The 344,511-nt window shown below is 71.5% G+C and carries 327 protein-coding genes, 9 tRNA genes and 1 pseudogene (1 of these 337 running past the window's edge); 181 read left to right on the forward strand and 156 right to left on the reverse strand.

What is annotated here, in order from left to right; genetic code table 11:
• From serA to QSK36_RS20960, 4 genes are all read left to right on the forward strand, one after another.
• Positions 1–210, forward strand: partial view of a phosphoglycerate dehydrogenase gene (gene serA, locus QSK36_RS20945; RefSeq protein WP_183540551.1) — the final stretch only. The gene continues 1,380 nt to the left of window position 1, outside the view; only the last 210 of its 1,590 coding nucleotides appear in the window; the start codon falls outside the window, past its left edge; it ends in the stop codon at positions 208–210.
• Between the two features lie 518 nt (positions 211–728).
• Positions 729–1,937, forward strand: a complete 1,209-nt coding sequence (locus QSK36_RS20950; RefSeq protein WP_285783589.1) for an ROK family transcriptional regulator — start codon at positions 729–731, stop codon at positions 1,935–1,937.
• A 76-nt stretch (positions 1,938–2,013) separates the two neighbouring features.
• Positions 2,014–3,060, forward strand: a complete 1,047-nt coding sequence (locus QSK36_RS20955) for a 3-isopropylmalate dehydrogenase (protein ID WP_139578371.1) — start codon at positions 2,014–2,016, stop codon at positions 3,058–3,060.
• 143 nt (positions 3,061–3,203) lie between these two features.
• The gene (locus QSK36_RS20960) at positions 3,204–4,295 is read left to right on the forward strand and encodes a branched-chain amino acid aminotransferase (RefSeq protein WP_285783590.1); all 1,092 of its coding nucleotides are present in this window, start codon (positions 3,204–3,206) and stop codon (positions 4,293–4,295) included.
• Positions 4,296–4,327: 32 nt separating this feature from the next.
• Here QSK36_RS20960 and QSK36_RS20965 read toward each other — a convergent pair whose 3' ends face one another.
• Together QSK36_RS20965 and QSK36_RS20970 are read right to left on the reverse strand one after the other, a co-directional pair.
• A complete protein-coding gene (locus QSK36_RS20965) occupies positions 4,328–4,966 on the reverse strand; it encodes a hypothetical protein (protein ID WP_285783591.1) in 639 nt (212 codons plus the stop codon).
• Positions 4,967–5,181: 215 nt separating this feature from the next.
• Entirely contained in the window at positions 5,182–5,457 is a 276-nt protein-coding gene (locus tag QSK36_RS20970; protein WP_285783592.1) for a hypothetical protein, read from the reverse strand.
• A 594-nt stretch (positions 5,458–6,051) separates the two neighbouring features.
• On the opposite strand from QSK36_RS20970, the gene cimA reads away from it, so the two are divergent.
• The 4 genes from cimA to QSK36_RS20990 all read left to right on the forward strand — a co-directional run bounded on the left by cimA (position 6,052) and on the right by QSK36_RS20990 (position 10,181).
• Positions 6,052–7,626, forward strand: coding sequence for a citramalate synthase (gene cimA, locus QSK36_RS20975; protein WP_285783593.1), 1,575 nt, complete (start codon positions 6,052–6,054; stop codon positions 7,624–7,626).
• 390 nt (positions 7,627–8,016) lie between these two features.
• Entirely contained in the window at positions 8,017–8,400 is a 384-nt protein-coding gene (locus tag QSK36_RS20980) for a group I truncated hemoglobin (RefSeq protein ID WP_183540541.1), read from the forward strand.
• Complete coding sequence (locus tag QSK36_RS20985) at positions 8,401–9,522, forward strand: globin domain-containing protein (RefSeq protein WP_183540539.1); 1,122 nt, start codon at positions 8,401–8,403, stop codon at positions 9,520–9,522.
• Entirely contained in the window at positions 9,519–10,181 is a 663-nt protein-coding gene (locus QSK36_RS20990) for a DivIVA domain-containing protein (protein ID WP_183540537.1), read from the forward strand. The genes QSK36_RS20985 and QSK36_RS20990 overlap by 4 nt, the downstream gene beginning before the upstream one ends.
• A gap of 31 nt (positions 10,182–10,212) precedes the next feature.
• On the opposite strand, the gene QSK36_RS20995 is transcribed toward QSK36_RS20990, so the two are convergent.
• Positions 10,213–11,883, reverse strand: a complete 1,671-nt coding sequence (locus QSK36_RS20995) for a heparinase II/III family protein (protein WP_285783594.1) — start codon at positions 11,881–11,883, stop codon at positions 10,213–10,215.
• Between the two features lie 226 nt (positions 11,884–12,109).
• Here QSK36_RS20995 and QSK36_RS21000 point away from each other — a divergent pair, with 226 nt between their 5' ends.
• On the forward strand, positions 12,110–12,247 hold the full coding sequence (locus tag QSK36_RS21000) for a hypothetical protein (protein WP_183540532.1): 138 nt from the start codon (positions 12,110–12,112) through the stop codon (positions 12,245–12,247).
• A 72-nt stretch (positions 12,248–12,319) separates the two neighbouring features.
• On the opposite strand, the gene QSK36_RS21005 is transcribed toward QSK36_RS21000, so the two are convergent.
• Entirely contained in the window at positions 12,320–12,700 is a 381-nt protein-coding gene (locus QSK36_RS21005) for an antibiotic biosynthesis monooxygenase family protein (RefSeq protein WP_285783595.1), read from the reverse strand.
• Between the two features lie 85 nt (positions 12,701–12,785).
• Here QSK36_RS21005 and QSK36_RS21010 point away from each other — a divergent pair, with 85 nt between their 5' ends.
• Together QSK36_RS21010 and gltX are read left to right on the forward strand one after the other, a co-directional pair.
• Complete coding sequence (locus tag QSK36_RS21010; RefSeq protein WP_183540530.1) at positions 12,786–13,556, forward strand: fumarylacetoacetate hydrolase family protein; 771 nt, start codon at positions 12,786–12,788, stop codon at positions 13,554–13,556.
• A gap of 28 nt (positions 13,557–13,584) precedes the next feature.
• A complete protein-coding gene (gene gltX, locus QSK36_RS21015) occupies positions 13,585–14,913 on the forward strand; it encodes a glutamate--tRNA ligase (RefSeq protein ID WP_220505515.1) in 1,329 nt (442 codons plus the stop codon).
• Here gltX and QSK36_RS21020 read toward each other — a convergent pair.
• Positions 14,810–16,147: an MATE family efflux transporter gene (locus QSK36_RS21020; RefSeq protein WP_285783596.1), complete on the reverse strand. Its 1,338-nt coding sequence runs from the start codon at positions 16,145–16,147 to the stop codon at positions 14,810–14,812. The genes gltX and QSK36_RS21020 overlap by 104 nt on opposite strands.
• A 55-nt stretch (positions 16,148–16,202) precedes the next feature.
• On the opposite strand from QSK36_RS21020, the gene QSK36_RS21025 reads away from it, so the two are divergent.
• Positions 16,203–16,742 (forward strand): PadR family transcriptional regulator, encoded by a 540-nt coding sequence (locus QSK36_RS21025; protein ID WP_183540526.1) that lies wholly within the window; start codon positions 16,203–16,205, stop codon positions 16,740–16,742.
• 3 nt (positions 16,743–16,745) lie between these two features.
• On the opposite strand, the gene QSK36_RS21030 is transcribed toward QSK36_RS21025, so the two are convergent.
• Positions 16,746–18,728 carry a M3 family metallopeptidase gene (locus tag QSK36_RS21030; RefSeq protein WP_285783597.1) on the reverse strand — a complete coding sequence of 661 codons (1,983 nt, stop codon included), beginning with the start codon at positions 18,726–18,728 and terminating at the stop codon, positions 16,746–16,748.
• A 251-nt stretch (positions 18,729–18,979) separates the two neighbouring features.
• On the opposite strand from QSK36_RS21030, the gene QSK36_RS21035 reads away from it, so the two are divergent.
• The 3 genes from QSK36_RS21035 (at position 18,980) to QSK36_RS21045 (ending at position 19,254) form a co-directional block, all read left to right on the forward strand.
• A tRNA-Gln gene (locus QSK36_RS21035) sits at positions 18,980–19,051 on the forward strand.
• 44 nt (positions 19,052–19,095) lie between these two features.
• Positions 19,096–19,168 (forward strand) — tRNA-Glu (locus QSK36_RS21040).
• A gap of 13 nt (positions 19,169–19,181) precedes the next feature.
• Positions 19,182–19,254 (forward strand) — tRNA-Glu (locus QSK36_RS21045).
• Between the two features lie 107 nt (positions 19,255–19,361).
• Here the strand turns inward: QSK36_RS21045 and QSK36_RS21050 are convergent.
• From QSK36_RS21050 to QSK36_RS21065, 4 genes are all read right to left on the reverse strand, one after another.
• Entirely contained in the window at positions 19,362–20,114 is a 753-nt protein-coding gene (locus QSK36_RS21050) for an AAA family ATPase (protein WP_285783598.1), read from the reverse strand.
• Positions 20,115–20,544: 430 nt separating this feature from the next.
• Positions 20,545–21,249 (reverse strand): MgtC/SapB family protein, encoded by a 705-nt coding sequence (locus tag QSK36_RS21055; RefSeq protein WP_285783796.1) that lies wholly within the window; start codon positions 21,247–21,249, stop codon positions 20,545–20,547.
• 119 nt (positions 21,250–21,368) lie between these two features.
• Complete coding sequence (locus tag QSK36_RS21060; protein ID WP_285783599.1) at positions 21,369–23,072, reverse strand: hypothetical protein; 1,704 nt, start codon at positions 23,070–23,072, stop codon at positions 21,369–21,371.
• A gap of 37 nt (positions 23,073–23,109) precedes the next feature.
• Positions 23,110–23,826, reverse strand: a complete 717-nt coding sequence (locus QSK36_RS21065) for an IclR family transcriptional regulator (RefSeq protein ID WP_079312748.1) — start codon at positions 23,824–23,826, stop codon at positions 23,110–23,112.
• Between the two features lie 140 nt (positions 23,827–23,966).
• On the opposite strand from QSK36_RS21065, the gene leuC reads away from it, so the two are divergent.
• The 5 genes from leuC (at position 23,967) to QSK36_RS21090 (ending at position 28,854) form a co-directional block, all read left to right on the forward strand.
• Positions 23,967–25,352, forward strand: a complete 1,386-nt coding sequence (gene leuC / locus QSK36_RS21070; protein WP_285783600.1) for a 3-isopropylmalate dehydratase large subunit — start codon at positions 23,967–23,969, stop codon at positions 25,350–25,352.
• Between the two features lie 32 nt (positions 25,353–25,384).
• Positions 25,385–25,972, forward strand: coding sequence for a 3-isopropylmalate dehydratase small subunit (gene leuD / locus QSK36_RS21075; protein WP_183540517.1), 588 nt, complete (start codon positions 25,385–25,387; stop codon positions 25,970–25,972).
• On the forward strand, positions 25,951–26,211 hold the full coding sequence (locus QSK36_RS21080; RefSeq protein ID WP_079312744.1) for an SCO5555 family protein: 261 nt from the start codon (positions 25,951–25,953) through the stop codon (positions 26,209–26,211). The genes leuD and QSK36_RS21080 overlap by 22 nt, the downstream gene beginning before the upstream one ends.
• Positions 26,212–26,264: 53 nt before the next feature.
• Positions 26,265–26,561, forward strand: a complete 297-nt coding sequence (locus QSK36_RS21085; RefSeq protein ID WP_111698130.1) for an HU family DNA-binding protein — start codon at positions 26,265–26,267, stop codon at positions 26,559–26,561.
• Between the two features lie 262 nt (positions 26,562–26,823).
• Positions 26,824–28,854 carry a SpoIIE family protein phosphatase gene (locus tag QSK36_RS21090; RefSeq protein ID WP_285783601.1) on the forward strand — a complete coding sequence of 677 codons (2,031 nt, stop codon included), beginning with the start codon at positions 26,824–26,826 and terminating at the stop codon, positions 28,852–28,854.
• On the opposite strand, the gene QSK36_RS21095 is transcribed toward QSK36_RS21090, so the two are convergent.
• Positions 28,833–30,356: an MFS transporter gene (locus QSK36_RS21095; RefSeq protein ID WP_285783602.1), complete on the reverse strand. Its 1,524-nt coding sequence runs from the start codon at positions 30,354–30,356 to the stop codon at positions 28,833–28,835. The two genes, QSK36_RS21090 and QSK36_RS21095, sit on opposite strands and share 22 nt — an antisense overlap.
• A 150-nt stretch (positions 30,357–30,506) precedes the next feature.
• Here QSK36_RS21095 and QSK36_RS21100 point away from each other — a divergent pair, with 150 nt between their 5' ends.
• Both QSK36_RS21100 and QSK36_RS21105 read left to right on the forward strand, forming a co-directional pair.
• Positions 30,507–30,878: a YciI family protein gene (locus tag QSK36_RS21100; protein WP_139578393.1), complete on the forward strand. Its 372-nt coding sequence runs from the start codon at positions 30,507–30,509 to the stop codon at positions 30,876–30,878.
• A complete protein-coding gene (locus tag QSK36_RS21105) occupies positions 30,875–32,089 on the forward strand; it encodes an RNA polymerase sigma factor (protein WP_285783603.1) in 1,215 nt (404 codons plus the stop codon). The genes QSK36_RS21100 and QSK36_RS21105 overlap by 4 nt, the downstream gene beginning before the upstream one ends.
• Positions 32,090–32,105: 16 nt before the next feature.
• Here QSK36_RS21105 and QSK36_RS21110 read toward each other — a convergent pair whose 3' ends face one another.
• The 3 genes from QSK36_RS21110 to QSK36_RS21120 form a co-directional block, all read right to left on the reverse strand.
• Complete coding sequence (locus tag QSK36_RS21110) at positions 32,106–32,288, reverse strand: hypothetical protein (protein WP_183540509.1); 183 nt, start codon at positions 32,286–32,288, stop codon at positions 32,106–32,108.
• A 256-nt stretch (positions 32,289–32,544) separates the two neighbouring features.
• Positions 32,545–33,159, reverse strand: a complete 615-nt coding sequence (locus QSK36_RS21115) for a TetR/AcrR family transcriptional regulator (RefSeq protein ID WP_183540507.1) — start codon at positions 33,157–33,159, stop codon at positions 32,545–32,547.
• 140 nt (positions 33,160–33,299) lie between these two features.
• Positions 33,300–33,500 carry a hypothetical protein gene (locus QSK36_RS21120; protein WP_183540505.1) on the reverse strand — a complete coding sequence of 67 codons (201 nt, stop codon included), beginning with the start codon at positions 33,498–33,500 and terminating at the stop codon, positions 33,300–33,302.
• 70 nt (positions 33,501–33,570) lie between these two features.
• Here QSK36_RS21120 and QSK36_RS21125 point away from each other — a divergent pair, with 70 nt between their 5' ends.
• Complete coding sequence (locus QSK36_RS21125) at positions 33,571–34,803, forward strand: MFS transporter (protein ID WP_285783604.1); 1,233 nt, start codon at positions 33,571–33,573, stop codon at positions 34,801–34,803.
• Here the strand turns inward: QSK36_RS21125 and QSK36_RS21130 are convergent.
• Entirely contained in the window at positions 34,800–35,552 is a 753-nt protein-coding gene (locus QSK36_RS21130; protein WP_183540502.1) for a TetR/AcrR family transcriptional regulator, read from the reverse strand. The two genes, QSK36_RS21125 and QSK36_RS21130, sit on opposite strands and share 4 nt — an antisense overlap.
• Before the next feature lie 198 nt (positions 35,553–35,750).
• Between QSK36_RS21130 and QSK36_RS21135 the strand changes: the two genes are divergently transcribed.
• The gene (locus tag QSK36_RS21135) at positions 35,751–37,214 is read left to right on the forward strand and encodes an MFS transporter (protein ID WP_183540500.1); all 1,464 of its coding nucleotides are present in this window, start codon (positions 35,751–35,753) and stop codon (positions 37,212–37,214) included.
• A 142-nt stretch (positions 37,215–37,356) separates the two neighbouring features.
• Here the strand turns inward: QSK36_RS21135 and cofC are convergent, their stop codons facing one another.
• A complete protein-coding gene (gene cofC, locus QSK36_RS21140) occupies positions 37,357–38,007 on the reverse strand; it encodes a 2-phospho-L-lactate guanylyltransferase (RefSeq protein ID WP_285783605.1) in 651 nt (216 codons plus the stop codon).
• Between the two features lie 77 nt (positions 38,008–38,084).
• Between cofC and QSK36_RS21145 the strand changes: the two genes are divergently transcribed.
• From QSK36_RS21145 to QSK36_RS21155, 3 genes are all read left to right on the forward strand, one after another.
• Positions 38,085–38,894 (forward strand): lysophospholipid acyltransferase family protein, encoded by an 810-nt coding sequence (locus tag QSK36_RS21145; RefSeq protein ID WP_352240658.1) that lies wholly within the window; start codon positions 38,085–38,087, stop codon positions 38,892–38,894.
• Between the two features lie 53 nt (positions 38,895–38,947).
• On the forward strand, positions 38,948–39,955 hold the full coding sequence (locus QSK36_RS21150; RefSeq protein ID WP_285783606.1) for an NAD(P)H-dependent glycerol-3-phosphate dehydrogenase: 1,008 nt from the start codon (positions 38,948–38,950) through the stop codon (positions 39,953–39,955).
• 87 nt (positions 39,956–40,042) lie between these two features.
• A complete protein-coding gene (locus tag QSK36_RS21155) occupies positions 40,043–41,158 on the forward strand; it encodes a D-alanine--D-alanine ligase family protein (RefSeq protein ID WP_285783607.1) in 1,116 nt (371 codons plus the stop codon).
• On the opposite strand, the gene QSK36_RS21160 is transcribed toward QSK36_RS21155, so the two are convergent.
• A complete protein-coding gene (locus tag QSK36_RS21160; RefSeq protein WP_139580066.1) occupies positions 41,159–41,614 on the reverse strand; it encodes a DUF3515 domain-containing protein in 456 nt (151 codons plus the stop codon).
• Positions 41,615–41,637: 23 nt separating this feature from the next.
• On the reverse strand, positions 41,638–41,871 hold the full coding sequence (locus tag QSK36_RS21165; RefSeq protein ID WP_030506047.1) for an Lrp/AsnC family transcriptional regulator: 234 nt from the start codon (positions 41,869–41,871) through the stop codon (positions 41,638–41,640).
• Between the two features lie 65 nt (positions 41,872–41,936).
• On the opposite strand from QSK36_RS21165, the gene QSK36_RS21170 reads away from it, so the two are divergent.
• The 3 genes from QSK36_RS21170 to thiD all read left to right on the forward strand — a co-directional run bounded on the left by QSK36_RS21170 (position 41,937) and on the right by thiD (position 45,330).
• The gene (locus QSK36_RS21170; RefSeq protein WP_285783797.1) at positions 41,937–42,887 is read left to right on the forward strand and encodes a thiamine-phosphate kinase; all 951 of its coding nucleotides are present in this window, start codon (positions 41,937–41,939) and stop codon (positions 42,885–42,887) included.
• 478 nt (positions 42,888–43,365) lie between these two features.
• Complete coding sequence (locus QSK36_RS21175) at positions 43,366–44,457, forward strand: hypothetical protein (RefSeq protein WP_285783608.1); 1,092 nt, start codon at positions 43,366–43,368, stop codon at positions 44,455–44,457.
• A gap of 75 nt (positions 44,458–44,532) precedes the next feature.
• On the forward strand, positions 44,533–45,330 hold the full coding sequence (thiD, locus tag QSK36_RS21180; RefSeq protein WP_182899579.1) for a bifunctional hydroxymethylpyrimidine kinase/phosphomethylpyrimidine kinase: 798 nt from the start codon (positions 44,533–44,535) through the stop codon (positions 45,328–45,330).
• A gap of 4 nt (positions 45,331–45,334) precedes the next feature.
• On the opposite strand, the gene QSK36_RS21185 is transcribed toward thiD, so the two are convergent.
• Together QSK36_RS21185 and rpmB are read right to left on the reverse strand one after the other, a co-directional pair.
• Positions 45,335–46,195 (reverse strand): NAD(P)H-binding protein, encoded by an 861-nt coding sequence (locus tag QSK36_RS21185; protein ID WP_285783609.1) that lies wholly within the window; start codon positions 46,193–46,195, stop codon positions 45,335–45,337.
• 109 nt (positions 46,196–46,304) lie between these two features.
• Positions 46,305–46,490 carry a 50S ribosomal protein L28 gene (gene rpmB / locus QSK36_RS21190; RefSeq protein WP_079312702.1) on the reverse strand — a complete coding sequence of 62 codons (186 nt, stop codon included), beginning with the start codon at positions 46,488–46,490 and terminating at the stop codon, positions 46,305–46,307.
• Positions 46,491–46,694: 204 nt separating this feature from the next.
• Between rpmB and QSK36_RS21195 the strand changes: the two genes are divergently transcribed.
• The 12 genes from QSK36_RS21195 (at position 46,695) to ftsY (ending at position 60,588) form a co-directional block, all read left to right on the forward strand.
• Entirely contained in the window at positions 46,695–48,269 is a 1,575-nt protein-coding gene (locus QSK36_RS21195; RefSeq protein WP_285783610.1) for a DAK2 domain-containing protein, read from the forward strand.
• 36 nt (positions 48,270–48,305) lie between these two features.
• Positions 48,306–50,468, forward strand: a complete 2,163-nt coding sequence (recG, locus tag QSK36_RS21200; RefSeq protein WP_139580061.1) for an ATP-dependent DNA helicase RecG — start codon at positions 48,306–48,308, stop codon at positions 50,466–50,468.
• Positions 50,469–50,870: 402 nt separating this feature from the next.
• The gene (rsmD, locus tag QSK36_RS21205; protein WP_285783611.1) at positions 50,871–51,440 is read left to right on the forward strand and encodes a 16S rRNA (guanine(966)-N(2))-methyltransferase RsmD; all 570 of its coding nucleotides are present in this window, start codon (positions 50,871–50,873) and stop codon (positions 51,438–51,440) included.
• A gap of 17 nt (positions 51,441–51,457) precedes the next feature.
• Positions 51,458–51,934, forward strand: coding sequence for a pantetheine-phosphate adenylyltransferase (gene coaD / locus QSK36_RS21210; protein WP_142562236.1), 477 nt, complete (start codon positions 51,458–51,460; stop codon positions 51,932–51,934).
• Between the two features lie 70 nt (positions 51,935–52,004).
• Positions 52,005–52,559, forward strand: coding sequence for a YceD family protein (locus tag QSK36_RS21215; RefSeq protein WP_139580058.1), 555 nt, complete (start codon positions 52,005–52,007; stop codon positions 52,557–52,559).
• Position 52,560: 1 nt separating this feature from the next.
• Positions 52,561–52,740, forward strand: a complete 180-nt coding sequence (gene rpmF, locus QSK36_RS21220; RefSeq protein ID WP_030506036.1) for a 50S ribosomal protein L32 — start codon at positions 52,561–52,563, stop codon at positions 52,738–52,740.
• A 265-nt stretch (positions 52,741–53,005) separates the two neighbouring features.
• Positions 53,006–53,755, forward strand: coding sequence for a ribonuclease III (gene rnc / locus QSK36_RS21225; protein ID WP_139580057.1), 750 nt, complete (start codon positions 53,006–53,008; stop codon positions 53,753–53,755).
• A 16-nt stretch (positions 53,756–53,771) separates the two neighbouring features.
• Positions 53,772–54,653, forward strand: coding sequence for a bifunctional DNA-formamidopyrimidine glycosylase/DNA-(apurinic or apyrimidinic site) lyase (mutM, locus tag QSK36_RS21230; RefSeq protein WP_285783612.1), 882 nt, complete (start codon positions 53,772–53,774; stop codon positions 54,651–54,653).
• A 46-nt stretch (positions 54,654–54,699) separates the two neighbouring features.
• Complete coding sequence (locus tag QSK36_RS21235; RefSeq protein WP_182899574.1) at positions 54,700–54,969, forward strand: acylphosphatase; 270 nt, start codon at positions 54,700–54,702, stop codon at positions 54,967–54,969.
• A 188-nt stretch (positions 54,970–55,157) separates the two neighbouring features.
• Entirely contained in the window at positions 55,158–55,352 is a 195-nt protein-coding gene (locus QSK36_RS21240; protein ID WP_036331364.1) for a hypothetical protein, read from the forward strand.
• Between the two features lie 259 nt (positions 55,353–55,611).
• A complete protein-coding gene (gene smc, locus QSK36_RS21245) occupies positions 55,612–59,355 on the forward strand; it encodes a chromosome segregation protein SMC (protein WP_285783613.1) in 3,744 nt (1,247 codons plus the stop codon).
• 51 nt (positions 59,356–59,406) lie between these two features.
• Positions 59,407–60,588 (forward strand): signal recognition particle-docking protein FtsY, encoded by a 1,182-nt coding sequence (ftsY, locus tag QSK36_RS21250; protein WP_183540483.1) that lies wholly within the window; start codon positions 59,407–59,409, stop codon positions 60,586–60,588.
• Positions 60,589–60,657: 69 nt separating this feature from the next.
• Here the strand turns inward: ftsY and QSK36_RS21255 are convergent, their stop codons facing one another.
• Positions 60,658–61,728 (reverse strand): PLP-dependent cysteine synthase family protein, encoded by a 1,071-nt coding sequence (locus tag QSK36_RS21255; protein WP_285783614.1) that lies wholly within the window; start codon positions 61,726–61,728, stop codon positions 60,658–60,660.
• A 328-nt stretch (positions 61,729–62,056) separates the two neighbouring features.
• Between QSK36_RS21255 and QSK36_RS21260 the strand changes: the two genes are divergently transcribed.
• Positions 62,057–62,650 carry a sigma-70 family RNA polymerase sigma factor gene (locus tag QSK36_RS21260; RefSeq protein WP_139580050.1) on the forward strand — a complete coding sequence of 198 codons (594 nt, stop codon included), beginning with the start codon at positions 62,057–62,059 and terminating at the stop codon, positions 62,648–62,650.
• A gap of 97 nt (positions 62,651–62,747) precedes the next feature.
• Here QSK36_RS21260 and QSK36_RS21265 read toward each other — a convergent pair whose 3' ends face one another.
• Positions 62,748–63,584, reverse strand: coding sequence for an EamA family transporter (locus tag QSK36_RS21265; protein WP_183540481.1), 837 nt, complete (start codon positions 63,582–63,584; stop codon positions 62,748–62,750).
• Positions 63,585–63,649: 65 nt separating this feature from the next.
• Here QSK36_RS21265 and QSK36_RS21270 point away from each other — a divergent pair, with 65 nt between their 5' ends.
• The 5 genes from QSK36_RS21270 (at position 63,650) to QSK36_RS21290 (ending at position 67,749) form a co-directional block, all read left to right on the forward strand.
• Positions 63,650–64,264, forward strand: a complete 615-nt coding sequence (locus tag QSK36_RS21270; protein WP_285783615.1) for a helix-turn-helix domain-containing protein — start codon at positions 63,650–63,652, stop codon at positions 64,262–64,264.
• Positions 64,265–64,406: 142 nt separating this feature from the next.
• Positions 64,407–64,691 (forward strand): hypothetical protein, encoded by a 285-nt coding sequence (locus tag QSK36_RS21275; protein WP_285783616.1) that lies wholly within the window; start codon positions 64,407–64,409, stop codon positions 64,689–64,691.
• Between the two features lie 34 nt (positions 64,692–64,725).
• Positions 64,726–65,550, forward strand: coding sequence for a polysaccharide deacetylase family protein (locus QSK36_RS21280; RefSeq protein ID WP_285783617.1), 825 nt, complete (start codon positions 64,726–64,728; stop codon positions 65,548–65,550).
• Positions 65,547–67,064 carry a helicase HerA-like domain-containing protein gene (locus QSK36_RS21285; protein WP_285783618.1) on the forward strand — a complete coding sequence of 506 codons (1,518 nt, stop codon included), beginning with the start codon at positions 65,547–65,549 and terminating at the stop codon, positions 67,062–67,064. Before QSK36_RS21280 ends, QSK36_RS21285 begins: the two co-directional genes overlap by 4 nt.
• 58 nt (positions 67,065–67,122) lie before the next feature.
• A complete protein-coding gene (locus QSK36_RS21290; protein WP_285783619.1) occupies positions 67,123–67,749 on the forward strand; it encodes a DUF2461 domain-containing protein in 627 nt (208 codons plus the stop codon).
• Between the two features lie 27 nt (positions 67,750–67,776).
• On the opposite strand, the gene QSK36_RS21295 is transcribed toward QSK36_RS21290, so the two are convergent.
• Together QSK36_RS21295 and QSK36_RS21300 are read right to left on the reverse strand one after the other, a co-directional pair.
• On the reverse strand, positions 67,777–68,436 hold the full coding sequence (locus QSK36_RS21295; RefSeq protein ID WP_285783620.1) for a superoxide dismutase family protein: 660 nt from the start codon (positions 68,434–68,436) through the stop codon (positions 67,777–67,779).
• A gap of 124 nt (positions 68,437–68,560) precedes the next feature.
• Positions 68,561–69,721 carry an FAD-dependent monooxygenase gene (locus QSK36_RS21300; RefSeq protein ID WP_285783621.1) on the reverse strand — a complete coding sequence of 387 codons (1,161 nt, stop codon included), beginning with the start codon at positions 69,719–69,721 and terminating at the stop codon, positions 68,561–68,563.
• Positions 69,722–69,828: 107 nt separating this feature from the next.
• On the opposite strand from QSK36_RS21300, the gene QSK36_RS21305 reads away from it, so the two are divergent.
• The gene (locus tag QSK36_RS21305; protein WP_285783622.1) at positions 69,829–70,425 is read left to right on the forward strand and encodes a PadR family transcriptional regulator; all 597 of its coding nucleotides are present in this window, start codon (positions 69,829–69,831) and stop codon (positions 70,423–70,425) included.
• A gap of 73 nt (positions 70,426–70,498) precedes the next feature.
• On the opposite strand, the gene typA is transcribed toward QSK36_RS21305, so the two are convergent.
• Complete coding sequence (gene typA, locus QSK36_RS21310) at positions 70,499–72,352, reverse strand: translational GTPase TypA (RefSeq protein WP_183540463.1); 1,854 nt, start codon at positions 72,350–72,352, stop codon at positions 70,499–70,501.
• Between the two features lie 305 nt (positions 72,353–72,657).
• Here typA and QSK36_RS21315 point away from each other — a divergent pair, with 305 nt between their 5' ends.
• Genes QSK36_RS21315 through QSK36_RS21330 form a run of 4 tightly spaced genes read left to right on the forward strand, consistent with a single transcriptional unit; the run spans position 72,658 to position 75,940 of the window.
• Positions 72,658–73,101 (forward strand): hypothetical protein, encoded by a 444-nt coding sequence (locus QSK36_RS21315; RefSeq protein ID WP_285783623.1) that lies wholly within the window; start codon positions 72,658–72,660, stop codon positions 73,099–73,101.
• Positions 73,098–74,321: an NRAMP family divalent metal transporter gene (locus QSK36_RS21320; protein WP_183540459.1), complete on the forward strand. Its 1,224-nt coding sequence runs from the start codon at positions 73,098–73,100 to the stop codon at positions 74,319–74,321. Before QSK36_RS21315 ends, QSK36_RS21320 begins: the two co-directional genes overlap by 4 nt.
• Positions 74,322–74,351: 30 nt before the next feature.
• Positions 74,352–75,134: a hypothetical protein gene (locus QSK36_RS21325; protein WP_285783624.1), complete on the forward strand. Its 783-nt coding sequence runs from the start codon at positions 74,352–74,354 to the stop codon at positions 75,132–75,134.
• 50 nt (positions 75,135–75,184) lie between these two features.
• Positions 75,185–75,940 carry an alpha/beta hydrolase gene (locus QSK36_RS21330; RefSeq protein ID WP_225898498.1) on the forward strand — a complete coding sequence of 252 codons (756 nt, stop codon included), beginning with the start codon at positions 75,185–75,187 and terminating at the stop codon, positions 75,938–75,940.
• A 207-nt stretch (positions 75,941–76,147) separates the two neighbouring features.
• On the opposite strand, the gene QSK36_RS21335 is transcribed toward QSK36_RS21330, so the two are convergent.
• Together QSK36_RS21335 and QSK36_RS21340 are read right to left on the reverse strand one after the other, a co-directional pair.
• A complete protein-coding gene (locus tag QSK36_RS21335) occupies positions 76,148–77,584 on the reverse strand; it encodes an aldehyde dehydrogenase (RefSeq protein ID WP_285783625.1) in 1,437 nt (478 codons plus the stop codon).
• Positions 77,585–77,721: 137 nt separating this feature from the next.
• Positions 77,722–80,784, reverse strand: a complete 3,063-nt coding sequence (locus QSK36_RS21340; RefSeq protein WP_285783626.1) for a M14 family metallopeptidase — start codon at positions 80,782–80,784, stop codon at positions 77,722–77,724.
• Between the two features lie 213 nt (positions 80,785–80,997).
• Between QSK36_RS21340 and QSK36_RS21345 the strand changes: the two genes are divergently transcribed.
• Positions 80,998–81,906 carry a coiled-coil domain-containing protein gene (locus QSK36_RS21345; RefSeq protein WP_285783627.1) on the forward strand — a complete coding sequence of 303 codons (909 nt, stop codon included), beginning with the start codon at positions 80,998–81,000 and terminating at the stop codon, positions 81,904–81,906.
• On the opposite strand, the gene QSK36_RS21350 is transcribed toward QSK36_RS21345, so the two are convergent.
• On the reverse strand, positions 81,888–83,168 hold the full coding sequence (locus QSK36_RS21350) for a GH1 family beta-glucosidase (RefSeq protein ID WP_285783628.1): 1,281 nt from the start codon (positions 83,166–83,168) through the stop codon (positions 81,888–81,890). The two genes, QSK36_RS21345 and QSK36_RS21350, sit on opposite strands and share 19 nt — an antisense overlap.
• A 74-nt stretch (positions 83,169–83,242) precedes the next feature.
• Between QSK36_RS21350 and QSK36_RS21355 the strand changes: the two genes are divergently transcribed.
• On the forward strand, positions 83,243–83,887 hold the full coding sequence (locus QSK36_RS21355; RefSeq protein ID WP_183540447.1) for a TetR/AcrR family transcriptional regulator: 645 nt from the start codon (positions 83,243–83,245) through the stop codon (positions 83,885–83,887).
• A gap of 112 nt (positions 83,888–83,999) precedes the next feature.
• Here the strand turns inward: QSK36_RS21355 and QSK36_RS21360 are convergent, their stop codons facing one another.
• The 5 genes from QSK36_RS21360 to wrbA form a co-directional block, all read right to left on the reverse strand.
• Entirely contained in the window at positions 84,000–85,532 is a 1,533-nt protein-coding gene (locus QSK36_RS21360) for a S41 family peptidase (RefSeq protein ID WP_285783629.1), read from the reverse strand.
• 92 nt (positions 85,533–85,624) lie between these two features.
• On the reverse strand, positions 85,625–86,935 hold the full coding sequence (locus QSK36_RS21365) for a sensor histidine kinase (RefSeq protein ID WP_285783630.1): 1,311 nt from the start codon (positions 86,933–86,935) through the stop codon (positions 85,625–85,627).
• A gap of 153 nt (positions 86,936–87,088) precedes the next feature.
• Positions 87,089–87,748 (reverse strand): response regulator transcription factor, encoded by a 660-nt coding sequence (locus QSK36_RS21370; protein ID WP_183540441.1) that lies wholly within the window; start codon positions 87,746–87,748, stop codon positions 87,089–87,091.
• A gap of 46 nt (positions 87,749–87,794) precedes the next feature.
• Complete coding sequence (locus QSK36_RS21375; RefSeq protein WP_285783631.1) at positions 87,795–87,995, reverse strand: YciI family protein; 201 nt, start codon at positions 87,993–87,995, stop codon at positions 87,795–87,797.
• 17 nt (positions 87,996–88,012) lie between these two features.
• Positions 88,013–88,621 carry an NAD(P)H:quinone oxidoreductase gene (wrbA, locus tag QSK36_RS21380; protein WP_139580027.1) on the reverse strand — a complete coding sequence of 203 codons (609 nt, stop codon included), beginning with the start codon at positions 88,619–88,621 and terminating at the stop codon, positions 88,013–88,015.
• A 124-nt stretch (positions 88,622–88,745) separates the two neighbouring features.
• Between wrbA and QSK36_RS21385 the strand changes: the two genes are divergently transcribed.
• Positions 88,746–89,336, forward strand: coding sequence for a TetR/AcrR family transcriptional regulator (locus tag QSK36_RS21385; protein WP_183540438.1), 591 nt, complete (start codon positions 88,746–88,748; stop codon positions 89,334–89,336).
• A gap of 15 nt (positions 89,337–89,351) precedes the next feature.
• Here QSK36_RS21385 and QSK36_RS21390 read toward each other — a convergent pair whose 3' ends face one another.
• The 5 genes from QSK36_RS21390 to QSK36_RS21410 all read right to left on the reverse strand — a co-directional run bounded on the left by QSK36_RS21390 (position 89,352) and on the right by QSK36_RS21410 (position 95,172).
• The gene (locus QSK36_RS21390; RefSeq protein ID WP_285783632.1) at positions 89,352–91,079 is read right to left on the reverse strand and encodes a hypothetical protein; all 1,728 of its coding nucleotides are present in this window, start codon (positions 91,077–91,079) and stop codon (positions 89,352–89,354) included.
• The gene (locus tag QSK36_RS21395) at positions 91,064–91,819 is read right to left on the reverse strand and encodes an ABC transporter ATP-binding protein (RefSeq protein ID WP_285783633.1); all 756 of its coding nucleotides are present in this window, start codon (positions 91,817–91,819) and stop codon (positions 91,064–91,066) included. Before QSK36_RS21395 ends, QSK36_RS21390 begins: the two co-directional genes overlap by 16 nt.
• Positions 91,816–92,406 (reverse strand): TetR/AcrR family transcriptional regulator, encoded by a 591-nt coding sequence (locus QSK36_RS21400; RefSeq protein ID WP_285783634.1) that lies wholly within the window; start codon positions 92,404–92,406, stop codon positions 91,816–91,818. The genes QSK36_RS21395 and QSK36_RS21400 overlap by 4 nt, the downstream gene beginning before the upstream one ends.
• A 111-nt stretch (positions 92,407–92,517) precedes the next feature.
• Complete coding sequence (locus QSK36_RS21405) at positions 92,518–93,429, reverse strand: aldo/keto reductase (protein ID WP_285783635.1); 912 nt, start codon at positions 93,427–93,429, stop codon at positions 92,518–92,520.
• Between the two features lie 45 nt (positions 93,430–93,474).
• A complete protein-coding gene (locus tag QSK36_RS21410; protein ID WP_285783636.1) occupies positions 93,475–95,172 on the reverse strand; it encodes a pentapeptide repeat-containing protein in 1,698 nt (565 codons plus the stop codon).
• A 187-nt stretch (positions 95,173–95,359) separates the two neighbouring features.
• Between QSK36_RS21410 and QSK36_RS21415 the strand changes: the two genes are divergently transcribed.
• Complete coding sequence (locus QSK36_RS21415) at positions 95,360–95,758, forward strand: MerR family transcriptional regulator (protein WP_240809433.1); 399 nt, start codon at positions 95,360–95,362, stop codon at positions 95,756–95,758.
• A 46-nt stretch (positions 95,759–95,804) separates the two neighbouring features.
• Here QSK36_RS21415 and QSK36_RS21420 read toward each other — a convergent pair whose 3' ends face one another.
• A complete protein-coding gene (locus QSK36_RS21420) occupies positions 95,805–97,709 on the reverse strand; it encodes an ABC transporter ATP-binding protein (protein WP_285783637.1) in 1,905 nt (634 codons plus the stop codon).
• Positions 97,710–97,939: 230 nt separating this feature from the next.
• Here QSK36_RS21420 and QSK36_RS21425 point away from each other — a divergent pair, with 230 nt between their 5' ends.
• From QSK36_RS21425 to QSK36_RS21435, 3 genes are all read left to right on the forward strand, one after another.
• Positions 97,940–99,223 (forward strand): ABC transporter substrate-binding protein, encoded by a 1,284-nt coding sequence (locus tag QSK36_RS21425; protein ID WP_183540426.1) that lies wholly within the window; start codon positions 97,940–97,942, stop codon positions 99,221–99,223.
• An 87-nt stretch (positions 99,224–99,310) separates the two neighbouring features.
• Positions 99,311–100,195 carry a carbohydrate ABC transporter permease gene (locus QSK36_RS21430; RefSeq protein ID WP_352240675.1) on the forward strand — a complete coding sequence of 295 codons (885 nt, stop codon included), beginning with the start codon at positions 99,311–99,313 and terminating at the stop codon, positions 100,193–100,195.
• Entirely contained in the window at positions 100,192–101,085 is an 894-nt protein-coding gene (locus tag QSK36_RS21435) for a carbohydrate ABC transporter permease (RefSeq protein WP_183540423.1), read from the forward strand. The genes QSK36_RS21430 and QSK36_RS21435 overlap by 4 nt, the downstream gene beginning before the upstream one ends.
• 17 nt (positions 101,086–101,102) lie before the next feature.
• Here the strand turns inward: QSK36_RS21435 and QSK36_RS21440 are convergent, their stop codons facing one another.
• Entirely contained in the window at positions 101,103–102,098 is a 996-nt protein-coding gene (locus tag QSK36_RS21440; RefSeq protein WP_285783638.1) for an ArsR/SmtB family transcription factor, read from the reverse strand.
• Positions 102,099–102,178: 80 nt separating this feature from the next.
• Here QSK36_RS21440 and QSK36_RS21445 point away from each other — a divergent pair, with 80 nt between their 5' ends.
• Complete coding sequence (locus QSK36_RS21445) at positions 102,179–103,459, forward strand: MFS transporter (RefSeq protein ID WP_285783639.1); 1,281 nt, start codon at positions 102,179–102,181, stop codon at positions 103,457–103,459.
• Here the strand turns inward: QSK36_RS21445 and QSK36_RS21450 are convergent.
• Both QSK36_RS21450 and QSK36_RS21455 read right to left on the reverse strand, forming a co-directional pair.
• Positions 103,389–104,447 carry a LacI family DNA-binding transcriptional regulator gene (locus tag QSK36_RS21450; RefSeq protein WP_285783640.1) on the reverse strand — a complete coding sequence of 353 codons (1,059 nt, stop codon included), beginning with the start codon at positions 104,445–104,447 and terminating at the stop codon, positions 103,389–103,391. The two genes, QSK36_RS21445 and QSK36_RS21450, sit on opposite strands and share 71 nt — an antisense overlap.
• Positions 104,448–104,542: 95 nt before the next feature.
• The gene (locus tag QSK36_RS21455) at positions 104,543–105,334 is read right to left on the reverse strand and encodes an IclR family transcriptional regulator (RefSeq protein WP_183540421.1); all 792 of its coding nucleotides are present in this window, start codon (positions 105,332–105,334) and stop codon (positions 104,543–104,545) included.
• A gap of 252 nt (positions 105,335–105,586) precedes the next feature.
• Between QSK36_RS21455 and QSK36_RS21460 the strand changes: the two genes are divergently transcribed.
• Positions 105,587–106,807: an MFS transporter gene (locus tag QSK36_RS21460; protein ID WP_285783641.1), complete on the forward strand. Its 1,221-nt coding sequence runs from the start codon at positions 105,587–105,589 to the stop codon at positions 106,805–106,807.
• Position 106,808: 1 nt separating this feature from the next.
• Here the strand turns inward: QSK36_RS21460 and QSK36_RS21465 are convergent, their stop codons facing one another.
• Positions 106,809–107,537 carry a helix-turn-helix transcriptional regulator gene (locus QSK36_RS21465; RefSeq protein WP_285783642.1) on the reverse strand — a complete coding sequence of 243 codons (729 nt, stop codon included), beginning with the start codon at positions 107,535–107,537 and terminating at the stop codon, positions 106,809–106,811.
• A 507-nt stretch (positions 107,538–108,044) separates the two neighbouring features.
• Between QSK36_RS21465 and QSK36_RS21470 the strand changes: the two genes are divergently transcribed.
• The 3 genes from QSK36_RS21470 to QSK36_RS21480 all read left to right on the forward strand — a co-directional run bounded on the left by QSK36_RS21470 (position 108,045) and on the right by QSK36_RS21480 (position 109,096).
• On the forward strand, positions 108,045–108,506 hold the full coding sequence (locus QSK36_RS21470) for a cupin domain-containing protein (RefSeq protein ID WP_285783643.1): 462 nt from the start codon (positions 108,045–108,047) through the stop codon (positions 108,504–108,506).
• A gap of 93 nt (positions 108,507–108,599) precedes the next feature.
• The gene (locus QSK36_RS21475; protein WP_285783644.1) at positions 108,600–108,740 is read left to right on the forward strand and encodes a hypothetical protein; all 141 of its coding nucleotides are present in this window, start codon (positions 108,600–108,602) and stop codon (positions 108,738–108,740) included.
• Positions 108,737–109,096 carry a hypothetical protein gene (locus QSK36_RS21480; RefSeq protein WP_285783645.1) on the forward strand — a complete coding sequence of 120 codons (360 nt, stop codon included), beginning with the start codon at positions 108,737–108,739 and terminating at the stop codon, positions 109,094–109,096. The genes QSK36_RS21475 and QSK36_RS21480 overlap by 4 nt, the downstream gene beginning before the upstream one ends.
• On the opposite strand, the gene QSK36_RS21485 is transcribed toward QSK36_RS21480, so the two are convergent.
• From QSK36_RS21485 to QSK36_RS21500, 4 genes are all read right to left on the reverse strand, one after another.
• Complete coding sequence (locus QSK36_RS21485; RefSeq protein ID WP_285783646.1) at positions 109,097–109,744, reverse strand: Uma2 family endonuclease; 648 nt, start codon at positions 109,742–109,744, stop codon at positions 109,097–109,099.
• Positions 109,745–109,794: 50 nt separating this feature from the next.
• Positions 109,795–110,352, reverse strand: coding sequence for a cysteine dioxygenase (locus QSK36_RS21490; RefSeq protein WP_183540409.1), 558 nt, complete (start codon positions 110,350–110,352; stop codon positions 109,795–109,797).
• Positions 110,349–111,260 carry an amidohydrolase family protein gene (locus QSK36_RS21495; protein ID WP_285783647.1) on the reverse strand — a complete coding sequence of 304 codons (912 nt, stop codon included), beginning with the start codon at positions 111,258–111,260 and terminating at the stop codon, positions 110,349–110,351. Before QSK36_RS21495 ends, QSK36_RS21490 begins: the two co-directional genes overlap by 4 nt.
• A 98-nt stretch (positions 111,261–111,358) precedes the next feature.
• On the reverse strand, positions 111,359–111,730 hold the full coding sequence (locus tag QSK36_RS21500) for a phage holin family protein (RefSeq protein ID WP_139580012.1): 372 nt from the start codon (positions 111,728–111,730) through the stop codon (positions 111,359–111,361).
• Positions 111,731–111,911: 181 nt separating this feature from the next.
• On the opposite strand from QSK36_RS21500, the gene QSK36_RS21505 reads away from it, so the two are divergent.
• From QSK36_RS21505 to QSK36_RS21540, 8 genes are all read left to right on the forward strand, one after another.
• Positions 111,912–112,187 (forward strand): hypothetical protein, encoded by a 276-nt coding sequence (locus QSK36_RS21505; protein ID WP_076438988.1) that lies wholly within the window; start codon positions 111,912–111,914, stop codon positions 112,185–112,187.
• 54 nt (positions 112,188–112,241) lie between these two features.
• A complete protein-coding gene (locus QSK36_RS21510) occupies positions 112,242–112,946 on the forward strand; it encodes a response regulator transcription factor (protein ID WP_285783648.1) in 705 nt (234 codons plus the stop codon).
• Positions 112,943–114,016, forward strand: coding sequence for a HAMP domain-containing sensor histidine kinase (locus QSK36_RS21515; RefSeq protein WP_285783649.1), 1,074 nt, complete (start codon positions 112,943–112,945; stop codon positions 114,014–114,016). Before QSK36_RS21510 ends, QSK36_RS21515 begins: the two co-directional genes overlap by 4 nt.
• A 4-nt stretch (positions 114,017–114,020) precedes the next feature.
• The gene (locus QSK36_RS21520; protein ID WP_183540401.1) at positions 114,021–114,407 is read left to right on the forward strand and encodes an OsmC family protein; all 387 of its coding nucleotides are present in this window, start codon (positions 114,021–114,023) and stop codon (positions 114,405–114,407) included.
• Positions 114,408–115,412: 1,005 nt separating this feature from the next.
• Positions 115,413–115,994 carry a hypothetical protein gene (locus QSK36_RS43530; protein ID WP_352240681.1) on the forward strand — a complete coding sequence of 194 codons (582 nt, stop codon included), beginning with the start codon at positions 115,413–115,415 and terminating at the stop codon, positions 115,992–115,994.
• Positions 115,995–116,064: 70 nt separating this feature from the next.
• Positions 116,065–116,141: transfer RNA gene (locus QSK36_RS21530), tRNA-Lys, on the forward strand.
• 165 nt (positions 116,142–116,306) lie between these two features.
• A complete protein-coding gene (locus QSK36_RS21535) occupies positions 116,307–116,537 on the forward strand; it encodes a hypothetical protein (protein ID WP_285783650.1) in 231 nt (76 codons plus the stop codon).
• Positions 116,538–117,051: 514 nt separating this feature from the next.
• Positions 117,052–119,565: an HNH endonuclease signature motif containing protein gene (locus tag QSK36_RS21540; RefSeq protein WP_285783651.1), complete on the forward strand. Its 2,514-nt coding sequence runs from the start codon at positions 117,052–117,054 to the stop codon at positions 119,563–119,565.
• A 195-nt stretch (positions 119,566–119,760) separates the two neighbouring features.
• On the opposite strand, the gene QSK36_RS21545 is transcribed toward QSK36_RS21540, so the two are convergent.
• Complete coding sequence (locus QSK36_RS21545; RefSeq protein ID WP_285783652.1) at positions 119,761–122,826, reverse strand: AAA domain-containing protein; 3,066 nt, start codon at positions 122,824–122,826, stop codon at positions 119,761–119,763.
• Between the two features lie 211 nt (positions 122,827–123,037).
• On the opposite strand from QSK36_RS21545, the gene nhaA reads away from it, so the two are divergent.
• Positions 123,038–124,339: a Na+/H+ antiporter NhaA gene (gene nhaA / locus QSK36_RS21550; protein WP_285783653.1), complete on the forward strand. Its 1,302-nt coding sequence runs from the start codon at positions 123,038–123,040 to the stop codon at positions 124,337–124,339.
• Between the two features lie 251 nt (positions 124,340–124,590).
• Here nhaA and QSK36_RS21555 read toward each other — a convergent pair whose 3' ends face one another.
• Positions 124,591–125,766 (reverse strand): cytochrome P450, encoded by a 1,176-nt coding sequence (locus QSK36_RS21555; RefSeq protein WP_285783654.1) that lies wholly within the window; start codon positions 125,764–125,766, stop codon positions 124,591–124,593.
• A gap of 358 nt (positions 125,767–126,124) precedes the next feature.
• Here QSK36_RS21555 and QSK36_RS21560 point away from each other — a divergent pair, with 358 nt between their 5' ends.
• The 3 genes from QSK36_RS21560 (at position 126,125) to QSK36_RS21570 (ending at position 128,270) form a co-directional block, all read left to right on the forward strand.
• Positions 126,125–126,361 (forward strand): hypothetical protein, encoded by a 237-nt coding sequence (locus QSK36_RS21560; protein WP_139580002.1) that lies wholly within the window; start codon positions 126,125–126,127, stop codon positions 126,359–126,361.
• A 155-nt stretch (positions 126,362–126,516) separates the two neighbouring features.
• On the forward strand, positions 126,517–127,455 hold the full coding sequence (locus QSK36_RS21565) for an aldose 1-epimerase family protein (RefSeq protein ID WP_285783655.1): 939 nt from the start codon (positions 126,517–126,519) through the stop codon (positions 127,453–127,455).
• A 347-nt stretch (positions 127,456–127,802) separates the two neighbouring features.
• Complete coding sequence (locus QSK36_RS21570; protein WP_161628182.1) at positions 127,803–128,270, forward strand: ATP-binding protein; 468 nt, start codon at positions 127,803–127,805, stop codon at positions 128,268–128,270.
• Between the two features lie 52 nt (positions 128,271–128,322).
• Here QSK36_RS21570 and QSK36_RS21575 read toward each other — a convergent pair whose 3' ends face one another.
• The gene (locus tag QSK36_RS21575; RefSeq protein WP_183540388.1) at positions 128,323–128,844 is read right to left on the reverse strand and encodes a shikimate kinase; all 522 of its coding nucleotides are present in this window, start codon (positions 128,842–128,844) and stop codon (positions 128,323–128,325) included.
• 87 nt (positions 128,845–128,931) lie between these two features.
• On the opposite strand from QSK36_RS21575, the gene QSK36_RS21580 reads away from it, so the two are divergent.
• Together QSK36_RS21580 and QSK36_RS21585 are read left to right on the forward strand one after the other, a co-directional pair.
• Positions 128,932–129,192 carry a DUF6458 family protein gene (locus QSK36_RS21580; protein WP_030505976.1) on the forward strand — a complete coding sequence of 87 codons (261 nt, stop codon included), beginning with the start codon at positions 128,932–128,934 and terminating at the stop codon, positions 129,190–129,192.
• 44 nt (positions 129,193–129,236) lie between these two features.
• Positions 129,237–129,629 carry a ChaB family protein gene (locus tag QSK36_RS21585; protein ID WP_142558106.1) on the forward strand — a complete coding sequence of 131 codons (393 nt, stop codon included), beginning with the start codon at positions 129,237–129,239 and terminating at the stop codon, positions 129,627–129,629.
• A gap of 30 nt (positions 129,630–129,659) precedes the next feature.
• Here QSK36_RS21585 and QSK36_RS21590 read toward each other — a convergent pair whose 3' ends face one another.
• The gene (locus QSK36_RS21590; RefSeq protein ID WP_285783656.1) at positions 129,660–130,616 is read right to left on the reverse strand and encodes a helix-turn-helix transcriptional regulator; all 957 of its coding nucleotides are present in this window, start codon (positions 130,614–130,616) and stop codon (positions 129,660–129,662) included.
• A 72-nt stretch (positions 130,617–130,688) separates the two neighbouring features.
• Between QSK36_RS21590 and QSK36_RS21595 the strand changes: the two genes are divergently transcribed.
• Complete coding sequence (locus tag QSK36_RS21595; RefSeq protein ID WP_285783657.1) at positions 130,689–132,956, forward strand: ATP-binding cassette domain-containing protein; 2,268 nt, start codon at positions 130,689–130,691, stop codon at positions 132,954–132,956.
• Positions 132,957–132,962: 6 nt separating this feature from the next.
• Here QSK36_RS21595 and QSK36_RS21600 read toward each other — a convergent pair whose 3' ends face one another.
• From QSK36_RS21600 to rfaE2, 4 genes are all read right to left on the reverse strand, one after another.
• The gene (locus QSK36_RS21600; RefSeq protein ID WP_285783658.1) at positions 132,963–134,789 is read right to left on the reverse strand and encodes a transketolase; all 1,827 of its coding nucleotides are present in this window, start codon (positions 134,787–134,789) and stop codon (positions 132,963–132,965) included.
• A 77-nt stretch (positions 134,790–134,866) separates the two neighbouring features.
• Entirely contained in the window at positions 134,867–135,859 is a 993-nt protein-coding gene (locus QSK36_RS21605) for an SDR family oxidoreductase (RefSeq protein ID WP_285783798.1), read from the reverse strand.
• 10 nt (positions 135,860–135,869) lie between these two features.
• Positions 135,870–136,118 carry a hypothetical protein gene (locus QSK36_RS21610; RefSeq protein ID WP_139579994.1) on the reverse strand — a complete coding sequence of 83 codons (249 nt, stop codon included), beginning with the start codon at positions 136,116–136,118 and terminating at the stop codon, positions 135,870–135,872.
• A 10-nt stretch (positions 136,119–136,128) separates the two neighbouring features.
• The gene (gene rfaE2, locus QSK36_RS21615) at positions 136,129–137,574 is read right to left on the reverse strand and encodes a D-glycero-beta-D-manno-heptose 1-phosphate adenylyltransferase (protein WP_285783659.1); all 1,446 of its coding nucleotides are present in this window, start codon (positions 137,572–137,574) and stop codon (positions 136,129–136,131) included.
• Between the two features lie 264 nt (positions 137,575–137,838).
• On the opposite strand from rfaE2, the gene QSK36_RS21620 reads away from it, so the two are divergent.
• Both QSK36_RS21620 and QSK36_RS21625 read left to right on the forward strand, forming a co-directional pair.
• Positions 137,839–138,888, forward strand: coding sequence for a glycosyltransferase family 9 protein (locus QSK36_RS21620; RefSeq protein WP_285783660.1), 1,050 nt, complete (start codon positions 137,839–137,841; stop codon positions 138,886–138,888).
• The gene (locus tag QSK36_RS21625) at positions 138,885–139,937 is read left to right on the forward strand and encodes a DNA topoisomerase IB (RefSeq protein ID WP_225898496.1); all 1,053 of its coding nucleotides are present in this window, start codon (positions 138,885–138,887) and stop codon (positions 139,935–139,937) included. Before QSK36_RS21620 ends, QSK36_RS21625 begins: the two co-directional genes overlap by 4 nt.
• Here the strand turns inward: QSK36_RS21625 and QSK36_RS21630 are convergent.
• Together QSK36_RS21630 and QSK36_RS21635 are read right to left on the reverse strand one after the other, a co-directional pair.
• Positions 139,897–140,820, reverse strand: coding sequence for a glycosyltransferase family 9 protein (locus QSK36_RS21630; RefSeq protein WP_285783661.1), 924 nt, complete (start codon positions 140,818–140,820; stop codon positions 139,897–139,899). The genes QSK36_RS21625 and QSK36_RS21630 overlap by 41 nt on opposite strands.
• A 25-nt stretch (positions 140,821–140,845) precedes the next feature.
• On the reverse strand, positions 140,846–142,054 hold the full coding sequence (locus QSK36_RS21635; RefSeq protein WP_285783662.1) for a glycosyltransferase: 1,209 nt from the start codon (positions 142,052–142,054) through the stop codon (positions 140,846–140,848).
• 59 nt (positions 142,055–142,113) lie between these two features.
• Here QSK36_RS21635 and QSK36_RS21640 point away from each other — a divergent pair, with 59 nt between their 5' ends.
• The 3 genes from QSK36_RS21640 (at position 142,114) to QSK36_RS21650 (ending at position 143,587) form a co-directional block, all read left to right on the forward strand.
• Positions 142,114–142,296, forward strand: coding sequence for a hypothetical protein (locus QSK36_RS21640; RefSeq protein ID WP_285783663.1), 183 nt, complete (start codon positions 142,114–142,116; stop codon positions 142,294–142,296).
• 320 nt (positions 142,297–142,616) lie between these two features.
• A complete protein-coding gene (locus QSK36_RS21645; RefSeq protein WP_139577132.1) occupies positions 142,617–142,862 on the forward strand; it encodes a BON domain-containing protein in 246 nt (81 codons plus the stop codon).
• Positions 142,859–143,587: a metallophosphoesterase family protein gene (locus tag QSK36_RS21650; RefSeq protein WP_285783664.1), complete on the forward strand. Its 729-nt coding sequence runs from the start codon at positions 142,859–142,861 to the stop codon at positions 143,585–143,587. The genes QSK36_RS21645 and QSK36_RS21650 overlap by 4 nt, the downstream gene beginning before the upstream one ends.
• A 104-nt stretch (positions 143,588–143,691) precedes the next feature.
• Here QSK36_RS21650 and QSK36_RS21655 read toward each other — a convergent pair whose 3' ends face one another.
• Positions 143,692–143,841, reverse strand: a complete 150-nt coding sequence (locus QSK36_RS21655) for a GPGG-motif small membrane protein (RefSeq protein WP_167530303.1) — start codon at positions 143,839–143,841, stop codon at positions 143,692–143,694.
• Positions 143,842–143,961: 120 nt separating this feature from the next.
• On the opposite strand from QSK36_RS21655, the gene QSK36_RS21660 reads away from it, so the two are divergent.
• Complete coding sequence (locus QSK36_RS21660; protein WP_285783665.1) at positions 143,962–144,924, forward strand: TIGR03557 family F420-dependent LLM class oxidoreductase; 963 nt, start codon at positions 143,962–143,964, stop codon at positions 144,922–144,924.
• Positions 144,925–144,994: 70 nt separating this feature from the next.
• On the opposite strand, the gene QSK36_RS21665 is transcribed toward QSK36_RS21660, so the two are convergent.
• Both QSK36_RS21665 and QSK36_RS21670 read right to left on the reverse strand, forming a co-directional pair.
• Positions 144,995–145,486, reverse strand: coding sequence for a DUF6328 family protein (locus tag QSK36_RS21665; RefSeq protein ID WP_183540369.1), 492 nt, complete (start codon positions 145,484–145,486; stop codon positions 144,995–144,997).
• Complete coding sequence (locus tag QSK36_RS21670) at positions 145,483–145,986, reverse strand: DUF1360 domain-containing protein (RefSeq protein WP_183540367.1); 504 nt, start codon at positions 145,984–145,986, stop codon at positions 145,483–145,485. Before QSK36_RS21670 ends, QSK36_RS21665 begins: the two co-directional genes overlap by 4 nt.
• 55 nt (positions 145,987–146,041) lie before the next feature.
• On the opposite strand from QSK36_RS21670, the gene QSK36_RS21675 reads away from it, so the two are divergent.
• A complete protein-coding gene (locus QSK36_RS21675) occupies positions 146,042–146,638 on the forward strand; it encodes a nucleotidyltransferase family protein (protein WP_183540365.1) in 597 nt (198 codons plus the stop codon).
• A 110-nt stretch (positions 146,639–146,748) separates the two neighbouring features.
• Here QSK36_RS21675 and QSK36_RS21680 read toward each other — a convergent pair whose 3' ends face one another.
• A complete protein-coding gene (locus QSK36_RS21680) occupies positions 146,749–147,111 on the reverse strand; it encodes a PRC-barrel domain containing protein (RefSeq protein ID WP_182899513.1) in 363 nt (120 codons plus the stop codon).
• A 162-nt stretch (positions 147,112–147,273) separates the two neighbouring features.
• Between QSK36_RS21680 and QSK36_RS21685 the strand changes: the two genes are divergently transcribed.
• Positions 147,274–147,350: transfer RNA gene (locus QSK36_RS21685), tRNA-Lys, on the forward strand.
• 119 nt (positions 147,351–147,469) lie between these two features.
• Here QSK36_RS21685 and QSK36_RS21690 read toward each other — a convergent pair.
• Positions 147,470–147,673 (reverse strand): hypothetical protein, encoded by a 204-nt coding sequence (locus QSK36_RS21690; RefSeq protein WP_183540363.1) that lies wholly within the window; start codon positions 147,671–147,673, stop codon positions 147,470–147,472.
• A 174-nt stretch (positions 147,674–147,847) separates the two neighbouring features.
• Between QSK36_RS21690 and QSK36_RS21695 the strand changes: the two genes are divergently transcribed.
• From QSK36_RS21695 to QSK36_RS21705, 3 genes are all read left to right on the forward strand, one after another.
• A complete protein-coding gene (locus QSK36_RS21695) occupies positions 147,848–148,765 on the forward strand; it encodes a 2'-5' RNA ligase family protein (protein WP_285783666.1) in 918 nt (305 codons plus the stop codon).
• Positions 148,766–148,912: 147 nt separating this feature from the next.
• Entirely contained in the window at positions 148,913–150,250 is a 1,338-nt protein-coding gene (locus QSK36_RS21700) for a DUF2786 domain-containing protein (protein ID WP_183540361.1), read from the forward strand.
• A 214-nt stretch (positions 150,251–150,464) separates the two neighbouring features.
• Positions 150,465–151,250: a DeoR/GlpR family DNA-binding transcription regulator gene (locus QSK36_RS21705; RefSeq protein ID WP_285783667.1), complete on the forward strand. Its 786-nt coding sequence runs from the start codon at positions 150,465–150,467 to the stop codon at positions 151,248–151,250.
• Between the two features lie 44 nt (positions 151,251–151,294).
• Here QSK36_RS21705 and QSK36_RS21710 read toward each other — a convergent pair whose 3' ends face one another.
• Genes QSK36_RS21710 through QSK36_RS21720 form a run of 3 tightly spaced genes read right to left on the reverse strand, consistent with a single transcriptional unit; the run spans position 151,295 to position 153,969 of the window.
• Positions 151,295–152,119 (reverse strand): class II fructose-bisphosphate aldolase, encoded by an 825-nt coding sequence (locus tag QSK36_RS21710; protein WP_285783668.1) that lies wholly within the window; start codon positions 152,117–152,119, stop codon positions 151,295–151,297.
• Positions 152,120–152,140: 21 nt separating this feature from the next.
• A complete protein-coding gene (locus tag QSK36_RS21715; RefSeq protein WP_285783669.1) occupies positions 152,141–153,079 on the reverse strand; it encodes a 1-phosphofructokinase family hexose kinase in 939 nt (312 codons plus the stop codon).
• Positions 153,076–153,969 carry an SIS domain-containing protein gene (locus QSK36_RS21720; RefSeq protein WP_285783670.1) on the reverse strand — a complete coding sequence of 298 codons (894 nt, stop codon included), beginning with the start codon at positions 153,967–153,969 and terminating at the stop codon, positions 153,076–153,078. The genes QSK36_RS21715 and QSK36_RS21720 overlap by 4 nt, the downstream gene beginning before the upstream one ends.
• A 225-nt stretch (positions 153,970–154,194) precedes the next feature.
• Between QSK36_RS21720 and QSK36_RS21725 the strand changes: the two genes are divergently transcribed.
• Together QSK36_RS21725 and QSK36_RS21730 are read left to right on the forward strand one after the other, a co-directional pair.
• Positions 154,195–155,508 carry a family 4 glycosyl hydrolase gene (locus QSK36_RS21725; protein ID WP_183540353.1) on the forward strand — a complete coding sequence of 438 codons (1,314 nt, stop codon included), beginning with the start codon at positions 154,195–154,197 and terminating at the stop codon, positions 155,506–155,508.
• On the forward strand, positions 155,505–156,296 hold the full coding sequence (locus QSK36_RS21730) for a DeoR/GlpR family DNA-binding transcription regulator (RefSeq protein WP_139577120.1): 792 nt from the start codon (positions 155,505–155,507) through the stop codon (positions 156,294–156,296). The genes QSK36_RS21725 and QSK36_RS21730 overlap by 4 nt, the downstream gene beginning before the upstream one ends.
• An 11-nt stretch (positions 156,297–156,307) precedes the next feature.
• Here QSK36_RS21730 and QSK36_RS21735 read toward each other — a convergent pair whose 3' ends face one another.
• Complete coding sequence (locus QSK36_RS21735) at positions 156,308–157,612, reverse strand: alpha-glucosidase/alpha-galactosidase (RefSeq protein ID WP_285783671.1); 1,305 nt, start codon at positions 157,610–157,612, stop codon at positions 156,308–156,310.
• Complete coding sequence (locus tag QSK36_RS21740; protein WP_285783672.1) at positions 157,609–158,535, reverse strand: carbohydrate kinase family protein; 927 nt, start codon at positions 158,533–158,535, stop codon at positions 157,609–157,611. Before QSK36_RS21740 ends, QSK36_RS21735 begins: the two co-directional genes overlap by 4 nt.
• Positions 158,536–158,729: 194 nt before the next feature.
• Here QSK36_RS21740 and QSK36_RS21745 point away from each other — a divergent pair, with 194 nt between their 5' ends.
• Together QSK36_RS21745 and QSK36_RS21750 are read left to right on the forward strand one after the other, a co-directional pair.
• Positions 158,730–159,653, forward strand: a complete 924-nt coding sequence (locus QSK36_RS21745) for a carbohydrate ABC transporter permease (protein ID WP_285783673.1) — start codon at positions 158,730–158,732, stop codon at positions 159,651–159,653.
• Positions 159,650–160,570: a carbohydrate ABC transporter permease gene (locus QSK36_RS21750; RefSeq protein WP_285783674.1), complete on the forward strand. Its 921-nt coding sequence runs from the start codon at positions 159,650–159,652 to the stop codon at positions 160,568–160,570. The genes QSK36_RS21745 and QSK36_RS21750 overlap by 4 nt, the downstream gene beginning before the upstream one ends.
• A 19-nt stretch (positions 160,571–160,589) precedes the next feature.
• Here the strand turns inward: QSK36_RS21750 and QSK36_RS21755 are convergent, their stop codons facing one another.
• Entirely contained in the window at positions 160,590–161,345 is a 756-nt protein-coding gene (locus QSK36_RS21755) for an RNA-guided endonuclease InsQ/TnpB family protein (protein WP_285783675.1), read from the reverse strand.
• A gap of 155 nt (positions 161,346–161,500) precedes the next feature.
• Between QSK36_RS21755 and QSK36_RS21760 the strand changes: the two genes are divergently transcribed.
• Together QSK36_RS21760 and QSK36_RS21765 are read left to right on the forward strand one after the other, a co-directional pair.
• Positions 161,501–162,826: an ABC transporter substrate-binding protein gene (locus QSK36_RS21760; protein ID WP_221264142.1), complete on the forward strand. Its 1,326-nt coding sequence runs from the start codon at positions 161,501–161,503 to the stop codon at positions 162,824–162,826.
• A 212-nt stretch (positions 162,827–163,038) separates the two neighbouring features.
• The gene (locus QSK36_RS21765) at positions 163,039–163,887 is read left to right on the forward strand and encodes an endo alpha-1,4 polygalactosaminidase (protein WP_285783676.1); all 849 of its coding nucleotides are present in this window, start codon (positions 163,039–163,041) and stop codon (positions 163,885–163,887) included.
• A 70-nt stretch (positions 163,888–163,957) separates the two neighbouring features.
• On the opposite strand, the gene QSK36_RS21770 is transcribed toward QSK36_RS21765, so the two are convergent.
• The 3 genes from QSK36_RS21770 to QSK36_RS21780 all read right to left on the reverse strand — a co-directional run bounded on the left by QSK36_RS21770 (position 163,958) and on the right by QSK36_RS21780 (position 166,787).
• Entirely contained in the window at positions 163,958–164,482 is a 525-nt protein-coding gene (locus QSK36_RS21770; protein ID WP_285783677.1) for a DinB family protein, read from the reverse strand.
• A 78-nt stretch (positions 164,483–164,560) separates the two neighbouring features.
• The gene (locus QSK36_RS21775; RefSeq protein WP_285783678.1) at positions 164,561–165,295 is read right to left on the reverse strand and encodes a hypothetical protein; all 735 of its coding nucleotides are present in this window, start codon (positions 165,293–165,295) and stop codon (positions 164,561–164,563) included.
• 763 nt (positions 165,296–166,058) lie between these two features.
• A complete protein-coding gene (locus QSK36_RS21780) occupies positions 166,059–166,787 on the reverse strand; it encodes a GntR family transcriptional regulator (protein ID WP_183540340.1) in 729 nt (242 codons plus the stop codon).
• A gap of 140 nt (positions 166,788–166,927) precedes the next feature.
• Between QSK36_RS21780 and QSK36_RS21785 the strand changes: the two genes are divergently transcribed.
• Genes QSK36_RS21785 through QSK36_RS21805 form a run of 5 tightly spaced genes read left to right on the forward strand, consistent with a single transcriptional unit; the run spans position 166,928 to position 172,670 of the window.
• A complete protein-coding gene (locus tag QSK36_RS21785; RefSeq protein ID WP_285783679.1) occupies positions 166,928–168,187 on the forward strand; it encodes a sugar ABC transporter substrate-binding protein in 1,260 nt (419 codons plus the stop codon).
• A gap of 1 nt (position 168,188) precedes the next feature.
• Positions 168,189–169,136, forward strand: coding sequence for a carbohydrate ABC transporter permease (locus QSK36_RS21790; RefSeq protein WP_285783680.1), 948 nt, complete (start codon positions 168,189–168,191; stop codon positions 169,134–169,136).
• The gene (locus QSK36_RS21795) at positions 169,133–169,951 is read left to right on the forward strand and encodes a carbohydrate ABC transporter permease (RefSeq protein ID WP_285783681.1); all 819 of its coding nucleotides are present in this window, start codon (positions 169,133–169,135) and stop codon (positions 169,949–169,951) included. The genes QSK36_RS21790 and QSK36_RS21795 overlap by 4 nt, the downstream gene beginning before the upstream one ends.
• 5 nt (positions 169,952–169,956) lie before the next feature.
• Entirely contained in the window at positions 169,957–171,228 is a 1,272-nt protein-coding gene (locus tag QSK36_RS21800; RefSeq protein WP_183540331.1) for a beta-N-acetylhexosaminidase, read from the forward strand.
• A gap of 35 nt (positions 171,229–171,263) precedes the next feature.
• On the forward strand, positions 171,264–172,670 hold the full coding sequence (locus QSK36_RS21805) for a cellulose binding domain-containing protein (RefSeq protein ID WP_285783682.1): 1,407 nt from the start codon (positions 171,264–171,266) through the stop codon (positions 172,668–172,670).
• Between the two features lie 69 nt (positions 172,671–172,739).
• Here QSK36_RS21805 and QSK36_RS21810 read toward each other — a convergent pair whose 3' ends face one another.
• Complete coding sequence (locus QSK36_RS21810) at positions 172,740–173,531, reverse strand: class II aldolase/adducin family protein (protein WP_183540327.1); 792 nt, start codon at positions 173,529–173,531, stop codon at positions 172,740–172,742.
• 203 nt (positions 173,532–173,734) lie between these two features.
• On the opposite strand from QSK36_RS21810, the gene QSK36_RS21815 reads away from it, so the two are divergent.
• A complete protein-coding gene (locus QSK36_RS21815) occupies positions 173,735–174,388 on the forward strand; it encodes an HAD family hydrolase (protein ID WP_285783683.1) in 654 nt (217 codons plus the stop codon).
• A 4-nt stretch (positions 174,389–174,392) separates the two neighbouring features.
• Here the strand turns inward: QSK36_RS21815 and QSK36_RS21820 are convergent, their stop codons facing one another.
• Entirely contained in the window at positions 174,393–175,295 is a 903-nt protein-coding gene (locus QSK36_RS21820) for a LysR family transcriptional regulator (protein ID WP_285783684.1), read from the reverse strand.
• A 99-nt stretch (positions 175,296–175,394) separates the two neighbouring features.
• Between QSK36_RS21820 and QSK36_RS21825 the strand changes: the two genes are divergently transcribed.
• Positions 175,395–176,222, forward strand: coding sequence for an oxidoreductase (locus QSK36_RS21825; protein ID WP_285783685.1), 828 nt, complete (start codon positions 175,395–175,397; stop codon positions 176,220–176,222).
• On the opposite strand, the gene QSK36_RS21830 is transcribed toward QSK36_RS21825, so the two are convergent.
• From QSK36_RS21830 to QSK36_RS21860, 7 genes are all read right to left on the reverse strand, one after another.
• The gene (locus QSK36_RS21830; protein WP_183540321.1) at positions 176,200–177,252 is read right to left on the reverse strand and encodes an alcohol dehydrogenase catalytic domain-containing protein; all 1,053 of its coding nucleotides are present in this window, start codon (positions 177,250–177,252) and stop codon (positions 176,200–176,202) included. The genes QSK36_RS21825 and QSK36_RS21830 overlap by 23 nt on opposite strands.
• Complete coding sequence (locus tag QSK36_RS21835; protein ID WP_285783686.1) at positions 177,249–177,866, reverse strand: VOC family protein; 618 nt, start codon at positions 177,864–177,866, stop codon at positions 177,249–177,251. The genes QSK36_RS21830 and QSK36_RS21835 overlap by 4 nt, the downstream gene beginning before the upstream one ends.
• A 102-nt stretch (positions 177,867–177,968) precedes the next feature.
• Positions 177,969–178,337: a YybH family protein gene (locus QSK36_RS21840; RefSeq protein WP_139577102.1), complete on the reverse strand. Its 369-nt coding sequence runs from the start codon at positions 178,335–178,337 to the stop codon at positions 177,969–177,971.
• 36 nt (positions 178,338–178,373) lie between these two features.
• Positions 178,374–179,087, reverse strand: coding sequence for an SDR family NAD(P)-dependent oxidoreductase (locus QSK36_RS21845; RefSeq protein WP_183540317.1), 714 nt, complete (start codon positions 179,085–179,087; stop codon positions 178,374–178,376).
• Between the two features lie 188 nt (positions 179,088–179,275).
• On the reverse strand, positions 179,276–180,187 hold the full coding sequence (locus QSK36_RS21850; RefSeq protein ID WP_183540315.1) for a LysR family transcriptional regulator: 912 nt from the start codon (positions 180,185–180,187) through the stop codon (positions 179,276–179,278).
• A gap of 60 nt (positions 180,188–180,247) precedes the next feature.
• Positions 180,248–180,862 carry a TetR/AcrR family transcriptional regulator gene (locus tag QSK36_RS21855; RefSeq protein ID WP_285783687.1) on the reverse strand — a complete coding sequence of 205 codons (615 nt, stop codon included), beginning with the start codon at positions 180,860–180,862 and terminating at the stop codon, positions 180,248–180,250.
• Between the two features lie 85 nt (positions 180,863–180,947).
• Positions 180,948–182,288 (reverse strand): helix-turn-helix domain-containing protein, encoded by a 1,341-nt coding sequence (locus QSK36_RS21860; RefSeq protein WP_183540311.1) that lies wholly within the window; start codon positions 182,286–182,288, stop codon positions 180,948–180,950.
• Positions 182,289–182,469: 181 nt separating this feature from the next.
• Here QSK36_RS21860 and QSK36_RS21865 point away from each other — a divergent pair, with 181 nt between their 5' ends.
• Positions 182,470–182,697: a hypothetical protein gene (locus QSK36_RS21865; protein ID WP_182899484.1), complete on the forward strand. Its 228-nt coding sequence runs from the start codon at positions 182,470–182,472 to the stop codon at positions 182,695–182,697.
• Between the two features lie 18 nt (positions 182,698–182,715).
• Here QSK36_RS21865 and QSK36_RS21870 read toward each other — a convergent pair whose 3' ends face one another.
• A complete protein-coding gene (locus tag QSK36_RS21870; RefSeq protein ID WP_183540307.1) occupies positions 182,716–182,919 on the reverse strand; it encodes a hypothetical protein in 204 nt (67 codons plus the stop codon).
• Positions 182,920–183,156: 237 nt separating this feature from the next.
• Here QSK36_RS21870 and QSK36_RS21875 point away from each other — a divergent pair, with 237 nt between their 5' ends.
• The 5 genes from QSK36_RS21875 (at position 183,157) to mgrA (ending at position 186,982) form a co-directional block, all read left to right on the forward strand.
• On the forward strand, positions 183,157–183,756 hold the full coding sequence (locus tag QSK36_RS21875; RefSeq protein WP_285783688.1) for a PadR family transcriptional regulator: 600 nt from the start codon (positions 183,157–183,159) through the stop codon (positions 183,754–183,756).
• 121 nt (positions 183,757–183,877) lie between these two features.
• Positions 183,878–184,276 (forward strand): SgcJ/EcaC family oxidoreductase, encoded by a 399-nt coding sequence (locus tag QSK36_RS21880; RefSeq protein WP_285783689.1) that lies wholly within the window; start codon positions 183,878–183,880, stop codon positions 184,274–184,276.
• On the forward strand, positions 184,273–184,728 hold the full coding sequence (locus QSK36_RS21885) for a hypothetical protein (RefSeq protein WP_205826010.1): 456 nt from the start codon (positions 184,273–184,275) through the stop codon (positions 184,726–184,728). The genes QSK36_RS21880 and QSK36_RS21885 overlap by 4 nt, the downstream gene beginning before the upstream one ends.
• A 202-nt stretch (positions 184,729–184,930) precedes the next feature.
• Positions 184,931–185,557: an alpha-ketoglutarate-dependent dioxygenase AlkB gene (locus QSK36_RS21890; RefSeq protein ID WP_183540292.1), complete on the forward strand. Its 627-nt coding sequence runs from the start codon at positions 184,931–184,933 to the stop codon at positions 185,555–185,557.
• Between the two features lie 429 nt (positions 185,558–185,986).
• Positions 185,987–186,982: an L-glyceraldehyde 3-phosphate reductase gene (gene mgrA, locus QSK36_RS21895; protein ID WP_285783690.1), complete on the forward strand. Its 996-nt coding sequence runs from the start codon at positions 185,987–185,989 to the stop codon at positions 186,980–186,982.
• 71 nt (positions 186,983–187,053) lie between these two features.
• Here the strand turns inward: mgrA and QSK36_RS21900 are convergent, their stop codons facing one another.
• On the reverse strand, positions 187,054–188,007 hold the full coding sequence (locus tag QSK36_RS21900) for an SDR family NAD(P)-dependent oxidoreductase (protein ID WP_285783691.1): 954 nt from the start codon (positions 188,005–188,007) through the stop codon (positions 187,054–187,056).
• A gap of 55 nt (positions 188,008–188,062) precedes the next feature.
• Here QSK36_RS21900 and QSK36_RS21905 point away from each other — a divergent pair, with 55 nt between their 5' ends.
• Positions 188,063–188,482: a MerR family transcriptional regulator gene (locus QSK36_RS21905; RefSeq protein WP_285783692.1), complete on the forward strand. Its 420-nt coding sequence runs from the start codon at positions 188,063–188,065 to the stop codon at positions 188,480–188,482.
• A gap of 25 nt (positions 188,483–188,507) precedes the next feature.
• Here QSK36_RS21905 and QSK36_RS21910 read toward each other — a convergent pair whose 3' ends face one another.
• From QSK36_RS21910 to QSK36_RS21920, 3 genes are read right to left on the reverse strand one after another with little or no spacing between them, the layout of a single operon-like run.
• Positions 188,508–189,371: an NAD(+)/NADH kinase gene (locus tag QSK36_RS21910; RefSeq protein WP_285783693.1), complete on the reverse strand. Its 864-nt coding sequence runs from the start codon at positions 189,369–189,371 to the stop codon at positions 188,508–188,510.
• A gap of 36 nt (positions 189,372–189,407) precedes the next feature.
• Positions 189,408–190,856 carry an ATP-binding protein gene (locus tag QSK36_RS21915; RefSeq protein WP_285783694.1) on the reverse strand — a complete coding sequence of 483 codons (1,449 nt, stop codon included), beginning with the start codon at positions 190,854–190,856 and terminating at the stop codon, positions 189,408–189,410.
• Positions 190,853–192,511 carry an NAD(P)/FAD-dependent oxidoreductase gene (locus tag QSK36_RS21920; RefSeq protein ID WP_285783695.1) on the reverse strand — a complete coding sequence of 553 codons (1,659 nt, stop codon included), beginning with the start codon at positions 192,509–192,511 and terminating at the stop codon, positions 190,853–190,855. Before QSK36_RS21920 ends, QSK36_RS21915 begins: the two co-directional genes overlap by 4 nt.
• Positions 192,512–192,671: 160 nt before the next feature.
• Here QSK36_RS21920 and QSK36_RS21925 point away from each other — a divergent pair, with 160 nt between their 5' ends.
• Together QSK36_RS21925 and QSK36_RS21930 are read left to right on the forward strand one after the other, a co-directional pair.
• On the forward strand, positions 192,672–193,370 hold the full coding sequence (locus tag QSK36_RS21925) for a CBS domain-containing protein (RefSeq protein WP_285783696.1): 699 nt from the start codon (positions 192,672–192,674) through the stop codon (positions 193,368–193,370).
• Complete coding sequence (locus QSK36_RS21930; RefSeq protein WP_285783697.1) at positions 193,367–193,846, forward strand: CBS domain-containing protein; 480 nt, start codon at positions 193,367–193,369, stop codon at positions 193,844–193,846. The genes QSK36_RS21925 and QSK36_RS21930 overlap by 4 nt, the downstream gene beginning before the upstream one ends.
• Here QSK36_RS21930 and QSK36_RS21935 read toward each other — a convergent pair.
• Together QSK36_RS21935 and QSK36_RS21940 are read right to left on the reverse strand one after the other, a co-directional pair.
• A complete protein-coding gene (locus QSK36_RS21935) occupies positions 193,833–194,837 on the reverse strand; it encodes a zinc-binding alcohol dehydrogenase family protein (RefSeq protein ID WP_183540960.1) in 1,005 nt (334 codons plus the stop codon). The two genes, QSK36_RS21930 and QSK36_RS21935, sit on opposite strands and share 14 nt — an antisense overlap.
• A complete protein-coding gene (locus tag QSK36_RS21940; protein ID WP_182899469.1) occupies positions 194,837–195,265 on the reverse strand; it encodes a pyridoxamine 5'-phosphate oxidase family protein in 429 nt (142 codons plus the stop codon). Before QSK36_RS21940 ends, QSK36_RS21935 begins: the two co-directional genes overlap by 1 nt.
• Positions 195,266–195,438: 173 nt before the next feature.
• Between QSK36_RS21940 and QSK36_RS21945 the strand changes: the two genes are divergently transcribed.
• The 8 genes from QSK36_RS21945 to QSK36_RS21980 all read left to right on the forward strand — a co-directional run bounded on the left by QSK36_RS21945 (position 195,439) and on the right by QSK36_RS21980 (position 203,470).
• A complete protein-coding gene (locus QSK36_RS21945) occupies positions 195,439–195,843 on the forward strand; it encodes a VOC family protein (RefSeq protein WP_183540266.1) in 405 nt (134 codons plus the stop codon).
• A gap of 99 nt (positions 195,844–195,942) precedes the next feature.
• Positions 195,943–196,122, forward strand: coding sequence for a hypothetical protein (locus QSK36_RS21950; RefSeq protein ID WP_285783698.1), 180 nt, complete (start codon positions 195,943–195,945; stop codon positions 196,120–196,122).
• Positions 196,123–196,127: 5 nt separating this feature from the next.
• Complete coding sequence (locus tag QSK36_RS21955; RefSeq protein ID WP_183540957.1) at positions 196,128–196,463, forward strand: ArsR/SmtB family transcription factor; 336 nt, start codon at positions 196,128–196,130, stop codon at positions 196,461–196,463.
• Positions 196,460–198,181: a SulP family inorganic anion transporter gene (locus QSK36_RS21960; RefSeq protein ID WP_285783699.1), complete on the forward strand. Its 1,722-nt coding sequence runs from the start codon at positions 196,460–196,462 to the stop codon at positions 198,179–198,181. The genes QSK36_RS21955 and QSK36_RS21960 overlap by 4 nt, the downstream gene beginning before the upstream one ends.
• A gap of 81 nt (positions 198,182–198,262) precedes the next feature.
• Positions 198,263–199,588 (forward strand): lanthionine synthetase LanC family protein, encoded by a 1,326-nt coding sequence (locus QSK36_RS21965; RefSeq protein ID WP_183540261.1) that lies wholly within the window; start codon positions 198,263–198,265, stop codon positions 199,586–199,588.
• 177 nt (positions 199,589–199,765) lie between these two features.
• Positions 199,766–200,377 (forward strand): YHS domain-containing protein, encoded by a 612-nt coding sequence (locus QSK36_RS21970; RefSeq protein ID WP_183540259.1) that lies wholly within the window; start codon positions 199,766–199,768, stop codon positions 200,375–200,377.
• A gap of 168 nt (positions 200,378–200,545) precedes the next feature.
• Positions 200,546–202,090, forward strand: a complete 1,545-nt coding sequence (locus QSK36_RS21975) for a cellulose binding domain-containing protein (RefSeq protein WP_285783700.1) — start codon at positions 200,546–200,548, stop codon at positions 202,088–202,090.
• Between the two features lie 228 nt (positions 202,091–202,318).
• Entirely contained in the window at positions 202,319–203,470 is a 1,152-nt protein-coding gene (locus QSK36_RS21980; protein WP_285783701.1) for a hypothetical protein, read from the forward strand.
• Positions 203,471–203,492: 22 nt separating this feature from the next.
• On the opposite strand, the gene secA2 is transcribed toward QSK36_RS21980, so the two are convergent.
• Positions 203,493–205,760 (reverse strand): accessory Sec system translocase SecA2, encoded by a 2,268-nt coding sequence (secA2, locus tag QSK36_RS21985; RefSeq protein WP_285783702.1) that lies wholly within the window; start codon positions 205,758–205,760, stop codon positions 203,493–203,495.
• 128 nt (positions 205,761–205,888) lie between these two features.
• On the opposite strand from secA2, the gene QSK36_RS21990 reads away from it, so the two are divergent.
• Positions 205,889–206,245, forward strand: coding sequence for a VOC family protein (locus QSK36_RS21990; RefSeq protein WP_139577076.1), 357 nt, complete (start codon positions 205,889–205,891; stop codon positions 206,243–206,245).
• 193 nt (positions 206,246–206,438) lie between these two features.
• The gene (locus tag QSK36_RS21995; RefSeq protein WP_139577075.1) at positions 206,439–207,326 is read left to right on the forward strand and encodes a DMT family transporter; all 888 of its coding nucleotides are present in this window, start codon (positions 206,439–206,441) and stop codon (positions 207,324–207,326) included.
• A 29-nt stretch (positions 207,327–207,355) separates the two neighbouring features.
• Here QSK36_RS21995 and QSK36_RS22000 read toward each other — a convergent pair whose 3' ends face one another.
• Positions 207,356–208,513: an FAD-dependent monooxygenase gene (locus QSK36_RS22000; protein ID WP_285783703.1), complete on the reverse strand. Its 1,158-nt coding sequence runs from the start codon at positions 208,511–208,513 to the stop codon at positions 207,356–207,358.
• 68 nt (positions 208,514–208,581) lie between these two features.
• Between QSK36_RS22000 and QSK36_RS22005 the strand changes: the two genes are divergently transcribed.
• Positions 208,582–209,166, forward strand: a complete 585-nt coding sequence (locus QSK36_RS22005) for a TetR/AcrR family transcriptional regulator (protein WP_285783704.1) — start codon at positions 208,582–208,584, stop codon at positions 209,164–209,166.
• Position 209,167: 1 nt separating this feature from the next.
• On the opposite strand, the gene QSK36_RS22010 is transcribed toward QSK36_RS22005, so the two are convergent.
• Positions 209,168–209,746, reverse strand: a complete 579-nt coding sequence (locus QSK36_RS22010; RefSeq protein ID WP_285783705.1) for a GNAT family N-acetyltransferase — start codon at positions 209,744–209,746, stop codon at positions 209,168–209,170.
• 119 nt (positions 209,747–209,865) lie between these two features.
• Between QSK36_RS22010 and QSK36_RS22015 the strand changes: the two genes are divergently transcribed.
• The 4 genes from QSK36_RS22015 to QSK36_RS22030 are packed head-to-tail and all read left to right on the forward strand — an operon-like array spanning position 209,866 to position 214,372.
• A complete protein-coding gene (locus QSK36_RS22015; RefSeq protein ID WP_285783706.1) occupies positions 209,866–210,816 on the forward strand; it encodes a phosphotransferase family protein in 951 nt (316 codons plus the stop codon).
• Positions 210,816–212,036: an acyl-CoA dehydrogenase family protein gene (locus tag QSK36_RS22020; protein ID WP_183540245.1), complete on the forward strand. Its 1,221-nt coding sequence runs from the start codon at positions 210,816–210,818 to the stop codon at positions 212,034–212,036. The genes QSK36_RS22015 and QSK36_RS22020 overlap by 1 nt, the downstream gene beginning before the upstream one ends.
• A 6-nt stretch (positions 212,037–212,042) precedes the next feature.
• On the forward strand, positions 212,043–213,215 hold the full coding sequence (locus tag QSK36_RS22025; RefSeq protein ID WP_182899457.1) for an acyl-CoA dehydrogenase family protein: 1,173 nt from the start codon (positions 212,043–212,045) through the stop codon (positions 213,213–213,215).
• On the forward strand, positions 213,212–214,372 hold the full coding sequence (locus QSK36_RS22030; RefSeq protein WP_285783707.1) for an acyl-CoA dehydrogenase family protein: 1,161 nt from the start codon (positions 213,212–213,214) through the stop codon (positions 214,370–214,372). Before QSK36_RS22025 ends, QSK36_RS22030 begins: the two co-directional genes overlap by 4 nt.
• Before the next feature lie 16 nt (positions 214,373–214,388).
• Here the strand turns inward: QSK36_RS22030 and QSK36_RS22035 are convergent, their stop codons facing one another.
• Positions 214,389–215,018 carry a TetR/AcrR family transcriptional regulator gene (locus QSK36_RS22035; RefSeq protein ID WP_183540239.1) on the reverse strand — a complete coding sequence of 210 codons (630 nt, stop codon included), beginning with the start codon at positions 215,016–215,018 and terminating at the stop codon, positions 214,389–214,391.
• A 153-nt stretch (positions 215,019–215,171) separates the two neighbouring features.
• Here QSK36_RS22035 and QSK36_RS22040 point away from each other — a divergent pair, with 153 nt between their 5' ends.
• Positions 215,172–215,939, forward strand: coding sequence for a nuclease-related domain-containing protein (locus QSK36_RS22040; RefSeq protein ID WP_285783708.1), 768 nt, complete (start codon positions 215,172–215,174; stop codon positions 215,937–215,939).
• 45 nt (positions 215,940–215,984) lie between these two features.
• Here the strand turns inward: QSK36_RS22040 and QSK36_RS22045 are convergent, their stop codons facing one another.
• On the reverse strand, positions 215,985–217,340 hold the full coding sequence (locus QSK36_RS22045; RefSeq protein ID WP_285783709.1) for a vWA domain-containing protein: 1,356 nt from the start codon (positions 217,338–217,340) through the stop codon (positions 215,985–215,987).
• Positions 217,337–218,185 (reverse strand): AAA family ATPase, encoded by an 849-nt coding sequence (locus QSK36_RS22050; protein ID WP_139577064.1) that lies wholly within the window; start codon positions 218,183–218,185, stop codon positions 217,337–217,339. Before QSK36_RS22050 ends, QSK36_RS22045 begins: the two co-directional genes overlap by 4 nt.
• A 103-nt stretch (positions 218,186–218,288) precedes the next feature.
• On the opposite strand from QSK36_RS22050, the gene QSK36_RS22055 reads away from it, so the two are divergent.
• Both QSK36_RS22055 and QSK36_RS22060 read left to right on the forward strand, forming a co-directional pair.
• Positions 218,289–218,362: transfer RNA gene (locus tag QSK36_RS22055), tRNA-Lys, on the forward strand.
• Positions 218,363–218,560: 198 nt separating this feature from the next.
• Positions 218,561–219,187 (forward strand): alpha/beta hydrolase, encoded by a 627-nt coding sequence (locus QSK36_RS22060; RefSeq protein WP_285783710.1) that lies wholly within the window; start codon positions 218,561–218,563, stop codon positions 219,185–219,187.
• A gap of 16 nt (positions 219,188–219,203) precedes the next feature.
• Here the strand turns inward: QSK36_RS22060 and QSK36_RS22065 are convergent, their stop codons facing one another.
• Positions 219,204–220,133 (reverse strand): helix-turn-helix transcriptional regulator, encoded by a 930-nt coding sequence (locus QSK36_RS22065; protein ID WP_285783711.1) that lies wholly within the window; start codon positions 220,131–220,133, stop codon positions 219,204–219,206.
• A 101-nt stretch (positions 220,134–220,234) separates the two neighbouring features.
• Here QSK36_RS22065 and QSK36_RS22070 point away from each other — a divergent pair, with 101 nt between their 5' ends.
• Positions 220,235–221,155, forward strand: coding sequence for an oxidoreductase (locus tag QSK36_RS22070; protein WP_285783712.1), 921 nt, complete (start codon positions 220,235–220,237; stop codon positions 221,153–221,155).
• Here QSK36_RS22070 and QSK36_RS22075 read toward each other — a convergent pair.
• From QSK36_RS22075 to QSK36_RS22085, 3 genes are all read right to left on the reverse strand, one after another.
• Positions 221,146–222,417 carry an endonuclease Q family protein gene (locus tag QSK36_RS22075; RefSeq protein ID WP_285783713.1) on the reverse strand — a complete coding sequence of 424 codons (1,272 nt, stop codon included), beginning with the start codon at positions 222,415–222,417 and terminating at the stop codon, positions 221,146–221,148. The two genes, QSK36_RS22070 and QSK36_RS22075, sit on opposite strands and share 10 nt — an antisense overlap.
• 300 nt (positions 222,418–222,717) lie before the next feature.
• A complete protein-coding gene (locus tag QSK36_RS22080) occupies positions 222,718–224,631 on the reverse strand; it encodes a Xaa-Pro dipeptidyl-peptidase (protein ID WP_285783714.1) in 1,914 nt (637 codons plus the stop codon).
• 271 nt (positions 224,632–224,902) lie between these two features.
• Positions 224,903–226,372, reverse strand: a complete 1,470-nt coding sequence (locus QSK36_RS22085) for a glycoside hydrolase 5 family protein (protein ID WP_285783715.1) — start codon at positions 226,370–226,372, stop codon at positions 224,903–224,905.
• 64 nt (positions 226,373–226,436) lie between these two features.
• On the opposite strand from QSK36_RS22085, the gene QSK36_RS22090 reads away from it, so the two are divergent.
• Positions 226,437–227,150, forward strand: a complete 714-nt coding sequence (locus tag QSK36_RS22090; RefSeq protein ID WP_285783716.1) for a TetR/AcrR family transcriptional regulator — start codon at positions 226,437–226,439, stop codon at positions 227,148–227,150.
• Positions 227,151–227,156: 6 nt separating this feature from the next.
• Here QSK36_RS22090 and QSK36_RS22095 read toward each other — a convergent pair whose 3' ends face one another.
• From QSK36_RS22095 to QSK36_RS22115, 5 genes are all read right to left on the reverse strand, one after another.
• Positions 227,157–228,764, reverse strand: coding sequence for an SMI1/KNR4 family protein (locus tag QSK36_RS22095; RefSeq protein ID WP_285783717.1), 1,608 nt, complete (start codon positions 228,762–228,764; stop codon positions 227,157–227,159).
• Positions 228,765–228,787: 23 nt separating this feature from the next.
• Entirely contained in the window at positions 228,788–230,248 is a 1,461-nt protein-coding gene (locus QSK36_RS22100) for a hypothetical protein (RefSeq protein ID WP_285783718.1), read from the reverse strand.
• A 26-nt stretch (positions 230,249–230,274) separates the two neighbouring features.
• Positions 230,275–230,346 (reverse strand) — tRNA-Pro (locus tag QSK36_RS22105).
• Positions 230,347–230,364: 18 nt separating this feature from the next.
• Positions 230,365–230,437 (reverse strand) — tRNA-Lys (locus QSK36_RS22110).
• A gap of 42 nt (positions 230,438–230,479) precedes the next feature.
• Positions 230,480–231,892 carry a hypothetical protein gene (locus QSK36_RS22115; RefSeq protein ID WP_285783719.1) on the reverse strand — a complete coding sequence of 471 codons (1,413 nt, stop codon included), beginning with the start codon at positions 231,890–231,892 and terminating at the stop codon, positions 230,480–230,482.
• Positions 231,893–231,995: 103 nt separating this feature from the next.
• On the opposite strand from QSK36_RS22115, the gene QSK36_RS22120 reads away from it, so the two are divergent.
• Positions 231,996–232,496 carry a GNAT family N-acetyltransferase gene (locus QSK36_RS22120; protein WP_285783720.1) on the forward strand — a complete coding sequence of 167 codons (501 nt, stop codon included), beginning with the start codon at positions 231,996–231,998 and terminating at the stop codon, positions 232,494–232,496.
• Positions 232,497–232,540: 44 nt separating this feature from the next.
• Here the strand turns inward: QSK36_RS22120 and QSK36_RS22125 are convergent, their stop codons facing one another.
• Positions 232,541–232,876 (reverse strand): YciI family protein, encoded by a 336-nt coding sequence (locus QSK36_RS22125; RefSeq protein WP_183540213.1) that lies wholly within the window; start codon positions 232,874–232,876, stop codon positions 232,541–232,543.
• A gap of 9 nt (positions 232,877–232,885) precedes the next feature.
• Positions 232,886–233,329: a VOC family protein gene (locus QSK36_RS22130; RefSeq protein WP_285783721.1), complete on the reverse strand. Its 444-nt coding sequence runs from the start codon at positions 233,327–233,329 to the stop codon at positions 232,886–232,888.
• 88 nt (positions 233,330–233,417) lie between these two features.
• Between QSK36_RS22130 and QSK36_RS22135 the strand changes: the two genes are divergently transcribed.
• The 4 genes from QSK36_RS22135 to QSK36_RS22150 all read left to right on the forward strand — a co-directional run bounded on the left by QSK36_RS22135 (position 233,418) and on the right by QSK36_RS22150 (position 235,921).
• A complete protein-coding gene (locus QSK36_RS22135; protein WP_285783722.1) occupies positions 233,418–233,744 on the forward strand; it encodes a winged helix-turn-helix transcriptional regulator in 327 nt (108 codons plus the stop codon).
• Between the two features lie 202 nt (positions 233,745–233,946).
• Positions 233,947–234,342: a hypothetical protein gene (locus tag QSK36_RS22140; RefSeq protein WP_285783723.1), complete on the forward strand. Its 396-nt coding sequence runs from the start codon at positions 233,947–233,949 to the stop codon at positions 234,340–234,342.
• A 149-nt stretch (positions 234,343–234,491) separates the two neighbouring features.
• Positions 234,492–234,899 carry a hypothetical protein gene (locus QSK36_RS22145; RefSeq protein ID WP_285783724.1) on the forward strand — a complete coding sequence of 136 codons (408 nt, stop codon included), beginning with the start codon at positions 234,492–234,494 and terminating at the stop codon, positions 234,897–234,899.
• Between the two features lie 65 nt (positions 234,900–234,964).
• On the forward strand, positions 234,965–235,921 hold the full coding sequence (locus QSK36_RS22150) for a DUF2332 domain-containing protein (protein WP_285783725.1): 957 nt from the start codon (positions 234,965–234,967) through the stop codon (positions 235,919–235,921).
• A 6-nt stretch (positions 235,922–235,927) separates the two neighbouring features.
• Here the strand turns inward: QSK36_RS22150 and QSK36_RS22155 are convergent, their stop codons facing one another.
• Positions 235,928–237,124, reverse strand: a complete 1,197-nt coding sequence (locus tag QSK36_RS22155) for a cytochrome P450 (protein ID WP_285783726.1) — start codon at positions 237,122–237,124, stop codon at positions 235,928–235,930.
• Between the two features lie 90 nt (positions 237,125–237,214).
• Here QSK36_RS22155 and QSK36_RS22160 point away from each other — a divergent pair, with 90 nt between their 5' ends.
• From QSK36_RS22160 to QSK36_RS22175, 4 genes are all read left to right on the forward strand, one after another.
• A complete protein-coding gene (locus QSK36_RS22160; protein WP_285783727.1) occupies positions 237,215–237,955 on the forward strand; it encodes a class I SAM-dependent methyltransferase in 741 nt (246 codons plus the stop codon).
• Positions 237,956–238,022: 67 nt separating this feature from the next.
• Entirely contained in the window at positions 238,023–238,400 is a 378-nt protein-coding gene (locus tag QSK36_RS22165; RefSeq protein WP_285783728.1) for a hypothetical protein, read from the forward strand.
• Positions 238,401–238,436: 36 nt separating this feature from the next.
• On the forward strand, positions 238,437–239,021 hold the full coding sequence (locus QSK36_RS22170; RefSeq protein ID WP_285783729.1) for an Rv1733c family protein: 585 nt from the start codon (positions 238,437–238,439) through the stop codon (positions 239,019–239,021).
• 22 nt (positions 239,022–239,043) lie between these two features.
• Positions 239,044–239,319, forward strand: coding sequence for a HesB/YadR/YfhF-family protein (locus tag QSK36_RS22175; protein WP_183540196.1), 276 nt, complete (start codon positions 239,044–239,046; stop codon positions 239,317–239,319).
• Between the two features lie 3 nt (positions 239,320–239,322).
• On the opposite strand, the gene QSK36_RS22180 is transcribed toward QSK36_RS22175, so the two are convergent.
• Both QSK36_RS22180 and QSK36_RS22185 read right to left on the reverse strand, forming a co-directional pair.
• A complete protein-coding gene (locus QSK36_RS22180) occupies positions 239,323–239,625 on the reverse strand; it encodes a hypothetical protein (protein WP_183540194.1) in 303 nt (100 codons plus the stop codon).
• Between the two features lie 50 nt (positions 239,626–239,675).
• On the reverse strand, positions 239,676–245,192 hold the full coding sequence (locus tag QSK36_RS22185) for a non-ribosomal peptide synthetase/MFS transporter (RefSeq protein ID WP_285783730.1): 5,517 nt from the start codon (positions 245,190–245,192) through the stop codon (positions 239,676–239,678).
• A gap of 507 nt (positions 245,193–245,699) precedes the next feature.
• On the opposite strand from QSK36_RS22185, the gene QSK36_RS22190 reads away from it, so the two are divergent.
• Genes QSK36_RS22190 through QSK36_RS22205 form a run of 4 tightly spaced genes read left to right on the forward strand, consistent with a single transcriptional unit; the run spans position 245,700 to position 250,914 of the window.
• Positions 245,700–246,626 carry a TauD/TfdA family dioxygenase gene (locus QSK36_RS22190; RefSeq protein ID WP_285783731.1) on the forward strand — a complete coding sequence of 309 codons (927 nt, stop codon included), beginning with the start codon at positions 245,700–245,702 and terminating at the stop codon, positions 246,624–246,626.
• A gap of 25 nt (positions 246,627–246,651) precedes the next feature.
• Positions 246,652–248,748, forward strand: a complete 2,097-nt coding sequence (locus QSK36_RS22195) for an HAD-IIIC family phosphatase (RefSeq protein WP_285783732.1) — start codon at positions 246,652–246,654, stop codon at positions 248,746–248,748.
• 5 nt (positions 248,749–248,753) lie between these two features.
• Positions 248,754–250,037 (forward strand): glycosyltransferase, encoded by a 1,284-nt coding sequence (locus QSK36_RS22200; RefSeq protein ID WP_285783733.1) that lies wholly within the window; start codon positions 248,754–248,756, stop codon positions 250,035–250,037.
• Between the two features lie 52 nt (positions 250,038–250,089).
• A complete protein-coding gene (locus QSK36_RS22205; RefSeq protein ID WP_285783734.1) occupies positions 250,090–250,914 on the forward strand; it encodes an SDR family oxidoreductase in 825 nt (274 codons plus the stop codon).
• 4 nt (positions 250,915–250,918) lie between these two features.
• On the opposite strand, the gene QSK36_RS22210 is transcribed toward QSK36_RS22205, so the two are convergent.
• A complete protein-coding gene (locus QSK36_RS22210) occupies positions 250,919–251,617 on the reverse strand; it encodes a TetR/AcrR family transcriptional regulator (protein WP_285783735.1) in 699 nt (232 codons plus the stop codon).
• A 69-nt stretch (positions 251,618–251,686) separates the two neighbouring features.
• On the opposite strand from QSK36_RS22210, the gene QSK36_RS22215 reads away from it, so the two are divergent.
• Together QSK36_RS22215 and QSK36_RS22220 are read left to right on the forward strand one after the other, a co-directional pair.
• Complete coding sequence (locus QSK36_RS22215; RefSeq protein WP_285783736.1) at positions 251,687–253,135, forward strand: FAD-dependent monooxygenase; 1,449 nt, start codon at positions 251,687–251,689, stop codon at positions 253,133–253,135.
• Positions 253,136–253,203: 68 nt separating this feature from the next.
• Entirely contained in the window at positions 253,204–254,481 is a 1,278-nt protein-coding gene (locus QSK36_RS22220) for a helix-turn-helix domain-containing protein (protein ID WP_183540178.1), read from the forward strand.
• On the opposite strand, the gene QSK36_RS22225 is transcribed toward QSK36_RS22220, so the two are convergent.
• A complete protein-coding gene (locus QSK36_RS22225; RefSeq protein ID WP_285783737.1) occupies positions 254,474–255,628 on the reverse strand; it encodes an NAD(P)/FAD-dependent oxidoreductase in 1,155 nt (384 codons plus the stop codon). The two genes, QSK36_RS22220 and QSK36_RS22225, sit on opposite strands and share 8 nt — an antisense overlap.
• Positions 255,629–255,630: 2 nt before the next feature.
• On the reverse strand, positions 255,631–256,896 hold the full coding sequence (locus QSK36_RS22230; protein ID WP_183540176.1) for a serine hydrolase domain-containing protein: 1,266 nt from the start codon (positions 256,894–256,896) through the stop codon (positions 255,631–255,633).
• A gap of 208 nt (positions 256,897–257,104) precedes the next feature.
• Here QSK36_RS22230 and adh point away from each other — a divergent pair, with 208 nt between their 5' ends.
• From adh to QSK36_RS22250, 4 genes are all read left to right on the forward strand, one after another.
• A complete protein-coding gene (gene adh / locus QSK36_RS22235) occupies positions 257,105–258,628 on the forward strand; it encodes an aldehyde dehydrogenase (protein WP_139576957.1) in 1,524 nt (507 codons plus the stop codon).
• Positions 258,629–258,636: 8 nt separating this feature from the next.
• Positions 258,637–259,008 carry a DUF779 domain-containing protein gene (locus QSK36_RS22240; RefSeq protein ID WP_183540950.1) on the forward strand — a complete coding sequence of 124 codons (372 nt, stop codon included), beginning with the start codon at positions 258,637–258,639 and terminating at the stop codon, positions 259,006–259,008.
• Positions 259,009–259,135: 127 nt separating this feature from the next.
• The gene (locus QSK36_RS22245) at positions 259,136–259,813 is read left to right on the forward strand and encodes a hypothetical protein (RefSeq protein WP_285783738.1); all 678 of its coding nucleotides are present in this window, start codon (positions 259,136–259,138) and stop codon (positions 259,811–259,813) included.
• Positions 259,810–260,181, forward strand: a complete 372-nt coding sequence (locus QSK36_RS22250) for a type II toxin-antitoxin system PemK/MazF family toxin (RefSeq protein WP_285783739.1) — start codon at positions 259,810–259,812, stop codon at positions 260,179–260,181. Before QSK36_RS22245 ends, QSK36_RS22250 begins: the two co-directional genes overlap by 4 nt.
• A gap of 78 nt (positions 260,182–260,259) precedes the next feature.
• On the opposite strand, the gene QSK36_RS22255 is transcribed toward QSK36_RS22250, so the two are convergent.
• Complete coding sequence (locus QSK36_RS22255; RefSeq protein WP_285783740.1) at positions 260,260–261,777, reverse strand: pectate lyase family protein; 1,518 nt, start codon at positions 261,775–261,777, stop codon at positions 260,260–260,262.
• A gap of 270 nt (positions 261,778–262,047) precedes the next feature.
• Here QSK36_RS22255 and QSK36_RS22260 point away from each other — a divergent pair, with 270 nt between their 5' ends.
• Positions 262,048–262,728 carry a TenA family protein gene (locus QSK36_RS22260; RefSeq protein ID WP_183540168.1) on the forward strand — a complete coding sequence of 227 codons (681 nt, stop codon included), beginning with the start codon at positions 262,048–262,050 and terminating at the stop codon, positions 262,726–262,728.
• Here the strand turns inward: QSK36_RS22260 and QSK36_RS22265 are convergent.
• Together QSK36_RS22265 and QSK36_RS22270 are read right to left on the reverse strand one after the other, a co-directional pair.
• The gene (locus QSK36_RS22265) at positions 262,725–263,165 is read right to left on the reverse strand and encodes an SRPBCC family protein (protein WP_183540166.1); all 441 of its coding nucleotides are present in this window, start codon (positions 263,163–263,165) and stop codon (positions 262,725–262,727) included. The genes QSK36_RS22260 and QSK36_RS22265 overlap by 4 nt on opposite strands.
• Positions 263,166–263,209: 44 nt before the next feature.
• Positions 263,210–264,286 (reverse strand): winged helix DNA-binding domain-containing protein, encoded by a 1,077-nt coding sequence (locus QSK36_RS22270; protein WP_285783741.1) that lies wholly within the window; start codon positions 264,284–264,286, stop codon positions 263,210–263,212.
• Positions 264,287–264,332: 46 nt separating this feature from the next.
• Here QSK36_RS22270 and QSK36_RS22275 point away from each other — a divergent pair, with 46 nt between their 5' ends.
• Both QSK36_RS22275 and QSK36_RS22280 read left to right on the forward strand, forming a co-directional pair.
• The gene (locus QSK36_RS22275) at positions 264,333–265,436 is read left to right on the forward strand and encodes a helix-turn-helix domain-containing protein (RefSeq protein WP_285783742.1); all 1,104 of its coding nucleotides are present in this window, start codon (positions 264,333–264,335) and stop codon (positions 265,434–265,436) included.
• Between the two features lie 113 nt (positions 265,437–265,549).
• Positions 265,550–267,544 (forward strand): phosphocholine-specific phospholipase C, encoded by a 1,995-nt coding sequence (locus QSK36_RS22280; protein ID WP_285783743.1) that lies wholly within the window; start codon positions 265,550–265,552, stop codon positions 267,542–267,544.
• A gap of 21 nt (positions 267,545–267,565) precedes the next feature.
• Here QSK36_RS22280 and QSK36_RS22285 read toward each other — a convergent pair whose 3' ends face one another.
• Entirely contained in the window at positions 267,566–268,126 is a 561-nt protein-coding gene (locus tag QSK36_RS22285) for a Dps family protein (RefSeq protein ID WP_183540944.1), read from the reverse strand.
• Positions 268,127–268,242: 116 nt separating this feature from the next.
• Between QSK36_RS22285 and modA the strand changes: the two genes are divergently transcribed.
• Entirely contained in the window at positions 268,243–269,001 is a 759-nt protein-coding gene (gene modA / locus QSK36_RS22290) for a molybdate ABC transporter substrate-binding protein (protein WP_285783744.1), read from the forward strand.
• Here the strand turns inward: modA and QSK36_RS22295 are convergent.
• Positions 268,982–270,439: an MFS transporter gene (locus tag QSK36_RS22295; RefSeq protein WP_285783745.1), complete on the reverse strand. Its 1,458-nt coding sequence runs from the start codon at positions 270,437–270,439 to the stop codon at positions 268,982–268,984. The genes modA and QSK36_RS22295 overlap by 20 nt on opposite strands.
• A 42-nt stretch (positions 270,440–270,481) precedes the next feature.
• On the opposite strand from QSK36_RS22295, the gene QSK36_RS22300 reads away from it, so the two are divergent.
• A complete protein-coding gene (locus QSK36_RS22300; protein WP_285783746.1) occupies positions 270,482–271,318 on the forward strand; it encodes an alpha/beta fold hydrolase in 837 nt (278 codons plus the stop codon).
• A gap of 25 nt (positions 271,319–271,343) precedes the next feature.
• Here the strand turns inward: QSK36_RS22300 and QSK36_RS22305 are convergent, their stop codons facing one another.
• The 4 genes from QSK36_RS22305 to QSK36_RS22320 are packed head-to-tail and all read right to left on the reverse strand — an operon-like array spanning position 271,344 to position 273,341.
• Complete coding sequence (locus tag QSK36_RS22305) at positions 271,344–271,715, reverse strand: hypothetical protein (RefSeq protein ID WP_285783747.1); 372 nt, start codon at positions 271,713–271,715, stop codon at positions 271,344–271,346.
• 23 nt (positions 271,716–271,738) lie between these two features.
• A complete protein-coding gene (locus QSK36_RS22310; protein ID WP_139577152.1) occupies positions 271,739–272,107 on the reverse strand; it encodes a roadblock/LC7 domain-containing protein in 369 nt (122 codons plus the stop codon).
• A 38-nt stretch (positions 272,108–272,145) separates the two neighbouring features.
• On the reverse strand, positions 272,146–272,955 hold the full coding sequence (locus QSK36_RS22315) for a MarR family transcriptional regulator (protein ID WP_285783748.1): 810 nt from the start codon (positions 272,953–272,955) through the stop codon (positions 272,146–272,148).
• 14 nt (positions 272,956–272,969) lie between these two features.
• Entirely contained in the window at positions 272,970–273,341 is a 372-nt protein-coding gene (locus QSK36_RS22320) for a roadblock/LC7 domain-containing protein (RefSeq protein WP_139576883.1), read from the reverse strand.
• A gap of 207 nt (positions 273,342–273,548) precedes the next feature.
• Between QSK36_RS22320 and QSK36_RS22325 the strand changes: the two genes are divergently transcribed.
• Positions 273,549–274,085: a 2-thiouracil desulfurase family protein gene (locus tag QSK36_RS22325; protein ID WP_285783749.1), complete on the forward strand. Its 537-nt coding sequence runs from the start codon at positions 273,549–273,551 to the stop codon at positions 274,083–274,085.
• On the opposite strand, the gene QSK36_RS22330 is transcribed toward QSK36_RS22325, so the two are convergent.
• Positions 274,060–275,286: a DUF4032 domain-containing protein gene (locus QSK36_RS22330; RefSeq protein ID WP_183540150.1), complete on the reverse strand. Its 1,227-nt coding sequence runs from the start codon at positions 275,284–275,286 to the stop codon at positions 274,060–274,062. The genes QSK36_RS22325 and QSK36_RS22330 overlap by 26 nt on opposite strands.
• A 56-nt stretch (positions 275,287–275,342) precedes the next feature.
• Here QSK36_RS22330 and QSK36_RS22335 point away from each other — a divergent pair, with 56 nt between their 5' ends.
• Positions 275,343–276,917, forward strand: a complete 1,575-nt coding sequence (locus tag QSK36_RS22335; RefSeq protein WP_285783750.1) for a DUF885 domain-containing protein — start codon at positions 275,343–275,345, stop codon at positions 276,915–276,917.
• 4 nt (positions 276,918–276,921) lie between these two features.
• Here the strand turns inward: QSK36_RS22335 and QSK36_RS22340 are convergent, their stop codons facing one another.
• Entirely contained in the window at positions 276,922–277,563 is a 642-nt protein-coding gene (locus QSK36_RS22340; protein ID WP_285783751.1) for a class II aldolase/adducin family protein, read from the reverse strand.
• 47 nt (positions 277,564–277,610) lie between these two features.
• On the opposite strand from QSK36_RS22340, the gene QSK36_RS22345 reads away from it, so the two are divergent.
• Entirely contained in the window at positions 277,611–277,883 is a 273-nt protein-coding gene (locus tag QSK36_RS22345) for a 4a-hydroxytetrahydrobiopterin dehydratase (protein WP_182899408.1), read from the forward strand.
• A gap of 7 nt (positions 277,884–277,890) precedes the next feature.
• On the opposite strand, the gene QSK36_RS22350 is transcribed toward QSK36_RS22345, so the two are convergent.
• Positions 277,891–278,754 carry a nitroreductase/quinone reductase family protein gene (locus QSK36_RS22350; protein ID WP_285783752.1) on the reverse strand — a complete coding sequence of 288 codons (864 nt, stop codon included), beginning with the start codon at positions 278,752–278,754 and terminating at the stop codon, positions 277,891–277,893.
• Positions 278,755–278,820: 66 nt separating this feature from the next.
• Between QSK36_RS22350 and QSK36_RS22355 the strand changes: the two genes are divergently transcribed.
• The gene (locus QSK36_RS22355) at positions 278,821–279,282 is read left to right on the forward strand and encodes a MarR family winged helix-turn-helix transcriptional regulator (RefSeq protein ID WP_285783753.1); all 462 of its coding nucleotides are present in this window, start codon (positions 278,821–278,823) and stop codon (positions 279,280–279,282) included.
• A 116-nt stretch (positions 279,283–279,398) separates the two neighbouring features.
• The gene (locus QSK36_RS22360) at positions 279,399–281,450 is read left to right on the forward strand and encodes an HNH endonuclease signature motif containing protein (RefSeq protein ID WP_285783754.1); all 2,052 of its coding nucleotides are present in this window, start codon (positions 279,399–279,401) and stop codon (positions 281,448–281,450) included.
• A 266-nt stretch (positions 281,451–281,716) separates the two neighbouring features.
• On the opposite strand, the gene QSK36_RS22365 is transcribed toward QSK36_RS22360, so the two are convergent.
• A complete protein-coding gene (locus QSK36_RS22365) occupies positions 281,717–282,559 on the reverse strand; it encodes a spermidine synthase (RefSeq protein ID WP_285783755.1) in 843 nt (280 codons plus the stop codon).
• Between the two features lie 32 nt (positions 282,560–282,591).
• Here QSK36_RS22365 and QSK36_RS22370 point away from each other — a divergent pair, with 32 nt between their 5' ends.
• A complete protein-coding gene (locus tag QSK36_RS22370) occupies positions 282,592–284,247 on the forward strand; it encodes a penicillin-binding transpeptidase domain-containing protein (RefSeq protein WP_285783756.1) in 1,656 nt (551 codons plus the stop codon).
• 16 nt (positions 284,248–284,263) lie between these two features.
• Here QSK36_RS22370 and QSK36_RS22375 read toward each other — a convergent pair whose 3' ends face one another.
• The 3 genes from QSK36_RS22375 to QSK36_RS22385 all read right to left on the reverse strand — a co-directional run bounded on the left by QSK36_RS22375 (position 284,264) and on the right by QSK36_RS22385 (position 286,801).
• A complete protein-coding gene (locus QSK36_RS22375) occupies positions 284,264–284,710 on the reverse strand; it encodes an Lrp/AsnC family transcriptional regulator (RefSeq protein WP_139576866.1) in 447 nt (148 codons plus the stop codon).
• Positions 284,707–286,062, reverse strand: coding sequence for a transaminase (locus QSK36_RS22380; RefSeq protein ID WP_285783757.1), 1,356 nt, complete (start codon positions 286,060–286,062; stop codon positions 284,707–284,709). Before QSK36_RS22380 ends, QSK36_RS22375 begins: the two co-directional genes overlap by 4 nt.
• 82 nt (positions 286,063–286,144) lie before the next feature.
• A complete protein-coding gene (locus tag QSK36_RS22385) occupies positions 286,145–286,801 on the reverse strand; it encodes a TetR/AcrR family transcriptional regulator (protein WP_285783758.1) in 657 nt (218 codons plus the stop codon).
• Positions 286,802–286,887: 86 nt separating this feature from the next.
• Between QSK36_RS22385 and QSK36_RS22390 the strand changes: the two genes are divergently transcribed.
• The 3 genes from QSK36_RS22390 to lat all read left to right on the forward strand — a co-directional run bounded on the left by QSK36_RS22390 (position 286,888) and on the right by lat (position 291,241).
• Complete coding sequence (locus QSK36_RS22390; RefSeq protein WP_285783759.1) at positions 286,888–288,525, forward strand: amidohydrolase; 1,638 nt, start codon at positions 286,888–286,890, stop codon at positions 288,523–288,525.
• Positions 288,522–289,856 carry an APC family permease gene (locus QSK36_RS22395; RefSeq protein WP_285783760.1) on the forward strand — a complete coding sequence of 445 codons (1,335 nt, stop codon included), beginning with the start codon at positions 288,522–288,524 and terminating at the stop codon, positions 289,854–289,856. The genes QSK36_RS22390 and QSK36_RS22395 overlap by 4 nt, the downstream gene beginning before the upstream one ends.
• A gap of 98 nt (positions 289,857–289,954) precedes the next feature.
• Entirely contained in the window at positions 289,955–291,241 is a 1,287-nt protein-coding gene (gene lat / locus QSK36_RS22400; RefSeq protein WP_285783761.1) for an L-lysine 6-transaminase, read from the forward strand.
• Here the strand turns inward: lat and QSK36_RS22405 are convergent.
• From QSK36_RS22405 to QSK36_RS22460, 12 genes are all read right to left on the reverse strand, one after another.
• Positions 291,149–291,463 (reverse strand): helix-turn-helix domain-containing protein, encoded by a 315-nt coding sequence (locus QSK36_RS22405; protein WP_139576861.1) that lies wholly within the window; start codon positions 291,461–291,463, stop codon positions 291,149–291,151. The genes lat and QSK36_RS22405 overlap by 93 nt on opposite strands.
• Before the next feature lie 111 nt (positions 291,464–291,574).
• A complete protein-coding gene (locus QSK36_RS22410) occupies positions 291,575–293,893 on the reverse strand; it encodes a penicillin acylase family protein (protein WP_285783762.1) in 2,319 nt (772 codons plus the stop codon).
• A 7-nt stretch (positions 293,894–293,900) separates the two neighbouring features.
• Positions 293,901–296,138 carry an FtsX-like permease family protein gene (locus tag QSK36_RS22415; protein ID WP_285783763.1) on the reverse strand — a complete coding sequence of 746 codons (2,238 nt, stop codon included), beginning with the start codon at positions 296,136–296,138 and terminating at the stop codon, positions 293,901–293,903.
• Positions 296,135–296,815 (reverse strand): ABC transporter ATP-binding protein, encoded by a 681-nt coding sequence (locus QSK36_RS22420; protein ID WP_285783764.1) that lies wholly within the window; start codon positions 296,813–296,815, stop codon positions 296,135–296,137. Before QSK36_RS22420 ends, QSK36_RS22415 begins: the two co-directional genes overlap by 4 nt.
• A complete protein-coding gene (locus QSK36_RS22425; protein ID WP_161628069.1) occupies positions 296,812–297,336 on the reverse strand; it encodes a PadR family transcriptional regulator in 525 nt (174 codons plus the stop codon). Before QSK36_RS22425 ends, QSK36_RS22420 begins: the two co-directional genes overlap by 4 nt.
• Before the next feature lie 91 nt (positions 297,337–297,427).
• Positions 297,428–297,503: transfer RNA gene (locus QSK36_RS22430), tRNA-His, on the reverse strand.
• An 83-nt stretch (positions 297,504–297,586) separates the two neighbouring features.
• Positions 297,587–298,183, reverse strand: a complete 597-nt coding sequence (gene orn, locus QSK36_RS22435) for an oligoribonuclease (protein ID WP_139576857.1) — start codon at positions 298,181–298,183, stop codon at positions 297,587–297,589.
• A gap of 34 nt (positions 298,184–298,217) precedes the next feature.
• Positions 298,218–299,225: a DUF2510 domain-containing protein gene (locus tag QSK36_RS22440; RefSeq protein ID WP_285783765.1), complete on the reverse strand. Its 1,008-nt coding sequence runs from the start codon at positions 299,223–299,225 to the stop codon at positions 298,218–298,220.
• 19 nt (positions 299,226–299,244) lie between these two features.
• Positions 299,245–300,606 carry a protein kinase family protein gene (locus tag QSK36_RS22445; RefSeq protein ID WP_285783766.1) on the reverse strand — a complete coding sequence of 454 codons (1,362 nt, stop codon included), beginning with the start codon at positions 300,604–300,606 and terminating at the stop codon, positions 299,245–299,247.
• Between the two features lie 91 nt (positions 300,607–300,697).
• Complete coding sequence (locus QSK36_RS22450) at positions 300,698–302,236, reverse strand: serine/threonine-protein kinase (RefSeq protein WP_225898490.1); 1,539 nt, start codon at positions 302,234–302,236, stop codon at positions 300,698–300,700.
• A 125-nt stretch (positions 302,237–302,361) separates the two neighbouring features.
• Entirely contained in the window at positions 302,362–304,629 is a 2,268-nt protein-coding gene (locus QSK36_RS22455) for a serine/threonine-protein kinase (RefSeq protein ID WP_285783767.1), read from the reverse strand.
• Between the two features lie 60 nt (positions 304,630–304,689).
• Positions 304,690–305,337, reverse strand: coding sequence for a pyridoxamine 5'-phosphate oxidase family protein (locus QSK36_RS22460; RefSeq protein ID WP_183540113.1), 648 nt, complete (start codon positions 305,335–305,337; stop codon positions 304,690–304,692).
• An 83-nt stretch (positions 305,338–305,420) separates the two neighbouring features.
• Here QSK36_RS22460 and pdxR point away from each other — a divergent pair, with 83 nt between their 5' ends.
• A complete protein-coding gene (gene pdxR, locus QSK36_RS22465) occupies positions 305,421–306,806 on the forward strand; it encodes a MocR-like pyridoxine biosynthesis transcription factor PdxR (RefSeq protein WP_285783768.1) in 1,386 nt (461 codons plus the stop codon).
• Here the strand turns inward: pdxR and QSK36_RS22470 are convergent.
• The 3 genes from QSK36_RS22470 to QSK36_RS22480 form a co-directional block, all read right to left on the reverse strand.
• Positions 306,784–307,323, reverse strand: a complete 540-nt coding sequence (locus tag QSK36_RS22470; protein WP_285783769.1) for a hypothetical protein — start codon at positions 307,321–307,323, stop codon at positions 306,784–306,786. The genes pdxR and QSK36_RS22470 overlap by 23 nt on opposite strands.
• Before the next feature lie 197 nt (positions 307,324–307,520).
• Positions 307,521–309,248: a sigma factor-like helix-turn-helix DNA-binding protein gene (locus QSK36_RS22475; protein ID WP_285783770.1), complete on the reverse strand. Its 1,728-nt coding sequence runs from the start codon at positions 309,246–309,248 to the stop codon at positions 307,521–307,523.
• Between the two features lie 134 nt (positions 309,249–309,382).
• A complete protein-coding gene (locus tag QSK36_RS22480) occupies positions 309,383–311,143 on the reverse strand; it encodes a substrate-binding and VWA domain-containing protein (RefSeq protein ID WP_183540105.1) in 1,761 nt (586 codons plus the stop codon).
• A 113-nt stretch (positions 311,144–311,256) separates the two neighbouring features.
• On the opposite strand from QSK36_RS22480, the gene QSK36_RS22485 reads away from it, so the two are divergent.
• On the forward strand, positions 311,257–312,066 hold the full coding sequence (locus QSK36_RS22485; protein WP_285783771.1) for a TrmH family RNA methyltransferase: 810 nt from the start codon (positions 311,257–311,259) through the stop codon (positions 312,064–312,066).
• Here QSK36_RS22485 and QSK36_RS22490 read toward each other — a convergent pair.
• The 5 genes from QSK36_RS22490 to QSK36_RS22510 all read right to left on the reverse strand — a co-directional run bounded on the left by QSK36_RS22490 (position 312,053) and on the right by QSK36_RS22510 (position 319,183).
• Positions 312,053–312,913, reverse strand: coding sequence for a D-alanyl-D-alanine carboxypeptidase family protein (locus QSK36_RS22490; RefSeq protein ID WP_285783772.1), 861 nt, complete (start codon positions 312,911–312,913; stop codon positions 312,053–312,055). The genes QSK36_RS22485 and QSK36_RS22490 overlap by 14 nt on opposite strands.
• Positions 312,906–313,409 carry a DedA family protein gene (locus tag QSK36_RS22495; protein ID WP_285783773.1) on the reverse strand — a complete coding sequence of 168 codons (504 nt, stop codon included), beginning with the start codon at positions 313,407–313,409 and terminating at the stop codon, positions 312,906–312,908. Before QSK36_RS22495 ends, QSK36_RS22490 begins: the two co-directional genes overlap by 8 nt.
• A 157-nt stretch (positions 313,410–313,566) precedes the next feature.
• Positions 313,567–316,929 (reverse strand): ATP-binding protein, encoded by a 3,363-nt coding sequence (locus QSK36_RS22500; RefSeq protein WP_285783774.1) that lies wholly within the window; start codon positions 316,927–316,929, stop codon positions 313,567–313,569.
• Positions 316,930–317,098: 169 nt separating this feature from the next.
• Positions 317,099–318,184: a lysylphosphatidylglycerol synthase domain-containing protein gene (locus QSK36_RS22505; protein WP_183540098.1), complete on the reverse strand. Its 1,086-nt coding sequence runs from the start codon at positions 318,182–318,184 to the stop codon at positions 317,099–317,101.
• An 87-nt stretch (positions 318,185–318,271) separates the two neighbouring features.
• Positions 318,272–319,183 carry a PIG-L deacetylase family protein gene (locus QSK36_RS22510; protein WP_285783775.1) on the reverse strand — a complete coding sequence of 304 codons (912 nt, stop codon included), beginning with the start codon at positions 319,181–319,183 and terminating at the stop codon, positions 318,272–318,274.
• 92 nt (positions 319,184–319,275) lie between these two features.
• Here QSK36_RS22510 and QSK36_RS22515 point away from each other — a divergent pair, with 92 nt between their 5' ends.
• Positions 319,276–320,385 carry a glycosyltransferase family 4 protein gene (locus tag QSK36_RS22515; protein ID WP_285783776.1) on the forward strand — a complete coding sequence of 370 codons (1,110 nt, stop codon included), beginning with the start codon at positions 319,276–319,278 and terminating at the stop codon, positions 320,383–320,385.
• Positions 320,386–320,741: 356 nt separating this feature from the next.
• Here the strand turns inward: QSK36_RS22515 and cysS are convergent, their stop codons facing one another.
• The gene (gene cysS / locus QSK36_RS22520) at positions 320,742–322,097 is read right to left on the reverse strand and encodes a cysteine--tRNA ligase (protein WP_285783777.1); all 1,356 of its coding nucleotides are present in this window, start codon (positions 322,095–322,097) and stop codon (positions 320,742–320,744) included.
• A gap of 126 nt (positions 322,098–322,223) precedes the next feature.
• Between cysS and QSK36_RS22525 the strand changes: the two genes are divergently transcribed.
• Positions 322,224–322,967 carry a DUF427 domain-containing protein gene (locus tag QSK36_RS22525; protein WP_285783778.1) on the forward strand — a complete coding sequence of 248 codons (744 nt, stop codon included), beginning with the start codon at positions 322,224–322,226 and terminating at the stop codon, positions 322,965–322,967.
• A gap of 6 nt (positions 322,968–322,973) precedes the next feature.
• Here QSK36_RS22525 and QSK36_RS22530 read toward each other — a convergent pair whose 3' ends face one another.
• Positions 322,974–323,261: a hypothetical protein gene (locus QSK36_RS22530; RefSeq protein ID WP_079315904.1), complete on the reverse strand. Its 288-nt coding sequence runs from the start codon at positions 323,259–323,261 to the stop codon at positions 322,974–322,976.
• 238 nt (positions 323,262–323,499) lie between these two features.
• Between QSK36_RS22530 and QSK36_RS22535 the strand changes: the two genes are divergently transcribed.
• The 5 genes and pseudogenes from QSK36_RS22535 to QSK36_RS43535 form a co-directional block, all read left to right on the forward strand.
• Positions 323,500–324,987 (forward strand): NsdA family TPR-like regulatory protein, encoded by a 1,488-nt coding sequence (locus QSK36_RS22535; protein WP_225898489.1) that lies wholly within the window; start codon positions 323,500–323,502, stop codon positions 324,985–324,987.
• Between the two features lie 16 nt (positions 324,988–325,003).
• Positions 325,004–325,933 (forward strand): phosphotransferase enzyme family protein, encoded by a 930-nt coding sequence (locus tag QSK36_RS22540; protein ID WP_285783779.1) that lies wholly within the window; start codon positions 325,004–325,006, stop codon positions 325,931–325,933.
• Between the two features lie 212 nt (positions 325,934–326,145).
• Positions 326,146–326,349: a cold-shock protein gene (locus QSK36_RS22545; protein ID WP_030511616.1), complete on the forward strand. Its 204-nt coding sequence runs from the start codon at positions 326,146–326,148 to the stop codon at positions 326,347–326,349.
• Positions 326,350–326,485: 136 nt separating this feature from the next.
• Entirely contained in the window at positions 326,486–328,156 is a 1,671-nt protein-coding gene (locus tag QSK36_RS22550; RefSeq protein ID WP_285783780.1) for an alpha-amylase family protein, read from the forward strand.
• A 174-nt stretch (positions 328,157–328,330) separates the two neighbouring features.
• Positions 328,331–328,723, forward strand: a pseudogene (locus QSK36_RS43535) (DUF998 domain-containing protein); the annotation flags it as partial.
• 72 nt (positions 328,724–328,795) lie between these two features.
• Here the strand turns inward: QSK36_RS43535 and QSK36_RS22565 are convergent.
• The 3 genes from QSK36_RS22565 to QSK36_RS22575 form a co-directional block, all read right to left on the reverse strand.
• On the reverse strand, positions 328,796–329,830 hold the full coding sequence (locus QSK36_RS22565) for a hypothetical protein (RefSeq protein ID WP_285783783.1): 1,035 nt from the start codon (positions 329,828–329,830) through the stop codon (positions 328,796–328,798).
• A gap of 57 nt (positions 329,831–329,887) precedes the next feature.
• A complete protein-coding gene (locus QSK36_RS22570; protein ID WP_285783799.1) occupies positions 329,888–331,270 on the reverse strand; it encodes a dihydrolipoyl dehydrogenase family protein in 1,383 nt (460 codons plus the stop codon).
• A gap of 101 nt (positions 331,271–331,371) precedes the next feature.
• Positions 331,372–332,349, reverse strand: coding sequence for a malate dehydrogenase (locus QSK36_RS22575; RefSeq protein WP_139576838.1), 978 nt, complete (start codon positions 332,347–332,349; stop codon positions 331,372–331,374).
• Positions 332,350–332,700: 351 nt separating this feature from the next.
• On the opposite strand from QSK36_RS22575, the gene QSK36_RS22580 reads away from it, so the two are divergent.
• Positions 332,701–334,560 carry a glycoside hydrolase family 6 protein gene (locus QSK36_RS22580; RefSeq protein WP_183540082.1) on the forward strand — a complete coding sequence of 620 codons (1,860 nt, stop codon included), beginning with the start codon at positions 332,701–332,703 and terminating at the stop codon, positions 334,558–334,560.
• Positions 334,561–334,668: 108 nt separating this feature from the next.
• Here the strand turns inward: QSK36_RS22580 and QSK36_RS22585 are convergent, their stop codons facing one another.
• The 4 genes from QSK36_RS22585 to QSK36_RS22600 form a co-directional block, all read right to left on the reverse strand.
• The gene (locus QSK36_RS22585; protein WP_156081201.1) at positions 334,669–334,845 is read right to left on the reverse strand and encodes a hypothetical protein; all 177 of its coding nucleotides are present in this window, start codon (positions 334,843–334,845) and stop codon (positions 334,669–334,671) included.
• A gap of 104 nt (positions 334,846–334,949) precedes the next feature.
• Entirely contained in the window at positions 334,950–335,918 is a 969-nt protein-coding gene (gene dapD / locus QSK36_RS22590; protein WP_285783784.1) for a 2,3,4,5-tetrahydropyridine-2,6-dicarboxylate N-succinyltransferase, read from the reverse strand.
• Between the two features lie 19 nt (positions 335,919–335,937).
• Entirely contained in the window at positions 335,938–336,594 is a 657-nt protein-coding gene (locus QSK36_RS22595; protein WP_285783785.1) for a response regulator, read from the reverse strand.
• Between the two features lie 2 nt (positions 336,595–336,596).
• Positions 336,597–337,751: a sensor histidine kinase gene (locus tag QSK36_RS22600; RefSeq protein WP_285783786.1), complete on the reverse strand. Its 1,155-nt coding sequence runs from the start codon at positions 337,749–337,751 to the stop codon at positions 336,597–336,599.
• 148 nt (positions 337,752–337,899) lie between these two features.
• Between QSK36_RS22600 and QSK36_RS22605 the strand changes: the two genes are divergently transcribed.
• The 5 genes from QSK36_RS22605 (at position 337,900) to egtD (ending at position 342,809) form a co-directional block, all read left to right on the forward strand.
• Positions 337,900–338,559: a hypothetical protein gene (locus QSK36_RS22605; protein ID WP_285783787.1), complete on the forward strand. Its 660-nt coding sequence runs from the start codon at positions 337,900–337,902 to the stop codon at positions 338,557–338,559.
• 108 nt (positions 338,560–338,667) lie between these two features.
• Positions 338,668–339,792 carry an ergothioneine biosynthesis glutamate--cysteine ligase EgtA gene (egtA, locus tag QSK36_RS22610; protein ID WP_183540076.1) on the forward strand — a complete coding sequence of 375 codons (1,125 nt, stop codon included), beginning with the start codon at positions 338,668–338,670 and terminating at the stop codon, positions 339,790–339,792.
• Entirely contained in the window at positions 339,789–341,111 is a 1,323-nt protein-coding gene (gene egtB / locus QSK36_RS22615; RefSeq protein WP_285783788.1) for an ergothioneine biosynthesis protein EgtB, read from the forward strand. The genes egtA and egtB overlap by 4 nt, the downstream gene beginning before the upstream one ends.
• A gap of 3 nt (positions 341,112–341,114) precedes the next feature.
• Complete coding sequence (gene egtC / locus QSK36_RS22620; protein ID WP_285783789.1) at positions 341,115–341,816, forward strand: ergothioneine biosynthesis protein EgtC; 702 nt, start codon at positions 341,115–341,117, stop codon at positions 341,814–341,816.
• A 9-nt stretch (positions 341,817–341,825) separates the two neighbouring features.
• The gene (egtD, locus tag QSK36_RS22625) at positions 341,826–342,809 is read left to right on the forward strand and encodes an L-histidine N(alpha)-methyltransferase (protein ID WP_285783790.1); all 984 of its coding nucleotides are present in this window, start codon (positions 341,826–341,828) and stop codon (positions 342,807–342,809) included.
• A 3-nt stretch (positions 342,810–342,812) separates the two neighbouring features.
• Here egtD and QSK36_RS22630 read toward each other — a convergent pair whose 3' ends face one another.
• Complete coding sequence (locus QSK36_RS22630; protein ID WP_183540073.1) at positions 342,813–344,159, reverse strand: sensor histidine kinase; 1,347 nt, start codon at positions 344,157–344,159, stop codon at positions 342,813–342,815.
• Positions 344,160–344,511: the final 352 nt, after the last annotated feature.

Consider the following 344,511-nt stretch of genomic DNA (forward strand, 5'->3'; position numbering starts at 1 on the left):
GCCGACCGCCCGGGCATCGTCGGCATCGTCGGCCGCCTGCTCGGCGAGCACAGCGTGAACATCGCCTCCATGCAGGTCTCCCGGGACGTGAAGGGCGGCAAGGCGCTCATCGCGCTGACGGTCGACACGGCGATCCCGTCCGAGGTCGTCGAGCAGATCGCGGGGGAGATCGGCGCCGACAGCGGCCGTACGGTCGACCTGGAGGACTGACGCCCCGGCATCGGCTCATCGGACGGCCCGGCGCCCCGCGCGCCGGGCCGTTCGCGTTTTTCCGCCCGGTGTCGTCCACCCCGCGGTTTCCCGTCCCGTGGACCCTGTCTCACGAAATGAGATACTAGGTCGTCCTACGAGATTGTGGGGTACTCTTGCGATGACGAGGCGCCCCGCACTTCTACCTGCCGCGACGGGGCCTGATCAGGGCAGGCCGGCCCGTCGCGGAGCGCCGCGCCGCCGGCCTTCGGCCCGCCAGTGACGCGTGACCCGCGTTCCATCGGCGACCGACGTTCCGGATCCGCGACAGGCGGATCCGCGCTCAGCATTCCTCCGTCGAAGAGAGAATCGCCATGTACGAGATGTATCCCTGGGGCCGTTCCGAGGACGCTGAGGACGAGGCGGCCGCGGCCCTGCAGATCGCGCTCGACCGTCGCGACAACGGGGGCGTACCGCAGCGCTGACCTGGCCGGGATCGGCGGGACCGGCCACCCTCCGGATGTGCCAATCTTGAGTGCGTGGTGAGCATCGGCGGTGGGGCCGCGAACACGACCAGCCTGCTCCGGCTGATCAACCAGCGTGCGGTGTTCACCGAGATCTTCCGCCTCGGCAAGGCCTCGCGCCCCGAGCTCGCCCAGGTGACCGGACTGTCCAAGCCGACGATCTCGATGGCGCTGGCCGACCTGGAGCGTGCCAGGCTCGTCCGCCCGGTCGGACTGCGCACCGGCGGCACCGGCCGCGCCGCGCTGCTCTACGAGATCAGGCCGGAGGCGGGCTGGGTGCTCGCCGCCGACATCGGCCGCACCACCGTGCGGCTCGCCCTCGCCGATCTCGTGGGCGACGTCGTCGCCCGCAGGCAGGAGCCCTCGGCGGCGGGGTCGTACGACGGACTGCTGGAGCAACTGGTGCGGTTGGCGGCCGAGGTCGTCGCCGAGGCCGGCCTGGAGCCCGGTGACGTCACCGTCACCGTGTTCGGCACCCCGGGAATCCACGACAAGGAGGGCGGGGCGCTCCGGCTCGCGCCGGGCCTGCCCGGCTGGGAACGTCCCGGCGCGGTGGACGCGCTGGCCGGTGTGACGGGCTCGCCCTACACGGTCGAGAACGACGTCGACCTCGCGGCGGTGGGGGAGGGGGCCTACGGCCTGGGCAAGGAGGTCTCCCACTTCGTCCTCGTGTCCATCGGGACGGGCGTCGGCATGGGCGTGGTCATCGACGGCGGTCTCTACCGGGGCGCCCGGGGAGCGGCCGGCGAGATCTCGCACCTGCCGGTGGGCGTGCCGCTGGGCGAGGACGGCCCGGGCCTCGACCGAAGGCGCGGCGAGTTCGAGTCGGTCGCCTCCGCCGACGGCATCGTCGCGGCGGCGGCGCGCCTCGGCATGACGGCGGCCACGGCCGAGGAGGTCGTCGACGCCGCGCGCCGCGGCGACGCGGTCGCGCGCACGGTGGTGGCCGCCGAGGCGGGCCACGTCGCACGCGCCCTCGCCGGGGTGATCGCCGTGCTCGATCCCGAGCTGGTCGTGCTCGGCGGCGGCGTCGGGGCACAGGCCGGCGACCTGCTCGCCGGTCCGATGGCGGAGCGGCTGGAGACGCTGGTGGCCCTCACGCCGCCGCGGATCGAGGTGTCCACGCTCGGGCCGGACGCCGTGATCCTCGGGGCTCTGGCGGTCGGGCTGTCCACGGCGCGGGACCTCGTCTTCGAGCGTGCCGTCGCGGCGGGACCCGCCTGACGAGCAGTTATGCCCGGGTAAGGACCGAATGGTGAGATCGTGTTTCGATCTCCGAGACAACCGGTAAGGTACACGCATGGAGTCGAGCAACATCCGCCTGGCAGTGATCCCCGGTGACGGTATCGGCACCGAGGTCGTCGCCGAAGGCCTCAAGGTCCTCAACGCCGCGGGCGTCAAGTCCGAGACCACCGAGTACGATCTCGGTGCCAAGCGCTACCACGCGACCGGGCAGACGCTTCCCGACGAGGTGCTCGACGAGCTGCGCGGCTACGACGCGATCCTGCTGGGCGCCGTCGGCGACCCGAGCGTGCCGCCCGGCGTCCTGGAGCGCGAGCTGCTGCTGCGCCTGCGCTTCGAGCTCGACCACTACGTGAACCTCCGCCCGGTCAAGCTGTTCCCCGGCGTGACGACTCCGCTCGGACAGGCCCGCCCCGAGGACATCGACATGATCGTCGTCCGCGAGGGCACCGAGGGCCCCTACGCGGGCGCCGGTGGCGCGATGCGCCGCGGCACGCCGCAGGAGATCGCCACCCAGGAGTCCCTGAACACGGCCTACGGCGTCGAGCGCGTCGTGCGCTACGCCTTCGAGAAGGCCCTCGGCCGGCCGCGCCGCAAGCTGACGCTGGTCCACAAGACCAACGTGCTGACGTACGCAGGCGACCTGTGGGCGCGCACCGTCGACCGGCTCAGCCTGGAGTTCCCCGAGGTCGAGACCGACTACTGCCACGTCGACGCGGCCTCCATGTTCTTCATCACGCAGCCGCAGCGGTTCGACGTGATCGTCACCGACAACCTGTTCGGCGACATCCTGACCGACATCGGCGCGGCGGTCGCCGGCGGCATCGGCCTGGCGGCCAGCGGCAACGTCAACCCGGCCCGCACGGCGCCGTCCATGTTCGAGCCCGTCCACGGCAGCGCGCCCGACATCGCGGGCCAGGGCAAGGCCGACCCGACCGCCACGATCCTGTCGGTCGCCATGCTCCTCGACCATCTCGGCCACGCCGCGGCGGCGGCCCGCGTCGAGCAGGCCGTGGCCGACGACCTGATCGAGCGCCAGGGCGCGTGGACGGCGCGCTCCACCCGCGAGATCGGCGACGACATCGCCGCCCGAGTAGCCGGCTGATCCCGGCCGCTCATCCCGACATCACGCGCATGGCGGCCCGGTATGGGCCGCCATGCGCTTTTTCATACCCGTCAAATGCCCTAGTTTTCCCTTAGCCGACTCGTCGCACAATTACTACGACGACGTAGAGAGAAGGACCTCGCATGACCACCCACCTCAGGTTCGACGCGCAGCTCAACCCGCAGGCCCGTAGTGCGGCCGAGCGCGAGCAGGTGCTGGCGAGCCCCGGCTTCGGTCAGGTCTTCACCGACCACATGATCTCCATCGACTGGAGCGAGGGGGAGGGCTGGCACGACGCGAAGCTTCAGCCGTACGGTCCGCTCGTCCTGGACCCCGCCACGTCGGTGTTCCACTACGCCCAGGAGCTGTTCGAGGGGCTCAAGGCGTACCGGCAGCCGAACGGCTCGATCGTCGCCTTCCGGCCGTACGCGAACGCGGCGCGGTTCAACCAGTCCGCGCTGCGGATGGCCATGCCGGAGCTTCCCGAGGAGACGTTCGTCGAGTCGCTCGAACTCCTCGTGCAGACCGACCGCGACTGGGTGCCGACCGCCGAGGGCCACAGCCTCTACCTGCGCCCCTTCATGATCGCCACGCAGCCCGCCCTCGGGGTGAACCACCCCTCGCGGAGCTACAAGTACATGGTGATCGCCTCGCCCGCCGCGTCGTACTTCACCGGCGGCCTCAAGCCGGTCTCGGTCTGGCTGTCCACGGAGTACACCCGCGCGGCGCCCGGCGGCACCGGGTTCGCCAAGTGCGGCGGCAACTACGCGGCGGCGTTCGTGGCCCAGCGGCAGGCCGTCGAGGAGGGCTGCGACCAGGTCGTCTGGCTCGACGCCTTCGAGCACCGGTGGGTCGAGGAGATGGGCGGGATGAACCTGTTCTTCGTCTTCGGCGACCGCCTCGTCACCCCGGCGCTCACCGGGACGCTGCTGCCCGGCATCACCCGTGACTCGATCCTCAGCCTGGCCGCCGAGCTGGGATACACGGCGGAGGAGGGCAAGATCTCCATCGAGGACTGGCAGGCGGGCTGCGAGTCCGGCGAGCTCACCGAGGTCTTCGCCTGCGGCACCGCCGCCGTCGTCACCCCCGTCGGTTCGGTCAAGGGCGTCGACCGGAGCTGGACCGTCGGCGACGGCACCCCCGGGCCGGTCACGATGAAGATCCGTGAGGAGCTCGTGGGCATCCAGTACGGCAGCCGTCCCGACGCCCACCACTGGATCCACAAGATCTGCTGACGGTCCGGGCAGGGCCCCGCCCTCTGGCAGGCTCAGCCGGTCGCGACCGGGCAGGCCGTGCCCACCGCGAGGACGGACAGCGACACCAGCCCTTGGAGCAGGCCGCTGCCCCTGCCGGAGCCCACGCCGGCCCTGCCGTCGACCCTGCCGTCGATCCTGAGCAGGGGCCGCGGGGCCGGGCACGGCGCCGAGTTCGCCGGAGCGGCGAGCGGAGGCGGGACGGGAGACGGCGAGGGCGTCGCGGTCACCGTGACGGTGACCGTGGGCACCGGGGTGGGCCTGGGGGCGGGCGTCTTCAGCGGCGCCGGGCTCACGGTCACCCGCGGGCCTGCGATGGTCACGTGCTGGGTGATGTTGCAGACCCGGGCGCGCCGGCACAGCGCGTTCTGCACGTTCGAGGAGCCGCCGGCGGTGTTGGTGGACGTGTGCTGGTAGCCGCGGTTGCGCGTGGACCCTTCCACGGACAGCTTGGTTTCGGGGCGGGTGCGCGGATCCTTCCCGGTGGGGGCCACCACGTTCCGCTCCGCGCGGTCGCCCCGGCCGTGCCCGTTGTCGGCGGCGGCCCCGAGCGGGGCGACGCCGGTGATGAGCGCGGTCGTGGCCGAAGTGCCGACGAGAAGGAAACCGGCGAGTCTGCCTTTGAACGCCCCGCCGCCGCGCCGACAAGTCATTCGTCGCTCCCTGCTATATGAAAACGAGTCCTGGCGAAGAGGTTCGCGAATACGAACCGCTTTGCGAGAGTACTCGCCGAAGGAACGCTGATCGTGTGTCTCGCGTCCGTATGGCAGGTTATTACGGCGTCGTTGCCGGGAGCGACGAATAAACCGGGCGATCTCCCTGCAAACGGCCACGTGAATCGGTGGTTGCGTGGCCGTTTGCGGGCGGGTCACCAACCAGACGACGGTGCCGAGATGCGCTGGTTGACGTTGCAGACCCGCTGAGAGAGCCGCTTGCATGCCGCCAACTGCGCGTTGGTCTTGCCGCTCGCGTTGACGGCGACGTTCTGGACACCTCTCTGGTAGATGGGTGCGCTGCCCGCGCTGTAGCTGACGTTGCGCCTCCCGTTTCCGTTGTTGCTCGCTCCGCCGCCATTGGCGGCCGAGGCCGGTTGGACGGCCATCGCGGCGGTGGCCGCCACAACCACGATGGCGGCGGCTGCCAACCGGCGCACGGTGACCGTGCCGGTCGGCCGGACCCGCTCATGACACTGACACATTTTCCCCGCAGCACCTGCCTTCTGAATCGCCGGGCGTTAGTCGCTTCCCGTTGTTTCCCCCCGGCCGGGCGCGTGCTGCGGGATGGGGCCATCACCGGTGAGAACAATTACGTATTCTTTGTTTGGCCAAATTTGCTCGCATATGGGGTTCTATTCGACCGGGCCCGGGGGTGGTCCGCAGGGTGATCCGTCGCCGAGCAGGCCGCCGGGCGGCGGGCGGGTACGCCGCCGCGTACGCCCGGACGGCCGGTCCGGTGGCGCCCCTCCTGGTCGTCGCATTCGGTCGTGGCCGCTGTGACCTGCGCGAACACTCCCGGACATCTCGTACTATGAGATCGATGTGCCAGAGGGTGACCGGCTGTGGCAAACTGCTCAGCACCATGTACTACGGTCTGCTCATTATCGGCAGGCGCGCCGGTTAAAGGACATCGCCGGCGCGCAGACCTCTCACGTCCGTGAGGGGTCTTTTTGTTTGAGCGGCCTTTTCGGTTGGGGCCGATAGCGCGCGGCGAGACGCAACCCCGCGAAGGAGACACAGAGATGGCCGACGATCGTTTCCACGTGTACGACACGACGCTCCGCGACGGCGCCCAGCAGGAGGGGCTGAACCTCACGGTCGCCGACAAGCTGGCCATCGCACGTCACCTGGACGGCCTCGGCGTCGGCTTCATCGAGGGCGGCTGGCCGGGCGCGAACCCCAAGGACACCGAGTTCTTCCGGCGGGCTCAGACCGAGCTCGACCTGAAGCACGCGCAGCTCGCCGCGTTCGGCGCGACCCGCCGGGCGGGCGTGAAGGCCGCCGACGACCCCCTGGTGGCCGCGCTGCGCGAATCCGGCGCGCCGATCGTGACGCTCGTGGCCAAGAGCCACGACCGCCACGTGGAGCTGGCCCTCCGCACCACGCTGGAGGAGAACCTCGCGATGATCCGCGACACGGTCTCCCACCTGACCGCGGAGGGCCGGCGCGTCTTCCTCGACGCCGAGCACTTCTTCGACGGCTACCGCTCCAACCCCGCGTACGCGCTGGAGGTGCTGCGCACGGCCGCGGAGGCCGGGGCGTCGGTGGTCGCGCTGTGCGACACCAACGGCGGCATGCTCCCCGACGAGCTGGCCGACGTGGTGCACGAGGCGGCCGGCACCGGAGCCCGCATCGGCATCCACTGCCACGACGACACCGGCTGCGCGGTCGCCAACACGCTGGCCGCGGTGAAGGCCGGCGCCACGCACGTGCAGGGCTGCGCCAACGGGTACGGCGAGCGCTCCGGCAACGCCAACCTGTTCACGGTGGTGGCCAACCTCCAGCTCAAGCGGGGATTCGACCTCGTGCCGCCGCAGTCGCTGCGTGAGATGACCCGCATCGCCCACGCGATCACCGAGGTCACCAATGTCACGCCGAACTCCCACCAGCCGTACGTCGGGACGTCGGCCTTCGCGCACAAGGCGGGCCTGCACGCGTCGGCGATCAAGGTGGACCCGAACCTCTACCAGCACATCGACCCCGCCGAGGTCGGCAACGACATGCGCATGCTGGTCTCCGACATGGCCGGCCGCGCCTCGGTGGAGCTGAAGGGCCGCGAGCTGGGCTACGAGCTCACCGGCGAGCAGTCCAGGCAGCTGGTCGAGCGGGTCAAGGACCTGGAGGCCAGGGGGCACACGTTCGAGGCGGCCGACGCGTCGTTCGAGTTGCTGCTGCGCGACACGGTCGACGGCGAGCACCGGCGTTACTTCACGGTCGAGTCGTGGCGGGTGATCGTCGAGCGCCGTCCCGGCGGCGACGTGGTCAGCGAGGCGACCGTCAAGCTCCACGCGAAGGGCGAGCGGATCATCGCGACCGGCGAGGGCAACGGCCCGGTCAACGCGCTCGACAGGGCGGTGCGGCTGGCGCTGGAGAAGCTCTACCCCGAGCTGGCCGGGGTCGAGCTCATCGACTTCAAGGTCCGGATCCTGGAGGGCACGCACGGCACGGACGCGGTGACCCGAGTGCTGATCACGTCGAGCGACGCGACCGGCGAGTGGGCCACGGTCGGGGTGGGCGAGAACATCATCGAGGCGTCGTGGCAGGCTCTTGAGCAGGCGGTGACGTACGGCCTGCTGCGGGCGGGACACAGCGCCTGACCAGCCGCCGAGCCCTCCGGGGACTGGTACGAGTGGTGCTCACGTTGCGCTCGTGGATACTGTGGTTTTAGTGACATTTAGTCTAGTTGGTGCTTAGATAGGCGAAGCTCCTGAGGCGGTCTTCGCCACGATCGGCGATCCCGACCGCGGTTCCAGCCTCAGCGCCCCGCTCTGGCTCAACGGAGGGTGAAGGCAAGAAGTATCTGCGCACTGAACCCCGTGCTGTCGCGGTGCCTGCCGCCGGCTTCTGATCGTTCTATCGGAGGCGGCCGACGCCGTGGGAGCCGAGCGATCGTCTGTCACCATGACCAGCCGCGTGACTGTGTGGAGTTCGAAAACTTTCGGCCCCCAGTCATCCCCCTCGCTGGTGCACCCGGAATGGGAGGGTCTGTGATCACCTCGCCGTCTTACTATGACCAGATCGGCGGCGCACCAGTGGTGCGCGACGTCGTCGAGCGCTTCTATGAGCGCGTGCTCGGCGACGACGATCTGAAGCCGTACTTCACCGGTATCGACATGCCCAGGCTGAAGCGGCACATGGTCATGCTGCTGTGCTCGGTCCTCGGCGGCCCCGAGCCGTACGAGGGCCGTGACCTGGGCGAGGCCCACGCCGGCATGGGCGTCACGTCGCAGCACTACGACAAGGTGGGCGAGCACCTGTTCGCGGTCCTGGAGGCCGCCGGCGTCGGCGAGGACATCCTGCGCGACGTCGGTCTCGTCCTCGGCAAGGTGAAGTCGTCCATCGTCGCCGAGCCCGCGGAAACGGCCGACTGAGTGGATACGCAGGCTCTCAAGGACAGCTGGCACCTCGTTTCCCGATCGGGCGACCAGGTGCCGCTGTACTTCTACTCGGTTCTTTTCCTGATGAACCCGGACGTGCGGGACATGTTCCCGGTGTCGATGGCGCGCCAGCGTGACAAGCTCGTAGGCGCACTGGGACGCGTCATCAGCAACGTCGACCGGATCGAGGAAGTCGTCCCGGTCCTGCAGCAGCTCGGCCGCGACCATCGCAAGTTCGCGGTGACCGCGACGCACTACCCCGCCGTCGGCCAGGCGCTGCTCGCCACGCTCGAGCACTTCCTGGGTGACCGGTGGACTCCTCAGCTCGCGCACGACTGGACGCAGGCGTACAACCTGGTCGCCCAGGTGATGGTCGAGGCCGCCAACGACGCGTCGAAGACCTCTCCGCCCTGGTGGGAGGCCGAGATCGTCGGCCACGAGATGCGTACCCTCGGCATCGCCGTCATCCGCGCCCGGGTGAACTACCAGTACCCCTTCCGCCCGGGTCAGTCGGCGTCGATCTCCTACGCCATGCGCCCGCGCGTCTGGCGGTTCTACTCGTTCGCCAACGCACCGCGCCAGGACAACACCATCGACCTGCACGTACGCATGGTCGACGGCGGCGTGCTCAGCTCCGCGCTCGTCATGGGCGCGCGGCGGGGCGACATGCTGCGCGTGGGCGCGGCGGTGGGGGAACGGCTGACGCTCACCCCGGACGTCCAGGGCGACCTGCTCATGATCGGGGGCGGCACCGGCCTCGCGCCGCTCAAGGCGCTCGTGGAGCAGATCGCCTACGAGGGCCCGACGCGCCGGGTGGACCTCGTCGTCGGCGCCCGGAACTCCAGGGAACTGTACGACTACGAGGCGCTGGCCAAGATGGCCGCCGAGCACCCCTGGCTCAACGTCGTGCCGGTCGTCTCCCACGACCCCTTCTATCGGGGCACCCGCGGCTACGCAGTGGACGTGGCGTTGCAGGGATGGCGTGGCCAGCACGTCTACGTCTGCGGCTCGGAGGAGATGGCGCAGGCCACCGTCGGACGGCTGCTTGACGCCGGCGTGCCCACCGAGCAGATCCACTTCGACGAGTTCACGAGTGACAAGGGCCGGGAGTCATGACGACAGAGACGCCTTGGGGAAGCCCGGCGGGCGAGCGCCAGCCCCTCACCCCGGATCGCGTACGCAAGCAGGAGTTCACCCGCACATCGCTCGGGCGCCGCGGCTACAGCGAGGACGAGGTGCGCACGTTCCTCTACCGCGTCGCGGAGGACATGGCGGCCAGCGACAAGGAGAAGGCCGACCTGCGGGCGTACATCGACCGCATGAAGCAGTGGTACAAGGAACACGGCATGAACCCGGAACAGGCCGCCGCTGCCCAGACCCTGAACGTCGACGCCATCAACATCCTGTCCCGCGCCCAGCAGACCGCCGACGCCCAGATCGCTGAGGCGGAGGACTACGCGCGGCGCATCGTGAGCCAGGCCCGCCAGCAGTACGAGGAACTCCTGATGGAGGCGCAGCGGCAGGCGGAGGAGGCCGCCAACCAGGCGGTCGGCGCCTACCGCGCCTCGGGCAACGGGCTGCAGAGCGCCGAGGCCGAGGAACTGGAGCGCAGGATCGCCTACCTGCGTACGTTCGCGGACGTCACGCAGGTGCAGTTGCGGGCCGTCCTGGAGGGACTGGCCCACGAGGTCGACAAGCTCGGCCATGTGCCGGACCAGGCCAAGCAACTGGCAGGCGGCTCCCTGCCGGGCGGCTCTCCGTCGGTGTACGGATAACCGCCCGCCACCCTCCTATCGGGGGAGGAGGTTACGACAGCGTGCCGGAAGAGCTCGCCCGAAGCGTGACCGAACCGGCCGGGGTGTGAACGGTCAGAGTGCGTCCTGAGCAGCTGACCTCCGGCCGGTCGGTGCCGGGCACCACCACGGTCAGCAACGACTCCGCCACGGGCGAGACGATCACCGGAGCCGGCTCCTTGCGCATGTAACCCGGCGAGACCCAGCCCTGGTAGGGCGAGGTCTGCCCGCGCACCACCCGCTGGCCGCCGACGGGCTTGCACGACGGCATCGCGAGCTGGACGATCGACGCCTTCCACTCGCCGTCGCCCACCACGACCTGCCCGCCCGAGTCGGACACGACCTTCAGCCCGGGATCGAGGTGCCACAGGTTCTGGAGCTTCCCGCCGCCGCTGTCGAGCACCGCCATCACGTCCTCGCGGTGGTTCACCATCACCGACCGCCTGCGCGGCACGCCGTACGCCCTGTCGGTGAACGTGAACGACTGCCGGTCCTTGTGCACGGACTTGGACACCAGCGCCGTGGGGGTGTGCCCGCGGAACTTCCTGCCCACGAGGATCGGCACGTTGTGGGCCTCCGGGCCCAGCGTCCACCGCCGGTAGGGCGTGTTCTCGTACGAGACGAAGCCCGCCTCGGTGAGGATCGAGCGGCCCTGGGCGTAGTAGGTCACGCCCATGTGGTCCTCGTGGCCGTGGAACTTCAGCGCCGGCCCGAACCGGATCGAGTAGTAGGCCGACTTGGGGTCGTTCCAGGCGGTGCGGCCGAAGACGTATCCGGCGTTGAAGACCTGCACGGTCGAGTCGGCGTGGTCGAAGGCGGCCGGCTGGACGTCGGCGGGCCCGTCGCCGATCGGCACCATGTAGCCGTTGGGCTGGGTGGCGGCGCTGATGTGCCGCGGCAGGCTCTCCCAGCGGGTGGCCAGCGCCGCGGGGACCTTAATCCTGCAGTCCTTGATCGTGTCGACCGCCACCCTGAGCCGGTCGTGCACGTAGATGGCGTAACGCGGCGCCTGCTCGCGCAGCGCGCCCTGCCCGTCGATGTCGAGCTTCATCGACTTCACCATGCGGCTCACGGCGAGGTTCTTCCACTTCGGGTTCCCGTAGCGGCAGCCGATGCGCAGCAGGCCGATGTCCTGGTCGAGCCCGTGGTTGTGGCCGAGCTCGTAGTTCTTGGGGTTCGACAGCAGCTTCGCGTGCAGGGCCAGGCTGTTCTTCAGCCAGTCGGCCTTCACGTACCTGCTCAGGCACACCAGGGCCGGGGCGCGCAGCGCGATCGGGTGCTCGGCCCAGGCGTACGGGCTGGTCGTGCGCCCGCCGTACGGGTTGTCCTCGACCCAGTCCTTGGCGATCTCCACGGCCCGGCCGAGGTAGTCCTCCTCGCCGGTCGCCTCGTAGTCGGCCACGAGCCGGCCCATCCACCGCAGCGACTGGAACACCATCTGCCAGGACCTGTTCTTGTACGGGTCCAAGCGCCAGTTGACGTCCTTGCCGACCGTGACCGCGGGCATGCCGAGGAAGGACAGCTTGCCGCTCATGACGTCACCGGAGGTGGGAGTGGCGGGCAGCCAGTCCCCCTGGCACTCCGGTGTGCGGTGCGGGGCCCGCGCCTGGGCGGGAGAGGCCACGGTGAGCGCGGTCAGCGGGAGAACGGCCATCAGGGAGAGGGCTGAGAGGCGGCGGAACACGCCCGGTTCCTTCCGAGATCGAATTGGGAGCCGCTCATGCTGTCCGATTTCTGGTGATCTGGTCAAGTCACTCTGGTTACAAGTGCACAACTGCTCACCAACAACCATCCGGCTTGTCAGTCGCGGTGAACGCCGCCGCGCCGACCGCACCGGCCCCGGCCGCGCTCGCCGTCGCCACCCGCTTCCGCCCGCCCGCGCTGCTCAACCACTCGATCAGGTCGTATCTGTGGGGCGCCGGGTACGCCCGGGCGAGTTCCTGGCCGCCGTCGAGGAGCAGGCGCGGCGCAAGCCGGGCTGCGCGGCGGCCTGCTCCGTCACCGGGGGCATCGGCGCCCGGATCGCCGCCAACCCGCTCGACGCCTGAACGGCCCCCTCGGACGCCTGAACGCCTCCGGTCGCGCGTGACCGGAGGCGTTCAGAGGTCGACGGGCCCGGCTCAGCCGTCCTGCTTGGGCCCGGTGCTCTCCACGACCTCGAAGGTCCACAGCTCGGAGTCGGTCGCGGCCGGCCCGCCCTGCCCGTGTCCGTGTCCCTGGCCCTGCCCGTGTCCGTGGGCCTGTGAGGCGGCCTGTGCGGCGGCCTGCGCGTGTCCCGCCTGGAACGCCCGGCTCTCCTGCCAGCGCCGGAAGTCCTCCTCGCTGCGCCAGCGCGTGTAGACGAGGTAGCGGTCGCTGCCCTCCACCGGCCGCAACAGCTCGAACCACTCGAACCCGTCGGCCGCCTCCACCATCCCGGCCCGGCCGGCGAACCGCTTCTCCAGTTCGCGCCGCATCTCCTCGGGCACCGTCAGCACGTTGATCTTCACGACCGAAGGCACATCGACTCCCGTAGCGCTCGACAACCCAGCTGATACCAGACCACCTTACGTACGCCCGGCCACGGGGCGGCACTAGGCTCGTGACGTGCGTATCGCGAGGTTCTCGATGGGCGACCAGGTCGCCTTCGGCGTGGTGGAAGAGGGCGGGCAGGTCATCGCCCGCGTCGGCGGCCACCCCTTCCACGGGGTGGAGTTCACCGGCGAGCGGTTCCCGGTGGCCGAGGTCCGCCTGATCGCCCCCATGCTGCCCAGCAAGATCATCGCTATCGGCAAGAACTACGCCGACCACGCCAGGGAGATGGGCGGCGAGCCCCCGGCGGAGCCGGTCGTGTTCCTCAAGCCCAGCACGACCGTGATCGGGCCGTCGGAGGCGATCGCGTACCCGGGGAAGCTGTCGGAGCGGGTCGACTACGAGGGTGAGCTGGCCGTGGTGATCGGCCGGCTGTGCCGCGACGTCCCCGCCGAGCGCGCGGGTGAGGTGATCTTCGGATACACCTGCGCCAACGACGTGACCGCACGCGACCTGCAGGCCAAGGACGGCCAGTGGGCCAGAGCCAAGGGCTTCGACACGTTCTGCCCGCTGGGCCCCTGGATCGAGACCGACCTCGACCCGGCCGACCTGGCGATCACCACCACGCTCAACGGCGAGGTCAGGCAGAGCGCCCGCACCTCCCTCCTGCTGCACGACATCCCCGCGCTCATCGCGTACGTGAGCGCGGTCATGACCCTGCTGCCCGGCGACGTCATCCTGACCGGCACGCCCGCCGGGGTGGGCCCGATGTCCGTGGGCGACGAGGTCGGCGTCTCCATCGAAGGAATCGGAACTCTCACTAACCGGGTGATCTCACGTGACTAGGGTGCGCTTCGCCCCTTCGCCCACCGGCATGTTCCACGTCGGCGGCGCCCGCTCGGCGCTGTTCAACTGGGCGATCGCCGAGCAGTCCGGCGGCACATTCGTGCTCCGCATCGAGGACACGGACGCGGCACGCAACCGGCCCGAGTGGACCGAGGGCATCATCTCGGCCCTCGCCTGGATCGGCATCAACGGCGACTCGCCGCACTTCGAGGGGCCCTACTTCCAGTCCGCCTACGAGCAGCAGCACCGCGACGCCGCGACCAAGCTGCTCAAGGACGGCAAGGCCTATCACTGCACCTGCACGCGCGACGACGTGAAGGCCAGGACCGGCTCGGAGCACCAGGGCTACGACGGCCACTGCCGCGACCGCGGCCTGACCGAGGGCGCCGTGCGGTTCCGTACGCCCGACGAGGGCGTGACGGTCGTGGACGACAAGGTCCGCGGGCGGGTGGAGTTCCCCAACTCGGCGATGGAGGACTTCGTCATCGTCCGCGGGGACGGCTCGCCGCTGTTCATCCTCGCCAACGTCGTGGACGACATGGAGATGCGGATCAGCCATGTCGTACGGGCCGAGGAGCACCTGTCGAACACGCCCAAGCAGCAGCTTCTGTGGAGGGCGCTCGGCGCGGAGCCGCCGGTCTGGGCGCACGTGCCGGTGATCGTCAACGAGAAGCGGCAGAAGCTGTCCAAGCGCCGCGACAAGGTCGCCCTGGAGTCCTACCGCGACGAGGGCTACCTCGCCGAGGCGATGGTCAACTACCTCATGCTGCTCGGCTGGGGGCCCGGAGACGACCGCGAGATCATGCCGTGGTCGGAGATGATGCCGCTGTTCCGGTTGGAGGACGTGAACCAGGCGCCGGCGTTCTTCGACGAGAAGAAGCTGCGGGCCTTCAACGGCGAGTACATCCGGGCGCTGCCCCGCGAGGTGTTCGTCGCCCGCTGCGAGCCGTGGCTCGACCCGTCCTGGGACCGCTCGGTGTTCGACCGTGTGGCCGACCTGGTGCAGACCCGGGTCGCCGTGCTGTCCGAGGTCACCGCCAACGTCGACTTCCTGTTCCTCGACGAGCCCGTCTTCGACCAGGCGTCCTGGGACAAGGCGATGAAGGCGGGGGCGGCCGAGATCCTGGCCGGATACGCCGAGCGGCTGGAGACGGTCAGCTGGGACCCCGACTCGCTCAAGACCGCCCTGGAGGAGGTCGGCCTCGCCCACGGGCTCAAGCTCGGCAAGGCGCAGGCGCCCGTCCGCGTGGCGATCACCGGCCGGACCGTGGGCCTGCCGCTGTTCGAGTCGATCGAGGTGCTCGGCCGCGAGCGCTCGCTCGACCGGGTGCGCGCGGCCCTCGCCAGGCTGGCCTGAGCAGGCCGAGCGACAGCGCGGCGCCGGCGGCCATGGCCAGCCAGACCCCTGTGGGTCCCATCCGGGAGCCGAGCAGGAAGGCCAGCGGCAACTGGACGGCGAAGCCCGCCAGCGTCGCCGCGAGCAGGCCGGCGCCCCGCCCGCCGGCCTGCAGGACGCCCCCGACGGCGATCAGGCCGCCGAAGGGCACGAGGTAGAGCGGCATGCAGCGCAGGAACCACACGGCCTGCGCGGCCACCGCGGGGTCGGCGGTGAACGGGCCCACGGCCGCCGGAGCGAGCGCGTTCAGCACGAGCGAGGCGGCCAGCCCCGCGGCCAGTCCGTACCGCAACACGGGAACGGCGTGATCGCGCCGTGAAGACGGGCCGTCCGCCTCGCCGGCGCGCGAGGTGCGGATCATCGCCGCCTGGCGGAGGGCGTAGAAGGACATCACACCGGCCATCATGATCTTCAGGCCGATGCCGTAGCCGGCGAGCGCGGCCACGCCGTGCCGGCCGACGATGCCGGCGAGCGCCATGCCCACCAGGGCGCGCGCGAGGAAGTCGCCGGACATGGGCAGCCCGGTGCGCAGGATCGCCGCCGCGTCCGCGCGGTTCGCCGAGACCTTCTCCGCCCCCCTCCCCGCGGGCAGCCGCCGGGCGAGCAGGAGGGCGGACACGGTCAGCGTGGCCAGGCGGGCCGCCACCGTGGCCAGCGCGGCTCCCCGGACGCCCAGGCCGAGCCCGTAGATCAGCAGCGGGTCCAGGCCGATCACCAGGACGTTGCACAGCAGGGCCGCCCGCATCGGCGTCCGAGTGTCGCCGAGGCCCTTGAAGATCCCGTCGACGAGGTTCTGGGCGAAGAAGACGGGGATCCCCGCGAACGCCACCGCGTAGTAGCCCGCGGTCAGCCCCACCGTGACGGGATCGTCGGTGAACAGGCGGGCGACCGGCTCGCGCAGCAGCACGCCGGGCACCGCCACGGCCACGGCGAAAACGCCCAGCAGCAGCCAGGCCGTACGAATGACCGGGGCCAGCGGGGCACGACCGTCGCGCCGTCCGATCAGGACCGTCGTGCCCGTCCCGACACAGAGGATCACGCCGAGGGCCAGGTTCTCGGTCGTGGTGGCGACCGTGACCGCGGCGACGGCTTCGCTGCCGAGGCCGGACACCCACAGCGTGTCGATCAGGCCGACGGCCGCGACGGCCGTCAGGAGTTCGACGTAGACAGGCAGGGCGAGCCTGATCAGACCCATGCGTTCACCTCGAATCGAGCTATATCGATTAGAGGTATAACGATACGATGCCGCCGTGGCAAGCGGTGACCTGGCGCTGACGATCCTCGGTTTCCTGGACGAGGAGTCCATGCACGGATACGAGCTCAAGCAGCGGATCGCCGGGCTGAGCGGGCACGTCCGGCCGGTCAGCGACGGCGCGCTCTACCCGGCGATCGCCCGGATGGAGGCCGCCGGCCTCCTGGAACGGCACGAGGAGGAGGGCTCCGGAGCCGCCCGGCGCCAGGTGCTCTCGATCACCGCGCGGGGCCGGGAGGAGCTGCTCAGGCGGCTGCGTGAGCCGTCGGACGTCGAGATCAGCGACCAGGCGAGGTTCTTCACGTTGCTGGCGTTCCTGTCCCGGCTGCCCGACGCCGAGGACCAGGCGACGGTGCTGCGCCGGCGGCTGGCCTTCCTGGAGACGCCGGCGAGCTTCTTCTACCGCGGCGGAAGGCCTCTCAGGGCCGAGGAGACGCCCGATCCCTTCCGCCGCGGCATGATGCTCGTCGCCCGGGCCGTGACCGCCGCGGAGAAGGACTGGCTCAGGCAGGCCATCTCCGCGCTCACCGGGTCGTGACCGTCACAGCAGCCCGCGGCGGTCCAGCAGGGGAGTGATCTCCGGGTCGCGGCCGCGGAAGTCGCGGAACGCCGTCATCGAGTCGACGCTGCCGCCCCGGGACAGCAGGGCCCGGCGGAAGGTGTCGCCGTTCTCCCGGCGCAGCCCGCCGTTCTCGTTGAACCACTCGACGGTGTCGGCGTCGAGGACCTCGCTCCAGATGTAGGAGTAGTAGCCGGCGCTGTAGCCGCTCGCCCAGATGTGGGCGAAGTACATGCTGCGGTACCGCGGCGGGACGGCCGGCAGGTCCACCCCGGCCTCCCGCAGCGCCCGCCTCTCGAACTCCTCCACGCCCTCCTCGCCGTCGTAGACCGTGTGCCAGGCCCAGTCGAGCAGGGTGGCGGCCAGATACTCCAGCGTGGCGAAGCCCTGGTTGAACTTCTGCGTCTCCAGCATCCGGTCGACGAGGTCCTGCGGCATCGGCTCGCCCGTCTCGTGGTGCCTGGCGTACTCGGCCAGGATCTCCGGATGGGTCGCCCACATCTCGTTCACCTGGGAGGGGTACTCGACGAAGTCGCGCGGCACGGCCGTGCCGGAGAAGCGGGGGTGGCGCACGTCGGAGAACAACCCGTGCAGCGCGTGCCCGAACTCGTGGAACATGGTGTTGACCTCGTCGAACGTCATCAGGGTCGGCTCGGCCTTGACGATGTTGAGGTTGTTGACCACCACCGGCCTGGTGTCCTCCAGGCCCGACTGCTTCACCAGGCTGTTCATCCACGCCCCGCCCCGCTTGGAGGCCCTGGCGTGGAAGTCGCCGAGGAACAGGCCCAGCGGGGAGCCGTCCTCGTCGCGCACCTCGAAGACCCGCACTTCGGGGTGGTAGCCGTGCAGGTCGGAGCGCTCGTGGAAGGTGACGCCGTACAGGCGTGACGCCGCGTTGAAGACGCCCTTCTCCAGCACCGTGTTCAGCTCGAAGTACGGCCGCATGCGCCGGCTGTCGATGTCGTAGCGGGCCTTGCGCACCTTCTCGGAGTAGAACGCCCAGTCCCACGGCTGGATCGGGTGGCCGGCGATCTCCTCCAGGTCCGCCTGCTCCTTGCGCGCGTTGGCGACGGCGGGCGGCACGAGCCGGTCGAGCATCTCGGTGACCGCCCGGGTCGTGCCCGCCGTCTGGTCGGCCAGGACGTACTCCGCGTGGTTCTCGTAGCCCAGCAGCCGTGCGCGCTCCCGGCGCAGGACCGCGATCTCCTTGATCAGTTCGGCGTTCCCCGCGCCCCGCCCGACCGAGGCCCGGTGGATCCGCTCACGCAGGGACCGGTTGGTCAGCTCGGCCAGGGTGGGCTGCCCGGTGGGCAGGACCAGCGTGATCAGATACTTGCCGTCCAGCCCGCGCTCCCTGGCCTGGTCGGCGAGCCCCTGGATCGCGTCCTGAGACAGCCCGTCGAGTTCGGCCACGTCCTCGACCACGACCGCCCGCTCGTTGGTGTCGGCGAGCAGGTTCTGCTGGAACGCCGTCCCCAGGGCCGACAGCCGCTCGTTGATCTCCCTGAGCCGGGCCTGGTCCTGCGGGCCCAGCGTGGCGCCCGCACGGGTGAAGTCGGTGAGGTAGCGCTTCAGCAGCCACCGCTGCTCCTCGTCGGCCGCCTCGACCGCCTGGATGCGCGCGAAGAGCTTGGCGTTGAGGTGGATCGCGTCGGCGTGCTTGGCGAGCTTCGGCGTGACGTCCTTCTGGATCTCCTGGACGCCGGGCGTCGTGTCGGAGGACGCCTGGTTGAAGAACACCGCGGAGACCCGTTCGAGCAGTGCGCCGGACCTCTCCAGCGCCTCGATGGTGTTCTCGAAGGTCGCAGGCTCCGGGTTCTCGGCGATCGCCTCGACCTCCGCGATCTGCTCGGCCATGCCCTGCTCGAACGCCGGCGCGTAGTGCTCCTCCCTGATCTCCTGGAAGGGGGGCAGCCCGTAGGGCAGGGTGCTCGGGCTGAGGAAGGGGTTCGCGGCCGAGGTCATGGCTGGCGGCTCCTCACGTGGTGCGGGCGTTTGTCCCAGCCTCGCACAGGAGGACCCGACCCTGCGCGCAGGAGGACCGACGCCCTCCGTACGGGAGGATCGACGCCCTCCGTACGGGAGGATCGGACCCTTCGCGCGGGGGATCGGATCAAGAGATCGCGAGGCGCGCCGCAATCGTTTTGGTAGTGGGTCGCAAGCTGGGCTATTCTTTCGGAGTCGCAAGCGGGAGCCGCGAGGCCCCCGCAAGCAGATGGGGTATGGGGTAATTGGCAGCCCGACGGATTCTGGCTCCGTTAGTCTAGGTTCGAGTCCTGGTACCCCAGCTGGATCCCCCCCAAGGGATTCTGCTGGAAACAGCGCAGTGCAAGGTCCCGTCGTCTAGTGGCCTAGGACGCCGCCCTCTCAAGGCGGTAACGGCGGTTCGAATCCGCTCGGGACTACTTCACTGCACTCGGCTCCGTCGTCTAGTGGCCTAGGACGCCGCCCTCTCAAGGCGGTAGCGCCGGTTCGAATCCGGTCGGGGCTACATCATCGAGAACCCTCGGCACTTCCCCGTGCCGGGGGTTTTCGCCGTTACGTGGACGCCGCGCCCTGCTCATGGCCCGCTGCGCGGGCGCGACTCCGGCCCGGGCTCTACGGCAACTCCCGGCGCCGCGTCGCGTCGCGGTCGAGCACGTGCCGCAGATAGGCGTCAGGCGTCTCCAGGAACCGCCGCCAGTGGTCCACCAGGTGGAGTTCCTTCCACACGACACAGTGGATCCCGTCGTCGTCCAGTTCGAGGATCTGCGCGCCCGGGAGACTGGCCAAGATCGGCGAGTGCGTGGCACAGATGATCTGCCCGCCCTCGTGGGCCACGCGGTCCATCAGAGCGACGAGGCGCAGACACGAGGTGAACGACAGCGCAGCTTCCGGCTCATCCATCAGATACAGGCCGGGCCCGGCGACCATGCGGTCCAGCACGGTGAAGAAGCCCTCGCCGTGCGACTGCTCGGTCAGGTCCTCCTCCCAGAACCCGTGTAGGCCGGACACGTTCTGCCCGAGGTTGAACAGCGTCTCAGCACGGAAGAAGAACGCCCGCCGCTTCGTGCGGGGGCCACGTATGAGGCGCAGCCCCGCGGGGGTGAACTCGGCACGCAGGGCCTGGCCGAGCGGCGTCGCCTCCCCGGTTGAGGCGTACCGGGTGCCGGCCTTGCCACCTTCGGCGTTGATACCGCAGACGTCGGCGACGGCCTCGACGAGCGTGGACTTCCCCGAGCCGTTCTCGCCGACGAGGAACGTCACGGGGGCGGTGATGTCGAGCCCGTTCGTGAGGCGGTGGACGGCGGGGATGGTGAACGGCCACCGGTTCGGATGGGGTGGCGGCACGGTCAGGCGGGTGATCAACATGACCGGCTCCGCGAGGCCCGAACACGCGTTCGCTGGGCGGGTAGATCAAGTGCTCGGCCGAAGAGGCGCTCCAGGATCGCGGCTGCGTCCGGGTTACCTGTCCACGCCTCGCCATGGGCCCAGTGGTGTTCCGCGGTGGCGCGGAGCCGGAATCGGCCGCCACCCGCTGGGGCGGCCGATCCGACGGTGCGGTCAAACCGGCCGAAAACAGCGACGCCGAGCGACTCCGCGCCCTCGTCCAGGATGCGGCGCAAGAACGCGCGCTGACCCGAGCGCGGGTGTTTGTGGCTCGTCATGAGGGTGTGTGGCCTCCTGAGAGGTGGGCCGGCACTTGTTCGGCTGGCAGTTCTCATCAGGGTTGCACAGCCGTCAGCCGGGCCCGGGCCGAGGCGCTCGCCGCGCCGGCCGCCTGAAGCTGCTTGCGAATCCTCTAGAGGTGCTGGGCGTTGGCGTCGTCGCAGGAGACGATGAGCACGCCCTCTATCTCGGCCAGCCTGCTCGTGAGGTCCCCGATCGAGCCCGGGCCGTGGATCAGCAGGGTGACCATGACCGTGCCGGTGTCCTGGCCCCGGCCGGGCTGCTCCAGCGACAGCTCGTCGACCACGAAACGGCGGGCCGTGCACTCGGCCAGGGCCTGGCGCAGCACGCCCCGGCCGTCCGTGTACGACAGGCGCAGCCGCGACTGGGCGTGCTTGGAGTGGGGGAGCCGGGCGGCCAGCGGGGTGAGCCCCAGCATCACGACGAAGTTCCCCACCGTGGCCAGGACGGCCAGCTGCCACAGGCCCGCTCCCGCGGCCATGCCGACTCCGGCGGTGAGCCACACGGCGGCGGCGGTGGTCAGCCCCTTGACCGCGTCGCGGCGTACGAAGATCAGCCCGCCGCCGATGAAACCGATGCCGGAGACGATCTGGGCCGCCACCCGCGACGGATCGAGCGCCACGGAGTCGCCGAGGACGTCGGAGAATCCGTACTTGGACACGAGCATGAACAACGCGGCGCCGAACCCCACCAGCGTGTGGGTGCGGAGCCCGGCGCTCTTCTGCCGGATCTCCCGCTCCAGCCCGATGGCCGCCGACAACACGAGCGCGATGGCGAGGTCCACGGCCGGCTGCCACCACGCCACAGGGCTCACCATGAGTGAGATCGGCGTCACGCGACCAGACTAAGTCCGCACGCCCGATTCGGTCATCCTGTCGTGACCGCAGTGGCGGGCGAGGCCGGGGCGGACGCCGCCGTCCCGGCCTCGATGAGCCGCTAGCGTCCCGACCGCGCCTTGAACAGCGCCCGCTTGGCGGCCTTGACCACCTGCTTGTCCGGGTGGGTCTCGCCGATGAGGTCCAGCAGCTCCTCGATGTGGGGGTGGTGGACCTTCCAGATCACGTCGAGCAGCCCGATGAGCGTCTGCGCCGGGCCGATGTCGTGCAGGCTGGACACGAACTCCGGCCGGCCGAGCCCGGCGGAGATCGTCCACATGTCGAGAATCAGCCAGTGGGTGTCCGCCTGGGTCGGCTCCGGGGCGTCCTCGACGTCCATCTGGGTCAGGTGCGTCGCGGCGTACGGCCGCAGCGAGGGCTCCTTCAGCGCCTCCAGCCAGGCGGGGATGGCGGCCTCGCCCAGGGAGCCCACCAGGCTGGCGGCCTGGACCCGCACGAGGGCGTCCGCCTCCTCCTCGGCGGCGGCTTCGAGCAGCTCGGAGGCGGCCCGCGCCGGGTCGCGCAGGGCGAGCCAGGCGGCGAACTCCTCGTCGGCCTCCTCCTCGGACATGTCGGCGCTGAACGACAGCAGGTCGAGCGCGGTCATGGCGTCGATCGCGGGCCGGGCGTCGATCTCGATGTCCTCGTCGTCCAGCAGGTGGACGAGGCCCTCCGTGCCGAGCGGCGTCAGGGTCACCGCGTCGCCCTCGACGGTGACCATGCCGTAGCCGGTCAGCCAGGCGAGCACGGAGGCGAGCGGGTCGCCGGCCGCGGCCCAGGCGTCGGCGCCCAGGTCGTCGTACTCCGCCGCGGCCTCGGCCAGCTCCTCGCGCAGCGAGGACACCGGCCGCGTGCCGCCGGCCAGCAGCACGCGGATCAGCAGCGCGCGGGTCAGGCCGGACAGGGCCAGCGTGAGATCGTCGTCGTCCAGTTCCGGGTCGCCGTAGTCGAGCGAGTGGAGGCCGAGCATCCAGACGTCCAGGACGTCGTCGTCGTCCTCGAAGGGCCAGGCGGCGGTGTCGGAGTCCACGCTGACCGTGTCGTCGCCGTCGGGGGCGAGGAACTCCAGGTCGATCGCGAGGTTCCACAGGTTCCAGATGTTGCGCGCGTCGGGCAGGCCGAGCGTGCGCACCGCCTCGTCCACCTCGGATTCGGTGAGCAGTGTCTCCTCGCCCACCTTGCGCCCGGTGCCGACCCACAGCGCCAGGTCGCGGGCCTGCGCGATGAGCGTCACCCGGCGGGCGGCCTCGGCCAGCTCGGTGTCGGGACGCAGCCGGATCGTGGGCAGGGCGCCGATCTCGTCGGCGAACGGCTCGAAGTCGCCGAGGCCCTCGTCGGTCTCGTCCTCGTCGAGCTCGTCCTCCTCCTCGTCCCAGTCGCGCTCGGCGATGGTGTCCTCCATCGCGTCCACGAAGTCGTCCTCGACCTCGTCCAGCTCCGCGAGCAGGGTCTCCAGGGACGCCGAGCCGGGCGAGAGCCGCCCGGTGGACGACAGGAACGTCAGGTAGGCCCGGACGGCGGGGATCATGCCGTCCGCGGCGGCGTCGGGGTCCTCGACAACCTGGGGCATGCGCTCCAGCAGGACCGTGCGCAGGTCGCCGCGCTTCCACAGCCCGACGTCGTTGCGGGCGATCAGGCGATGCCACAGGGCGACGGGGCCCACGAGGTCGGGGTCGCTGCCGGGTGCGTTGTCCGGCGCCCAGAGGATGAATTCTTGGAGCAGGGGACGCAGTTCAGCGGCGGCTGCCTCGATGCGGTCTGTCACCCCGCCAGCCTAGGGCTATCGGGACACCGCTCTCCAATCAGTTCGCGCGGCGCATGGCTTCGGTTATCCGCTCGGCGGCGGCGACGACGGGGGCGGCGTGCATCCGGCCGGGCGTACGGGTCAGCCGCTCTATGGGACCGGACACGGAGACCGCGGCGATCACCTTGCCGCCGGCGCCGCGGATGGGCGCGGAGACGCTCGCCACGCCCTGCTCGCGCTCGCCGACGCTGTGCGCCCAGCCCCTCCTGCGTACGCTCGCGAGCGTGGCGGCGGTGAACTTGGCGCCCCGCAGGCCGCGGTGCAGCCGGTCGGGCTCCTCCCAGGCGAGCAGGATCTGCGCGGCGGACCCCGCGGTCATGGGCAGCGCGGAGCCGACCGGCACGGTGTCGCGCAGTCCGCTGGCGCGCTCGGCGGCGGCCACGCAGACCCGCTCGTCGCCCTGGCGCCGGTAGAGTTGAGCGCTCTCCCCGGTGAGGTCGCGAAGCTGGGTGAGCACCGGTCCGGCGACGGCGAGCAGCCGGTCCTCGCCCGCGGCGGTGGACAGTTCCGACAGGCGGGGTCCGAGGATGAACCGGCCCTGCGTGTCGCGGGAGACGATGCGGTGGTGCTCCAGCGCGACGGCCAGCCGGTGAGCCGTCGGCCTGGCCAGGCCGGTGGCCTGGACGAGCTGTGCCAGGGAAGCGGGGCCCGCCTCCAGGGCGTTGAGTACGAGAACCGCCTTGTCGAGTACTCCGACCCCGCTAGAGTTGTCCATACCCCGATACTGCCGTCTCGCCATACGAGATGCAAACGCAATGTTGGGAATCAGCAGATACAGTGTCCATATCCCGATATTTCCGTCTCATCATGAGAGACACGACCGCGGGGGTCTGAACGCGAGGAGGCGTCACAACCATGGGTCGCACACTGGCTGAGAAAGTCTGGGAGCAGCACGTCGTACGCCGTGCCGAAGGCGAGCCCGACCTGCTCTACATCGACCTGCACCTCATCCACGAGGTGACCAGCCCGCAGGCGTTCGACGGCCTGCGCATGGCCGGCCGCACCGTGCGCCGTCCCGACCTCACGATCGCCACCGAGGACCACAACGTCCCGACCGTGCTCGGGCCGATCTCCGACCCGGTGTCCCGCACGCAGGTGGAGACGCTGCGCAAGAACGCCGCGGAGTTCGGCATCCGCCTGCACCCGATGGGCGACGCCGGTCAGGGCGTGGTGCACATCATCGGCCCGCAGTTCGGCCTCACCCAGCCCGGCATGACGATCGTCTGCGGCGACTCGCACACCTCGACCCACGGGGCGTTCGGCGCCATCGCGTTCGGCATCGGGACCTCCGAGGTCGAGCACGTACTGGCCACCCAGACGCTGCCCGCCTACCGGCCCAAGACGATGGCCATCGAGGTCAAGGGCGAGCTGCCGGTCGGGGTGACCGCCAAGGACCTGATCCTCGCGATCATCGCGAAGATCGGCACCGGCGGCGGCCAGGGCTACATCGTCGAATACCGGGGCGAGGCCGTGCGCAAGCTCTCCATGGAGGGCCGCATGACCGTCTGCAACATGTCGATCGAGGCCGGCGCGCGGGCGGGCATGATCGCCCCCGACGAGACCACGTTCGAGTACCTGCGCGGCCGTCCCCACGCGCCCACCGGCGAGGCCTGGGACCGGGCCGTCGAGTACTGGAAGACGCTGCGCACCGACGACGACGCCGAGTTCGACAAGGTCGTGGAGATCGACGCCTCGGCCCTGACGCCGTTCGTCACGTGGGGCACCAACCCGGGCCAGGGCGCGCCGCTCGGCGCCGCCGTGCCGTCGCCCGAGCAGTTCGCCGACCCGGTCGAGCGGTCGGCCGCCGAGCGGGCCCTGGAGTACATGGGCCTGGCCGCGGGCACGCCGCTGCGCGACATCCAGGTGGACACCGTCTTCGTCGGCTCCTGCACCAACGGCCGCATCGAGGACCTGCGCGCCGCCGCCGAGATCCTGCGCGGGCGCAGGGTCGTCACCCGTACGCTGATCGTCCCGGGCTCCATGGGGGTCAAGAAGGCGGCCGAGGAGGAGGGCCTGCACGAGGTCTTCAAGGCGGCCGGGGCCGAGTGGCGCGAGGCCGGCTGCTCGATGTGCCTGGGCATGAACCCCGACACGCTGAAGCCGGGCGAGCGCAGCGCCTCGACCTCCAACCGCAACTTCGAGGGCCGCCAGGGCAAGGGCGGGCGCACCCACCTGGTTTCGCCGCAGGTTGCGGCCGCGACCGCGGTGACCGGCCGGCTGACCGCCCCCGCCGACCTCTAGTCCGCCCGCCTCAGTCCCAGGAAGAGATCATCATGGATGCCTTCACCACTCACACCGGCCGGGCCGTACCGCTGCGCCGCAGCAACGTGGACACCGACCAGATCATCCCGGCGGTCTGGCTGAAGCAGGTCAGCCGTACGGGGTTCGAGAAGGGCCTGTTCGCCGCCTGGCGCGAGGACCCGTCCTTCGTGCTGAACGACCCGGCGTACGAGGGCGCGTCGATCCTGGTGTCCGGGCCCGACTTCGGCACCGGCTCCTCGCGTGAGCACGCCGTCTGGGCCCTGCAGCAGTACGGCTTCCGCGTCGTGATCGCCTCGCGGTTCGGCGACATCTTCCGCAACAACTCCACGAAGATGGGCCTGCTGCCGGTCGTCCTGCCCGAGGACGTGGTCGAGCGCCTGCAGGACGCGGCCGAGGCCGACCCGAAGACGGAGATCACCGTCGACCTGGTGGAACGCCAGGTGCGCTGCGGCGACCTCGTGGCCTCGTTCGAGATCGACGACTACACCCGCTGGCGGCTGCTGGAGGGCCTCGACGACATCGGGCTGACCCTGCGTCACGCGGACACCATCGAGGAGTACGAGAATGGACGGCAGCCATGGCTGCCGACGACCGTCTGAACGATCCTCAGACCGGAGATGAGTTGCTGGCGCGGCGACTGCGTGATGCGCATCGCCGCGTCAGAGCGTTAGCCTTACCACAGGAGGAGCAGGCCCGCCTGGCGCGACGGCTGCTTGCTATCTGTGACGTGGCAAAGCGGGACATAGCCCATGCGGCCGCCCGGCTGGACGCCTTCATCGCCTATCTGGACGGCACATTCGACACGCCGAGCAGGCGAAACATGCCCCCCGGTGATTGAAGTCCCGCGACCTCGTCCCCTAATTTCAAGCGCGTAAGGGGGAGGAAACCGAAATGAACAAGAAAGAACTCGTCGACGCGATCACGGATCGTGTCGGCGACAAGAAGACGGCGACCGAAGCCGTCAACGCCGTTCTCGACGCCATCCAGGGTGCTGTCGCGAGCGGGGACAAGGTCTCGATCACCGGCTTCGGCGCCTTCGAGATGGTGCACAAGCCGGCCCGTACGGCCCGCAACCCTTCCACCGGGGATCCGATCAAGGTGGAGGAGAGCTGGGCACCCAGGTTCCGCCCCGGCGCGGACTTCAAGGAGCAGGTCAACGCGGGTGGCAAGGCTGCCAAGAAGAAGTAGCCGGCCCCACCCCGCACCAGTGGACGGCGCTCGGAGCCCCCGGGCGCCGTTCGTCGTTTCCCGGCCGGTGCCGCAGCGGCACGGGGCCTCGACCCGCAGCGGCACAGAGTCGTGACCCACCTTCTTGACCTGCGCAAACGTGTGTAATCTTCAGGTAAGCGAGTCGCGGGGCGCGTATGCGGGGGACCCACCGACCGCGTGCGTACGGGTTCAACCGGGGGTAGATGCAGTGCACGTCGGCCAAAAACGTGAGTCCAGTCGGGTGGCGCTGGACGTGTTCGACCAGGCGCCGGCCGGAGTCCTGGTGACCCGCGGGCCGGACCACCGGCTGGCGTACGCGAACGACGCCGTCAGGGCGATGTTCGGGGACCTGCCCATCGGGGCGCCGGTGCGGGAGGGGCTCCGCGACGTCCTCGGGCAGGACACCCTCGCCGTGCTCGACGAGGTTCGCGAGACGGGGGAGACGGCGCGCCTCGACGAGGTCCGCGTGACCGCGGGCCGGAGTGGCGGCCCACGCGAGCGGCTCTTCCGGATAAGCCTTTCCAGGATTCCCCTGCAGGGCGGCGAGAGCGGACTCCTGGCGGCGGTCCAGGAGGTCACGGAGCAGGTCTCCGCCACACGGCGGCTCCACGTGATGGAGAAGGAGTGGCTCCGCCTCCAGCGCCGCTACCAGAGCATGGTCTGGGCGGACGCGCACATGGTGTGGGTGACCGGCCCGCACGGCGAGTCCAGGGAGGTGAGCCAGGGCTGGCAGCGGCTGACGGGACAGACGATGGAGGAGAGTCTCGGCTTCGGCTGGCTGGGCGCCCTGCACCCGGACGACCGCGTGCCCGCCAGGGACTCGTTTGACAAGGCCACGGGAGAGGCGATCTCGCTCTACGAGCAGATCTACCGTGTCCGCACCCTCGCCGGCACATACCGGCACATCCGGTTCCGGGCCGTGCCCGTGTACGAGAACGGCGCGGTGATGGAGTGGGTGGGAGCCTCCACCGACGTCGAGCAGGAATGGCAGGAGGACCGCCGCCGCCGGCTGCTGGACCTCGCCGCCGCCGCGGCGACCGACATCACCAACCTGGAGGAGATGTGCCAGGCGCTCGCCGGTGTGATCGTGCCGGAGCTCGCCGACTCGTGCCACGTCTACCTGCTGCCCGAGGCGAGCGGCGGCCTCCCGCACGCGCCCATAGTCACCGAGCGCGTCGCCTCCGCCGTACGCGAGGGACTGCCGAGACTGCCGACGCGGCGCAAGGAGTATCACACCGTCGACAGCGCGCTGGTGCGCGCGGTACGGCGGCGCCGCCCTGTCGAGCTCTCCTACCCTCCCGGCCGTCCTTCGTTCTCCTGCCCGGAGGCCGTCAGGACGTGGATGGCCGAGATCGGGTCGCACAGCCTGGCCCTCCTGCCGATCGTCGTCGAGGGCGAGGTGGCGGCCGTGGTCGCGACCGGTGCCTGCGGGGATCGCCCTCCGATCCCGTGTGACGACGTCCAACTGATGCGGGAGATGCTCGACCACGCGCACGACGCGGTCAGCAAGGCTCTGCGGTTCCGCCGCACGCAGAGGGTGGCGCTGGCCCTGCAGCACAGCCTGCTGGCCGAGCCGCCCCACGTCCCCGGCCTGGAGCTCGCCGCGCGCTATCAGGCGAGCCCGACCGCCGCCGAGATCGGCGGAGACTGGTACGACGCGTTCCGGCTGTCCTGCGGCGCCGTCAAGCTGGTCATCGGCGACGTGGCCGGGCACGACCTGGCCGCCGCCGTGTGCATGAGCCAGGTGCGCAACATGCTGCGGGCGCTCGCCGTCGACCGCGACGAGTCCCCCGGCGACGTCCTGCGGCGGCTCACCAGAGCCCTGGAGACCCTGAACGGCGAGAGCACGGCCACCTGCGTCCTGACCCGTCTGGAGAGGGACGACGAGGGCGTGTGGCGGCTGACGTACTCGGTGGCCGGGCACCCGCCGCCGTTGCTGGTGACCGGGGAGGGGGAGGGCCGCTTCCTCCAGGACGCGGGCAACCCCCTTCTCGGCCTCTACCACGACCAGCCGTGGATCAGCGCCGCGCAGCCGTTGCCGCCGCACAGCACCCTGCTGCTCTACACCGACGGCCTCGTCGAGCGGCGGGGAGAGGACCTCGGTGAGGGGCTCGAACGGTTGCGGCGGTGTGCGGAGCCGCTCGCGCGCGAACCCCTGGGCCGGTTCTGCGACGAACTGCTCACGGGGATGCCCGTGACGGGGGAGGACGACGTCGCCATGATCGCGCTGCGGGTGCCGCCGGAAGGGCGCTATGAGGGAGCCGCCTCGTAGCCGGCCTCGTTGTGGGCCCCGTGGTGAGGCAGTGCGGCCGGAGCGGTCCGGGTCGCCGGGCGCATCGCCAGGACCAGCACGGCCAGCCCGGCGAAGACGACCGCGGCGACGACGCCGGTGACGTGCAGGCCGGCCGTGAACGCCTCCCGCGCGGCGTGCAGCAGTTGCGCGCCCTGGGCGGCGGGAAGGTGCCGGCCGGCGGCGACCGCGTCGGCCAGCGAGTCGGACGTGCCGTTCATCCGGCCGCGGTAGACCACCGCCGCCACCGCACCGAGCAGCGCGAAGCCGAGCGAACCGCCGAGGTAGTTGCCGGTCTCCGACATCGACGCCGCCGAGCCGGCGCGCTCCGGCGGCACGGACCCGACGACCAGCCCGGTGCCCAGCGCGAACAGCGGGCCCGTGCCCAGCGCCAGCGTGGCGATGCCGATCATCACCAGCGGCAGGGCGCCCGCACCGCCCACGCCGACGCCGACCAGCAGCAGGCTGCCCACCGCCGACCCCGCCAGCCCCCCGGCGATGGCGGTCGTCTGTTCCATCCGCCTGGCCAGCGCCGGCGCGGCCATGGTGCCGACCGCCGTGCCCAGGCCCATAGGCGCGAACAGCAACGCCGACGCGACCGGCGAGAAGCCCAGCACGCCCTGCAGATACTGGGTCACCATCAGGCCCGTGCCGGCCATGGCGACGTCGGCGAATACCAGCGAGACGAGCACGGCGGTGAAGGGGCGGTTGCACAGCAGCCGCAGGTCCAGCAGCGGCGCATCCAGCCGCAGCTGCCGGCGTACGAACAGGAATCCGACGGCCGCGCCGGCGACGAGGGCCACCGCAGGGGCGGCCGACACGCTCTCGACGGTCAGTTGCTTGATCCCGTAGACCATCAGGAGCACCGCCACGAGCGACAGTCCGACGCTGGCCGGGTCGAGCCGGCCGGCCTGGTCGCTGCGGAACTCCGGCAGCAGGACCGGCCCGGCGAGCAGCAGCAACGCCATCGCCGGCACGGCGACCAGGAACACCGAACCCCACCAGAAGTGCTGGAGCAGGAATCCGGCGAGCACGGGTCCGAGCGCGCCGCCGGTGAACTGGCAGGTCGCCCAGACCGCGATGGCCTTGCCCCGCTGCCGTCCGTCGCGGAACATGGTGGTGATCAGGGCGAGTGTGGACGGCGCCAGGGTCGCCCCGGCGACGCCCAGCAGGGCACGCGCGACGATCAGCATCAGCGGGCTGACCGCGAAGGCGGCCACGACCGACAGCACCAGGAACGCCGCTCCGCCGATCAGCAGGAGCCGCCGTCGGCCGATCCGGTCGCCGAGCGTGCCCATCGTGATGACGAGGCCGGCCACCATGAATCCGTAGCCGTCGCTGATCCACAGCTGCTCGACGTTGGTGGCTCCCAGGTCGGCGCTCAGCTGTGGCAGCGCGAGGAGCAACGCCGTCGCGTCGATCGCGACGAGCAGTGCCGGCAACGCCAGGACGACCAGTCCCAGCCACGCCCGGTTGACTCGCATAAGTGAAAACTCCCTGCTCTCTCGACGTCTCGCCGCTTGGTCGGAGCGGCCGGGAGTTTTTTGACACGGGTACGTGTCAAGACGACGGCGGCGGCTCCGACCAACCGGTGAAAGGGCCCGACGGGGCTCGCGAAACAGGAGGAGAACGAGATGAAGTTCCTGATCAGCATGCACATCAACCCGGCCGTGCTGGACGCGCTGACCGACGAGGAGCAGGCGGCGATCGGCGAGGGCCACGGCAGGTTCATCGAGGCGCTGAAGCAGTCCGGAGAGCTGATCACCACGCAGGCGCTGGTCGACCCGTCACAGGCGGCGGTGGTGTCCGTGCGCAACGGCCAGCCGGTCGTCACCGACGGCCCCTTCCTGGAGTCCAAGGAGTATGTGGGCGGCTTCTATCTGATCGACTGCGAGAACAAGGAGCGGGCGATCGAGTTGGCGGCGCAGATCCCGGACGCCGCGATCGAGGGTCTCGGGATCGAGGTGCGGCAGGTCATGTTCGCTGACGGACAATTGGAGGCATGACAGCACCGGTCGTCGAGGACCTGCTGCGTGAGCTCACGCCGCAGGTCCTCGGCGCGTTGGTACGCCGGCACGGCCAGTTCGAAGGGTGTGAGGACGCCGTGCAGGAGGCCGTCCTCGCCGCCGCCGTCCAGTGGCCGGCAGAGGGGGTGCCGGACAACCCGCGCGGCTGGCTGTTGACCGTCGCGTCCCGGCGGCTCATCGACCAGCTGCGCAGCGACCACGCCCGCCGCGAGCGGGAGTCGGCGACGGCCGCCGTCGAGGTCGTGCCGGAGGACGTGCCGGGCACCGACGACACCCTCGTCCTGTTGTTCCTGTGCTGCCATCCCACGCTGACCGCGGCCTCCCAGGTCGCCCTGACGCTGCGGGCGGTCGGCGGCCTGACCACCGCCGAGATCGCCCGCGCGTTCCTGGTGCCGGAGGCCACGATGGCGGCCAGGATCAGCCGGGCCAAGCAGCGCATCAAGGCCGCCGGCAGCTCCTTCGGCCTGCCGGACGGCGCGGAGCTCCAGGAGCGGCTCCGGGTCGTCCTGCACGTGCTCTACCTGATCTTCAACGAGGGCTACACCGCCTCCTCGGGCAGCGAGCTGCACCGCGCCGACCTCGCGCACGAGGCGATCCGGCTGACCCGGATGGTGCACGCCCAGCTGCCCGAGGACGGCGAGGTGACCGGGCTGCTCGCGCTGATGCTGCTGACCCACGCCCGCCGGGAGGCCCGTACGACCCCGGCCGGCGACCTGGTGCCGCTGGACGAGCAGGACCGCACGACGTGGGACCGCGGGCTGATCGACGAGGGCGTCGAGCTGGTCAAGGCGTCGCTGGCCGGCCCGGCGCTGGGGCCTTACCAACTGCAGGCGGCCATCGCCGCCACGCACGCCGACGCGGCCACGGCCGAGGAGACCGACTGGCCGCAGGTGCACGCCCTCTATCTGATCCTGGAGCGCATCGCGCCCAACCCGATGGTCACCCTCAACCGGGCGATCGCGCTCGCCGAGATCGATGGCCCGCGGGCCGGGCTGGCGCTGCTGTCCACCTTGGACGGTGACGAGCGGCTGGCCGGGCATCACCGGTTGCTGTCCGTGCGCGCGCATCTGCTGGAGAAGACCGGCGACACGGCCGGGGCGTACGAGCACTACCGGCGGGCCGCGAAGTCCACCGCCAGCATGGCCGAGCAGCGCTACCTGGAGTCCCGGGCCAGCCGGGTAAGGGCGTAGATCCCGCCCCGAACCCTCAGATACCCAGCAGGTGCCGGAGGACCAGCAGCCCGATTTCGAGCCCCGCCTGCAGGCCGACCCCCGCCTCGGCGGAACCCACCAGCGCGAGGGCGAGAGGCATCAGGACGGGGAACAGGACACGGGCCGTCCGGCGCAGGATCTGCGGCAGCGTGAACGGAACGGAAATCGTGATCGTCATGACGGACCTCCTGTCTCGTGCCGGGCGTGCGGCACGGATGAGAACCCGTCACCTGGCGTGACAGCGGGCGGTGACCGCCTCGACGACGCCGGAGCTCCGCGCCCTGCCGGGGAAGGTGACGGGATGGGATGGTTGCGGACTACTGCCGGAAGTCATCCCGACCACCTCCTCACAGTCGTGCGACGACGCGTAAGAGCCTCTCCAGTAGAACCCCGGCCGGGTGATCGGGTCAAACCCGCCCTGGTCAGAGGGCCGGTCAGGCGATGACAGGCGCGGCGGGGGACCCGAATCCGCGCAGCAGGGTGTCCACGACCCGGGTCGCGAGGGCCTCGGCGTCCCCGCCCCCGGACGCCCCCTCGGCGGCGGCCTCGTGGATGAGGGCGTAGTAGACGCGGCGGGTCCAGTCGAGGTCGGCGTCGGGACGCAGCACGCCCGCCTCGCGGGCCCGGCGGAACAGCCGCTCGCAGTCGTCGCGGACCTCGGCGTGCACGCGGGCGGCCTCGGGGTGGGCGCCGTCGGCCGTACGGCTCATGGCGAACCACCAGTTCGTCTTCACGCGCAGGACGTTGGCGGTGACCTGGTAGAGCGCGACGAGCGGCGGGGTGCTGTCCGTGTGGGCCGACTCGACGGCCTCGGCGAACCGGCGGGCGGCCCAGCCGGTGAGCTCCTCCACGAGCGCCTCGCGGGTGGCGAAACGGCGATGGACGGTCGTTCTGGCGACCCCGGCCGCCTGGGCGACCTGCTCCATGGTCGCCGCCGGGTTGGCGGCGAACACGCGCTCGGCCGCCTCGAGGATCGTCCGTACCGTCCGCTCCGAGTCGGCCCGGAGTGGACGCTTCCCTTGCTGCGAGGACTGCTGGGCTGTCGTCACCGTCACATGCTACCCGTGGGGTTCAGTTGTCCAATAAATTGCTACACCGATGTAGCGAGTAATACCCCGGCTTCGCCCGCACGCGACGAGCGTCGACGGCGCGGGCCTGGTGATCGACGGGGAAACATCGACGGGGAAACTCAGGGCGTCGGGAACGTGGAGAGCGTCACGTAGGTGACGTGGCCGTCCGCCATGACGAGGGCGACTCGCTGCCCGGGGCGCAGGTGCCGCAGCGGCCCGGCGTCGAACGCCTCGCCGTCGAACGGGATCCGGGTGCCGTCGTCGAGGAAGACCCAGCCCGAGCGGGTCGCGGGGTCGAAGATCTGCACCGTCGCCTGCACGCCGCCAGCCTACCGCCGCCTGCGGAAAATCCTTTGACCGTAGATCTTCCGGCTGCCAGCATGTCCCGCCATGACCGAGGCGGCACCGAGAAGCCTGTGGCGCGTCCGTGACTTCCGGCGATACGCCGGGGCCGACGCGATCAGCAAGTTCGGCAGCGAGGTCTCCCTGGTCGCCCTGCCGCTCACGGCGGCGCTCACCCTTCACGCGAGCCCCTTCCAGGTGGGGCTGCTCACCGCGGCCGAGATGGTGGCGTTCCTGCTGGTCGGCCTGCCCGCCGGAGCCTGGGTGGACCGAATGCGGCGCCGTCCCGTGCTGGTCGCCGCCGACGTGGTCCGCGCGCTGGCGCTGCTGTCCATCCCGGCCGCGGCCGTGCCCGGCGTGCTCGGCCTGCCCCAGCTGTACGCCGTGGCCCTGGTGAACGGGCTGTGCACGGTCTTCTTCGACGTCGCCCACCAGAGTTACCTCCCCTCCATCGTCGGCCGGGAGGACCTCACCCGCGGGCACGGCACGCTCGCGGCGAACCAGTCGCTCGCCCGGCTCGCCGGCCCGGGGATCGGCGGCTGGCTGGTCCAGGCGCTCACCGCCCCGATCGCGGTGGTCGCGGACGCCCTCAGCTACGCCGGGTCCGCGCTGCTGCTCCTCGGCGTACGCGCGGACGAGAAGCCCGGCGGAAGGGATGTCAGGGGCGGGGGCCGGCTGTGGCCGGAGATCGCCGAAGGGCTCCTGTTCGTCGCCGGGCAGCCCGTCCTGCGCCGGGTCGCCGCCGTGGGGGCGCTGATGATGCTGTCGTTCGGCCTGTGGTCGGCCACGGTGCCGCTCTACCTCGTCCGCGAGGTCGGCACGAGCCCCGGCACGTACGGCATGCTGCTGTCGGCCGGTGCGGTGGGCGGGGTGGCCGGCGCCTGGCTCGCCCCGCGGGTCGCCGCCCGCCTGGGAACGGGCCGGGCCATGTACGCCGCGGCGTGGGCGGCCACGGTGTGCACCGCCCCGCTCGCGCTGACGGCGGCGGGCCCCCGCCTGCTGATCCTCCCGGTGGCCCTGGCGGCCAGTGGGGTGGCGACAACCGTGTTCAGCGTGGCGCAGGGGGCCTACCGCCAGTCGATCTGCCCGCCGCACCTGCTCGGCCGCCTGAGCGCCACCATGCGGTTCCTGATGTGGGGCCCGATGCCGCTCGGCGGCCTGCTGGCGGGCACGCTGGGGCAGCTCGCCGGGGTGCGCGTCGCGTTCTGGGCCGCCTGCGGGGCCTACACGCTCGCCCACCTGCCGGTCCTGCTCGCACCGTGGATCCGCGAGGTTTCCTAGCCCTCCTCGCTCTCCTTGCCCTCCTCATCGGGGTCCGGCTCGCCGATGTAGGAGGCGAGGCCGCGCAGGATGATCTCCACGCCGAGATCGAACCGGTAGTCGTTCGACTCGTCCATCATGATGTCGGCGAGCGCCACCAGGTTCGGGAAGCGGTCGGGCGGCAGCGAGGCGAAGTAGTCGTTGACCTCGTCGCGCAGCTTGTGCCACGAGGTGTGGGTCTCGCGGTAGCGCTGCTGCCAGAGGCCCTCCTCCAGCGCGAACCCGTTGATGTACGTGGACAGCATGTCGCCGGAGATGGCCAGGACCCGTCGCGGCAGTCCGGCGGCGCCGAGGACGGCCAGCAGCCGTTCGACGTAGGGGAGCAGCTCCGGTGTGAACGGAACATGACCCATCGTGATCTTCGCCATATCGCGATGGCTCAGCAGCCGCTCACGCGCCTGACGGGCGAAGTCCATGACCTGCTCCCGCCAGCGCTCGGGGTCGGGCTCCGGCACCTCGTAGCCCTCGAACGTGCGGTTGTACATGAGCTGCAGCAGCTCGTCCTTGTCGCGTACGTGCACGTACAGCGCCGAGACGGCGACGCCGAGCTCGGCGGCGACCTGCCGCATGCTCAGCCGGTCGTAGCCCTCACGGTCGAGGACCGTGTAGGCGGCGTCGACGATGCGCTCACGGGTGAGGGGAACCCTGGCCGGCGTACGTCGCTTGGGCGGACGCTCCCACGGCGGTGTGGGCATGTCCGGCTGCGTCATGAAGGACCTCCCGCTGTTCCGCCCATGCTAGTGAACACCGCTCCGTCTTCACGAACACCGCTCTTGAAACGAGATATATCTTGTACGTCGAGTAAACGAGATATATCGTGGTGAACATCGAACTTGGCGCTGAACACTGATCGGTGGTAGAACAGCGCTCACTTTACTATGAACACTGTTCAGTTCGAAGGAGGGGCGATGTCCGAATCCATCACGGCGGCGGCGCCGCCGGCATCGGCGACCGGAGCGCCGTACCGCTGGCGCTGGGCCGCTCTCTTCGTGATCCTCGCCGGGGAGGTCATGGACCTTCTCGACGCGATGGTCACCAACATCGCGGCGCCCGAGATGCGCGCCGACCTCGGCGGCTCCGAGGCCGTCATCCAATGGCTGGGCGCCGCCTACACGCTCTCGATGGCCGTGGGTCTGATCACCGGCGGCCGGCTCGGGGACATCTTCGGCCGCAGGCGCATGTTCCTGATCGGCGCCGCCGGGTTCACCGTGGGTTCCCTGGTGTGCGCCGTCGCCCAGTCGCCCGAGATGCTGATAGGCGCCCGGGTGATCCAGGGCCTGTTCGGCTCGGTCATGCTGCCCCAGGGCCTCGGCATGATCAAGGAAATGTTCCCGCCCGCGGAGATGGGCAAGGCGTTCGGCATGTTCGGGCCGGTCATGGGCCTGTCGGCCGTGGGCGGCCCGATCCTCGCCGGCTGGCTCGTCACGGCCGACTTCTGGGGCACGAGCTGGCGGATGATCTTCTTCATCAACCTGCCGCTCGGCCTGGCCGCGCTTGTCGCCGGGCTGCGCTTCCTGCCCGAGTCGAGGTCGCCGCGGCCGCCGCGGCTCGACCTGGCCGGGGTCGCGCTCGCGTCCGTGGGCGCCTTCCTGGTGATCTACCCGCTGGTGCAGGGCCGCGAGCACGACTGGCCCGCGTGGGCGTTCGTCATGCTCGCCGCCTCGGTGCTCGTGTTCGCCGTCTTCGCCTGGTTCCAGTCCCGCCGCAGCCGCGCGGGCGGCGACCCGCTGATCGTGCCGAGCCTGTTCCGCAAGCGCGCGTTCACCGGCGGCCTGTTCACCGGCATGGTGTTCTTCTCCGGCATGGCCGGGTTCATGCTGGCCTTCAACCTCTACTGCCAGCTGGGCCTCGGCTACTCGCCGCTCAAGGCGGGGCTCGCGATGGTCCCCTGGTCGGGTGGCATGATCCTCGGATTCGGTCTCGCGCAGGGGCTGCAGAAGTTCGGGCGCAGGCTGCTCCAGGGCGGCACCCTGGTCATGACGCTGGGCGTGCTCGGCGTCCTGCTCACGCTGAACATGGCGGGTATGCACGTCAGCCCCTGGCAGCTCACCCCCGCGCTGGTCGTCAGCGGAATCGGCATGGGCCTGCTGATGTCGCCGTTCTTCGACATCGTGCTCGCCGGCGTGGAGGAGCACGAGACGGGCTCGGCGTCCGGCACGCTGACGGCGGTGCAGCAGCTGGGCAACGCGTTCGGCGTGGCCCTGCTCGGCACGGTCTTCTTCGACCTGCTCGGCGACGTGCCCACCGCCGGGAGCTTCGACCAGGCCATGAAGATCACGCTCTGGGTGGTCGCCGGAATGCTCCTGCTCACCTTCGCCGTGTCCTTCCTCCTGCCCAAGCAGGCCCGCGAGAACGCGGAGGCGGCCCACTGACGCGACATCACGGGCGACCACGCCGGAGCGGGGGCTCGGCGTGGTCGCCTTCCGCGTGTCCGGCTAGCCAGATCTCGACCGCGCCGCCTCCGCCGCTCACGTTCGCCCGCCGTGATCGGGTGGGACGGTCGGCAGCCGTCCGCTACGGCCGGGGGGCCGTGCCGCCGAGGATCAGGGCCGCGACCTCGGCGGTAGCGGGGCCGACGCCCAGGACCAGGGCGTCGCGCAGGTCCTCCACGGTGTCCACGTCCGTGCGTACGGACGCGATCCCCGGCGGGGTCAGTTCCTTGGCCCCCCGGGACAGGTGCCTGATCCGCGACTCGCCGCCGAACCCCGGCCGGAAGGACACGCCCGGCCGCACACCGTAGAAGGTCGTCCCCACCTCGGCGGCGTCGGGGACGAACGCCTGGTCGAACTCCTGCGCCGCCGCGAGCACCGTCTCCAGCTCCGCCGGCCGAAGGGCGGGCAGGTCGGCCTGCAGGGCGCCGACGGCGTCGTCGGGCGCGAGCCGTACGGCCTCCTCCGCCCCGGTCCGGAGGGCGGTGTTCAGCCCTCGGTCGGGATCGTCCACCACGTGGGCCCCGAGCGCGGCCAGCCGCCGCGCGGGCAGCGGGTCGGCCGTCACGACCACCACGCGGGCCACCAGCGGGCACCGCAGCGCCGCCGCCACGGTGTCGGAGGCCACCGCGACCGCCAGGTCGGCCCGGTGCGGCCCGGCCGCCGCCGCGAGCCGCGTCTTGGCCCGGATCAGGGTCTTCACCGGGACCACTATTGACCATCGCGCGAGGTGCATGCCTGTAGCATCCCGCCTCGACATCGCCCTTGGCCAACCGGGAGACTTGTGCTGGATCCCGGTGATTTGGAGACCCTGTGAGCCACCCCAGCGAGCCCTCGTCCGACCCGACCACACCTGCGGCCACACCCCCGGCCACACCTGCGGCGCCCGCCTCCGCCACGGTGAGCCGGCGTGTCGGCCGGCCGCCGCGCTTCTGGGAGACGCTCGCGGTCGTCGTCGTCAAGCCGCTCTCCCGGCTGTTCGTGAAGCGGAGGTGGCGCGGCGGGGAGCACATCCCCCGCAGCGGCGGTCTGATCATCGCGGCCAACCACCTGTCGTGGTCCGACCCGGTGCTGCTCTCGCACTACCTGTACAACAACGGGCGGTGGCCGACGATCCTGGCCAAGGCGGGTCTCTTCCGGATCCGCGGGCTCGGTCACGCCATCGCCCAGCTCCAGGCCATCCCGGTCGAGCGGAACAGCACCGAGGCCACCAGGTCGCTCAAGATCGCCGAGGAGCGGCTGCGGAAGGGCGCCTGCATCCTGTTCTATCCCGAGGGCACGATCACCCGCGATCCCGACCTGTGGCCCATGGTCGGCAAGACCGGCGTCGCCCGGCTGGCCCTCGCGACCGGCGTGCCGGTCGTCCCGATCGCTCACTGGGGCGCCCAGGAACTGCTGCCGTACGGGGCGAAGAAGCCCCGGCTGCTGCCCCGCAAGTCCTTCGACGTGCTGGCCGGGCCGCCGGTCGACCTGTCCAAGTACGCCGGACAGCCCATGCGCGGCTCGGTCCTGCGCGACGCGACAGCGGACATCACGGCCGCCATCACCGACCTGCTCGCCGAGATTCGGGACGAGAAGGCGCCGGAGGTCCCTTATGACCCCAAGAACGCGGCCAACGGCTGAGCGGAGCGTACGGTAAGGGAGGAGCGCGCGGAGTAAGAGGAGTGGTGCGGCCAGTGAGCAGGGCGGCTGTTTTCGGAACGGGCTCGTGGGGCACCACGTTCGCGATGATCCTCGCCGAGGCCGGCACCCCCACGACCCTGTGGGGCAGGCGGGCGGAGATCGTCGACGCGATCAACGAGACCCGGGAGAACCCCGAGTATCTGCCGGGGACGCGGCTGCCCGACACCATCCGCGCCACGACGGACCCCGCCGAGGCCATGGACGGCGCGGACTTCGTGGTCCTCGCGGTGCCGTCCCAGACGCTGCGCGCCAACCTCCAGGTCTGGAAGCCCCACATTCCGCCGGGGGCCGTGCTGGTCAGCCTGATGAAGGGCGTCGAGCTCGGCACCTGCAAGCGGATGAGCGAGGTCATCTGCGAGGTGGCCGAGGTGCCGGAGCGCCGGGTGGCCGTGGTCTCCGGGCCCAACCTGGTCCCCGAACTGGCCCAGCGCCAGCCCGCCGCGGCCGTCGTCGCCTGCTCCGACGAGGAGGTGGCCGCCCGGCTCCAGGAGGCGTGCCATCTGCCGTGGTTCCGGACCTACACGAATCCGGACGTGGTGGGCGTCGAACTCGGCGGCGCGGTCAAGAACGTCATCGCGCTGGCCGTCGGAGTCGCCGTCGGCATGGGCCTGGGCGACAACGTACGGGCGACGCTCATGACGCGGGGACTGGCCGAGATCGCCCGGCTGGGCGCGGTGCTCGGGGCGGACCAGCACACCTTCGCCGGCCTCGCCGGGATGGGCGACCTCGTGGCCACCTGCACCTCGCCGCTGTCGCGCAACCGCACCTTCGGCGAGAACCTGGGCCGCGGCATGACGATGGCCGAGGTCGTCGCCGCCACGAAGCAGACGGCCGAGGGGGTGAAGTCGTGCGAGTCGGTGCTCGAACTGGCCAGGAAGCACGACGTGGAGATGCCCATCACCGAGGTGGTCGTCGGCGTCGTCCACGACGGCATGACCCCCGGTGAGGCCGCCGTGCTGCTGATGTCGCGTACTCCCAAGCCGGAGCGCTACGGCGTCTGACCAGGGTCTGATCGGGGATAACGGACCTCCGCGACGCGCGCGGCTGACAAGCCGTTTTGCGTCTCGAACACGGTAGATTCGGGCATCATGAATGAGGATCGCGAGTCCCCGTCACGCGTGCGCGTGGCAGTCGTCTTCGGCGGCCGCAACTCCGAGCACGCCGTCTCCCTGATGGGCGCAGGCAGTGTGCTGGAGGCCATCGACCGGTCGAAGTACGAGGTCATCCCCATCGGCATCGCCCAGGACGGGCGCTGGGTGCTGGCGTCGGGCAACCAGTCCTACGCGATCGAATCCGGCCGCCTGCCCGTCGTTGACGACTCCGGCACGGCGCTCGCGCTCCCGGGGGACTCCGGCGCCCTCGTGGCCCTCGAATCCGGGGAGATCCCGCGCGAGCTCGGCCGGGTGGACGTCGTGTTCCCCATGCTGCACGGGCCGTTCGGCGAGGACGGGACGATCCAGGGCCTGCTGGAGATGGCCGGTGTCCGCTACGTGGGCTCCGGCGTGCTGGCCAGCGCGGTCGGCATGGACAAGGCGTACATGAAGCTCGTGCTGCGCGCCGCCGGGCTGCCGGTCGGCCCGTTCGTGGTCGTACGCGACCGCGACTGGCGGCTCGACCGCGGCCGGGTGCTCAAGGAGATCGAGGAACTGGGCTGGCCGGTGTTCGTCAAGCCGTCCAGGGCCGGGTCGTCGCAGGGCATCTCCAAGGCGCACGACGCCGAGTCGCTGGAGGCGGCGATCGAGGTCGCCCGCGAGCACGACCCGAAGGTGCTGGTCGAGGCCGCCATCGTCGGCCGGGAGATCGAGTGCGCGGTGCTGGAGTCGCTCGGCGACGCCGCTCCCGAGGCGAGCGTCCCCGGCGAGGTGCTCGTGCGGGGCGACCGCGAGTTCTTCGACTTCGAGGCCAAGTACTACCCCGACCAGATGGCGCTCCAGGCGCCGGCCGACATTCCGGCCGAGGTGGCGGAGACGCTGCGGGCCATGGCCGTGCGCGCGTTCGAGGCGCTCGGCTGCGAGGGCCTGTCGCGGGTCGACTTCTTCTACACGCCGTCCGGCGAACTGATCGTCAACGAGATCAACACCATGCCGGGCTTCACGTCGCTGTCGGTCGCGCCGCAGCTGTGGGCCGCCACCGGCCTGCCGTACACCGGCCTGGTCGAGCGGCTGATCCAGCTCGCGCTGCGCCGGCGCGCGGGTCTGCGGTAGCTACTCAGGGACGCTCGACTTGATCGGCTCGGCCAGGTCGACCAGCACGGCCCCGGCTTGGTGCTCCTGCCCGATCGTCACCTCGACGTACGCGACCCGGTTGGTGGACGTGAACAGCGTCGGCCGGCGCGGGTCCTGGAACCAGCCGACGCCGTTGATGTCGGCGACCTCCGCCGTCGGCTCCATCGCGGCCGGCCGGGGCACGCCGCAGCGCAGGGCGATCTGGCCGTCACCCCAGACGGCGACGTACGGCGAGGGAGGCTCGGAGTCGGCCCGGTCGAGCCCGTCGAGCGTCTTCGGCAGCGCCGCGTCGAGCTTGCGGCAGGCCGCCGCCGCCTCGCCGGTGGGCGTGGGCGGCTCCACATGGACGGTGGACGAGCAGCCGGTGAGCAGGGCGAGCGCCGCCAGGGCCGTGCCTGCCAGCGCGGCGCGTACGGGCCCCTTCGCCTCTCGCATCGTCTCCCCGGCTAGTGTTCCGCTCAGATGTGGACGATCGGACACGTCAGTGTACGGGTGATGCCGTGCACGGCCTGGATCTGGGCCACCACGAGCTTGCCGAGCTCGTCCACGTTGTTGGCCTGGGCGCGGACGATCACGTCGTAGGGGCCGGTGACATCCTCGGCCTGTGTCACCCCGGGGATGGAGGAGATCTCCTCGGCCACGTTGGCGGCCCTGCCGACCTCGGTCTGGATAAGGATGTAGGCCTGCACCATGACGTCCTCCGGGTAGAGATCAGTGCCGGAGCGTAACCGTACCTCGAATGCACTAGGGGTGTGCTATCACAGTCGGAGATCTCGGCGAATTCGGAGTAATTCAGCGGATATCGGGACGCCTTCCGCGGACCGCGGCCGTACTTCTGGGCCCCGGCGACGACGCCGCGGTCCTGAAGGCTCCCGACGGGCGGGTTGTCGTGAGCACGGACCTGCTGATCGAGGGTAGGCACTTCCGCCGCGACTGGTCGAGTGGCTACGACATCGGCCGCAAGGCGGCGGCGCAGAATCTTTCCGACATCGTTGCCATGGGGGCCGATCCCACCGCCCTCGTGGTCGGCCTGGGGCTGCCCGCGGACATCGGCGCCGACTGGCTGGACGCCCTGACCGACGGCTTCCGCGACGAGTGCGACCTGGTGGGGGCGACCGTGGCAGGGGGCGACATCGCCCGCTCGGAGACCGTCGTGCTCGGCGTGACCGCGCTGGGCGACCTCGGCGGCCGGTCCCCGGTGACCCGGTCGGGCGCGCGTCCGGGCGACGTGGTCGCGGTGGCGGGCCGCCTCGGCTGCGCGGCGGCTGGCCTGGCCCTGCTCGGGGCGGGCGTGACCGGCGGTTCCCCGGATCTCGTGACCCTGCTGGAGGCGCACCGCCGTCCCCGGCCGCCCTACCCCTGTGGTCCGCGGGCCGCACTGCTCGGCGCGACGGCGATGCTCGACGTCAGCGACGGCCTGCTGCAGGACCTCGGTCACGTCGCCGACGCGAGCGGCGTGGCCGTCGAACTGGACGCCGCCGCTCTGCCCGTGCCGGAGGCGCTGTCCGCGGCGGCGCGCGAACTCGGCACGGACCCCTTGGAGTGGGTGCTGACCGGCGGTGACGACCACGCTCTGGCCGCGACGTTCCCTCCGGAGGTACGGCTGCCGCCCGAGTGGACGCGTATAGGGGCGGTCACGGAGGGTCGCGGAGTGCGGGTGGACGGGCAGACCTGGATCAAAGGGGGATGGGATCACTTCCGTGCTTGATGTGAAATTTGTGACATAGGCGTATTAGATCTGTTATTAAGTATGGCGGTCGGCAACAGGAAGGACCGTCATGGGCCGTCACACGGCAGGACGCAAGGAACGGGAGGGGCAGCCCTCCCCGGCTCAGGACGACCCTTCGGAGAGGGGCGCCGGCCCGGACCACCTGGCCTTCCGCCCTCCGGCGGCACCGGATGACACCCCGCAGACCCCTCCCGGGCTCGGCCGTTTCGGGCCGCGGCCGAGCGGCGGGGACGCGCCCTGGCCGGCGCCGCCTTCGGAGACGACCGCTGGTGGTGTGACAACCGGTGGAGCCGTGCCGTGGCCCGTGCCGCCGTCGGAGGCGACGACCCGGATGTTCGCCGCCCTGTCGCCCGAGAGGCTTGAGTCCGAGAGCCTGAGTTCCGGGAGCCTGGGGTCAGGGAGGCTGAGTTCCGGGAGCCTGGCGCCGCCGGAGCGGCGGGCACCGTCCGAGCGTCTGGTGACGACCGCGGGCGCCGGGGACGGCGGCCTTCCCGGGCAGGACCGGGACCGGGACGACCCCGCGAAGCAGCCGAGACGGATGCGGCGACTGGCGCTCGTGTCGGGACTGTCGGTGCTGCTGGCCGTGGGCGTCACGGCCGGCGGCGCCCGGCTGATCGCCGGACGGACCTCCCTGAGCATGGAGCAGCCGACGACGGCCTGCCCGACCTCGGAGAACTGCGCCGCCGCGGGCGGGCCGTACGGAGCGTCCGGCTCCGGCCAGGCCCTCGGCGAGACGCCCGCCCCGGGCGACCCGACCGGCGATCCGACCGGCGACCCGGCCCATAACGGCCAGGGGGACTCCGGCAAGACCGGTGTCGATCAGGGTGGAACAGGCCAGAACGACACGGGGAAGAACTCGGCGGCTCCTCAGGCCACGCCGGTTTCCACGACGGCCTCGAAGGGCCGGGATCGCGACCACGCGTCCGCCCGTACGCGCACCCCGTCCACCCCCGCCCCGCGCGCGTCGGCCCACGCGTCTCCACGGGTGGGCGATGCTCCCGCCGCCGTCACGGCCGCCCCGGACGACACGGGCACCGCGTCCGACGACGGCGCGACTCCCGGAGAGACCGCGCTGGACGACACTGACAACACCGGGGACACCGCGGGCACAGGGGACACCGCGGGCACGGACGAGGCCGGTGCCGGCCCGAACCACACGACCGGCCCGAACCACACGACCGGCCCGAACACGGCGTGGACGAGATCCGCTCTCGCCGGCGGCGGTCCGGCCGTGCGGGTGCGGTTCACGGTGACAGACCGGGACGAGAGCGGATACGCGGCCCGGATCGCCGTACGCAACGAGGGACCGGCCCTGCCCGCATGGACCATCCGGCTGGCCGTCGGCGGGCAGGTGACCGCGGTCGAGGGGGCGGACTGGCGGCAGCAGGGCGACACCCTGACCCTGAGCTCGCAGGCCGCGCTGGACGAGGGCGGCACGCTGACGCTGACCGTCCACGCGGACGGCGCGTCGGCCGCACCCGCCGACTGCGTGCTCTCCGAGGGGCGATGCGAGGTGACCGGCCCCGGCCCGTCCCGGCGCGGCGACTGACCGCCCTCATCGGGGCCGCCGGATGGGGACGGGGCGTTTTCGAGGGAGCGACGGGCGTTTTGGTTGGATGGGCGCATGACCACCCCACCACGTGTCCTGACCATCGCGGGCTCGGACTCCGGCGGCGGCGCCGGCATCCAGGCCGACCTGAAGACCATGCTGGCCCTCGGTGTGCACGGCATGAGCGTCATCGCGGCCGTGACGGCGCAGAACTCACTGGGCGTGCAGGGCTACTGGGAACTGCCCCCGGAGGCGGTGCGGGCGCAGCTCGACTCGGTCCTCGGCGACATCGGAGCCCAGGCGATCAAGACGGGCATGCTGGCGTCGTCCGTGCTGGTGGAGACCGTCGCGGAGGTGCTCGCCGGCGTGACCGCGCCCGTCGTGGTGGACCCGGTCGGCGTGTCCAAACACGGCGACAGCCTGCTCGCGCCGGAGGCCGTGGAGACCGTCAAGAGCGTGCTCCTGCCGACCGCGACCGTGGTCACCCCCAACCTGTGGGAGGTCGAGCAGCTCACGGGCGTCAAGGTCGAGGACGAGGACGACCTGCCCCGCGCCGCCGAGGCCGTGCTGACCCTCGGCCCGAAATGGGCGCTGATCAAGGGCGGTCACCTCCCCGGGGAGCCGGTTGACCTGCTCACCGACGGGTCGAGCGCGCATCGCTTCACCGCCGAGCGGCACGACAACCGGCACACCCACGGCACCGGCTGCACGCTCGCCTCGGCGATCGCGTCGTACCTCGCTCTCGGCGAGGACGTGCCCGGCGCCGTACGGCGGGCCAAGGAGTACGTCACGGGCGCGATCGCGCACGGCTTCCCGCTGGGCGCGGGCATCGGTCCCGTGGACCACGGCTGGCGGATGCGGGCGGACGCCTGAGTCGTCAGCGGAAGTCGGCCGCGTGGTCGGCGGCCCATTCCCGGAATGTTCGCGCGGGCCTTCCGACGATCTCTTCCACCGTCGAGGTGATCAGGTCGGAGCGGGGTCGTCGCGTGCTCGCCAGCAGTGCCTCGACCAGGGCGGGCGGCCTTCCGTCCGCGAGCATCCGCTCCCGAGCCACCTCCACGGGAACCTTCTCGAAGCGCAGCGGACGGCCGATCGCCTCGCCGATCAAGCGGACCTGGTCGGCCCTGCTCACCACCTGTGGTCCGGTCAGCACGTGCGTGGCGCCCACGTGCCCGTCGCCGGTCAGCACGCGTGCCGCCACGGCCGCGACGTCGGCCTGGTGCACCACCGCTGTGGGGGCGATGTCGGGGCCGCGTACGACACCGTCCTGCCGGATCTGCCCGGCCCACCCCAGCGCGTTGGAGGCGATCGTGTCGGCACGCAGGATGGTCCACTCCAGGCCCGACGCCTCGATGAGGCTCTCCATGTCGGCGTGGAGCCGGTTGATCGGATCGCTCTGCCGCCCGGCCTCCTCGTTCACGCCTGACGACGACAGGTAGACGAGGCGGCGGGCGGAGCCCGCGATCGTGGCGAGGACGGCCGGCGCGCCCTCGGACGTGAGGAAGGGCCAGACCAGGAACACCGTCGTGATCCCGCTCAGCGCCCTTTCCAGGGTTTCCGGCTCGGACAGGTCTCCTGTCGCGATCTCCACGCCTTCCGGCAGGCGGGTCGTCCGGGCATCGCGGACGAACGCGCGCACCGGGACACCGGCGGATATGAGCTGAGCGGCGACTTCCCGGCCGACGTTGCCGGTCGCGCCCGTGACGAGAATCTGGGCCATGACCGTGATCAACCGCACCGTGCCAGGGATATTCCGGTGCGCATCCTCGCCGTCGCCGGCCACGGGAGCACGGGAGCACGAGAGCCCGCCACCGATCCGGTGGCGGGCTCTCGAGGGAGTCAGACGGTCAGCGCGAGACCTTGCCCGCCTTGATGCAGGAGGTGCAGACGTTCATCCGCTTCGGCGTCCCGTTGACCACCGCGCGCACGGTCTGGATGTTGGGGTTCCAGCGGCGGCGGGTGCGGCGGTGCGAGTGGGAGATGTTGTTGCCGAAAATCGGCTTCTTGGCGCAGACGTCGCAGACGGAAGCCACGGTAATCGCTCCTTTGAATCAGTCGATCGGCCCGGCGCCGGTGCAGCGGCTCGTCCGAGCAATGCCGGGACAACCGGCTGGCCACACGAGGATATCCGATGTTCGCCGGTGCATGCCAAACGGGACTCCGGCGAACGGGGATAGTCTCGTACCCGCCAACGGTAGCGCATCGAGGGGCTGGAGCGCGGAAGGAAGGTCGGCCTGATGCTCAAGGTGCTCGATCCCCCCGCGGTGCGCCGCTGGTCGCGCCACTGCGCGGCGGCCCTCGGCCGGGCCAGGGCGGAGATCGACGCGCTCAACGTGTTCCCCGTGCCCGACGGGGACACCGGCACGAACCTGCACCTCACGATCCTGTCGGCGGCCGAGGCGGTGGACGCGCTGCCCGGCGACGCGGACGCGGGCGCCACGTGGGAGGCCCTGACGCGCGGGGCCCTGCTCGGCGCGCGGGGCAACTCCGGGGTGATCGTCAGCCAGGCCGTCAGGGGCATGGGCGAGGTGCTCCGGTGCGCGCAGGGAGGCGGCGCCGACCTGCGCGACGGCCTGACGAGGGCGGCCGAGATGGCCAGGGCGGCGGTGGTCCGGCCGGTGGAGGGCACGGTGCTGAGCGTGCTGTCGGCCGCGGCGCTAGCCGTACGCGACGCGCCCGACGACCTGACCGAGGTGGCCTGCCGGGCGGCGGACGAGGCACGGCGGGCCCTGCGCCGCACGACGGGTCAGCTCGACGTGCTGTCCCGCAACGGCGTGGTGGACGCGGGCGCGGCCGGGCTGGTGATCATGCTGGAGAGCCTGGCCGAGGTGGTGACCGAGGCGTACAGCGAGCGGCACGAGGTGCCTGCCCCGGCCGGGCGGATCGCGCCGGAGGAGCTCGGGCGGCGGGACGCGGGCGGCCCCGGTTACGAGGTCATGTACCTCCTGGACGCGGGCGCGCACGAAGTGGACCGGCTGAGAGGCGAGCTCGACGCGCTGGGGGACAGCCTGGTGATCGTCGGCGGGGAGGGTCTGTGGAACGTCCACGTCCACGTGGACGACGCGGGCGCGGCGATCGAGGCCGGGCTGCGGGCGGGACGCCCGCATCGGATCAAGGTGACCTACCTCGGGGGACGGCCGCACGAGCCGGGCCCGGCGAGGGGCGTCGTCGCGGTCGCCGCAGGGGACGGCCTGGCGGCCCTGTTCCGTGAGGCGGGAGCGGTGGTCGTGCGGCGTGAGCCGGGCTCGGCCCCGACGGCGGCGGCCCTGCTGCGGGCCGTCCGCGAGGCCGGGACCGAGGTCGCGGTGCTGCCCAACGACGCGGCCGTGTACGACGTCGCCGTGGCCGCCGCGGAGATCGCCAGGGAGGAGGGCGTGACGGTCAGCGTCCTGCCCACCCGGGCGTCGGTGCAGGGCCTGGCCGCGCTGGCCGTGCACGACCCGCTGCGCCGCTTCGACGACGACATCGTGGCGATGACCGACGCCGCCGGGCACACCCGCCACGGGCACGTGTGGGTGGCCGATCGCGAGGCGATGACCAGCGCCGGGATCTGCCGCCCCGGTGACGTGCTCGGGGTGGTGGACGGCGAGGTCGCGCTGATCGGCGCGGACCTGGCCGCGACCGCGGTGGGGGTCGTCCGGCGCCTGGTCTCCGGCGGCAGCGAGATGGTCACGCTCGTCACCGGCGCCGGCGCGCCCGAGGCGCTCCTGCGGGCGGTACGCGACCACCTGGAGCGCGTCCGCCCGGACCTGGAGATCGTCGTGTACGAGGGCGGGCAGGGCGGCTATCCCCTTCTGATCGGCGTCGAGTAGCCGGATTGTCGGCCTGTACGGGTAGGAATTGGTGTCGTGACGAGCTTCGACGAGCCGCTCAAGAAGGTGGTCGGCAGGTCGGCCGCCCCGCTGGAGAGCGCGCTGGGCATCAGCACGGTCGGTGAACTGCTGCGCCACTATCCGCGGCGGTACGCGCAGCGGGGGGAGCTGACGCCCATCGCGTCACTGGAGCACGACGAGCACGTCACCGTGGTGGCCAAGGTGTCGTCCGCCGTTCGCAGGCCGATGAAGAACCGGCAGGGCACCTGGCTCGACATCGAGGTGACCGACGGCAAGGAGAAGCTGCACCTGGCCTTCTTCGGCAAGGGCGCCTACGTCGCCGAGCAGCGGCTCACGCCGGGCACCGAGGCGATGTTCTCCGGCAAGGTCGGCGTCTTCGTCGGCGGGAGGACCAGGCGCGTCTCGCTCACCCATCCCGAGTACGAGTCGTTCGACGAGACGGAGGAGACGGCCGAGGAGTTCGCCTCCGCGCTGGTGCCGATCTACCCCTCCGCCCAGGGGCTGCCGAGCTGGAAGATCCGCCGGGCCGTGCGCACGGTGCTCGACGTGCTCAGCCTGGACGACCCGGTGCCCGCCGAGATACGGGAGCGGCTGGGGCTGCTGCCGATCGAGGAGGCGCTGCGGCGCGTCCACCGGCCCCGCAGCCAGGCGGACGTCGCCCGGTCGCACGACCGGCTGAAGTTCGACGAGGCGTTCGTCCTGCAGGCCGTCCTGGTGCGGCGGCGCATGGCCGCGTCCGCCTGGCTCGCCATGGCCCGCCCCGGGCGTGACGACGGGCTGCTGCGCGAGTTCGACAAGCGGCTGCCGTTCCAGCTCACCGAGGGGCAGCGGCAGGTCGGCGAGGAGATCGCCGCCGACCTCGCCCGTGAACACCCCATGCACCGGCTCCTGCAGGGCGAGGTCGGCGCGGGCAAGACCGTGGTCGCGCTGCGCGCGATGCTCCAGGTGGTCGACTCCGGCGGGCAGGCCGTGCTGCTCGCCCCCACCGAGGTCCTCGCCCAGCAGCACCACCGGTCGATCGTGAACATGCTGGGCGATCTCGCGGCCGGCGGGATGTTCGGCGGGACCGCGGTCGCGCTGCTCACCGGCTCGATGGGGGCCGCCGCGCGGCGCAGCGCGCTGCTCGACGCGGCCTCCGGCGCGGCCGGCATCGTGATCGGCACCCACGCCGTGCTCCAGGAGCACGTCCAGTTCGCCGACCTCGGGCTGGTCGTGGTGGACGAGCAGCACAGGTTCGGCGTCGAGCAGCGCGACGCCCTGCGCGAGAAGGGCGGCGGCGGACGTCCCCACGTGCTGGTCATGACGGCGACGCCGATCCCGCGCACGGTCGCCATGACCGTGTTCGGCGACCTGGAGGTCTCCACGCTGTCCCAGCTCCCCTCGGGCAGGGCCCCGATCACCACTCACGTGGTGCCCGCCGCGGAGAAGCCCCACTTCCTCGACCGCGCCTGGCAGCGGGTCCGTGAGGAGGTCGGCCTGGGCCGCCAGGCGTACGTGGTGTGCCCGCGCATCGGCGACCAGGAGGGCGACGAGGGCGACCTGGCGAAGGACGACGACGAGCGCAGGCCGCCCCTGGCGGTCCTCGACGTCGCGCGCATGCTCGGGGAGGGGCCGCTGGCCGGCCTGCGGATTCAGGCGCTGCACGGCAAGCTCGCGCCCGAGGACAAGGACGCGGCGATGCGCGCCTTCGCCCGGGGCGAGATCGACGTCCTGGTCGCGACCACGGTCATCGAGGTCGGCGTCGACGTCCCCAACTCGTCGGTGATGGTCATCATGGACGCCGACCGCTTCGGCGTCTCCCAGCTCCACCAGTTGCGCGGCCGGGTGGGCCGGGGCGGCCTGCCCGGACTGTGCCTGCTCGTGAGCGAGGCCCCGGAGGGCACCCAGGCGCGCCGCAGGCTCGACGCGGTGGCCGCGACGCTCGACGGGTTCGAGCTGTCCCGTGTGGACCTGGAGCAGCGCCGGGAGGGCGACGTGCTCGGCGCCGCCCAGTCGGGGCGCAGGTCCTCGCTCAAGCTGCTCCAGCTTCTGCGTGACGAGGACGTGATCGAGAGCGCCCGGGCCGAGGCGACCGCCCTGCTGTCCGCCGATTCCACGCTGTCGGCCCACCCGGCGCTGCGCGCCGAGATCGACACCATGGTCGCCGACGAACGCGCCGAGTTCCTCGAAAAAGCGTGACCGCCGGCGCGAGGGCGGGAAATTGAAACGGGCGCCGTGTGAACACGACGCCCGTTGACGACCCAGGGCCCAGCCTTGGGACGGCCTCCCCCCGAATGCCGCCCCCGGCTGGGCCCGCCCTCGGGTCAGGTGCCGAGGGCGCCGACGTGCGGAAGGGCTCACGACCACGCCGGCCGGCCTTCCCCTGGGTCACCGTGAAGGCCGCAGAACTCATGATGCGCATGTGACGGAGCCCGCGATACGGCTCTTACTCATTCGTCGCCGCCGCTTGCCCACTCTTGACCTCGTGCCCCTCCCGCCAATCTTTGCCCCGGGCAGATCTTGTCGGTCGCGGCACTGGCGATCTTCCGGGCCCTTCGCCCGCCGTGCCGGGAAGGCCGTCGCGGGCGGGACAATGAAGGCGTGACGCGGGTGATCGCAGGGACGGCGGGGGGACGCAGGCTGGCCGTCCCGCCGGGGAGATCGACCAGGCCGACGAGCGACCGCACCCGGGAGGGCCTGTTCGCCACCGTCGGCTCCGCGCTCGGCCCGCTGGACGGGATCCGGGTCCTCGACCTGTACGCCGGGTCGGGCGCCGTCGGACTTGAGGCGCTGAGCAGGGGGGCGGCCCACGCGCTGCTGGTCGAGTCGGACCCCAGGGCCGCACGCACGATCAGGGAGAACATCACGTCGCTCGGGCTGCCGGGGGCGTCCCTGCGGGCCGACAAGGTGGAGCGGGTGGTGGGCCGGCCGTGCGAGGAGCCGTACGACTTCGTCTTCGCCGATCCGCCCTACGCCGTCTCCGACGAGGCGGTCTCCCGGGTGCTGGCGGCGCTGCGCGACAACGGCTGGCTGGCGGAGGGCGCGCTTGTCGCCGTCGAGCGGGAGTCGAGGGGTAAGGACCTGGTGTGGCCCGCGGGTTTCACGGAAGACAGGGTCCGTCGATACGGCGAAGCGGCCGTTTGGTACGGTCGCGCAGCCGGGAACCCGTGAATCTATGGGGGTGCGCCTTGCGTCGTGTCGTCTGCCCGGGGTCGTTCGATCCCGTGACCAACGGACATCTGGACATCATCGGCCGGACGTCACGGCTGTATGACGAGGTCGTCGTGGCCGTGCTCATCAACATCGAGAAGCACAGCCTGTTCACCGTCGACGAGCGCATCGAGATGCTCCAGGCGGTGACGAAGGAGTACGGCAACGTCCGGGTCGAGAAGTTCCACGGCCTGCTGGTCGACTTCTGCAGGCAGCAGGGCATCCCGGCCATCGTGAAGGGCCTGCGGGCGGTCAGCGACTTCGACTACGAGCTGCAGATGGCCCAGCTCAACTACCGGATGTCGGGCGTCGAGACGCTGTTCATGTCCACCAACCCCGAGTACTCCTTCCTGTCGTCCAGCAGGCTCAAGGAGATCGCCCGGTACGGCGGGGACGTGTCGGGCCTGGTCCCCGACCTCGTCCACCAGTTGCTCGTGGAGCGGCTCAGGGGCTGAACCTGAGCTGGTATTCTTGCCTTTCAGCCTTGCACGACGGCGGTGATTCGCCATGCCTAACGAGAGCAGGATGAGTCTGCACAGCCTCGATCCCCGAGCCCCCTGGGTGATATCCACCCACGACCTGGGGCGCCGACCGGGATCGATGCGCACGCTCAGCCCGGTCCTCCCGGCACCGGCGGACCTCGCGGTCGGAATGATCGGCGTTCCCAAGGACGCCGACGTCGAGCTGGACATCCGGCTCGAGGCGGTGATGGAGGGCGTGCTCGTCACGGGCACGGCGCAGACTCCCCTGACGGGGGAGTGCTCGCGCTGCCTGGACCCGTTGACCTCGGAGATCGAGGTCGACTTCCAGGAGCTCTACTTCTACTCGGCGGAGGACGCCGCAGAGGACGATCTGCTCCTCGACGGCGAACTGCTCGATCTCGAGCCGGTATTCCGTGACGCGGTGGTGCTCGCACTGCCGCTCAGCCCGGTGTGCGGTGAGGACTGCCCCGGTCTGTGTGCGGAGTGCGGGATCAGGCTGGCGGAGGCCGGCCCTGACCACCGGCACGAAACGATCGACGCCCGCTGGGCGACGCTGCAGGGTTTGGTTGTGGAACAGGAAGACGATCAGGAGGGTTGACGTGGCCGTCCCCAAGCGGAAGATGTCGCGGAGCAACACCCGCGCCCGCAGGTCCCAGTGGAAGGCGGCGGCGGTCGCACTCGTGAGCTGCCCGCAGTGCCGCTCGCCCAAGCGCCCGCACGTGGCGTGCCCGACCTGCGGCACCTACAACCGCCGTCAGGTCGTCGAGCCGTCGGCCTGATCGCGCGGTAAGGGAACGTCGGGACGCCGGCCGGATCGTCAAAACGAGCCGGTCGGCGTTACCGTGCTTCAAAGGGTTACCGTTCTCCAAAGGAACGTGCGGTGGCGGTTGGACGGTACGCACCGACATGCACGCCCGCGGCCGTGGTGGGCGCCGGGGCCATCGGCTCCCGGCGGACCGGCGTCCACCACGCCTTCGGGCCTTCGGCCGGTCCACCTGCCTCCCGTGCACGGCCCTGCCTGCACCTAGGAGTTGGGAGGAATTCATGGCCGCGCCGTCTGTAAAGCCCGTGCCCGTCGAGGTCGCGAGGGACGAGCTGTTCCAGACTCTGGATGTCCGGCTCAGCACCGGCATCCTCGAGCGGGCGCTGACGCACCGCTCATACGCGTATGAGAACGGCGGACTGCCGACGAACGAGCGCCTGGAGTTCCTGGGCGACTCGGTGCTGGGTCTCGTGGTGACGGACACGCTGTTCCGCAACCACCCGGACCTGCCGGAGGGCCAGCTCGCCAAGCTGCGCGCCGCCGTGGTCAACATGCGGGCGCTCGCGGACGTCGCCAGGACGCTCGACCTCGGCAAATACCTGCGGCTGGGCCGCGGCGAGGAGGGCACGGGCGGCCGGGACAAGTCGTCCATCCTGGCCGACACGCTCGAGGCCCTGATCGGCACGGTGTACGTCGACAAGGGCCTGGACGAGGCGTTCCGCGTCGTCCACCTGCTGTTCGACCCGCTCATCACGCGGTCGGCGTCGCTGGGCGCCGGGCTCGACTGGAAGACGTCCCTGCAGGAGCTCACCGCCGCCGAGATGCTCGGCGTGCCGGAGTACCACGTCGACGAGAGCGGGCCCGACCACGCCAAGTCGTTCTCCGCGACCGTGCGCGTGGGCGGCAAGGAGTACGGCAAGGGCTCCGGGCGCAGCAAGAAGGAGGCCGAGCAGCAGGCGGCCGAGGCGGCCTGGACCGCGATCCGCGCGCTGCGCGACGCCCGCGAGGGCGCCGGTCCCGTACGCGCCTGAGCCGGGGAGACGGCGCATGCCCGAACTGCCCGAGGTCGAGGTCGTCCGCAAGGGCCTGGAGAGCTGGGTCGCCGGCCGGACGGTGGCCGCGGCCGAGGTCCTGCACCCCCGGGCGGTCCGCCGCAACGTCGGCGAGCTGCCCGCCCAGCTCAAGGGCCGCACGCTGGCGTCGGCCGAGCGGCGCGGCAAATACCTGTGGCTGCCCCTGCGGGACGGCGCCTCCGGCGAGGAGGAGCCCGGTGAGGCGCTGATCGCCCATCTCGGCATGAGCGGCCAGCTTCTCGTCGTGGACCCGCTGTCGCCCATCGAGAAGCACCTGCGCGTGCGCATGGGCTTCACGGACGGCGGCCTGGAGTTACGCTTCGTCGACCAGCGCACCTTCGGGCACCTCCTGGTGGCGCCCATGGTCGCGGGGCGGGGTCGGCCGGTGCCCGAGCCGATCGCGCACATCGCCGCCGACCCGCTTGAGGACGCCTTCGACGACGCGGAGTTCGCCGTACGGCTGCGGCTGCGCCGGACGGGGATCAAGCGGGCGCTGCTCGACCAGTCGCTGATCAGCGGGGTGGGCAACATCTACGCGGACGAGGCGTTGTGGCGCGCGCGCCTGCACTGGGCGCGGCCGACGGAGACGCTGACCCGGCCGAAGATCACCGAACTGCTGGCGGCGATCCGCGCGGTCATGAACGAGGCGCTGGGGCAGGGCGGCACGTCCTTCGACAGCCTCTACGTGAACGTCAACGGCGAGAGCGGCTACTTCGACCGCTCGCTCGCCGTGTACGGCAGGCGGGACGAGCCCTGCCGCCGCTGCGGGACGCCCATCCGGCGCGAGGCGTTCATGAACCGGTCCTCCTACAGCTGCCCGAAGTGCCAGCCCCGCCCGAGGAACGCCCGCCCTTAGGGACCCCCGCCTGTGGCGGCCGAAGTCGATCTGGATACTTGTAGGCGTGGTTCGGTTGACGGCATGGGTCCGGGGACGGGTGCAGGGTGTGGGGTTCCGCTGGTGGACCCGTGCCCGCGCACTGGAGCTCGGGCTCGTCGGGTGGGCCTCGAACCTGGCCGACGGGAGGGTCGAGGTCGTCGCCGAGGGCCCGAGGGAGTCGTGCGAGCGGCTCCTGTCGTTGTTACGCACCGGAGACACGCCCGGCCGTGTTGAGGGGGTGGTCGAGCGCTGGAGCGATGCGAAGAGAGGTATCGCCGGGTTTGTCGAGAGGTAGGGCTTCCCTCAAACCCCTCAAATCCGGTATATTTATCTAGCGAGAGTGCCCACCGGCACGCCTGTGCGGAGCGTTCAACTTGACCGTCTCCATTGCCGGTGCGACTCTTGAGAGGAACCACGCGCACCCCTCCCGCGGCATGAAGTGCGCGAACCAGTCTGGTCACTCAGCGTGGAGGACCCTTTACTATGGCGAAGGCTCTACTCGGCCACGTCGGCGGTCCTGACCCTCGGATGATCTCGGAAATGCGCCGTCTCCAGCAGCGCATCCGCGACCTCGAGGCAGAACTCACCCGGCTCCAGGCCCAGAACGACGCGCTCGCGGCGCAAACTCGTGACGAGGCCCTGGTCCGGCTGCAGGATCGCGAGCCGGCTCTCACCTGAGGACCGGCAGGAACGGGAAAGGATTGTAGGGACGCCCCGCAAAGGCGTCCCTTGCCATTTCCGCCGTCGTTCCCCGGCAATTGATTCGACGGCTAACAGATCATAGATAACGGGCCGTGGGCGGGATGGGCGAACCGCCCGGCTTGCCTTACCCGTATTCGTTCCCCAGGCGGGCCGCCGGTGCCTATCCCCGCGTACCCGGCCCTTGGGAGCTGTAGTCTTTCCCCCCGAACGCCAGGCGGCACCGAGGGGGGCGGACGTGTACCTCAAGACGCTCACCTTACGCGGTTTCAAGTCCTTCGCCTCGGCCACCACCCTCCGCTTCGAGCCGGGCATCACCGCCGTGGTGGGCCCCAACGGTTCCGGCAAGTCCAACGTCGTGGACGCCCTCGCATGGGTGATGGGCGAGCACAGCGCCAAGTCGCTGCGCGGCGGCAAGATGGAGGACGTGATCTTCGCGGGCACCTCCAGCCGCCCGCCCCTCGGCCGCGCCGAGGTCACGCTGACGATCGACAACACCGACGGCGCGCTCCCGATCGACTACACCGAGGTGACGATCAGCCGGCTGATGTTCCGGTCCGGCCAGAGCGAGTACGCCATCAACGGCGACACCTGCCGCCTGCTCGACATCCAGGAGCTGCTGTCCGACTCCGGCATCGGCCGGGAGATGCACGTGATCGTCGGCCAGGGCCAGCTCGACCAGGTGCTGCACGCGGGTCCGGAGGAGCGCCGGGCGTTCATCGAGGAGGCCGCGGGCGTACTCAAGCACCGCAAGCGCAAGGAGAAGGCCCTCCGCAAGCTCGACGCGATGCAGGCCAACCTGACCCGCGTCCAGGACCTCGTGGCCGAGCTGCGCCGCCAGCTCAAACCGTTGGGCCGGCAGGCCGAGATCGCCCGCAAGGCGGCCGTCATCCAGGCCGACCTGCGTGACGCGCGGCTGCGGCTGCTCGCCGACGACGTGATCACCCTCCGCGACACGCTGCAGCGGGAGGAGGCCGACGAGGCGGCCGTACAGGCGCGGCGCGCCCACGTGGAGGCGGAGCTGGCCGAGGGCCAGCGGCGGGAGGCCGAGCTGGAGGCGGCCGAGAACGACGCCCAGCCGCGCCTCAAGGCCGCGCAGGAGACCTTCTACCGCCTTTCCGCCCTGCGGGAGCGGCTGCGCGGCGTGGAGAGCCTCGCGGCCGAACGGCGGCGGCACGCCGCGGACGCCGCGTCCATCGAGCGACGCGGGCGCGACCCGGAGGACCTGGAGCGCGAGGCCGCCGAGGTGCGGGAGCAGGAGCGGGTGCTGGCGGAGGAGCTGGACGAGGCGCGCGAGCGGCTCGCGGCCGCCGTCGAGGTCCGCGCGGAGGCCGAGGAGGCGCTGGCCGCCGAGGAGCGGCGCCTGACCGTTGCCGCCCGCGCCGCGGCCGACCGCCGCGAGGCCCTCGCCCGCCTCCGCGGCCAGGTCGAGTCGGCCAGGAGCCGGGCCAGGGCCGCCGGTGACGAGATCGGCAGGCTCACCAAGGCCGTCGAGGACGCCACCCGGCGCGCGGAGCAGGCCCAGGACGAGCTCGACGCGCAGGCGCTCGACGAGCCGCCGGCCGACCCCGAGCTCACGGCCGAGCTGGAGGCCGCGCAGGAGGGAGTGGACCTCGCCCGCGCCGCCGTGGAGGAGGCCAGGGCCGAGGCCGAGCAGGCCGAGGCCGTCGTGGAGCGGGCGCGGGCCGACCTGGCCGCGCCCAGGGACGCGCTCGCCGCCGCCAAGGCCGCCGTGAGCACGGCCCGAGCGGCCGACCAGGATTCACAGCGCGCGGTCGCCGCTCTCCAGGCCCGGTGCGAGGCCCTGGAGATGAGCCTGGCCGGGGGAGCGGACGGGGCCGCCGCGCTGCTCGGCGCCGGTCTGCCCGGCGTGCTCGGCCCGATCGCCGCGCTGCTCGCCGTACGCCCGGGGGCGGAGGCGGCCGTCGCGGCCGTGCTGGCCGTGGACGGGGTGGGTGTCGCCTCGCTGACCGCCGCCGTGGCCGCCGTCGAGCACCTGCGCGAGGCCGACGCCGGCCGCGCCGCCCTCCTGATCGCGGGCGACCGCCAGAGCAGCGGTGGACAGAGCGGTGGCGGGCAGAGCGGTGGCGGGCGGCCGGAGGCGCCCGTCGCGGGCGCCGAATGGGCCGCCGACCTGGTGACCGTGCCGGACGAGCTGCGCCCCGCCGTGGAGGCGCTGCTGTCCGACGTGGTCGTGGTGCCCGACCTGCTCAGCGCGCGCAAGGTGGTGGACGCCCATCCGGAGCTGCGGGCCGTCACGACGTCCGGCGACCTGCTCGGCGTCCACGCCGCGCACGGCGGCTCGGGCGGCGGCTCCTCCCTGCTGCAGATGCGCACGGCCCTGGACGAGGCCGCCGCCGATCTCGCCACCGCCAGGGCCGAGGCCGAACGGCACGCGGAGGCGCTGGCCGAGGCCGTGGCCGCCGAACGGGAGTCCCAGCTCGCGCTGGAGGCGGCGCAGGGGCGGGTCACGGAGGCGCAGAGCGGCGTGAGCGCCGCCCAGAGCGGCGTCAACGCCGCGCAGAACGGGCTGAACGCGGCGCAGGCCGGGCTCGACCGCCTGCGCGGCAGGCAGCGGGAGGCCGACCAGCGGGCCGCGGCGGCGGCCAAGCAGCTGGCCCGGCTGGAGGCCGCCGTCAAGGCCGCCCAGGACGAGGCGGCCCGGCTGAGCCGGTCAGCGGTGGACGCCCAGGAGGCGCGCGAGCAGGCTCAGGCCGCGGTCGTGGAGCTGGAGGAGCAGCTCGCCGAGGCAGAGTACGCCGCCGAGCTGGAGGCGGAGCCGACCACCGACACCCGCGACGAGCTGGCCGCCGCCTGTGGCGTCACCCGGCAGGCCGAGATGGAGGCCCGGCTGACCGTCCGTACGGCCGAGGAGCGGGTGCGGGGCATCGCGGGCCGCGCCGACGCCCTCCTGCGCGCGGCCCAGCGCGAGCGGCAGGACCGGGCCCAGGCCGCGGCCGACCGGGAACGCCGCCGCAGGCAGGCGGAGATCGCCGCGGCGGTGGCGGACGGCGCGCGTGCCGCCCTGAGCGCCCTGGAGGGGTCGCTCGCACGGGCCGCCGAGGAGCGCGACGAGGCCGAGCGGGCGCGCGGGCAGATCGACACCGAGCTCAAGCAGGTGCGCCTGCGCGTACGTGAGCTCAGCTCCGAGCTGGACGCCCTGGTCAACCGGGTCCACGGCAGCGAGATGGCCAGGACGGAGCGGCGGCTGCGTCTGGAGCAGATGGAGCAGCGTGCCCTGGAGGAGTACGGCATCGAGCTCGAACCGCTGATCGCCGAATACGGGCCGAGCGTGCCGGTGCCCGGCGACCCGCCCGTGCCGTACGTCCGGGAGGAGCAGGAGAAGCGGGCCAGGACGGCCGAACGGCAGATGACCCAGCTCGGCAAGGTCAACCCGCTGGCGCTGGAGGAGTTCGCCGCCCTTGAGGAGCGGCACGCCTTCCTCACCTCGCAGCTCGAAGACCTCAAGAAGACCCGGCGCGACCTGCTGCTCGTGGTCAAGGAGGTCGACGACCGGGTCGAGCAGGTCTTCGCGGCGGCGTTCGAGGACGTGGCGCGCGAGTTCGGGCAGATCTTCCAGCGGGTCTTCCCCGGCGGGGAGGGCCGCCTGCTGCTGACCGACCCCGAGGACATGCTGACCACGGGCGTCGAGGTCGAGGCCCGGCCGCCCGGCAAGAAGGTCAAGCGCCTGTCGCTGCTGTCCGGCGGCGAGCGGTCGCTGACGGCGGTCGCGTTCCTCGTCTCGATCTTCAAGGCCCGCCCGTCGCCGTTCTACGTGATGGACGAGGTCGAGGCGGCGCTCGACGACACCAACACCCAGCGGCTGCTCACCCTGTTCGAGGAACTGAGACAGACCTCACAGCTCATCGTGATCACGCACCAGAAGCGCACGATGGAGATCGCCGACGCGCTCTATGGCGTGTCGATGCGCGGCGACGGCGTCACCCAGGTCGTCAGCCAGCGCCTCCGCGAGAAGGTCTAGGGAGTTCGCCCCTGGCTGGAGTAATGCGGGTCATCTGGGAAACTTCATGGTGTGGACGGTTACCTCGGCATCATCGTGATCGTGGCCATCGTCGCCATATTGGCGGTGGGTGGCCTGTGGCTGCTGTTCCGGCCGAAGGCGAAGGACCTGCCGCCCGCCCCGCCGGCCCCGCCCGAGCCGAAGGCTCCCGTTGTGGAGGAGCCCGCGAAGACGGGGCTGGGTGAAGAGGACGGCGGCACGACGACCACGCTGCCGCCGCCCGCCCCTCCGATCGAAGAGCTGATCAAGGCTCCCGAGATCGAGGTCCCGCCGCCCTCGGCCGGCCGGATGGTGCGGCTGCGCGGCAGGCTCGCCCGTTCGCAGAACGTCCTCGGCCGGGGCCTGCTCGAACTGCTGTCGCGGGACCGGCTCGACGACGAGGTCTGGGACGAGATCGAGGAGACTCTGATCACGGCCGACGTCGGTGTGGCCCCCACCCGTGCGATGGTGGAGGAACTGCGGACGAAGGTGAAGGTGCTCGGCACCCGCACCCCCGATGAGGTGCGCAAGCTGCTGCGCGAGGAACTGCTCACGCAGATCGCGCCGGACCTCGACAGGACCCTGCACACCCAGCCGCACGGGGAGCGGCCGGCCGTCGTCCTCGTCGTCGGCGTCAACGGCACCGGCAAGACCACGACCTCGGGCAAGCTGGCCCGGGTCCTGGTCGGCGACGGCAGGAAGGTCGTGCTCGGTGCCGCCGACACCTTCCGCGCGGCGGCCACCGACCAGCTCCAGACGTGGGGTGACCGCGTCGGCGCGGGTGTGGTGCGCGGCCCGGAGGGCGGCGACCCGGCGTCCGTGGCGTTCGACGCCGTGGCCAAGGGCATCGAGGACAAGGCGGACACCGTCATCATCGACACCGCGGGACGGCTGCACACCAAGACCGGCCTCATGGACGAGCTGGGCAAGGTCAAGCGGGTCATCGAGAAGAAGGCGGCGGTGGACGAGGTGCTCCTCGTCCTCGACGCGACCACCGGGCAGAACGGCATGCGCCAGGCGCAGGTCTTCGCCGAGGTGGTCAACGTCACCGGCATCGCGCTGACCAAGCTGGACGGCACGGCCAAGGGCGGCATCGTGATCTCGGTCCAACGTGAGCTGGGCGTGCCCGTGAAGCTGGTGGGCCTCGGCGAGGGGCCGGACGACCTCGCGCCGTTCGATCCCGACGTCTTCGTCGACGCCCTGCTCGGCGACTGACACGAGAAAGCAAGGAACACGGCGGCGGGCCGGGATTCCCGGCCCGCCGATTCCCCGGCCCGCCGCCCGTCAGCTCCGGAGGAAGGCGCGCAGCTCTTCGAGGTGGGGGACGATGTCGATGCCCCGCTCCGACAGCCAGCGCGGGTCGCCGTAGGTGTCGCGATAGCGCTCGGCGCCGTCGCAGATCAGCGTGACCACGCTGCCGCGCTCGCCCCGCTCCCGCATCTCCCGGATGATCTGCACCGCCGCCGCGATGTTGGTGCCGGTCGAGCCGCCGACCTCCCTGCGGGTGACCTCTCTGACCCAGTGCATGGCCGCGATCGACAGGGCGTCCGGCACCTGGGTCATCCGGTCGATGACCGTCGGCAGGAACGACGGCTCGACCCGCGGCCGGCCGATGCCCTCGATCCGCGATCCGGCGCCGCCGTGCTCCTCGCCCGAGATCCAGGACGGATAGAACGCCGAGCCCTCGGGATCGGCCACGCACAGCCGGGTCTGGTGGCGGCGATAGCGGATGTAGCGGCCGATCGTCGCCGAGGTGCCGCCGGTGCCCGCGCCGACGACGATCCACGCGGGCTCCGGGTGCCGTTCGAGCGCCATCTGCTGGAAGACGCTCTCGGCGATGTTGTTGTTGCCTCGCCAGTCCGTCGCCCGTTCGGCGTAGGTGAACTGGTCCATGTAGTGCCCGCCGGTCTCGGCGGCGAGCCGGTGCGACTCGTCGTAGATCGCTCTCGGGTCGTCCACCAGGTGGCACTTGCCGCCGTAGAACTCGATGATCTCCCGCTTCTCCGGCGAGGTGCTCGCCGGGATCACGGCGATGAACGGCAGGCCGAGCAGCCGGGCGAAGTACGCCTCACTCACGGCGGTGGACCCGCTGGACGCCTCGATGATCGTGGTGGTGGGCCCGATCCAGCCGTTGGCCAGGCCGTACAGGAAGAGGGACCGAGCGAGACGGTGCTTGAGTGAACCGGTGGGGTGCACCGACTCGTCTTTCAGATAGAGGTCGACACCCCAGTGCGAGGGGAGCGGAAACACATGCAGGTGCGTGTCACAGCTTCGGTTGGCGTCGGCCTCGACGGCCTGGATGGCGTCGGCCACCCATGCCCTCGTGACCGGATCGTGCCGATCCAGGTGGTTCATGCCGCCACTCTGGCACGCTCCTCGCCATGAACACCAAGGAGGAGGCACCCGGTTCCGCCGACCTGCACCTGCCGACCGCCAGTGAAATCTGCCACATTTTACTCCGGATTGAGGCTCCAGTGTTACGCTAATGAGACTTGTTCGGCTTGCGCGTGACCTGGCCGCGCGGGCCTGGTCTTCACGGCGACGGCGCTGACCAGGCCGGACGACATTAACACCGTGCTTAGGCCCCAAGCGGCACGATGTCCTTGGCACAACGATGAACGAGAGACCTCGCATGTGTTCCGGCCGGACGGGTAACGGGGGAGAAGTTCCGTAGGGGGAAGAGATGATCTCGACCGACGAGCAGCGGCAGGCATGGTTCGAGCGTGAGGTCGTGCCGGTGACGAGCCAGCTCTACGCGTCCGCCATGCGTCTGACGCGCAACCCCGCCGACGCCGAGGACCTGGTCCAGGAGACCGTCGCGAAGGCGTTCACGTCGTACCACCAGTTCCGCGAGGGCACGAACCTCAAGGCGTGGCTGCACCGCATCCTCACCAACAACTTCATCAACGACTACCGGAAGAAGCAGCGCTCGCCCAAGCTGTCGGCCGCCGAGGAGATCGAGGACTGGCAGCTGGCCGCGGCCGAGTCGCACATGTCGACCGGGCTGCGCTCGGCCGAGATCGAGGCGCTCGACCAGATTCCGGACAGCGTCGTGATGAACGCCCTGCGGGCCCTGCCGGAGGACTTCCGGGTGGCCGTCTACCTGGCCGACGTCGAGGGCTTCGCGTACAAGGAGATCGCCGACCGGATGGGCACTCCGATCGGCACCGTCATGTCCAGGCTGCACCGGGGCCGCCGCCAGCTCCGGGGCATGCTGGAGGACTACGCCCGCGAGGAGGGCGTCGTACGCGTCCCCGAGCAGGTGTGCGCGGCCTGACCCGTGACTGACGGGCCCGTGAGGCGCGCCGGGACGTGGTCCCGCGCCCGCGGGCCCCATATCGGGACGCGCTTGGGGGCGCGGCTGGGGACGCGGTTCAGGCGGCGGCGATGAGGGCGATCGCGCCGAGCGCGAACCCGACGCCGGTGATCTGCACGGGGCTCAGCCGCTCGCCCAGGACGTACCGCGCGAGCAGCAGCGTGCTCGCCGGATAGAGCGACACCAGGACGGCCACCAGGGTCAGCATCCCCCGCTGCGCCGCGAAGAGATAGAGCACGTTGGCGGCCATGTCGAGCACCCCGGCCGTGATCGTCACCGTGAGGGTGCCGGGCACCGGGCGCAGGCTCCTGCGCGTCGCGAGGGCCAGCAGCGCGACCAGCGTGATCGAGGCGATCCTCGCCCCCAGCAGCGGCCACGTGCCGGAGTCGGCCGGGGCCAGCTTGAGCAGCACGAAGAACCCGCCGAAACCCGCTCCCGACACCAGGGCGGCGAGGATCGGACCGGCCTTGGGGCCGCTCGCCCCGCCGTTCGGCTCGCGACTGACCAGCAGAACGGCGAACAGGCCGAGCGCGACGCCCACGAGCGCCAGGGCGGACGGCCGGTCGCCGGTGAGGAGGCCGAACAGCACGGGGACGGCCATCGCGGTCGTGGCAGTGGTCGGGGCGATCACGGACATCATGCCGGTGGCCAGGCCGCGATAGAACAGCACGATGCCGAAGGCGCCGGCGACCCCGGAGGCCATTCCCCAGGCCAGCGCCGCCGTGCTCGCGTGGCCCGGCAGCACCGGGAGGAGGGCGGCGACCAGCAGCAGGCCGCCGAGCTGGGAGAGCACGACGACGGCCAGCACCTTCGACCGCCTGGTGGCGAGACCCCCGAAGAAGTCGGCCGTGCCGAAGATCACCGCGCATGCCGTAGCGAGGGCCACCGCCGTCACAGATCCCCCAAGAGATTGCCTCGATAGTGCAATGGATTGTAATAGGAGATCACTACGCTGTACTCATGGCTGATCCTGCGACGATCACCGCGGCCATCGCCGCGAACGTACGGGGCCAGCGGGCCCACCGGGGGCTGACCCTCGACGAGCTCGCGGCCAGGTCGAACGTGAGCCGCGGCATGCTCATCCAGATCGAGCAGGGCCGCACCAACCCGAGCGTCAACACGCTCACCCGGATCGCCGACGCGCTGGGCGTGACCCTCGCGCGGCTGGTGGAGGTCGCCGACACCCTGGTCGTCCGGGTCGTGCACGAGTCCGAGGTGGTGACGTTCCGGCATCCCGGGGGAGGGTCGGCCCGCCTGCTCGTCGGGACGGACGCGCCCGCGATCCTGGAGCTGTGGGACTGGCGGCTCGGGCCGGGCGAGCACCACGACGGCGACGCGCACCCCGCAGGCACCCGCGAGATGCTCACCGTCCTGGAAGGACGGCTCACGCTGACGGTGTACGGCAGGAGCCATGTCGTGGGGTCCGGCGACGCCGTCGTGTTCAGCGCCGACCGGCCACACCGGTACGCCAACGAGCACGACGAACCGCTGCGGTTCGTGATGGTGGTCACCGAGCCCCCCGAGCCGCCCGACGTCCGTGAGCTCCCTGACGCCGGAGAACCCGCACATGACTGACCAGTAAGGGCTGCGTGGTGACGCTTAGTAGCCGATGATTACAGAATGAATCCGCAAGCGCCGCTCCAAGGTTGGGTACATCCCTTTTTGTGCGTGTCTGCTGTGCAGGGGGCGGTGGCCGGTGAGTGAATCGCGAGTCGCGGTGGAAAAACTTCGCGCGGAACTCGCCGCGCTCGGGGTGGCCGACGCCTACGAGATCGGTGACGAGGCTACTCTCTCCGTCTGGATAGGCCTGGTCGTGACCTTCCGTGAGGGCTTTTACCGTTGGCGCGAGGGTGCCGTGAAGTGCCGGCACCTGGGTACGGACCCGGCAGGATGCGCCATCCGGGTGGCTCGCAGGTACGCCGAGCTCAAGGCGGACGTGCCGTCCTGGTGGGAGGAGCTGGAAAAGGTTCTGCGGGGGGGAGCGGCCGGAGGCTATCCGTAGCGTTCGTGGCCCCCCGCCTGCTCCGGGGGGTCGTATGCGGATCGGATCCGTTCTGCTGTCGTTGTTGCTGCTCGGCGGATGTGCCCAGGCCAGGACCGTGTCGGTTTCGGGGGAGCGGCCCGGACCTGCGGGGCCGCATCCGCGCTTCGGCACGCCGCGGCATTTCGACGCCGACCTGCTGCGTTTCCGGCTCGCGCGGACGCAGCGGGGAGCGCCGGGGCCGCGGATGCCCGCGGTCCCGCCGCCGCGGCACGTTGACTGCAGGCAGCACAAATGCGTGGCGCTGACGTTCGACGACGGGCCCGCCGAATACACCGGGCACGTCCTCGACCTGCTCGCGGCCCACCACGCCCGGGCCACGTTCTTCATCCTCGGACAGATGATCACGGGCGAGACGCGGGACTTCGTCCGGCGGATGGCCGCCGAGGGCCACGAGATCGGCAACCACTCCTGGGACCACGCCTCGCTGCCGGGGCTGTCGTCCGACGGCCTGCGCCGCGAGCTCGACCGTACGCAGGAGGCCGTGCGGAAGGTGACCGGCGTGACGATGCGGCTCATGCGCCCGCCGTACGGCGCGACGAACCGGGCGGTGGACAACGAGACGAAGCAGACCGGGCTCGCACAGATCCTTTGGGCCGTCGACACCCTCGACTGGCTCAACCGCAACCCCACGATGATCACCCAGCGCAGCGCCGCGGCCAAACCGGGCGACATCGTGCTCATGCACGACATCCACCCCACCACCGTGCAGGCGCTGCCCCGTGTGCTCGACGAACTCGACCACAAGGGTTTCACGTACGTGACCGTCTCGGAGCTGCTCGGCGAACCCGCGCCCGGGAAGAAGTACACGAACCGATGAAGGGCTACGACTTCGAGGGGCCGGCGCTGGAGCTGGGCGCGCTCGTACGCTCGGATGGGACGGCCGACCCCTCCGAGCGCGTCCGCATCCCGGTGCGCATGATGAACCGGCACGGCCTGGTGGCCGGGGCGACCGGCACGGGGAAGACCAAGACGCTGCAGCTCATGGCCGAGCAGCTCGCCGTTCAGGGCGTGCCGGTGTTTCTCGCCGACGTCAAGGGCGACCTGTCCGGACTGGCCTCGCCGGGGACGCCGGGCGACCGGATCGCCCGCCGGGCGGCCGACGTGGGGCAGGACTGGGCGCCGGAGGGCTGCGTGACCGAGTTCTTCTCCCTCGGCGGCGTGGGCGAGGGCATCCCGCTGCGCGCCACCATGAGCGCGTTCGGGCCGACGCTGCTGTCGCGGGTGCTCGAACTCAACGAGACCCAGGAGTCGTCGCTCGGGTTGATCTTCTACTTCGCCGACACACACGGGCTGCCGCTGCTGGACCTCAAGGACCTGATCGCGGTCATCCGCTATCTGACCGAGACGCCGGAGGCGTTGAGCGGCATCGGCGGGCTGTCGGCGTCCACCGCGGGGGTCATCCTGCGCGCCCTGGTGAACTTCCAGGCGCAGGGGGCGGAGGCGTTCTTCGGCGAGCCGGAGTTCGACGTGCACGACCTGCTGCGGACCACGCCGGACGGGCGCGGCGTGATCTCCATCCTGGAGCTGCCCGCCGTGCAGGACCGGCCGCAGCTGTTCTCCACATTCCTGATGTGGCTGCTCGCGGACCTGTTCGAGACGCTGCCCGAGGTAGGCGATCCCGACAAACCGTCGCTGGTGTTCTTCTTCGACGAGGCGCACCTGCTGTTCGAGGACGCGTCCAAGGCGTTCCTCAGGTCGATCACCCAGACCGTGCGGCTGATCCGGTCGAAGGGGGTCGGGGTCTTCTTCGTCACCCAGACGCCCAAGGACGTGCCGGCCGACGTCCTCGCCCAGCTCGGCGCGCGCGTGCAGCACGCCCTGCGCGCCTTCACCCCGCAGGACGCCAAGGCGCTGAAGGCGACCGTCTCGACGTTCCCCGCCTCCTCCTACGACCTCGAACGGCTGCTCACCGAGCTCGGCATCGGGGAGGCGGTCGTCACGGTCCTGTCCGAGACCGGGGCCCCGACGCCGGTCGCCTGGACACGGCTGCGCGCGCCGCGGTCGCTCATGGCGCCGTCCGCCCCCGCGGTCGTGCGGGGGGCCATCGCCGCGTCCCCGCTCCTGCCGAAGTACGGCACGGCCGTGGACCGGCAGTCGGCGTACGAGATCCTCGCCGCGCGTCTGGCCCGGCAGCAGGAGCCCGAGCAGGAAGCGCCGGCCGAGAGACCGGCGGAGAGACCGGCGGAGAGACCGGCGAAGACTCCCAGGCAGTCGGCACTCGAGGAGATGCTCGCCTCGAAGGAGTTCCGGTCGCTGGCCCGCACCGCCGCGACCGCGCTCGGCCGGGAGATCACCAGGACGATCTTCGGCACGGCGAGACGGCGGCGCTGAGCGCGTCCGCGCGGTCCCGCTCCCGGGACTGTCGGTGGGGCGTGCGAAGGTGGGTGGCATGGGTTTCAGCGGGTTCCCTGACGAGGCGCTCATCTTCTACGAGGGCCTCGTCGCCGACAATTCGAAGGCGTATTGGACGGCCCACAAGGAGTTGTACGACACCGGGGTCCGGGCGCCGATGCTCGCGCTCATGGATGAGCTGGAGCCGGAGTTCGGACCGGCCCACCTGTTCCGGCCGCACCGCGACGTCCGGTTCGCGAAGGACAAGTCGCCGTACAAGACGCATCAGGGGGCCTACTGCGGAGTGGGCGTGGAGGGCGTCGGCTACTACGTGCAGGTCGACGCCGACGGCCTCTACGTGGCGGCGGGCTGGTGGATGCCGGGCGACCAGGTGGCACGCTTCCGCGAGGCCCTGGACGACGACACCGCAGGGCCCCTGCTGGAGGAGATCCTCGCGGCGCTGCCCGATGATCTGACGGTCGGTGGCGATCGGCTCAAGACCCGCCCCCGCGGCACGGCGGAGGACCACCCCCGGCTCGAACTCCTCCGGCACAAGACGCTGCACGCCGGGCGGCGGTTCGAGCCGGAGCCGTGGCTGCACACCCCCGAGACGCTCGACCGGGTCCGCTCGAGCTGGCGGGCGCTGGTCCCGCTGGTCGACTGGCTGCGCCGCCACATCTCCTGACGCCGCCCGCGAAGCGACGGACCCGGATCAGGCGCGGACTTTGACGATCCCGCAGCCGATCCTGGCACCGGCGTCGCCGGTCTTGCGCGTGGTCGCGTCCGGGCCCGTGGCGCCGGTGCCGTCGGGCCGGTGGAAGTACCTGTCCGGGATGTGCGCGAAGTTGTCCGGCCCGGCGTGCACCACGAACGCACTGCCGTTGGCGTCGCCCAACTGCTCCAGCGTGAACCTGTCGGTCACGAACGACGCGGAGGCGGTGCCGTCGGCGGCCACCAGCAGCGGCGGCATGTCCCCGGCGCCGTCGCCGTGCTCCCCGGGGCCGAGGTGGCTTCCGGCGCTGGTGAACGCGCTGCCCGTCGCCCGGTCGACCGAGCGCGCGTCGCACACGCCGTTGGCGTGGACGTGGAAGCCGTGAAACCCGGGAGTGAGTCCCCGCACGCTGACGCTGACCCTCGACTTCTTCGCGTCGTACCGCTCGACCCGCACGGTGCCGAGGACGCGCCCCGCGGTGTTCTTGATGACGGCGGTCGCCGACTGACCCGCCGACTCACCGGCTGATCCACTGGGGCGGGCCTGCGCGGCGGAGGCCGCCGCCATCCCGGCGGACAACCCCGGTACGGCCGGGGCGGCCGCGGCGGCGAGTCCCAGGGCGAGCCCGGCGGCCAGGGCGAAACGGGTTGTGCGGGGCATGGTCGCTCCTCCTCAGACACTCGTTGCCTGCGACAGCAGAGCACGGCCGGGTGCGGCGGGGAGCGGCACACGACGCCATCCGTAACGGCCGTTTACCCGCTCTTGCCCTGCGGTCCCCGCCGGACTAGGCGGTGACGGGCGCGTCCCAGTCGATGTGGTGCAGGTGGACGGGGGCGAACATCTGCTCGGGGGTCGGCATGGCGGGCCGGTCGCCGGCCTGGCCGGCCTTGGCCTTGTTCTTGGCCGCGGCGTCGCCGCCGACCATCTCCACCCGAGGGCGGCGGAGACGCTCGAACGCCCCGAAAGCCCCGTGCAGCGGCAGGTCGCGCAGGCAGCGGGCCAGTTCGACGGCGCTCTCCACCGCCAGAGAGGCGCCCTGCCCGGAGCTGGACGACGGGGCGTGGGCCGCGTCGCCGACGAGGACCATGCGGCCGCGGTGCCAGTGCGGCACCGACGGCATGCGCTCCATTGGGCCGGTGATCATGAGGTCGCCGGGGTCGGTGCCCGCCAGCAGCTTCTCGCCAGGGACGTGACCGGCGTAGAGGTCGCGCAGGGGGGCCAGCCAGTTCGCGGCGGGAACGCGGACGACCTCGGCGTAGGTGAGGGGCTCGGTGCGGGGCAGGCTCGCGAACCAGCAGATCCGGCCGTCGGGCAGTCGCCAGTAGCCGATGAAGGTGCGGCCGAAGGCGAAGTACATGACGCCCGGCTCGGCCCGTACGCCGCCGTCGTCGGCGTAGCCGCCGAAGCTGAGGACCCCGCCGTACTCGGGGCCGGGAGCGCCGGGGTCGATCAGGGTGCGGACGGTGGACCGGATGCCGTCGGCGCCGATCAGCACGTTGGCGGTGGCGGTGGTGCCGTCCGCGAACGTGGCGGTCACTCCCTCGGAGGTCTCCTCGGCGGAGACGAGTCGCTTGCCGTATTCGATCCGCACCCCCGCCGCCACCGCATGATCGGCCAGTGCCCGGAAGAGGGCGGCGCGCGGCATCGCCAGGGTGGGCGGCAGGCCGGGGAATCCGCCGAACTCGGCGAGCCGGTTTCCGGCGCCGTCGGCCATCACCACGCCGGGGACAGGCTGACCCACTGCCCGCACCGCCTCGTACGCTCCCACGATGCGCAGCGCGTCGAGCCCGTTCGGGGCCAGGCTGAGCATCGCCCCGACGCCGTCCGCGGCGCTGTCGTGGGCCTCGTACACGGTCGCCCGGATGCCGGCTCTGGCCAGGGCGAGCGCCGTCACGGGCCCCGCGATGCCGCCGCCGATCACCAACGCGCTGGTCACCTTGCTCATGCTCACCACTCCTCGTCTGCCGCGAGCCGTTGATCGCTCGCAGTAGGAATAGTTGCATTGCAACTAGTTGCTCGTCAACTAGTTCGTTTGAGGCTAGGATCGGGGACATGAGCGCTTCCCTCCGTAGTTCCCCGCTCGCGCTGACCGTGCTGGCGCTGCTGCACCACGAGCCGATGCACCCGTACGCCGTGCAGCGGCTGATCAAGCAGTGGGGCAAGGACCAGGTCGTCAACGTGAGCCAGCGGGCCGGGCTCTACCGCACGATCGAGCGGCTACACGCCGAGGGGCTGATCGCGGTCCGCGAGACCACCCGCGACCCGGCCTATCCGGAGCGGACCGTGTACGAACTCACCGACGCGGGACGGCACGTCGCCCGAGAGTGGCTCGACCAGATGCTGGCCGTGCCCAAGCAGGAGTTCCCGCAGTTCCCCGCCGCTCTGTCACACCTGATGATGATTCCGCCGGAAGACGCGCTGCGGCTGCTGGAACGCCGTGCCGAGCGGCTGGCGGAGACGAGGGCGGGCCTGGAGACCGCCCTGGCGGCGCAGGCGGGCGACCTGCCCAGGGTCACCGCCATCGAGAGCGAGTACATGCTCGCGGTCACCGACGCGGAGGAGCGCTGGCTCCGGTCGGTCGTAGACGACCTGCGCGCGGGCCGGCTGACCTGGCCCACAGGAGACATAGGAGACACAGGAGAGTCCTGACAAAAGCACGAAGCCCCCGCCGATCGTTCGGCGAGGGCTTCGACGCCCGGCCCGCACACAGGCCGGGGCGGGATCAGCTGCCGCGCTTGGCGCGAGCGGCGGCGCGGCCACGGCTGGACGCGTCGAGGACGACCTTGCGGATGCGCACGGTCTCCGAGGTGATCTCCACGCACTCGTCGTCGCGGATGAACTCCAGGGCCTGCTCCAGGGACAGGACGCGCGGCGGGATCACCTTCTCGGTCTCCTCGCTGGTGGAGGAGCGCATGTTGGTGAGCTTCTTCTCCTTGGTGATGTTCACGTCCATGTCGTCGGAGCGGGAGTTCTCCCCGACGATCATGCCCTCGTACACCTCGGTGCCGGGGGAGACGAACAGCGTGCCGCGCTCCTGCAGGTTGAGCATGGCGAACGCGGTGACCTGGCCCGCGCGGTCGGCGACCAGCGAGCCGTTGTTGCGGGTGCGCAGCTCGCCGAACCACGGCTCGTACGTCTCGAACACGTGGTGCACGAGGCCGGTGCCGCGGGTCTCGGTGAGGAACTCGGTGCGGAAGCCGATCAGGCCGCGCGCCGGCACCAGGAACTCCATGCGGATCCAGCCGGTGCCGTGGTTGGTCATGTGCTCCATGCGGCCCTTGCGTACGGCCAGGAGCTGGGTGACGGCGCCCAGGTACTCCTCCGGGCAGTCGACCGTGAGGCGCTCGACCGGCTCGTGCACCTTGCCGTCGACGACCCTGGTCACGACCTGCGGCTTGCCGACGGTCAGCTCGTAGCCCTCGCGGCGCATCTGCTCCACGAGGATCGCCAGGGCCAGCTCGCCGCGGCCCTGCACCTCCCAGGCGTCCGGGCTCTCGGTGGGCAGCACGCGCAGCGAGACGTTGCCGACCAGTTCCTTGTCGAGACGGTCCTTCACGAGGCGGGCGGTGACCTTGGCGCCCTTGACCTTGCCGACCAGGGGGCTGGTGTTGGTGCCGATCGTCATGGAGATCGCCGGCTCGTCGACCGTGATCAGCGGCAGCGGGCGCGGGTCGTCGGGGTCGGCCAGCGTCTCACCGATCATGATGTCCGGGATGCCGGCGATCGCGATGATGTCGCCCGGCCCGGCCTCCTCGGCGGGCTTGCGCTCCAGCGCCTCGGTCATCAGCAGCTCGGAGATCTTGACGCGCTGCACGCTGCCGTCGGTGCGGCACCACGCGACCTGCTGGCCCTTGCGGATCGTGCCCTGGTGGACGCGGCACAGCGCGATACGGCCCAGGTAGCTGGAGGCGTCGAGGTTGGTGACGTGGGCCTGGAGCGGCGCGGACGGGTCGTAGACCGGCGCCGGGATCGTGTTCTTGATCGTCTCGAACAGCGGCTCCAGGTCGGGGGAGTCCGGCATGCCGCCGTCGGCGGGGCGCTCCAGCGAGGCCCGCCCGGCCTTGGCCGAGGCGTACACGATCGGGAAGTCGATCTGCTCCTCGGTGGCGTCGAGGTCGATGAACAGCTCGTACACCTCGTCGACGACCTCGGCGATGCGGGCGTCCGGCCGGTCCACCTTGTTGATGCACAAGATCACCGGCATCTTCGCGGCGAGCGCCTTGCGCAGCACGAAGCGGGTCTGCGGCAGCGGGCCCTCGGAGGCGTCCACCAGCAGCACCACGCCGTCCACCATCGACAGGCCGCGCTCGACCTCGCCGCCGAAGTCGGCGTGGCCGGGCGTGTCGATGATGTTCAGGGTCATGCCGCCGTGCCTGACCGCGGTGTTCTTCGCGAGGATGGTGATCCCCTTTTCGCGCTCCAGGTCGTTGGAGTCCATGACCCGCTCGTCGACGTCCTGGTTGGCCCGGAACGCGCCGGACTGCCATAGCATGGCGTCGACCAGCGTGGTCTTGCCGTGGTCGACGTGCGCGATGATCGCGATGTTCCGCAGGTCGTCGCGGGTGTTCATAGGCATAGTGAAGTTCTCGCTCTGGTTCGTCGGGGTGTCGTCCGCGTCCCGGGACCGAAGCGAGACGCACATCCGCCGCATGACACGGCCTACCCATTTTAGTTGATCCCGATCGCCGCTACACGCCGCCGCCTTAAGGGACCCTCGATGGCAACGCCGTCGGCGCGAGTCGCATTCCATCCTGCCTAAAGGCTTGCCGTACGGGCAGGTGAGCCGGCTGTGACGGATGAAGGTCTCGTGCTGCTGATCGCCTGGGCCGAGTTGCTCGTGCCGATCCTCGTCCTCGCCTACCTCCTGCTGCGGCGGCGCACATGATCGCGTCGGCGCGGCCGGCGCCGCTCGCCCTCCTGACGGCACTCCTGCTGTCCGCCTGCGTCAGCCCCGCGTGGGACGACCACGACTACGCGCTCAAGGCCGGGAAGACGGCCGAGTCGGCCGTCTCGGCCGTGCGCTTCGCCCGGTCCGCCGTGGCGTACCGCGACCGGATGACCGGGCCGTACGCCGAAGTCGTGCTGACCGAGGCGGTGCAGGACCTGAGCAGCGTGAACGACCAGTTCGGCGGCGTGCAGCCGCCCTCGGACGCCTCCGACCGGATCAGGGACGAGGTGCTGCGCCTCACCGAGAAGGCCGAGAGCGAGGTGGAGGACCTGCTCATCCAGGCGCGCCGCGACGGGGTGAAGGACCCGAAGGCGGCCGCACGGGAGCTGGACAGGCTCGCGAGCGAGCTGAGCGACTTCGCGGAGAAGCACAAGTGAAGAAACTGATCGCGGTCACGCTCGGCATCCTGACGGCCTTCGGCGGCTTCGTGGACATCGGCGACCTCGTCGCCAACGCCGTCGTGGGAGCGAGGTTCGGGATGTCCCTCGCATGGGTGGTGATCGTCGGCATCATCGGGATCTGCGTCTTCGCCGAGATGTCCGGCAGGATCGCGGCGGTGTCGCAGCGGCCGGTCTTCGACCTCGTCCGCGAGCGCATGGGGCCCCGCGCCGGGCTGGTCAACCTCGGCGCCTCGTTCTTCATCAACGTGCTCACGCTCGCGGCCGAGATCGGCGGCGCCGCGCTCGCGCTGGAGCTGGTGACCGGTCTCAACTATCTGCTGTGGGTGCCGCCCGTGGCCCTGGTCGCCTGGCTGGTGATGTGGCGGGTGAAGTTCGAGACCATGGAGCGCGTCTTCGGGCTGGCCGGGCTCGCGCTCGTCGTGTTCATCGTCGCGCTGTGGCAGCTCGGGCCCGACTGGGGCGAGCTGACCACGCAGCTCGTCCAGCCGCCGCAGGACGAGGGCGTGCCGACCTACCTCTACTACGCGATCGCGCTGCTCGGCGGGGCGATGACGCCGTACGAGGTGTTCTTCTTCTCCTCGGGCGGCGTCGAGGAGAAGTGGACGCGCAAGGATCTGGTGACGGCGCGGGCCAACGTGTTCGTCGGCTTCCCCCTCGGCGGCGTGCTGTCGCTGACGATCGCGGCGTGCGCGGCGACCGTCTTCATGCCGGTCGAGGCCGAGCCCGACTCGCTCGGGCAGATGGTGCTGCCGGTCGCCGAGGGACTGGGCAAGATCGGGCTCGGGTTGGTGATCCTCGGGGTGTTCGCGGCCACGTTCGGCGCGACGCTGGAGACCGCCCTGTCGTCGGGCTACTCGCTGAGCCAGTATTTCGGCTGGCAGTGGGGCAAGTATGTGGTGCCGGGCCGCGCCGCCCGGTTCCACGTGACCGTGCTGGCCTCGGTGATCGTCGCGACCGCGCTGATCCTCACCACCATCGATCCGATCAAGGTGACCGAGTATTCGCTGGTCTTCTCGGCCGCGGCCCTTCCACTCACCTACCTGCCGGTTCTCATGATCGCCAACGATCCCGACTACATGGGGGAGAAGGTCAACGGCAGATTCAGCAACGTGCTGGGAAGTTTCTACATGGTGCTGCTTCTCGTCGTGGCGCTCGCGGCCATCCCCCTGATGCTCGCGACGAAGGCGGGACAGTGACGGCCGGGTACGCGAGGAGGTGAATGGTCAGTGAGTGAGCCGGCACGGGTGCTGCACGCCCGCCTGCACCTGCTCGACCGGCAGGTCGTCAGGGAGAGCGACGACCGCCTGCTGTGCAAGGTGGACGACCTGGAGGTGCGGCCGGGCGACCGGCCGTACGTCACGGCGATCCTGTCGGGGCCGCTGGCGCTCGGTCCGCGGCTGGGCGGCCTGCCGGGATGGCTGATGACCGAGACCGACCGGCTGTTCCGGAGGGAGGAGAGGCCGGGGCCGTACCGCATCGAGATGGGCGTGGTGACCGGGATCGGCAGCGCCGTACGGGTGGCCGGCGACCGGCAGGATCTGGCGCTGGAGCGCTGGCTGACCAGGAACGTCGTCAGCCGGATCCCGGGAGCGGCCGGTACCGAGGGACAGGAGGCCCCGGAGAAGACCCTCCAGGTGCGGGAGAGGTGGGAGGACAGGCCGGACACCATGCGGCTCGGCGGACTGCTCGGCCGCACCGTCCGCGGTCCGTCGGGGGAGGTCGCCGGCGAGACGGTGGACGTCCGCCTGGTCCAGGACGGGCCGCTGCTCGCGGAGGTCCGTCAGGCGTTCCGGCTGGCCGGGCTGCTGATCGCCCGGCGGCGTGCCGGGCAGCTCTTCGGGTACGAGCGCGGCCCCGGGCTGTGGCGGCCGTCGTTGCTCGGCGCCCTCGTGCGGCGCATGCACGGCGAGATCCGGTACGCCGAGTGGGACCAGATCGAGTCACTCGACGACGAGGAGGTCAGGCTGGGGGTGGTCTGGGACCGGCTGCGCTCGACGGCCGACCTGTGAGAGATCCCCGTCGCACAGGGGGTGAAGCGGTGGGAAATAAGGTCGGGGGCATGGCTCTCGCTGCTGCTTTCGGGGCGATGCTGCGCACGGCGGACGGTGTCCGCATCGACGCGGCGCACACGCCCAACGGCTCCCTCGATCTCGGAATCGTGGTCGCGCACGGCTTCACCGGAACGTGGAGAGGGCCGGACACGCGGCGCATCGTGCACGTCCTGTCGAGGTTCGGCGGCGTGGTGTCGTTCGACTTCCGGGGGCACGGCCGCTCCGGCGGCCGGTCCACGGTGGGCGACCTGGAGGTCCTCGACGTGGACGCGGCGGTCAAGCACGCCCGCGCCATCGGCTACCGCCGGATCGCCACGGTCGGCTTCTCGATGGGCGCCGCGGTGGTCGTCCGGCACGCCGCGCTGCACCGGGGCGTGGACAGGGTGGTGTCGGTGAGCGGCCCGGCCCGCTGGTACTACCGGGGCACCAAACCCATGCGCCAGGTCCACTGGGCGATCGAACGCTGGCACGGCCGGCTGGCGGCCCGGCTGGCCAAGCGCACCAGGATCGCGGGCGGCGGATGGGATCCCGTCCCGCTCCCGCCGTACGAGGCGGCGGCGCTGGTCGCGCCCACACCGCTGCTGATCGTCCACGGCGACAGCGACCCGTTCTTCCCCACCGAGCACGCCTACCAGTTGTACGAGTGCGCCGCCGAGCCGAAGGAGTTGTGGATCGAGCCCGGCTACGGGCATGCGGAGGCGGCGGCCACCCCTGACCTGGTCCGGAAAATTGGTCACTGGATCTCGCGAACCAAAACCCGATAAGGGTCGTCTATACGGGTTGTGCGGATTCGGAACCCCTCCATCCGCGCCGCCGATTGGGGGATCGGCGCACACCTTCACAGGGTGTGGCCCAGCGTCGCGGGGGCGCGCTGGGCGGTTTCACCGGCCCGGTGCGGCACGCGCGCCGCACCGGGCCGGAGGGACGCGTTCCTCCCACGCGTTCAGCCCACGCGTTCTCCCGGGACGCGTTCAGCCCAGGCGGGCGATGGACTTGGTCTCCAGGTAGGCCGACAGGCCCTCGGGTCCGAGCTCCCGGCCGAGGCCGCTGGCCTTGAAGCCGCCGAACGGCGTGTTCGGGTCGAGCGTGTGCATCATGTTGACGCCGTAGGTGCCGGTGCGCACGCGGCGGGCGATGTCCATCCCGTGGTCGGTGTCGGCGGTCCAGACCGAGCCCGACAGGCCGTAGTCGCTGTCGTTGGCGATCCGCACCGCGTCCGCCTCGTCCTCGTACGGGATCACCGCCAGCACCGGGCCGAAGATCTCCTCACGGGCGATGCGCATGTCGTTGGTGGCCCCGGCGAAGACGGTCGGGGCGACGTACCAGCCCCGGTCGTACGGCCGGTCGAGGCCGCCGACCACGGGCTTGGCGCCCTCCTCGATGCCCGTCCTGATGTAGCCCTCGACCCGTTCCTGCTGCCGCCTGGCCACCAGCGGCCCGATCCCGGTGGCCGGGTCGGCGGGGTCGCCCACCTGCTGGCTCGTCACCATCTCGGCGACGGCCTGGACGACCTCGTTGTAGCGGTTGCGGGAGGCGAGGATGCGGGTCTGCGCGACGCACGCCTGGCCGTTGTTCATCAGCGAGGCCATCGACAGGAAGCCCATGGCCGAGGGCAGATCGCAGTCGTCCAGGATGATCGCGGCCGACTTGCCGCCGAGTTCGAGCGTGCAGCGCTTGAGCTGCTCGCCGCAGATCGACGCGATCCTGCGGCCGGCGGCGGTCGAACCGGTGAAGGCGACCTTGTCGACGTCCGGATGAGAGACCAGGTGCTCGCCCGCCTCGCGGCCGGCCGCGACGATGTTGACGACCCCGGCGGGGATGCCGGCCTCCCTGATCATCTCGGCGAGCAGGTAGGAGTCGAGCGGCGTCTCGGGAGCGGGCTTGAGCACCACGGTGCAGCCCGCGACGAGCGCCGGGGCCAGCTTGGTCATGGTGACGAACTGGGGGACGTTCCAGGGGACGACGGCCGCCACCACGCCGACCGGCTCGCGTCGGACGATCACCGGGCCGAACAGGCCGGGCCGCTCCTCCTCCTCGGGGAGCGTCGCGCCGAGGCCGGCGAAATACCTGAGCATGCCCAGCGGCTGCGGCGCCTGGGCGAGCTGGGAGAACGTGATCGGAGAGCCCATCTCCGTCGTGATGATCTCCGCCATCTCGGCCTGGCGCGCCTCGTAGACGTCCGCCAGCCGTCCTACGATCGCCGCGCGCTCGGCCATCGTCATCCGCGGCCAGGGCCCGTTGTCGAAGGCGTCCCTGGCGGCCGCGACGGCCCGGTCCATGTCGGCGGCGGTGCCGTCCGGCACGCGGCCGACGACCTCCTCGCTGTGGGGAGAGATCACCTCGATCGTGCCCGTGCCCGCGGGGGCCACCCAGTCGCCCCCGATGAACAGCGTGTCGTGCTGCAGCATGCCTGCCTCCTGATCGGGCGCTTCTTCGCGCACTCTGTCAGACCGACCCATGTCAGACCGAACCATGTTCTGCTCGGCCTTGGCAAGAGCTGCCGGGGTCCGGCCCGCGCCGGGCGGCGCGGGCCGGACCGCGGGTCCTACGGCAGCGCTCGCCCGAGGAGATGCGCCATGGCCCGGCGGACCAGGTCCGTCCGCATCGCCTGAGTCGTCGCGCCCTCCGCGCCGAAGCCGAAGTAGACCGTGTCCTTCGTGGTGATGCCCGCGCCGTCGTCGAGCGTGCGGTCGCTGCGCGCCCAGTCGTTCAGCGCGGCCGCCGACCCGGGAGGCGGCCCGGCGACGGTCCAGCCGCCCAGGTCGTCCTCGAACGAGGTCTCCGCGACGGTCGCGCCGTCGGCCCTGACGGCCACGTCGTCCAGCCACACACCGAGGCCCTGCGTCCCCCAGTCGCTGATGTAGGAGATCGACACCTCGACCTTCTTGCCCGCGTACGCCGTCAGGTCCACCGACCACTGCTGCCAGCCGTTCGACGAGCCGGTGGCCGCGTGCCACGCGCCGGTCGTGCCGGTTGGAGTGCAGGACGACGCGCCGTCGTACGTCTGGTAGTGGGCGGTGAACGGATGGATGTCCACCCAGCCGGCGGCGCAGCTGTCGCCCGCCTCCTGCGAGGTGTGCCCGTTGGCGTCGGGCAGCGTCGTCCAGTCGTCCTGGCCCGCCGTGTGCGCCTCGACGGTCAGGAAGTCCCAGTTCGGCTCGGTGTTGTACGACGTCCAGAACGACAGCTCGCCACTGGTCTTGCCGGTGAGGTCGATCGTCCTCGTCAGGCGCTTGTAGGACACGTCCGCCTGGCCGCTCTGCACGTCCCAGGAGCCGGTGCGCGGGCTGAACGGCGATCCCGCGCCGTACTGCCACTTGAGCGGGGCCGAGCTGGCGAACTGCGGGAACCGGTCGGCCGGCAGGACCGAGGAGGTCGTGACGAACGAGGAGGTGCGGTCCTGGTTCCCGGGCGAGTCGCCGCCGTTGAGCGTGCCGGTGAAGCCGGCGAAGGCGCCGCCGGCGCCCCGCAGCGGCAACGTGTTCCCGCCGGCGTCCTGGCCGCCGCCCTCCACGTAGGTGTAGGCGCCCAGGTAGTACTGCACGAAGTCGTTGCTCAGCGAGAGGCACGGCGGCTTGCTCAGGGTCGTGCACTCGGGTTGCGCCGGGTAGTCCGGCTCGTACCAGTAGGAGCCGTTCGTGTTCTGGGCGTACAGCGCGTACTTGCCGGTGGAGAGCAGCTTGCCGCCCTCGTTGAGGTAGTCGCGGAACGCCAGCTCCAGGGACTCGGCCAGATTGGCGGCGCTGCCGCCCGGCTGCCCGGACGCACGGGGGATGATGTCGTCGCCCGTCTCCCAGACGACGGCCTTGTAGTGGCTGAGGACCCCGAGCGGGTGGGGCGCCTTGCGGCCGTTCTTGTCCACGTCGTACACGTCGGAGGAGTAGCCGGCCTCCGCGAGCGCCTTGGCGTAGTCGTCGGCGTACTTCGCCTCCGTGACGCCCTGGGCCGGGCTGATGCCCGTGACGTCCTCCGCCGCGACGATGAGGACCTTGCCGCCGATGTCGGTGGCGACCTTGTAGGTGAACTCCTCGCTCTTCTCCGTGAGCGAGCGGAACCACACCTTCACGGTGTCGCCGGGTTTCGCGCCCTTGACCGTGCCCCTGAGCTGGTGGAAGTAGGTGTCGTAGCCGTCGCCGTACCGCTCTCCGCCCTTCCACTCGGAGGTCGGGGCGATCTTGGTGCGGCCGCCGTTGATCTGGTAGTCGAGGAACACCGGCCCGAGCTTGCGCTTGGCGTCCACCTGCACGACCTGGTCGGTGCCGTAGCTGACGTCGAACGGGTCCACGACGAAGTCGGGCACGGTGTTGCCGAGGTGGCTGACCGGCTCACTCGGGTTCGGCGCCGACTTCAGGACGTCGAGCGCGAAGGGAAGCTGTTTCTCGAACTCGGCCTGCACCAGCGCCTCGTCGTCGGGGAAGACGAAGCCGCAGCCGTCGCAGCCCTCGTCCAGCTCCGGCGTCCAGGCGAGCGTGCCGTACGCCTTGTGGGCGTGGTCGGTGGTCTCGCCGTTCGTCGTGTAGAGCTCGGCGCCGACCCCCGGGTCGAAGCCGGGGACGGCCGGGTTCTCGTCGGTGCCGGTCAGCGCCAGGTAGACGGGGTCGTCCGCGGTCTTCGTCTCGACCTGCCAGCCCTCGGGATACAGCAGCAGCGGGCCGTAGGAGTGGTAGTTGACCTGTGCCTTGAAACGCAGCCGCTTGAGCAGGCCGTCCATGGCCCGGGTCTCGGGCTCGGACACCGCGCCGGTGCCGCGGTAGGTCTCGCTGCTGAGGACGCTGGAAGAGCCCTCTTCGTCGTACCCCCAGCGGGTGGGGAAGTTGCGGTTGAGGTCGACGCCGTCGTTGCCCGTGATCTGGCCGTCGCCGTCGTTGTCCCGCAGGTTCTTGCGCCAGAGCCGGTTGCCCTCGGTGAAGGTGAAGTCGTAGCCGTCGGGGTTGGCGACCGGTACGAACCACACCTCGGTGGTGGTCAGCAGCCGGCCGACGTCGGATGTGCCCTTGTTGGCCACCAGATACTTCAGCAGCCGCATGTCGACCTCGGTCGCGATCCACTCACGGGCGTGCTGGGTGGCCGAGTAGAGCACCGACGGCTTGACGCCGTCGGGCAGCACCCGGGCCAGCTTCGTCAGCTTCAGCGCGAGGATGTCCTTCCCCTGGAGGGTCTTGCCGATCGTCTCCAGCTTCGCGATGTCCTTGTTGGCGTCCGCGATGGATCGGAGCTGGTCGGCGATCCCGCCCTTCTCCGAGTAGGACTTCCAGACGGTGTATCCGCCGGCCGCCTGCGCCTTCGCGGCCTGCGACTGCGTCTGGCCCTGCGGGTTGCGCACCGGCTGCGGCCGGTAGCCGAGGATCTGGAGCTTCTTAAGCTCGGCGGGGGTCGCCGTCAGTTCGACGTGCTCCTTGTCGCCCGCGAGGTGCCGCTGGACGACGTCGAAGCCCTTCTGGGTCAGCGTGCCCGAGGTGCCGGGCGCGCTGTCGAGCTGGTAGAGGTCGGCTTGGTCCCCTGGGGGGAGCGGATCGCCCTGGCCGGCCTGCGCCGGGGAGACCGGCAGCAGGAGCGCCGCGCCGAGAGCAGCGGCGGCCAGAGTCGAGACGATCTCTCGTCGGGACATCGGTGAGCCCTTCGTGGGGGGTGACGATCTCCCGAATCTCTGTCGGGGGCAAATCGCGTTCAAGTGCGGTAAGGCGACGCGTAAGTCTCGAATTGGTCACAGCGCGGGGAATCCGGCGGTTGTCCGCTTTGGACCCAAGAGTTTCACCTGTTCCGGTAGCAGACAGTAAAGATCGTCTTCTATAGTTTCAGGCCGAATCCGAGTGGAGGTCGCGTGCGGTCGGGACGCTGGGCCAGGCTGGCGGTGGTCACCACCGCGCTGCTCGTCGCGCCGTCCCTCTCGGGCGCCGTCTCGGGTGCGCTCACCGCCGAGGCCGAGCCGGACCAGCAGGCCAAGCTCCGCAAGCTCACCCAGGAGGCCGCCGCACTCCAGAAGGAGTACCGCGGCGAGATCCTCAGCCTGGATGACGCGAAGAGGGCCGCGCAGAAGGCGTCCGGCAGGGTCAAGAAGCTGAAGGGGGACCTGCTCGCGGCCCAGCGGCAGGTGGCCGCCTTCGCCCAGACCTCGTACATGAGCGGGGGCGCGGACGCCTCCCGGCTCTTCTCCCTGTCGGTCGACCCGAGCGCACTGGCGACGCTGGCCTATCTCGGCAACGCCAGGACCGAGCGGCTCAACAGCGTCAAGGACCTCGTCGCCAAGCAGAGGAAGGCGGCCGCCTCGGCCGCCGACGAGATCGACAAGCTGCAGGCCCACATCAAGGAGCTCAAGTCGAGGCGTGGCGAGATCGAGCGGCTGATGGCCAAGTTCGGCTTCCAGACGCCCGACGCCGGCAGCGGCCTGACCCAGCGCCTGATCACCGTACGCAACGCGATCATGTCGCAGTTCCCGATGCCCTTCAGCGTGGGCTGCCTGCGGCCCGGCGACCCGGGAGAGCACGGCAAGGGCCGGGCCTGCGACTTCATGATGAGCAGCGGCGGCCGCATGCCCGACGCCGTGGCCAAGGAGCGCGGCGACGCTCTGGCGCAGTGGTGCATCCAGCACGCGAGCGAGTACGGAATCATGTACATCATCTGGCAGCAGCGCTATTACGACATGCGTACGCGTGCCGGTTGGCGGATGATGTCGGACCGCGGCGGCATCACCGCCAACCACTACGACCACGTTCACGTGTCGGTGCTCTGAACCTCCAGGAACTTCCGCAGCCAGTGGTAGGACGCCTTCGGGGTGCGCTGCTGGGTCTCGAAGTCGACGTGGACCAGTCCGAACCGCTGGTGGTAGCCCTCGGCCCACTCGAAGTTGTCCAGCAGTGACCAGACGAAGTAGCCCCGCAGGTCCACGTCCGCCTGGCGCATCGCCGTGATGTGGCCGTCGAGGTAGGCGATCCGCTCCTGGTCGTCCAGGCCGTCGTACGAGCAGCCGTTCTCCGTGATGTAGACGGGCGGCAGCGCGTCGCCGTACCGGGCCTTGAGGGAGTCGAGCAGTTCGCGCAGGCCGTCGGGGACGACGGGCCAGCCGAACGCGGTGGTGGGTACGCCGGAGATCTCCTCGAACCGGAACGGCAGGCCGTCCCCGCCGGGCCCGCCGATTCGTGTGGGGTTGTAGTAGTTGATCCCGAGCCCGTCGAGGGGCTGGGCGATCGCCTCCAGGTCGCCGGGCTGCACGGGGATCTCGACGCCGAACGCCGAGAGATCGGGATAGGCGCCGGTGAGGATCGGGTCGTTGAACAGCCGGTTGTGCAGGATGTCGTACGTCTCGGCGGCGGCAAGGTCCTCGGGGGAGTCCGAGACGGGCCAGACCGGAGTGCAGTTGTTGGTGATCAGCACCTGCTCCGCGCCGACCGCCCGCAGCGCCTGCGTGGCCAGGCCGTGCCCGAGCAACTGGTGATGGGCCACCGGCAGTGCGTCGAACATGAGCGCCCTGCCCGGCGCGTGTATGCCCAGGCCGTATCCCTCCACCATGTGGACGAACGGCTCGTTGAGTGTGATCCACATGCGTACGCGGTCGGCCAGCCGCTCGGCCACGACGGCGGCGTAGTCGGCGAAACGGCGGGAGGTGTCACGGTTGAGCCAGCCGCCCTCGTCCTCCAGCGCCTGCGGCAGGTCCCAGTGGAAGAGCGTCGGCACGGGAGTGATGCCGAGCTCGCACAACGCGTCCACGAGACGGTCGTAGAAGTCGAGCCCGGCCTGGTTCACCGCGCCGGTGCCGGTGGGCGTCACCCGCGGCCAGGCGATGGAGAAGCGGTAGGCGTTCACGCCGAGACCGGCGATCAGCGCCACGTCCTCGGGGTAACGGTGGTAGTGGTCGCAGGCCACGTCGCCCGTGTGCCCGTCGCGGACCTTTCCCGGCGTGTGGGAGAAGGTGTCCCAGACGGAGGGCCCTCTGCCGTCCTCGTTCACCGCTCCTTCGATCTGGTAGGACGCGGTGGCCGTACCCCAGAGGAACATAGTGCCGCCTCTCAGTTAATATGAGGAGAACTCATGTTAGCTCGGTTGTCCGAAAAGCGGGAGAGAATGGCGGAATGACAACAGGGGGAGCGTTGCGCCGACGGCCAGCACAGCGCCGCAGTCAGGAGCGGGTCGAGCGCATGCTGGACGAGTGCGCCCTGCTGCTCGACGAGGTGGGGTACGCCGCCCTGACCACCAAGGAGGTCGCCCGCCGGGCCGAGGTGCCGATCGGGACCTTCTATCAGTTCTTTACCGACAAGCAGAGCCTGGTCCGCGCGCTCGCGCTGCGGAACCTGGAGGCGTACCTGGACCGGATCGCGTCCCGGCTGGCCGCCGCGCCGCTGTCCGACTGGACCGGCGTCGTGGACCTGGTCGTCGACGAGTTCGTGCGCATGAAGCGGACCACGCCCGGCTTCGGCGTGGTGGACTTCGGCGAGGTGCTCGCCGCTCCCGGCGGCCCCGCCCTGCCCGGCACCCAGCGGATGCTCGACGAGGCGCTGGAGAACAACGTGGTCGTCGCCGACCGCCTGCGCTCCCTCATCGTGGACCTGCTCGGCGTGGCCCCCGGCGACGGCCTGTCCCGCGCCTTCGTCGTCGCCGTGGAGGCCGCCGACGCCGTGCTCAAACTGGCCTTCCGCGCCCACCCCGACGGCGACCCCGACCTCATCGCCGAATGCAAACGCCTCGTCCGCCGCTACCTTTCTGACCACCTTCACTAGGCCCCATGGAGACTGGCTGAAGGACTTGGGGCCGGAGCCGAAGCGGCGAAGGCTGTGCGCCTTGGACGCCCCATCGACTCCTCGCCTGTCGGGCATGCCGCAGTCGCGTCGGCTAGGACCGGAGGATCGCCTTCGCCTTGTCGAGGGCCGGGTCCTTGCCGGTGGACGCGTCCGCCGCGGTCAGCGGCGCGTAGTAGTCCGGTGGGACACCGACGCCGTCGATGATCTCGCCGTTCGCGCCGATGACGTGCTGCGACGGCAGTCGGATCAGGGTGTTGTCGTTGAGCGCGTACAGGTGGGCGGGACCGGAGTTGACTCCCGCCGTGCGGGTGCCCACGAGGGTGCCCAGGCGAAGGTCCTTGACGCCCGTCGCGAACATCTCACACGCGGAGGCGCAGCCGTCGTCGGTGAGGGTGACCATGGGCAGGTGCAGCAACGGGGTGTTGTCGTTGACGGGCTGGGGGTCGCAGGTGCCGTCGGCGTCGCAGAAGGAGACGGCTGCGGCGCCGTGGACGAACGCGCCCATCAGTGTGTTGCCCTCTTCCCCGACTCCGCCGTGGTTGCCGCGTAGGTCGAAGATGATGCCGGTGAGCTTGGTGGTCGCCTGGAGGCCGGCGATCGCCTTGAGGGCTTCCTGGGCGACGCCCGGGTAGAAGGCGTCGAAGCGGATGTCGGCGATGCTGCCGGCCACCAGGGTGGCGGTCACGTGCGGCTGAGGTTGCGCGGGCAGCGGTCCGGGGGTGACGCGCACGTGCAGGGTTCGGCCGGTGGCGGGCCGTCGTACGGTGAGGGTCACCGGGGTGCGCCGGGGGTACGCCGGATGGAGCGAGTCCACGACTCCCGGGTTGAGCAGGCCGTTGGTGAAGACCGGGACGCCGTTCACCGTCTCGATGACGTCTCCGGGCCTGAGCTTGGCCTTGGCGGCGGGGGTGCCGGTGCCGACCGTGGTGAGGAAGAGCGGCCCGGTGAAGTCCGGGGCGGTCTCGGCCGGAGGGAGGAGCCTGTTCAGGCCGATGCCCAGGCCCCACGGGTGGGCGCCCTGCGGGGCACCCGGGCCGCCGGGGGAGTAACCGGCGTGGTTGTCGTGCAGGGCGGCGAACATCCCCTGGATCGCGGCTCCGGCGAGCGAGGAGCGCAGCCCCTGGTCGTCCGGCACCGCGTCCAGCACCTCCTGGAGCCGCCGGCTGAAGAGCTGCCAGTCCTTGTCGCGGTCGCCCGTCAGCGCCGGCAGTACGGCGCCCGGCCGGTCGACACCGCGCTTGCGCAGTTCCCGGACGACGGCCTGGAAGGCGTATTGAAGCAGCGGGCGGTCGTCGAGCCGGGCACCGCCGTAGTAGTTGCCGAAGACGCAGTGGTACACCTGCTCCACCGTGCTGACGGAGGTCGGGGCCGGGTTCTGCGCGGGCGGCTGGGGTTTGGTCGGGTCGTACGGTATGCAGGCCGCTCGCCTGTCGGCGTGCTGCGCGGCCGTCGACGGGCTGGCGGACGCGGTCAGGCCGGTGACGAGAACGCTGCCGGCGACTACGGCGATTCCGGTCGCGGCCAGCGCGCGCCGCTGCCGGGACAGCCCGATCCGGCGGTTGCCGGGCCTGCGGCCGGCCGATGGGGCTTCGGCGGACGAGGGTTCCGCCGGTGTGTTGTTCATGCGGAGTGCTCCTGAACTAGCGTCGATCGTGCCGTGGACGTCGCCGCGGTCGGTGCGGCGGCGATGACGGACGTTCTACGCGACGGGCGGTTTCACGGCGGTTGCGTCGCCGCTACGGGAAAGCCGACCGTGACGACCAGGCCGCCCTCGGGTCGTGGAACGACGGTGAGGCCGGCGTCGTGGGCGGATGCGATGGCCGAGACGATGGACAGGCCCAGGCCGAACCCCTGCGACGACCCGCGGCGGCCGGTACGGGCCGGGCCGAGGCGCTGGAAGGGCAGGAGGATCCGCTCGACGGCGTCCGCGGGCACGACGGGGCCGGTGTTGGCGACCGTGAGGACGGCGCGTCCGGCCTGAGTACCGGTGGTGACGTCCACCTCCCCGCCGGGCACGTTGTAGCGGATCGCGTTGTCCAGCAGATTGGCTACCAGCCGTTCGGCGAGCGCCCGGTGGCCCGAGGAGACGGCCGCGCCGGTCGAGGGGCGCAGGGTCACCTGCCGCTCGTGCGCCGCGGTTGCCCGCGCGGCCACGGCTTCCCCGACGAGCCGGGCCAGGTCGAAGGGGTGGCGCTCGTCGAGGCCCGTGTGACCGCGGGCCAGGGTGAGCAGCGCTTCGATGAGCCGTTCCTGTTGCTGTCCGGCAGCGAGTATCCGTTCGTGGGCCGTACGCAGGGACTCGAGGGTCGGTTCCGGGTCGGCCAGGGCGACCTGGCCCAGCACGCGCTGGCGGGCCAGCGGCGTACGCAGCTCATGGGAGGCGTTGGCGACGAACTGCCGCTGCGCCCGGAAGGAACCTTCGAGCCGGGCCAGCAGCGCGTCGAACGTGTCGCTCAGCTCCCGCAGTTCGTCCCGCGGGCCGGCCAGGGCGAGCCGCCGGTGCAGGCTGGTCGCCGAGATGTCCCGTGCACTGGAGGTGATGGTCCGCAGCGGGCGCAGGACACGGCCGGCCACGACCCAGCCCAGCAGCACGGACGCCAATGACATCAGGCCCAGGGCGATCCCCGACTGGACCAGCAGGGTGTGCAGCATGGCGGACTTCTGGTGCGCCACGGTCTGTTGCACGTCCCTCTGCACGGCCGCCATCACGGCGTCCGTCGCTTCGCCGTCGCCGTGCGGTGGCCCCCAGTTTCCGGGTGCCTGGCCCGCCGGCGTGCTCGAGTTGGGGCTGGCAACCGTCACCGCCAGCTTCACGACGGCGGGCGGACGGTCGACGGCGCCGACCACCAGACCGTAGGTGACCGCGAGCAGCGCGGCGCCGGACACCAGGAACAGCCCTCCGTACAAGGCGGTCAGCCGCAGCCGTACGGTGCGGCGGGGCAGGCTCGCGCGCACGATCAGGCCGGTGAGCCGGCGCAGAGCAGCGGGCATGATGTCGCGGGCGGCGGCGGGGCCGTGGACGGGCATGTGAACGTGGCGACCTTTCGGCTGGATCCTGCGCTCTGCTCGGTCGGACGGCCCGCCGGCGTAGGCGACCGCGGGCAGGCCCGGGAGGACCGTGCGGGAGACCGCCGGACGCGACCGCTCGAACGGGCCCGGCCGCTTCGCCCGCACAATCTCTCAGATCCGGTAACCGCTCCTGGCCACCGTCTCGATGACCGGCGGCGCCCCGAGCTTGGCCCGCAGACGGCTGACGGTGATCTTCACGGCGCTGGTGAAGGGGTCGGCGGCCTCGTCCCAGACCCGTTCGAGCAGTTCCTCGGCGGAGACGGCACGGCCCCCGGCGGCGAGGAGCAGTTCGAGGACGCCGAATTCCTTGGGAGTGAGGGCCAGCGGCCGGCCGGCCCGTACGGCGGTGCGCCGGGCGCTGTCGACCAGGAGGTCGCCGTGGCGGAACACCGGCGGTACGGCGGGGTGCGCGCGGCGGGCCAGGGCGGCGATCCGGGCGACGAGGACGGGGAAGTCGAACGGCTTGGGGAGATAGTCGTCGGCGCCCAGGCCCAGCCCGTCCACGATGTCGTCGGCCGTGCCCGCGGCGGTGAGCATCAGTATGCGGCTGCGGCATCCGGCGGCGATCAGCGCCGCGCAGACCTCGTCGCCGTGCGTCCCGGGCAGGTCCCGGTCCAGGACGACCACGTCGTACGCCTCGCCGCCGGAGCCCAGCCGTTCCAGCGCCTCCGTACCGTCGAACGCCACGTCGACGGCCATCTGCGCGCGGCGCAGGCCCACCGCGACGACCTGTGCCATCTCCTCGTCGTCCTCGACGATGAGCACGCGCATCCCAGTGGCACCCCCTCTCCTGTCGTCGTCTCAGTGTCCCGCAGCCTCACCGGGCCGGCTCCAGCGCGGGCGGGCGAACCTCGCGGTCCACGCCGCACGCCACGATGGCACCGCCCTGTGACGACGGCACCGTCTGCCCCGAGACCAGGAAGAGGCCGTCCGCGTGGTGCCGTTCGAGATAGCCGACGTGATCGCGGACGAAGGGAGCGGCCTCTTCCTCGGAGCCCGTGTAGGTGACGATCAGCACGTGCAGTATGCCGTCATTCAAGCAGCCCGGCCGGCCAGGAGGCGGGTCGTGATGTCCGCCAGGCGTTCGCCCTGGTAGCGGGCGGCTGCGAGGGTCTCCTCGGACGGGGTGCCCGCGCCGCCCCGGTGGGCGGTGCCGTACGGGTTGCCGCCCGCGGGGTACACCACCGGGTCGGTGTAACCGGGCGAGACGATGATCGAACCCCAGTGGTGGAAGGTGTTGTAGAGGGCGAGGATCGTCGACTCGTTGCCGCCGTTGGCGTTGTGAGCGCTGGCGAAACCGGTGGCGGGCTTGTTGGCCATGACGCCCTGCTGCCAGATGCCGCCCGTGGTGTCGATGAACTGCTTGAGCTGTGAGGCGATGTTGCCGAAACGGGTCGGCGAGCCGAAGGCGTAGGCGTCCGCCCAGATCAAATCGTCCAGCGTGGCGACCTCGACGTCCTTGGCGGCCTCGACGTGTTCGCGCCAGGCCGGGTTGGCGTCGATGGCGGAGTCCGGTGCCAGTTCGGGGACCCGGCGCAGCCGGACCTCGGCGCCGGCCTTCTCCGCGCCCTCGGCGACCGCCTTGGCGAGCTGGTGGACGTTGCCGGTGGCCGAGTAGTAGATGACCGCGATCTTGGCACTCATGATGACGTCTCCTCCGAATGACGACGATCAACCGGATAGTTATCCGGTTCGATGGCAGTAAATCGGATAACAATCCGGTTCGCAAGCAAGGAGATTGGATCTCCGGTCCGGTAGCCTCGGGACCATGCCCCGCACCGAGCTTCCCGTCGCCGGACAGGCCCTGCCGGAGCGCGCGGACGCCGCCCGGAACCGGCGGAAGATCCTCGACGTTACCGCTCGCCTGATCGCGGAGCAGGGCCCGGAAGCCGTCACCATGAACGCCGTGGCGCACGCCGCGGGCATGGGCGTCGGCACCGTCTACCGCCGGTTCGGTGACGTGAGCCGCCTTCTGTTCGCGGTGCTCGACGACGGCGAGCAGCGCTTCCAGGAAGCCTTCATGACCGGTCCGCCGCCCCTTGGCCCCGGCGCTCCGCCTGCCGAACGGCTGCGTGCCTTCCTCCACACGGTCGCCGACCGGATCATCGAGCAGGGCGAAATCATGCGGGCGGCGGAGGCCGCCTCACCGGGAGCGCGCTACCAGAGCGGCGCCTACCTCACCATGCATACGCATGTGTCCGTGCTGCTGCGCGAGATGAGGCCCGAATCGGACCCCACGGTCCTGGCCCACTTGCTGCTCGCGCCGTTCGTGCCGAGCCTGTTCGAGCACCTCACTGTCGAACGTGGTCTGACCGGGGACCAGATCAAGGCCGGCGTCGACAGCCTGCTCGGGTTCTAGCGATGGCCGCCCGCCTCACCGAGATGACCGCGGCGTGACGACCCAGACGCCCGTGCCGTACATCGCCAGCCCGAGCGCGGCGAAGGCGGCGGCGACGGGGTAGCGCAGCCCGGGCGGCATGTATGTGGCCAGGAACCAGCTGTGGCGCAGCATGCCGTCGGCCACGAAGACGGCGGCGACGATGCCCTGGGGGACCAGCGGGATGGCGCCGAAGCCGAAGCACCACCAGGCGATCGTCTTCTGCGTCTTGGACAGCTGCTCGAAGCGGGACTTCACCGTCGTCTGCGGCTTGCGGCCGGTCCGCATCACGTCCAGCAGTTCCGGGCCGTGCGACCGCAGCCGCCGCTCGGTGAGCAGGCCGAAGCCCCAGTAACACAGCACGCCGGTCACGACGCCGACGGCCACGCCGGCCCAGCCGTACCGGAGCGCCGCCAGCGCCGCGGGTGCGCCCGTGAGCAGCACCAGCGCGAGCATCAGATAGGCCAGCCCGGTCAGGCCGCCGTCGTCCTCACTGGTACGCAGCGGGTTACCCGCGCGGCGATGCGGGTCGGTGCCGGGCACCAGCCCGTACACCGAGACCAGCGGCACCAGCCCGGCCGCGCCACCCAGAAGGGCGGGCAGCAATGCCAGGATCAGGGGCCACGGTCCACCGGTGACCGCGGTGAACGCCACGGTCAGCACGATCGCCACCGGCGCGTGTGCGGACAGCCAGGCCAGCTGTCTGCCGCGCACGTCGCTCGCGCTCGGCGTCAGCAGCGTCAGCCACAGTGCGGTGCCGTCGGTGCCGTACAGGTTGGCGGTCATGGCCGCGGCCATCACGATGAAGATCGGACCCGCGTACGGCAGCATGCCGTCCCAACCGAGGATCACCGGGCTGGCCGCGAAGCAGACGCCGTACGACAACGCGAAGGTCAGCTGGTGGTTGCGCACCAGGTCGCGCGACCAGGTGCGCAGCTCCTTGGCGACGATCGCGCCGTTGGCGGTCGCCGCCCGCATCGGGCGCCTGCCCCGCGTGGAGGGCCGCGCGGCGCCCGCACGCCTGCTGAGCAGCGCGGCCCACGCGCCCAGGAGCAGCAGCACCAGGAGGGCCAGCGCTCCAAGCGCCCACCACTCGCCCCGGACGGCCAGCAGCCCCCACCCGGAGGGCAGGTACCAGACCGCGGCGGGCACGCCGGTCTGGCCGAAGACCACGAAGAAGACCCAGATCTGGCCGAGCGCCGCCAGTATCGCGCCGTTGAGCACGCCCGAGGCGATCGCACCCGGCCGGGTGCGCAGCGCCAGCCCGACCAACGCCACGGAGACCTTCGACAGCAGCACGAAAACGGCCAGCTGCAGCACCATCGCCGGCACGGCCACCAGGGCGTTGGCGACGCCGAGCCGGACCCCCGCGACCAGCAGCCCGAGCAGGGCGGTCAGGCTCACCAGCGGCGCCACGCCGACGAAGGCCGAGACCAGCAGTCCGGCCGCCAGCCGGCGCGGGGGCAGGCCGAGCAGCGAGAAGTACTCCGGACGCAGCGTCTCGTCGCCGCCGCCCATGAAGATCGGGCCGAGTATCCAGCCCAGCAGCCAGACCGCGTATCCGGCAGCCGGCAGGTCCGGATCGGTGAAGGCCAGATAGACCGTTCCCGCCGCGAGCAGCGCGCCGAGCGCCGCGCCCGTTCCCGCGGTCTGCGCCCGCGTGCCATGGAAGGCGTGGCGCAGCATCGCGACCTTCATCCGGGCCATGGTCAGCGCGACAGCCACGACAGCTCCTTGACTCCGCTGTCCCGCTCGCCGACGAGTTCGACGAAGGTCTCCTCCAGCGAGCGTGCGCCGCGCACCTCGTCCAGCGTGCCGGCCGCGGCCACCGTGCCCCTGTCGATCACCGCGACGTGGTCGCACAACTGCTCGACCAGAGCCATGACGTGGCTGGACAGCACGATCGAGCCGCCGCCCGCGACGAAGCCGCGCAGGATCGTCTTGATCGTGGCAGCGGACACCGGATCGACCGCTTCGAACGGTTCGTCCAGCACCAGCAGCCGCGGCGCGTGCAGCAGCGCGGTGGCCAGCCCGATTTTCTTGCGCATGCCGGTCGAGTACTCGATGACCAGCGTCTTTTCCGCGCCGTCCAGCTCCAGCACGGCCAGCAGGTCCTCGGCCCGTCGCGCCACCACCTCCTTGTCCAGGCCCCGCAGCAGGCCCAGGTAGGTGAGCACCTCGCGCCCCGTCAGCCGCTCGGGCATGGCCAGCCCGTCGGGCAGCACCCCGACCACGGCCTTGGCCCGCTCCGGGGCGGACCAGACGTCCTCGCCGAAGATCGTGGCGCTGCCCTCGTCGGGTCGCAGCAGGCCGACGGCCATGGACAGGGTGGTGGTCTTGCCGGCGCCGTTCTGGCCGACGAGTCCGAAGAAGGAGCCCGGGGGGACGCTGAGGTCGATGGCGTCCACGGCGAGTTTGCCGCCGAATCGCTTGGTCAGCCGGCTGATCTCCAGCGCCGGGGTCATGAGGTTCTCCTCGTGGCGAGAGAAAAGACGGTGGACAGCTCGGCGGCCAGGGCGCGGAGGTCGAGGTCGGGGTCGTTCAGCAGGTGACCTGGAACGGCGTCGACGGCGCCGCGAATGGCGATCGCCATCGGCCGTAACGGGAAGTCCCGGAACTCACCGGTGTGCTGTCCCCAGGCCAGCACCTTCTCGATGTCGGTGAGCGCGGTTTCCTGTTGCTTGGCGTACGGGCCGTCGCGGTCGTGGGTGACGATCTCGACGAGCGCCAGCAGGGGTTCGCGGTGCAGGCGCATGAACTCGAGGTTCGTCTCGAAATACACGCGCAGCGCGTCGGCGGCGGTCGTCTGCGCCAGGATGCGCGGCACCATCAGGTCGGTGGCGAGCTTCACCACGTGGGCGACGACAGCGTCGATCAGTTCGTCCTTGCCGCCGAAGTGGTACGAGATGAGCCCAGGAGTAATCTTCGCGAGTTCGGCGATCTTCGCCATCGACGCCTGCCGGTAGCCGAGCGTCGCGAGGGCCCTGATGGTGCAGTCGATGATCTGCGCCCTCCGGGCGTCCTCGGTGAACGTCCGCTCTCCTGATGCCACGTTCAGGATCCTAAACGCTCATTCAAAAGCTCCACAAGATCTACAGACAGAAGGGCGCCTGCGGCGGGGCCGGCTTCGGCTCCCCGCCGCAGGCGCACACGAGACCCGGCGTCAGGCGGGGGCGTCGAGACGGGCGACCTGCTCGTCGTCGAGCTTGACGTCGACGAGCAGCTCATCGAGCTGGGCGACCGAGCTGACGCCGACGATCGGGAGGATGTCCTGCGCCCGCAGCCAGGCGAGCACGACCTGGTTGCGCGTCACGCCGAGCTCGCCGGCCACCTCGTCCAGCACCGCCAGCCGCCTGGTGGTGCCCGGGTGGTCGTAGTGCTCGGGCAGCGGCTTGCCGGCGTACGCACCCGCGAGCAGCGAGGTGTAGACCCACAGCGTCAGGTCGCCCTCGGAGCGCACGTAGTCGAGCACCTCCTCGGTGACCAGGGTGTGCCCGCCCTCGGGCAGCCGTACGCCGGGCCGGGGGCGGAGGTAGGAGTGGCGCAGCTGCACGTGGCCATACCGGGTGCCGCCACGGGCCGCCGCCAGTGAGCGGGCCCGCTCCAGCCGCCACACCGCGTGGTTGCTCGCGCCCACCTCCTTGGCCTTGCCGGCGAGCACCAGTTCGTCGAAGACGGCGACCGTCTCCTCCAGCGGCGTGGACCTGTCGTCGATGTGGGCCCAGTACACGTCCACGTGATCGGTGCCGAGCCGCCGCAGGCTGCCCTCGATCGCGGCCCGGACCACACCGGCGGACAGGCCCTCGGCGGCGTCGAGCGTACGGGCGCCGGGCGCGGACGGGCGGGCGCCGCACTTGGTGCTGATCACCACCTGGTCCCGGTTGCGCCGGGAGGCGAGCCATCGGCCGATGGTGGCCTCGCTCTCGTCCCCGGTCGCGCCCTCGAGCCAGAACGGATAGTTGTTGGCCGTGTCGAGGATCGTTCCGCCGCCTTCGACGAAGCGGTCGAGGATGGCGAAGGAGGTCGCCTCGTCCACGGTGGTCCCGAAGGGGATCGTCCCCAGAGCGATTCTCATGCCGACCACCTTGCCGCCTGGAGCGCACTCCAGCACAAGCGGCTTTCACCGGCGGCGGGTGAGGGCCTTGCGGCCGCGCGCCACGATGGTCTCGACGTCCGTCAGGTCGCTCATGTCGTGGGCTCTCGCCAGCGCCTCCTTCGCCGCGTCGTAGGCGTCCAGGACCGCGTTCCAGTCCACTTCGCCGGTCCGGTCCGTCAGGCCGTCGATCTCCTCGCCCAACCGGGTCACGTTCTCCTCCTGCACGCGTCTGGCGTCCTCGAACCGGACCGCTCTCTCGGCGGCCTGCTCCCTGGCGGCTCTCCTCCGCCGCACCCTTGCCGTGGTCAGCCCGACGACGATCCAGAGACCGAGCAGGCCGGCGATGCCGAAGAAGACCAGCCAGCCGACGGACATGCGGCTGGAGGACCCCGACAGGTCGATGTCCTCGGCGAAGTCCTGCTTCAGCCCGGTGACCTCGGCGCCTTCGAAGGTGGCGCCCCGCAGTTCGGCGTCGCTGAGGTCGGCGTCGGTCAGGGTGGCCTTGCGGAAGACCGCGTCGCGGTACTTGCCGCTGTGGAGGTACGCCCGGTCCATCCTGGCGCCGGTGAAGTCGGCCTGGTCGGCCGTGACGCTGATCAGCTCCGCGTCACGGAGGTCGGCGCCGACCAGCTTGGCCTGCGTCAGACTGGCGCTGCCGAGCGCCGCGTCCGACAGATCGGCCCGCGACAGGTCGGCTCCCACGAGATCGGCGCTGCCGAGCTTGGCGCGCCGAAGCCGTGCGCCCCGCAGGTCGGCGCCCTTGGCGGAGCGGAGGCTCGCCCCGACGGCGGAGACGTCACGGAGGATCGCCCGGTTCAGCTTGACCCCCGTCAGGTCGACGCCGTCCAGCTTGGCTCCGGTCAGGTCGGCGCAGCTCAGATCGTCGGGGAAGTCCGTGACCGCGGTGAGGTCCCAGCCCCGGTAGTCCTGACCGCTGCCGGGCTCGCACGACGGGTCCGGCGCCGGCAGGAACCTGGGCACACCCCTGCTCCCGGCCAGCCGGGCGTCCCTGACATCCCGCAGGTCGGCCCCGGTGAGGTCGGCCCCCCTGAAGTCCGCGCCGGTCATCACCGACTCGTACAGCTGTGCGCCGCTGAGATCCGCCTGCCGCAGGACGGTCCTGATGAAGGTGGCGCCGTAGAGCCTGGCCTTCGCCGCCTTGATCCGTCTGAGGTCGGCCCGGCGCATGTCCGCGCCGTAGGCGGCGGCGTCGGTCAGATCGACGCCGACAAGCTTCGCGTCGTCGAACTGCGCGTCGTACGTCTTGGCCCGCGCCATCGTGGCCCCGCTCAGGTCGGCCCCCTCGAAGTGCGCGTAGTAGGGCGAGGAGTCGTCCATAGTCGCCTCGCGCAGGTCGCTGCCGCGCAGGTCGGCGTAGTACAGCTCGGCCTCGGACAGGTCGGCCTCGCGCAGCCTGGCCCCGGACATCTGGGCGTACCCGAGGTGGGCCCCCTTGAGCGAGGCCCCGGTCAGATCGGCCCCGACGAGCACGCTCCGCACGGTCAGGCCGTCCAGTTTGGCGCCCCTGAGGTCCGCGCAGGACAGGTCGGCGGGCAGCGTCATGCGGGTGAGGTCCCTGCCGGCGAGATGAGGGCCGCTGCGGGGACGGCAGGGGAGGTGGTCGCCGGGCGTCGCCGCGGCGGCCGGGGTCATCGGAATCGACAGCAGAACCGCGGCGGAAAGGGTCACCAAACCGGCGATCGAGCGGGGGTTGCCGGGCATTTCTCACTGGCTCCATCGGGGACGCCGCCCGGACGCTCCCTGGGGAGACGCGGGCACCGGATCGTATGTGACACGACCCGTTATAAATCCGCGAGTTGCGATCCACTTGCGAAACACCTACAGAAACGACCCACCTGTACGCGAAAGCCTTCATGTGGACGAGATGCGATGTGACAGGATCAATGACGTGGGCGTGTACACACCTGGACAGGTCGTCGAGGAGACCGGGTTCAGCCTCGACACTCTTCGGTACTACGAACGGATCGGGCTGCTGGAGCCGGTCGACCGTAACGCGGCGGGCCAGCGGCGGTTCAGCGAGGACGACGTGAGCTGGCTCGGCATGATCCGCTGCCTGCGCGACACCGGTATGCCGATCGCGGAGATGCTGCGCTTCGCCCAGCTCGTACGGCAGGGCGAGCACACCATCGAGGACAGGATCGCGCTGCTGGCGGAGCACGACCGGAAGGTCGAGGCCCAGATCGCCGACCTGCGCCAGAAGCAGAGCGGGATCCAGCGGAAGATCCAGTACTACAAGGACGTGCTCACCATGCGCGACATGCTCCCCGGCTGCGAGCAGGCCTCCTGAGACGTACACGTGCCCGGCCCGCTCGTGAGCAGGCCGGGCACGTGGGTCAGGCCGTGCGATACGCCTCCGCCTGGAGGTTGTAGAGGTCGGCGTAGAGGCCGTCGAGGGCGATGAGCTCCTCGTGCGTGCCGTGCTCGCGGACCTTGCCGTGGTCGAGCACGTAGATGCGGTCGGCGTAGCGGACGCTGGCGAGGCGGTGGGTGATGAGCAGCACGGTCCGGCCGTCGGCGTGCCGCCGGATCCGCTCGAACAACGCGTGCTCCGCCCTGGCGTCGAGGGCGGCCGTGGGCTCGTCGCAGATGAGCAGGGGTGCGTCCCGATAGAACCCGCGGGCCACCGCGATGCGCTGCCACTGCCCGCCCGACAGCTCCTGGCCGTTCTTGAACCGGCGGTCGAGCAGCGTGCGGTAGCCGTACGGGAGTTCGGCGATGACCTGGTCGGCGCCGGCGACCTCGGCGGCGCGGACCACCTCGCTCTCGCCCTTCTCCATGCCCATCGTGATGTTGTGGCGGGCGGTCAGCGGCCACCGCGTGTGGTCCTGGGCGATGACCGCGATCCTGCGGCGCAGGCTGTCCGGATCGACCTCGGCCAGGTCGACGTCGTCCCACCGGACACGGCCGCCGTCCGGCTCGTACAGCCCGGCGAGGATCTTGGCGAGGGTCGTCTTGCCCGACCCGTTCTCGCCGACGAGGGCCACGACCTCCCCGCGCTCGATGCGGACCGACACCCCGCGCAGGGCGGGGGCCGGCGCGGCGGGATAGGAGAAGGTGACCTCCTCGACCGTGATGTGGCCGAAGTCGTCGGGGGCCGTCCCCTCGCGGGCGGGCGGGATGCGGCTCTCGGCGTGCGCGATGAAGTCCAGGAAGTCGGTGAAGTAGAGGCCCTCCTCGTAGAGCCGGTTCGTCGCGTACATGAAGTTCGAGAGCGAGGTCTGGCCGGACCGGATGGCCAGCACCGCGGTGCCGGCCACCGCGAGGGGCACCGCGCCCGCCGCGAGCAGCAGGCCGAGGGCGACGTAGACCGCGCCCTGCCCCAGACCGCCCAGGGCCTCGCCGAGGACGCGGGCGACGGTCTGCCGTCGCGCGAGGTCGACCATGACCCGCTGCTCGCCCCGGGCGACCGCGTCGAACATCCGCAGCAGGAAGCCGCGCATGGTGAACGTGCGGACCTCGGCCGCGGTGTCCTTGTCCGCCAGCAGTTCCTCGATGATCCACTTGCGCCGTCTGGCGGGGACGAGCACCAGGGCGGTCGTGTAGCGCATCCTGGCGGCCCGGACGGCCGCCCAGGCGTCGGGGACGACCGCGAGCAGGAGCAGGGGCAGCAGCACGGGGTGCAGCACGCCCAGCACGCCCGCCGCGGCCACGATGCCGACCAGGCCCGACAGCGTGTCGATGGCCGTGCTCACGACCATCTCGGCCATCTGCATGCCGCGCATGCGGGCCCGCTGCAGCGCGTCGTGGAACTCGGGGTCGTCGAAGCAGACGAGGTCGACCTGGCTGGTCAGCGTGTAGAGGCGCTCTTCCGTGATCCGGCTGACCTGCGGTTCGAGCCGGGACTGGGCCCAACCGGCCCCCGCCTGCAGGGCCGTGCGCGCGGTGGCGGCCAGGCCCACGAGCAGCAGGCTGGGCAGCGCGGCCCGGATCCGCTCCGGAGTCGGGCCCGCCTGGAACAGCGCGGTCAGCACGCCCGTCGTGGCGAGCAGGCCGAAGGCGGTGAAGACGCCGCCGAGTGTGCTCAGCGTGACCGTGGCCACGGTGTCGCGGGGACTCGCCTCCCAGGCGATGCCCAGCGCCTGCCGGATCAGCCGGGGCAGCCGCCGCGCGACCGTGAGGAAGCCCAGCCCCGCCATCGTGCCGTAGTGTCGCGCCCATTGCGGAGACTCGACGTCCGCCATGTCCGGCAGGTCGTCCTCCGACAGATGATCAGGTCCCCCCTGTTGTGTGACCGTCATGCCTGCAGTGTGAGCGCCCGCGCCGACAATTTCCCGGGCCCCGGTCGCGGCGATGGCTTTGACGCACGCCCCTAACACCTAGCCAGGGCCCCGTATGCAGAGACGTTATCGGCACAAACTTGACGGCGTGCCGGTGGAAGTGGGTTGATTGGGCCTGCTGACAACGTTGTCAGCCATATGTGTCTTCGGGGGCCCGAAATCCTCGTGAAAAGCCTGAAGGGAATGTTGCGATGAGACGACGGTGGATGGCGGCCGTCGCGGTCTCTGTTGCAGGTCTGCTCACTCTTTCCGCCTGTGGTGGCGGTGACAAGCAGGAGAGCGGAGGCGGTCAGGCCGCGAAGAAGGTCGAGGTCTTCTCGTGGTGGACGGGTCCCGGTGAGGCCGACGGCCTCAAGGCGATGCGTGAGATCTTCGCCAAGCAGAACCCGAACTTCGAGTTCTTCGACGCCGCGGTGGCGGGCGGCTCGGGCGACCAGGCCCGCGCGCTGCTGTCCAGCAAGCTGCAGGCCAACCAGCCCCCGGACACCTTCCAGGGCCACGCCGGCGCCGAGCTTCAGGGCTACATCAAGAGCGGCAAGCTGGAGTCGCTGAACTTCCTGTACGACGAGCTGAAGCTCAAGGAGGTCTTCCCGCAGCAGCTCATCGACCAGATCTCGGTGCAGGGCCAGGTGTACTCCGTGCCGGTGAACATCCACCGGTCGAACGTCCTGTGGTTCAACCCCTCGGTCCTCAAGAAGGCCGGCATCGACGGCGCGCCGAAGACCGTCGAGGAGTTCATCACCGACCTCGACAAGGTCAAGAAGTCCGGGAAGATCCCGCTGTCGATCGGCTCGCAGTGGACCCTGGTGCACCTGCTCGAGTCCGTGCTGCTCGGCTCGCTCGGCACCGACGCCTACAACGCCCTGTGGACGGCCAACGCCGACTGGTCCAACGCGAACGTGACCAAGGCGCTGGAGAACTTCAAGACCATCCTGTCGTACGCGGGCAGCCCGCAGGACGACTGGCAGCCGGCGGCCAAGCAGGTCGCCGACGGCGAGGCGGCCTTCAACATCATGGGCGACTGGGCCTACGGCTACTTCCACAACCCGCCGGAGGGCGGTCTCGGCAAGGAGTCGCACAAGGACTTCGACTGGGCCGCGTCGCCGGGCACGGACGGCACCTTCATGTGGCTGTCGGACAGCTTCACCCTGCCGAAGGGCGCGCCCAACCGCGACGGCGCGATCGCGTGGCTGAAGGTGGCCGCCAGCAAGGAGGGCCAGGACGCGTTCAACCCGCTGAAGGGCTCGATTCCGGCCCGCAAGGACGCCGACCAGTCCCTCTACAAGGACTATCTGTCCTGGGACCTGGAGCAGTGGTCGAGCGACAAGCTGGCCGGCTCGATCCAGCACGGCGTGGTCGCCAACGACCAGTGGCGTCAGGCGATCACCGACGCGGTCGGCCTGTTCCAGCAGGACAAGGACGTCGCCAAGTTCCAGCAGGCGCTGGTCGCGGCGGCCAAGAACAGCGGCCAGTGAGCTGATCTCCTCGTACGGCCCACGCCCTGTCCGACGACGGCGAGGCGTGGGCCGTACTTGATCTTCTGAGAGGTACAAGTGACGCGGGTGCGCAGATGGCTGCCCGGGCTACTCCTGGTGTCGCCGTCGATCATCCTCATCGCGGTCTTCGTGTACGGCCTGCTGGGCTGGAACTTCAAGCTCGCCATGACCGACAAGCACGACGAGATCGCGGAGATCCCCGGCAACTTCGTCGGGCTGGAGAACTTCACCGGCATCTGGAGCGAGGAGCGCTGGGGCCTGTCGGTCCGGCACGCGATCGTCTTCACCGTGGTCTTCGTCGGCGGCGCGCTCGTCCTCGGCTGGCTCCTCGCCTTCCTGATGGAGAAGGGCATCCGGGCGGAGAGCGGCTTCCGCGCCGTCTACCTGTTCCCGATGGCCGTCTCCTTCATCGCCACCGGCGTGGTCTGGCGGTGGCTGATGAACAGCGCGACGGGTGAGCAGGCGGTCGGGCTCAACCGGCTCTTCCACTACGTGGGGCTCGACTTCCTGCAGTGGCAGTGGTTCCGCGATCCCGGCTGGGGCATGGCCGCCATGGCGATCCCGGCGATCTGGCAGATGTCTGGATACATCATGGCGTTGTTCCTCGCCGGGTTCCGGGGCGTGCCGGAAGAGCTGCGCGAGGCCGCCCGGGTGGACGGCTGCAGCGAATGGGGGGTCTACCGGCACGTGGTGCTGCCGATGCTGCGCCCGGTGACGCTGTCCGCGCTGATCATCCTCGGCCACATCTCGCTCAAGGTCTTCGACCTCGTCGTCGCGGTGTCGGGCAAGCAGATCATCACCGACGTGCCCGCGACGTTCATGTGGACGGCGGTCTACGACTCCCACGACCCGGCGAAGGGCGCGACGATCGCGTCCTACATCGTGCTGTCCGTCGCCGTCTTCGTCGTGCCCTACCTGATCTGGGACGCCCGTAAGGGGAAGCGCTCATGACCGCGCAAGCCGCCGAGAAGGCCCCGCGTACGGCGCCCGCCGCCCCGGTCCGCGACAAGGGCCGGGCCGGCATGTGGGTGCGGCTCGTCCTGCTGCTGCTGTTCGTCCTGGTCTTCCTGATCCCGGTCTACGTGCTGCTGGTCACGAGCTTCAAGCCGCTGACCGAGGCCGATCCCACGCAGGCGTGGAACCTCCCCAAGGTGTGGACGACCGAGGCGTGGAGGGTCGCCTGGGAGAAGCTCGAACCCGGCATCGTCAACAGCTTCCTGCTCGCGGTCCCCGGTTCGCTGATCTCCGCCGCCCTCGGGGCGCTCAACGGGTACGTGCTGTCCAAGTGGCGCTTCCCCGGCGCCGACGTGCTGTTCACGCTGTTCCTGTTCGGCATGTTCATCCCTTATCAGGGCGTGATGATCCCGCTGGTGCAGCTCATGGTGAACGTGGGCGACACCCTCGGCGTGCAGCTGTACGGCGGCATCCCGGGCCTGGTCCTCGCTCATGTGGTGTACGGCATCCCGATCTGCACGCTGATCTTCCGCAACTACTACGTCACGATCCCCGACGAGCTCATCGAGGCGTCCCGCGTCGACGGCGCGGGGATGCTGCGGACGCTCTGGTCGATCGTGCTGCCGGTCTCCGGCCCGGCGTTCGCCGTGGTGATCATCTGGCAGTTCACCTCGATGTGGAACGACTTCCTGTTCGCGGTCTTCCTCACCGGGCCGAGCTCCTGGCCGACCACGGTCATGCTCAACAACATCGCGGGCGCCGTGACGACGCCGTACAGCCAGCAGATGGCGGCGGCGATCCTGGCGTCCATCCCCACCATGGTCATCTACGTGCTGCTCGGCAGGTTCTTCATGCGCGGTCTCATGGCGGGCGCGCTCAAGGGCTGAGTCTCAAGGGCTGAGTCTCAGGAGTCGAGCCGGCCGGTCATCAGCGCGTCCCCGAGGGGGGTGCGCCGGTAGAGGACCTGCCGCCCGACCCGGGTGCCGGCGACCAGCCCGGCCGCGCGCAGCGCGGTCAGGTGGCCGCCGGCCGTGCCGAGCGCCAGCCCGAGGCGGGCGGCGAGCTGCGTGGTGGTCGCCGGGGTCTCCAGCTCGGCCAGGATCCGGGCCCGGGACCTGCCGACCAGCCCGGCGAGCGCCGCCGCGCCGCCCACCCGCGGCTGCGCCGCCGCCACCCCCCGCGCCGGATACACCAGCGCGTACGGCCACGCCTCGTCGAGGTAGGCGATCACCTTGCGGACGAAGAGGCTGGGCAGGAACAGCAGGCCGCGGCCGCCGAGCCGGTGCCGCTCGTCCCGGTCGCCGGAGGCCGCCACCTCGATGAGGGCCGATGCCGGTCGCCAGCGGACCCGCGGGCCGAGGTCGTCGAGAGCCGCCGCCCAGCCGTACGTCGCCAGCCGCCCGGCCCGCTGGATTACGTCGCGCTCCAGGATCGCGTGGAAGCGGGGCCACTGCGGCGCGACCAGCTCGGTCCAGGTGCTCTCGAGCCCGTCGGCCAGGAGCGCGACCACGTCGTCGTGCTCCAGGACCTCCATGATCTCGGCGGGCGGGGGCGGCCGCCCGTTTAGAGACATCGCGATCTCGGCCCGCGCTCGCTCCAGGGGCGTGGCCCGCATCGCCGCGATCTCCTCGGCGAAGGCGACGTTGACCCCGGTGGGCGGCGGCGCGATGAAGTCGGCGATGTAGGCCCCCTGCCGGAACAGCGCGACCATCGCCCGCGCCCCCGGGCTGCCGGCCAGCAGCCGGGCGAACCGGGGGCGCGCCGTCGCGGCCCAGGACGCGTGCGCGCCCGCCTCCAGCCGGCCCGACAGCATCCACATCGCGTGCATGGTCTCGTTGAGCGGGGAGGTCGCGAAACGGCTGGCCGCGACGTCCTGCGGGCTCACCTCGATCCGGTACACATGCCCACCCTTCGGCAGTTTCCGAAACGTTAGCGCGGCCCGAGGCGGCGGGCCGAGCATGTGCGCCAAGGAGGTGGGCCATGACCGTGGCCGCGAACCAGGAGAGATCGACGTTCCGGGCGTGCTTCGCCGTCCCGGAGTTCCGCGTGCTCTTCGGGAGCCAGCTTCTGCTGGTCCTGGGCGACACCGTGAAGATGCTCGCGTTCTCCGTGCTGGTCTACGCGCGCACGGGGTCGCCGGGCCTGGCCGCGCTGGCGTACATGATCGGGTTCCTGCCGCAGGTGGCGGGCGGGATGCTCCTGCTGGCGCTCGCCGACCGGTGGCGCCCGCGGGCCCTCATGGTCGCGGGCGACCTTCTGCGCGTGGCCACATGTCTCGTCCTCGGCTTCGGGGACCTGCCGATCGGGGTCATGCTCGCGCTGGTGTTCGCGGCGGGCGTGCCCACGCCCCTGTTCTCGGCCGCGCGCGCCGCCGTGCTGCCCGACGTGCTGGCGGGGGACGCGTACGTGCTCGGCCGCGCCGTGTTCACCACGACCTCGGCGGGGGCGCAGGTCGCCGGGCTGGCCGTCGGCGGGGGCCTGCTCGCCGTGACCGGCCCGCACAGGGCGCTGCTGATCACTGCCGCGCTCTCGCTGGGCAGCGCGGCGCTGACCCGGTTCGGGCTGCGCGACCGCCCGGCGCGTGCCTCAGGCCGGGCCGGGGCCGTACGGACGACGCTGCGGGTCAACCGGGCGTTGCTGGCCGACCGCGCCGTCCGGGGACTGCTGCTGGCCGGGTGGCTGCCGCCGATGCTCTCGATCGGCGCGGAGGCCGTCTTCGTGCCCTACCTCACGGGTGAGGGATCGGCGTGGGGCGCGGGAGTCGTGCTGGCCGCCGCGGCGGCGGGCATGGGCGTGGGGGAGTTCGCCGTCGGCAGGTTCGCCCCGCCCGCCGTGCGCGAACGGCTGACCCTCCCGCTGGCGCTCCTGCTGGGCGCGCCGCTGCTCGGGTTCGCGGTCCGCCCGGGGGTGGCCGGGGCGGCGGCGCTGGCCGCCCTGGCCGCGGCGGGGCTCGCCTACAACCTGGGGCTCCAGCGGCGGTTCCTCGACGCGGTTCCCGAGGCCGCGCGCGGGCAGGCGTTCGGCCTGCAGACGTCCGGTCTGATGACGGCCCAGGCGCTGGGCGCCGCCGCCGCGGGCGCCCTCGCCGAACTCGTGCCCGCCCATCTCGCCATCGCGCTGTCGGGCTGCGGCGTGATCGCCGTCGTGCTCGCGCTGCGGGGTGATCTGCGCGGCTCCCTGTCGTCCCGCATCAGCCCGCCGTACGGTCCCGGAGGGGCAGGGGAGGGCGCTCGCCCGAGCCCCGCGGAACCAGCCGCGTAGCCAGTTCGATCCTGCTGGTCGGCTCCTCGTCTCCGGACAGGCGCATGAACAGCAGGTCGGCGGCCGTACGGCCGAGCCGGGCGGGATCCTGCGCCACCACGGTGATGCCCAGCAGGTCGGCCAGCTCGAAGTCGTCGAACCCCACCAGCGCGAGGCCGCCCGCGGCGCCCGCGTCGGCGGCGCCCGTGAGCGACGCCAGCGCCCGCAGGGTCTCCACGGTGGTGCGGCCGTTGCCGGCCAGCAACGCGGTCGGAGGCTCGGACGCCGTGAGCAGCCGGGTCAGGTCGGCCCGCATCCGCGCCGGGTCCGGCGGCCCCATGGCCACCAGGCCCTCGTCGTACGGCAGGCCGGCGGCGGCCAGCGCCTGCCGGTAACCACGTAGCCGTTCGGCGGCCGTGAAGATCCCGGGGGAGTCGCCGAGGAAGGAGATGCGGCGATGGCCGTGCGCGATCAGGTGGGCCGTGCCGGTCCGGCCCCCGCCCGCGTTGTCGCACAGGACCGTGTCCGCCTCGCACCCCGCGCCCGGCGGCCGGTCGGCGAAGACCGCCTTGATCCCGGCCTCGAACTCGGGCGCGAGGTAGCCGTGGTCGCTCCCCGCCGGCACGATGATCAGCCCGTCCACGCGGCGGGCGCAGAAGGCGAGCACGAGATCGCGCTCGCGGGCCGCGTCCTCCCGGGACGACCCGGTGAACAGCAGATAGCCGTGGTGCAGCGCGGCGTCCTCCACGGCGCGGCTGAGGCTGGAGTAGAAGGCGTCGGCCACGTCCTCGATCACCAGGCCGATGCTCGCCGTGCGGCCCCGGCGCAGGATGCGCGCGCTGTCGTTGCGGCGGTAGCCGAGCCGCTCGATGGCCGCCTGCACGCGGCTCGCGGTCGCGGCGTTGACGCCTGGCTCGCTGTTGACGACGCGGGAGACGGTCTTGAGCGCCACACCGGCCGCGGCGGCCACGTCGTTCATGGTCGGACGGCCGCGTCTCGTCTCTCCCACGCAGGGATCATCTCCCATTTCACGGCCCTAGACAACGTTGTCAGTTCCTTGGTGAGAGATGGTCGCTTTTGTGGGGACGTGGGGGGTGTGCGGGGTCACGGACCGCCGGGCTGTGCGCGGCTCGCGCCTCCGGTGGCGCGCAGGTCGGCCTCGATCCTGGCGGCGGTGGCGAGCAGCGGGGGGAGCAGGTCGCGGCGGGCCGACTCCAGAGTGGTGCGGCTGGCGTGCGAGGAGACGTTGAGCGCCGCCACCACCCGGCCGCCGCGGTCCCTGATCGGCGCGGCGATCGAGCGCAGTCCCTCCTCCAGCTCCTGGTCCACCACGGCCCAGCCCTGGGCCCGTACGCGATCGAGGGCGGCGCGCAGGGCGACCGGCGAGGTGGTGGTGTGCGGGGTCAGCCGCTCCAGGTCGGCGCGGGCGAGGTAGGCGTCGAGATCCTCCGGGGGGAGCCCCGCGAGCAGCACCCGGCCCATGCTGGTGCAGTACGCCGGGAAGCGTGTGCCGATCGCGATCGTCACGCGCATGATCCGCGCCGTCGGCACACGGGCCACGTAGACGATGTCGGTGTCGTCCAGCACGGAGACCGACGCCGACTCGTGCACCTCGGCGACGAGCCGCTCCAGGTGCGGCAGCGCGACCTCGGGCAGGGAGAGGCTCGACAGGTAGGCGTAGCCCAGATCGAGCACCCGGGGCGACAGGGAGAAGAGGCGCCCGTCGGTCCGCACGTAGCCCAGGCCGGCGAGCGTCAGCAGGAACCTGCGCGCCGCGGCGCGGGTGAGACCGGTCTTGCGGGCCACCTCGCTGAGCGTCAGCTCCGGGCTCGCCGCGTCGAACGCCCGGATCACGGCCAGACCCCGGGCCAGCGACTGGACGTGCTCCTCCGCCATGACCGCCCACCTCCCGACCGAACCCTAGTGCCCCTCCCGCCAATCTTTGCCCCGTCGCGTCGCCCAGAGCGGCACCTCGCCGCGTTGTCGTCGTCGGCCGTAGGCTCCGCTACGACCTCCTCCTCCGCCTTGCGATGCACCACTCTGGACACCGCTCCTTCCGGGCAGACCTTGTCGGTCACGGCACTAGCGCCGGCCACCCCGGCCGGGGGACGGGCGGGCGCGCGACACCGTCCCGGTAGGGTTTGGCGAATGATGAGGAGGATCACGGACAATCGGGGAAAGCTGCTGCTGGTGGGCGGTTTCGTCCTGGCGGCGCTCAACCTGAGGCCCGCTCTCGCGGGCGTGTCACCGCTCCTCCCGGCCATCATGCGGGACCTCGGCCTCAGCCCCGCCGGGGGCGGCGCCATCACCACGGTGATGGTGGCGTGCCTCGGTCTGCTCGCCCCGGCCGCGCCCGCGCTGGCCACCCGGATCGGGCTGGACCGCACGCTGCTGGCCGGTCTGCTCGTCCTGGCCGCCGGTGTCGCCCTGCGCAGCGCGGACGGCGCGCCCGCGCTGTACTGCGGCGCCGCCCTGGCCGGCACGGCCATCGCCGTCATGAACGTCGTCATGCCGGGTCTCGTCAAGCAGCACTTCCCAGGCAGGATCGGGCTCTTCACCGGCCTGTACGTCTCGGTCATGGTCAGTGGGGCCGCCATCGCCTCGGCGGCGATGGTCCCGCTGGCCGGGCAGGTCGGCTGGCGGGCGGCGGCGGGGTCGGCGACCCTGCTCGCGCTGCTGGCGGCCGTCCTGTGGTGGGTGGCGCTCACGAGGCCGGCCGCGCAGGACCTTGCGGCGACGGCGACGGCGGCGGGGCGGGACGGCCGTTCCCGGTCCGGCGCCCCCGGCCGCCGGCCGTACGCGGCCCTGCTCCGGGCGCCGGCGACGTGGTCGGTCATGGCGTTCATGGGTCTGCAGTCGCTGACCTTCTACGTCCTGCTGGCCTGGCTGCCCACCGTGTTCCAGGCCGCCGGCCTGCCGGCCGACGAGGCGGGATATCTGCTGGGCCTGACGAATCTCGTGCAGATCGCCGCGGCGCTGGCCGTCCCCCTGCACGCGGGCCGGGCCCGTTCCCAGGTGCCGCATGTGGTCGTGGCCGTGCTGCTGACCATCGGCGGATATCTGGGCGTGTTGCTCGCGCCCACCACCACGCCGTGGCTGTGGATGATCGTCCTCGGGCTCGGCCAAGGGGCCTCCGTCGCGCTCGCCCTGCTGATCATCACGCTGCGGGCGCCCGATCCGGCCTCGGTGACCGCGCTGTCGGCGGTCGCCCAGTCGAGCGGTTACGTGCTGGCCGCGATAGGGCCGCTCGCGTTCGGCCTGCTTCACGAACTGTCCGGCGGCTGGACCGTGCCCCTGCTGGCCGGGCTGGGGGCGTGCGCCCTCCAACTGACGTCGGGTGTGCTCGCGGCCCGCCCGGGGCCCGGGTAGATCAGGAACCGCGGAGGCGGCTGACGAGTTCGTTGCGGCTGCGCACGCCGACCTTCGCGAAGATTGACTTCAGGTAGTCCTGGACGGTGTAGGCCGACAGATGCAGCACGTCAGCGATCTCGGAGGTGGACTGGCCGGTGAGCACCTCCGCACAGACCTGCCGCTCCCGAGAGGTCAGGGCGTAGGAACTCATCATGATCCCGATCACCTCGTCCGCGGGCACCGGTTCGACGGTGATGAGCACCCTTTCGGTCGATGAGCCGTCCAGGTCCATCAGCGGTGCGGCGCGCAGCGCGACCCAGGCGCCCGTGACGTCACGCATGCGGGCGTGCGCCGCGCCCGTGGCGGAACCGGACAGCGTGGCGGCCACGCCGCGCAGTGCGACGCCGAGCCAGCCGGGACGTACGGCCTGCCAGGCCTCCAGCCAGTCGCACGCGGCGGGGGTGACGCCGGTGAAATCGCCACCGGCGCCGAGCACGATCACGACAGGACCGCCGGAACCGCCGCCGGCGCCAGGCAGCACGCTTCGGCTCGCCGTACGCAACGCCGTGCCGATCAACGGAGCCACCGAGGCGAGGAAGCCGGCTTCGGCGGCGGAGAAGTCGGAACCGCCGGATCCGCGCATCAGGCCCGCGACTCCCCAGCAGGCGCCGCCGCTGACGAAGGACGCACGGAGGTCGAAAGCCACTCCCATGGACGTGTAGAGCTCGTTGACGCGACGGCTCCGCACGACCTCTCCGTATGGCAGCTCGGTGAAGCCGCCCGACGGGGACCTCCCTGCGCGCCAGGTCGGCGAAGCTGTTGCCGTCCGGAGGGCCGTACCCGTACTCGATCTCGGCGAACAGCGCCTCCTGCCGCGCCGAGGGGTTGAGATCGACCGTCACGGAACCGGTGGGCAGCATCGTCTGCGGGTCCACAGCAGCCCAGCAGGTGGCGTCGTACGGCACGACCCGGCCGACCACCTCGATCGCCTCCTGCTGAACCTCGACGGGGCTCAAGCCGGCTGTGGCAAGGGCGGACAGGCGCCGCCTGGCCTCCGCGGCCCGTGCCTGGTTCACCATGGCCCCAGTATCGAAGAGCGCTCCGCCGGACACCATCCCAGATTCCTGGGGGCGCCTGCCCGCCGTGATCACCGTTCTCCCGGGATGGAGCCCCGCGACGTCCGTTCCTAACGTGAAAGCGCGATGCGGTGCCCACCGGGACCGCGACCTCGGCGCGACACAGTAAGGAGACGAGCATGCCCCAGCAGATCCACCACAGCCTCGCCGGTGAGGGCAGGGAACTGTTCACGGTCGACAGCACCGCGACCGTCAAGGTCGGTGCGGAGCACACCGGCGGCGAGTACGAGTTGTTCGAGATCGACGGAGAGCGAGGCAGCTTCGTGCCGCCGCACCGGCACCCCTGGCCCGAGTCGTACTACGTGCTGCACGGCAGGATGTCGGTCCAGGTGGGCTCCAAGCGGTACGAGATGGGTCCCGGCGAGTCGATCACGGTCCCCACCGGGGCCGTGCACACGATCGAGGTGCGCAGCAAGGCCGTGAAGTTCCTGGCCTTCAGCCTGACCGACGGGACGGGCAGGCTTTTCGCCGACCTCGACGCGAACGTCCCGCCCGGGCGCCCGATGGAGGAACTGGCCCCGCTCGTAACCGAGATCGCCGAACGGAACCGGACCACCTTCATCGGCCGCCCGGCGGAGTAACTCTCCCGAACCTTCCGAGCCTTCACGAACCGGCCCGTCCAAGCAGGCCCCGGGGAGGTCCCGCCGGGACCTCCCACCCATTCAGGAGGAGACATGGACTTCCGGCTGTTCGGCTTGATCGAGGTAGTCACGGGCGAGGGCGAGGCGGCTCTGGATCTCGGTCCCCCCAAGCAGCGGGCTGTTCTCGCATTGCTGGCCCTGAACCCCGGCGAGTCCATATCCATGGATTGGTGACCCTGTTGGAGCCGGCGGTCGCCACCGGATTGCTGGTGGAGGTGGACGGCGGCTGGGACTATCGGTTCTCCCACGCCTTGGTGCAGGAGGCACTGCACTCGGGATCGAGCCGGCTGGAACGGGCCCGGCTGTACAGCAGGGCCGGGGATGTCGTCGAAGATCTCGTACCCGGCGATGGAGACACCCGGCTCCCCGCGCCGGCCCGTTACTCGGCCCTCGCCGCCCGAGCCGTGCCGCCGCAGATTTCTGCCGTACGAGGTGACCGGCGGCCAGACCGCACCCCGGCTCGCCGGTCCCGGGCCTGCGCCCTCCGGTCGGCGTCGAATGTGCTCGCCGCTCGCCCTACGGCGGGGTAGTCAGCGCGGCAGCCGTTCGAGGTCGATGGCGATGGGGAAGGGGGCGTCCACCGCGAGGCGGGTGTGGTGGACGCCGGTCACCTGATATCCGGCGCCGTCGGCGTCGAGTGCGAAGGAGTAGACGAAGGGCCGGAAGTCGGTGCTCTCGACCCGCCAGAAGTGGGGGATGCCGGCCGCCGCGTAGTGCCGCGGCCGCACATCGCGGTCCGAAGCGGCCGAGTCGGGGCCGACGACCTCGATGACCAGGCGCACCTCCTCGGCGAGATAACAGGTCCTCCGGTCGTCGGAGGCGGCGAGGTCGTCCACCAGGGACACGTCGGGACGGGCGCGCCGATCAGGCCCCAGCAGGACGTCCATCCGGCTGACCGCCACCAGGTCGCCCGGGACCTGCGCGTTCAGGGCGGTGCGCAGGCCGTAGGTCATACGCTCGTGGAACCGCGTCTGGGGGCCCGTGGGGATGAGGCCGGCGTCGGGCTGATCGTCGTCCGAGTGATCGGCGTCGGGGTGATCGGCGTCGGGGTGATCGGCGTCGTCCCCGCCGTCCCGCCGCTCGCCCACCGCGGGCCGGAGCCGGGAGAGCCGATCGGAGAGGCCCCCGGCCCCGCCCCCCGGACGGGGCTGAAGCCAGTCATCGAGCACGCTGGTCATGGCAGCAGCCTAGCGTCACCCTCGGTGATGATCGAACTACTCGCGCCACCCTAAGCCGGGTCGATCGGGCGCAATTCGTCCGCGTACCCGACCGAAAGGCGGCGCATGGTCCCGTCGTCGGTGATGGAGTACTGCCCCATGCGCCACAGCGGCGGCGAGTACGCGTGGATGGAGACCGAGCCGGGCGCCTCGCCGGTCAGCCGGTGGATGTGGTCGGGCCCGAACGAGAAGGCCTCGCCCGCCGCGACCGGCGTCTCCAGGTGGACGCCGCCGATGCGCGGATTGCACTCCTTCAGCTCGCCGGCCACCACCCTGACCGCGCCGGAGGAGACGTCGTGGTCGTGCCACCCGGTGTCGTCCCCGGGCCGCCAGCACAACAGCCACACGTCCACGTACGAGTCGCGGTGCAGCGAGACGTAGTGGCGTCCCCCGTCCTCCGCGCCCTCGAAGTTGAGGTGGTGACGCCACAGTTCGGGCCGCGCGGCCAGGTCCTCGACCAGGGCGAGCAGCTCGCGGCGGTCGAGCGCGCGGGCGGGCAGGTCGCCGACGGGGGCCAGGTCGGTCAAGGAGGCACAGAGCGCGCCTTCCTGGATCGTGGGCGTGCTCATTGGTGCGACTCCTTCCGGGACAGCAGGCGGCCGGGATTGGCCACGCGGACGGCATGATCGACGGCTCGTTGCGCGGGGTCGCCGGGGTCCGGCCACGCCGACTCGGCGTACGGCTGGTCGCTCCCGGCGACGAGGACGTCGATCCCGAGTTCGCGGATCACCGCGTCGGCGGCCCGGGGGCCGTAGGACGACGTCTCCAGGAACAGATCGGGGTCCACCAGGCCGCGCCCGGCGGCGCCCCGGCTCAACTGGCGCTCCCTGTGCAGCGGGGCCAGCCCGGCCAGCAGCGCGAAGCACACCTTCAGGCGGGGATGCCGGGGCCGGCCGAACGCCTCGAACGCGTACCAGGCGGCGTGCATCTGCTGCACGTACGGCACGACGGCGGCCCACCACGCCGGGCCCGCCGCGGCGGCGGGGCCCGGATGGACGAACAGCGGCAGGCCGCGGTCCTCCAGCACGTCGAGCAGCGGGGCGGCCAGGGCCAGCCCCCGGGCGTCCCCGAGCGCGGTCGCCGGAAGCTGCAGCCCGGCCAGGCCCTGGTCGAGGGCGCGGCCGAGGGTGCGGGAGAGCCGTACGGGATCGGGGTCGGTCACCGGGGCGGCGGCCCAGGCGCCGAACGGCGCGGGCAGCGCGCGGGCGTCGGCGTGGTAGGCGTCGATGAGCGGCCACGCCTCCTCCGGCGGCAGGTGCTCGATCCCGAGCGGGCTCGACAGGGAGACGAGGGCGAGGTCGAGGTGGGCGTTGCGCTTGCGCCGGATCTCCACGTCGTGGTCGGCCGGATCCGCCTCGTACGGCGGCTCGCCGTCGAGGACGAGCGTCCATCCGTCCAGGTAGGGCGGGCGGGTGCGGCGGCGCAGCGCGTCGACGAGGGACGGCGTCCACAGGTGCTGGTGCACGTCCACGCTCATCTGCCCGCCTCTCGACTAAGCCCGCATTCCCTACCCAGATTACATGCTTTTCGGGCGGGAGTGACCCCGGGGCGGATGGCACACCCGCCCCGGGCCGGTCAGTCGTCGCCGAGGATCATGTTGAGGATCCAACTGATCACGCCGACGACGATGGCGCCCCAGAAGGCGGCCACGAACCCGTCGACGTGGAAGGGGAGGTCGAGCTGCTCGGCGAGCCAGCTCGTGAGCAGCAGCAGGGCCGCGTTCACCACCAGGGCGAACAGGCCGAGCGTGATCACGTAGAACGCGCAGCCGATCGTCTTGATGATCGGCTTGATGACGGCGTTCACGAGGCCGAAGATCAGCGCGACCGCGAGGAGGGTGCCGATCTGCTTGGCGGTGGAGCCGGCGCTGACGGTGATGCCGTCCACCAGCTTGGTGGACGCCCACAGGGCCGCGGCCACCACGATGATCTTGAGTATGACCTTCACCTCAAGAATCCTTCCATGGCACGGCAAAGAGTGCGCGGTTCGCGCGTGGCCGGAATAGGCGGCCTGCGCCGGGGCCGGGGAGGAGCGGCAAAAAGCCCATCCGATTTCGGCGGTCTTTCTCCCGCCTCGGGGGTATAAGCGGCAAACCTGGGGGAAACCGACGAGTTGGGGGTGAGATCGGATGGACGTGGAAGAGCTCGAGTCGCTCCCCGCGAAGGAGCTGCACGACCGCGCCGTGCGCTACGCCGTACGGCACGGCGACCTGGGATTCCTGTGGGACCTGCTGAAGGTCATCCCGGCGGCCGAGGCCGCCAGCGGCAACAGTGACGAGACCGCGAACGACCTCAGCAGGGTCTCGGCGCTGCTCAGCGACGCGATCGGGGCGGGCGAGGGCGAGCTCGGCGACGCGCTACGGCCGGTCTACGTCGACTATCTGTCCAAACACCCCGACGCCTGAGCGCGGGGGGCGAACGCTCAGCAACCTCTCATCTCCGCACGTCACAATGGCGGCGTGGTCAAGACACAGGTGCTTGTCGTCGACGACGAACCCGAGGTCCGCGACGCGATCGCCCGGGCGCTCCGTGTGGAGGGGTACGGCGTGGCGACCGCCGGGGACGGCATGCACGCGCTCGACGTCATCGACGGCGCGGCGCCCGACCTCGTGGTGCTCGACGTGCTCATGCCGGGCATGAACGGCATCGAGGTCTGCCGGACGCTGCGCGGAGACGGCAACCGGCTGCCGGTGCTCATGCTGACCGCTCTGGACGGCATCGGCGACAAGGTGGCCGGCCTCGACGCGGGCGCCGACGACTACCTGGTGAAGCCGTTCGCGCTGGAGGAGCTGTTCGCCCGGGTGCGCGCCCTGCTGCGCCGCGCCGCGCCTCCCCCGGAGGCCGGCTTCGCCGACCTGGTCCTGCTGCCCGACAGCAGGCAGGCCCGGCGCGGCCGGCGGCTCATCGACCTGACCAGGACCGAGTACGCCCTGCTGGATCTGCTGATCCGCAACGGTGGCCAGGTGCTGACCCGGCAGCTCATCCTCGAACGCATCTGGGGCTACGGCTTCCGGCCCGGGTCCAACCCGCTGGAGGTCTACATCGGTTACCTGCGCAAGAAGACCGAGGCGGGGGGCGAGCCGCGGCTGATCCACACCGTCCACGGGCTCGGGTACGCGCTCAGGGAGCCCACCGCTCCTTCCGCCATCGGGGAGGAGCGGTGAAGCTCCGCTGGCGGCTCGCGATGGCCTCCGCGCTGGCCGGCGCGGTGAGCGTGATCGTCGTGATCGTGGCCGCCTACGTCATCACCTGCCGCCGGGTCGAATGGGCGATGGACCGTTACGGGACGTACGAGACCTACGGAGGCTACGGCGACCCGCCCCCCAACGGCGTGCTGGCCGCTCTCGCCGACGTGGACGACCTGGGCTGGCCCTTCCTCGCCGTGGCGCTCGGCGGCCTGGTGCTGTCGGGGGCGCTCGGCTGGCTGGCCGCCCGGGCCGCGCTGCGGCCGGTCAACGCGCTCAAGGACGCGGCGGGACGGGTGGCGACCACCCGGGACCTGACCACCCGCATCGACGTGACGGGCGACGACGAGCTGAGCAGCCTGGCCCGCAGCTTCAACGCCATGCTCGACGCGCTGGAACGCTCCGCCAAGTCGCAGAAGCGCCTCGTCGCCGACGCCTCCCACGAGCTGCGCACGCCGCTCACCGCCCTGCGGACCAACATCGAGCTGCTGATGAGAGGCGACCTGCCGCAGGAGGTCCACAAGGAGGTGAGCCGGGCCGTGGTGAGCGGGCTGGAGGAGCTCACGGCGCTCGTCTCCGACGTGGTCGAGCTGGCCCGCGACGAGGAGCCCGCCGTGCTCGTGGAGAGCGTGCGCCTCGACGAGCTGGTGGAGCGGGAGGTCACCAGGGCGGCCAGGCACTGGCCGTCGACGGCGTACTCGGTGTCGGCCGAGCCGACGGTGGTGCGGGGTGTGCCCGACCGGCTCGCCCGGGCCGTCGCCAACCTGCTCGACAACGCGGCCAAGTACAGCCCGGCCGGCGGCCTGGTCGAGGTGTCGCTGCGGGGCGGCGTGCTGACGGTGCGCGACCACGGCCCCGGCATCTCCCCGGATGACCTGCCGCACGTCTTCGACCGCTTCTACCGGGCGCCCTCGGCGCGGGCGCTGCCCGGATCGGGGCTGGGCCTGGCCATCGTGGGCCAGGTCGTGGACAGCCACGGCGGCAGCGTGTCGGCCGCTCCCGCCCCCGGCGGAGGGACACTCGTCCGGCTGGCGCTGCCAGTAGGGTGAGGTCATGGGCTCTGTACGCGTCGAGCGGACCGAGGACGGGTTCGTCGCCCGCAACGAGCGCGGCGCCGAGATCACGATGGGCTCCGGTGACGGCCTGTTCAGCCCGGTGGAGCTGCTGCTGGCCGCCGTCGGCGGCTGCAACGTCATGACGGTCGAGCCGCTCACCGCCAAGCGCGGCCACCGGCTCGTACGGCTGGCCGTCGAGGTCTCCGCCGAGAAGGAGAGCCCGACGCTGCTGCGCTCGGTCACGGTGACCTACGACGTGGAGTTGCCCCCGGGGGACTCCGGCGAGGTCTTCGAGGCCGTCGCCGAGCGGGTCCACGAGCGCCACTGCACGGTGAGCCGGTCGCTCCAGAAGGGCACCGAGGTCAGGCTGGACCTCGGGAGGTAGCACGGGCGGGCGGAGCCCGTTCGGATGTAGGCCGGAAATCAACCTGCCTATGACGACTTCATGACAAGGCCGCTTGTAGTGTTGAAGCAAGTCCTCGGGAGAGGGCGACAGACTTTCTTGATAAAGGACGCGGATGGGGGAACCGCGTCCGGAAAGCGGGGGACCCGCCGGTGCCTTTGGGGAGGGCATTCCTGGCGGAACCGCTTTGATCCGGAGCCGGGCAGTTGGGGGACTGCCCGGCTCCGGCATTTTCAGGGTCCTGTACCCGTTCTCCTCCCGTCCGTCCCCTCCCCGTCCGTCCCCTCCCCGCCCGTCCCCTCCCCACCCGTCCCCTCCCCGCCCCTCCCGCCCGTCCCCTCCCTGTTCGTCCCCTCCCTGTCCGGCCCCTCCCTATCCGAACCGGGGAGCGGGCCTCGCCCGCGCCGCTCCGGCAAATGACCTTTGCCTTCGTAAACCGGCGGTCTTCCTTCTGCTCGGCGGTTCCGCTTTTGCGGCGGGTTGCTTTATCGCGCCGTCCCCGGTGATTTCCTTTGTGGTCTCTTGCCGTATGGCCTCCGCGCTTTGCCGTGCGCGGATGGGACCTCCGTCACGCACCGTCAACATCACAAAGGTGGGGACGGCGGGCAGTCGCCCCTCTTGGGGTAAACAGGACCAGAGGTAGATCTTCTGGGCGGTATGCGGCTTTTACTTTGCTCCATCCTGACTCGTCCTGTAGTGTCCTGTTTGCCGCCGACCGGTGGCTGGATTGGACTTGGAGAGGAGATCACCGTGGGTGACCCCACATCGACCTCTGAGCCAAGGCATCTCGGATCACACGTCTGACTCACGACGGCCTTCCGGCCGATCGCCATAGCTTCAGCGCACACGCCTCCGGGTGAACGACTTCTCCTGCCCGGACACGTGGCCCGTCTTCGCGGTCTGCCGCATGCAGGTCCCTAGATGACGCATGGCCATTCTCTGTCGTCTCACGAAAGATCCCCAGCCCTGATGAAGACTCTGTTTGACATGCGTGGCAACCGACGCCTCACCGCCGCGGCCACGCTCGTCGGTGCGGCGGCCGTCACCGCGTCCCTCGTGGCCGCCGTGCCCGCGCCCGTCGAGCAGCCGGTCAACGAGGCCGTCAACGTTTCCGCCGCCATCCCGGCGCGCCAGCCCTCCCTCGCCATCCCGGCACACGAGGAGGTCCTGCTCCAGGGCAGCACCACCGGCTCGTACTTCTGGGACGACGCCTCGGGCCGCCAGGGCGACACAGGTCTGCCGGCCATCGGCAAGCCCATGCGGCAGGGGATGTTCGCCAGCCCGAGCTGGCCGCTCGGCACCGAGGGCTACATCTTCTACAAGGGCAAGAAGGCCAAGTTCTTCATCGGCGACCGCGGCCCGGGCGTCCCGTCGAACAGCGGCGTCATGCTCGACATCGACGGCAAGACCTTCGCCGAGCTCACCGGCACCACCTGGAACGAGAACACGCTGACCGTCAGCGGCGACCTCGGCCACATCCCGATCCAGTACGTCGTCACGAAGTGGGGCGACGGGCCGGGCCTGCGCGGCGAGCCGGTGCCCTTCTCTAGCGGCGCCTGGCGGAGCTGAGCCACGACATTCCGATCACCGAGCGATGTGCGCGACCTTCGCGGGACTGCTAAGGTTACGGACATCGCGGGCGCCGCTAGCTCAGTTGGTTAGAGCAGCTGACTCTTAATCAGCGGGTCCGGGGTTCGAGTCCCTGGCGGCGCACCAAATGAAAGCCCAGGTCGGCACAGCCGACCTGGGCTTTCTTGTGCTGCTGGAGACGGGCCGCGCCGACGGGGCGGGGGAGCTGCGAATCTTCTGCACGGTCGGCGGCGTGGACCCGCTCCAACACGCTGGTGATCTACGCGGCACTGCAGGCCATCCCCGTGAGCTATGCGAGGCAGCGGCCATCTCCGTGAGCTATGCGAGGCGGCGGCGATCGACGGGGCGAGCCCGTGGCGGGTCGCCTGGGCGATCAAGGTGCCGATGGTGCGTCCGCCGCTCATCCTGACCGGCGTCTTCTCGATCATCGGGACGGTGCAGCTCTTCAACCCTTCGCTCCGCTCCTCGCTCCCTCCCGCTCCGCTCCCGCATTCCCGGTTCGTGGACGGCGCGAGGTTGTGACCCCACGTTTGTGCTGGTCAAGCTTGTTTTCGAGTATGTGTTCGGTTAGTCTTTGGAGTAGTTGTTACGGGTGAGCTTGGTTGGCGTTCTGGTTTGTGGCCCATGTGCCGGGTTGATGAAGTAGCCGAATCTGTGTGAGTAAATCCCGGTCCAGGCGGCCGGGAACCCATGGTGCTTTCGTCTCCGGCCGTGAAGGGGGTGCCCGCCAATGCCAGGCCCGCCCGTGTCTTCCGCGTCTGCCTTGTTTCCAGTGCCCTCCGTGCCACCCGCGCCTCGGAGATGGCCCAGGCAGCCCGTGTCGTCGGTGCCTCGCGTGCCCGCTGCGTCGTCCTCGTCGCCTGTGCCGCCTGTGCCGCCTATGCCGTCCGCCTCTGATCGTGCCCGCTCCTCCTCGTCGTCCGGCGTGGGAACGGCCGGAGTGCTTCCGCCGTCGCGAACCGCGGTTCCGATTCCGGACGGGCTCACGCTGATACCCCCGGGTGCGGAGCTGGCCGGACTGCTGGCCGAGGTGAACGTGGAGCGCGTGTCGGGGTTCGACACGGTGGAGGTGCTCAAGGCGGCCTACCGGCAGGTTTGTCATGACCGGGCGTGGTTCTTGCGGGCCTTGCTGGAGGTGGGGCTACGGGACATGTTCTCGGGTGACGAGGTGGCGCGGCTGGAGGTGCCGGATGAGTTCGGCCCGGATGAGGCGCGTGCGGCGCTGGTGTGGTCACGCCGCCGCGCCGACTCCACCTTCGAGCTGGCCTGGAATGTTCACCGCCGGTTGCCGATTTTGGGGGAGGCGATGCTGGCCGGGACCCTGGACGAACCCCGGGCGGTGGCGTTCGTCCGGTGGACCGTTGGGTTGACCGACGAGCAGGCCGCCCTGGTGTGCGAACAACTGGTGCCCCAGGCGTTGTCCTGGACGGTGGGCGAGTTGATCGAGCGAATTCAGCGCCTGGCGTTGGCGATCGATCCCGCCTGGGCCGAGCGCCGGTACGCGGAGGCGGTACGCCGCCGCCGGGTGGTGGGGACCCGCAACGAGGATGGCACCGCGACGGTGTCCGGGCTGGACCTGCCTCTGGATAGGGCGGCGGCCGGGTGCGACCGGATCGATGAGCTGGCCCGGGCGTGCAAGCGGGCCGGCGACCGCCGCCCGATCGATCACATCCGGGTGGACCTCTTCCTCGGAAGTCTGGACGGCACGTTCGAGGGGATGTCGGATGAGGAGATCATCACCCACGTCCTCTGCCATCCCTTCCACGACACCCCCGACACCCGGGAAGGCGATGCCGGCAACGCCCAGGACGGTGACAACAACGCCGGTGGCAGCGGCGACGATCCTGACCACCCCGGCCGTGGTGGCAGCGTGCGCCCTGACAGCGTCCCCAACCGCCCCGGTGGCTACGGCGGATGCGGTGGTGTGCACCCTGACAGCGACCCCAACGGCGTGTGTCCTGGCACCGCCCCCAACCGCCCCGGCGGCGGTGGCGGCGTGCGCCCTGCCGGCGACCTCGATGAACGTGGTGGCGGTCGCACTGACAGCGCCGACAGCCCTAACGGCACTAACGGCACTAACGGCACTGACGGTTTCACCGACGCCGACAGGGACGCGGCCGAAGACGACCGTGACGGCGAGACGTGTAGCCGCCCGGGGAATGGGTCCGGCGGACTGTCGCCCGCGTGCGGCTCACATCCAACGGACCTGCATCCGACAGGGCCGGAGGAAACAGCGTTCGGCGCGCCCGCACCTGATGATGAGACCGGCCGGGGCGGGGCCGGGTCCGATAAGGCTGGGGCCGACAAGGCGGTGCCTGGTAAGGCTGGGTCCGACAGGGCCGGGTCCGATAAGGCTGGGTCCGATAAGGCTGGGTCCGACAGGGCGGGGTTGCGGCATGCCCAAGCTGAAGCGCATGCACAGGCGGATGCCGGTGTTTGGGCGCGCGCCGGAGGGTGGCCGGTGCGGGAGATTCGGGTCGAGCTGACCACGCTGCTCGGCCTGGATGAGCATCCTGCCCATCTGCCTGCTTGGGGAGTGATTCACCCCTGCCTGGCCCGGCGCATCGTCGCAGGCATGCTCGGCGGGCAGTGGCGATACGCCATCTGTCACGACAACGGCCACCTGGCGCTGACCGGACTCACCCGGGCCCGCCCCCACACCCCCGACCGGAACCGCCCCGCCCGCGACCGGCGGCGCGGCGGCATCGTCGAACTACAGATCACCCTCAGTCTCCTACGGGTGCTGGCCGCCCAGCCGGCCAGCGTCTTCGGGGCGTGGGCACCGGTCGTCGCCGACCTGTCCACTCAGGCCGCACGCCTCCTGGCCAGTGGCGAGGGGGCCACTGCTCCTGAAGCCACCGCACCCGACGGCACCGCACCCGACGGCACCGCACTCGAGGGCGCCGCGCTCGACTGCACCGCCTCGGGCGGCTCCATCCAGGACCGCGATGAGACCGGCGCCCCGCACGAGGACGGCATGGCGGACGGCGCGGTGGGCGGGCGAGCAGAGGATCTGGAGGGCGGCGCGGCGGATTCGGAGCGGCGGCGGCAGGCCGGAGCGGCGTTACGACGATACGTGCAAATCCGGGGCCGGGTCTGCTCCTGGCCCGGCTGCCGCACGCCCGCCACCCGGACCGACCAGGACCACATCCTCCCGTGGGCGGAGCAGGGGCCCACGAAGGCGGAGAACCTGCACCTGGCCTGCCGCCACGACCACCGCGCCCGGCACCACGGCGGCTGGCGCGTCAGCACCGCCAGTCCTTACCTGGTCATCTGGACCAGCCCGCTGGGGCACCGTTACCCCAGCCATCTCCCAAAGATCATGCTCTCCGCCTGTGATCCCCTTCCCCGCAGCCGGCCCACCCCATCGCCCTATCGGTACCTCGGCGACCTCCTCGACACCCCCACCATGACCCCGGCCCCCGAACCACCACTCCCGCAGGAGGCCTCACGACTGGACACGGAGGTAGCAACCCCATCGGAACCGGAGGGCGAGACCGGGACACACGGATCGTTGCTCGGAGGCGAACTCGACGAACCGCCCTTCTGACACCTCCCACGCCCGACAAGGAAGGCCAGACAGCGAGTGGCGGGACACCGAGTGGCGGGACACTGAGCGGCGGGACATCGAGCGTCGGGACATCGAGCGAGAGCCCGAGCCAGTGGAGGGGCTGGCTGGGCTCGGAGTGTTCGGCCCGCTGCGACCATCACTGCGACCGTCGCTGATGAACGTCACTGGTGAACCTTAGGCATCCGACGGTGGAAGCCATCGGCGGACGACATGCTGGGGAATACCGGCATCGACGTGCCACAACTTCCGCCTGCCGTCCCAGGACGCGGACATGCCTTCGGCCCGCGCCAAGCGCTTCAGCTCATCCTTGTCGTCGAAGGGGACGTCGAGATAGAGACGGCCGCCGACGACGGCGCCTGGACGAGGCTCGCCGTCGCCTTCGAGCCGGGGCCCGGAGAACCCGCGCTGCGGCCAGGGGCGTGCGGGGCGTTCCATACGAGCTCGCTCGACGATGTGACGGACGCGTCGGCAGGCCCCCGGATCGGTGATCCGCATCATGAGATCGGTAGGGCCGGTGTTGGCCAGGAGATTGAGGGATCCGTGCCAGAGCACGGTGTCATCGAGAATGAGCACCTTCTCATGCATCCGCTCACGGGTCGCGACCTGGCATCCGGCGGTTCGGAGTTCCTCGATGAGGGCTTTCCGGCGAGCGTCCTCCGACTGATCTCTCGTGTGGACGGTGACCCGCACTCCTGCCTGAACACGCGGCGCGAGGTGACGGAGCCAGTTGTGCACGGGGTTCGGGTCGAGGAACGCGCAGTAAATCTCGATGCTCTGCCGGGCGCGGGCGATGTCCCAGGCGATGGCTCGTGGCACCTCGTCGGCCGGGAAGAACGCGGGCCTCGCGAGTTCCTCCTCGGGCAGGCCGGCGAGGTCGGCAGCGCAGCGGAAGGGGACGAGGTCGTCGACGGAGAGCTTGTGCGCATGCCGTTCCAGATGAGTGAGCATGCGCGCCGCCTCGCCGGCCGGGTTGAGCTTGGCGCGTAGGAACTGGATGTCCGCCACGACGACGAGGTGATCCTGCGCCCGGCTGAGAGCCACGTTGAGCAGGCGGCAGGTGGAGGAGGACAGCCCCAGGCCCTCGTAGAAGTAGCCGGGCTTGTCTCCGGATCCGGCGACGGTGTCGATGACCACGAGGGGACGCTGGCTGCCCTGGAAGCGGTGAACCGTGTCGACGAGTCCGTCGCAGTCCTGGCCGAACCGGTAGGCCAGGCTGTCCCGCAGCGCCTTGACCTGTGCCTTGAACGGTGCGATCACGGCCATGCGGTCAGTGGGGCGTTCGCCGGCGGCGAGGTCGGTCCATTTGCGTGCGGGGAGGACCTCGTCATACTGCAGGCCACGGATGAGCTCGTGGACGACGGCCTCGTGCACCGGGTTGGTGGTGTGCGCGCCGTACCTGGCCGTGGGGTTGGGCAGGCGGCGCGAGGTGGTGTCGATCAGCATAAGCGGCCCGCTGAGCAGCGGAGATGAGGGAAGCCGCCCGTAGTCCTCTCGACCGGTGCACAGCGGCGCGTCCGGGTAGGCGACCACGTTGACGACCTCGCAGATGGCCGGTCGCATCCGGTACTGCGTGTCCAGACAGACCAGGCGCGGATCGTCGCGGAGGGCCCTGCCGGTGGCGTCGACCAGCCCCGCCGTGGTGAACGGATCCCGGTCCATCCAGAGCCGGGCGTGCTCCCGGTCTTCCTGCGAGCTGCTCCGGTCACCGGAGGCTCTGGTCACCGCCGGCAACTGGCGGAAGTCGCCGGCGATGACGAGGCGGCGACCCGCGAGCCCCGCCACACACCAGGCGGAGGGGGTGTTCACCATGCCGGCCTCATCGATGATGACCACGTCGATCGAGTCGAGAAGCTTGCGTGCCTGCACCGCCTTCGCGACCGTGGTTCCCATCACCATGCAGTTCCCGCGCACCACCTCGGCGATCTTCCGCAGTTCCTGCTCCAGCCCCGGCAGGTGCTGCCTCAGCCGGTCGACGGCGTCCTGGAGCGGGCCACGAGCCGGGACGGCGCGAAGCCGGCTGCGCTGGGCCGTCAAGGCCCGTTCCGCTTCGGCGATCTCGGTCGCGTACCGGCTCTGGGCGGCATGTGCGAGGGGAAGCTCGTTGTCGGCGGCAACCAGTTCCTGTTGACGATCCCATCGCATCCGGCCAAGCTGCTCCAGCTTCGCCTGCTTCTTCTTGGCGAACAGCCCGGTCGGCAGTCCGATGCTCCGGATCTCGTGGTCGATCTCGCCGATCGCCCGGTGCGACAGCTGGATTCGCTGTTGCAGGAGGGCGATGCGCTGAGCGGCCCTGTCGTGGTCGGTACGCAGAATGGCCAGCCGCTCCTCGGCGGTCGCCACGTCCGCATGCAGTGCCAGGTCCTGGAGAGCCGCCTCCAACCGGCGACGGACGTCGCTGATCTGTTCCACGAGCGAGGCGGACAGTCTTTCGGCGATCCTGGCCGGGTCGATCTGCTCGCCGAATCTGGCTGCCAGCGAAGGCAGTTCGATCTCCCCGGCCCGCTGCACCAAGCCTCTGCCGAAGTGTGCCTCGCCCGACAGTAGATCGCAGATCCGCTCCAGCGCCTGATCCACGGCCACCTTGGTCGGGGCGACGAACAGCACGCGCAGCCCCTGTCGGCAAGTGCCTTCCGCTATGGCGGCCACGACGTCGGTCTTCCCGGTGCCCGGCGGTCCCCAGATGTAGGTCAGCTCGCTCCCCAGCGCCTGTTCGACGGCCTGGCGCTGCCCGTCGTTGAGCGTGCGCTCACGGTATCCCCGGATGAACCGTTCCGGCGTCGCGCAACGCTCGACGCGGGGCCGCCCCTGGTCCATAAGCCAGCCGGCGGAGGTCAGGTTGACCGAGTCCGCGGCTCTGCCCGCCGACTCCAGTCGCTCGACGACGGCTTCCCAACCTGCCGTTTCGTCCAAACGCACCTGTGCCTGGATGGGCCCTGCGCCGAGATCCGCCGAGGTGCGGACTTTGACCTTTCCATCGGGCATGCGCCGTACTTCGGCGCTCGCCCAGGCGTTACGGGATCGGGAAGGGCGGATCAGCAGCCTTTCTCCGGAGAAGATCTCCTTCCAGGCCTTGCAGGAGAACAGGTATTCGTACTTCTCCGCGCTGTGGCCGAGCCGGCGTCCCTCGGACAGGGGAAGCTTCTCCCCGTCTCCGTCGCTTCGCAGCTCCGCTGCGATCTCCAGCCGTACGGCACGCAGCAGCTGGTCGATCGGAAAGGGAGTGTGCCGCGGACCTGACATCTCGCTCCCATGGCAAGGGGGCCGACAGGGTCGTGGTACGGATCGAGAACCTACCGTCTCCGGCACCTGTGAGCGGGCACTCCCGAGGGAAAACCGGTGGGACGAAAGGTGCAGTGGGCAATGATCCGGTCAGATACGCCCTAGGATGGATGCGGGGTGCCGGGAAGTCTGGTCGGCGGTCGTCGAACCGAGCCCGGAAAACGGAGCGCCCATGGCCCCCACCCGCCGACTTTCCCTCCTCGGTCCCGGTTCCCGGGCCGAGACCCGGCGCATCGCCGACATCCTCCGCAAGGAGACGATCGGCGGCGCGCTGCTCCTGATCGCCGCCGTCGCGGCCCTCGTCTGCGCCAACTCGCCCTGGTCCGAGGCGTACGCGGGGTTGCGCTCGGCCACGGTCGGGCCGGCCGTGTGGCACCTGGACCTCAGCCTCGCCAAGTGGGCCTCGGACGGGCTGCTGGCGATCTTCTTCTTCGTCGCAGGCCTGGAGCTCAAGCGCGAGTTCGTGGCCGGGGACCTGCGCGATCCCCGTCGGGCCGTCGTTCCCGTCGCGGCGGCCGCCGGCGGTGTGATCGTCCCGGCCCTCCTCTACCTGCTGGTCAACGCGCTCATGGACGGCGAGGCGCGGGGATGGGCGACCCCGACGGCCACCGACATCGCGTTCGCGCTCGCGGTGCTCGCCGTGGCGGGGCGACGGCTGCCCGCCGCGCTGCGTACGTTCCTGCTCACCCTGGCCGTCGTGGACGACCTGATGGCCATCGTGATCATCGCGGTGTTCTACACGTCGCACCTGTCGGTGCTGCCGCTGCTGGCGGCGCTGGTGCCCCTCGGCGTCTTCACCGTGCTGGTGCAGCGGCGGGTGCGCTCGTGGTGGCTGCTGCTCCCGCTGGCCGGTGTGACCTGGGGACTGGTTCACGCCTCGGGTGTCCACGCCACGGTGGCCGGGGTGCTGCTCGGCTTCGCTGTACCCGTCCTGCGCAGTGAGAAGGCGGGCGGCCCGGAGGCGGGGCCGGGGCTCGCCGAGCACTTCGAGCACCGGTTCCGCCCGATTTCAGCCGGGGTGGCGGTGCCGCTGTTCGCGTTCCTGTCCGCGGGGGTGCCGTTCGGCGGGCTTGGCGGTGTGACGAACCTGCTCGCCGACCCGGTGTCGCTGGGCGTCGTCGTCGGGCTCGTCGTGGGCAAGCCGCTGGGGATCATGGCGGCCACCTGGCTGACCGCACGCTTCACCCGTGCCGACATCGACGAGGGGCTGGCCTGGGTGGACGTCGGCGGGCTGGCGATCCTGTCCGGCATCGGGTTCACGGTGTCCCTGCTCATCGGCGAGCTGGCGTTCGGCCTGGGCACGGCCCGCGACGCCCAGGTCAAGCTGGCGGTCCTGACCGGCTCGCTGGTCGCGGCGCTGCTGGCGACGGTGGTGCTGCGGCTGCGCGACCGCGCGTATCGGCGGCTCGCCGACGCCGAAGCCGCCGGGCCCGTGGGGGCCGAGAGCGTGATGGGCCGCGGGACGGAATTATGACCGGGTTCCGAGCGCAGCACGCTGGTGTGCCGGCTCGACGACGGCGGCCGTCTCGACCCGCCGGCCGGGCGGGTGCCGCCGCCCGACCACGCCGCCCGACCACGCCGTCCGACCATGCGACCCGCGGGCGCGGCCTGCTGATCGTGAACGACTTCGCCGACCTGGTGCGGATCCACCGGCACGGGCGCGGCACGAGCATCCGGATCCACTTCGACCTGCCCGGGAAGCGGGCCGCCTCCACCTGCTGACGCTCACCACGTGACGGGCAGCGCGGGGAACCCTCCGGCCAGCCTGTCGGTGTGCGCCTTCAGCTCCTCGTACGGCACCGCGAGCGCCAGCGTGGGGAAGCGCGTGAAGAGGGAGCCGAAGACCGCGCGGAGCTCGACCCGAGCCAGGGACGCCCCGAGACAGTGGTGTGGCCCGTGGCCGAACCCGACGTGCGGCTGAGGATCGCGCCGCCGGATGTCGAACGTGTCGGGGTCGGGGTAGGCGCGCTCGTCCCTGTTGGCCGCCGGGGTGGACAGCATGACCAGCTCACCCGCCCGGATCGGCACCCCCGCGACCTCGACGTCCTCGTGCGCGTAGCGCACCAGCCCGTGTTCGCTCGGCGAGGCGACCCGCATGATCTCCTCGACCGCGGCGTCCACGAGGGAGGGATCGTTCAGCAGCGCGTCACGCTGGGTGGGGTTGCGCAGGAACAGCAGCACGCCGTAGTCGATCTGGTTGACCGTGGTCTCGTGGCCGGCGAACAGCAGGCCGCCCGCGATCCTGGCGACGTCGTCCTCCGGCAGCGACGCGTCCGCCAGGTCGGAGTAGACGTCCTCGCCCGGGTCGTCCCGCTTCGCCTTCACGATCTCGTAGGTGTAGGTGTTCATCTCCATCTGGGCGGCGGCGGACCGCTCGGGATGGGTCAGGTCGGTCATCGCCTCGGCTATGGCCCGGAACCTGTCCCTGTCCTCGTACGGCACACCGAGAAGCTCGCAGATCACCTGGATCGGCAGCGGGAGCGACAGGCCGGTGTGCAGGTCCGCGGGCGGGCCCTGCTCGGCGAGCCCGTCGAGCAGGTTGCCGACCAGCGAGCCGATCCGGTCCGACAACCTCCGCATGCGCCGGGCCGAGAACGCGGGGGCGAGCAGGCGTCGCATCTCCTTGTGGACGGACCGCTCCGTGGCGTACTCGCCGGACGGGCCGCCGAGCAGGGCGTTGTTCGACAGGCGGGCCGCGGTCTCTGGGGCGGGGTGGGAACGGCCGAACCTGTCGTCGGCGAACACCTGCCGTATCTCCTCGTAGCCCGTGATCAGCCACGCCTCGTCGCCCATGGCGGTCGTGACCTTGGTGATCGGCGCTCTGGCCCGCATTTCGCCGAAGCCGGGGGATATCCCCAGGACGTCCGGCCGCTCGAACGGCAGCCGTGGGAGTCCGGGCATGGGTGACCTTCCTTCGCTCGATGTCGGCCCTCTCGAATCTCTCCCCTGACTTACTGTCCGGCAAGGTAGTAAAACCATGTCCGGTGTGACCGGAGAGGGGACGTTTGCCTCAGGGCGCCGCCTCGCGCCCGGCCCTGCCTGCCCCGCGAACACCAGCGTCGTTCCGCGGCCCGGCATGACACGGGTGGTACGGGAGTAACGGGGATCAAGTCGTGGTGAAGTCACCGCAACCGGCGGGAGATCTTCATCGGGGCCGGGGTGGCGGCGCCGCCGGAGGGGGGAGACCGCTTCTCACTACCAATCGTGTCCGGATGAGCACATCGTTGTCTCCCGGCACAGAGCCTGGAGGTGGTGACGAGTGCGGTTCTCAGCCGAGGACGCTGCCTGGAGACAACTGAGCAGCGAGTACGCCGGTCGCTGGTCGATCTGGAGAAGCGACGCCGGCCGCTGGTACGCGACCCGGCTGACCCGGTCGCTGTCCCGTATCGAGATGGACCGGGGCCTGATCATGACCGCATGCGGCGAGAGCGCGGAGGAACTGCGCGCGCTGCTCACCGCGCAGGAGGGCCTGACGGGCCAGACGCTCTCCTCGTGACGCCCAGGACGTGGGCCCGGCCCGCCGGGCTCACGGCTTGAGAGCCCACCGGTTCACGGCTTGAGAACGGCTTGAGAGCCCGCCGCAGCTCACCCCTGAGGCGTCCCCGCAGGGCCCCCTCCGAGTGTCGTGGGACGGATGGGAAAATCCCTCTCATGACAGAACCAGCGGTTCGCGAACCCGTTCCCCCGACCGGCACGCAGCACACGATCGCCGCGCACGGATACGCGGCGACCGTCACCGAGGTGGGCGGGGGCCTGCGCGCCCTGACGTACAACGAACGGCCGCTGGTCATGTCGTATCCCGCGGACACGCAGCCGGTGGGCGGCGCCGGGCAGTTGCTGCTGCCCTGGCCCAACCGGGTGCGCGACGGCAGGTACGACTTCGACGGCGAGGCCAGGCAACTCGCGATCACCGAGCCCAGGACCGGCAACGCCGCGCACGGCTTCGCCCGTCTGATGCCCTGGACGGTCCTCGACCGGGACGACGCCTCGATCCGCCTCGGGCTGCGGCTGTTCCCCCAGCTCGGCTATCCCCACGTGCTCGACCTGACGGCGTCGTACGCCCTGGGGGATTCGGGCCTGGAGGTCGAGGTGTCGGCCGTGAACGTTGGGGACGGCGTCGCGCCGTACGGCATGGGCGCGCACCCCTACCTCACCCTCGGCGAGGAGACGGTGGACGACGCCGTGCTGGAGGTGCCCGCGGCCGAGTGGACCCCGGTGGACGAGCAGAAGATCCCGGTCGGCCGCCGCCCCGTCGAGGGCACGGAGTACGACTTCCGCCAGGGGCGCCGCATCGGCGGCACGGTGCTCGACACCCCCTACACGTCCCTGCGGCACGACGGCGACGGGCTGGTGCGGGCCCGGCTCCGGACGGCCGACGGTTCCCGGGGCGTGGAGTTGTGGGCCGCGCCCGGCGTCGAATGGCTCCAGGTCTTCACCGGGGACACGCTGGCCGAGCCGTACCGGCGGGCCGGAGTGGCGGTCGAGCCGATGAGCTGCCCGCCGAACGCCTTCGCGACCGGCGAGTGCCTGGTGCGCCTGGCCCCGGGGGAGCGGGTCGCCCACCGCTGGGGGATCACCGCGCTCGGGTGAGAGGACGCCGGACGAAAGGGCACTTATGTCTCACGGTGGACATGCGAGATGATTCGGTCTGCGCGCAACGAAAGCCAGGGATGGGCGTATTTCAGATATTTTCACGTCGACGCTGGCCGTGCGGGCACGTCCCCCGGTCGCGCGGCGGAGGCGGGGAGCGCCGGACGTGACGCCGCTGACGTGCGCACTCGCGGCGTGGTGCGGAAGACCGCCGCTGTTTTCTCCTTCGCGCCCATCACGGATCGGGCATTGACCGGAAACAATCTTGTTTCTATGAATTCACATGACTGCGTTGCGTGCCGTATCTTGAGCCGTGGGAGCGCTCCCATGAGCCTAAGGAGGCGCGCGTGACTCTCCCCTTCGGTACGGCGCCGGTCAACCCGGCCCCCGTCTGGACCGCGGAATGCCTCCTGCCCGCCGTCGGTGCGAGTGTCGCCGAGGCGCGGGCCCTCGTCCGCCGCGAGCTCGGCCGGTGGGGCCTGGACGAGCTCGTCGACGACTGCTCCCTCATCGTGAGTGAACTCGCCTCCAACGTCGTACGGCACGGCGGGAACGTCTTCACCCTCCGGCTCGGCAGCAACGGCACCTGGGTGTACGGCGAGGTCTTCGACCAGGGCGAGGGCGTGCCGAACCAGCGCGAGGCGGACCTCGACTCCATCGGCGGCCGTGGCCTGCTCATCGTGGACGAACTCGCCGACGACTGGGGAGTGGCCAGTTCGGGCCGGGGCGGCAAGACCGTCTGGTTCCTCGCCGGGGCGGGCTGCCCTTCACCGCTGCCCGTCGTCCCGCACCAGATGCGCATCGCCGTCGGCTGACCACGCCCGGCTGACCCGGGGCCGGGCGGGCCTGTCGTCCACGCGGGGCGTTTCAGCGGGTCTTCGCACCGTCGAGATGCGCGAGCACCGTGGCCGCGATCTCCTCGGGTTTGCTCGTGGAGGGGTCCACGGTCAGGTCCGCCACCTCGCGAAACCCCGGCAACCGCAGGTCACGCTGCTCGGTCAGCATGCGTACGAGGTCGGGCTTGAAATGCGGGCGGTGGGGGCTCGACTTCATCCGCTCGGCCAGCACCTCGGGCGGGCCGTCGAGGAAGACCACGAAGGCGGGGGCCAGCGCGCGGCGGGTCTCGGGGTCCTCGACCGTGCTGGCGGCGGCCGCGATGACAGGGGAAGGACGGGCCGCGAGCGCGTCCCGCAGCACCAGCGCCTCGCGGGCGTGCAACTCGTCCGCGCCCAGACCGGCGGCCATCGCGGCGGCGGTCGTGCCGTACCTGGCCTCCAGATCGGCGTCGCTGTCGCGCATGGGACGGCCGAGCGCGTCGGCGAGCAGCCGGGCGACGGTGCTCTTCCCCGCGCCCATGAGTCCCATCACCACAATGGGGGTATCGGTCATGACTCGCATGCTGCCCTATACGGGCACCCACATGCGACGTTTGGAATCCGTGGAGGGGATAGAGCAGAGGGCGAAGGAGGAAACGCCATGACCATCGCCGGAAGCATCATCCTCATCATGCTGGGGGCCATCCTCACCTGGGCGGTCGACTTCACCATCGCGGGCCTCGACATCCAGGTGATCGGGGTGATCCTCATGGTGGGCGGTCTGGCCGGGCTGCTCTTCGGCATCTGGCGCCTGACGACGGTCCGCCGCAGGACCACCGTCACCGCCGCCGCCCCCGTGGACGCCACCGCCACCCGCCGCCACGTGTACGAGGAGCGGCGCTACGACGACCCCACCATCTGACCCCCTCCAACGGACTTCCGACGGTCTGAAGGGAGGCATGGACCATGCCAGGACGTAAGGAACTGCCCTCGACCCTGGAGCGCTCGCCCAAGGAGGCCCAGGAGACGTGGATCAAGGCACACGACTCCGCCGTCGAGACGTACGGCGAGGGCCAGCGCGCCCACCGTACGGCGTTCGCCGCGCTCAAGCACTCCTACGAAAAGGTGGGCGACCACTGGGAGAAGAAGGAAGGGCGCGGACCGTCGGACGAGCAGGCGAAGAAGGGCACGCCGAAGCAGGGCAAGACGGCCGAGGGCGTCGACGCGAACGCCTCCAAGCAGCATCTCTACGACGTGGCCGGCCGTCTCGGCATCCCGGGCCGATCGAAGATGACCAAGGACGAGCTCGTGGACGCCATCAAGAAGGCCAACCGCAAGGCGACCGCCAAGGCCCGCTGACCTACCCCGCGCGCCGCCGGCCGCCCCTTCTCAAGGGCGGCCGGCGGCGGCGAGGAGACGGCGGGCGAAGGCGGCACAGGCGCCGCGGAAGTCCTCGGGCTCGATGACGGAGAATTCGGCGTCGAGGTGGGCGAGGCCGAGGACGAGCCGTTCCCAGGAGTCGAGCCAGACGGTGACCTGGGTCTCCCCGTCGCCGGGCCCCCGGTGTATCTCGGCGTCCTCGAACTTCAACGCGTCGGCCACCTGGTCGGGCCGGGCCCGCACGACGAGCCGTACGCGCCGCCGGTCCGCGTTGAGGCCCTGACGGAGGTACGCGAGGGCCGCGTCGGCCGGCAGGGCGCGGGGAGCGTGCCGGACGCCGGTGCGCACCAGGTCGCGGACGCGGTCGAGGCGGAACACCCGCCAGTCGTTCCTGTCCAGGTCCCAGCCCAGCAGATACCAGCGCAGCAGCAGGTGGATCTGCCGGTGCGGCTCCACCCGCCGGCGGCTCTCCTCGCCGTGCCTGTCGCTGTAGTCGAACCGCACGACCTCCCGGTCGTTGATCGCCTCGGCGAGACCGGCCAGAAGCGCCGCGTTCACCGCGGGCGCGATCTGCCGGCCGGTCTCCAGGCTCGCCCGCAGCGCGGCCACGCGCGGACGCAGCCGCGCGGGCAGGAACTGGTCGAGCTTGCCGTACGCGCGGGTGGCCGCGTCGTCGAGCGCCCCGTCCTCGCCGGAACCGGAGGAGGCGAGAGTCGCGAGCCCGAGCAACGCCGCGATCGCCTCGTCGTCGTCGAGGACGAGCGGGGGCATCGTCCGGCCCGCCACGAGCCGGTAGTAGCCGCCCGGTCCCGGCTGTGTCTCGACGGGATAGCCGTACTCCCGGAGCCGGTCCACGTCGCGGCGTACGGTGCGGGGGCTGACGTCCAGGCGCGTGGCGAGTTCGTCCCCGCTGAACGACCGTCCCGTCTGGAGGGTCGACAGCAGGGCCAGCATGCGTCGGGTCACGTCGGCCACCCGCCCATCATGCCCCGCAATCGCGGTCAGTTTCCGGCCACAATTGCTCGTACGGTCGCGAGTATGGCTTCACCACACATCTCCATCAGAGGGGCCCGCACCAACAACCTCCGTGGTGTGGACGTGGACATCCCGCGCGACCGCCTGGTGGTCTTCGCGGGCGTCTCGGGGTCCGGCAAGTCGTCGCTGGTCTTCGACACGATCGCCGCGGAGGCCGGATACCAGTTGAACGAGACCTTTCCCCCGTTCGCGAGGAACCGGCTGCCGAAGTGGACGCGTCCCGACGTGGAGCACATCGACGGGCTGTCGCCGGTCGTGGTGATCGACCAACGGCGCCTCGGCGGCAACGCCCGCTCCACGGTCGGCACGATCACCGACACCTGGACCTACCTGCGGCTGCTGTTCTCCCGCCTCGGCAAGCCGCACGTGGGCGAGTCGAACCACTTCTCGTTCAACGATCCGGCCGGAATGTGCCCCACGTGCTCGGGGCTCGGCGACGTCGTCGTCACGGCCGTGGACCGCATCCTCGACCCGGACAGGTCGCTGCGGCAGGGCGCGATCCGGCTCCCGGGGTTCGGCGACGGCAACTACTGGTACTCCCAGTACGCCGGCATCGGCGTGTTCGACCCGGAGACGCCGCTGCGCGACTGGAGCCGGGACGCGCGCGACGCCCTGCTCCACGGCGGAGAGGCGGCGGGGCGGCTGGGGCGGCGGCTGGGGCGGGGGCTGCCGAAGGACTACGAGGGGGTCGTCGAGCGGTTCGAGCGGATCTACCTGCACACCTCGGGGGACATGTCCGAGCGCAAGCAGGAGACGATCCGCCGGTTCACCCGGTCGCAGGTCTGCCCGGACTGTGGGGGAGACCGGCTCAACGAGGCGTCCCGCGCCGCCACCGTCCTCGGGCACACCATCGGCGAGCTGTCCCGGCTGGAGGTCGCCGAGCTCGCCGGGCTCGTGCGGCGCATCGACGCACCGGATGTCGCCCCCGTCGTCGCCGCGCTGACCGCCAGGCTCGACGCCATGGACGCCATCGGCCTGGGGTATCTCAACCTGGCACGCGCGACGACGACGCTGTCGGGCGGCGAGTCCCAGCGCGTCAAGATCGTGAAGCATCTCGGGTCGAGCCTCACCGAGATGCTCTACGTGTTCGACGAGCCCACGGCAGGGCTCCACCCCACGGACGTCGAGTCCATGACGAGACTGCTGGAACGGCTGCGCGACAGGGGCAACACCATCCTCGTCGTCGAGCACGACCCCGCCGTCATGGCCGTCGCCGACCAGGTCGTCGAGATCGGTCCCGGCGCCGGCGCCGACGGAGGCCGGCTCGTCTTCCAGGGCACGTTCCCCCAGCTCCGGCGGGCCGGCACCCCCACGGGACGCGCGCTCTCCCGGCCCGCGCCGCCCAAGACCGCCCCGCGTACGGCCCCGCCGACGACAAGGGCGGCGATCACCGTCGCCGAGGCGACGCGCAACAACCTGCGGCGCGTCACCGTGGACATCCCCGCCGGCGTGATGACCGTCCTCACCGGCGTCGCCGGCTCGGGGAAGTCCAGCCTGGCCGCCGAACTCGTCGAGCAGCACGGCGCCGTCGTGATCGACCAGCGGCCGGTCGGCGTCAACCGCCGGTCGACGCCGATCACCTACACCGGCATCGCGCCGGCCGTCCGCAGGCTGTTCGCCCGGCGCAACGGCGTCTCCGCCGCGCTGTTCAGCGCGAACTCGGAAGGCGCCTGCCCGAAGTGCGACGGGCTCGGGATCATCTACACCGATCTGGCCTTCATGGACGGCCAGGAGGTCGTCTGCGAGGCATGCGAGGGGCGGCGCTTCACGCCCGAGGTGCTGGCGTACACCGTCGACGGCCTGTCCATCGCCGACGTCGACGCCCTCTCCGTCGACCAGGCCAGGCACCGGCTGCCCGACAAGGCCGTCGACCGGGCGCTGCGGCACCTGTCGCAGGCCGGTCTCGGCTACCTCCGGCTCGGCCAGTCGCTCACCACGTTGTCCGGAGGGGAGTGCCAGCGGCTCAAGATCGCCAAGGAGCTGCGCGACGCCGAGCAGCCCGCGACGTACGTGCTCGACGAGCCCACCACCGGCCTGCACATGAGCGACATCGACGGCCTGCTCGGGGTCCTGGACGCGCTCGTCGACCGGGGGCACACCGTCGTGGTCATCGAGCACAACCTGGACGTCATCCGGCAGGCCGACTGGCTGATCGATCTCGGGCCCGGCCCCGGCAGGCACGGCGGGAACGTCCTCTACCAGGGGCACGTCGCGCACTACCCGCCGGACGCGGGGACGCCGACGGCCCGCGCCCTCGCCGCCCACCGCTAGCGGCGTTCAGCGGAGCAGGGACAGAACGGCCTCGCGGATGGCGCCCCTGTCGATGCCCGCGTCCTCCAGCTGCTCCTGCGAGGTCGCGCTGCCGGGCATCCGCGCCACGCCCAGCTTGCGCACCGGCACCGGCGCGTCCGCGAGCGCCGAGAGCACGGCGTCGCCCAGCCCGCCCTCCGGCCAGTGGTCCTCCACCGTGACGACCTTCCCGGTCGCCCTGGCCATCTCGACCAGCTCGGCCGAGTCGAGCGGCTTGATCGAGTACGCGTCGATCACGGTGACGGAGACACCGTCCTCGGCGAGCAGGTCGGCGGCGGCCAGGGCCTCGTGCACGGCGACGCCCGCGGCCACGACGGTCGCCTGGCCGCCGGTGCGCAGGATCTTGCAGCCGCCCACGGGGAAGTCCTCGTCGGGGCCGTAGATCACCGGCGTCTCACCCCGCGTCGTCCGCAGGTAGCGGACGCCCTCCATAGCGGCCATGTCCGCGACCAGCCGGGCCGTCTGGTTCGCGTCGCAGGGATACAGCACCGTGCTGCCGTGCACCGCGCGGAACGCCGCGAGGTCCTCCAGGCCCATCTGGGAGGGCCCGTCCTCGCCGATCGACACCCCGCCGTGCGACCCCACCAGGCAGATCCCGGCCCGGCTCACCGCCGCCATCCGGACGAAGTCGTACGCCCTGGTGAGGAAGGCGGCGAACGTCGCGGCGTAGGGGGTCCAGCCGCGGGCGGCCATGCCGATGGCGGCGGCGACCATCTGCTGCTCGGCGATGTAGAACTCGAAGAACCGCTCCGGGTGGGCCTTGGCGAAGGCCTCCAGCTTGGTCGAGTCGGCCACCTCGCCGTCGAGCGCGACGACGTCGCCCCGCGCCGTGCCGAGCGCGGCCAGCGCCTCGCCGAAGGCGGTCCGCGTGGCCACCCGCTCGCCCACCTCGTATCTCGGCAGGTCGAGCGCGCCGTCGGCGTACCGGTACGGCGTGGCCGGGGCGTCGGGCGGGGTGACCTCGACGGTGAGGGCACGCGGCCCGCCGAGCTCGCCGAGCGCCTGCTCGGCGTCCTCCAGCGGCTTGCCGTGCTTGCCCTCGCGGTTCTCCACGGCCGACACGCCACGGCCCTTGCAGGTCCTCGCGATGATCGCCGTCGGGCGGCGCCGGGTGGCCCGGGCGTCGGCGAGCGCGTAGTCGATCTGGCCGGGGTCGTGGCCGTCGATCTCGATCGTGTGCCAGCCGAAGGCGCCGAGCCTGGCGGCGTACGCGCCGAGGTCCCAGCCGTGCCGGGTCGGGCCGCGCTGGCCGAGCCGGTTGACGTCGATGATCACCGTGAGGTTGTTCAGCCCCTCGTGCCCGGCGTGCTCGAAGGCCTCCCACATCGATCCCTCGGCGAGCTCGCTGTCGCCGCACAACACCCAGACGTGGTAGGGCAGGCGGTCCAGCCTGCGCGCGGTCAGCGCCAGCCCCACCCCCACGGGCAGGCCGAAGCCCAGCGAGCCGGTGGCCACGTCGACGAACGGCACCTGCGGGGTGGGATGGCCCTCCAGACGGCTGCCGCGCCTGCGGAAGGTCAGCAACTCCTCGTCGGTGACGACCCCGGCGGCCTTGAGCATCGCGTACAGGAGGGGGGAGGCGTGGCCCTTGGAGAAGACGAGGTGGTCGTTGGCCGGGTTGGCCGGATCCGCGACGTCCACGCGCAGGTGACGCGCGAGCAGCACGGTCATCAGCTCGGCCGCCGACATCGAGGACGTCGGATGTCCCGAGTCGGCGGCCGCGGCGGCCCGGATCGAGTCCACCCGTAGCTGGGCCGCGAGTTCGCACAGGAAGCGATAGTCAAGCTCGTCCATCGCCCCCGACTACCCCGGTACGCCCCTTCGTATCGCCGTAAAAGGTACGTACCCGATATGTCGGGATTTTGGGACCGTCAGTGGCGGCGCAGGCCGAGACCGGCGGCGGCGGCGAGCCCGAGACCGGCGAGGGTGACCAGGCGGCGGTGCTGCGACATCCACAACTGCACGCTGCGGCCGTGCGACCGCCGGTCGAAGCCGCCGTGCGCTCCGTAGTCCTTGTCCTCGTCCGCGGGTTCCCACAGGTTGGACACCCCGGTCGGCGCCTTCTCACCGGTGAGCTGCGACTTCACCCCGGTCCTCGCGAGGTAGCGGTCGAGCAGGGCGGGCACCGTCCGCTGGCCCATGATCGTGGCCGCGGTCATCCCGCCGACCCAGTACTCCTTGCGCTCCGGGTGCTCGGCGGCGTAGACGAGCGCGTCGGCGGCCACCTCCGGCTGGTAGATCGGCGGCACCGGCTGCGCGTGCCGCCGCATCCGGTTCAGCCCCCAGTCGAACTGCGGGGTGTTGAGCGCCGGGAGCTGCACCACCGTGATCTTCACGCCCGAGTCCTCGGCGAGCAGCTCCGTCCGCACCGACTCGGTGAACCCGACGATCGCGTGCTTGGCGCCGCAGTACGCCGACTGCAGCGGGATCGAACGGTAGGCAAGGGCCGAGCCCGCCTGCACGATGACGCCCTTGTCGCGCGGCTTCATCATCTCCAGGGCCACCCGGGTGCCCCAGACGTAGCCGAGATAGGTCACCTTGGTCTCGCGCTCGTAATCCTCGGGGGTGATCTCCAGGAACGGCGCGAACACCGTCGTGAACGCGATGTTGATCCACACGTCGATGGGGCCCAGCTCGGCCTCGGCCCGCTGGGCGGCCTGGCGGACCTGGTCGTAGTCGGAGACGTCCGCGGCGAAGGTCTTCCCGGTGCCGCCCTCGGCCCCGACGTCCACGGCGGCGCTGGCGAGGCCTGCCTCTCCACGTGCGATGAGCGCGACCTTCGCACCCTCCGCTCCGAGCTGCCGGACCACCGCGCGGCCCACTCCGCCGCTCGCGCCGGTCACCACGACGACCTTGTCCTTCAGGCTCACCTCGTCATCCTCTCGATTGCGGCCCGCCGCCGAGCCTCTTCTGCCTGCGTACGGCGAGCGCCATGTAGATCGCGATGATCGCCATGATCGCCACGACGATCCCGGTCAGCACCCAGATGCGCCCGACGAAGGAGAGCACCAGAACGGCGAAACAGAAGACCAGGGCGAACGACGCGATACGGACGTGGATCACGTCCATCGGCGTCGCCTCCACCATGGGCTTGCCGGTCGGCGAACGTTGTTCTTCGGTCATGGAGGCCCCTCTACCCTCGAATCCGGTTCACTATCGCCGTGGTGGACCGGTCCGGGACGTAACCGAGCACCCGCACCTCTCCGCCCAGCTCCCTGACCAGATCCGCCTCGGGCAGCAGGTCGGGGTGGTAGTCGCCGCCCTTGACGTACACCTCCGGCCGGACGAGCCGCAGCAGCTCGGTCGGGCTGTCCTCGTCGAAGACGGTGATGTAGTCCACACAGCCCAGCGCCGCGAGCACCGCCACCCGGTCCTCGCACCGGTTGATCGGGCGCTCCGGTCCCTTCAGCCGGGCCACGCCGTCGTCGCTGTTGACCGCGACGACCAGCACGTCGCCGAGCCGGGCGGCCTCCTCAAGGCAGGCGACGTGCCCGCGGTGCAGCACGTCGAAGCATCCGTTGGTGAAGACGATCCGCTTGCCCTCGGCGCGGTGGCGCTCCAGGCACGCGGCCAGCCGCTCGGGCGGCAGCGCGGTGTCGGGGCGCAGCGCCTGCAGCAGGTCCTCGTGGGAGCAGGTGGCCGTCCCCTGGCGGCGCACCACCACGCTCGCCGCCGCCTGGCCGATGTCGGCGGCACGCTCGGGCTCCGCGCCCGCCGCCAGGGCGAGCGAGAACGCCGCCGTGAAGGTGTCGCCCGCACCGATGCTCATCGTGTCGGGCGCGGGGGTCGCGTACGTGCGGTGCGGCTCCCTGCCGCGCCGGTGCAGCAGCGTGCCCTCGCCGTCCAGCGTGGTGACCACGAGGTCGGCGGCGGTGGCCTCGATGAGGTCCTCCGAGCGCGCGGACAGGAACGCCACCCGGTCGTGGTCGTCCCCCTCGTCCAGCAGCCGCCGCACCTCGGCGTAGTTGGGCAGCACGGCCGTCGGCCGGCAGTCCCGCCAGGCGGCCACGTCGTGGGCGTCCACCACGAGGATCGGCGCGCCCCGTGATCCCTCGCTCCGCTCGATGCTCAGGTGGCACAGCGCCCGGCGGACGTTCGGGGTGCACACCCCGCCGCCGTAGTCGCAGGCGATGACGACGTCCGCGTCCGCCGCGAGCCGGGTGATCTGCTCGATGAGCTCGCGCTCGGCCGCCTCCGGCAGCGGCGCCTCGTCCTCCTCGTCGTATCGCGCCACGATCTGGCCGTCGGTCAGCACCCGGCGCTTGACCGAGGTCCGCCAGCTCCGCACGATGACCAGGCCCTCGATGTCGAGCCGTCCCAGGGTCGCGTTGAGCGTCGCCCCGGCGGGGTCGGCGCCGGTGATCCCCACCATGTGGACCCGCGCGCCCAGGGCGGCCAGGTTCACGGCCGTGTTGGCGGCGCCGCCCGGCTGGTCCTCGATCTGCTCGACGGTCACCACCGGCACCGGGGCCTCCTGGGCCATGCGCTTCGTGCGGCCCCGCAGCCACGAGTCGAGCATCACGTCCCCGACGACGACGGCTGTGACTTCACCGAAACGGTTGAGCGTCTCTTCCGTCATACCTCGGCGGCTACCCCCGCAGACGCAGGGGAAACAAGAGGCACGGCAGACCCGGCCGCCCGGTTTGGGGCCGCCGCACCGGGGTAACCGGGATCAGACGTCGCTCCACACGAGTGTTCCGCCGGGGGTCAGCCGGCGGGCCGGAGGAATGGGGGGTGTCCTGCCCATGAGCGAGCGAGTCGATATGCACAGCGCGATTCGCGAAGTGCTGATCTGCGCGCCTGCGGCACGACGCGACCCCGAGCCGCCAGGCGAGGGGGTGGCATGAGCGCGCTGCTCGTCGAAGGAGTCGAGCGGATCGCCGTGCTGAGGGCGAACGCCCTGGGCGACCTGCTGCTGGCACTGCCCGCCATCGGGGCGCTGCGGCGGGCGTATCCCGCCGCCAAGATCACTCTGCTCGGCCGCGAATGGCACGCGCGGTTCCTGCGCAATCGTCCGGGCCCGGTGGACGAGGTGGTGGCGTTGCCGCCCATCTCCGGCGTCTCCTCCCCGCCCGACGGGATCGCCGCCCCCGAGGAGCTGTACGAGGACCTGCGTCAGCGCAGGTTCGACCTGGCCGTCCAGATGCACGGCGGCGGGCGTAACTCCAATCCGTTCATCCGCCGCCTCGGCGCGCGGGTGACGGCCGGCCTGCGCACCCCCGACGCCGCGCCGCTCGACCGCTGGGTGCCGTACGTCCACTACCAGCACGAGACCCTGCGCTACCTGGAGGTGGCCGGGCTGCTCGGCGCGGCCACCAACGAGATCGAGCCGAGGATCGCGGTCGTCAGGGAGGACTGGGCCGAGCTGAACCGCACGCTCGGCAAGGTGCCCCGGGGGCTGGTGGCGATCCACCCGGGCGCGGGGGACCGGCGCAGGAGATGGCCGCCGGAGCGCTTCGCCGAGGTCGCCGACCGCCTCGGACGGCCGGTGGTGGTGACCGGCGTCGAGGAGGAGCGGGAGGTCGTCGAGAAGGTCGTGGCGCAGATGCAGACCCCGGCGAGGGCCGTCGTCGGCGAGCTGTCCCTCGGCGGGCTCACCGCGCTGTACGCCGCCTGCGACCTGCTCGTCTCCAACGACACCGGCCCGCGCCACCTGGCGGCGGCGACCGGCACGCCCACGGTGGGGGTCTACTGGTGCGGCAACATGATCAACTGGGGTCCGCTGAGCAGGGGACACCAGCGGCCGCTGATCTCCTGGACGTCCGGCTGCCCGATCTGCGGGCTCCCCGCGGGGTCCGAGGGCATGCGCGAGTGCGGCCACCGGGACGTCTCGTGGGTGGGCGACGTGAGCGTGGACGACGTGCTCGAACAGGCGTGGGACCTGCTGCGATGAGCACCATGGCGGAGAAGGCGAAGGTCTTCGAGACACCGCCCGTCGAACTGCGGCCGAGCGACCCGAGCGAGCCGGGCATCCGGCGCAGGCGCCGCGGGCGCGGGTTCAGCTACATCTGGGCCTCCGGCCGGCCCGTGAAGGACCGCGCCACACTGCGCCGGATCAAGTCCCTGGCGATCCCGCCGGCCTGGACCGACGTGTGGATCTGCGCCCACCCGAACGGCCACCTCCAGGCCGTGGGCACCGACTCGGCGGGCCGGCGGCAGTACCGCTACCACGACGAGTGGCGCAGGCAGCAGGACGAGGCCAAGTTCGACCACGTGCTGGAGATCGCCCAGATGCTCCCCGCGTTCCGCGAGCGGGTCACCCGCGACCTGCGTGGCGACGAGCTGAGCCGCGAACGCGTGCTGGCCACCGCCGCGCGCATGCTCGACATCGGCTTCTTCCGCGTCGGCGGGGAGGAGTACACCGACTCCTACGGCCTGGCCACGCTGAAGACGTCGCACGTGAAGTGCGGCGACGGCAAGGTCGTGTGCCGCTACCTGGCCAAGGGCCGCAAGGAACGGGAGCAGGTGCTGGCCGACGCGGACGTGTGCGAGGTGCTGACGGCGCTGTCGAAGGGGCGCGGGGGCGAGCTGCTGCGCTACCGCGCCGACGACGGCTGGGTGGACGTGCGGAGCGCCGACATCAACGCCTACCTGAAGGAGGCGTTCGGCACCGACGTCTCGGCCAAGGACTTCCGCACCTGGCACGCCACGGTCCTGGCGGCGGTCGGGCTCGCCGTCTCCCGCCCCGTACGCAGCGGCGCGGGGCGCAAGCGGGCGGTCTCCAGGGTGATGAAGGAGGTGTCGGAGTACCTGGGCAACACGCCGTCGGTCTGCCGCGCCTCCTATGTGGACCCGCGCGTCGTCGGGCTGTACGAGAAGGGACGGACGATCCCCCTCGAACGGCTGGGTGAGGACACCGGCGAGGGCCGGCTCGCCACCCACGGGCCGGTCGAGGAGGCCGTCATCGAACTCCTGCGCCGAGCGCCCGCACGGCGGCGTTGACCACCTGGGCGGCCGGGACCGCGGCGTCCAGGCGGTCGGCGCCGTCCACCTCGTGCAGGATCGGGTGCCGTGCGTCCGCCGTGGACACGAGCACCGAGGGCGTCCGATAGGACGCGGCGAGCCGCGTCATCGCGACGTCGCCGCTGATGACCAGCCGGGCCCCGGCGACCAGTGCGCACAGCTCCCGGAGCGAGGTGCGGCCCGCGAGCACGATCTGCGGCGGCAGCACCGCCCGGGTCGCCACGAGCAGCGCCATCGGCCGCTCCCGCGAGCTGCCGGTGATCACGACGGGGAGGCCCTCGTCCGTGAGCATCCGGGCCACCTCGGCGAACCGATCGGCGGGCCAGCGCAGCGACGTGCCGCCCGCGCCGGGGTGGACCACGACGGCCCCCGGTGCGGGGCTCGCGGTTAGGGGAGTGGGCAGCGCCGAGTCCTCCGGATCGGCCGGCACGCCGTGCCACCGGAGCAGCCGGCACCACCGCAGCACCTCGTGCTCGCCGGGGTCCCACCACGGCCCCCTGATCCAGGGGACGTCCGGGTTGGCGTACGCCCACAGGCGTCTCGCCCCCTCGCCCCGGTAGCGCAGGTTCAGCAGGATGCGGTGGCTGCGCGGCCCGCGGCCGTGCAGGTTGACGGCGAGGTCCGGCAGGAGCGGCGGGTGATCGGCGTCCTCCTCGCCGGGCCCGGGCCACGACAGCGGCGCGAGCCCGTACGCGGGCAGGATCCGGTCGACCGCCCCGGTCAGCGCGGCGAGTTCGCTCAGCTCCGGTGGGCAGGCCAGGACGACGCGCAGCCCGTGGCGGCGCAGGGCGCGCAGCGCGGGCACCACGGTGAGCAGGCCCCCGATGCCGTCAGAGCGCAGCACGAGGGCCGTCGACGTCACCGGCTCACCTCGGGGGTAGGCAGGATCAAGAGGCGCTCCTTTCCAGCTCCCGGGCGGACAGGGCCCGGTCGTAGGCGGCCAGGGTCTCGGCGGCGATGCGGCTCCAGGCGTACCTCGCGCGGGCCCGGTCGGCCCCCGCGATGCCGTACGCCGTGCGCCGCACCGGGTCGTCGAGCAGCTTGCGCAGCGCTTTGGCCAGCACGACGGGCTTGCAGGGCGGCACGAGAAGGCCGGTCACGTTGTTGACCACCGTCTCCTTCTGGCCGCCGACCGCCGAGGCGACGACCGGGACGCCGCAGGCCATCGCCTCGAGCGCCACCATCCCGAACGGCTCGTACCAGGGCACGGACACGACGGCGGCGGCCGAGCGCATCAGCGAGGGCAGCGTGTCTCGCTCGACCCGGCCGAGGAAGCGGACCCGGTCGGAGACGCCCGCCTGGGCCGCGAGCCAGCGCAGCCGGGTGACCTCGGGGTCGTGGTGCAGCTCGGCCGCGGGGGGACCGCCCGCGATGACCAGCTCGGCGTCCCGCAGGTACTGCAGCGCCCTGATGGTGGTCTCCAGGCCCTTGCGCGGCACGAGCCGGCCGACCGACAGCAGGCGCGGGCGCTCCGGCCGCTCCAGAGGCTCGACGTGGGGATGGAAGGTGGTGACGTCCACTCCGCAGGGGACGACCCGGGTCGCGCGGCGCGGCACGCGCATGCGGATCAGCTCGTCGACCTCGTCGTTGCAGGTCGCGATGATGCCGTCGACGCGCCGTCCGATCTCGGCCTCGGCCTCGATGCGATCCCGCGGGCTGGTGTCCGCCGGGCCCTGGTGACGCCGCTTGACGCTGCCGAGCGCGTGGTAGGTGTGGACGACCGGGATGCGCAGCTTCTCCGCCGCGCCGACCGTGGCCAGCCCGCTCATCCAGAAGTGGCTGTGCACGACGTCCGGGCGGTCGAACAGCCACCGGTCGTGCAGCCACTTCCCGAAGTGGGGGATCCAGGGAAGGATCTCGTCCTTGGGGATCTCGGAGGCGGGGCCCGCGGGGACGTGGACGACGTCCACACCCGGGCCGAAGGCGACGGTTTCCGGCAGGTCCTCGCGGTCCTTGCGGGTGTAGACGGTGACCTCGTGACCGGCGCGGGCGAGCTCCTGGGCGAGGGCGGCGACGTGCACATTCTGGCCGCCGGCGTCGACACCGCCGAGGGTGGCGAGCGGGCTGGCGTGCTCCGAGACCATGGCGATCTTCACTGGGGGTTCCTCCAAGAGCGGCAGTGGCGGGTACCCGGCTCGGGGGTCAGGGAGTCCAGGTGTGCAGGCCCGGCGACCGGGACGGCGGCGGCCGGTCGCGGCGTGCGGGAGTCGTCGGCGCGGATGCGGCCGCGACGGTTCCCTGGGGCGGAATGGCCCGCGACGACGGCGGCGCACGCATGGCGGGCCGCGGCGGGACGGTGGAGGGCGGGCGTGCGGCCCGCGAGGACGGTGGCGCATAACCGTGGGGTGGCGCCGAAGGCGGCCCGTACGGGACGGGCGGCGACGTGGGGGCCGGTGGAGGGAGCGCCCGTGGAAGAGGTGTGGGAAGCGGTGTTGCCGGTGCCCGCGATGCTCCGCTCAGGGCGGGGTGAAAACCGGTCACACGTTCCCAAGACGCTCCTCCGTCACGGCATGCTCACGCCAAGGAGGTACCTGCGTCTTAGGCACCAGGAATACCAACAACCATATCCACCCTCGCGCCCGTCAAACCAGTGGTTTCGCTCGGAAAGGGCCGGGCAGCGCTAGGCATACGGAACCGAGGGGGACACGAGGGGAAGAGATGGAGACGCCGCACTATGTCGCGGCCCGCGTGCAGCGGGCTCTTGCGGAGGACGAACGGACCACCGAACTGGGCATTCGGGTGGATGTGCGAGGAGAAGAGGTCTACCTACGCGGGCAGGTCTCCTGTGACGAGCGGCGGCACCAGATCGAGAACGTCGCCCGGGAGGCGGCTCCGGGCCTGCGGGTGCACAACGAGCTCACCTTGGTGGAGGTGCGGGAGCCGGGAGAGGAGGAGCATCTGTGAGGGAGCTGCGGATCGCCGCCGTCGCGGACATCCATCTGGGCGAGGACCTGCGCGGCCACTATCGCAAGAAGATCGAGGGCATCGAGCGCCGGGCGGACGTGCTGCTGGTGGGAGGCGATCTGACCAGGCACGGCACGGTCCCCGAGGCCCAGGTGGTCGCCGAGGAGCTGAGCGGCCTGCCCATCCCCGTCGTCGCCGTGCTGGGCAACCACGACTACCACTCCGACCGGAATGAGGAGATCACCGATCTCCTCCGCGACGCCGGCATCACCGTCCTCGACGACGAGGGCGCGGTCGTCCCCATCGACGGCGTACGACTCGGAGTCGCCGGAGGCAAGGGCTTCGGCGGCGGTTTCGCCGGGAAGTGCGCCAGCGAGTTCGGGGAGCCGGAGACCAAGGCGTTCGTCCGGCACACGAAGGAGATCGCCGAGCGGTGGCGGCGGGCGCTCAAGGAGCTGGACGCCGACCACAAGATCGTGCTCAGCCATTACTCGCCCGTGAAGGACACGCTGATGGGCGAGCCGCCGGAAATCTATCCGTTCCTCGGCAGCTACATGCTGGCGGAGGCGGCCGACGCCGAGGGCGCCGATCTTTTCATTCACGGCCACGCGCACGCGGGCACGGAAAAGGGCGTCACTCCCGGAGGTATCCGGGTGCGTAATGTCGCCCTTCCGGTAATCAAGCACGCCTACACCGTTTACTGCCTGAACGGCGACCACTGCTGATTCGCTGTTCCGATCGCGAGACGGCGACCGGCCCTTCGGCCGGCCGCCGTCTCGGTGTCCGCGAGTAGCGTGGATGAGGTTGCGGCTTGCGGGTGAGGTCGGTGCTAGGGATTGAAGATGCTGACGCCCCCGGGGCCGACGAGGAATCCGAGGACGATGAGGACGATCCCCCAGAGGATGTCCCGACGGGCCAGGATGACGTAGATCCCGGCGATGACCAGTACCACGGCGATGATCCAAAGCAGAGTAGCCATGGCCCTCCACTGCCCCTGCAAAGGGTCTCGTAACATCATCGAGCCCTGGCCCCGATTGAATTTGCCCTTGAAGCACCCATTGTTACGTTTGCTTGACAATATTCGGGCATCTGGTGATACATGACCACTTTCGGATATTTTCTGTCCAGCGAGGAGCATGACCCCAAGGAGCTGGTACGTCAGGCGAAACTCGCCGAGGAAGCCGGCTTCGAGGCGTTGTGGATCTCCGACCACTTTCACCCGTGGCTGGACGAGCAGGGCGAGAGCTCGTTCGTGTGGTCCGTCATCGGAGCCGTCTCTCAGGCCACGTTGCTGCCGGTGACCACCGCGGTCACCTGCCCCCTCATCCGCATCCACCCGGCGATCATCGCCCAGGCCGCGGCGACCGCCCAGATCCTGCTCGACGGCAGGTTCCGCCTGGGGGTCGGCACCGGCGAGGCGCTGAACGAGCACATCCTGGGCGACCAGTGGCCCCCGGCCGAGGAGCGCCAGCGCATGCTGGAGGAGGCCCTCGACGTCATCAGGGAGCTGTGGACGGGCGAGCTGGTGACGTACCAGGGCGAGTTCTACGAAGTGGACACGGCCCGGCTGTACTCGCTGCCCGACCAGCCCCCGCCGATCTACATCTCGGGCTTCGGGTCCAAGTCCGTCGATCTCGCGGGACGGCTCGGCGACGGCTACATCCACACCGCGCCCGCCGCCGACATGGTCGAGGCGTTCCACAAGGCGGGCGGCGAGGGCAAGCCGTGCGCGGCCGGGCTGAAGGTGTGCTGGGCGCACGACGAGGCCGAGGCGCGCAGGACCGTCCACAGGCTCTGGCCCAACCAGGGGATCCCGGGCGAGGCCGCCCAGCTCCTGCCGCTGCCGCGGCACTTCGAGCAGCTCTCGCAGCTCGTCACGGAGGAGGCCGCCACCCAGTCGACGCCCTGCGGGCCCTCCCCGGAGGCGCATCTGAACGCGATCCGCGCGTACGTGGACGCCGGTTTCGACGAGGTCTACATCTCCCAGATCGGCACGGAGCAGGAGGGGTTCTTCGACTTCTACTCGACGCAGATCCTGCCGTGCCTGCGGGAACGGCGCTGACACGCCTGGGACAACATGCGTCGCACACGAGAGCGCGACCGCGGGCACCGCGGTCGCGCTCCCCGGACTTCTAGCCCTCGTTCTTGACCAGGCGCAGCGACAGGAGCGGCTGGACGAACCACAGCCAGGCGCACAGCAGCGCCACACCCGCACCGACCAGCGCGGCGGGCCCGGGGCTGGTCAGCGCGTCCAGAACCAGGGCGGTGGAGCAGGTCATGGACACGGCCAGGGACACCCCGCCGGCCACGCCCAGCCGGTTGGCCCGGCGCAGCAGCAGTTCCTTGAGCCCCGACCGGAACAGGATGCGGTGCTGGGTCGCCGGGGCGATCGTGCAGATCGACGCGACCGCCGCGCTGACGACCGCCAGGTAGAACAGCCAGTTCCCGGTCGTATCGATCTTGCTGAAACCGGAGGAGAACGGCAGCGTCAGCAGGAACGCGAACAGCACCTGCACGCCCGTCGCGGCCACCCGCAGGCCCTGCAGCAGCTCGCCGAGCTCGCGGTCGACGCGCTCCTTCGGGTTCTCGTCGGTGTTCTCCAGAGGCTCGAGAACCTCACTCATTCCTCGGCCTTCTTCATCAGGCGCGCGTAGGCGAGCTGGAGCCAGTCGGAGATCGCCACGGCCGCCATGGTGGCCCCGGCCAGCCGGGTCAGTCTGGGAAAGAACACGGTGCCCGCCGCGTATCCCGTCGCGATCCACTGGGACAGGCAGAACGGGCAGGTCAGCAGCTCGCCCACGGCGTGCTGCAGCCCGTGACCGCGGACCTCCTCCTTGAGCTCCGCCGGGCCGGAGACGCCCTCGTAACGGGTGAAGGGAGCGCGGATGGGGCTGGTGACCGGGTCCTTCGCGAGCGTCCGCGAGAGCCGGTGGGTGAACAGCCCCATGAGCATGAGGTCCATCACCTTGATCTTCTCGGGGGCCTGACGGCCTGTCAGCTTCGCCGCGGCGAGCAGCACCGTGACGGCCCCGCCGTACACCGCGAGAACCCGTGTGTACGAGGCCAGCGGACGGTTGTCCTCCCCCTCGTACTCGCGCTTGATCTCCTGAAGGGTCTCGGTCATGAGCGCGCCCTACCCGGGATTGTTTGCAGCGAACATGGCTGGGCAAGCGACGTGAGTGGGTAGTCACAGTCATGAAGTCACCGACGCGATTCTTGAGACGCTCAAGCGCGCCGGGGCCGGTCTCAAGGAGGCCGGGGTGCGGTTCGCCCTGGCCGGAGGCTGCGCCGGCTACGCGAGGGGCGCCGCGCCATCACTGCACGACGTCGACTTCGCCCTGGTCGAGGAAGACGTCCCGCTCGCGCTGAAGACCCTGGAGAGCCTGGGTTTCCGGACCGCGAAACCACCGGAGGACTGGCTGGTCAAGGCGTTCGACGAGGAAGGGGTCCTCGTCGACCTGATCTTCTCGCTGGCCGACAGGCCCGTGACCGAGGCCATGATCGCCAGGGCACAGCCGATCAACACCGCCGCGTTGAGCCTGCCGGTCCTCGAAGCCACCGATCTTGTGATCTCCTGGATACTGCCGCTGTCCGAGCACGTCTGCGACTACGGCTCGCTGCTGCCCATGGTCCGCGCCATGCGGGAGCAGGTGGACTGGGACAGGGTCGCCTCGGTCGCCGCGCCGTCGCCGTACGCCTCGACGTTCGTCACGCTCCTGGAGCGGCTGCACATCATCGCCCCTACGACACCTCGGCCGGACAGCGCCTGGCCCTGAACACCGGGCCCGCCGTCCCGGTCCGTGCGGAGGAGGGGCCGGGCGGGGTCCGGCTCGCCGGCGTAGAGAGGGGCCGCGCCGTGACGGCGCGGCCCCCTTTCACATGTCACTCACATGGACGAAGTGCGGGGGAATCGTCCGTAGTACTCCCCGACACGGTCCCGATAGCCCGGGTCGGTCATCGCCGTCTCATGGAACTCCGGCGCGTTCTTGATCTCCTGTTTCGTGCGGCTGACGAAGACCTTGCGGTCCTGGAAGTCGATCCTCGTCACCACACTCGCGGGAAGCATGACCTTCTTGCCGAAGATCCACGGGCCCGTGTCCACGACGATGTAGCTCTGGCCGGCCTCGTAGGTGGCCTCGTCAACGGAACCGATCTTCCCGTCCACCGCCTGCACGTCGTATCCAGCAATATCCATCTGCTGTCCCGTGCCCGACACGGTGTCGGAATACGACCAGAGATCCGGTGTCATGGTGCTCACACTCCCTTCGTCGTCACTCCACGTACCCGAAGGCGAGAAGGGGAACATCCCGGACACGTAAGGGCAGGACATGATCTGGTCGCCCGTATTCCGACGCGGTGAGCGCGCCGGTGGCGCGGAGCACCTCCGGATGCCGCTACTCTTGTCGTGCGGGCGCCGCTAGCTCAGTTGGTTAGAGCAGCTGACTCTTAATCAGCGGGTCCGGGGTTCGAGTCCCTGGCGGCGCACCACAAGAAGGCTCAGGTCGGCACGGCTGACCTGGGCCTTTCGCATTCCGCGGGCCAGCCTTCACCTTGTGACGCCGCTCATCGCCGGAACCTGCCGAAGGCCGGTCCGGCCGACGGGGCGGTCAGCGGGAGGTCTCGTACCAGTGGTAGGGGATCGACCAGTCCCAGTGTTCGGTCTCCTCCTCCTGCTCGCGCGCCAGGTTGGGCGCGTCGGGACCCCAGGCCAGCGCATAGGCGAGGCCGAACTGGGCGGCCCAGTACCGTCCAAGCCGTACGAATCCCCGTCCGAAAGCGCAGATCATCCGCTTCGCCAGCGAGAACACCATCGGGCACCACTCCTCGCACGATCAGGCACGGCACCAATGTGGCCTAGATCACTTCGTATCTGGAAATAAAGATTTAATCTGGTCGAATCCTCCATGTAAATGCCCAGAGCGGTACGTTACTCGCCGCAGTGGCGGCGGTCGTACGCGTGACCATCCGGCGGGAGGATGTCGGTCATGGCACCCTTCGAGATCGGTGAGACCGCCCTGGTGGTGGAGGTCCCCTCGGCCGAGCCCCTGGTCCGGGGCCTTCGGGAACGCTACGACTCCTCCGCGGCGTACGGCATGCCCGCGCACGTCACCGTCCTGTATCCCTTCCTCCCGCGAGAACGCCTCGACGACGGCGTGCTCTCCACGCTGCGGGACCTGTTCGCGGAGCGACGGCCGTTCGAGGTCGCGTTCGGGGGCGTCGGCCGCTTCCCGGGCGTGCTCTACCTCGCACCGGACCCGGACGGCCCGCTGCGGGAGCTCGCCGAGGCGGTGGTGGGCCGTTGGCCGGAGGCGCCGCCGTACGGAGTCCGGTTCGGCGACATCGTGCCGCACCTCACGGTCGCGGAGGGACTCGGCGGCGAGGTCGTCGCCGGAGTCGCGGCGGACCTGGCGGCCGGGCTGCCCGTGACGGCGTTCGTCGGCGGAGTGACGCTGCGGGTCTTCGACGGGGAGAGCTGGAGAGCGGAGGGATTCTTCCCCCTTGGGGAGCCGCCGTCGGCCGAGTTCGCCTTCCCCGGGCCCCTGCGCGATCGCCTGGTGGCCGCGATCCTGAGCGGGGACAAGACCGCCACCGCGGGCCTGCTGGCGGACTACGAGCACTGCGGTGATCCACTTCCGGTCGTCGGCCGGTGGGCGGCGTTGATCGACTCGGCCGGGCGGCGAGTGGCGCTGCTGGAGACGACGCAGGTGCGGGTGGCGCCGATCCGGGAGGTCGACGAGGCGTTCGCCCGCGACGAGGGCGAGGGGTACGACACCGTCGCCCAGTGGCGGGCCGCGCACGAGCGCTTCTGGACCGGCCCGGAGATGTCCGCAGTCCTGGGCGGGCCACCGGTCGTCGACGACGACACGCTGATCGTGGCCGAACGCTTCCGCCTGCTCGGTTGAGATTCCGCCGGGCCCGCCTGACAGGCACTCCCACCGGCCTGTGGATAACGTCACGGCGCCGGGGGCCGGGGCTGACAGAATCGCTCGCACGACCGACCGGGCGGCCGTCGAGCATCCCGGGGGTGCCGATCGGGGGAGGGCGAGCGGATGAGCGGCGGAGAGCGGGAGGGCACGCGGCGGCGGTGGAGCCTCGGGCCGCCGGGCGGAGCCGCGTGGAGCTTCCCCTGGTCGTCCGGCGAGCCGGGGCAGCGGGCCGAGGACCTGGTGGCCGGGCTGCTGTCCGCGGCGCTGGAGGCGCGCCGCCGCCGCGACGAGACCGAGTTCCGGCGATGCGTGAAGGTCCTCGCGCAGGGCCAGGGGCTGCGCCAGGTCGTGGACCGGGCCCTGCTCGACGCCCTGAACCGGCATGTGACGCTCGCCTGGCACGGCGGCTGGCAGCCCGCCGACGTCGTACGGCTGGGGGTCCGGCGGCTGGAGGCCCGGCACGTCCGCCTCGTGACCGACGCCGTCGCGGCCGAGATGCGTGCCTACGCCGCGGCGACCGTGGACGATCGCTGGCTCGACCAGCTCGACGCCATCGGTGCGACGGTGTGGTGGGGCCGCGACGAGGAGTACCTCCGTGAGGACGGCGACCGGACCGCGATGGTCGCCTGCGCGCTTCGGGTGATCCATCTGCTGGCCACGCTGCCGCCGCTGGAGCGGCTGTGCCCCGTGCCGGGAACGGCCAGGCGTACGCCCGGCGTCCGGGACGGCGCCGTCGACGAGCGGACGCTCGCCCGGGTGCGGGCCCTGCTGGCGAAGGCCGAGTCGACCGAGTTCGAGGCGGAGGCGGAGACGTTCACCGCCGCGGCCCAGGCGCTGATGGCCCGGCACAGCATCGACGCCGCGCTGCTCGCCTCCCGGGCGGCCGCCGGCCCGGGAGGAGCCGGCCGGCCGGAGGGGCGCCGGCTGGGGGTCGACGCGCCCTACGAGGGCCCGAAGGCGATGCTGCTGGACGTCATCGCCTCGGCCAACCACTGCCGCTCGGTGTGGAGCCGTCATTTCGGGTTCGCCACCGTGCTCGGGTTCCCCGCGGACCTGGCCGCGGTGGAGGTGCTGTTCACCTCCCTGCTGGTGCAGGCCACGACCGCGTTGAGGCTGGCCGGATCCCGCAGGGACGGCTCCGGCCGGTCCCGCACGCGGTCGTTCCGGCAGTCGTTCCTCGCGGCGTACGCCCAGCGGATCGGCGAGCGGCTGCGGGAAGCGGCGGGAGAGGCCGTGCGGGAGGCGGTGCGGGAGGCGGCCGCCGATGCCGGGCGCGACCTGCTGCCGGTGCTGGCGGCCCGGGAACAGGCCGTCGAGGCGAAGGTCGAGGAGATCTTCCCGACGCTGACCATGGTCGGCGCGGGCGCGGTCAGCAACCGGGAGGGCTGGATCTCCGGCCGGGCCGCCGCCGACCGGGCCGTCCTCGACGTCCGCGGAAAGATCGCAGGGGGAGGCCGCTGATCCTGCTCGTGGTGATCGACCGACGGAGCGGCACGGAGCGGCATGAGCGGCGCACAGCGGCCCAGAGCACGGCGCGCACGGCCACCGCGAGACCGCAGGGACCAGGGAGACGGACGGGGGAGGCGCAGTCGGCCGAAGGCATGCCTGGGGTCCCGGAACCTCCCGGACCGGGCATGATGGGTCGCGCAGGCAGCGGTGTGAGCAAGGAGTGGCCGTGAGCAGATACGAGCGGTGGAACACCTTGTTGGAGCTGCTCGCCGAGCGTGGACACCTCGACGTGGAGGAGACCGCCGAGCACCTCGGCGTGTCGCCCGCCACGGTGCGGCGGGACTTCGACGAGCTGGCCTCCCAGCAACTCCTCACCCGCACACGTGGCGGGGCGTCGGCGCACAGCGTCACCTATGACCTGCCCCTGCGATACAAGGTCGCCAGGCACGCCCCGGAGAAGCAGCGGATCGGAGCGGCGGCGGCCGCCATGGTCCCCGCCGGCGCCACCGTGGGCCTGAACGGCGGCACGACGCTGACGGAGGTCGGCCGGGCGCTGGCCACGCGCCCCGACCTGAACACCGACCAGCGGAGCCCGGTGGTGACCGTGGTGACCAACGCTCTGAACATCGCCAACGAACTGGTGCTCCGCCCGCAGATCCACGTCGTCACCACGGGCGGCTCCGCCCGGCCCCAGTCGTACGAGCTGATCGGCCCGATCGCCGCCGGCATGCTGGAGCGCGTCGCTCTGGACCTGGCGATCCTGGGGGTCGACGCCCTGCACCTGGAACACGGCGCGAGCGCCCACAACGAGGGGGAGGCGGCGGTCAACCAGATCATGGCCTCCCGCGCGCAGCAGGTCGTCATCGTGGCGGACAGCTCGAAGCTCGGCAGGCGGGCGTTCGCGCGGATCTGCCCGGTGAACCAGATCGACATCCTCGTCACCGACAGCGCGGCGACCGAGGAGCAGACGGCGCCCTTCGCCGACGCGGGTGTCAAGGTCGTGCGTGCCTGAGAAATCCCCCGGGCGCGCACCCGGATCATGTCAACCGGGTCATGTCAAGAGGTCAGTACGCCGAGGAGGTGGGCGACCTCCCGGGTGACCGCGTCGCGGCCCGCCTTGAGGTATTTGCGCGAGTCGACCACGGACGTGTCGGCGGTCAGACGGTCGCGGACCGCCGCCGTGAACGCCTTGTTGAGATGGGTCGCGATATTGATCTTCTTCATGCCGTGCCGTACGGCCGCGCGGATGGTCGCGTCCGGAACCCCGGAGGAGCCGTGGAGCACCAGCGGGACCGGGACGGCGGCGTGGAGCTCGGCGATCAGGCCGAGATCGAGGACCGCGTCCTTCGTGGTCATGGCGTGCGAGCTGCCGACCGCGACGGCCAGGGCGTCCACCCCGGTCCTCTCGACGTAGCCGGCGGCCTCGCCGGGTCTGGTCCTGGCGCCCGGGGCGTGCACGCCGTCCTTGCCGCCGATCTCGCCGAGCTCGGCCTCCACCCACACCCCGCGCTCGTGGCACCAGCGCGCCACCTCGGCCGTGGCCGTCGCGTTGGCCTCGTGGTCCAGGGCGGACGCGTCGTACATCACCGAGCCGAGGCCCAGGCCGACGGCCTCCTCGACCAGGGACCTGTCGGTGGCGTGGTCGAGGTGCACGGCCACCGGAACGGCGGCGGCCCGGGCCAGGGCGAGCGACGCCAGCGCGACCGGGGCCAGCGCGCCGTGGTAGCGCACGCAGTTCTCGCTGATCTGCAGCACCACCGGGACGCCGGCGGCCTCGGCGCCCGCGACGATGGCCTCCGCGTGTTCGAGCTGGATCATGTTGAACGCGCCCAGGCCGAGGGGCGCGTCGCGGATGATGTCGCCGATGCCGGCGAGGGGCATGGTGGGCCTCCGAAGGTCTGGTCAGGGGTGGTGGGGTTCGACGGTGATGTCGGGGTGGACGCGCCGGTAGACGCCGGGATCGACGTCGCCCGCGACGGGGGTGGCGACGGCGGCGGCGCCGAGGGCGGCGGCGCGGCGGAGCCGTTCCGGCCACGGCGTGCCCTCCACCAGGCCGAGCGCGAGTCCCGCAACCAGCGCGTCTCCGGCGCCGGTCGGATTGCCCTCCACTCGGTAGGGCATGCGGGCCCGCCAGGTCCCCTCCGGGGTCGCGGCGAGCACGCCGTCCGCCCCCAGCGAGACCACGACCGAGCCGGCGCCCTCGTCCCTCAGGAGGCGGGCTCCGGTGGCGATGTCCGGCGCCTCCCCGGCGTCCGGACGCAGCGCGCGGGCGAGCTCCTCGGCGTTGGGTTTGAGCACGGCGGGCCGGCCGGCGGGGGCGTGGCGCAGGGGAGCGCCGTCGGCGTCCACGACGGCCGGGACGTCGTGCCGGGCGGCGACGGCGGCCAGCGTGGCGTAGAGGTCGGCGGGCAGTCCGCGCGGGAGGCTGCCGGAGATCACCACGGCGGACGCCCCGCCGAGGGCCCGCTCGTACGCGTCGAGAAAGCGCGCCAGCTCCTCCGGGGTGACCACCGGCCCCGGCTCGTTGAACAGCGTGGTCCGCCGGGCCGCGCGGACGGCGAGGGTGGTGCGGGTCTCTCCCGCGATGGGGGTGAACGCGGCGGGGACGCCGGCCGCGGACAGGTCGGCGAGCACGGCGTCGCCGGTCGGGCCGCCGGCCAGGCCGACGGCGAGGACCTCGTGGCCGAGGGCGGTGAGGACGCGGGCCACGTTGACGCCCTTGCCGCCCGCCCTGCGGTGCACGCCGCGCACGCGGTTGACGCCGTTCCAGTCGACGTCGTCGACGCCGTAGGTGACGTCGAGCGCGGCGTTCACCGTGACGGTGAGGATCACGCCGGTCACGGCGATTCGGGGAGGATGACCGATCGGGTGAGGTGCGCCGGCAGGTCGGGGTCGAGACCGCGGGCGTGCGCCCTGGCGACCGCGAGCCGTTGCACCAGGATGAGCTCGGCCATGGGGTCGAGGCCGCCCTCCACGAACATGGCGCCGGTGGCCTCCACCTCGCCCCGCAGCCCGCGCGGCACCGGGCCGAACGCCCACGTGACGCGGCCGGGCGCGGCGATGCTGATCGGGCCGTGGCGATACTCCATGGCGAGGTAGGCCTCCGTCCACGACTGCGAGGCCTCCCGCATCTTCAGCGCCGCCTCCCGCGCCAGGCCGTACGTCCAGCCGGTGCCGAGGAAGGAGAACTGCTCGGCGGCCACGAGGCCGGGGGACAGCGGTTCGGCGAGCGCGCGCTCCGCGTCGGCGATCGCCCCGGTGAGGTCCTCGCCGAGGTGCGCCCGCAGCATGGCGAGCTGCGCGGTGGCGAACCGCGTTTGCACGACCGACCGCTCGTCGGCGAAGTCGAGGACGGCGACCTCGTCGGCGAGGGACATGACCGGCGTGTGCGGGTCGGCGGTGACCGCGGCCGTCCGGGCCCGCTCCCCGCCCTGCTCGCGGATGCGGCGGAGCAGGTCGAGCACCTCGGTCGTGGTGCCCGACCTGGTGAGCGCCAGCACCCGGTCGTAACGGCGGCCGATCGGGGCCTCGGAGGCGGGGAAGGCGTCGGTCTCGCCGTGCCCCGCGCCCTCGCGGAGCGCGGCGTAGGCCTGGGCGATGAACCACGAGGTGCCGCAGCCGACCACCGCCACCCGTTCGCCCTTCGCCGGCAGGGCGCCGGAGGAGGCCAGGCCGGCGGCGCGGCTCCAGCAGGCCGGCTGGGACGCGATCTCGGTCTCGGTGTGACTCACGGGCCCTCCAGTGCTCATTGATGCAAGATTTGTAGCACTATCGAGCAGTTTCGAGCAATGGAGGACGCCGTACGGTCGTCGCGAACGCCAACAGACCGGGGCAGGTGATGACGTGATGTGCGCGGAATCAATGGGTTACACGCAAGATCGCGCATCGTTCTTTCATGGGGTGCGTGGGAGCATTGGGTGAAGTAGTCTTCGCGCACGTACCGGGCGGGAGGTGGGATGGCGCGCATCGTCTTCGTCGGCGTCGGGGACGTGGAGCTGACGCGCAGGGTGGTCTCCGATCTTCTCCTCGCCCCCTCGCTGCGGGGCGAGCTGGAGATCGTGCTGCACGACGAGAACCCCGGGCAGCTCGCGACGGCAGAGGCCCTGGTCCGCGCGCTCGACGCCGAAGCCGGGTCGGTGGCGGCGATCGTCACCTGCCCGAGCAGGCGCAGGGCGCTGGACGGCGCCGACTTCGTCGTCGGGCACATCGACGTGGGCGGGTTCGAGGCGACCCTGCGCGACTTCGAGATCCCGCACAGGTACGGCCTGCGCCAGACGATCGGCGACACCATCGGCATCGGCGGCATCTTCCGCGGGCTGCGGACGATTCCGGTCTTCGTCGAGCTGGGCCGCGAGATGGCCGAGCTGTGCCCGGACGCCTGGCTGCTGAGCTGCAGCGACCCGATGGCGATGACGGGCTGGGCGGTGCAGGAGGCGACCGGTTTCAAGCGGTTCGCCGGGGTGTGCCACGCCGTCTGCGACACGCACGCGTACCTGGCAGATCTGGTCGGCAGGGGGCTGGACGAGGTCACGTTCCTCAGCGCGGGTCTCAACCACCAGTCGTTCGTGCTGCGGTTCGAGGCCGAGGGCCGCTCCCTGTATACCGACCTCGACGAGGTGCTCGAGGCCGATCCCGAGCTGCGGCGGCACGTGCGGGTGGAGCTCTACCGCCGGTTCGGCTACTACCCGACCCAGTCGAGCGAGCACGCCGCCGAGTACGTCCCGTGGTTCATGCGGCACAGCGAGGAGACCGCGCGCCTCGGGGTGCGTCCCGAGGAGTACCTGCGGCGGGTGGGCCACAGCCTGCACCTGTACGAGGAGACGCGGCGGGCGCTGTCGGCCGGCCGGTCGCTGCTGGTGCGCTGGCAGCACCAGGAGCCCGCGGCCGCCGCGCTCCTGGCCATGCTGACCGGCCAGGAGAAGGAGGTCTACGTCAACGTCCCCAACCACGGGCTGATCGGCAACCTGCCCGAGGGCTGCTGCGTGGAGGTGCCCGCCCTGGTCGACGCCGACGGCGTCCACCCCCGGCCGGTGGGAGAGCTGCCCATCCAGCTCGTGGCGCTCAACCGCACGTTCCTCAACGTCGTCGAGCTGACCGTGCGCGCGGTGCTCGACGGCGACCGCAGGCACGTCCACCACGCCGCGATGCTCGACCCGAACACCGCCGCGACCCTGCCCCTGCCCGCGATCGAGGCGCTCTGCGACGAGCTGATCGAGGCGCACGGCGACCTGCTGCCGGAGGGCGTCCGATTCGCCGGGAGCAGGCCATGACCGACTCCATGCCCACGGAAGTGCGGCGCGAGCGCATGCTCGGCATGCTCATGGAGCAGGAGTTCGCCCGGGTCGCCGAGCTCGCCGAGGCGTTCGGCGTCTCCAGCGTCACCGTACGCGCCGACCTGGACGCGCTGGAGGAGCAGGGACGCATCCGCCGGGTGCGCGGCGGGGCCGTCGCGGCCGGCCCGCCGCGGCGCACCGAACCGTCGTTCGAGCTGTCGCTCGGCACGGCGGCCGTGGAGAAGGCGCTGATCGCCAAGGCGGCGGCCCGGCTGGTCGGCTCGGGGGAGAGCGTGATGATGGGCGCGGGTACCACCACCGCCTACGTGGCCAGGGAGCTCGTCGCCCGGGCCGACCTCACCGAGGTCACCGTCTTCACCAACGGCCTGCGTACGGCGCTGGAGCTGGAGCCCGCGCTGCCCCGCTTCGCCGTCGTCGTGACCGGGGGGAGCCTGCGCCGCCAGCAGCACTCCCTGGTGGATCCGCTCGGCGGCAAGGCCATCGAGGGCATCCGGGTGGACACCGTCTTCATCGGCTGCGGCGGCGTCCACCCGGACGTCGGGATCACCAACGTGAACCTGCCCGACGCGGAGATGAAGCAGCGCATGCTGCGGGCGGCCGGCCGCCGCATCGTGGTCGCCGACTCCTCCAAGCTCGGGGCGATCGGGATGGCGCCGATCTGCCCGCTGTCGGAGATCGACCTGCTCATCACGGGGGAGTCGGCCGATCCGGCGACGGTGGCCGTGCTCCGCGATCGCGGCCTCAAGGTGGAGATCGCGGCCTGAGGCGGCGGGCGTCAGCCGGCGAGGGTCGCGCGCAGCGCCTCGGGAAGCAGGTCGCCGTGCACCCGGGTCAGGTCGTCGCACAGCCGCCAGATCTCCTCCAGCGACAGCGTCGCCGACGTGTTCGGGTCCACCATCATGGCGTGCCGCACATGCTCCGGCCGTCCTTCCCGCGCGGCCCGCACGGTCAGCTCGTTGACGTTGACGTATGCCCGGTTGAGCGCGGCGCACTGCGGCGGGAGGGCGCCGACCCGGGTGGGCAGCACCCCGGTCGCGTCCACCGCGCACGGCACCTCGACCACGCACCCGGGCGGCAGGTTGGCGATCAGCCCGTCGTTGACGACGTTGCCGTAGACCACACGCGGGGTGCCGGTCACGACGCTGTGGATGATCTGCGGGGCGTACTCGCCGGTGCCCTCCACGGGCAGGTCCCCGCCGTGCCGTACGGCGTCGCGGGTGCGCTTGTACTCGCGCACGTTCTCCTCGCTGATCCGCACGTACTCGCCCACCGGGATGCGCAGCCGGTCGATCTCGCCGTCGTGGCGCAGCAGCCAGGGCAGATACTCGGCCGAATGCTCGCTGGTCTCGGTCGGATAGTGGCCCAGGCGCCGGTACATCTCCACCCGCACCCGGCGGCGCAGCTCCGGGTCGCGGGCGATGGCGTCGTCCAGCCGGTCGTACAGGTTCTCGCCGTCCCGCTCGAACCGCAGCACCCACGCCTGGTGGTTCACCCCGGCCGCCAGGTACGCCACCTCCTCGTACGGCACGGTCACGAGGTCCGCCAGCCCCCGCATGGTCCAGTACACCGAGTGGCACAGGCCGACGACGTTGCGCACCTTGCCGCTGAGATACCAGACGTTCATGGCCATCGGGTTGGTGTAGTTGAGCAGCAGGGCGTCGGGGCAGACGGCGGCCATGTCGGCCGCGAGGGCGTCCAGGACCGGGAAGGTGCGCAGCGCCCGGAAGATCCCGCCGACGCCGATCGTGTCGGCGATCGTCTGCCGCAGGCCATACCGGGCGGGGATCTCGAAGTCGGTGACGGTCGCGTCGTGCCCGCCCACCTGGATGATGTTGATGACGAAGTCGGCGCCGTCGAGCGCGGCCCGGCGGTCGAGATCGGCGGTGACCGACGGCCGGGCGCCGCGGGCCGCCGCGATCCGGTGCGCGACGGTCTCGGCGACCCGCAGCCGCTCGGCGTCGATGTCGTGCAGCGCGATCCTGGCCTCCCGCAGCTCGGGGTAGGCCAGCAGGTCCGCGAGCAGGCCCTGGGTGAAGACGACGCTTCCCGCGCCGATGAAGGCGATCTTCGGGTTTCTCATCGGGTGACTACTTCCTCCCAGGTCGGCTGCGCCGCTGTGCCCCCCGCGGCTCGGGTGGAGAGGGTGCCGCAGGCCACCGCGACCTCCAGGGCGCGGTGGAGCGGGAGCCCGCGCAGGCGGGCCGCGAGGAGGCCGGCGTTGAAGCTGTCGCCGGCTCCGACCGTGTCGGCCACGGTGGCCGGGGCGGCCGGCACGCGGACCGGCTCGCCCTCGTGGATCGTCAGCGCGCCGTCGCCGCCGCATTTGACCACAGGGGTGGTGCCCCGGGCGGCGAGGTCGCGTACGGCGCCTTCGAGGTCGCCGTCGGCGCGCCCGGCGATGGCGAGGGCCTCGCGCTCGTTCGGCAGCAGGACGCCGGTCAGCGGCAGGACCTCGTCGAGCCCCTGCCAGCGGCCCGACGGGTCGTCGTTGGTGTCCAGGGACGTGGTGGCCCCCGCGGCCCGTGCCGTACGGAACAGGGCGGGCAGGCCGGAGGCCAGCCGGGGCTGCAGGAAGTAGGACGAGACGTGGACGTGGGCGGCGCGCTCCAGCAGCTCCGCCGGCACGTCGCCCGGTTCGAGCCGGTCCAGGCAGCCGGGCGCGGTCAGGATGGCCCGGTCGCCGCCGTCGGCCAGCACCACGGTGAGGGCCGTCGGCGCGGCGGGGTCCACGACGCAGGCGGAGACGTCCACCCCGCTGCGGGTGAGCGCGTCGAGCACGAACGCGCCTGCGGCGTCGTCGCCCACGCGGCCGGCGAAGGCGGTGCGCAGGCCCAGCCGGGCCGCGCCGCAGGCCGTGATCGCCCCCGATCCGCCGAGCACCAGCGCGCCGGCCTCGACGAGCCGCTCGCGCTGGCCGAACTCCGGAACGCGCGGCGCTCCCGTGACGACCACGTCGGGGTTCGCGTCACCGACGACGAGCAGGTCGAAATCTGGTCTCCCCATGGACCGGAACGGTCCCAGCACCTTCGATAACTTGTCAAGTCTTTCGATATAGGCCCGAAAGGGTCATCCAAAGGGGTGAATGCGGCGGCTTCGAAGGTATTGACAAGGTTTCGAAAGGGACCATTATGGTCTCCAACATCCCGCCCGCACCGGCTCGTCCCGGTGGTCTCAGGAGGTCTGGAGATGCCGCGACGATGACGACCGCGACCCTCACGAAAGCGGAGACCGCCGGCGCCGCCCTGCCCCGCCGCAGACGCGGGGACGGCAGGGTGGCGCTGGCCTTCCTGGCGCCCGTGCTCATCGGGTTCGCCGCCTTCTACGTCTATCCGGCCGTACGCGGAGCCTGGTACTCCCTGACGGACTGGAACCTGCTGTCCGAGCCCGGGTTCGTCGGCCTGGACAACTACGCCGAGCTCGTCGGGGACCCGCTGTTCTGGAACTCGCTGAAGGTCACCGCCTACTACGTGGTGCTCACCGTCGGGATGCAGATCGTCGTGGGCCTCGGCCTGGCCGCCCTGATGCATCGCCTCACCCGGTCGCTCGTGCTCCGCTCGCTGCTGGTCGTGCCCTGGCTGGTGCCCAACGTGACCTCGGCACTGCTGTGGATGTGGCTGCTCGACGCCAACCTCGGCTTCTTCAACCACCTGCTGGTCAGCCTCGGCCTGGACAACCAGGGCTTCCTGACCTCGCCCGGGCTGGCGATGCCGAGCGTGGCGGCGATCAACGCCTGGGGCGCCACGGGATACACCACGCTGCTGCTGTACGCCGGGATGCTGCTGGTGCCGCGGCAGATCTACGAGGCGGCGGCGCTCGACGGCACCGGCGAGGTGCGCCAGTTCTTCCGCATCACCCTGCCGCTGCTCCGCCCCATCCTGGCGTTCGTCCTGGTGGTCTCGCTGATCGACTCGTTCCAGCTGTTCGACACCGTCGCGGTGACCACGAAGGGGGGACCGGTGGACGCCACCCGTGTCGTCTACTTCTACATCTACGAGGAGGCGTTCACCCACTTCAAGATGGGATACGCCTCGGCGCTGGCGCTGAGCCTGGTGCTCATCCTCGGCCTGCTGACCTTCGTCCAGATGCGCCTCCTGCGCGCCTCGCGCTCGGACCTCGCGTGAGCGCGCCGGTGGTGAGTACGAGCGCGTCGGTGAGCGTGGGCCGCCGGAGGCTGCGCCGTCTGCCGGCCTGGATCTGCCTGATCCTCGCTCTCGGGATCTCGCTCTTCCCGCTGTGGTGGATGCTGCGGACCGCGATCACCCCCGGCCCGGAACTGCCGTCGGACAACGCCGGGCTGCTGCCCCGGCATCCCACGCTGATCAACTTCGAGCGCGTGCTCGGCCTGGTGAGCCGGGACGAGGCCCGCGCGGCCGGCGGGTCGGGGGCGAACCTCAGCTTCTTCCTCTACCTGCGCAACTCCGTCGTCTACACCGGCCTGATCACCTGCGCGCAGACGATCTTCTGTGCCATGGCCGGGTATGCGTTCGCGCGGCTGCGCTTCCGCGGCAGGGACGCCCTGTTCAACGTGTTCGTCGCCGCGCTGATGGTGCCCCCGATCTTCACCCTGCTGCCCAACTTCGCCCTCGTGAAGCAGCTCGGGTGGCTCAACACCTACCAGGGCCTGGTCGCCCCCAGCCTGCTCATGACGCCGTTCGCGGTGTTCTTCCTGCGCCAGTTCTTCCTCGGCATCCCGCGTGACGTCGAGCAGGCGGCGTTCATCGACGGAGCCGGGCCTTGGACGATCTTCTGGCGGGTGGTGCTGCCCATGACCAAGGGGCCGCTGTTCACGCTGGCGCTGACGACCGCGGTGTGGACCTGGAACGACTACCTGTGGCCGCTGCTCGTGGCGCCGGGCGAGGACACCCGCGTGCTCACCGCCGCGCTCGGCATCTTCCTCAAGCAGTCGCCCAACACCTCGCCCGACTGGACCGGCCTGATGGCGGGCTCCGCCCTGTCGGTCGTCCCCGTCCTGCTGCTGGTGGTCTTCTTCGGCCGCCGCCTCGTGGACTCCATCCAGTTCTCCGGCATAAAGGGTTGACGTTGACTTCCTCCCGGCCCTAAAGGACCGGGATTCCCGCCCTCGCGGGCTGGGCTTCCTGTTTCACCGCCGACCGCCGAAGGGAGGACCCTTGCGGACTCACGTCAGCTCCACAGGCAGGCACCGCTCGACCAGCGGCCAGGATGTTCTTGGCGGCGTTGACGTCCCGGTCGTGCCGGGTGCCGCAGTCCGGGCACGTCCAGTGCCGGGTGGACAGGGACAGCGCGGCGAGCAGGTGCCCGCACGCGCTGCACGTCTTCGAGCTGGGAAACCAGCGGTCGATCACGACCAGGCGCCGCCCGGCACGTCGGGAGATGGTCACCGTGGCCGGGTCGATCGAGGCAGGGCCGACCTCCGGCCAGGACCAGACGAACGCGATCGGGTCGCCCATCTTCGCGAGAAACAGTCGCCCGTCGCGCCAGCGGAACGCCGACCGTGTGTAGGTGGCCGACTGGCGGCCGTGCCGGGGCTTGAACCGCGGGTATTTGGCGCGCCCGGCGAAGAAGTTCACGAACGCCGTGTGCTGGTGCCGCAACGCCTGCTGCAACGGGACGCTGGAGACCTCGTACAGGAAGTCATGGTCCCCGTCGCGTTTCAACTCGGTCAGATACCGGTCGGTCTGCGCATAAGAGGTCCTCATGCACTCGGCACGGTAGCGGGCCTGCCGCCACGCCAGGACCCTGTTCCAGACCAGGCGTACGCAGCCGAACGTGCGATTCAACACCGCGGCTTGCTCGGCGGTGGGATAGACCCGCACCTTGTAGGCCGTACGCATGTTCGGATTTTACAAGCCCTTTGCCTAGGCGGTCAGCGAAAGGAGCAAATCATGAGCGCTTGGCGCTCTGGGCTGTCCCGGCTTCGCCGGGCCACCCCTTGCGGGGTCCGGATTCCTCCCGGCCCTGAAGGACCGGGCTTCCTTTGGAGGATCCGGTGAAGAAGGCATTCATGGCGGTGACCGCCCTGCTCCTGACGGCGGCCTGCGGCGGGGGCGGCGGCCCGGCTGACGCCGGCGGCGTCACGCTCACGTACGCGCTGTGGGACGACGTCCAGCAGGGCGCCTACCAGCAATGCGCCGACGCGTTCCACAAGGCCAACCCGGACATCACCATCAAGATCTCGCAGAGCGCGTGGGACCAGTACTGGCAGAACCTCACCACCCAGATGGTCTCCGGCGGCGCCCCCGACGTGATCACGATGCAGGCGTCGTACTATCCCCAGTTCGTCGCGAACGGCCAGCTCCTGGACATCCAGCCGATGGTGACGGCCGACAGGATCGACCTGGGGCAGTACTGGCCCGGCCTGGCCGACCTCTGGGTGAAGGACGGCAAGCGGTACGGCCTGCCCAAGGACTGGGACACGATCGCGATCGTCTACAACGTGGACATGGCGAAGAAGGCGGGCGTGGACATGTCCGGCCTGACCTGGAACCCCGCCGACGGCGGCACCTTCGAGAAGGCCATCGCCCACCTGACCGTGGACGCGAACGGCAAGCGCGGCGACGAGCCCGGCTTCGACAAGACCAAGGTCGCCGTGCACGGCATCGTGCCCGAGCTGAACGACGGCTCGCAGGGCCAGAACGGCTGGGGCGACCTGGCGGTCTCCAACGGCTTCACGTTCATCGACAAGAACCCGTTCGGCACCCGCTACTTCTACGACAGCCCCAAGCTCGCCGAGACCGCCGACTGGTTCAGGCGCCTGGCCGACAAGGGGTACGCCACACCGTACGACAAGACGAGCTCGCTGGGCCCGGACACGATGCTGAACGCGGGCAAGGGCGCGCTCGGCATCACCGGCTCCTGGATGATCAGGACGTACCTCGACTCGAAGTCGCAGAAGTTCGCCTTCGCGCCGCTGCCGACCGGGCCGCAGGGCCGCAAGTCCGCCTTCAACGGCCTCGCCGACGTCATCTACGCGGGCACCGAGCACAAGGACGCCGCCTGGAAGTGGGTGAAGTTCCTCGGCTCCACGGCCTGCCAGGACATCGTCGCCGACGACGCGGTGGTCTTCCCCGCCATCACCTCCTCGGTGGAGCGGGCGCTCAAGGCCCACAAGGCGGCGGGGCGCGACGTGCAGATGTTCGTCGACGAGGCCAAGGCGCCCGGCGGGACGTTCCTGCTGCCCGTCAGCGACCACGGCGACGAGATCAACCAGATCGTCTCCACCGCGATGGAGGAGGTCTGGCTCGGCCAGAAGGACGCGCGCACCGCGCTGACCGCGGCCAACCAGAAGGTCAACGCCCTGTTCTCCGGTGGCTGAGTTCTCCGGTGGCTGAGCTCTCCGGCGGCTGATCGCGCCTTCCGGAGCACACCGAGCACCCGAGAGGAGGTTCCCTTCCCCGTGCTGGCGTGCGCCCTGCCGACCTCCCTGGGCCACGCCACTCCACACCGTCGCATCCCCCGGGGGCGAGGCGGTGCGGAGAGTGCGGAACAGCACGCATGCGCCCCGCCGATCTCACTGCGAGGAAGAACATGCGCATTCTCCGATACCTGGTGGCGATGCTCGCCACCTCCACGGCGTTCCTCGGCGCCTCGGCCGCCGCGAACGCGGCGGCGGCCCTGCCCGCACCCGTCTCGTGCGCCGGCTGCTGGCATCCCGCGCTGAACACGAGCTGGCAGTGGCAACTCAGCTCGGTGCCCGCGGAGCCGTTCCTGGACGTCGCGATGTACGACATCGACGGCTTCAACGCCACGGCGGCGACCGTCCAGCGGCTGCACGCCACCAAGACCGGCCGCAAGGTCGTCTGCTACATCAGCGCCGGGTCCTACGAGGACTGGCGGCCCGACGCCGGCTCCTTCCCCGCCTCCGTCCTCGGCAAGGCCCTCGACGGCTGGGCGGGCGAGCGCTGGCTCGACATCCGGCAGTACGGCGGCACGCTCGGCCAGATCATGCGGGCGCGGCTCGACATGTGCAGGTCCAAGGGCTTCGACGCCGTGGAGTTCGACAACGTCGACGGCTACACCAACAAGACCGGGTTCCCGCTCACCGCGGACGACCAGCTCCGCTACAACGCCTGGCTCGCGAACGAGGCCCACGCCCGCGGGCTGTCGGCCGGCCTGAAGAACGACAACGAGCAGATCCCCCAGCTCCTGCCGTACTTCGACTGGGCGTTGAACGAGCAGTGCTGGGAGTTCGGCGAGTGCACCACCGCGCAGAACGGCGACTACGGCCTCGACCAGTTCGTCAAGGCGGGCAAGGCCGTCTTCAACGTGGAGTACAACCTCGCCACCTCGAAGTTCTGCGCCAAGGCCAACGCGCAGAACTTCAACTCCCTGAAGAAGCGCCTCGACCTCGACGCCTACCGCGTCGCCTGCCGCTGACCGCCCACCGGCGGTGAGGACGCCGGGCTCCCGCACGGGGGCCCGGCGTCGCGTGCGTGACGCGGCGCGATCAGACGACGGCTCCGGTGGCGCCGTCGGTGAGCTCCCTGAGGATGTCCGCGTGCCCGGCGTGCCGCGCGGTCTCCTCGATCATGTGGATGTAGATCCAGCGCAACGAGACGGCGCCGACCTGCTCGTGTGGCACCTCGTGATCGAGCGGGAACCGTGCGGCGATGCTCCGCGACCGGGTGCAGGCCTGCTCGTAGGCCGCGATCAGGGCTTCGATGGTGTCGTCGTCGCCGACCGCGAAGCTCCCGTCGGCGTCCTCCTCCGAAGGAGGCGCCATGGCCGGGTCCTGGGCCAGCACCCGCTCGAACCAGTTCCGCTCCACCACGGTCAGGTGCCCGACCAGTCCGGCCAGCGTCGTCGCCGACGGCACGTGACGCCGGCGCACGTCCTGCTCGGACAGCCCCTGGGCCTTGCGGACGACCATCGCGCGGAGGAAGTCGAGGAACGCCTCCAGGACCTGCCGTTCGTCGCCTGTGGCGGCCCGCACCACCGCCAGTGCCGGCTCGGTCGAAGGAAGAGTGGCCATGTCCGGACCGTACGGAGCGCGCAGAGCCCCGGCAAGAGCCCCCGCCCACGCTCTCAGCGAACCCGAACTTCGGCGGGACTAGACGTCGAGCAGCTCGTGCAGCCCCCAGCCGTCGACGTCATCGACCACTCGCAGGGCCAACTCCGCGCGGCCGGCCATGTCGAGCGGAGCGATGCCCGAGACCGCGTGGCCGTGCGCGAGCCGGTCCAGTGCGGCGCCGACGAGCGGCCCGGCCGTCCGTACGGTCGACGGCAGCGCGACCGAACGCGTCGAACCGCCGTGCAGCACGATGTTGCGCTGGCGGTAGAGGCGCCGGAAGCAGCCGCGCAGATAGCGCTCCACGCGGCCGAGGGTCACGGACGGCGCGGCGACCAGCTCGCGCATCCGCCCGAGGGCGGCCGTGGTCACGGGGTCGTCGACACGCACGACCGGCTCCGCGGCCAGCCACCGGACCATCCGCCGCGCCCGTTCGCGGTTGTTCCCGCCGACCGCGTCGAGGTCGCGGCACAGGCGCGGATCTTCCTCACGGATTCGGGCGTCGTAGCTCAGCGCGGTCAACTCGGCGCGCGGCCAGCCCGCCGTCACCAGGGCGGCGGCCCGATCGGCGGCCACCGCCCGCCCTTCCTCGCGGTCCGCGTCGTCGGTGTCGCAGAAGAGCAGCGATTCGATTGCGGCCCAGGCTCCCGCCACGGCGGTGCTCGGGGAACTCTCGGTGAGCGGCGCGGCGAGTTCGAGCGCGTCGTCGATGCGCAGCCCATGGGCCCCGGTGTCGGGCAGGTCGTAGAGCACGCCGACGCGTTCCAGCGACAGCACGGTGACCGCTCCAGCTCGATGAGGAGATCGATCAGATCGACCGAGTCGGTCGATCCGTCGAGCCGTGACTTGACCTCGCGCCGGAGGAAATCCTGGTGGAAACCCTCGTCCAGCAGGTAAGCGGCTATACAGCGGGAGGAACGTTCCACATGCACGGAACCGCCGGCGAGGATCGCTTGCCAACGCCTGAGATAGCCGTCGGCGACAAGGTCGGACAGGAGCGCCAGCGTGCGTTGGCTGCGGGCACCCGGCTTGATCGGTCTGGCGCACACCTGATGAAGATGCCGGCGGATCTGCCCGTCGCCCAATGCGCTGTCGGTCCTGAGCCTCGGCAGCAGCGACTCCCGTGCGTACCAAGCGAGCGAGGCCTGCGAGAGGACGTGGCGTCCCACCCAGTCGGCCGCCTCCACCGCCTCGCGTAAGGCGAGGACGGTACCCACGTCCCAAAGTCGGCGATGCCAGGGGCGCCAGGATTCCAGCAGTTCTAGCACCCGTGCGGTGACCAGGGTGCTTGTGTCAGACCTGCCGGTGACGGCTCCCATCGGCGAGTTACCCCTTCGGCTGAGTGATCGCGGCGTTACTGGTTGCACAAGACCCGTCGAGGGAAGTACTCTCAGGAGGACTTAGGCAGGGGAGTCGCCCGGAAGGGCCTCTCCCCATCGCCTTTTCTGGGGGGTTGTGCGGCGTCCAGTCTGGCCGATCAGAGGCCCGCCGATCACCGTTTTCGATTATCTCGCGCACTCTCCGTGACGACCATGCCGGGTCAGCCGGAGGTGTCGTCGAAGTGGAGCTCTGAGGTGATGCGGTAGCGGTCGCCGCGGTAGATGGACCGGGTGAACTCCACGACCCGCCCGCCTGCCTCGCGGGCCGTGCGTTCGATGAGCAGGGCGGGGGCGTGCTGGGGGACGCCGAGCAGTTCGGCCTCGGTCTCGTCGGTGACGGTCGGCTCGATGCTCTGTGTGGCGCGGCGGACGTCGATGCCGAACCTCGTGCGCAGGAACCGGTAGAACGAGCCGGACACCATGTCGTCGGGGCTCAGGGACTCGACTAGACGGTGCGGCAGGTGGATGCGCTCGATCGCCATCGGCTCGTCGTCCACCAGGCGGAGCCGTACGACGCGCAGGACCGGGTCGGCGGGGGAGACCTGCAGGCGGTGCGCGAGCCGGGCGGTGGCCGGGGCCGAGTCGAACTCGAGGATGCGGCTGAGCCAGTTTCCCTCGGCGGCGGGGGCGTGGAAGGAGTCGTCACCGGCCGCGAGCGGCTGGGTGACCTTCCGGCGGCCGGTGAACGTCCCCCGCCCGTGCTCCCGCACGAGCATGCCCTGCCGTACGAGCCCGTCGATCGCCGCGCGGAGGGTCGGGCGGGAGACGCCGAGCTCCCGGGACAGGTCGCGTTCCGAGGGGATGGCGGTGCCGGGCTCCTTGTCGGCGATCAGGTCGAGCAGGACGTCTCTGACTCGGTCGCGCTTGAGGCCCGCTGGAAGTCTCTGCACGTCCTCGACCTTACCAGTAGTTGACCACTCCTCCCATTGTCGTGCCTGTGAATATCCGAAATTTCGCCCCTTGACAGCCCGACTGGTTAAGACCACTCTCCTTTCAACGGTTTACCAATAACTGACCACTGGGAGGACCGATGAGGTTACGCCTCCTCGCCGCGGCGGCCGCGTTCAGCCTCGCACTCGCCGGTTGCGGTTCGGCGTCCGAGCCCGGGACGTCCGGAAAGACCGGCACGACCACGCTGACCGTGTGGTTCATGCGCGACAGCCTGTCGGACGCGATCGTGAAGCGGTTCACGGACGACTTCCAGCGGTCGCATCCCGGGATCACCCTGAACGTCCAGATCCAGGAATGGGACGGCATCGGGCAGAAGGTCACCAGCGCGCTCGCCAGCAAGGACGCCCCCGACGTCATCGAGGTCGGCAACACCCAGGTCGCCGAGTACGCCGCGAGCGGCGGGGTCAGGGACCTCACCGGCGAGGTCGCCGACCTGGGCGGCTCCGACTGGCTGCCCGGCCTGGCCGAGCCGGGGAAGATCGACGGCAGGCAGTACGGCGTTCCCTGGTACGCCGCCAACCGGGTGGTCGTCTACAACAAGGACCTGTTCGCCAAGGCCGGCGTCACCACCCCGCCGAAGACCCGCGACGAGTGGATCGACGTCACCACGAAGCTGAACAAGGGCGGCGTGCAGGGCATCTACCTGCCCGGCCAGAACTGGTACACGCTCGCGGGGTTCGTCTGGGACGAGGGCGGCGACCTCGCCGTCAAGGAGGGCGACCGCTGGAAGGGCGTGCTCGACACGCCGCAGGCGCTCGCCGGGATGGCGTTCTACCAGCGCCTCCAGGCGCTCGGCAAGGGGCCCAAGGACTCCGACGAGGCCAGGCCGCCGCAGGCCGACGTGTTCGGCAAGGGCGACGTCGCGCAGATCGTCTCCGCTCCCGGCGGCGCGGCCGCGATCGAGAAGGCCAACCCGGATCTCAAGGGCAAGCTGGGCTTCTTCCCGATCCCCGGCAAGGCGGCGGACAAGCCGGGCGCCGTCTTCACCGGAGGGTCCGACCTGATCATCCCCGAGGCGTCCGCCCACCCCGACGAGGCGTACGAGGTGGTCAAGGCCCTGGCCGGGGAGAAGTTCCAGCTCGACATGGCCAAGGAGATGAGCTACGTGCCCAACCGCACCTCGTACGCCGGAGTGCTGAGCGGCGACGAGGCCACCGCGGCGATGGCGGCGGGGGCCGCGGTCGGGCACGCCACGCCCAACTCGCCCAACTGGGCGGCCGTGGAGGCCAGGAACGTCATCAAGGAGTACATGACCAAGGTGCTCACCGGCGGCGACGCGGCCACCGAGGCGAAGGCGGCCTCCGAGGTGATCACCACGATCCTCAACACCAAGTCCTGACATGGCGCGCACCCTCGCCCGTACGGCGGCCCGACCTGCTCCCATGATCGAGGCGGGACCCCGCAGAAAGGGCGCGCTCTGGCCCTACCTGCTGGTGGGCCCGGCGGTGGCCGCCTTCGCGTGCCTGCTCGTCTATCCGCTGGCCCGCAGCATCGTGATCTCCTTCCAGCACTTCCGGCTGGGCGAGCTGATCAGGGGCGGAGCGGACTTCGCCGGGCTCGCCAACTACGCCGAGGCCCTCGGTGGCCCGGAGTTCTGGGCGGTCGTGCGGCGGACCTTCCTGTGGACCGCCGCCAACGTCGTGCTGATCATGGTGATCGCCACGGCCGTCGCGCTGATGCTGCCGCACCTCGGGCGGCGGATGCGGCTGGCGGTCATGAGCGGGATGGTGCTCACCTGGGCCACACCGGTGCTCGCCGCGACCACGATCTTCCAGTGGCTCTTCCAGTCGCGCCTGGGGGTGGTCAACTGGCTGCTGGTCCGCCTCGGCTTCGACTCCTTCCGCGACTACACGTGGTTCGCCGACGGCGGGGCGACGTTCGCGATCCTGGTCGCGCTTGTCGTCTGGCAGTCGGTGCCGTTCGCGGCGCTCACCCTCTACGCGGGGCTCACGACCATCCCCGGCGAGCTGTACGAGGCGGCCAGAATCGACGGGGCCGGGCCCTGGCAGGTCTTCGGCCGGGTCACGTTCCCCATCCTGCGCCCGCTGTTCGGCCTGATCACGTCGCTGGAGGTGATCTGGGTCTTCACCTGCTTCGCGCAGATCTGGGCGATCAGCAAGGGCGGCCCCGGAGGCGCCACGGCCACGCTGCCGGTCTACGCGTTCCAGATCGCGCAGTCGCTGCACCGGTACGACCTGGGGTCGGCCGTCTCCACGCTCACCGTGCTGATGCTGCTCGCGGTGCTGGTCGTCCATCTGCGCCGCATGTTCCGGGAGGAGGGAGCGTGAAGAGGGCCGCGCTGAATCTGGCCGCGTCGGGCGTGCTGGCGGTGTCGGTGTTCCCCGTCTACTGGATGGTGATCACCGCGTTCAAGCCGACGGTGGACATCCTCACCGAGACCCCGGCGTTCTGGCCCGCCCGGCCGACCCTCGACCACTTCGCCACGGCCGTGAGGGCCGCGGGGTTCTGGACGTTCTGGCGCAACAGCCTGGCCGTCACCGCCAGCGCGGTGCTGCTCGCACTGGTCGTGGCGCTGCCGGCCGCCTTCGCCGTGGCCCGGCTGCGCTGGCCGGGGCGGCGCGGGTTCGTCCTGATGGTCTTCGTCGCCCAGACCGCCCCCTGGTCTGCGCTGCTCGTGCCGGTCTACATCATCGCCCGCGACGCGGACATGCTCGACCGGCTGCCGACGCTGACGCTCGTGTACTTCGTCACGACGCTGCCGTTCACGATCGTGACGCTGCGCGGCTTCATCGCGGCGGTCCCGCCCGAGCTGGAGGAGGCCGCACTGATGGACGGGTGCGGCCGGGCCGAGGCGTTCCGCCGGGTGGTGCTGCCGCTGCTCGCTCCGGGCCTGATGTCCACCTCGCTGTTCGGCTTCATCACGGCCTGGAACGAGTTCGCCTTCGCCAACGCCCTCATGATCAAGGATCAGGGCGACCGTACGCTGCCGATCTGGCTGTCCGGGTTCGGCAACGTCTTCGGCACCGACTGGGGCGCCACCATGGCCGCCGCCACGTTGTTCATGCTCCCCGTCCTGCTCGTCTTCCTCGTGCTCCAGCGCCGCGTGTCCTCCGGGATGATCGCGGGCGCGGTGAAGGGATGACCCACATGATGATTCCGCGGCCCCGCGAGGTGGCCGTGCTCGGGGGAACCGTCACGCTCCACGACGGCCTCGTACGGCACGCGCCCGACGATCCCCGGCTCGGGGAGGAGGGGTATCGGATCGACGTCACCCCCGACGGCGCCGAACTCGCCGCCGGCGGACCCGCCGGGCGCTTCTACGGCCTGCGCACCCTGGCGGCGCTCGGCCCCGAGGCGCCGCTGTGCCGGATCACCGACCGGCCCGCGCACTCCTGGCGCGGGGTGATGCTCGACGTCGCGCGGCACTTCATGCCGAAGGACTTCGTGCTGCGGCTGATCGACCTGCTCGCGGTCCATCGGCTCAACCGGCTGCACCTGCACCTGACCGACGACCAGGGCTGGCGGCTGCAGATCAAGCGCTATCCCCGGCTCACCGAGGTCAGCGGGGAGCACTACACCCAGGAGGACATCAGGGAGATCGTGTCCTACGCCGCCGACCGGTTCGTCGCGATCGTGCCGGAGATCGAGATGCCGGGGCACGCCCAGGCGGCCATCGCCGCCTATCCCTGGCTCGGCAACCAGCCGTCGCGCCGCCTGCCGGTGCGGGACTCCTGGGGCATCAGCCCGCACGTGTTCAACCTGGAGGAGACCGCCGTCGGCTTCTGCAGGGACGTGCTCGACGAGGTCATGGACCTGTTCCCCGGCGAGTACGTCCACCTCGGCGGCGACGAGTGCCCGCCGGACGAGTGGGAGCACAGCGAGGCGGCGCTGCGGCGGATCGCCCAGCTCGGACTGACGGGCCCGGACGCGGCCCGGGCGTGGTTCACCGCCACCGTCGGCGCCCACGTGACCTCCCGCGGCCGGCGCCCGATCCACTGGTACGACGGGCCCGGAGGCGCTCCCGGCGTGACGGCGATGACGTGGCTCGACCACGAGAGCGGCCCGCGTGCGGCGATCGAGGGGTTCGACGTCGTGCTGGCCCCGCACACCAGCACCTACTTCGACTATCCCGCCGACGCCCCGGGGCCGCACGGCCGGATGCTCTCCCTCGCCGACGTCTACGGGTTCACGCCGCCCCCGGCCCCGGAGGGCGCCACCGGCCGGATCCTCGGCGTGCAGTGCCAGCTCTGGACCGAGTACATGCCCACGCCCGAGCACGTCGAGGCGATGGCCTTCCCCCGGCTGTGCGCCTTCGCCGAGGTGGCGTGGGGCACGGCGGGGGACTACCCCGAGTTCCTCCACAGGCTCACCCCCCACCTGGAGTCCCTGGGTGTCCGGCCGGGGCCGGTCATCCCCTGACTCCGCGACCCACCCCCCACGAAAGGAAGACTGCGGTGTCACGAAAGCTCTTATGGGGCGGCCTCGTGGCCGTCCTGCTGGCCGCGCTCGCGGTGGCCCTGCCCGCACAGGCGGCCCAGTCGCTGCGCCTGCGGTACAAGACCAGCGCCACCGGCGCCACCGCCGACCAGGTGGAGCCGTGGTTCGACCTGGTCAACAGCGGGACCACGGCGGTGCCGCTGAACACCGTGAAGATCCGCTACTACTTCACAGCCGACTCGCTGGCGCAGCAGTACCGCTTCGCCTGCTCGTGGGCGGTCGTCTCCTGCTCGACCGTCACCGGCACCTTCCAGACGATCTCGGGCACGGCTGCGGCCGACCGCTACCTGGAGGTCGGCTTCACCTCCGGCAGCCTGGCGGCCGGCGCCTCGACCGGCGACATGCAACTGCGCTTCTACCGGTCCGACTGGCAGACGATCCGGCAGAGCGACGACTACTCCTTCGGCCCCACGCGGACGACGTACGGCGACTGGGACAAGGTCGCGGTCTACCAGGGCGGCACGCTGGTCTGGGGCGCCCCGCCCGCGGGCGGGACCGATCCCTCGCCGTCCCCGTCGCCCTCCACCTCGCCTTCGCCGGGCGGGCCCGGCGGCGGCAGCGGGGTCGTCTTCGACGACTTCGCCTACGCCTCCTCGTCCGACCCGCAGATCACCGCGCACAACTGGACCGTGCGGACCAACAGCGGCGGCCCCGGCGTCCCCGGGGCGAGCTGGCCGGCGTCCAACGTCGGCTTCCCCGTCGTCAGCGGGAGCAACAGGGCCCTGCAACTGCGGGCGGCAACCGACGGCACCGCCGGGGGCACCTCGCAGGCCGAGTTCCTGCACCAGCGCAAGTTCTTCGAGGGCACGTACGCCGCGCGGGTGAAGTTCGCCGACGCCCCCGACAGCGGCCCGGACGGCGACAACATCGTGGAGACGTTCTTCACCATCACGCCCCTGGCGTACGACCTCGACCCGGACTACAGCGAGCAGGACTTCGAGTATCTGCCGAACGGCGGCTGGGGCGCGCAGGGCCCGATCATGTACACGACCACCTGGGAGACCTACCGCAACGAGCCCTGGCTCGCGGTCAACACGCACACCGAGCGGACGGCGAGCTACGCCGGCTGGCACGACCTCGTGCTGCAGGTCTCCGGAGGCACGGTCCGTTACTACATCGACGGCACGCTGTTCGCCGAGCACGGCGGCGACTACTACCCCGAGACCCCGCAGTCGGTGAACTTCAACCTCTGGTTCATCAGCGGCGGGCTGCTGGGCAGCGCCACTCCGCGCGCCTACACCCAGCAGGTCGACTGGTTCTACTTCAGCAAGAACGAGGTCGTGGCTCCGGCCGAGATCACCTCCAGGGTGAACGCGTTCCGGAGCGCGGGCACCACGTGGAAGGACACGGTGCCGATGCCGTAGCTCTGCAGCCGGTCCGGCCCGGGCCCCGGCGGCGGCCGGGCCCGGGCCCCGTGCCTGGTCCGGAAGGGCTCAATCCAGCAGGCCGGGGTCGGAGGCGAGGATCTGGTCCAGCAGGGGCTGGAAGTTGATCCAGCCGACGACGTCGTTGCCGATCTGGCCGTGGGTGAGCTTGGCGTTCTCGTGCGAGATGGGCACCGTCGGCCCGGCGGCCTTGGCCGCGAGCTGCGCCTGGCAGCTGCGCTCCATCGTGATGAACCACCAGGCCGCCGCCTCCACGCTGTCGCCCACGGTCAGCAGCCCGTGGTTGCGCAGGATCACCGCCTTGTGCGAGCCCAGCGCCTGCGCGATGCGGCGGCCCTCCTCGGTCTCCACGACCACCCCGGTGTAGTCGTCGAACAGGGCGTGGTCCTCGTAGAACGCGCACGCGTCCTGCGTCAGCGGCTCGAGCAGCGTGCCCAGCGCCGACAGGGCCTTGCCGTACACCGAGTGGGAGTGGGCGGCCGCGACCACGTCGGGCCTGGCCTGGTGGACCATCGAGTGGATGGCGAACGCCGCCTGGTTGACGTGGTAGCGGCCCTCCACCACCTGGCCCTCGTGGTTGACCAGGATCAGGTCGCTGACCTTGATCTGCTTGAACGACATGCCGAACGGGTTCACCCAGAAGTGATCGGTGTGCTCCGGATCCCGGGCCGTGATGTGGCCGGCCACCCCCTCCTCGAAGCCGAACCTCCCGAACAGGCGCAGCGCCGCCGCGAGCCGCTCCTTGCGGTGGCGCCGCTCCTCCTCCACGGTGTCGAACGTCGGCGGCAGCCGGAAGGCGAGCTGGTCGGCGGGCACGGGCTGCAGGTCGGACAGGCTCATCGCGGCTCCCAAGGCTCGTGAGGCGTACCCGTCCAGCCTGTCTCCGGCACCCCTCTCCTGTCCATGCCGAAACCGAATCCTCTTCGGTTTTCTCGGTGGGTTCGGCCCTGTCCCTTGGGGCAGTAGAGGCCGGGTCCAACAGGGCAGTGGAGGCCGGCCGAAACCGCGTAAGGTGCATGCAGCGCGAGAGACGGGAGGTACCGATGCGGCTGGAGGCGGTCTTCTTCGACGTCGGAGAGACCCTGGTGGACGAGACCCGCGAGTACGGCACCTGGGCCGACTGGCTGGGCGTCCCGCGGCACACCTTCTCCGCCGTGTTCGGCGCCGTGATCGCGCGCGGCGGCGACTACCGGGACACCTTCCAGCACTTCCGGCCGGGTTTCGACCTCCATAAGGAGCGAGAGCGCCGGGCCCGGGAAGGCAGGCCCGAGACGTTCGGCGAGGAGAACCTCTACCCCGACGCCCGGCCCTGCCTGGCCGAGCTGCGGGAGACGGGCCTGCGCGTCGGCCTCGCCGGCAACCAGACCGCCCGCGCCGAGACCATCCTGCGCGCCCTGGACCTGCCCGTGGACGTGATCGGCACCTCCGACGGCTGGGGCGTGGAGAAGCCGGACGCGTCCTTCTTCGACCGCCTGGTGGCGGAGGCGGGCTGCCCGGCGGAGTCCGTCCTCTACGTGGGCGACCGCCTCGACAACGACATCCGGCCCGCGCAGAAGGCCGGGGTGCGCACCGCCCTCGTCCGGCGGGGTCCCTGGGGCCACATCCTCCGAGACGAGCCGGCGGCCCGGGCATGCCTGTTCCACGTCGACTCGCTGGCCGAGCTGCCCGCCCTGATCCGCAAGCACAACGGCGACTGATCGCTCAGCCGGCCTCGGTGAGGTCGATCGAGGCGGCCAGGTCCGCCGCCACGCCGAGCAGGTTCCGTACGGCCTGCCGGTCGCGCGCGGGGTGCCAGGCCATGACGGTCTCGGCGCGTTCATCGGCGAGCGGCACGAAGACGACTCCGGCGCGCCGGAGGCTGTGCGCGGACCGGGCGAGCCGGGTGACGCCGACTCCGGCGGCGACCAGGCCGAGCAGGCTCGGCACGCCGTCGGCCCGCTGCACCACCCGCGGCTCGAAGCCCGCCGCGCGGAAGTCCTCGTCGTACTTCCGGTGCCACGGCTCCCACGAGCCGCGCGGGGTGAGCACCCAGGGCTCGCCGGCCAGATCGGCGAGCCGCAGCCCGGCCCGCCCGGCGAGCGGGTGACCCGCCGGCAGGACCGCGCAGACGGGCTCGGCGACCAGCGCCGCGGTCACCAGGTCGTCGACCAGCGGCGGCCGGGTGAACGCCGCGTCGTACCGGTCCTCGCGCAGGCCGGCCACGAGGTCGGCGATGCCGACGGCCTCGGCGAGCAGCTCGACGTCCGGATACCGCTCCCGGAACGCGCGGACGACCGGCGGCATCATGTAGTTCGCGGTGGAGACGAGGAAGGCCACCCGAAGCCGGCCGATCTCACCGCGCACCGCCTTTCTGGCGGTCTCCAGGGCCGCATCCGCGCGAGTCAGGACGGCCCGCGCCTCGGGCAGGAACACGCGGCCGACCTCGGTCAGACGCGTGCCCCGGGTGTCGCGGTCGAACAGCCGTGCGCCGAGGGCGTGTTCGAGCGCCGCGATCTGCTGCGACAGCGACTGCTGGGCGATGTGCAGCTCCCGTGCGGCGACGGTGAAGCTCAGATGCTCGGCCACGGCGACGAAATACCGCAGATGACGCAGCTCGGGGGTCACAGGCTCTGACTGTAACCGCTGCAGGGAACGTGTGTTGGCCGCGCGGGGCTCGCTCGGGGGAGAGTGGTCGCACTGATCACGGGAACGAGGAGTGGGACCATGACCGGACGGGTGTGGTTGATCACCGGATGCTCCGCGGGCTTCGGCCGGGAGCTGGCCGAGGCCGCTCTGGCCGCCGGTGACCGGGTGATGGCGACGGCGCGACGCCCCGAGACGCTGGCGGACCTGGCCGAAACGGGCGGCGACCGCGTGCGCGTCGCACGGCTGGACGTCACCGACGCCGCGTCGATCGACGTCGCGGTGGCCGAGACCCTGTCGGCCTTCGGCCGGATCGACGTGGTGGTGAACAACGCCGGCCACGGGTCGGTGGGGGCCGTCGAAGAGCTCGACATGGCCGACCTGCGCGCGCTGATGGAGGTCATGTTCTTCGGGGCGGTGGCCGTGACCAAGGCCGTCCTGCCGCATCTGCGCCGGCAGGGGGGCGGGACGATCGTGCAGATGAGCTCGATGGGCGGGCAGCTGAGCATGCCGGGCTTCGGCGCCTACTGCGCCGCCAAGTTCGCCCTGGAGGGAGTGTCGGAAGCGCTCGCCGCCGAGGTCGCGCCCTTCGGCGTACGGGTGCTGATCGTGGAGCCGGGCGCGTTCCGCACCGAGTTCGGCGGCCACCGCATGCACCGCTCGGAGCCCATCGACGCCTACCGGGTGTCCACGGGCGCGACCCGGGCCGCGGTGGACGAGATGGACGGCGCCCAGCCGGGGGACCCGGCCAAGGCCGCGCAGGCGATCCTCCAGGTCCTCGCCCACGACGAGCCGCCGCTGCGGCTCGCCCTGGGCGACGACGCGGTGGACGCCATCCGCGCCCACCACGAGACGCTCCGCGCGGACCTGGACGACTGGGAGAAGCTCAGCCGGGCGACGAGCCTCTAGAGTCGCCGGCGCTGGGGTCGAGGACGACGCGGAAGCGGGCGTCGCCGGAGATCATGCGCTGGTATGCCTTGGGCGCCTCGCTCAGCGGGAACACCTCGTTGTGGGAGCGGATGCCCCGGTCGAGCGCGAACCGCAGGTTGTCCTCGTTGTCGATCGCCGTTCCCGTCAGGCTGCCGCGCACGACGCGCTCACCGAAGATGAGGTCGCTCGTCGCCACCTGGATCGGATCGGGGGCGGCCCCGACGACGACCAGTTGCCCACGCCGGCCGAGCCCCGGCACCAGTGGCGACATCGACGCACCCGAGGCCGCGGTGGCGACGATGACGGCCGCTCCGCCCAGCCGCTGCAGGGCGGCGCCGGGATCGGTCCGCGTGCTGTCGATGTAGTCGTCGGCGCCGAGTTCGGCGGCCAGCGCGGCCTTCCCGCCGCCTCGCGCGATGGCGACGACCCGATGACCCAGCGCCCGGGCGTACTGGAGGCCGAGGTGGCCGAGGCCGCCGAGTCCCTGCACCGCAACCAGCGCGCCGGGACGCGGGGCCGCCGACAGCAGCGCCTTGTACATGGTCAGGCCCGCGCACAGCAGGGGCGCACCGGCCAGGGAGCCGAGCTCGGGCGGGATCCGCACGAGGCCGGTCGCCCGTGCGTAGGTCACCTCGGCGTAGCCGCCGTCGACGTCGGTGCCCGTACGCGGTTGATCGGAGCAGTTGACGAAGTCTCCGCGTCGGCACGGCTCGCAGGCGTTGTCCTGGCCGCCGAGGAAGCCGACGCCGACGCGCTCGCCGATCTGCCACGCCGGGCCGACACCCTCGCCGAGGGCCTCGATCACGCCGATGATCTCGTGGCCGGGCACGATCGGCGTCGAGGGGTCGGGCCGCAGCCCTTCGACGGCGAGCACGTCGGTGTGGCAGATGCCGCAGGCCTCGACACGGATCCGCACGTGCCCGGGTGACGGCTCGTGCCGCTCGCGTTCGACCAGGTCGAACTGCCGCCGACCGGTGACGGTGACGGCACGGTAGGTGGAGGCGCTCATGCCGGCAGGTCCGTTCCGGCCTGTTCGCGCACCATGTGGCCGGCGTACCAGTCCGGCCAGCCGGGGTCCTCGGCACCGATGCGCGCCTCGTGCTCGCCGTGCGCGACCGCGGCACGGCGCAGCGCGGCCGCGAGGTCCGGGGCCGAGACGAACGTGGCGACCGGCGGGTCCAGCCGTCCCGGGAGCCGGGTGGTGACCTCCTGCACCACCCAGCCGTTGCCGTCCGGGTCGCCGAACGACAGGAACGAGCCGTAGCTGCGGCGCTGTGGATCCGGGCCGGGCACTCGGGCGTCGGTGCCCGCGTGGTGGAAGATGCCACCGGCGTCGTGGAACACCTCGCTCGTGTCGGCGCCGAGCCGCTTGAGCTCGTCGTACGCGGCTTCGATGTCGTCGACGACCAGATGCAGGCCCTGGGCCGAGCCCGGCGCCTGGGACGTGACCGACGTGCCGAAGATGACCGACGCCGGCGAGCCGGGCGGGGTCACCTGCACCACCCGGAACCCCTCGCCGGTGGCGATGTCGGCGTCCAGCCGCCACCCCAGCGCCGTGTAGAAGTCCTTGGCCCGGTCGACGTCCGAGACCGGCACCACGACGACCTCAAGTTTCATGTCCATGCCCTGCGCCTCCTGCGCTGGTTGTGAGGAAATGTCGAAACGACGAGACTCCGAGCGGCGGGCGTCCGGGGCGGCCAGGCCGTCCCGGACGAGCGGCGGGGCTCAGAGGCGGGAGACCTGGTAGTGGCCGATGCGCCAGCCCTCCTCCGTCCGCTTCACCAGCACGCTGAGACAGACGTCGAGGGTGGGGCGGTCGGTGAAGGAGAAGTCGACGGCCAGGTATCCGAGGACGAGGTCGTCGGCGGGGGCCGCGGTCTCCAGGATGCGGTACGCGGCCGTCAGTCCGGGCGGCTGGGAGTCGTAGTAGGCGGCTACACCCGGCCTCCCGACGGTGTAGGGGCGCAACCCTTGGAAGATCGCGTCCTCCGTGAACAGAGCGGCGATCTGCTGCGGTTCGTGGGCGTCGACGCCGGCCTTCCACCGGTCGAGGACGTCCCTGAGGATCGTTTCCCTGTCCTTGTCGCTGGTCATCAGGCGTCTCCTGTGGGCGGAACCGGGGCGTGCGGATCAGTGGCCGGCGCTCATGCCGCCGTCGACGTGGAGGATCTCACCGGTGACGAAGGGGGCGTTCTCCAGGTAGACGACCGCGTCCGCGATGTCGCTCGGCTCGCCCATCCGGCCTACCGGGTGCAGCGCTGCGAGGGCCTCGTGGGTCTCCTCGGGGTGCATCGGGGTCTTGATGGTGCCGGGTGAGACGGCGTTGACGCGGATGCCGCGCGTGGCGTACTCGATGGCGAGCGACTTGGTCGCGGACTGCAGGCCGCCCTTGGTCAGCGAGGCCAGCACGGACGGGACCCGCGAGTCGGCGTTGTCCACCAGGCTGGTGGTGATGGTGACGACGTGGCCGCCGCCCTGGGTCAGCATGCGCGCGATGGCGAGCTGGGTGACGTGGAAGAAGCCGTCGAGGTTCACCTTGGTCACGGCGGTGTAGTCGTCGAGGGTGTAGTCGGTGAACGGCTTGGCGACGAAGATGCCCGCGTTGTTGACCAGAGTGTCCACCCGGCCGAACCGCTCGACGGCCGCCGCGACTGCGCGTTCGGCGGTGGCGGGGTCGGCGACGTCGCCCTGGACGGTGAGGACGCCGGGGTCGTCGGAGGGCGCGATGGTGCGCGAGACGGCGACGACGGCGTAGCCCAGCTTGCGGTAGGCCTCGACCAGTGCGGCGCCGATGCCCTGCGACGCGCCGGTGACGAGGGCGACCTTCTGCTGCTGAATGCTCATGATTGCTCTCCTCCAGAGGGAATCGATCGGTTACTAGTCAACCGGTCGTCTATTTCCGTCTGTGAACTTAGGCCGCCGGAGAAGAGAAATCAAAGGTTCACGGCGCCTCGGCCAGAACCGGAATCCTTCCAACTGATAGGCACAGGCTCCTACACCTGGATCAGCGCACCTACGCCCGGGGGCGAGGGCTAGCGACGGTGCGGGTCGCCCTCGGGCAGCCAGGCGTCCGGGCCGTGGATCCCGAAGCGGTCGTCGGTGCGCAGAGCCTCGACGACGTCGAGCACCGAGGTGCGGACTTCGCCGCGACGCCACACCAGAGACCAGGTCCAGTAGATCTCCGGCGCGATGACCGGGCGCCGGACGAGGTCCGGCGGCAGCGGGGTGGCTTGACCCTTGGGAGAGTTGATGACCGGGCGGCGGCAACGGCGCACATGGTCGAAGAACGCCGGGCCGGTGATGCCGCCGTCGGAGATGCGTACGGCCCGGGCCCCGGTCTGGCCGGCCAGTTCCTCGGCGTAAGCGTTCCAGGACGACCAGGAGGTGGTGTCGTCGTCGAGGAGGACGCCGGTCTCCCGGGCGGGAACCGCGGTCGTGTCACGCCCGGTGGCCACGGCGTAGAGGCGGTCGGCGCCGATGAGCTGAGCGTGCAGGCCGCGTCGCTCCAGATCGTCGGTGCGCAGCCAGCAGATCGCGAGGTCCAGGCCGCCTTCGGCGACCCGGGCGGCCTGGGTGTGCGAGGGCGCGACCCAGGCGTCGACATGGACCTGCGCCACCGCCGCGGTGCGGGCGATCAGGTCCGATGGCAGCCAGTTGACGTAGCCGAGCCGGACCGGTTCGGATCCGGCCAGCCGGCGGGCCCGGTGCCGGAGGTCGTCGGCGCGTTCCAGCAGGGCCCGGGCGTCGGAAAGCAGGGCGAAACCGGCTGGGGTGAGGGACACCGAGCGGCGGTCCCGGTCGAACAGGCGCACGCCCAGGTCGCGCTCCAGCGCCTTGATCTGCTGGGACAGGGAAGGGCCGGCGATCAGCAGGCGCCTGGCGGCGCTGCCGAAGTTCAGTTCCTCGGCGACCGCGACGAAGTACCTCAGCTGGCGCAACTCCACGCTCGCCATGCTAGGACGGTGGGAGGCTGCGCCTATCGGCCCCGACCATCCGGGCGGGTGTCAGAGACCGGCGGCCGCCTCGGCGCGGGCACCGAGCAGCGCCAGGCAGTTGGCCCACAGGGGGCCGAGCCGCTGCGTGTCGTTGTAGAGCTTGGCGAACAGAACGTGCCCCTCCAACTGGGCCACCACCGACCGCGCGGCTTCCCGGGTGTCGGCCACGGTGACGTCCTCACGCGCCAGGGCCTCGACGATGACCGCGTCGATCATCTCGACCTGCGCGTCGAAGATCTCCTGCAGCCGCCCGCGGATGGCTTCGGTCTGGTTGCTCATCTCCAGCGAGAGGTTTCCGAACAGGCAGCCCGAGACGGTGCCGCAGTCCCGCTGCCCGGCACGCTGGGCGGCCTGGGCCGCCTCGAACAGCCGGCGCAGACGGTGCAGCGGCTCCGCCTCGCTGGACAGAATCTGCTTCCAGGCCCGCTCCTGGTCGGCCCAGTGCTCGTCGATGACCGCCCGAGCGAGGGCCTCCTTGGTCTCGAAGAAGTAGTAGAAGCTGCCCTTGGGCACGCCGGCCGCCTTGCAGATCTCCGCCACGCCCAAGGCGGAGTAACCGCGCAGCTCGATGAGCATTCGCGCGGCGCCGAGGATCTTCTCCTTGGCATCGCTGGTCCGTCCCATAAGGTCACTATACGACCGGTCGTATAGGCGCTACCTCAGAGACCTTGTAGTCCGCGGTGGCGCGAGGTGGCGGGCGGGGCCGTCCTCACATCATGAGTTCGGGGTGACTCGAACGGCCGAGGTCGGTCAGCCGTTCGTCCAGCGCCCGCGTCTGCCCCGCGGGCGGCAGGACCTTCAGCACGCCGCGTACGCGGTCGTGCCCGATCGAGTACCACTGATCCTCCAGCGCGTCGACCGCCTGCCTGAGGTGTTCGGCGGCCTGGTCGCCGTCGGTGGAGGCGTGGGCGGCGGCGAGGTCGGCGAGCAGCACCGAGCGCTGCTTGCCGCCGTTCGGGCCCAGGTCGTCGAGCGCCTTGCGCAGCCGGCGGGCCGCCTCCTCGTGGTTGCCCGCCGTCAGCGCGCTGTAGCCGGCGAAGCCGTCGAGCCTGGCCCGCTCGAAGAAGTCCAGCCAGGGCGGGTCGTCGCCGCCCGCGTCGACCATGTGGTCGGCGCGGTCGATGTGGCGCATGCACTCCTTCGGCTCGCCGCAGCGGGCCGAGATCTCCGAGGCCACGCAGTGCAGCCATGCCCTCGTGAGCGGGCCGACGCCGTGCCAGGCGTGCGCGAACGCCGCGTCCAGCAGGCCCAGGGCGTCCGTACGGTTGCCCTCGAACCCCGGCACGAACGCCGCGTGGGCGAGCACGGCGGCGGCGAGCGGGTGGTCGCCGCACTCCCGGGTGGCCGACAGGGCCATGCGGTACAGCCGTGCCGCGGTGGGGCCGTCGTCCAGGTCGAAGAAGGCGACCCTGCCCGACAGCAGCGCGGAGCGCGCGGCCGCCTCGGCCAGCGTCTGCCTGACCGGTCCCTCCGGGGCCCCTCGCAACAGGCTCATGCCGAGCCGGGTGTGCGCGACCGACGCCTGGAAGATGTCGTCCGGCGGCGAGGTCCAGTAGAGGGCCGCCTGTTTGTCGACGACCCTGGCGAACGCCTCGGCCGATTCGGCGTCGACCCCGCGCCCGCGTTCCACCGCCGCGGGAAGACGCTCGCCGCCCTCGCCGAGGAGCGGGGCGAGCACGCCCGCGCCGAGGAGCCCCCGCAGGAACGTGGAGCGGTCGATGCCGTCTGCGACGATCATGCTCAGCAGCCTCCGTATCTCGTCCACCACCTCTGTGACCGGCCGCATGGCCATCTCGTCGGGGGTGAGCAGTCCCAGCTCGCTCGCGGGCTTGTCGAAAATCGTCACGAGGTGCTTGCGGTAGCGCGGATCCGGCCATCGCTCCCCGGTCTCCCACCGTCGCACCGTGTTGGCCGTCAGGCCGGTGTCCTTCTCGTCGCACGACCGCATGGACGTACGGATGCGCTCGCACAGCTCCTCGTAGGACCACCCGCGCTGCAGGCGTTCCCACGCGAGCCGGCGGTTCGGCGGATGGCGGTGGTTGGCCGGCATGTCGCACCCCTCCTCGCACGACCGCAAGCACGCTGTGTCAGCGTGACACGCTGACACTACGGGAGATTCCGTGTTCGCGTGGCTACTGGCTGTGATTGGACGTCTCCTGGCTGATACTCCAACCGCTTCAAAAGCGCTTAGCTTGGCCCACTTCCGCGAGCAGCCGTTGGAGATGGGTGACATGACCACGTTGGAGGACATCGCACGGGTCCATACGGGCTGGATCATCTGGCGGTCGGACGTCGGCCGCTGGTGGGCGACCAGGCGCGGGCCGGTGGACCTCGACGCGATCCGCATGGGATGCGCGATGACGCTCGACGCCGACGACCCCGAGGCCCTCGCCGCCGCTTTGGCCGCCCAGGCCGAGCTGACCGCGGCGTTCGCCGCCGACCCCGCCGCCGCCGGGTGACCCGGGGTCGCGGCGCGGTCAGCGGCCGTGCCGGAGACGGTCCCTGATGTAGTCGACGACGTGAACCGCGCAGGCGCCGTTGTGGGCGCCTGCGCGATCGGTGACAGTGAACTCGGCCGGTGACGGGCACGACGACCCGCCCCAGCTGCACCGGCGTTCGTGGCCCTTCGTGCCCGGCCGGTAGTCGTCCGCCTCCCAGAACTTGATCTGCAACAGGTCCATCCGCCCATGCCCTCCGCTGCTCAGACGAGAAGGTCGTGCCGTCCTTCTCGTCCGCATTGTGTCCCGTCTGCCGCCGCAGCTCCTTCCGTACGGCGTCGAGGATCACCGGCGTGGCGTTCGTCGGCACCATCCATTCGCCGCCCGGCGTCGCCCGCGTGCGCCGGTGTCCGCGTAAAGGCTTCCCGCCTGAGATGCGCATCGCTATAGTGCGAGTTGCAATAAGGCAATGGGGGAGTGATGGCGCGGGGGCGGGCGGACAGGGACCTGGTCGGGCTCACGGTGCTCGCCCTGCTGTCCGTACGGCCCGCGCACCCCTACGAGCTGCACCGGTTCGTCATCGACACGCACAAGGACTACATCAGCGGCCTGCCGCGCAGCCTCTACCACGCGGTCGACCGGCTGGCCCGCGAGGAGCTCATCGCCCCCGTGGAGACCAGCAGGGAGGGCCGCCGGCCGGAGCGTACGGTCTACGGGGTGACCGAGGAGGGGCGGGCCGAGCTGGGCACGCGGCTGCGCCGTCTCCTCGAACAGCCGGACGGCGACACCAAGGTCTTCGTGGCCGCGGTGTCGCTGATGGGATGCCTTCCGGTCCCCGAGGCGGAGCGGGCGCTGGGCACCCGGGCCGCCACGCTGGAGGGCGCCATCGTCTCCGCCGACGCGCACATCGAGGCGCTCACCGGCTCAGGCCTGCCGCGCGTGCTGGTCCTCGAAGTGGAGTACGACCGGGCGATGAAGGCCGCCGAGCTGGAGTGGGTCCGCGCGACCCTCGCCGAGATCCGGTCCGGCCAGGTCTCCTGGAGCGCCGATTCGAACAGCGGACAGCTCGACCAGCAGTGACGCGCCGGCCGGATGCGCCAACATCCGGCCGGCGCCGGACCCGACCACCGCGAAGCGGCCGATCAGGACTCGCACCCCAGAGGATAGGCGGCTTCGCGGTCATCCGAGAGGAGCCGCAACCATGTCCGACGACATCCACCGCCTGCTTGACGCGCTGACCGCAGCCTGGAACAACGCGGACGCCGCCGCCTTCGCCGGGCTGTTCACCGAGGACGCCGACTACGTGACGTTCTTCGGCCTCCACATGGAGGGCCGCCGGGCCATCGAGGACAGCCATCGGGCGCTGTTCGAGGGCCCGCTGAAGGGGTCCCGCCTGGGCGGGCCCGCCGCCGCGCCGCCGCTGCGGAAGATCCGCTTCCTGAGCCCGGACGCGGCGCTGGTCGTCACCACCGGGGGCTCGGCCCTGCCGGACGGCGCGGCCGATCCGGGCCGTGACTCGATCATGACGTTCACCGCGGTCAGGGAGGGCGACGGCTGGCGCTTCGCGTCGTTCCAGAACACGCGGATCGGCACGCCGTGACGGCCGCCGGAACCCTCCTCTGCGAGGTGCGCGGCGTCGTCGAGGCGCCGGTCGAGCGTGTGGCAGGCCTGCTCCTGCGCGTACGGCCGGGGCCGGTGGGACGCGACAACTGCTTCCCGTTCGCCGACCACGGCGGAACGCTCACGGGCGGGCCGGACCGCTTCGTCCTGGCCGCGCCCGGCCACGCGATGACGGTCGAGGTGGGCCGGGACCGGCTGGCCGCGCAGGGCGGCTGGTGGTGGCGGGGCGAGTATCGCCTCGCACCCGACCCCGCCGGCACGCTGCTGGTCTACCAGGTCCGCAACGTGGCCGAGCGGCTGAGATGGGGGGTGCCCCTGGCCAACCGGTTCTTCCTCGGGTTCCGACCGGCCACGCGTGCGGGCTTCGCGGTCCTGCTCGACCGGGTGGGCGCCGAGCTGCACTGCCCGGTCCGCCTGCTGGACAGTCCCTGAGGCGGTCCCCGGGCCGGTCCGGCGGGGGCCGGTCCGGGGGCCGTCGAGAGGGTGTCGGCCCTTCTCCGCGCCTTCGTCGGCGCCGTCCGCCACCGTCACCGGCCTGCCGCCGGGTCTCGACCTCGACGTGCTGTGACGAGCTCGGTTCCCGATGGTGGCGGAGCCAGGCATGATCGAATACACGTTCTAATATGATGGTCGCATGACTGCTTTTCAGGCCTCGCTTCTGGACTGGGGTGAGGATGTGCGCATCGGACCGCTCGGCTCGTCCGTGCGGCGCAGTCCGCTGGAGCGCGGCGCCTGGATCGACGTACGGCCGCACTGGATCGAGGGGGCCGACGCGCTCTTCGAACGCCTGCTGGAGGCCGTGCCGTGGCACGCCGAGCGCAGGCACATGTACGACCGGGTCGTGGACGTGCCCCGTCTGCTGAAGTTCTACGACGAGGACGAGGAGCTTCCCGACCCGGTGCTGGCCGAGGCGAGGGACGCGCTCAACGCCCACTACGAGGAGGAGCTCGGCGAGCCGTTCCGTACGGCGGGGATGTGCCTCTACCGCGACGGCAGGGACAGCGTCGCCTGGCACGGCGACACGATCGGGCGGGGGAGCACGCAGGACACGATGGTCGCGATCGTGTCGGTCGGCACGCCGCGCCCGCTGCTGCTGCGCCCGCGCGGCGGGGGCCCTGCGCTGCGGCACGACCTGGGCCACGGCGACCTCGTCGTCATGGGCGGAAGCTGTCAGCGCACCTGGGAGCACGCGATTCCCAAGTCGGCCAAGGTGATCGGCGCCCGGATCAGCATCCAGTTCCGCCCGAGAGGCGTGCGCTGAGGGATCGCGGCCCGCCCCTGACGGCCGGCGCGACGCCCTCACGGCGGCGGGACGCGATGGATCTCCGGGGCAGCCGCGCCACGGTCTTCAGGCACCTCGATCCCGATCCGCGGTGACCGTGCTCGGCATCGTGATCCGCGAACCGTGAACCGGCACGGCTTCTCGTCCGACTGTGCATGATGACGGGAGGACGAGATGACCGATGAGTTGCTGGTGGTTCGCGCTCAGCTGGGCGAGCGATCGCCTCCCTGTCGATACGACGCCGAGCCTGACCGGAACGGCCCGCGTCCCGAGATCCACCGCCCCTCTCCCGAGATCCACGGCCTCGCCCCGGGACGGTGGGCGGGCCGTTGACATGTGCGGTTTGCTGGTAGTCCTTGAGTAAGGCCGCGGCAAAGGACCGGCCCAGTCCCGCAAGAAAGGCCACGGATGATCCCGCACCCCTACGTCCCCGCCCCCGCTCGATACGACGACATGCGGTACCGGCGCAGCGGAAGGAGTGGCGTGTTGCTCCCCGAGATCTCTCTCGGGCTGTGGCACAACTTCGGCGACGGCCACCCGCTCGACGTGCAGCGCGCCGTTCTGCGCCGGGCCTTCGACCTCGGCATCACCCACTTCGACCTGGCCAACAACTACGGCCCGCCGTACGGCTCGGCGGAGGAGAACTTCGGCCGCCACCTGCGCGCCGACTTCCGGCCCTACCGCGACGAGTTGTTCATCTCGACGAAGGCGGGCTACGACATGTGGCCCGGGCCGTACGGCGAGTGGGGGTCGCGCAAGTATCTGCTGGCGAGCCTCGACCGGTCGCTGAGCCGGATGGGCCTCGACTACGTCGACGTCTTCTACTCCCACCGGCCCGACCCGGACACCCCCATCGAGGAGACGATGGGCGCCCTCGACACGGCGGTGCGCTCCGGCAAGGCGCTCTACGTGGGCATCTCGAACTACTCCGCCGAGCAGACCGAGCGGGCCGCCGCCGTGCTGCGCGAGCTGGGCACCCCGCTCCTGATCCACCAGCCGCGCTACTCCATGCTGGACCGCTGGGTGGAGGACGGCCTGCTGGACACGCTGGAGCGGGCCGGGGCGGGGTGCATCGCCTACTCGCCGCTGGCGCAGGGCCTGCTCACCGGGCGCTACCTCGACGGCGAGGTGCCGGCCGACTCGCGGATGGCGATCGGCCACTTCCTGAAGCGCGACCGGCTCACCCCCGATCTGCTGGAGACCCTGCGCGGCCTGAACAAGATCGCCCAGGAGCGCGGCCAGTCGCTCGCGCAGCTCGCACTGGCGTGGATCCTGCGCGACCAGAGGGTCACGTCCGTGCTGGTCGGGGCGAGCTCGGTCGGGCAGCTCGAACAGAACGTCGCGGCCCTGGCCGCACCGGCGCTCACCGCCGAGGAACTGTCCGAGATCGAAAGCCTGCTGTAGGCCACGCGGACGCGGTCCCGGGCCGGCGCGCACGCGCCGCCCCGGCCGTCCGCGTCAGGAGGCTGTCCGCGTCAGGAGAACGTGTCGACGCCCGTGAGCTCGCACGACAGGTCCCAGAGCCGGGACGCCTCCTCGGGGTCGATCGCCCACGGCTTGACCCCTCCGGTGTCCACGTCGTCGGCCGTGGCGAGCTCGGCGACGTCGCAGTCCTGGCAGTAAACCCCGCCGTGATCCGCGAGCATGGGAGAGGTCGCCGCCCAGGCCGTCGTGGCCGCGCCCTGCTCCGGAGTCTTGAAGCCCTCCGCCGCCGCGCCGTCGGGGGAGATCCAGCCCAGGGCGATCTGCTCCTCGCGGGGGATGTGCCGCTGGAGGGGAGTGAGAATCTCGCCCGGATGCAACGAGAAGGCCCGTATGCCGGTGGCCGCCCCGAGCGCGTCGAGGCGCACGGAGAACAGGATGTTCGCCGTCTTCGACTGCCCGTAGGCCAGCCATCTGTCGTACCCGTCGCGGAAGTGGATGTCGTTCCATCGGATCCCGGTCGCGAAGTGGCCGGCGGAGGACACCGACACCACCCGCGATCCTCGGGCGGTCAGGGCGGGGCGGAGGCGGTTCACGAGGGCGAAGTGACCGAGGTGGTTGACCGCGAACTGGGCCTCCCACCCGGGGCCGACGCGGGTCTCCGGGCAGGCCATGATGCCGGCGTTGGCGATGAGGATGTCGATGGTCCTGCCGGTCTCCACAAGCGTTTCCGCGAACATGCGAACGCTGTGCAGGTCCGCCAGGTCGAGTTCGCGGGTCTCCGTGCCCGGGATGTCGCGCAGCGCCTCCTTCGCCACCGCCGGCCTGCGCGCGGGGACGATCACCTGAGCCCCCGCCGCGCTCAGCGCCCGCGTCGTCTCCAGGCCGAGCCCGGAGTATCCCCCGGTGACCAGGGCCGTCCGCCCGGACAGATCGATTCCCGCGAGCACCTCGCGCGCGGTGCTGCGGGCGCCGAAACCACTGCCGATCCTGTGCTGTGTCGTCATGAGAAGGACGCTAGAAACTAGAGTGCGCTCTAGGTCAAGCTGTACGATCCGCCGCATGACCAGGCATACGGAAGCTCTGTCCATCGGGCAGGTCTCGGAGGCGACCGGGCTGAGCGTGCACGCGCTGCGGTTCTTCGAACGCGAGGGGCTCTTCCTCCGCCCGATCCCCCGATCGGCCGGAAGACAGCGGGTGTACGACCCGGCGGACGTGCAGTGGCTGGTCCTGTGCAACCGCCTGCGCGACTCCGGCATGTCCATCGCCACCCTGCGCAGGTTCGCCGAGCTCGTACGGTCGGGGCCGGGCAACGAGCACGAGCGTCTCGCCCTGCTGGAGGAGCACGAGCGCACCGTCAGGGCACGGATCGCCGAGCTCGACGCGAGCCTCGCCGTCATCCACGACAAGGTGGTCACCTATCGCGGGCACCTGCGCGGCGGGACCGCGGCGGGACTCTGGTCGCCGACGCCGTCACGATGACCCGGCGGCGTGAGGGGCGCCGCGGTCAGTCGACCTCGGCGCTGCCGTTCACGCGGAGCTTGCGGCGGGCCCGCTCGTAGAAGGTCGTCGTCCCGAGCCGCACCACGCGGGCGGCGGCGCGCAGCGCGGTCACCGTGAGCCGGTCGCCGGGGCCCAGGTGGCCGCCGATGGCGCCGTCGACCTCCAGGGCGAGCTGCCCGCTGGTCGGGAGCACGTCGAGCGTCACCTCCTCGTCGGCCGACAGGACCAGCGCCCGGTTGAACGCCGAGTGGGCGGCGGCCGGGACGACGAGGAAGCCCTCGACGGTGGGGGAGACGATCGGGCCGCCCGCCGAGAAGCTGTACGCGGTGGACCCGGTGGAGGTGGAGACGATCACGGCGTCGGCGGAGTACCGGACGAACGGCTCACCGTAGACAGAGACGGACACGGCCGCGAGCCCGTCGCCGGGGATGCGGACGAGGGCGATGTCGTTGAACGCGGTCACCATCCGGCCGTCGTGGCTGACCGCCCGGACCGCCATGCGCGGCTCGACCGTGTATCGGTGCTCGTCGATCGCGGACAGCGCGGGAGCCAGCTCGTCCACGTCGATCTCGGCGAGGAAACCGAGCCGTCCCAGGTTGACCCCGAGGACGGGGGTCGGCCGCCCGGCGATCAGGCGCATCGTGCGCAGCATCGTGCCGTCGCCGCCGAGGCTGACGAGCAGGTCGGACCGCCTGACCAGGGTCGGGGCGTCCACCGCGATGGCGCTGCAGTCGATGCGCCCGACCTCGTCGGGCAGCCCCAGCACCGTGCAGTCCCGCTTGCGCGCCCACTCGACGATCGTGTCGATCGCCTCCTTGGAGTCGCGTTGCGGGTGCAGGACGAGACCCACGGTGCTGACCATGCCCATGTCCACACTGTACGGCCAGGCCGTTTGTGGGCGGCCCTATCGAACGGGCTCCGGGGCCGCCTGGTCCACCGGGAGGTAGACCCGGAACCGGGTGTCGCCGGGACGCGTATCCACCCTGATGTCCCCGTGGTGCTTGTTGACCACGATCCGATAGGAGATGTCCAGGCCCAGGCCGGTGCCCTCGCCGACGGGCTTGGTGGTGAAGAACGGTTCGAAGATGCGGGGCCGGACCTCGGGCGGGATGCCGGGGCCGGTGTCGCCGACCTCGACGATCACGTGGCCGTCCTTGCGCCGGGTGCGGAGGGTCAGCGTGCCCGTGCCGTCCATCGCGCCGAGCGCGTTGTCGATGAGGTTGGTCCACACCTGGTTCAGCTCCGCCGCGTACGCCGGGATGAGCGGCAGCGACCGGTCGTACTCCTTGACCGTGCGGACGCCCTCGGGGATCTTGCCGTGCAGCATGGTCAGCGTGGCGTCGAGCAGGTCGTGCACGTCGACCGTCTGGTGCGGGGCGCGGTCGAGCTGGGAGTACTGCTTGGCGGCGGCGACCAGGCCGGAGATCCGGTTGACCGCGTCGTCGATCTCGCACATCAGCAATTCGGTGTCCACCGTATAGGTGAGCCACCGGACCGCGGCCTCCCGGTTCTCCTCGCCCACCGCCCCGGCGATCTGGTCGAGCCAGGCCGCGTCGAGGCCGCCGGCCACGAGCGTCGCCGCCAGGTCCCAGCCGCCGACGATGTCGTGGTCGTCCAGCCAGTCGGCGACCGCGTCCTCGGCGTCGGAGCGCGCCAGCGGCGTCAGGTCGGGGGCGGAGGCCGACCGCTTGACCGCGTCCTCCTGGAGCTCCACCAGGTCGTGCAGCTGACTGCCGTCCAGCCGCCCGTCGGCGATCATGGCGAGCTTGTGCCGCATGCCCGCCACCCGCTCGCGCAGCGCCGACGTCGCCCGTACGGCGGCGGCCGCGGGGTTGTTCAGCTCGTGCGTCAGGCCGGCCGACAGCGAGCCGAGCGCGAGCAGCCGCTCCCGCTCGCCGACGATCGTCTGGGTGGCGCGCATGCCGAGGAACAGCCCCTCTAGCAGGTGCATCGCCATCGGGAACCACTCGCGCACACACGCCCCGATCACCTCGGCCGGGAGCACGAAGAACTCGGCGTCGGTGACCGCGGTCAGCGTGTTCATGTAGAGCTGGGAGAACTCCCCCGTGATGTACGCCTGGGTGGCGCCGCCGTACACGCCGCGCTGGCCGGTGCGGCTCACCTCGACCTCGTCGCCCTGCACCCGCCTGCTCATCGCGACCGTGCCGCTCAGCAGCACGAAGAAGCAGGTGGCGGGGTCGCCCTCCTGGTAGACGCGGGTCCCGGCGAGCCGCCGCTCCACCCGGCCCGCCTCCGACAACCGGGCGAGCTGCGCGTCGTCCAGCGCCTCGAACAGGAACAGGGTGCGCAGCTCGTCAGGCGACAGTGTCGGCTCACTCGGATGGTCGGTCATCGAGCCTCCAGATAGCGGTGGACGAGCGAGACCGCCATGGCGCCCTCACCGACGGCCGAGGCGACGCGCTTGACCGATCCGGCCCGCACGTCGCCCGCCGCGAAGACGCCGGGCATGCTCGACTCCAGGTGATAGGGATCTCTGGACGGCGTCCATCCGGCCGGGCGGCGGCCGTCCGCCAGCAGGTCGGAGCCGGTCAGCACGTAGCCGGATCCGTCGCGGGCGACCACGTCGCCGAGCCAGTCGGTGCGCGGTTCCGCCCCGATGAAGACGAACAGCCACGACGTCGGCACGGCGGTCGTCAGGCCGGTCCGCCCGTCGCACAGGATCAGGCGCTCCAGGTGGTCGCGGCCCTCGCCGCCGACCACCTGCGTGCGCGGATGGACCTCGATCGACGGAATGGCCTCGATCTGATCGATCAAATACTGCGACATCGACCGGGTGAGGTCCTCTCCCCGGATGAGGATGTGCACCTTGCGGGCGTACCGGGAGAAGTACACCGCCGCCTGCCCGGCCGAGTTCGCGCCGCCGACGATGTAGACCTCTTCCCCGGCGCAGCTCGGGGCCTCGGTGGCGGCGGCGCCGTAGAAGACGCCCCGGCCGGTCAGGTCGGCCAGGCCGGGCGCGTCCAGGAGCCGATAGGACACGCCGGTCGCCAGCACGACCGTGTGCGCCGTCACGGCGGTGCCGTCGCCGAATTGCAGCAGGGTGGCCGAACCGCTTCGTTGGAGGCCGACGACCTCCCGGGTGGTGAGCAGCTCGGTGTTGAACTTCAGCGCCTGCCTGCGGGCGCGGTCGGTGAGCTGGGCGCCGGAGACCCCGTCGGGGAAGCCCAGGTAGTTCTCGATCCGGCTGCTCTGCCCGGCCTGCCCGCCGGTGGCCCGCTGCTCCACGAGCAGAGTGCGCAGTCCCTCGGACGCGCCGTACACCGCGGCGCCGAGGCCGGCGGGGCCCGCGCCGATCACGGCGAGGTCGTAGAGATCCGAGGCCGGGGTGGTGGCCATGCCGACGTGCGCGGCGAGATCGGCCTCCGTGGGCCGTGCCAGGGCCTTGCCGTCCGTGGTGATCACCACCGGCACGTCCGCCTCGCTCATCCCGGCGGCGGTCAGCAGGCGTACGCCCTCGGCCTCGTCGGCCCGCAGCCAGCGGTACGGCACGAGGTTGCGGGCGAGGAAGTCGCGCACCGTGAACGAGTGCGCCGACCAGCGATGACCCACGACCTTGGTCTCCGGCATCGTCACGGCGGGGGTGGCGAGCCAGGACTCCAGCAGCGCGTCCAGCACCGGGTAGAGCTTCTCCTCCGGCGGGTTCCACGGCTTGAGCAGGTAGTGGTCGAGATCGACGATGTTGATCGCGCTGATGGCCGCGTCGGTGTCGGCGTAGGCGGTCAGCAGCACCCTGCGCGCCAGCGGGAAGACGTCCATGGCCGCTTCGAGGAACTCGATGCCGTTCATCTGGGGCATCCGGTAGTCGGCCAGGATGACGGCGACCTGCTCGCCGCGCAGCTTGATCTCGTGCAGCGCGTCGAGCGCGCTGGGGCCGGACTCGGCTCGGATCACCCGGTAGCGGTCGCCGTATCGGCGGCGTACGTCACGAGCCACCGCCCGGGAGACGGAAGGGTCGTCATCGACGGTAAGGATCGCGGCATTCTGCACAACTCACACGGTACTGGCGGCTCTTCGCTGAACGGCACCCCCGGGACATAGGTCCCACGGTAGGGGGACGTTCGCCGGTCGCCCCGCCGCCGGTCATGGCCAAGGCTGGGGGCGTGGCCATGAGTGGGGGCATGGCCACGGGGGGACGAAGGAGGTCGCCATGCCGATGACCGTCCGCGACGTCATGAACAGGTTCGTCGTCGCCGTCGAGGCGACGGCCTCGTTCTCCGACGTGGTCACCGCCATGTGCCGGTTCCATGTCGGGGCCGTTCCTGTCGTGGACGGGGACCGGCGCGTGATCGGCATGGTGAGCGACGACGACCTGCTGCTCAAGGACCTCGACAGGCGGCCCGGCGATCTGATCATCGAGGGGCCGTCCCGCCGCAGGGAGCGCAGGAAGGCGAGCGGCCGCAGCGCCGCCCAGATCATGAGCAGCCCCGCGATCACGGTCACCGAGGACACCCCGCTGCGGCGGGCGGCCTGTCTCATGCACCGCAACAGGATCAAGGAGTTGCCGGTGGTGGACGGGCAGACCGGCCGCATCACCGGGCTGGTCAAACAGTCCGATCTGATCAGGGCGTTCTGCCGGCCCCCGGAGGACCTCCGCGACGACGTCCTCGAGGTGGCGTCGCGCCACTCCCGCCAGTGCGCCGTACGGATCCAGGACGGGATCGTCCACCTCGACGGCGGCGTGGAGCGGCGTTCCCAGCTCTGCGCCCTGATCGAGGAGGTCTGGCAGGTGGACGGCGTGGTGGACGTCGACTCCTCCATCACGTATGAGATCGACGATGTGGACCGGGCCGTCCCCGCGGGCGCGCCCCGGCGGACCGGCCCGGCGGAAGGCGGGCGGGATCGATGAGCGTCGAGACCACGACCGCGTCCGAGGTGATGACCCGGACGCTCGTCACGGTGGAGCCGGAGGAGTCGCCGCTGATGGCCTGGGAGCTCATGTGGCGGGCCGGCGTCCACCACCTCCCGGTCGTGGACGCCTGCTGCCGGCTCGTCGGCGTGCTCGGGCGGGAGGACGTCGCCGCGCACTGGTCGGGCGGCCCCGCCGAGCAGTCGCAGGCGGTGGTGCGCACGCTCGTGCAGGGGCGGCGCTGTCCCCGGGTCGCCCCGGACGCCCCGCTGTCCGAGGTCGCCGCGCTGATGGCCGACGCCGACTGCGGCGCGGTCCCCGTGCTCGGCCCCGACGACGTCCTGCGGGGCCTGGTCACCACCACCGACGTGCTGATGGCGCTGGCCGGGAGGACGGCGCGTCCGGCCGGCGACCCCACGGACGTGAAGGGCGGCCTGTTCCACCTGGAGCCGGTGCCGCCCGTCACCTGTCCATGAGCAGGACGGCCGCCCCTTCGACGCGGTCGGCGGCCAGGTCGGCCAGCGCCTGGCCGGCGGCGTCGAAGGAGTAGGGCGTCGTCGTGACCCGCGGATGGTGGAGGGCCGCCAGCCGCAGGAACTCCCGCCCGTCGTCGCGGGTGTTGGCCGTGACGCTGCGCAGCGTGCGCTCCTGGAACAGGTGACGCTGGTAGTTCAGCACCGGGATGTCGGTGAGGTGGATCCCCGCCACCGCGAGCGTGCCGCCCCGGTCGAGCGCGGCCAGCGCGACCGGCACGAGGTCGCCGACCGGGGCGAACAGGATGGCCGCGTCCAGGGGCTCGGGCGGCGGGTCGGCGCTGCCCGCTGCGGAGGCCGCGCCCAGCCGGAGCGCGAGCTCCCTCGCCGCCGCCGACCTCGTCATCACGTGTACGGTCGCGCCCTCGGCGATCGCGATCTGGGCGGTCAGATGGGCCGAGGCCCCGAACCCGTAGATGCCGAGCCGCCCTCCCGGGGGCAGGTCGGCGCGGACCAGCGCGCGATATCCGATGATCCCCGCGCACAGCAGCGGGGCGAGCGTCTCCGCCGGGGTGTCCTCGGGCAGCGGGTAGACGTACGCGGCGGGGGCGGTCAGCAGCTCCGCGTACCCGCCGTCGGCGTCCCAGCCCGTGTAGGTGGACGCGGGGCACAGGTTCTCCGCGCCGCGCAGGCAGTAGCGGCACCGGCCGCAGGTCGAGCGCAGCCAGGCCACCCCCACGCGGGTGCCGACCGGCGGCCCCGCCGTGTCCGGGCCGAGCCCCGCCACGCGTCCCACGACCTCGTGCCCGGGAACCGTACGAGGGCGTCTCGGGGGGAGGTCGCCCTCGGCGAGGTGCAGGTCGGTGCGGCAGACCGCGCACACCTCGACGCGGACCAGCAGTTCCCCGGGCCCGGGCACGGGGTCCGGCAGCACGGCCCGCTCCAGCGGCCGTGTCGCGACGGGCCCCGGCCGGGCCACGACCCAGGCGTCCATCACGCGTGCTGGATGCGCCGGCCGCTGACCTCGTTGGGCGAGATCCGGATGTAGAGCGGACGGTCGCCGCCCGCCCACGAGTCCACGGCGTTCTTGTTCACGTCGCCGGTGATGTGGTGGGCCCCGCCGCGCACGAGCACGCTCCAGCCCTCCCGGGTGCTCTCGTCGATGTGGTCCACCTCGAAGGCCACCATGAAGTCGGCCCCCTCGATCCCCGTGCGCAGGTCGGCGTCCATCGGGCCGCCGAGCGCGGTGCGGAACAAGACGGCGCCCTGCTCGATCGTGTAGTTGACCGGCAGGATCACGGGCCCGGTCGGGTTGTTGAAGGCGACCCTGCCCACACCGCCCGGCGAGATCAGCCGCAGGCACTCCTCGCGGTCGAGCTTGTCCAGGCGCGGCATGCCGGCGGGAGCCGTGTCTTCAGTCATGCGAACCTCCACGATGATCCTCAACGGGCGTAGGCGACCAGTCTGCCGTTCCCGTCCCTCCGGCGGCACCGACGTCCGTCGCTCGGCGGAGGGACTAAGGGCCCGGGAAGCCTTGGCCGCCGCTTGCCGTAATCCATCCTCAATCGCATGCCCCGAATGGGCACGACCGTCACGTGGAAGTGCTGAGCAGCCGCATACTCCTGCGATCGGCCGACCGGGCCGCGAGCCGCCGTTTCTATCGCGACGTCCTGGGCCTGGCCGTCAACCGGGAGTTCGGCCCGGTCGAGGACCCCGGGGTGGTGTTCTTTCTGGGGCAGGGGTTCGTCGAGGTCTCGCCGCGCACCGGCGACGTACGGGAGGGGCCGGCGATCTGGTTGCAGGTGCGCGACGTGCAGAGGGAGCACGACCGGCTGGTGGAGGCCGGGGTGCGGGTGTCCCGCCCGCCCCGGCTGGAGCCGTGGGGGCTGGTGGAGATGTGGATCGAGGACCCCGACGGCCTGCCGATCGTGCTGGTCGAGATTCCCGAGGGCCATCCGCTGCGGCGCGACCAGCGTTCCTTCACAGCGCGCCCCGCCTGAGCCCGTCTCCGGCCGCCCCACGTGGTTGCGGTGCTGCTGAATTGAAGAATTCTTCATATTGCGAATATGCTGGGTACGGCCGACGGAGGAGAGGACGACATGCACGAGTTCACGGCGGAGCTGCGCGCCCGGCTCGCGGAGGCGCGCGAGGAGCTGCGGCGGGCGCGGGAGAGCGGCGACGAGCATGGCGTCCAGGTCGCCTCGGGCCGGCTCGACAACCTGAACCGACTGGCCGCCGACCACGGGATCAGCCCGGAAGTCGCGGGAGGGGCGGAGTGAGCCCGATGCCCGTTCCGCTCTACCAGGCCAAGGCCGATTTCTTCCGCACTCTGGGTCATCCGGTGCGCATCCGCGTGCTCGAACTCCTGCGGGACGGGCCCCGCCCGGTCCGCGAATTACTCACCGAGATCGAGGTGGAGGCGTCGAACCTGTCCCAGCAGCTCGCCGTGCTGCGCCGCACCGGCCTGGTCGGCGCGGTCAGGGAGGGCGGCACGGTGGTCTACTCGCTGGCCACCCCCGACGTCGTGGACCTGCTCGCGGCGGCCCGGCGGATCCTCACCGACATGATCACCGGTCAGGGTGAGCTGCTGGCCGAGCTCCAGGCGGAGGCGGCGAAGTGACCGGCGCGGCCAAGCGGCTGTACGGCCGGGTCGCGGGGCTGCTGCCCTCGCCCGCCGACTGGCGACCGGCCCGCCGCAGCCCCGGCCGCGACCTGATCGCCGGGCTCACGGTCGCGGTGGTGGCCCTGCCGCTCGCGCTGGCCTTCGGGGTCGGCTCCGGGCTGGGCGCGCAGGCCGGCCTGGCGACCGCCGTCGTCGCGGGCGCGATCGCCGCCGTCTTCGGCGGCAGCAACCTCCAGGTGTCGGGGCCCACGGGGGCCATGACGGTCGTTCTCGTCCCGATCGTGCACAGTCACGGCCCGGGCGGGGTGCTCGCGGTCGGCCTGCTCGCCGGGATCGTGCTCATGGTGCTCGCGCTGGCCCGGGTCGGCAGGTACGCCCGCTACATGCCCACCCCCGTCATCGAAGGTTTCACGGCGGGCATCGCCGTCGTCATCGCGCTCCAGCAGGCGCCCGCGGCGCTCGGCGTGACCGGCGAGGGGGAGCGGGTGTGGCAGGCGGCGGGGAACGCGGTCGCGAACTTCGCGCGCGACCCGCATCCGGTGCCGATCGCGATGGCGCTCGTGGTCGCCGGGGTCATGCTGCTGGGCGCGCGGTGGCGGCCCGCGGTGCCGTTCTCCTTCCTCACGGTCGTGGCCGCCACGGTCGTGGCCGAGACCGCAGGGCTGGACGTCGCCCGCATCGGAACCCTGCCGGCCGGGCTGCCCGCGCCGTCGATCGGCTTCCTCGATCCTGGCGCCGTCACCTCGCTGCTCCCGGCGGCCCTCGCCGTGGCCGCCCTCGGGGCCCTCGAGAGCCTGCTGTGCGCCTCGGTCGCCGACGCCATGAGCGTGGGGGAGCGGCACGACCCCGACCGCGAGCTGTTCGGGCAGGGCCTGGCGAACGTCGTCTCCCCGCTCTTCGGCGGCATCCCCGCCACCGCCGCGATCGCCCGTACGGCGGTCAACGTCCGATCGGGTGCCCGCTCGCGCCTGGCCGCCCTGGCGCACGCTGTCGTGCTTGCCGCCATCGTGTTCAGCGCGGGCGGCCTGGTGGGGCGCATCCCGCTGGCCGCGCTGGCCGGAGTGCTCCTGGCCACGACGGTCCGCATGGTCGAGGTCGGCTCGCTGCGCGCCATCGCCCGCTCCACCCGGGGCGACGCCGCGGTGATGGTCCTCACCTTCGCCGTCACCGTCGTCTTCGACCTCGTCACCGCCGTCGCGGTCGGCGTCGGCGTCGCGATCGTGCTCGCCCTGCGGGCCGTCGCGCGCAGCGCGCAGATCGAGCAGGTCCCGCTGGAGACCGGCGACCACGGCGACGAGGAACGGCGCCTGCTGGCCGAGCACATCGTGGCCTACCGGTTCGACGGCCCGCTGTTCTTCGGCGCGGCCCACCGCTTCCTGCTCGAGCTGTCGGAGGTCGCCGACGTGCGGGTGGTCATCCTGCGCATGTCGCGCGTGTCCACGATCGACGCCACCGGCGCCGGTGTTCTCGGGGACGCGATCAGGCGGCTGGAGGGGAAGGGGATCATCGTGCTGCTGTCGGGCATCCGGCCGGGCCACGACGAGGTCCTCGGCGGGCTCGGGGTGGCCGACCACCTCCGCCGCGACGGGCTCGTCTTCCCGGACACGCCGGCCGCGATCGCCCACGCGAGGACGCTGCTCGGACTCCCGTCCGCGCCGCCGCCGACCCCGGTCCTCGCGGCACGTCACCCGGACGTTTCCGCGCCGACGGTGTGATCGGCGCACGACTCCCCGTAGGCTTCCGAGTGGAAGAACAATAGCCTTAATTTCCTACCAGCTTTGTGGGAGACTGGGGTGATGAGCGCCTGGCCCCGCGAGACACCTGTCACCGCCGCTGTCACGGCCGCGCGCTGGGTGCGGTCGGCGGCGGTCGACGACGACCTGGGACGGCGATGGCGGGCCAACCCCGATCCCCGGGGGCGGTCGGCCGGGGCCGGTGACGTCTCGTCCCTCTATGCCGGCGCGGCCGGCGTCGTGTTGTTCTTCCTCGAACTCGCCGCCGCCACCGGCCACGAGGCGTACCTGGAGGACGCGCTCGCGGGAGCGCGCAGGCTCGCCGTCACCTGGCCCGAGCAGCGCGACCCGACCTTCTACCACGGGCTCGCCGGCCTGGTCTTCGCGATGGCGGAGACGGGGTGGGCGACGGGCGACGAGGAGATCTTCGGGGCGGCCCGCGCCGCCGCCGACCGCCTCGTCCGCGACGCCCGCCCCCTCGGCGACGGCATCGGCTGGACCGGTGACCCGGCGCAGCGCGGTGACGGGGGGATCGTGCTCGCGCTGCTGCACGCGGCCGGCATCCTCGGCGTCCCGGCGTACGAGGAGGTGGCGATCGAGGCGGGGGAGCGCATCGCGGGCCTCGTCGTCCCCGGGCACCGTTTCGGCGGCGACGCCGCCCCCGACCTGCCCGTGGACGCCGTCACCCCCGGGTTCCTGTCCGGGACGGCGGGTACGGCGTTCCTGCTCGCCCGCCTGTACGGCGTGACCCGCGACGAGCGATTCCTGGCGGCGGCCCGCAGGGGCGCCGACTTCGTCCGCACGGTCAGCGTGGTCACCGACAGATGCGCGCTCGTGCCGCACCACATCCCGCAGGGGCGCCGGCTCCACTACCTCGGCTTCTGCTCCGGATCCGCCGGGGTGGCCCGCATGTTCCACGAGCTGCACCGGGTCACCGGCGACCCGGGCGATCTCGACTGGATGGAACGGCTCGCGCACGGAATCATGCTGAGCGGCGTGCCCGGGGCCCGGCCCCCGGGTCACTGGGACGTGGCCTGCCTGTGCTGCGGCACTGCCGGGCTGATCGAGTGTTTCGTGGGCCTGTACGCGGCCACGGGGCACGAGCCGTACCTCGACTTCGCGCGCACGCTCGCGATCGACCTGATCGGGCGTGCGACCGCGGGCGACGAGGCCGGCTTCCGCTGGTATCAGGCCTATCGGCGGCTGCGGCCCGGGGAGGTCACGGCCGACACCGGATACATGGTGGGAGCCGCGGGCATCGGGACGGCCCTGCTGCACCTGGACGCCACGGAGCGCACCGGCACACCGCGCCGGCTGATCCTCCTGCCGGACAACCCGTTCCCGGCCATCCCGATCCCTGCCGCCGTCCTGCGCGGCGATCAGGCGTAGCCACGCGCTCGTAGGCGCAGGACGGGGGTGGGAGCGGACTACTCCGTACGGCGTAGCGCGCCCGCCCACTGCGTCCGGCGCGGTAGTCGGGAGAGTCCTCCCCGGGGCGACGACAGTGAGGATTCGTCGCGGCAAAATCGCCACCGATCGACCCTTTTCGGGAAGGACGGAGCGACGATGTTGTTTGTCGAGCTGCTGGTGCCCAAGGGCATGTTCGACGAGTGGGAGCGCCGGGTGCTCGCCGGGCGGCTCACGGCGCGGCGTCTGCTGTCGCCCGGGGACGCCACGACACCCGCCGCGGACCCCGGTGTCATGGATCTGTTCGACTCGCTCTCCCACGTGGTGGTCCGTGAGGAGGACGTCTGGATCGCGGGCGGGAACCTGCTCGACGGCTCGCAGGACCCCTGGTACGTGGTGAACGTCATCGTCGGACTGTGGGGCAAGGAGATGAGCGAGCACCTCATCTCCCGGATCACCGCCGAACTCGCGGAGGCGGAGGGGCGCCCCGAGCCGCGTGCCGTGGTGAACGTGATCAGTCTTCCGGAGGGCGGCTACGGCCTGCGTGGGCGGGTGCGGCGTTCCTCGGACTTCCTCGCCCTGATCGAGGAGGCCAAGACCGGATCGGCCGCGCACGTGCCGGACGGCATGGTCGTCGACCCGGTCTGCGGCGCGACCGTGCCGCTGGAAGAGGCGGTGATCCTGGAGCGCGACGGGCAGACCTACGGCTTCTGCTGCACCCATTGCCGCGGGCACTTCGTCAGAGAATCGAGCGCTGCGGGGGCGTCCTGACGGCGGCCGACGCCTCGGAGGCGGCGCGCCGGGGCCGGATCCCGGCTGAAAATTTCACCTGCTCGCGGCGGGTATGCCCAGCTCAGCCGGGGTGACGCCCGCCGCGTCTTTGACTTAACCGGTCTAGTTCACGACGCTTCGCTCCGGTCTTCTATGGAAGGACGGAGCATGCGACGGAGAGGCGCGATCCTCACCGCACTGGGGCTGATCGCCGCAGGCGGACTCGCCTTGGGCAACACGCCGGCGGCCCAGGCCGCCGTGGCGTGCAAGGTCACCTACACGGCCAGTCAGTGGCAGGGCGGCATGTCCGCCAACCTGAGCATCCAGAACCTGGGCGACGCCCTGAGCAACTGGACGCTCACCTTCACGTTCCCCGACAGCGGTCAGAAGGTCACCCAGGGGTGGTCGGCCACCTGGAGCCAGTCGGGCAGCGCCGTGACCGCGACGGCGATGGACTGGAACAAGTCCCTGTCCACCGGCGGCTCGACGAGCATCGGATTCAACGGATCCTGGTCCGGAAGCAACCCGGCGCCGACCGGCTTCACGCTGAACGGCGTCGCCTGCGACGGCGGCACGCCGTCGCAGTCCCCGTCGGCCTCGCCCTCCCGCTCGCCGAGCCCGTCACCCAGCCCCTCGCAGAGCCCCTCGCGGAGCCCGTCCCCGAGCCCATCGCCCTCGACTTCGCCCAGCCCCTCCACAGGCGCGGCGCCGAAGCTGAAGGTGTCGGGCAACAAGATCGTGAACGCCGCGACCGGCACGCCGTACCGGCTGCTGGGGGTCAACCGGTCGGGCGGCGAGTTCATGTGCGTCCAGGGCCGCGGCATCTGGGACGGCCCGGTCGACAACGCGGCGATCGACGCGATGAGGACGTGGAACGTCCGGGCGGTCCGCGTCCCGCTGAACGAGGAGTGCTGGCTCGGCCTGAGCAACATCCAGTCCTCGTACGGCGGCGCCGCCTACCAGAACGAGGTCAAGGCGTACGTCGACCGGCTGGTCGCCAAGGGCATCACCCCGATCGTCGAGATGCACTGGAACTACGGCCAGTACACCGGCAACTCCTCGGGCTGCTCCGACGTCCACGCCTCCTGCCAGAAGCCGATGCCGGACGCGCAGTACGCCCCGCAGTTCTGGACAGGGGTGGCGAACGCGTTCAAGGGCCGTGACGAGGTCGTGTTCGACCTGTTCAACGAGCCCTATCCGGAGCGCGCGACCGGCGGCGCCGCCTCGGGGTGGGCCTGCTGGCGCGACGGCGGCACCTGCTCCGGCATCCCCTACCAGGTGGCGGGCTTCCAGTCCCTGGTGAACGCGGTGCGCGCCACCGGTGCGACCAACATCATCATGCTGGGCGGCCTGGCCTACTCCAACGACCTGTCGCAGTGGCTGCAGTACAAGCCCACGGACTCGCGGAACAACCTGGCCGCCGCGTGGCACGTGTACAACTTCAACTCCTGCGTCAGCACCTCGTGCTGGGACAGCCAGCTCGCACCGGTGGCGGCCCAGGTCCCGCTGGTGGCCGGGGAGATCGGTGAGAACACCTGCTCGCACGGGTTCATCGACCAGGTCATGAACTGGTTCGACGCCAAGGGCCTGTCCTACCTCGGCTGGACCTGGAACACCTGGGACTGCTCCACCGGCCCGTCCCTGATCAGCGACTACAGCGGCACCCCGACCGCCTTCGGGGCCGGGCTGCGGGCTCGCCTGCTGTCGTCCTGATCTCGATACGTGGCGTGCCCTCCTTCCCTCCAGCCCCCCGGGAAGGGGGGCGCGTCACATCCGACTTTGCCACTCCATGGGAAGTTAGTCCAGAAAGTAAAACTTTCGCCTTATATGTCGAGATTTGGGGTGTTCTTGGCTTAGTGTCCGGTTACCCAACCGTGACCAGTCAGGAGATCCCCCATTTCCAGCTACGCGGACCCCCACAACGATGCCCTCCGGGAGCAGATGAGCCCGGCGAAGGGCGAGACGCACCACGCGACCGCCGTGTCCCCGCACCGGCAGGACGCCTCCGCCCGCCCCGCCCCGGCGGGCTCCCAGGACACACCCACCGACGGCGCCGACGCGGCCACCGCGCCCGCCGTTCCCGAGGTCGGCTGCCCGACCGCCGAAGGCCACACCGTCCTGTACGCCGGCAAGACGACCGCGTCGTACTTCTGGGACGACGGGTCGGGCGTCAACGGCGACACCGGCGCCCCCGCGTCGGGCGAGCCGATGCAGGAGGGCCTGGCCGCCAGCCCGAGCTGGCCGATGGGCACCAAGGGCTATGTGGTCTACAAGGGGAAGAAGGCCGACTTCTTCGTCGGCGACCGCGGCCCCGGCGTTCCCTCCAGCAGCGGGGTCATGCTCGACCTCGACGGCAAGACGTTCGCCGATCTGACCGGCGGCACCTGGAACACCGACTCGCTCACCGTCGAGGACGCGGACGGGCTCGGCCACATCCCGGTGAAGTACGTGATCACCCAATGGGGCAAGGGCCTCGGCAAGACGGGCGCGCCCAAGCCGTTCTCGACGGGCGCGTACGGGGTCAAGGACCAGCCGAAGCCCCCGCCGCCCTGCCCCAATACGGCTCCCGCCCCCTCCGCCTCTCCCGCCGCGCCGCAGGACGCCGCTCCCACGTCCACGCCCGGCGTGAAGGAGAGCCCGGCCCCCGTGTCCCCCGTGGCCTCCGTGGCGCCCGCGCCGCCGGCCGTGCCCGCGCCGCCCGCCGCGCCGGACACGCCGGCCACGCAGGCCGAGGCGGCCACGGCCCAGATGTCCCCACTTTCTGGAACGACAGGGGCGAACCCCGCCCCGAACCCTGCCCCGAAGCCTGCCGCGAACGCCGCCGGGAAGACCACCCCGAAGACCGCGGAGGAGACCGCCGCGAAGACCGTCGCGGAGACCGTGAAGGGGGCGAGGACCGGCGAGGTGACGGCCTCCCCGGCGTTCACCCCCGCGTCGGCCGTGGACGGACAGCTGGAAGAGGCGGCCGTTCCCGCCTTCTCGGTCGCGATCGTGGTGTGCGCGCTCGCCGCCGTGGGCGCCAAGGCCGTGCTGAGCCGGCCCGCCCGCACTCACGGAACCTCGCACCAGCAGGGCCGCCACCGCGACGGGTAGGGCCCCGGCGGCCCGCGGACCTCTACCGTTTGCGGCGCTTGAGCGCTCCGGCCACGCGCTTGAGCACGCGGTCCCACTCCGAGCCGAACGGGTTGTCCTGCACCAGGTAGGTCCAGGTGGCCGTGGGCCGCTTGAGGCCCTGCTCCGCGAGGTCCCGGGTGACGTCGGCCTTCTCGAAGGTCTCCTTGGAACGCCGCTCGACCTCGTCGAGCATCGCCCGGTAGGCCGGAACGGCCTCGCGGTTGAACTCGTCGAGCGGGTTCAGCCGCCCGAGGGCCCGCAGGTGGATGCCCTCGCGGAGGTCGGCGAGGAAGCCGAGGTGCTCGGTCCAGCAGCGGTCGAGGTGATACAGCACGATCTGCCGGGCGGCCCGCTCGACCGTCTCATCGCCCGCCGTCTCGCACAGCTCGCGGTAGCGCTCCGGGCAGGCCTGCTCCAGGGCCCGCGCCCCCGTGTCGCCGTGCAGGACGCGGTCGCGCCGCTCCAGCACCTCCGCCCGCTGGCGCTCCTGCAGCCGCGTGTAGCGCCAGGTGTTGCGGTGGATCTCCAGGTTGACGCCCTCCGCCACGCGCTGGGCGTGTGCCACCAGCCCGGCGGCGTCCGCGGCCCGCACGACACCGTCGCGGCCGGCCGCGGGCAGCGACTGGTCCGGCGCGTACGCGGTGAGGAGCGTGTCCTCGCCGCTGACGAAGAACACCGAGCCGCCGGGGTCGCCCTGCCGTCCGGCGCGGCCCCGCAACTGGTCGTCCAGCCTGCTGCTTTCGTGCCTGCCGGTGCCGATGACGTAGAGCCCGCCGAGCGCGGCGACCTCCTGCTCCTCGTCCGGGTCGCCCGCGCCGAGCCGGATGTCGGTGCCGCGCCCGGCCATCTGCGTGGACACCGTGATCGCGCCGCGCCGGCCGGCCTTCGCGATGATCTGCGCCTCCTCGGCGTCGTTCTTCGCGTTGAGCACGGCCGCGCTCAGCCCCCCGGCCTCCAGGGCCTCGGCCAGGCGCTCGGACTCGGCGACGTCGAGCGTGCCGACGAGGATCGGCTGCCCGGTGGCGTGCCGGGTCTCGATCTCCTCCAGCAGCGCCCGCTCCTTGTCCTCCAGCGTGGCGAAGATCCGGTCGGGCTCGTCCACCCGTACGCACGGCTTGTTGGGCGGGATGACCGCGACCCTGAGGTCGTAGAACTCCCGCAGCTGCTCGGCCACGGCGATCGCGGTGCCGGTCATGCCACACACCTGCGGGTAGCGGCGGATGAGGCTCTGCACGGTGAGCGAGTCGAGGATCTCGCCCGTCTCCGACGCCGGCAGGTGCTCCTTGGCCTCGACGGCCGCCTGCAGCCCGTCCGGCCAGCGCTGCAGCACGGCGACCCGGCCGCGCGAGGTGTTGATCAGATGGACCCGGCCGTCCCTCACGATGTAGTCGACGTCCCTGGTCAGCAGCGCGTGGGCGTGCAGGGCGAGGTTGACCTGGGTCACCACGCCGGGGTGCTCGTAGAGGTCGACCCCGAGGGCCTTCTCGACCGTGTCGGTGCCCTTGGGGGTGAGGAAGACGGCGCGCCCCTCCTCGTCGATCGTGTAGTGGTAGCCGCGCGACAGCCGCCGCACCAGGGCCGCCATCTCGGGCAGCGCCGTGCCGGGGTCGGCCGTGCCGGCCAGCACCAGCGGCACGCGGGCCTCGTCCACCAGGACCGAGTCGGCCTCGTCCACCAGCGCGACCTCGGGGGCGGGCACGACAAGTTCGGCCGGGCCGATGCACAGGCGGTCGCGCAGCACGTCGAACCCCAGCTCGCTGACGGCTCCGTACGTGACGTCGCAGGCGTACGCCGCCCGGCGCTCCTCGGAGGTGGAGGTCTCGGCGATCCACCCGGCCGTGAGGCCGAGCGTCTCGTACAGCGGGCCCATCCACTCGGCGTCGCGGCGGGCGAGGTAGTCGTTCACCGAGACCGCGTGGACCCGGGCGCCGCGCAACGCGAACCCGGCCGCCGTCAGCGCGCCGACGAGCGTCTTGCCCTCGCCGGTGGCCATCTGCACGACGTGGCCCTCCAGCATGGCGAGCATGCCCACGAGCTGCACGTCGTACGGCCGCTGGCCGAGTGCCCGGCGGGCGGCCTCCCGCATCACGGCGCAGAAGTCGGCGGAGCCGACCCAGTCGGGATCGACGGCCGCGGGGCGCAGGTCGGCGCGCCGGGTGACCTCGCCCTCCAGCTCGCCCGCCTCGGCCACGATCCGCTGGAAGGGGGCCAGATCGACGCTTCCTGGTTTGTCCAGAAACCGCTTGATCCATTCGCCTACCCGTGCCACATCCGCTCCAACGACTCGCTTGCCGGACTGGTTCCACATGCCCGGTTCATGGTCCCACTATCGATGCCGATTTCCGTGGCGCACCTACCTGACACTCCCTGACAGGTATACGCGGAAAGATGGCCACCATGACAACGATCGCGAAGCTCATCGCCGTGACCATCGACTGCGCCGAGCCGAAGAAGCTCGCCGAGTTCTACTCCCAGATCACCGGGTTCCCCGTGCAGTACGCCGAAGAGGAGTACGCGGGGATCGGCGACGGCGCGACGAGCATCTACTTCCAGCGCGTGCCCGACCGGAAGGCTCCCTCCTGGCCCGGCCCGGACAAGCAGTTCCACCTCGACTTCCGGGTGCCCGACGTGGCCAAGGCGGTGGAGGAGTACATCGCGCTCGGGGCGACCAAGCCGGAGTTCCAGCCGGGCGACTGGGTGGTGCTCGCCGACCCGGAGGGCCACCTTTTCTGCGTGTGTCCGGAGAGGTCCTGAAGCGGGCGCAGTGCTCCTGAAGGGGGCACCCTGTGGCTGACTCTCCTGACGATGCAAGAAGCCGGGAGCGGATCCCGGGGAGCGGATCTGGGGGAGCTGGCCGGAAAGCCGGACTTGTGTCACGGGCTCCCTGGGCGCGTGCCGGGTCCCACTAAGCTTGCGTGGTGATTTCTCGACACACCGGCGGGCGCGCATGACCTGGGTGGGAGTGGCCATCGCCCTCGTCGGCGCGCTGGGATACGCCCTGGGTGCGGCGCTGCAGCAGTTCGAAGCGGTGAGCGAGGGGGCCACCCTCGCTCTCGTCAGAAGGCCCCGCTGGTGGATCGGCGGGGTCATCGGTTTCACCGGGGCGTCCCTGCACGCGGTGGCGCTCAGCCTGGCTCCGCTGGTCGTCGTCCAGCCCGTGAGCGTGGCGACCCTCGTGTTCGCGGTGCCGCTCGCCGCGACGCTGCACGGCAGACGCCCGCGCCGGGCCGAGATCGCCGGGTCGATCGCGGTGGCGGTCGGCCTGCTCGGCCTCATGCTGCTGGTCCCGGCGCACAACGTGACTCCGGTCCTGTCCGACGCGCACGCCCTGGAGCTGATCGGCTGCGTCGCCCTGGTGGTCGCCGTCACGTTCACCGCGGCCCGCCGGCTGAGGGGCCCGGCGAAGGCGCTGCTGATGGCGGTCGGCGCCGGAGCGGTCACCGCGACCGTGTCCACCTTCGTCCGGGTCGTCGGCGGCGGGCTTCAAGGAGACCTCGGCCACCTGCTCCACTGGTTCACCCTGGCCATCCCCGTGCTGCTGGTCTGCGCCGTGGTGCTGCTGCAGAAGTCGTACGCCGTGGGCTACTTCGGCATCGCCTATGCCGGGGTCCAGGTCGTCGACCCCATCACCTCGGTCACCGCCGGAGCGGTGCTGCTGGGCGAGTCGCTGCCCACCGAAGTGGACAAGGTGATCCCCGCGCTGCTCGCGGCCGGCCTGCTGATCGCCGGGACGATCACGCTCGGCCGCCTCGCCCCCGACCATTCCAAGCCCGCTGCCGCACCGGCCGAGCCGGACAGGATCGGCGACCCGGTGGTCGCGTCCGAGGCGGCCTGACAGCTGCGGCCGCCGATCTCCTCGGCGGTTCAGGGCGACCAGGCGAAGATCTGGTCGCCCTGACGCAACGCGACCCCGGGCCCGAACCAGCCCGCCGCCCGCATCGCGCCGTCGCGCAGAGCGACCGCCGACGGGTTGCGCCACCGGGTGAGCCGGCCGATCGCCCGCGACCGCCGCACGATCGGCGTCGTCCGTGCCAGTCGTTCCCTGCTGTAGACAGCCAGCCCCGCGGCCAGGTCGCCGTGAGGTGGGACGCGCTCGGCGAGCACGACGGCGTCCTCCATGGCCTGGCAGGCCCCCTGTCCGAGATTGGGCGTCATGGGGTGGGCCGCGTCGCCCAGCAGCGCGACCCGTCCCGCGTGGAAGGCGGGCAGCGGGGTGTCGAGGCAGTGGATGTCGTGGCGGAGCACGGTCGCGGGGTCGGCGGCGTCCAGCAGCGCCGGGATCGGGTCGTGCCAGCGGCCGAACAACCGGAGCAGTTCGTCCCTCTCGTCCGCCGCGCGCAGGCCCGCCGGAACCGCCGCGGTGGCGTAGCAGTACACCTGGCCGCCCGCGAGCGGCATGACCCCGAAGATCAGCCCACGCCCCCAGGTCTCTGAGGCAGCCACAGTCTCGGACGCGCCCGTCACGCCGGGCAGCGGCACGATCGCCCGCCAGCTCGTCACGCCCGCGTAGACCGGCGCGGGATGCCCGGGGAACAGAGCCGAGCGGGTCCGGGACCGGATCCCGTCGGCCGCCACGACCAGGTCGGCCTCGATCGTCTCCGCCGCCCCCGACACGGTGACGCGGCCGGTCGCGGGATCGGCGGACTCGACCCGAGTGTTCAGCCGCAGGGCGCTCTGCGGCAGGCGTCCGGCGAGGATGCCGACCAGCGCCGGGCGGGTGAGCAGCACGATGGGGTCGCCATACCGGGCGGCGGCGTCCTCGGCGGTGGTCCGCGACAGCCATCGGCCGTCCGGCACCCGGATGCCGCTCTGGCCCTGGATGGCGGAGAGCTTCCTGACCTCGTCCCCGAGTCCGATCACGTCGAGCGCCCGGAGCGCGTTGGGCGCGACCGCCAGCCCGGCGCCCACCGGCTCGATCGAGGCCGCTTGTTCCAGGACCGTCACCGACCAGTCCTTCCGCGCCAGGGCGAGGGCCGCCGTCAGCCCGCCGATGCCCGCCCCGATCACCACCGCGTGCGCCATGCCCGCCTCCTCGTCACTACAGCTGTAGTGAGCGTACTACAGCTGTAGTCCGCCTCTACGATGAGGAGGTGAGCAGTCAGCGGGCGGTCGTCGTCGCGGACGCGGCCATCGCGATCCTGGCCGAGCGGGGGATGCGCGGCCTCACCCATCGGGCGGTGGACGAGGCCGCGGGGCTGCCGCCGGGCTCCACCTCGAACCACGCGCGCACGCGGGCGGCGCTGCTGGAACTCGCGCTGGCCCGGCTCACCCAGCGCGAGGAGGCCGCGTTCGCCGTCGCGATGACCTCCGACGGCCGGACGCCCGAGAGTGCGGGCGCAGTGGCGCGGCTGGCGGATCTCCTGGCGAGGACGACGCACGCGGCGATCACCGTGCACCGGGAGACCACGATCGCGCGATATGAGCTGGCGCTGGAGGCGAGCCGGCGCCCCGAGCTGCGCACGACGTACGACGAGATGGGGCGCCGGTTCCGGGAGCAGGCCGTCGCGGTGCTGGCCGCCGCCGGCTCACCCGATCCGGTGCGGCACGGCCGGCAGATGGTCGCCTACGTCGAAGGGCTGCTGTTCGACGCGGTCGTGGGGGCGGGGAACGTGCCGACCCTCGAGGAGCTCGACGCCGCCTTCCGGGAGCTTCTCCACATCGCGTCAGGACGGTGAGCTAACGGGCGGCCAGCAGGCGGGCGCGGTGGGCAGGCCACTCGTCGTCGAGGATGGAATAGAGGGGGCTGTCGCGCCAGGTGCCGTCCGCGCGGCGGTACTGCCGCCGGAGCACGCCCTCCCGGACGCCGCCGATGCGCTCGATGGCCGCCTGCGACCGCAGGTTGCGGATGTCGGTCTTCAGCACCACGCGGACGAACCCCAGAGCGAAGGCGTGGTCGAGCAGCAGGACCTTGCACTCGGTGTTGACGGCGGTGCGCCAGTAGGCCCTGCCATACCACGTGGAGCCGACCTCCACGCTCTCGTCGAAGCCGCCGACGTCCCAGTAGCCGGTCGAGCCGATCGCCCGGCCGGTCTCCTTGAGGACCACCGCGAACTGAGTGGTGCGCGGGTCGGCGATCAGCTTGTCCACCAGGCGGCGCATGTCCTCCTCGGTCTCCGGCACCGGCTCCGGCCGGAACCGCCAGACCTCCTCGTCCTGCCCTGCGAGAAACAGGTCGGGCACGTGTCCCGGGGCGAGGGGCTCAAGGCGTACGGCGCGGCCGTCGAGCACGGCCGGCGCGGGCATCTTCGCGGTCATGCGCCCGACGTTATCGGCGACGTACGGTGCGAGCGGATGGCCACTTCGGGCGGAACGGCGAGGACCACTTGGCCGTGACCGTGTCGACACACATACCGTCTGGTCGGTACGCTGACGGCGTGAACGCTGACCCGCCCGGCCTCGACCTCACCCGCCTCGCCGAGCACCTCCGGCGCGAGGGACTGACCGAAGGGCCGCTCACCGCCGAGCTGATCGTGGGCGGCAAGTCCAATCTGACGTACGTCGTCGGGGACGGCACGAGCACGTACGTCGTGCGGCGGCCGCCGCTCGGGCACGTCCTGGCGACGGCGCACGACATGGGCCGCGAATACCGGGTCATGAGCGCGCTCCAGGACACCGGCGTTCCGGTGCCGCGCACCTACCACCTGTGCCGGGAACCCGAGATCATCGGCGCGCCCTTCTACGTGATGGAGCACGTCGTGGGCGGGCAGCCGCCGCTCACCCCGGCCCTCGCCCACGGGCTGGTGGACGTGCTGGCCGCGCTGCACTCGATCACCCCGGAGAGCGTGGGCCTCGGCGACTTCGGCAAGCCCGACGGCTTCCTGGAGCGGCAGGTCGCCCGGTGGAAGCGGCAGCTCGACGCCTCGCGCAGCCGCGAGGTGCCCGGCATCGACGACCTCTACGAGCGGCTCGCCCGCGACGTGCCCGCCTCCGGCAAGCCGGCGATCGTGCACGGCGACTTCAAGCTGGGCAACACGCTCATCGCCGACGGCGAGGTGCGGGCCGTGCTCGACTGGGAGATGTCCACGCTCGGCGACCCGCTCACCGACCTGGCGCTGTTCCTCCTGTACGGCGACGTCGCCTCGCTCGACCGGGGCGCGGCCGGGGAGGCGCCGCCCGGCTCCGAGCTGACCGCCCACTACGGGGAGGCGTCCGGCCGCGACCTGTCCCGGCTCGGCTGGTACGTCGGCCTCGCCTGCTTCAAGCTCGCGGTGATCGCCGAGGGCATCCATTTCCGATACACGAAGGGGCTCACGGTGGGGGAGGGCTTCGCCGAGGTCGGCGACCAGGTCGCCCCGATCGTCGCCCGCGGGCTGATGGAGGTCTAGTGGAGTTCGGGTTCGACGCGACCACGGAGCGCTATCGGGAGCGACTGCTCGCCTTCATGAACGAGTGCGTCTACCCCGCCGAGCACGCCTTTCACGAACAGTCGGTCACCAGCGGGTGGAGTCCGCCGCCCCTGCTGGAGGACCTCAAGGCCGAGGCCCGCTCGCGCGGCCTGTGGAACCTCTTCCTGCCGCCATCCGACAGCCGGGACGAGCACGGCGCGGGACTGACCAACCTCCAGTACGCCCCGCTCGCGGAGATCATGGGCAGGTCGCCCGCCATCGCGCCGCCCGCCACCAACTGCGCCGCCCCCGACACCGGCAACATGGAGGTGCTGGCGGAGTTCGGCAGCGAGTGGCAGCGCAAGGAATACCTGGAGCCGCTGCTCGCCGGCGAGATCAGGTCGGCCTTCGCGATGACCGAGCCCGATGTCGCCTCCTCCGACGCGACGAACATCGCGACCTCCATCAGGAGGGACGGCGGGGAGTACGTCGTCAACGGCCGCAAGTGGTTCATCACCGGCGCGATGAACCCCGACTGCCGGGTCTTCATCGTGATGGGCAAGACCGACCCCGAGGCGCCCAAGCACCGCCAGCAGAGCATGGTGCTCGTCCCTCGCGATGCCCCCGGTCTCACCGTACGGCGCGGCATGACGGTCTTCGGCTACGACGACGCCGACCACGGCGGCCACGCCGAGGTGGTGTTCGAGGACGTACGTGTGCCGGTGGACAACCTGATCGGCGAGGAGGGCGGCGGGTTCGCCATCGCCCAGGCGCGGCTCGGGCCGGGGCGCATCCACCACTGCATGCGCCTCATCGGCATGGCCGAGCGGGCCGTGGAGCTGATGTGCCGCCGGGTGCTGACGCGGGAGGCGTTCGGCAAGCCGCTGGCCCGGCAGGGAGTGATCCAGGACTGGATCGCCGAGTCGCGGGTGCGCATCGAGCAACTGCGCCTGCTGGTGCTGAAGACGGCCTGGCTGATGGACACGGTCGGCAACAAGGGCGCGCACACCGAGATCCAGGCCATCAAGATCGCCGGTCCGGCGACGGTGGAGTGGATCCTGGACAAGGCCATCCAGGCGCACGGCGCCGGCGGGATCAGCCAGGACTTCCCGCTGGCGGCGCTGTGGGCGGGCGCGCGGTCGCTGCGGTTCGCCGACGGCCCCGACGAGGTCCACAAGCGGTCGCTGGCCTACCGCGAGCTCAAGAAATACATGGGGTGATGTGTCGTGGCATGGGATGAGGCGTCGGTCGCCGAGCGTGCCAGAGCCTTCCTCGCGGAGCACGACCCGGCGGCCATGGACCGCCTGGAGTTCCTGCGCGCCCGGTTCGACGCCGGGCTGGCCTGGGTGCACTTCCCCGAGGGCCTCGGCGGGCTCGGCGCGCCCCGGGATCTGCAGGCCGTGGCCGACCGGGAGCTGAGGGGCACGCCCGACAACCAGCCGGGCCGGATCGGCATCGGCCTCGGCATGGCCGCCCCGACGATCCTCGCGTTCGGCACCGAGGAGCAGAAGAAGCGCTTCCTGCGGCCGCTGTGGACGGGCGAGGAGGTGTGGTGCCAGCTGTTCAGCGAGCCCGGCGCCGGTTCCGACCTCGCCACGCTCGCCACCCGCGCCGTACGCGAGGGCGACGAGTGGGTGGTGGACGGCCAGAAGGTGTGGACGTCGAGCGCGCACACCGCCCGCTGGGCCATCCTCGTGGCCCGCACCGACCCGGGCGTGCCCAAGCACCGCGGGCTGACCTACTTCGTGTGCGACATGCACGCCCCCGGCGTCGAGGTGCGCCCGCTGCGCCAGATCACCGGTGAGGCCGAGTTCAACGAGGTCTTCCTCACCGGGGTGCGGCTGCCCGACGCGCTGCGGCTGGGCGAGGTGGGCGACGGCTGGCGGGTCGCGCAGACCACGCTGATGAACGAGCGGGTGGCGATCGGCGGCGCCCCCGCTCGGCGCACGATGATGGGCGTCGTCGCCGAGACCTGGCGCTCCCGGCCCGAGCTGCGCACGCACGACCTGCACCAGCGGCTGCTCAAGCTCTGGGTCGATTCGGAGGTCATGCGCCTGACTGCCGTACGGCTGCGCGAGCAGCTCGCCGCCGGGCATCCGGGGCCGGAGGGCTCGGGCATGAAGCTGGCCTTCGCCCGGCTGCACCAGGAGCTGTCCGGCATCGAGGTCGAGATGCTGCGCGAGGACGGCCTGGCCTACGACGACTGGACGTTCCGCCGCCCCGACAAGGTCGACTTCATCGGCCGGGAGGCCGGCTACCGCTACCTGCGCGCCAAGGGCAACTCGATCGAGGGCGGCACCTCCGAGATCCTGCGCAACATCATCGCCGAACGCGTCCTCGGCCTGCCCGCCGAGCCGCGCGCCGACAAGGACGTCGCCTGGAAGGACCTCCCCCGATGACGCTGCTGTACACGGAGGTGGAGGAGGAGCTGCGGGCCGCCGTGCGCGACCTGCTCGCCGACAAGTGCTCCCCGTCGGCCGTGCTCGACCGTGTCGAGTCAGGCACGCCGTACGACGCGGAGCTGTGGAAGGCGCTGGCCCGCGACATCGGCGTGGCCGGACTGCTGATCCCCGAGGAGCTCGGCGGGTCCGCCTCCCGTGAAGGCGGCGCTTCGGCCCGTGAGGCCGCCGTCGTGCTGGAGGAGCTGGGCCGCGCCGTGGCTCCCGTGCCGTTCCTGAGCAGCGCCGTCCTGGCCACCCAGGCCCTGCTGACGGCCGGGGGAGACATCGCGGAAGAGCTGCTGGGACGCCTGGCCGCCGGGGAGGCGACGGCGGCGCTCGCGGTGTCGTTCGCCGCCTCGCCGTACGCGCCGCCGAATCCGAGTCATCAAAACGGGGCCGCCCTTGGCGAGGACGGCACGGTGACCGGCACGGTCACCGGGGTGATCGGCGCGGAGGTCGCCGACGTCCTGCTCGTCCCCGTACGGCTGGCGCAGGGCACCGGGCTGTGCGCGGTGGAGGCGTCCGCCGCGGTCCGGGTGACGCCGGTCACCTCGCTCGACCTGACCCGGCCCATCGCGACCGTGTCGTTCGCGTCGGCGCCGGCGCGGGTCGTCGCGAGGGCCGACGGGCTGGAGGTGCCGTGGGTGTGGGAGGCCCTGGTGCGCGGCGCCGGGCTGCTCGCCTCGGAACAGCTCGGCGTCGCCGAGTGGTGCCTCACGACGACGGTCGCGTACGTGAAGGAACGCAGGCAGTTCGCCCGGCCGGTGGGGTCGTTCCAGGCGGTCAAGCACCGGCTGGCCGACCTGTGGCTCGAGGTCGTGGGGGCCAGGGCGGCGGCCCGCAACGCGGCCGCCCGGCTGGCGGACACGGCCTCCGCGGGACCGCTGGGCGACGACGCCGCGGTGGCCGTCGCGGTGGCGCAGGCCCATTGCGGAGCGGTGGCGGTGCACGCCGCCGAGGAGTGCGTGCAGCTCCATGGCGGCATCGGGATGACCTGGGAGCACCCGGCGCACCTCTACCTCAAGCGGGCCAAGGCCGACCAGATCGCACTGGGCACGCCGGGTGATCACCGCGAGGCGCTGGCCGGCCCGGCGGACCTCCCCGCGCCCGTCTGAGCTGTGTTTCCGGTGATCAGGGTCGCAGCGAGCTGAGCAGGAGGTCGGCGAAGTGGCGGCCGACCTCCTGGCCGGTCAGCGGGCCGTCGGGGTGATACCAGGTGCCGAGGTGGTGGACCGAGCCGAAGAAGAAGTCGACCACCATCTCGGCGGGGATGTCGTCGCGGAAGACGCCGGCGCGCTGCCCCTCGACGACGAGGTCGCGGAACCGCTCGTGGTAGCGCCGCCGTTCGGCCCGCACGCTCTTGTACGTCTCCGGCGCGAGCTGGTGCATCGACCTGAAGAAGATCTTGGAGTCGTCCAGGTTGTCGACCGTGGTCACCACCACGTCGGTCGCCGCCGCGTGCAGCCGGTCGGCCACCGGGCCCTCCGCGTCGGCGAACCGGTTGAGGCGCTCCATCTGCAGGCGCAGCACCCGGGCGTAGATCTCGTGGAGCAGGTCGTCCTTGGAGTCGAAGTAGTGGTACATGGCGCCCTTGGTGACGCCGGCCGCCGCGACGATCTCCTGCACCGACGTGCTCTCGAAACCCCGCCCGGCGAACAGCCGGGTGGCCTCGGCGAGCAGGCGCTGCCGCACCGGCTCCTCCAGGGACCCGTTCGCGGGGCGCTCCCCGTTCGCGCGATCCCCCGTTACGCGGCGGGCCATGCCGACCTCCTTCGTCTCTCGGGCTCAAGCATACCGACTGGTCGGTCAAGCGTCGGCACTGGCGTAATTGCGCTACTTCCCTCACCTTAGGAGGGTTGGGATTCCCGCTCGGGTATCCCGGAGAAAGCCGCATGCCTAGTGTGGGGGGTTCGCGTGCCGAATGGGTCTATTTACGTCCCGAAGGACGAGAAGTTCACCGGTGCCTCGCCGCAGAACCTGTACGAGACGTTCTGGTTCGCCGGACGCAAGAACCGGATCCGGGTGCGGGCCGCGATCACCTTCGCGGGGTTCGTCATCGGCAACCTGGTGGGCCCGCGGCTCGGGCTGAACATGTTCGCCGCCGGCCTCGGGCTGGCCGCCCTCGCGGGCGGCACGGACCTGTTCATCGCCTGGCGCCTGCACGAGCGTACGGCAGTGTGGCGGGGCAAGCGCCGCGGCGAGGTGCGCACCGGACGGTTGCTGCGTCTCGGGCTGCGCCGGCACGGCTACCGGGTGATGGACGGCCGGGCCGTGCCCGGCGAGGCGTCGATCGACCACCTCGTCATCGGGCCGGGCGGCCTGTGGATCGTGGACAACGAGGCGTGGTCGCCCGACACCCTGATCGCGCGGTACGGCGAGCGCCTGTTCTTCGACGAGAAGTTCGGCACCTCGGTCGCCAAGGGCCTCATCTCCGCCGCCGGTTCGATGGCCGCGCTGCTGACCAAGGAGACCGGCATCGAGGTCTCCATCGCCCCCGTGCTCGCCGTGCACGGCGGGAAGATCAAGGCCAGGGGTGGCGTGCTGCACGGGGAGGGGCTGACCGTCGCCTACCCGGGCAGGGTGGCCCGCTGGATCCGCACCCACGGTTCCACCGAGTTCACCGAGGAGCAGATCGAACTGCTGGCCCGTACGGCGGCCCGCATCCTGCGCCGCATGAGCTGAGCGCGCCGACGCGGGCCGGAATCGATTCGGGCGAAGGGTCTCGATTCAGGCCAGTGTCTCGACGAACGCGGCGAGCTGGGCGACGTTGCGGCACTCGTGCATGGGAACGACCGAGCCGTACGACGTGGCGAGGGAGTCCCCGGTGTCCCACTGGGCCCGGGGCTCGGGGTTGAGCCAGTAGGCGTGCCTGGCCTGCCCGGCCAGTCGCTTCAGCGTGCCCAGCGCCGGGACCTGGTAGTTGGACCTGGCGTCGCCCAGGATCAGCAGCGACGTCCGGGGGCCCACGGCGTCCGGGAAGCGTTCGGCGAAGCGCTCGAAGACGTGGCCGTAGTCGGTGCGGCCGAACATGACGATGTCGGCCTCCTCCGTCAGGCGGGCGATGGCGTCCAGCACGTCCGCACCCGGGGCGAACAGGCCCGTGATCTCGTCCACCGTGTCCACGAACGCGAACGCCCGCACCTTGGTGAACTGCTCCCGGAGCGCGAACGTCAGCAACAGCGTGAAGTGCGAGAACGTGGAGACCGAGTCGCTGGCGTCGCACAACACGACCAGCTCGGGCCGGTGGGGGCGGGGCGGGCGCATGTGGGTGGTGAGCGGCACCCCGCCCGTGGACAGCGAGGCCCGCACGGTGCGCCGGAAGTCGAGCCGCCCGCGCCGTCCCCGCTTCTGCCTGATCGACAGCCGGGTGGCCAGGCGGCGGGCGAGGGGATAGACCTCCCGGCGCAGCCGGGCCAGCTCCTCCTTGGTCGCGCGCAGGAAGTCGACCTGGTCGATCGGCGGCCGGACCGCCGACCTGGCGATCTTCTCGATGCCCGACTCCTCGGCGATCCTTCGGCGTACGTCGGAGGCGACCGCCTCCGTGAACGCCTCGATGGTCCGCGAGATGTGCCGCCTGGCGACCTTCTCCGGCAGGCCGCCGCGCTCGTCGAGCATGGCGTTCAGCATCCGGGCCACCAGCGTCTCGGGCGACAGCGCGCGCAGCACAGGGAAGGAGAACCACGACTGCCTGCCGGGCGCGGCCTGGATCTGCCCGAACCGCCCCACCATCGCCCGGGCGAACTCCCGGAACGCGGGATCGGCCGGATCGCCCATCAGCAGCTCCGCCAGCCGTTCGCGCAGCTCGGGCAGCTCGGCGTCCTCGGCGACGGCGGTGCCTTCGGTGCCGCTGATCACCGGCGGGAACCACAGGTCGAAGAGCAGGTCGAACCCCGGCCGGTGCGCGGGCCGCTTCACCAGCGTCGCGGCGTACGCCTCACGCAGCGTCTCCCGCTCGGCCAGGTCGATGACCATGAGCGCGTGGGCGGCGTCCAGCCCCTCGGCCGGGGAGACCGGCAGCCCGGCCTTCCGCAGGGCGTGGACGAACCCCACGTGCCGGTCCACGAGGGACGCCGGAGTCGTCATGACCGGGACGGCAGGCCGAGCTCCTTGGCGGCCCGCACCTGGTCGGAGTTGTGCTTGAGCACCACGCCCAGCGTCTCGCCGATCAGCGCCTCGTCCAGCTCCGTACGGCCCAGCGCGAGCAGGGTGTGCGCCCAGTCGACGGTCTCCGCGATCGACGGCGACTTCTTCAGCTCCAGCGCCCGGAGCGTGGCCACCGTACGGGCGAGCTGGTCGGCGATGCTCGCGGGCAGCCCGGGCACCTGCGCGAGCAGGATGTCGCGCTCCCGCTCCGGCGTGGGGTAGTCGAGGTGGAGATAGAGGCAGCGCCGCTTGAGCGCCTCCGACAGCTCGCGGGTCGCGTTCGAGGTCAGCACGACGTAGGGCCGGCGCGCGGCGGTGATCGTGCCCAGCTCGGGGATCGTGATCTGGTAGTCGGACAGGATCTCCAGCAGCAGCCCCTCGACCTCGACGTCGGCCTTGTCGGTCTCGTCGATGAGCAGCACGGTGGGCTCCTCGCTCCTGATGGCCTTCAGGAGGGGGCGCTCCAGCAGGAACTCCTCGGAGAAGATGTCGTCCCAGGCGCCGTCGTCGGCCTGGATGCGCAGCAGCTGCTTCTTGTAGTTCCACTCGTACAGCGCCCGCGCCTCGTCCAGGCCCTCGTAGCACTGCAGGCGGATGAGCCGCGCGCCGGTGGCCTCCGCCACGGCCTTGGCGAGCTGGGTCTTGCCCACTCCCGCCGGTCCCTCGGCCAGCAGCGGCTTGCCCAGCGCCCCGGCGAGGAACACCGATGTCGCGATGCCGTCGTCGGCAAGGTAGTCGACGGCCGCCAGCCGCCCCCGGACCTCGTCACGCGAGGCGAACCACATGTGCGCTCCCAACCGCTGATACCGAATGTTGTTCTAGTCTAGCCTGATTTCGACTGTTCTGATTTGGACTGCTTTGAGGTGTGCGATAGCCTCTAAGGGCTTTGCGCCGCTAGCTCAGTTGGTTAGAGCAGCTGACTCTTAATCAGCGGGTCCGGGGTTCGAGTCCCTGGCGGCGCACCCTGTCGAAGGCCCAGGTCGGTGTATCTGACCTGGGCTTTCGTTATTCACTGATCGTCTCGGCGGCGCAGGTTCGGCGTCGGCCGAAAGTGCTACTCAAACGGCGCCGACCGCACCTTCGGCCGATACCGCGCCAGGCCCGGGCCCCGCAGGATCAAGCGTGAAGCCGGGGCCGAGGAACTGGCGAGCAGAGGCTACGTGGTGGCCGGCGTCGACCACACGTACGAGCTCGAAGGCGTCGACGACTTCGGTGAGAAAGCGGTGGAGAACCGGGCGGTCGACGTCTCCTTCGTGATCGATCAGCTGACCGGCCCGCACGCCAAGTGGAAGGGCGCTTCGCTGATCGACGTGTCCAGGATCGCGATGGCGGGCACGTCCTTTGGAGGCGCGAGCGCCGCCGAGACGATGCTGAAGGACCCCGAGGTGCGCGCCGGAATCAACATGGACGGCCTCATGTTCGCCCCGATCCCCGCGAGCGGGGTGGCGCGCCCGTTCCTGTTCCTGGGCCGGCCGTTGCACAGCCCGGGCGGCACGGACGCCACATGGGACCGCGACTGGGAACACCTGACCGGATGGAAGCGCCGGCTCGTGGTGGCCGGAGCGGTACACCCGTCCTTCAGCGACTACGACCTGCTGGCCCAGCAGATCGGCGTCGACCTCGGCAGCGAGCTCGCTGGAAGCCGCTCCGTGGACATCACCCGCAGGTACGTCCGGGCCTTCTTCGACCTGCACCTGGGCGGTAGGCCACAGCCCCTGCTGGACGGGCCCTCGGCGCGCTACCCCGAGGTCGGGTTCTGCTCGCCGGAAACGAAGACCTGCACATAGAGAGGAGGACTGTTGATCAGCGGGTCCGGGGTTCGAGTCCCTGGCGGCGCACCGCGTCAGGAAGCCCAGGCCGTTCGGCCTGGACCTTCCGCGCTACCCGGGTGGCGTGCAGGGACGCGAGCAGCCGGATTCGTTCGTCGTCGGCGGTGCCGGGCTCGGCCGTGTAGACGAGCAGGACAGGTCCGGGATTGCCGGGCAGGGGATAGACGTCCCAGTCGAGGGTGAGGTCACCGACCTGAGGGTGCCGGAACAGCTTCGTCCCGTGGACCGTCTCACGCACCTCGTGCCGGGCCCAGAGCCGGCGGAAGTCCGCGCTGCGGATGCTCAGCTCGCCGATGATCGCCGTGGCGCGAGGGTGGGTGGGGTCGGTCGCGACGGCGGCCCGCAGCATGCCGATGTACTGCAGGGCGGTGGTCTCCCAGTCGGGGCAGCGCGCGCGGGTCCCGGGATCCTCGAACAGCGCCATGAGCATGTTCCGCCGCCCTGGCGGCAGGGTGGCCGGATCGCCGAGCAGCGCCTCGGCGAGCGTGTTCCACGCGAGCACGTCGAGGTGCCGGCCGAGCACGACCGCGGGAGTGCTCATGACGTGCAGCAGGCGCCGGGTGCTGTCCGGCACGCGTTCCGGGGCCCGGCGCGTGCGGACGGCCGCCGGCCGCCGTGCCGCCCGGGCGAGGGTGAACAGGTGCCGGCGTTCCTCGTCGCCGAGGTCCAGCGCGGAGGCGATGGCGTCGAGCACCTCGTCGGAGGGCCGCACCTCACGGCCCTGCTCCATGCGCTGGTAGTAATCGGTGCTCAGCCCGGCCAGCAGCGCGACCTCCTCGCGCCGCAGGCCGGCCACCTTGCGCCGGGGCCCCGGTTCAAGGCCGACGTCCTGCGGACGCAACCGGCCGCGCCGGGCACGCAGGAAGTCACCGAGTTCACGGGCGTACGGATGGTCGATGGCCATGACGACAGTCTGCCGGTGCGGTCCGCGCCGAAGGTAGGTCTGGTGTTCCCAGGCAGACGCGTGCGACCGAATTCCGGTGACTCCGTCCTAGCGTCGTCGCCATGACCGAATGGAACGCCAGCCACATCCCCGACCAGCACGGCCGGGTCGCCGTCGTCACCGGCGCGAACTCGGGACTCGGCCTGGTCACCGCGACCGAACTCGCCCGGCACGGCGCGCACGTCGTGATGGCCGTACGCAACACCGTCGCCGCCGAGCGGGAGGCCGAGGCGATCCGGCGCTCCGCGCCACGGGCCGAGATCGAGGTGCGTGAGCTCGACCTGGCCTCGCTCGCGTCGGTGCACGCGTTCGCGAAGGATCTGACCGCCGACTTCCCGGCGATCGATCTGCTGGTCAACAACGCCGGCGTGGTCCTCCTCGGCCCCGTTCGCACGACGGCCGACGGGTTCGAGCTCCAGCTCGGCACCAACATGCTGGGCCACTTCGCCCTCACCGGCCTGCTGCTCGACACCCTCGGCCGGGCGGACGCCGCACGGGTCGTCAGTCTCAGCTCGATCACCCACAAGAACGCCCACCTCGACTTCGACGACCTGATGTCGCGGCGCGACTTCAACGCCAGCCGGGCGTACGGCCGCTCCAAGCTCGCCACCACCGTCTTCGGCCTCGAACTCGACCGCCGCCTGCGCGCCGCGGGCTCACCGGTCGTCAGCGTCGTCGCCCACCCCGGGCTGTCCAGGAGCAACCTCACCCCCCGGGCCTGGGAGCACCGCGGCCGGATCGGGCGGATCTTCGCCCGAGGCGGGCTGCTGGTGACGCAGCCGGCCGAGCGGGGGGCGCTGCCCCAGCTCTTCGCCGCGACCGCGCCCGGCGTGCGCGGCGGTCAGTTCTTCGGACCGTCCGGCTTCCTGGAGATGCGCGGCCGGGTCGTGGAGGTCCGCCCCAGCGTGGAGGCGGCCGACCCCGGCGTCGGGCGGCGCCTGTGGACCGCCGCCGAGGCGCTGACCGGCATCACCTACCTCTGACCCCGGCCCGGTTGGGAAGCCGTCGGGTCGAGGGCGCGGATCTGGCCGAACTCGCCGTCGTAGCCGGGGTCCTTCGTCACTTCGCCATTCCGCAGGCGGCCGATCGCCTCGGCGAGCCGAGGCGAGTGGGCGGCGATGTCGTCGAGGGGGAGGTCGCCGAGTATCGCGAGCTCGGGCCCGAGCGCGGTCACGAGCCTGTCGGTCTCGGCGCTCACCTTCTTGCTCTTCGGGCCCACCCCCAGGGTCTCGGCCACGAGATCCGGGAGCGGAACGAGGTTGCGGAAGCCCGCCGCGCCGCGCGGACTCCTGCCCGCCGGGCGGTCCGCGAGGTCCTCGACCCTGCTCAGGACGCCGACCGTGAGCTTCCTGCCGCACACCGGGCAGAGGCCGCCGAGCTTGCGCGTCTCCTCAGGGTCGAGCCGCACGCCGCACTTGCGGTGGCCGTCGACGTGGTACTTGCCCGCCTCGGGGAAGAACTCGGTCGTGCCGCACACGCCGGCGCCGGTGCGCAGGGCCCGCTCGATCGCGAAGTAGTCCAGGTCGGTTTCGAAGACGGTGGTCTCGCGGCCGACGATGGGCGGCGAGTGGGCGTCCGAGTAGCTGACCAGCCGATATCCGTCGAGGCCGGAGACCTGCCACATCATGGCGGGGTCGGCGGACAGCCCGGTCTCCAGCGCGAAGACGTGCTCGGTGAGGTCGCCGAAGCACTCCTCGATGCTGTCGAATCCCGATTTCGAGCCGAGCACGCCGAACCACGGCGTCCAGACGTGCGCCGGCACCAGGTAGGCGCCCTCGCCGCAGGCCAGGACGGCCTCCAGCAGGTCGCGGGAGCTCATGCGTACGGTGGGCCGGCCGTCCACGCTGAGGTCGGCGACCTTGGCGAGGCCGCGGTCGAACTCCTCGACCTGGTCGAATCCGGGCAGGTAGACGAGGTGGTGGATCTTCCGGGACCGGCCGCCCTGGGAGTAGACGGTGGAGATCTCCACCGACAGCATGTACCGCACGGGGGCGGCGGCCACGCTGCCCGGCAGCGTCGCCGCGACCTCGCGGTCGAGGTCGTCGCGCAGCCGGAAAAGTCCCGGCTCGGCCGGTACGAGAGCCGTACGCAGCCGGTCCAGCCAGGCCGGGTGGGTGAAGTCGCCCGTGCCCATGAGCGTGACGCCCTTGCGCCGGGCCCACCAGGTCAGCTGCTCCAGGTCGCTGTTCTTGCTGCACGCGTAGGCGTACCTGGAGTGCATGTGCAGGTCGGCGTGGAAACGCACGGTGAGCTCTCCCGTCGGCTTGACCCTGGATCTACCAGGTTGCCGACCAGACCAGGTCCAAACGCCCGCCGCGCGGCGACCGGCGCCTACAGTTCGGCGATGGCCCCGACGAGGACGCTCGTCCCGCCGAAACGCTGCACCCCCCAGGACAGGCAGCGCGGGTCCTCCTCCGGCCGGCCGGTCGGCCCCTCGCCACGCACGTGGAAACGCAGGCTCCCGTAGGCCAGGCCGGACTGCGGCTTGCTCGGACGCGGCGCCGGGACGGGGGTCCCGGCGCCGCGTCACCGGACGGTCAGGGGATCAGTAGAGCTTGATCTCCGGCACCGGCAGCCGCACCTGCTTCGGGCCGTGCCAGTCCTTGTGGCCCTTCGGCAGGTCGATCAGCGCGCCGACCAGGTCCAGCGGAAGCGAGACGCTGCTCTTCCTGAGATCGACGGTGACGTTCGCGCCGGTGGCCTGCTCACGGCTGTAGGTGGAGTCGGTCCCGGCGATCACCAGGCCGATCCTGTGGCCCTTCTTGAACGTGTACTCCTGCGGCAGGGTCTTCCACGTGACCTGTGCGTACGTCCCGGGGGTCAGCGGCGACGGCTCGGTGAGGGAGCCGCGGTTCTGCGCGTCGATCCAGCCGCGGGCCACGACCTCCAGGGGCCTGGTGGCCAGGTTGGCGGCGACCTTCCTGTAGCAAGCGTCGTCGGAGGCGGTGCTGTCGCCGTGGCAGTCCTCCTCGGCGAGGGTGGTGATGCCCTGGCCGAGACGCCAGTCGACCCGGGTGTCCTCGCCGAAGTCGACCAGGAGCGCGGTCAGGTTCGAGGTCGGCTTGTCGAGCGAGATCCGCAGGTCCACCTCGGGTGTGCCGGACATGCGCAGGTTCATCGGCAGCTCGCCGGTGGTGAAGGCCACCCTGCCCGGCGCCGCCGTGCCGACGTCGGCGACCATCGCGTCCTCGGACTGGCGGGTGTCGGTGAAGGCGGCCGTCTCACCCTTCCTGGCGGGGAGCAGGCCGAGCGAACCGTCGGCGGCCGGGCGGAGGGCGACCTTACGGGCGAGCGGCGCGGGCCAGTCGCGCTGCGTGATCCACTCGGCCGGGCCGACCTGCACGTCGGCGCGCGGCTCCCGCATGATCCCGTTGTCCACGCCGAGCAGCCAGTGGTCGAACCAGCGGTGCAGCGTGTCGACCCACAGGTCGCGGCGCCCCTCGAAGTCGAAGGGGTCCACGTGCTGATACTGACCGATCCAGATCTTGCGCGGCACGTTCCGGTCGGCGAGAGCCTGCCACCACACCGAGAAGTTGTCGGGCTTGACGTTCAGGTCGTTGACCGTGTGCACGACGAAGACGCTGGCGTGCACCTTCGACGCGTCGCCGAGCGACCCGGCGACGTAGTCGCGCTCGGCCCAGAAGCCGTTGTAGTTCCCCGTGGCGTCGTCGGCGTCGGCGTCCAGCTGAGCCCGCTTCGCCGCGCACTTGGCGGCCGGGTCGGTGTCGATCACCCGGGACAGGTACGACATGTAGTTGTAGTTGTAGATGACGCCGTTGGAGCGCTGGTACTTGTACCAGGAGCTGATGGCGGAGATCGGGACGATCGTCTCCAGGCCCTGCACCCCGGTCGCCGCGACCGCGTTGGCCAGCGTTCCGTCGTACGACTTGCCGATCATGCCGACCTTGCCGGTGCTCCAGTCGGCCACCGCGGGGGAGCCGTCGTCGTGGTAGGCGGGGGCGCGGCCGTTCAGCCAGTCGACGACCGCCTTGCCGCCCAGCACGTCCGCCTTGCCGCCCACGTCCGGGCAGCCGTCGGACTTCGTGGTGCCGACCATGTCGACGTTGAGGACGGCGTACCCGCGCGGTACGAAGTAGTTGTCGTAGAACAGCGGGAACTTGGCGGGCTCGCCCGCCACGTCGTACAGCTTGCGCTCGGACTCGTTGCCGCGCCCGGAGTTGTCGTAGTAGGGGCTCTCGTCGATGATCGTCGGCACCTTGAGCCCGGGCCCCGACTCTCTGGGCCTGATGATGTCGACCCTGACCCGGTCGAGGCGGCCGTCGGAGTCGCTGTCGACGCTCGACTCGACGTAGACGTGCTCGCGAACGGCGTCGGCGTAGGAGAAGACCGGCTGGGTGCGTCCCTGGTCGACGGTGATGGCCGGGCCGGTGGCCGCGTGGGCAGGAACCGCGCCGATCGCGGTCACGGCGACCGCGGCGATGGCTGCTCGTAACAGCACGGAGAGCCTCCAGAGGGGGGTGAGGAATTCCCCGCAAATCTCCATGCGTGCCCGTATGCCGACAAGATCCCTTTATGCGATCGACATCACCTTGGTCCTGCTGTGTGACAGAGGTGGTTCCCGAGGGTCAAAAACGCCGTGAACCTTTGACTGCTCCCCGGCGAGCTTCAGCGCGGAGGCGGCCCGGCGCCTGACAGGGCGGCTGCGCGGCCCGGAGCCGGGACCGCCCGCCACCCTGTTCATACGTCGCCCCGATCACGAGGTGATCCGATCAGGTCCCTGGGCTGACGACGGGGCTGATGAACACCGGCGTGCCGGAAACGGCCACGAGCAGCCGCCGGTCGCGGACCTCGACGGCGAGCGGCTCGCCGAACGCGTCCACGGCCGTCGCGGTGGAGGCGGGCCAGGGCCAGGAGACGGGCACGGGCGGCTCGTCCTCCCCATCGACCATGTCGCGCGGGTCCCACAGCACGAGTAGCGGCCCCCGTCCGGCACGCTCGACCTCGAACGCGTACAGGCCGGGCGGGTCGGCGCACTGGACGCGGGTCACCCGGCGGGCCCCCGCGAGCTGCGCGGCGAGCAGGGCGAAGGTGTCCGCCGCCGGATGCCGGACGGCGAGTTCGCCGTCCCGGTAGCCGAGCATGGCGAGCTTGCCGAACATCAGATGCATGATCTGCAGCGGGTCGGCCGGTCCGGGGACCTCGGGCGCGAGGTTCCAGTAGAGAGTGCGGCGGACCCCGGCGGCGAGCGCCTGCAGGGTGCATGTGACGAGCTGGCGGCAGTTGATCCGGTGTCGTCTGGCCTCGAGCTCGGGCGGGCACCCCTCCATGAACATCCGCAGCCGGGGCGGCAACTGCGGCATCCGCGCGTACAACGCGGCCATCGCTCGTCGCTCGGGGGTGTCCTGCCGCGCCCTGGCGGCCAGTTCGCCGGTGCTCTGCACGTGCGCACCCTCGGCGAAGGCCTCGGCGAACATCTCGTACATGACGGCCTGGGCGTCGGGGAACTCGAACGGCACGGGCGCGCCGTACTCGCCCACCACCACCGGCCTGAGACAGCCGTGCGCCCGCATCAGCTCCCGCACGGCCTCGATGTGGGCGGGGACCGCGGCGGTGTCGCCGTACAGGTGCACGTCGAACAGGTCGAAGGCGTCTCGGCCGCCGGACAGCACCTGCGCGAAGAAGCGCCACGGCTCGCTTCCCGCCTCGCTGCCGAGCACGTCGTATCCGCACCCGCCGAGCACCACGGCGGCCGCGGGGTCGGCCTCCTTGACCGCGGCGTACATGACCCTCAGCTGCGCGACGTACTCGTCGGCGGTCCCCGCCCACAGCAGGTCGGTGTTGCTCGGCTCGTTGTCGCACTGCCAGTAGTGCACCCGCCCGGCGCAGCGGCGCACCACCCGGCGTACGAACTCGGCGTAGGCGTTCAGGTCGTGCGCGGGGGAGGGCGGCAGGAAGTCGGTCGGTGTCCGGGTGGCCCACGGGGAGCTGGAGCACAGCGTGATCCACACCTCCTCGTCGCCGTCGAGCTGGCCGAGCAACGCGTCGACCACGTCCCAGCGGTAGCGGCCCGGCTCGGGCTCGACCTGACTCCAGTACACGTACGCCCGCACGATCCCGGCCCCCAGTGATCGGGCCTGGGGGACGAACGTGCCGGGCGGGCCGAACAGGCCGTAGCTGACGCCCCTCACGATGCCCAGCCGGATCCCCGGCGGTTCGTACGCGTCGGTCGCCTGCGTCATCAGTACCTCCGTACCTTGGGAAGTTTATGTCGTATACACACAGCTTATAGCGTAAACTTGTGCCGTGGGCGAGGGAGAGACGAACGCGTTCCCGCTGATCTGGACCCAGCAGCCGCCGCGCCGGCGCGGGCTGGACCGAGAGAAGATCACGGCGGCGGCGATCCGCGTGGCCGACGAGGCCGGACTCGACGGCCTGACGATGAAGGCGGTCGCCGCCCGCCTCGGGCCGTACTCGCCGATGGCGCTCTATCGGCACGTGCACAGCAAGGAGGGCCTGTTCGACCTCATGCTCGACGCGGCCACGGCCGAGATCCCGCTCCCCGGGGAGCCCGGTGACGACTGGCGCGGCGATCTGCGTACGCTCGCCCTGGAAACCCGGCGGATGACATCGCGGCACCCCTGGTTCGCCGTGCTGGTCCACGCCCGCCCTCCGGCCGGCCCGCACATGATGCGGCGACTGGAGTTCATGCTCACCGTCCTCGTACGGCGGGGGGCGACCGTCGGTGACGCCATGACCTATGCGGCGCTGATCGATCGGCACGTTCTCGGCAGCGCCCTGCAGGAGAGCGAGGAGGCTCGTCTGGAGCGGCGCCACGGCCTGGACGACGACGCCCGGCGGTACGCCGCCATCGCGACGCTCCGCGAACTGGCCGCCGCCGACGGCGGCCTGCCCCACCTCACGGAATGGCTCACCCATCCGGCCGGTCCCACGCCGGAGGAACGCTTCGTGATCGGGCTCGACTTCGTCCTCGACGGGATCGCCGCCCGGCTGGCGTGATCGCGGCTACCGCCGGGTGGTGCTCTCCCACTCCAGCTCGCCCTTGACGACCTTCGGCCGCCAGCCGCGGATCGGCCTGCCGGTCTCCAGCGACCTCGTGGTGGCCTTCAGCAGCGCCAGGTAGGACGGCCACACCACGTCGCCCTCCAGCGTGAGCCCCTCCTCGTTGAAGAACTCACCCGTCTTCCCGGTGCGGGTGTCGACGAAGAGGTTTCCGCCGTCGATGGCGTAGGCGAAGGGGATGAGGTCGCCGCTCCACCAGTAGCCGAGCGAGTCGCCGCCGATGTCGCACAGCATCTTCCACTCGGAGTGGATGTGCTTGGCGGACATCAGCTCGTAGAAGGGCGCGGGGCCGAACCCCAGCGAGCCGGCGCCGTCGTGCCGCAGCAGCGAGGCGCGCAGGTCGTCAGGGAAGCGCAGCCCCATCGCCGCCTCCGACCCGGCGATGTCCAGGGGGCGGGCCGGTGGCCGGAGCCGCTTGAACGTGACGGGGGCTTTTCGCGCCAGCCACCGCTCGACGCGCCGCCACACCGCGTTCACCTCGGCGATGGCACGCGGCCCCGGCATACGCACCCGCGGCGTACGGCGGGGCGGCAGGCACCCGCCGGCCCGCAGCTCCTCGGCCGTCGGCTTCTCCGGGGTCGGCTCCACCGTGGGCGTGGGGCTGGGGGACGGCCGGGGGCCGCCGGCGCAGCCCGGCCGCACGGGGGCCGGGTCCTCGGCCCAGCGCAGCTCGCAGCCCGCCGTGACGACCGGATACCAGTCGCGCAGCGCCGCACCCCGCTCCAGCGCGCCGGCCAGCGCCTCCAGCATCGCGACATGCGACGGCCAGCCCATCGGGCCGTCGTACTCCAGTTTCTCCTCCGACGTGGCCTCGCCCACGCGGCCCGTACGCGGCTCGACGAACAGCTCCCGGCCGCGGCCGTCGCTCCCGATGGACAGGAAGCTGCCGTGCCACCGCCCGTCCTCGGGGTCGGCCGCGTCCAGGTCACCCTCCATCACCAGGTCCTGGCAGTTGCTCCAGTTGAAGGAGTCGATGTCGAACAGACCGAGCAGGCCGTACGACGGGGGGAGCTGGAACCCTTCTCCCAGGTTGCCGTCGGCGCCGTCATGGCGCAGGTAGGAGGCGTACAGGTCGTCGGGCAGGCGGCGGCCGTGATTGGCCTCCCACCCGGCGAGGGCCTGCGGGCCGGCGCCGAACTCGAGCTTCCGCAGCGTGGCCGAAGCGTGCGCGCCCAGCCAGCGTTCGATCCGGTCCCACGCCTGGTTCACCCGCGCGGCGATCGCCGGATCGGGCGTACGGGGGACGTACGTGGGCTCGTCGCCCACGAAGACCGGTTCCTGCGGCTCCTCGCTTCCCGTCGCGGTCCCGTCGTCTTCCCACCGGATCGGCGGGCAGCCGATGGCCTTCGCCTCCTCGGCGGTGAGCGCGTTGGCCTTCATCTCGGCCTCGAACTCGGGATCGTCGCAGGACAGCGACACGGTGTCGCCCATGGACATGGAGGAGCACGTCACCGTCTCCTCCATGAGGTCCGGCTCGCCCACGAGCCCCGCCATCAGGAGCGCGGCCACGAGCGCCGGTCGTACGACACGCGCCCACCGGGGTCCGATCACCCGCGTACCTTATCGATCTTGCACTATGGACCGCAGGCCGTTCGCAGGTGCCAGGTGAGGGCACGCGCGGTCCGCTCACCCAGCGCGTCGTACGCCTCCTGAACCAGCGCCGCCAGTTCGTCGCAGAGCGGCTCGGATGGTCCCGCGTACGCGGTGGCCGCCTGCCGGGTGAGCCAGTCGTCCACACCGGCCCGGGCCCGCGCGCGGAGCGACTCGTCCGACCCGGTCAGGAGAATCAGGTCGGCCTTGAGCCGACTCCATCTGTCCGCCCCGGCGAGCAGCCGGCGGGCCGCCTGTCGTACGTGCGGGGGACGCCCGCCGTCGAGCAACGGCCACAGCCGGTCCTCGGGCGGGGGTGCGTCGCGCAGCGCCTCGGCGGCGTGGCGGACGACGACCGGCGCGGGATCGACGAGCATCGCGGCGAGGTCGACCCGCGCTCCCAGGCGGCACGCGGCGCGTACGGCCTCCGCCCGCACGCGGGGGCTCTCGTCGGCCAGGTACGGCAGGACGATCCGGGCGTCGGCGGGAGTGCCGCACTCACCCAGCCCGGCGACCAGGTCCCTGGCGCCGCGTCGGGGCCGGGCCGCCAGACGCCGCCGGTAGAACTCCGCCGGGTCGCCGCCCGCCCGCCGGACCGCCCACTGCGCGGTCAGCCGCACCACCGAGGAGCCGTCGCCGAGCATTCGCTCCCCGTGCTCCGGTGCGCCTAGCCGCACCAGGGCGGTCAGCGCCGTGGCGCGCACCCGCGCCGCCCGGTTCGCCAGCAGCCACCGAAGCAGGTCGGGCCGGTCCAGTCCGGCGACCGCCTCCGCGCACAGTGTCCGGCAGGTCATGTCGTCCTCGTGCTGCGCCGCGTGAATCAGGTCCGCCTCGCCGAGACGACCGCCGTCGAGGCAGGCCCGGTAGGCGAACCGGCGCGTGGGGATGTCGGCACTGCTCCGCAGGGCCGTGAGGACCTCGTCGCTCGTCCGCGTGATCGCGTCACGCACCCTATGGACGACCGCTTCGCCGCGCCGCCGTCCCCCGAGCCGTACGGCGACCGGCGCGACGGTCTCCAGGACGGCGGCGGTGGGCGCCGCGAGCACCTGGTCCAGGACGTCCGCCGCCGCCGACCGCACCTCGGCCACCCAGTCGGCGGCCCGGATCACCAGGATCGGCAGCAGCCGCGGGTCGTGGCGCATGGCGGGATGCCGGACGGCGCGCTCCCGCTCGTGACCGTCGTAGGCGCAGGCCGCCGCCAGCACGGCGAGCGGGGTGTCCGGCACGGGTGCCGCCACGTCCGTGAGGGCGGAGTACCAGCCGCGACGCCGCGCGAGGTCGAGTTCGGGCCACAGCCGGAGCGGGGCCGCGGCCAGGGCGTCGACAGCGTGTTCGGCGTGCTCGCGATCGGCCGCTGCCAGGAACAGGGCCTCCCACAGGTCCCACAGCACGTACTGATGGCCCGGTGCGGCCCTGGCGACGAGCGTCTCCACGGTTTCGGCCATATCACCATGATCCACGTTATGGAGGTCCCCGCCGGCCGGGCTCGAACCGGCGCCCACCCGGGCCCGAGCCGGGCGCTCTACCGCTGAGCTACGACGAGGCCGCTCCATCGTGTGGGCACCGCCGGCCGGGCTCGAACCGGCGCCCACCCGGATGAAGAGCCGGGCGTTCTACCTCTGAACTACGGCGGGCCGGGTTCCAGTCTGCTCGACCGTTCCCGGCCGCGCCACGGATTAATCCGTCTCCACGGCGGAGGGCAGGTCACCGATCACGACGCCGCTCTGAAGCCCGTGCAGGGCCTCCGGAGCCAGGTCGGGCCTGAGGGGCCCGCCGCTGAACACCCCGGCGCGGCGCAGCAGGGCCGCCCACACCGGATCGGCGACGGCGACCCCGTGCACCAGCTCGGGGGTGGGCCGGAACACCGCGACACGGCGCTTGGGCGCGGGCGCGGTCCAGCCCGACTTCTCCGGGTCGAGCCCCGCCGTACGGCAGGCCGCCTCGACGTCCGCACGGGTACAGGACGCCGTGCCGTCCAGCACCTCCCAGGGCGGCGGCAGCGCGGCCCACACGCGGGTGCCGGGATCGACGTCGCCGCCGGTCGAGCGGTGCCAGGCCGCCAGGTCCGCGGCCATCAGCCGCATCGCCTTGCCGGGGCAGGACGCGTCCAGCAACTCCAGAGCGTTCAGCGAGGCGAGGCACGCGAGCCACCCGGCGCGGGCCGCGTTGTAGGCGCCCGCCAGAGAGTTCCACGTGCTGGAGTCGTCGCCGAGCCGGACGACCATCGCCGCCCGGTCAGTGGTCGCCCGCCAGCGCCGTCCCAGGAGTCGGGCACTGTGCCGCATCACCGCGGACCACTGACCGAGCAGCCGTCCCCGCTCCCCGTCGGTGAGGCGGTCCAGCACGTCGGGTGTGGGCCGGACCTGCGCGATCATCCACCAGTCCGCATCGTCTCCGCATCGGCGGAGCAGGACCTCCGCGATCTCGTCGAAGGGATTGTCCCGCCCGGAGAGACTGAACTCGCGGCGCAGCTTGCGGCGCGCGGTGTAGTACGCGACGAAGCAGGCGGCGTCCGGGTCCGCGACGAACCTCTCCAGAGGAATTTCCGCGCCGAAGCCGGTGACACCGATCAGCAGCAGCCGCCGCTTGTCCCGCTCGACCTCGAGTGTGCCCGCTTTCGCGGCGATGCGGCGCAGCATGCGGAACCGGCGGTTGTACTGCCGCTTCGACAGGTCCATCCCGGCGGCCTCCCGAGCCTCGCGGTTGAGCCGGTCGGCCAGGAAATCGGTCCGGCCGGGCGTCCACGCGATGGAGCGCCCGACCGTGCTCGCGTACGCCAGCAGGGACTCGGGGTCGTCGGGGTCCGCCTCCGCCGGACCGCCGAACAGCCGGGCCGCCGTCGCCACCTGACGCGCTCCGCCGACGGGACGCGCGTAGTCGCTCGACATTGAGGTGAACCACGCGGAGCCGCGCGAGGAGTGCCGCGCGGCACGGCCCAGTACGAGGCGCTCGCGGCCCGACAGCCGTCCGTCCAGCGCCTGGAGGACCAGTTCGGCGACGTCCTCCGGCCGGTAGCGGCGGTCCAGCGAGCCGTGCAGCTCGACGAGCGCCTCCCGGCGGGCGCGCTCGGAACCCTTGCGGTGCTTCATGCCCGCCATGATGTCCGTCGTGCCCGCCAGGAATCGATCGGTTATCCGGCCGCCCGCGAAAAGCCGTTGGGCGTACGGGCCGGGACGGGGGAGACTTCGGCGTATGGAGACCATCTCGGCGGCGCGGCTCACTCTGTGGCCGCTGACCGTGCAGGACGCGGACGAGATGGCGGAGGTGCTGGCGGGGGAGGAACTGTACGCCTTCATCGGCGGAGCCGCGCCCACCCTGCTCGAACTACGCGCCCGGTACGCCGCGCTCGAAGCCCGCTGCTCTCCGGACGGGCGGCAGGAGTGGCTCAACTGGATCATCCGCCGCCACACGGACGGGCGGGCGGTCGGCTACGTCCAGGCGACCGTGGAGGACGAGGGGCGGCGGGCCGAGGTCGCGTGGGTCGTGGGAACCGCGTGGCAGGGCCGCGGGTACGCCTCGGAGGCCGCGGCGGCCCTGGCCGGATGGCTGCGTACGCGCGGTGCCGCCCGCATCGAGGCCCACATCCACCCCGATCACCAGGCGTCCATGACGGTGGCCGGCCGGATCGGCCTGCTGCCCACCGATCATTTCGAGGACGGCGAGCGCCTGTGGGCCTGGGACCGACCGGCCTGAGACCCGTGGTGACGGGGTGAGATGACGAACGCGACCCCTGATGATCATTGGAGGGCGTCTCCGGGGAAGCCGTGGCACGGGTGCACCTCGCAGCGCATCATCCCGGCTCGAACGCAGGGGTCCCCGGCCATGATCTCCGCGGCCTCTTCGGCCGGCACGGTCATGATCGCGACTCCGGCCACGGTGTCGGAGGCGACCGGGCACAGGATCGCGATCACCCCCTCGGCGCGCAGCGATACCATGCGTCGCTGGTGTTCGAGTTCGATTGCGTCCGCGCCGTCCATGGTCCGCTCCGGCCCCCACTGAAGGAGCGCCAGGCTGTAGGGCTTCGCGGTCGCGGCCAGAGCCCGAATCTGTTCGTCGGTCACGGTCGTGCTCATGATGTCTCCTTACTTCTCGATGCGCTCGGCCAACGAGACGATGATTCCTTCGGGCCCGCGGACGTAGGCCATCCGCCACACGCCTTCGTATTCGCCGATGCCTCCGACCAGGCCGTAGCCGTCGGCTGCGGCGTGGTCGACTGCGGCGTGGAGGTCGTGCACCTCGAAGGCGACGTTGCGCAGGCCCAGCTCGTTGGCCGGCGCGGCAGGCGAACCCGGGAGGTGGTCCGGCCGTGTGAAGCTCGAGAGCTCCAGCGTCGTGCCTCCGCCGGGCGCTCGCAGCATGACGATCTCGGTGCGGGCGTCGGTCATGCCGATCACTGTGTCCAGGAACTCGCCTTCGACGGCCATCTTCCGATCGGCCTCCAGACCGAGGCTGACGAAGAACGCTGTCACGGCGTCGAGGTCGGCGACGGTGATGCCGACGTGGTCGAAGCGCCTTATGAATGCCATCGGATCCCTTTCGAGGTTTCTTTAAGAGACGCTGAGAAAGGTAGCACCCGAGGTTCCGTAAGGGAACCCCACTTGCTGGATTGCTGCCATGCAGCGAACGCGGTTCGGGGAGATGGCGTGTTCCATCGCGCGTACCTCGGACGTGATCGGCGAGCCCTGGTCGCCGCTGATCCTGCGCGACGTGTGGGCCGGGGTGTGCCGCTTCGACCACATCCAGGCCGACCTGGGGATCTCCCGCAAGGTGCTCACCGAGCGGCTCGACCGCCTGGTCGAACAGGGTGTGCTCGAGCGGCTGCCCTACGACGCCCGCCCCCGCTACGAGTACCACCTCACCGCCAAGGGCGCCGATCTCGTCGAGATGCTCATGGTGATGGCCCGGACGCCGTCACCAGCCTCCCGCCGGGGCCCCGCCTGATCGGCTGGACCGACATCGCCGCCGCCACCGACCACTACAGCTGCCATCCCGACGATGGACTCCAGCTACTCGGTCTCACGACAATCGCCAAGGAAATCACTAGCGGCGGCGGTTATTGGGGACCTGTATGTACGCTTAACTACAGCGATATCCTGGACGCTCGCCGAGTGTTCGGCGGCGACGTCATGATAAATTCATGGTTATGTCCGCTCGCAAGAAAATGACCTTCGCCCTCCTTGTGGGATCCACCGCTTTAGCTGCAACGGCCTGCGGTGGACTTGAATGGCAGGACATACCGTCAGCGATGCTGTCTGAAGGCGGGCGGGCATTAACCGTGGATTTAACCTTCAAGAGGCCGGAGAGCGATAAGGAGCAATGCCAGCGAGTCGTCGAAAGGGAAATAGAGGAGTCGGCGTCGCAGGTGATTATTGGCGTTCGGGTGCAAGATGACTGTCCGCGCCCATCCAAGCCGACCATCGCTATGGGTTACGTGCGGCGCGTCAAACTTCACTTGAAGCAGCCGCTTGATGGGCGGACTGTTCTGGAGAACGTCCATCATCAGCGTGTTCGGATCTACCGATCACCCGATGGGTCGTAACCGCCTGCTTGTTGCAGATGCCCTCCGGTCGGTAAGCCGCAACTCCGGCATCAAGGCACCTCAGGAAGGCCCGGTAGCTCGCACTTTCTGTCCTACTGCCGTCCCCCGGATGGCGCTCGCCGCCAGTAAGGCTCGTCATGCACCCGATCATGCGCAAGAAGCTCGGTATCGTGGCTCTGTCTGCCGCCTTGCTGTTATTTGCGGCGCTTGCCATGACGGCGAATGTCCGCAAAGCACACTGGCAGACGATCGCCTGGGTAACGCCGTCACCCGATGGGCAGACGCTGACCGCGACGTTCATCGTCTACAAGTCCGAGAACGACGACGGCCGCTTCTGCTGGGAAGTGACGGACACGGAAGTGCGGGAGTCGCCCTCTCAGGTGACAATCGGCGTCCGGATGAGCAATCCCTGTGCGCCCCTGCTGTCCTGGGGGACGATACAACTGCCCGACAATGGACGCCGCTTCGATGTGCGGCTACATCTTCGTGCTCCCTTGAACGGGCGGACCGTCATCGAGAGAGAAAGCGGGCAGAAGATCGAGGTCGCCCAGCAGTAGCTGCCCGCGCGGGCCTGGGTTCGGGCTGATTTGATGGGGTCTTCGGCGTTCCTCGGGGAGGCGGCATGGAGACGGCGGAGTGGTACCGATACTTCGCGGAGCGGGAGGTCAGAGGGCACAGCCCCGCCTACGAGGCGCTCGCCCTCGGGATCGCCGCCGACGCCGGGCTGCTCGAACTGATCGACGGCCTGCCGGAGCCGAAACGGCAGCCGAACCTGCTGCTGGCCGCCGTACGCTTCCTCGGGGGGCCGTACGACGAGTTCGGCCGCTTCCGGGAGTGGACCGTGAGCCACTGGGCCGAGGTGCGGGAGACGATGCTCGCCCGGAGGACGCAGACCAACGAGGCGGGCCGGTGCGCGAGCCTGCTGCCGGTGCTGGCGACGCTGCCGCAGCCGCTGGCCCTGGTGGAGGTGGGCGCTTCGGCGGGGCTGTGCCTCTACCCGGACCGCTACCGCTACCGGTACGACGACGGGCCCGAGATCGGGCCGGCCGAAAGCCCGGTCCTGCTCACTTGCCGGACGAACGGGAAGGTGCCGGTGCCGCAGCGCCTCCCCGAGGTCGTGTGGCGGGCCGGGCTGGACCTCGATCCCATCGACGTACGCGACGACGAGGCGGTGCGCTGGCTGGAGTGCCTCGTCTGGCCGGAACAGCGGGACCGGCTCGCGCGGCTGCGCGGGGCGGTGCGGATGGCGAGGCAGGACCCGCCGCGTCTGGTGCGCGGGGACGCCGCGGCGGCTCTGCCCGATCTCGTCGCCGCCGCGCCCGCCGGGGCGACGGTCGTCGTCTTCCACAGCGCGGTCATGCCCTACCTCGACGCCGAGGCGCGGGACCGCTTCGTTGCGCTCGTACGTAACCGGCCCGTGCGGTGGATCTCCAACGAGGGCTCGCCCCGGCTGCCCTCCCTGCTTCCGAAGCTGACGGCCGACCTGCCACAAAGGCGGCTGGCGTTCCTGCCCGCGCTCGACGGGGAGCCGCTCGCGATGGCCGGGCCGCACGGCGAGTGGCTGGACTGGCTCGCCTGAGGAACATCACCAGGTGAGCCACAGCTCCTCCGGGCCCCTGTGGATGAGCGTGGGGGCCATGACGACCGGCCGGTCGGCCGCGAGCCGCAGCCCGGGCAGCCGCCGGGTCAGGATCTCCAGCGTGATCCGCACCTGTTCGCGGGCGAGCTGCGCCCCCGGGCAGGAGTGCACGCCGTGCCCGAAGGCGAGATGGCGCCGGGCGCGCCGGGTGACGTCGAAGTCGCCGGGCCGATCGTGCCTGGCCTCGTCCCTGTTGGCGGAGCCGTACGCGACCAGCACGGTGGCGCCTTCGGGCAGGTCGGTGCCGGCGAGCGTCACGGGCCGGGTGGTGACGCGGCGGAACGCCTGGACGGGGGCGTCGTGCCGGGCGGCCTCCTCGACCGCGTCGGGGATCAGTTCGGGCCGGGCGCACAGCAGCTCCCACTGCTCCGGTCGCCGCAGCAAATGCAGGACCGCGGAACAGATCAGAGCCGTCGTGGTCAGGTGGCCGGCGATCAGCAGGTTCTGCAGGTTCGACACCAGCTCCGCCCGCTGCTCCCGCGTCAGCGGCCCGGTGCCCGGCGCGAGCGCCTGGACCATCTCGGTGCACAGGTCGTCGCGGGGGTCCTCCCGGCGGCTTCGCGCGTACTCGTCGAGCAGATGCTGCAGGGCGACGACCTCGCGGGCCGCGGCGATCCGCCCCTCCTCCCCGACCGGGAGGAAGAACAGCTCCTCGGCGCGGTAGCCGGTCTCCACCGCCAGGGGCACGTGCTCGGGGTCGAGGCCCAGCAGGTGCCCGATCACCTCCCCGGGGAGCCTCCTGGCGTACGCGCCGGCCAGCTCGATCCGGCCCGACGGGGCGAAGGCGTCCACGAGCGACTCGGCGCGTTCCCGGATGAACGGCACGACCGAGGCGATCCGGGCGGGTGACAGCCCCCGGACGAGCGGGGCCCGGTAGCGCTGGTGCGCCGCCCCGTCGGAGGTGACCACGACGGGCGCGCCGCCGACGCCCTTGCCGAGTTCGGCGAGCACGGACGGCTCGGGGACGAAGTCGCCGCGCAGCGCGTTGGCCGAGGAGAAGACCTCCGGACCGCGCAGCACCTCGCGCACGTCGGCGTCCCTGGAGACCAGCCAGGCGTTCATCTCGGGGAGGAAGGTCAGCCCGGGGGTCTCACGGGCCTTCGCGTAGACGGGGTAGGGGTCGCGAAGCAGCGCGTCGGTCATGCGGGCCTCCGGTGATCGGAATCCGGTACCTCCCGTCATACTGATCGGCTCCGGCCGGTAGGTGAACGGTTCGCCGCGGATACTTACGTCATGACCGTCTACAACCAGATCGGCAGGACCTACAGCGCCGCCCGCAGACCCGACCCGAGGCTGGCCGCCCGGATCACCGCCGCGCTCGGGGACGCCGCGACGGTCGTCAACGTGGGGGCGGGCACGGGATCGTACGAACCCCCGGCGACCCTGCTCGCGGTCGAGCCCAGCACGGTGATGATCGCCCAGCGGCCCCCGGGGTCGGCCCCCGTGGCGCGCGCCCGGGCCGAGGCCCTTCCCCTCGCCGACGGCGTGGCCGACGCCGCGATGGCGATCCTGACGGTGCACCACTGGACGGACCTCGCGGCCGGGATCGCCGAGTTGCGCAGGGTCGCCCGGCGCCGCGTGGTGATCCTCACCTGGGACCAGGAACTCACCCGTGACTACTGGTTCCTCAGGGAGTACCTGCCCGAGGGCGCGGCGCTGGACGACGCACGCGCCGTCCCGATCGCCGATCTCGTCCGGCTGCTCGGCGGCGCGCGGGTCGAGCCCGTCCCCATCCCGCACGACTGCACCGACGGGTTCGGCGCCGCCTACTGGCGCAGGCCCGAGGGCTACCTCGATCCCGTGGCCCAGGCGGGCATGTCCGTGCTCGCCCAGCTCGATCAGGCGGTCGTACGGCCGGCCCTGGACCGGCTCGCGGCCGACCTGGAGTCGGGCCGCTGGCACGAGCGCCACCGCGACCTGCTCGACCTGGAGGAGTACGACGCCGGATATCGGCTTCTCGTGTGCGATCTGTGAGCCGATCTGTGAGCCGGGGCGTGGGATCCGCACCGCGGGGGGTAAGGACAGACCGGAAGGAGAAGGCATGCCTGACCCTGCGGAGACGGAGCGGCTGCGCCAGGTCGTGGACGAGGTGTTCCACGACCGTCTCCGCGCGACGCGCCGCGACCTCTACTCCGCCGCCGCCGCGGACATCCACGTGTCCGCCGAGACCCTCGCCCTCCTGAACGAGATCCCCGAGGGCTCCTACAGCCGGCGGGAGATGCTGGAGGCCATCGAGGGGGCCGTACGGGACCGGGACGAGGCGGAGCGGGAGGCGCGGCGACCGGAGCGGATCACCGCGCTGGAGGACACACCCGAGTTCGAGCACGCCATCGCCGACGACACCACGTTGAACGCGCTGATCCAGGAGTCCTCCGGCCCTCCGCCGGACGCGCCGCGGTTCCAGGAGCCGGGCGAGTGAGACAACCGGCGCACGAGAAGGAGGAGGGGTGACGCGATGCGATCTGGCCCGGTGACGAGGCGGGTGCGGCGCTACCTGCCCGACGGCAATCCGTTACGGCGCGGAACCGACCGCGTCGAGTCCGCGGCCGTCCTGGCCTTCCTGATCCTGGCCGTGCTGAGCCTGGTCGCGGCGTTCGCCGCGGGCGCCGCCGTGTATCGCGGCGGCGTGGCCGAGGAGCATTCCGGGCGCTGGGTGACGGCCACCGTCACGCGGGACGCGCCGGCGGCCACCTGGGTCGCGGTGGAGGGCACCGCCGCGCGGCTGCGCACGGGTGTCGCCTGGACGGCCGCCGACGGCCGTACGGCGACCGGGCAGGCGCCGGTTCCCTCGGCGGCCACGGCCGGCACGCCCGTGCGGATCTGGCTGCACCGCGACGGCAGGCCGGGCGACGGCCCGCGGAGCCGGATCGACACGGTCGCGGACGGCGTCGCGTCCGGAACGGCCACGGCGGCGCTGTCGCTGACGGCCCTGCTGGCGTGCCTCGCCCTCGTGCGCCGCCGTCTCGATCACCGCAGGTACGCCGCCTGGGACGCCGGATGGCTCGCGATGAACCGGCGGCGCAAGCCCGAGGACGCGTGAGCAGACAGCTAGGAGGCGCGTCGTGCTGACAGTCACCGACCACGCCGTTCAGGCGATCCGCGATCTGATGGTGGGGGAGTACCTCCCCGAGGAGGCGGGCCTGCGCATCGCGGCCAAGCCGGGCGAGCCCGCCTCGCTGGAGCTCTCGCTGGTGAGCGCGCCCTTCTCGGGCGACGAGGTGGTCAAGAGAGCGGACGTGCGCGTCTTCCTCGACGCAGAGGTCGCCCAGGCCGTCGGCGGCAAGACGCTGGACGCCGAAACCGGTCCGGGCGGCCGCCCGACCTTCCGCCTGAGCTGAGATCTACTGGTCGCCCTCGTCCTCCTCGTCCTCGGGCGGCAGGCCGGTGCCCGCCACCGTGTCGGCGAGCTGGTCGTCGTCGAGCCGCCCGGTCGGCGGCTGCCCGAACGTTCCTCCTCCGGAGGCCCCGCCGCCCGACACGCCGGTCCCGCCGACGATGCCGGCGGCGTCCTGGTCCGCCTTCTCCACCGACCCCTGCCGGGTGGCCCGGATGCCGGGCGTCCGGTTCTTGAACCGCGGGTCGTCCTGCGCGTTGGTCGCCAGCTCCTCGGCGAGCTGCTTCGGGTTCATCTTCTTCTCGTCCATACGGGCCGCCGTACCCGGCGGCCCGTAGGCCATTCATCCGTCAGAGCACCTCAGAGCTCGGCCGGGACCCGCTGCGCCGGAACGCTCGCCTCCTGGCGGCTGCGCAGCGCCTCCAAGCCGACCAGGTCGTCCGGCTCGGCGTCCGGGGTCTCCTGGTCGAACCTCGCCAGGGCCGGGTGACGCAGGGCCAGCGTGATCGTGAGCGCGATGGCCAGTCCGCACACCACGTACAGCAGGCCGATGCCGCGGCCCTCGCCGACCCCGATCACCGTGCCGACCGTGTCGGCCAGCGGGCCGTCCGGCCGCATCAGCGGCTCGAAGACCAGCCCCACCAGCCAGGCCTGTACGGCCAGGCCGACCGGCTGGGTCGACAGCGCGAGCATCCGGTTGATCGCGATGACCCGGGCGTGGTAGCGCTGGGGCACCTTCGAATGGATGATCGTCAGCCAGATGCCGTCGCTGATCGTCATCATCAGCGACATGCCGAAGGCGCCGACCGTGATGAGGACGAGCGACGGGCGCAGACCGGCGATCGCGCAGAAGATCCCGAGCACGCCGGCGGCCGACAGCATGCCGAACATCCGGCGGTCGCGCGGGCCGCCCCACAGCGTGATGATCACGCCGCCGCAGACCGCCCCGATCCCGGCGAGCAGCGCCACCCGCCCGGTGTCGGCCAGCTCGCCGACCGACAGCACCAGCGGCGAGATCATGATGAACCCGGTGAACAGGAAGAAGTTCACGATGAACATCGTGAAGGCCATGGCCCGCAGGCCCCGCCGCCGCAGCAGGTAGCGGAAGCCGTTGCGGATCTCGGCGGAGACCGTCTCCCTGCGCCGCCAGGCCATCGTGGCCGGGAAGCGCACGAGCAGGGTCACGACGAACGCGATCGCGTAGCAGATCACGTTGGCGGTCAGGATGCCCTCGATGCCGATCAACGCCAGCACGGCGACGGAGAACAGCGGGACCATGAGCTGGGCCACGGCGTTGCCGAGCTGGACGACGCCGCCGACGTGATGCAGGTAGTGCTTGGGCGCGAGCTGTGGACCCGCCGACTGCCAGGCGACCCGTTGGAGGGTCACCGATATCGACAGCACCACCAGCAGGCCGTACAGCAGGGGCATGCTCAACACGTCGCTCGCCATCAGCGCGAGCAGCGCGGCCTGCACGGCCAGCGACATGCCGTCGGCCGCCAGCATCGCCCGCTTGCGGTCGTACCGGTCGACGAGCGCGCCGATCAGCGGCGCGAGGACGAGCCCCGGCACCAGCCCGATGATGGCGAACAGCCCGAACTGCACCAGCGAACCGCTCTTCAGGTACGCCCAGATCGGCACGGCGAACTCGGTCATCACGGCGCCGATCATGGAGACGATCTGACCGGTCGCCACCGTGAAGAACCGGCCAAGGCTGGGCTGCGGCCCGGCGACGTCGGCCCGCCGGTCGGCGGACAGAGCCTGCCGCCACCACGTCGCCGGGTCGTCGGGCGGGCGCGGCCGCCACTCCCCGGGACTCTCCACGGCGGTGTGGGTGGTCGTGACGATCGCGGCCAGTTCCTCGGTGCGGTATCGGAGGAAGTAGTGGCCGGCCTCGGCCATCACGACCAGCGCCGTGGTCTCGGAGACGCAGTGCCAGTCGCGGTAGCGCTCCTGGTAGAAGTCGGTCAGCGCGTCGCGGTCGCCGACGATCGAGATCACCGGGGCGCGCAGCTGCGGGCTCTGCTGCTCCACGAGTTCGCTGAAGTAGTCCTCGCCGGCCCGCGCGTCCACCCGCATCGTGCGGATGATGTGGTCGACCTGCTCGGGGTCGAGGTCCTGCAGGTCGGCGCCCATCGCGCGGAGCCAGTTGGCGTGCGCGTTGGCGTTGTCCAGCGCCTTGCTGCGGAAGATGCGGCCGAGCAGGCCGTTCAGGCCCTTGGTGGGGGTGGCGAACGGGAAGCTGCCGCCCACGTAGAGGGCCTCGACCCGGCGTCCCGCCGCCTCGAGCCTCCGCGCGATCTCGGCGGTCAGCGCGCTGCCGACGCAGTGGCCGTACAACGCGACCGGGCCGCGCACCCGCTCCATCACCTCGTCGCACACCCGCTGCGCGGCCTCGTGGAACGGGATCGTGCTCTCCTCGACCCCGAGCTCGTGGCCCGGCAGGGCGACCGAGAACAGCGAGTGCCCGGCCGGCAGCACGTCGGCCAGCGGCTGGTAGATCATCGCGCTGGCCCCGCCGTACGGGATGCAGACCAGGGACAGCGCGGGCGCCTTCACCGGCCGGGTGAGCTCGACCAGCAGGCCGCGAGGGCCGTCCTCGGTCTCTTCCGGCGCCTGCCGGGCGGCGTCGATCAGCGCGGCCAGCTCCCGTACGGTGCGGTTGGCGATCGCGTCGAGCACGGTCACCTGGTAGCCGTCGGCGGGCAGCGCCTGGCGCAGCTTGGCGACCATGCGGATGAGCAGCAGTGAGTGGCCGCCGAGCGCGTTGAAGTCGTTGTCGATCGAGACGGCCTCGATGCCGAGGACCTCACGCCAGACCCCGGCCACCACGATCTCGGTCTCGGTCGTCGGCTCGGCCAGGTCCTCGCCCACCCGGACCACCGGATCGGGCAGCGCCTTGCGGTCCACCTTGCCGTTGGCGTTGAGCGGGATGGTCTCCAGCGGCACGAACACCGACGGGATCATGTATTCCGGCAGCCGCGCCGCGCAGTGCTCTGCCAGCTCGGATAACTCCGGACCTGTGGGGACGTAGTAGGCGACGAGTCGTTTGTCCTCGGGTGTGAACGCGTGCACGGTGACGACCGCGTCGCGCACGCCGGGGTGATCGAGGACGGCCGCCCGCACCTCGTCCAGCTCGATGCGGTAGCCGCGGATCTTCACCTGGTCGTCGAACCGGCCGAGGAAGGCCACGTTTCCGTCGCGGGTCCAGGCCACCCGGTCGCCGGTGCGGTACATCCGCCCGCCCTCGTTCCCGGAGACAGGGTGGAAGGGGTCGGGGAGGAACCGCTCCTCGGTGAGGTCCGGCCGGTTCATGTAGCCGCGGGTCACGCCCACGCCGCCGACGTACAGCTCGCCCGGCACGCCGACCGGCTGCAGCCGCCGGTTGGCGTCCAGGACGTACATCCGCATGTTGGGCAGCGGGCGCCCGATCGGGACGACCTCCACGAGCTGGGCGTCCCGCACCGGATAGATACACGTCCCGACAGAGGCCTCGGTGGGGCCGTACTCGTTGATCAGCCGGCCCGGGCCGAGCATCTCCAGCCACCGGTTGGCCATCGAGCCGGGCAGCGCCTCGCCCGCCACGACGATCTTCCCGGCGAGCGCCGCGGCCTGCCGGGCGTCGATCTGGTGACCGAGCACCTCCAGGTGGCCGGGGGTGCACTTGATGAAGCCGTACGGCCCGCCCGCCACCAGCAGCGCGCCCAGCTCGCCCATGTCGAAGTCCTGGGCCAGCACGGTGACCCGCTGTCCCACGACGAGCGGCGCCCACAGGTTGGGCACCACGAGGTCGAACGCCACCGAGCCGAACAGCGGCGCGCCGCCGTCGCCCTGGGACGCCAGGTCCTCGACGGCCCACCACACGTGGTTCACCAGACCGCGGTGGGTGACCTGCACACCCTTCGGCTTGCCGGTGGACCCCGACGTGAAGATCACATAGGCCAGCCGGTCGATGTCGTACGGCACGCCGGCCGGGTCGCGCGGCTGCTCGTCGAGCAGGCCGCCGTCCACGTCCACGACGTCGACGCGGACGCCGTCGAAGAGATGCGCGTAGCCCGCCGAGGTCAGGACCAGCGGGGTCGCGGCGATCGACAGCATGTCGCGGACGCGCTGCGCGGGGAACTTGGGATCCATCGGCAGGTAGGCCGCGCCCGCCTTCCACACGCCCAGCAGGCAGGCGATGAGGTCCGGGCTCCGGTCGAGCAGCACGCCCACCGTGTCCTCCGGGCCGATGCCCCGCTCGCGCAGCAGGTGGGCGACCTGGTTGGCGCGGGCGTGCAGCTCGGCGTACGTGGTCGTGCGGCCCTCGAAGGAGGCCGCGACCGCGTCGGAGCCCGCGTGGCGCTCCAGCAGCTCGGGCAGGGCCACGTCCGGGTACGGCCGGGCCGAGTCGTTCCAGGCGCCCAGCACCACGTCGCGCTCGGCGTCGGTGAGCAGCTCCAGGTCGGCCAGCGGGGTGTCCGGGGCGGCGGCGATCCGCTCGGCCAGCGCCCGGTAGTGCCCGGCCATCCGGGCGACGGAGTCCGCGTCGAACCGGTCCTTCTGGTAAGTCAGGTAGAGCTCGGGGTCGCCGGTGCCGTTCAGGTGCACGAGCAGCGCGAGGTCGTAGGTGAAGTCGTCGACCTCGTGCTCCCAGACCGACGCCTCCAGTCCGGGCCAGCGCCCGCGCTGGTCGCGGAAGACGCGCAGCGAGAAGCCGACGGTCGACAGCGAGAAGTTGCGGGCGTCCCGGTCGCTCAGCGCCCCGGCCAGTTCCGAGAACGGCAGGTGGTTGGCGAGCGCCTCGCCGAGCCTGCGCCGCACCCCGGCCGCCGCCTCCCGGAACGAGGGGTCGCCCGACAGGTCGGCGCGCAGCGGCAGGGCGTTGACGAAGCAGCCCAGCACGGGCTCCAGCTCCACCCGGCGCCGGCCGCCGTCCACCGTGGCGATCGTCAGGTCGCCCTGCCCGGTGTAGCGCGCGAGCAGCATCGAGAAGACCGTGAGCAGGGCCACGAACGGGGTGGTTCCGGGGCCGCCGGCCTCCCGCAGCGCCCGCAGGACCTCGTCCGGCAGCGTGAACAGGTGGCAGTCGCTCCGGTTGCCCTCGGTGGCGGCCTGGCCGTCCCGCGCGATGGGAAGCTCCACCGCGCTCGCGCCGTCGAGCCGGTCGCGCCAGTAGGCGAGCCGCCGCTCGCGCCGCTCGCCGGTCAGCTCACGCCGCGACCAGGCCGCGTAGTCGGCGTACTGGAGCGGGGGCGTGGCCACCTCGGCGGGACGGCCCTCGTGGGCGGCCGCGTACACGCTGGTCAGCTCGTCCACGATGATGCCGACCGACCACCCGTCGCACGCGATGTGGTGGCAGACGAACATCAGCACGTGGTCTTCGTCGGCCAGCCGGACCAGCGTCGTGCGGTGGACCGGCCCGGTCTCCAGGTCGAAGCGTTCGACGGCGGCCCTGCACGTGATCTCCCGGGCCCGGCCCTCCCGCTCGGCCTCCGGCAGGTCGCGCAGGTCGACGACGTCGAGCGGCGCCGGCCCGGGGTCGAGGACGATCTGGCGGGGCTCGTGCCCGTCGCCCTCGTAGACCGTACGCAGGATCTCGTGGCGTTCGACCAGGCTGTCCAGGGCGACGGTCAGTGCCCGGGTGTCGAGCGGGCCGGTGAGCCGCAGGCCGATCGTGGCGTTCGGCGCCGGAGCGCCCTCGGCGAAGCGGGCGCCGAGCCACATCTGGGTCTGCTCGTAGGAGCAGGGGGCGGGTCCCTCGCCGCGCGGGGTGATCGCGTTCGCGGCGGCGGCTCTGGCGGCTTTGGCGGCGAGGAGCCGGCGCAGGGCCTCCTGCCTGCGTGGGGAAAGCGACGCTATTAGATGCTCGTTGTCAGTCGTCGGCGATATCGTCACCGAGCGTTCTCCTCTCTGCGCAAATTATGCGCAGGACCAGCTGACCACGCAGAAAAGTGGTTGAACCAGAAAACGCTTGATCGTCGATTTCGCAGGATCTCGCCGCGTATCTCGCCGCGTTTCGAGCCGAGATGCGTGGGAGCGCTCCCACGAAAGTGATTATTTTACGATACGGGATGCACGCTGGGTAACGCAAGCCTCACTTCTACCTGCGATCCGGTGCGAAGAGTATTGGGAAATCGACCTTCCGTCATCGCCTACCGGTGGCAGAACATGAGTGGTCGTCGGCATTGCCGGCGGACACAGACGAATGTCGGATAATTTGACTGACGCCGTCGAGTGAACCGGATGAAACATGTTTCTTGCGCGTGACCCGATCCGGGTTCTATGTTGGCCGCCGGAATCTCTTTCCGCAGGGGCGCCGCCTATTCGAGGGCCCGCCTGCCTCCTTAATTCGACTTTTCCCCGCGCTCGGCCGCGACCCGATCCCGCGCAGAAGGAGGACGCATGGACGACTTCTGGAAGCCCCTGGAAATAACCCCGGACGGCTCCGCCGCCACGCCCGAGGGGCTGATGGAACGGCTGCGCGGATTGAACCTGGGCGACCTGCTGGTCCGCGAGAAGGCGCTCGTCTTCCGGGGGTTCGGCGTCACGCCCGAGACACTCGATCCTGTCATGGACATGCTGCTGCCCAACCGGCTGGCGTACGTCCACGGCAACTCGCCCCGCACCAAGGTGGGCGGCAACGTCTACACCTCGACCGAGTACCCGCCCGAGTACACGATCTCCATGCACAACGAGCTGTCGTACTCCGCCACCTGGCCCTCGCGGCTGCTGTTCTACTGCGAGAAGGCGGCCGAGACCGGCGGGGCCACCCCCGTCGTGGACGGCGTGCGCTGGCTGGAGTCGCTCGACGACGAGGTCAGGGAGGCCTTCGCCAAGGGCGTGCGCTACACCCAGAACCTGCACGCCGGCCGGGGGCTCGGCAAGAGCTGGCAGGAGACGTTCGAGACCGAGGACCGCGACGAGGTGGCCGGCTTCCTCGACCGCGTCGAGGCGGACTGGCAGTGGCGGCCCGACGGCGGCGTGCGGATCTCCCAGATCAGGCCCGCCACCACCCGGCACCCCGTGACCGGGGCCGAGGTGTGGTTCAACCAGGCCGACCAGTGGCACCCCGCCTCGCTCGGCGACGAGGCCGCGGCCATGCTCGCCGAACTCATGCCGCCGGAGGAGCTGCCGCAGTCGGTGACGTTCCCCGACGGCGCCCCGATCCCCGGCGAGTACGTGATCCAGGTGCGCGACCGGGGGCTGGACAACGCGGTGGACGTCGACTGGCGGAAGGGCGACCTGCTGCTGATCGACAACGTGCTGGTCGGGCACGGCCGCAGGCCCTTCACCGGCTCCCGCCGCATCCTCGTCGCCATGTCCGACTGATCGCGCTCTCGAAAGGGAAAACGCAGTGAACAAGATCGGACTTGGGGTCGCCGCGACCTTCACCGCCGAGCCGCTCGGGGACGCCCTGCGGTTCTGGGCCGCCGAACTCGGCGTCGAGGGGGAGGTCGCCTTCGCTCCGTACGACCAGGTCTTCCCCTCGCTCCTCGACTCGGGCAGCGTGCTCGGCCGGGCCGGCGCCGCCGTCGTGCTGGTCCGGGCGGAAGATCTGGTCGCCGGGGATCTGGTCGCCGGGGATTCGGCCGCCGAGCAGGACGGGCTCGACGAGGTGGAGGCCGTGGCCACCGACCTCGCCGCCGCGCTGCGAACCTCGGCACGCGCGTCCGGCACGCCCCACGTGCTCATCGTCTGCCCTCCCTCCCCCGAGCACGGCTCGCCCGAGGCCCACGCGCGCCTCGCCTCCAGTCTGGCCCGGGCGTTCGAGGGCGACCGGGCCGTCTCCGTGCTCACCTCCGCCGAGCCGTACGAGCCCGCGCCGGAGGCCGTCCACGACGCCTTCGCCGACCGGACCGGCAACGTCCCCTACACCGACCGCTACTTCGCCGCGCTGGCCGCCGCGGCCGCCCGCCGCCTGCACGCCATGACCACCCCGCGTCCCAAGGTCGTCGCCGTGGACTGCGACGGCACGCTCTGGGACGGCGTGGTCGGCGAGGACGGCCCCGACGGCGTGGTCATCGGCCCGGAGCGGATGGAGATCTGGCGGGAGCTGGCGCGCCAGGTCGCCGCGGGCAGGCTGCTGTGCCTGTGCAGCAAGAACGAGGAGAAGGACGTCCGCGAGGTGTTCGCCCGGCATCCGGAGCTGCCGGTCGGCCTGGACGACGTCGCCGCGATGCGCGTCGGGTGGGAGGCCAAGTCTCAGTCGCTGCGCTCGCTCGCCGCCGAGCTCGACCTCGGGCTCGACTCGTTCGTCTTCCTCGACGACAGCCCGGTCGAATGCGCCGAGGTCCGGGCCGGCTGCCCCGAGGTGCTGACCCTCCGGCTCCCGGCAGGCGCCGCGGAGGCGGCGGCCTTCCTCCGGCACTGCTGGCCCCTCGACCTGACCGCGGTCACCGAGGCCGACCGCGAGCGCACCCGCCGCTACCAGGAGGAACGGCAGCGAGAGCAGGCCAGGGACGAGATGTCCCTCGCCGACTTCTTCGCCACGCTCGACCTGGGGGTGACCATCACCCCCGCCGGTCCCGAACACGAGGCCCGGGCCGCTCAGCTCGCCGAGCGGACCAACCAGTTCAACCTCTCGGGGGTGCGTCGCCTGGACGGCGACGAGAAGTTCGTCGTGGACGTGCGCGACCGCTTCGGGGACTACGGCGTCGTCGGCCTCACCGACGTGCGGACGGAGGGGGACACGCTGCGCGCCGGTGCGTTCCTGCTCAGCTGCCGGGCGCTCGGGCGCGGGGTGGAGCACCGCATGCTCGCGCACCTGGGGGCGCTCGCGCGGGAGCGCGGGCTGGCCCGGGTGGCCCTGGCCTTCCGGGCGACCGAGCGCAACCAACCGGCCAGGGACTTCCTGGCCGCCCTGCCGGCGACGGTGGAGCCGTACGGCGAGGAGGCGGCCTGGTACGTCCTCGACGCGGGCGCCGCGGCGGCCGTCGTCCACGTGCCGGGCCCTGCTGAGGAGAGGGCAGCGGGGCCCGCCCGGACCACACGGACCACCCGGATCGCGGAACCCGCCTCTTCCGCCGGCTGGGCGGCCGTCGAACGGATCGCGACCCGGCTGACCGGCGCCGACGCGATCCTCGACGCCATGCGAGCCGCCCGTCCCGTGGCGGAGGTGGCCGGAGCGAGCCCCGTCGAGGCGGCCGTCATGCGGATGTGGGCCGAACTGCTCGACGTGGCGCCGGCCTCGGTGAGCGACGGCTTCTTCCAACTGGGCGGCCACTCGCTGCGGCTGGTGCAGTTCATGGCGCGGGTGCGTGCCGAATTCGGCGTCGAGCTGCCCTTCGACACGCTCTACACCACCTCGTTCACCGTCGCCGAGGTCGCCAAGGCGATCGAGGAGCGGCAGCTCGCCGACACCGACGACGAGGAGCTGGCCGGGCTGCTCGACGAGCTCGCGGGCCTGTCGGACGAGGAGATCGACGCCCTGCTCGACTCGGGGAACGGCTGATCCGCATGGCCACGATGCTGCTGAGCACCCACGGCACCAACGGCGACGTGCTCCCGTTCGTACGGATCGGGCGCGAGCTGGCGGAGCGCGGCCACGACGTCGTCGTGATGACGCACTCCTGGTTCGCCGACCGGATCGCGGCCGCGGGTCTCCGGCACCTGCCGATCGACACGGCGGAGGGCTACGACCGGCACCTGGACGACGCCCGGCGCTACATGCTCGATCCCCTGAAAGACCCCGACGGCGTGCTCGCGCTCTACCGGCGCAACGGCCTGTTCGAGCTGCTCGCCGACGAGGTCCGCATGATCGAGGCGCATTACCGGCCGGGGGAGACCGTGGTGGTCGCCCGGCACACCTCGGGCATCGCCGCGCTGATGGCCGCCGAGCGTCGCGGGGTGCCGGTGGCGCTGGTGTCCGTCACGCCCCACCAGTACGTCTCGTTGCCGGTGCTCGGGAACCTCTTCAGACGCGTGCTCGGGCAGGGGTACGACGACGTCTTCCAGGCGTTCGGCCTGCGGCCGGTCCGCGACTGGGTCGCCTACCTGACGAGCGCCAAGACCCAGCTCGCGCTGTGGCCGGAATGGTTCGACGCCGCGGGCCAGCCGGCGCCGGAGGGCGTCGTCCGCTGCGGGTTCGTGCTCGGCGACACGGCGGAGGGGCCGGTCCCCGACTGGGCCGAGCCGCCCGTGCTGATCACCGGCGGCACCGGGCAGGTGCTGCACGACCGGTTCTACGACGTGGCGGCGCGGGCGTGCCGGCGGATCGGGAGGAAGGCCCTGCTGGTGAACCGGCACCCGTCGTTCCAGCCCGAGTCGCTGCCCGACGGGGTGGAGTGGGTGCCCTCGGCGCCGTTCGCCACGGTCATGCCCCGTGTCGCCGCGGTCGTCCACCACGGCGGGATCGGCACACTCGCCCGGGCGCTGTCGTCGGCGACCCCGCAGGTGCTCCTCGCGCACGGCGTCGACCGTCCGGACAACGCCGAGCGGCTGGAGCGCGCCGGGGTGGCGACCTGGCTGCCCGTGTCGCACTGGACCGAGGACCGGACGGCCGACCTGCTGGCCCGGGCCCTGGACTCCGCGGCCGACGGCGGATACCGGGAGCGGATCGCGCCGCTCGCGGCCGACGCCGCGTCGGAGGACTCCGTGCGTGTCGCGGCCGAGCACGCCGAGGCGCTCATCGGGACCGACGCGGTCATGACGCGGCCGGATCCGCGCGAGCGGCTGGCGCGTCTCACCCCGGAGCAGCGCACGCGCCTGGCCGCCATGGCGCGCGCCCGCCGGGGCGTGTGAAGGAGGGTCTCCCGGGTACGCCGAGGTGCCGTACACCGACGGAGGGGGATCCATGGGCGGCACGGTGGCGCCGATCTCGCGCTTCGACTACGACAAGGTGGCGGTCGTCACCGGGGCCGACTCGGGGATCGGGCGGGCGACCGCGGTGATGCTCGCCGCGCACGGCTTCGACGTCGGCGTCACCTATCACCAGGACGAGAAGGGGGCGCGGGAGACCGCGGAGCAGGTCGAGGTGCGGGGTCGCCGCGCCGCCGTCCGGCAGCACGACCTGACCGACCCGGTGGCCGCGGCGGCCGTGATCGACGAGCTCGCCGACGAGCTGGGCGGCCTCGGCGTGCTGGTGAACAACGCGGGCACCGGCACGGCCGAGCCGCTCCTGGAAATCGGCTACGACCGGTGGCGGTCGGTCCTCGCGGTCGACCTCGACGGGCCGTTCCTGTGCTCGCAGCGGGCCGCCCGCCGGATGATCGCGCGCGGCGCGGGCGGCCGGATCGTCAACGTGACCAGCGTCCACGAGGAGTACCCCCGCCTCGGGGCCGGGCCCTACTGCGCGGCCAAGGGCGGTCTGCGGATGCTCAGCCGCACACTCGCGATGGAGCTGGCCAGGCACGGCATCACGGTCAACACCGTGGCACCCGGGGAGATCGCGACTCCCATGACCGGGCAGGAGGACCAGCCGCCCCGGCCGGACAGCCGGCCCGGCTATCCGCTGGGCCGTCCCGGCGACGCCCGCGAGGTGGCCGCGGTGATCGCCTTCCTGGCAGGGCCGACCGCGTCGTACGTCACCGGCGCGTCGCTGTTCGTGGACGGAGGGCTCGGCCTGATGGGCCCGCAGGCCGCCGGCGACATCGACAAGGACATCTGGGCATCCGCCTGACCCGTCATCCGCCGGGGAGTGCGGCGGCCAGGCCGTCGAGCACCTGCCGCAGGCCGGACGCGAAAAGCCGCTCGTTCTGGTCGGCGCGGTGCGGCCCCTCGGCCTCCACCATGATCCGTATCAGCGTGGGATGGGCGCCCGAGGCGATGATCGCGTCGCCGTACGCGCCCTGGGCGGCCAGCCACGTCTTCGCGTCGTAACCCGCGGCCCGCTGCGCCACCTCGTACGCCACCGAGCCGTGCACGAAGATCTGGATCGTGCTCACGGCCGCCAGCATCGCGTCGGGGTCGAGACCGAGGCCGTCGACCGCGTGCAGCCACGCCTCCAGCCAGCGCAGACTGCCCGGGCCGAGACCGGGCCGCGCCGCCGCGGCGACCGGAAACCAGGGGCGGCGCAGCATGAGCGCGCGTGTCCGCTCGGCGAGCTCGCGCAGGTCCGCCCGCCACTCCCCGATGGGCCGCGGCGGCGCGTGCTCGCTCAGCACGGCGTCCACCATCAGGTCGATCAGGTCGTCCTTGCTCGACAGGTATCGGTAGAGCGAGGTCGTGCCGGTGCCCAGCTCCGCCGCGACCCTGCGCATGGACACGGCGTCGAGCCCCTCCGCGTCCGCCACCGCCACCGCGGCCCTCGCGATGTCGTCCCTGCTGTGCGCGGGGCGGGGCCCGCGAGCGGCCCGCGCCGGACGGTTCCAGATCGATTCCATTGCGAACAGTGTACGCAGTAGTCTACGGTCGATAACTGCGAACGCTGTTCCCGGGTTTTAGGGGTGATCATGGACGTCGACGTGGTGGTGGCGGGTGCGGGCCCGGTCGGGCTGATGCTCGCCTGCGAGCTGCGACTGGGCGGGGTGTCGGTGCTGGTCCTGGAACGGGAGGCCGAGCCCGAGGCGGCGCACAAGGCGGGGGCGATGGGCGCGCGGTCGATCAACGCGCCGACCGCGGACGCCTTCCACCGGCGGGGGCTCCTGGAGGAGGTGCGGCGGGCCGCGCTGATGTGGTTCACTCCGGGCGCCCCTGATTCGGACGCCTCTGGCCCGTTGCCGTTCGCCGGGCACTTCGCCGGACTGCCGGTCAGGGTCGACCGGCTGGACCCGGGCGATCCGGACCTCGCCGCCCACACGCTCGGCGGCGGTGCGATCAGTGTGCTCGACCTGGAGGCGATCCTGGAACGCCGCGCCCGCGCGCTCGGCGCCGAGATCCGGCGCGGGTGTCCGGTCACCGGCTTCGACGCCGGCGACGACGGGGTGACCGTCGCGACCCCGGCCGGGCGGATCCGGGCGGGTTGGCTGGCCGGGTGCGACGGCGGCCGGAGCACGGTCCGCAGGCTCGCCGCAATCGCGTTCCCGGGCACCGACCCGGAGTTCACCGGCCGCCAGGCGATGGTCGAGATGACAGAGCCGGACCTGCTGCCGCTGGGCGGCTGGGTGCGCACCGGCCGGGGCTCGTACGCGCACGGCCCGGTGCCGGGGCGGCTCCACATCGTGGAGTACGGCCCTCCGCCCGCCGACAGGAACGCGCCGGTCACCACGGAGGAGATCGCCGGCTGCCTGCGCCGGGTCGCCGGGATCGATCCCGGCATCGTCTCGGTGAGCGCGGGCACCAGGTACACCGACGCCACCCGGCAGGCCGCCACCTACCGGGCGGGCCGGGTCCTGCTGGCGGGCGACGCCGCGCACATCCATTCGCCGGCCGGTGGACAGGGCCTCAACCTCGGCGTCGGCGACGCGATGAACCTCGGCTGGAAGCTCGCCGCGACCGCGCGCGGATGGGCGCCGGAGGGGCTGCTCGACACCTACACCGAAGAGCGCCATCCGGTCGGCGCATGGGTGCAGGGCTGGAGCGACGCGCAGACCGCGCTCGGCCGTCCCGACGCCCGCACCGCGGCGCTGCGGGCCGTGGTCGCCGATTTGCTCGACACCGTGCCCGGCGCGACATACGTGATGAAGCAGATCTCCGGTGCCGGGCGGCTGCGCGGCCGTGTGGCGCCCGATCTCGTGCTCGACGACGGCAGCCTCCTCGCCGGCCACTGCCGCACCGCCCGCTTCCTGCTCGTCACGCGCGACCCGCGGCTCGCCGCGCGCGCTGAGGGCTTCGCCGGCCGTCTCACCGTGCTCCCCGGCCCGGACATGCTCGTCCGGCCGGACGGGTACGTCGCCTGGGCGGGCGAGCCGCCCGCGGACCCGTTCACGCCGTGGCTCGGGCGCAGAGGGCTTGGTGGCTGACGGGCCCTTGTCGCACGACCCGGGCGTGGGTGACGATGGCGCCTGAAGACGCGGAGAGTGAGGGCGCCGTGACCAATCCATGGCTCGCGCTTGAATCCGGGGCCGACGCGGCGGAGCGTACCGGTGAGCTGCGCCGCGCCCATGAGCGCTTCCTGTCGGCCGGGGCGATCGACGGACCGGTGCGTTCCCTGGTCGCCGATTCGTGGCGGCGATCGGCCCGGGCGGTCGCTCCGGACGCGCTCGCGCCGCTGGAGCTCACCGACGCCGAGCTCGAGGAGTATCGCAGCGCGCACCCGCTGGCCAGGGTGCTGCCGCTGTTCCGAGATCTGCTGGGCGGCATCGCCGACGACGGGCGGCACCTGCTCGCGGTGTGCGACGCGGCCGGCCGGCTGCTGTGGGTCGAGGGACATCGCGGGGCGCGGGCGCGGGCCGAGCGGATGAACTTCGTCGCCGGGGCCCGGTGGGACGAGTCCCACGCGGGCACCAACGCCCCCGGCGTCGCGATCACGGTCGGCCATCCGGTGCAGATCTTCGCGGCCGAGCACTTCGCCGTACCGGTGCAGCCGTGGACCTGCGCCGCCGCGCCGATCCACGACCCGCACACCGGCCGCCTGCTCGGCGCGGTCGACGTCACCGGCGGCGACAACCTGGCCAGCCCGTACAGCCTGGCCCTCGTGCAGGCGGCGGCCCGCGCGGCGGAGGCGCACCTTGCTTCCGACCACGGGGCCACGCTTCCCGCTCCGGCCCTCGCGCCCGCCGTGACGCTCACGGCCCAGGGCCGGGACGACGCCGTGCTCACCGAGGGCCCGCGCCGCATCAGGCTCGGTCCCCGGCACAGCGAGATCGTCGTGCTGCTGGCCTGCCATCCCGAGGGGCTGAGCAGCGACCAGCTCAGCGCGGAGCTGTACGGCGACCGCATGCTGAACCCCGTCACGCTCCGCGCGGAGCTGTCCCGGCTGCGCCACCGGCTCGGCCCGTTGCTCGACTCCCGTCCGTACCGGCTGCGGGTGCCGGTGCGGGCCGACTTCCAGGCGCTCGCCGAGCACCTGGCCGCCGCGGACGCCGACGCCGCGCTGCGGGCCTACCGGGGGCCGCTCCTGCCCGGCTCGGACGCGCCCGGCGTCGTATGGCAGCGCCGCCTGCTGGACGACGGCGTACGCGACCTGCTGGTGGCCCGGCGCGACCCCGCGCTGCTCGAACGATGGACGCGCGCGCCGTGGGGAAGGGACGACATCGTCGCCTGGCAGGCGCTGCTGGCCGCGCTGCCCGCCGGATCCCCGGCCCGGGCGCGGGCCGCCCGGCGGGTGCGCGACCTCGACGCGGAGTACGGCCTGCCGTTCAGGTGAGATTCTTGAGCCAGCGGAGGGCGACGGCCGCCGCCAGGCGGGGCGGCACGGTGCCCGCCCCGAGCCCGACGTCGACGAGCAGGTCGAACACCTCGGTGCGGCGGGCGGCGACCGTGATCGCCGCGTCGATGAAGCCGGGGGAGCGGGCCGCCAGGGCGAGCACGTCGGTGGTGCGCAGGTGCCGCCCGAGCGCCCCGCGCAGCCCGCGGCGGTAGGCCCGCAGCGGGTCGTCCGGCGAACCGATCGCCGCCTCGGCGGCCAGCCGCCCCGACAGCAGCGCGTAGTAGATGCCCTCGCCGGTCAGCGGGTTGACGAGGCTCGCCGCGTCGCCGGCCAGCAGCACCCGGCCCGCGCCCGGCACGGGCCGCCCGCTCGACAGCGGCAGGTGATGCGCCCGCAGGTCGCGGACGGGCGACCTGATCTCACCCAGCAGGGGCAGGAGCCGGGCCAGCCGCCCGTGCAGGATCTCGCGCCCGGGCCGGCCGGTCTGTCTCAGCATCGGCAGCAGCAGGCCGTAGCCGACGTTGGCCGTGCCGTCGCCCACCGGGAACGACCAGGCGTAGGCCGGCCAGGCCTCGCTCTGCATGACGATGACCTGCTCGTCGTCGTCCGGCGGCACGTCGGCGTACCCCCGCACCGCGATGGCGGTGTGCCGGTCCGGGCTCGGCGGGACGCCGATCAGCCGCCGTACGGCCGAGTTGGCGCCGTCGGCGGCGACGACCGCCCGGGCGACCAGGTGGCCGTCGATCACGACGTGCCCGCCGAGGGCGGTCAGCGTACGCACCCGGTGGCGGCGCACCTCCACGCCGCGCGCCCGCGCCGCCTCGACCAGCCGGGCGTCGAAGACCCGGCGGGGGACCACGTGGTTGGGCCGTGCGACGACGGCCGAGACGTGGGCTCCGCCGGGCGACGTCACCGACAGGCGCGGCGTCGGCCGGTGGTCGTCGAGCAGCCCGGGCAGCCCGAGCCGCGCGAGCTCCTGCCGTGCGTGCGCCGCGATGCCGTCGCCGCAGGCCTTGTCACGCGGGAAGGCCGCCCGGTCGAGCAGCAGCACCCGGCAGCCGGGATCGAGCTGCCTGGCCCGCAGCGCGGCGGCCGAGCCCGCCGGCCCGGCGCCGACCACCACCAGGTCCCAGACGTCCTCCACATCTACAGACCGTACGTGGAGAAGAGGTTGGTGGTGGGCCAGGACTTCACCGAGTTCGCGGCGGTGTGGAGAAGGGCGTCGATGGCCCCGTAGTTCAGCCCCGAGGCGTCGTCGCGCTGGTCGAACAGCACCACCCAGCTCAGCCCGTCGTAGCGCCGGACCATGAGCGTGGAGGTGCCGGCCAGCGACCCCGTGTGCCAGGTGTTGCGGCCCCCGGTGACCGGGCGGACCTGCCAGCCGAGGCCGTAGTACCAGCCGTCGGAGTTGACTCCGATCGACGGCTTGGCGAACGCCTTGGAGATCGACGCCGAGGTCAGCACGCCGGCCGCGTCGAAGAGGGTGGTGAACTTGGCCAGGTCGACGGCCGTGGCGAGCCAGCCGCCGTGGGCGGCCATGTTCTCGAGGTTGAACCCGCCGTACGGGAAGGGCACCACGGAGTTGGAGGTGTCGATCACGCTCTTGCCGGTGTACTGCGAGAAGTACGGCACCTCGCCCGATTTGCGGAGACTCTTGGCGGTCCTGCCGAGCACCATCCGCTTGATCTTGAGGGGCGTCAGCACCTTGCTCTGGACGTAGCTCGCGTACGAGACCCCGCTCGCCTTCTCGATGATCTTCTGCAGGAGAAGGTATCCGTAGTTCGAGTACGCGTATGTCGTGCCCGGCGCGTGGTCGAGCTTGAGGCCGGACGTGTGTGTGACGATGTGCGCCTGCGTGATCGGCAGCGGGACGCCGAGTGCCGCGGCGATGACCCGGTCCTTGAACATCGGGTCGCCCGAGACCTCGGAATCCCACCCGCCGAGGTGCTGGAGCAGGTGGGTCACGGTGACGGAGGCGAGGCGCGGGTCGGCGGTCGTGCTCAGCCCCAGCAGCGGCGCGACCTTGGCCGAGAGGCTGAGTTTGCCGTCCTGCGCCAGCTTCAGCACCGCGGCCGCGGTGACCGGCTTGCTCAGGCTCGCGATGCGGAACAGCGAGGTAGGCCCCGCCGTGAACGAGGTGTCCGCCGTCCAGTTGTAGCCCCGGGCGAGCACGAGCTTGCCCTTGCGGACCACGGCCAGGGACGCGTGGGGGATCGCCCGGTCCATCATGAAGCGCTTCAGCGTGTCGTCGAACGGCTTGAGCGACGTCGCGCTGCGGCCGGTGACGCTCCACACACGGGCCGCAGCGTTCGCCGGTGACGTGGGCAGCCCGGCGGCCAGCCCCGCCGCGGCGCCGCCCGCCAGCAGGCGCAGGGCGTTCCTTCGGGAGGCGGAAAACGTTTCCGAAATCATGACGGCTGATCTTAGGGGAGATTTGACCGTTTATGACCGCGGATCTGACCGCACCGGCCAGAGGCTGTGTGCGGAAGGACGTCGCGGGACGATGCTCCGGGACGATGCTCCGGAACGGTGCGGGAACACGGACGCAACGTGTCGGCAACGTGCCCGCGACTAACGTCCGGGGCGTCAGACCCCACACCCTGTCCGGGAGGTCCATCTCATGACCCGTTACGCCGCGCCGGGACAGCCGGACGCCCTCATGGCGTACGAGCAGCGTTACGACCACTGGATCGGCGGCGAGTACGTCCCGCCGCAGCGGGGGCAGTACTTCGAGAACCCCTCGCCGGTGACCGGTCAGACCTTCACCGAGGTCGCGCGCGGCACGGCCGAGGACGTCGAGCGCGCGCTGGACGCCGCGCACGGCGCCGCCCCCGCCTGGGGGCGTACGTCCGCGGCCGAGCGGGCGAACATCCTCAACCGGATCGCCGACCGCATGGAGCAGAACCTGGAGCGGCTCGCCGTCGCGGAGACCTGGGAGAACGGCAAGCCGATCCGGGAGACGCTGGCCGCCGACATCCCACTGGCCATCGACCACTTCCGCTACTTCGCGGGGGCGATCAGGGCCCAGGAGGGCAGCCTGTCGGAGATCGACGCGGACACCGTCGCCTACCACTTCCACGAGCCGCTCGGCGTCGTCGCGCAGATCATCCCGTGGAACTTCCCGATCCTGATGGCCACCTGGAAGCTCGCGCCGGCGCTGGCCGCGGGCAACGCCGTGGTCCTGAAGCCGGCCGAGCAGACCCCGGCGTCGATCCACTACTGGATGAGCCTGGTCGCCGACCTCCTCCCGCCGGGCGTCCTCAACATCGTCAACGGGTTCGGCGTCGAGGCGGGCAAGCCGCTGGCCTCCAGCGCGCGGGTCGCGAAGGTGGCGTTCACCGGGGAGACCACCACCGGGCGGCTGATCATGCAGTACGCCAGCGAGAACATCAAGCCGGTCACGCTGGAGCTGGGCGGCAAGAGCCCCAACATCTTCTTCGACGACGTGTCCTCCGCCGACGACGAGTTCTTCGACAAGGCGCTGGAGGGCTTCACGATGTTCGCGCTCAACCAGGGGGAGGTGTGCACCTGTCCCTCCCGGGCGCTCATCCAGCAGGGCCACTACCAGCGCTTCCTGGAGGCCGCGGTCGAGCGTACGGAGAAGATCGTCCGCGGGCACCCGCTGGACCAGGCCACCATGGTCGGCGCCCAGGCGTCCAACGACCAGTTGGAGAAGATCCTGTCCTACCTCGACATCGGCCGGCAGGAGGGCGCCAAGGTGCTCACGGGCGGGCACCGCGCCGACCTCGGCGGCGAGCTGTCGGGCGGCTACTACGTCGAGCCGACGATCTTCGAGGGCGCCAACAACATGCGGGTGTTCCAGGAGGAGATCTTCGGGCCGGTCGTCTCGGTGACCTCGTTCACCGACTTCGACGACGCCATCAAGATCGCCAACGACACGTTGTACGGCCTCGGGGCGGGCGTGTGGACCAGGGACGTCAACAAGGCGTACCGGGCCGGCCGGGCCATCCAGGCCGGGCGGGTCTGGACGAACTGCTACCACGCCTATCCCGCCCACGCCGCCTTCGGCGGCTACAAGCAGTCGGGCATCGGCAGGGAGACGCACAAGATGATGCTCGACCACTACCAGCAGACCAAGAACCTGCTGGTCAGCTACTCGCCCTCGAAGCTCGGCTTCTTCTGATGCCCGAGATGTCCCGCGTGGACCTCACCCCCGCGGCCGCCGACCTCATCCGGCGGCTGCGGGCGGCCCACGGCCCGCTGATGTTCCACCAGTCCGGCGGCTGCTGCGACGGCAGCGCCCCGATGTGCTACCCGGAGGGCGAGTTCCGCACCGGCTCCTCGGACGTGCTGCTCGCCTCGCTGACCGTCGAGGGCGTCGACGAGCCGGTCACGTTCTGGATGTCGGCGAGCCAGTTCGAGCGCTGGCGGCACACCCACCTGACCGTGGACGTCGTCCCCGGCCGGGGCAGCGGCTTCTCCCTGGAGGCGCCCGAGGGCGTGCGCTTCCTGATCCGTTCCCGCCTGCTCACCGACGCCGAACGCGCCGCCCTCGACAGCTGACCGGCCTCGCGAAAAGGAGCTCCCCCCGGTATCGGCCGCGTCCGTCACTCATTGACGTGGCAATGTGACGGTAAGTAATGTCTCCGCTGTTGCTGTGCAAGGTGGCGGACGGAGCGGGAGGGGTACGGTGAGCATGCGGCTGATCCGGGGAGGAGCGGTGATCAGCATGCCCGTCGACTCGCCGAATCCTCTGGCAGGGGCCGTGCTGTCCATACTCGTGGCGGCGCGGGAACTGAATCTGCCGGTGACTGAGGCTCATCTGGTGGGGCTCCTTTATCTCTCCGACGTCGCCGCCGTCGAGGCGGGGCATCCGCCTATCACCGGTGCCACCTGGCGCCTCGGGCGCTGCGGGCCCTATGACCCCGCGCTTACGCGGGCCCAGGACTATGTGGTGGAAAGCGAGCTCGCGGAGCGTGGCGCCGACGAATCCGCTGACGCGGAGGCGGGCGTGTTGTCCTTGACCATGGATGTGGACGATCCTCTGGGCCCTGACGCCATGAGATTCGTCCGCACGGTCGTGGCCCTGCATGGGGCGAGGGACACCGCCGTTCTCCGGACCGTGGTGGACGCCACCGTGCCCGTCGTCGAGGCGCAGGCGGGCGGAGAGTCCGGCGTCCTGCTCGACCTCAACCGGGCACGGCGGCGCAGGCAGGCCACGGCGCTGCTCACGCGAGCGAAGGCGAGGCGCGCGTCGATGCCTCCCGAGCACGACGCCCCCGGTGTCGGTGCGATTGTCAAGGAAGAGTTCCTGCAGGCGCGAGACGCTCTCCGTCGCGCTAACGCGAAGGCCCTGGACGATCGGTGAAGTCGTTCATTCGCAAGGGTGGTGTCTACTACGTCTCCGACAGATCGCTCACGATGCCGCCCAACGACCAGCGCAATCTTCACCCCCGGCGACCGGTCGTCGTCCTGAGCGGTGACGCGAAGAACCAGCAGTCGGACTGGGATCTGATCTACGTCGCGCCGTTGTCGACGGCCACGACGCTCAAAACGGAGTATTGCGTCAAGCTCGCGCAGGGGACCGCCAACCTGCCCAGCAAGTGCTGGGTGCGCACCGTCTGCGCACAGCCCTTTCTCAAGGAGGAGCTCGGCGACTACCTGGGGCAACTTCCACCGCAGTTGGTGGCCCTGATCGAGGACAACCTGTTCGCGTACCTCGGCCTCGTCGACTGACAGGCGCGGGGAGGCCGCGGCGGGTGGCCGCGGCCTCCGGGACTTCACAGGGACGTGCCGGTACCTGTGCGTCTGGAACTAGATCTTGCCGGTGCCCGCGTTGGCGAGGACGTTCGCCTTCACGCCGCTGGGGTTGTCCACCGTGTACGAGTACGGGATGGAGGCGACGCTGCCGGAGGTCTGCGGCGTGCCCGAGTTCACGAAGTAGTTGTTGCGGGCGACGATCGACCCGCCCGGCGACGAGCCTTCGGCGGTGTGGGTGGGCTCGGCGATGTTCTCGAAGTAGTTGCCCTCGACGAGCACCCCGGCGCCGCAGGTGGAGGCGATGCCGTAGCTGTAGTCGGTGTAGGACGGGTCCTTGTAGTAGTAGTTGTTGAACACGTGGACCGGGTTGCCGAAGCGCACCCGGGGGTTGCGCTGGGCGCAGGTCTGGAACGCGTTGTGGTGGTACGTCACGCGTAGGTGCCCGGAGTCCTCGGAGCCGTTGCCGTCGCTGTGGCCGACGAGCGAGCACTTGACGTGGTCGTGCAGCTTGCTCCAGGAGACGGTGACGTAGTCGGAGCCGTGCGTGATGTCCAGCAGGCCGTCGTAGTAGTCCGTGCCGTGGCTGGTGTCGCTCGACAGGTCGTTGTGGTCGAGCCACACGCGCTTGGCGTTGTCGAGGTGGATCGCGTCGCCGTTGCCGTTGCCGGCCGGGACCTTCGAGATCTTCATGTTGCGCACGATGACGTTGCTGACGTCACGGATGTTCAGGCCACAGCCGGTCAGCCCGGAGTTCGCGCCGACGCCGAGGACGGTGGTGTTGCCGCCCACCCGCACGTCCTCCGAGCAGCTGAAGTTGCCGCTCACCTGGACGACCTTCGCGGCGTCGCCCTTCACGGCGGTGGTGAGCGCGGTCAGGGAGGTGACCGTCGTCGTGGCGCCGCCCGCGCCGCCTGTCGTGCCGCCGCCCTGGGTCGCCCAGCCGATCAGCCCGGTGGTGGGCGGGGTGGTCGGGCCGCCCGTGGGTGTGGTGCTGGGCGTGGGCGACGGGCTCCTCGTCGGGCTGGCCGTGGGCGTGCCGCTCGGGGTCGAGCCGGTCGGCTGGAGGGTCCACTGCTTGGTGGCCACCGAGTCGCAGGAGTTCTGCTGCACCAGGGCGCCCGAGGACGTGGAGTTGTCCTTGGTGTTCAGGCATTTGTCGCTGTTGGCGTTGACGACGCGGTAGTTCGACCCCGAGGCGGTGAGCTCCCAGGTCTGCGACGAGGCGCCGGTGCACGACTCCTGCTGGACGGCCTTGCCCGCGGAGGTGGAGGCTCCGGCGACGCCGGCGCACTTGCCGCTGTTGCCGGCGGCCAGGCGGAAGCCGCTGCCCTGGGCCGACAGGTTCCAGGTCTGGTCGCTCGCGCCGTTGCAGCTCGACACCGTCAGCTGCACGCCGTCCGAGCCGCTGCTGCCCGGAACGGTGAGGCACAGGCCGCTGGCGCCGTTCACGATCCGGTAGGCGCCCGCGCTCGGCGCCGCGTTGGAGACGCCGGCGAAGACGCCGCCGACCAGGGCGGCGACCCCGACGACGGTGCCGATCACTCCGACTCCGGTTCTGGTTCTGGTTCTCAAAGCCGAGCTCCTTGCATGTCGTGCAGGACCCCTGACCGAGGGGATGAACTCCTGGTCCCACATAGGGGGGCGTTCATGAATGCGAACAGCATTCATGAGGAGGAACAACACGCATCAAATTACGGACCTGTTAAGCGCCGGTCAACGGATTCGTCCGCGCGGGTTTCCGCCCGCCCCGTCGCTCGCCCCGGCTGGGCAGGTGGAGACGGACAGCGGGTCTTTGAGATCATCGTGAAACGTTCACGCCGGATCGTCGGGGAGGGATGGCGGATGAGCGAGCGAAGCGAGCGAATCGATGAGCACAACGAGGAACCGGAGTCGAGGGCGCCGTTCAGCGCGTGGCTGCGGTCGCAGAGCGAGCCCGACTGGACGGCGGTGGTCACGCACCCCTTCGCGGAGGCGATCGGGAGCGGCACCGCCGACATGCGCCGCTATCTGGAGCAGGACTTCCAGTTCGTGGACGCCTTCACGGCGCTGCTCGGCGCCGCGGTCGCCGCAGCCGACACCTTCGAGTCGCGGGCGGCCGTGGGCCGCTTCCTCGGGCAGACAGTCGCCGACACCGAGCGGGGCTACTTCCACCGCGCGCTCGCCGAGCTCGGCGGTGAGCCGGCCCCGCCCACGCTGGAGCCGGTGACGATCGAGTTCCGGGCCCTGATGGACGAGGTGCGCCGCAGCCAGGACTATCCGCTGATCCTGGCGGTGCTGTGTGTGGCCGAGTGGACCTACCTCGGCTGGGCCTCGCGGACCGCCGGGCTCCCGGAGGGCTTCGTCCACAGGGAGTGGATCGAGCTGCACAGCGGGCCGGAGTTCGAGGCGTGGGTGGGCTTCCTGCGCGGCGAGCTCGACCGGCTCGGCCCCGGCCTCGACGAGAACGGCCGGGCCCGGGTGCTCGACGTCTTCCGCCGGGCGACCACCCTGGAGCGCGGCTTCTTCGACATGGCGCTCGGTTAGGCACGTAGGGCGAGGACGGCGAGGCGGCGCAGGGACAGGCGCAGGAAGACCGCGCTCACCGGCCCGGCGACCCGCCAGCCGATCCGCCCGGCCAGGCCGAGGGGCACGTGGAGGTGCTCCTCCCAGATGATCCTGCTTCCGCCGCCGGGACGGGGCAGGACGTGGAACCGCCCGACGCCGCGTACGACACGGCCGGTGTGGCGGACCTCCACCTCGTGCGGAGGACGCCAGCCGGTGACGTCCATCGTGTCCACGAACGACAGCGGGCCCACCCCGGTGGCCGCCGCGAGTCTGCTGCCCCTGCTGCGGCCGTCGCCGGCGACCACCCAGGCCCGGGTCAGCAGCATCCACTCGTGGTGCCGGGGCCAGTCGGTCAGCACGGCGAAGATTCGCTCCGGGCTCGCCTGCGCGTCCACCGTGACCGAGAGGTTCTCCACCTCGTAGGTCCTACCCAGGAAAGCGTCCTTACCAGGAAGGCGTTCTACCCCAGAAAGCGGATGTCGCGTGCGGGGGCGTCGCCCGCCGCGAACTCCAGCAGGCGCTCGCCCTCGGCCGCCAGCGCGTCGCGGGTGGCGGGGCCGAGCGGCTCGAACGGCGCGATCGCCAGGACCGCGGTCTTCCCATCCCGCTCGATCCGCCACAACCCCGCGACGAAACCGTCGACCAGGATCGTCGCGCGGATGATCCCGTTGACTGTGAAGACCCGCGGGCGGTGCTCCTCGGCCATCACCCGCGTCCGGTCGGCGTGCGAGAGCAGCAGGTTGTCGAACTCGGGCAGGAACCGCACCGGCGCCTCGGCGTCCGGCCCGGGCAGCGGCGCTCCGGGCAGGTCGAACAGCTCCACTCCGCTTTCGTCCCGGTAGGTGACCAGGTCGAGGCCCTTGACGACAGAGCGCAGCCCGGTCAGGCCCGACCAGGTCTGCATGTCCTTCACCGACGCCGGTCCGAAGGCACGCAGGTAACGCAGCACCATCTCACCGGCGGCCGAGCCGTCGCCGAGCGGGCGGCCCAGCCACGACTCGGCGGGGACGTGCCGCGCCTGGCCCGAGGCGCCCCACACGCCGCGCGGCGGGACCTGGACCAGCGGCACGACCGCGCGTACGGCCTGGGCCAGCGCGTCGCGGCCCGGCCACCGCTCGCCGAGCAGTTCCTCCAGTTCGGCGAAGCTCAGCGGCCGCTCCTCCATCAGGGCACGGGCGGCGCTCGCCAGCTCGCCGAGATCCACCCCGTCCAGCCGCCTGCCGTAAGACGTGCGCAGCCACCGCTCGAGGAGCGGCTGCATGACCGGGCGCAGGGCGAGGCAGTCGTCGGCGCTGACGAGGTGGATGGTGCCGCGCATCAGCGCGATCCGTACGGCCGTGCGGTCGGTGAGCAGCCCGGCCAGGTCCTCGTGCCGGAAGTCCAGCAGGCGGGTCCACAGGCCGACGTAGGCTGGGAGAGGAGCCTGCGACTGCATGCCCACCAGGTGCTCGATCACGGCCAGAGCCTTGGCGTCGTGGCGGCGCAGCAGCATCTGGCGGTCGAGCAGCGCGCGGTTGAGCATACGTCGGGTCAGCACGCCGCAAACATAACGCCCGGCACCGACAGAACCGGGGGTGCCACTAATGATCACTATTGACGTCCCGCTGTGGGCCGCCCGCCTGCGGGCGCTGCGCCGCGGCCGGCTGTGGAGCCGCCGGGACCTGGAAGAACGGCTGACCGAAGCCGCGGGGGAGACCGAGCCCGGCCTGCCCGCGGACGCGGTGCGCGCATGGGAGGCGGGGGCACGGCGGCCGGACCCCGGCCACGCGGAACTGCTGTGCCGCGCGTTCGGCGCGGACGAGGCGGACCTGTTCGTCGGGCCCGGGTCGGGCACCACCCTGTGGCACCACGTGACCGGCATTCCGCTGATGCCGGGCCTGTTCCCCGAAGAGGAGGAGGAGCGGGTCGGCCGGGCCATCGAGCGTCCCTGGCGTGCCGACGCCGGCACGGCCGGCTACTTCGAGCGGGTGCTCGACGCCTGCGCCGTGCCGCACGCGCGGCCCGCCGATCTCGCGGCGGCGCTGCGGCCCGTCTTCGCGGGCATCGAGGCGTTCCGCCGTGACGCCAGGCCGTCCGCGCGGGGGCCGCTGCTCGCGCTCGCCACCCGGGACGCGGAGCTGATCAGCGGGATGGAGCACGAGGCGGGTGACGCCCGGGGGGCGCGGGCCTGGTCCGACCGGGCGATCCGCGAGGCGCGCGAGACCGGCGACACCCTCACCGAGGTCTTCGCGCTGATCCAGCGGGCCGAGCTGGTCGACGCCGCCGAGCCGGGCGAGATCGTCGAGGCGGCCGTGGCCGCCCGCGAGCGCACGGGCGTGCCGGCGGAGGTCGGGACGCTGTCACGGCGGCACGAGGCCCGGGCGCACGCGCTGGCGGGTGAGGTGGAGCTGTGCCACCGCTGCCTTGAGGAGTGCCTGGAGGAGTCGGGCGAGACGGGGGCGGAGCTGTGCGCGGGCTGCCTGGTCGACCTCGGCCGGCCGGGCGGCGCCATCGAGATGCTGGAGGGCGAGCCGGCCCCGTCCGCGCCCGCGTACCTCGCGGCGTACGTGCTGGCCCGCAAGGCGCACGCGTACGCCGAGGCGCACGAGCGGGACCAGGCGGCCGACCTCGCCCGGCAGGCGCTTTCACTGGCCCGCCGTGCCGGGGCCGCCCGGGCCCTGCGGGAGCTGGGCCGCGTCCACCTGTGACGGGCCTCAGTGGCCTCAACTGATCCATTCCCCGTCTGGGCCGAATCGCCGGGGCGCGTGAGGCCTTGTTAGGTTGTGGGCGTTTCGCCTGATTTTTTCCTGAAGGGGCGCCCATGCCGGCCGGATCCTCCTTGCCGCCCTCCCTGCTCCGGGCGCTGGCCCGGCCGGTCCCGCCGGGGAGCCTGGCCGACGTCGAGCACGTCGTCTTCGTCATGCTGGAGAACCGCTCGTTCGACCACTACTTCGGCCGGATGCGCGGGGTGCGGGGGTTCGGTGACCGCAACGCGGTGTCCACCCGGGCGTGGCGGCCGATCTTCGAACAGGACGGCGTGCTGCCCTTCTCCGTACGGGAGGCGGCCGAGCGGGCGGGGGCGGACCCGATGCTGCTCGACACGCACGACCACACCTGGCTCGGCACCCAGAACGCCTGGGCCATGGGCTGGAACGACGCCTGGGTGCCCAGCAAGGGGCCCGGCTCGATGGCCTACTACGACCGGCGCGACCTGCCCTTCCACTACGAGCTGGCCGACACGTTCACGATCTGCGACGCCTATCACTGCTCGCTGCTGACCTCGACGACCCCCAACCGCAACTACCACATCTCGGGTTACACGGGCTACGAGCCGGGCACCCGGCAGCGCGCGCTGGACAACGTCGCGTCCGAGGGGGCGGAGGGGCATCCGGGCTACGACTGGGTCACCGTGCCCGAGCTGCTGACGCGGGCCGGGCACACCTGGCAGGTGTACCAGGAGTGGGACAACTACGAGTGCAACAACCTGGAGTTCTTCCGGCCGTTCGCGGCCGTGATGGACCGGATCGGGCTGGGCAGCATGCGCTCGTTCTACGAGAAGGTGCGGGCGGCGGAGGACCCGGCGCCGTTGCTCGCGGAGCTGGCGGAGCGGGTGGCCGCCCTGGAGCCGGCCGACCGCGACCTCTACGACCGGGCGCTGCGCCGCGCCCCCGCGGGTGGCCTGGGGGAGTGGTTCGCCGCCGACGTGGCCGCAGGGCACCTGCCCGCGGTGTCGTACGTCGTGCCCTCGCTGGCCGACTCCGAGCACCCCGAGGGGTCGTCGGCCGTGGAGGGCGGGCGGGTCGTCCACACGCTGCTCGACGCGCTGGGGTCCCACCCCGAGGTCTGGGCGCGTACCGCTCTGTTCGTCACCTACGACGAGAACGACGGATTCTTCGACCACGTGCCGCCGCCGGTCCCGCCCGACGGCACCCCGGAGGAGTTCGTCGGCGGGCGTCCGATGGGCCTCGGCGTGCGCGTACCCATGATCGTCGTGTCGCCGTGGAGTGTGGGCGGCAACGTCTGCTCCGAGACGTTCGACCACACCTCGACCGTACGGTTCCTGGAGCGCCGGTTCGGGATCACGGCGCCCATCGGCGAATGGCGGCGCCGGGTGGCGGGCGACCTCACCTCCGCCTTCGACTTCGCCACGCCCACGGCCCCGCCTCCCGTGCCGCCTCCCGTGGAGACCGTCGCCGGCCCGCAGCCGTCTCCGGCCGGACACCGGTGGTATCCGCAGGTGCCGGCCGAGCAGCGGATGCCGGTGCAGGAGCCGGGGGCCAAGCCCGCCCGCGCCCTGCCCTACCAGCCGGACGCGGAGGCGGTGGTGCGCGGACGGTCCGTGGAGATCGCGATGCGCAACTCCGGCGCGGCCTCCGCCCACTTCATCCTGTACGGCCACCTCGGCGAAGTCGCCAAGCCGATGCACTTCGACGTGCTCGGCGCGGCGGAGGAGGTGGTCTACTTCCCCTGCCCGTCGTACGACCTGGTGCTCGTCGGGCCGAACGGGTTCCGCCGGGAGTTCCGCGGCGGGACGGCCGACCCGGTGGAGGTGACCGGCGGGATCGACGCCGCCGCCCGCGCCGTCGTGATCGCCGTGGCGAACCGGGGCGCCTTCCCCGCCGAGGTGTCGGTCACGCCGCTGGCGTACGGAGGCGCGGCGCGTACGGTCCGGATCGCGCCGGGAGACACCGCCCGCCTGGAGTGGCACGCGCCCACGGGGTGGTACGACCTGATGATCGGGGTGGCGGGCCACGACGGGTTCGCCCGGCGGCTGATGGGACACATCGAGAACGGCCGCCCGAGCGTCACGGGGTGACGCCCGGGCCGGGAACGCGGGTCAGGCGCGGACGAGCGGCGTGTCCACGAGGTGCTCGGCGAGGAACCACGCCTGCAGCTCGCCCGTGCGGATGACCTCGGAGACGAGCAGGTCGTTGGTGCCGTCGTCGCCCATCTCGGCCGCCCGGGAGGCGGCGTCGTGCGCGGCGACCAGGATCGTCTCGTGCGCCTCCAGGAGCCGGGAGAGCATGGCGGGCACCTCCTCCACGCCGTCCGGCGGCCGCGGGATCACGGTCATCTCCGCCACCTGGCGCGGATCGCCGACCGCGACGCCGCCGAGGGTCTGGATGCGTTCGGCGACGGCGTCGATGATCGGCAACTGCTCGCTCGCATGCTTGTCGAGCAGCAGGTGAAGCTGGTAGAACGTCGGCCCTCGCATGAGCCAGTGGTGCTTCTTGTAGAGGTTGTAGAGGATCTGCGAGTCGGCGAGGATCTGGTTGAGCCGCTGACAGGAGTATTCCCGCGTCTCCCTCGGCAGCCCGACCGGGAAGTCCCGCACGGTCCCGAACGCCTGTATCTCGGTGCCCCTCTGGTGGAGCCAGGGCTGGCTGCTCTCACGCATTCTGGAGGAAGGGTTGACGCTCAAGATGTCTCTCCTCACTCAGTCGGTTTATGTCTAATAGGGAGTCTTTCGCCAGGCATGACCTCTAAACGCCTCCTTAGGGCATATATCCCAAGGTGAACCATGTCACACCGCCGACCTGCGCGGCGCTCGCGTTGGTGCTGCTCGCGGCGACCGGCTGCGGGGGCGGCGGAAGGCAGACGCTCACCGTGTTCGCCGACGCCTCGCTCACCGGGACGTTCGGCTCGCTCGGCAAGACGTTCGAGGCCGCCCACCCCGGCGTCGCCGTCCGGTTCGACTTCGGCGGCAGCGGCGCGCTGGCGCAGCGGATCGCGCGGGGTGCGCCGGCCGACCTGTTCGCCGCGGCCGGCACGGCGGCCATGCGCGGGTCGGGGGCGCCCAGCCCGCGGGTCTTCGCGCGCGACAGCCTCCAGATCGCCGTGCCGAAGGGCAACCCGGCCCACGTCGCGGGCCTGAAGGACCTGACCGTTCCCGGCGTCAGGGTGGCCCTGTGCGCCGAGTCGGCGCCGTGCGGGGCGGGCGCCCGCACGGCGCTCGCCGCAGCCGGAGTCACCGTCACGCCCATCGGCCCGGATCAGAACGGCAAGGCGCCGGACGCCGCCAAGGTGCTGGCAAAGGTGCGGCTCGGCGAGGCGGACGCGGCGCTGGTCTACCGTACGGACGTCAGAGCGGCGGCGGGAGCGGTGGAGGGCGTGGACCTCCCCGGGGCGGCCAGGGCGGTCGAGGACTATCTCATCGCGACCGTCCCCGGGACCGAGCGCCTCGCCCTGACCCGGGAGTTCGTCGACCTCGTCCTGTCCGACGAGGGCCGCAAGGTCCTCGGAGGTGCCGGCTTCACCCCCGTGACAGGGTGACCTGCGGGCCTTCCGTGAGCCGCGCCGCCGTACGCTCGGCCGTGGCCCTGGCCCAGCGGCCGGTCGTCAGGAGGGCGACCGCCAGCACGATCAGCCCGTACAGGGCATTGACGCGGTAGGCCGCGTGCGCGGCCGGGACGAATGCCGCGTCGGCGCCGGCGCCCGAGACCACCGACCCCGCGATGGCCACGCCGAGCGACTGGCCGACCTGCCTGCTGGTCGAGGCGACCGCGGCGGCCACGCCCGCCTGCGCGAGCGGCATCCCGGAGACCGCGGTGTTGGTGATCGGGGGGTTGAGCATGCCGAACCCGACACCGAAGACCACGTAGATCCCGAGCAGCAGGGGGAGCGGCGTGGTGAGCGTCACCTGGGACAGCAGCGCCCCGGCGGCGGCCAGGCACACGCCCGCGACGACGGACGGCACGCGCGGGCCGCGGGTGCCGACGAGCCGGCCCGACAGCGGCCCCACGATCGTCGTCGTCACCGCGACCGGCAGCGTGCACAGCCCCGCGGCGAGGGCGGAAAGCCCGCGATGGCTCTGCAGGTAGAGCGTGTTGAGGAACAGGAAGGCCCCCAGGCCGCCGAAGCCCGACACCGCCATGACGGCCGCGCCCGAGAACGGCGCGCTGCGGAAGAACCGCATGTCGATGAGGGGTTCGGGCCTGCGCAGTTCCCAGACGACCAGCGCGGCCAGGGCCGCCGCCGCGACGACGAAGCAGACGCCGCTCACGGCGGGGCCCGCGGCCCGGCCCTCGATGATCCCGTACGTGAGCGTGCCGAGCAGGACGATGACCAGCACCTGCCCGACCGGGTCGATCCTCCGTGCCGAGGGCGCCTTGGACTCCGGGACGAAGCGCCAGGTCAGGAACAGTGCGAGCAGGCCGATGGGCACGTTGATCCAGAAGATGGCCCGCCAGCCGACCGTGTCGGTGAGCAGGCCGCCGACGACCGGTCCGAGCGCCATGCTGACGCCGACCACGCCGCCCCACACGCCGATCGCCTGGGCCCGCTCCCTGCGGTCGGTGAACGTGTTCGTGATGATCGACATGGCCACGGGGTTGAGCATCGACCCGCCTACGGCCTGGACGATCCGGGCGGCCACCAGCCAGCCCAGGCTCGGGGCGAGGCTGCACAGCAGCGACCCGGCCGTGAAGATCACCAGACCGGTCTGGAATGTGCGGCGGCGGCCCACCCGGTCGGCCGTCGAGCCGGCCAGCATCAGCAGGCTCGCGAGCGTCAGCGTGTAGGCGTCCACCGTCCACTGGAGGCCGGAGACCGGCGCGTGCAAATCGTGCCCGAGCGACGGCAGGGCGACGTTGACGATCGTGTTGTCGAGAGACACGATGAGCAGGCTCATGCAGCAGATGAGGAGAACAAGTATCCGCCGTCGGCGGGTCATTTGCGACACCACACCACACAACCGTACAGATCTGGTCATGTAGCGCTTGCGGCAGGGCAAACCGAATGAAATTCTGCCCGCATGCATGCGACGGCGAACGGCATCGAGATCTGCTACGAGGTGTTCGGCGAGCCCGGGGGACGTCCGGTCCTCCTCATCATGGGGCTCGGAGCACAGATGATCGGCTGGCCAGAGGAGCTGATCGAGCTGCTGGCGGAGTCCGGCCACCGGGTCGTCCGGTTCGACAACCGGGACGCGGGTCTGTCCACCCACTTCACCCCGGCGGACGGCCTCGCGCCGGCCCCGTCGTACACGCTGGACGACATGGCCGACGACACGGCCGGCCTGATGGACGTGCTGGGCTGGGAGAACGCCCACGTGGTGGGCGCGTCGATGGGCGGCATGATCGCCCAGGCCCTCGCCATCCGCCACCCCGCCCGGGTCCGTACGCTGACCTCGATCATGTCCACGCCCGGGCCCCGCGTGGGGCGGGCGACCGAGGCGGCCATGACCGTGCTGATGGCGCCCCCCGCGCAGGACCGCGACGAGGCGATCGCCCGCGCCGTCGCGACCGCGCGGGTCGTCGGCTCTCCCGGCTACGAGATGGACGTCGAGCGCGTCACCCGGGTGGCCGCGGAGGCTTACGACCGGGCGTTCGATCCCGCGGGCACCGCCCGGCAGTTCACCGCCATCCGGATCTCCGGCGACCGTACGGAGGGACTGCGTGGGCTCTCGGTGCCCGCGCTGGTGATCCACGGCGAGGACGACCCGCTGGTCACCCTCGAAGGCGGAACCGCGACCGCGGACGCCATCCCCGGCGCGAAGCTGCTGACCTTCCCGGGGATGGGCCACGATCTGCCCCGCCCGCTCTGGCCGGTCATCGCGGAGGCGATCACAGAGCTGACCGGGCGGGGCTGAGCGGGCGGGGCTGACCAGGCGGGATTCAGATCTCGAGCTTGTCCTCGATCGCGCGGAGCTGGTGCCGGGCCATCGCGAGGTTGGCCCGGTTGCGGTCGAGGGCGAGGTAGAGGAATAAGCCCTTGCCGCCGCGGCCGGTCAGCGGCCGGATGATGTGATACTGCGCGCCCAGCGTGATGAGGATGTCCTCGATCCCGTCGTTGAGCTTGAGGGCGTCGATCGCGCGGAGCTTGGCCTTGACCACCTCCGTGTTGGCCGCGGCGGCCACTTGGAGGTCGAGGTCCTTGGAGCCGCCGAGCGTGCCCAGCGCCATCCCGCTCCCGTAGTCGGCCACCGCCGCGCCGACCGCGCCGTCGATGGTCAGCATCTCCTTCAGCGAGACGTCCATGTTCGCCATGTCTCTTCTCCTGTTCTGGTTTGTCATCCGCGTTCGACGATGGCGGCGATCTTGTTCGCCGCCCTGCGTCCCTCGATCCGGAGCAGGCCGAGATTGGCTCCCTGACCCGCGAGAACGGTGAGGACGATCGTGGGGCCCGCGGCGTAGCACGCGGTGTGTCCCTGGGTGCCGGAGATCAGCGTCTCCTCCAGCCGCCCGATCCTGGCGAGGTCGGTCATCTTCCGGCTCAGCGACAGCAGCGCCGACGTGAGCGCCGCGGTCTGCTCGGTGTCGGCGGCCAGGTCCGTCGTCACGAGCATGCCGTCGATCGTGCAGGTGAGCGCTCCGGTGATCTCGGGTGCCCGTTGCCGCAGGACGACCAGTTCCTCATGTATGTCGTGGCGCAGATCCACCGAGACACCCTTTCCGGCCCGCTTGAGCCATCCGATCACTACAGCGCCTCCAGCGCGTCACGCAGCCTGAGCAGCAGGTTCACGTCTGTCGCGTCGCCGTTGACCTGGGGGAGTCCCGAGCCGGCACGCCCGGGCTCCCTCGGCGGTGCGGGCGACTTGGGCGTGCGCTTGGGCAGTGCCGCCGTCTCGCCCGTCATCACCAGACCGGCCGCCGCGAGCTCCCGTACGGCCAGCAGCGTGGAGTAGGCCGGACGCCCGAGGCGGCGGGCCAGCTCGACCGGCGTGGCGGTGGAGTCCGCGGCGAGCAGCAGCTCCCACTGCAGCCGGGTGAGAAGCGCGTGCGTGCCCGGGATCTGCCGCAGGGGCGTCACCGGCCGCGCGTCCAGCTCCTCCGAGGGCCAGGCCCGCTCCAGCCGGGCCCGGCGCCTGGCGCACTCGCGCAGCAGCCCGGGGACGTCGAAGAACCAGTGGACCCCGAGCCAGTGGGCGTCGCTCTCCCTGAACCTGGTCCGGACCGTTCTCGACGTGAGCAGGAAGAACGCCGCGTCGAGCGTGGCGGACAGCATGCAGAACTCCAGCTCACCCCGGCTGAGCACCCCTCTGTCCACGAGCAGGGCGCCGCCGTCGCCGCCGGAACCGGACTCCTGCCGCGCGTGCCGCATCCCGTTCGCGCTGATCCGGCCCGACGCGCCGAGCAACTCCTCCACACCGGGCGTGGCCGCGCACTCCACGTACGACACCCGGCCGCGGACGTAGTAGACCGTGCCCTCCTTGCCCACCCGCAGTGAGCCGGTGGCCTCGTCCTGGGCGAGGCCGGTGAGCACGGAGTCGAGAGTCGGGGCGGCCACCGGTCAGGCTCCCATCAGGAGGCGACCAGCTCGTCCGTGATGGTGCGCAGCCGCCGCCGTGCCAGGGCGAGGTTCGACCGCTCCACGTCCAGGCGTACGCACAGCAGCAGCGGGCCGTCGAACATCATCTCCATGGGCCGCACCAGGTGGTAGGCCGAGCCCGTGGTGACGATCACGTCCTCGATCCGGAAACCCGTCTCCTGGGAGGCCATCGCGATCCCGTCGAGCGTGGCGCGGTACGCCTCGCTGAGCCCCGCGGCCGCCCTTCCGGGGTCGGGGATCCCCTTTCCCGCGACGGCCATGCCGCTGGTGTGGTCCACGAGAATGGCGCCGAGCGCGCCCGGGATCGACATGGCCTCGGAGAGGCAGTCCTCTATCCCGATCAACTCGTAACTCCTCGCCTCGCCGGTACAGCGCGGCCAACACTAGAGGAGCAGGTGGACGGGTCACCCGAGCCGGAAACGGCGGGGATAAACGGATTAGTCCCGAGGAATAAGAATTCTTCTTCCCGGAATGGAAATCCCGATTTTCATGAAATTTCCTCGTATCGGGGATGGCGCGCGCACCGCCGTACGGCGGCCAGAATGGGAGGCGTGGAGCGGATTCTCGTCAGCGCCTGCCTGCTCGGCAGCCGGGTGCGGTACGACGGCGGGGCCAAGACCAGCGACGACGACCTGCTCGCCCGCTGGCGCGCGGAGGGGCGGCTGGTGCGGTTCTGCCCCGAGGTCGAGGGCGGGCTGCCCGTCCCCCGGCCGCCCGCCGAGATCGAGGGCGGCGCGGGCGGCGCGGCCGTCCTGGCGGGCGCGGCCCGGATCCTGACGCCGGAGGGCGACGACGTGACCGCCGCGTTCCTGTCCGGAGCGCAGCAGGCCCTCGCCGTCGCCCGGTCCTTCGGCGTACGGGTCGCGATCCTCAAGGAGGGCAGCCCGTCGTGCGGGTCGCTGCGGATCTACGACGGCAGCCACCGGGGGAGGACCACCCCCGGGCAGGGTGTGACGACGGCGCTGCTGGAGCTGAACGGCATACGCGTCTTCGGCGAGGACCGGATTCCGCAGGCCGCTCAGTATCTGGCGGGCCTCGTCACGGAGACAGTCACGGAGACAGTCACGGAGACAGGGGATCGGACGTGACGATGACGGCCTTCTCGTCGGGCTTGTGCACCAGGACGTTGTCCACGTAGGACCGCACCGCCGCCTCCAGCCCGACGTCCTTGCCCGCGGCCTCCGACATGTACCAGCGGTGGTCGAGCACCTCGTGGAAGAGCTGGGCCGGCTCCAGCTTGCGCCGCAGGTCGGCCGGGATCGCGTTCACCACCGGCTGGAACACCTCGGCCAGCCAGCGGTGGGCCACGATCGCCTCGTCCTCGTGCCGCAGGCCCGTGGACACCCGGAACGAGTCGAGGTCGTTGAGCAGCCGCCTGGCCTGGTTCTCCTCCACGTCGAGGCCGGTCAGGCGCAGCAGGCGGCGCTGGTGGTGCCCGGCGTCCACGACCTTCGGCCGGACGATCAGGCGGGAGGTGCCGGCCTTGCGGCGCACCATCATCTCCGCGACGTCGAAGCCGAGCGAGTTGAGACGGCGCACCCGCTGGTCCACACGGTGCCAGTCGACCTCCTCGATGATCTCGTCCTCGGTCAGCTCGTCCCACAGCCGGTGGTAGCGCTCGACGAGCTGCTCGGAGAAGGCCAGCGGGTCGATGGTCGGGTGGAGCAGCCCGCCCGCCTCCAGGTCGAGCATCTCGCCGTAGATGTTGACGTGCGCCACGTCGATGTCGTGGGCCCGCTGGCCCTCGCTGATCGCCGGGTGGAGCTCACCGGTCTCGGCGTCCACCAGGTAGGCCGCGAACGCCCCGGCGTCCCGCCGGAACAGCGTGTTCGACAGCGAGCAGTCGCCCCAGTAGAAGCCGGTCAGATGGAGCCGTACGAGCAGGACCGCGAGCGCGTCGAGCAGGCGGGTCAGGGTGTCGGGCCGCACCGAGCCCGACAGCACGGCACGGTAGGGCAGCGAGAACTGCAGATGCCGCGTGATCAGGGCGGAGTCCAGTTCGGAGCCGTCCGGGGCGGTCCTGCCGGTGACGATGGCGACCGGCTCGACGGCGGGGGCGTCGTGCCGCGCCAGATCCCACAGGAGCTGATACTCCCGCTTGGCATACCTGGTGCTGATCTCCTTGATCGCGTACACCCGGCCGCTGAGCCGGGCGAAGCGCACCACGTGCCGGGAGATACCGCGGGGCAGCGTCACCAGGTGGTGGACGGGCCACTCTTCGAGGGGGACGTCCCACGGCAGGCGGATCAGGTCGGGGTCGCTGGGGGCGCCGGTGATCTGCAGGGGCACCAATCGCTCCTTATCTGGGGGCTTCCACCCAAGTGTCGCGGATAGAGTCGGGCGCTATGACGCTGGTGGACGAGTTCATCGACTGGTACCTGGCCGAGAACCCGGTCAGGGCGGCCCTCCTGGGGGCCGACGGATACGACCGCACGCTGGGCGACCTCAGCGCGAGCGCCTTCACGGCGCGGGAGCGGGCGGCCGAGGAATGGCTGCGCAAGCTGTCGGAGTCGACGCCCGAGAGTCCCGAGGACGAGATCGACAGGGACCTGGTCGCCGCTCATCTGCGCGGGCAGATCGCGCTGGCCCGCTGGCCGGAGTGGCGGCGCGAACCGGCCGCCTACCTCGGAGTGATCTTCGGGTCGATGTTCACGCCGTTCCAGCAGCGCCTCAAGCCGGAGGCCGAGCTGGTCGACGCTGCCGTCGCGCGGCTGGCCGAGGTGCCCGCCGTGCTCGCCGCCTGCCAGGCCAACCTGGACCCCGATCTCGCCGCCGGCCTGCTCGTCAAGCGCGGCCTCGACCAGGCCCGTACGGGACGCCGCTTCCTGACCGAGACGCTGCCCGCGCTGGTCGGCGATGCGGACCTGCGGGCGCGGCTGGCGCGGGCCGCCGAGCCCGCCGCCGACGCCTTCGACGGGCTGGTCGGCTTCCTGGAGGGCTTCGAGGCCCGCGGCACCTGGCGGATGGGCGAGGAGATCTATTCCGCGCTGCTGCGCGAGCAGGAGATGCTCGGGTATGGCGCCGCCGAGCTGCACGAGAAGGGCCGCCAGGCCTGGGCCGAGCTGGACACGCGGATGACGGAGGTCGCCGCGCGCCTCGGCTCCGGCAGCTGGCGGGAGGCGATGGAGTCGCTCATGGACGACCACCCGCCGACCCTGGAGGCCATGCGCGCCGAGTATGAGGCCGAGACGCTGCGGGCGCGCGAGTTCGTCCACGAGCGCGGGCTGGTGACCTTCCCCGAGGGGGAGGTGTGCCGGGTCGAGCCCTCGCCGGAGTTCCAGCGGCCCATCATCGCCGTGGCCAGCTACCTCGCCCCGCCGCCGCTGTCGTCCTCGCGGGATGGCGTCTTCTTCGTGCCGTACACGCCGGACGGCTTCACCGAGGAGCAGGTGCGGCAGCGGCTGCGGACCAACTCGCGCCCGCAGATGCCCTCGATCAGCGTGCACGAGGGGTATCCCGGCCACCACTGGCACCTGTCCTGGATGGCCGGCAACCCGCACCGCGCCCGCAAGATCTTCCGTACGCCCTACTTCGTGGAGGGCTGGGGGCTCTACGTCGAGAAGCTCATGCACGAGCAGGGCTACTTCGACACGCCCCAGACCGAGCTCGCCCACCTCGACTGCCGCATCTGGCGGGCCGCCCGGATCGTGGTGGACACCGCGCTGCACTGCGACGACATGACGATCGAGCAGGCGGAGGAGTTCCTGACCACGAAGGCGTCGCTGTCGCCGGGCACGGCAGCGGGAGAGGTCAGCCGCTATTGCGCCTGGCCCACGCAGGCGCCCTCCTACCTCACGGGCGCGCTGGAGATCGAGCGCATCAGGGCGGACTACGACGGCGATCTGCGGACCTTCCACGACACGATCGCGGGCTCCGGCGGGCTTCCGCTCGGCCTCGCCCGGAAGGTCGTGCTCGGCTGAGAGTTCAGCCGCTGAGTGCGCGTTCGATGACGGCGGTGAGCTGGTCCTCGGTGAGCACCGTGGGCCGGCCCACGCCGAGAGCGCGGACGTAGACCTCGCACAACCACTCCAGCAGGCGGGTCGCCTCGAACGCCTGCTCCAGGCCGCCGCCGATCGTCACCGCGCCGTGGCTGGCCATCAGGGCGGCCTGCCTGCCCTCGATCGCGGCGATGACGTTGCGCGCCAGCTCCGGCGTGCCGTACGTCGCGTACGGGGCCACGCGGACGGCGCCGCCGAGCAGCAGGGCGTTGTAGTGGATCGGCGGCAGCTCGGTCATGGTCGAGGCGACCACGGTCGCGAAGACCGAGTGGGTGTGCACCACCGCCCTGGCTCCGGTCGCCTCGTACAGCGCGAGATGCATCGGCGTCTCCGAGGAGGGCTTGCGCTCCCCCTCCACGACCCGCCCTTCGAGGTCGACCACGGGGCAGTCCTCCGGGCGCAGCCGGTCGAGCGCCACGCCCGAGGGCGTGACGACGACCAGGTCGCCCTCCCGGGCGCTCAGGTTGCCCGAGGTCCCGATCACCAGGCCGAGAGCCGCCGCCCGCCGGCCGTACTCGCACAGCTCACGCCGCAGCTCGTCCAGCTGCTCGTCCACCTGCTCGTTCACGCCGGCGAATCTACACAATCGGCGGTGTTTCGTGATGTCCTGATGCCATGTACGAGGCTTCCGAGTGGCGCCGCGACGGAGACACGATCCGCAGGACCGTGGTCGCCCGAGATTTCCGTACGGCCATCGCGATCGTGAACGACATCGCCGAGCAGGCCGAGGCCCTGAACCACCATCCCGACATCGACATCCGATGGCGCACCCTCCACCTGGCGCTGACCACCCACGACGCCGGCGGCCTGACCGACCTCGACTACAAGCTCGCCGCCCGCATCGACGCCATCGTGGCCGACCACGAGGCCGGATCGCCGCAGTCCTAGGACGGTCCTAGAGCGCGTTCAGTGCGGCGATGAGCTGTTCCTCCTCGCGGGCGAAGTGGGCCTCCAGCTCGGCCGACAGGCGCGTGAGCCCGGCCTTGACGGTGGCCGGGTCGCCGGAGCCCGCCTCGCCGACCGCCGCGCCCAGGTCCTCCCTGATCCGGGCCAGCCGCACGTGCTCTTCGCGCAGGCGGTCGAGGGTCGGGGCCAGCTCGGGGAAGGCCCGTTCCAGCAGCGGGAAACCTCGCTCGTTCTCGTTGACGTGGTGCTCGTGGAAGGCCGTGCAGAAGGACAGGCAGCGCTCCCGCAGCGCTCCCTCCAGGGCGCGACCCGGCAGGTTCACCGGCGTGCCCGTGGCGAGCCCGTCCTCGACCGCGGCCAGCAGCGCGGCCATCTCCGCCCGCAGTCCGTCGTGGATCCGCACCAGCTCGTCGCCGAGAGCCCGGGCGCGTTCGCGGTCTCGCCGATAAAGGGCGACGACGGGGATGACGCGGGAGGTGTGGGCCTGATAGTCGGCGAAGGCCGGCACCAGCTCGGCCTGGCGGGCGTACATGCGGTCGCGCTCCTCGCCCGACAGCGGTACGGCCGTGGCGGTGAACGTCTCGATCGCCGTTCCGTCACCCGCCTCGACGGTCACCGTGGGATTGGCCAGCAGGTTGTGATACCAGTCCGGGTGGCGTGGCGCGCCCGCGTAGGAGGCGAACACGAGGGTTCTGTCCCCGTCGCGCAGGCAGGCGACCGGGTTCGTCCGGGCGGCGCCCGTTCTGGCGCCGGTGGTCGTCAGCAGGATCAGCGGTGTCCCCTCGAACAGCCCGCCGACCGTGCCGGCGTTTGCCCGGAACTCTTCAATGATCTTGTCGTTCCATTCGGACATGCGACGATGGCTCCTGAGCCTCGGATGTATTTGCTTTGATAGCAAAGCTATTTTGGAGATCAACATATGTCAACGGATGAGGGGCTGAGCCTGGATGAGGGGGTCCGAACCCTCCTGCTGCTGATGCCGCGTCTGGTGGGCCGCGCCAAGCGCATGCCGGTCCCCGAGTCGCTCCGGACGCTCGACCTGGCGCCACGGCACCTGTCGCTGCTGTCCTACCTGCTGTTCGACGGTCCGCTCACGGTGAACGAACTCGCCGCCCGGCTGGAGGTCGCCCCGGCCACCGTGAGCCTGATGGTGAGCGACCTCAGCCGCAAGGGCGTCGTGGACCGGCGCGAAGACGACGCGGACCGCCGCCGCACGATCGTGAGCATCGCCGAGACCAATCGGGAGGCGGTCGACGCCTGGCTCGCTCGCGGCGCCCGTGCCTGGCACAGCGTGCTGGAACCGCTGACGAGCGAGCAGCGGCGCATGTTCGTCGAGACGCTCCGGTCGTACGAGCGAGCCGTCGCCGGTGACGCCAAGTGACGGGTCCGATGCCTGTCCCGCTTGTGATTCCAGGTTATTGCCTCGCGAGCTTGCCGCGCGCTCACGGAGAGTGAAAGAATTAGCACAGAATTTCGAATTGCTTGAAGGAGGGTGTGATGGATCTGTTCGACTTGGATCCCGAGCACCCTCGTCATTCGAATAACTCCGATAGCTCTGACGACTGGTGGGACCGGTTGACCGCCGATTCCCCTCTGTGGTCGTCCGAAGGTTCGCTCGCCCGCGAGCACTTCCCGATCGCCGGCCCCGAGCCGCGACAGGACACGAGCCGGGACACCGCCGACGGCGCGCCCGGCGCCGACAGCGCCGGTGGTTGTGGGGCCGGTGCTGGTCGGGACAAGGGCCGGTCGTCGTGGGTGTTGGTGGGTTCTGTGCGTGAGTCGGCGCAGGCGTTGGGGTTGGCTGCGGTGCCGGACGATGTGGATATCTGTCTTGCCGAGGCTGAGGATCTGTTGTTTGCGCGGGATCGGATCACGTGCGCTCTTGCTGATCGGGTGGGGCGGGTGCATGGTGTGGGGCAGGCCAGGCGGCATGGGCATGCCTCGACCCGCAGTTGGTTGCGTACCGCTGGGGGGATGAGCGTGGCGGGTGCGGGGCGTCTGCTGACTTTGGCGGTGGAGTTGGCGCGTCTGCCGCGGGTGCGGGAGAAGTTCGCCGCCGGGGACTTGGCGGCGGGGGTGGTGGAGGCGATCTGCATGGCCACCGCGCAGTTGAGCGATGAGCACGCCAACCTGGCTGAGCCGATTTTGCTGGAGCTGGCGGGTAAGGCGGGGGCGGCGGAGGTGGCCAAAGCGGGCCGCTACCTGCGGGCGGTGCTGGACCCCGACGGGGAAGAACGCGACGAGCAGGCGGACTACGGGCGGCGGTTCCTGCGGGTCCGCCCCACCAAAGGCGGGGGCGTGGAGGGGGAGTTCTACCTCCCCCGTGAGCCTGCCGCCCGGCTGCTGACCTTGCTCAGCCTGTACGCCAAGCCGAAGGCCGAGGGGGATGATCGGCCGTTGCGGGTCCGCCAGGCGGATGCGTTCATCGCTCATCTGGAGGAGAAGATCGCCGCCGAGCTCCTGGTCCTGGTCACCGCCGAGTCCCTCCCCACCGACCCCGACACCGACCACCCCGAAGACATTGACGACGCCCAGGATGCCCAGGATGCCGAGCGTGCCGAGGACGCGGAGGGCGCCGAGGACTGCCGGGACAGCGAGGACACCAGCGCCACCGGCGACACCGGCGACACCGGAAGCGCTGACGACCCCGGCGACGTCGAAGATGCCAGTGCCAGTGCCCCCGGCGAGATCGGCGGCCCCTGCGACGTAGGCAGCACCAGCGCTGCCGCACCTGCCCAGGATGAGGGCCTGTGCCATCCTGCCGACCCCGCCGACCCTGCCCACCCCGCCGACTGCGGCGACTGCGGGGACGCCGGGGCAGATGCCGGTTCACCTTCGCAGATAGCGCGGCCGGATCCTCCTCCCGAGGATGCCTCCGCGTATCACGCCCACGCCGGGCGCCGGCCTGCGGGGGACTGCAGGCATGGGCAGAGCACGCCTGAGAGCCAAGGCCACGGCCACGAGCATCGGAGGCACGGCAAGGGCGAGGGCGGGTACGGGTGCGGGTGCGGCGGCGAGGCACAGTGCTCGCGTGCGACAGGGACACCGCCGGGGAGGCCGCCGGGCGTGCCGGGACCGGAGCCGGGTAGGCCAGCGGGAACAATCCCAGGGACGACCCCGGGGGCGCTGCTGGGGGCGGCGCCGGGGGTGTTGCTGGCGACCGGGCAGATGCTGCCGGTCTCCAGCGTGCACCGCCTTGCCCGCACCAGCAGCCTGGTGCGCCTGGTCATGGACGCCGAGGGGCAGGTGCTGGACATGGGCCGCAAGGTCCGCCTGGCCACCCCCGCCCAACGCAGGGCCGTCTACGCCCGCTACGCCACCTGCTGGATCGACGGCTGCCCACTACCCGCCACCATGTGCCAGATCGACCACGCCGACAACTGGAGCAACGGCGGCCTCACCGACCTCAAACTGCTCGGCCCCGCCTGCCAGTTCCACAACCGCGACCGCTACCAGCACCCCGACCGCTACACCCGCCGCAAAGCCGGCACCGACCGCTGGGCCTTCACCTACCGCAACCCCACCAGAGCCCGGCGGCTACGGGAATGACGACCAGGGCGATGCGAGTGCCGCTGGTGCGCTGTCCGCAAGGCTTTTCGGGGCCGAGGGGGCGGAGCGGAAGGGAGCGAGGACCGGAGCGAAGGCCCAGCGGAGCGGGCTTCGCGAGGACCGGAGGTTCCTTCCGGCGCAGTGACCGGCCCGGCCAAGGTTTGTGGATCGGCCCGGGCCGAGGCTCGTGGACAGACAAGCCAAAGTTCGTGGACGGACTGGCTCAGGTTTGTGGACCGACCCGGCCTGGCTTCGTGGACACTCGACTAATCGAACAGGCCTGGCGGAGGGACGGGGGCGAGGACGGCGTCGCCGTCGTGAATGGGCGCGGCCCCCGCGACCAGGCGGGTCAGGTCCTCGTCCGCCAAGCATCGCGCCTGGGTGAGGCCGCCCGCCGCCTTCCTGGTGAGTGCCTCGATCGGCAGGTCGCCGAGCGAGGCCGCCAGGACGACGTTGCCGAACCTGCGCCCGCGCAGGATGCCGGGCTCGGCCAGCAGCGCGGCGTGCGGGAAGACACGGCTCACCGTGGAGGCGACCCGCTTCACGAAGGGCAGGCCCTTGCCGTCCGCCACGTTGATCAGTGCCATGCCGGAGGGGCGCAGGACGCGGGCGATCTCCGTCATGTACTGGACGGTCGCCAGCTCGACCGGCATCGTCGCGCCCGAGAACGCGTCGAGCACGAACAGGTCGGCCGAGTCGTCCCTGAGGTCTGTCGTCGCCGCGCGGCCGTCCATCACCCGGACCTTCAGCCGGGGCACCGACTTGAGGTTGAGCTGGTCGCGTACGAGCTGGACCAGTTCGGCGTCCGGTTCCACGACGATGTGCCGGGAGCCGGGCCGCCGCGCGGAGATGTAGCGCGGGATCGTGCATGCCCCGCCGCCGATGTGGACGGCGTCGAGCGGGCCTTCGGGCAGGCAGTCGATCACGCTCGCCATGAGCTGCGTGTACGAGAAGTCCAGATAGGTGGGATCGGCCAGGTCCACGTACGACTGGGGGACGCCGTCCCTGATCAGCATCCACCCGTCGGGCCGGTCGAGGTCGCGCAGGAGCTCCACCTCGCCGAAGGTCACCGGATAGCGGCCTGGCAACGGTTCTCTGCTCCTTGCCACCTATGGCTCCTTTCGCATGATATGAGAACCGTATGCGGAACAGGGCCCTGCTCGCCCTCGTCATGGTCGCCGCGGCCATCTTCGTCTTCGGCGTTGCCGGACTCATTGTGTCCGGCAGGCAGGAGCCGGTCTCGGACTTCGTCGCCGCGCCGCGGGGGACGCCCGCACCCGGCGGCCCGCAGACGCTGCAGCTCCGCCCCGACTCATCTCCCGAGCCGTCCCCCGTAAGCTCCCCGGAGGGCTCCCCCGACGAGACGGCCGCCGCCTACTTCCAGGCCTGGGTCAAGAGCGACTACGACGCCATGCGCGAGTTGGTCGACGATCCACCGGACGACTTCGCGGACCAGCACCGCGAGTTCGAGGACGCCGCCCTCTCCAAGTCGCTGCGGATCACGGTCGGCAACCTCGTACGCACGGGGGACGAGACGGCCGAGATCCCCTTCACCCAGGAGCGGGACGAGCAGGACGCCGGCACCTGGCGCTTCGACTCCAGTCTGCACCTGGCCGTACGCGACCTCACCTGGAAGGTCGTCTGGACGCCGTCGGTCCTGCATCCGGAGATCCAGCCCGGCGGCAGTCTCGTCAGGACCGAGCCGGAGAGCGGGCCGCTGCGGCCGGTGACGAGCGGAGGGCGGGAGTTCCCGCAGAACTCGGGCGCCGAGGCCTACCTCGACAAACTGGTGAACCAGGGGGTGGCGCCCACGACCGGCGTGGCCGTGGGATGGGCCCTGGAGGTCGACAACCCGGGCATGCCGGCGAAGACCGTCCTGTCATACAAGCCCGACAAGCGACCGGTCGGCGTACGGACCACGATTGACTACGCCGTGCAGGCAGCGGCGGCCCGGGCGCTCGACGGCGTGCAGCGGGCCGCCATCGTGGCCGTACGGGCGTCCACGGGGGAGATCCTCGCAGTCGCCGACCGGTTGGGCGGCAGGGCGGCGTTCGAGCGCAAGTACGCCCCCGGCTCGACGTTCAAGACGGTCACGGCGGCCGCGCTGCTCACCAACGGACTGTCCCCCGACAGCACGGTGGAGTGCCCGGCGGCCTACCAGATCCCCTTCCATCGGTCGATCCCCAACTACCACAACGAGGACCACGGGACGGTTACGCTGCGCCAGGCGTTCGCCCTGTCGTGCAACACCTCGTTCGCCCGGCTGACGATCGAGCGGCTGAGCGGTGACACGCTGGTCGACCAGGCCAGGGCGTTCGGCTTCGGGGTGCAGGGGGAGAGCGCCGGCACGAGCACGTGCGGCAGCCTGCGGCGGCCGGAGAACCCGGACGCGCTCGCCGAGGACTCCTTCGGACAGGGCACGGTCGAGGCGACCCCGCTGTGCATGGCGCTGGTCGCCGCCGCCGTGGAGAGCGGCGAGTGGCGGCCGGCCCGCCCGCTGGCGGACGAGGCGCCGCAGGGGGAACTGCAGCAGAGCGTGCCCCTGCCCTCCAACGTGGCGGATGGACTGCGCTCGCTGATGAACGCGGTCACGGTCGACGGGACCGCCGCCGGTTCTGAGCTGCCCCAGGGGGTCGCGGGCAAGACCGGCACCGCCGAGGACTGGCAGGGCGGGCAGGACCACGCCTGGTTCATCGGCTACCGGGGCGACCTCGCCTTCGCCGTGTTCGTCGAGCACGGCGGCACCGGCCGTGGCGCCGCCGTCCCCATCGCCGCCCGCTTCCTGAGGGCCCTGTAGGAGGGCCCTGTAAACCTCACACACCGGGCCAGGCGAACCGGTGGGTGTGAATGCCGAAGTAGGTGAACGCCTCGGCCCTGGTGACGCCCGGCACCCGCTTGACGTGGTCGTTGAGCACGCTGAGCAGCTCGGCCGGTTCCCGGCACACCACCTCGGCGAACAGATCGAACGAGCCCGCCGTGAGCACCACGTAGATCACCCCGGACAGCTCGCTGATCCGGTCGGCGACCTCGTGCACGTCGCTGTCGACGCGGACGCCGATCAGCGCCATGACCGGCAGGCCCAGCGCCATCGGGTCGGTGACCCCGACGATCTGCACGACGCCCTCGTCGCGCAGCCGCTGCACCCGTTGCCGTACGGCGGGAGCCGACAGGCCGGTGACCTCGGCGAGTGCGGTGTAGGAGGCCCGGCCGTCCCGCTGCAGCTCGCGCAGCAGGACCCGGTCGACCTCGTCGAGGGTCATGAGACCAGGTCCGCCACGGCCGCGGCGAAGACCTCATGGTGCAGGTCCACGTCGGCCTCGGTGGTGGCGGGGGACATCAGCGCCATGTTGTGGAACGGCGTGAGCAGCACGCCCCGGTTGGCCAGGTAGACGTGCAGGTAGTCGTCCAGGTCGGGGTCGCCTGCCGCGTTCGACTCGCCGCCGTTGCGGGGGGCCGGGCTGGTGAAGCGATACTCGGCGCGAGCCCCGAGCTGCGTGACCGACCACGGCAGGCGGTGCGCGTCGATCACCTCCTGGACGCCCTTGGTGAAGCGGGTCGCCAGCTCGGTCATGGCGGCGAACGCGTCGTCGGTGAGCACGTGCTCCAGCGTGGCGCGCATCGCGGCGACCGACAGGGCGTTGCCGGCCAGCGTGCCGCCGACACCGCCCATGTCGACCAGGTCGAGCCCGTCCATCGCCTCGACGCGCGCCGCGACCTCGGCGGACAGGCCGTAGCCGCCGCTCGGGATGCCGCCGCCGATCGCCTTGCCGATCGTCACGATGTCGGGGTGCAGGTCCCACGCCTTCGTGCAGCCGCCCGGGCCCGCCGAGAAAGTGTGCGTCTCGTCGTTGATCAACAGGCTGCCGTACCGCCGGGTCAGGTCTCTGACGCCCTCCAGATAGCCCGGCTCGGGCAGGACGATGCCGATGTTGGTGAGGGCGGGCTCCATGAGGACCGCCGCGACGTCGCCGTACGCCAGCTCTCGCTCCAGCGAGGGCAGGTCGTTGAACTCCACGACACGCGAGGTGGCGGTGGGATCGACCGGAGCGCCGACGTTGCCCTCGCGGGACACCTGTTCGCCGTCCGGGCCGACCACGAGGAGCACCTCGTCCACGCTGCCGTGGTAGCAGTAGCTGTTCACGAGGATCTTGGGCTTGCCGGTGATCGCCCTGGCCAGCCGGATCGCCCACCGGTTGGCGTCCGTGGCCGTCAGCGAGAAGCTCCAGTAGGGCACGCCGAACCGGCGGCCCAGCTCGGCGCCGACCCAGGCGGCGTCCTCGGTCGGCATCATCACCGTGGCGCCGCCCCGCCGGCCGAACCGGTCGGCGACGGCGTCCACGGTCGCCTGGGGGGAGTGCCCCGCCATCGCACCGGTGTCGCCGAGGCAGAGGTCGACGTACTCGTGGCCGTCCAGGTCGGTGACGCGGGCGCCGCGGGCCTCGGCCAGGTAGAGCGGGAAGCCCGCGGCCGTCTTGTTCATCCAGGTCATCGGCACGCCGCCGAACAGGTGGCCTCTCGCCTGCTCGTACGCGGCGGCCGAGCGCGGGTTGCGCCCCCGGAACGCGTCGCGCTCGCGGTCGAGCAGCCGGGCCAGGCGAGTACGGTCGATCATCATCCCTGCCTCAGAAAAGATCGCTGCACTCCGTGCAAAACCACGGAATCTGAAGCAAAGGTACACAAAGGCTTCTGAATCGTCATCCCATGGCCGCGAGCGTCCGCCGCAGCCCCTCCACGATCGAGGCCAGCCCGACCTCGAAGGACAGGTCCGCCGGCGGGCGTCCGCTGGAGGTCGCGGCGTCGTCGCGGGCGCGCACCGTGGCGGCGAAGACCGGGACCTGCGCGGCCAGCGGCCCGGCGTCGAACATGTCGGGCGGCGCCACCAGGTCGAGCGCCGAGCCGAGGATGAACGACTCCACGGCCACCATCACCGGGATGACCATCGCCTCGGGCCAGCCGCCGCGCCGCAGGCCGGCGACCACCTCCTCGTACATCCGCAGCGTCCGCAGGGCTCCGATGATCGGCAGGGTGGCCAGCAGCGAGATCGCGGGCGGGTGCGCGGCGAACGCGTCGCGGTAGCCGTGGGCCCACCGCACCAGCGCCTCGTCCCAGGGCAGCTCGGCGAACATCGAGGCGTCGATGGCGTCGGAGACGATCTCGCGGACCGCCGCCAGGATGTCGTCCTTGCCGCTCACGTGGTTGTAGAGCGAGGACGGCCGCACGCCCAGCCGTTCGGCGAGGGCGGCCATGGAGAAACCCTCGGCTCCGGCGTCGTCGATCAGGGTCAGCGCGGCCCGCGCTATGGCCTCCCTGCTCAACACCGGCTTGACCGGCCGTCCCACCCGCCGTCGCATTCGGCCCGCAGCCCCCTTCCGCTTTGCCCTTCGACAACCTATCCTCATCCCACTAAACGAACGTCATTCGATTTATCGGGACGCCCATGTCGCGCACCCTCTTCAGCAACGGCACTGTCTGGACGGGCACCGGCACCACATCCAACGCCTTGTCCATGCGGAACGGCCGGATAGAGGCACTCGGAGCCGCCGCTCTCGCGGGAACCCACGACGACCGTGTCGACCTGCGGGGCGGAATGCTGTTGCCCGCCTTCGGCGACGGCCACTGCCATCCCGACCACGCCGGGTTCGAGGCGACGGGCCCGCAGGTCAGAGGGCTGAGCACGGTCGAGGAGATCGTCGAGGAGGTCCGCCGCCACGCCGCCGCGCATCCCGGCGACGGATGGATCATCGGCGGCGGCTACGACGCGACGATCGTCCTGGACGGCCTGTTCGACGCCCGGTGGCTGGACGAGGCGGTGCCCGACCGGCCGGTCGCGCTGCGGGCCTGGGACTACCACACGTTGTGGTGCAACTCCGAGGCCATGCGGCGGGCCGGCCTGGACGCCTCCACGCCCGACACGCCCCGCGGCCGGTTCGCCCGCCGCCCGGACGGCGCGCCGCTTGGGACCATGATCGAGTGGGACGCGGTGGACGCGGTCCTCGTCGCCGCCCCCGCCCGCACGACCGAGGACCTCGTGACCGCGCTCGCCGCCGCCACCGAGGCGTACGCCGCGGCCGGGGTGACCTGGATCCAGGACGCGTGGGTGGAGCACGGCACGGTCGAGGCCTACCTGGAGGCGGCCCGCCGTGGGCTGCTCGCGACCCGGGTCAATCTGGCCTTCCGCGCCGATCCGGTGCGATGGCGCGAGCAGCTCGCCGAGTTCGCCGCCGACCGCGCGCGGGTGCGGGCGCTCGGGCACGACCGGCTCACCGCCGCCACCGTCACGGCCAACACGGTCAAGTTCTTCGTCGACGGCATCCTGGAGAACCGCACGGCGTCGCTGCTCGCGCCGTACAGCGACGATCCCTGCACCCGGGGCATGCCCGTCTGGCCGTACGGCGAGTTGCTTGAGGCCCTGACGGCCGTGGACGCGATGGGCCTGCAGGCGCACCTGCACGCGATCGGCGACGCGGGCATCCGCACCGCGCTGGACGCGATCGAGCACGTGACGCGGGTGAACGGCCCGCGCGACCGCAGGCCGGTGATCGCTCATGTGCAGGTGCTCGCGGAGGAGGACCTGCCGCGGTTCGCCCGGCTCGGCGTGATCGCCAACCTCCAGCCCCTGTGGGCGCGCACCGATCCCCCGATGACGAAGCTGACCTTCCCCAGGATCGGACCGGAGCGGGCCCGGCGCCAGTACCTCATCGGCTCGTTGCTGCGCGCCGGGGTGCAGGTGTCCTTCGGCAGCGACTGGCCGGTGAGCGACCACCGCCCGCTGGCCGGGCTGCCGGTCGCGGTGACGCGGGAGAACGCCGAGCGTGAGCCGCCCGGCGGCTGGCTGCCCGAGGAGTGCATCGGCATCGAGGAGGCGCTGTCGGCGTACGGCGCGGGGGTCGCCCACCAGGCGTTCGCCGAGGACGAGCGCGGCACCCTGGTCCCCGGCAAGGTGGCCGACCTGGTCTGGCTGGACGGCGACGTGCGGCGGCTGGACCCCCATGACATCGCGGAGACGACGACCGTCCTCGGCACGTGGGCGGCCGGCGTGAGAACCTTCCCCCCAGCCAACAGGAGTGGCGTATGACCGAACCCGCCGGACTGAAGCGCGTCCTCGGCGTCCCCGGACTGACCTTGTTCGGGCTGACCTACCTCGCCCCGGTCGCCGTCTTCACCACCTACGGCGCCGTCACCCAGGTCACCGAGGGTCACCTGCCGGCGGCCTACGTGGTCGCCCTCGTGGTCATGCTGTTCACGGCGTTCAGCTACGGCAGGATGGCCAGGGCGTACCCCACCGCCGGGTCCGCCTACACCTACACCCAGCAGACCTTCGGCGGCCACATCGGCTTCATGACCGGGTGGACGCTGATGCTGGACTACCTGTTCCTCCCGATGATCAACTTCCTGCTCATCGGGATCTACCTGAACAGCCGGTTCCCCGAGGTGCCCCAGTGGATCTTCACCCTGGCGGCGCTGCTGCTGGTGCTCGTGCTCAACGTCGTCGGCATCACGGTGATGAACCGGGTCAACGTCCTGGTCGTCGGGCTGTCGGTGGTGCTGATCGTGGTGTTCGCCGCGCTGTCGCTGAAGCACCTGACCGGTCACCCCGCGCCGTCGCCCTTCGCCCCCTTCACTCCGGGCTCGGGCGTGTTCGCGGGCGCGGCGATCCTGGCGCTGAGCTTCCTCGGGTTCGACGCCGTCTCGACCCTGTCGGAGGAGGCGAAGGAGCCTCGCCGGGCGATCCCGCGCGCCATCGTGCTCACCACGCTCATCGGCGGCCTGCTGTTCGTCCTGGTCGCGTGGATGGGGAGCCTCGTCCACCCCGGCTACGACGACTTCGCCAACGCGGACACGGCGGGTGTGGACATCATGTCCGCGCTCGGCGGCGCCGCTTTCGAGACCATCTTCGTCGGGATCTACGTGGTCGGCGCCTTCGGGTCGGCAATGACCACCCAGGCGAGCGTCTCGCGCATCCTCTACTCGATGGGCCGCGACGGCGTGTTGCCCCGCGCGGCCTTCGCCCGGTTGCACCCGCGCTTCCGCACCCCGGTCGTCGCGACGGCCGTGGTGTCGGCGGTCTCGCTCGTCGCGCTGTTCATCAGCCTGGACAACGCCGTGGTCATGGTCAACTTCGGCGCGCTCATCGCGTTCTCCATGGTCAATCTCACGGTCGTCAAGCACTATCTGCTCGACGAGGGACGCCGCTCGGCCGCCGACCTGGTCCGGTACGGCCTGGTCCCGCTGGTGGGCTTCGCGCTGACGATCTGGCTGTGGACCAGCCTCTCGGGTGTCACGTTCACGGTCGGCCTGATCTGGATGGCGGTGGGCTTCGTCTATCTCCTCGCGCTGACGAGGATGTTCACCCGCAGGCCGCCCGTGATGAGCTTCTCGGATGCGGAACCTACCCTTGTGGCCTGAAAAATGTCCTCTTGAGGTGCTATCTGTGCGAAAACCCTTCACATAGATGGCCTGATGTGAGGGAATCATCTCGTTTCCCAGCATGACGCGGAGGCGAAATGGACCCCACCACTGTGCACGACGCCCTCGCACGGCACCTGCTCGTCGACGGCTACCGTCTCGTGCTCGACCTGGACAGGAGCGCGGGCTCCTGGCTGGTCGACGCCCGGGACGGGCGAAGGTACCTCGACTTCTACACGTTCTTCGCGTCGTCGCCGCTCGGGGTGAACCCGTTCGCCGACGACCCGGAGTTCGTCGCACTGCTCGGCCGGGTGGCCGCCAACAAGCCGGCCAACTCCGACATGTACACCGTCCACCTCGCCGAGTTCGTGGAGACGTTCCGGCGGGTGCTCGGCGACCCAGAACTGCCGCACCTGTTCTTCGTCGAGGGCGGGTCGGCGGCCGTGGAGAACGCGCTCAAGTGCGCCTTCGACTGGAAGAGCCGCTGGAATGAGGCCCACGGCCGCCACCCCGGCCTCGGCACCCGCGTCCTCCACCTCACCCGGGCCTTCCATGGCCGCGGCGGCTACACGCTCTCGCTCACCAACACCGACCCCGTCAAGACCGACAGGTTCCCCCGGTTCTGCTGGCCGCGCGTCGACGTCCCCGCCATCCACTTCGGGGACGTCGAGCGGGCGGAGGAACGGGCGCTGGCGCAGGCCAGGGAGGCGTTCGAGCGGTTCCGCCACGACATCGCCTGCTTCATCGCCGAGCCGATCCAGGGCGAGGGCGGCGACAACCACATGCGTCCCGAGTTCCTCCAGGCGATGCAGGCGCTCTGCCACGAGTACGAGGCACTGTTCGTCATGGACGAGGTGCAGACCGGCGTCGGCCTGACCGGCACCCCCTGGGCGTACCAGCAGCTCGGCCTGGCCCCCGACATCGTGGCCTTCGCGAAGAAGGTCCAGGTCGGCGGCGTCATGGCGGGCCGCAGGGTGGACCTCGTGCCCGACAACGTGTTCCACGTCAGCGGCAGGATCAACTCCACCTGGGGCGGTGGCCTGGTCGACATGGTGCGTTCCCGCCGGATGCTGGAGATCATCGAGCGGGATGCCCTGATCCCGAGGGCGGCCATCCTGGGCGAGAAGCTGCTGGGCGCCCTCCAGGGTCTGGAGGCCGAGGGCCTGGTCGCCAACGCGCGCGGACGCGGGCTGATGTGCGCCTTCGACGTCCCCGACCCCGGCGGGCTGGTCGCCCGGCTCCGGGAGGAACGCGCGATCCTCGTCCTGCGCTGCGGCGAGCGGTCCGTACGGCTACGCCCTGCCCTGTCCGTCCAGCCGGACGAGCTTGAGTACGGCCTGGCCGGCCTGCGTGCCGTCCTCACCGGGGATCTGGCCGGGAGCTGACGGCGCCGGTGGCGCGGGTTCGCCGCGCCAGCGGCAGATGGCCGTCATCCTCGAGTCCACGCCCAGCTTGGCGTAGATGCGGTTGACGTGGTTTTTCACGGTCTTCTCGCTCAGGAACAGCAGCCGCGCGATCTCGCCGTTGGAGTGACCGGTCGCGATCAGCTCCATGACCTCGGCTTCTCGCTTGCTCAGCCCCATTGCGGTGCGGTCGTCGATTCTCATCCGGCCTCCGTAGAAGACGATCAGAGATCGCCGAGGCCCCCGCACGGCGGTTGTGAGGCAGCATAACCCGCAACGTCCACCTTTGGGGAAAAATGCACTGACTTGCCCGGGTCAATGCCCCCCGTGGACGGTGACGGTTTCGAGGTGCGGATCGGCGGCGATCTCGGCCGCGGTGAAGCGCTCGGTCACCCACCCGCTGCGCGAGAACAGGGCCGTCTGGTCGGTGTGGTGGGGCGATGCGGGGTTGGCGGACAGGGAGTAGGTGAGGACGGTACGCGTGCGGGGGCCGTCCTTGGTGAGCTCGACGGCCATCATGAAGCTGGATCCGGTGTTCACCTCCGGGTAGCGCCCGTCCGCGCCCAGCGGTCCGCCCGTGCGTACCCGGTCGAAGCAGCCCTCCCCTTCCGTGCAGCCGGGAATCGGGATCGAGGAGTAGCTCTGCGCCTGCCCCGGGGTGAGCGTCAGCGGGATCCGGTTGGACTGGAAGTAGCGCACGGCGTCGGCGAGGGCCTGCCGCACGGCCGGGTCGTCGCTCTTCAGCCCGCTCGGGGTGGTCAGCGGGCGCGCGGGGTCGAACGGCACTCGCCACGGACTGAAGACCGGCTCTCCCGGTTTGGTGGGACGGCCCAGCCGGGTGAAGAACTCGCGCCACAGAACGGCGCCCTCGCCGTCCAGGGTGGCTCGCCCGTTCCACTTCCCCAGCGTCCGGCAGGCCTCGCGCACGTCCGCACCGGGGCCCGAAGAGGAGCGGTGGGTGCGGCACAGCTTCAGCAGGTCGTCGCGCATCAGCTCGAAGGTGAGGTTGCGCTTGCCGTGCACCGTGGCCTGCAGCGTCTCCAGGGTGAAGCCGGGCGCGCCGAGCCCGTCGGCCCCGGACAGCCGCTGCGCGATCATGTCGAGGCTGACCCGGGGGCGCGGCTCCAGGTCGGTGCCCGTCTCGCCGTACGCCTTGGGATAGCCGGTGAGCGGCTTCGCCGGGTTCGCCATCCAGTAGGTGTTGTTGGAGTTGGCCACGTAGTCGGCGCGGATCAGCCTCGGCTGGCTGCCAGGCCCGAAGATGCCCGGCACGACGGCGTCGCCGTCCCTGCCCCACAGGCACGCGGAGGTCGAGCCGTCCAGGACGTACGCATCGAGGCCAGGAACGGGCGAGGGCTTGGCACAGCGCTCCGCTTCTTCGTCGGTGACGTGGGGGACGACCGAGGTGTCGGCGAAGTAGGCGGTCCCGCTCACGTCGGTGGCGAGGGTGTGGACGAACGGCATCCCCTGGTAGGTCCCCTGGGCCTTGCGCAGCTCGTCGAGGCTGCCCGCCCTGGCCATCGCCAGCCACTCGTCGGCCGCCCGCAGGTTGGCGGCGTTCGCGTCAGCCAGCGCGTACGCCGCCACCTCGTCGCTCTGGCCGACGGCGAGCACCGGGCCGTAGCGGGAGGTGAGGAGCGTGTGGCCGGAGACGGTGCCGTCCGGCAGGGCGACCTCCACCTCCTGCTCGCCCATCGGCTCCGCCCGGCCGTCCACCAGGTAGCTGTGGCCGCCCGCGAGTTCCAGCCGGTAGACGGTGAAGCGCTGGGCGTGGGAGACGGTGTGGGCCCAGGCGACCTTGGCGTTGTGGCCGATCTGGACGACCGGGGTGCCGTACAGGCTGCCGCCGGAGACGTCGAGCACGCCGGGGATGGCGAGCTGGACCTGGTAGAAGCGGCGGATCCCCTGCCAGGGGAAATGCGGGTCGGCCAGCACCATCCCGCCGCCCCCGCGTGTGGCCTGACGGCCGAGCGCCCAGGCGTTGCTGCCCGCGGCCGGCTTGGGCTGTGGTCTCTTGTCTTCTGGGGGTCCCTCGGGTTCGGCTATCCCGGTGATGGCCTCCTTCAGGCTGGAGCTCGAGACCATCCGGCTGAGGTCGAGCAGGTTGTTCCACATGTCGGTGGCGGTGATCGGGCCGACCCACGCCTTGCCCCGGCACCTGGGGTCGGGCAGGTTCGCCACGCCGGTGTCCTGGAGGTAGCGGTTGTATCCGGCCACGTAGCCGTCGACCATGCGGCGCAGGTCGTCGCTCGGGCCGACCGGCGCGGGGCGGGCCAGCAGCCGCCGTACGACGCCGGAGCCGGCGACGCTCTTGTAGTAGACGTCGCTGGCGAGGTTGGCGACCGGGCGGACCGGGTCGTCGGACTCGGCCTTCGGGCCGAAGTAGCGGGAGCGTTCGCCGCGCAGCGTCACCACCCAGGAGGCCAGCGTGCACAGGTTGTCCTGGGCGAAGGCGTAGCCGTACCCGAATCCGAGGCCGCCGTAGTCCTTGGCGGTGACGTGCGGGATTCCGTACTCGGTGCGCCGGATCGTGGCCGAGTAACTCCCGTCGGCCGCCGCGGCGGGCACGGGAGACAGGGGATACACGGCCGGGGTGAGTAAGGCCAGCGCGATCATCAGTGGTCTGAGCTTCATCGGTCTCCTATTCGAAACGCGCGTTGTCGGGCGTGGTCATGCGCCGCAGCAGCGGCAGCGTCGTGAGGATCACCAGGAGGGAGGCGGCCAGGCCACCGCCGAGGGAGGCGAAGTAGACGGGTCCCGGCATGGCGATCGACGCGCTCTTCATGGCGAGGGCGTCGATGAGCGGCTCGGCGACGCCGAAACCGGCGCCGGAGGCGAGCGCCGCGGCCAGCACGAGCGGCAGCGCCGACTCCAGCAGCACCACCGCGGCCAGGGTGCGCGTGGGCGTGCCCGCCAGCCGCAGCAGGGTGAACGGCTGCCTGCGCTCCACCAGCCCGCCGCCTGCCGCCACCACGAGGCCGCAGGCGCCGGCGACGAGGGTGAGCCCGACCACGGCCAGCGCGACGTTCTCCGCCCGGGTGTAGAGGTCCGCCCTGACCTCGGCGACCTCGGCGAAGGTCATCGGCGCTTCGACGGTGTAGCCGGCCAGCAGGGTGCGCAGCCGCTCCAGTGTCGCCGGATCGCGAGTAGTGATCATGACGGCCGCCAGGTCGAGCCCGTCGGCGGAGGCGGGCGGGCTGGCCGGGCCCGCCAGCGGAAGGAGTCTGTCGACGGTGAGAGGGTTGTCGGCGCCGACGATGCGGGCGAAGTTGCCCGCCACGGCCCGGGCGCCGTCGGGGCAGCGGCCGAGCACGGGGAAGCGGGCCAAATTGGAGCACTCGACGACGTACGGCGCGGGCGGCGGGCCGTCGGGCCGCGGGGGGACGTGTTCGATGTCCGCCCTGGCATCGATCGGCAGCGCGTAGATCGGCAGCACGTCCACGCCCGGGCGGGCGTGCAGCCGGTCGAGCAGCTCCGTCCCCGCCCGCGGTGAGAGGCCGGAGACGCCCGGCCGGTCGAACCTGGCGCCCAGAACGTCGTTGAGTGTGCCCCCGGCCACCTTCTGCTGGCCGGCGACCACCGTCGGCACGAGGGCCGCGATCGTCGTCCCGATGAACACCGCCAGCACCAGCCCGCTCACCGACCTGAAGGCGGCCTTCGGATCGGCGGCCAGGCGCCGCGCGGCCAGCAGCGTCGCTCCGCCCCGGGTCAGCCGGGCGGTCAGGCGTGCGGCGACCATGGTCAGCCAGGGGCCGGCCAGCATCAGCCCGACCATGACCAGCGCGAGCGCGACGACGGCCAGCAGATCGTCGGGCTTGCCGTTCCGGTACACCGGGCCCGCGAACATCCCCAGCCCCGCCAGCAGCGGGATCACCCGCCACGCTCGTGGCGGGGACGCGGCGGTCTTCCTCGCCACGCCGAGCGGCGAGATCCGCACCCGGCGCAGCGACCACAGGGCGGCGCAGGCCGCCACGACCGGCACGCCGCCGAGCACGGCCGCGTACTGCCAGGCGTGCGGGGCGACCAGTTCGGGGAAGAACCGGGCACCGGTGATCCGCACGCCGGCCACGGCCGGCCGTACGAGCTGGAAGACCGCGAGGCCGGCCAGCGCGCCGGCCAGCGCGCCCAGCGCGGCGTCCACCGTCGCGAGCACGTTGATCTGCCGCGTGGTGGCTCCGACCAGGCGGATCGCGGCGAAGCGGGTCTCGCGGCGAGCCGCGGCCAGCCGGGTGGCGGTGCCCACGAGCACCAGCAGCGGGACGATCAGCCCGACGGCGGCGACGCCGAAGCCGAACCGGTAGACGTCCGCGCTGTCGTCGAACGCGGGCATGGTGGAGACCGCGGAGACCGTGTCGACCTGCCTGGCGCCGGGCAGGGCGGCGACCTGATCCGGCGTCCGCCCTACCACGATGACCAGCTCGTCGGGCCCGGACAACGCCGCGTCGCCGATCAGCCCGGCGCGCGTGCCGGGGAAGCGGGCGGCCAGCTCCTCGGGCGGCGCCGAGTCCAGCAGCCCGGCCAGCGCGGGCGAGGCGTAGTACTGCCCCGGGCCGGGCATGCGGGACAGGCCGGGGACGGCCGGCGCCCGCGTGCCGAGCGCGGCGGCGTCGAGCCTCTTGATCGTCCGGCCCGCGTAGAAGTCCTCGTGGTAGTTCCACAGCGCGCCGTCGGCCGTCGCGTCGAGGGCCCAGCCACTGGGCGCCGAGCCGGTCGTGCACTCCCAGCAGGGGCGGCCGTCGGTGGCCTGGAAGGCGTTGAACAGCGACAGCGTGGACAGCAGCACCGCGACGCCGGCCGCCACCCCGACGACGATCAGCGCCAGCCTGGCCGCCGCCTCCCTGCCGCTGCTCAGCGACAGCCGCAGGCCCAGCCGGATCATCGGAGGACCCCGGTCGTGTACGGGTCGGAGACACGGCCGTCGCGCACCACGACCTCCCGGTCGGCGCAGGCGGCGACCCGGGCGTCGTGGGTCACCACGATCACGGTGGCGCCCTCCTCGCGGGCCAGGCCCACCAGCAGGTCCATCACGTGCTCGCCGGTGAGCGTGTCGAGCGCGCCGGTCGGCTCGTCGGCGAACACGATCCGCGGCCGCGTCACCAGCGCTCGCGCGATAGCCACGCGCTGCGCCTGCCCGCCGGACAGCTCCCCGGTGCGCCGGCCGCCCAGGTCGGCCAGCTCCAGCCGCTCCAGCCATTCGGCCGCCCGCCGCTCGGCGTGCTTTCTCCTGGTGCGGCCCAGCAGCAGCGGCAGCATCACGTTGTCGGCCGCGGTCAGCTCGGGCACGAGCTGGCCGAACTGGAAGACGAAGCCGAAGGCGGTGCGCCGCAGCTCGCTGCGGCGGCCGTCGTCCAGGGTGTCCAGGCGGCGTCCGTCGAACCAGACCTCGCCGCTGTCCGGTGTGAAGATGCCGGCCAGGCAGTGCAGCAGCGTCGACTTGCCGGACCCGCTGGGACCCATGATCGCCACGACCTCGCCCGCGGCCACCGACAGGTTCGCCTCCCGCAGCGCGGGCGTGCTGCCGTAGGAGCGGCTGACCTCCCGAGCCTCGATGATCACGACGCGCGCACCATCTCGGCCAGGGCCCCCAGCCGGGCCTGGGTGACGTCGATCCACCGCAGGTCCGCCTCCAGGTGGAACATGGCGTGGTCGGCCAGCAGGGCGTCGGTCAGGGGGCCGCCGCGCTTGACCTCCGTCAGCTCCCGCATGCGCCGCATGTGCGTGGCGCGCTGCGCGTCCAGATAGCCGGCCGCGTCACGGCCCAGCATCAGCGCCAGCACGACCTTGGTGAACAGCACCGTCTGCAGGTACGGCTCGGCCGCGACCGGCTCGGCCAGCCACGTGGCGACCTCCTGCCTGCCCAGGGGGGTGATGGCGTAGCGCTTGCGGTCCGGCCCGTCGCCCGGTTCGCTCTGCCCGGTGACCTTGCCGTCCCTGGCCAGGCGGCCGAGCGTGGAGTACACCTGCCCGAAGGGCAGTGGCCTGCCCCGGCCGAAGAAGGCGTCGTAGTCGCGTTTCAGGTCGTATCCGTGGCTCGGCTCCCGTTCCAGCAGGCCGAGCAACGCGAGGGGAACGGTCATGTCCGTGACTATACATCGAGTGTATACGCGGAGGTTATAGTCACTCATAAAAAAGCGAACGGCCGATCCGTCCGGACCGGCCGTTCGCCATTGGGGTGAGTGATGGGACTTGAACCCACGACATCCAGGACCACAACCTGGCGCTCTGCCAGCTGAGCTACACCCACCATGTCCGCCGTTCGAGGCGTACGAAGAAAGTGTAGCGGTATTTCGGAGTCCTCCGCGCCCTCAATACCGCTCGCCCTCCGCGTCAGGACCCGGAGACGGCCTCCGCGACCTCGCGGGCGGTGGCGGAGTCTGGGCCGGGCTGCGGCACGAAGACCGCGGCGCGGTAGTAGCGCAGCTCCCGGATGCTCTCGGTGATGTCGGCCAGCGCGCGGTGCCCGCCCTGCTTCTCGGGGGAGGCGAAGTAGACCCGGGGATACCAGCGGCGGGCCAGCTCCTTGATCGACGAGACGTCGACCATCCGGTAGTGCAGGAACGCGTCCACCAGCGGCATGTCCCGGGCGATGAACGCGCGGTCGGTCGCGATGGAGTTGCCGCACAGCGGCGCCTTCTTGGCCTCGGGCACGTGGGAGCGGATGTAGTCGAGCACGACGGCCTCGGCCTCCGCCAGGGTCACCCCCGTCGCGAGCGCCCGCAGCAGTCCCGAGGCCGTGTGCATCTCCCGCACGACCTCGGACATCTGCTCCAGCGTCTCCGCGGGGGGCTTGATGACGACGTCCACGCCCTCATCCAGCTGGTTCAGCTCGCCGTCGGTGACGATACAGGCCACCTCGATGAGCGCGTCACGGCCGAGGTCGAGCCCGGTCATCTCACAGTCGATCCAGACCAGCGGGTCAGTCATGGCTCAAGAGTAATGCTGAAGGGTAATGGGGACGTCACTGAGATTGAAGCGAGTCCTCCAGGCGCTTGATGACCGACTGGTCCAGGTTGTCCGGCACCGAGACGTACAGCATCGCGGGACGGGCGTTCTGACCGCGGTCCACGAGGATGATCGCGCCCTTCTCCTTCTTCCACTTCAGATTGTTGGCCTCGGCGACCTTGGTGAAGTCCATCTCGAACTCGATGACCCAGCCCTGCTTGCCGCTCACGGTCAGCGCCTCGTTGCGGAGGATCTTGCGGTCGTGCTGGATGCCGTACCAGGCCCGGTCGTAGGTGAGCAGCAGCCCTTGAGCGAGCGGCCCCAAGCCCTGCGCGCCGCTGTTGGGGAAGACCTGGGGCACCTCGGCCGTGTAGACGCTGCCGACCCAGTCGTTGCCCCTGCCGTCGTAGTTCGACTGGGACGTCGCCTGGCAGCCGCTCGTCCACAGTGGACTCGTCGGGTCGGCCGGGTTGTTGATGTCCTTCGATTCCGGCACCTGCCACTTGTCGCCCGGGTACGCGTACGACAGGCCGGTCACCGGGTCCGTGATGCGGTCACCGGACGGCTGGGGAAGCTGGGGCAGCGGCGGGGTGGACTGCTGCGGTTCCTGCTCGGGCGGCACGGTCTGGTCGAGCTGCGGGGCCGTCGCGGTGGTGTCCGGCCGGGCGAGGGCCGCGCCGGCGCGATCGCGCAGCACGATGACCGCGCCGCCGATGACCAGCGCGAGCACGACCACCGCGGCGATGCCGCCCACGATCCACGGCCAGACCGGCGCCGTACGCCGCGGCGCGCCGAACTCGGGCATGGGAAGCTGCGCCGTCTGGTTCTGAGGTCCCCACTGGGGCTGTGTCCACTGCGGGGCCTGCTGAGCGGCCTGCTGAGGGGCCTGCTGAGGAGCCTGGGGCGGAGCCCCGGCCTCCTGTCCGGGAGCGTGGGTGGCGTCGGTCCACTGGGTGCCGTCCCACCAACGGAGGAGAGGGGAGCCGTACGGGTCCGGATACCAGCCGGCGGGGGTCGTCGTCATGCGCGCCACACTAATGAAATCAGCATTTGTAGGTGAAACTTGCCTTGTCCTGGAGCGGCTTCCCCGTCGTCGTGGGCGACAGGACGCGGAGTGTGGCCGTGCCCTTGAACGATCCCGATCCGGTCACCTTCCAGTGCAGGGGGAGGTCCACCGACGTGTCTCCAGAGGAGACCCGCTGCTCCTGCTCCAGCGGCTTGCGGTCGTCGCTGCGGATCCAGAGGTAGCGGATCGTCCCGGCCTCGCCGTTGGTCGTGACGACGCCCACGAAATCGGCTTTGCCGTCGCAGCGCACCGTCTTCTTGGGCGCCTTGACGTCGACGTCGCTCACCGCGAGCGGCACGCCGGGCGTCTGGCGCAGCCACAGGATCACCGCCGCGATCAGGATCGCCAGCAGCAACGTCCCCGCCCACGCCGTCGTACGCCTCCGGCGCCGCCGGGGAGCCGGACCGCCGGCGTGGGTGGTCGTGATGGCGTCGGAGGTCTGCCCGGCACGCCAGATCTGCGCCGCCGTGGTCTCGGTCGGGACCCCGGGCCCGAAACGCATCATCACGTCGCCGCGGCCGTCGGCCGCATTCGGCAGGTCGAGCCCGTCCGCCGCATTCGGCAGGTCGAGCAGGGTCACCGCCTCCCCGCCGGCAGAGCCGGCCGCCGCGCCCGCGGGGAGTTCGGGGGTCGCGGTCGCGGCGAAGCCGTGTGCCGCGTGGGCCAGCCGTTCCCTGCCCATGCCGGGGAACGCCTCGCGCTCGGCGAGCAGGGTGTCTCGCGCGGCGGCCAGCCCATGGGCCGCGGCGGCGGACGCACGCCGCAGCGCCGCAGCGGCGGGTCCCTGCCCGCAGTTCGCGGCCAGCGCGCCGGCGAGCGCGGCCCAGGCCGCCACGTCCTGCTCCGCGGACGCGTGCTCGCCCCGCAGCGCCCGCAGCAGGCCGCGCTCGGCCAGCAGCACCGAGCCGTTCTCCCCGATCACGACGGTCCCGGCATGCAGCGCGCCGTGGGCCAGCCCGGCGGCGTGCACGGCGAGCAGCGCCTGCGCGGTCTCCAGGAGCACGGTCGCCGCGCCGCCCGGGTCCAGGCGGCCGGCGGCCATCAGGTCGGCGACGGTCGGCGTCGCCCGTGCGGTGATCAGCCAGACCTCGTCACGCGCGGCCACCAGGTCGATCACGGGCAGCAGCCCGATCGGCCCGCCTCCGTGTAGACGCACGTCGGCGCCGACCGCCGCGACGAGCCGCTCGCGCGCCTGGGCCGCCGTGACGGCCAGGGGATCGAACCGCAGCACCCCGGACGGCCGCCCGTCGGGGGAGACGGCGTCCGCCCAGGTGCCCACCTCGCTGGGCCGGGTGCGGCCGGTGAGCCGGTGTCCCGCGACCGTCACGCCTTCTCGCATCTACCGCCGCCTTCGTGCCGTCCCCGCCTGCGTCCCATGGCCAGTGTGGCGGGAACGAGGCCGGTCGTCACCAGGGCCGCGGCGAGCACGCTCATAGGATCTCCGGCGGCGAACCGGGCGAGAGCGTCAGTACGGGCGGGTTCTCGGTCGAGGGCTCGGTCGAGGGCTGGGGCGAAGGTTGGGTGGAGGGCTGCGTCGTGGGCGGGTTGCTGGTCTGCGTGGGCTTGGGCTGCCTGGTCGCCGGCGGGTTCTTGGGCGGGTCCACCGTGACCGTGGGCTCGTCCGAGGGAACGGGCTTGGGCGACGGCTTCGGCGTGGGCTTGGCCGTGGGTCTGGTCGTGGGCTTGGCGGTCGGCTTCGGCTTCGGCGAGGGGCTGGGCCTGCGGGTCGGCCGCTGGGTCACGGTGGGCCGCACGACCGGCGTCGGCGACGCGCCGGGCTTGGGCTTGGTGGCCGCCGGGGTCGGCGTGGGCTCCTGCGGCTCCTCGGTGGGGTCGTCGCCGGAGTCGTCGCCGGAGTCGTCCTCCACCTCGATGGAGGAGGGATCGACCGCGGGCGGGCTCGGCGTCTCGATCGTCGTCCCGGCCTGCAGAGTCGTGCCGCCGCTCACGGTCTGGACCAGCGCCACCGTTCCGCCCGCGATCACGACCATCCCGGCCAGGGTCAGGCCGATCTTCATGCGGGTCTGGCTCAGCAGCCCGCCGAGCCTGGTCTCGGCCAGCGCGGTGCCGGTCTCGGGGGCGTTCTCCTTCAGCGGGAAGAACGGCACGAGCAGCCCGGCGAGCGCCGCGAGCCGGCGCCGTCCGCGCTCCTCCCAGGCCGGGCCGTACGCGCCGGCGGCGACGGTCTCGAGCTCCCGCACGAACTCCTCGGCCGACGCGAACCGGTCCTCCGGCCGCTTGGCCATGCCGCGCTCCACGAGGTCGCGCAGCGGGGGCGGCACCTCGTCGACCGGAGGAGGGGTCGCCTGGTGCTGGCGGGCCAGCGCGGCCATGTTCTGCGCGCGGAACGGCCGTCCGCCGGTGAGGCACTCGAAGAAGACGACCGTGGCGGCGTAGACGTCGCTCGCCGGTCCGGCCTTCCCACCCGACCACTGCTCCGGAGCCATGTACGGCGGCGTCCCGGCCGCCCTGACCCCCTCGCCGGCCTGCGCCGCGATGCCGAAGTCGACGAGCTTGCTGGTGCCGTCGCCCTCGACCATGACGTTCTCGGGCTTGTAGTCGCGGTGGACGACGCCGATGGAGTGCGCCGCGGCCAGGCCGAGCAGCGAGCCCTTGAGCACGGTGAGCGCGGCCTCGGGACCGGTCGGGCCCTCCGAGCGGAGCATCGCGCGCAGCGAGACGCCGTCGATGAGCTCCATGACGATGGCGGCGCCACGCGCGGTCTCGACGTACTCGTAGAAGCGCGCCGCGTGGGGATTGGGATCCATGGCGGCGAGCAGACGGGCCTCGTGCCGGAACCGGGCGACGAAGTGGAGGTCCGCCATCATCTCGTCGGACAGGTACTTGATCGCCACAGGGATGTCGTCGGCGTCGTGCCGCGCGAGTATCACTCGCCCGGCGCCCCCCGTGCCGAGTTCACGAATCTCCGTATAGCCGGGGACGCGCCAGGCGCCCGTATGGCCGTGCATAACGGTCTGTCTCCTCATCGCCTGGGGCCCCCGCCATATGACGAGACCGTAGTTTAGTGATGACGTTGCGACTGCGATGAAAAGTCACGATTTAGTCAGGCTGAGTCGTCAATGATGGTCCGGGGTCATTTGATGCACGGATCCGTCTGCCGGGTGATCGTGGAGGCGCCGCCCGCCGCGGCCGGGGAGGTCGACGCGGTCACGCCGTAGGAGTCGCAGGGCCAGCGGGAGTAGGTGTACGAGGCCGTGACGGTGTAGCCGGTCTTGCCCGACAGGCTGAAGGTCCGGGTGGTCACCGTGGAGCCACCGGTCATCCAGGCGAGGTTCAACCGCACCGCGGAGGTGTTGCCCGCGGTGACGGCGATGGTGGCCGTGGCCGTAGTCCCGCTTATGTCCAGGCTCTGCACGCGTACCTGACCGACGGAGGCGGGGCAGGTCACCGCGGCCGAACGCGACGCGGCGCCGCCGGGGCCCGCGGGATCGGTCGAGGCGTCGAACGTGACGCTCTCGCCGCAGGGGCGGCGCGAGAAGGTGTACGACAGCGTCCGCGTGTAGGTCCTCGCCCCGGACAGACGGACCGTCTTCGCGCCGCCGCCCGCGGAGGGCGCGGAGAACCGTCCGGTGAGGTCCACCGGGCCGGTGCCGTCGGTGGTCACCGTCACGGTGGCCGTCGCGACCCCGGCCGAGGACACGACCGGTGTGCCGGCCTTCAGCTCGGTGACGGAGGTCGGGCACGGCGGCGCCTTCGCCGTGGCCTCGCGGGCGCCGCCCGGCGCGGCGAGGCCGGTGGTCACGCTCATGCCCCAGGTGCCCGAGCAGACGTGGCCGAGGTCGCCCGAGACGGTGCGGGTGTAGGACGTCGCGCCGCTGAGGGTGAGCGTGCGGGTGGCGGTCACCGTGCCGTTGGCGGTGAAGCGCACGGTCAGGGTCACCTTGCCCGGCCCGCTCGTCCTGACGGTGACCGTTCCGGCGCCGGTCGCGCCGTCCTTGCCTGCTCCGGCCTTGTACGACAGCCCGCCGACATCCAGGCCGGCGACCTTGACGAGCGAGGGAGAGGGCGACGGCTTCCCCGAGGGTGTCGCAGAGGGCCTCGGAGAAGGTTTCAGAGAAGGTTTCGGAGAAGGATTGGGTGAGGGCTTGGGAGAGTGCTTGACCGTGGGCGCAGGGGTGGGCACCGGGGACGGGCTCCGCACGGGCGTCTCCGTGGACACCGGCGAGGGGGACTCCGAGAAGGTCTCGTGCGGCGTCTCCTCAGGGACGACCGGCGACGCGGACGCCGTGGCGGGCACACCCGTGTTCCCCGCGCCCGTGTTCCCCCCGCTCGTGTTCCCCCCGCTCGTGTCCTGCGACGCCGCGACGGTGCGCGTCCCGGCCGAGCCGAGCGCGTACGCGCCGATGCCGCCGCCCGCGACCACCACCAGCACGGCCCCGGCGGTGAGCAGGACACCCCTGCTCCTCAGCGACCGCAGCGTCGTGGTGAACAGCGAGGTGCCGGCCTCGGGGGGGCGTGTCCGGTTCAGCGGGAACGTCGCGGCCAGGGTGGCGGCGAGCGCGGCCAGCCTGCGGCGGCCCCGCTCCTCCCACGCCGGGCCGTACGCCGCCACGGCGGCCTGCTCCAGCTCGGAGACGAACGCGGTCGCGCTCGCCGGCCGTAGCGCGGGGTCCTTCGCCATGCCGCGCGCGACCAGGTGCCGCAGCGGCTCGGGGACCTCCTCGACCGGCACGGGCGCCGTACTGTGCATGTGCCGGAGGACGGAGTACTCGGTCGCCCGGTAGGGCCGGTGGCCGGTCAGGCACTCGAAGAAGACCGCGGTCGCGGCGTACACGTCGGACGCCGGCGAGGCGGCCGTGCCCGTCCACTGCTCGGGCGCCATGTACGGCGGGGTGCCGGCCGGGAAGCCGAGGGCTCCTCCGGCCCGCACGGCGATGCCGAAGTCGGCGAGCTTGCTCGTCCCGTCGGCGGTGACCAGCACGTTCTCGGGCTTGTAGTCGCGGTGGACGACGCCGGTCGCGTGTGCCGAGGCCAGGCCGAGCAGGGAGCCCTTGAGGACGGCGAGCGCGGCCTCGGCGCCCGTCGGGCCCTGCTCGCGCAGCAGCGCCCGCAGGGTGGGGCCGTCGACCAGTTCCATGACGATCGCGGCGCCCCGCCCGGTCTCCAGGTACTCGTAGAGCCGCACCACGTGCGGGTCGTCCAGCTCGACGAGCAGGCGGGCCTCCTGCCGGAAACGGGCGACGAATCCCTCGTCCCGGCGCAGGTCCTCCGACAGGTACTTGATCGCCACCGGGGCGCCGGACCCCTCGTGGACGGCGAGGACGACGCGCCCGCCGCCTCCCGCGCCCAGCTCACGCGTCACCGTGTAACCGGGCACATTCCAGTGCTCGGCGGAACTCATACGGCCTCCCTGGCTGATGAAGGGTCGGCCGCAGTGTCGGTGAAACCGCTTGCAATCCGCTTACAGCCGCGGCTGACGGTTCCCGATGTGCGGGGGAACCGGGATGCCGGGCGCGAGGCGCGGGTCGGGCTCGGGAGCGCCCCACGACACGGTGAGCGGCAGCACGCCCGCCCAGACGGGCAGGTCGTAGTCGTCCTCGTCGTCCTTCGGCGGCCCCTGCCGGACCTTCACCGACGCCTCCTCCAGGGACAGGGCGACCACGGCCGTGGCGGCCATCTCCTTGCGGTCCGGCAGGCGTACGGCGTCCCACTGCCCGGGGGCGAGCTGCTCGGTGATGGCCCGCAGGCCGGCGAGCCGTTCCTCGGGGTCGTCCACCATCCGGGCGAGGCCGTAGACCATGGCGGACCGGTAGTTCACGGAGTGGTGAAACGCGGAGCGCGCCAGCACGACGCCGTCGAGGTGGGTCACGGTGACGCAGACCGGGGTGCCGAGCGCGGCCCGCAGCGAGGTGGCGGCGGTGGAGCCGTGCAGGTAGAGGGTGTCGCCGATCCGCCCGTAACCGGTGGGGATCACCATGGGGGACCCGCCCGCCAGCACGCCGAGATGACAGATGAGGCCGGCGTCCAGGATCGCGTACAGGTCGGCGCGGTCGGTGCGGGCGCGGTCTTTCGACCGCCTAAGAGTGGTACGGGCGGTTGTGGAGAGCATGTCCGATACGTTAGGCCGAAGTGGACCGGCGGAACACGTCCACTCAGTGCCCATACGGGGAGACCACTTTTGCGGAGAACACTGTGCGCGTGACCATAGATCTGCCGCTGGCGGTGGACCGCGAGTCCCCGGTGCCGCTCGCCGTCCAGGTGGCCGGCCAGTTGCGGGAGTCCATGCGCACCGGCCGGCTCAGGGCGGGGGAGCGGCTGCCGTCCACGCGGGCGCTCGCCGCGCTGCTGGGGGTCAGCAGGACCGTCGCGACCGACGCCTACCAGCAGTTGTACGCCGAGGGGTGGCTGGACGGGCGGCACGGCTCGGGCACCTACGTGGCCGACGACACGGTGCCGTACGAGCAGCCCGGCGCGCAGGCGGTCGAGGCTCGCGGGGCCGCCCGCCGCGAGCCGGCGCCCCCGGGATGGGTGGACCTGCGGCCGGGACGGCCGTGGGTGTTCGGGTACGACACGGCGGCCTGGCGGCGGGCCTGGCGCTCGGCCGGCGAGCTCGCGCTGAACGCGTTCCCCGACCCCTACGGCCACCCGGAGCTGCGCGAACTGCTGGCCGACCACCTGCGCAGGGCCAGGGCCGTGCCGGTGGGCGCCGGGAACGTCATGGTCACCAGGGGCACCGGCAACGGCCTCGACCTGATCGCCGCCATGCTGCTCGGGCCGGGGAGCCGGGCCGGGGTGGAGGAGCCCGGCTGGCGGGCCGCCCGGCGGATCTTCGCCTCACGGGGCGCGGAGGTCGTGCCCTGCCCGGTGGACGAGCAGGGCGTGATCGTCGAGGCGCTCCCCGACGACCTGCGGGTGCTCTACACCACGCCCGCGCACCAGTTCCCGGTCGGTGGCAGGCTGCCGATCCCGCGCAGGGAGAAGCTGCTCGCCTGGGCGCGCAGGACCGGCGCGATCGTGGTGGAAGACGACTACGACGCCGAGTTCCGCTACGACGTCGCGCCGCTGCCCGCGCTCTACGGGCTCGACCCCGGGCGGGTGGTGCTGCTCGGCACGCTGTCGAAGTCGCTCGGCCCCGACGTCGGGCTCGGCTGGCTGGTCGCCCCCGCCGACCTGCTCGACGCCGTGGCCGAGCGCCGTATGCACCTCGCCGACCGGACGTCGGGGCCGGTCCAGCGGGCCGTGGCGACCCTGCTGGAACGCGGCGACCTCGACCGGCACCTGCGCAGGATGCGGCTGGAGTACGCCCGCAGGAGGGCGGCCATCGTCGAGGCGCTCGGGCCGTACGTGCGGGGCGACACGGCCGGGCTCCACGTCATGGTCAGCCTGCCCGCCGGCGTGGTCCCCGGCCTCGTACGGCGGGCCGGGGAACGCGGCGTGCTCCTGGACACGACCGAGGCCCACCACCACGGGCCGCCTCGGGTGCACGGCCTCGTGCTGGGTTACGGCTCGGCCTCCCGCGCCGACGTGCGGCGCGGGTGCGCGGTGATCCGGGAGCTCATACCTCCTGAAGGAGCCTGAGCTCGCTTCCGGGCAGGGGGGCCTCCAGGTTGAGCGCCTCCTCGCCGATGATGCGGGCGATGTCGATCGATCCCGGGTCGCCCTCCCTGGTGCCGGGCACCTGGGAGTGGCCGAAGTGGCCGCCTCGCGCCCACAGCCGTTTGCTGCGCTCGGCGGCCAGGGAGTGCGGATAGGGCAGCGGAGGGCCGGCCGGCCAGCGGCGCGGCACCTCCCAGGAGTCGAGCCAGGCCAGGATGTCGTCCAGACCGTCGAGCTTGGTATCGGTGAACGGTTCCCTCGCCGAGCCGATGACTTGGATCTGCACGCAGACCCGTCCGTTCCTGCCGCGGTCCGCGGCGAGCCCGCCGCCCGCCCTGGTGGGCGGGAGCAACTGGACGATCTCCCCGGTCACCGGGTTCCACACCAGGTGGGAGGGCCGGTGGAGCTGGATCAGCCGCTGGGCGACGGACCTGGCCGAGACCCCTTGGGGGTCGGCGGGCCAGATGAACCAGACGGTCCTCGGGGCTCCTCCGAGCATCGCTCCGGAGTCCCCGGGGGAGGGAAGTCGGCTTGCGCCGGGCAGCCATGCTTGGGCCACAATGCCCCCTCAAATCCTCGGTCGCGTCGTTTTTCCCCTTTCAAACTTCCGCTGACACCTCGCGAATCCTGATTGTTACTGGCGGGTGCCAATCTTCCAACGAGGGTGTAACAACTGGTGATTCTGTGACGGATGCGTCAGGCAGAGGGGGTGGCGGCGGCTTCGCCGGCCGGAGGCGGGCCGTCGCCCGACTCGCCCGCAGAATCGGAGGAGGGGCCGGCCGTGGGGCGGCTCGTGGGACCGGTCGTGGTGTCGGAGGTCGGGTCGGGCAGCGGGCCGGCGTCGCCGTTCCCCTCCTGGCCGTCCCAGGTCATCCGGCACGAGGGCCGGCCGGCCGAGGACTCGAAGGTCACCACGCCCCTGCCCGCGACGCCGGGGTCGACGACGGCGAGCGTGACCCGGCCGCTCGCGCCCGCGCGGAGCCTGCCGTGCCGGGGCGAGACCGCGATCCCGCCCGAGGTCACGGCCGTCCACTCGATCACGGCGTTGCGCGCGGCCAGCGTGATCGACGCGCCCGCGGCCCCGCCCAGGTCTCCGGGGCACAGCGCCGTCAGCGCCGGCCTGGGCACGGGCCGCGTACGGGTGGGAGAGGGCCGCGACCGCCCCGAGGGTGCGGTGGTGTGGGGCGGGGCGGTCGCGGCCGATTGGGGGGAACCGTCTGATGGGGGTGTCTCGTCTCCGGATGCGGCGGGAGTCGCCGTGGGCAGGTCGCTCTCCTCCGGGCCCGGCGTCGAATCTCCGGGGGCAGGCTCTCCGACGGCAGGGTCTCCGGAGGCGGGGCCTCCGGGCGCCGCCGTCGGAGGTACGCGTATCGCCTCGAGCCGTTCGGCCGGAGCCTGACCGGAGACCAGCGCGAGCCCGCCGGCCGCGCCGAACACGCAGACGGCGGCGAGCATGACGGGGGCGGTCCGCAGCGGGCGGGAGCGGATCCGTCTGCGCCCTGTCGGCCCGTGCCCTGTCCGCCCGTGCCCTGCCTGCCTGCCGGTGGTCGCGGGGAAACCGCGCCGGTCGAACTCGGCGGTGGTGGCGGCTGTGGTGGCGGTGGCGGTGGTGGCGGCGTCACGCCGGTCGGCGTGGAGCGCGGATTCGATCACCCGGCGGCGCAGGGAGAGCGGGGGGAAGGCGACGGGGATCATGTCGAGCAGCCGCTCGGCCGACACGTGCCTGCCCCGGCCCTCGCGGCAGATCTCACAGGCCGCGATGTGCTTGCTCAACCTCTTGCGCAGGGGAGGAGCGAGAGGGCCGTCCTGCCAGGCGGCGCCCACGCCGTGGTCGACCAGGGCCGACAGCTCCGGGCAGTGGGCCCGGCCGACCCTGGCCAGCACGAGGGCCGCCGCGGCGTTCTCCAGGTGGTCGCGGGCCCGGGTGAGCCGCGCCGACACCTGCCGGGAGGCGAGCCCGAGGACCGATCCGATCTCGGCCGTCGTCAGGCCGTGCCGTACGGCGAGTTCGAGCGCCTCGCGCTCGTGGTCGCCGAGTTCCCCCAGCGCCTCCCGCACCAGCGCGGCGAGCGGCGGGTCCGCGGACTCCTCCACGGCGATGACGGGTCCGGTGACCTCCTTCCCCCCTCGCGCGGCCCCTTTTCTGGTGGCGCTGTGGAACCGGGTCAGCGCGTACAGCCACGCCCGCAGCCGGGCCGGTTCCTTCAGCCGGTCGGCGCAGCAGGACGCGGCGACGAGGGCGTCGTGCACCGCACGCTCCGCCGCGTCGAGGTCGCGCACCAGCGCGTACGCGTAGTCGCTCAGCCGGTCGGCGTAGGCGTCGTACAGCGCGGCCGTGGCCTGGGCGTCGGCGCCGCCCCCGCGGCGCAGCGCCTCCAGCAGTCGGTGGTCGTCGGCTCGCCCGACGCCGGGCCATTCGGGCAACGAACATTCCTCCCCGTGTGACGGAACCTGGTCTTGCCGGTCCCCACACGAGTGGGACGCCGTCCCCTCTGGCGTCGTTTACGGATCACAGTGTCATGCCCAACCGGCATGACCTGGGAAAACAGGTGCGGATGTTACTGGAGACGACGCGCGATGCCCTTGAGGAAGATGTTGCGGATCTCGAGGACCGTCTGCGGGAAGTAGGCGGCGCCGCCGGTCGCCTTGGCGATGGAGGCCATCTGCGTCCGGTCCTCGTCCTTCTGCGTGTTGAACGAGATGATCAGGATGCTCACCGGCCGCTTGGGGTCGTAGGCGTCCTTCAGCTTGCGCAGGATCTCGGCATTGGAGATGCCGCCGTTCGGGTCGTCGTTGCCGACGCCGTCGGTGAACAGCAGGATCGTGTTGACCTTGTCGGGCTCGTACTCCTTGGTCATCTTCTGGTAGGCGGCCCACAGGGTGTCGTTCAGGCCGGTGTTGCCCGTGGGAATGGCCTTCGCCTGACGCAGTGCCTGCGAGATCATTTCGCGCCGGGTCACCCCGTTGACCTGCTGGGCCAGCGGCCCGATCTGCACGACGGGCTTCCAGTCGACGCCCTCGCCGCGCAGGTTGTCGGAGAAGGCCCAGATGCCCATCTCGGCCTTGTCCGGGAAGAGCTTCAGGCCCTCGACGGTGAGGTCGCTGATCGCGCGCATCCGGCTCACACCGGTTTTGTCGGCGGGCAGCGCCATGGTTCCGGAGATGTCGATGAGGGAGAGCAGCCTGGTGCCGAGCTTGATCTGGTGCCACGCCTGCGAGAGGCGGGTGACGGTCGCGGCGTCCGGCAGCGGGATCGCGGCCGGCTTCTTCGCGTTCACGCCGTTGTCGGGCTTCAGCAGGCTGCCGCCCTTGCCGTCGGGCGCGCGGAAGCCGTAGTCCTGGACGGTCTTCCTGCCGTTGGGCGAGGTCACCTCGGTCGCCAGGGCCTGCGCCGCCTTACGCGTCGTGGCGTCCTTCGCCGTGACGATGATCGGGTAGTCGAGGTTGATCGTTCCCTCGGCCGGATAGAGCGCGACCGCCGGGTTCGAGGGGGTGGTCGTCGTGTTGTACGACCACACGGCCTGCTCGGACGTCACGCCGACCGGGATGCGGGCGGCGGCCTTGGTCAGCGTGGCGAACATGCTGTCGGGGGTCGACACGGTGGACTCCGACAACTGGCGCAGCACGCCGACGAGCGTCTCCTCGCTGCCGCCCCCCTGCTTGAGCACGGCGGCCCCGGCGAGCAGCGCGCCGAGGCCGGCGGCGTTCTGCGTGGGATCGAGCGCGAGCACGCGCACCTTCCGCGCCAGGCCGTCGGGGTTGGCGGCGTTCGCCGCGCTCATCAGGCCGGTCCAGCTCGGGCTGAAGGCCGACTGGAGCTTGTCCGCGCCGGTCTTGGACGCGGCGAGCACGACGGGGGTGCTCGCGGCGTTCCCGGCGGGCTCCGGCGCGTTCTTGACGCCGCTCAGCCACAGGCTGGAGTCGGGGATCCACAGGTCGGGGTCCAGCTTGCCGCTGGTGGGACCGGTGCCCGCCATCGCGTTGGCGACGTCGGCCGGCTCGGCGGCCTTGACCGTGACGGCGACGCACTTGCCGTCCAGAGCCTTGCCCGACTTGCCGAACCTGGTGGCGATCTTCTGGACGGCGGGCTGGATGTCGGGGGCGGCGACGACCGAGAGCTTGACCTTCTCGCCGGCGCAGCCCGGGCTCTTGTTCACCACCACGTACGCGGCGACGCCGAGGAGCACGGCCAGGGCGACCGCTCCGGCCAGCGGGACGAACACCGTCCCCCGCCCGGCCCGCCGCCGCGGCGGCGGCGGGGGCTCGTACTGGGGGTCGAAGCCGCCATCGAGTTCGTCTGTGCGGTGCCGTCCGCCCACGGTGCTCTCTCCGATGTCGACTGGCCGTAACAGGTTTACGGAACGATACTGGCAAAAGTCATAACTTGCGCCTGATGTGCGGGAGTCCACCTCGCAGGCCGTAGCCTTGGCCCGTGGTCATCCCGGTCGAGGACGCCGCCGATCCGCGCCTGTCGGACTACGTGCGGCTGCGCGACGTCGATCTGCGCAAGAGTGTCGAGAGCGAGCGCGGGCTGTTCGTCGCCGAGGGCGAGAAGGTCATCCGGCGGGCGATCGGCGCGGGCCATCCGGTGCGCTCGGTGCTGACCACGGCCAAGTGGCTCGACGCGCTGGCCGACGTCGTCGGGGAGGCCACCGTCTATGTGGTCTCCGACCGGGTGATGGAGGGGATCACCGGCTTCCAGGTGCACCGGGGCGCGCTCGCCGCGATGGAGCGCACCCCGCTTCCCCCGGTCGGCGAACTCCTCACGGACGCGGGGTCGCGGATCCTCGTCCTGGAGGACCTGGTCGACCACGGCAACGTGGGGGCGATCTTCCGCTGCGCGGCGGCGCTCGGCGTCGGTGCGATCGTGCTGTCACCGCGCTGCGCCGACCCCCTCTATCGCAGGGCCGTCAAGGTGTCGATGGGGGCGGTGTTCGCGATCCCGTACGCCCGGATGACCGACTGGCACGGCGGCCTGGCGGAGATCAGGGCGGCCGGGTTCCGCCTGCTGGCGCTCACGCCCGACCAGTCGGCCGTGCCGCTGGACAAGGCCCCGCTGTCCGGCCGGGTCGCGCTGATGCTCGGCTCGGAGGGCGACGGGCTGTCGTCCCACTGGCTGCACGAGGCCGACCAGCCCGTCTGCATCCCGATGAGCCCGCGGGCGATGGACCTCGGCGTCGACTCCCTGAACGTGGTGGCCGCCGCGGCCGTCGCCTGTCACGGCCTGCTCAGGGGAGCGTGACCCCGGCCCCCGCCTCGGCACTCTCACCGGTGTCCTGGCCGGCCCAGTCGAGCAGCTTGCGTGCCGTGGCGAACCTCGCCCTGTCGCTGCGCTCGCCCAGCACGACCCCCACGTACGTGCGCCCGTCCCGGACGGCGGCGAACGACAGGCAGTAGCCGGCCTGGTTGGTGAAGCCGGTCTTCAGCCCAACCGCGCCGTCGTCCAGCAGGTCGTTGGTGTTGCGCCACACGTGCGCCCGGTGGAGGGCCGACTTCCCGACCACCCGCTTGGGCGTCCTGGCGATGGACGCGATCACGGGGTCGCGCAGCGCCGCCACGGCCAGCGTCGCCTGGTCGCGGGCGGTGGAGTACCCCTTCGACGGCAGCCCGTCGGGGTTGGCGTAGCGGGTGTCGCGCAGGCCGAGAGCCCGCGCCGCGTCGTTCATCTTGGCGACGAACTTCGCCGTCCCCGGGCCGTACCGCTCGGCGAGCGCGTGGGCGGCGTCCGCTCCCGAGGGGAGCATGAGCCCGTAGAGCAGGTCGCGCACCGTGAGCCGCTCGCCCGCCCGCAGGCCCGCCGTCGTGGCGCCGCCCGCCGTCGCGTGCCGTACGTCGGCCTTGGTGATGGTCACCACGTCGTCCAGCCGGACCTGCCGCCGCACCACGTAGGCGGTCATGACCTTGGTCAGGCTCGCGACCGGCACCCGGCGCGTCTCGCGCTTGGCGAACTGGACCGTTCCCTCCGTGGTGTCCACCAGGTAGGCCTCCCTGGCCGTGACCGAGGGCGCTTCAGCGGCCTGAGCGGGCGCGGCCGCGGTCCCTGCCGTGACGAGGGCGGCGGCCAGCGCGATGAGTACCCCGTTACGCATCCCGACATGATCGCACGGCTTCGGGTGCGGCGGGCGCGTCCCCGTTCCGGCTCCTCCTGCGGCGCCGTACGAGGAGGGCGACGACCAGGGCCGCGACGGCGACGACGGCGGCGGCCAGCGCGGGGGACCGGGCCGCCAGCGACAGCCAGGCCCACAGGAGCGAGTAGAGGCCGAAGGAGGCCACCGGCACCCAGGTCAGGCAGCCGAGCGCGCTGGCCACCACATACCAGCGGTAGTTGACCCGCAGCGCCCCCGCGACCCACGGCAGCGTGTGCCGCAGGCCAGGCACCCAGAAGCAGCCGTAGACGGCGAGCGCGCCCCACCGGCGCACCACGTTCTCCACGCGCTCGATCCGCTCCCGGCCGATCCTGCGGCCCATCCGCGAGCGGTAGAGCGCCTCGCCGAGCCTGCGGCCGACCCAGTAGTACACCTGGAACGCGCCGAACAGGGCGACCGCGCCGACCGCGACGACCAGCCACAGAGGGAGGCCGAACACGGAGGCGGCCGTAGGGTCAGGGATCCGCACGTGCTCTCACCGCCGGTCATCGGGGCAGTCATTTAGGCAAGCCTCACCTTAGCGCCCTGGATCGCGCTGATTGCACGCGAATGTCAACCGGCGATCGATCCGTCCTTTCCCTGCCTCCTCTGCTTGCTCATCTGTTCGCGAGCGCCCCGTGCGCCTCGGCGACCCAGCGGGGCACGCCCACCCGCTCGGCCACGGCCAGCGCCTTCTCGTAGTGGTCGCGGGCCGGCAGGCCGAGCCGTACGGCGAGGTCGCCGAGCGTCTTCGCCACCGGCCACAGGGCGACCACGCCGGTGCCCGCCCCGGCGATGCGGTCGCGGAACGGCGCCAGCTTCTCGTACGCCTCCCGCATCCGGCCCTCGTCGTCCAGCAGCATCCCGGCGAGCGCCCGCCAGATGAGGGCGAGCTCGTAGAGGAAGTCGGTGCGGACCGGCTCCCGGCTCGCGGCCACCACCTGGGCGTCCCTCACGTGGCCGGCCGAGGCGAGCGCCACGGCGTACGCGTCGAGCGTCCACTTCGCGCCGCGCTGGTGGGCCTCGCCCAGCGGCTCGGCCATCTCGGCGGCCCGCCCGTCCACCAGGTGCAGGCAGAACGTGGCGATCAGCGGCAGGTCCTGGCGGCCTTCGAGCATGCCGGCCCGCGCGGTCAGCCGTGCCGCGTTCCGGTAGGCCCGCTCGGCCCCCGCGTAGTCACCGGTGATCATCAACCGCTGCCCGGCGTACCACGCGCCGACGGCCGCGGGGGCGGGCAGGGCGTACTGCCGCCCGAGGCGTTCGGCCTGCGCGAGGTGCTCGTCGGCCTCGGCGAAGTCGCCGCGGGCCGCCGCGCACTCCAGCAGCACGAGGTGCGCCAGCGTCTGCACCGAGATCTGGCCCGACTCCGCTCCGACCCGCAGCAGCTCACGGCCGATGGTCTCGCGCTCGTCGACCTGCGTCAGCGTGTACGACTGCCGCAGCCGCCCGCTGAGCGCCATCGCCAGCAGCGCGGGGTCGCCGCTCGACCTGGCCAGCTCCTCGGCCTCCAGTGACGCCTGGTAGCCGCGCTCGGTGGCCGACCCCTCCAGCTCCAGGGCAAGCGTGGCGAGCAGGCTGGCCCGCAGCGACTGCTCGCCCTGCGGCAGCTCGACCAGCGCCTTCTCGGTGACGTCGACGATCTCCCAGGCCGTGCGCGTGAAGTCGCGGGCGATGCCCTTGTGCGGCACCGCGAGCGCCGCCGCGACCCGGGCGGTCAGCTCCAGGTCGCCGAGGGGCAGCGCGACCGACATCGCCTCCCCCCGGTGCGCGCGGGCGGCGGTCATGTCCCCGCACAGCGCCAGCGCCCTGATCATCCGCAGCTGAAGCTCCAGCCGGTCGCGTACCGAGCCGCGGCCCGCGTGGACCCGGCCTGTGGCAGCACGGTCGAAGGCGGCGATGGCCTGCTGCCAGAGCGTCGCGGCCTCCCGGTGGGCGAACCTGCGCTCGGCCTGCTCGGCCGCCAGCCCGGCGTACCGTACGGCCTTCGCGGCGGTCTCCACCGTGCCCGCCGCGTCGTAGTGGTGGGCCAGCGCGGCCACGTCGTTCGGGCTGCGCTGCTCGATCACCGAGGCGACCGCGGCGTGCAGTCGCGAGCGGCGCAACCGGGAGGCGTCCGAGTAGAGCGTGTCCCTGACCAGGTCGTGGTCGAACCTGAGCAGGCCGGGGCCCGGCTCGGTCACCAGCCCGGCGAGCAGCGCCGCCTCGACCGCGTCCACCACGGCGTCCTCGTCGCCGGACACGTCGACCAGGACGTCCACGTCCACATCGCGGCCGATCACGGCGGCCTGCAGCAACACCTGCTGGGCCCGCTCAGGCAGCCGGGCGATCCGCCGCCGCAGCACGTCGCGCACGCCCGAGGGCACCTCGGAGATGTCGGCCTCGGCCTCGAACAGCCGGGCCGTCTCCTTGACGAAGAACGGGTTGCCCCCGGCCCGCTCGACGATCGTGCTGACGACCTCGTCGTCCACGTCGTGCACGCAGGTCGCCCGGACGAGCTCCGCCACCGCGGCGTCGTCGAGGCCGCCGAGCCCCACGCGTACGGGGTCGAGCCGGGCCAGCGCGGCCAGCACGTCCTGCTGCTGGTCGTTCAGCTCGCCGTCGCGGCAGGTCACCACGACGAGCACGCGGCTGGCCGCGAGCAGGCTGGGCAGCGCGCGCAGCAGTGCGAGCGTCTGGTCGTCGGCCCAGTGCAGGTCCTCCAGGAGGATCAGCAGCGGGGCCTCGCGCGCCACGGCCGACAGGTAGCCGCCGACGGCCCGGTGCAGCCGGAAGCCGCCCGACGCCTCGTCGTCGGCGATGTCGGGAGCGGCGTCGTCGAGCAGCGGCGCCAGCAACGCGGCATACTCGCCCGCGCCCCTGCGGGCGACCAGGGCGCGCAGCACCTCGACCCAGGCCCAGCCGGGCGGGGTCGCCGTGCTGTCGGGGCAGCCACCGGTCGCCCCTATCCAGCCGTCGCCCTCCAGGCGCTCGAACAGCCGCCGCACCAGTGTGGTCTTCCCCGCGCCGGGATCGCCGCTGACCACGGTGACCGTGAACCGGCCCGCCTGGGCGCGGGGCGCGGCGGCGGCGAGCGCGGCCAGTTCGGCGTCGCGCCCGACGAACGGCTCGGGCTCCAGCGGCGGGGCGTCGCCGGTGGCGAGCGGCCGGGGCGGCCAGGTCGCGGTGATCTCGGCGGGCCGCCGGGGCGCGGGGAGCACGAGGTCGAGCCCGGGGTCCTGGGCCAGGATGTCCGACTCCAGCTTCCGCAGCGCCGGCCCGGGGTCGATGCCCAGCTCGTCGGACAGGATCGTGCGGGCCCGGCGCAGCGCGGCGAGCGCGTCGCCCTGCCGCCCGCACCGGTACAGCCCGAGCGCGAGCAGCCGCCACCCCTCCTCGCGCAGGGCGTGCTCGGTGGTCAGCGCCTCCAGGTCGGGCACGGTCTCGGCGTGCAGGCCCATCCGCAGCCCGGCGTCGGCGTGCCGCTCCCTGGCCACCAGGCGCAGCTCGCTCAGCCGCGCCACCTCCGCCTCCGCCCAGGACTGGTCGGCGAAGTCCGAGTACGGCGTGCCCTGCCACAGCGCCAGCGCCGAGTCCAGCCGGGCCCGGGCGGCCTGGGGGCTCTCCTCCAGCCGCTCCCCGGCCGAGCGGACCATGGCCTCGAAGCGGAGCGCGTCCACCTGTTCCGGGGCGGCGCGCAGGGCGTACCCCGACGCGACGGTCACGAGCAGGCGGTTGGGCCCGCCGCGCGGGCGGTTGGGCTCAAGCACGCGGCGCAGCCGGGAGATGTAGACCTGCAATCCCGACTGGGCGCCCTTGGCGGTGTCGTCGTCCCACAGGTCGAACAGCAGGGTGTCCACGGGCACGACCTGGCCGCGCGCCACGAGCAGGCGGGCCAGCACGGCGCGCTGCCGCAGCCCGCCGAGGTCGAGCTCGTCGGTGCCGTCGTGCGCCCCCACAGGACCGAGGACCCGGAACGTCACCGGGCTCGTCGGGGGGCTCATCGGGCGCTCCTCCGCTGTCGTGCGTCGTGCCTGCCGGCCGCCGCTGGTCGTCCTATCTCAGGCGTCACCGTATGCGCGCCCGCGAAGGGGCACAAGGCATTCACCAACCCGGACACCCTCACCTTCTCGCCCGCGAGTGTAGGAGATCGGCAGGGTGACCCGCAGTTGATCAGCGGACCCGGGTGCGGTGCGGGGAGGCGGCCGATTCCGCCTCCGCGTTCGCGGCGCGGGTCTCCCGCCTGCGCAGCAGGGCCCATCCGCCGAGCGCGAGCCCGCCCCAGGGGATCTCGATCGTATAGGTCCAGAAGCCGAACAGCACGGCGGCCGCGGTGGCCCCGCCGGCGGGCTGGCCGAACGCCCCGATCAGCAGCGTGGCGACGCCCCCCTCCATGATCCCCGCTCCGCTGGGCGTGACGAGGGCGGTGGTGAGGACGCGGCTGAGCGCGAAGACGGCGACGGTCTCGGCCGGCCCCGGGTACGAGTCGGTGGCGACCAGGCAGGCGGCCATGATCAGGCACTGCAGGACGAGGAAGGCGACCATCCCGAGCGACAGGCCCGCCCACCGGCTGTGGATGATGTCGGTCGTGTCCCTGCGCAGCCGTTCGATCGCCGCCGACGCCGCGTGCTCCGCCGGGCGGAACCGCCGGGGCGCGAGCCGTACGAGCCCGTCGAGGACGCGGCCGAGGACGGCGGCCGCGCGGTCCCAGTACAGCGCCGTGGCGACGACGGCGACGAGGACGAGGATCGAGACGGCCCCGGCCCAGCCCGCCTTGGCGACCGTGGGATTGGTGGCCTTGCCCGCCATCAGCAGGCACACGATCCCCACGGCGGGCAGGATGAACCGGAACAGCGAGTTCCAGATGCCGGTGACCAGCGTGTAGACGACGATCGGCCGGTTGGCGAAGCCCCAGCCGCGGGTCATGCCGAACGTCAGGGCCACGCCCGCCGCGCCGCCGAACGGCAGCAGGTTGCTGACCGCGCTTCCCGCCGCGTTGAGCGTGAGCGCCTGCGTGTGCGTGAGGCCGGGCAGCGCGGAGGTCATCACGAACGTGTACGCCCACAGGCTCGCCAGCCACAGAACGGTCATCAGCGCGATCGTCTGCCACCCGAGACCGCCGAACTGGTGGCCGATCTCCGTCCAGCTCACGGTGGCGCCGGTCAGCGTGTGCACGATCTCCGGGAGATAGAGCACCAGCGCCGCGGCCAGCCCGAGCGAGACCACAGACAGCGCGATCTGCAGCCACTTCCTGTTCACCCGCGTACGCCCCAATCCGGTGTCGGTCCCCTCCAGTCTGCCGGGCCCCGGGGGCGGCCGAATCCTCCTGGCGGAGGATCACGCCCCTTAGGGGGCGGCCTGCGGGCTGCCGTCGAAGGGATGCCGCAGGCGGGTGCCGCGGGGCAGGCCGCGGCGTACGTACCACTCGGTGCCGAAGACGAAGCGGTAGGCGAATACGGGGATCTTCAGCATCGCGCCCAGCGTGCGGTCGCCGTCGCCGCCGGTGGCCTGGCTGGCGTGGGCCGCCATCGCCGCCCGCTTGGCCTTGGCGTACTTGCGCACGTTGACCCGGTGGGTGATCGCGTCGCGGGGCGAGTAGGCCCGCTCGAAGCTCCGCACGTCGATCGCCGGGTAGAACCGGGAGGCCAGCCGCACACCTTTCAGCAGCAGGTCGCGGTCGACCGTCGCCTCCAGCACGATGGGCGTCCCGGCGATCTCTGCGGCCCGGCTTCCGACCCGGTAGACCTGCACGTGGTCGGGGTGGCCGTAGCCGCCGGCCGGGTCGTAGATCGTGAGCAGGTCGGCGGCCTCCTCCTTGAGCACCGAGGCCAGCCCTTGCGCGGCCTCCTCGATGTCGGCGTCGATGAACGCGTTGTCCGGCCGGTCGTCGGCCACGCCGCCGTCGATGGCCAGGCCGGAGTCGCCGTAGCCGAGCAGCACGACCCGGGCGCAGCCCAGGGCCGCAGCCGAGCGGTGCAGCTCGTCCATGCGGGCTCTGCCCAGCTCCTCGCCGTGGGGAAGGTCGGCGAGGCCGCGCTCGCCGGCCGTCGCGACGACGAGCACCACGCGATGCCCCTCGTTGGCCAGCATGGCCATGGTCCCGGCGGTCAGCAGCGCCTCGTCGTCGGGATGGGCGTGGAAGAACACCGCCGTCCTCATCGCGCCCCACGGAACGTCGTCATCGCGTGCTCCACTCGTCAGCGCCATCGCGGCTGCCGTCGCGGCTGCCGTCGCGGCCAGTTCCGCCCATGATCCCACGTGGCCCAGGTCGCGCGACGTCGCCCTCCCCGTGAGCAGTCTGAATAGGCGTGCGGTTTGATGGGCGTGGCGTGCTCTGCCAGGCTGACCCGGTGAGGATTCTTCACGTCAGCGACTGCTACCTGCCGCGGCTCGGAGGGATCGAGGTGCAGGTCGCCGACCTCGTCAGGGCCCAGCGGGAGGCGGGCCACACGGTCGAGGTGGTGACGGCGACGCCGGGGGAGCAGCTGCCCGGGGTGCACCGGGTGGTCGCGAACCTCCCCTTCGACCTGCCGGTCCATCCGCGCGGCACGGCCCACCTTCTCCGGATCATGGCGAGCGGACGGTTCGACGTGGTGCACGTCCACACGGGGGCGGTCTCGCCGTTCGCGTGGATGGGAGTGCGCGCGGCGGTCCGGTCCGGGCTGCCGGTGGTCGCGACCGTCCACAGCATGTGGGATCCGGTCACCCGCGGCGTCTACCGGGCGCTGCAGGCGGCGTTCGAGTGGCGGCGCTGGGGCCTGGTCCTCACCGCCGTCAGCGAGGCCGCCGCGCGCCCCATCCGCGCCGTGGCCGGGCCCCGCGTGCCCGTACAGGTGGTGTCGAACGGCCTGGACGTGACCGCGTGGCGGCCCGAGCCCGGTTCGGTACGGGACGCGGAGGACGGGCCGGTGGACGACGTCGTCCATGTGGTGGCGGTCGGCAGACTGGCGCCGCGCAAGCAGCCGTTGCGGCTGCTGAAGCTGCTGGAGACGGTGCGCACCCGGGTGCCGAGGGACATCGCGATGCGCGCGACGATCGTGGGCGACGGCCCGGCCCGCGGGCGTATGGAGCGCTACCTGCGGGCGCGCCGGATGGGCTGGGTGTCGCTGCCGGGCAGGTACAGCCGGGAGCAGATCAAGGACCTGCTGGCCGTGGCCGACGTGTTCGTGGCCCCGGCTCCGCGTGAGTCGTTCGGCCTGGCCGCGCTCGAGGCCCGCGCGGCCGGCGTGCCGGTGGTGGCGCGGGCGCAGAGCGGCGTGGCCGACTTCGTCAGGCCGGGCAAGGAGGGCCTGCTGGGCCGCACGTTCGACGATCTCGTCGCCTCGGTCGTACGGCTGGCCCGCGACTCCGCCCTGCGTCAGTCGATCGCCGAGCACAACAGGGAGACGGAGCCGGTCCGGTGCTCCTGGCCCGCCGTCCTGGAGGGCTTCGCCCACTGCTACGAGCTGGCCAAGAGCTGATCCGGGCCACCGGGGTCCAAGAAGCGGGGTCTAGTAGGGGAGGACCCTTCCCGAGGGGGTGCGCAGGTCCATCGGAGCGGGAGTTCTCGGTGGCCGCGGTCGCGGCACGATCTGCACCTTCTTCATCGGGGCCCTCCTTTCGGCGGTGTCCGTCAGCTGGTGCCGTCATGATTCCCATGAATTGGCCGAAATTATCCTCCGCGCGTCAGTTCTTGTTCTTGTAACGTGCGCCCGTCGGTCACCCGCACGTCGCAGACTGCCCGTCGGGGCTACTCGCACGCCGTGGTCGTGTCCGTGCCCCGAGAGGCCGGACTCGGCCGGGATGTGAGCGTTCACTCCGGGCCGGGCGTCAAGATCTATCTGATAAGCGCGGCGTGCTCGATTTGGCGCCGTTTAGCGAGCGCCCTCTCGATGTGCTGCTCCATGATCCGCGCGCGTTCGTGATCTCCCTGCCGGGCACTGGCGGCGGCGAGATTACGCACCACCCGGAGTACGGCCCCCGCGACTTCCTGCAGATGCGTTTCCCGATGCCAGGTGTCGCTGAGCGGATCGAGGCCGAGCACATTCAGCATGGCCCGGACCGATCGGCATTTCCCGGCCGCCCGCCGGCGATCTCCGGACGCCAGTGCGGCGTTGCCTTCGGCCACTGCGCCGTGGACGGCCGCGAGGGCCTGAGGCACGTTCAGGTCGTTGTCCATGGCATCGCTGAACTGCGGGGGAAGGGACGCGGCGGCGTCGGAGGCCACCCGCAGCACGAACCTCTCGATCCTCCGGTAGGCCGCCGCCGCCTCGTCCAGGGCGTCGGGGCTGAATTCCACCGGCGACCGGTAATGGGCCGCCGCCAGGTAATAGCGGAGTTCGGCCGGCCGTACGCGGTCGAGCAGGGCCGGGACGGCCAGTGGATTGCGGAGATGTTTGCGTATCTTCTCGCCCCGGTGCGTCACCGGCCCGTTGTGCAGCCAGAAGCGTGCGAACGAATCCCCGGCGGCCCGCGACTGGGCCATCTCGTTCTCGTGGTGCGGAAATATCAGATTGGCCCCGCCGCCGTGGATGTCGAATTCGGCGCCCAAATATCTGCGGGCCATCGCGGAACATTCCAGATGCCACCCCGGGCGCCCCTCACCCCAGGGGGAGTTCCACGCCGGCTCGCCGGGTTTGGCGCTCTTCCACAGCGCGAAATCACGCGGATCGCGCTTTCCGTGCTCGTTTTCCTCGGCCGCTCGCAGATGCCTGGCCTGCTGCCGGGAGAGGGACCCGTAATGCGGGTAGGAGCCGACCGAGAAATAGACGTTGCCGTCGGACTCGTAGGCGTGCCCGGACGCCACGAGCTGCTCCACCATCTCGACCATCTCCGGGATGTGTCCCGTCGCCCGCGGCTCCACGCTGGGCGGAAGGCATCCCAGGGCGGTGTACGTGCGGACGAAGGCGCGGTGGACGGGATCGGTGATCCGCCACCACGGAACCCCCTCGGAAATGGCCCGGTGAATTATCTTGTCCTCGATGTCGGTGACGTTCCGGCAGAGCAGGACCTCATATCCGCTGCTTTTCAGCCAGCGGTGCAGGATGTCGAAATTCACCTGCGACCTGAGCTGTCCCAGATGCGGCGGGACGACGACGGTGGGACCGCAGAGATAAATCGACACCGTTCCGGGAATTCGGGGGGCGAAATCGCGGACGGCGCGGCGATGCGTATCGTAAAGGCGAAGACCCACCTAGCCGAGGGTAAGCGACTTATCCGCTCGCTGTCGATAGCGCGGGCCGACCCCGCCCCGCACACCGGGAAATGGCGATTGTGAGGCCGGGGAATAAGGACGATCCGCCCGCTGGTTGGCGCAGGCATGGAGCCGACGAAACGGGGCCGCGTCCGGGTGGAGACGACGGCCAAGCGCGTGCGTGTCTACGTCGAGGGCCGGGCGGTGGCCGACACCACCCGGGCCCTGCTGGTCTGGGAGGTCCCCTACTACCCGACGTACTACTTCCCGGCGGACGACGTCCGCGTGGAGGAGCTGAAGGCCAGCGGGGAGACGCGGCACTCGCCCAGCAGGGGAGACGCGGCGGTCCACGACGTGGCCGGCCGGGCGGGCGCCGCCCTGAGGTACGGGGACGACGCGCCGCTGGAGCAGATCCGGGGCCACGTTCGCTTCGACTGGAACGCGATGGACAACTGGTTCGAGGAGGACGAGGAGGTCTTCGTCCACGCCCGCGACCCGTACACGCGGGTGGACATCCTGGCCAGCTCGCGCCACGTCCGCGTGGAGGTGGGCGGCGTGACCGTCGCCGACTCGCGCAGCCCGCGCATCCTGTTCGAGACCGGCCTGCCGCCGCGCTACTACCTGCAGAAGACCGACGTGCGGCTGGACCTGCTGCGCCCGTCCGAGACCGTGACGCACTGCCCGTACAAGGGCCGCGCGGTGTACTGGTCGGTCGGCGACGACGAGTCCGGCAAGGACCTCGTCTGGTCCTATCCCACGCCGCTCCCGGAGTCCCAGAAGATCGCCGGGCTGGTCGCCTTCTACGACGAGAAGGTGGACGTGTACGTCGACGGCGTCCTCCAGGACCGCCCCACGTCCAAGTTCGCCTGACCTGATTCAGCGGCGGATCACGTGGAGGACGCTGGCGATCCGTTCGGCGGCGGTGACGACGTCGGAGGCGTGCCCGATCCGGCCCGCCCAGGACAGCCAGTACCACCACTCGCCGTCGCTGGCGTTGGACGCGAGCACGTCCTCGGCCATCGTGGGCTCCATGGGGTTGATGACGCGCAGACGGGGATAGAGGCCTGCCGGCGCGGTCAGGCGTACCTGGAAGGAGTGGGCCTCGAGCTGCGCGGCGAGCCGCTCCAGGTGGTCCATCGCCTCGCTGCGGTCTACCGTCGTCATGGTCAGCCTCCGGAACGTCAGGACCTATCACCGGAAAGGGTGAACCCGCAACGACCCACCGGCAATCGCCCCGATTCCCCGAAACCGTGCAATAACCAGGGAACTCACCGGGATTCCGTGGAACACACGCGGGTTCGCGAACACGAAGGCATAACAGTCTCGGGCGTTGCGTGCCTGCGCGTTTACCTTGGGGAAACAACCGTAAACGGGGACCGCTTCACCAGTGGAGGGCGTGCACATGGCCCGCGGAGAGCACTCACCCGCTTGCGCGCGTCGCTGGCGCGAACAGGCACAGGTGCGGCAGTGGACGCTCTGGCAGACCGTCCAGGCGATCCACGGGTGCTGCGGCGTCAGCCTGCTGAAGGCCCACAGGCTCGGTCGCGGGTGGTCGGCCCGGCAGGCGATCGAGGAGCTGGAGCACCTGTGCGAGCAGCAGGACCTCGGCCACCCGCGGGCGAGCATCGACCTGCTGAACGCCTGGGAGAACAACCGGGCACGCCCGCGTCCCCAGACCATCGACCTGCTGGCCCGGCTCTACCGGGCCAACGCCGTACGGCTCGGCCTGGCCGCCGACTACTGCGAGGACCAGGGCGGACAGAAGATCGTCGTGGTGGGGCCGGGCCAGACCGCCGAGCAGGCCCGGGCCGAGGACCCGGCCGCCGACGACGCGGAGCGCCGGGCGCTGTTCCACCAGGCGATGCTGATGGGCACGCCGAGCGGCCGGTTCTTCGCGGAGGTCGAGGGCCTGCGCCACGACCTCGACCGCACGCTGGCCGCGGGCACGGTGAGCGAGGACCAGCTCGACCGGCTGGACGAGCAGGTGCTGCGCTACCGCAGGGAGTACATGACGACCCCGCCGACGCCGATGCTCTGCCGGGTCATGCTGGAGATGTCCGATGTGCGCCGGCTGAGCGCGGTCCGCCAGCCGTCGTCGGTGCAGCGCCGCCTGCTCACCGCGACCACGATGCTCACCCTGCTCGCCGCCGACGCGCTGATGAAGCTGGGCGACACACGCCAGGCCCACGCCTGGTACGGCACCGCCCGCGCCGCCTCCGACGACGTGGGCGACCTGCGGCTGCGGGCGCTCGTGCGGGCCCAGCAGACCATGCTCCTCTACTACTACGGCGACCTGAACGAGACCGTGCGGCTGGCCCGCGAGGCGCGGATGCTGGCCGGCTCGGCCCCCAGCTCGCCGGCGGCGCTCGCGGCGGCGGCCGAGGCGCGCGCGCTGGCCAGGATGGGGGACGGCAAGGCCGCCAGGATCGCGCTCGCCGAGGCGGAGCAGATCTTCGCCCGCATGCGCGGCATCAGCCAGGACGACCTGGCCTTCGTCTTCACCGAGAAGCGGATGAAGTTCTACCGCACCGGCACGCTGATCGAGCTGGGGGACGCCCTGCAGGTGCAGGGCATCGACGGGTTCCCCCCGGGTTTCCAGACCATCGACCCGGCGCTGATCCTGCTCGACCAGGCGAGCCACCTGGCCAGGCACGGCGACCACGAGGAGGCCTGCAGGATCGCCGCGGACGCGCTGCGCCAGGTGCCCGCGGAACACCGCACCTCGATCGTCGTCACCCGGGCCAGGGCCCTGCTGGCGGACGCCGACCCCGCGCTGCCCGCCGTACGGCGCCTGCGGCGGGTGCTGTCGGAGTCGTCGCCCACGCTCGCCCTCAGCGGGCTGTTCCCCGCTGCGGACTTCCCCGTCGCCGAGAACGCCGAGAACGCCTGAAACCGCCATGAGGACGATGGAGCCGGCACCGCTGGCCGAGGAGGCGTTCGGGGTCCTGCGCGAGGTCTGCGCGAAGATCGGGATGGACGCGCGAGGCGCGCGGCTCCTGCGGTTGCGCAGCAACGCGGTCTTCAAACTGCGCGGGAACACGGCGGGCGGGGACATGGCGGGCGGGGAGATGGTGGTGCGGATCGCGACCGCGCCGGACGCGCTGACCCGGCTGCCGGTGGTCGTGGCGGTCGCCCGCTGGCTCGCCGACCGGGGCTTTCCGACCGTGCGGCCCGCCGACGAGATCGCCGATCAGCCGATCGTGCACGACGGCCGGGTGGTCACCTTCTGGCGGTACGTCCCCTCCCGCGGCCGCCCGACGACCCGGCAGCTCGGCCGGGTGCTGCGCAGCCTGCACCGCGAGCCGGTGCCGCCGGTGGGCCTGCGGACGCTCACCGACCCGCTCGCCGAGGTGCGGCACGCGGTGGAGCACCGGGCGGAGGTGCTCACCGCCGGCCAGCGGTCCTGGCTGAGCGACCGCATCGAGGAGCTCACCGGGCGCTGGCGCGACCTGGACACCGGCCCGCCGGTGCTGCTGCACGGCGACGCCTGGATCGACAACCTGCTGCGCTGCCAGGACGGGCACGTGGTGCTGTGCGACTGGGACGGCGTGGCCGTCGGCCCGCGCGAGTGGGACCTGGTGCACACCTACCACGGGCAGCGCCGCTTCGGCCTGTCGGCGGCCGACGTGGACGAGTTCGCCCGCGCGTACGGCTCGGACCTGCGGCTGTGGCCCGGCTACAGCACACTGATGGAGGTGCGGGACATGTACGCCGTGGGCATCCATATCCGCAACGCCTCCGGCGACCCGTTCTCCCGCCAGGAGCTGCCCCGGCGGCTCGACTCGCTCACGCGCGGTGACGGGCACGCCCGCTGGTATATGGCGGCACCGGCATAGCCTCGGGTAATCGCGGGTACTCTCCGTACAGGCTGCGAGTGTCGCAGTGGACAATTCCTGAAAACATGGTTTGTAAAAAGCGCACCCGGGTTCGTCCCGGCGGCGGATATACGCGCATTTCCAGCGTCTCACGCGGTCGCGCGATGAATCCGCTACGCAGCCTCATGCTCTCGACCTGGGAACATGGTGTGGCTTCCAAGAAGGAGAAGCAGTTGTCTGAAGGCACTGTCAAGTGGTTCAACGCCGAAAAGGGCTTCGGTTTCATCGCTCCGGACGACGGCACCGCTGACGTGTTCGTTCATTATTCGGCGATCACTTCGAACGGTTACCGGACGCTGGACCAGAACCAGAGAGTCAGCTACGTGACCGTTCAGGGCAACAAGGGACCGCAGGCCGAACAGGTCACGCCGCTGTAGGACGTGACGCACGGTGACACGGCGGCCGTGAGAGGCCGCGTGAGCGGTACCACGTCGGCCCGCGCCGCTGCCGCGGCGCGGGCCCGATGTTTTGCCGTTCTTTTGCCGGGCATCGGGAATGGTCATGAGACTGAGCATGACCTCCGATCTCTGGTGGAAAAACGCGGTCGTGTACTGCCTGGACATCGAGACCTTCGCCGACGGCAACGGCGACGGGATCGGTGACTTCAGGGGGGCGATCCAGCGCATCGACCATCTCGACCGGATGGGCGTGACGTGCATCTGGCTGATGCCGTTCTTCCCGACGCCGGACAAGGACGACGGCTACGACATCACCGACTTCTACAGCGTCGATCCGCGCCTGGGCACGCTCGGCGACTTCGTCGAGTTCATGCGGGTCGCCAGGGATCGCGGCATCAGGGTCATCGCCGATCTCGTGGTCAACCACACCTCCGACAAGCATCCCTGGTTCAAGGAGGCGCGCTCCAGCCGGGACTCCCGCTATCGGGACTGGTACATCTGGTCCGACAAGCCTGAGCCCGACGATCCCAAGGGCATCGTGTTCCCCGACAAGGAGGACAGCCTCTGGGAGTACGACGAGAAGACCGAGCAGTACTACTTCCACCGGTTCTACCGGTTCCAGCCCGACCTGAACACCGCCAACCCCGAGGTGCAGGACGAGATCTCCCGGATCCTCGGGTTCTGGATGGAGCTGGGTCTTTCGGGCTTCCGGGTGGACGCCGTGCCGTTCCTCGTCGAGCAGGTCACCGACAGCGGTGATCTGCCCGATCCGCACGAGTTCTTCGCCTGCCTGCGGGCCTTCCTCAGCCGCCGCGACGGCAGCGCCATCCTCCTCGGCGAGGTGAACCTGCCGTACGACGACCTGGTGCGATACTTCGGCAACGATCTCGGCGACGAGATCACCATGTGCTTCGACTTCATCACCATGCAGCGGACGTACCTGTCGCTGGCCCGCAACGACGCCGGCCCGCTGGCCGCCGCCCTGCGGGAGCGCCCCGAGGCCCCCAAGGACTCCCAGTGGGCGACGTTCGTCCGCAACCACGACGAGCTCACGCTCGACAAGCTGAGCGACGCCGAGCGCGAGGAGGTCTTCGCGGCCTTCGGCCCGGACAAGAACATGCAGCTGTTCGGCCGGGGCCTGCGCCGGCGCCTGCCCACGATGCTGGGCGGCGACGTCGACCGGATCAAGATGGTCTACAGCCTGCTGTTCTCCCTGCCGGGCACCCCGGTGCTCTTCTACGGCGAGGAGATCGGCATGGGGGAGAACCTGGAGCTGGAGGGCCGCCAGGCCGTCCGGACACCCATGCAGTGGACCCCGCACCGCAACGGCGGCTTCAGCGACGCCGACCCCTCGAAGGTGCAGATCCCCATGCCCACCGGGGACTACGGCCCCGAGAAGGTCAACGTCAGCGCGCAGGAGCGCGACCCCGACTCGCTGCTGTCGTGGATCACCCGGCTGATCCGGCACTACCGCGACTGCCCGGAGTTCGCGTGGGGCGAGTACACGGTGCTCGACACCGGCGTGGACGCCGTGTTCGCCCACCGGGCCGACTGCGACGGCGAGACGGTCGTGGCCGTGCACAACCTCAGCGAGGCCGAGGTCGAGGTGGAGATCGCGCTGGACGGGCTCGACTCGTCCAAGGTGCTGACCGACCTGCTGGTGGACGGCACGGTCGAGATCTCCGGCTCCGGGCGGGCCCGTTTCCCCATGGGCAGGTACGGCTGCCGCTGGTTCCGCGCCTCCACCCCCGAGACGGCCCCGGCGGATTCCGCCGACGCCTCCTGAGCTCCCTAGGGGTTCCCTCAGGGACGGCTCGGGTGGATCTCCGATGGGCCGTCGCCCTCCCCACGGCCACAGTGAAGAGCCATGGGGATGGTCTTGGGATACCTGCTGGTGGCGACCGGCGCCGCCGCGATGCTCGCGTTACATCTGGTGGCGGGGCTCGACCCGCTCACCGACATGATCAGCGAGTACGTCTTCGCGCCGCACGGTTGGCTGCTGCCGGTCTCGCTGACGTCGCTCGCCCTGGGCTCGGCCGTGCTCGCCGTACGGCTGGCGCGGCTGGACCGGCGCGCGGCGCTGCTGGTGGGCGTGTGGGGCGTCTGCCTGCTGCTGGTGGCCGGGTTCCCGACCGACCGGCCGGGGCTGTCGCTGTCGCTCTCCGGCGGCATACACCGCTATGCCGCCTTCGCCGCCTTCGTCAGCCTGCCGTTGGCCGGGCTGCTCGTCGCCCGGACCACCCGCTCGCGTCCGGTGCGCGTGCTGTGCGCCGTCGCGCTCGGCTCGCTGCTCCTCGTGGTCCTGCCGTACGCCTTCCGGATGCTGCACCTCGACCCCGGCACGGTGCCGGCAGGGCTCACCCAGCGCCTGACCGTCGTCTCCGAGGTGGCGGCGCTGGTGGCCATGTCCGTGTCGGCGGCGAGGTCAGCCGCCGCAGCTCTGGTAGGTGAAGGTGCCGGCCCGCACCTTGTATCGGTCACGCACTCGGGTCTTGCCCGTCTGCGTGTCGATCCTCAGGACGGTCACCACGTCGCGGGGGCCTCCCGACTCGCTGAAGTGGACGGTCACCTCGTGCTCGCCGGTCCAGTCGATCATGTCGGGCGAGGTGTCCCCGGGCAGGGAGACGCGGACCGAGCCCGTCGTCTGGTCGGTCTTGACGTCGTAGAAGCGCAGCGCCGCCTTCCTGCCGCTGCCGGTGACGAAGGCGACCGTGCGGTCGTCGGCCGACAGCGCCCACGGGCCGTTGTTGGCCACGATCTGGGGTGGGACGGCACTGGCCAGTTCGGCGCCGGCGTCGTCGTGGACGGCCAGCCCTGTGGTGTTCGCGGTGGCGTCCCGCTGCAGGAGGACGGCCGAGCCGTCCCCGCTGAAGCCGGAGAACCCGCCCGACTTCGGGATCGTGCCGGTCACGCTCGCCCGCGCGACGTCGAACAGGCGGCCTCGCGTATTGCCGTCGTCGTCGGTGTAGGCGAGGGCCAGGCGGCTGCCGTCCTGGGACATGTCCAGCCAGACCGAGTCCATGCCGATGCCGCGCGGCAGCGGCGTCTTCGGCATCACGTGGACCCCGCCGTGGAACTCGCGCACGACCAGGCGATGGTCTGACTTGCGGAAGTAGGCCACCGACTCGCCGTCACCGCTGACGGTGAGGGGGGCGCTGAGGCTCTTGTCGACCTTGCCCTTGGCGTTGAGCGGCCACAGCATGGCGTCCTTGAGCGCGACCCGCCTGCCGTCGAGCAGGTCCAGCCGCCAGGTGTGGCACGGCCTGTCGGTGCCGTCCTTGGCCGTGCAGGCGTCCACCGAGGCGTACCGGATCGAGTGGTGCGCGGAGTGCCGCATGGGGGGTGCGGTCCGGGCCGTGGCGGGCGCGGCCGCCGCGGAGATCGTGAGCGTGGACAGGGCGAGGCCGATCAGCCCCATTGAGATCGGGCGCAGTGTGATCGGCCGGGTGGGGTGCCGCATGACTTTCTCCTTCCTTGGAGGTCATGCATTGGACCCGCCCCGGGCGTCTCCGGTTCGTCACAAGTCGATTGCGTATGCCTGGCCGTCGAGCGTCTCGAGCGCGTCCTCGATGGCCCGGTGGAAGGTCGGATACGCGTACATCATGTGCCGCAGCCGCGTCGTGGGGATCTCGTTCTGCACCGCCACCACCAGCGCGCCGAGCACCTCCCCGCCGGCCGGCCCGGCGCTCGTGGCGCCGACCAGCACGCCACGCCGCGCGTCCTCCACCAGTTTGACGAAGCCCTCGTGCCCGGCCCCGTGGATCCAGCCCCGGGCCGATTCGCTGACGGAGGCGAAGCCCACCCGCACGTCGAGCCCGGCCTCCCGGGCCTCCCGCTCCGTCAGGCCGACCGAGGCCACCTCGGGGTCGGTGAACGTGACCCGGGGCACCGCCCGGTAGTCGGCCGGTGGGCCGCCCTCGCCGAGGATGTCGCGGGCCGCGATCCTGCCCTGGTAGACGGCGACGTGCGTGTACGCCCCCCGGCCGGTGACGTCGCCCACCGCCCACACGCCGTCGGCGGCTCGCATCCGCCCGTCCACGGTGACGAACCGGGCGCTCTCGTCGAGGCCGGCGTCGCCGGCGCCGATCGCGGCCAGGTCGGTCCTGCGCCCGGTGGCGACCAGCAGTCGTACGGCGCGGAGGGTCCGGCCGTCCTCCAGCGTGAGCGTGAAGCCGCCCTCGTCGTGCCGCACCCGCTCGGCCGCGACGCCGGTGTGCGTCTCGAGGCCCTCGCCGGCGAACACCCGGGCCAGCAGCACGCCGGCCTCGGGCTCCTCCCGCGCGAGCAGGCGGTCGGCGGCCTCCACGACCGACACCCGCGTGCCGAACCGGGCGAACACCTGGGCGAGTTCGCAGCCGACCGCCCCGCCGCCGAGCACGATCAGCGACTCGGGCACGTGCCGCGCCGCGACGGCGTCCCGGTTCGTCCAGAACGGCGTGCCCTCCAGGCCGTCGATCGGAGGGACGGCGGGGCTGGTCCCGGTGGCGAGGACGATCCCGCGCCGTGCCCGCAGCACCCGGCCGTCCACGGTCACCTCCCGCGGCCCGGTGATCCGGCCGCGGCCGCGGACCAGGTCGACGCCGGCGCTCTCGAAGTGCTCCGCCCTGGCGTCGTCGCTCCAGCCGTCGGTGGCCTCGCCGCTGATCCGGTCGATCACCGGGGCCCACTTGGGGAAGACCCGCACCGAGCCGGCCATGCCGGGCACCCGCCGCGCCTCGGCCAGCAGTCCCGCGGCGCGCACCATCATCTTGGAGGGCACGCAGCCCCAGTAGGCGCACTCGCCCCCGATCAGGCCGGCCTCCACGCCGGCGACGCTGAGGCCCGCCTCCGCCAGCCGTCCCGCGACGTCCTCTCCGCCCGGTCCCAGACCGAGCACCACCACGTCGTACATGCCGTCCATGCCCGTCAACTGCCCAGGCAGGCGGAGCCGTACCGTGCGGGAGACCCGGGACAACACGAGGGGCGGGCCCGTGCGGGCCCGCCCCTTCCGTGCGCGAATCGTCAGATGAGACCGAGCGCCCGCACGGCGTCGCGCTCCTCGACCAGCTCGTTGACCGAGGCGTCGATCCGCTCGCGGGAGAACGCGTCGATCTCCAGGCCCTGGACGATCTCCCAGCGGCCGTTCCTGGACACCACCGGGAAGGACGAGATGAGGCCCTCCGGCACGCCGTAGGAGCCGTCGGACGGGATGGCGGCCGAGGTCCAGTCGCCCTCGGGCGTGCCGTTCACCCAGTCGTGCACGTGGTCGATCGCCGCGTTGGCCGCGGACGCCGCCGAGGACGCGCCGCGCGCCTCGATGATGGCGGCGCCGCGCTTGGCGACGGTCGGGATGAAGGTGTCGCGCAGCCACTCCTGCTCGACCTGCTCGGCCGCGATCTTGCCGCCGACCTCGGCGTGGAAGAGGTCCGGGTACTGCGTGGCGGAGTGGTTGCCCCAGATCGTCATCTTCTTGATCTCGGCCACCGGCACGTTCAGCTTGGCCGCGAGCTGCGAGAGCGCGCGGTTGTGGTCGAGACGGGTCATCGCGGTGAACCGCTCGGCCGGCACGTCGGGAGCCGCGGACTGCGCGATGAGCGCGTTGGTGTTGGCCGGGTTGCCCACGACGAGCACGCGGATGTCGTCGGCCGCGTGCTCGTTGATGGCCTTGCCCTGCGGGCCGAAGATGCCGCCGTTGGCCTCGAGGAGGTCGCCGCGCTCCATGCCCTTCGTACGCGGGCGGGCGCCGACGAGCAGCGCGACGCTGGCGCCGTCGAAGGCCTTGGCCGGGTCGTCGGAGATCTCGATGCCCCGCAGCAGCGGGAACGCGCAGTCGTCGAGCTCCATCGCGGTGCCCTCGGCCGCCTTGACGGCCTGCGGGATCTCGAGAAGGCTCAGCTTCACCGGGGTGTCAGCCCCGAGGAGCTGGCCCGAGGCGACGCGGAAGAGCAGCGCGTAACCGATCTGGCCGGCCGCGCCGGTGACGGTCACTTTGACGGTCATGACGGATCCCCATTCGCGATATGTGTGACTCACGGATGCTACCCGCCGGCCCGGTTCCCCCTGTGACCAGGTGGTGCATGCCCGCTTCCGCGCGTCGGGGGTGGTCTGGACGGGACATCCGGCCCCTGGCCACGCGTTTCGCCAGTGAAAGGGTGAAACTTTCACGAAACACGCAGGTGACTTCTGACGTGACGGCATGACGGAATCCCTGCTCGGACGCGGGGTGAACGCCGGGCCGCGACTTTGCCGCACTCCCGCCCTTGACGGGTCCCTGTACGGCGCCGGAGGCGGTGCCTATGGTTCGTGGGAGCGCTCCCAAGCGCAGTATTCATCGCCAGGAGGACCTTCCCAATGAGATCCACCCCCCGACCGGGAGCCGTGAGCTCCACGGTGCGCCGCGGCCTGGTCGCGGCGGCCGTGCTCGCGCTCGGTTCCACGGCGGCCGTCGCCACCGCCACCTCGGCGAGTGCCGCGGTCGCGTGCAAAGTCAACTACTCCGCCAGCGAGTGGCAGGGCGGCATGTCCGCCAACCTGACCATTCAGAACCTGGGCGACGCCCTCAACGGCTGGACGCTCACGTTCAGCTTCCCGAACAGCAGCCAGAAGGTCACCCAGGGCTGGTCGGGCAACTGGAGCCAGTCCGGCACCAACGTGACCGTGACCCCCCTGGACTGGAACAAGTCGCTGTCCACCGGCGGCTCGGCGAGCATCGGCTTCAACGGATCCTGGTCCGGGAGCAACCCGGCGCCGACCGACTTCAAGATCAACGGCGTGGCCTGCAACGGGACCGGCCCGACGCAGTCCCCGTCGGCCTCGCCGTCCGTCTCGCCCTCGGCCTCGCCCTCCCCGAGGGTCTCCCCGTCGGCCTCGCCCTCTCCCAGGGTCTCCCCGTCGGCGTCCCCGTCGCCGTCCGCTTCACCGTCGTCCTCGCCGCCGCCGCCCGGGACCCACGTGGACAACCCGTACGCCGATGCGACGGGCTACGTGAACCCGGACTGGTCGGCGAGCGCGAAGTCCGAGCCGGGCGGTTCGCGGGTGGCCAACATCTCCACGGCGATCTGGCTGGACCGCATCGCGGCGATCAGCTCCGGCTCGGCCGGCAACAACAGCATGGGCCTGCGTGACCACCTCGACGAGGCGGTCAGGCAGGACGCGGCCAACGGCAGCGCGCCTCTCACGATCCAGGTCGTCATCTACGACCTGCCGAACCGCGACTGCTCGGCGCTCGCCTCCAACGGCGAGCTGAAGATCGCGCAGGACGGCCTCGCGCGGTACAAGAGCGAGTACATCGACGTGATCGCCGGGATCATGGCGGACTCGAAGTACTCGAACCTCCGCATCGTGACGATCATCGAGCCCGACTCGCTGCCGAACCTGATCACCAACGTCAACAACTTCCAGGCGTGCCAGGAGGCCCAGTCCTCGGGCGCCTACGTCCAGGGCGTGCAGTACGCGCTGAACAAGCTGCACGCGATCAAGAACGTGTACACCTATGTGGACGCGGCGCACCACGCCTGGCTCGGCTGGGACAACAACTTCCAGCCGATGGTGAACCTCTTCTACCAGGTCGCCACCGGCACCACCGCCGGCGTGAACAGCATTGACGGCTTCATCGTGAACACCGCCAACTTCGCCGCGCTGACCGAGCCGTACTTCAACATCAACACCTCGGTGAACGGTCAGTCGGTGCGCCAGTCCCACTGGGTCGACTGGAACTGGTACGTGGACGAGTCGTCCTTCGCGACCGGTCTCCGCAACGCCCTGGTGTCGAAGGGCTTCCCGAACACCATCGGCATGCTGGTCGACACCTCCCGCAACGGCTGGGGTGGCTCGGCCCGGCCGACCAAGGCGAGCACGTCCACCGACGTGAACACCTTCGTCAACGAGTCGCGCGTCGACCGCCGCATCCACGCCGGCAACTGGTGCAACCAGTCCGGCGCCGGTATGGGTGAGCGGCCGAGGGCGAACCCCGCCGCCGGTTTCGACGCCTACGTCTGGATCAAGCCTCCGGGTGAGTCCGACGGTTCCAGCTCGGCGATCGACAACGACGAGGGTAAGGGCTTCGACCGGATGTGCGACCCGACCTACACCGGTAACAGCCTGAACGGCAACAACATGTCCGGAGCTCTGGGGGGCGCCCCGGTTTCTGGCCACTGGTTCTCCGCGCAGTTCCAGCAGCTCATGCAGAACGCCTACCCGCCGCTCTCGTAACCCGAGGCGTGCCAGGCGCACAAGAAAGCGGGCCCCGTCGCACTGCGGCGGGGCCCGCCCCTGTTTTCCGGCCCTGTTTTGCGGCCCTGTTTCCGGCCATGGAGCCGGTCAGGAGTAGTGGTTCGACCTGCTGCTCCGGGTGAGCTTGAGCACGACCGACACGATCAGCGCGATGGCGCCGATGATCAGAACCCACTTCAGCGCGCCGAAGATGAGCCCGATGACGGAACCGAGAAGGAAGAACCCGACGATGACGGCTGCGGCGATGAGGAGAATGCGTCCCATACCTTCACGGTACGGGCCGCCCTCCCGCCGTTCACAGGGCCGAAGGCCAAGTTCAGGGCAGACTCAGGGTCATCTCAGGGTGGGGGAGGGGGCCCGCTGGAGCGTCAGTCGTTGGCGTGCAACGCCGCGTTGAGCTCGATGCCCCTGCTGTCGCGGGACACCGCCTCGACCGCCCCGGTCGTCGAGTTGCGGCGCAGCAGCAGGCCCGACTTGCCCGACAACTCCCTCGCCTTCGCGACCGTCCCGTCCGGCAGCGTGACCTTGGTGCCCGCCGTGACGTACAGCCCGGCCTCCACCACGCAGTCGTCGCCGAGCGAGATGCCGATGCCGGAGTTGGCCCCGAGCAGGCAGCGCTCGCCGATCGAGATGACCTCCTTGCCGCCGCCGGACAGCGTCCCCATGATCGAGGCCCCGCCGCCCACGTCGGAGCCGTCGCCCACGACGACCCCCGCCGAGATGCGGCCCTCCACCATGGAGACGCCGAGCGTGCCGGCGTTGTAGTTGACGAAGCCCTCGTGCATGACGGTGGTGCCGCTCGCCAGGTGGGCGCCGAGCCGTACGCGGTCGGCGTCGGCGATCCGCACCCCGGCCGGCAGCACGTAGTCGACCATCCGGGGGAACTTGTCCACGCCGTACACGGTCACCGGGCCCCGGGCCCGCAGGCGCAGCCGCACCTCCTCGAAGCCCTCCACCTTGCACGGGCCGTGGTTGGTCCACACGACGTTGGCCAGCAGCCCGAAGATCCCGTCGAGGTTGAGCGCGCGGGGCCGGACCAGGCGGTGGGACAGCAGGTGCAGGCGCAGATATACGTCGTGCGCGTCGACCGGCGGGGCCGACAGGTCGGCGATGCCGGTGCGCACGGCCACGACCTCGACGCCCCTGGCGAGGTCGGGGCCGACCAGTTCCGCCATGCCCTCGCCGAGGTCCTCGCCCGCGATCGGCTCGGTGCCCACGGCCGGGGGCTCGCCCAGCGCGGGGAAGGGGAACCAGGTGTCCAGCACGGTGCCGTCCGCGGCGATCGTGGCCAGGCCTATGCCGTACGCACCCGAGGTGGTGGAGTCGATAGCTGTCATGTGCACCTACGGTACCGGCTTACGACGAGGCGTCTCCGGGGCGGACGACGCCCGACTCGTAGGCGTAACGCACGGCCTGGGCGCGGTCGCGCAGGCCGAGCTTGGCCAGCAGGCGGTTCATGTGCGTGCTCACCGTCGCCTCGCTGATCGACAGCGTGTCCGCGATCTCGCCGTTCGACAGCCCCCGCGCGACCAGGCGCAGCACCTGCCCCTCCCGGGCTGTGAGTCCCGTCTCGGGCGGCGGCGCGGCGGGCTGCGCGCGGCGGTAGGCGTCGACGACCCGGCCCGTGACGGCGGGGTCGAGCAGCACCTCCCCCCGGGCGGCGCTGCGGATCGCGGCGAACAGGTGCTCGGGCGGCGAGACCTTCAGCAGGAAGCCGCTGACCCCGGTGTGCAGGGCCTTGTCGAGGTTCTCGTCGGTGTCGTAGGTCGTCAGCATGATCACGCGCGGCGGCTCGGGCGCGGACAGGATGCGCCGGGCCGCCTCCAGGCCGTCGAGCCGCGGCATCGCGATGTCGAGCAGCACGACGTCGGGCCGCAGGCTCCGGGCCAGCTCGACGGCGCGTTCGCCGTCGGACGCCTCGCCCAGAACGGCGAGGTCCGGCTGGGTGCCGATCACCAGCCGCAGCCCGGCCCGGATCATCGCCTGATCGTCGGCGATCAGGATTCCGATCATGTTCACAGCGTCTTTCCAAGGGGCAGCACCGCCCGGACGCCGAACCCGCCCGAGGCGAGTGGTCCCGCGGTGAGCGTGCCGTGGAACAGCGCGGCCCGCTCCCGCATGCCGATCAGCCCGTGCCCGCCTTCCTGCCCGCCGCCACGTGCCCGCGCCCGGGCCCGGCCCTGGCTCGGACCCAGGTCGACGATCTCCAGGTGGAGCTCCCCGGGGCGGTAGTCCACGGTGACCGTCGCCCGGGTCGGGCCCGCGTGCTTGAGCGCGTTGGTCAGCGCCTCCTGCACGATGCGGTAGGCCGACAGGTCGAGCCCGGCGGGCAGCGGCACCGGATCGCCGCGCACCTCCAGGGTCACGTCGAGCCCCGCCGCCCTGACCTGGTCGAGCAGGTCGTCCAGCCGGTCGAGGCCGGACTGCGGGCCCGAGTCGGCCTGCGGCCCGCGCAGCAGGCCGAGCATCCGGCGCAGCTCGTCCACGGCGCCGCGGCCCGTCTCCTCGATCGACGCGAGCACCTGCCGCTCACGCTCCTGGTCCTCGCGCAGCATGAGCCGTACGCCGCCGGTCTGCATGGTCATCACGCTGACGCTGTGGGCGACGATGTCGTGCAGTTCGCGGGCGATGCGGGCGCGTTCCTCCGCCACGGCCTCGCGGGCCAGCAGCTCGCCGCGTTCGGCGGCCTGGACGGCGAGCACGCGGTGGCGGCGCACGGCGAGGCCGGCTCCGGCCGCGATCGCCGACATCACCACGGCCACGGCGACGTCGCCCGGCCCGGACGCGGGGGACGCGGTGGACATCATGGCGGCCACGTACGCGCCGCTCGCCGCCAGGCCGACGGCGGCCCGCACGCTGCGCGGCCGGACCTCGGACAGCAGGGTGAACAGCAGCACGAGCTCGGTGTAGAACTGCCAGGCCGACGCGGTCTGGGACTCCAGGATGAGCAGCGGGACGGTGACGGCGCAGTAGACGAACAGGATCGCGAACGGAGCGCGGCGCCGGAACAGCACTGCGACGGCGGCGGCGATCCCCCCGGCGATCCACAGGGGGAGATGGTCGCGGGCCGGGCCCGTCGAGCGCCCGCCGATCTCCTCGGCGATCGCGAACAGGCCCACGACCACCGCGACGAGCCAGTCGACGAGAGTGGGGGGACGGCGGTGGAGCACGATCCAGAGAGTAATGGGTGCAGAGAGTAACGGTCGTCCCGAATGCACCGTTCCACCGCTAGGTGAAGGGCAATCCGCCTATAGGTGGACATGACGTCAAAGTGTGCTTTGACGACGCCGCGGAGGACCGATCCGTACGGTCCTCCGCATGCTTACCAACGCGAACACCTTCCGCCGCGTCGCGGCGGGCACAAGCCTCATCCTCGCCCCGCTCTGCCTGCTCCTCGGCATGGCCGTCGATCCGTCCGAGCCCGGGGTCGACGACCCCCTCGCGTACGCCCACAACCCGGGCGCCGTGGGCGTCAGCGCGACGCTCCTCCACTACGCGTGGATCCTGTGGGTCCCCGGAGTGATCGGCCTCGTCCACCTCGTACGCAAGAAGGGCGTGGTGCTCGCCAACATCGCGGGCGTCGTGGCCGTCCTCGGCCTGATCAACTTCTCGGCGCTGATGATCTCGGACTTCTTCGACATCGTGGCGTTCCAGATGCTGCCGGTGGACCAGGCGGAGAAGCTCATGCAGGACGCGGCTCAGCCCGCGATGACCATCGCCTGGCAGATGCCCGGCATGATCGGATCGTTCCTCGGCCTCGTGCTCGTGGCCGTCGCGTACGCCTGGGGAGGCCGGGCCGGGTGGTGGTTCCCGGCCGGTGTGCTCGTCGGCATCCTCGTCTGGCTGTTCGGCGCGAGCGCGTGGAACCTCGTGCTCGGCCTCGGCGGCCCGGTCATCCTGCTGGTCGTCTTCGGAATCGCCGGCGTCTCGATGATCCGCATGCGCGACGAGGAGTGGGCGACCTCCGACGCCGCGTGACCGGTGTTAATGCACTGTTTCAGTGGGTTTCAGGTTGAGAAGGGGGATTACGGGGAAAGTTGACTCGGCACGACCGAGTCGCGTAAACATCGGCCCGATGGGGGGCGAATGACCGACGTGCATAGGTACGCCCGGGACTGCTTCCGCGGGGTCACCTCCGACCGGTTGGGCGTCGAGCTGGAGTTCCTGGTTTTCGACGCGGACAACCCCGCGCTTTACGTCCCCATCGCCCGGATCGCGGGCGCGCTCCCCGCGCTCCCGGGTGGCAGCCGAGTGACGTTCGAACCGGGCGGGCAGCTCGAACTGTCCGCCCCGCCGGACGTCCTGCCCACCGCCGTCGCGAAGCTCACCGCCGACGTCGACGCCGTACGGCTCGCGCTCGCCCGGGCCGGGCTGCGGCTGGGCGGTCGCGGCCTGGACACCCTGCGCGCGCCCCTGCGGCAGTTACGAGAGCCCAGGTATGAGGCGATGGCCGCGGTCCTGGAGCGGCCGGACGGCCTGACGATGATGTGCTCGACGGCGTCGATCCAGGTCAACCTGGACTTCGGCGAGGATCACCGGGCCCGCTGGGAACGGGCCCACGTGCTCGGCCCGGTGCTGGTCGCGGCCTTCGCCAACTCGCCCGCCGACGGGTGGGCCTCCGGCCGCCAGGCCGTGTGGGGCAGGCTCGACCCGAGCAGGACCGCGCCGGTCGCGCAGAACGGCGACCCGGTGGACGACTGGGCGCGCTACCTCCTCGACGCCCGCCTCATGCTGGTCCGGGGGACCGGCGGCCTCCTGCCGGTCCTCGACGGCTCGGCGTTCCGCGACTTCGCCCGCGTGGCCGGGCGGCCCCCCACTCAGGCCGACCTCGCCTACCACGCCACCACGCTCTTCCCACCCGTACGGCCCCGGGGCTGGCTGGAGGTGCGCTACCTCGACGCGCAGGGGGCCGCCGAGTGGCCCGTGTGCGTGGCCGTCGTCCATGCGCTCGTCACCGACGACCGGGCCGCCGGGATCGCCGTGGAGGCGGCCCGGCCGGTCGCCCACCGATGGGCGGACGCCGCCCGCCTCGGTCTCGCCGACCCCGATCTGCGCCGCTCCGCCTCGGTCTGCTTCGCCGCCGCGGCCGAGGCCCTGCCCCGCCTCGGGGCCGAGCCCTCGCTGGTCGCCCGGGTCCGCGCGTTCGCCTCTCGGCACATCGAATCCGGCCGATCGCCGGCCGCCGACCAGATGGAGGAGATGTTCGCGTGACCGATCTCGACGCCGTCCTGGGCAACGCCGGCCCGACCGGCCTGAAGGAGCGGATCGCGGCCGAGCTCGCCGCCGTACGCGAGCGGTCGCTCGCCTACACCGACGCCGACGACGACATGCTCGTGCGCCAGCACTCGCCCCTGATGTCGCCGCTGGTCTGGGACCTCGCCCACGTCGGCAACTACGAGGAGCTGTGGGTGCTGCGCGAGGTGGGCGGCATCGAGCCGCTGCGCCCGGAGATCGACCACCTCTACGACGCGTTCAAGTATCCGCGCAAGGACCGGCCGTCGCTCCCGCTGCTCGGCCCGGCCGAGGCCAGGAAGTACATCTCCGGCGTGCGCGGCCGGGTGCTCGACGTCCTCGACCGGGTGGACCTGACCGACCCCGATCCGCTGCGGTCCGGCGGCTACGTCTTCGGGCTGGTGCTGCAGCACGAGCACCAGCACGACGAGACCATGCTCGCCACGCTCCAGCTGTCCCGGCGGCCCGGCCTGGTCCGCGACGGGGAGCTGCCGCCCGGCAGGCCCGCCGCCGAGCCCGAGGTGCACATCCCCGCCGGGGTCTTCACGATGGGCACCGGCGGGGGCACCGACACCGTGCCCTGGGCGTACGACAACGAGCGGCCGGCCCACCGCATATACCTGCCGGGCTACTGGATCGACCGCCACCCCGTGACGAACGGGGCCTACCTGGAGTTCGTCGAGGACGGCGGCTACCGCGACCCGCGCTGGTGGCTGCCGCAGGGCTGGGAGTGGGCCGAGCGGAACGGCGTGGAGGCCCCGCTGTTCTGGACGCGCGACGGCGACACCTGGTGGCGGGTCCGGTTCGGCCGGGAGGAGCCCGTGCCGCCGGACGAGCCGGTGCAGCACGTCTCGTGGTACGAGGCCGACGCGTACGCCCGGTGGGCGGGCAAGCGCCTGCCGACCGAGGCCGAGTGGGAGAAGGCGTGCGGCGGCCGCAGATACCCCTGGGGCGAGGCCGATCCCGGGCATCTGGGGCGCTGGGCCAACCTCGGCCACAGGGCGGCCCGGCCCGCGCCCGCCGGAGCGTTCCCGGACGGCGCGAGTCCTTATGGCGTCGAGCAGCTCATCGGGGACGTGTGGGAGTGGACCGACTCCTGGTTCCAGCCCTATCCCGGCTACCGGTGCTTCCCCTACGAGGAGTACAGCAAGGTCTTCTTCGGGGAGACCTACCGGGTGCTGCGCGGCGGGTCGTGGGCCACCCATCCCTCCGCCGCCCGCACGACCTTCCGCAACTGGGACTACCCGATCCGGCGGCAGATCTTCGCCGGGTTCCGCTGCGCCCGCTCCGAGGAGTGAGGGATGTGCCGCCACGCGGCGTGGCTGGGTCCGGCGCGGGCCCTGACCACGCTCATCAGCGACCCCGAACACGGCCTGCTGCGCCAGTCGTACGCGCCGCGCCTACAGAAGTACGGCACGGTGAACGCCGACGGGTTCGGCTTGGGCTGGTACGACGGGTCCCGGCCCGTGCGCTACCGCCGTACGGTGCCCATCTGGGCGGACGCCAACATGCCCGGCCTCGCCGCGGCGGCCCGCTCGACGTGCCTGATCGCGGCGGTGCGGTCGGCCACGGTCGGGATGCCGATCGAGGAGACGGCCACCGCGCCGTTCGCCGACGGGCCCTGGCTGCTCAGCCACAACGGCAGGGTCAGGCGCGAGGCCGTCCGGCCCCTCGCGGCGGACGCGGAGAGCGGGTGCGACTCGGCGTGGCTCGCCGCCGCCGCGTTCACCCGGTTGCGGGGCGGCCTGCCACTCGCCGACGTCCTGCCCGCCGTCGTCCGCGCGGCCGCCGAGGGCGACCCGGAGGCCCGGCTCAACCTGCTCGTCACGGGAGGTTCCCACCTGGCCGCCGTCGCGTGGGGCGACACGTTGTTCACGCACCTGGAGGAGGGGGTGCTCGTCGCGAGCGAGCCGCTGGACGACCGGCCGGGCTGGCGGGCCGTGCCCGACCGGAGCCTGCTGCTCGCGTCCCCCGACGGCGTTTCGGTGACACCCATCGATTGAGAGGCGACCATGGTTACCGATCATCTCGGCGGCGACTATCTGCGCCATGCTCTGGAGAACGACGTACGCGCAGGGCTGACCTCGTCGCCCAAGTGGCTGCCCCCCAAGTGGTTCTACGACGCCGCGGGCAGCGAGCTGTTCTCCCGGATCACCCGGCTGGCGGAGTACTACCCCACCCGGCGCGAACTGGAGATCCTGCGCCGCCGCGCCGTCGACGTCGCCGGCCTCAGCCGCGCGGACACGCTCGTCGAGCTGGGCTCGGGCACCAGCGAGAAGACCGTGCTGCTGCTCGACGCGCTGGCCAACGCGGGTGTGCTGCGGGCCTACACGCCGGTCGACGTGGACGACGTCACGCTGGAGGCCGCGGCGGAGCGGCTCGCCGTACGCTATCCCGGCCTCGACGTGCGGCCGGTGCGCGCCGACTTCGAGCAGCACCTGGCGCTGCTGCCGAGGACCGGCAGGCGGCTGGTGGCCTTCCTCGGCGGCACGATCGGCAACCTCCCGCCCGCCGCGCGAGAGGTGTTCCTCAAGGAACTGCGCGCCACGCTGCGGCCGGGCGACACCCTGCTGCTCGGCACCGACCTGGTGAAGGACAGGGGGCGGCTGGTCGCGGCGTACGACGACCCGGGGGGCGTGACGGCCGCCTTCAACCGCAACGTGCTGCACGTGCTCAACCGGGAGCTGGACGCCGGGTTCGAGCCGGAGGCGTTCGAGCACGTCGCGCTGTGGGACGAGGACAACGACTGGATCGAGATGCGGCTGCGGGCCACCCGGCCCATGGAGGTCCCGATCAGGGCGCTCGGCCTCACGGTCGCCTTCGCCGAGGGCGAGGAGATGCGCACGGAGATCAGCGCCAAGTTCCACAGAGAGGGTGTGCTCGACGAGCTGTCCCGGGCCGGGTTCGCGGTCTGCCGCTGGTACACCGACAGCGCCGCCGACTTCGCGCTGACCCTGGCCGCCGTCGGGAGCGCCCGCCCGGGCGTCACCGGCTGAGCGTCACCGGCTGAGCTGGGGCGCGCTGTCCGCGGCCGCCGCGGCCGCGGGCAGCGGCAGACGCAGGACGAAGCGGGCGCCGCGGGGCGAGTCCTCGACCCGCAGCGTCCCTTGGTGCGCGTCCGCCGTGACGCGGCACAGGGCGAGGCCCAGCCCGGTGCCCTTGGGATCGCGGCGGCGCCCGTCCTTCAGGCGGACGAACGGCTCGAAGACCCGCTCGCGGTCCTCCGGCGCGATGCCGTCGCCGTCGTCGAGCACGGTGACGACCGCCTCGTCCCCGGCCCGCCCGACCGTGACGTCGACCCTGCCGTACGCGTGGCGCTGGGCGTTGACCAGCAGGTTGGTCAGCACGCCGCACAGCTGGACCCGGTTGCCGAGGACGGTCACCTCGTCCTCGACCTCGACATGCACGGGCACGCCGTCCGTGCGGGCGGCGGCCTCCTCCCGCGCGAGCGCCCCGAGGTCGACCGGCTCGGGTTCGTCCGTCGCGGCCGTGCGGACGCGGGCGACCGTGAGCATCTCGTCGATGATCGCCTGGCACCTCTCCGTGGTCCGCACCGCCGTACGGATCGTCTCGTACGGATCGGTCTCCTCGCGGTAGAGCAGGGCCTCCTCCAGTTGCGTGCGCAGCCCGGCGAGCGGGGTCCGCAGCTCGTGGGAGACCATCGAGGCGAAGTGCCGCTGCTGGCGCACCGAGGTGTCGAGGCGTTCGAGGAAGTTGTTGGAGGCCCGCGCGAGCTCGGCGATCTCGTCGCGCCCGGGCGGCTGGGGGACGCGCAGGCTCAGGTCGCGCACGCTGATCTCGGTCACCCTCTCGCGAATCTCTCTAACCGGACGCAGCGTGCGGCCCGCGGCGCGCCAGCTCGCCCAGGTCCATCCGGCGGTCATCAGCAGCACTCCGATCGCGATGAACAGTTCCAGCCGCCGCGCGGCCAGGAGGCCCGGCTCGGTCCTTCCCGCGTACACGGCGTGCGGCTCGCCGTCCCAGAACAGCCGGGACTGCACCGGCAGGACCCGTACGGCGGTGAGCACGACGCACCGGCCCCGGTCCGGGCATTCGATCCGGTATTGCAGGCGGTCCTGGCCCGTGGGGAAGGGGGAGGTCAGCGGGGCCCGGCCGCTCGCCGCCCGGCTGGCGGTGATCACCCGGTTGCGGGAGTCGACGAGTTGCACCAGGTCCTCGCGCCCGGTCGGCGGCTCGGGGATGCCGTTGGGACCCATCGAGGCGATCCAGTCGGTGGCCACCCGCTGGGTGTCCATGAAGAGATGGCTGTGGATCCGGTTGCGTACGGCGATGTCCAGGCCGAACCCGATCACCGTGAGGACGACGAGGGAGAGGACCGCGCTCATCAGTGCGGTCCGCGCCTGGATCGAGCGCGGGCGTAAAAAGGGAGGCATGTGCCAGCCCGCCATGACCCCTCCGTTCGTGTCCGTAATGCAATGCTCAGGAAAAAAATGTTAATAAGGGCTATCCGGAAACCGGGCCGTCTGAACACGTGGGATCGCAATACTTGCGATAACAAGGCGAAGGATCGACGATTCCTTTGCCTGATCACGCATCTGCCCTGGTAAACGGCCTAGATGATTGATTCCAAGCCCTCCGGCTGGGTCAGTGGTCGTATGCGATCAGCGACCGTTTGACCGGCTGACCGGTCCTGTCGTTGTGCCAGATCACGCAGGTCAGGGCCAGGATCCGGATGAC

This window comes from Microbispora sp. NBRC 16548, assembly GCF_030268985.1.
Lineage (GTDB): Bacteria > Actinomycetota > Actinomycetes > Streptosporangiales > Streptosporangiaceae > Microbispora > Microbispora catharanthi.

Excerpts from the sequence above, each read along its gene's own strand:
- QSK36_RS21470 (WP_285783643.1), top strand. The coding sequence starts at position 108,045 with ATGCCCCAGCAGATCCACCACAGCCTCGCCGGTGAGGGCAGGGAACTG.
- QSK36_RS22300 (WP_285783746.1), top strand. The coding sequence starts at position 270,482 with ATGCATGCGACGGCGAACGGCATCGAGATCTGCTACGAGGTGTTCGGC.
- QSK36_RS21105 (WP_285783603.1), top strand. The coding sequence starts at position 30,875 with ATGACAGCACCGGTCGTCGAGGACCTGCTGCGTGAGCTCACGCCGCAG.
- QSK36_RS21955 (WP_183540957.1), top strand. The coding sequence starts at position 196,128 with ATGCCCGTTCCGCTCTACCAGGCCAAGGCCGATTTCTTCCGCACTCTG.
- QSK36_RS21435 (WP_183540423.1), top strand. The coding sequence starts at position 100,192 with ATGACCGCGCAAGCCGCCGAGAAGGCCCCGCGTACGGCGCCCGCCGCC.
- QSK36_RS22450 (WP_225898490.1), bottom strand. The coding sequence starts at position 302,236 with ATGCACGGCCATACGGGCGCCTGGCGCGTCCCCGGCTATACGGAGATT.
- QSK36_RS21935 (WP_183540960.1), bottom strand. The coding sequence starts at position 194,837 with ATGGACGCCTGGGTCGTGGCCCGGCCGGGGCCCGTCGCGACACGGCCG.
- QSK36_RS21350 (WP_285783628.1), bottom strand. The coding sequence starts at position 83,168 with ATGTTCCTCTGGGGTACGGCCACCGCGTCCTACCAGATCGAAGGAGCG.
- QSK36_RS21980 (WP_285783701.1), top strand. The coding sequence starts at position 202,319 with ATGAGCCCGGCGAAGGGCGAGACGCACCACGCGACCGCCGTGTCCCCG.
- QSK36_RS22345 (WP_182899408.1), top strand. The coding sequence starts at position 277,611 with ATGTACGAGGCTTCCGAGTGGCGCCGCGACGGAGACACGATCCGCAGG.
- QSK36_RS21155 (WP_285783607.1), top strand. The coding sequence starts at position 40,043 with ATGAATGAGGATCGCGAGTCCCCGTCACGCGTGCGCGTGGCAGTCGTC.
- QSK36_RS21410 (WP_285783636.1), bottom strand. The coding sequence starts at position 95,172 with ATGCCCGGCAACCCCCGCTCGATCGCCGGTTTGGTGACCCTTTCCGCC.
- QSK36_RS21315 (WP_285783623.1), top strand. The coding sequence starts at position 72,658 with ATGATCGCGTCGGCGCGGCCGGCGCCGCTCGCCCTCCTGACGGCACTC.
- QSK36_RS21755 (WP_285783675.1), bottom strand. The coding sequence starts at position 161,345 with ATGCGTACGGCCTACAAGGTGCGGGTCTATCCCACCGCCGAGCAAGCC.
- QSK36_RS22035 (WP_183540239.1), bottom strand. The coding sequence starts at position 215,018 with ATGGCCCGCCGCGTAACGGGGGATCGCGCGAACGGGGAGCGCCCCGCG.
- QSK36_RS21545 (WP_285783652.1), bottom strand. The coding sequence starts at position 122,826 with ATGTCAGGTCCGCGGCACACTCCCTTTCCGATCGACCAGCTGCTGCGT.
- QSK36_RS22050 (WP_139577064.1), bottom strand. The coding sequence starts at position 218,185 with ATGTGGTTCGCCTCGCGTGACGAGGTCCGGGGGCGGCTGGCGGCCGTC.
- QSK36_RS22350 (WP_285783752.1), bottom strand. The coding sequence starts at position 278,754 with ATGTCCGAATGGAACGACAAGATCATTGAAGAGTTCCGGGCAAACGCC.
- QSK36_RS21940 (WP_182899469.1), bottom strand. The coding sequence starts at position 195,265 with ATGACTGAAGACACGGCTCCCGCCGGCATGCCGCGCCTGGACAAGCTC.
- QSK36_RS21565 (WP_285783655.1), top strand. The coding sequence starts at position 126,517 with ATGACAGAACCAGCGGTTCGCGAACCCGTTCCCCCGACCGGCACGCAG.
- QSK36_RS21285 (WP_285783618.1), top strand. The coding sequence starts at position 65,547 with ATGAAGGGCTACGACTTCGAGGGGCCGGCGCTGGAGCTGGGCGCGCTC.
- QSK36_RS21165 (WP_030506047.1), bottom strand. The coding sequence starts at position 41,871 with ATGGTGCAGGCCTACATCCTTATCCAGACCGAGGTCGGCAGGGCCGCC.
- QSK36_RS21745 (WP_285783673.1), top strand. The coding sequence starts at position 158,730 with ATGACGACCGCGACCCTCACGAAAGCGGAGACCGCCGGCGCCGCCCTG.
- QSK36_RS22275 (WP_285783742.1), top strand. The coding sequence starts at position 264,333 with ATGATCACTATTGACGTCCCGCTGTGGGCCGCCCGCCTGCGGGCGCTG.
- egtD (WP_285783790.1), top strand. The coding sequence starts at position 341,826 with ATGGTTACCGATCATCTCGGCGGCGACTATCTGCGCCATGCTCTGGAG.
- QSK36_RS21095 (WP_285783602.1), bottom strand. The coding sequence starts at position 30,356 with ATGCGAGTCAACCGGGCGTGGCTGGGACTGGTCGTCCTGGCGTTGCCG.
- QSK36_RS21030 (WP_285783597.1), bottom strand. The coding sequence starts at position 18,728 with ATGACCTCGGCCGCGAACCCCTTCCTCAGCCCGAGCACCCTGCCCTAC.
- QSK36_RS22630 (WP_183540073.1), bottom strand. The coding sequence starts at position 344,159 with ATGAGCGCGGTCCTCTCCCTCGTCGTCCTCACGGTGATCGGGTTCGGC.
- cimA (WP_285783593.1), top strand. The coding sequence starts at position 6,052 with ATGGCCGACGATCGTTTCCACGTGTACGACACGACGCTCCGCGACGGC.
- QSK36_RS21665 (WP_183540369.1), bottom strand. The coding sequence starts at position 145,486 with ATGAGTGAGGTTCTCGAGCCTCTGGAGAACACCGACGAGAACCCGAAG.
- QSK36_RS22410 (WP_285783762.1), bottom strand. The coding sequence starts at position 293,893 with ATGAAGCTCAGACCACTGATGATCGCGCTGGCCTTACTCACCCCGGCC.
- QSK36_RS22295 (WP_285783745.1), bottom strand. The coding sequence starts at position 270,439 with ATGACCAGATCTGTACGGTTGTGTGGTGTGGTGTCGCAAATGACCCGC.
- QSK36_RS22240 (WP_183540950.1), top strand. The coding sequence starts at position 258,637 with ATGTCCCGCGTGGACCTCACCCCCGCGGCCGCCGACCTCATCCGGCGG.
- QSK36_RS21505 (WP_076438988.1), top strand. The coding sequence starts at position 111,912 with ATGGACGTGGAAGAGCTCGAGTCGCTCCCCGCGAAGGAGCTGCACGAC.
- nhaA (WP_285783653.1), top strand. The coding sequence starts at position 123,038 with ATGGCCCCCACCCGCCGACTTTCCCTCCTCGGTCCCGGTTCCCGGGCC.
- typA (WP_183540463.1), bottom strand. The coding sequence starts at position 72,352 with ATGCCTATGAACACCCGCGACGACCTGCGGAACATCGCGATCATCGCG.
- QSK36_RS21485 (WP_285783646.1), bottom strand. The coding sequence starts at position 109,744 with ATGACCAGCGTGCTCGATGACTGGCTTCAGCCCCGTCCGGGGGGCGGG.
- QSK36_RS22100 (WP_285783718.1), bottom strand. The coding sequence starts at position 230,248 with ATGGCCGAAACCGTGGAGACGCTCGTCGCCAGGGCCGCACCGGGCCAT.
- QSK36_RS22190 (WP_285783731.1), top strand. The coding sequence starts at position 245,700 with ATGGACGACTTCTGGAAGCCCCTGGAAATAACCCCGGACGGCTCCGCC.
- QSK36_RS22085 (WP_285783715.1), bottom strand. The coding sequence starts at position 226,372 with ATGACGCAGGCGACCGACGCGTACGAACCGCCGGGGATCCGGCTGGGC.
- QSK36_RS21710 (WP_285783668.1), bottom strand. The coding sequence starts at position 152,119 with ATGCCCCTCGCCGGCATCGGCGACATCATCCGCGACGCGCCCCTCGGC.
- QSK36_RS21950 (WP_285783698.1), top strand. The coding sequence starts at position 195,943 with ATGCACGAGTTCACGGCGGAGCTGCGCGCCCGGCTCGCGGAGGCGCGC.
- QSK36_RS22375 (WP_139576866.1), bottom strand. The coding sequence starts at position 284,710 with ATGACCCTCGACGAGGTCGACCGGGTCCTGCTGCGCGAGCTGCAGCGG.
- QSK36_RS21880 (WP_285783689.1), top strand. The coding sequence starts at position 183,878 with ATGTCCGACGACATCCACCGCCTGCTTGACGCGCTGACCGCAGCCTGG.
- QSK36_RS21490 (WP_183540409.1), bottom strand. The coding sequence starts at position 110,352 with ATGAGCACGCCCACGATCCAGGAAGGCGCGCTCTGTGCCTCCTTGACC.
- QSK36_RS22165 (WP_285783728.1), top strand. The coding sequence starts at position 238,023 with ATGCCTGACCCTGCGGAGACGGAGCGGCTGCGCCAGGTCGTGGACGAG.
- QSK36_RS21825 (WP_285783685.1), top strand. The coding sequence starts at position 175,395 with ATGACCGGACGGGTGTGGTTGATCACCGGATGCTCCGCGGGCTTCGGC.
- QSK36_RS22550 (WP_285783780.1), top strand. The coding sequence starts at position 326,486 with ATGACCTCCGATCTCTGGTGGAAAAACGCGGTCGTGTACTGCCTGGAC.
- orn (WP_139576857.1), bottom strand. The coding sequence starts at position 298,183 with ATGACTGACCCGCTGGTCTGGATCGACTGTGAGATGACCGGGCTCGAC.
- QSK36_RS22440 (WP_285783765.1), bottom strand. The coding sequence starts at position 299,225 with ATGACGACGACCCCCGCCGGCTGGTATCCGGACCCGTACGGCTCCCCT.
- QSK36_RS21110 (WP_183540509.1), bottom strand. The coding sequence starts at position 32,288 with ATGACGATCACGATTTCCGTTCCGTTCACGCTGCCGCAGATCCTGCGC.
- QSK36_RS22405 (WP_139576861.1), bottom strand. The coding sequence starts at position 291,463 with ATGAGAATCGACGACCGCACCGCAATGGGGCTGAGCAAGCGAGAAGCC.
- QSK36_RS22285 (WP_183540944.1), bottom strand. The coding sequence starts at position 268,126 with ATGCGTGAGAGCAGCCAGCCCTGGCTCCACCAGAGGGGCACCGAGATA.
- QSK36_RS21840 (WP_139577102.1), bottom strand. The coding sequence starts at position 178,337 with ATGACCAGCGACAAGGACAGGGAAACGATCCTCAGGGACGTCCTCGAC.
- QSK36_RS22490 (WP_285783772.1), bottom strand. The coding sequence starts at position 312,913 with ATGCGTAACGGGGTACTCATCGCGCTGGCCGCCGCCCTCGTCACGGCA.
- QSK36_RS21240 (WP_036331364.1), top strand. The coding sequence starts at position 55,158 with ATGGCGAAGGCTCTACTCGGCCACGTCGGCGGTCCTGACCCTCGGATG.
- QSK36_RS21385 (WP_183540438.1), top strand. The coding sequence starts at position 88,746 with ATGCCCCGCACCGAGCTTCCCGTCGCCGGACAGGCCCTGCCGGAGCGC.
- dapD (WP_285783784.1), bottom strand. The coding sequence starts at position 335,918 with ATGACAGCTATCGACTCCACCACCTCGGGTGCGTACGGCATAGGCCTG.
- QSK36_RS22125 (WP_183540213.1), bottom strand. The coding sequence starts at position 232,876 with ATGAGCACGACCGTGACCGACGAACAGATTCGGGCTCTGGCCGCGACC.
- QSK36_RS22170 (WP_285783729.1), top strand. The coding sequence starts at position 238,437 with ATGCGATCTGGCCCGGTGACGAGGCGGGTGCGGCGCTACCTGCCCGAC.
- QSK36_RS21620 (WP_285783660.1), top strand. The coding sequence starts at position 137,839 with ATGAGCGCGCTGCTCGTCGAAGGAGTCGAGCGGATCGCCGTGCTGAGG.
- QSK36_RS22570 (WP_285783799.1), bottom strand. The coding sequence starts at position 331,270 with ATGGACGGCATGTACGACGTGGTGGTGCTCGGTCTGGGACCGGGCGGA.
- QSK36_RS22370 (WP_285783756.1), top strand. The coding sequence starts at position 282,592 with ATGCGGAACAGGGCCCTGCTCGCCCTCGTCATGGTCGCCGCGGCCATC.
- QSK36_RS21365 (WP_285783630.1), bottom strand. The coding sequence starts at position 86,935 with ATGCCCGTCCACGGCCCCGCCGCCGCCCGCGACATCATGCCCGCTGCT.
- QSK36_RS22070 (WP_285783712.1), top strand. The coding sequence starts at position 220,235 with ATGACCGAATGGAACGCCAGCCACATCCCCGACCAGCACGGCCGGGTC.
- QSK36_RS22470 (WP_285783769.1), bottom strand. The coding sequence starts at position 307,323 with ATGCTCGGAGGAGCCCCGAGGACCGTCTGGTTCATCTGGCCCGCCGAC.
- QSK36_RS22065 (WP_285783711.1), bottom strand. The coding sequence starts at position 220,133 with ATGGCCATCGACCATCCGTACGCCCGTGAACTCGGTGACTTCCTGCGT.
- QSK36_RS21295 (WP_285783620.1), bottom strand. The coding sequence starts at position 68,436 with ATGCCCCGCACAACCCGTTTCGCCCTGGCCGCCGGGCTCGCCCTGGGA.
- QSK36_RS21020 (WP_285783596.1), bottom strand. The coding sequence starts at position 16,147 with ATGGGTCTGATCAGGCTCGCCCTGCCTGTCTACGTCGAACTCCTGACG.
- QSK36_RS21370 (WP_183540441.1), bottom strand. The coding sequence starts at position 87,748 with ATGCGCGTGCTCATCGTCGAGGACGACGAGGAGATGGCACAGGTCGTC.
- QSK36_RS22595 (WP_285783785.1), bottom strand. The coding sequence starts at position 336,594 with ATGATCGGAATCCTGATCGCCGACGATCAGGCGATGATCCGGGCCGGG.
- QSK36_RS22180 (WP_183540194.1), bottom strand. The coding sequence starts at position 239,625 with ATGGACGAGAAGAAGATGAACCCGAAGCAGCTCGCCGAGGAGCTGGCG.
- QSK36_RS21425 (WP_183540426.1), top strand. The coding sequence starts at position 97,940 with ATGAGACGACGGTGGATGGCGGCCGTCGCGGTCTCTGTTGCAGGTCTG.
- QSK36_RS21215 (WP_139580058.1), top strand. The coding sequence starts at position 52,005 with ATGAGTCTGCACAGCCTCGATCCCCGAGCCCCCTGGGTGATATCCACC.
- QSK36_RS21135 (WP_183540500.1), top strand. The coding sequence starts at position 35,751 with ATGTCCGAATCCATCACGGCGGCGGCGCCGCCGGCATCGGCGACCGGA.
- QSK36_RS22280 (WP_285783743.1), top strand. The coding sequence starts at position 265,550 with ATGCCGGCCGGATCCTCCTTGCCGCCCTCCCTGCTCCGGGCGCTGGCC.
- QSK36_RS21855 (WP_285783687.1), bottom strand. The coding sequence starts at position 180,862 with ATGGGACGGACCAGCGATGCCAAGGAGAAGATCCTCGGCGCCGCGCGA.
- QSK36_RS21915 (WP_285783694.1), bottom strand. The coding sequence starts at position 190,856 with ATGACCGACCATCCGAGTGAGCCGACACTGTCGCCTGACGAGCTGCGC.
- QSK36_RS22530 (WP_079315904.1), bottom strand. The coding sequence starts at position 323,261 with ATGACGACGGTAGACCGCAGCGAGGCGATGGACCACCTGGAGCGGCTC.
- QSK36_RS20990 (WP_183540537.1), top strand. The coding sequence starts at position 9,519 with ATGACGACAGAGACGCCTTGGGGAAGCCCGGCGGGCGAGCGCCAGCCC.
- mutM (WP_285783612.1), top strand. The coding sequence starts at position 53,772 with ATGCCCGAACTGCCCGAGGTCGAGGTCGTCCGCAAGGGCCTGGAGAGC.
- QSK36_RS21610 (WP_139579994.1), bottom strand. The coding sequence starts at position 136,118 with ATGACCGAAGAACAACGTTCGCCGACCGGCAAGCCCATGGTGGAGGCG.
- QSK36_RS22115 (WP_285783719.1), bottom strand. The coding sequence starts at position 231,892 with ATGAAGCACCGCAAGGGTTCCGAGCGCGCCCGCCGGGAGGCGCTCGTC.
- QSK36_RS21300 (WP_285783621.1), bottom strand. The coding sequence starts at position 69,721 with ATGAGCAAGGTGACCAGCGCGTTGGTGATCGGCGGCGGCATCGCGGGG.
- QSK36_RS20965 (WP_285783591.1), bottom strand. The coding sequence starts at position 4,966 with ATGACTTGTCGGCGCGGCGGCGGGGCGTTCAAAGGCAGACTCGCCGGT.
- QSK36_RS21460 (WP_285783641.1), top strand. The coding sequence starts at position 105,587 with ATGATGAGGAGGATCACGGACAATCGGGGAAAGCTGCTGCTGGTGGGC.
- thiD (WP_182899579.1), top strand. The coding sequence starts at position 44,533 with ATGACCACCCCACCACGTGTCCTGACCATCGCGGGCTCGGACTCCGGC.
- QSK36_RS21405 (WP_285783635.1), bottom strand. The coding sequence starts at position 93,429 with ATGAGAATCGCTCTGGGGACGATCCCCTTCGGGACCACCGTGGACGAG.
- QSK36_RS21580 (WP_030505976.1), top strand. The coding sequence starts at position 128,932 with ATGACCATCGCCGGAAGCATCATCCTCATCATGCTGGGGGCCATCCTC.
- QSK36_RS22380 (WP_285783757.1), bottom strand. The coding sequence starts at position 286,062 with ATGATCGACCGTACTCGCCTGGCCCGGCTGCTCGACCGCGAGCGCGAC.
- QSK36_RS22455 (WP_285783767.1), bottom strand. The coding sequence starts at position 304,629 with ATGAGTTCCGCCGAGCACTGGAATGTGCCCGGTTACACGGTGACGCGT.
- QSK36_RS22030 (WP_285783707.1), top strand. The coding sequence starts at position 213,212 with ATGACGCTGCTGTACACGGAGGTGGAGGAGGAGCTGCGGGCCGCCGTG.
- QSK36_RS22130 (WP_285783721.1), bottom strand. The coding sequence starts at position 233,329 with ATGGCATTCATAAGGCGCTTCGACCACGTCGGCATCACCGTCGCCGAC.
- QSK36_RS21690 (WP_183540363.1), bottom strand. The coding sequence starts at position 147,673 with ATGGTGTTCTCGCTGGCGAAGCGGATGATCTGCGCTTTCGGACGGGGA.
- QSK36_RS21990 (WP_139577076.1), top strand. The coding sequence starts at position 205,889 with ATGACAACGATCGCGAAGCTCATCGCCGTGACCATCGACTGCGCCGAG.
- QSK36_RS21860 (WP_183540311.1), bottom strand. The coding sequence starts at position 182,288 with ATGCCGGCCAACCACCGCCATCCGCCGAACCGCCGGCTCGCGTGGGAA.
- QSK36_RS21670 (WP_183540367.1), bottom strand. The coding sequence starts at position 145,986 with ATGACCGAGACCCTTCAGGAGATCAAGCGCGAGTACGAGGGGGAGGAC.
- QSK36_RS21475 (WP_285783644.1), top strand. The coding sequence starts at position 108,600 with ATGGACTTCCGGCTGTTCGGCTTGATCGAGGTAGTCACGGGCGAGGGC.
- lat (WP_285783761.1), top strand. The coding sequence starts at position 289,955 with ATGGACCCCACCACTGTGCACGACGCCCTCGCACGGCACCTGCTCGTC.
- QSK36_RS21680 (WP_182899513.1), bottom strand. The coding sequence starts at position 147,111 with ATGACACCGGATCTCTGGTCGTATTCCGACACCGTGTCGGGCACGGGA.
- adh (WP_139576957.1), top strand. The coding sequence starts at position 257,105 with ATGACCCGTTACGCCGCGCCGGGACAGCCGGACGCCCTCATGGCGTAC.
- QSK36_RS21160 (WP_139580066.1), bottom strand. The coding sequence starts at position 41,614 with ATGCGAGAGGCGAAGGGGCCCGTACGCGCCGCGCTGGCAGGCACGGCC.
- QSK36_RS22385 (WP_285783758.1), bottom strand. The coding sequence starts at position 286,801 with ATGCGACGGCGGGTGGGACGGCCGGTCAAGCCGGTGTTGAGCAGGGAG.
- QSK36_RS20960 (WP_285783590.1), top strand. The coding sequence starts at position 3,204 with ATGACCACCCACCTCAGGTTCGACGCGCAGCTCAACCCGCAGGCCCGT.
- QSK36_RS21735 (WP_285783671.1), bottom strand. The coding sequence starts at position 157,612 with ATGAGAAACCCGAAGATCGCCTTCATCGGCGCGGGAAGCGTCGTCTTC.
- QSK36_RS22135 (WP_285783722.1), top strand. The coding sequence starts at position 233,418 with ATGCAGCGAACGCGGTTCGGGGAGATGGCGTGTTCCATCGCGCGTACC.
- QSK36_RS22045 (WP_285783709.1), bottom strand. The coding sequence starts at position 217,340 with ATGACGACTCCGGCGTCCCTCGTGGACCGGCACGTGGGGTTCGTCCAC.
- QSK36_RS21595 (WP_285783657.1), top strand. The coding sequence starts at position 130,689 with ATGGCTTCACCACACATCTCCATCAGAGGGGCCCGCACCAACAACCTC.
- QSK36_RS21080 (WP_079312744.1), top strand. The coding sequence starts at position 25,951 with ATGGCTGCCGACGACCGTCTGAACGATCCTCAGACCGGAGATGAGTTG.
- QSK36_RS21725 (WP_183540353.1), top strand. The coding sequence starts at position 154,195 with ATGGCGCGCATCGTCTTCGTCGGCGTCGGGGACGTGGAGCTGACGCGC.
- QSK36_RS21585 (WP_142558106.1), top strand. The coding sequence starts at position 129,237 with ATGCCAGGACGTAAGGAACTGCCCTCGACCCTGGAGCGCTCGCCCAAG.
- QSK36_RS22140 (WP_285783723.1), top strand. The coding sequence starts at position 233,947 with ATGTCCGCTCGCAAGAAAATGACCTTCGCCCTCCTTGTGGGATCCACC.
- QSK36_RS22010 (WP_285783705.1), bottom strand. The coding sequence starts at position 209,746 with ATGACCGCGAAGATGCCCGCGCCGGCCGTGCTCGACGGCCGCGCCGTA.
- QSK36_RS21330 (WP_225898498.1), top strand. The coding sequence starts at position 75,185 with ATGGCTCTCGCTGCTGCTTTCGGGGCGATGCTGCGCACGGCGGACGGT.
- QSK36_RS21555 (WP_285783654.1), bottom strand. The coding sequence starts at position 125,766 with ATGCCCGGACTCCCACGGCTGCCGTTCGAGCGGCCGGACGTCCTGGGG.
- QSK36_RS21845 (WP_183540317.1), bottom strand. The coding sequence starts at position 179,087 with ATGAGCATTCAGCAGCAGAAGGTCGCCCTCGTCACCGGCGCGTCGCAG.
- QSK36_RS21870 (WP_183540307.1), bottom strand. The coding sequence starts at position 182,919 with ATGGACCTGTTGCAGATCAAGTTCTGGGAGGCGGACGACTACCGGCCG.
- QSK36_RS22575 (WP_139576838.1), bottom strand. The coding sequence starts at position 332,349 with ATGACCGTCAAAGTGACCGTCACCGGCGCGGCCGGCCAGATCGGTTAC.
- QSK36_RS21195 (WP_285783610.1), top strand. The coding sequence starts at position 46,695 with ATGCTCAAGGTGCTCGATCCCCCCGCGGTGCGCCGCTGGTCGCGCCAC.
- QSK36_RS22525 (WP_285783778.1), top strand. The coding sequence starts at position 322,224 with ATGGAGCCGACGAAACGGGGCCGCGTCCGGGTGGAGACGACGGCCAAG.
- QSK36_RS22500 (WP_285783774.1), bottom strand. The coding sequence starts at position 316,929 with ATGAGCCCCCCGACGAGCCCGGTGACGTTCCGGGTCCTCGGTCCTGTG.
- QSK36_RS21355 (WP_183540447.1), top strand. The coding sequence starts at position 83,243 with ATGACAACAGGGGGAGCGTTGCGCCGACGGCCAGCACAGCGCCGCAGT.
- QSK36_RS21050 (WP_285783598.1), bottom strand. The coding sequence starts at position 20,114 with ATGTTGATCACCCGCCTGACCGTGCCGCCACCCCATCCGAACCGGTGG.
- QSK36_RS21445 (WP_285783639.1), top strand. The coding sequence starts at position 102,179 with ATGACCGTGGCCGCGAACCAGGAGAGATCGACGTTCCGGGCGTGCTTC.
- QSK36_RS21535 (WP_285783650.1), top strand. The coding sequence starts at position 116,307 with ATGCGAGGCAGCGGCCATCTCCGTGAGCTATGCGAGGCGGCGGCGATC.
- QSK36_RS43530 (WP_352240681.1), top strand. The coding sequence starts at position 115,413 with ATGCGTGGCAACCGACGCCTCACCGCCGCGGCCACGCTCGTCGGTGCG.
- QSK36_RS21085 (WP_111698130.1), top strand. The coding sequence starts at position 26,265 with ATGAACAAGAAAGAACTCGTCGACGCGATCACGGATCGTGTCGGCGAC.
- QSK36_RS22540 (WP_285783779.1), top strand. The coding sequence starts at position 325,004 with ATGGAGCCGGCACCGCTGGCCGAGGAGGCGTTCGGGGTCCTGCGCGAG.
- QSK36_RS22200 (WP_285783733.1), top strand. The coding sequence starts at position 248,754 with ATGGCCACGATGCTGCTGAGCACCCACGGCACCAACGGCGACGTGCTC.
- QSK36_RS21100 (WP_139578393.1), top strand. The coding sequence starts at position 30,507 with ATGAAGTTCCTGATCAGCATGCACATCAACCCGGCCGTGCTGGACGCG.
- cofC (WP_285783605.1), bottom strand. The coding sequence starts at position 38,007 with ATGCACCTCGCGCGATGGTCAATAGTGGTCCCGGTGAAGACCCTGATC.
- rfaE2 (WP_285783659.1), bottom strand. The coding sequence starts at position 137,574 with ATGACGGAAGAGACGCTCAACCGTTTCGGTGAAGTCACAGCCGTCGTC.
- QSK36_RS22155 (WP_285783726.1), bottom strand. The coding sequence starts at position 237,124 with ATGACCGACGCGCTGCTTCGCGACCCCTACCCCGTCTACGCGAAGGCC.
- QSK36_RS21970 (WP_183540259.1), top strand. The coding sequence starts at position 199,766 with ATGTTGTTTGTCGAGCTGCTGGTGCCCAAGGGCATGTTCGACGAGTGG.
- QSK36_RS21625 (WP_225898496.1), top strand. The coding sequence starts at position 138,885 with ATGAGCACCATGGCGGAGAAGGCGAAGGTCTTCGAGACACCGCCCGTC.
- QSK36_RS21495 (WP_285783647.1), bottom strand. The coding sequence starts at position 111,260 with ATGAGCGTGGACGTGCACCAGCACCTGTGGACGCCGTCCCTCGTCGAC.
- QSK36_RS22205 (WP_285783734.1), top strand. The coding sequence starts at position 250,090 with ATGGGCGGCACGGTGGCGCCGATCTCGCGCTTCGACTACGACAAGGTG.
- QSK36_RS21930 (WP_285783697.1), top strand. The coding sequence starts at position 193,367 with ATGAGCGTCGAGACCACGACCGCGTCCGAGGTGATGACCCGGACGCTC.
- QSK36_RS21305 (WP_285783622.1), top strand. The coding sequence starts at position 69,829 with ATGAGCGCTTCCCTCCGTAGTTCCCCGCTCGCGCTGACCGTGCTGGCG.
- QSK36_RS21335 (WP_285783625.1), bottom strand. The coding sequence starts at position 77,584 with ATGCTGCAGCACGACACGCTGTTCATCGGGGGCGACTGGGTGGCCCCC.
- QSK36_RS21700 (WP_183540361.1), top strand. The coding sequence starts at position 148,913 with ATGAGCGGCGGAGAGCGGGAGGGCACGCGGCGGCGGTGGAGCCTCGGG.
- QSK36_RS22565 (WP_285783783.1), bottom strand. The coding sequence starts at position 329,830 with ATGCGGCACCCCACCCGGCCGATCACACTGCGCCCGATCTCAATGGGG.
- QSK36_RS21340 (WP_285783626.1), bottom strand. The coding sequence starts at position 80,784 with ATGTCCCGACGAGAGATCGTCTCGACTCTGGCCGCCGCTGCTCTCGGC.
- QSK36_RS21660 (WP_285783665.1), top strand. The coding sequence starts at position 143,962 with ATGACCACTTTCGGATATTTTCTGTCCAGCGAGGAGCATGACCCCAAG.
- QSK36_RS21865 (WP_182899484.1), top strand. The coding sequence starts at position 182,470 with ATGACCACGTTGGAGGACATCGCACGGGTCCATACGGGCTGGATCATC.
- QSK36_RS21290 (WP_285783619.1), top strand. The coding sequence starts at position 67,123 with ATGGGTTTCAGCGGGTTCCCTGACGAGGCGCTCATCTTCTACGAGGGC.
- QSK36_RS22335 (WP_285783750.1), top strand. The coding sequence starts at position 275,343 with ATGACGCTGGTGGACGAGTTCATCGACTGGTACCTGGCCGAGAACCCG.
- QSK36_RS21600 (WP_285783658.1), bottom strand. The coding sequence starts at position 134,789 with ATGGACGAGCTTGACTATCGCTTCCTGTGCGAACTCGCGGCCCAGCTA.
- QSK36_RS21125 (WP_285783604.1), top strand. The coding sequence starts at position 33,571 with ATGACCGAGGCGGCACCGAGAAGCCTGTGGCGCGTCCGTGACTTCCGG.
- gltX (WP_220505515.1), top strand. The coding sequence starts at position 13,585 with ATGTTCCACGTCGGCGGCGCCCGCTCGGCGCTGTTCAACTGGGCGATC.
- QSK36_RS21975 (WP_285783700.1), top strand. The coding sequence starts at position 200,546 with ATGCGACGGAGAGGCGCGATCCTCACCGCACTGGGGCTGATCGCCGCA.
- QSK36_RS21395 (WP_285783633.1), bottom strand. The coding sequence starts at position 91,819 with ATGACCCCGGCGCTGGAGATCAGCCGGCTGACCAAGCGATTCGGCGGC.
- QSK36_RS20955 (WP_139578371.1), top strand. The coding sequence starts at position 2,014 with ATGGAGTCGAGCAACATCCGCCTGGCAGTGATCCCCGGTGACGGTATC.
- QSK36_RS21925 (WP_285783696.1), top strand. The coding sequence starts at position 192,672 with ATGCCGATGACCGTCCGCGACGTCATGAACAGGTTCGTCGTCGCCGTC.
- QSK36_RS22260 (WP_183540168.1), top strand. The coding sequence starts at position 262,048 with ATGAGCGAGCGAAGCGAGCGAATCGATGAGCACAACGAGGAACCGGAG.
- QSK36_RS22535 (WP_225898489.1), top strand. The coding sequence starts at position 323,500 with ATGGCCCGCGGAGAGCACTCACCCGCTTGCGCGCGTCGCTGGCGCGAA.
- egtA (WP_183540076.1), top strand. The coding sequence starts at position 338,668 with ATGACCGACGTGCATAGGTACGCCCGGGACTGCTTCCGCGGGGTCACC.
- QSK36_RS22585 (WP_156081201.1), bottom strand. The coding sequence starts at position 334,845 with ATGGGACGCATTCTCCTCATCGCCGCAGCCGTCATCGTCGGGTTCTTC.
- QSK36_RS21575 (WP_183540388.1), bottom strand. The coding sequence starts at position 128,844 with ATGACCGATACCCCCATTGTGGTGATGGGACTCATGGGCGCGGGGAAG.
- QSK36_RS22445 (WP_285783766.1), bottom strand. The coding sequence starts at position 300,606 with ATGCGAGAAGGCGTGACGGTCGCGGGACACCGGCTCACCGGCCGCACC.
- QSK36_RS22230 (WP_183540176.1), bottom strand. The coding sequence starts at position 256,896 with ATGATTTCGGAAACGTTTTCCGCCTCCCGAAGGAACGCCCTGCGCCTG.
- QSK36_RS21255 (WP_285783614.1), bottom strand. The coding sequence starts at position 61,728 with ATGAACCACCTGGATCGGCACGATCCGGTCACGAGGGCATGGGTGGCC.
- QSK36_RS21130 (WP_183540502.1), bottom strand. The coding sequence starts at position 35,552 with ATGACGCAGCCGGACATGCCCACACCGCCGTGGGAGCGTCCGCCCAAG.
- QSK36_RS22305 (WP_285783747.1), bottom strand. The coding sequence starts at position 271,715 with ATGGCGAACATGGACGTCTCGCTGAAGGAGATGCTGACCATCGACGGC.
- QSK36_RS21800 (WP_183540331.1), top strand. The coding sequence starts at position 169,957 with ATGATGATTCCGCGGCCCCGCGAGGTGGCCGTGCTCGGGGGAACCGTC.
- QSK36_RS21835 (WP_285783686.1), bottom strand. The coding sequence starts at position 177,866 with ATGGACATGAAACTTGAGGTCGTCGTGGTGCCGGTCTCGGACGTCGAC.
- QSK36_RS21965 (WP_183540261.1), top strand. The coding sequence starts at position 198,263 with ATGAGCGCCTGGCCCCGCGAGACACCTGTCACCGCCGCTGTCACGGCC.
- QSK36_RS21280 (WP_285783617.1), top strand. The coding sequence starts at position 64,726 with ATGCGGATCGGATCCGTTCTGCTGTCGTTGTTGCTGCTCGGCGGATGT.
- QSK36_RS21815 (WP_285783683.1), top strand. The coding sequence starts at position 173,735 with ATGCGGCTGGAGGCGGTCTTCTTCGACGTCGGAGAGACCCTGGTGGAC.
- QSK36_RS21765 (WP_285783676.1), top strand. The coding sequence starts at position 163,039 with ATGCGCATTCTCCGATACCTGGTGGCGATGCTCGCCACCTCCACGGCG.
- QSK36_RS22425 (WP_161628069.1), bottom strand. The coding sequence starts at position 297,336 with ATGACCGTTCCCCTCGCGTTGCTCGGCCTGCTGGAACGGGAGCCGAGC.
- QSK36_RS22145 (WP_285783724.1), top strand. The coding sequence starts at position 234,492 with ATGCGCAAGAAGCTCGGTATCGTGGCTCTGTCTGCCGCCTTGCTGTTA.
- QSK36_RS21890 (WP_183540292.1), top strand. The coding sequence starts at position 184,931 with ATGACTGCTTTTCAGGCCTCGCTTCTGGACTGGGGTGAGGATGTGCGC.
- QSK36_RS22395 (WP_285783760.1), top strand. The coding sequence starts at position 288,522 with ATGACCGAACCCGCCGGACTGAAGCGCGTCCTCGGCGTCCCCGGACTG.
- QSK36_RS22360 (WP_285783754.1), top strand. The coding sequence starts at position 279,399 with ATGGATCTGTTCGACTTGGATCCCGAGCACCCTCGTCATTCGAATAAC.
- QSK36_RS21830 (WP_183540321.1), bottom strand. The coding sequence starts at position 177,252 with ATGAGCGCCTCCACCTACCGTGCCGTCACCGTCACCGGTCGGCGGCAG.
- QSK36_RS22415 (WP_285783763.1), bottom strand. The coding sequence starts at position 296,138 with ATGATCCGGCTGGGCCTGCGGCTGTCGCTGAGCAGCGGCAGGGAGGCG.
- QSK36_RS21270 (WP_285783615.1), top strand. The coding sequence starts at position 63,650 with ATGGCTGATCCTGCGACGATCACCGCGGCCATCGCCGCGAACGTACGG.
- QSK36_RS22000 (WP_285783703.1), bottom strand. The coding sequence starts at position 208,513 with ATGGCGCACGCGGTGGTGATCGGGGCGGGCATCGGCGGGCTGACGGCG.
- QSK36_RS21790 (WP_285783680.1), top strand. The coding sequence starts at position 168,189 with ATGGCGCGCACCCTCGCCCGTACGGCGGCCCGACCTGCTCCCATGATC.
- QSK36_RS21420 (WP_285783637.1), bottom strand. The coding sequence starts at position 97,709 with ATGACGGTCACACAACAGGGGGGACCTGATCATCTGTCGGAGGACGAC.
- rnc (WP_139580057.1), top strand. The coding sequence starts at position 53,006 with ATGGCCGCGCCGTCTGTAAAGCCCGTGCCCGTCGAGGTCGCGAGGGAC.
- QSK36_RS21455 (WP_183540421.1), bottom strand. The coding sequence starts at position 105,334 with ATGGCGGAGGAGCACGTCCAGTCGCTGGCCCGGGGTCTGGCCGTGATC.
- QSK36_RS22460 (WP_183540113.1), bottom strand. The coding sequence starts at position 305,337 with ATGCTCTCCACAACCGCCCGTACCACTCTTAGGCGGTCGAAAGACCGC.
- QSK36_RS21730 (WP_139577120.1), top strand. The coding sequence starts at position 155,505 with ATGACCGACTCCATGCCCACGGAAGTGCGGCGCGAGCGCATGCTCGGC.
- QSK36_RS22150 (WP_285783725.1), top strand. The coding sequence starts at position 234,965 with ATGGAGACGGCGGAGTGGTACCGATACTTCGCGGAGCGGGAGGTCAGA.
- QSK36_RS21785 (WP_285783679.1), top strand. The coding sequence starts at position 166,928 with ATGAGGTTACGCCTCCTCGCCGCGGCGGCCGCGTTCAGCCTCGCACTC.
- QSK36_RS21520 (WP_183540401.1), top strand. The coding sequence starts at position 114,021 with ATGGGCTCTGTACGCGTCGAGCGGACCGAGGACGGGTTCGTCGCCCGC.
- QSK36_RS21655 (WP_167530303.1), bottom strand. The coding sequence starts at position 143,841 with ATGGCTACTCTGCTTTGGATCATCGCCGTGGTACTGGTCATCGCCGGG.
- QSK36_RS21905 (WP_285783692.1), top strand. The coding sequence starts at position 188,063 with ATGACCAGGCATACGGAAGCTCTGTCCATCGGGCAGGTCTCGGAGGCG.
- QSK36_RS22215 (WP_285783736.1), top strand. The coding sequence starts at position 251,687 with ATGGACGTCGACGTGGTGGTGGCGGGTGCGGGCCCGGTCGGGCTGATG.
- QSK36_RS21875 (WP_285783688.1), top strand. The coding sequence starts at position 183,157 with ATGGCGCGGGGGCGGGCGGACAGGGACCTGGTCGGGCTCACGGTGCTC.
- QSK36_RS21995 (WP_139577075.1), top strand. The coding sequence starts at position 206,439 with ATGACCTGGGTGGGAGTGGCCATCGCCCTCGTCGGCGCGCTGGGATAC.
- QSK36_RS21810 (WP_183540327.1), bottom strand. The coding sequence starts at position 173,531 with ATGAGCCTGTCCGACCTGCAGCCCGTGCCCGCCGACCAGCTCGCCTTC.
- QSK36_RS21900 (WP_285783691.1), bottom strand. The coding sequence starts at position 188,007 with ATGACGACACAGCACAGGATCGGCAGTGGTTTCGGCGCCCGCAGCACC.
- leuD (WP_183540517.1), top strand. The coding sequence starts at position 25,385 with ATGGATGCCTTCACCACTCACACCGGCCGGGCCGTACCGCTGCGCCGC.
- QSK36_RS22355 (WP_285783753.1), top strand. The coding sequence starts at position 278,821 with ATGTCAACGGATGAGGGGCTGAGCCTGGATGAGGGGGTCCGAACCCTC.
- QSK36_RS21910 (WP_285783693.1), bottom strand. The coding sequence starts at position 189,371 with ATGGGCATGGTCAGCACCGTGGGTCTCGTCCTGCACCCGCAACGCGAC.
- wrbA (WP_139580027.1), bottom strand. The coding sequence starts at position 88,621 with ATGAGTGCCAAGATCGCGGTCATCTACTACTCGGCCACCGGCAACGTC.
- QSK36_RS21770 (WP_285783677.1), bottom strand. The coding sequence starts at position 164,482 with ATGGCCACTCTTCCTTCGACCGAGCCGGCACTGGCGGTGGTGCGGGCC.
- QSK36_RS21260 (WP_139580050.1), top strand. The coding sequence starts at position 62,057 with ATGATCTCGACCGACGAGCAGCGGCAGGCATGGTTCGAGCGTGAGGTC.
- QSK36_RS22120 (WP_285783720.1), top strand. The coding sequence starts at position 231,996 with ATGGAGACCATCTCGGCGGCGCGGCTCACTCTGTGGCCGCTGACCGTG.
- QSK36_RS21645 (WP_139577132.1), top strand. The coding sequence starts at position 142,617 with ATGGAGACGCCGCACTATGTCGCGGCCCGCGTGCAGCGGGCTCTTGCG.
- egtC (WP_285783789.1), top strand. The coding sequence starts at position 341,115 with ATGTGCCGCCACGCGGCGTGGCTGGGTCCGGCGCGGGCCCTGACCACG.
- QSK36_RS22605 (WP_285783787.1), top strand. The coding sequence starts at position 337,900 with ATGCTTACCAACGCGAACACCTTCCGCCGCGTCGCGGCGGGCACAAGC.
- QSK36_RS21740 (WP_285783672.1), bottom strand. The coding sequence starts at position 158,535 with ATGGGGAGACCAGATTTCGACCTGCTCGTCGTCGGTGACGCGAACCCC.
- QSK36_RS21695 (WP_285783666.1), top strand. The coding sequence starts at position 147,848 with ATGGCACCCTTCGAGATCGGTGAGACCGCCCTGGTGGTGGAGGTCCCC.
- QSK36_RS21055 (WP_285783796.1), bottom strand. The coding sequence starts at position 21,249 with ATGGTGAGCCCTGTGGCGTGGTGGCAGCCGGCCGTGGACCTCGCCATC.
- QSK36_RS22210 (WP_285783735.1), bottom strand. The coding sequence starts at position 251,617 with ATGGAATCGATCTGGAACCGTCCGGCGCGGGCCGCTCGCGGGCCCCGC.
- leuC (WP_285783600.1), top strand. The coding sequence starts at position 23,967 with ATGGGTCGCACACTGGCTGAGAAAGTCTGGGAGCAGCACGTCGTACGC.
- QSK36_RS22580 (WP_183540082.1), top strand. The coding sequence starts at position 332,701 with ATGAGATCCACCCCCCGACCGGGAGCCGTGAGCTCCACGGTGCGCCGC.
- QSK36_RS22160 (WP_285783727.1), top strand. The coding sequence starts at position 237,215 with ATGACCGTCTACAACCAGATCGGCAGGACCTACAGCGCCGCCCGCAGA.
- QSK36_RS21360 (WP_285783629.1), bottom strand. The coding sequence starts at position 85,532 with ATGAACAACACACCGGCGGAACCCTCGTCCGCCGAAGCCCCATCGGCC.
- QSK36_RS22390 (WP_285783759.1), top strand. The coding sequence starts at position 286,888 with ATGTCGCGCACCCTCTTCAGCAACGGCACTGTCTGGACGGGCACCGGC.
- QSK36_RS21065 (WP_079312748.1), bottom strand. The coding sequence starts at position 23,826 with ATGGACAACTCTAGCGGGGTCGGAGTACTCGACAAGGCGGTTCTCGTA.
- mgrA (WP_285783690.1), top strand. The coding sequence starts at position 185,987 with ATGATCCCGCACCCCTACGTCCCCGCCCCCGCTCGATACGACGACATG.